Origin of the sequence: Microcella flavibacter (assembly GCF_012530535.1) — a bacterium.
In the GTDB taxonomy this organism is placed as follows: domain Bacteria; phylum Actinomycetota; class Actinomycetes; order Actinomycetales; family Microbacteriaceae; genus Microcella; species Microcella flavibacter.
Genome location: NZ_CP051299.1, coordinates 1,687,387 through 2,139,959, shown reverse-complemented (window position 1 = coordinate 2,139,959; position 452,573 = coordinate 1,687,387). Strand labels below are relative to the sequence as shown.

Annotated in this window: 424 protein-coding genes, 6 tRNA genes, 6 rRNA genes, 3 pseudogenes and 3 riboswitches (2 of these 442 only partly in view); of the genes and pseudogenes, 308 read left to right on the top strand and 131 right to left on the bottom strand. The window is 72.7% G+C overall.

What is annotated here, in order from left to right:
- The 4 genes from HGB54_RS10180 to HGB54_RS10165 all read left to right on the top strand — a co-directional run.
- Positions 1-1,193, top strand: partial view of a class I SAM-dependent RNA methyltransferase gene (locus tag HGB54_RS10180; protein ID WP_168916321.1) — the 3' portion only. The gene continues 40 nt to the left of window position 1, outside the view; 1,193 of the gene's 1,233 nt are visible here — the last part of the coding sequence; the start codon falls outside the window, past its left edge; it ends in the stop codon at positions 1,191-1,193.
- Positions 1,194-1,301: 108 nt separating this feature from the next.
- On the top strand, positions 1,302-1,979 hold the full coding sequence (locus HGB54_RS10175) for a response regulator transcription factor (protein ID WP_168916320.1): 678 nt from the start codon (positions 1,302-1,304) through the stop codon (positions 1,977-1,979).
- Positions 1,966-3,234, top strand: coding sequence for a sensor histidine kinase (locus HGB54_RS10170; RefSeq protein ID WP_168916942.1), 1,269 nt, complete (start codon positions 1,966-1,968; stop codon positions 3,232-3,234). Before HGB54_RS10175 ends, HGB54_RS10170 begins: the two co-directional genes overlap by 14 nt.
- 8 nt (positions 3,235-3,242) lie before the next feature.
- A complete protein-coding gene (locus tag HGB54_RS10165) occupies positions 3,243-4,277 on the top strand; it encodes a hypothetical protein (protein WP_228545792.1) in 1,035 nt (344 codons plus the stop codon).
- 310 nt (positions 4,278-4,587) lie between these two features.
- On the opposite strand, the gene HGB54_RS10160 is transcribed toward HGB54_RS10165, so the two are convergent.
- Entirely contained in the window at positions 4,588-4,848 is a 261-nt protein-coding gene (locus tag HGB54_RS10160; protein ID WP_168916318.1) for an acyl-CoA carboxylase epsilon subunit, read from the bottom strand.
- Positions 4,845-6,416: an acyl-CoA carboxylase subunit beta gene (locus HGB54_RS10155; RefSeq protein ID WP_168916941.1), complete on the bottom strand. Its 1,572-nt coding sequence runs from the start codon at positions 6,414-6,416 to the stop codon at positions 4,845-4,847. The genes HGB54_RS10160 and HGB54_RS10155 overlap by 4 nt, the downstream gene beginning before the upstream one ends.
- Before the next feature lie 250 nt (positions 6,417-6,666).
- Here HGB54_RS10155 and HGB54_RS10150 point away from each other — a divergent pair, with 250 nt between their 5' ends.
- Genes HGB54_RS10150 through HGB54_RS10135 form a run of 4 tightly spaced genes read left to right on the top strand, consistent with a single transcriptional unit; the run spans position 6,667 to position 10,518 of the window.
- On the top strand, positions 6,667-7,590 hold the full coding sequence (locus HGB54_RS10150) for a hypothetical protein (protein WP_168916317.1): 924 nt from the start codon (positions 6,667-6,669) through the stop codon (positions 7,588-7,590).
- Positions 7,587-8,294, top strand: coding sequence for an acylneuraminate cytidylyltransferase family protein (locus HGB54_RS10145; RefSeq protein WP_228545791.1), 708 nt, complete (start codon positions 7,587-7,589; stop codon positions 8,292-8,294). The genes HGB54_RS10150 and HGB54_RS10145 overlap by 4 nt, the downstream gene beginning before the upstream one ends.
- Positions 8,291-9,163, top strand: a complete 873-nt coding sequence (locus HGB54_RS10140) for an N-acetylneuraminate synthase family protein (RefSeq protein ID WP_168916316.1) — start codon at positions 8,291-8,293, stop codon at positions 9,161-9,163. Before HGB54_RS10145 ends, HGB54_RS10140 begins: the two co-directional genes overlap by 4 nt.
- A complete protein-coding gene (locus HGB54_RS10135) occupies positions 9,160-10,518 on the top strand; it encodes a DUF6716 putative glycosyltransferase (RefSeq protein ID WP_168916315.1) in 1,359 nt (452 codons plus the stop codon). The genes HGB54_RS10140 and HGB54_RS10135 overlap by 4 nt, the downstream gene beginning before the upstream one ends.
- Here HGB54_RS10135 and HGB54_RS10130 read toward each other — a convergent pair.
- From HGB54_RS10130 to HGB54_RS10120, 3 genes are read right to left on the bottom strand one after another with little or no spacing between them, the layout of a single operon-like run.
- Positions 10,458-11,360, bottom strand: coding sequence for an EamA family transporter (locus HGB54_RS10130; RefSeq protein WP_168916314.1), 903 nt, complete (start codon positions 11,358-11,360; stop codon positions 10,458-10,460). The two genes, HGB54_RS10135 and HGB54_RS10130, sit on opposite strands and share 61 nt — an antisense overlap.
- A gap of 42 nt (positions 11,361-11,402) precedes the next feature.
- Positions 11,403-11,570, bottom strand: a complete 168-nt coding sequence (locus HGB54_RS10125; RefSeq protein WP_168916313.1) for a methionine/alanine import family NSS transporter small subunit — start codon at positions 11,568-11,570, stop codon at positions 11,403-11,405.
- Positions 11,567-13,147 carry a sodium-dependent transporter gene (locus tag HGB54_RS10120; RefSeq protein WP_168916312.1) on the bottom strand — a complete coding sequence of 527 codons (1,581 nt, stop codon included), beginning with the start codon at positions 13,145-13,147 and terminating at the stop codon, positions 11,567-11,569. The genes HGB54_RS10125 and HGB54_RS10120 overlap by 4 nt, the downstream gene beginning before the upstream one ends.
- A 170-nt stretch (positions 13,148-13,317) precedes the next feature.
- On the opposite strand from HGB54_RS10120, the gene HGB54_RS10115 reads away from it, so the two are divergent.
- The gene (locus HGB54_RS10115) at positions 13,318-14,112 is read left to right on the top strand and encodes a biotin--[acetyl-CoA-carboxylase] ligase (protein WP_168916311.1); all 795 of its coding nucleotides are present in this window, start codon (positions 13,318-13,320) and stop codon (positions 14,110-14,112) included.
- A 3-nt stretch (positions 14,113-14,115) separates the two neighbouring features.
- Positions 14,116-14,658 carry a PH domain-containing protein gene (locus tag HGB54_RS10110; RefSeq protein ID WP_228545790.1) on the top strand — a complete coding sequence of 181 codons (543 nt, stop codon included), beginning with the start codon at positions 14,116-14,118 and terminating at the stop codon, positions 14,656-14,658.
- Here the strand turns inward: HGB54_RS10110 and HGB54_RS10105 are convergent.
- A complete protein-coding gene (locus tag HGB54_RS10105; protein ID WP_168916310.1) occupies positions 14,624-15,106 on the bottom strand; it encodes a GtrA family protein in 483 nt (160 codons plus the stop codon). The two genes, HGB54_RS10110 and HGB54_RS10105, sit on opposite strands and share 35 nt — an antisense overlap.
- Positions 15,107-15,172: 66 nt before the next feature.
- Here HGB54_RS10105 and HGB54_RS10100 point away from each other — a divergent pair, with 66 nt between their 5' ends.
- Genes HGB54_RS10100 through HGB54_RS10090 form a run of 3 tightly spaced genes read left to right on the top strand, consistent with a single transcriptional unit; the run spans position 15,173 to position 18,125 of the window.
- Positions 15,173-16,273: a 5-(carboxyamino)imidazole ribonucleotide synthase gene (locus tag HGB54_RS10100; protein WP_168916309.1), complete on the top strand. Its 1,101-nt coding sequence runs from the start codon at positions 15,173-15,175 to the stop codon at positions 16,271-16,273.
- A gap of 8 nt (positions 16,274-16,281) precedes the next feature.
- Entirely contained in the window at positions 16,282-16,800 is a 519-nt protein-coding gene (gene purE, locus HGB54_RS10095; RefSeq protein ID WP_168916308.1) for a 5-(carboxyamino)imidazole ribonucleotide mutase, read from the top strand.
- Complete coding sequence (locus tag HGB54_RS10090) at positions 16,797-18,125, top strand: LCP family protein (RefSeq protein ID WP_168916307.1); 1,329 nt, start codon at positions 16,797-16,799, stop codon at positions 18,123-18,125. The genes purE and HGB54_RS10090 overlap by 4 nt, the downstream gene beginning before the upstream one ends.
- 16 nt (positions 18,126-18,141) lie before the next feature.
- On the opposite strand, the gene HGB54_RS10085 is transcribed toward HGB54_RS10090, so the two are convergent.
- The gene (locus HGB54_RS10085; protein ID WP_168916306.1) at positions 18,142-19,287 is read right to left on the bottom strand and encodes a glycosyltransferase family 4 protein; all 1,146 of its coding nucleotides are present in this window, start codon (positions 19,285-19,287) and stop codon (positions 18,142-18,144) included.
- Positions 19,288-19,469: 182 nt separating this feature from the next.
- On the opposite strand from HGB54_RS10085, the gene HGB54_RS10080 reads away from it, so the two are divergent.
- Both HGB54_RS10080 and HGB54_RS10075 read left to right on the top strand, forming a co-directional pair.
- Entirely contained in the window at positions 19,470-20,423 is a 954-nt protein-coding gene (locus tag HGB54_RS10080; RefSeq protein ID WP_168916305.1) for a glycosyltransferase, read from the top strand.
- Positions 20,420-21,250 carry a glycosyltransferase gene (locus HGB54_RS10075; RefSeq protein ID WP_168916304.1) on the top strand — a complete coding sequence of 277 codons (831 nt, stop codon included), beginning with the start codon at positions 20,420-20,422 and terminating at the stop codon, positions 21,248-21,250. The genes HGB54_RS10080 and HGB54_RS10075 overlap by 4 nt, the downstream gene beginning before the upstream one ends.
- On the opposite strand, the gene HGB54_RS10070 is transcribed toward HGB54_RS10075, so the two are convergent.
- Entirely contained in the window at positions 21,228-23,447 is a 2,220-nt protein-coding gene (locus HGB54_RS10070; RefSeq protein WP_168916303.1) for a YfhO family protein, read from the bottom strand. The genes HGB54_RS10075 and HGB54_RS10070 overlap by 23 nt on opposite strands.
- 191 nt (positions 23,448-23,638) lie before the next feature.
- Here HGB54_RS10070 and HGB54_RS10065 point away from each other — a divergent pair, with 191 nt between their 5' ends.
- The 15 genes from HGB54_RS10065 to HGB54_RS09995 all read left to right on the top strand — a co-directional run bounded on the left by HGB54_RS10065 (position 23,639) and on the right by HGB54_RS09995 (position 39,542).
- Positions 23,639-26,101, top strand: a complete 2,463-nt coding sequence (locus HGB54_RS10065; RefSeq protein WP_228545789.1) for an LGFP repeat-containing protein — start codon at positions 23,639-23,641, stop codon at positions 26,099-26,101.
- 45 nt (positions 26,102-26,146) lie between these two features.
- Positions 26,147-27,145: a dTDP-glucose 4,6-dehydratase gene (gene rfbB / locus HGB54_RS10060; RefSeq protein WP_168916301.1), complete on the top strand. Its 999-nt coding sequence runs from the start codon at positions 26,147-26,149 to the stop codon at positions 27,143-27,145.
- Between the two features lie 75 nt (positions 27,146-27,220).
- Complete coding sequence (locus tag HGB54_RS10055; RefSeq protein WP_168916300.1) at positions 27,221-28,066, top strand: NAD-dependent epimerase/dehydratase family protein; 846 nt, start codon at positions 27,221-27,223, stop codon at positions 28,064-28,066.
- 31 nt (positions 28,067-28,097) lie between these two features.
- Positions 28,098-28,841: an NDP-hexose 2,3-dehydratase family protein gene (locus HGB54_RS10050; RefSeq protein WP_168916299.1), complete on the top strand. Its 744-nt coding sequence runs from the start codon at positions 28,098-28,100 to the stop codon at positions 28,839-28,841.
- On the top strand, positions 28,829-29,863 hold the full coding sequence (locus HGB54_RS10045; protein ID WP_168916298.1) for a Gfo/Idh/MocA family protein: 1,035 nt from the start codon (positions 28,829-28,831) through the stop codon (positions 29,861-29,863). The genes HGB54_RS10050 and HGB54_RS10045 overlap by 13 nt, the downstream gene beginning before the upstream one ends.
- Positions 29,856-30,347 carry a GtrA family protein gene (locus tag HGB54_RS10040; RefSeq protein WP_228545788.1) on the top strand — a complete coding sequence of 164 codons (492 nt, stop codon included), beginning with the start codon at positions 29,856-29,858 and terminating at the stop codon, positions 30,345-30,347. The genes HGB54_RS10045 and HGB54_RS10040 overlap by 8 nt, the downstream gene beginning before the upstream one ends.
- Positions 30,344-31,174, top strand: a complete 831-nt coding sequence (locus HGB54_RS10035; protein WP_168916297.1) for a glycosyltransferase family 2 protein — start codon at positions 30,344-30,346, stop codon at positions 31,172-31,174. The genes HGB54_RS10040 and HGB54_RS10035 overlap by 4 nt, the downstream gene beginning before the upstream one ends.
- A gap of 36 nt (positions 31,175-31,210) precedes the next feature.
- Positions 31,211-32,242: a glycosyltransferase gene (locus HGB54_RS10030; protein ID WP_228545787.1), complete on the top strand. Its 1,032-nt coding sequence runs from the start codon at positions 31,211-31,213 to the stop codon at positions 32,240-32,242.
- Positions 32,229-33,176 carry an NAD-dependent epimerase/dehydratase family protein gene (locus tag HGB54_RS10025; protein ID WP_168916296.1) on the top strand — a complete coding sequence of 316 codons (948 nt, stop codon included), beginning with the start codon at positions 32,229-32,231 and terminating at the stop codon, positions 33,174-33,176. Before HGB54_RS10030 ends, HGB54_RS10025 begins: the two co-directional genes overlap by 14 nt.
- 38 nt (positions 33,177-33,214) lie before the next feature.
- Positions 33,215-33,826, top strand: coding sequence for a dTDP-4-dehydrorhamnose 3,5-epimerase family protein (locus tag HGB54_RS10020; RefSeq protein WP_168916295.1), 612 nt, complete (start codon positions 33,215-33,217; stop codon positions 33,824-33,826).
- Positions 33,823-34,713 carry a glucose-1-phosphate thymidylyltransferase RfbA gene (gene rfbA / locus HGB54_RS10015; protein WP_168916294.1) on the top strand — a complete coding sequence of 297 codons (891 nt, stop codon included), beginning with the start codon at positions 33,823-33,825 and terminating at the stop codon, positions 34,711-34,713. The genes HGB54_RS10020 and rfbA overlap by 4 nt, the downstream gene beginning before the upstream one ends.
- A gap of 55 nt (positions 34,714-34,768) precedes the next feature.
- Positions 34,769-35,938 (top strand): UDP-galactopyranose mutase, encoded by a 1,170-nt coding sequence (gene glf / locus HGB54_RS10010; RefSeq protein WP_168916293.1) that lies wholly within the window; start codon positions 34,769-34,771, stop codon positions 35,936-35,938.
- Positions 35,935-37,914, top strand: a complete 1,980-nt coding sequence (locus tag HGB54_RS10005; RefSeq protein WP_228545786.1) for a glycosyltransferase — start codon at positions 35,935-35,937, stop codon at positions 37,912-37,914. The genes glf and HGB54_RS10005 overlap by 4 nt, the downstream gene beginning before the upstream one ends.
- A gap of 25 nt (positions 37,915-37,939) precedes the next feature.
- Complete coding sequence (locus HGB54_RS10000) at positions 37,940-38,809, top strand: ABC transporter permease (protein WP_168916935.1); 870 nt, start codon at positions 37,940-37,942, stop codon at positions 38,807-38,809.
- Positions 38,793-39,542, top strand: a complete 750-nt coding sequence (locus HGB54_RS09995) for an ABC transporter ATP-binding protein (RefSeq protein ID WP_168916292.1) — start codon at positions 38,793-38,795, stop codon at positions 39,540-39,542. Before HGB54_RS10000 ends, HGB54_RS09995 begins: the two co-directional genes overlap by 17 nt.
- Before the next feature lie 22 nt (positions 39,543-39,564).
- Here the strand turns inward: HGB54_RS09995 and HGB54_RS09990 are convergent, their stop codons facing one another.
- Together HGB54_RS09990 and HGB54_RS09985 are read right to left on the bottom strand one after the other, a co-directional pair.
- Positions 39,565-40,866, bottom strand: coding sequence for an O-antigen ligase family protein (locus tag HGB54_RS09990; protein ID WP_228545785.1), 1,302 nt, complete (start codon positions 40,864-40,866; stop codon positions 39,565-39,567).
- Complete coding sequence (locus HGB54_RS09985; protein WP_168916291.1) at positions 40,863-42,185, bottom strand: O-antigen ligase family protein; 1,323 nt, start codon at positions 42,183-42,185, stop codon at positions 40,863-40,865. The genes HGB54_RS09990 and HGB54_RS09985 overlap by 4 nt, the downstream gene beginning before the upstream one ends.
- 101 nt (positions 42,186-42,286) lie before the next feature.
- Here HGB54_RS09985 and HGB54_RS09980 point away from each other — a divergent pair, with 101 nt between their 5' ends.
- Entirely contained in the window at positions 42,287-43,459 is a 1,173-nt protein-coding gene (locus HGB54_RS09980; protein ID WP_168916290.1) for a polysaccharide pyruvyl transferase family protein, read from the top strand.
- On the opposite strand, the gene HGB54_RS09975 is transcribed toward HGB54_RS09980, so the two are convergent.
- The 3 genes and pseudogenes from HGB54_RS09975 to HGB54_RS12820 form a co-directional block, all read right to left on the bottom strand.
- Positions 43,443-44,624: an acyl-CoA dehydrogenase family protein gene (locus HGB54_RS09975; RefSeq protein ID WP_168916289.1), complete on the bottom strand. Its 1,182-nt coding sequence runs from the start codon at positions 44,622-44,624 to the stop codon at positions 43,443-43,445. The genes HGB54_RS09980 and HGB54_RS09975 overlap by 17 nt on opposite strands.
- 124 nt (positions 44,625-44,748) lie before the next feature.
- Positions 44,749-47,157, bottom strand: a complete 2,409-nt coding sequence (locus HGB54_RS12785) for a S8 family serine peptidase (RefSeq protein ID WP_323740667.1) — start codon at positions 47,155-47,157, stop codon at positions 44,749-44,751.
- 33 nt (positions 47,158-47,190) lie between these two features.
- A pseudogene (locus HGB54_RS12820) lies at positions 47,191-47,391 on the bottom strand (hypothetical protein); the annotation flags it as partial.
- Between the two features lie 155 nt (positions 47,392-47,546).
- Between HGB54_RS12820 and manA the strand changes: the two are divergent.
- The 6 genes from manA (at position 47,547) to HGB54_RS09940 (ending at position 54,865) form a co-directional block, all read left to right on the top strand.
- Positions 47,547-48,707 carry a mannose-6-phosphate isomerase, class I gene (gene manA, locus HGB54_RS09965; RefSeq protein WP_168916287.1) on the top strand — a complete coding sequence of 387 codons (1,161 nt, stop codon included), beginning with the start codon at positions 47,547-47,549 and terminating at the stop codon, positions 48,705-48,707.
- Positions 48,708-48,717: 10 nt separating this feature from the next.
- Positions 48,718-49,683, top strand: a complete 966-nt coding sequence (galE, locus tag HGB54_RS09960) for a UDP-glucose 4-epimerase GalE (protein WP_168916286.1) — start codon at positions 48,718-48,720, stop codon at positions 49,681-49,683.
- 199 nt (positions 49,684-49,882) lie between these two features.
- On the top strand, positions 49,883-50,200 hold the full coding sequence (locus HGB54_RS09955; RefSeq protein ID WP_168916285.1) for a WhiB family transcriptional regulator: 318 nt from the start codon (positions 49,883-49,885) through the stop codon (positions 50,198-50,200).
- 123 nt (positions 50,201-50,323) lie between these two features.
- Positions 50,324-53,170: a glycosyltransferase gene (locus HGB54_RS09950; protein WP_168916284.1), complete on the top strand. Its 2,847-nt coding sequence runs from the start codon at positions 50,324-50,326 to the stop codon at positions 53,168-53,170.
- Positions 53,163-53,567 carry a hypothetical protein gene (locus HGB54_RS09945; protein WP_168916283.1) on the top strand — a complete coding sequence of 135 codons (405 nt, stop codon included), beginning with the start codon at positions 53,163-53,165 and terminating at the stop codon, positions 53,565-53,567. Before HGB54_RS09950 ends, HGB54_RS09945 begins: the two co-directional genes overlap by 8 nt.
- 5 nt (positions 53,568-53,572) lie before the next feature.
- On the top strand, positions 53,573-54,865 hold the full coding sequence (locus HGB54_RS09940; RefSeq protein WP_228546027.1) for a DUF5719 family protein: 1,293 nt from the start codon (positions 53,573-53,575) through the stop codon (positions 54,863-54,865).
- A gap of 19 nt (positions 54,866-54,884) precedes the next feature.
- Here HGB54_RS09940 and HGB54_RS09935 read toward each other — a convergent pair whose 3' ends face one another.
- On the bottom strand, positions 54,885-55,391 hold the full coding sequence (locus HGB54_RS09935; RefSeq protein WP_228545783.1) for a metallopeptidase family protein: 507 nt from the start codon (positions 55,389-55,391) through the stop codon (positions 54,885-54,887).
- A gap of 35 nt (positions 55,392-55,426) precedes the next feature.
- On the opposite strand from HGB54_RS09935, the gene HGB54_RS09930 reads away from it, so the two are divergent.
- The 7 genes from HGB54_RS09930 to rrf (HGB54_RS09900) all read left to right on the top strand — a co-directional run bounded on the left by HGB54_RS09930 (position 55,427) and on the right by rrf (HGB54_RS09900) (position 66,150).
- A complete protein-coding gene (locus HGB54_RS09930; RefSeq protein ID WP_168916281.1) occupies positions 55,427-55,630 on the top strand; it encodes a DUF3499 family protein in 204 nt (67 codons plus the stop codon).
- The gene (locus HGB54_RS09925; protein WP_168916280.1) at positions 55,627-57,042 is read left to right on the top strand and encodes a phosphomannomutase/phosphoglucomutase; all 1,416 of its coding nucleotides are present in this window, start codon (positions 55,627-55,629) and stop codon (positions 57,040-57,042) included. The genes HGB54_RS09930 and HGB54_RS09925 overlap by 4 nt, the downstream gene beginning before the upstream one ends.
- Before the next feature lie 81 nt (positions 57,043-57,123).
- The gene (gene ahcY / locus HGB54_RS09920; protein WP_168916279.1) at positions 57,124-58,623 is read left to right on the top strand and encodes an adenosylhomocysteinase; all 1,500 of its coding nucleotides are present in this window, start codon (positions 57,124-57,126) and stop codon (positions 58,621-58,623) included.
- Between the two features lie 65 nt (positions 58,624-58,688).
- Positions 58,689-60,200, top strand: a complete 1,512-nt coding sequence (locus HGB54_RS09915; RefSeq protein ID WP_168916278.1) for a sulfatase-like hydrolase/transferase — start codon at positions 58,689-58,691, stop codon at positions 60,198-60,200.
- 543 nt (positions 60,201-60,743) lie between these two features.
- A 16S ribosomal RNA gene (locus HGB54_RS09910) occupies positions 60,744-62,266 on the top strand.
- Between the two features lie 517 nt (positions 62,267-62,783).
- A 23S ribosomal RNA gene (locus HGB54_RS09905) occupies positions 62,784-65,899 on the top strand.
- 134 nt (positions 65,900-66,033) lie between these two features.
- Positions 66,034-66,150: ribosomal RNA gene (gene rrf, locus HGB54_RS09900) — 5S ribosomal RNA — on the top strand.
- The 16S, 23S and 5S rRNA genes sit together here, the layout of an rRNA operon.
- Positions 66,151-66,369: 219 nt before the next feature.
- Here the strand turns inward: rrf (HGB54_RS09900) and HGB54_RS09895 are convergent.
- A complete protein-coding gene (locus tag HGB54_RS09895) occupies positions 66,370-67,230 on the bottom strand; it encodes an RDD family protein (RefSeq protein ID WP_168916277.1) in 861 nt (286 codons plus the stop codon).
- A gap of 16 nt (positions 67,231-67,246) precedes the next feature.
- On the opposite strand from HGB54_RS09895, the gene HGB54_RS09890 reads away from it, so the two are divergent.
- The 3 genes from HGB54_RS09890 (at position 67,247) to HGB54_RS09880 (ending at position 70,263) form a co-directional block, all read left to right on the top strand.
- A complete protein-coding gene (locus HGB54_RS09890; protein ID WP_168916276.1) occupies positions 67,247-68,242 on the top strand; it encodes a stage II sporulation protein M in 996 nt (331 codons plus the stop codon).
- An 87-nt stretch (positions 68,243-68,329) separates the two neighbouring features.
- Complete coding sequence (locus HGB54_RS09885) at positions 68,330-68,773, top strand: Fur family transcriptional regulator (protein WP_168916275.1); 444 nt, start codon at positions 68,330-68,332, stop codon at positions 68,771-68,773.
- The gene (locus HGB54_RS09880) at positions 68,731-70,263 is read left to right on the top strand and encodes a catalase (protein ID WP_407663478.1); all 1,533 of its coding nucleotides are present in this window, start codon (positions 68,731-68,733) and stop codon (positions 70,261-70,263) included. Before HGB54_RS09885 ends, HGB54_RS09880 begins: the two co-directional genes overlap by 43 nt.
- Before the next feature lie 84 nt (positions 70,264-70,347).
- On the opposite strand, the gene HGB54_RS09875 is transcribed toward HGB54_RS09880, so the two are convergent.
- Genes HGB54_RS09875 through HGB54_RS09855 form a run of 5 tightly spaced genes read right to left on the bottom strand, consistent with a single transcriptional unit; the run spans position 70,348 to position 75,806 of the window.
- Positions 70,348-71,661 carry a DUF58 domain-containing protein gene (locus HGB54_RS09875; RefSeq protein WP_168916273.1) on the bottom strand — a complete coding sequence of 438 codons (1,314 nt, stop codon included), beginning with the start codon at positions 71,659-71,661 and terminating at the stop codon, positions 70,348-70,350.
- Between the two features lie 2 nt (positions 71,662-71,663).
- Complete coding sequence (locus tag HGB54_RS09870; RefSeq protein ID WP_168916272.1) at positions 71,664-72,620, bottom strand: AAA family ATPase; 957 nt, start codon at positions 72,618-72,620, stop codon at positions 71,664-71,666.
- On the bottom strand, positions 72,617-73,927 hold the full coding sequence (locus tag HGB54_RS09865; protein WP_168916271.1) for a DUF4350 domain-containing protein: 1,311 nt from the start codon (positions 73,925-73,927) through the stop codon (positions 72,617-72,619). The genes HGB54_RS09870 and HGB54_RS09865 overlap by 4 nt, the downstream gene beginning before the upstream one ends.
- A complete protein-coding gene (locus HGB54_RS09860; RefSeq protein WP_168916270.1) occupies positions 73,924-74,625 on the bottom strand; it encodes a DUF4129 domain-containing protein in 702 nt (233 codons plus the stop codon). Before HGB54_RS09860 ends, HGB54_RS09865 begins: the two co-directional genes overlap by 4 nt.
- Positions 74,622-75,806 carry a glycerophosphoryl diester phosphodiesterase membrane domain-containing protein gene (locus HGB54_RS09855; RefSeq protein ID WP_168916269.1) on the bottom strand — a complete coding sequence of 395 codons (1,185 nt, stop codon included), beginning with the start codon at positions 75,804-75,806 and terminating at the stop codon, positions 74,622-74,624. Before HGB54_RS09855 ends, HGB54_RS09860 begins: the two co-directional genes overlap by 4 nt.
- 122 nt (positions 75,807-75,928) lie before the next feature.
- On the opposite strand from HGB54_RS09855, the gene mtrA reads away from it, so the two are divergent.
- The 6 genes from mtrA to secA all read left to right on the top strand — a co-directional run bounded on the left by mtrA (position 75,929) and on the right by secA (position 84,693).
- Positions 75,929-76,609, top strand: a complete 681-nt coding sequence (gene mtrA, locus HGB54_RS09850; protein WP_168916268.1) for an MtrAB system response regulator MtrA — start codon at positions 75,929-75,931, stop codon at positions 76,607-76,609.
- Positions 76,610-76,613: 4 nt separating this feature from the next.
- The gene (mtrB, locus tag HGB54_RS09845) at positions 76,614-78,251 is read left to right on the top strand and encodes an MtrAB system histidine kinase MtrB (protein WP_168916267.1); all 1,638 of its coding nucleotides are present in this window, start codon (positions 76,614-76,616) and stop codon (positions 78,249-78,251) included.
- Entirely contained in the window at positions 78,244-79,968 is a 1,725-nt protein-coding gene (locus HGB54_RS09840) for an LpqB family beta-propeller domain-containing protein (RefSeq protein WP_168916266.1), read from the top strand. Before mtrB ends, HGB54_RS09840 begins: the two co-directional genes overlap by 8 nt.
- A gap of 92 nt (positions 79,969-80,060) precedes the next feature.
- Positions 80,061-80,876: a ComF family protein gene (locus HGB54_RS09835; RefSeq protein WP_168916265.1), complete on the top strand. Its 816-nt coding sequence runs from the start codon at positions 80,061-80,063 to the stop codon at positions 80,874-80,876.
- A gap of 69 nt (positions 80,877-80,945) precedes the next feature.
- A complete protein-coding gene (hpf, locus tag HGB54_RS09830) occupies positions 80,946-81,617 on the top strand; it encodes a ribosome hibernation-promoting factor, HPF/YfiA family (protein WP_168916264.1) in 672 nt (223 codons plus the stop codon).
- Between the two features lie 262 nt (positions 81,618-81,879).
- Positions 81,880-84,693, top strand: a complete 2,814-nt coding sequence (secA, locus tag HGB54_RS09825; protein WP_168916263.1) for a preprotein translocase subunit SecA — start codon at positions 81,880-81,882, stop codon at positions 84,691-84,693.
- 76 nt (positions 84,694-84,769) lie between these two features.
- On the opposite strand, the gene HGB54_RS09820 is transcribed toward secA, so the two are convergent.
- Positions 84,770-85,279, bottom strand: coding sequence for an Rv3235 family protein (locus HGB54_RS09820; protein WP_228545782.1), 510 nt, complete (start codon positions 85,277-85,279; stop codon positions 84,770-84,772).
- A gap of 187 nt (positions 85,280-85,466) precedes the next feature.
- Between HGB54_RS09820 and HGB54_RS09815 the strand changes: the two genes are divergently transcribed.
- A complete protein-coding gene (locus HGB54_RS09815) occupies positions 85,467-86,048 on the top strand; it encodes a hypothetical protein (protein ID WP_168916262.1) in 582 nt (193 codons plus the stop codon).
- 26 nt (positions 86,049-86,074) lie between these two features.
- Here HGB54_RS09815 and HGB54_RS09810 read toward each other — a convergent pair whose 3' ends face one another.
- Entirely contained in the window at positions 86,075-86,368 is a 294-nt protein-coding gene (locus tag HGB54_RS09810) for a helix-turn-helix domain-containing protein (RefSeq protein WP_168916261.1), read from the bottom strand.
- A 153-nt stretch (positions 86,369-86,521) separates the two neighbouring features.
- Between HGB54_RS09810 and HGB54_RS09805 the strand changes: the two genes are divergently transcribed.
- The 3 genes from HGB54_RS09805 to HGB54_RS09795 are packed head-to-tail and all read left to right on the top strand — an operon-like array spanning position 86,522 to position 90,304.
- Positions 86,522-87,163: a CpaB family protein gene (locus tag HGB54_RS09805; RefSeq protein WP_168916260.1), complete on the top strand. Its 642-nt coding sequence runs from the start codon at positions 86,522-86,524 to the stop codon at positions 87,161-87,163.
- A 3-nt stretch (positions 87,164-87,166) separates the two neighbouring features.
- Positions 87,167-88,795 (top strand): AAA family ATPase, encoded by a 1,629-nt coding sequence (locus HGB54_RS09800; protein ID WP_168916259.1) that lies wholly within the window; start codon positions 87,167-87,169, stop codon positions 88,793-88,795.
- Between the two features lie 9 nt (positions 88,796-88,804).
- Positions 88,805-90,304, top strand: coding sequence for a sensor histidine kinase (locus tag HGB54_RS09795; RefSeq protein ID WP_168916258.1), 1,500 nt, complete (start codon positions 88,805-88,807; stop codon positions 90,302-90,304).
- Between the two features lie 146 nt (positions 90,305-90,450).
- Here HGB54_RS09795 and HGB54_RS09790 read toward each other — a convergent pair whose 3' ends face one another.
- Positions 90,451-90,699: a WhiB family transcriptional regulator gene (locus tag HGB54_RS09790; RefSeq protein ID WP_055859575.1), complete on the bottom strand. Its 249-nt coding sequence runs from the start codon at positions 90,697-90,699 to the stop codon at positions 90,451-90,453.
- Positions 90,700-90,912: 213 nt separating this feature from the next.
- Here HGB54_RS09790 and HGB54_RS09785 point away from each other — a divergent pair, with 213 nt between their 5' ends.
- Positions 90,913-91,332 (top strand): hypothetical protein, encoded by a 420-nt coding sequence (locus tag HGB54_RS09785; protein ID WP_168916257.1) that lies wholly within the window; start codon positions 90,913-90,915, stop codon positions 91,330-91,332.
- Between the two features lie 27 nt (positions 91,333-91,359).
- Here HGB54_RS09785 and bcp read toward each other — a convergent pair whose 3' ends face one another.
- On the bottom strand, positions 91,360-91,836 hold the full coding sequence (gene bcp / locus HGB54_RS09780) for a thioredoxin-dependent thiol peroxidase (RefSeq protein WP_168916256.1): 477 nt from the start codon (positions 91,834-91,836) through the stop codon (positions 91,360-91,362).
- Positions 91,837-91,991: 155 nt separating this feature from the next.
- Between bcp and HGB54_RS09775 the strand changes: the two genes are divergently transcribed.
- Both HGB54_RS09775 and HGB54_RS09770 read left to right on the top strand, forming a co-directional pair.
- Positions 91,992-92,064: transfer RNA gene (locus HGB54_RS09775), tRNA-Lys, on the top strand.
- Between the two features lie 135 nt (positions 92,065-92,199).
- On the top strand, positions 92,200-92,832 hold the full coding sequence (locus HGB54_RS09770) for a LysE family translocator (RefSeq protein WP_168916255.1): 633 nt from the start codon (positions 92,200-92,202) through the stop codon (positions 92,830-92,832).
- Positions 92,833-92,839: 7 nt separating this feature from the next.
- Here the strand turns inward: HGB54_RS09770 and HGB54_RS09765 are convergent, their stop codons facing one another.
- The gene (locus HGB54_RS09765; protein ID WP_168916254.1) at positions 92,840-93,040 is read right to left on the bottom strand and encodes a hypothetical protein; all 201 of its coding nucleotides are present in this window, start codon (positions 93,038-93,040) and stop codon (positions 92,840-92,842) included.
- A 178-nt stretch (positions 93,041-93,218) separates the two neighbouring features.
- On the opposite strand from HGB54_RS09765, the gene HGB54_RS09760 reads away from it, so the two are divergent.
- From HGB54_RS09760 to HGB54_RS09750, 3 genes are read left to right on the top strand one after another with little or no spacing between them, the layout of a single operon-like run.
- Positions 93,219-93,803 carry a TetR/AcrR family transcriptional regulator gene (locus HGB54_RS09760; RefSeq protein ID WP_168916253.1) on the top strand — a complete coding sequence of 195 codons (585 nt, stop codon included), beginning with the start codon at positions 93,219-93,221 and terminating at the stop codon, positions 93,801-93,803.
- A gap of 9 nt (positions 93,804-93,812) precedes the next feature.
- Complete coding sequence (locus HGB54_RS09755; protein ID WP_168916252.1) at positions 93,813-96,791, top strand: MMPL family transporter; 2,979 nt, start codon at positions 93,813-93,815, stop codon at positions 96,789-96,791.
- Entirely contained in the window at positions 96,788-98,650 is a 1,863-nt protein-coding gene (locus HGB54_RS09750; protein ID WP_168916251.1) for a YhgE/Pip family protein, read from the top strand. Before HGB54_RS09755 ends, HGB54_RS09750 begins: the two co-directional genes overlap by 4 nt.
- A 46-nt stretch (positions 98,651-98,696) precedes the next feature.
- Here HGB54_RS09750 and HGB54_RS09745 read toward each other — a convergent pair whose 3' ends face one another.
- A complete protein-coding gene (locus tag HGB54_RS09745) occupies positions 98,697-99,488 on the bottom strand; it encodes a sugar phosphate isomerase/epimerase family protein (protein WP_168916250.1) in 792 nt (263 codons plus the stop codon).
- 120 nt (positions 99,489-99,608) lie between these two features.
- Here HGB54_RS09745 and otsA point away from each other — a divergent pair, with 120 nt between their 5' ends.
- The 12 genes from otsA (at position 99,609) to ilvC (ending at position 113,417) form a co-directional block, all read left to right on the top strand.
- Complete coding sequence (gene otsA / locus HGB54_RS09740; RefSeq protein ID WP_168916249.1) at positions 99,609-101,033, top strand: alpha,alpha-trehalose-phosphate synthase (UDP-forming); 1,425 nt, start codon at positions 99,609-99,611, stop codon at positions 101,031-101,033.
- Positions 101,033-101,860, top strand: coding sequence for a trehalose-phosphatase (gene otsB / locus HGB54_RS09735; protein ID WP_168916248.1), 828 nt, complete (start codon positions 101,033-101,035; stop codon positions 101,858-101,860). The genes otsA and otsB overlap by 1 nt, the downstream gene beginning before the upstream one ends.
- Before the next feature lie 79 nt (positions 101,861-101,939).
- The gene (locus HGB54_RS09730) at positions 101,940-104,891 is read left to right on the top strand and encodes a Na+/H+ antiporter subunit A (RefSeq protein WP_168916247.1); all 2,952 of its coding nucleotides are present in this window, start codon (positions 101,940-101,942) and stop codon (positions 104,889-104,891) included.
- Positions 104,888-105,316 carry a Na(+)/H(+) antiporter subunit C gene (locus HGB54_RS09725; RefSeq protein ID WP_168916246.1) on the top strand — a complete coding sequence of 143 codons (429 nt, stop codon included), beginning with the start codon at positions 104,888-104,890 and terminating at the stop codon, positions 105,314-105,316. Before HGB54_RS09730 ends, HGB54_RS09725 begins: the two co-directional genes overlap by 4 nt.
- The gene (locus HGB54_RS09720) at positions 105,313-106,893 is read left to right on the top strand and encodes a Na+/H+ antiporter subunit D (RefSeq protein ID WP_168916245.1); all 1,581 of its coding nucleotides are present in this window, start codon (positions 105,313-105,315) and stop codon (positions 106,891-106,893) included. Before HGB54_RS09725 ends, HGB54_RS09720 begins: the two co-directional genes overlap by 4 nt.
- Complete coding sequence (locus HGB54_RS09715) at positions 106,886-107,431, top strand: Na+/H+ antiporter subunit E (RefSeq protein WP_168916244.1); 546 nt, start codon at positions 106,886-106,888, stop codon at positions 107,429-107,431. The genes HGB54_RS09720 and HGB54_RS09715 overlap by 8 nt, the downstream gene beginning before the upstream one ends.
- Positions 107,428-107,751 (top strand): monovalent cation/H+ antiporter complex subunit F, encoded by a 324-nt coding sequence (locus HGB54_RS09710; protein WP_168916243.1) that lies wholly within the window; start codon positions 107,428-107,430, stop codon positions 107,749-107,751. The genes HGB54_RS09715 and HGB54_RS09710 overlap by 4 nt, the downstream gene beginning before the upstream one ends.
- The gene (gene mnhG, locus HGB54_RS09705; protein ID WP_168916242.1) at positions 107,748-108,248 is read left to right on the top strand and encodes a monovalent cation/H(+) antiporter subunit G; all 501 of its coding nucleotides are present in this window, start codon (positions 107,748-107,750) and stop codon (positions 108,246-108,248) included. Before HGB54_RS09710 ends, mnhG begins: the two co-directional genes overlap by 4 nt.
- Before the next feature lie 9 nt (positions 108,249-108,257).
- Positions 108,258-109,952, top strand: coding sequence for a dihydroxy-acid dehydratase (gene ilvD, locus HGB54_RS09700; RefSeq protein ID WP_168916241.1), 1,695 nt, complete (start codon positions 108,258-108,260; stop codon positions 109,950-109,952).
- Positions 109,953-110,000: 48 nt separating this feature from the next.
- Positions 110,001-111,800 carry an acetolactate synthase large subunit gene (locus HGB54_RS09695; RefSeq protein WP_168916240.1) on the top strand — a complete coding sequence of 600 codons (1,800 nt, stop codon included), beginning with the start codon at positions 110,001-110,003 and terminating at the stop codon, positions 111,798-111,800.
- Between the two features lie 3 nt (positions 111,801-111,803).
- Complete coding sequence (gene ilvN / locus HGB54_RS09690) at positions 111,804-112,313, top strand: acetolactate synthase small subunit (RefSeq protein WP_168916239.1); 510 nt, start codon at positions 111,804-111,806, stop codon at positions 112,311-112,313.
- A gap of 78 nt (positions 112,314-112,391) precedes the next feature.
- Positions 112,392-113,417, top strand: a complete 1,026-nt coding sequence (ilvC, locus tag HGB54_RS09685) for a ketol-acid reductoisomerase (protein ID WP_168916238.1) — start codon at positions 112,392-112,394, stop codon at positions 113,415-113,417.
- 157 nt (positions 113,418-113,574) lie between these two features.
- Here ilvC and HGB54_RS09680 read toward each other — a convergent pair whose 3' ends face one another.
- Entirely contained in the window at positions 113,575-114,339 is a 765-nt protein-coding gene (locus HGB54_RS09680; protein ID WP_168916237.1) for a DUF1353 domain-containing protein, read from the bottom strand.
- 138 nt (positions 114,340-114,477) lie between these two features.
- On the opposite strand from HGB54_RS09680, the gene moaA reads away from it, so the two are divergent.
- Positions 114,478-115,545 carry a GTP 3',8-cyclase MoaA gene (gene moaA, locus HGB54_RS09675; protein ID WP_168916236.1) on the top strand — a complete coding sequence of 356 codons (1,068 nt, stop codon included), beginning with the start codon at positions 114,478-114,480 and terminating at the stop codon, positions 115,543-115,545.
- Complete coding sequence (locus tag HGB54_RS09670; RefSeq protein ID WP_168916235.1) at positions 115,538-115,807, top strand: MoaD/ThiS family protein; 270 nt, start codon at positions 115,538-115,540, stop codon at positions 115,805-115,807. The genes moaA and HGB54_RS09670 overlap by 8 nt, the downstream gene beginning before the upstream one ends.
- 43 nt (positions 115,808-115,850) lie before the next feature.
- Here the strand turns inward: HGB54_RS09670 and HGB54_RS09665 are convergent, their stop codons facing one another.
- From HGB54_RS09665 to HGB54_RS09655, 3 genes are read right to left on the bottom strand one after another with little or no spacing between them, the layout of a single operon-like run.
- Positions 115,851-116,315, bottom strand: a complete 465-nt coding sequence (locus HGB54_RS09665) for a molybdenum cofactor biosynthesis protein MoaE (RefSeq protein WP_168916234.1) — start codon at positions 116,313-116,315, stop codon at positions 115,851-115,853.
- Complete coding sequence (gene moaCB / locus HGB54_RS09660; RefSeq protein ID WP_323740666.1) at positions 116,308-117,297, bottom strand: bifunctional molybdenum cofactor biosynthesis protein MoaC/MoaB; 990 nt, start codon at positions 117,295-117,297, stop codon at positions 116,308-116,310. The genes HGB54_RS09665 and moaCB overlap by 8 nt, the downstream gene beginning before the upstream one ends.
- Positions 117,294-118,556 (bottom strand): molybdopterin molybdotransferase MoeA, encoded by a 1,263-nt coding sequence (locus HGB54_RS09655; RefSeq protein WP_168916232.1) that lies wholly within the window; start codon positions 118,554-118,556, stop codon positions 117,294-117,296. Before HGB54_RS09655 ends, moaCB begins: the two co-directional genes overlap by 4 nt.
- A gap of 110 nt (positions 118,557-118,666) precedes the next feature.
- Here HGB54_RS09655 and HGB54_RS09650 point away from each other — a divergent pair, with 110 nt between their 5' ends.
- Positions 118,667-120,370 carry a molybdopterin-dependent oxidoreductase gene (locus tag HGB54_RS09650; RefSeq protein ID WP_168916231.1) on the top strand — a complete coding sequence of 568 codons (1,704 nt, stop codon included), beginning with the start codon at positions 118,667-118,669 and terminating at the stop codon, positions 120,368-120,370.
- On the opposite strand, the gene HGB54_RS09645 is transcribed toward HGB54_RS09650, so the two are convergent.
- The gene (locus HGB54_RS09645) at positions 120,343-120,873 is read right to left on the bottom strand and encodes an MOSC domain-containing protein (RefSeq protein ID WP_168916230.1); all 531 of its coding nucleotides are present in this window, start codon (positions 120,871-120,873) and stop codon (positions 120,343-120,345) included. The two genes, HGB54_RS09650 and HGB54_RS09645, sit on opposite strands and share 28 nt — an antisense overlap.
- Positions 120,874-120,882: 9 nt before the next feature.
- Positions 120,883-122,001 carry a ThiF family adenylyltransferase gene (locus HGB54_RS09640; RefSeq protein WP_168916229.1) on the bottom strand — a complete coding sequence of 373 codons (1,119 nt, stop codon included), beginning with the start codon at positions 121,999-122,001 and terminating at the stop codon, positions 120,883-120,885.
- Between the two features lie 101 nt (positions 122,002-122,102).
- Here HGB54_RS09640 and HGB54_RS09635 point away from each other — a divergent pair, with 101 nt between their 5' ends.
- The 4 genes from HGB54_RS09635 (at position 122,103) to HGB54_RS09620 (ending at position 124,663) form a co-directional block, all read left to right on the top strand.
- Positions 122,103-122,960 carry a molybdate ABC transporter permease subunit gene (locus tag HGB54_RS09635; protein WP_168916228.1) on the top strand — a complete coding sequence of 286 codons (858 nt, stop codon included), beginning with the start codon at positions 122,103-122,105 and terminating at the stop codon, positions 122,958-122,960.
- Positions 122,957-123,688: an ABC transporter ATP-binding protein gene (locus HGB54_RS09630; protein WP_168916227.1), complete on the top strand. Its 732-nt coding sequence runs from the start codon at positions 122,957-122,959 to the stop codon at positions 123,686-123,688. The genes HGB54_RS09635 and HGB54_RS09630 overlap by 4 nt, the downstream gene beginning before the upstream one ends.
- Positions 123,689-123,764: 76 nt before the next feature.
- Entirely contained in the window at positions 123,765-124,256 is a 492-nt protein-coding gene (locus HGB54_RS09625; protein WP_168916226.1) for a hypothetical protein, read from the top strand.
- Positions 124,253-124,663, top strand: coding sequence for a hypothetical protein (locus HGB54_RS09620; RefSeq protein WP_168916225.1), 411 nt, complete (start codon positions 124,253-124,255; stop codon positions 124,661-124,663). The genes HGB54_RS09625 and HGB54_RS09620 overlap by 4 nt, the downstream gene beginning before the upstream one ends.
- A gap of 10 nt (positions 124,664-124,673) precedes the next feature.
- Here the strand turns inward: HGB54_RS09620 and HGB54_RS09615 are convergent, their stop codons facing one another.
- Positions 124,674-125,066, bottom strand: a complete 393-nt coding sequence (locus tag HGB54_RS09615; RefSeq protein ID WP_228545781.1) for a DoxX family protein — start codon at positions 125,064-125,066, stop codon at positions 124,674-124,676.
- Positions 125,067-125,195: 129 nt separating this feature from the next.
- Here HGB54_RS09615 and serA point away from each other — a divergent pair, with 129 nt between their 5' ends.
- Together serA and HGB54_RS09605 are read left to right on the top strand one after the other, a co-directional pair.
- Positions 125,196-126,788 carry a phosphoglycerate dehydrogenase gene (gene serA, locus HGB54_RS09610; protein ID WP_168916223.1) on the top strand — a complete coding sequence of 531 codons (1,593 nt, stop codon included), beginning with the start codon at positions 125,196-125,198 and terminating at the stop codon, positions 126,786-126,788.
- Between the two features lie 63 nt (positions 126,789-126,851).
- Positions 126,852-127,268, top strand: coding sequence for a hypothetical protein (locus HGB54_RS09605; protein ID WP_168916222.1), 417 nt, complete (start codon positions 126,852-126,854; stop codon positions 127,266-127,268).
- Here HGB54_RS09605 and HGB54_RS09600 read toward each other — a convergent pair.
- Complete coding sequence (locus HGB54_RS09600; RefSeq protein ID WP_168916932.1) at positions 127,265-127,849, bottom strand: helix-turn-helix domain-containing protein; 585 nt, start codon at positions 127,847-127,849, stop codon at positions 127,265-127,267. The two genes, HGB54_RS09605 and HGB54_RS09600, sit on opposite strands and share 4 nt — an antisense overlap.
- A gap of 164 nt (positions 127,850-128,013) precedes the next feature.
- Between HGB54_RS09600 and speB the strand changes: the two genes are divergently transcribed.
- Positions 128,014-128,961: an agmatinase gene (gene speB / locus HGB54_RS09595; RefSeq protein WP_168916221.1), complete on the top strand. Its 948-nt coding sequence runs from the start codon at positions 128,014-128,016 to the stop codon at positions 128,959-128,961.
- Positions 128,962-129,044: 83 nt separating this feature from the next.
- Here speB and HGB54_RS09590 read toward each other — a convergent pair whose 3' ends face one another.
- A complete protein-coding gene (locus HGB54_RS09590) occupies positions 129,045-129,290 on the bottom strand; it encodes a DUF6458 family protein (protein WP_168916220.1) in 246 nt (81 codons plus the stop codon).
- 188 nt (positions 129,291-129,478) lie between these two features.
- Between HGB54_RS09590 and HGB54_RS09585 the strand changes: the two genes are divergently transcribed.
- From HGB54_RS09585 to HGB54_RS09560, 6 genes are all read left to right on the top strand, one after another.
- The gene (locus tag HGB54_RS09585) at positions 129,479-130,531 is read left to right on the top strand and encodes a 3-isopropylmalate dehydrogenase (protein ID WP_168916219.1); all 1,053 of its coding nucleotides are present in this window, start codon (positions 129,479-129,481) and stop codon (positions 130,529-130,531) included.
- Positions 130,532-130,707: 176 nt separating this feature from the next.
- Positions 130,708-131,796, top strand: a complete 1,089-nt coding sequence (locus tag HGB54_RS09580) for a branched-chain amino acid aminotransferase (RefSeq protein WP_228546026.1) — start codon at positions 130,708-130,710, stop codon at positions 131,794-131,796.
- Entirely contained in the window at positions 131,789-132,211 is a 423-nt protein-coding gene (locus HGB54_RS09575; RefSeq protein WP_168916218.1) for a DUF6113 family protein, read from the top strand. Before HGB54_RS09580 ends, HGB54_RS09575 begins: the two co-directional genes overlap by 8 nt.
- The gene (gene fdxA / locus HGB54_RS09570; RefSeq protein ID WP_168916217.1) at positions 132,208-132,525 is read left to right on the top strand and encodes a ferredoxin; all 318 of its coding nucleotides are present in this window, start codon (positions 132,208-132,210) and stop codon (positions 132,523-132,525) included. Before HGB54_RS09575 ends, fdxA begins: the two co-directional genes overlap by 4 nt.
- 14 nt (positions 132,526-132,539) lie before the next feature.
- Complete coding sequence (gene dapC, locus HGB54_RS09565) at positions 132,540-133,664, top strand: succinyldiaminopimelate transaminase (RefSeq protein ID WP_168916216.1); 1,125 nt, start codon at positions 132,540-132,542, stop codon at positions 133,662-133,664.
- 188 nt (positions 133,665-133,852) lie between these two features.
- Entirely contained in the window at positions 133,853-135,136 is a 1,284-nt protein-coding gene (locus HGB54_RS09560; RefSeq protein WP_168916215.1) for a citrate synthase, read from the top strand.
- Between the two features lie 532 nt (positions 135,137-135,668).
- Here the strand turns inward: HGB54_RS09560 and dapD are convergent.
- Positions 135,669-136,631 carry a 2,3,4,5-tetrahydropyridine-2,6-dicarboxylate N-succinyltransferase gene (gene dapD, locus HGB54_RS09555; RefSeq protein ID WP_168916214.1) on the bottom strand — a complete coding sequence of 321 codons (963 nt, stop codon included), beginning with the start codon at positions 136,629-136,631 and terminating at the stop codon, positions 135,669-135,671.
- 59 nt (positions 136,632-136,690) lie between these two features.
- On the opposite strand from dapD, the gene dapE reads away from it, so the two are divergent.
- The gene (dapE, locus tag HGB54_RS09550) at positions 136,691-137,782 is read left to right on the top strand and encodes a succinyl-diaminopimelate desuccinylase (protein ID WP_168916930.1); all 1,092 of its coding nucleotides are present in this window, start codon (positions 136,691-136,693) and stop codon (positions 137,780-137,782) included.
- Between the two features lie 91 nt (positions 137,783-137,873).
- Positions 137,874-138,041, top strand: a complete 168-nt coding sequence (locus tag HGB54_RS09545) for a DUF3117 domain-containing protein (protein WP_168916213.1) — start codon at positions 137,874-137,876, stop codon at positions 138,039-138,041.
- Positions 138,042-138,182: 141 nt separating this feature from the next.
- Here HGB54_RS09545 and HGB54_RS09540 read toward each other — a convergent pair whose 3' ends face one another.
- Positions 138,183-138,815, bottom strand: a complete 633-nt coding sequence (locus HGB54_RS09540) for an O-methyltransferase (RefSeq protein WP_168916212.1) — start codon at positions 138,813-138,815, stop codon at positions 138,183-138,185.
- 64 nt (positions 138,816-138,879) lie between these two features.
- Here HGB54_RS09540 and HGB54_RS09535 point away from each other — a divergent pair, with 64 nt between their 5' ends.
- The gene (locus HGB54_RS09535) at positions 138,880-139,263 is read left to right on the top strand and encodes a sec-independent translocase (protein WP_168916211.1); all 384 of its coding nucleotides are present in this window, start codon (positions 138,880-138,882) and stop codon (positions 139,261-139,263) included.
- Positions 139,264-139,286: 23 nt separating this feature from the next.
- Here the strand turns inward: HGB54_RS09535 and HGB54_RS09530 are convergent, their stop codons facing one another.
- The 4 genes from HGB54_RS09530 to HGB54_RS09515 all read right to left on the bottom strand — a co-directional run bounded on the left by HGB54_RS09530 (position 139,287) and on the right by HGB54_RS09515 (position 143,478).
- Positions 139,287-140,204, bottom strand: a complete 918-nt coding sequence (locus HGB54_RS09530; protein WP_168916210.1) for a LysR family transcriptional regulator — start codon at positions 140,202-140,204, stop codon at positions 139,287-139,289.
- A 263-nt stretch (positions 140,205-140,467) separates the two neighbouring features.
- Positions 140,468-141,577 carry an Mrp/NBP35 family ATP-binding protein gene (locus HGB54_RS09525; RefSeq protein WP_168916209.1) on the bottom strand — a complete coding sequence of 370 codons (1,110 nt, stop codon included), beginning with the start codon at positions 141,575-141,577 and terminating at the stop codon, positions 140,468-140,470.
- On the bottom strand, positions 141,570-142,154 hold the full coding sequence (locus tag HGB54_RS09520; RefSeq protein WP_168916208.1) for a DUF1003 domain-containing protein: 585 nt from the start codon (positions 142,152-142,154) through the stop codon (positions 141,570-141,572). The genes HGB54_RS09525 and HGB54_RS09520 overlap by 8 nt, the downstream gene beginning before the upstream one ends.
- On the bottom strand, positions 142,141-143,478 hold the full coding sequence (locus tag HGB54_RS09515; protein ID WP_168916207.1) for a magnesium transporter MgtE N-terminal domain-containing protein: 1,338 nt from the start codon (positions 143,476-143,478) through the stop codon (positions 142,141-142,143). The genes HGB54_RS09520 and HGB54_RS09515 overlap by 14 nt, the downstream gene beginning before the upstream one ends.
- A gap of 35 nt (positions 143,479-143,513) precedes the next feature.
- Here HGB54_RS09515 and HGB54_RS09510 point away from each other — a divergent pair, with 35 nt between their 5' ends.
- The 5 genes from HGB54_RS09510 (at position 143,514) to HGB54_RS09490 (ending at position 150,094) form a co-directional block, all read left to right on the top strand.
- Complete coding sequence (locus HGB54_RS09510) at positions 143,514-144,119, top strand: general stress protein (RefSeq protein ID WP_168916206.1); 606 nt, start codon at positions 143,514-143,516, stop codon at positions 144,117-144,119.
- 67 nt (positions 144,120-144,186) lie between these two features.
- Positions 144,187-144,286, top strand: a riboswitch (glycine riboswitch).
- Positions 144,287-144,397, top strand: a riboswitch (glycine riboswitch).
- A 31-nt stretch (positions 144,398-144,428) separates the two neighbouring features.
- Entirely contained in the window at positions 144,429-145,601 is a 1,173-nt protein-coding gene (gene gcvT, locus HGB54_RS09505; RefSeq protein WP_267237827.1) for a glycine cleavage system aminomethyltransferase GcvT, read from the top strand.
- A gap of 2 nt (positions 145,602-145,603) precedes the next feature.
- Positions 145,604-145,975, top strand: coding sequence for a glycine cleavage system protein GcvH (gene gcvH / locus HGB54_RS09500; protein ID WP_168916204.1), 372 nt, complete (start codon positions 145,604-145,606; stop codon positions 145,973-145,975).
- 12 nt (positions 145,976-145,987) lie between these two features.
- Positions 145,988-148,876 carry an aminomethyl-transferring glycine dehydrogenase gene (gene gcvP, locus HGB54_RS09495; protein ID WP_168916203.1) on the top strand — a complete coding sequence of 963 codons (2,889 nt, stop codon included), beginning with the start codon at positions 145,988-145,990 and terminating at the stop codon, positions 148,874-148,876.
- A 240-nt stretch (positions 148,877-149,116) separates the two neighbouring features.
- A complete protein-coding gene (locus tag HGB54_RS09490; RefSeq protein WP_168915630.1) occupies positions 149,117-150,094 on the top strand; it encodes an IS481 family transposase in 978 nt (325 codons plus the stop codon).
- Between the two features lie 269 nt (positions 150,095-150,363).
- Here the strand turns inward: HGB54_RS09490 and HGB54_RS09485 are convergent, their stop codons facing one another.
- Positions 150,364-150,882, bottom strand: coding sequence for a peroxiredoxin (locus tag HGB54_RS09485; protein ID WP_168916202.1), 519 nt, complete (start codon positions 150,880-150,882; stop codon positions 150,364-150,366).
- Positions 150,883-150,891: 9 nt separating this feature from the next.
- On the bottom strand, positions 150,892-151,689 hold the full coding sequence (locus HGB54_RS09480) for a CPBP family intramembrane glutamic endopeptidase (protein ID WP_168916201.1): 798 nt from the start codon (positions 151,687-151,689) through the stop codon (positions 150,892-150,894).
- Positions 151,690-152,011: 322 nt separating this feature from the next.
- Between HGB54_RS09480 and HGB54_RS09475 the strand changes: the two genes are divergently transcribed.
- The 3 genes from HGB54_RS09475 to HGB54_RS09465 all read left to right on the top strand — a co-directional run bounded on the left by HGB54_RS09475 (position 152,012) and on the right by HGB54_RS09465 (position 156,505).
- Positions 152,012-153,796 carry an ABC transporter family substrate-binding protein gene (locus tag HGB54_RS09475; RefSeq protein WP_323740665.1) on the top strand — a complete coding sequence of 595 codons (1,785 nt, stop codon included), beginning with the start codon at positions 152,012-152,014 and terminating at the stop codon, positions 153,794-153,796.
- Between the two features lie 172 nt (positions 153,797-153,968).
- Entirely contained in the window at positions 153,969-155,507 is a 1,539-nt protein-coding gene (locus tag HGB54_RS09470; RefSeq protein WP_168916200.1) for an ABC transporter permease, read from the top strand.
- Complete coding sequence (locus tag HGB54_RS09465; RefSeq protein WP_168916199.1) at positions 155,507-156,505, top strand: ABC transporter permease; 999 nt, start codon at positions 155,507-155,509, stop codon at positions 156,503-156,505. Before HGB54_RS09470 ends, HGB54_RS09465 begins: the two co-directional genes overlap by 1 nt.
- 10 nt (positions 156,506-156,515) lie before the next feature.
- Here HGB54_RS09465 and HGB54_RS09460 read toward each other — a convergent pair whose 3' ends face one another.
- A complete protein-coding gene (locus tag HGB54_RS09460; RefSeq protein WP_168916198.1) occupies positions 156,516-157,133 on the bottom strand; it encodes a PH domain-containing protein in 618 nt (205 codons plus the stop codon).
- An 80-nt stretch (positions 157,134-157,213) separates the two neighbouring features.
- Between HGB54_RS09460 and HGB54_RS09455 the strand changes: the two genes are divergently transcribed.
- The 7 genes from HGB54_RS09455 (at position 157,214) to HGB54_RS09425 (ending at position 165,684) form a co-directional block, all read left to right on the top strand.
- Positions 157,214-159,010: an ABC transporter ATP-binding protein gene (locus HGB54_RS09455; RefSeq protein ID WP_168916197.1), complete on the top strand. Its 1,797-nt coding sequence runs from the start codon at positions 157,214-157,216 to the stop codon at positions 159,008-159,010.
- Between the two features lie 111 nt (positions 159,011-159,121).
- A complete protein-coding gene (typA, locus tag HGB54_RS09450) occupies positions 159,122-161,029 on the top strand; it encodes a translational GTPase TypA (RefSeq protein ID WP_168916196.1) in 1,908 nt (635 codons plus the stop codon).
- A gap of 64 nt (positions 161,030-161,093) precedes the next feature.
- On the top strand, positions 161,094-161,594 hold the full coding sequence (locus HGB54_RS09445) for a hypothetical protein (RefSeq protein ID WP_168916195.1): 501 nt from the start codon (positions 161,094-161,096) through the stop codon (positions 161,592-161,594).
- A gap of 86 nt (positions 161,595-161,680) precedes the next feature.
- On the top strand, positions 161,681-162,460 hold the full coding sequence (locus HGB54_RS09440) for a fumarylacetoacetate hydrolase family protein (protein ID WP_168916194.1): 780 nt from the start codon (positions 161,681-161,683) through the stop codon (positions 162,458-162,460).
- Positions 162,461-162,512: 52 nt separating this feature from the next.
- Positions 162,513-163,850: an MFS transporter gene (locus HGB54_RS09435; RefSeq protein WP_168916193.1), complete on the top strand. Its 1,338-nt coding sequence runs from the start codon at positions 162,513-162,515 to the stop codon at positions 163,848-163,850.
- An 11-nt stretch (positions 163,851-163,861) separates the two neighbouring features.
- Positions 163,862-165,379, top strand: a complete 1,518-nt coding sequence (gene gltX, locus HGB54_RS09430) for a glutamate--tRNA ligase (RefSeq protein ID WP_168916192.1) — start codon at positions 163,862-163,864, stop codon at positions 165,377-165,379.
- Between the two features lie 8 nt (positions 165,380-165,387).
- Positions 165,388-165,684 (top strand): PadR family transcriptional regulator, encoded by a 297-nt coding sequence (locus tag HGB54_RS09425; RefSeq protein WP_228545780.1) that lies wholly within the window; start codon positions 165,388-165,390, stop codon positions 165,682-165,684.
- Positions 165,685-165,759: 75 nt separating this feature from the next.
- Here HGB54_RS09425 and HGB54_RS09420 read toward each other — a convergent pair whose 3' ends face one another.
- Entirely contained in the window at positions 165,760-166,698 is a 939-nt protein-coding gene (locus HGB54_RS09420) for a cytochrome b/b6 domain-containing protein (protein WP_168916191.1), read from the bottom strand.
- Between the two features lie 144 nt (positions 166,699-166,842).
- Here HGB54_RS09420 and HGB54_RS09415 point away from each other — a divergent pair.
- A tRNA-Gln gene (locus HGB54_RS09415) sits at positions 166,843-166,914 on the top strand.
- 110 nt (positions 166,915-167,024) lie between these two features.
- Here HGB54_RS09415 and HGB54_RS09410 read toward each other — a convergent pair.
- Positions 167,025-167,660, bottom strand: coding sequence for an MBL fold metallo-hydrolase (locus tag HGB54_RS09410; RefSeq protein ID WP_168916190.1), 636 nt, complete (start codon positions 167,658-167,660; stop codon positions 167,025-167,027).
- Positions 167,661-167,728: 68 nt separating this feature from the next.
- Here HGB54_RS09410 and HGB54_RS09405 point away from each other — a divergent pair, with 68 nt between their 5' ends.
- The 3 genes from HGB54_RS09405 to HGB54_RS09395 all read left to right on the top strand — a co-directional run bounded on the left by HGB54_RS09405 (position 167,729) and on the right by HGB54_RS09395 (position 169,133).
- Positions 167,729-168,010, top strand: a complete 282-nt coding sequence (locus tag HGB54_RS09405; protein ID WP_168916189.1) for a metal-sensitive transcriptional regulator — start codon at positions 167,729-167,731, stop codon at positions 168,008-168,010.
- 51 nt (positions 168,011-168,061) lie between these two features.
- Entirely contained in the window at positions 168,062-168,964 is a 903-nt protein-coding gene (locus HGB54_RS09400; protein WP_228545779.1) for a diacylglycerol/lipid kinase family protein, read from the top strand.
- Between the two features lie 96 nt (positions 168,965-169,060).
- Positions 169,061-169,133: transfer RNA gene (locus HGB54_RS09395), tRNA-Glu, on the top strand.
- A gap of 102 nt (positions 169,134-169,235) precedes the next feature.
- Here the strand turns inward: HGB54_RS09395 and HGB54_RS09390 are convergent.
- Positions 169,236-169,883 (bottom strand): DUF2510 domain-containing protein, encoded by a 648-nt coding sequence (locus tag HGB54_RS09390; protein WP_168916188.1) that lies wholly within the window; start codon positions 169,881-169,883, stop codon positions 169,236-169,238.
- A gap of 225 nt (positions 169,884-170,108) precedes the next feature.
- Here HGB54_RS09390 and HGB54_RS09385 point away from each other — a divergent pair, with 225 nt between their 5' ends.
- From HGB54_RS09385 to HGB54_RS09275, 23 genes are all read left to right on the top strand, one after another.
- A complete protein-coding gene (locus HGB54_RS09385) occupies positions 170,109-170,705 on the top strand; it encodes an NYN domain-containing protein (RefSeq protein ID WP_228545778.1) in 597 nt (198 codons plus the stop codon).
- 130 nt (positions 170,706-170,835) lie between these two features.
- Positions 170,836-171,957, top strand: a complete 1,122-nt coding sequence (locus HGB54_RS09380) for a TerC family protein (protein ID WP_168916187.1) — start codon at positions 170,836-170,838, stop codon at positions 171,955-171,957.
- A 135-nt stretch (positions 171,958-172,092) separates the two neighbouring features.
- Positions 172,093-172,938, top strand: coding sequence for a PP2C family protein-serine/threonine phosphatase (locus tag HGB54_RS09375; RefSeq protein WP_168916186.1), 846 nt, complete (start codon positions 172,093-172,095; stop codon positions 172,936-172,938).
- A complete protein-coding gene (locus HGB54_RS09370) occupies positions 172,935-174,125 on the top strand; it encodes an FHA domain-containing protein (protein ID WP_168916185.1) in 1,191 nt (396 codons plus the stop codon). Before HGB54_RS09375 ends, HGB54_RS09370 begins: the two co-directional genes overlap by 4 nt.
- 2 nt (positions 174,126-174,127) lie before the next feature.
- Positions 174,128-175,825 (top strand): serine/threonine-protein kinase, encoded by a 1,698-nt coding sequence (locus tag HGB54_RS09365; RefSeq protein ID WP_323740664.1) that lies wholly within the window; start codon positions 174,128-174,130, stop codon positions 175,823-175,825.
- Positions 175,822-176,535 (top strand): hypothetical protein, encoded by a 714-nt coding sequence (locus HGB54_RS09360; protein ID WP_168916184.1) that lies wholly within the window; start codon positions 175,822-175,824, stop codon positions 176,533-176,535. The genes HGB54_RS09365 and HGB54_RS09360 overlap by 4 nt, the downstream gene beginning before the upstream one ends.
- A gap of 100 nt (positions 176,536-176,635) precedes the next feature.
- Positions 176,636-182,170, top strand: coding sequence for an Ig-like domain-containing protein (locus HGB54_RS09355; RefSeq protein ID WP_168916183.1), 5,535 nt, complete (start codon positions 176,636-176,638; stop codon positions 182,168-182,170).
- Positions 182,171-182,214: 44 nt separating this feature from the next.
- Positions 182,215-183,183 carry an AAA family ATPase gene (locus HGB54_RS09350; protein ID WP_168916182.1) on the top strand — a complete coding sequence of 323 codons (969 nt, stop codon included), beginning with the start codon at positions 182,215-182,217 and terminating at the stop codon, positions 183,181-183,183.
- Positions 183,180-184,526, top strand: coding sequence for a DUF58 domain-containing protein (locus HGB54_RS09345; RefSeq protein ID WP_168916181.1), 1,347 nt, complete (start codon positions 183,180-183,182; stop codon positions 184,524-184,526). Before HGB54_RS09350 ends, HGB54_RS09345 begins: the two co-directional genes overlap by 4 nt.
- On the top strand, positions 184,523-186,889 hold the full coding sequence (locus HGB54_RS09340; RefSeq protein ID WP_168916180.1) for a transglutaminase family protein: 2,367 nt from the start codon (positions 184,523-184,525) through the stop codon (positions 186,887-186,889). Before HGB54_RS09345 ends, HGB54_RS09340 begins: the two co-directional genes overlap by 4 nt.
- Positions 186,890-186,893: 4 nt before the next feature.
- On the top strand, positions 186,894-187,598 hold the full coding sequence (locus tag HGB54_RS09335) for an FHA domain-containing protein (protein WP_168916179.1): 705 nt from the start codon (positions 186,894-186,896) through the stop codon (positions 187,596-187,598).
- A 77-nt stretch (positions 187,599-187,675) separates the two neighbouring features.
- A complete protein-coding gene (locus HGB54_RS09330; protein ID WP_168916178.1) occupies positions 187,676-187,981 on the top strand; it encodes a hypothetical protein in 306 nt (101 codons plus the stop codon).
- The gene (locus HGB54_RS09325; RefSeq protein WP_168916177.1) at positions 187,978-189,666 is read left to right on the top strand and encodes a hypothetical protein; all 1,689 of its coding nucleotides are present in this window, start codon (positions 187,978-187,980) and stop codon (positions 189,664-189,666) included. The genes HGB54_RS09330 and HGB54_RS09325 overlap by 4 nt, the downstream gene beginning before the upstream one ends.
- 5 nt (positions 189,667-189,671) lie before the next feature.
- Complete coding sequence (locus HGB54_RS09320; protein ID WP_168916176.1) at positions 189,672-190,169, top strand: DcrB/PsbP domain-containing protein; 498 nt, start codon at positions 189,672-189,674, stop codon at positions 190,167-190,169.
- Positions 190,159-190,830: a hypothetical protein gene (locus HGB54_RS09315; RefSeq protein ID WP_168916175.1), complete on the top strand. Its 672-nt coding sequence runs from the start codon at positions 190,159-190,161 to the stop codon at positions 190,828-190,830. The genes HGB54_RS09320 and HGB54_RS09315 overlap by 11 nt, the downstream gene beginning before the upstream one ends.
- Before the next feature lie 195 nt (positions 190,831-191,025).
- Positions 191,026-192,522 (top strand): 3-isopropylmalate dehydratase large subunit, encoded by a 1,497-nt coding sequence (leuC, locus tag HGB54_RS09310; RefSeq protein WP_168916174.1) that lies wholly within the window; start codon positions 191,026-191,028, stop codon positions 192,520-192,522.
- Positions 192,522-193,118, top strand: a complete 597-nt coding sequence (gene leuD, locus HGB54_RS09305; protein ID WP_168916173.1) for a 3-isopropylmalate dehydratase small subunit — start codon at positions 192,522-192,524, stop codon at positions 193,116-193,118. The genes leuC and leuD overlap by 1 nt, the downstream gene beginning before the upstream one ends.
- 34 nt (positions 193,119-193,152) lie before the next feature.
- A complete protein-coding gene (gene murA, locus HGB54_RS09300; RefSeq protein ID WP_168916172.1) occupies positions 193,153-194,520 on the top strand; it encodes a UDP-N-acetylglucosamine 1-carboxyvinyltransferase in 1,368 nt (455 codons plus the stop codon).
- 117 nt (positions 194,521-194,637) lie between these two features.
- The gene (locus HGB54_RS09295) at positions 194,638-195,369 is read left to right on the top strand and encodes a lysophospholipid acyltransferase family protein (RefSeq protein WP_323740663.1); all 732 of its coding nucleotides are present in this window, start codon (positions 194,638-194,640) and stop codon (positions 195,367-195,369) included.
- A gap of 40 nt (positions 195,370-195,409) precedes the next feature.
- Positions 195,410-196,444, top strand: a complete 1,035-nt coding sequence (locus HGB54_RS09290) for an NAD(P)H-dependent glycerol-3-phosphate dehydrogenase (protein WP_407663502.1) — start codon at positions 195,410-195,412, stop codon at positions 196,442-196,444.
- 93 nt (positions 196,445-196,537) lie between these two features.
- Positions 196,538-197,278, top strand: coding sequence for an alpha/beta fold hydrolase (locus HGB54_RS09285; protein WP_168916171.1), 741 nt, complete (start codon positions 196,538-196,540; stop codon positions 197,276-197,278).
- Positions 197,275-198,858 (top strand): Mur ligase family protein, encoded by a 1,584-nt coding sequence (locus HGB54_RS09280; RefSeq protein ID WP_168916170.1) that lies wholly within the window; start codon positions 197,275-197,277, stop codon positions 198,856-198,858. The genes HGB54_RS09285 and HGB54_RS09280 overlap by 4 nt, the downstream gene beginning before the upstream one ends.
- A gap of 51 nt (positions 198,859-198,909) precedes the next feature.
- Positions 198,910-200,058: a D-alanine--D-alanine ligase family protein gene (locus tag HGB54_RS09275; RefSeq protein WP_168916169.1), complete on the top strand. Its 1,149-nt coding sequence runs from the start codon at positions 198,910-198,912 to the stop codon at positions 200,056-200,058.
- On the opposite strand, the gene HGB54_RS09270 is transcribed toward HGB54_RS09275, so the two are convergent.
- Genes HGB54_RS09270 through HGB54_RS09260 form a run of 3 tightly spaced genes read right to left on the bottom strand, consistent with a single transcriptional unit; the run spans position 200,055 to position 201,551 of the window.
- A complete protein-coding gene (locus tag HGB54_RS09270; protein ID WP_168916168.1) occupies positions 200,055-200,642 on the bottom strand; it encodes a DUF3515 family protein in 588 nt (195 codons plus the stop codon). The two genes, HGB54_RS09275 and HGB54_RS09270, sit on opposite strands and share 4 nt — an antisense overlap.
- A 58-nt stretch (positions 200,643-200,700) precedes the next feature.
- Positions 200,701-201,075, bottom strand: a complete 375-nt coding sequence (locus HGB54_RS09265; RefSeq protein WP_168916167.1) for a hypothetical protein — start codon at positions 201,073-201,075, stop codon at positions 200,701-200,703.
- Positions 201,075-201,551, bottom strand: coding sequence for a hypothetical protein (locus tag HGB54_RS09260; protein WP_168916166.1), 477 nt, complete (start codon positions 201,549-201,551; stop codon positions 201,075-201,077). Before HGB54_RS09260 ends, HGB54_RS09265 begins: the two co-directional genes overlap by 1 nt.
- A 39-nt stretch (positions 201,552-201,590) precedes the next feature.
- Here HGB54_RS09260 and thiL point away from each other — a divergent pair, with 39 nt between their 5' ends.
- Positions 201,591-202,628 carry a thiamine-phosphate kinase gene (gene thiL, locus HGB54_RS09255; protein WP_168916165.1) on the top strand — a complete coding sequence of 346 codons (1,038 nt, stop codon included), beginning with the start codon at positions 201,591-201,593 and terminating at the stop codon, positions 202,626-202,628.
- On the opposite strand, the gene rsmD is transcribed toward thiL, so the two are convergent.
- Both rsmD and HGB54_RS09245 read right to left on the bottom strand, forming a co-directional pair.
- Positions 202,625-203,245 carry a 16S rRNA (guanine(966)-N(2))-methyltransferase RsmD gene (rsmD, locus tag HGB54_RS09250; protein WP_168916164.1) on the bottom strand — a complete coding sequence of 207 codons (621 nt, stop codon included), beginning with the start codon at positions 203,243-203,245 and terminating at the stop codon, positions 202,625-202,627. The two genes, thiL and rsmD, sit on opposite strands and share 4 nt — an antisense overlap.
- Positions 203,242-203,808 (bottom strand): CGNR zinc finger domain-containing protein, encoded by a 567-nt coding sequence (locus tag HGB54_RS09245; RefSeq protein WP_168916163.1) that lies wholly within the window; start codon positions 203,806-203,808, stop codon positions 203,242-203,244. Before HGB54_RS09245 ends, rsmD begins: the two co-directional genes overlap by 4 nt.
- Positions 203,809-203,893: 85 nt before the next feature.
- On the opposite strand from HGB54_RS09245, the gene HGB54_RS09240 reads away from it, so the two are divergent.
- From HGB54_RS09240 to coaD, 4 genes are read left to right on the top strand one after another with little or no spacing between them, the layout of a single operon-like run.
- Positions 203,894-204,964: an EamA family transporter gene (locus HGB54_RS09240; protein WP_168916162.1), complete on the top strand. Its 1,071-nt coding sequence runs from the start codon at positions 203,894-203,896 to the stop codon at positions 204,962-204,964.
- 5 nt (positions 204,965-204,969) lie between these two features.
- Positions 204,970-207,150, top strand: coding sequence for an ATP-dependent DNA helicase RecG (locus tag HGB54_RS09235; RefSeq protein WP_168916161.1), 2,181 nt, complete (start codon positions 204,970-204,972; stop codon positions 207,148-207,150).
- Positions 207,151-207,163: 13 nt separating this feature from the next.
- Complete coding sequence (locus HGB54_RS09230; RefSeq protein WP_168916160.1) at positions 207,164-207,853, top strand: endonuclease/exonuclease/phosphatase family protein; 690 nt, start codon at positions 207,164-207,166, stop codon at positions 207,851-207,853.
- 58 nt (positions 207,854-207,911) lie between these two features.
- Complete coding sequence (gene coaD, locus HGB54_RS09225) at positions 207,912-208,403, top strand: pantetheine-phosphate adenylyltransferase (RefSeq protein ID WP_168916159.1); 492 nt, start codon at positions 207,912-207,914, stop codon at positions 208,401-208,403.
- Positions 208,404-208,491: 88 nt separating this feature from the next.
- On the opposite strand, the gene HGB54_RS09220 is transcribed toward coaD, so the two are convergent.
- Complete coding sequence (locus HGB54_RS09220; protein ID WP_168916158.1) at positions 208,492-208,749, bottom strand: hypothetical protein; 258 nt, start codon at positions 208,747-208,749, stop codon at positions 208,492-208,494.
- Positions 208,750-209,257: 508 nt separating this feature from the next.
- Here HGB54_RS09220 and HGB54_RS09215 point away from each other — a divergent pair.
- From HGB54_RS09215 to cofC, 8 genes are all read left to right on the top strand, one after another.
- Positions 209,258-210,265, top strand: a complete 1,008-nt coding sequence (locus HGB54_RS09215; protein WP_168916157.1) for a TIGR03557 family F420-dependent LLM class oxidoreductase — start codon at positions 209,258-209,260, stop codon at positions 210,263-210,265.
- Between the two features lie 206 nt (positions 210,266-210,471).
- The gene (locus HGB54_RS09210; protein WP_228545777.1) at positions 210,472-210,879 is read left to right on the top strand and encodes a PLDc N-terminal domain-containing protein; all 408 of its coding nucleotides are present in this window, start codon (positions 210,472-210,474) and stop codon (positions 210,877-210,879) included.
- 100 nt (positions 210,880-210,979) lie between these two features.
- Positions 210,980-211,501 (top strand): YdeI/OmpD-associated family protein, encoded by a 522-nt coding sequence (locus tag HGB54_RS09205; protein WP_323740662.1) that lies wholly within the window; start codon positions 210,980-210,982, stop codon positions 211,499-211,501.
- A 106-nt stretch (positions 211,502-211,607) separates the two neighbouring features.
- Positions 211,608-212,414 (top strand): coenzyme F420-0:L-glutamate ligase, encoded by an 807-nt coding sequence (gene cofE, locus HGB54_RS09200; RefSeq protein ID WP_168916921.1) that lies wholly within the window; start codon positions 211,608-211,610, stop codon positions 212,412-212,414.
- A 46-nt stretch (positions 212,415-212,460) separates the two neighbouring features.
- Positions 212,461-213,525: an AAA family ATPase gene (locus tag HGB54_RS09195; RefSeq protein WP_168916156.1), complete on the top strand. Its 1,065-nt coding sequence runs from the start codon at positions 212,461-212,463 to the stop codon at positions 213,523-213,525.
- Positions 213,526-213,533: 8 nt separating this feature from the next.
- A complete protein-coding gene (locus HGB54_RS09190) occupies positions 213,534-214,784 on the top strand; it encodes a DUF58 domain-containing protein (RefSeq protein ID WP_168916155.1) in 1,251 nt (416 codons plus the stop codon).
- Complete coding sequence (locus HGB54_RS09185) at positions 214,777-217,197, top strand: DUF3488 and transglutaminase-like domain-containing protein (protein ID WP_168916154.1); 2,421 nt, start codon at positions 214,777-214,779, stop codon at positions 217,195-217,197. Before HGB54_RS09190 ends, HGB54_RS09185 begins: the two co-directional genes overlap by 8 nt.
- Positions 217,198-217,206: 9 nt before the next feature.
- Entirely contained in the window at positions 217,207-217,821 is a 615-nt protein-coding gene (gene cofC / locus HGB54_RS09180) for a 2-phospho-L-lactate guanylyltransferase (RefSeq protein ID WP_228545776.1), read from the top strand.
- A 6-nt stretch (positions 217,822-217,827) separates the two neighbouring features.
- On the opposite strand, the gene HGB54_RS09175 is transcribed toward cofC, so the two are convergent.
- From HGB54_RS09175 to cofD, 3 genes are all read right to left on the bottom strand, one after another.
- On the bottom strand, positions 217,828-218,241 hold the full coding sequence (locus tag HGB54_RS09175) for a VOC family protein (RefSeq protein ID WP_228545775.1): 414 nt from the start codon (positions 218,239-218,241) through the stop codon (positions 217,828-217,830).
- A 614-nt stretch (positions 218,242-218,855) separates the two neighbouring features.
- Complete coding sequence (locus HGB54_RS09170) at positions 218,856-221,537, bottom strand: bifunctional FO biosynthesis protein CofGH (RefSeq protein ID WP_168916153.1); 2,682 nt, start codon at positions 221,535-221,537, stop codon at positions 218,856-218,858.
- Between the two features lie 217 nt (positions 221,538-221,754).
- Positions 221,755-222,768: a 2-phospho-L-lactate transferase gene (gene cofD, locus HGB54_RS09165; RefSeq protein WP_168916152.1), complete on the bottom strand. Its 1,014-nt coding sequence runs from the start codon at positions 222,766-222,768 to the stop codon at positions 221,755-221,757.
- A gap of 164 nt (positions 222,769-222,932) precedes the next feature.
- On the opposite strand from cofD, the gene HGB54_RS09160 reads away from it, so the two are divergent.
- The 13 genes from HGB54_RS09160 to mutM all read left to right on the top strand — a co-directional run bounded on the left by HGB54_RS09160 (position 222,933) and on the right by mutM (position 235,445).
- Complete coding sequence (locus HGB54_RS09160; protein ID WP_168916151.1) at positions 222,933-223,781, top strand: nitrilase-related carbon-nitrogen hydrolase; 849 nt, start codon at positions 222,933-222,935, stop codon at positions 223,779-223,781.
- A gap of 28 nt (positions 223,782-223,809) precedes the next feature.
- Complete coding sequence (gene hydA, locus HGB54_RS09155; RefSeq protein ID WP_168916150.1) at positions 223,810-225,270, top strand: dihydropyrimidinase; 1,461 nt, start codon at positions 223,810-223,812, stop codon at positions 225,268-225,270.
- A 14-nt stretch (positions 225,271-225,284) separates the two neighbouring features.
- A complete protein-coding gene (locus tag HGB54_RS09150) occupies positions 225,285-226,301 on the top strand; it encodes a TIGR03842 family LLM class F420-dependent oxidoreductase (protein ID WP_168916149.1) in 1,017 nt (338 codons plus the stop codon).
- Positions 226,298-227,221 (top strand): ABC transporter permease, encoded by a 924-nt coding sequence (locus tag HGB54_RS09145; protein ID WP_407663470.1) that lies wholly within the window; start codon positions 226,298-226,300, stop codon positions 227,219-227,221. The genes HGB54_RS09150 and HGB54_RS09145 overlap by 4 nt, the downstream gene beginning before the upstream one ends.
- Complete coding sequence (locus tag HGB54_RS09140) at positions 227,218-228,057, top strand: ABC transporter ATP-binding protein (protein ID WP_168916148.1); 840 nt, start codon at positions 227,218-227,220, stop codon at positions 228,055-228,057. The genes HGB54_RS09145 and HGB54_RS09140 overlap by 4 nt, the downstream gene beginning before the upstream one ends.
- Complete coding sequence (locus HGB54_RS09135) at positions 228,054-228,881, top strand: ABC transporter permease (RefSeq protein WP_168916147.1); 828 nt, start codon at positions 228,054-228,056, stop codon at positions 228,879-228,881. Before HGB54_RS09140 ends, HGB54_RS09135 begins: the two co-directional genes overlap by 4 nt.
- Positions 228,882-228,946: 65 nt before the next feature.
- Positions 228,947-230,098 carry an ABC transporter substrate-binding protein gene (locus HGB54_RS09130; RefSeq protein WP_168916146.1) on the top strand — a complete coding sequence of 384 codons (1,152 nt, stop codon included), beginning with the start codon at positions 228,947-228,949 and terminating at the stop codon, positions 230,096-230,098.
- Between the two features lie 43 nt (positions 230,099-230,141).
- Positions 230,142-231,359 (top strand): FAD-binding domain-containing protein, encoded by a 1,218-nt coding sequence (locus tag HGB54_RS09125; RefSeq protein WP_168916145.1) that lies wholly within the window; start codon positions 230,142-230,144, stop codon positions 231,357-231,359.
- Between the two features lie 107 nt (positions 231,360-231,466).
- Positions 231,467-232,846, top strand: coding sequence for an aspartate aminotransferase family protein (locus HGB54_RS09120; RefSeq protein WP_168916144.1), 1,380 nt, complete (start codon positions 231,467-231,469; stop codon positions 232,844-232,846).
- A gap of 73 nt (positions 232,847-232,919) precedes the next feature.
- The gene (locus HGB54_RS09115) at positions 232,920-233,495 is read left to right on the top strand and encodes a YceD family protein (protein WP_168916143.1); all 576 of its coding nucleotides are present in this window, start codon (positions 232,920-232,922) and stop codon (positions 233,493-233,495) included.
- Positions 233,496-233,543: 48 nt separating this feature from the next.
- Positions 233,544-233,747, top strand: coding sequence for a 50S ribosomal protein L32 (rpmF, locus tag HGB54_RS09110; protein WP_168916142.1), 204 nt, complete (start codon positions 233,544-233,546; stop codon positions 233,745-233,747).
- A gap of 36 nt (positions 233,748-233,783) precedes the next feature.
- Positions 233,784-234,506 carry a ribonuclease III gene (gene rnc / locus HGB54_RS09105; RefSeq protein WP_168916141.1) on the top strand — a complete coding sequence of 241 codons (723 nt, stop codon included), beginning with the start codon at positions 233,784-233,786 and terminating at the stop codon, positions 234,504-234,506.
- 18 nt (positions 234,507-234,524) lie between these two features.
- Positions 234,525-235,445 carry a bifunctional DNA-formamidopyrimidine glycosylase/DNA-(apurinic or apyrimidinic site) lyase gene (gene mutM / locus HGB54_RS09100; protein WP_168916140.1) on the top strand — a complete coding sequence of 307 codons (921 nt, stop codon included), beginning with the start codon at positions 234,525-234,527 and terminating at the stop codon, positions 235,443-235,445.
- Positions 235,446-235,813: 368 nt separating this feature from the next.
- Here mutM and HGB54_RS09095 read toward each other — a convergent pair whose 3' ends face one another.
- Complete coding sequence (locus HGB54_RS09095) at positions 235,814-236,887, bottom strand: GNAT family N-acetyltransferase (RefSeq protein WP_168916139.1); 1,074 nt, start codon at positions 236,885-236,887, stop codon at positions 235,814-235,816.
- Between the two features lie 140 nt (positions 236,888-237,027).
- Between HGB54_RS09095 and HGB54_RS09090 the strand changes: the two genes are divergently transcribed.
- Positions 237,028-240,762 (top strand): chromosome segregation SMC family protein, encoded by a 3,735-nt coding sequence (locus HGB54_RS09090; RefSeq protein ID WP_168916138.1) that lies wholly within the window; start codon positions 237,028-237,030, stop codon positions 240,760-240,762.
- Positions 240,763-240,774: 12 nt separating this feature from the next.
- On the opposite strand, the pseudogene HGB54_RS09085 reads toward HGB54_RS09090, so the two are convergent.
- Positions 240,775-242,429: pseudogene (locus HGB54_RS09085) on the bottom strand (alpha-amylase family protein).
- On the bottom strand, positions 242,426-243,406 hold the full coding sequence (locus HGB54_RS09080; RefSeq protein WP_168916137.1) for a TIGR03885 family FMN-dependent LLM class oxidoreductase: 981 nt from the start codon (positions 243,404-243,406) through the stop codon (positions 242,426-242,428). The pseudogene HGB54_RS09085 and the gene HGB54_RS09080 overlap by 4 nt, the downstream one beginning before the upstream one ends.
- Positions 243,407-243,587: 181 nt before the next feature.
- Between HGB54_RS09080 and HGB54_RS09075 the strand changes: the two genes are divergently transcribed.
- Positions 243,588-243,818, top strand: a complete 231-nt coding sequence (locus HGB54_RS09075; protein ID WP_168916136.1) for a lipoprotein — start codon at positions 243,588-243,590, stop codon at positions 243,816-243,818.
- Between the two features lie 24 nt (positions 243,819-243,842).
- On the opposite strand, the gene HGB54_RS09070 is transcribed toward HGB54_RS09075, so the two are convergent.
- Positions 243,843-245,126, bottom strand: coding sequence for a nicotinate phosphoribosyltransferase (locus HGB54_RS09070; RefSeq protein WP_407663501.1), 1,284 nt, complete (start codon positions 245,124-245,126; stop codon positions 243,843-243,845).
- A gap of 90 nt (positions 245,127-245,216) precedes the next feature.
- On the opposite strand from HGB54_RS09070, the gene HGB54_RS09065 reads away from it, so the two are divergent.
- The 6 genes from HGB54_RS09065 to HGB54_RS09040 are packed head-to-tail and all read left to right on the top strand — an operon-like array spanning position 245,217 to position 250,908.
- Complete coding sequence (locus HGB54_RS09065) at positions 245,217-246,698, top strand: cryptochrome/photolyase family protein (protein ID WP_168916134.1); 1,482 nt, start codon at positions 245,217-245,219, stop codon at positions 246,696-246,698.
- Between the two features lie 35 nt (positions 246,699-246,733).
- The gene (murI, locus tag HGB54_RS09060; protein ID WP_168916133.1) at positions 246,734-247,573 is read left to right on the top strand and encodes a glutamate racemase; all 840 of its coding nucleotides are present in this window, start codon (positions 246,734-246,736) and stop codon (positions 247,571-247,573) included.
- Positions 247,570-248,319 carry a ribonuclease PH gene (gene rph / locus HGB54_RS09055; RefSeq protein WP_168916132.1) on the top strand — a complete coding sequence of 250 codons (750 nt, stop codon included), beginning with the start codon at positions 247,570-247,572 and terminating at the stop codon, positions 248,317-248,319. Before murI ends, rph begins: the two co-directional genes overlap by 4 nt.
- On the top strand, positions 248,316-248,918 hold the full coding sequence (gene rdgB, locus HGB54_RS09050) for an RdgB/HAM1 family non-canonical purine NTP pyrophosphatase (protein WP_168916131.1): 603 nt from the start codon (positions 248,316-248,318) through the stop codon (positions 248,916-248,918). Before rph ends, rdgB begins: the two co-directional genes overlap by 4 nt.
- A gap of 4 nt (positions 248,919-248,922) precedes the next feature.
- Positions 248,923-249,651 carry a metal-dependent transcriptional regulator gene (locus HGB54_RS09045; RefSeq protein WP_228545774.1) on the top strand — a complete coding sequence of 243 codons (729 nt, stop codon included), beginning with the start codon at positions 248,923-248,925 and terminating at the stop codon, positions 249,649-249,651.
- 9 nt (positions 249,652-249,660) lie between these two features.
- The gene (locus tag HGB54_RS09040; RefSeq protein ID WP_228545773.1) at positions 249,661-250,908 is read left to right on the top strand and encodes an Nramp family divalent metal transporter; all 1,248 of its coding nucleotides are present in this window, start codon (positions 249,661-249,663) and stop codon (positions 250,906-250,908) included.
- A gap of 6 nt (positions 250,909-250,914) precedes the next feature.
- Here HGB54_RS09040 and HGB54_RS09035 read toward each other — a convergent pair whose 3' ends face one another.
- Positions 250,915-252,363, bottom strand: coding sequence for a dihydrolipoyl dehydrogenase family protein (locus HGB54_RS09035; RefSeq protein ID WP_168916130.1), 1,449 nt, complete (start codon positions 252,361-252,363; stop codon positions 250,915-250,917).
- 212 nt (positions 252,364-252,575) lie between these two features.
- Here HGB54_RS09035 and HGB54_RS09030 point away from each other — a divergent pair, with 212 nt between their 5' ends.
- On the top strand, positions 252,576-253,109 hold the full coding sequence (locus HGB54_RS09030; protein WP_168916129.1) for a GNAT family N-acetyltransferase: 534 nt from the start codon (positions 252,576-252,578) through the stop codon (positions 253,107-253,109).
- A gap of 341 nt (positions 253,110-253,450) precedes the next feature.
- Entirely contained in the window at positions 253,451-254,071 is a 621-nt protein-coding gene (locus HGB54_RS12685) for a hypothetical protein (protein WP_228545772.1), read from the top strand.
- Here HGB54_RS12685 and HGB54_RS09025 read toward each other — a convergent pair.
- From HGB54_RS09025 to HGB54_RS09010, 4 genes are all read right to left on the bottom strand, one after another.
- The gene (locus HGB54_RS09025) at positions 253,974-254,633 is read right to left on the bottom strand and encodes a LuxR C-terminal-related transcriptional regulator (protein ID WP_228545771.1); all 660 of its coding nucleotides are present in this window, start codon (positions 254,631-254,633) and stop codon (positions 253,974-253,976) included. The two genes, HGB54_RS12685 and HGB54_RS09025, sit on opposite strands and share 98 nt — an antisense overlap.
- 136 nt (positions 254,634-254,769) lie before the next feature.
- Positions 254,770-256,308 (bottom strand): GAF domain-containing sensor histidine kinase, encoded by a 1,539-nt coding sequence (locus HGB54_RS09020; protein ID WP_168916128.1) that lies wholly within the window; start codon positions 256,306-256,308, stop codon positions 254,770-254,772.
- 5 nt (positions 256,309-256,313) lie between these two features.
- Positions 256,314-257,138 (bottom strand): TerC family protein, encoded by an 825-nt coding sequence (locus tag HGB54_RS09015; protein ID WP_168916127.1) that lies wholly within the window; start codon positions 257,136-257,138, stop codon positions 256,314-256,316.
- Positions 257,139-257,179: 41 nt separating this feature from the next.
- Positions 257,180-258,007, bottom strand: a complete 828-nt coding sequence (locus HGB54_RS09010) for a hypothetical protein (protein ID WP_168916126.1) — start codon at positions 258,005-258,007, stop codon at positions 257,180-257,182.
- A gap of 34 nt (positions 258,008-258,041) precedes the next feature.
- Positions 258,042-258,152: riboswitch (TPP riboswitch) on the top strand.
- A 56-nt stretch (positions 258,153-258,208) separates the two neighbouring features.
- Here HGB54_RS09010 and HGB54_RS09005 point away from each other — a divergent pair.
- The 3 genes from HGB54_RS09005 to HGB54_RS08995 are packed head-to-tail and all read left to right on the top strand — an operon-like array spanning position 258,209 to position 261,729.
- Positions 258,209-258,844 (top strand): ECF transporter S component, encoded by a 636-nt coding sequence (locus HGB54_RS09005; RefSeq protein WP_168916125.1) that lies wholly within the window; start codon positions 258,209-258,211, stop codon positions 258,842-258,844.
- A 28-nt stretch (positions 258,845-258,872) separates the two neighbouring features.
- Entirely contained in the window at positions 258,873-261,194 is a 2,322-nt protein-coding gene (locus tag HGB54_RS09000; RefSeq protein WP_228545770.1) for an ATP-binding cassette domain-containing protein, read from the top strand.
- The gene (locus HGB54_RS08995; RefSeq protein WP_168916123.1) at positions 261,181-261,729 is read left to right on the top strand and encodes a nucleoside/nucleotide kinase family protein; all 549 of its coding nucleotides are present in this window, start codon (positions 261,181-261,183) and stop codon (positions 261,727-261,729) included. Before HGB54_RS09000 ends, HGB54_RS08995 begins: the two co-directional genes overlap by 14 nt.
- Before the next feature lie 38 nt (positions 261,730-261,767).
- On the opposite strand, the gene HGB54_RS08990 is transcribed toward HGB54_RS08995, so the two are convergent.
- The 5 genes from HGB54_RS08990 to ku all read right to left on the bottom strand — a co-directional run bounded on the left by HGB54_RS08990 (position 261,768) and on the right by ku (position 265,141).
- Positions 261,768-262,976 carry a D-alanyl-D-alanine carboxypeptidase family protein gene (locus HGB54_RS08990; protein ID WP_168916122.1) on the bottom strand — a complete coding sequence of 403 codons (1,209 nt, stop codon included), beginning with the start codon at positions 262,974-262,976 and terminating at the stop codon, positions 261,768-261,770.
- A gap of 66 nt (positions 262,977-263,042) precedes the next feature.
- On the bottom strand, positions 263,043-263,327 hold the full coding sequence (locus HGB54_RS08985) for a metallopeptidase family protein (RefSeq protein WP_168916915.1): 285 nt from the start codon (positions 263,325-263,327) through the stop codon (positions 263,043-263,045).
- Positions 263,328-263,410: 83 nt separating this feature from the next.
- Positions 263,411-263,920, bottom strand: coding sequence for a DUF2017 family protein (locus HGB54_RS08980; RefSeq protein WP_168916121.1), 510 nt, complete (start codon positions 263,918-263,920; stop codon positions 263,411-263,413).
- Positions 263,917-264,219 (bottom strand): ATP-dependent Clp protease adapter ClpS, encoded by a 303-nt coding sequence (gene clpS / locus HGB54_RS08975; protein WP_168916120.1) that lies wholly within the window; start codon positions 264,217-264,219, stop codon positions 263,917-263,919. Before clpS ends, HGB54_RS08980 begins: the two co-directional genes overlap by 4 nt.
- Positions 264,220-264,238: 19 nt before the next feature.
- Positions 264,239-265,141 (bottom strand): non-homologous end joining protein Ku, encoded by a 903-nt coding sequence (gene ku / locus HGB54_RS08970; RefSeq protein ID WP_168916119.1) that lies wholly within the window; start codon positions 265,139-265,141, stop codon positions 264,239-264,241.
- An 87-nt stretch (positions 265,142-265,228) separates the two neighbouring features.
- On the opposite strand from ku, the gene HGB54_RS08965 reads away from it, so the two are divergent.
- The 4 genes from HGB54_RS08965 to HGB54_RS08950 all read left to right on the top strand — a co-directional run bounded on the left by HGB54_RS08965 (position 265,229) and on the right by HGB54_RS08950 (position 270,210).
- Positions 265,229-267,673, top strand: a complete 2,445-nt coding sequence (locus HGB54_RS08965) for an ATP-dependent DNA ligase (protein WP_168916118.1) — start codon at positions 265,229-265,231, stop codon at positions 267,671-267,673.
- Positions 267,674-267,858: 185 nt separating this feature from the next.
- Positions 267,859-268,248 carry a hypothetical protein gene (locus HGB54_RS12680; protein ID WP_228545769.1) on the top strand — a complete coding sequence of 130 codons (390 nt, stop codon included), beginning with the start codon at positions 267,859-267,861 and terminating at the stop codon, positions 268,246-268,248.
- A gap of 74 nt (positions 268,249-268,322) precedes the next feature.
- Positions 268,323-268,625, top strand: a complete 303-nt coding sequence (locus tag HGB54_RS12675; protein ID WP_228545768.1) for a hypothetical protein — start codon at positions 268,323-268,325, stop codon at positions 268,623-268,625.
- 154 nt (positions 268,626-268,779) lie between these two features.
- Complete coding sequence (locus HGB54_RS08950; protein WP_123046345.1) at positions 268,780-270,210, top strand: sensor histidine kinase; 1,431 nt, start codon at positions 268,780-268,782, stop codon at positions 270,208-270,210.
- Between the two features lie 40 nt (positions 270,211-270,250).
- Here HGB54_RS08950 and HGB54_RS08945 read toward each other — a convergent pair whose 3' ends face one another.
- The 3 genes from HGB54_RS08945 to HGB54_RS08935 form a co-directional block, all read right to left on the bottom strand.
- A complete protein-coding gene (locus HGB54_RS08945) occupies positions 270,251-270,925 on the bottom strand; it encodes a response regulator transcription factor (RefSeq protein ID WP_033107200.1) in 675 nt (224 codons plus the stop codon).
- A 40-nt stretch (positions 270,926-270,965) separates the two neighbouring features.
- Complete coding sequence (locus HGB54_RS08940; RefSeq protein WP_016465075.1) at positions 270,966-271,598, bottom strand: VTT domain-containing protein; 633 nt, start codon at positions 271,596-271,598, stop codon at positions 270,966-270,968.
- A gap of 85 nt (positions 271,599-271,683) precedes the next feature.
- A complete protein-coding gene (locus tag HGB54_RS08935) occupies positions 271,684-272,202 on the bottom strand; it encodes a PepSY domain-containing protein (protein WP_016465076.1) in 519 nt (172 codons plus the stop codon).
- A 197-nt stretch (positions 272,203-272,399) separates the two neighbouring features.
- Between HGB54_RS08935 and HGB54_RS08930 the strand changes: the two genes are divergently transcribed.
- Entirely contained in the window at positions 272,400-273,230 is an 831-nt protein-coding gene (locus HGB54_RS08930) for a phosphatase PAP2 family protein (protein ID WP_033107199.1), read from the top strand.
- A 243-nt stretch (positions 273,231-273,473) separates the two neighbouring features.
- Here HGB54_RS08930 and HGB54_RS08925 read toward each other — a convergent pair whose 3' ends face one another.
- From HGB54_RS08925 to HGB54_RS08915, 3 genes are read right to left on the bottom strand one after another with little or no spacing between them, the layout of a single operon-like run.
- Positions 273,474-274,934, bottom strand: a complete 1,461-nt coding sequence (locus HGB54_RS08925; RefSeq protein ID WP_123046344.1) for a multicopper oxidase family protein — start codon at positions 274,932-274,934, stop codon at positions 273,474-273,476.
- Entirely contained in the window at positions 274,934-275,200 is a 267-nt protein-coding gene (locus tag HGB54_RS08920) for an SHOCT domain-containing protein (RefSeq protein WP_071645089.1), read from the bottom strand. Before HGB54_RS08920 ends, HGB54_RS08925 begins: the two co-directional genes overlap by 1 nt.
- A 49-nt stretch (positions 275,201-275,249) precedes the next feature.
- Complete coding sequence (locus HGB54_RS08915; RefSeq protein ID WP_016465080.1) at positions 275,250-275,651, bottom strand: DUF302 domain-containing protein; 402 nt, start codon at positions 275,649-275,651, stop codon at positions 275,250-275,252.
- Between the two features lie 150 nt (positions 275,652-275,801).
- Between HGB54_RS08915 and HGB54_RS12815 the strand changes: the two genes are divergently transcribed.
- The gene (locus HGB54_RS12815) at positions 275,802-276,029 is read left to right on the top strand and encodes a cytochrome c oxidase assembly protein (RefSeq protein WP_168916912.1); all 228 of its coding nucleotides are present in this window, start codon (positions 275,802-275,804) and stop codon (positions 276,027-276,029) included.
- A 779-nt stretch (positions 276,030-276,808) separates the two neighbouring features.
- On the opposite strand, the gene HGB54_RS08905 is transcribed toward HGB54_RS12815, so the two are convergent.
- The 6 genes from HGB54_RS08905 to HGB54_RS08880 form a co-directional block, all read right to left on the bottom strand.
- The gene (locus HGB54_RS08905) at positions 276,809-277,090 is read right to left on the bottom strand and encodes a YgaP-like transmembrane domain (RefSeq protein WP_016465082.1); all 282 of its coding nucleotides are present in this window, start codon (positions 277,088-277,090) and stop codon (positions 276,809-276,811) included.
- Positions 277,087-277,464 carry a thioredoxin gene (trxA, locus tag HGB54_RS08900; RefSeq protein ID WP_168916117.1) on the bottom strand — a complete coding sequence of 126 codons (378 nt, stop codon included), beginning with the start codon at positions 277,462-277,464 and terminating at the stop codon, positions 277,087-277,089. The genes HGB54_RS08905 and trxA overlap by 4 nt, the downstream gene beginning before the upstream one ends.
- Before the next feature lie 45 nt (positions 277,465-277,509).
- A complete protein-coding gene (locus HGB54_RS08895) occupies positions 277,510-277,875 on the bottom strand; it encodes a rhodanese-like domain-containing protein (protein ID WP_016465084.1) in 366 nt (121 codons plus the stop codon).
- Positions 277,876-277,900: 25 nt separating this feature from the next.
- Complete coding sequence (locus tag HGB54_RS08890; protein WP_033107195.1) at positions 277,901-278,674, bottom strand: sulfite exporter TauE/SafE family protein; 774 nt, start codon at positions 278,672-278,674, stop codon at positions 277,901-277,903.
- A gap of 22 nt (positions 278,675-278,696) precedes the next feature.
- Positions 278,697-280,109, bottom strand: a complete 1,413-nt coding sequence (locus tag HGB54_RS08885) for an MBL fold metallo-hydrolase (protein ID WP_168916116.1) — start codon at positions 280,107-280,109, stop codon at positions 278,697-278,699.
- 175 nt (positions 280,110-280,284) lie between these two features.
- The gene (locus tag HGB54_RS08880) at positions 280,285-280,470 is read right to left on the bottom strand and encodes a hypothetical protein (RefSeq protein WP_016465088.1); all 186 of its coding nucleotides are present in this window, start codon (positions 280,468-280,470) and stop codon (positions 280,285-280,287) included.
- Positions 280,471-280,568: 98 nt separating this feature from the next.
- On the opposite strand from HGB54_RS08880, the gene HGB54_RS08875 reads away from it, so the two are divergent.
- Entirely contained in the window at positions 280,569-280,853 is a 285-nt protein-coding gene (locus tag HGB54_RS08875; protein ID WP_016465089.1) for a metal-sensitive transcriptional regulator, read from the top strand.
- Positions 280,854-281,015: 162 nt separating this feature from the next.
- Here the strand turns inward: HGB54_RS08875 and HGB54_RS08870 are convergent.
- Positions 281,016-281,088 (bottom strand) — tRNA-His (locus HGB54_RS08870).
- A gap of 36 nt (positions 281,089-281,124) precedes the next feature.
- On the bottom strand, positions 281,125-281,745 hold the full coding sequence (gene orn, locus HGB54_RS08865; RefSeq protein WP_168916115.1) for an oligoribonuclease: 621 nt from the start codon (positions 281,743-281,745) through the stop codon (positions 281,125-281,127).
- A gap of 78 nt (positions 281,746-281,823) precedes the next feature.
- Here orn and HGB54_RS08860 point away from each other — a divergent pair, with 78 nt between their 5' ends.
- The 5 genes from HGB54_RS08860 to HGB54_RS08840 all read left to right on the top strand — a co-directional run bounded on the left by HGB54_RS08860 (position 281,824) and on the right by HGB54_RS08840 (position 286,760).
- On the top strand, positions 281,824-282,087 hold the full coding sequence (locus HGB54_RS08860) for a thioredoxin family protein (RefSeq protein ID WP_168916114.1): 264 nt from the start codon (positions 281,824-281,826) through the stop codon (positions 282,085-282,087).
- A 25-nt stretch (positions 282,088-282,112) separates the two neighbouring features.
- A tRNA-Arg gene (locus HGB54_RS08855) sits at positions 282,113-282,188 on the top strand.
- Positions 282,189-282,792: 604 nt separating this feature from the next.
- The gene (locus tag HGB54_RS08850) at positions 282,793-284,199 is read left to right on the top strand and encodes a pyridoxal phosphate-dependent decarboxylase family protein (protein ID WP_228545767.1); all 1,407 of its coding nucleotides are present in this window, start codon (positions 282,793-282,795) and stop codon (positions 284,197-284,199) included.
- A 29-nt stretch (positions 284,200-284,228) separates the two neighbouring features.
- Positions 284,229-285,452: a benzoate/H(+) symporter BenE family transporter gene (locus tag HGB54_RS08845; RefSeq protein ID WP_168916113.1), complete on the top strand. Its 1,224-nt coding sequence runs from the start codon at positions 284,229-284,231 to the stop codon at positions 285,450-285,452.
- A 9-nt stretch (positions 285,453-285,461) separates the two neighbouring features.
- Positions 285,462-286,760 (top strand): GNAT family N-acetyltransferase, encoded by a 1,299-nt coding sequence (locus tag HGB54_RS08840; protein ID WP_168916112.1) that lies wholly within the window; start codon positions 285,462-285,464, stop codon positions 286,758-286,760.
- A gap of 57 nt (positions 286,761-286,817) precedes the next feature.
- On the opposite strand, the gene HGB54_RS08835 is transcribed toward HGB54_RS08840, so the two are convergent.
- Positions 286,818-288,848 carry a M3 family metallopeptidase gene (locus tag HGB54_RS08835; protein ID WP_168916111.1) on the bottom strand — a complete coding sequence of 677 codons (2,031 nt, stop codon included), beginning with the start codon at positions 288,846-288,848 and terminating at the stop codon, positions 286,818-286,820.
- Between the two features lie 117 nt (positions 288,849-288,965).
- Here HGB54_RS08835 and HGB54_RS08830 point away from each other — a divergent pair, with 117 nt between their 5' ends.
- Positions 288,966-289,607, top strand: coding sequence for an ArsR/SmtB family transcription factor (locus tag HGB54_RS08830; RefSeq protein ID WP_168916110.1), 642 nt, complete (start codon positions 288,966-288,968; stop codon positions 289,605-289,607).
- The gene (locus HGB54_RS08825) at positions 289,604-289,825 is read left to right on the top strand and encodes a hypothetical protein (protein ID WP_168916109.1); all 222 of its coding nucleotides are present in this window, start codon (positions 289,604-289,606) and stop codon (positions 289,823-289,825) included. The genes HGB54_RS08830 and HGB54_RS08825 overlap by 4 nt, the downstream gene beginning before the upstream one ends.
- Before the next feature lie 26 nt (positions 289,826-289,851).
- Here the strand turns inward: HGB54_RS08825 and HGB54_RS08820 are convergent, their stop codons facing one another.
- The 5 genes and pseudogenes from HGB54_RS08820 to HGB54_RS08800 form a co-directional block, all read right to left on the bottom strand.
- Complete coding sequence (locus HGB54_RS08820; protein WP_168916108.1) at positions 289,852-290,103, bottom strand: hypothetical protein; 252 nt, start codon at positions 290,101-290,103, stop codon at positions 289,852-289,854.
- Between the two features lie 3 nt (positions 290,104-290,106).
- The gene (locus HGB54_RS08815) at positions 290,107-290,583 is read right to left on the bottom strand and encodes a GNAT family N-acetyltransferase (RefSeq protein WP_168916107.1); all 477 of its coding nucleotides are present in this window, start codon (positions 290,581-290,583) and stop codon (positions 290,107-290,109) included.
- Between the two features lie 32 nt (positions 290,584-290,615).
- Positions 290,616-293,204, bottom strand: coding sequence for a valine--tRNA ligase (gene valS / locus HGB54_RS08810; RefSeq protein ID WP_168916106.1), 2,589 nt, complete (start codon positions 293,202-293,204; stop codon positions 290,616-290,618).
- Positions 293,205-293,334: 130 nt separating this feature from the next.
- On the bottom strand, positions 293,335-294,585 hold the full coding sequence (locus HGB54_RS08805; protein ID WP_168916105.1) for an MFS transporter: 1,251 nt from the start codon (positions 294,583-294,585) through the stop codon (positions 293,335-293,337).
- Between the two features lie 241 nt (positions 294,586-294,826).
- Positions 294,827-297,333, bottom strand: a pseudogene (locus tag HGB54_RS08800) (rhamnogalacturonan lyase).
- A gap of 374 nt (positions 297,334-297,707) precedes the next feature.
- Between HGB54_RS08800 and ileS the strand changes: the two are divergent.
- The 8 genes from ileS to HGB54_RS08760 all read left to right on the top strand — a co-directional run bounded on the left by ileS (position 297,708) and on the right by HGB54_RS08760 (position 309,829).
- Positions 297,708-300,965, top strand: coding sequence for an isoleucine--tRNA ligase (gene ileS, locus HGB54_RS08795; RefSeq protein ID WP_168916104.1), 3,258 nt, complete (start codon positions 297,708-297,710; stop codon positions 300,963-300,965).
- Positions 300,962-302,380, top strand: a complete 1,419-nt coding sequence (locus HGB54_RS08790; RefSeq protein WP_168916103.1) for a bifunctional folylpolyglutamate synthase/dihydrofolate synthase — start codon at positions 300,962-300,964, stop codon at positions 302,378-302,380. The genes ileS and HGB54_RS08790 overlap by 4 nt, the downstream gene beginning before the upstream one ends.
- Positions 302,377-302,751, top strand: a complete 375-nt coding sequence (locus tag HGB54_RS08785) for a DUF4233 domain-containing protein (protein WP_168916102.1) — start codon at positions 302,377-302,379, stop codon at positions 302,749-302,751. The genes HGB54_RS08790 and HGB54_RS08785 overlap by 4 nt, the downstream gene beginning before the upstream one ends.
- A 66-nt stretch (positions 302,752-302,817) precedes the next feature.
- Positions 302,818-303,240, top strand: a complete 423-nt coding sequence (gene ndk, locus HGB54_RS08780) for a nucleoside-diphosphate kinase (RefSeq protein ID WP_168916101.1) — start codon at positions 302,818-302,820, stop codon at positions 303,238-303,240.
- A gap of 505 nt (positions 303,241-303,745) precedes the next feature.
- A complete protein-coding gene (locus HGB54_RS08775) occupies positions 303,746-306,526 on the top strand; it encodes an Rne/Rng family ribonuclease (protein ID WP_168916100.1) in 2,781 nt (926 codons plus the stop codon).
- Between the two features lie 103 nt (positions 306,527-306,629).
- On the top strand, positions 306,630-307,577 hold the full coding sequence (locus HGB54_RS08770; RefSeq protein WP_228546019.1) for a permease: 948 nt from the start codon (positions 306,630-306,632) through the stop codon (positions 307,575-307,577).
- Between the two features lies 1 nt (position 307,578).
- Positions 307,579-308,400: a TIGR03943 family putative permease subunit gene (locus HGB54_RS08765; RefSeq protein ID WP_228545766.1), complete on the top strand. Its 822-nt coding sequence runs from the start codon at positions 307,579-307,581 to the stop codon at positions 308,398-308,400.
- Positions 308,381-309,829: a WD40 repeat domain-containing protein gene (locus HGB54_RS08760; protein WP_168916098.1), complete on the top strand. Its 1,449-nt coding sequence runs from the start codon at positions 308,381-308,383 to the stop codon at positions 309,827-309,829. The genes HGB54_RS08765 and HGB54_RS08760 overlap by 20 nt, the downstream gene beginning before the upstream one ends.
- Before the next feature lie 28 nt (positions 309,830-309,857).
- Here HGB54_RS08760 and HGB54_RS08755 read toward each other — a convergent pair whose 3' ends face one another.
- Positions 309,858-310,130, bottom strand: coding sequence for a DUF4031 domain-containing protein (locus HGB54_RS08755; protein WP_168916097.1), 273 nt, complete (start codon positions 310,128-310,130; stop codon positions 309,858-309,860).
- Positions 310,131-310,317: 187 nt separating this feature from the next.
- Here HGB54_RS08755 and rplU point away from each other — a divergent pair, with 187 nt between their 5' ends.
- The 9 genes from rplU (at position 310,318) to rsfS (ending at position 317,209) form a co-directional block, all read left to right on the top strand.
- Positions 310,318-310,626 carry a 50S ribosomal protein L21 gene (gene rplU, locus HGB54_RS08750; protein WP_168916096.1) on the top strand — a complete coding sequence of 103 codons (309 nt, stop codon included), beginning with the start codon at positions 310,318-310,320 and terminating at the stop codon, positions 310,624-310,626.
- Between the two features lie 15 nt (positions 310,627-310,641).
- Complete coding sequence (gene rpmA / locus HGB54_RS08745; protein ID WP_168916095.1) at positions 310,642-310,896, top strand: 50S ribosomal protein L27; 255 nt, start codon at positions 310,642-310,644, stop codon at positions 310,894-310,896.
- A gap of 140 nt (positions 310,897-311,036) precedes the next feature.
- The gene (gene obgE, locus HGB54_RS08740) at positions 311,037-312,551 is read left to right on the top strand and encodes a GTPase ObgE (RefSeq protein ID WP_168916094.1); all 1,515 of its coding nucleotides are present in this window, start codon (positions 311,037-311,039) and stop codon (positions 312,549-312,551) included.
- A complete protein-coding gene (gene proB, locus HGB54_RS08735; protein WP_168916093.1) occupies positions 312,548-313,339 on the top strand; it encodes a glutamate 5-kinase in 792 nt (263 codons plus the stop codon). Before obgE ends, proB begins: the two co-directional genes overlap by 4 nt.
- Before the next feature lie 39 nt (positions 313,340-313,378).
- On the top strand, positions 313,379-314,632 hold the full coding sequence (locus HGB54_RS08730; protein WP_168916092.1) for a glutamate-5-semialdehyde dehydrogenase: 1,254 nt from the start codon (positions 313,379-313,381) through the stop codon (positions 314,630-314,632).
- Positions 314,633-314,681: 49 nt separating this feature from the next.
- Positions 314,682-314,891: a hypothetical protein gene (locus HGB54_RS08725; RefSeq protein WP_168916091.1), complete on the top strand. Its 210-nt coding sequence runs from the start codon at positions 314,682-314,684 to the stop codon at positions 314,889-314,891.
- 28 nt (positions 314,892-314,919) lie between these two features.
- Positions 314,920-315,522 carry a nicotinate-nucleotide adenylyltransferase gene (gene nadD / locus HGB54_RS08720; RefSeq protein ID WP_267237862.1) on the top strand — a complete coding sequence of 201 codons (603 nt, stop codon included), beginning with the start codon at positions 314,920-314,922 and terminating at the stop codon, positions 315,520-315,522.
- Positions 315,519-316,787: a hypothetical protein gene (locus HGB54_RS08715; protein WP_168916089.1), complete on the top strand. Its 1,269-nt coding sequence runs from the start codon at positions 315,519-315,521 to the stop codon at positions 316,785-316,787. Before nadD ends, HGB54_RS08715 begins: the two co-directional genes overlap by 4 nt.
- A gap of 32 nt (positions 316,788-316,819) precedes the next feature.
- Positions 316,820-317,209: a ribosome silencing factor gene (rsfS, locus tag HGB54_RS08710; protein WP_168916088.1), complete on the top strand. Its 390-nt coding sequence runs from the start codon at positions 316,820-316,822 to the stop codon at positions 317,207-317,209.
- Here the strand turns inward: rsfS and HGB54_RS08705 are convergent.
- Complete coding sequence (locus HGB54_RS08705; protein WP_228545765.1) at positions 317,172-317,747, bottom strand: antibiotic biosynthesis monooxygenase; 576 nt, start codon at positions 317,745-317,747, stop codon at positions 317,172-317,174. The two genes, rsfS and HGB54_RS08705, sit on opposite strands and share 38 nt — an antisense overlap.
- Before the next feature lie 104 nt (positions 317,748-317,851).
- Here HGB54_RS08705 and HGB54_RS08700 point away from each other — a divergent pair, with 104 nt between their 5' ends.
- From HGB54_RS08700 to HGB54_RS08680, 5 genes are all read left to right on the top strand, one after another.
- Positions 317,852-318,247, top strand: a complete 396-nt coding sequence (locus HGB54_RS08700) for a TFIIB-type zinc ribbon-containing protein (protein ID WP_168916087.1) — start codon at positions 317,852-317,854, stop codon at positions 318,245-318,247.
- A gap of 112 nt (positions 318,248-318,359) precedes the next feature.
- Positions 318,360-318,435 (top strand) — tRNA-Ala (locus HGB54_RS08695).
- 192 nt (positions 318,436-318,627) lie between these two features.
- Complete coding sequence (locus tag HGB54_RS08690) at positions 318,628-319,986, top strand: pyridoxal phosphate-dependent decarboxylase family protein (protein WP_228546017.1); 1,359 nt, start codon at positions 318,628-318,630, stop codon at positions 319,984-319,986.
- Positions 319,987-320,076: 90 nt separating this feature from the next.
- Positions 320,077-320,748, top strand: a complete 672-nt coding sequence (gene pdxH / locus HGB54_RS08685; RefSeq protein ID WP_168916085.1) for a pyridoxamine 5'-phosphate oxidase — start codon at positions 320,077-320,079, stop codon at positions 320,746-320,748.
- 103 nt (positions 320,749-320,851) lie between these two features.
- Positions 320,852-321,913, top strand: a complete 1,062-nt coding sequence (locus HGB54_RS08680; protein ID WP_168916084.1) for an LLM class flavin-dependent oxidoreductase — start codon at positions 320,852-320,854, stop codon at positions 321,911-321,913.
- Here HGB54_RS08680 and HGB54_RS08675 read toward each other — a convergent pair.
- Together HGB54_RS08675 and HGB54_RS08670 are read right to left on the bottom strand one after the other, a co-directional pair.
- The gene (locus HGB54_RS08675; protein WP_168916083.1) at positions 321,910-323,103 is read right to left on the bottom strand and encodes a cation:proton antiporter; all 1,194 of its coding nucleotides are present in this window, start codon (positions 323,101-323,103) and stop codon (positions 321,910-321,912) included. The two genes, HGB54_RS08680 and HGB54_RS08675, sit on opposite strands and share 4 nt — an antisense overlap.
- A 3-nt stretch (positions 323,104-323,106) precedes the next feature.
- On the bottom strand, positions 323,107-323,607 hold the full coding sequence (locus tag HGB54_RS08670) for a cation:proton antiporter regulatory subunit (protein ID WP_168916082.1): 501 nt from the start codon (positions 323,605-323,607) through the stop codon (positions 323,107-323,109).
- Between the two features lie 45 nt (positions 323,608-323,652).
- On the opposite strand from HGB54_RS08670, the gene HGB54_RS08665 reads away from it, so the two are divergent.
- A complete protein-coding gene (locus HGB54_RS08665; RefSeq protein WP_168916081.1) occupies positions 323,653-325,077 on the top strand; it encodes an MFS transporter in 1,425 nt (474 codons plus the stop codon).
- 599 nt (positions 325,078-325,676) lie between these two features.
- On the opposite strand, the gene HGB54_RS08660 is transcribed toward HGB54_RS08665, so the two are convergent.
- Positions 325,677-326,510 (bottom strand): UbiA family prenyltransferase, encoded by an 834-nt coding sequence (locus HGB54_RS08660; protein ID WP_228545764.1) that lies wholly within the window; start codon positions 326,508-326,510, stop codon positions 325,677-325,679.
- Between the two features lie 125 nt (positions 326,511-326,635).
- Here HGB54_RS08660 and HGB54_RS08655 point away from each other — a divergent pair, with 125 nt between their 5' ends.
- From HGB54_RS08655 to HGB54_RS08645, 3 genes are all read left to right on the top strand, one after another.
- Positions 326,636-327,865 carry a phosphotransferase family protein gene (locus tag HGB54_RS08655; RefSeq protein ID WP_168916079.1) on the top strand — a complete coding sequence of 410 codons (1,230 nt, stop codon included), beginning with the start codon at positions 326,636-326,638 and terminating at the stop codon, positions 327,863-327,865.
- A 73-nt stretch (positions 327,866-327,938) separates the two neighbouring features.
- Positions 327,939-328,451 carry a hypothetical protein gene (locus tag HGB54_RS12670; protein ID WP_228545763.1) on the top strand — a complete coding sequence of 171 codons (513 nt, stop codon included), beginning with the start codon at positions 327,939-327,941 and terminating at the stop codon, positions 328,449-328,451.
- A gap of 151 nt (positions 328,452-328,602) precedes the next feature.
- On the top strand, positions 328,603-328,992 hold the full coding sequence (locus HGB54_RS08645; RefSeq protein ID WP_168914634.1) for a hypothetical protein: 390 nt from the start codon (positions 328,603-328,605) through the stop codon (positions 328,990-328,992).
- 60 nt (positions 328,993-329,052) lie between these two features.
- Here the strand turns inward: HGB54_RS08645 and HGB54_RS08640 are convergent, their stop codons facing one another.
- The 4 genes from HGB54_RS08640 to HGB54_RS08625 all read right to left on the bottom strand — a co-directional run bounded on the left by HGB54_RS08640 (position 329,053) and on the right by HGB54_RS08625 (position 333,028).
- Complete coding sequence (locus HGB54_RS08640) at positions 329,053-329,715, bottom strand: response regulator transcription factor (protein ID WP_168916078.1); 663 nt, start codon at positions 329,713-329,715, stop codon at positions 329,053-329,055.
- Positions 329,716-331,305 (bottom strand): sensor histidine kinase, encoded by a 1,590-nt coding sequence (locus HGB54_RS08635; RefSeq protein WP_168916077.1) that lies wholly within the window; start codon positions 331,303-331,305, stop codon positions 329,716-329,718.
- Between the two features lie 52 nt (positions 331,306-331,357).
- Entirely contained in the window at positions 331,358-331,834 is a 477-nt protein-coding gene (locus HGB54_RS08630; protein WP_168916076.1) for a hypothetical protein, read from the bottom strand.
- 84 nt (positions 331,835-331,918) lie between these two features.
- Positions 331,919-333,028, bottom strand: a complete 1,110-nt coding sequence (locus HGB54_RS08625; RefSeq protein WP_168916075.1) for an App1 family protein — start codon at positions 333,026-333,028, stop codon at positions 331,919-331,921.
- 143 nt (positions 333,029-333,171) lie between these two features.
- Here HGB54_RS08625 and HGB54_RS08620 point away from each other — a divergent pair, with 143 nt between their 5' ends.
- The 5 genes from HGB54_RS08620 (at position 333,172) to HGB54_RS08600 (ending at position 337,309) form a co-directional block, all read left to right on the top strand.
- Positions 333,172-333,807, top strand: coding sequence for a TetR/AcrR family transcriptional regulator (locus tag HGB54_RS08620; protein WP_168916074.1), 636 nt, complete (start codon positions 333,172-333,174; stop codon positions 333,805-333,807).
- 288 nt (positions 333,808-334,095) lie between these two features.
- Positions 334,096-334,920, top strand: coding sequence for an ABC transporter ATP-binding protein (locus HGB54_RS08615; protein ID WP_168916073.1), 825 nt, complete (start codon positions 334,096-334,098; stop codon positions 334,918-334,920).
- Positions 334,917-335,645: an ABC transporter permease gene (locus tag HGB54_RS08610; RefSeq protein ID WP_168916072.1), complete on the top strand. Its 729-nt coding sequence runs from the start codon at positions 334,917-334,919 to the stop codon at positions 335,643-335,645. The genes HGB54_RS08615 and HGB54_RS08610 overlap by 4 nt, the downstream gene beginning before the upstream one ends.
- Positions 335,642-336,379, top strand: coding sequence for an ABC transporter permease (locus HGB54_RS08605; protein WP_168916071.1), 738 nt, complete (start codon positions 335,642-335,644; stop codon positions 336,377-336,379). The genes HGB54_RS08610 and HGB54_RS08605 overlap by 4 nt, the downstream gene beginning before the upstream one ends.
- 18 nt (positions 336,380-336,397) lie before the next feature.
- Positions 336,398-337,309: a glycine betaine ABC transporter substrate-binding protein gene (locus HGB54_RS08600; protein ID WP_168916070.1), complete on the top strand. Its 912-nt coding sequence runs from the start codon at positions 336,398-336,400 to the stop codon at positions 337,307-337,309.
- A gap of 73 nt (positions 337,310-337,382) precedes the next feature.
- On the opposite strand, the gene HGB54_RS08595 is transcribed toward HGB54_RS08600, so the two are convergent.
- Complete coding sequence (locus tag HGB54_RS08595) at positions 337,383-338,054, bottom strand: DedA family protein (RefSeq protein WP_168916069.1); 672 nt, start codon at positions 338,052-338,054, stop codon at positions 337,383-337,385.
- Positions 338,055-338,200: 146 nt separating this feature from the next.
- Here HGB54_RS08595 and HGB54_RS08590 point away from each other — a divergent pair, with 146 nt between their 5' ends.
- From HGB54_RS08590 to HGB54_RS08565, 6 genes are all read left to right on the top strand, one after another.
- Positions 338,201-339,607 carry a cytochrome ubiquinol oxidase subunit I gene (locus tag HGB54_RS08590; protein WP_168916068.1) on the top strand — a complete coding sequence of 469 codons (1,407 nt, stop codon included), beginning with the start codon at positions 338,201-338,203 and terminating at the stop codon, positions 339,605-339,607.
- Positions 339,608-339,627: 20 nt separating this feature from the next.
- On the top strand, positions 339,628-340,650 hold the full coding sequence (gene cydB, locus HGB54_RS08585) for a cytochrome d ubiquinol oxidase subunit II (RefSeq protein WP_168916067.1): 1,023 nt from the start codon (positions 339,628-339,630) through the stop codon (positions 340,648-340,650).
- 44 nt (positions 340,651-340,694) lie between these two features.
- Positions 340,695-342,329 carry a thiol reductant ABC exporter subunit CydD gene (gene cydD / locus HGB54_RS08580; protein WP_228545762.1) on the top strand — a complete coding sequence of 545 codons (1,635 nt, stop codon included), beginning with the start codon at positions 340,695-340,697 and terminating at the stop codon, positions 342,327-342,329.
- On the top strand, positions 342,326-343,975 hold the full coding sequence (gene cydC, locus HGB54_RS08575; protein ID WP_168916066.1) for a thiol reductant ABC exporter subunit CydC: 1,650 nt from the start codon (positions 342,326-342,328) through the stop codon (positions 343,973-343,975). The genes cydD and cydC overlap by 4 nt, the downstream gene beginning before the upstream one ends.
- Positions 343,976-344,063: 88 nt before the next feature.
- Entirely contained in the window at positions 344,064-344,597 is a 534-nt protein-coding gene (locus tag HGB54_RS08570; protein ID WP_168916065.1) for a hypothetical protein, read from the top strand.
- A 2-nt stretch (positions 344,598-344,599) separates the two neighbouring features.
- Positions 344,600-345,586, top strand: coding sequence for a TIGR03557 family F420-dependent LLM class oxidoreductase (locus tag HGB54_RS08565; protein WP_168916907.1), 987 nt, complete (start codon positions 344,600-344,602; stop codon positions 345,584-345,586).
- Positions 345,587-345,613: 27 nt separating this feature from the next.
- Here the strand turns inward: HGB54_RS08565 and HGB54_RS08560 are convergent, their stop codons facing one another.
- Positions 345,614-346,081, bottom strand: a complete 468-nt coding sequence (locus tag HGB54_RS08560) for a nucleoside deaminase (protein WP_168916064.1) — start codon at positions 346,079-346,081, stop codon at positions 345,614-345,616.
- Positions 346,082-346,334: 253 nt separating this feature from the next.
- Here HGB54_RS08560 and HGB54_RS08555 point away from each other — a divergent pair, with 253 nt between their 5' ends.
- Positions 346,335-347,765: an aspartate ammonia-lyase gene (locus HGB54_RS08555; RefSeq protein ID WP_168916906.1), complete on the top strand. Its 1,431-nt coding sequence runs from the start codon at positions 346,335-346,337 to the stop codon at positions 347,763-347,765.
- A gap of 37 nt (positions 347,766-347,802) precedes the next feature.
- Here HGB54_RS08555 and HGB54_RS08550 read toward each other — a convergent pair whose 3' ends face one another.
- The 3 genes from HGB54_RS08550 to HGB54_RS08540 form a co-directional block, all read right to left on the bottom strand.
- Positions 347,803-348,066: a DUF7218 family protein gene (locus tag HGB54_RS08550; protein ID WP_407663466.1), complete on the bottom strand. Its 264-nt coding sequence runs from the start codon at positions 348,064-348,066 to the stop codon at positions 347,803-347,805.
- Positions 348,066-348,947, bottom strand: coding sequence for an SDR family oxidoreductase (locus HGB54_RS08545; protein WP_168916063.1), 882 nt, complete (start codon positions 348,945-348,947; stop codon positions 348,066-348,068). The genes HGB54_RS08550 and HGB54_RS08545 overlap by 1 nt, the downstream gene beginning before the upstream one ends.
- Before the next feature lie 83 nt (positions 348,948-349,030).
- Positions 349,031-350,581, bottom strand: a complete 1,551-nt coding sequence (locus tag HGB54_RS08540) for an AlkA N-terminal domain-containing protein (RefSeq protein ID WP_168916062.1) — start codon at positions 350,579-350,581, stop codon at positions 349,031-349,033.
- A gap of 77 nt (positions 350,582-350,658) precedes the next feature.
- Here HGB54_RS08540 and HGB54_RS08535 point away from each other — a divergent pair, with 77 nt between their 5' ends.
- The 6 genes from HGB54_RS08535 (at position 350,659) to HGB54_RS08510 (ending at position 356,191) form a co-directional block, all read left to right on the top strand.
- The gene (locus tag HGB54_RS08535) at positions 350,659-351,861 is read left to right on the top strand and encodes a PrsW family intramembrane metalloprotease (protein ID WP_168916061.1); all 1,203 of its coding nucleotides are present in this window, start codon (positions 350,659-350,661) and stop codon (positions 351,859-351,861) included.
- A 465-nt stretch (positions 351,862-352,326) separates the two neighbouring features.
- Positions 352,327-353,091, top strand: a complete 765-nt coding sequence (locus tag HGB54_RS12665; protein ID WP_228545761.1) for a zinc ribbon domain-containing protein — start codon at positions 352,327-352,329, stop codon at positions 353,089-353,091.
- Between the two features lie 158 nt (positions 353,092-353,249).
- Positions 353,250-354,098, top strand: coding sequence for a DUF4397 domain-containing protein (locus tag HGB54_RS08525; protein WP_168916060.1), 849 nt, complete (start codon positions 353,250-353,252; stop codon positions 354,096-354,098).
- Positions 354,099-354,211: 113 nt separating this feature from the next.
- Positions 354,212-354,757 (top strand): class F sortase, encoded by a 546-nt coding sequence (locus tag HGB54_RS08520; protein ID WP_228545760.1) that lies wholly within the window; start codon positions 354,212-354,214, stop codon positions 354,755-354,757.
- A 77-nt stretch (positions 354,758-354,834) separates the two neighbouring features.
- Positions 354,835-355,395, top strand: coding sequence for an RNA polymerase sigma factor (locus tag HGB54_RS08515; protein WP_228545759.1), 561 nt, complete (start codon positions 354,835-354,837; stop codon positions 355,393-355,395).
- Complete coding sequence (locus HGB54_RS08510) at positions 355,382-356,191, top strand: anti-sigma factor (RefSeq protein WP_168916057.1); 810 nt, start codon at positions 355,382-355,384, stop codon at positions 356,189-356,191. The genes HGB54_RS08515 and HGB54_RS08510 overlap by 14 nt, the downstream gene beginning before the upstream one ends.
- A gap of 27 nt (positions 356,192-356,218) precedes the next feature.
- Here the strand turns inward: HGB54_RS08510 and HGB54_RS08505 are convergent, their stop codons facing one another.
- The 3 genes from HGB54_RS08505 to HGB54_RS08495 form a co-directional block, all read right to left on the bottom strand.
- Positions 356,219-356,761 carry an HdeD family acid-resistance protein gene (locus tag HGB54_RS08505; RefSeq protein ID WP_168916056.1) on the bottom strand — a complete coding sequence of 181 codons (543 nt, stop codon included), beginning with the start codon at positions 356,759-356,761 and terminating at the stop codon, positions 356,219-356,221.
- A 62-nt stretch (positions 356,762-356,823) separates the two neighbouring features.
- Positions 356,824-357,864 (bottom strand): NAD(P)-dependent alcohol dehydrogenase, encoded by a 1,041-nt coding sequence (locus HGB54_RS08500; RefSeq protein ID WP_168916055.1) that lies wholly within the window; start codon positions 357,862-357,864, stop codon positions 356,824-356,826.
- A 72-nt stretch (positions 357,865-357,936) separates the two neighbouring features.
- Positions 357,937-358,401, bottom strand: a complete 465-nt coding sequence (locus tag HGB54_RS08495) for a pyridoxamine 5'-phosphate oxidase family protein (RefSeq protein WP_168916054.1) — start codon at positions 358,399-358,401, stop codon at positions 357,937-357,939.
- 122 nt (positions 358,402-358,523) lie between these two features.
- Here HGB54_RS08495 and HGB54_RS08490 point away from each other — a divergent pair, with 122 nt between their 5' ends.
- Together HGB54_RS08490 and HGB54_RS08485 are read left to right on the top strand one after the other, a co-directional pair.
- On the top strand, positions 358,524-358,709 hold the full coding sequence (locus HGB54_RS08490; protein WP_168916053.1) for a hypothetical protein: 186 nt from the start codon (positions 358,524-358,526) through the stop codon (positions 358,707-358,709).
- Entirely contained in the window at positions 358,706-359,641 is a 936-nt protein-coding gene (locus tag HGB54_RS08485) for an NADP-dependent oxidoreductase (RefSeq protein ID WP_168916052.1), read from the top strand. The genes HGB54_RS08490 and HGB54_RS08485 overlap by 4 nt, the downstream gene beginning before the upstream one ends.
- 13 nt (positions 359,642-359,654) lie before the next feature.
- Here the strand turns inward: HGB54_RS08485 and HGB54_RS08480 are convergent, their stop codons facing one another.
- Positions 359,655-360,833 (bottom strand): MarP family serine protease, encoded by a 1,179-nt coding sequence (locus HGB54_RS08480; protein ID WP_168916051.1) that lies wholly within the window; start codon positions 360,831-360,833, stop codon positions 359,655-359,657.
- Between the two features lie 187 nt (positions 360,834-361,020).
- Between HGB54_RS08480 and rpsO the strand changes: the two genes are divergently transcribed.
- From rpsO to HGB54_RS08445, 7 genes are all read left to right on the top strand, one after another.
- Positions 361,021-361,290 carry a 30S ribosomal protein S15 gene (rpsO, locus tag HGB54_RS08475; protein WP_168916050.1) on the top strand — a complete coding sequence of 90 codons (270 nt, stop codon included), beginning with the start codon at positions 361,021-361,023 and terminating at the stop codon, positions 361,288-361,290.
- Positions 361,291-361,475: 185 nt separating this feature from the next.
- Positions 361,476-362,066 carry a TetR/AcrR family transcriptional regulator gene (locus HGB54_RS08470; RefSeq protein WP_168916049.1) on the top strand — a complete coding sequence of 197 codons (591 nt, stop codon included), beginning with the start codon at positions 361,476-361,478 and terminating at the stop codon, positions 362,064-362,066.
- 76 nt (positions 362,067-362,142) lie between these two features.
- On the top strand, positions 362,143-362,835 hold the full coding sequence (locus HGB54_RS08465) for a hypothetical protein (RefSeq protein ID WP_168916048.1): 693 nt from the start codon (positions 362,143-362,145) through the stop codon (positions 362,833-362,835).
- On the top strand, positions 362,832-363,458 hold the full coding sequence (locus HGB54_RS08460; RefSeq protein WP_168916047.1) for a hypothetical protein: 627 nt from the start codon (positions 362,832-362,834) through the stop codon (positions 363,456-363,458). The genes HGB54_RS08465 and HGB54_RS08460 overlap by 4 nt, the downstream gene beginning before the upstream one ends.
- The gene (locus tag HGB54_RS08455; protein WP_168916046.1) at positions 363,455-363,892 is read left to right on the top strand and encodes a hypothetical protein; all 438 of its coding nucleotides are present in this window, start codon (positions 363,455-363,457) and stop codon (positions 363,890-363,892) included. Before HGB54_RS08460 ends, HGB54_RS08455 begins: the two co-directional genes overlap by 4 nt.
- 192 nt (positions 363,893-364,084) lie before the next feature.
- Complete coding sequence (locus HGB54_RS08450; RefSeq protein ID WP_168916045.1) at positions 364,085-364,579, top strand: hypothetical protein; 495 nt, start codon at positions 364,085-364,087, stop codon at positions 364,577-364,579.
- A gap of 361 nt (positions 364,580-364,940) precedes the next feature.
- Complete coding sequence (locus HGB54_RS08445) at positions 364,941-367,220, top strand: polyribonucleotide nucleotidyltransferase (protein WP_168916044.1); 2,280 nt, start codon at positions 364,941-364,943, stop codon at positions 367,218-367,220.
- Positions 367,221-367,334: 114 nt separating this feature from the next.
- On the opposite strand, the gene HGB54_RS08440 is transcribed toward HGB54_RS08445, so the two are convergent.
- The 4 genes from HGB54_RS08440 to HGB54_RS08425 form a co-directional block, all read right to left on the bottom strand.
- A complete protein-coding gene (locus tag HGB54_RS08440; RefSeq protein WP_168916043.1) occupies positions 367,335-368,132 on the bottom strand; it encodes an ABC transporter permease subunit in 798 nt (265 codons plus the stop codon).
- A complete protein-coding gene (locus HGB54_RS08435) occupies positions 368,129-369,070 on the bottom strand; it encodes an ABC transporter ATP-binding protein (protein WP_168916042.1) in 942 nt (313 codons plus the stop codon). The genes HGB54_RS08440 and HGB54_RS08435 overlap by 4 nt, the downstream gene beginning before the upstream one ends.
- A complete protein-coding gene (locus tag HGB54_RS08430; RefSeq protein ID WP_168916041.1) occupies positions 369,067-369,717 on the bottom strand; it encodes a TetR family transcriptional regulator in 651 nt (216 codons plus the stop codon). The genes HGB54_RS08435 and HGB54_RS08430 overlap by 4 nt, the downstream gene beginning before the upstream one ends.
- 104 nt (positions 369,718-369,821) lie before the next feature.
- Positions 369,822-370,352: a YbhB/YbcL family Raf kinase inhibitor-like protein gene (locus tag HGB54_RS08425; RefSeq protein ID WP_168916040.1), complete on the bottom strand. Its 531-nt coding sequence runs from the start codon at positions 370,350-370,352 to the stop codon at positions 369,822-369,824.
- Positions 370,353-370,613: 261 nt separating this feature from the next.
- Between HGB54_RS08425 and HGB54_RS08420 the strand changes: the two genes are divergently transcribed.
- Positions 370,614-371,348, top strand: coding sequence for a bacteriorhodopsin (locus HGB54_RS08420; protein WP_168916039.1), 735 nt, complete (start codon positions 370,614-370,616; stop codon positions 371,346-371,348).
- A gap of 209 nt (positions 371,349-371,557) precedes the next feature.
- Positions 371,558-372,625: an aldo/keto reductase gene (locus HGB54_RS08415; protein ID WP_228545758.1), complete on the top strand. Its 1,068-nt coding sequence runs from the start codon at positions 371,558-371,560 to the stop codon at positions 372,623-372,625.
- Positions 372,626-372,661: 36 nt separating this feature from the next.
- On the opposite strand, the gene HGB54_RS08410 is transcribed toward HGB54_RS08415, so the two are convergent.
- Positions 372,662-373,303: a TetR/AcrR family transcriptional regulator gene (locus HGB54_RS08410; RefSeq protein ID WP_168916038.1), complete on the bottom strand. Its 642-nt coding sequence runs from the start codon at positions 373,301-373,303 to the stop codon at positions 372,662-372,664.
- 220 nt (positions 373,304-373,523) lie between these two features.
- Here HGB54_RS08410 and HGB54_RS08405 point away from each other — a divergent pair, with 220 nt between their 5' ends.
- On the top strand, positions 373,524-374,126 hold the full coding sequence (locus tag HGB54_RS08405; protein ID WP_168916903.1) for a histidine phosphatase family protein: 603 nt from the start codon (positions 373,524-373,526) through the stop codon (positions 374,124-374,126).
- Here HGB54_RS08405 and HGB54_RS08400 read toward each other — a convergent pair.
- Positions 374,123-375,088: an oxygenase MpaB family protein gene (locus HGB54_RS08400; protein ID WP_168916037.1), complete on the bottom strand. Its 966-nt coding sequence runs from the start codon at positions 375,086-375,088 to the stop codon at positions 374,123-374,125. The genes HGB54_RS08405 and HGB54_RS08400 overlap by 4 nt on opposite strands.
- Positions 375,089-375,212: 124 nt before the next feature.
- Between HGB54_RS08400 and HGB54_RS08395 the strand changes: the two genes are divergently transcribed.
- The 3 genes from HGB54_RS08395 to HGB54_RS08385 are packed head-to-tail and all read left to right on the top strand — an operon-like array spanning position 375,213 to position 377,509.
- The gene (locus tag HGB54_RS08395; protein ID WP_228545757.1) at positions 375,213-376,874 is read left to right on the top strand and encodes an FAD-dependent oxidoreductase; all 1,662 of its coding nucleotides are present in this window, start codon (positions 375,213-375,215) and stop codon (positions 376,872-376,874) included.
- Between the two features lie 3 nt (positions 376,875-376,877).
- A complete protein-coding gene (locus HGB54_RS08390) occupies positions 376,878-377,213 on the top strand; it encodes a rhodanese-like domain-containing protein (RefSeq protein ID WP_168916036.1) in 336 nt (111 codons plus the stop codon).
- On the top strand, positions 377,210-377,509 hold the full coding sequence (locus HGB54_RS08385; RefSeq protein WP_168916035.1) for a metal-sensitive transcriptional regulator: 300 nt from the start codon (positions 377,210-377,212) through the stop codon (positions 377,507-377,509). The genes HGB54_RS08390 and HGB54_RS08385 overlap by 4 nt, the downstream gene beginning before the upstream one ends.
- 54 nt (positions 377,510-377,563) lie before the next feature.
- Here HGB54_RS08385 and HGB54_RS08380 read toward each other — a convergent pair whose 3' ends face one another.
- On the bottom strand, positions 377,564-378,052 hold the full coding sequence (locus HGB54_RS08380) for a GNAT family N-acetyltransferase (RefSeq protein ID WP_168916034.1): 489 nt from the start codon (positions 378,050-378,052) through the stop codon (positions 377,564-377,566).
- A gap of 76 nt (positions 378,053-378,128) precedes the next feature.
- On the opposite strand from HGB54_RS08380, the gene dapB reads away from it, so the two are divergent.
- The gene (gene dapB, locus HGB54_RS08375; RefSeq protein ID WP_168916033.1) at positions 378,129-378,914 is read left to right on the top strand and encodes a 4-hydroxy-tetrahydrodipicolinate reductase; all 786 of its coding nucleotides are present in this window, start codon (positions 378,129-378,131) and stop codon (positions 378,912-378,914) included.
- On the top strand, positions 378,914-379,369 hold the full coding sequence (locus HGB54_RS08370; RefSeq protein ID WP_168916032.1) for a hypothetical protein: 456 nt from the start codon (positions 378,914-378,916) through the stop codon (positions 379,367-379,369). The genes dapB and HGB54_RS08370 overlap by 1 nt, the downstream gene beginning before the upstream one ends.
- Before the next feature lie 46 nt (positions 379,370-379,415).
- On the opposite strand, the gene HGB54_RS08365 is transcribed toward HGB54_RS08370, so the two are convergent.
- The 4 genes from HGB54_RS08365 to HGB54_RS12655 all read right to left on the bottom strand — a co-directional run bounded on the left by HGB54_RS08365 (position 379,416) and on the right by HGB54_RS12655 (position 381,891).
- Complete coding sequence (locus tag HGB54_RS08365; protein WP_228545756.1) at positions 379,416-380,444, bottom strand: TIGR01777 family oxidoreductase; 1,029 nt, start codon at positions 380,442-380,444, stop codon at positions 379,416-379,418.
- Positions 380,444-380,869, bottom strand: coding sequence for an OsmC family peroxiredoxin (locus tag HGB54_RS08360; protein WP_168916031.1), 426 nt, complete (start codon positions 380,867-380,869; stop codon positions 380,444-380,446). Before HGB54_RS08360 ends, HGB54_RS08365 begins: the two co-directional genes overlap by 1 nt.
- Positions 380,870-380,965: 96 nt before the next feature.
- Positions 380,966-381,466 carry a DUF4395 domain-containing protein gene (locus HGB54_RS12660; protein ID WP_228545755.1) on the bottom strand — a complete coding sequence of 167 codons (501 nt, stop codon included), beginning with the start codon at positions 381,464-381,466 and terminating at the stop codon, positions 380,966-380,968.
- A complete protein-coding gene (locus HGB54_RS12655) occupies positions 381,463-381,891 on the bottom strand; it encodes a thioredoxin family protein (protein ID WP_228545754.1) in 429 nt (142 codons plus the stop codon). The genes HGB54_RS12660 and HGB54_RS12655 overlap by 4 nt, the downstream gene beginning before the upstream one ends.
- A gap of 108 nt (positions 381,892-381,999) precedes the next feature.
- On the opposite strand from HGB54_RS12655, the gene thyX reads away from it, so the two are divergent.
- From thyX to dapF, 15 genes are all read left to right on the top strand, one after another.
- Positions 382,000-382,734, top strand: a complete 735-nt coding sequence (gene thyX, locus HGB54_RS08350; protein ID WP_168916029.1) for an FAD-dependent thymidylate synthase — start codon at positions 382,000-382,002, stop codon at positions 382,732-382,734.
- Positions 382,735-383,096: 362 nt separating this feature from the next.
- Positions 383,097-384,014: a DUF559 domain-containing protein gene (locus HGB54_RS08345; RefSeq protein ID WP_168916028.1), complete on the top strand. Its 918-nt coding sequence runs from the start codon at positions 383,097-383,099 to the stop codon at positions 384,012-384,014.
- A 132-nt stretch (positions 384,015-384,146) separates the two neighbouring features.
- Positions 384,147-385,124, top strand: a complete 978-nt coding sequence (dapA, locus tag HGB54_RS08340; protein WP_168916027.1) for a 4-hydroxy-tetrahydrodipicolinate synthase — start codon at positions 384,147-384,149, stop codon at positions 385,122-385,124.
- A gap of 76 nt (positions 385,125-385,200) precedes the next feature.
- Positions 385,201-386,877, top strand: a complete 1,677-nt coding sequence (locus HGB54_RS08335) for a ribonuclease J (RefSeq protein WP_168916026.1) — start codon at positions 385,201-385,203, stop codon at positions 386,875-386,877.
- 87 nt (positions 386,878-386,964) lie between these two features.
- On the top strand, positions 386,965-387,696 hold the full coding sequence (locus tag HGB54_RS08330) for a hypothetical protein (RefSeq protein WP_168916025.1): 732 nt from the start codon (positions 386,965-386,967) through the stop codon (positions 387,694-387,696).
- Between the two features lie 81 nt (positions 387,697-387,777).
- Positions 387,778-390,552 (top strand): FtsK/SpoIIIE family DNA translocase, encoded by a 2,775-nt coding sequence (locus HGB54_RS08325; protein ID WP_168916024.1) that lies wholly within the window; start codon positions 387,778-387,780, stop codon positions 390,550-390,552.
- 80 nt (positions 390,553-390,632) lie between these two features.
- Positions 390,633-391,253 carry a CDP-diacylglycerol--glycerol-3-phosphate 3-phosphatidyltransferase gene (gene pgsA, locus HGB54_RS08320; RefSeq protein ID WP_168916023.1) on the top strand — a complete coding sequence of 207 codons (621 nt, stop codon included), beginning with the start codon at positions 390,633-390,635 and terminating at the stop codon, positions 391,251-391,253.
- 7 nt (positions 391,254-391,260) lie between these two features.
- Positions 391,261-391,779, top strand: coding sequence for a CinA family protein (locus HGB54_RS08315; RefSeq protein WP_168916022.1), 519 nt, complete (start codon positions 391,261-391,263; stop codon positions 391,777-391,779).
- A gap of 106 nt (positions 391,780-391,885) precedes the next feature.
- Positions 391,886-392,191: a helix-turn-helix domain-containing protein gene (locus tag HGB54_RS08310; RefSeq protein ID WP_168916021.1), complete on the top strand. Its 306-nt coding sequence runs from the start codon at positions 391,886-391,888 to the stop codon at positions 392,189-392,191.
- Between the two features lie 114 nt (positions 392,192-392,305).
- Entirely contained in the window at positions 392,306-392,530 is a 225-nt protein-coding gene (locus HGB54_RS08305) for a DUF3046 domain-containing protein (RefSeq protein ID WP_168916020.1), read from the top strand.
- 293 nt (positions 392,531-392,823) lie between these two features.
- The gene (recA, locus tag HGB54_RS08300; RefSeq protein ID WP_168916019.1) at positions 392,824-393,894 is read left to right on the top strand and encodes a recombinase RecA; all 1,071 of its coding nucleotides are present in this window, start codon (positions 392,824-392,826) and stop codon (positions 393,892-393,894) included.
- Positions 393,895-393,896: 2 nt separating this feature from the next.
- Positions 393,897-394,796: a regulatory protein RecX gene (locus HGB54_RS08295; protein WP_168916018.1), complete on the top strand. Its 900-nt coding sequence runs from the start codon at positions 393,897-393,899 to the stop codon at positions 394,794-394,796.
- A 40-nt stretch (positions 394,797-394,836) separates the two neighbouring features.
- A complete protein-coding gene (gene miaB / locus HGB54_RS08290; protein ID WP_168916017.1) occupies positions 394,837-396,453 on the top strand; it encodes a tRNA (N6-isopentenyl adenosine(37)-C2)-methylthiotransferase MiaB in 1,617 nt (538 codons plus the stop codon).
- Entirely contained in the window at positions 396,450-397,385 is a 936-nt protein-coding gene (gene miaA / locus HGB54_RS08285; RefSeq protein ID WP_168916016.1) for a tRNA (adenosine(37)-N6)-dimethylallyltransferase MiaA, read from the top strand. The genes miaB and miaA overlap by 4 nt, the downstream gene beginning before the upstream one ends.
- Before the next feature lie 9 nt (positions 397,386-397,394).
- On the top strand, positions 397,395-398,273 hold the full coding sequence (gene dapF, locus HGB54_RS08280) for a diaminopimelate epimerase (RefSeq protein WP_168916015.1): 879 nt from the start codon (positions 397,395-397,397) through the stop codon (positions 398,271-398,273).
- Positions 398,274-398,327: 54 nt separating this feature from the next.
- On the opposite strand, the gene HGB54_RS08275 is transcribed toward dapF, so the two are convergent.
- Complete coding sequence (locus tag HGB54_RS08275) at positions 398,328-398,969, bottom strand: class I SAM-dependent methyltransferase (protein ID WP_168916014.1); 642 nt, start codon at positions 398,967-398,969, stop codon at positions 398,328-398,330.
- 41 nt (positions 398,970-399,010) lie between these two features.
- Here HGB54_RS08275 and hflX point away from each other — a divergent pair, with 41 nt between their 5' ends.
- Entirely contained in the window at positions 399,011-400,597 is a 1,587-nt protein-coding gene (gene hflX / locus HGB54_RS08270; protein ID WP_228545753.1) for a GTPase HflX, read from the top strand.
- Between the two features lie 95 nt (positions 400,598-400,692).
- Here hflX and lexA read toward each other — a convergent pair whose 3' ends face one another.
- Entirely contained in the window at positions 400,693-401,409 is a 717-nt protein-coding gene (gene lexA / locus HGB54_RS08265; RefSeq protein WP_168916013.1) for a transcriptional repressor LexA, read from the bottom strand.
- A 276-nt stretch (positions 401,410-401,685) separates the two neighbouring features.
- Here lexA and HGB54_RS08260 point away from each other — a divergent pair, with 276 nt between their 5' ends.
- The 6 genes from HGB54_RS08260 (at position 401,686) to HGB54_RS08235 (ending at position 406,176) form a co-directional block, all read left to right on the top strand.
- Positions 401,686-402,111 carry a LysM peptidoglycan-binding domain-containing protein gene (locus HGB54_RS08260; RefSeq protein ID WP_168916012.1) on the top strand — a complete coding sequence of 142 codons (426 nt, stop codon included), beginning with the start codon at positions 401,686-401,688 and terminating at the stop codon, positions 402,109-402,111.
- 100 nt (positions 402,112-402,211) lie between these two features.
- On the top strand, positions 402,212-403,288 hold the full coding sequence (locus HGB54_RS08255) for a histidinol-phosphate transaminase (RefSeq protein WP_168916011.1): 1,077 nt from the start codon (positions 402,212-402,214) through the stop codon (positions 403,286-403,288).
- Positions 403,285-403,890 (top strand): imidazoleglycerol-phosphate dehydratase HisB, encoded by a 606-nt coding sequence (hisB, locus tag HGB54_RS08250; protein ID WP_168916010.1) that lies wholly within the window; start codon positions 403,285-403,287, stop codon positions 403,888-403,890. The genes HGB54_RS08255 and hisB overlap by 4 nt, the downstream gene beginning before the upstream one ends.
- Positions 403,891-403,892: 2 nt before the next feature.
- The gene (gene hisH, locus HGB54_RS08245; protein ID WP_168916009.1) at positions 403,893-404,531 is read left to right on the top strand and encodes an imidazole glycerol phosphate synthase subunit HisH; all 639 of its coding nucleotides are present in this window, start codon (positions 403,893-403,895) and stop codon (positions 404,529-404,531) included.
- Between the two features lie 86 nt (positions 404,532-404,617).
- Positions 404,618-405,367 (top strand): bifunctional 1-(5-phosphoribosyl)-5-((5-phosphoribosylamino)methylideneamino)imidazole-4-carboxamide isomerase/phosphoribosylanthranilate isomerase PriA, encoded by a 750-nt coding sequence (gene priA, locus HGB54_RS08240; protein ID WP_168916008.1) that lies wholly within the window; start codon positions 404,618-404,620, stop codon positions 405,365-405,367.
- A gap of 8 nt (positions 405,368-405,375) precedes the next feature.
- Positions 405,376-406,176 (top strand): SseB family protein, encoded by an 801-nt coding sequence (locus tag HGB54_RS08235; protein WP_168916007.1) that lies wholly within the window; start codon positions 405,376-405,378, stop codon positions 406,174-406,176.
- Positions 406,177-406,218: 42 nt separating this feature from the next.
- Here HGB54_RS08235 and HGB54_RS08230 read toward each other — a convergent pair whose 3' ends face one another.
- Positions 406,219-406,548, bottom strand: a complete 330-nt coding sequence (locus HGB54_RS08230) for a DUF1844 domain-containing protein (RefSeq protein ID WP_168916006.1) — start codon at positions 406,546-406,548, stop codon at positions 406,219-406,221.
- A gap of 253 nt (positions 406,549-406,801) precedes the next feature.
- Here HGB54_RS08230 and infC point away from each other — a divergent pair, with 253 nt between their 5' ends.
- From infC to HGB54_RS08145, 17 genes are all read left to right on the top strand, one after another.
- Positions 406,802-407,773 (top strand): translation initiation factor IF-3, encoded by a 972-nt coding sequence (gene infC, locus HGB54_RS08225; RefSeq protein ID WP_228545752.1) that lies wholly within the window; start codon positions 406,802-406,804, stop codon positions 407,771-407,773.
- A 27-nt stretch (positions 407,774-407,800) separates the two neighbouring features.
- The gene (rpmI, locus tag HGB54_RS08220) at positions 407,801-407,998 is read left to right on the top strand and encodes a 50S ribosomal protein L35 (protein ID WP_168916005.1); all 198 of its coding nucleotides are present in this window, start codon (positions 407,801-407,803) and stop codon (positions 407,996-407,998) included.
- Between the two features lie 32 nt (positions 407,999-408,030).
- Complete coding sequence (gene rplT, locus HGB54_RS08215; RefSeq protein ID WP_168916004.1) at positions 408,031-408,417, top strand: 50S ribosomal protein L20; 387 nt, start codon at positions 408,031-408,033, stop codon at positions 408,415-408,417.
- Positions 408,418-408,524: 107 nt separating this feature from the next.
- Positions 408,525-409,343, top strand: a complete 819-nt coding sequence (locus HGB54_RS08210) for a TrmH family RNA methyltransferase (RefSeq protein WP_168916003.1) — start codon at positions 408,525-408,527, stop codon at positions 409,341-409,343.
- 53 nt (positions 409,344-409,396) lie between these two features.
- Positions 409,397-410,134, top strand: a complete 738-nt coding sequence (locus tag HGB54_RS08205) for an amino acid ABC transporter ATP-binding protein (RefSeq protein WP_168916002.1) — start codon at positions 409,397-409,399, stop codon at positions 410,132-410,134.
- Positions 410,135-410,206: 72 nt separating this feature from the next.
- Entirely contained in the window at positions 410,207-411,136 is a 930-nt protein-coding gene (locus HGB54_RS08200) for a glutamate ABC transporter substrate-binding protein (RefSeq protein WP_168916001.1), read from the top strand.
- A gap of 73 nt (positions 411,137-411,209) precedes the next feature.
- On the top strand, positions 411,210-411,857 hold the full coding sequence (locus HGB54_RS08195; RefSeq protein WP_168916000.1) for an amino acid ABC transporter permease: 648 nt from the start codon (positions 411,210-411,212) through the stop codon (positions 411,855-411,857).
- A complete protein-coding gene (locus HGB54_RS08190; protein WP_168915999.1) occupies positions 411,854-412,777 on the top strand; it encodes an amino acid ABC transporter permease in 924 nt (307 codons plus the stop codon). Before HGB54_RS08195 ends, HGB54_RS08190 begins: the two co-directional genes overlap by 4 nt.
- Positions 412,778-412,846: 69 nt before the next feature.
- Positions 412,847-413,887 carry a phenylalanine--tRNA ligase subunit alpha gene (gene pheS, locus HGB54_RS08185; RefSeq protein ID WP_168915998.1) on the top strand — a complete coding sequence of 347 codons (1,041 nt, stop codon included), beginning with the start codon at positions 412,847-412,849 and terminating at the stop codon, positions 413,885-413,887.
- On the top strand, positions 413,887-416,400 hold the full coding sequence (gene pheT, locus HGB54_RS08180; protein WP_168915997.1) for a phenylalanine--tRNA ligase subunit beta: 2,514 nt from the start codon (positions 413,887-413,889) through the stop codon (positions 416,398-416,400). The genes pheS and pheT overlap by 1 nt, the downstream gene beginning before the upstream one ends.
- Positions 416,401-416,427: 27 nt before the next feature.
- A complete protein-coding gene (argC, locus tag HGB54_RS08175) occupies positions 416,428-417,474 on the top strand; it encodes an N-acetyl-gamma-glutamyl-phosphate reductase (protein WP_168915996.1) in 1,047 nt (348 codons plus the stop codon).
- Positions 417,471-418,622 (top strand): bifunctional glutamate N-acetyltransferase/amino-acid acetyltransferase ArgJ, encoded by a 1,152-nt coding sequence (argJ, locus tag HGB54_RS08170; RefSeq protein WP_168915995.1) that lies wholly within the window; start codon positions 417,471-417,473, stop codon positions 418,620-418,622. Before argC ends, argJ begins: the two co-directional genes overlap by 4 nt.
- On the top strand, positions 418,622-419,527 hold the full coding sequence (argB, locus tag HGB54_RS08165; protein WP_168915994.1) for an acetylglutamate kinase: 906 nt from the start codon (positions 418,622-418,624) through the stop codon (positions 419,525-419,527). Before argJ ends, argB begins: the two co-directional genes overlap by 1 nt.
- The gene (locus HGB54_RS08160; protein WP_168915993.1) at positions 419,524-420,744 is read left to right on the top strand and encodes an acetylornithine transaminase; all 1,221 of its coding nucleotides are present in this window, start codon (positions 419,524-419,526) and stop codon (positions 420,742-420,744) included. Before argB ends, HGB54_RS08160 begins: the two co-directional genes overlap by 4 nt.
- On the top strand, positions 420,741-421,685 hold the full coding sequence (gene argF / locus HGB54_RS08155) for an ornithine carbamoyltransferase (RefSeq protein WP_168915992.1): 945 nt from the start codon (positions 420,741-420,743) through the stop codon (positions 421,683-421,685). The genes HGB54_RS08160 and argF overlap by 4 nt, the downstream gene beginning before the upstream one ends.
- Entirely contained in the window at positions 421,685-423,112 is a 1,428-nt protein-coding gene (gene argH, locus HGB54_RS08150) for an argininosuccinate lyase (protein WP_168915991.1), read from the top strand. Before argF ends, argH begins: the two co-directional genes overlap by 1 nt.
- Before the next feature lie 10 nt (positions 423,113-423,122).
- Complete coding sequence (locus HGB54_RS08145) at positions 423,123-423,779, top strand: DNA-3-methyladenine glycosylase (RefSeq protein ID WP_168915990.1); 657 nt, start codon at positions 423,123-423,125, stop codon at positions 423,777-423,779.
- Here HGB54_RS08145 and HGB54_RS08140 read toward each other — a convergent pair.
- Entirely contained in the window at positions 423,763-424,323 is a 561-nt protein-coding gene (locus HGB54_RS08140) for a hypothetical protein (protein WP_168915989.1), read from the bottom strand. The two genes, HGB54_RS08145 and HGB54_RS08140, sit on opposite strands and share 17 nt — an antisense overlap.
- Positions 424,324-424,404: 81 nt before the next feature.
- Positions 424,405-425,034, bottom strand: a complete 630-nt coding sequence (locus HGB54_RS08135; RefSeq protein ID WP_168915988.1) for a DNA-binding protein — start codon at positions 425,032-425,034, stop codon at positions 424,405-424,407.
- A 114-nt stretch (positions 425,035-425,148) separates the two neighbouring features.
- On the opposite strand from HGB54_RS08135, the gene tyrS reads away from it, so the two are divergent.
- The 4 genes from tyrS to rrf (HGB54_RS08115) all read left to right on the top strand — a co-directional run bounded on the left by tyrS (position 425,149) and on the right by rrf (HGB54_RS08115) (position 432,417).
- Positions 425,149-426,453, top strand: coding sequence for a tyrosine--tRNA ligase (tyrS, locus tag HGB54_RS08130; RefSeq protein WP_168915987.1), 1,305 nt, complete (start codon positions 425,149-425,151; stop codon positions 426,451-426,453).
- A 540-nt stretch (positions 426,454-426,993) separates the two neighbouring features.
- Positions 426,994-428,516, top strand: a 16S ribosomal RNA gene (locus tag HGB54_RS08125).
- 517 nt (positions 428,517-429,033) lie between these two features.
- Positions 429,034-432,150, top strand: a 23S ribosomal RNA gene (locus tag HGB54_RS08120).
- Between the two features lie 150 nt (positions 432,151-432,300).
- Positions 432,301-432,417: ribosomal RNA gene (gene rrf, locus HGB54_RS08115) — 5S ribosomal RNA — on the top strand.
- Positions 432,418-433,160: 743 nt separating this feature from the next.
- Here rrf (HGB54_RS08115) and HGB54_RS12650 read toward each other — a convergent pair.
- The gene (locus HGB54_RS12650) at positions 433,161-433,556 is read right to left on the bottom strand and encodes a hypothetical protein (RefSeq protein ID WP_228545751.1); all 396 of its coding nucleotides are present in this window, start codon (positions 433,554-433,556) and stop codon (positions 433,161-433,163) included.
- 6 nt (positions 433,557-433,562) lie between these two features.
- Here HGB54_RS12650 and HGB54_RS12645 point away from each other — a divergent pair, with 6 nt between their 5' ends.
- The 7 genes from HGB54_RS12645 (at position 433,563) to HGB54_RS08080 (ending at position 440,314) form a co-directional block, all read left to right on the top strand.
- Positions 433,563-434,423 carry a tetratricopeptide repeat protein gene (locus HGB54_RS12645; RefSeq protein ID WP_228545750.1) on the top strand — a complete coding sequence of 287 codons (861 nt, stop codon included), beginning with the start codon at positions 433,563-433,565 and terminating at the stop codon, positions 434,421-434,423.
- Positions 434,413-435,435, top strand: a complete 1,023-nt coding sequence (locus tag HGB54_RS08105; RefSeq protein WP_228545749.1) for an HAD-IIA family hydrolase — start codon at positions 434,413-434,415, stop codon at positions 435,433-435,435. The genes HGB54_RS12645 and HGB54_RS08105 overlap by 11 nt, the downstream gene beginning before the upstream one ends.
- A gap of 52 nt (positions 435,436-435,487) precedes the next feature.
- Positions 435,488-435,706, top strand: a complete 219-nt coding sequence (locus HGB54_RS08100; protein WP_168914633.1) for a hypothetical protein — start codon at positions 435,488-435,490, stop codon at positions 435,704-435,706.
- Positions 435,707-435,725: 19 nt separating this feature from the next.
- The gene (locus tag HGB54_RS08095; protein ID WP_168915985.1) at positions 435,726-436,553 is read left to right on the top strand and encodes a TlyA family RNA methyltransferase; all 828 of its coding nucleotides are present in this window, start codon (positions 435,726-435,728) and stop codon (positions 436,551-436,553) included.
- On the top strand, positions 436,550-437,527 hold the full coding sequence (locus tag HGB54_RS08090; RefSeq protein WP_228545748.1) for an NAD kinase: 978 nt from the start codon (positions 436,550-436,552) through the stop codon (positions 437,525-437,527). Before HGB54_RS08095 ends, HGB54_RS08090 begins: the two co-directional genes overlap by 4 nt.
- Positions 437,524-439,218 carry a DNA repair protein RecN gene (gene recN, locus HGB54_RS08085; protein ID WP_168915983.1) on the top strand — a complete coding sequence of 565 codons (1,695 nt, stop codon included), beginning with the start codon at positions 437,524-437,526 and terminating at the stop codon, positions 439,216-439,218. Before HGB54_RS08090 ends, recN begins: the two co-directional genes overlap by 4 nt.
- A gap of 118 nt (positions 439,219-439,336) precedes the next feature.
- Complete coding sequence (locus HGB54_RS08080) at positions 439,337-440,314, top strand: IS481 family transposase (protein WP_168915912.1); 978 nt, start codon at positions 439,337-439,339, stop codon at positions 440,312-440,314.
- Positions 440,315-440,324: 10 nt separating this feature from the next.
- On the opposite strand, the gene HGB54_RS08075 is transcribed toward HGB54_RS08080, so the two are convergent.
- Positions 440,325-441,212: a hypothetical protein gene (locus HGB54_RS08075; protein WP_168915982.1), complete on the bottom strand. Its 888-nt coding sequence runs from the start codon at positions 441,210-441,212 to the stop codon at positions 440,325-440,327.
- Between the two features lie 73 nt (positions 441,213-441,285).
- Between HGB54_RS08075 and HGB54_RS08070 the strand changes: the two genes are divergently transcribed.
- The 3 genes from HGB54_RS08070 to HGB54_RS08060 are packed head-to-tail and all read left to right on the top strand — an operon-like array spanning position 441,286 to position 444,583.
- A complete protein-coding gene (locus tag HGB54_RS08070) occupies positions 441,286-442,977 on the top strand; it encodes a CTP synthase (RefSeq protein ID WP_323740660.1) in 1,692 nt (563 codons plus the stop codon).
- The gene (locus tag HGB54_RS08065) at positions 442,974-443,579 is read left to right on the top strand and encodes an NUDIX domain-containing protein (RefSeq protein WP_228545747.1); all 606 of its coding nucleotides are present in this window, start codon (positions 442,974-442,976) and stop codon (positions 443,577-443,579) included. Before HGB54_RS08070 ends, HGB54_RS08065 begins: the two co-directional genes overlap by 4 nt.
- A 2-nt stretch (positions 443,580-443,581) precedes the next feature.
- A complete protein-coding gene (locus HGB54_RS08060; RefSeq protein ID WP_168915980.1) occupies positions 443,582-444,583 on the top strand; it encodes a site-specific tyrosine recombinase XerD in 1,002 nt (333 codons plus the stop codon).
- Positions 444,584-444,637: 54 nt separating this feature from the next.
- Here HGB54_RS08060 and HGB54_RS08055 read toward each other — a convergent pair whose 3' ends face one another.
- Genes HGB54_RS08055 through HGB54_RS08035 form a run of 5 tightly spaced genes read right to left on the bottom strand, consistent with a single transcriptional unit; the run spans position 444,638 to position 448,950 of the window.
- Positions 444,638-445,456 carry a hypothetical protein gene (locus HGB54_RS08055; protein ID WP_168915979.1) on the bottom strand — a complete coding sequence of 273 codons (819 nt, stop codon included), beginning with the start codon at positions 445,454-445,456 and terminating at the stop codon, positions 444,638-444,640.
- 38 nt (positions 445,457-445,494) lie between these two features.
- A complete protein-coding gene (locus HGB54_RS08050) occupies positions 445,495-446,292 on the bottom strand; it encodes a hypothetical protein (protein WP_168915978.1) in 798 nt (265 codons plus the stop codon).
- A gap of 30 nt (positions 446,293-446,322) precedes the next feature.
- Entirely contained in the window at positions 446,323-447,189 is an 867-nt protein-coding gene (locus HGB54_RS08045) for a hypothetical protein (protein WP_168915977.1), read from the bottom strand.
- Complete coding sequence (locus HGB54_RS08040) at positions 447,186-448,229, bottom strand: hypothetical protein (protein WP_168915976.1); 1,044 nt, start codon at positions 448,227-448,229, stop codon at positions 447,186-447,188. Before HGB54_RS08040 ends, HGB54_RS08045 begins: the two co-directional genes overlap by 4 nt.
- A gap of 25 nt (positions 448,230-448,254) precedes the next feature.
- Positions 448,255-448,950 carry a hypothetical protein gene (locus HGB54_RS08035; protein ID WP_168915975.1) on the bottom strand — a complete coding sequence of 232 codons (696 nt, stop codon included), beginning with the start codon at positions 448,948-448,950 and terminating at the stop codon, positions 448,255-448,257.
- A 196-nt stretch (positions 448,951-449,146) separates the two neighbouring features.
- On the opposite strand from HGB54_RS08035, the gene HGB54_RS08030 reads away from it, so the two are divergent.
- The 5 genes in view from HGB54_RS08030 to HGB54_RS08010 are tightly spaced (each overlapping or abutting the next) and all read left to right on the top strand, a layout consistent with a single transcriptional unit that may run on beyond the window.
- Positions 449,147-450,034 carry a ParA family protein gene (locus HGB54_RS08030; protein WP_168915974.1) on the top strand — a complete coding sequence of 296 codons (888 nt, stop codon included), beginning with the start codon at positions 449,147-449,149 and terminating at the stop codon, positions 450,032-450,034.
- Positions 450,018-450,872 (top strand): segregation and condensation protein A, encoded by an 855-nt coding sequence (locus HGB54_RS08025; RefSeq protein ID WP_168915973.1) that lies wholly within the window; start codon positions 450,018-450,020, stop codon positions 450,870-450,872. The genes HGB54_RS08030 and HGB54_RS08025 overlap by 17 nt, the downstream gene beginning before the upstream one ends.
- Positions 450,862-451,545, top strand: a complete 684-nt coding sequence (scpB, locus tag HGB54_RS08020; RefSeq protein ID WP_228545746.1) for an SMC-Scp complex subunit ScpB — start codon at positions 450,862-450,864, stop codon at positions 451,543-451,545. The genes HGB54_RS08025 and scpB overlap by 11 nt, the downstream gene beginning before the upstream one ends.
- Positions 451,535-452,425, top strand: a complete 891-nt coding sequence (locus HGB54_RS08015; protein ID WP_168915972.1) for a pseudouridine synthase — start codon at positions 451,535-451,537, stop codon at positions 452,423-452,425. The genes scpB and HGB54_RS08015 overlap by 11 nt, the downstream gene beginning before the upstream one ends.
- Positions 452,422-452,573, top strand: the 5' portion of a protein-coding gene (locus HGB54_RS08010) for a prephenate dehydrogenase (protein ID WP_168915971.1). It continues 937 nt past the right edge of the window; 152 of the gene's 1,089 nt are visible here — the first part of the coding sequence; its start codon is at positions 452,422-452,424; its stop codon lies beyond the right edge, outside the window. Before HGB54_RS08015 ends, HGB54_RS08010 begins: the two co-directional genes overlap by 4 nt.

The following is a 452,573-nucleotide window of genomic DNA, read 5'->3' as shown; positions in this document are numbered from 1 at the left end:
GCAAGATCGCGCACGGCGGCATCGCCGTGGGCCGGCTCGACGGCCGCGTCGTCTTCGTGACCGACGCGGTGCCGGGCGAGACGGTGGTCGCGCGCATCAGCGACGACCGCAAGAAGAGCTTCTGGCGCGCCGACGCCGTGCGCGTCGTCGAGCCGAGCGAGCACCGCCGCGACCACGTCTGGGCCGCCGCCTCGATCGACCGCGACCCCCGCAGCCGGGCGGGCGGGGCCGAGTTCGGCCACATCGCGCTCTCCCACCAGCGCGAGCTCAAGCGCCAGGTGCTCGCCGAGGCGCTGCAGCGCATGGCCGGCATCACCAGCGACGTCAAGGTCGAGCAGATGGCCGGCGATCACGCCGCCAACGGTCTCGGCTGGCGCACGCGCATCCGCCTGCACGTCGACGACGAGGGTCGCATCGGCCCGATGGCGAGCCGCTCGCACTCGGTGATCCCCGTGCAGGAGGTGCCGCTGGCCTCGGCCGCGGTGCGGGCCGCGACCCCGTTCTCCGAGCGCTTCACCGGCGTGGCCACGGTCGACGTGCTGGCCCCGACGCGGGGGGATGCCCGGCTCGTGCTCGGCGAGCAGAAGCCGAGCCTCATCCGCGAGCGCGTCGGCGAGCGCGAGTTCCAGCTCGACGACACCGGCTTCTGGCAGGTGCACCGCGAGGCCCCGACCGCCCTGAGCGCGGCCGTGCAGCAGGCCGTCGACGACGCCCTGTTCGACCCGCGCGCGGCGAACCTCGACCTCTACGGCGGCGTCGGCCTGCTGGCGGCGGCGATCGGAGACCGCTTCGGCCCGACGACGCGCATCACGAGCGTCGAGTCGGATGCCCGCGCCACCGACCACGCGGCCGAGAACCTCTCCGACTGGGTGGGCGCAGCGGCCGAGACCTCCCGGGTCGACCGGTGGCTGCGCGATGCCGAGCAGAGCGCGAGCTCCGCCGAGCGCGACCGCCTGCGCGCCGCGACGGTCGTGCTCGATCCACCGCGCTCGGGAGCGGGCACCGAGGTCATGGGCATCCTGGGCCGGCTCGCCCCGGCGCAGATCGTCTACGTCGCCTGCGACCCCGTGGCGCTCGCGCGCGACGTCGCACTCGCGGCCGAGCACGGCTACCGGCTCGACCACCTGCGCGCCTTCGACCTCTTCCCGCACACGCACCACGTCGAGGCCGTCGCGCGACTCGTGCGCGACTAGCGGGATGCCGCCGCGCGGCGGCGCGGCCCGGCCGCGCCCCTCCCACTACGATGGGGGGCGGCGCGCCACCCGAGCGTGCCCCAGAGTCGTGCGTGGGGGGTGCAGTCCGTGGTCGTAGCCGAAGGCAGAGCGGTGCGCATCGCCGTCGTCGACGACCACGAGTCCGTGCGCCTCGGGCTGCAGGCCGCCTTCGGCAACGCCGGCTTCGACTTCGTCATCGCCGCCGCCACCGTTCCCGAGCTCGTCGAGGGCCTCGCCGGGCGCGAGGTCGACGTCGTCGTGCTCGACCTCAGCCTCGGCGACGGCTCGAGCGTCACCGAGAACGTCAAGGCCGTGCAGGCCACCGGGTCGGCCGTGCTCGTGCACTCGATCGCCGACCGCGTCGCGAGCGTGCGCGAGGCGCTCGCCGCCGGCGCCGCCGGCGTCATCCCGAAGTCCTCGGCCACGAAGACGGTCATCACGGCCGCCGAGACCGTGGCCCGTGGCGACGTGCTCAACAACCTGGAGTGGGCGAGCGCGATCGACGCCGACCGCGACTTCGCCAAGGCGCAGCTCGGCCGTCGCGAGCGCGAGATCCTGCACCTCTACGCCTCGGGCCTGCCCCTCAAGCTCGCCGCCCAGCAGCTCGGCATCGGCTACTCCACGGCCCGCGAGTACCTCGACCGCATCCGCGCGAAGTACGTCGAGGTCGGTCGTCCCGCCCCCACCAAGGTCGACCTGCTGCGTCGCGCGGTGGAGGACGGCATCCTCCCCGGGCTCGACCCGGACGGTGATGACTCCGCCTGAGGCGGCCCCCGCCGCCCTCCGCGCGCCCCTCGGGGCCAAGCTGCCGCGCCAGCCCCTGAGCCGCAAGCGCGTCGACACGGTGCTCTCCCGCTCGGTCTCGGGCTTCGGGGTCGTCTTCGCCCTCCAGGCGCTGCTCACCATCCCCGCGCAGTTCGGGCTGAGCGAGCCGCTCTGGTCGACCCTCGCGGTCGCGGCGGTGTTCGGCTCGATCCTGCTGGCCATGATCTGCTCGATCGTGAAGCGGTTCGTCGTCGGATCGCACCGGGTCGTCGCCGTCGTCTACGTGATCGCGCTCATCACCTGGCCGTTCTTCGTAATCGAGCCGCAGACGGGCAACCACTGGCTGTACCAGCTGACGACGGTGGCCACGGCGTGCGCCGCGGTGGGGCTGCGCGTGCGCGGAGCATCCCTCTACCTGTTCATCGTGCCGTTCATCTACGGCACCATTCGCGCGACGCCCAACGGCGGCGGCGGTCCGTGGGAGATCGGGCTGTTCGACGCCGTCTTCGCCGTCATCCTCGGCGGCGCGGTGCTCGTGATCGTGACGATGACGCGGGTCGCGGCGACCTCGGTCGATGAGGCGCAGGGCAACGCCCTCGAGCGGTACGCGCACGCCGTTCGCCAGCACGCGACGGAGGTCGAGCGGGTCGAGGTCGATGCGATCGTGCACGACAGCGTGCTGACGACCTTCATCAGCGCGGCCCGGGCCGCGTCGCCCGCTGAGAGGGCGCTCGCGGCCACCATGGCGACGAACGCGATGCGCCACCTCGAAGAGGCGGCCCAGGCGACGCCCGACGACGGCAGCACGGTGCGGTTCCGCCAGGTGGCCGAGCGCATCGTCACGGCCGCGCGCGAGCTGTCGGTGCCGATCTCGATCCGCGTGCGCTCGCTCGACACCCGCATCATCCCGGCCGCCCAGGCCGAGGCGCTCTACTCGGCCGCCGTGCAGTCGATGGTGAACTCGGTGCAGCACGCCGGCGGACCGGACGTGCGCCGCTGGCTGCGGGTCTCGGGTGTGCAGGGCGGCGCGATCGAGATCGAGATCGGGGATGCCGGCGCCGGGTTCGATCCGGCGCTCGTGCCCGGCGAGCGCCTCGGCGTGCGCCGCTCGATCATCGAGCGCATGGCCTCCGCGGGCGGCCTCGCCGACGTGCGCTCGGCGCCCGGTCGCGGCACCGTCGTGCACCTGCACTGGCCGGTCATGGCGGCGGTCGCGCCCACGCTGGAGCCCGGCGCGGGCGGGGAGCGGCGATGAGGATCGGCGTGCCCCGCGCGCTCATCGTCACGATGGCGGCGCTCTTCTCCGGCTACCACATCGTGCTCGGGCTCTACACGATCGACGTGCCCCGCAACCCGCTGCCGGTGCTGCTGGCGATGGCGCTCTACGCGGCGGCCACCGTCATCAGCCTGCTGCCGGGCAGCGGCGCGCGCATGCCGATCTGGATGGCGGCGATGAACCTCATCGTCTGCGCCGCCATGCCCCTGCTCATCTCGCCGCAGCTCGACGCGGGCCGCGAGGGCGGCCTCGGCTACGCCACGTGGTACGTCGCGGCGATCGGCACTCTCCTCACGATCACGTCGACCCGGCTGCGCAACACCTTCGCCTGGGTGGGCGCGGCCGTGCTGGTGCTGCAGACGGCCGCCTGGGCGGGCCCCGGTATGCTGCTGACCGCGGGCGTGCTCGGCTCCGTCTCGTGGGTGGCGATCTCGCACATCCTCAGCAGCGCGCTCGCGCGGGCATCGCGCGACGCGGCCCGCTTCGCGACCGCCGAGAGGGAGGCCACCGACTGGCAGGCCGCCCAGGAGGCGCACCTCTACGAGCGGCAGTTCCGGCTCGGGCAGACCGGCTCGATGGCCGTGCCGATGCTGCGCATCATCGAGCGCACCGGCGGCGAGCTCACCGAGGAGCAGGCGCTGGAGTGCCGCTATCTCGAGGCCGCCATCCGCGACGAGATCCGCGGCCGCACCCTGCTCGACGACGGCGTGCGCCGCCAGGTCATGCGGGCGCGCCGCCGCGGCGCCTCGGTGAGCCTCTACGACGAGGGCGGCCTCGACGACCTGCCCGACGAGGCGCGCGCCCGCGTGCACGCCGAGCTCGCGGCCGCGCTCGAGGGAACGGAGGCGAGCCGGCTCATCATCCGCACCGCGCCGGCCGACTCGGAGATCGCCGTGACGGTCGTGGGGCTCACGCCCACCGAAGAGCTCGGCGACCTGGGTTCGACGGGCGAGGACGACGACGAGGACGAGGTCGACCTGTGGCTCGAGATCCCGCGGAATCGCCGCGAGGTCGAGGCGTAGAAGGCTGGGTGGCGGTCCGGTTCGCGGCGGTTCTCGTCAACGCGGTTCTTATCAGCACCGCCCCGTTAACGATCGAAGGGCCGGGGTACCCATCCCCGGCCCTTCGCAACGTATCGAGTTAGAGCCACAACCCGAATGTGCCTCTAACTCGCCCCCCAATCACCAGCCGGTATACCCTTACCGGCCGGGATGGGCGGTGAGCGGTTCTCGATGGAGCCGCGTCACCTATTGGAAGCAATCATGCCCTGTGGTCGAGAGCGTGCACAGTCGTCATTTTGGGGGACAAACCGCCCCAGTTCGGGGGGAGCGTTCAGCATCCCCGCTGGCCGCGCGATGCCGACCAGGCACCCGGGCCGGGGTACACGGCGGCACGGGGTGCCCGAGCGGCGCGGCTCCAGTGGTCGACGGGCGGCAGCACGCGGGCCGCTCCGATCGCCGCCTGCTCGGCGAGCACGGCCGCGATGACGGCCTGGGCCGCGGCGAGCTCCTCGTCGGTGGGGCTGCCCGCGGTGATGCGGACGACGGGGGCGGGAGCATCCATCGCCGTCGCATCGGGCTGGGGGCCGGTCACAGCGGGATGTTCCCGTGCTTCTTCGGCGGCAGGCTCGAGCGCTTCGTCTTGAGCGCCCGCAGGGCCTTGATGATCGCGACGCGCGTGGCGGCCGGCTCGATGATGCCGTCGAGCTCGCCGCGCTCGGCCGCGAGGAACGGGCTCGCGACGTCGTAGGTGTACTCGTTCGCGAGCTGGGTGCGCACGGCGGCGACGTCCTCGCCGGCGGCCTCCGCGGCGCGGATCTTGTCGCGGTACAGGATGTTCACCGCGCCTTGCCCGCCCATGACGGCGATCTCGGCGGTGGGCCAGGCCAGGTTCATGTCGGCCCCGAGCTGCTTCGAGCCCATGACGATGTACGCGCCGCCGTAGGCCTTGCGCGTGATGACCGTCACGAGGGGGACGGTGGCCTCGGCGTAGGCGTACAGGAGCTTCGCGCCGCGGCGGATGACGCCCTGCCACTCCTGGTCGGTGCCGGGCAGGTAGCCGGGCACGTCGACGAGGGTGAGGATGGGGATGGAGAAGGCGTCGCAGAAGCGCACGAAGCGCGCGGCCTTCTCGCCCGCGTCGATGTTGAGCGTGCCGGCCATCGCCTGCGGCTGGTTGGCGATGACGCCGACGCTGCGGCCCTCGACTCGGGCGAAGCCGATGACGATGTTCGGCGCGAACAGCGGCTGCACCTCGAGGAACGAGCCCTCGTCGACGACGTGGTCGATGATGTCGAGCACGTCGTAGGGCTGGTTCGGGCTGTCGGGCACCATCGTGTTGAGGCGCCGGTCGGCGTCGGTGATCTCGAGCTCGGCGCTCGCCTCGTACTGCGGCAGCTCGGCGAGGTTGTTGTCGGGCAGGTAGCTCAGCAGCGAGCGGGCGTAGTCGAAGGCGTCGTTCTCGTCCTGCGCGAGGTAGTGCGAAACGCCCGAGATGCGGTTGTGGGTGAGCGCGCCGCCGAGCTCCTCCATACCGACGTCCTCGCCCGTGACGGTCTTGATGACGTCGGGGCCGGTGACGAACATCTGGCTCGTCTTGTCGACCATGATGACGAAGTCGGTGAGGGCGGGGGAGTAGACCGCGCCGCCCGCGGCCGGGCCGCAGATGATGGAGATCTGCGGGATGACGCCGCTCGCCGCGGTGTTGCGCCGGAAGATCTCGCCGTACTTGCCGAGCGCGACGACGCCCTCCTGGATGCGCGCGCCGCCCGAGTCGAGGATGCCGACGATGGGCACGCCCGTCTTGATGGCGAGCTCCATGACCTTGATGATCTTCTCGCCGGCGACCTCGCCGAGCGAGCCGCCGAAGATCGTGAAGTCCTGGCTGTACACGGCCACCTGGCGGCCGTGGATGGTGCCCGTGCCGGTGACGACCGCGTCGCCGTAGGGGCGCTTGGCCTCCATGCCGAAGGCGTGGGTGCGATGCCGCACGAACTCGTCGATCTCGACGAAGCTGCCGTGGTCGAGCAGGGTGTCGATGCGCTCGCGGGCGGTCATCTTGCCCTTGGCGTGCTGCTTCTCGATGGCGGCCTCGCCGCTCGCGGTCACCGCCTCGTGGTACCGGTGCCGCAGATCGGCGATCTTCCCGGCGGTGGTCGACATGTCGGGTGCGGCAGCGGCGTCAGTCACGCCCGTCAGCCTATCGACCAGGATGCACGGCGCACCGTTGGCGGAACCCCACAAGAATGCTCCCGACCGCCGTGCCCGACCTCCGAGAGCCGGGCCGCGGCGATGGCGACGAATGCTCGCCCCCCGTTCCCCCGCCGTTCATCGGCGAGCCCTCGCCGGGACACGGGCCGCTCCTACCGTCGGGGGATCGGCACGACCGGGGGAGGCGACGATGCGGCATCCGATGACGACGGCATGGGCGGAATCGCCCCTGCAGCTGCTCGGCGTGCTCGAGCACGCCGCCCTGAGCGGTGCCGCCGCCGAGCATCCCGACGGCATCGCGGTCATCCCGCGCTCGGGCGACGTGCAGCTCGCCCGCACGCTCGACGCCGCGGAGGCCGCAGGCGCTCCGGAGCTCGCGCGGCTCGGCATCGACCGGCCGCTGCTGCCGGCGGGCCGGTTCCGCGCCGAGGGCCGCTGGATCATCGGCGACCCCTTCTCGGGCCAGGTGCAGGCGCGGCTCGCGCGCGTCGAGCCCGCGGCGCTCGTGCTCGTCGACGACGGCGCCATCACCCGTCACCTCGCCGCGCTGCTCGCGACCGGCTCGCCGCTGCTGCGGCCGGGCGCGCCCGCGCCGGCGCTGCGCCGCTCGCTCGGGGCGACCACGACGCGCACCCTGCTGCGGCTCGCCGCCGAGGGCCGCCTGCGCGTCACGACCTACCTGCCGCCGGGGGAGCAGGCCGTCGAGCGCCTGCGCGGCATCGGCGCGATCGTGCAGCACCACGACTTCGCCTGGACCCGCCGCGCCGGGCAGGCCGCGCAGGGCATCCCGACCGCCCACCGCATCGTGCTCGGCACCGCCGCCGTCGCCGACGGCCGCCGCTCGGTCGAGGAGCACCTCGGCTGGGTGCGCGACATCGCCCGTCACGGCCCCGTCAGCTACCTGCCCCACCGCCGCGAGCCCGCGCGCGTGCTGCGGGCGCTCGCGGTCGAGCGCCACGTGCACCTGCGGCCGGCGGCGCTGCCCGTCGAGCTCGCCCTCGGCGGCACGACCCGCGCGCTCGACATCGTCTCGAGCCCGTCGAGCGCGATCGAGACGCTCGAGCGCGTGCTCGCCGGCACCGGCTCGCGCATCCGGCTCGATCCCATCCCGGTGCTCGCGCCGTGAGCGCCACCGGGCCGGGGCCCCGCCCCGAGGTGGCGGGGGTCGTCGCGGTCATCCCCGCGCGCGGCGGGTCGAAGGGCGTGCCGGGCAAGAACCTGCGGCGCATCGGCGGCCGCAGCCTCGTGGGGCGGGCGATCGACGCCGCCCGGGCCAGCACGGCGATCGACCGCGTCGTCGTGAGCACCGACGACGCCGCCATCGCCGAGGAGGCCGTGCGCTGCGGCGCCGAGGTCGTCCGACGCCCGGCCGCGCTCGCGACGGACGAGGCGAGCTCGGAGGCGGCGCTGCTGCACGCCCTGGGGCAGCTCGGGCCCGTGGAGCTGCTCGTGTTCCTGCAGGCGACCTCGCCGTTCATCGGCCCGGCCGACCTCGACGACGCCGTCGCCCGGGTGCGCTCGGGCGAGGCCGACGTGGTCTTCGCCGCGATCGCGACGCCCGTGTTCCTCTGGCAGCCCGGGGAGCAGGGCTGGCGGGGCGTCAACCACGATGCGGCGGTGCGGCTGCGCCGGCAGGATGCTCCGCCCCAGGTCGCCGAGACGGGCGCGTTCTACGTGATGCGGGCGCGCGGGTTCCTCGAGGCCCGGCACCGATTCTTCGGGCGGGTGGTGCCGGCGCTCGTCGACGAGCACCTCGCCATCGAGATCGATACCGAGCAGCACCTGCTGCTCGCCGAGGCGCTCGCGGGCGCGGGGAGCGGGACGACATGACCTTCAGCATCGGGAGCCGGCGGATCGGCGCGGGCCACCCCGCCTACGTGATCGCCGAGATCGGCCTCAATCACAACGGCGACGTCGAGATCGCGAAGCGGCTCATCGACGTCGCCGCCGACGCCGGGGCCGACGCGGTCAAGCTGCAGAAGCGCACGCCCGAGATCTCGACGCCCGAGCACATGAAGGCGGTGCGGCGCGAGACGCCGTGGGGCGAGATGAGCTACCTCGAGTACCGGTACCGCGTCGAGCTCGACCGCGACCAGTACATCGAGCTCGGCGATCACGCGCTGCTGCGCGGGCTCGACTTCTTCGCCTCCCCCTGGGACGCGCCCGCGGTCGCCTTCCTCGACGACCTCGACGTGTGCGCCCTGAAGGTCGCGAGCGCCTCCGTCACCGACCTCGAGCTGCTCGACGCCATCGCGCGCACGGGCCGTCCGGTCATCCTCTCGACGGGCATGTCGAGGCTCGAGCAGATCGACCGCGCGGTCGCGGCGCTCGCCGGCAGCCCGCTCGCGCTGCTGCACGCGACCTCGACCTACCCGATGCCCGCGGAGGAGGCGAACCTGCGGGTGATCCCCGCGCTCGCCGCGCGCTACCCCGATGTGCCGATCGGGTACTCGGGCCACGAGCGCGGCCTGCAGATCAGCCTCGCGGCCGTCGCCCTCGGCGCCTCCATCGTCGAGCGGCACATCACTCTCGACCGCACCATGTGGGGCAGCGATCACGCCGCCTCGCTCGAGCCGCAGGGCCTCGCCCACCTCGTGCGCGACATCCGCGTCATCGAGCAGGCGCTCGGCGACGGCGTCAAGGTCGTGCAGCCCGGCGAGCTCGCCCCCATGGCGAAGCTGCGCCGCGTGCCCGCATGACCCGGCTGCTCGCCCTCGCCGACTCCGACTCGTACCTGAAGTGGGCCGCGGGCACGGCCGAGCGTCTCGCGCCCGAGGGCGCGGGCCTCGCGCTCATCGCCAGCCCGGTCGCGCCGAGCGCCGCGCAGCGCCGCGCCGCGCTCGCCCAGACCCGCTGGCGGGATGCTCCGCTCGCGCCGCACTCGCTGGCCGCGCTCGTCGAGCACGTGCGCGGCGAGCGCCCCGAGGCCGTGCTCGTCGGCATGCGCGGGCCCACCGCCGCGGTCGTGCTCGCCGAGCTGGCGGCCCTGCCCGGGCGGCCCGTGCTGCTGAGCGGGCTGCCCGGGGTGGGCATCCCGGCCTCGCGGAAGGCGCTGTTCTACCGGGCGCAGGCCGACGCGATGATCGTGCACTCGCTGCGCGAGCGCGAGGCCTTCGCCGCGCGCGCCCAGCAGCTCGGCTGGCCGCAGCGCTTCGCCGTGGCCACCCTGCCCTTCCTCGAGCGGCACCCCTCGGCGGGCGACGACATCGTCTTCGCCGCGCAGGCGCTCGTGCCCGAGAGCCTCGCAGACCGGCGCGCGATCATCGCGCTGCTCGTCGCGCTCGCCCGCCGCAACCCCGATCGCCGCGTCGTGCTCAAGCTGCGCGCCCTCGACGGCGAGGCGCAGACGCACGACGAGCGCTACCCGCTCGACGCGCTGCTGCACGAGGTCGACCGGCCGGCCAATCTGCTGACCCGGCACGACTCGATGCTCGCGGCGCTCGACACGGCCGGCGCGCTCATCACGGTCAGCTCGACCGCGCTCATCGAGGCGGTCGCGCGCGGCATCCCCGGCCTCGCGCTCACCGACTTCGGCGTCGGCGACGCGCTCATCAACACCGTGTTCGAGGGCAGCGGCCTCTTCGGCAGCATGGACGACGCGCTCGAGGGCCGGTTCCGGATGCCCACCCCGGGCTGGTCGGCCCGCAACTACCTGCACGCCCCCGAGCACGACGACGCGCAGGCCGTGCTCGCCGAGCTCGTCGCCCGGCGCGAGGCCGGCGTGCTCGGAGCGGCCCGCCGTCCCGTGCGCTCGACGCTCGGCGGCCCGCTGCGCGCCGCCTGGAACCGCCGCACCGCTCTCGGCGCGCACGAGGCCGGGCTGCTGCCCGCGCTCGCGCTCGTCATCGGGGTGCCGTTGCGCGCGGGCCTCGTGCTCGGGCGCCGGGTTGTCGGGCGGGGAGGGCGGCGTCCGGTGGCGCCGGTACGGCAGGCGCAGGTGCCGATGCCGATGCCGCAGCCGCAGCCGCAGCCGCAGCCGCAGCCGCTCGAGACTCAGCCGCCCGCGGCGATGAGCCCGACGCCGACGAGCGCGAGCACGACCCCGACGAGCTGAAGCCGGCGCACCCGCTCGCGCAGCACCTGCCGCGCCAGCACGACCGTCACGACCGGGTAGAGCGCGGCGAGCACGGCGACGGTGCTGAGCGCGCCGCCGGTCGTGGCGATGGCGAACGACAGGTTGGCGCCGGCGACGAGCACGCCCGTCACGAGGATGCCCGCGACGTCGCGCCCGGTGATGCGCGCGGCCAGCAGCGCGGGCGAGGCCGGGCGCCCCGACCGCATGCGGGCGGCCGCACCGCGCAGGCGCACGTGCACCCAGGCGCTGAACGCGACGATGAAGAGCCCGATGACGGTCGCGGCGTGGGTGAGCAGGGTCGTCATGACCGATTCGGCGCTGCCGAGGCCGATCGCGGCCTGGGAGGCGCCGAAGCCCAGCGCCGCGATCCCGCCCAGGAGGAGGGAGAGGGCGGCTCGGCGCCCCGCGCGCACCTCGGGGGCCGACGCGAGCACGGTGCCCGCGACCGCCAGCAGCAGGCCGAGGGCGAGCATCCCGCCCACCGCGTCGCCCTGCGCGATGCCGAGCGCGACGGGCACGATCACGGCGAGCGCCGACACGGGCGCCACGATGCCCATGGTGCCGATCGCGAGCCCGCGGAACAGCGCGGCCAGGGCGAGGGCGGTGGATGCTCCGCTCACGATGCCCGCGACGATCGCGCCGCCCGCCGCCGCGTCGTAGGGCTTGACGAGCAGTCCCAGCGAGAGCAGCGCCCCGACGACGAGCTGGCTGCCGAGCAGCACCACGATGAGGGGCGCGCGGCGCGAGAGCAGCCCGCCGAGGAAGTCGCTCGTGCCCAGCAGCACGGCCGCGCCGAGCGCGAGCAGCACGGCGCCCGTCATGCGCGGCGGGCGGCCGGGGTCGGGGCGGGCACGCGGCCCGCCCTAGCTGTCGCGCTCGACCGGCCCGGGGCCGTCGCGCTCGTCGTGCTCGCCGCCGGAGGGGTAGTCGTCGCGCTCGGGCCGACGGCGCAGGAACAGGATGCTCGCCGCGAGCCCGCCCCAGACGATGACGAGCGCCCCGATCAGGAACGCGATGGCGAGGGGGGTCATCGGCGGGCCTCCGCGCAGGTCGGCAGATCTCGGGGTGCCGGCCACGGCACGAAGTCGTCGGGCGTGCGGCGCCAGCGGACCGCGGTCAGCACGACGGCGCCGACGACGATGAGGCCGAGCGAGCCCCAGCCGACGATGCCGAGGTAGCCGGAGGGGTACCCCTCGTAGCCCTCGGTGAGCAGCGCCACGATGCGCGTGACGAGCATGACGGTGAGTACGAGGGGGGCGAGCCCGCCGACGAGCACCGTCCACCACCGGCCGACGGGGAGGGTCGAGACCGCGCTGAGGTGCCCGCGCAGCTCGGCGCCGCGGCGCAGCACGAGGATCACGAGCACCGTGGTGAGCACGGCCGAGGCGACGATCCCGATGTTGTTGACGTAGTGGTCGACCGTGTCGAGCGCGATGAGTCCGCTCGTGGTCGAGAACAGCAGGATCGACAGCACCGCCGACACCCCGCCGATCGTCGCGGCCGCCGCCCGCGGGCCGACGCCGAACTTCTCCTGGAACGCCGCCGAGACGACCTGCAGCACCGACAGCAGCGAGGTGAAGCCGGCCATGACGAGCGAGCCGAAGAAGAGCGCCCCGAAGATCGGCCCGCCGGGCATCTCGGCCACGATCGCCGGGAAGGTGATGAACGACAGCCCGACCCCGGTGAGGCCCTCGAGGTCGCCGACCGCGACGCCCTGCTGCACCGCGAAGAAGCCGAGCGTGGCGAACACGCCGATGCCGGCGAGGATCTCGAACGAGGAGTTCGCGAACGCGACCACCAGCCCGGGGGCCGCGAGGTTCGCGCGGCGCTGCCGGTACGAGGAGTAGGTGATCATGATGCCGAAGGCGATCGACAGCGAGAAGAAGATCTGGCTGTAGGCGGCGATCCAGACGGCCGGGTCGGCGAGCGCGGCGAAGTCGGGCGTGAAGAGGGCGTTGAGCCCCTCGGCCGCGCCGTCGAGGAAGAGCGCGCGGATCACGAGCGCGAGGAACCCGACGAGCAGCAGCGGCAGGAAGACGACGTTCGCGCGCTGGATGCCCTTCGCGACGCCCAGCCCGAGCACCACGATCACGGCGATCCACACCATGGCCAGCGGCACGAGCACGCCCGGCACGAAGTCGAGGCTGAGCCCCGGGTCGCTGACGCGCAGGTACTCGCCCGTGAAGAACCCGGCGGGGTCATCCCCCCATCGGATGTCGAACGAGAAGACGAAGTAGCTCAGCGCCCACGCGATGACGACCGTGTAGTAGAGGCCGATCACGAAGGCGATCGCGACCTGGAACCAGCCGAGCCCCTCGAGCAGGCGGCCCGCCCGCGCCCCGCCGAGCCGGCGCAGCGCCGTGGGAGCGGCCCCGCGGAACCGGTGGCCGATCGCGTAGTCGAGGAAGAGGATCGGGATGCCCGCCGTCAGCAGCGCGACGATGTACGGGATGAGGAACGCCCCGCCGCCGTTCTCGTAGGCGACGCCGGGGAATCGCCAGATGTTGCCCAGCCCGACGGCCGAGCCGATCGCGGCGAGGATGAAGCCGACCTGGCCGGTGAAGGCCTCGCGGGGCGGTGCCGCGGCGCTGGGGCTCGATCGTGGCATGCGGGGCTCCTCGGGTGGTCTCGAGTTCGGCGGCCCGTCGACGCGGTCCGGGCGGTCGGCAACGCTACCAGCGCGCCGCCCCGCCCGCCTGCTCGTGCCCGCCGACTGCCTGCCTGCCTGCTGCGGCCCTTCTCGGCGGCGCCCGGGGTCGGCCGCCGTACGCTCGAGTCATGCAGTTCCCCCTCAGCCGCGCGGTGGCCCCCTCCCTCGAGTGGCGCGACTCCTGCCCCTCGACGAACGCCGACCTCGTGCGCCGGGCCGAGGGGCTGGGCGACCTCGCCGTGCTCGCGACCGACGACCAGACCGCGGGTCGCGGTCGCCTCGATCGAGTCTGGAGCGCCCCGCCGGGCGCCTCGCTCGCGGTGTCGGTGTTCGTCGCGCTCGAGGGCGGTGCGGGCGACCCGGCGTCGGGCGGCCCGCGCGCCCTGCTCGGCTGGCTGCCGCTGCTCGCCGGCACCGCGATGGCGACGGCTGCCCGGCGCCTCGGCGTCCCCTCGGCGGGTGTCAAGTGGCCCAACGACGTGCTCGTCGACGGGCGCAAGCTGTGCGGCGTGCTCACCGAGCTGACCCCGCACGGCGTTGTCATCGGCGCGGGACTCAACACCGCCATGACGCGCGAGCAGCTGCCCGTGCTGACCGCGACGTCGCTGCACCTCGAGGGCGCCGCGCTCGAGGGCGAGACCCCGTCCGAGCTGCTCGATCGCGCGCTCGCGGCCTACCTCGACGAGCTCACGGGTCTGATCGGCGAGTGGCGCGCGGCGACCGGGCCGGCCGCGCTGCGCGCGCGGGTCGAGCCCCTGCTCCAGACCGCGGGGCGGGCCGTGCGGGTCGATCGTCCCGGGCTGCCGCCGCTCATGGGCACCGCCGACGGGCTCGCGGATGACGGCAGCCTGCGGGTGCATCCCGCCGAGGGCGACGCGCTGACCGTCTCGGCCGGCGACGTGACGCACCTGCGATATGAATAGCGCATGACCGGCGAGCAGCCCCGCGTGCCCGAGAGGGTCATCGCCCGCGTGCGCCCGCACGCCCGCGCGCTCGCCCTGCCGAGCCTGCTGCTCATCGCCGCCTGCGGCGGGGCCGCCTACGGGGTCACGGCGCTCGATGAGGAGTGGCAGCGCCTCGCCGCCGTCGCCGGCGCCGCGCTCGTCGCCGTGCTGCTCTTCCTGCTGCCGCTCGTGCGCTGGCTCGGCACCCACTACCTCATCACCACCCGCCGCGTCGTGCTGCGCACGGGCCTGATCGCCCGCACCCGGCAGGAGCTGCTGCACGGTCGCAGCTACGACGTGCGCCTGCGCCAATCGCCGCTGCAGCGGCTCTTCGGCTCGGGCGACGTGCTCATCAACACCGGTCTCGACGCCCCGGTGGTGCTGCGGGATGCTCCCCGCGCGCTCCTCGTCCAGGAGGCGCTCGGCGACCTCATGGAGGCGAGCACCTCGTCGGTGGCGGCGCAGCGCCGCCAGACGGCGGCCACGAGCGTCATCCCGCCGGACGGGCGCCTGCGGTCGCGCTGACCGGCGCCGGGCGCCGCCAGGATCCGCGACGCGGGTGGAACACCCACCAGCGGTAGAGCGAGAACCGGAACAGCGCGCCGAGCCCCAGGCCGACGACGTTCGAGGCGATGTTGTCGGCGAGCACGCTCGTGAGGCCGAGCACCTCGCGCGAGACGGCGAGGCAGGCGACGGCGATGATCAGACCGCCGATGCTGACGAGCACGAACTCGACCGCCTCGCGCAGCGGGGGCCGGCGCTGCTCGAGCCGGAAGCTCCAGTAGCGGCTGCCCACCCAGTTGACGACGATCGCGACGGAGGTCGAGACGATCTTCGCCACGATCGGCCCGGCCGCGAGCTCGTCCGGCGAGAGCACCGTGGCGCGCAGCAGGTTGAACAGCGCGATGTCGACGACGAGGCCCACGATCCCCACGACGCCGAAGCGGCCGACCTGGGCGAGGATGCGGGGCACAAGCGCCTCTCGGTTTATCGGCCAGAATGGAGCGGTTCGCGTTCCGCAATCCTATCGAGGAGGACCATGGCCGTCGTCGGCGTCATCGGAGGTGGACAGCTCGCGCGCATGATGATCCCCGCGGCCGTCGCGCTCGGCATCGAGATCCGCGTGCTCGCCGAGGCGGAGGGCTCGTCGGCCCGGCTCGCCGCGACGCAGGTGGGCGACTACCGCGACCCCGCGACGGTGCTCGCCTTCGCCGCGGAGTGCGACGCCATCACCTTCGACCACGAGCACGTGCCGCAGGAGGTGCTGCGCGCGCTCGAGGCCGAGGGCGTCGCCGTGCGGCCCGGCCCCGACGCGCTGCTCTACGCGCAGGACAAGCTGCTCATGCGCGAGCGCCTCGGTGCGCTCGGCGTCGCCATGCCCGACTGGGCCCGCATCGAGACCGCCGAGCAGCTCGGCGCCTTCCTCGCCGACCACGGCGGGCGGGCGGTCGTGAAGACCGCGCGCGGCGGCTACGACGGCAAGGGCGTGCGCGTCGTCGACGACGCCCACGGCGCCGACGATTGGCTCGCCGCGGGCGCCGTCCTGGTCGAGGAGCTCGTCGTCTTCCAGCGCGAGCTGGCGCAGCTCGTCGCGCGACGCCCGAGCGGCGAGATGCGCGCCTGGCCGCTGGTCGAGACCGTGCAGCGCGACGGCGTCTGCGCCGAGGTCATCGCCCCGGCGCCCCGGGCCGGCACCGCGACGCTCCGCGCGGCCGAGGAGCTCGCGCGCACCGTCGCGGAGGGCCTCGGCGTGACGGGCGTGCTCGCCGTCGAGCTCTTCGAGGCCGCCGACGGCCGCCTCCTCGTCAACGAGCTCGCCATGCGCCCGCACAACAGCGGCCACTTCTCGATCGACGGCTCGACCACGAGCCAGTTCGCGCAGCACCTCCGGGCCGTGCTCGACTGGCCGCTCGGCGACACGGCGCCCGTGGCCCCGGTGAGCGTCATGATCAACGTGTTCGGCGGGCTGCCCGAGGCGAGCATCCGCACCGCCCTCGCGCACCAGCCGGCGGTCGCCGTGCACGCCTACGGCAAGGATCCGCGGCCCGGGCGCAAGGCCGGCCACGTGACCGCGGTGGGCGCCGAGCTCGACGACACCGCGTACCGCGCGCGCGCCGCCGCGGCCTGCTTCGACGACTGACCCCTAGCATGGAGCGCGTGCCCGCCGCCCGTATCGCCGTCGTCATGGGATCAGACTCCGACTGGTCGGTGATGCAGCACGCCGTCGACGCGCTCGACGAGATGGGGCTCGAGCACGAGGTCGAGGTGCTGAGCGCGCACCGCACCCCCGACGCGATGATCGCCTACGGGCGCGAGGCCGCCGGCAGGGGCATCCGCGCCATCATCGCCGGTGCTGGCGGCGCCGCGCACCTGCCCGGCATGATCGCCTCCGTCACGACGCTGCCCGTCATCGGCGTGCCCGTGCCCTTGAAGCACCTCGACGGCATGGACAGCCTGCTCAGCATCGTGCAGATGCCCGCGGGCATCCCGGTCGCCACCGTCTCGATCGGCGGCGCCCGCAACGCGGGGCTGCTGGCCGCCCGCATCGTGGGGTCGAGCGAGCCCGCGGTCGCCCAGCGACTGGCCGACTTCGCCGCCTCGCTCGAGGACGCGGTGGCCGCGAAGAACGAGGCGCTGAAGGCCACGGTCGCCTCCCGGCGCTCGTGAGCCTGGTGTCACCGCTGCGGCTGCCCGATGCGCGGCAGTCCGCGCTCATGACCCGCCGCGGCTGGTGGCTGCTCGGGCTGAACCTCCTCATCCCCGGCACGGCGCAGATGCTCGCCGGCAACCGGCGCTGGGGCCGCTTCGCCGTCGGCGCCACCTTCACGCTCTGGGCGATCGCGCTCGCGATGCTCCTGCTCTTCCTGCTGTGGCGCCCCGTCGCGCTCACGATCGCCACCAACGTCGTCTCGCTCTGGGTGGCCCAGCTCGGTCTCGTGTTCTACGCCGTGCTGTGGTTCGCGACGACCATCAACGCCTTCGCGCTGGTGCGGGTCGGCACCGTCGCGCCCCGGGCGCGCGGAGCCCTCGCCGCTTTCACCGCGCTGAGCCTGGTGCTCGCGGTGGGGACGACCGGCTGGGCGGCCTGGAACACCGGCGTCGGCCGCGACGCCCTCGGCAGCGTCTTCGCCGGAGGAGGCATCGAGGATCCGATCGACGGCCGCTACACGATCCTGCTGCTCGGCGGCGACGCGGGGCCCGACCGCACCGGCCTCCGCCCCGACTCGATCAGCCTCGCGAGCATCGACGCCGACACCGGCGCGGTGACGATGATCGGCATCCCGCGCAACCTCTACAACGCGCCCTTCTCCGAGGGCTCCCCGCTCTGGGAGGCCTTCCCCGACGGCTACTCCTGCGGCGACGACTGCCTCATCAGCTACCTCTACCCCTACGCGGAGGAGCGCCCCGAGCTGTACCCCGACGCCGCGGCCGAGGGCTCGACGCCCGGCATCGAGGCCATGCGCGACGCCGTGGAGGGCGTGACGGGCATCCCCGTGCAGTACACGGCCCTCATCGACATGCAGGGCTTCGCGCAGCTCATCGACGCGCTCGGCGGTGTGACGGTGTCGCTCGAGCAGCCTGTCGAGGTGGGCACCAACGGGCGCCCGCTCGAGTTCGTGATCCCCGCCGGCGAGCAGCGGCTCGACGGCTTCACCGCCCTGTGGTTCGCCCGCACCCGCTACAACATCACCGACTTCCAGCGCATGGAGCATCAGCGGCAGCTGCAGGAGGCGATGCTGCGTCAGCTCGAGCCCGCGACCGTGCTCACCCGCTTCCAGGCCATCGCCGAGGCGGGCACGCAGGTCGTCAAGACTGACATCCCGCAGGCGATGCTCGGGCGGTTCGCGGATCTCGCCGTCCAGTCGCGGGAGCATCCCGTCACCGACCTCGAGCTCGTGCCGCCGACGCTCGACAACGTGGACCCCGACTACGTCCTCGCGCGGCAGCTCGTCGCCGAGGCCGTGGCGCCGGTCGAGTCCGCCGCGCCGTAACTCCCCGTTCGGCGGGCTACAGGTCGGAGTGCAGCTGCCAGGTCTTCTCGGCGGCATCCCGCCAGGTGAAGGCCTTCGCGCGATCCCGTCCGCGCCACGCGAGCTCCTGCCGCTGCGCGTCGTCGGAGAGCAGGTCGCGCAGCGTCTCCGCGAGCCGTCGGGGGAAGGTCGATGCATCCGAGCGCGGCACGACGAGACCGGCATCGGCCGCCACCTCGAGCAGGGTGGGGGCGTCGGAGTGCACGACCGGGGTGCCGAGGCTCATCGCCTCCAGGGCCGGCAGCGCGAGCCCCTCCGCGATCGACGGCATGACGAGGGCGTGCGCCCGCTGGTAGACGACGGCGAGCTCCGCATCGCTGAGCGCGCCCAGCTCGACGACGCGGTCGTCGGGGATCCGAGCGTCCTGCAGCACCGACTCGAGCTCGTCCCGCGGGCCGGCACCGGCCCCCACGAGCACGAGCGGCACCGCCGGTGCGTGCAGATCGACCATCGCCCAGACCAGATCCCGGATGCCCGTCCGCGCCGTGAACGGACCGACGGCGAGCACGTACCGCTCCGGCAGCGACAGCGAATCCGCGACGGCGTCGGCGTCGTCGGGCAGGACGAGCGAGGTGCTCACCGCGCCGGCGATGACCCGGATGCGGTCGCCGAGGTCGAGCACGGTGGAGAGCTGCTCGGCGACCGCGTGGGTGGGTACGACCACGGCGTCGGCGTACCGCTCCGCGCGCCGGCCCATCGCGCGGGCCCAGGACGCCGCTCGAGCGGGCATGGCCTCCGGATGCGTCCAGGGGACGGCGTCGTGGATCGTGACGACGATCTGCTCCTCCGGCGCGCTGAAGCGGTCGTGGCGGTAGAGCGGCGCCAGCAGGCTCGGGGCGTGGATCATGCCGGAGCCGGGCAGGCGGGTGAAGCCGTGCTGCCACGCCGCGGCGAGCTGGGAGCGGTCGAGCGCGCTCTTGTAGAGGCCCGCGAGCCCGGGCAGCGACTCGGTGATCCTCGCGTACTCGGCCTCGGGGGAGGAGGGCACGATCCCGCTGACGAGGCACCCCCGGGGTGCCGTCGCGATGAGCTGGCGCACGAGCTCGAGACCATAGCGCCCGACGCCGTTCGGAGCGGGGGAGGCGACCTGGTCGAGCACCACGCGCAGGGTCGCCCCGCTCATCCTGCCCCCTGGTGATCGCATCGCGGGGCACGCCGGACCGGTCGTGCCGCCGCCGCTGGTCGGTCCCGTCGACCCTACCAGCGCCTCCTCAGCGGTCCGGTCCGACCGAGCGCCCTGCACGCGGGCGGGCGCCCGGCACGGCAGAATGGGGAACCGTCCTGCCCGCCGACGCCTGAGAGATCATGACCGACACGACCCGCCCCCGCACCGTCGCGGTCGTCGTCGCCTTCAACCGGCGGGACCTCCTCATCGAGGTGCTGCAGGCGCTGCACGATCAGACCGAGCCGCCGGCGTCGATCGTCGTCGTCGACAACGCGTCGACCGATGACTCCTCCGCGGTCGCGCTCGCCGCCGGGCCCCTCGTCGACCTCGTGCGCCTCGAGCGCAACACGGGCGGCGCCGGCGGCTTTGCGGCCGGGCTCGCGCACGCGCTCGAGCGGCACGATCCGCACTGGTTGTGGCTGATGGACGACGACACCGTGCCGACGGCGACGGCGCTCGAGCGCCTGCGCGCCACCGCCGAGGAGGCGGGCGCCTCGGTCGCCGGCTCCCGAGTGGTGTGGACGGACGGCAGCGACCATCCCATGAACACCCCGCGCCGCAAGCCCTTCGTGGGGCGCGAGGAGCGCGAGCGGGCCGAGAGCGCGGGCGGCATGGCCATCCGGAGCACCTCGTTCGTGTCGATGCTCGTGCGGGCGGACGCGGTGCGTCGCGCCGGTCTGCCGCTCGCCGACTACTTCATCTGGAACGACGACTTCGAGTACTCGACGCGCCTGCTGCGCGACGGGCGCGGAGTCTTCGCCCCGGCGAGCGTCGTCGTGCACAAGACGCGCGTGCTCGGGGCGACCGACGCCGACCCCGGGGCGCGCTTCTACTACGAGGTGCGCAACAAGCTGTGGATGCTGCGCCGGTCGCGCAGCCTGCGCCGTCGCGAGAAGCTGCTGTACGGCGCCTCGTCGGTGCGCCGCTGGGTGCGCACCGCGATGCGCAGCGCCGATCGGGGCGTACTCGACGACGCCTTCCGCCGCGGCTGGCGCGACGGCTGGCGCACCGATCCGCGCCCGACGGCCGACGTGCTCGCCGGTCTGCCGGTGGCGACCGCGGTGGCGCGGGTCGACGTCGGGGCCGGTCGATGACGGCGCTGCCCTTCTCCCTGCTGCTGCCGGTCTACCACGGCGATCGCGCCGACCACTTCAGCAAGGCCTTCCGCAGCAGCGTCGACGAGCAGTCGAGACCTCCGGCGCAGGTCGTCATCGTGCAGGACGGCCCCGTCGACGACGCCCTCGCGACGGCGATCCGCGAGGCGGTCGCGGCGAGCGCCGTGCCCGTCGAGCACGTCGCGCTGCCGGCCAACGTCGGTTTGGCCGCGGCGCTCACCGAGGGTCTCGCGCGCTGCGATCACGACGTGGTGGCGCGCATGGATGCGGATGACATCTCGCTGCCCTCGCGCTTCTCGCGGCAGCTGCCGCTGATCGAGCAGGGGCTCGATCTGGTCGGCACCGGCATGTTCGAGTTCCTCGACGACGTCGGCACCATCGTCGGCTCGCGCACGCCGCGCACCGACCCTGCCGACATCGCCGCCTACGCGCGGTTCCACGACCCGTTCAGCCATCCGACCGTCGTCTACCGCCGCTCCGCCGTCGACCGTGCCGGGGGCTATCAGCCCCTCGGGGTCATGGAGGACTACTGGCTGTTCGCGCGCATGATCGCGGCGGGCGCCGCGGTCGGCAACGTCGCCGAGCCGCTCGTGATGTACCGCGTCGGCGAGGGCGCCTACGCCCGCCGGGGCGGCATCGAGCAGTGGCGCAGCGAGAAGGCGCTGCAGTACGCCTTCAGGCGCATCGGTTTCACGACGCGAACGCAGTTCGCGCGCAACCTGCTCGTGCGCGGCGTGTACCGCTTCGTCCCCGAGCCGGTGCGACGCATCGCCTACCGACGGTTCATCGCCGCCCCGCGCGGTTGACGGACGGGCGATCGTCGCGTCGCGCGGCGACCGCCGCCCACGCGCTCCACGCCAGTCCTACGGCGAGCGCGAGGATCCCGCCCCCAGCGAGCAGGGACCAGGCCGGCGGCCGAAACTCGATGGCGATGGTGTCTCCGGCGCGCGCACCGGCGAGGTCGACAGCGAGGAGGTATCCACGATGCGGGTCGGCGAGCGTGGCGCCGTCCACCGTGTAGCCGGGCCAGGCGAGCCTGCTCAGCACCGCGGCTCCGGAGTCCACATCCTCGAGCACGGTCGCCCGGATCCCGGTCTCCGTCAGCTCGTCGATGCGCAGATCCACCCCCGGTGCGGTCCAGGCGACTCCGCCTGCGCCGGGGATCTCCTCGTCCCGCACGAACAGCCAGCCGGCGTCCCCCTGCTCGGTCATGCTCCAGCCGTCAGGCGCCTTGGGAGCGCGGGAGCGGCCGTCCTCCTCCAGCACCAGCACCGAGGAGATCGCGAGCAGGTCCGCGAGGGGCTCGTCGGTCAGGCGATCCACGTCGAACAGCGTCTCGAAGGCGGACTGGCAGGTCGAGCCGCGCAGATCCATGCAGAGCTCCTCCGCGTACTCGCGATACTGCAGCACGGTGTACGTGTTCTGCACGTCCGGTTCGGCGAAGTACCACAGGTTGGCCGCCAGTACCTCGTCGCCGCCGGTGCGGAGACGTTCGAGAGCCGAACCCACGACGAACGTGTCACCGCGGGCTTCGGGCAAGATCTGATCCAGCTCCTCGACCTCCGATTCCGCGCCGAAATCAGGCAGGGGGCTGGCCGGCAGCCAGTAGATCTGAGGGATGGTCAGGGCGGCGGACGTGGCGACGACCACGAGGGCGGCCGTCCTGGAGGCGTCGAGTCGTGGCAGCGGGGGGATTCGGCCGACGGCGAGCAGGCGCAGGACCGCGATCGCGGCGACCCCGGCGCCGACGGCGAGCGCGACGCGCAGGAGCGTCTCGGGCTGCTGCGACCATGCGGCGAAGCCCCCGGCGGCGAGGAGGATCGAGACGCCGATCCATCGGCCGCGGGGGATCGTGCTCCAGTCGACGCGACTGAGCAGCACGATCACGATGACGATCACGGCGATCCCGAGGTAGGGCATCATGCGCACGGGGAAGCGGAGCGGTCCGACCGCACTCGGACCGATGACGAGCAGGAGCATGGTCACGGCGGTGACGCCGGCGGGGACGAGGTCGACGAGCGTGCGGCGCGCGCACGGCAGGGCCAGCAGCACGAGAGGCACGAACCACGCGACGTACTGCAGCGGCGCGCCGGGGAACGCCCCCCACCAGGCCTGGATGGAGACCGATCCGGTCGGGATGCTCGCCGCGAGCAGATCGCTGAGGTCGGCGTTGAGGAAGTTGTCGTTGTCGATGGCGGTGGATGCCCGCACGGAGACCGAGGACGTGAGGATCGCCGGCAGGTAGATGACAAGGGAGATCGCGCCGATGATCCCTCCGGCGAGGAGGACGCGGAGGGCTGCCGCCCGCTCGGAGCGCACGGCGTGCTGGATGAGCGTCGCGATCATCAGCGTCGCGAGCGCGAGGACGCCGAACACGTAGCCGGCCGTCACGAGCAGAGAGCTCGCGACGAGAAGGATCGAGGGATTACGGCCGATCGAGGCGCGTCGGAGGCCCCACCATGCCCACGGGAAGAGCGAGGAGGTCACGAGGCCGGTCACCCAGGACGGGGCGTCCATGTACGCGGTGAAGCCGATGAGGGGAGTCGCGACGCCGGCGGCGATCGCCCACGTCGCGCTCGATCCGAAGGAGCGGAGGAGGAGCACGGTGCCCACTGCGGTCAGGACGAGGAGCGACACCTTCACGATCGTCGCGGCCACGACCATGTCCTCGCTCGCCCTGGTGAGAAGGGCGATGAGGCTCGTGAGGGGGCTGAGCAGCCCCCATTGGCCCTCCGCGAGGTAATTGCCCGCCTGCCAGCGGGACGGACTCAGGATGCTCCACTCACCGGTCGTCAGGCGTTCGCCGAGCTCCCACCATTGCCCGACGGCGCCCGTCTGCGTGTCGTCGTAGTAGTAGTACCGGGGGGTGAGCACGAGGCGCGCCGACGCCAGGAGGAGCGTGAGGGCACCAGCTACCAGTGCGGCGACCGCCGTCGCCGACGTACGGCCCCGAGCGTCTTCTTCGACGAGGCGCGGGAGCGGCCTGGCATCCAGTGCGGTCATGTGTGCCTTCGTGATTCCGAGCGGGGAGTTTCCGAGCGCGAAAGGGCGACGGGTCGAGAATCCCCTGCTCGCTGGCGCTCCCGGACATGCTAGCCCGGAGTCGATCAGCCTGAGTCGTTCCTCGCGCTCCGGGGCGACGTGATGGACAATGGCAAAGATGGCCTCGGGGGAGGCCGCGCGATGGGGGAAAAGTGTCCGGAGCAGTTCACTCGCGATCGCAGGCAGCGGTCGACCGCGTTCAGCGATCCGTCGCCGTCCTCCTCGCCCTGCTGATGGTCGCCGTCATCGTCGTCGCCGATCACTCGTCGGCGCCGCCCGCGAGGGCCGCGGACCTCAGCCAGTTCGACCCGGGGAACATCATCAGCGACGAGGTGTTCTTCGACTCGCGCACGATGACCGAGTCGGAGGTGCAGAGCTTCTTCGAGTCGCGCGTCTCCCGATGCGCCACGGGGCGCCAGTGCCTGATCAACTGGCGCGGCGACACCTTCACGCGCGAGGCGACCAGTCGGTGCGCGCGATATCAAGGAGCAGCGCAGGAGTCCGCGGCCCGGGTGGTCTGGAAGGTCTCCCAGGCCTGCGGTATCAACCCCCGCGTCCTCATCGTGATGCTCCAGAAGGAGCAGGGCCTCGTCACCTCGACGGCCCCGTCCGACTACGCGTGGCGGGCGGCAATGGGGTACGGCTGCCCCGACACGGCCGCGTGCGACTCCGCGTATTACGGCTTCTACAACCAGGTCTACAACGCCGCCGCGCAGATGCAGCGGTACACCCAGACCTCTTCGCAGTGGCGCTACCAGCCCGGGCGGGTCAACACCATTCAGTGGCACCCGAACGCCGCGTGCGGCTCGACGTCCGTGTACATCCACAATCAGGCCACGGCCAATCTCTACATCTACACGCCGTACCAGCCGAATCGCGCCGCCCTCAACGCCGGCTACGGGATCGGTGACTCCTGCTCCTCGTACGGCAATAGGAACTTCTACAGCTACTTCGTCGACTGGTTCGGCCCGACGACGTACGACGTGCCAGGCACCATCGGCACTCTCTGGAGGTCTCTGGGCGCATCGGGCAGCGAGATCGGCAGCCCGGCGGGCCCGCAGCTCGCGTACTCGCCCAATGGCGGTGGCTATGCGCAGGAGTTCACCAAGGGCTACATCTATGCGAGCGGGTCCGGAATTGCCGCGCTGCGGAAGAACAGCGCGATCTTCGCCCGGTACGCCGCTGACGGGTCGCAATACGGCGGGCACGGATGGCCGCGTACGAGCGAGCTCTGCGACTCGGTGGGATGCGTCGCCGCGTTCCAGGGGGGTGCGATCGGCTGGACCCCCTCGGGCGGGGTGGCGGAGGTCACGGGCGCGGCATGGCTCGTCTATTACGCCCAAGGACACGCCGAGGGTGCGCTCGGGGCTCCGCGCCAGGCCGTCTCCGCGAGCCCGGATGGGCGCGGTTCCATGCAGCGCTTTACCGGGGGAACGATCTACCTCGGCCCCGGCGGTGACCATCATCTGCTCGCGCGGAGCGCTATCACGCAGACCTACGAGGCAACGGGAGGGCCGACGGGGGAGCTGGGCTGGCCGACCTCTCCGGAGACCTGCGTTTCCGGAGCGTGCTGGGTCGAGTTCGAATCGGGCGTCCTCGGATGGACGCCGAGCACCGGAGTGCGATCGGTGACCGGCGCGGTACTGGCGGCGTACCGGCAGGCCGGAGGACCGCGGGGATCTCTCGGGGTGCCGGTCGGATCGGAGACGGGATACGCCGTCGCCGGGGGCGGTTCCGCCCAGGACTTCCAGGGTGGCTACGTCTACCGGAGGGGGACCGAGGCCGTGGCGCTTCGGAAGGGGAGCGGCATCTTCCAGCGGTACTCGGCGCTCGGCTCGCAGTACGGCCCGCTGGGCTGGCCGCGGTCGGGCGAGTCCTGTTCCGGAACCTCCTCGTGCAGCGTGCTCTTCGACGAGGGGCGGATCGTCTGGAGCCCCGCAGGCGGCATCCACGTGATCACCGGCGACATCGAGGAGGCCTTCGAGGAGACCGGCGGCGTCACCGGACTGCTGGGCGCGCCGACCAGCGGCGAGTTCGGGTACGCGGTCGGAGGCGGGGGCTCGGCGCAGGACTTCCAGGCCGGCTACGTCTACTCGTCGAGCAGCGGCACGCATGCTCTTCGGAAGAACAGCGCGATCTTCCAGCGCTACGCGGCGCTCGGCTCCCAGTACAGCTCCCTCGGGTGGCCCGCGAGCGCGGAGACCTGCCCGACGGGCACCACCTGCTCGATCGACTTCCGCAGCGGGGTAATCGGCTGGTCGGCGGCCGGGGGCGTCCACATCGTGCCCGATCCCCTCGCGCCGGAATTCCGACGCGTGGGCGGGATGGCCGCTGCCGGAGCGCCGACCAGCGCGGTGTTCGCCGATGCGGCTCGCGGCGGCGGGCGCGCGCAGGCGTTCCAGAACGCCTACGGGTACGCCTCCCCGGCCGGCACGGCGGTGCTCCTGACGAGCAGCCCGATCTTCCGTGAGTACGCGCGCCTCGGCTCGCAGCGCGGCGATCTCGGGTGGCCGGTCGCGTCTCAGACGTGCTCGTCGACCAGCTGCATGGTCGCGTTCCAGGGCGGACGCCTGTCGCTCGACCTCGCGTCCGGAGCCATTACGCGCTCGCCGTGACGGGGCTGCTCGGGGGTCCGCCCGGGTGACGCTACTGTGGATGTCATGAGCAATCTGCTGATCACGGGCGGCGCGGGATTCATCGGGTCGAACTTTGTCCGGTACCTCGTGGAGAACACCGACCATCGAATGACGGTCCTCGATAAGCTCACCTACGCCGGAAGCCGGGAATCGCTCGCGGGCCTCCCCTCGGACCGGGTCGAGCTCGTCGTCGGCGACATCGTCGACGCCTCGACCGTCGATGCGCTCGTCGAGCAGGCCGATGCGGTCGTGCACTTCGCGGCGGAGTCGCACAACGACAATTCGTTGAACGACCCGACTCCTTTCCTGTCGACCAACATCATCGGCACCTTCACGCTTCTGGAGGCCGCGCGCAAGACCGGCACCCGGTTCCACCACATCTCGACGGACGAGGTCTACGGCGACCTCGAGCTCGACGACCCGGAGCGGTTCACCGAGTCGACGCCGTACAACCCCTCGAGCCCTTACTCCTCAACTAAGGCGGGCTCCGACCTGCTCGTGCGGGCGTGGGTGCGCTCGTTCGGGGTGCAGGCGACCATCTCGAACTGCTCGAATAACTACGGTCCGCTGCAGCACGTCGAGAAGTTCATCCCGCGCCAGATCACGAACGTGATCGACGGCGTCGCCCCGCGACTCTACGGGCGCGGTCAGAACGTGCGCGACTGGATCCACGTCGACGATCACTCGAGCGCGGTCCTCGCGGTCCTCGAGCGCGGCCGCATCGGCGAGACCTACCTCATCGGGGCCGATGGGGAGCGGACGAACGTGGAAGTGGTCGAGGCCGTGCTGCGGCTCATGGGGAACGATCCGGACGGCTACGATCTCGTGGCCGACCGGCCAGGGCACGATCTGCGTTACGCGATCGACTCGAGCAAGCTGCGGGACGAGCTCGGGTGGCGCCCGGCCTTCGACGACTTCGAGGCGGGCCTCGAGTCGACCATCGACTGGTACCGGCGGAACGAGCCGTGGTGGCGTGAGCAGAAGCGCGACGCCGAGGCGAAGTACGCGCTCACCGGGCAGTAGGCGGCCGTGCCCGCGAGGGCGCCCGCGCGCGGGTTCGGCACGTTCCCGCCGTCGAGAGAACCGAAGGATGACGAGATGATCAACAAAGTCGTGGTGACCGGGTCCAACGGCTACATCGGGCGTCATGTGGTCGCTGAGCTGGCCCGTCGCGGTGTGCGGACCGTAGCTGTTTCACGATCCGCTCCGGCTCAGCAGCCCGACGGGGTCGTGACCATGACGGAGGACATCGGCGCACCGTCGGCCGCACTCCTGGAGGAGATCGGCGAGGCCGACGTCCTCCTGCACTTCGCCTGGCGCGACGGCTTCGTCCTCGGCTCCCGGGCGCACGGTGACGATCTCTCCATGCATCATCGCTTCCTGGTCGACGCGGCCGAGGCCGGGGTGGGCCGGATAGCTGTGGCCGGCACCATGCACGAGGTCGGGTACCACGAAGGGGCGGTCACCGCCGACACGCTCGAACGCCCCGCGTCCCCGTACGGAGTCGCGAAGCGCGCCCTGCGGGAGCTGCTCGCCCTCGAGCTGCCATCGCGAGGCGCCGCTCTCCAGTGGCTGCGGTGCTTCTACATCGTCGGGGACGATGAGCACAGCCAATCGGTGTTCGCGAAGCTGCGGGTGGCGGCCCTGAGGGGTGACGAGCTGTTCCCCTTCACGACCGGCAAGAACGAGTACGATTTCATCGACATCGAGCAGCTCGCGGTGCAGATCGTGGACGCCGCCTCCCAGGACGCTCATACCGGGATCATCCACTGCTGCAGCGGCGTGCCGGAGTCCCTCGCGTCGAGGATGGAGCGGTACATCGCGGATCATGGGTGGAGCATCCGGCTCGACTATGGAGCCTTCCCGGACCGACCCTTCGACTCGCCCGGCATCTGGGGCGACGCCACCACGATCTCGCTCATCCAGCACGACGCCGCTCGGTGAGCTTCGCTGCTCCAAGGACAGGACCACAGACATGACACTCCGCGACGACCTCCACGACCTCATCGCGCGAAGCGCCTCGGAGGATGACGCACAGCGGCTCGGTCGCTACGTAGACCTCGTGCTCGCCGACCAGAACAGCTTTCACACCGATGACGAGCTGTACGCGTGGATCGACGGGATCCGGGAGCGGAGCGCGGTGGTGCTCGAGCGCAAGCCCGTCACCGAGCTCCGCGGCTGGCACGTCGACGGGACGAGCGGCGAGATCTACCACGAGTCCGGCGAGTTCTTCCGCATCATCGGCGTCGAGATCAAGAACGCGGAGCGCGAGGTGAGCGGGTGGGACCAGCCCTTCGTGCACCAGAAGGAAATGGGGGTGCTGGGCATCGTTCGCACCACCTTCGACGGGGTCGACCACTACTTGTTGCATGCGAAGGCCGAGCCCGGGAACACCCTGCTGTTCCAGATCTCGCCCACGCTCCAGGCGACCTACTCCAATCTGAAGACCGCGCACGGCGGCAAGGTCCCGCGGTTCTCCGAATTCTTCGTCGGGGAAGGGGATCGACGCTCCCGCGTCCTCTACGAGAAGTGGCTGGCCGAGGACGGCGGCCGATTCTTCCTGAAGTCGAACCTCAACGTCCTGGTGAGCGTGGAACCGCAGGACCTTCCCGAGATCCCGGACGACTACCGGTGGTTCACACTCTCGCAGATCAAGCGGTTCCTCCTGCACGACAACTACATCAATCCGCACGTGCGGAGCATCCTGTGCCACATCTGAGTCTCGGAGTTCTCGGGGCGGCGAAGATCGCGGAGAAGAGCACGCTCCCGGCGATCGTCGCGACGCCCGGCATCGAGCTGACGGCGATCGCATCCCGCGATGCTTCGCGCGCGAGCGCGCTGGTGGAGCGCTTCGGCGGGACGGCGCGCGAAGAGTACGAGCAGATCATCGACGACCCGTCGATCGACGCCGTATACGTGCCGCTCCCAATCGGGCTGCACCGGGAGTGGGTGGGTCGCGCGCTTCGCGCCGGCAAGCACGTACTCTGCGAGAAATCGCTGGCGGGGTCGTATGACGCCGTCCGCGAGCTCGTCGGACTCGCTCGGGAGCGAGAGCTCGTGCTGTTCGAGAACTTCATGTGCGAGACGCATCCGCAGAGCCTCGTCGTGCGCGAGACGATCGCGAACGGCGGGATCGGCGACCTCGCCCACCTCTCCCTCTCCTTCGGATTCCCCGCCTTCCCCGCCGACGACCAGCGCAACAGCCGAGCGCTCCAGGGCGGCGCCCTCAACGACGCGGGCGCCTACTGCGCCGACATGGCCGTCTTCTACAGCTCGCGACTCCCCGTCTCCGTGGTGGCGACCGCGCAGAGCCGCGGTGCCGAGGTCGACCAGTGGGGCACCGCGGCGCTGACCCTCGAGAGCGGGGTCGTGGCGCACCTCTCCTACGGATTCGGACTCGACTACCGGAACGAGGCGCGCCTCTGGGGGGAGACCGGCCGCATCGAGGTCGATCGAGCATTCTCGATCCCCGCCGATCGTCGCCCTTCCGTCACCGTCACGCGCAACACCGCTGCGACGGTGCTCGACATCGCCGCCGCCGATCAGTTCCGCACCCAGATCGAGCGGTTCGTGCGCACCGTGCGGGATGGCTCGGGCGCTGTCGAGCTCGATCGTCGGCAGGCCCACGGGCTGCTCATGGAATGCATCCGGCGTTCGGCGTGGGAGGATCGCTCGGTCCGGCTCTCCGAGCACGACGACTGGGATGCGCTCGCGACGCGAATGCGCGCGCACCATGACTGAGCCCGCACCCGCGCCCTCCGAGGGGGGAGCGGAGCCCGCGCTCTCGAGCAACGGCATGAGCGGCCCGCCGGGCCCGCTGCTGCGGCTCGTGCGCGATCACCGCGTCGCGTTCCTCATCGTCGGTGTCGCGAACACCGCCATCGGATTCCTCTGGTTCACCCTCTTCCTCTACACCGCCGGACAGGTGTGGGGCTATATGACCGCTCTCGTGCTCTCGCACATCGCCGCCGTGCTCTGCGCCTTCGTGCTGTACCGGCGCTTCGTCTTCCGGGTCCGCGGCAACACGCTGCGAGATCTGGCGCGTTTCGAGAGCGTGTACCTCGTCGCCCTCGGCGTCAACGCCGTCCTCCTACCGGTGCTCGTCGAGTTCGGCGGCATCCACCCGTTGATCGCTCAGGCGCTCATCGTCTTCATCACCACGCTCATCAGCTACTTCGGTCACCGGCACTTCTCGTTCCGGCGCCGAGGAGGGAACGCTCCATGACCCCCCGCCTGTCCGTCGTCATGCCGACGTTCAACAACGCGCCGTTCGTGGAGGACGCCGTGGAGTCGATCCTCGCGCAGGACCACCCCGACTTCGAGCTGGTGATCGCGGATCACAGCTCGACCGACGGCACGTGGGAGAAGCTCCAGAGGTTCTCCTCGGACGAGCGCGTCCGACTGCTCGTCACGGAGGCCGGGGGCGGAGCCGAGCGCAACTTCAATCGAGTCTCCGCCGCCGCCGTCGGCGAGTACATCAAGATGGTGTGCGGCGATGATCTGCTGAAGCCGGAGGTGCTGTCGCGGCAGAGCGCGATCCTCGACGCCCATCCCGGCGCAGTGCTCACGGCGTGCCAGCGCGAGATCGTCGACGCCCGTGGGCGCACCATCATCGGCGCACGCGGACTCGCCGGCCTGACGCGCCCGATGCGCGGCGTCGAGGCCGTGCGCGCCGTGGTGCGCTCCGGTTCGAACCAGTTCGGCGAGCCGGGTTCCGTCATGATGCGTCGTCAGGAGCTGGAGGAGGACGGGTTCTGGTTCTTCACCTACCCGTACCTCGTCGACCAGGCGACCTACTGCCGGATCCTGATGAGAGGGGATTTTGTCCCCGATCTCACCGTAGGAGCTGTCTTCAGGATGAACGGCGGGCAGTGGAGCGTGGCGCTCCGCGGGAGCCAGGCCGAGCAAGTGACCGGCTTCCACCGCTGGCTCGCCGAGCACCACCCCGAGGCCGTATCGGCGTCGGATGAGCGCGTCGGGAATCGACGTGCGGCGCTCATGGCGATCAAGCGGCAGGCCGCATACGTCGTCCTGCGGAATCGGATGCGCTGACATGCAGGACATTCACGACCCGAGAGGAGCAGAACGATGACTCTGGACGGCATCGACGTCGGCGTTGCGTCGACGGGCGCGACCTACGTGCACGACATCTCCGTCGTGATCCCGGTGTATCAGGGGGAGCGCACCCTCGCGGCGGTGCTCGAGGAGCTCGTGCCGTACACGGTGGGATTCACGACGCCCGGCCGCCGTCGAGCGAGGGTCGGCGAGGTGATCCTCGTGCACGACCATGGGCCCGACCGCTCCGATGAGACGCTGCGGATGCTGTCGGACCGCTTCCCGCACGTGAAGACGGTCTGGCTCAGCCGCAACTTCGGGCAGCACGCCGCCACCCTGGCCGGGATGGCATCGTCCGGCGGCGCATGGATCGTCACGATCGACGAGGACGGCCAGCACGATCCCTCCTACATGGCGGCGATGCTCGACACTGCACTCGATCAGCAGGCTTCGGTCGTGTACGCCAAGGCGATGAACCCGCCGCCGCACGGCCTCGTCCGCAACACGGCATCCCGGGCGTCGAAAGCCATCCTCCAGAAGGTCTTCGGGGGCGGGCAGGCGCGGGATTTCAACAGCTTCCGACTGGTCGTCGGCGACGTCGGTCGCAGCATCGCGGCGTACTCCGGGACCGGCGTGTACCTGGACGTAGCGCTCACGTGGGTCGCCAATCGGATCGTCACCTGCCCGGTGCTCCTGCGCGAGGAGGGCGGTCGACGGTCGGGGTACTCCTACGCGAAGCTCTTCGCGCACTTCTGGCGGATGATCCTGTCGACCGGTACCAAGGGGCTGCGCCTCGTCACGCTGCTGGGCTTGCTCTTCGCCGTCGGCGGGATCGTGTTCGCGCTCTTCCTGACGGTGGTCCGCCTCACGTCGGGAGGGGTGCCGGAGGGCTGGACGTCCCAGATGATCCTCACGGCGCTCGGCACCGGGGCGATCCTCGTCTCACTCGGGATCGTCGCCGAGTACCTCGGCGTCGCCGTCAACATGGCGATGGGGAAGCCGCCGTACCTCATCGTGCGGGATCTCCATCTCGGTCCACTGGGCAGAGCGCATGAGCGGGGATGACGCGGCCGACCTGATGATCGGGCGCGGCCTTCTCGGTCGTGCGGTTCTCGGGCTCCTCCCGCTTGGCACCCCTGCGGCCTCCGTGCGGTGGGGCGATGCCGATCGAGCCGTGAGTGACCTGCGCGCCGCAGCGGACCAGCTGATCGGGAGCTCGGGCGATCGATGGCGGCTCTACTGGTGCGCGGGCGCCGGGGTGACCGCGACCTCCGCCGAGTCGCTCGAGACCGAGGTCGACGTGTTCCGCCGCTTTCTCGAGCATCTCGAGAGTCTCCCGGAGGCTGTCCGTCGACGGGGCACCGTCTTCCTCGCCTCATCGGTGGGCGGTGCCTATGCGGGAGCAGGCTCGCCGCCGTATGACGAGCGCTCGCCAACCGGCGCGCTCAGTCCGTACGGGTCGGCGAAGCTGGCGATGGAGGCCGAGCTGGCCGCGACGTCCTCCCGCTCCGGCGTGCGCTCCTTCATTGCACGCATCACCAATCTGTACGGGCCCGGCCAGGATCTCTCCAAGGGCCAGGGCCTCATCTCCACCATCGCGCGCACGTACATCTCCAACCAGCCGGCCAGCATCTTCGTCCCCCTCGACACCATCCGCGACTACGTCTACGCCCCGGATTGCGCTCGCGTTGTGGTCGCCAGCGTGGAACGAACCAGTCTCCTCCCGGCCGGATCGAGCATCGTGAAGGTCATCGGCTCGTCGCAAGCGGTATCCATCGGTGCTCTTGTCGGTGAGTTCCGCCGGCTGATGCGCCGTGCGCCGCTCATCGTCCTCGGTGCGGGGAACGCGAGCGGCCAGGCGCCCGACCTCCGGGTGCGATCGACGGTCTGGACCGATCTGGATTCACTCATCAGCACCACGCTGCCCGAAGGGATCTCCCGCACGCACCGATCCTTGCTGCGGGCGTCCAGTGCCGGCTCCGCCGTGCCCGGTGGCTGACGGAAGCCGGCTTTCACGACTGCTGTAGGCTCGTCGCCGTGATCGTCAGAGAATTGAGCGTCCCCGGCAGCTTCGAATTCACGCCCCGTCAGTTCCCCGATTCCCGAGGTTCCTTCGCGGAGTGGTACCGGTTCGAGCCGGTCGAGGAAGCGGTCGGCCACGCTCTCGACCTTCGTCAGGCCAACATCTCGCGCTCGGCGAAGGGGGTGCTCCGAGGCATCCACTACGTCGACCTCCCGGGGCAGGGGAAGTACGTGACCTGCGCTTACGGAGCCGTGCTCGATTTCGTCATCGACATCCGCGTCGGTTCGCCGACGTTCGGGCAATGGGATTCGGTGCTACTGGACGACAAGGACCGCAGGGCGATCTACATCGCCGAAGGCCTCGGCCACGCGTACGTCTCGCTCGAGGAGGACTCGATCGTGACGTACCTGTGCTCGAACACCTACAACGCCGAGACCGAGGGAGCGATCTACCCGTTGGACGCCGCGATTGGCCTCGAGATGCCGGAGGGCTTCGGAGAACCACTGCTCTCCGATAAGGACGTGATCGCGCCGCGCCTCGACGACCTGGTCGCCTCCGGCTCGCTCCCGACCTGGGACGACGCCCGCAGCTATTTCCGCGGCGGCAGCGAGGGGGGTGCGCGATGAAGGGCATCATCCTGGCCGGCGGCACCGGCACCCGCCTGCACCCGCTGACGATCGGCGTCTCCAAGCAGCTCATGCCGGTCTACGACAAGCCCATGATCTACTACCCCCTCACGACTCTCATCCTCGCGGGCATCCGTGAGATCCTCATCATCACCAGCGCGCACGACCAAGAGCAGTTTCAGCGGCTCCTCGGTGATGGATCGCAGTTCGGCATCGAGCTCACCTACAAGATCCAGCCGTCTCCCGACGGCCTCGCCCAAGCCTTCGTCCTCGGCGAGGAGCACATCGGGGACGACAACGTCGCGCTCATCCTCGGGGACAACCTCTTCTACGGCCAGGGGATGGGCTCGCAGCTGCACCGGTATCACGATGTGGATGGCGCGGCGGTGTTCGGCTACTGGGTAGCCGAGCCCTCCGCGTACGGCGTGGTCGAGTTCGACCAGAACGGGGTCGCGCTCAGCCTCGAGGAGAAGCCCGAGCATCCGCGCAGCAACTACGCGATCCCGGGCCTGTACTTCTACGACAACCACGTGGTCGAGTACGCGAGCTCGCTGTCGCCGTCCCCGAGGGGCGAGCTCGAGATCACCGATCTCAACCGGATCTACCTCGAGGCAGGGAAGCTCAAGGTCGAGGTGCTCACCCGCGGGACCGCCTGGCTCGACACGGGCACCTTCGACTCCCTCAACGAGGCATCGAACTTCATCGAGACCGTGCAGAAGCGCCAGGGGCTCTCGATCGGGTGCCCGGAGGAGGTCAGCTGGCGTCAGGGCTTCCTGACCGACGACCAGCTGCGCGAGCGAGGCGAGACTCTCATCAAGAGCGGCTACGGCCGCTACCTCCTCGGTCTGCTCGAGCGCAAAGACAGCCTGAGCGCCGCGCACGCCTGACCTCTCTCGTCGCGAGCCGCTCCCGGCGGAAGACGCGCAACCAGCAAGGAGCACCGTGTCCTATCTCCATCATGACGTCGTCGTCGTCGGATCTGGATTCTTCGGCCTGACGATCGCGGAGCGGGCCGCCTCGGACGGATACCGCGTCCTCGTGATCGACCGACGCGATCACATCGGGGGCAACGCGTACAGCCACCGCGATCCCGAGACGGGCATCGAGGTGCACGACTACGGCGCGCACCTCTTCCACACCTCCAACAAGACGGTCTGGGAGTACGTGAACCGCTTCACCTCCTTCACGCCCTATCAGCACCGGGTGCACACGAACCACCGGGGCGTGGTCTACCCGCTGCCGATCAATCTCGGAACGATCAACCAGTTCTTCACCGCGGCCCACAGCCCGCAGGAGGCGCGACGCCTCATCGCGGAGCAGGCATCGGAGTTCTCCGTCGACGAGGCCCGCAACCTGGAGGAGAAGGCGATCGCCCTGATCGGGCGCCCTCTGTACGAGGCCTTCATCCGCGACTACACCGCGAAGCAGTGGCAGACCGCGCCGACGGATCTCCCGGCCGAGGTGATCTCCCGGCTCCCCGTCCGGTACACCTACGATTCGCGCTATTTCAACGACGACTTCGAGGGCCTGCCCGTCGACGGCTACACGGCCTGGATCGAGCGCATGGCCGACCACCCCCTCATCGAGGTGCGGCTGGGCACCGACTTCTTCGACGAGTCCCAGCCGATCAACAAGGCGGCCATCGTCGGCGCAGTCCCCGTCGTCTACACGGGGCCGGTTGATCGGTACTTCGACTACCAGGCGGGCGCCCTCGGCTGGCGGACTCTCGACTTCACCTCCGAGGTCGTCCCGGTCCCCGATTTCCAGGGGACGCCCGTGATGAACTACGCCGACGCCGACGTGCCGTTCACGCGCATCCACGAGTTCCGGCACTTCCATCCCGAGCGATCCGAGTACCCCGCGGACAAGACCATCATCATGCGCGAGTACTCGCGCTTCGCCGAGCAGGATGACGAGCCGTACTACCCCGTCAACACCCCGGACGACCGCGCGAAGCTGCTCCGGTACCGAGAGCTGCAGGCGGGTGAGGAGAAGGTGCTGTTTGGCGGTCGCCTCGGCACCTACCAGTACCTCGACATGCACATGGCGATCGGCTCGGCACTGACGCAGTACGCGAACAAGGTCTCGGCGATGCTCGGGTCGACCGCGTGAGCGACGTTCCGCTGATCCTCAGCAAGGTCGTGTTCCCGGGTGCGGAGGAGCCCGACACGATGCCGCTCTACCTCGATGTCGACGAGTGGACGGAGCTCGCGATCGAGTCCGACCGTTCGGAGGGCAAGACGCCGCCGCCGACTCCGCTGCGTATCTCCCACCGGAACGCCGCTCCCATGGTCACCGGTCGGCGTTCGCTCACGGTGCCCCGTGGCGAGCGGGTCTCGCTGGCGACGTACTACAACGCCTTCCCCGCGAGCTACTGGCGGCGATGGAGCGTGCTGGACGGCGTGGTGCTCGAGGTCGACACCGACGGCGTGGGCGACATCGTCGTCTACCGCTCCAACGCTCGCGGGATCGTGCAGACCGTCGCGACCCGTCATGTCGACGGTCCGAGCAGCGCGAGGTTCGATCTGTCGTTCGACAACTTCCTCGACGGGGGCTGGTACTGGTTCGACCTCGTCGCGCGGTCGGGCGAGCTGCACCTGACGCGGGCGGCGTGGACCGCTCCGGAGGGGTCCACCGCGCGCACCGCGGGCTCCCTCTCCATCTCCGTCACGACACTCAACAGGACCGCCTACTGCCTCGCGCTGCTGCGGTCGCTCTCGACCGATGAGGATCTGCTGGACGGCGTCCACGAGATTACCGTGGTGGATCAGGGGACTCAGCTGCTGCGGGACGAGCCGGGATTCGACGAGGTGCAGCAGGTGCTCGGCACGCGTCTGCGCGTCATCGAGCAGAAGAACGTCGGAGGCTCGGGAGGATTCTCGCGCGGCATGCTCGAAGCGATCGATCAGGACGGGCCCGAGCACGTCATGCTGCTCGACGACGACGTCGTCGTCGATCCGGAGGGCATCCGGCGCGCGCACGTCTTCGCGACGCTGTGCCGCAAGCCCACGATCGTCGGCGGGCACATGTTCGACATGTACGACAAGACGAAGCTCCACGCCTTCGCCGAGGGCATCGACCGGTGGAACTTCCTGTGGGGCCCGATCACTCCGGGGCGGCACAACCTCACCTCGATGAATCTTCGGCAGACCCGGTGGATGCACCGGCGGTTCGACGTCGACTACAACGGCTGGTGGATGAGCGTCATCCCGGTCTCCCTCATCAGGCAGATCGGGCTCTCCCTGCCGGTCTTCATCAAGTGGGACGATGCGGAGTACTCCCTCCGCGCGAAGGCTCACGGCGTCTCGACCGTGACCCTCCCCGGCGCCTCGGTGTGGCACGTGTCGTGGGTCGACAAGGACGATTCCCGCGACTGGCAGGCGTTCTACCACGCGCGCAACCGGCTCGTCGTGGCGCTGCTGCACTCGCCCTTCCCGGGGGGCGGTCGGTTGACGACCAGCAACATGGCGAGCGACATGCGCCACCTGCTGACCCTCGATTACTTCACCGTCCACCTCCGTCTCGCGGCGTACGAGAGCGTTCTCGCCGGCCCCGGCCGGCTCCACGGCGAGCTCGAGACGCGCCTGCCGCGCATCAAGGAATCGGGGAAGGAGTTCCGGGAGACCCGACTGATCCGCGCCATCGAGGAGTTCGAGGCGTTCCCCTCGACGGACAGCTCGTCCGGTGCCCTCTCGTACGGCGCCCGACCCGAGGGCAGGAACGGGTGGGCCAAGTGGCTCCTGCCCGTGCTCCGCTGGCACTGGTTCTCCAAGGTGCCCGATAGCGCCCAGCACCATCCCGACGCCCATGTGCCGCACGGTTCTCCTTGGTGGACCTTCGCCATGCGCAACAGCCTTATCATCTCCAACGCCGAGGGTTCCGGCGTCACCTGGCACGTCCGCGACCGCGCGAAGTTCCGCTCGATGCTGGTGTCGTCGATCCGGCACAATCGCCGGATGCGGCGGGAGTGGGCCTCTCTCTCCGAGCAGTACCGCTCCGCCCTGGGCGACATCACCGGTCCGGAGCAGTGGCGCCGCACCCTGGGTGTCGCGACACCTGCCGAGCGCGCCGATGGCCGCGACCGATGACCCGACGGATGGGGCGGTGCGCGGCATGACGGCCGCGACGCGCGACCGGTGGTCGGACTTCGCGACGCCGGGGGCGGGCCGCGGGCTGCTCGACGTCGTTCAGTACCGCTATCTGCTGCGGCTGCTGGTGCGGAAGGGGATCCTCACGCGGTACCACGGGTCCGTGCTCGGCTGGACGTGGTCCTACGTCAAGCCCGCGGCGCAGTTCCTCACCTTCTACCTCGTCATGGGCGTGTTCCTCGACCTCAATCGGGGCATCGACAACTTCGCGGTGTACCTCTTTTCCGGTATCGTCGTGGTGAATCTGTTCAGCGAGGCCTTCGGCAACGCCACCCGCTCGATCGTGGACAACGCGCCGCTGGTCAAGAAGATCTACCTCCCTCGGGAGCTCTTCCCGCTGGCCGCGGTGTTTGTCGCGTTCGTGCACTTCCTGCCGCAGCTCGTGATCCTGATGGGGGCGGCGGTCCTGACCGGCTGGTCGCCGACCATCCTTCAGCTGGCGGGCGGCCTGGTCGCCATCGTGATCATCCTCGCGCTCTCCACCGGGCTCGGCCTCCTCTTCGGGGCGGTGAACGTCTCGTTCCGGGATGCGCAGAACGTGGTCGAGCTGATCCTCCTCTTCGCAACGTGGACCTCGCCTGTGCTGTACTCGTGGACGATGGTGCGGGACGCGACTCCCGACTGGTTGTTCCAGCTGTACATGCTCAACCCGATCACGGCCGCCGTGGAGCTGTTCCACGACGCGTTCTGGCTCTCCACGACCTCCGGTCCGATCAGCCGACCGGAGAATCTTGCGCTGCTCGGCGTGATCGGGCTCGTCCTCTCCCTCACCACGCTGCTCATCGGGCAGCTCGTCTTCCGAAAGCTCGAGGGTCGTTTTGCCCAAGACCTCTGAGGCGCCGCTCGCGCGCATCGTGGTGCAGGACGTGAGCAAGGTCTTCACGCTCCGGCACACGCACAGCTTCAAGGAGGCATTCCTCGCCTGGGTCCGACGCAAGTCGACGTCGACCTCCTTCCAGGCGCTCGACGGCATCTCGTTCACGGTCGACGAGGGCGAGTCCGTCGCGCTCCTCGGGTACAACGGCTCCGGCAAGTCGACCCTGCTGAAGCTCATCTCCGGAGTCCTCACGCCCGACGACGGCCGGATCCGGACCAGGGGCCGCATAGCAGGGCTGATCGAGGTCGGAGCGGGGTTCCATCCGGACCTGTCGGGGCGTGAGAACGTCTACCTCAACGCCGCCATCCTGGGCATGAGACGAGCCGAGATCGACGAGGCGTTCGATCGGATCGTGGAGTTCTCCGAGATCGGCGAGTTCATCGACACTGAGGTGAAGCACTACTCGTCCGGCATGTTCGTGCGGCTGGCCTTCTCGGTCGCGATCCACACGGAGCTCGACATCCTGCTGGTCGACGAGGTGCTCGCCGTGGGTGACGCCCCCTTCCGCGACAAGTGCGTCGCGAAGATCAAGGAGCTGGCGTCGCTCGACAAGACCATGGTGGTCGTGAGCCACGACCTCCATATGGTCTCGCGACTGTGCACCCGGGGCGTCGTGATCCGCCACGGGCGATTGATCCACGACGGACCGATCGACAGCGCCATCGCGGCTCTACGGGAGCCGCAGCCGTGAGACGGTCGAGTGGCGCCCGACGTCAGCCCAGCCGATGGCGCCACGAACGACCCCTCGCCGCGGTTACCGCGCACAGCACGAAGAGCATGAGGCCGCCCTCTGCGAGCAGGTAGCTCTCGGTCATGCTCGTCACGAGCAGCAGCACCAGGGTCAGGGCCGGCCAGACGTGCACGGTCGAGCGGCGGTCCGAGGCCACGAGCCAGGCGCGCACTAGCGCGAGACCGAGCGCCACGATGAGCGCGATGAGGCCGGCGAGGCCGAGCTGCAGCGTGATGTCGACGAAGGCGTTGAGCGCCGACTCGGCAGGGCGGCCGAAGGCGTCGTCGATGGTGAGGAAGGGGTAGAGGTCGAGTGGCCAGGGGCCGACCCAACCCCAGCCCTGGACGGGGTGGAGGGCGGCCCACGCCTCGACCTGCGCCCAGACGCTCGTGCGCGCGGTGACGTCGGCAGCGGCATCCACCGCATCGACGAGGGGTGAGCGGAAGATCCAGCCGATGCCGACCGCGGCGAGGGCGGAGACCAGCAGGGTGCCCTGCACGGCACGCCGGCTCTCGGGGCGCATGCGGCGCAGCCCCACGAGCGCGAGTCCCGCGACGGCGACGGCCGACAGCACCAGCCAGCTGACGGGGGAGCGGGCGAAGACCAGGCACGCCGCCGCGAGGGCGAGCGAGTAGGCCGTGAGGCCGCGGGGGACCGATCGGGTGCGGTACTCCACCCAGAAGCTCAGCGCGGCGAGGGCCGCGAGGAACGCGAGCGAGTTGCGCGTGCCGGCCAGACCCTCGATGGGCCCGCCCACGGCGAGGCTGCCCTCGATCTCGAGGAAGCGCAGCGGCGTGTCGATGATGATGCCGCTCAGCACTTCCAGGGCGAGCGAGACGGTCAGCACCCAGCGCAGGCCGTTGCCCACCCCGCGCACCACCTGGATCGTGTCGCGCACGAGCGCGATGTAGAGGCCGAACACGGCGAAGGCCAGCGCGTAGAGCACCCCGCCGACGGAGGCCCAGTTGTACTGGCTCCACAGCACGCTCAGCACCATCAGCGAGAACAGCGCGATGAGCGAGACCGGCAGGATGCCCCGCCACTCCACCCGGTCGGGCTGACCCGCGATGCTGAGGCCGGCGAGCACGACGAGCGTCACGATGATCGCGATCGCGCCCGGCCAGCCGAAGAAGGCGCGCACGGCGTGCGTGCACAGCGCCACGACGATGATCACCTCGGTGAGCACCTGGCTGAACTGCGGGGAGGAGAACTGCTGCCGCGCCTCGGCGAGCAGCGCGCGACCGCGTCCGGCGGCGGCGCCCGCGGCGGCGGATGCCCCGCTCACGCTCGCGCCCGATCGAGCGACCCGCCCGCGCGCGCGGGGCCGGGCGATGCCTCGAACCAGCCGCTGTGCGAGCGGGACGCGACGGCGAGGTAGACGAGCAGCAGCCAGCCCGCCTCCACGAGGATGCGCGACTCGGCAAGGCTCTGCACCAGCAGCGCGACGATGAGCAGGGCCGGCAGGAGCCTCAGGGCGGGAGTGGCCGCGGCGGGGTCGGCGGGAGCATCCACCGCCCACGACCAGCAGCGCAGCAGCGTCGTGACGGCGAGCACGGCGAACACGACCGCGCCGACCAGGCCGAGCTGGAACGCCACGTCGAGCCACGCGCTGTGCGCCTGCAGGTAGCGCACGCCCCCGTAGATGGCGAGGTCGTCGAACGGGGCCACCCACGGGGCCCAGTAGCTCACCCAGCCCCACCCCAGCACCCGCCGCTCGCCGATGAGGTCGACGACCGAGGCCCAGATGTCGAGGCGGAACGTGAGGTCGCTGCTGCGCCCCAGCAGGTCGAGCAGCGGCTCGCGCAGGGCCAGCACGAGCGCGGTGAAAGCCGCGGTGCCGGCGGCGAAGACCCCGTAGAGCAAGAGGCGGCCGCGGGTGCCGAGGCGGCGGGCGAGCAGCAGCACGCTGAGCACGGCGACGACCGCGATCGTCATGGCGATGACGGTGCCCGAGCCGGACAGCGCGAATGCGGCGACGGCGGCGACGAGCCAGAAGATGCCGGCGAACCGGCCCACCCGGCGATCGGCGAGCTGGATGGAGAAGACGATGATCGCCAGCAGCGCGGCGAGCCCCAGCAGGTTGGCGTTGCCCATGATGCCCTGGATGCGGCCGCCGTCGAACAGCAGCGAGCGCGACCAGTAGTAGGCGCGGGGGAACGGCTCCTCGTACGACACCCAGAGCGGCAGGATGGGGCGGCCCACGAAGACCTCGACGGCGAGCTCGAACACGAGGGATAGCCCGATCACCCAGCGCAGCGCGACGCCGAAGGCCCGCAGCATCGCCGAGAGGCTGATCGTCTTGGCCATGACGATGGCGCCGAACGCGGTGACGAGCGTCGAGAGCGTGCCGAGCGCCGAGGCCCCGGGGTACGCCGACCACAGCACCGACGCCACCATCAGCAGCAGCAGCGCAGCGAGGGGCTTCGGGATGCGCCTCACGTCGACCCGCTCGCGCACGGCGACGACGATCCAGCACGCCAGCAGCCCGGCGATGATCGCGCCCCAGCCGAACCAGGTGATCGAGTAGCGCCAGACGTCGCCGGCGAGCAGTGTGAAGAGCGTGAGGGCGGCGAGGGCGACGCGGCGCTCCCGGAGCCAAGACATGCGATCAGCGTACCGGCGCCCCGGCCCCAGCCCTCGCCCTTGCCGGAGGCGATCAGAACCCAGTTTCCCGCAACGGCCCGACCACGTCTACGGTGGGAAGCGTGGGCGACGCGGCGTACATCATCAGCGCCGCGGGCATACCCAATTACGGCGACGAGGTCATCCTCCGGACGTGGTTGCGACACCTCGGGGAGCACCAGCCAGACCGCGACATCTGGGTCGACTGCCCGGAACCCGGACGGGCCGCGATCCTCATGCGGAACGTGAATCCGCGAGCGCGGTTCGTCAACACCCTGTGGCATCTCAGCCGACGCTCGCCGAGCTCGGGTTACACGACGATCCGCGAGTTCACCCGCACGATGATCGACCGATTGGGAACTCCCGAGCTCGATTCAGGCCTCATCGTCCTACGCGACGCGGGTTCCGTGCATATCGTGGGCGGCGGGTACCTGAACGAGATGTGGCCGGAGAATCTTGCCTTCATCGCCGCGGCGGCGCATCTCGCCGAGTCGAGGGGTATCCCTGCTTTCCTCACGGGTGCCGGTCTGATGCCGTGCGAACCGGCCACAGCGGCGTTGCTGCGACCCGACGTAGCTGCATTCACGCTCGCCGAGGCGCGGGACGCGGCGAGTGCTGCGCTGGTGGGAATACCTCTTGGCTGGGACGATGCCGTGCTGCGCTGGCAGGAGGTCGCGACGGGGGACCCGGACGAAGCGCCCGACATCATGATCCTCATCCAGGGCGATCTCGGCGCGGCGAATGTCGACGAGGACGCCGAGGCAGCGGTTGTGGCCGAGTTCGTCGCCGCGGCGCGGGCTCGAGGCGGGCGCACCGTCGGGTTCATCGAGGGCTACCCGCAGTTTGATGGTCGGCGGTGGAGCCGCTACCGGGAGGAGTACCCGGACGCTGCGTTCCTTTCCTTCGAGTTCCTTTGGGAAACGGGGCTGCCCGCTCGGTCCGGCCAACAATGGCTGACGACCCGCTTCCACTTCCACCTCCTCGCGGCCGCCTACGGCGCCGACGGCCTCGCCATGGTGAGCGATCAGGATTACTACGCCCAGAAGCACGCGCTGCTCGACGAGTGGGGTACTGGGTGGCCTCTCGTCGGCTTGGTTGAGTCTCGATCGGGACTCCCCGAACCGGCACGCGACCTCGGCTTCGACAGCGTGCTCCACCGCGCGCATAGAGATAAATCGGCAGTAGCGGCGACCGTCTACCCGCCTAGCACACTCGCTCCTACGGGATGGCGCCGCGCTCTCAGACGAAAGCGCTGACGCCCGTGATGGCCCGGCCCACGATGAGGCTGTTCATCTCGCGCGTGCCCTCGTAGCTGTAGAGCGCCTCGGCGTCGGCGTGGAAGCGCGCGACGTCGTAGTCGAGCACGATGCCGTTGCCGCCGAGCGCCTCGCGGCACATCGCGACCGTCTCCCGCATCGCGGTCGTGCAGTAGGCCTTCGCCATCGAGGCGTGCTCGTCGCGCTGCGTGCCGGCGTCCTGCATCTGCGAGACCTTCGTGCACATCGCGATCGAGGCGGTGATGTTCATGAGGCTGCGGCTCAGCAGGTCCTGGATGAGCTGGTGGTGCGCGATCGGCTTGCCGAACTGCACCCGCTCCTTCGTGTACGCGACCGCTGCCTCGTACGCGCCGATGGCGGTGCCGACGGCGGCCCAGGCGACGTCCGCGCGCGTGAGCCGGAGAACGGCCGCGGTGTTGCGGAACGACTCGGCCTTCTCGAGCTTGTGAGCGGCATCCAATCGGACGTTCTCGAGGGTGATGTCGGCGTTCTGGACGATGCGCAGCGACTGCTTGCGCTCGATCTTCGTGGCCGTGTACCCGGGGGCGTCGGTGGGGACGATGAAGCCCTTGACCTGGCCGTCGACCGTGCTCTTCGCCCAGATGATCGTGATGTCGCTGAAGGTGGCGTTGCCGATCCAGCGCTTGGCGCCGTTGAGCACCCAGCCGTCGCCGTCGGGGGTCGCCGTGGTGCGCAGGCCCTGCGCGGCGTCGCTGCCGGAGAGCGGCTCGGTGAGGCCGAAGGCGCCGATGACCTCGCCGCTCGCGAGCTTCGGCAGCCAGTGCTGCTTCTGCTCGGCCGAGCCGTTGACGCCGATCGAGCCCATCGCGAGGCCGTTCTGCACGCCCACGTAGGTGGCGACGCTCGCGTCGATGCGGGCGAGCTCGAGCGCGGACCAGCCGCCGTAGAGAGCGGAGTGCTCGCCCGTGCGGGTCTCGTCCCACAGCTGCCCGAAGAGCGGGTGGCGGTGCAGCACGTCGACGATCTCGCGGGGGAACTCCGCCTTGTCCCACGCGTCGTTGACGAGGGGCTTGAGCTGCGCCTCCGTGTCGAGGCGGAGGGCGAGCAGCGCCTCCTTCTCATGGTCGGCGAGAGCGTTCTCGAAGCCGTAGAAGTCGCTGGCGAGGGTGGGGAAGTCGGTCATGGTGATCGTCCTCTGGGTGCTCGAAGTGGTCACCGCCAGATTACGGAGGGATGGCTCTGCAGCCAGGGACTTTGTCGATCGTGCTCAGCAGGAGCGCAGCGCGGCCGCCGTCCGCTGTCGATGGTCACCCCTGACGGATCGCCGCAGAACTGGCGCTGAGAACCGTGGTCGCCGTAGGCGATTTCCGATCCCACGTGATCCACCCGCCCTGCGTGACGAGTACGCAGGCGTCCGCATCACATCGTTCCGAGGCCCGGGGCCAGCCCAGAGCGCCGCGCTGCGACCCTTGACGCGCGTACTCCAGGAAGACCGCTGAGTTGCTCGCGAGGACCGCAGCGCCCGCGGCTGACCTGTATCCGTACCCGCCGACGAACGCCTGCGCCACACCGCCGCCGTTGGACGGGTCGGCGAATACGTCGCTCACGGCCGGGCCGAGCGATCCCTGCGGGCCGCCCGCCGCACGGTACGCGCCGTCGAGCGGGCCCTCGACGACGCGGACGCCGGCCGACGGAGTCCATGTGATCGTCTGCCGCTCGAACGACACCGCGCACGCGGTGGGCTCCCAGCAGCGCTCCTCACTAGCCGGCCAGCCGGCCGGCCCGTACTGGGAGCCGGAGGCACCATAGCGCTGGAAGATGCCGCTGTTCTTGCGGAGACCCACCGTACCGGCGGTCGATGAGTAGACGTACCCTCCGACGAAGTCCTGGGCTGATCCTGCTCGCGAGGTTCCGGTGAAATACTCGACGCGCTCGCCCCGGGGGCTTCCGAGCACCCCGCTCTGTGCACCGAGCGAGTCCCAGGCCGCGCGAAGGGGCTCGGCGACGACACGGACGCCGGTCGAGGGTGTCCAGGCGATGGAGCCGTTCTCGAAATCGGCGCGGCACGACGCGCCAACGCACTCCTCGGGGGCTGTCGGCCAGCCGAGCGCGCCGTACTGCGAGCCAGCCTGCGAGTAGCGCTGGAAGATCCCGCTATTCTTCCGCAACGCGACCGTCCCCGCCGACGAACCGTAGAGGTAGCCGCCTTCAAGATTCTGCGCGGTTCCGGTCAGGCCTGCGCTGTAGGCCCGCCGGATGTCGATGGGCACTCCGAGGGGCCCCCACGGCCCCCCGGCGCGGCGGTACTCGACGACGAAGTCCGGTCCTACCTCCTGGACTCCCGCTGACGGAATCCACGTGATGGCGCCCCGCTCGAACTCTGCGACGCAGCGTGAACTGACGCACGTCTCTCCGGTTGTCGGCCAGCCCATGACTCCCGCAGGTCCGCCCGCGGCCGCATAGCGAGCGTGGATCGCGCTCCCCGTGCGATGAATAACCGACCCAGCCGTGGAGGAGTAGCCCACTCCGAAGCGGAAGCTCTGCCGGATACCCCCGGATGCGATCTGCGCAGCCGTCGTCGGCGGCCCGACGGTACCGGACGGCCCTCCGGCGGCCCGGTACGCGGCGATGAGTTCTGGTCCTACCACGATCGTGCCGGACGAGGCGTTCCAGAAGATCACGCCGGTTGCGAACTCACCCCAGCACTCGGTGGCGACGTACGCGCACGAAGCGGGCGTCGTCGGCGACCCCAGTGGGCCACCGGCTCCCCCTTGCCGCTGATGCTCGGCCGCGATCGCCAGGGCACCGGCAGAGTCTGCCGGTGCCGCCATCGACACAGCGACCAGGCGGTCGGGGCTGCCCGTCCCGCGAGAGGAGACGAGTCCCGTGCGTGCCGTGGACATTAGCCGACTCTCGACCTGCCGGGCCGTCGTGCCCGGAGCCTCGGCCCACGCGAGCGCCGCGACCCCCGCGACGACCGGCGTCGCCATCGACGTGCCCGACATCATGACCGACGACGACGCGTCGGTGTGGCTCAGCGACCGGACCGCGCTGCCCGGCGCGAAAAGGTCGAGGCAGGAGCCGTAGTTGGAGTAGTCCGCGCGAGCGTCGGTCGTCGTCGTCGCACCCACGGTCAGGGCGGCCGGCACGCGCGCGGGCGACTCGAGGCACGCGTTGTCCCCGATCCGGTCGTCGCCGCCGTTGCCGGCCGCGACGGTGACGATCAGGCCGCGCGTGATGAGATTCTGCACGGCGGTGTCGAGCGGCGAGCTGGCCGGCCCGCCGAGGCTCATGTTGACTATGCCGGGGGTGCCGGCGGGGTGGTTGGCGGCGATCCAGTTGAGGCCGCTGATGACGGTCGACGAGCTCGTCGAGCCGCTGCACGAGAAGACGCGCACCGGAACGACCGAGGCCTTCTTCGCGACGCCGTAGGTCGTGCTCGCCACGATGCCGGCGACGTGGGTGCCGTGGCCCTGGCAGTCGGCAGTGGAGGCGTCGCCGGCGAGGGCGCTCACGCCGGGCAGCAGGCGCGAACCGAGCTGGCCGGCGTTCGGCGAGATGCCCGTGTCGACGATGTACACCCGCACGCCGGCGCCCGCGCTGGCGGGGTACGTGTAGGTGCCGTCGGCCGGGGCGGTCGCCTGGTCGAGCCGCGAGAGGTGCCAGGGAGCGCTGGACTGCGTGTCGAAGAGCGTCATCTCGACGTCGGGATGCACGGCGACGACGTCGGGGCGCTGCTCGAGCATCCCGGCCTGGGCGTCGGTGAGCTCGGCGGCGACGCCGCTGAACGCGTCGTCGAAGGTCTCGACGGGCTCGCCGCCCAGATCCTCGGCGACGGCGGCGACGGTCTCGACGGCGCCGGGCGCGGTCTCGACGATCCACGCTGACTCCTCGGCGGGCGCGGGCGCGACCGTCAGCGTCGCGGCCAGCAGGCCGACGACCGTGCTCATTCTCATGATGCCCATGCGGCAGTTCCCCCCGAAGCGCGTCTCCCCCCGGAGACCCACCCCGATGCTAGGCGGGCCGCCCGTGCCCGCGCGCCCCCCGTTCGGGTCAATGCGCGTTGCTAGCGTGGGCCGTATTCGCATATCGAAAGGCCGCTCCCGTGTTCCTGCGCATCGACAACGCCCCGCGCCAGTACGCCTGGGGCTCCGCGACGGCGATCGCCGATCTGCTCGGCACCGTGCCGAGCGGTCGTCCCGCGGCCGAGCTCTGGTTCGGGGCGCACCCGGGATCGCCGGCGCGCATCGTCGAGGGCGCCCCCGAGGCCGACCTCGCGGCGTGGGCCGCATCGCACCGTCCCGAGGGGCGTCTGCCGTTCCTGCTCAAGGTGCTCGCGGCGGCTGAGCCGCTCTCGCTGCAGGCCCACCCGACCCTGGCGCAGGCGGCCGAGGGCTTCGCGCGCGAGCAGGCGCAAGGCATCCCGATCGATGCTGCCCACCGCAACTACAAGGACCCCTTCCACAAGCCCGAGCTGCTGGTCGCGGTGAGCGACCCGTTCCGCGCCCTCGCGGGCTTCCGCCCGGTATCCGAGGCGCGGGCCGAGCTCGCGGCGATGGACGACCCCCGACTCGCGCCGCTGGTCGAGCGCCTGAGCAGCGATGGCGACCTCGGCGCGGCCTTCACCTGGCTGATCGGCCGCGAGCACGGCGTCGACGGCGCGGTCGCGGCGATCGCCGAGCACGCGCAACGGGTCGCCGAAGAGACGACCGCGAGCGAGGGGATGCGCACCGCCGCGATCCTCGCCCGCCGTTACCCGGGCGACCCCGGCATCGCCATCTCCCTCCTGATGCACACGGTGCTGCTGGCGCCGGGGGAGGCGCTCTACCTGCCCGCCGGCAATCTGCACGCCTACGTCGAGGGGCTCGGCATCGAGCTCATGGCGGCGAGCGACAACGTGCTGCGCGGCGGCCTCACCCCGAAGCACGTCGACGTGCCTGAGCTCATGCGCGTGCTCGACGCCCGGCCGTTGCCGGTGCCGCTCCTGCCGGCCGAACGGCCCGCGCCGGGCATCCGCGTCTACCGCCCCGACGTCCCTGACTTCGCGCTCACCGTCCTCGACGACGCGGCGCTCACCGAGGGCGCGACGGTCGCGAGCGACGGCGACGCGATCGTGCTCTGCACGGCGGGATCGGTGCAGCTCGAGGGCGGCCCGCTGCTGCGGCGGGGCGAGGCAGCGTACACCGACGAGGCCTCGATCGGGATGCGCGGCCAGGGCCTCGTCTGGGTGGCGACGGGCTCCGCTCCCGCCCCCGCCGACCGCTAGCGTTGACCCCATGACCTGGCTGGTGACCGGCGGCGCCGGATACATCGGCGCGCACGTGGTGCGCGCCCTCCTCGACGAGGGGCTGCAGCCCGTCGTCATCGACGACCTCTCGAGCGGCCACCGCCGCTTCGTGCCCGAGGGCGTGCCGCTCGTCACCGCGAGCGTCCTCGACGGGGGTGCGGTCGAGGCCGCCCTCCGCGACCACGGCGTCACGGGCGTCATCCACCTCGCCGGCTTCAAGTACGCCGGCGTGAGCGTCGAGCGGCCCCTGCACACCTACCAGCAGAACGTCACGGGCATGGCGACGCTGCTCGCCGCGATGGCCGACACCGGCGTCGAGCAGATGGTCTTCTCCTCGTCGGCCGCCGTGTTCGGCGCGGTGGACGTCGACCTCGTCACCGAGGACGTGCCGAAGAACCCGACCTCGCCCTACGGCGAGTCGAAGCTCATCGGCGAGTGGCTGCTGCGCGATCAGGCCGTGGCGACGGGGCTGCGCCACACGAGCCTGCGTTACTTCAACGTCGTCGGATCGGGGTCGCGCGAGGTCGTCGACACGAGCCCGCACAACCTCTTCCCGCTCGTGTTCGACGCCCTGCTGGAGGGCCGCGCCCCGCGCATCAACGGCACCGACTACCCGACGCCCGACGGCACCTGCGTGCGCGACTACATCCACGTCGCCGACCTCGCCGCGGCCCACGTCGCGGCCGCGCGCCGGCTCGAGGCGGGGCAGCCGCTCGAGCCCGCGTACAACCTGGGCAGCGGCGACGGCGTCTCGGTGCGGCAGATCATGGATGCCGTGGCGCGGGTCACCGGCATCGGGTTCGAGCCCGAGCTCTCCGAGCGCCGCCCGGGGGATCCGCCGCGCATCGTGGCATCGGGCGACCTCGCCGCCCGTGATCTCGACTGGGCCATGCGCCACTCGCTGGACGACATGGTGCGCAGCGCGTGGGACGCGCGGCGGGCATCCACCGACTGATCGCATCGATGCGCGCCCCCGAACGGGGACTGGCGCGACGGCCGGCCGCTGAGGTGCCGTGATAACGGTTTTCGCGGCGAGTCGCAACTCTGAATAGCGTGTCGAGCCTTTTATGGTTCGCGACTTGACGGGAGGGAATGACACCGGTGTAATTAGGGCATTCTCCGGCGGCCGGGCCGGGGGTACGAGGGGAGACACCATGAGCGAGTACCGGAACGACGTCCCCGAGAATTGGTTCGTCGATCCCGTCCGCCTCGGTGTTCCGGGCGTGCGCCGCGTGCGCGAGGCCGTCGAGGAGGACGCCCTCGCCTGGCAGGCCGACGCCCTCTGCGCGCAGACCGACCCCGAGGCCTTCTTCCCCGAGAAGGGCGGCTCGACCCGCGACGCGAAGACCATCTGCACGACTTGCGAGGTGCGCGGCGAGTGCCTCGAGTACGCGCTGCAGAACGACGAGCGCTTCGGCATCTGGGGCGGACTGAGCGAGCGCGAGCGCCGCAAGCTGCGCCGCCGCGCCTGATCCTCCCCTCGCGCGCCGCCGCCGCGCCGACCGCGGCTGACCTTCCCTCAGTCTGCCGCGACCCGCGCGTGTCTGCCTCGCGGCGTCCGGCCGCGGCCTAGGGTCGTTCAGGTGCAGCCCCGTGTGACAGCAGTGCTCGTCGCCCGCCGCGGCGGCGCGACGCTCGAGCAGACCCTGCTCGGGCTCGCCGAGCAGAGCCGCCCGCCCGAGCGGCTGCTCATCGTCGATGCGACCGACGACGAGGCGGCGACGCGGGCGCTCGCCGCCGCGCGGCCGACGATGTTCGTCAACGCGGCGCACGGCGCCAGCTTCGGCGACGACGTCGCCCGCGCCGTGAGCGCGCTGCCCGAGCCCGAGACGACCTCCTCGCCCTACGGCAGCGTCGAGGAGTGGCTGTGGCTGCTGCGCCACGACACCGCCCCCGATCCCCGTGCGCTCGAGCGCCTGCTCGGCGCCGTCGAGGTCGCGCCCTCGGTCGCCGTGGCCGGGCCGAAGCAGATGGATGCCGCCTCGCCCACGATGATCGACGAGTTCGGCGAGACGATGACCCGCATCGGGGCCGCCGCGGCGCTCGCCGAGCGCGAGCTCGACCAGGGCCAGCACGACCGCACGAGCGACGTGCTCGCGATCGGCGAGGCGGGCATGCTCGTGCGCCGCTCCGTCTTCACCGACGTGGGCGGCTTCGACCCGGCCCTGCCCAGCGTGGATGCCGCACTCGACCTCTGCGTGCGCATCCGGCTCGCGGGGCACCGGGTCATCGGCGTGCCGCTCGCCCGCGTCTTCGTCGCGGAGGGCACGGCCGAGTTCGCCCGCGCGCACGTGCCGCGCCGGATCGTGCACCGGTGGCGCCGCGCCGCCCAGCTGCACCGCCGCCTGGTCTACGCGCCCGCGGCCGCGGTGCCCTTCCACTGGCTCAGCCTCCTGCCGCTGGCCGTGCTGCGCTCTTTCGCCCACCTGCTCGCGAAGCAGCCGACGCGGCCGCCGGGCGAGCTCGCCGCCGCCCTCATCGTCGCCTTCTCGGGCGCGCGGGTCCCGGCCGCGCGCCGTCGCCTCGCCCGGGCCCGCGCCGCCGGGGTCACCTGGGACGCGCTCGCGCCGCTGCGCATGGCGCCCCCGGAGGTGCGCCGGCGCAGGGCGATCGCCCGCGACGCCCGCGTGGGCCGGGCGGAGGACGTCGCCCCGCCGCGCCCCGACTTCCTGCCCGGGGGCGCCCTCGTCACGGTGCTGCTCGCCCTCGTCTCCGCGGTGGTCTTCTCGCCGCTGCTCGGGGCCGGCGCGCTGCTCGGCGGCGCCGCGGCCCCGCTCGCCCCCGACCTGGGCGCGCTGTGGACGGGGATGATGGCGACGGGGGATGCTCCGGCCGACCCCTTCGCGTTCGTCCTCGCCCTGCTCGGCGTGCTGACCCCCTGGCAGCCCTCCTTCGCCCTGGGCGTGCTCTGGGTCGCCGCGATGCCGCTCGCCGGGCTCGGAGCGTGGTGGCTCGCCGCCGGTCTCGTGCGCCGGCGGGGCCCCGCCGCCGCGGCCGCGCTGCTCTGGGGCGTCGCGCCGGCGCTGCTCGTGCCGCTCATCGCCGGGCGGCCCGCGGCCGTCGTCGCGCTCGTCGCGCTGCCCTGGCTGCTCGCCGCCGCGCACCGCGCGCCGCGCTCGTGGAGCGCGACCGCGGCCGCGGGTCTGCTCACGGTCGTGGTGAGCGCCTCCGCACCCTCGCTCGTGCCGGCCCTCGTCGTCGCGCTGCTCGCCTGGATGGCGATCAACCCGCGTCGTGCCGGCCGACTGCTGACCCTCGTCGTGCCCGTCGCCGCCGTGGCCGCGCCGCTCGTGGTCGCGCAGCTCTGGCGGGGATCCCCGCTCGCGCTGCTCGCCGACCCCGGCATCGTCGCGGCTCCGGGCGAGCCCGCGCCGACCGGCCTGCTGCTCGGCTGGCCCGACCTCGCGCTCGCGATCGGGCCGCTGCAGGGCATCCTGCCGGAGGACGCCCCGCCGCTGCTCATCGCGGTCGTGCTCGGCGCGCTGCTCGCTCCGCTGCCGCTGCTCGCGCTGCTCGGTCTGGCCCTGCCCCGCGGCGGCCGCGCCGCCCTGCCGCTCGGGATGGGCGCGCTCGGCCTGGTCAGCGCCGTGCTCGCCTCGGGCGTCTCGCTCACTACCGCCGAGGGGCGCCCCGTCGGGCTCGACGTCGCGCCCGCGCTCGGGCTCTACTGGCTGGGGCTGCTCATCGGGGTCGCGGTCGCGCTCGACGGCCTGCGCCGCGCCGGCGCCGTGCCCGGGCTCATCGCCGTCATCGCCGCCGTCGCCGCGGTCGCCCCGCTGCTCGCGGCGCCGCTCACCGGGCTCGCCGTCGTGCGGGCCGCGGAGGCGCGCACGCTCCCGGCCATCGTCGCCGCCTCCGCCCTCGACGACCCGCGGCAGGCGACGCTCGTGCTGACCCCGGCGGGCGACGGCATCGGCGCGCGCCTCGAGCTCGGCGCCGGGCGCTCGATGGTGGATGCGCGGACGTTCCGCAGCACCGGCCCCGCAGGCGAGGGCGCGCAGGCCGTCGCGGAGCTCGCCGCCAACCTCGCCGCCGCGAGCGGCCGGGACGCCGCCGCCGCGCTCGCCGAGCTCGACGTGCGCTTCGTGCTGCTCGCCCCCGAACTGGTCCCGCTCCAGGACGAGGAGGGCGCCGCCCTCCCGACCACCGCCCTCGCCGACCCGGCCGCGATCTCCGCCGCTCTCGACGCGACCGACGCGCTCGTCCCCGTCGGCGACACGGATGCGGGGCGCCTGTGGCGCGTCACCGCGACCGATGACGACCGCACGCCCGCGCCGGGCATCCCGGCCACCGCGCCCGCGGTGCTCCTCGGCCAGCTCGGGATCCTCGCGCTCACGCTGCTCGTTGCCATCCCCACCGGTCGGCGACCGCGACGCGCCCGCAGCGACGAGGGCAGCATCGACGACCCGGCGACGACCTTCGCGGAGGACGACGATGAGTGATGAGCAGCGCCCCGGCGAGCGGCCGGAGGACGAGGAGCGGAAGACCGCGGATAGTCTTTCCGCCTCGCCCGCCGTTCCCGCGACGTCGGACGACCGCGCGACCGCGACGCCCGCTGAGCCGGCCCCTGCTGATCCGGGGCCCGCCGAGCCGACGCCCACGCCGGCGGATCTCGACACTCTGGCCGACCGCGCAGCAGCGGCCGACCCCGCCGCTCCCGACCCCGCCGCTCCCGACCCCGCCGCCGCTGCCGCCCGTCCCCGCAAGCCCTCGCGCACCCCGCGGGCAGCGCGGCCCCGGTCTGCGCGCCCCGACGCCCGGCGCATGCTCGCGCTCGGCGGCCGCCTCGGCGTCGCGCTGCTCGCCGCGGCCGTGCGGTGGCGCTCGCGGCGGGCGTGATCCTCATGCCCGGGCCGAGCATCCAGGCCGCGGCGCCCGCGATCGACGTCGTCCCCGACCGCGGCGATCAGCTGCTCGTCTGCCCGGGCCCGGTGCTCGGGCTGAGCGCCGGCGCGGAGGCCCAGGTCGCCGCGGTGGCGAACCCGGAGCGCCTCGCCTCGGGCACCGGGCTGGTCGAGGGGGGCATCCCGATCAGCGACGCCCTCGAGGGCGGGGCCGCGACGATCACGCTGCCCGTCGGCGCGCCCGACACCCGCGTCGCCGCGGTGGAGCGCACGGAGCCCGCCACCGACGACGTGCGCGGCCTCGCCGCGGGGGAGTGCGCGGCCCCGCAGCCCACGAGCTGGCTGGTCGGCGGCGACACCACGACCGGGCGCACGACCTGGATCGTGCTGAGCAACCCCGGCGCCGTCGCCGCGACCGTCGCCCTCGACGTGTACGGCACCGCCGGCCTGGTCGACGCTCCCGGCACGCGCGGCATCGTCGTCGCGCCGGGCAGCCAGCGCGTCATCCCGCTCGCCGGGCTCGCCCCCGGTGAGCTCTCGCCCGTCGTCGGCGTGACGAGCAGGGGCGGCTCGGTGACCGCGACGCTGCAGCAGACGATCGTGCGGGGCCTCGACCCCGCGGGCGCGACCATCGTCACCGGCTCGCCCGCGCCGGCGCTGCGGCAGGTGATCCCGGCCTTCCCGGTGATCGACCTCGCGGCGGTCGCCGAGGTCGCGGCCGACGATGGATCCCTCGACTACGCGCCGACCCTCCGTATGCTCGTTCCCGGCGAGGAGGACGCCGAGGTCGCGGTGCGCATCATCCCGGCGGGCGGCGGCGATGAGGTGCTCGTGCGCGCCGAGGTCGAGGCCGGCCGGGTGCTCGACGTCTCGCTGAGCGAGCGTGTCACCGACGGCGAGTACGCGCTCGCGATCGAGTCCGACGTGCCGGTCGTCGCGGGGGCCCGCATCGGCGCGCTCGCGTCCGCGGGCCTCGACGTCGCGTGGGTCTCCGCGGCTCCGGTGCTCGACGTCGACGACGGCGAGGTCATCGCCGCCGTCGCCCCCGGCTCGGGCGCCCTGCTCCACCTCGTCGCGGGCGGCAGCGCCGTCACCGTCGCCGTCGACGGCCGCGAGCTCGAGATCCCCGCCCAGGGCGCCGTGACGCTGCCCGTCGCCGGCAGCAGCGCCCCGAGGATCACGACGACGGGCGAGGTGCACGCCGCCGTCAGCTATCGGGGGGATGCCGGGCTCGACGTCTCCCGCGTGCTCCCGCCGGCCGGCTCGCCCCGCCCGCTCACGATCTACCCCTGAGGCCGGGCCGCGCGGCTCGTCACCAGTGCCGGAATCGGTCGGGCGCGAGATCCCAAGGATCCTTGCCGATGAGCTCCCCGACCGCCCGGAACACGCAGGACTCGATCATGAGCCGCCGATGCCAGTCGTCGTCGCGGTGCAGCCGGCTCATCCGCTCGATCGGGATGCGGTACAGCACGACGAGCGAGTGCTCGGGCAGCACCCGCCAGCGCGCGACGCCCCGCACCCCGATCGGCTGGTCGGGCATCGGCAGCACCTCGATGCGCAGGGTGGCCAGCTCATCGGGCCACAGATCCTGCAGGTAGTCGGCCGAGGAGCGCACGGTCGTCTCGAAGAGGTCGCGGCGGGTGTGCACGGGCGGCAGGTGCGCGCCCGTGACGAGGGAGCGGCCACCGCGGCCGTGGCGGGCGCGAGCGCGGGCGCTCGGCGGCGCAGGGGGCGCGGCGGCGCCCCGCGCGGTCGCGCCGGAGCCCTGACCGCCGCCGTCCCGGCGCGAGGAGCGCGAGCGGCGCGACGGGAACGGCATGCCCCCAGGGTAGTGCCGCCGTATGCTGAGCGGCGATGAGCGCCAGGGGATGCAGCAGGGTCGCGTGCGGCGATGCCGCGGTGAGCACGCTCACCTACGTCTACGCCGACTCGATGGCCGTGCTCGGACCGCTGAGCGGGCGCCCCGAGCCGCACGGCTACGACCTGTGCGAGCGCCACGCGCAGAGCCTCTCGGCCCCGCAGGGCTGGCAGGTCGTCCGCTACTCTTCGACCCTGTGACCACCGCACCCGATCTCAGCGCGTTCATCAAGGCCTACGACGTGCGAGGCCTCGTCGGCTCGCAGCTCACCGAGGAGGTCGTCGAGGCGCTCGGCGCCGGCTTCGTCGACGAGATCGGGGCCGCGGGCGCCGAGGTCGTCGTCGGCCACGACATGCGCGACTCCTCGCCCCGCTTCGTGGCGGCCTTCGCGCGCGGCGCCCAGGCGCGCGGGGCGCACGTCGTGAACCTCGGCCTGTGCTCGACCGACGAGTCCTACTTCGCCTCCGGCCGGTACGACGCCCCGGCGGCGATGTTCACGGCCAGCCACAACCCCGCCACCTACAACGGCATCAAGTTCTCGCGCGCGGGCGCGCAGGGCATCAGCATCGGCACGGGCCTCGCGGGCATCCGCGACCGCGCCTCCGCGTACCTCGCCGAGGGCGCTGTCCCCGCCGTCGCCGAGCCGGGCGGCTACTCCGAGCGCGACGTGCTCGCCGACTACGCCGCCTACCTGCGCGAGCTCGTCGACCTCTCGGGCGTGCGCCCGCTGCGCGTGGTCGTCGACGCGGGCAACGGCATGGGCGGGATGACCGTCCCCGCCGTGCTCGGAACGGCGGCGGGCCTCCCGGCCCTCCCGCTCGAGATCATCCCGCTCTACTTCGAGCTCGACGGCACCTTCCCGAACCACGAGGCGAACCCGCTCGAGCCCGAGAACCTGCGCGACCTGCAGGCCGCGGTGCTCGAGCACGGGGCCGACCTCGGGCTCGCCTTCGACGGCGACGCCGACCGCTGCTTCGTCATCGACGAGCGGGGGGAGCCGGTCACCCCGAGCGCGGTCGCCGCCATCGTCGCGCTGCGCGAGATCACCCGCGTGCGGGCCGCCGGCGAGCAGGGCGACATCCACGTCATCCACAACCTCATCACGTCGCGCATCGTCGCCGAGACGATCGAGCAGGCGGGCGCGATCCCGGTGCGCACGAACGTCGGCCACTCGCTCATCAAGGACAGGATGCGCGAGACCGGCGCCATCTTCGGCGGCGAGCACTCCGCCCACTACTACTTCCGCGACTTCTGGGGGGCCGACAACGGGATGCTCGCCGCGATGCACCTCATCGCGCAGTTCGGCGAGTTCGAGGGCCCGCTCTCGGCGCTGGCGGCGCAGTTCACGCCGTACACGGCGAGCGGCGAGATCAACTCGACCGTGACCGACGTGCCGGCCGCGTACACCCGCATCGTCGAGGCCTTCGCGGGTCGCGGCGAGTTCGACGAGCTCGACGGCCTCACCGTCTCGGGCGCCGCCGGCGACGGCTTCTGGTGGTTCAACGTGCGCCCCTCCAACACCGAGCCCCTGCTGCGGCTCAACGCGGAGGCGGCGACCGCGAGCACGATGCAGGTGCTGCGCGACGAGGTGCTCGCGCTCATCCGAGCCTGAGCGGAGCATCCTGCCTGAGCGCGGCATCCGCACCCGCCCCGCACAGCCCGCCCTCGGGCGCGGGCCTGCGAGAATGAGCGCATGGCCATCGACACCGGCGCGCCCGCGCAGCACACCACCCTCACCGCCGACGTGCGGGGCGGCATCGACTACAAGGTGCGCGACCTGCACCTCGCCGAGGCGGGGCGGCATCAGCTGCGCCTCGCCGAGCACGAGATGCCGGGCCTCATGGCCCTGCGCGAGGAGTTCGGCCCGCACCAGCCGCTGAGGGGCGCGCGCATCGCGGGCTCGCTGCACATGACCGTGCAGACGGCCGTTCTCATCGAGACCCTCGTCGCGCTCGGCGCCGAGGTGCGCTGGGCGAGCTGCAACATCTTCTCGACGCAGGACGAGGCGGCGGCCGCGGTCGTCGTCGGCCCGACCGGCACCCCCGAGAATCCCGAGGGAACCCCCGTCTTCGCCTGGAAGGGCGAGACGCTCGAGGAGTACTGGTGGGCCACCCAGCAGATCTTCGACTGGTCGGCCGGCGGCCACGACGGCCCCACGCTCATCCTCGACGACGGCGGCGACGCCACGATGCTCGTGCACAAGGGCACCGAGTTCGAGGCGGCGGGCACGGTGCCGCCGAACGCCGAGAGCGACAGCGCCGAGTACCGGGTGGTGCTGGATGCCCTGCGCGCGTCGCTCGCCGCCGACCCCCAGCGCTGGACGCGCGCCGGCCGCGGCATCCTCGGCGTCACGGAGGAGACGACCACGGGCGTCCACCGCCTCTACGAGCTGCACCGCGCGGGCGGTCTGCTCTTCCCCGCGATCAACGTCAACGACTCGGTGACGAAGTCGAAGTTCGACAACAAGTACGGCATCCGCCACTCGCTGCCCGACGGCCTCAACCGCGCCACCGATGTGCTCATGGGCGGCAAGACCGTCTTCGTCTGCGGCTACGGTGATGTGGGCAAGGGCTCGGCGGACGCCCTCCGCGGCCAGGGCGCGCGGGTGATCGTCTCCGAGGTCGATCCGATCACGGCGCTGCAGGCGGCGATGGACGGCTTCCAGGTCGGGCGCCTCGACGACCACCTCGACCAGATCGACATCCTCGTGACCGCGACCGGCAACGAGAGCGTCGTCACGGTCGAGCAGCTGCAGGGCCTCAAGCACCTCGCGATCGTGGCCAACGTCGGCCACTTCGACAACGAGATCGACATGGCGGGCCTCGAGTCGCTGCCCGGCGCCGAGCGCATCGAGATCAAGCCGCAGGTGCACGAGTGGCGCCTGCCCACCGGCCGCAGCATCCTCGTGCTCAGCGAGGGCCGCCTCATGAACCTCGGCAACGCGACCGGCCACCCCTCCTTCGTGATGAGCGCCTCCTTCACCAACCAGGTGCTCGCGCAGATGGAGCTGCACACGCGGCTCGACCATTACCCGCTCGGCGTGCACGTGCTGCCGAAGCTGCTCGACGAGAAGGTCGCGCGCCTGCACCTCGACGCGCTGGGCGCCCGCCTGACCGAGCTGACCCCGCGGCAGGCCGCCTACATCGGCGTCGACCCGCAGGGGCCGTACAAGGTCGACCACTACCGCTACTGATGGTCGTGGGCGCAGCGCGGCGGCAGGCCGATCCGATCGGTCGCCGCCGCGGCGCTGGCGCGCCGGTGGTCCTGTCCGCCATCGCGGCCGTGGCGGGCCTCGTGATGCTGGCCTCCTCGGCCTGGATCGCCGCGGTGTTCGGCTCGATCAGCACGCAGCAGCTGCTCGACGTCGTCGAGGGGCGCACGCAGCTCGATGGCGGCGGGCCCGGGCTGCTGGTCTCGTTCCTGCTCGTCTGCCTGCTCGCGCCCGTGCTCGCCGTCGCGGCGATCGCGGGCGTGGCGACCGCTGCGCGACGGGATGCCCGCCGCGAGCATCCCCCCACCGCAGCATCTCGGCCGTGGTGGCGGCCGCTGCTCGCCCCGGTGGCCGGCGGCCTCGTGCTGCTGCTCGGCGCGGGCCTGCTGCTCGACCGCGTGCAGCTCTGGCCGTACCTCGAGGCCGCCCGCTACGACGGCTCCGTCGCCGGGTACTACGTGGCCGGGCAGACGCTGCCGCCACCCGCGGAACGTGCGTCGACGAACCTGATCATGATCTACCTCGAGTCCTTCGAGCAGGCCTACGAGAGCCCCGCGATCATGGGGGAGGACCTGCTCGCCCCGCTCACCGAAGCGACCGACGACTGGATGCGGTGGGAGACCCTCGAGCAGCAGCCGGGCACGGGCTGGACGATCGCCGGCATCGTGGGCAGCCAGTGCGGCATCCCGCTCAAGAACGAGGCCCTCGACAGCGGCAGCGTCGACAAGAACGCGCTCGGCGAGGCGGAGGAGCGCTTCCTCCCCGGAGCGGTCTGCCTCGGCGACGTGCTCGAGCAGCACGGCTACCGCAGCGTCTTCCTCGGCGGGGCCGATGCGGGCTTCGCGGGCAAGGGCAAGTTCCTGCAGCAGCACGGCTACGACGAGGTGCTCGACCGCCCCGACTGGGTGCAGCGCGGCGAGACGGACTTCAACGCCTGGGGGCTCTCCGACCACCGGCTGCTCGCGAACGCCCGGCTCGAGCTCGACGAGCTGCGCGCGCAGGATCGCCCCTACAACCTGACGCTCCTCACGGTCGACAGTCACGAGCCCGGGCTGGTGGGCCCGGCGTGCGAGCAGGGCGACGACGGTCCGGTGCGGGCGTCGGTCCGGTGCACGGCCGACGAGGTCGGGGCGTTCCTCACCGAGATCGAGCGCGACGGCGTGCTCGACGACACCGCGGTCGTCGTGATGGGTGATCACCTGGCGATGGTCGGCGCGACGAGCGAGCTGGCCGGTGAGCTGCGGGATGCTCCGCGCGGGGTCTTCCACCGCATGACCACGCCGCTCGACGTCGAGCCGCAGCCCGGGAGCATCGACCACTTCAGCATCCTGCCGACGACCCTGGAGCTGCTGGGGGTCGAGGTCCCCGGCGGGCGCCTCGGCCTGGGCCGCTCCGCGGTCGTCCCGGAGGAGGGTCGCCCGCCCGCGCCGGTCGACGACTCGCCCTCGCTCGACGCGCTGGCGCCCGACCAGCGCCGGCTGGTGCTCGAGGCCCCGTCGACGCAGTTCTACGCCCGGCTCTGGAACCCCGAGACCGCCGCGGCGGAGGCGCCTCGATGACCCTCGTGCCTCGACCGCCCCGCCGGCTCGGGATGCGCGGGATTCCACGCGACACGCCGTCGCGCGCGCTCGATTGGCGGAGGGGCCCGATCCCGCGTAATGTCTCTTCCTGTTGCCCCAAGCGGGCGGGAGAGAGCCAGGCCGAGTGCCTCGGAGCATCCCGGGCCCCAAGCGGAAACACCATCCCCTCCGAATCGCGAGCCCTCACCGGCGAGCGTGTGGAGGATGAGGCATCCCACCTCCGATCGAGCTGCGAAGCTCGGACGGATGCGGATCCGAAAAGGAAGTGCCCTGTTGCCGAGACCGCGAGGTCGAGGGTCAGGTGCGTCCGATCCTTGAGAACTCAACAGCGTGCACTAAGTCAATGCCAAATTATCCTCGTCGGTCGAGCTTTTGCTCGGTCGGGAGAGATTCCTTTGGATTGAAACAAGAATGTCAGTAGATATTCGAACTTCAGTCAGAACAAACTCGTCCTGCTGGTCCTTCGGGTCTGGTGGGGCACTAGATGTGCCGGCTGCCTTTGGGTGGTTTGGCTATCAAACATTTACGGAGAGTTTGATCCTGGCTCAGGACGAACGCTGGCGGCGTGCTTAACACATGCAAGTCGAACGATGAAGCTGGAGCTTGCTCTGGTGGATTAGTGGCGAACGGGTGAGTAACACGTGAGTAACCTGCCCTTGACTCTGGGATAAGCGTTGGAAACGACGTCTAATACCGGATACGAGCTTCAGCCGCATGGCTAGGAGTTGGAAAGAATTTCGGTCAAGGATGGACTCGCGGCCTATCAGCTAGTTGGTGAGGTAATGGCTCACCAAGGCGACGACGGGTAGCCGGCCTGAGAGGGTGACCGGCCACACTGGGACTGAGACACGGCCCAGACTCCTACGGGAGGCAGCAGTGGGGAATATTGCACAATGGGCGCAAGCCTGATGCAGCAACGCCGCGTGAGGGACGACGGCCTTCGGGTTGTAAACCTCTTTTAGCAGGGAAGAAGCGAAAGTGACGGTACCTGCAGAAAAAGCACCGGCTAACTACGTGCCAGCAGCCGCGGTAATACGTAGGGTGCAAGCGTTGTCCGGAATTATTGGGCGTAAAGAGCTCGTAGGCGGTTTGTCGCGTCTGCTGTGAAAACGCGAGGCTCAACCTCGCGCCTGCAGTGGGTACGGGCAGACTAGAGTGCGGTAGGGGAGATTGGAATTCCTGGTGTAGCGGTGGAATGCGCAGATATCAGGAGGAACACCGATGGCGAAGGCAGATCTCTGGGCCGTAACTGACGCTGAGGAGCGAAAGCGTGGGGAGCGAACAGGATTAGATACCCTGGTAGTCCACGCCGTAAACGTTGGGAACTAGATGTAGGGACCATTCCACGGTTTCTGTGTCGCAGCTAACGCATTAAGTTCCCCGCCTGGGGAGTACGGTCGCAAGACTAAAACTCAAAGGAATTGACGGGGGCCCGCACAAGCGGCGGAGCATGCGGATTAATTCGATGCAACGCGAAGAACCTTACCAAGGCTTGACATATACGAGAACGGGCCAGAAATGGTCAACTCTTTGGACACTCGTAAACAGGTGGTGCATGGTTGTCGTCAGCTCGTGTCGTGAGATGTTGGGTTAAGTCCCGCAACGAGCGCAACCCTCGTCCTATGTTGCCAGCACGTAATGGTGGGAACTCATGGGAGACTGCCGGGGTCAACTCGGAGGAAGGTGGGGATGACGTCAAATCATCATGCCCCTTATGTCTTGGGCTTCACGCATGCTACAATGGCCGGTACAAAGGGCTGCAATACCGCAAGGTGGAGCGAATCCCAAAAAGCCGGTCTCAGTTCGGATTGAGGTCTGCAACTCGACCTCATGAAGTTGGAGTCGCTAGTAATCGTGGATCAGCAACGCCACGGTGAATACGTTCCCGGGCCTTGTACACACCGCCCGTCAAGTCATGAAAGTCGGTAACACCCGAAGCCAGTGGCCCAACCGCAAGGAGGGAGCTGTCGAAGGTGGGATCGGTGATTAGGACTAAGTCGTAACAAGGTAGCCGTACCGGAAGGTGCGGCTGGATCACCTCCTTTCTAAGGAGCATCTACCCCCCTCTTGCCGCCATCAGGCGGTGGTGGGGTGGGGTCAGAAGCCAGATCTGAGACGCATGTTCTCAGCTGGTAGCTCATGGGTGGAACATTGACTTTGGGTGCGGGTGAGCGTCGGCGCTCTAGTACTCCTCTTCTCTTGCAGAGGGGGATGGAAGAAGAGCCGGCGGGAGCCTGCACCGTGCACGCTGTTGGGTCCTGAGGGACCGGGCCTCGTACAGCTCTCCACAGGGAGGGGGTGCGGGTATCGATTCCTCGGACCGTGGTCTGGCCGACTAGAAAGCACGCAGCTTCTGTAACAGGGGGCTGCGTCGTCGGGCAGGGGCGGTACCGACCGTATGTTGAGAACTACACAGTGGACGCGAGCATCTTAGAACTGAAGGTCGTCAAGACTTTCGGATCTATAGATCAAACATCTCGAAAGAGATATAGATCATTGGTCGCAGCAGACGCGCATGCCGCAAGGTGTGAGTGGACGCTGCCGATCGATTCAAACTCATGTAGTCAAGTTTCTAAGAGCAAACGGTGGATGCCTTGGCATCTGGAGCCGAAGAAGGACGTAGCAATCTGCGATAAGCCTCGGTTAGCTGATAAGCAAGCATTTGATCCGAGGATTTCCGAATGGGGAAACCCCGTCAGGCACTTCGTGTGACCTGATGACTCCCGCCTGAATATATAGGGCGGGTAGAGGGAACGTGGGGAAGTGAAACATCTCAGTACCCACAGGAAGAGAAAACAACAGTGATTCCGTCAGTAGTGGCGAGCGAACGCGGAAGAGGCTAAACCGATCATGTGTGATAGCCGGCAGGCGTTGCATGGTCGGGGTTGCGGGACTTTCCTGTAGATCTGCCGATCTATGAGGGTTACAGCGCGATATAGACGAATGGTCTTGAAAGGCCAGTCACAGAGGGTGCCAACCCCGTAGTCGAAATGTCGTAATGGCCCGGAGAGTATCCCAAGTAGCACGGGGCCCGAGAAATCCCGTGTGAATCTGTCAGGACCACCTGATAAGCCTAAATACTCCCAGATGACCGATAGCGGACAAGTACCGTGAGGGAAAGGTGAAAAGTACCCCGGGAGGGGAGTGAAATAGTACCTGAAACCGTTTGCTTACAAACCGTCGGAGCAGCCCTAGTAGCTGTGACGGCGTGCCTTTTGAAGAATGAGCCTGCGAGTTAGTGATATGTGGCGAGGTTAACCCGTGAGGGGCAGCCGTAGCGAAAGCGAGTCTGAATAGGGCGATTCAGTCGCATGTCCTAGACCCGAAGCGAAGTGATCTATCCATGGCCAGGTTGAAGCGACGGTAAGACGTCGTGGAGGACCGAACCCACTTAGGTTGAAAACTGAGGGGATGAGCTGTGGATAGGGGTGAAAGGCCAATCAAACTTCGTGATAGCTGGTTCTCTCCGAAATGCATTTAGGTGCAGCGTTGCGTGTTTCTTGCCGGAGGTAGAGCTACTGGATGGCCGATGGGCCCCAAAAGGTTACTGACGTCAGCCAAACTCCGAATGCCGGTAAGTGAGAGCGCAGCAGTGAGACGGTGGGGGATAAGCTTCATCGTCGAGAGGGAAACAACCCAGACTACCGACTAAGGTCCCTAAGCGTGTGCTAAGTGGGAAAGGATGTGGAGTTGCATAGACAACCAGGAGGTTGGCTTAGAAGCAGCCACCCTTGAAAGAGTGCGTAATAGCTCACTGGTCAAGTGATTCCGCGCCGACAATGTAACGGGGCTCAAGCACACCACCGAAGTCGTAGGATTCGCATTGTAGGTAGGCCTTCGTGGTCCAGCCGTGCGGATCGGTAGGAGAGCGTCGTGTGGCCAGTGAAGCGGCGGTGTAAACCAGCCGTGGAGGCCACACGAGTGAGAATGCAGGCATGAGTAGCGAAAGACGGGTGAGAAACCCGTCCTCCGAATGACCAAGGGTTCCAGGGCCAGGCTAATCCGCCCTGGGTAAGTCGGGACCTAAGGCGAGGCCGACAGGCGTAGTCGATGGACAACGGGTTGATATTCCCGTACTGACGAAGAACCGCCCAAGTCAATCCAGTAATGCTAAGTGTCCGAATCCCTCTGATGGATCCCTTCGGGGTGAAGCGTTGGGGCTAGCACACGACCCTATGCTGGTGCGGCTAGCGTATTAACAGGTGTGACGCAGGAAGGTAGCTGAGCCGGGCGATGGTAGTCCCGGTGTAAGGATGTAGGGCGAGAGATAGGCAAATCCGTCTCTCATACAGCCTGAGATCCGATGCGTACCCCTCACGGGGGAAATCAGTGATCCATGCTGCCGAGAAAAGCATCGACGCGAGGTTCTAGTCACCCGTACCCCAAACCGACTCAGGTGGTCAGGTAGAGAATACCAAGGAGATCGAGAGAATCGTGGTTAAGGAACTCGGCAAAATGCCCCCGTAACTTCGGGAGAAGGGGGGCCGGATTCGTGAAGGGATTTACTCCTGGAGCGTTGAAGGCCGCAGAGACCAGTGGGAAGCGACTGTTTACTAAAAACACAGGTCCGTGCCAAGTCGCAAGACGATGTATACGGACTGACGCCTGCCCGGTGCTGGAAGGTTAAGAGGAGCGGTTAGCGTAAGCGAAGCTGCGAATTTAAGCCCCAGTAAACGGCGGTGGTAACTATAACCATCCTAAGGTAGCGAAATTCCTTGTCGGGTAAGTTCCGACCTGCACGAATGGCGTAACGACTTCCCAGCTGTCTCAACCGCGAACTCGGCGAAATTGCACTACGAGTAAAGATGCTCGTTACGCGCAGCAGGACGGAAAGACCCCGTGACCTTTACTACAGTTTGGTATTGGTGTTCGGTGTGGCTTGTGTAGGATAGGTGGGAGACTGTGAAGCTGGCACGCTAGTGTCGGTGGAGTCGTTGTTGAAATACCACTCTGGTCACTCTGGATGTCTAACTTAGAACCGTAATCCGGTTCAGGGACAGTGCCTGATGGGTAGTTTAACTGGGGCGGTTGCCTCCCAAAAAGTAACGGAGGCGCCCAAAGGTTCCCTCAACCTGGTTGGCAATCAGGTGTCGAGTGTAAGTGCACAAGGGAGCTTGACTGTGAGACTGACAGGTCGAGCAGGGACGAAAGTCGGGACTAGTGATCCGGCAGTGGCTTGTGGAAGCGCTGTCGCTCAACGGATAAAAGGTACCTCGGGGATAACAGGCTGATCTTGCCCAAGAGTCCATATCGACGGCATGGTTTGGCACCTCGATGTCGGCTCGTCGCATCCTGGGGCTGGAGTAGGTCCCAAGGGTTGGGCTGTTCGCCCATTAAAGCGGTACGCGAGCTGGGTTTAGAACGTCGTGAGACAGTTCGGTCCCTATCCGCTGCGCGCGCAGGAAGTTTGAGAGGATCTGACCCTAGTACGAGAGGACCGGGTTGGACGAACCTCTGGTGTGTCAGTTGTTCCGCCAGGAGCACCGCTGATTAGCTACGTTCGGGATGGATAACCGCTGAAAGCATCTAAGCGGGAAGCCGGCCTCGAGATGAGACTTCCATACCCTTTTAGGGTGAGAGGCTCCCAGCCAGACGACTGGGTTGATAGGCGGGATGTGGAAGTGGGGACTCAAGACCCATGGAGCTGACCCGTACTAATAAGCCGATAACTTGACAACAACCTCCCCACCTCGTGTGGGGGAATGAGTTTGCTGCTCGCGTCCACTTTGTGGTTCTCGATTTACGGTCGAGAACTGCGCACACAACACTTCAGTGTTGCTCGTTGCGCTCTTGATTGAGAAATCAATAGTGTTTCGGCGGCCATAGCGAAGGGGAAACGCCCGGTCACATTCCGAACCCGGAAGCTAAGACCTTCTGCGCCGATGGTACTGCGAGGGGGACCTCGTGGGAGAGTAGGACACCGCCGGACTTCATTTCGTGTGATGGCCACCCAGGAATGGGTGGCCATCACTCGTTAACGCACGTTCCGCACGATTCATGAGGCCGTCCCGGTGGGGCGGCCTTTCGTCGTCTCCGGGCACGAGGGTGGCGGCGCGGCTTCCCGTCGACGCCGTGGGCGGCGGACGAGCGGCGGCGGTGCGGCGGGCAGACTAGGGGGAGCGGGGTGCCCGGCGGGCGGGAGACCCGCTCAGCCGCGCTCGGGGAACCCGTGCGGCCGCGCGGCGAGCGTGGGCTGCAGCTGCTCGAGGCGAGCCCGCTCCAGCTCGAGGGCGCGCGACTCGCGCTCCCGCCGCAGCACGGCGACGCCGGCGAGCAGCAGCTCGGGCGCGACGGCGGGCACCGGCGAGACGTAGGGAAGGCTGTCGGAGGCCAGCTGCTGCGCGAGCCGCTCCCGAGTCGCGGGCGTGTGGCCGGAGGCCTGCGCGAGGAACTGCGCGATGCGACGGGCCAGCGGATCGGGCAGACGCGCGACGTCGGCGGTGGCCGCCCACTCGGTGAGCTCGACGGGCATCCCGAATCGGGCATCCATCGGGGCCGGCACGCGCTCGTACTGGCTGTAGGTGCCGGCGAGCAGATCGCCGAGGCGCTTCGCGCGGGGGTTGAGCATCGCGACGACGACGGCGAGCCCGCCGAAGGTCAGCACGATCTCGAACAGCCCGACGGATGAGCGGATGAAGGCGTGCCGGAAGGAGATCGCGCCGCCGTCATCCCGCACGATGCGGTCGCCGAGCGCGAGACGGCCGAGCGAGCGGCCCTGCGTCGCGGTCTCGACCACCGCGGGCACGATGACGAGGCCGAGGATGGCGGTGACGATCGCGACCGCGGCGAAGAGGTTCTCGGGCAGGCTCACCGCCTCGGCGAGCGTGATGAGCAGCCATGCCAGCAGCAACGTGCCGCCGACGTAGACGAGCGTGTCGATGAGCGCCCCGGCACCGCGCAGCACGACGTTCGTCGCGCGCAGGTCGAGCGCTACCGCCTCGCCGGTGAGCAGCTCACGATCGGCGTCGTGCTCGCTGAGGGACGGGGCGGGGCTTCCCGGCGTGGACATGACAGTATCTAAACAGATGGATCTCGACGCCTACTCCCCCGCACACGCCGCCGAATGGGAGCGGCTGCAGGCCCTTGCCCGCCAGCGCCGGTTCGACGGCCGGGAGGCCGACGAGCTCATCGAGCACTACCAGGCCGGGGCGACCCAGCTCTCGGCGATCACGACGGCCGCCGGCGCCGTCCCCGCCTCCGAGCGCCTGTCGCTGCACCTGTCGCGCGCACGACTGCGGTTCACCGGTGCGGGCGCCGAGCCGCTCGCCCAGCTGAGCCGCTACGCGACCCGCGAGGTGCCCGCCGCGCTCCACCGCATCCGCTACCTAACGCTCGCGGTCGCCGCGGTCTTCGCGATCATCGCCACGGCCACGGCGGTCTGGATCGGGACGACGCCCGGGCTCATCGCCTCGCTCGGCGACTACGAGATGCTGCGCCAGTACGCCGAGCAGGAGTTCGTGAACTACTACTCAGAATCGCCCGAGGCCGCCTTCGCCGGCCAGGTGTGGGTGAACAACGCGTTCATCGCCGCGCAGTGCGTCGCCTTCGGCATCGTCGGCTTCTGGGTGCCGGTCGTCGTCGTCCAGAACGCGCAGGCCGTCGGCCAGAGCGCCGCGATCATGGCCGAGTTCGGCCGGCTCGACGTCTTCTTCCTCAACATCCTCCCGCACGGTCAGCTCGAGCTGTACAGCATCTTCGTCGCGGCTGCCGCGGGCCTCATGATCTTCTGGGCGTGGGTCGCGCCGGGCGCGCGCACCCGCCTGCAGGCCCTCGCCGAGGACGGCCGGGCGCTCTTCGCCGTCATCGGCGGCCTCGTGGTCGGCCTCGGCGTGAGCGGTCTCGTCGAGGGATTCGTGACGCGGCAGGACTGGCCCGACGTGATCCGCATCGGCATCGGCACTCTCGCGCTCGCCTGGTTCGTGTGGGTGCAGTGGATCGTCGGCGGCCGGGCCCGCCGCGAGGGCGAGAACGGCGACATGGACCCGCTGAGCAGAGGCGCCCGCGTCGTCGTCGGCGACTGACGCCCGCGCATCGTTCGGGGTGAGGGATGCTCTCCGCGATTCGTTCGTTTTTTTGACTGGTTCACGATAAGCCGATAGGGTCGGCTCATGCCCTCCGACCTCGAGCCCCTGCTGCGCGGCGCCGGCCTGCGGATCACCGCCGGGCGCCTCGCCGTGCTCGAGGTGCTCGAGGCCATGCCGCACAGCGATGCGGAGAGCATCCACCGGGCCCTCGACGCCGCCGGCCACCGCCTCACCCTGCAGGCCGTGCACAACGTGCTCGGCGATCTCACGCAGGGCGGGCTGCTGCGCCGGATCGAGCCGGCCCGCTCCGCGGCGCGCTACGAGCGGCGCATCGGCGACAACCACCATCACGCGGTGTGCACCGCGTGCGGTGCCGTCGCCGACATCGACTGCGTCGTCGGGCACTCGCCGTGCCTGACGCCGTCCGACTCCGGCGGATTCGAGATCCAGACCGCCGAAGTCACCTTCTGGGGCCTGTGCCCCGGATGCCGTGCCCACCGCAATACCGAAGGAGCACCTCCCGCGTGACGAATCACACGACCACCACCAGCGGAGCCCCGGTCGCCAGCGACCAGCACTCGCAGACCGTCGGCACCGACGGCTCGATCGTGCTGACCGACCACTACCTGGTCGAGAAGCTCGCCCAGTTCAACCGCGAGCGCGTTCCGGAGCGCGTCGTGCACGCCAAGGGCGGCGGCGCCTTCGGCACCTTCGAGACCACGCACGACGTGTCGCAGTACACCCGTGCGGCGCTGTTCCAGCCCGGCACCACCACCGAGACGCTGCTGCGCTTCAGCTCGGTCGCCGGCGAGCAGGGCAGCCCCGACACCTGGCGCGACCCCCGCGGCTTCGCGCTGAAGTTCTACACCTCAGAGGGCAACTACGACCTCGTCGGCAACAACACCCCCGTCTTCTTCATCAAGGACGGCATCAAGTTCCCCGACTTCATCCGCTCGCAGAAGCGCCTTCCGGGCTCGGGCCTGCGCGACCACAACATGCAGTGGGACTTCTGGACGCACCAGCCCGAGAGCGCCCACCAGGTGACCTGGCTGATGGGCGACCGCGGCGTGCCGACGTCGTGGCGCCACATGGACGGCTTCGGCTCGCACACCTACCAGTGGATCAACGCCGCGGGCGAGCGCTTCTGGGTGAAGTACCACTTCCGCACCAACCAGGGCCACGAGACCCTGACGCAGAGCCAAGCCGACCAGATCGCCGGCGAGGACGCTGACTTCCACCGCCGCGACCTGTTCGAGGCGATCGAGAAGGGCGACTACCCCACCTGGGGTCTCTCGGTGCAGGTCATGCCCTACGAGGAGGCGAAGACGTACCGCTTCAACCCCTTCGACCTCACGAAGGTATGGCCGAAGAGCGACTACCCGCTCATCCCGGTCGGCCGCCTGACGCTCGACCGCAACCCGGAGAACTTCTTCGCGCAGATCGAGCAGGCCGCGTTCGCACCGTCGAACTTCGTCCCCGGCATCGCGGCGAGCCCCGACCGCATGCTGCAGGCGCGCATCTTCAGCTACGCGGATGCCCACCGCTACCGCGTCGGCACGAACCACAACCAGCTGCCGGTGAACGCCCCGAAGAACGAGGCGAACCACTACTCGAAGGAGGGCGCGATGAATTACACCTTCCCGCCCGCCTCGCAGCCGGTGTACGCCCCGAACTCGTTCGGCGGACCCCACGCCGACGAGGCCGCCCACGGCCCCGACCGCGGCTGGGAGCAGGACGGCGAGCTCGTGCGCACCGCCGTCACCCTGCACGCCGAGGACGACGACTTCGTGCAGCCCCGCACGCTCGTGAACGAGGTCATGGACGACGCGCAGCGCGAGCGGCTCGTCGGCAACATCGTCGGGCACGTCTCGGGCGTCACCATCCCCGAGCTGCGCGAGCGGGTCATCCAGTACTGGAAGAACATCGACGAGACCCTCGGCGCGCGCGTCGAGGCGGGCCTTCCGCCCATCGCCGAACCGCAATCGACGCTCGTGCCGCCGCCCACCGCGGCGAAGTAGCGCCCTCCGCACCGCCGATACGGGCCGTCCTCCTCCGGGAGGGCGGCCCGTTCGCGTGCGGCGCGCGGCCCGACGGCCCCGGCGCTACAGCCGCCCGGCCGCCTTGTACGCGAGGTAGCGGTCGGCGACGGCGGGCGGCAGCTCGAGCGGGGGAGCGCTGACGACGTCGCCGCCGAGACGGCGCACGGCGGCGGCGACGCGCTGAGCATCCAGCAGGGCGCGCTCGGCCGAGGCGGCGCGGTAGACGGATGCTCGATCACCGCGCTCGGCGGCCGCCTCGGCCAGCGCGGGGTCGGTGACGGAGGCGATGAGCACGAGGTGCTTCCGCGTCAGCTGGGGCAGCATCGCCAGCAGCGAGCGGGTCGCGCCGGGCGACTCGAGCGGGGTGGCGATGACGACGAGCGAGCGCTGCGACGACATCGAGCGCACGAGGGCGGGCACGGCGCTCCAGTCGGTCTCGAGCAGCTCGGGGTCGATGGGCGCCATCGCGTCGGTGAGCTTCGCGAGCAGGTCGGCGCCGCGAGCGCCCTGCACGCGCGCGCGCACGCGCCGGTCGAAGACGGCGGCGTCGACGCGGTCGCCGGCGCGGTCGGCGAGGGCCGCGAGCAGCAGGGTCGACTCGAAGGCGGTGTCGATGCGGGTCTCATCGGCGATACGCGCGGCGGCCGTGCGGCCGGAGTCGACGATGACGACGACGCGGCGATCGCGCTCGGGCCGCCAGGTGCGCACCATGAGCGCGGCGGCGCTGCCGGGGCCGGCCGTGCGGCGAGCGGTCGCCCGCCAGTCGATCGAGCGCACGTCGTCGCCGCGCACGTACTCGCGCAGCGAGTCGAACTCGGTGCCCTGGCCGCGCACCATGAGCGCGGTGCGGCCGTCGAGCTCGCGCAGCCGGGCGAGCCGCGAGGGCAGGTGCCGGCGCGAGGCGAACTCCGGCAGCACGCGGATGACGCCCGGCGCGCGCATGCTCGCCTGGCGCGCGGCGAGCCGCAGCGGCCCGATCGACCGGATGGTGACGAGGGCGGTGCGGCGCTCGCCCCGACGCCAGGGCGTGAGCGTCATCCGCAGCGCCCGGCGCTCGCCGGGGGGCACGCGCAGAGGCTGACGGGTGGGGGATGCCCCGGCCGAGGGCTCCCAGGCGTCGCGCACCACGCCCCGCAGCATCCGCCGCCCCGTATTGGTGACGAGCAGCGTCGCCGGCGCCGAGTCGGTGAGCCGGACCCGCTCGGCCGTCTCGCGCTCGAGCGCGACCCTGCGCGGCGAGGCCGCGAGCGCGAGGTCGAGCGCGGCGAGCAGCAGGCAGAACCCGACCCAGCCGAGGTACGCCCATCCGTTCGCGAGCAGCACGATCGGCACGGCGCCGAGGGCGACGAGCGCGACGAACCACCCGGTGACGGCCATGGCTACAGCGGCACCTGCACCTGCTGGACGATGGATCGGAGAATCGTGTCGGCCGAGACGCCCTCGAGCTCCGCCTCGGGCCGCAGGGCGATGCGGTGGCGCCAGACGGGCAGCAGCATCGCCTGCACGTGGTCGGGCGTGATCGCCTCGGCGCCCGAGAGCCAGGCCCAGGCCTTCGCGGCGGCGAGCAGCGCGGTGGTGCCGCGGGGGCTGACGCCGAGCTTGACGCTCGGGCTCTGCCGGGTGGCGCGGGCGAGGTCGACGACGTAGCCGAGCACCTCGGGCGTCGCGCCGACGCGGGCGACGGCCGCGCGGGCGGCCGTGATGTCGTCGGCGCCGAGCACCGCGGTCACGCCGGCGCCGCCGAGGTCGCGCGGGTTGAAGCCGTCGGCGTGCCGCTGCAGCACCTCGACCTCGTCGTCGCGCGCGGGCAGGTCGAGCACGAGCTTGAGCAGGAACCGGTCGAGCTGCGCCTCGGGCAGCTGGTACGTGCCCTCGTACTCGACGGGGTTCTGCGTCGCGGCGACCATGAAGGGGTGCGGCAGCGCGTGCGTGGTGCCGTCGACGCTGACCTGGCGCTCCTCCATCGCCTCGAGCAGCGAGGACTGCGTCTTCGGCGGTGTGCGGTTGATCTCGTCGGCGAGCAGTATGTTCGTGAACACCGGCCCGGCGCGGAACTCGAAGTCGCCGGCCTTGGCGTCGTAGACGACCGAGCCGGTGACGTCGCCCGGCATGAGGTCGGGCGTGAACTGCACGCGGGTCGTGCGCAGGCTCAGCGACTGGCTGAGCGAGCGCACGAGCAGGGTCTTCGCCACCCCCGGCACGCCCTCCAGCAGCACGTGGCCGCCGGCCAGCAGGGCCACGATGAGCCCGCTCACGGCGGCGTCCTGCGCCACCACGGCCTTGCCCACCTCGGTGCGCACACGGGCGAAGGATGCTCGCAGCTCGGTATCCGTCATCGGTCCATTCTCCTGGTCGGGTCGGGGTCGGTCGTGCCGCTCGAGGGCGGGGCGGCGGATCCGGGGGCGGCGCCGTCGAGGCCCACGCGGCGGTGCACCTCGGCCTCGAGCGCGGCGAGGGCGTCGGAGAGGTCGACGAGCTCGCGGTCGGTCTCGGGCTCGCGGTCGACGAGCAGCGTGCGCAGGGCATCCCGCGGCCGCCCGGTGGCGGCGGTGATCGACGCGATGATCTCGTCGATGCCCGCGGCGGGGCCGAGTCCGAGGCTCTCGCCGAGGCGGCGCAGAGTGCCGAGGCGCAGCGCGTCGAGGGCGCGCAGACGGGCGCCGGCCCGGGCGTAGAGGCGCGCGCGGCCCTCCATCGTCTCGGTCGTGCGCACGACCACGGGCAGGTTCTCGATGACGACCGGGCCGAGGCGGCGCCCGCGCCAGACGGCGGCGGCGAGCCCGACCGTGAGGGCGAGCCAGGCGAGCGGGTTCACCCAGCCGGGCGTGAGCTCGGCGATCGTCGAGACGCCCGGATCGGCGTCGGCGGCGGTGCCGACCCACCAGACGAGGCGGGGATGCTCACCGAGCAGCCCGAGCGCGAGGGCCGCGTTGCCCTGCCGCGCGACGGAGTCGTTCTGCAGCAGCGTCGCGCCGCCGAGCACGCTCACCACGGCGTCGTCCGGCGCATCGCCGCCGGCGGCAGGCACGGTGACGAGCATCGCGCCGCCCTCGCCGTCGAAGCAGACCGCGGCGGCGCCGGCGACGCTGTCGTACCCGGCACCCGTGCCCTCCACGGTGCCGGAGCGCTCCGCGAGCTCCTCGGCGCAGCCCGCCTCGCGCGCGCCGTCGACGAGGTCGACCGGGAACACGTCGGGGGCCAGCGCCTCGAGCGCGGCCGGGCCGGGCTCGACGAGGACGAGGCGGGCGGCCGCGCCGTCGAGGCGGGCCCAGGCGGCGGGGTCGACGAGGCCGAGCGGATCGGCGGCGAGGATCGTCGTCGCCGCCGGATCGTCGACGGCGTCGAGCGCGCCGTCGAGCGAGTCGCGCACGACGACGTCGACGCCCTGGTCGCGCAGCACCTCGACGAGGGCGCGCGAGCCGGCGGGGGCCGCCTCGTCGGCGCCGAAGCGGTCGGCCTCGGCGGTCGCGCCCGTGAGCGCCATCATGCCGAGCCCGAGAACGATCAGGGCGAGGACCGCGACGACCCAGAAGACGCTGCGGCGCAGACTGCGGCCGAGGGTGGGGGTGACGATCGACTCCGCGGCGGCGCGGCGGGCGGCCCCGCGGCCGACCGGCGGGGCGGTGCGCGCCGGCGCGGTCATGAGGGGGCTCCGGCCCGCGAGGGCGCGGGGGAGGAGGCCGTGCCGGCGGGGGAGCCCGGCGCGCCGGCGGACGGCAGGATCGGCTGGGCCTGCTGCAGGCGCTCGTCGAGCATCCGCAGCGCCTCGTAGGCCGCCTGATCGCCGTCGCGCCCCTGGTAGCGCACGCCGTCGAAGGCGTCGGCCCCCGTGTCGAGGGCCTCGCGCTCGGCGGGGAAGGCGCGCGCCGCCTGGCGGGCCGCCTCGTGCGCGGTCGTGCCGGGCAGGACGGCGAGCAGCGTGCGCTCGTCGAGGGAGCGGGCGAGGGCGCGGAACCGCTCCGCGATCGCGAGCGCCCAATCGCCGCGGGCGGCGGCGGCGGCGGATGCCCGGCGCAGCTCCTTCACCGAGCGGCGGTCGCTCTCGCCGAACAGCTCGCCCGCGGCCCGGGAGCGCGTGCGCCGGCGCGGCAGGCCGTAGACCAGGATCGCCACGAGCACCGCGAGGGCGACGAGCACCCCGCCGATGACGAGCGCGAGCACGGGCGGGCCCTCGCCGGGCGCGAACTGCAGGCTCTGGAACCACTCGAGCGCCGCCTGCGAGAGCAGGTCGAACCAGGTGGGCTGCGCGGCGGCGTAGGCGGGATCGGCGAGCTCGTCGAGCAGCAGCTCCTGCGCGTCGGGCGCGGTCGGCTCGACCGGGGCGAAGGCGCCCGGTCTCACGCGACCGTGCCGGTGACGGGCGGGGAGAACGAGGACGAAGGAGAGCCGGGCACGAGCGCCGCGCGCTCGTGGTACGGGTCGGGGCCCTCGCGGCCGGCGGCGCGCTCCTCGACGAAGCGCTGCAGGTCGAGGTCGAGGCCCTCATCGCGCATGCGGGCGTCGACGTAGACGAGGGCGGTCGCCGCGGAGAGCAGCACCGCGCCGATCGCGCCGACGACGACGGAGACGATGATGGTGACGACGTAGAGCACGCCGACCGCCACGAGGGCGGTCGTCTCGTCCTGGGCGGGGTTGAGCAGGCCGATGCCGAGGGCGGCGGCGAGGGTGAAGGGCGTCGCCACGGCGCTCGAAGCCGCCTGCACGATGACCGTGATGAGCGCCAGGATGCCGAAGGTGCGCCAGAAGCGGCCGGCGGTCAACCGCCAGCTGCGGGCGATGGAGGCCCGCACGGGGAGGCGCTCGAGCACGATGGCCGTGGGCACGAGCGCGGTCTTGATGCCGATCCAGATCGCGAGGACGAGCAGCCCCAGGCCGCCGCCGATGCCGAGGATCACCGCCGCGACGAGGCCCGCCTCCTGGCCGACGGCGACGAGCAGGGTGATGACCGCGATGAGCGCGACGAAGGCGGCGACGAGCGCGAGCGAGAGCAGAACCGTCCAGCCGATGAGGGCGCCCCAGCGGCCGCGACCGCGCTGGAACAGCTCGCGCATGCGGAGCTTCTCGCCGAGGGTGGCGCGCGAGACCTCGAGCACGATGAGCCCCTGCAGCAGCGCCGAGGCGACGAGCGAGAGCGCGACGGCGACGAGGGTCGACACGATCAGCAGCGCGCCGTTGCCGATCTGGATGGCCTCGCTGTCCTCCGCGGTGGCGCGCAGCTCGCGGTCGAGGCCCCAGAAGGTGGCGCCGAAGACGAGCCCGACCGAGATCAGCTGCACGAGCCCGACGAGCAGCAGGGCGGCGCCGAAGGTCGGGCGCGGGTTGCGGCGCAGCACCTGGAAGGTCGCGCCGAACAGGGTGCCGAAGCCGAGCGGCCGCAGCGGCACGAGCCCGGGCTTGGGCGGCGGGGCCCAGCCGGCCTGCGGAGCGCCGGCGCCCGCGGATCCGGGGGCGGGGGCGGGATGCTCCCACGGGGTCGCTGCCGCCCCTCCACCGGGCGCCTGCCACGGGGGGAGATCGGTCATTCGCTCATCCTCATCATCCGTCGCGGCGTCCTCGGAAGGTATGGTGTCACACTCGTCTAGGCTGGAGCGAACACTCCTCGGGAACGCCCGGCGACGACGCCGAGCCAGGCGGAAGGATCACGATGACCGCGCGCATCCTCGTCGTCGACGACGACATGGCACTGGCCGAGATGATCGGCATCGTGCTGCGCGGCGAGGGGTACGAGCCCTCCTTCTCGCACGACGGGCTCGACGCCGTCGAGGCCTTCGAGCGCGTGAACCCCGACCTCGTGCTGCTCGACCTCATGCTGCCCGGGCAGGACGGCATCGCGGTCTGCCGGTCGATCCGCGCCTCGAGCGGCGTACCCATCATCATGCTCACCGCGAAGAGCGACACCTCCGACGTCGTGCAGGGGCTCGAGAGCGGCGCCGACGACTACGTGGTGAAGCCCTTCAACCCGAAGGAGCTCGTCGCCCGCATCAAGACGCGGTTGCGGCCGAGCCCCGATTCCGGCGTCTCGACGATGCCGGTCGGCGATCTCGTCATCGACGTCACCGGCCACGAGGTGCGCCGCGGCGACACGACCATCGCCCTGACACCGCTCGAGTTCGACCTGCTTCTCGCGCTCGCGGCCAAGCCCAACCAGGTCTTCACGCGCGAGATGCTGCTCGAGCAGGTCTGGGGCTACCAGTACAAGGCCGACACCCGTCTGGTGAACGTGCACGTGCAGCGCCTGCGGGCGAAGGTCGAGCTCGACCCCGACAACCCCCGCATCGTCATGACCGTGCGCGGCGTCGGCTACCGGGCCGGGGCGCCCTCCTGAGCCGATGACCGCCCTCGACTGGCGCGCCTGGCTGCAGCGGGGTCTGAACCTCTGGCGCTCCTCGCTGCAGCTGCGCACGGTCGCGATCACCGTCGCCCTCACGACCGTCGCGGTGACGATCATCTCCGGTTACATGTCGATCTCGATCGCCACGAACCTCTACGAGGCGCGCAAGCAGCAGGTGCTCGCCGAGGCGCGGCAGGCGACCGCGAACGCGCAGCACCTCTTCGACAACGCGGTCACGCCGACCGGCGCGATCGACCTCGACGCCGCCAACTCGACGGCGCAGACGACCGTGCTCGCCGCGCAGTCCAACCCGGGCGGCACCGAGTACGCCATCCGGCGCACCGAGGGGCAGTCGACCGCCCAGGTGCTGCTGCCGACCGCCACCAGCGATTTCGACAGCGCGACCATCAGCGACGAGCTCGCGGCCGCCGTCGCCGCCGACGACGGGCGCGTGCACTCGCAGGCCGTCGAGATCACGACGCCCGACGGGGCGACGACCCCCGGCATCGCCGTCGGCGGTGCGATCGAGGTGCCCACGGCCGGCCAGTACGAGCTCTACCTCGTCTACAACATCAGCGACGTGCAGCAGACCCTCGACTTCGTGCAGCAGACCCTGCTGCTCGGCTCGCTGCTGCTCGTGCTCACGATCGGCCTCGTCACCTACGTGGTCGTGCGCCTGGCCATCACCCCGGTGCGGATCGCCGCCGAGACGGCGGAGAAGCTCGCCGACGGGCAGCTCGAGGAGCGCATCCCCGAGAAGGGGCAGGACGTCATCGCGACCCTCGCCCGCTCCTTCAACCGCATGGCCGACAGCCTGCAGTCGCAGATCACGCAGCTCGCCGAGCTCTCGCGCGTGCAGCAGCGCTTCGTCAGCGACGTGAGCCACGAGCTGCGCACGCCGCTCACCACGATCCGGCTCGCCGGCGACGTGCTGTTCGACCAGCGCGCCGATTTCGCGCCGTCCACCGCGCGCACGGCCGAGCTGCTGCGCACCCAGGTCGAGCGCTTCGAGTCGATGCTCGCCGACCTGCTCGAGATGAGCCGCTTCGACGCCGGCGCCGTGCAGCTCGACACCGAGCCGACGAACCTCGTGCGCCTCGTCGAGGACAGCCTCGAGGCGATCCGCCCGATCGCCGACGAGAAGGGCAGCGAGCTGCGACTGGTCGCGCCCGGCGGCTACTTCGAGGCCGATGTGGATGCCCGCCGCATCCGCCGCATCCTGCAGAACCTCCTCGGCAACGCCGTCGACCACGGCGAGGGCCGGCCGCTCGTCGTGCACGTCGACTCCGATGCCGATGCCGTCGCGATCGCCGTGCGCGACTACGGCGTGGGCATGACCCCCGCCCAGCTCGAGCGCGTCTTCGACCGCTTCTGGCGCGCCGACCCCTCGCGGCAGCGCAGCACCGGTGGCACGGGCCTCGGGCTCGCGATCGCGACGGAGGACACGGTGCTGCACGCGGGCGTGCTCGACGTCTGGTCGATCCCGGGGGAGGGCACCTGCTTCCGGCTCACCCTGCCGCGCCGGGCCGGCGGCGAGGTGCGGTCGTTCCCGCTCGACCTGCCGCCCGCCGAGCCGCTCGACTCGGGCGTCATCGAGACGAGCCCGCTGCTGAGCGCGGGGGTCGACGATGACTGAGCCGAGGGGCGCGGGCCGCACGACCGGCTGGCGCGCGCGCATCCTGGCCCTGCTCGCGGTGCCGCTGCTGCTCGTCGCCTGCGTGCAGGTGCCGGGCAGCGGACCGGTCGAGGCGGGCGACGAGATCGCCGGTGCGGCCGACGCCGATGCCGACTTCCTCTTCGTGCCCGACGGCCCGAGCGCCGGCGCCTCGCAGGAGGAGGTCCTGCGGGGGTTCCTCGCGGCGGCCGCGGGCGCGCAGAACAACTACCGCATCGCCCGCTCCTTCCTCGTCGACGAGACGGCGACGGCCTGGAACCCGCAGGCCTCCACGCTCGTGCGCAGCCGCGAGGGCACGATCACCCGCGACGACGACGACACCCTGCGCTACGCGGCGCCGATCATCGCGGCGGTCGACGCCTTCGGCCGCTACAGCTCGGCGGAGGGCGGGGTGCAGGAGCTCGAGCCCTTCGACTTCGTCGAGGTCGACGGCGAATGGCGCATCTCGGCCCTCGGCGACGGCATCCTGCTCTCGCAGCAGGCGTTCCCGGGCGCCTTCAGCCAGCACACGCTGCACTGGTTCGACCCCGTCTTCGCGAACCTCGTGCCCGAGCTGCGCTGGTTCCCCTCCCGCTCGGAGGTCGAGACCTCGATCGTGCAGGCCCTGCTCGACGTGCCCTCGCCGTGGCTCGAGGGGGCGGTGGTCTCCGCCGTTCCCGAGGGTGCCCAGTTGGGGCTCACGACGGTCGAGGTCACCGACGGCATCGCGCGCGTCGACCTCACCGAGGAGGTGCTCGCGCTCACCAACGACGCCCGGCAGCGGCTGCGGCAGCAGCTCACCGCCAGCCTGCGCACGGTGAGCGGCATCGCGAGCGTGCAGATCACGGTGGATCAGAACCCGATCGCCATCCTCGGCGACCCGGCGGCGGGCCCCGCGGTGGTGCCCCAGGTGGATGCCCGGCTGCTGCTGCGCAACGAGGACGACTTCGGCTTCGCGGGCGGCGGCGGGCTCGACGCGCTGCCGGGCATCACGACCGCCGTCATCGAGCAGGAGGCCGACGCGGTCGCGTTCTCGTACGATGGCCGGCTCGCGGCGATCCGCACCGCGGCCGGGGTCAGCGCGCTGCGCGAGGGCTCCGACGAGGCGGTGCTCATCGACGCCCGCCCCGGCCAGATCGAGCCCGCCATCGACGGCTTCGGCGTGATCTGGTCGGCCTCGGCGGACGCCGCGGCCTCCTCGCCCGGCGCGCTGCGGGTCTCGCTCATCGACGGCTCGGCGCAGGGCGTCGAGACGGGGCTCGGCGCGGGCGACCGCCTCGTCGCGCTCGCCGTCGCCCGCGACGACGCGCGCGTGCTCCTGCTCCTCGACGGCAGCACGGGCCCGCGGCTGGTCGTCGCCGCGGTCATCCGCGACGAGGCCACCGGGCTCCCGCTGCGCCTGGGCCCCTTCGAGACGCTGCCGATCGTCGAGGGAGCGCCGATCGACGCGGCCTGGGTCGACCCGGTGCGGGTCGCGGCGATCGTCGACGCGGACGAGTCGGCCTTCGTGCAGCTGCTCGAGATCGGCGGGCGAAGCCGTTCGCTCGGCCGCCCCACCGATGCGGTGCAGATCGTCGGCGGCAACAACGGCGTCGACGGCCTACGCGTGCTCGACTCGGCGGGGCTGGTGCTCGAGCCGTGCGGCAGCGGCTGGCAGCCGACGGGGCGGCAGGCCGTGTTCCTCGGCGTGCAGCAGTAGCGCGGCTCCTCCCCAGCGCGGGGGCTGCGGCGCTCGCCGCAACCGGGGTGCGGTCGAGCAGCCGTGCGGCGCGGTTCGGGCATCCTCACGGCGTGACCGGCTGGGTGCGCGCGCTCCGCGAGGCGGTGCTCGACGCCTCGGCGCTCGTCGCGCCCGTCGACTGCGCGGGATGCTCCGCCCCCGACCGCGCCCTCTGCCCCGCCTGCCGTGCCGCGCTGCACCCGAGCCCGCGCAGCGCCGTGCTGCGCGCACCGGCAGGCGCGCCGCCGCTGCCGGTGGTCGCGGGGCTCGCCTACGAGGGGGTCGCCCGGGCGGCGATCCTCGCCCTCAAGCAGGAGGGGCGCACCGAGCTCGCCCGCACCCTCGCCCCGGCGCTGCTCGTGGCGGCCGACCGCGGCTGGGCCGCGTTCGGCCGGGCCGACGCCCTGCTCGTGCCCGTCCCCGGCTCGCCCGAGGCCGCGCGGCAGCGCGGGTTCCACCCCGCCGCGCTCCTCGCGCGCCGGGCCGGGCTCGCGCCCCGGCCGCTGCTGCGCCTCGCCGACGCGGGCGACGGCCCGCAGAAGGGCCGCGCGCTCGCCGAGCGGCTCGACGCCGATCGCCGCATCTCGACCGGGCGCCGGCTCGACGGGTGCGCGGTCGTCCTGCTCGACGACGTGGTGACGAGCGGCGCGACGCTGCTCGCGGCCGCCGCCGCCCTGCGCGGGGCCGGGGCGCTCGTGCTCGGCGCGGTGGCGCTCGCCGCGACGCCCCGGCGGGTCGGCAGCGCCGCGGTCGAGTGGTCGACGGGGCCCGCGGCGGGCATCCCGAGCGCCCCGCCGTCGAGCGCGGCGATTCCCAGCGGATCCCGAACGGATGCTTCGCGGATGCGGATGGGGGAGCCGCTGACACACGCGCCTCCGGGGGACTAGCGTGAGGTCATGGAGGGCGTGAACACCGCCTGAACCGCAGGCGGCACGACCCCCTCTCAGGAGGTCGACGTGGATATCACCATCACCGGACGCAACATCGGCATCACCGACCGGTTCCGTGACTACGCCACCGAGAAGGCGGAGAAGGTCACCCACCTCGCCGAGCGCGCGCTGTCGCTCGAGATCAAGGTCTCGCGGCACCACGAGAAGAACGGCCACAGCGGCGACGACCGCGTCGAGATGACGCTCATCGGCCCCGGCCCGGTCGTGCGCGCCGAGTCGGCCGGCAGTGACAAGTACGTCGCCTTCGACCTCGCCATCGACAAGCTCCTGGAACGGCTGCGACGAGCGAAGGACAAGAAGAAGGTGCATCGCGGCCAGCATCGCCCGGTCTCGCTGCGCGAGGCCTCGGCCGACGGGTTCAGCGTCGTCGACATCACGCCCGCCGATCCCGACGTCATCGCCCGCGTGGCGACCGGCTCCGTCCCCGTGCAGGAGGAGCCGACGGAGGAGGAGGCCTACACGCCCGTCGTCGTGCGCCAGAAGGTGTTCCCGGCCGTGTCGATGACGGTCGACGAGGCCGTCGACCAGCTCGAGCTCGTCGGCCACGACTTCTTCCTCTTCATCGACGCCGAGACCGACCGCCCGAGCGTCGTCTACCGCCGCACCGGCTGGAACTACGGCGTCATCGGCCTCGAGGAGGAGCAGGAGGCCCCCGTCACGGCGGGCCGCCGCCGCTGACCGCCGTCCGATCTCCCGCCTGAGCCCCGGTTCGGGATGCCCGGCTCGCGCCGGTGCCGCGCGCAGCGGCACCGGCGCGAGCCGCATCCGGTCGCCCGCCCCCGCCCTGCCCGCACGGCGTCGCCGCACTCCGCTCCTCTATAGGCGCAGTTGCTAGCATGGGCCCGCCGCATCGAGCGGTGCACCGGCGTGCGGCGGCATCGCCGCCGGTCGCGACACGAGTGGGAGCCCGACGCGGCTCCCGACGAGCGGAGTTACCAACGTGGCGAATGTTCTCGAGCGCGTCCTGCGCGTCGGCGAAGGCCGGATCCTGCGCAGGCTGAAGGCGTACGCGGAGGCGATCAACCAGCTGGAGGACGACTTCACCGACCTCACCGACGAGGAGCTGAAGAACGAGACCGCCGAGCTGCGCGAGCGCTACGGCAACGGCGAATCGCTCGACGATCTGCTGCCCGAGGCCTTCGCGGCCGTGCGCGAGGCGTCGAAGCGCACCCTCGGCATGCGGCACTTCGACGTGCAGCTCATGGGCGGCGCGGCCCTGCACCTCGGCAACATCGCCGAGATGAAGACCGGTGAGGGCAAGACCCTCGTCGCGACGCTCGCCGCCTACCTCAACGCCATCCCCGCGCGCGGCGTGCACGTCATCACGGTCAACGACTACCTCGCCAGCTACCAGTCCGAGCTCATGGGGCGCATCTTCCGCACCCTCGGCATGACGACGGGCTGCATCCTCTCGGGCCAGACGCCCGAGGTGCGCCGCCAGCAGTACGCCTGCGACATCACCTACGGCACGAACAACGAGTTCGGCTTCGACTACCTGCGCGACAACATGGCGTGGCAGTCGAGCGACATGGTGCAGCGCGGCCACTTCTTCGCCGTCGTCGACGAGGTCGACTCGATCCTCATCGACGAGGCCCGCACCCCGCTCATCATCTCCGGCCCGTCCTCGGGCGAGGCCAACCGCTGGTTCAGCGAGTTCGCCCGCATCGCGACGCGCCTCGTGCCGGGGGAGGACTTCGAGGTCGACGAGAAGAAGCGCACCGTCGGCGTGCTCGAGCCCGGCATCGAGAAGGTCGAGGATCACCTCGGCATCGACAACCTCTACGAGTCGGCCAACACCCCGCTCATCTCCTTCCTCAACAACTCGATCAAGGCCGCCGCGCTGTTCAAGCGCGACAAGGACTACGTCGTCATGAACGGCGAGGTGCTCATCGTCGACGAGCACACCGGCCGCATCCTCGCCGGCCGTCGCTACAACGAGGGCATCCACCAGGCGATCGAGGCGAAGGAGGGCGTGACGGTCAAGGCCGAGAACCAGACGCTCGCCACGGTCACGCTGCAGAACTACTTCCGCCTGTACTCCAAGATCTCGGGCATGACCGGTACCGCCGAGACCGAGGCGGCCGAGTTCATGAGCACCTACAAGCTCGGCGTCGTCCCCATCCCGACGAACAAGCCGATGAAGCGCATCGACCAGTCCGACCTCGTCTACAAGAACGAGCAGTCGAAGTTCGAGCAGGTCGTCGAGGACATCGTCGAGCGCCACGCGAAGGGCCAGCCCGTCCTCGTCGGCACGACGAGCGTCGAGAAGAGCGAGCTGCTCTCGCGCATGCTCGCCAAGCGCGGCGTGCGCCACGAGGTGCTCAACGCCAAGAACCACGCCCGCGAGGCCGCGATCATCGCGCAGGCGGGCCGGCACGGCTCGGTCACGGTCGCCACCAACATGGCCGGCCGCGGCACCGACATCATGCTCGGCGGCAACGCCGAGTTCCTCGCCGTCACCGAGATGAACGCCAAGGGTCTCAGCCCCGTCGACACCCCCGAGGAGTACGAGGCCGAGTGGGATGCGGTGTTCAGCCGCGTCAAGGAGCAGGTGCAGGTCGAGGCCGATCGCGTCATCGAGGCCGGCGGCCTCTACGTGCTCGGCACAGAGCGCCACGAGTCCCGCCGCATCGACAACCAGCTGCGCGGCCGCTCGGGCCGTCAGGGCGACCCGGGCGAGAGCCGCTTCTACCTCTCGCTGCAGGACGACCTCATGCGCCTGTTCAACGCCGGCGCCGCCGAGGCCCTCATGTCGCGCTCCACCGTGCCCGACGACCTCGCCATCGAGTCGAAGGTCGTCAGCCGCGCCATCCGCTCGGCGCAGTCGCAGGTCGAGAGCCGCAACGCCGAGATCCGCAAGAACGTGCTCAAGTACGACGACGTCCTCAACCGGCAGCGCGAGGCGATCTACACCGACCGCCGCCACATCCTCGAGGGCGACGATCTGCAGGATCGCGTGCAGACCTTCCTCGAGCAGGTCATCACCGAGATCGTCGAGACCCACACGGCCGCCGGGCACTCCGACGACTGGGACTTCGAGCAGATGTGGACGGAGCTGAAGACCCTCTACCCGGTCTCGCTCACCATCGACGAGGTGCTCAGCGAGGGCGGCACGAAGATCACGCCGCAGTTCCTCGTGCGCGAGCTCGTCTCCGACGCCAAGCTCGCCTACTCCCAGCGCGAGGAGAGCCTCGGCCGCACCGCGACCCGCGAGCTCGAGCGCCGCGTCGTGCTGAGCGTCATCGACCGCCGCTGGCGCGACCACCTCTACGAGATGGACTACCTGAAGGACGGCATCGGCCTGCGCGCGATGGCGCAGCGCGACCCGCTCATCGAGTACCAGCGCGAGGGCTACGCGCTGTTCCAGTCGATGATGGGGCAGATCCGCGAGGATGCCGTCGGGTTCCTCTTCAACCTCGAGGTCGAGGTGACGGGCGGCAAGGGCACGGCGCAGGTGACGGCCAAGGGCCTCAACGCGCCGCAGACCCCGCAGAACCTCAGCTACACGGCCCCCAGCGCCGACGGCGAGGTCGAGGTGCGCAACCAGCGCGGGCAGCTGCAGCAGGCCGAGACGGCGAAGGCGCGCACTTCCGCCCCCGCCGGCACGGCCGCCGCGACGCCCGCGGGCCCGGCGGGCCGCGCTCCGGCCCGGGCCGCGAGCGGCGCGAAGGGCGCCTTCGGGCAGCGCACCGAGGGGAATGCCCCCGAGCCCGCGAACCGCGCTCAGCGCCGCGCGGGCGACAAGAAGAAGTAGCGCGCTCGATCCGCACACACGACGACGGGCCCCTGGAATCCTCCGGGGGCCCGTCGTCGTCGCGGTGCGATCGCGGCTACAGCACGTGGATGGCGCTCGCCCGCCAGCGGCGGTCGAGCCCCTCCAGGCGGATGGCGACGGCGCGCGACCGCGCCCGCGAGTTGACCACGACGACCGCCTCGATGATGCCGTCGCGCGGCTCGCAGAGCATCACGCTGCCGATCGCGAAGGCGGGGCGCACCACCGCGCGACCCCGGGCGGCGCGGGCGCGGGCACTGATGGCCTGGCGCTTGAGCAGCGTGCGGTAGACGTCGTCGGTGACCCAGCGGGCGATCTGCTCGAGCTCGCGCGCGCCGGCGAGGATCTCGACGACGAAGCGCGTGAGGTTCTCGACGAGCGGCCTCGGGTCGGGCAGGTCGGCCGTCGAGGTCGGCTGGTAGTCGAAGAACTCCTCCTGAGCGATGCGCCCGGCGACGGAGCGCGCGCTCTGCCGCGGGGGACGCGGGAGGGGATCGGCGACGCCGGGGATCGAGGCGCGGGAGACGGAGTCCGTCCTCGCGGCGGTCGCGGCGGCTGCTGCGTTCATGGTGACTCCTCATCCCTCGCGGGGTGCCATCCAGGCTCGGCGTCGGCGCCGAGCAGACCGTTACGTACACCCCCGTTCGGGGGTGGCGAGGATCACTAAAGCAGAATGATTTCTCAGTGTCCAGACCGGTGCCGGAACTGTGGAGAACAGGGGCGCGGATGTCGGCGGCGCTGGCTACCGTCGCGGCATGCGCTGGGACCACCTCTTCGACGACCTCGCCGGGCAGCTCGAGCACGAGCTGCGCGCGGAGGAGATCGACCTGCAGCACGAGGAGGAGCGGTTGCGGCTCGGGCGGCTCGAGCTGCGCGACCGCATCGCGGCGCTGCACCGCGGCCCCGCCGCCACGCGGCGGCTCTCCCTGCGTCTGCGCTCCGGCCTCCGCGTCGCGCTCACCCCCATAACGATCGGCCGCGACTGGGTCGCCGGCGACCTCGACGACCGCCCGCACCACCAGGCCATCGTGCCGCTGCCCGCGATCGAGTCGCTCATGCTCGATCGCGAGCAGGTGGTCGTCTCGCTCGAGCGCGGCCCCGAGGCGCCGCAGCTCGCGGCCCGTCTCGGGCTCGCCTTCCTGCTGCGCGACCTGTGCCGGCGCCGCGCCCCGCTCACCGTCGACACCGACGCGGGGCCCGCCTCCGGCACGATCGACCGGGTCGGCCGCGACCACCTCGATCTCGCCGTGCACGAGCTCGAGTCGCCCCGCCGCGAGAGCGCCGTCGACCACGTGCGGGTCATCCCGCTCGCGAGCGTGCTGCTCGTCCGGCTCTGACCCCACGGTCCCGCGGCCGCGTCGGGTCAGGTCGAGGAGCCGCCGCTGCGCCGTCGCTGGTCGCCGAACAGCTCGGCGACGTCGGCGTACTCGGCCTCGTTCCACAGCGCCATGCGACGGCTCTCGTCGTACTTGTCCGCGATGAACGACTCGAGCACCGCGTGCTCGACCCGCCACTGCCCGATGGCGCCGAGCCGGATCGCCGGCAGCTCGCCCGAGCGCACGAGCGCGAGCACCTCGGCGGCGTTGAGGCTGAGCACCTCGGCCACGTCGGTGAGCGTCAGGAAGCGGCCCAGGGCGTCCGCTGTCGGCTCGGTCATGCAACGAGTATGACCGCGCCCTCCGACCGCGTCACGGAATGTGGATAACTCGCCGCCGCGCGCGGCCTCGGCGTTCACTATCGGTCGCGTCACCGGGGCTCGACCGCCGTGCCCCGGCCCGCACATCCGGCCATCGCCCGACGAGGAGCACCCATGCCTTCGCGCCCCGCAGACCCCGCAGCACCCGCCCGCCGTCGCGGCACCGATCCGCGCCTGGCCATCGGCATCGCGCTCGTGATCGGCTCGATCGCGGCCGTCGTCGGCATCGTCGCCGTGAGCGACGAGGGCGTCGACGTGTACGCGGCCCCGGAGCTGCTGACGGCGGGGGAGCGGGTCACGGCCGACGACCTCGAGCTGCGCCGCGTCGCCCTGGGCGCCGAGGTGGGCAGCTACCTCACGGCGGAGGACATGCCGGAGGACGGCGTCGTGGTCTCGCGCACCGTCGGCGAGGGCGAGCTCGTGCCGCGCGGCGCGGTCGGCGACGCCCGCGGGCCCGGGTCGACGACCGTGGTCGTCGCGCTCACCACCCCGCTCGGCGCGACGGTGCGGCCCGGCGACACCCTCGACCTGTGGTCGTCGGCGCAGGAGGAGGCGGGGCGCTTCGGCGCCCCCGCCGTCATCGCCTCCGAGGCGCAGCTGGTGCGCGAGATCGCCGACGACGGCATCGTCGCGGGGGCGGAGGAGGCGCGCGTCGAGCTGCTCGTGGCGCGCCGCGACGTCGCGCGCATCCTCGGCGCCCTGGCCAACGGCGACGCGCTCGCGGCGGTGCCGACGGCGCTCGCGATCGGCGGCTGAGCCGTGCGCATCGCCCTCGCCCTCCCCGGGATCGACGCCGACCAGGTCGAGCTCGAGCTGCTGCGCGCCGGCCACCGCATCGCGTGGCGCGCGATCGACCGCGAGGAGCTGCTGCGCCAGCTCGCCGAGGATGCGCCCGACGTCGTGCTCGTGGCCGACGACCCGGCGGTCGCGACCCTCGACGTCGTCGGCGCGGGCGATCTGCTCGGCGTGCGCACCTGCCTCGTGCGCGCCGACGACGCGGCCTCGGCATCGGCGCGGCTGCTCGGCGTGCACGACGTGCTGCGGGCGGTGCCGGGGCGCCCCGTCGATCTCTCGGTGCTGCGGGCCCCGTTCGACGCGCTCGACGGCGGCATCGACGAGGCGGCCGCGCCGCGACTGCGGGATGCTCCCGGCGGGCCGCCCGCCGGCTCCGAGCCGAGCGGCGCCGCGACCCCCGGGCCGTGGCCGCTCGGGCCCAGCGCCGGCGGCGACGATCCGGCACCCTCCGACCCCGGGGCGGCGCCGGCGCGGCGTCGGGCGGGGCGCGACCCGGCCGCCGCCGCCCGCGGTGACGCGGCCTCGGCCGGAGGGGGGCGCGCGCCGGGCATCCGTCGCCCGTGGGGTCGCTCGCCGCGCCGTCGCGGGGGCGCGGCGACCCCACCGACCTCGACGGAGTCGACGCCGGCCCCGGCCCCGTCCGCCGCGCCCGCCGCCTCGGTCGATCCGCGGCGTCCCGGTCGGGCCGCGGAGCCGCCGCCGTCCGAGCCCGCGACCGAGCCCGCCCCCTCGACCCCGGCCCACCGCGTCATCGCCGTGTGGGGTCCGGCCGGCGCCCCCGGGCGCACGCTCATCGCCACGACCCTCGCCGCCGAGCTGGCCGCGCGCGGCCTGCACGTGTGCCTCGTCGACGCCGACACCTACGGCGGCACGATCGCGCCGAGCCTGGGCCTGCTCGACGAGGCGCCCGGCTTCGCCGCGGCCTGCCGGCTCGCCGCCTCCGACGCGCTCGACGCCGGGCAGCTCGACCGCGTCTCGGTCGACTACGGCGGCTCGACGGCGCCGTTCCGCGTGCTGACGGGCATCGGCCGGCCGCACCGCTGGCCCGAGCTCGCCCGCGATCGCGTCATCGGGGCGCTCGAGCAGGCGCGGCAGTGGTGCGACGTCGTCGTGGTCGACGTCGGCTTCAACCTCGAGACCGACGAGGAGCTCTCGAGCGACCTGCTCTCGCCGCGCCGCAACGCCGCGACGATCGCCGCGCTGCGCACCGCCGACGAGGTCGTCGCCGTCGGCGCCGCCGACCCCGTCGGCATCACCCGCCTGCTGCGCACGCACGCCGACCTGCTCGAGACGGTCACCGTGGAGGCGGTGCACGTCGTGGTCAACCGGGTGCGGTCGAGCGTGCTCGGCGTCGACCCCGCGGGGCAGGTGCGCCAGACGCTCGACCGCTTCGGGGGCATCCCGAACCCGCTGCTCATCCCCGATGACGCGGCCGCCGCCGATGCCGCGCTGCTGGGCGCGCGCACCGTGGTGGATGCCGCACCGCGGTCGCCGCTGCGCCAGGGCGTCGCGGCGCTCGCCGACCGGCTCGGGTACGGCGCGGCGGCCGCACCCCGCCGCAGCGCGTGGGGTCGGATGCGGCGCACGGGGTAGCCTGAGCGGGTGTCGACGCTCTCCGATCTGGTCCACGAGCACGCCTCCCTGACCGAGGCGGACATCGAGTGGCTGCACCTGCTCATCGCCGAGGGCCAGCTGCTCGCCGACCTCGCCTTCGCCGACATCGTGCTCTGGGTGCCGACCACCGGCGGCGGCTTCGTCGCCGTCGCGCACGCGCGGCCCTCGAGCTCGGCGACGCTGTTCTACCGCGACTTCGTCGGGCAGGAGATCAAGCCCGAGTGGCGCCACCAGGTGACGCAGGCCTTCGAGAGCGCCGCGATCGTCGACTCGAGCGCGCCCGACTGGTACGAGGAGACGCCCACGCGCGTGCGGGCCGTGCCCGTCGTGCGGCGGCTCTCGCCGGGGGCGAGCGCCGTGAGCGAGCATCCCATCGCCATCATCACGCGGCACACGAACCTCAGCGAGGCGCGCATGCCGAGCCGCCAGGAGCTGACGTTCAACGAGTGCGCGAACGACCTGTTCGACATGATCGCGGTCGGCGACTTCCCCGACTCGACGGCGCCGAGCGGTCCGCGCCGAGGGGCGCCGCGCGCGAGCGACGGCCTCATCCGACTCGACGTCGACGGCACCGTCACCTTCGCGAGCCCCAACGGGCTGAGCGCCTTCAACCGCATGGGCTTCGCGGGCGAGCTCGAGGGCGAGTCGCTCGCCGACGTCACGACGCGGCTGCTCACGGGCAAGCTCGTCGTCGACGAGTCGCTGCCGCTCGTCGTCACGGGGCGCGCGCCGTGGCGCACCGACATCGAGTCGCGCGGCGTGACGGTGAGCCTGCGCGCCATCCCGCTGCGGCTGCACGGCCAGCGCGTCGGCGCGGTCGTGCTCTGCCGCGACGTCACCGAGGTGCGGCACCAGGAGCGCGAGCTCATCACGAAGGACGCGACGATCCGCGAGATCCACCACCGCGTGAAGAACAACCTGCAGACGGTCGCCTCGCTGCTGCGCATCCAGGCGCGCCGCACCCACAGCGAGGGGGCGAAGGATGCCCTGACCCAGGCCATGCGCCGCGTCGCCGCGATCGCCGTCGTGCACGACACCCTCTCGGAGGGCCTCAGCCAGAACGTCGACTTCGACGAGGTCTTCGCGCGCGTGCTCATGCTCATCGCCGAGGTCGCCTCGAGCCACAACACGATCGTGCGGCCCCGCTCGACGGGCAGCTTCGGCACGCTGCCGAGCGAGTACGCCACGCCGCTCGCGCTCGCCCTCACCGAGCTCGTCACCAACGCCGTCGAGCACGGGCTGGTCGGCCGCAGCGACGGCGAGGTCGAGATCGTCTCGAGCCGCACCGACGACACGCTCGCGGTGAAGGTGCGCGACAACGGCGGCGGACTGCCCGAGGGCAAGGTCGGCTCGGGGCTCGGCACGCAGATCGTGCGCACCCTCATCCAGGGCGAGCTCGGCGGCACCATCGACTGGCACACGCTCGAGGGCGAGGGCACCGAGGTGACCATCGAGGTGCCGCTGCGCTACCTGGCGCGGCGCAGCTGATCCGCTGCGGGATGCCCGGCGCGAGCATCCCGAACTGCACTGGGGTTCACGGGCAGAGGGAACGCCCCGCCCCCGTGCGCAGAGCGCGACGGTGACGGGGCGTCGACGGTGGGCCGGAGCTCGCGAGCGAGTCGCCGGCGGCCGGCCTAGGAGGCGCGGCGGGCGCGGGCGGCGCGGCGCTTGAGGGCGCGGCGCTCGTCCTCGCTGAGGCCGCCCCAGACGCCCGAGTCCTGGTTGGTCTCGAGGGCGTACTGCAGGCAGGTCTCGGTGACCGAGCAGCGGCCGCACACGGTCTTCGCCTTCTCGATCTGGTCGACGGCGGGGCCGGTGTTGCCGACGGGGAAGAACAGTTCGGGGTCTGCGGTCAAGCAGGCAGCCTTGTCGCGCCAGTCCATGGGACATGCTCCTTGAGGGGGTCGGTGCGGCGCGTCGGTGAGGTCGGGGGACGCACCGCGTCCGCAACAGGATCGAGATGACCAGGCCGCGGAGCGAGTGGGGAATGAAGAGAATCTTCGGGATGGCCCACAGCGCTGTAGGCGGCACATCAACCTTCTATAGGCTCGCATGTAACACGTTCGAAATCAATAGGTTCGTAGGGGGCGGTTTGCGTGGCGGACACCAGGCGGACACCTCTGGTCACCCTGCTGGTCATCATCCTCGGGGCCGAATCGCTGCTCATGGCGGGTATCTCGGCCTTCCTGCTGCTCGAGTTCGTCATCGATGCGCCGCAGTTCGTCGGCACCGCCCTGTTCCTCACGGCGCTGTGCATCCTGGCCGCGGTGTGGCTCGCGATCATCACGATCGGCGCCTGGCGCGGCCGCAGCTGGACCCGCGGCGGCGCGCTCGTCTGGCAGTTCCTGCAGCTCGCCGTCGGCATCGGATCGATCCAGGGCCTCGTGCCTCGGCCCGACATCGCGAGCTGGCTCGTGCTGCCCGCGGTCGTCGCGATCGTGCTGCTGCTCACCCCCTCGGTGAGCCTGTTCCTCGCCCGCGACGACGTCGAGTACGAGGAACGGCCCGAGGAGTAGCTCCCCGGGCCGTGCTCGCGGTGCGGATCAGTCGTCGATGCCGAGCTTCTTGCGCAGGCTCGCGACGTGCCCCGTCGCCTTGACGTTGTAGAGCGGGTGCGTGATGACGCCGTCCTCGTCGATGACGAAGGTCGAACGGATGACGCCCGTGACGGTCTTGCCGTACATCGACTTCTCGCCGTAGGCGGCGTATGCCTGGTGCACGGCGAGGTCGGGGTCGCTCAGCAGCGGGAACGAGAGGTTCTCCTCCTCGGCGAACTTCTGCAGCGCCGCGCCCGAGTCCTTCGAGACGCCGAGCACCTGGTACCCGGAGGCGCCGAGCGAGTTCAGGTTGTCGCGGAAGTCGCAGGCCTGGGTCGTGCATCCGGGCGTCGAGGCGGCGGGGTAGAAGTAGAGCACGACCTTCTTGCCGGCGTAGTCGGCGAGCGAGACGGGCGCGCCGTCCTTGTCGGGCAGCGTGAAGGCGGGTGCGGGGGTGCCGGGCTCGAGGCGGGTCGCGGTCATGGGGTCTCCGATCTGCTGAGGGAGGCGGGGGCGATCGCGGCCCGCCGAACGCTGATGAGTGTATGGATGCCCGGGGCGCGACGGCTGAGCGGGCGCCGAGTGGAACGCACCCTCGCGAGGTGCTAGTGTTTCCTCTCGTTCCGCTTGCGGGATGCGCACCTCTAGCTCAATTGGCAGAGCAACTGACTCTTAATCAGTGGGTTCCGGGTTCAAGTCCCGGGGGGTGTACGAAACCCCGGTTCGCTCTCGCCAGCAGCCGGGGTTTTCTCTGTGTTCACCGACCTCAGCTGTCGGCTGTCCTCGTCGCGCGACCGTGGCCGGCGTCGCCGTGCGGCCCGTCCGCGGCCGGTAGCATCGCACTTCGTGGTGCCGCTCCCCGAACTGCTCGCCTTCCTCGTGGCGGCGCTCATCATCATCGTCGTGCCCGGGCCCGGGGTGCTCTTCGTCATCGGGCGGGCCCTCGCGCACGGCACCCGGGGCGCGCTGATCAGCGTGCTCGGGGCGGCGTGCGGCGGCGCGCTCCAGATCGTCGCGGTGGCGGCAGGGCTCGGCGTGCTCGTCGCGCAGTCGGAGGTGCTGTTCCTCGCGCTGAAGATCGTCGGAGCCCTCGTGCTGGTGTGGCTGGGCATCCAGTCGATCCGGCACCGGCGCGACATGCCCGCGGCCGACCTCGACGAGCGGGCGCCGACGGTGCGCCGACTGCTGCGCGAGAGCTTCCTGGTCGGCATCACGAACCCGAAGACGATCGTGTTCTTCGCCGCGGCCCTGCCGCAGTTCGTCGACCCCGCGGCCGGCAGCGTCGTCGTGCAGATGCTGACGCTCGGCGCGATCTTCCTCGCGATCGGCATCGTCTCGGACGGGCTCTACGGCGTCGCCGCCGGATCGGCCCGGGCCTGGTTCGCGACGAACCCCGGTCGGTTGAGCGGCCTGCGCGCCTCGGGCGGCGTCGCGCTCATCGGGCTCGGAGCCGCGATGGCGTTCGCCTCGCGCTCCTGAGCGCCGGCTACTTCAGCTGGAAGGCCGGGTCGCCCGGGTTGTTCTGGTCCTCGATGATCGTGCCGACGGCGATGGCGACGCTGATGCCCCAGCTGGCCCACATGAGCGCGAGGCGCCAGTCGTGGGGGCCCTTGCGGGTCGCGTTGATGACGCCGACCGCCGAGAAGGCGGCGTTGATGATGGCTCCGTTGAAGATGTACTTGCGCATGGATGCTCCCTCTCGCGTCGGCCTCCCACGCTAGTCGAGCCGGCACGCGGCGCGCAGCCGGGGCCCAGCGCGCATCCAGCCCTCGCCCCGACCCGCGAACCTGGGAGCCCGGCCAGCGCCGTCCGAGAATCTGACCGAGCGGTCAGGACTGACCGATCGGTCAAGTATTCTCGAGGGCATGTCCCGACACGATGACCTGCGCGAGATCGCGCTCGCCGAGTTCGCCGCCGCGGGCTACGCCGCCACCTCGCTGCAGCGCATCGCCGACCTGGCCGGTACCTCGAAGGCGAGCGTGCTCTACCACTACTCCTCGAAGGAGCAGCTGCTCGAGGCGGCCATCGGCCCCGCGCTCGACGCCCTCGACGGCCTCGTCGCGACGGCGGAGGACGCCGGCTTCTCGGTCGAGAACCGCGAGGCGTTCATCCTCGGCTTCGTGGACTTCCTGCTCGCCCACCGCCAGCAGGTGCACCTCGTCATCAACCAGCAGGCGACGATCGTCGACACCCCCGCCATCGACCGCGCGCAGGCGCTCATGAACCGGCTCGCGAGCTTCTTCCACAGCTACGGCACCTCCACAGCCGAGAAGCTGCGCCTCGGCGTCGCCTTCGGCGGGGCGGCCTACTCGCTCGCCGCAGCCGAGGAGCTCGGCATCGACGAGCCGCCCGTCGACGAGATCCGGCAGGCCCTCATCGACGTGATGCTCGAGCTGCTCGTGCCGCACGACCACCGCACCCCGACCGCCCCCTCCGCTGAAACCGCCTAGGAGCATCCCGTGGCCACCCTCCTCTACCGTCTCGGTCGCGCCGCCTACCGGCGCGCCTGGCTCGTCATCACCACGTGGGCGCTCGTCGTCGTCGCCGTGCTCGGCGGCGGGCTGGCCCTCGGCGGGCAGTTCGACGAGACCTTCACCATCCCCGGCACCGAGTCGCAGGAGGCGCTCGACACCCTCGACGCGCTGTTCCCCGAGGTGTCGGGCGCGAGCGCGCAGGCCGTCGTCGTCGCGCCGGAGGGCGAACGGGTCGACGATCCCGCCGTGCGGGACGAGATCGACCAGCTCATCGAGCGCCTCGGCGACGTCGACCAGGTGGCGAACGTGCTCGGGCCGTTCGACGAGTTCGCCGGCGACCAGGTGAGCGACGACGGCACCGTCGCGATCGTGCAGGTGCAGCTCGACGGCGTCGCCACCGACATCTCGGAGGACTCGCTCGAGGCGCTGACCGCGAGCGGCGACGGCCTCGACTCGCGGGTCGAGTTCGCCGGGCAGGTCTTCCAGGACACGACGGTGGGCATCACGCCGATCGAGGTGCTCGGCGTCGTCTTCGCCGGCGTCGTGCTCGTCATCACCTTCGGCTCGCTGCGCGCCGCGGGCATGCCGCTCGTCTCGGCGCTCGTCGGCGTCGCGATCGTCATGGGCGCGATCATCGCGCTCACCGCGGTGACGCCCGTCTCGAGCTCGGCGCCCCTGCTGGCGCTCATGATCGGCCTCGCGGTCGGCATCGACTACGCCCTCTTCATCCTGTCGCGGCACCGCGGGCAGCTCGCCCGCGGGGAGGACCCGGAGGAGTCGGCCGCGATCGCCGTCGGCACCGCCGGCAGCGCCGTCGTCTTCGCCGGCGTGACCGTGATCATCGCCCTTCTCGGCCTCCTCGTCGTCGGCATCCCGTTCCTCTCCGTCATGGGCGTCGGCGCCGCCGTCGCGGTGTTCATCGCGATCGCCGCGGCCGTCACCCTCGTGCCGGCGATGCTCGGCCTCGCCGGGGCGAAGCTCGCGCCGAAGGAGGGCTCGCGCGCCTGGACGCGCGCGCATCCGGTCGCCTCCTCGCGCCCGACCATGGGCCGGCGCTGGGTGCGCGGCGTCATGAAGCGCCCGATCGTGACGACCGTCGCGGTCGTCGCCGTGCTCGGCACGCTCTCGATCCCGACCTTCTCCCTCGACCTCAACCTGCCCGACGGCGGCAGCGAGCCGGCCGGCTCGACCCAGCGCGAGGCCTACGACCTCATCGCGGACGCGTTCGGTCCGGGCACCGCGGGCCCGCTCCTGGTCACGCTCGACATCACGCAGACCGTCGATGTGCTCGAGGATCTCGACGCGATCCGGGGCGAGCTCGAGCAGGTCGACGGCGTCGCGAGCGTCGGCCAGGGCATCCCCTCGCCGGGGCTCGAGACGGCGATCCTGCAGGTCGCGCCCGAGTTCGCCCCCGATGCGCCCGAGACGAAGCAGGTGGTCGCCGACATCCGCGCGATCGCCGGCGACATCGAGGACGAGTACGGCACGCCGCTCGCGGTCACGGGCGTCACGGCCGTCGGCATCGACATCTCGACCCGGCTGACGAACGCGCTCGTGCCCTTCGCCCTCATCGTCGTGGGGCTCTCGATCGTGCTTCTGATGGCGGTCTTCCGCTCGGTGCTCGTGCCGGTCAAGGCGGCCCTCGGGTTCCTGCTCTCGGTCGGCACCGGCATGGGCGTGACGGTCGCGGTGTTCCAGTGGGGCTGGGGCGCCGAGCTGCTGCAGGCCGAGTCGGGGCCGATCCTGAGCTTCATGCCGATCATCCTCATGGCGGTGCTGTTCGGCCTCGCCATGGACTACGAGGTGTTCCTCGTCTCGGGCATGCGCGAGGAGTTCGTGCGCACGGGCGACGCGAAGCGCTCCATCGAGGACGGCTTCGCGAACGGCGCCCGCGTCGTCACGGCGGCCGCGCTCATCATGGTGTTCGTCTTCGCGGCGTTCGTGCCCGAGGGGGCGGGCGTCATCAAGCCCATCGCGCTCGGCCTCGCCGTCGGCATCGCGGTCGACGCCTTCGTCGTGCGCATGACGCTCGGCCCCGCCCTCATGACGCTGTTCGGCCGGGCGGGATGGTGGTTCCCGCGCTCCTTCGACCGGGCGCTGCCCGACCTCGACATCGAGGGCGAGAAGCTGCGCCACCACCGCGACGACGTGGAGTGGGCATCCGGTCGGCAGGGCGTCGTCGTCACCGAGGGCCTCGCGCTCCAGGGGGTGGATGCCTCTCTCGAGCTGCACGCCGCCGCGGGCGATCGCGTGCACCTCGCCGGCCCCTCCGCTCTGCGCCGCCTCGCCGCCGCGACCCTCGCCGGGCACGTGGAGCCGGCGGCCGGGCGCGCGCTCGTGGCGGGCGCGCTGCTGCCCTCCGAGGCCGGTCGGGCCGCCCGCCGGGTCGCCCTGGTCGACGTCGGCGGCGACCGCATCGCCCCGGAGGTGACGGTGCGAACGCTCGTCGCCGAGCGGCTCGCGCTCGCCTCGGGTCGCCCGCGCCGCGCGCAGCTCACCCGCGACTGGCTCGCCGAGCTCGACGCCGCGCTGCGCGGGATGGGGGAGCAGGCCGCGGCGAGCGCTCGCGCGCTGCGCGACCCCACCGCGCCGGTCGCGGCGCTGGACGGGCGCACTCGCGCCCTGCTGCTGGCCGCCGTCGCGACCATCGACCGCACGCCGGTGATCGTGCTCGACCATCGCGACGACGCGCTCGACGAGACCGGCACCGACCTCGTCGACGCCCTCGTGGTCGCGCTCGCCCCGCGCGGCACCGTGCGCATCTGGGGTCGCCCCGAGGGCGGCGAGCCCCGGCCCGGCACGACGGTCGCCCGGCTCTCGCCGGTGCGCCGCTCGGCGGGCGCGGCGCCCGCGCACTCGGCGCCGGCATCCGATCCCGCCCCGCACCCCGATCCCGCCCCGCACCCCGATCCCGCCCCGCTCGCCCGCGCGGCGGCCCCCACGGCGAAGGACACCCGCTCATGACCGCAGCATCCGCATCCCCCGCCGCCGCGCCCTCTGCAGCCCGCCGTCGCCCCGGCCGCGGCCGCGGCGCCGTGATCGCGGGCGCCCTGCTCGTGCCGCTCGCGCTCGTCGGCCTCGCCCTCGCGGCGATCGGCGACGACGGCGAGGCCGCGCTCGACCGCATCCCCGCCGCCGTCGTGAACGAGGACGAGCTGCTCACCACCACGGGCCCCGACGGCGAGGAGCAGGTCGTCTTCGCGGGGCGCCAGCTCGTCACCGAGCTCACCGCGCCCGAGGCGGCCGGCTTCGACTGGCGCGTCACCAACGCCGAGGAGGCCGAGGCGGCGCTCGCCGCGGGCGAGGTCTACGCGGTCGTCACCATCCCCGACGACTTCTCCGCCTCGGTGCTGACCATCGGCACGCCCGAGGCGGTGCAGGCGCAGCTCGAGGTCGAGACCGACGACGCGCACAGCTACCTCGCCGGCTCGGTCGTGCAGAGCGTCGGCGAGAGCCTCGCGGCCCAGTTCGGCGACGTCGTCACCGAGCAGTACGTCGACGGGCTGCTCGGCGGCATCGATCAGCTCGGCTCGGCCCTCGGCGACGCCTCCGACGGCGCGGCGCAGATCGGCGACGGCAACACCGAGCTCGGCACCGGGCTCGACGCCCTGCGCGTCGGCGCGGAGCAGTCGACGGCCGGCGCGCGCAGCCTCGCCGACGGGCTCGGCGCCTACACGGGCGGCGTCTCCTCCCTCTCCTCCGGGCTCGGGCAGCTCGAGTCGGGCGCCGCAGGGCTCGACCAGCTCACGGGCGCGGTCGGCGGCCTCGCCGGCGGCAGCGCGCAGCTCGCGGGCGGGCTGCAGGCCCTCGCCCCGGCGATCGCCGCCTCGGGGCTGCCGCCCGAGCAGCAGGGCGCCTACCAGGCGCTCGTCGCCGCCGCGCAGCAGCTCTCCGGCGGTGCCGCGCAGCTGAACGGGCAGATGGGCCCCGCGATCGACGGCGTGCAGTCGGGCATCGCGCAGAGCGCCGCGGGCGCGCGCGAGCTCGCCGCCGGCGGCCCGTCGCTCGTCTCGGGCGCCGATGCGCTCGCCGACGGGCTCGGCGCCCTCGGCACCGGCGCGGGCGAGGCCGCCGCGGGCTCGCGCGAGCTCGCGGCCGGCGCCGAGGAGCTCGCCACCGGACTCGCCGACGGCGCCGAGCAGGTGCCGGGCGCCACCGGCTCAGCCGTCGCCCTCGACCCCGTCGCGGTCGACACCCAGCGCGTCAACGCGATCGACGGGGTCGGGCAGGTCATCGCCTCGACGCTCGTGCCGATCGGCCTGTGGGTCGGCGCGCTCGCGACGTTCCTGGCCCTGCGACCCGCGGGCGGGGCCGTGGTGGGCTCGGCGACGGGCGCCGGGGTCGTGCTGCGGCGCAGCCTCGGTCGGGCATCCCTCATCGCGCTCGCCCAGGCGGTGCTCGTCAGCCTGCTCGTGCACGCCGCCGCCGGCATCGAGTGGATGCTGCTGCCGGCGACCCTCGCCCTCACGGCGCTCATCGCGCTCGCCTTCACGGCGCTGCACGCGGCGCTCACCCTGGCGCTCGGCCGGGGCGGGCTCGTCGTCTCGCTGCTGCTGCTCGACCTGCAGATCATCGTCACGGGCGGCATCATCCCGGTGGCGGCGCTCGCCGACCCGTTCCCGGCGCTGAGCGGGGTGCTGCCGCTGCGGGCCGCGGTCGATGGGCTGCAGGCGCTCTTCGCGGGAGGCGATGCGGCGCGCATCGTCGCCATGGTCGGCGCGATGCTCGTGCTCGGGCTCGCCTCCGTGCTCGTCGCCCGCGTCGCGGTCGGGCGGGCGCAGAGGCGCGAGGCGCGGGAGGCCTTCGCCCCCGCGCTCGCCTGAGCCCGGCCGGGCCGCGGGCAGCGGGCCGTGCCGGGCGGCGGGGCGCTCAGCCCCGGTGCTCGCGGGCGAAGGCGACCGTCTCGCGCAGCTCGGCGAGCCGTGCGGCGTCGTCTCGGCCGCAGTGCCGGGTGTTGAGCTCGGCGACGACGTCGCCGGTGAAGCCCGAGGCGGCGAGGTGCCGCAGCAGCGCCGCGACCGGCTGACCGCCCCGCCCGGGCACGAGGTGCGCATCGTGCAGGCGGCCGCCGGCCTCGGGCGCGGCCGCGTCGCACAGGTGCACGTGGTGCAGGCGGTCGCCCCACTGCTCGGCGAGCTCGAGCGCCGAGCGCCGCGCCATGGTCGCGTGCGAGACGTCGAGCACGAGGCGGTCGACGGCGAGTTCGCCCGGGTTCCAGTGCGGCGCGAAGGCCTGCCGCGCGCGACCGCCCGCGGTCAGCGGGAACATGTTCTCGACCGCGACGACGACCCCGTGCCGTGCGGCGATCCCGCCGACGGCCTGCTCGAAGCGCTCGGCCCAGCGACCCTGCCAGCGCCAGGGCGGGTGGGCGACGACCGTGGTCGCTCCGAGGTCGGCGGCCAGCCGGGCGGCCCGCTCGAGCTTCGTGCGCGGGTCGCGGCCGAAGGCGAGGGCGCTGAAGAGCAGCACGGGGGCGTGGATGCTCAGCACGGGCATCCCGAACCGCGACGCCAGCGCAGCGATGCCGCGCGCGCTCTGCGTCGCCGGATCGCTCGTGACCATCACCTCGATGCCGTCGAAGCCGGCATCCGCGGCGAGCCGGAACGCCGCCTCGAGCCGCCGCGGCAGCACGCTCGTCGTGCCCATACCGATGCGCGTCACGCGGTCAGCCTAGGCGCGGCCGCAGCCGATCGTCCGCTGAGAGGACGGTGAGATGCGGCTGATACCGTCGAGGGCGCCGCTCGCCGCGACGGCTGCGGCCGACGACACGGGAGCGAACCGATGCCGAAGAACACCGAGTACGACTTCATCGTCGTCTCGAACCGCCTGCCGGTCGACCGCATCATCGACGTCGACGGGGAGCCGGCCTGGCGCCGCTCGCCCGGAGGCCTCGTCACCGCGCTCGAGCCGCTCATGCGCGAGGCCGACGGCGCCTGGGTCGGCTGGGCGGGCAAGCCGGACCTCGAGCTGCCCCCGTCGACGGAGGACGGCATCCACATCGTGCCCGTGCCGCTGAGCGCGCTCGAGGTGGAGCAGTACTACGAGGGCTTCAGCAACGACACGCTCTGGCCGCTCTACCACGACGTCATCTCGCCGCCGGCGTTCCACCGCGAGTGGTGGGAGTCGTACCGGGCCGTCAACCGCCGCTTCGCCGAGGCCAGCGCCGCGATCGCCGCGCCGAACGCGACGGTCTGGGTGCAGGACTACCAGCTGCAGCTCGTGCCGGCGATGCTGCGCGAGCTGCGGCCCGACCTGACCATCGGGTTCTTCAACCACATCCCCTTCCCGCCCTACGGCATCTACGCGCAGCTGCCCTGGCGCCGGCAGATCGTCGAGGGGCTGCTCGGGGCCGACGTCATCGGGTTCCAGCGGGTGGCCGACGCCGGCAACTTCTCTCGGGCCGTGCGCCGCCTGTTCGGCTACGCGACGAAGAGCCCCGAGATCCGCGTGCCGCTCGAGGGCGGCGGGCACCGCACCGTCGTCGCGAAGGCGTTCCCGATCTCGATCGACGTCGAGAGCTTCGAGCAGATGGCCAAGCGCCCCGAGATCATCGAGCGCGCCCGGCAGATCCGCGAGGATCTCGGCAATCCGACGACGATCATGCTCGGCGTCGACCGGCTCGACTACACCAAGGGCATCGGCCACCGGCTGAAGGCCTACGGCGAGCTGCTGAGCTCGGGCTCGATCACGGTCGGCGACGCCATCCTCGTGCAGGTCGCGAGCCCCAGCCGCGAGCGCGTCGAGGCCTACATGCAGCTGCGCGACGAGATCGAGCTCACCGTCGGCCGGCTCAACGGCGACTACGCCACCATCAGCCACGGCGCGATCGCCTACCTGCACCAGGGCTACCCGCGCGAGGAGATGGTCGCGTTGTACCTCGCCGCCGACATCATGCTCGTGACCGCGCTGCGCGACGGCATGAACCTCGTGGCCAAGGAGTACGTGGCCTGCCGCCACGACGAGGACGGCGTGCTCGTGCTGAGCGAGTTCGCGGGTGCCGCCGACGAGCTGAAGAACGCGCTGCTCGTGAACCCGCACGACATCGAGGGGCTCAAGGAGTCGATGATGCAGGCCGTCGCGATGCCGAAGCGCGAGCGCTCGAGCCGCATGCGCGCGCTGCGCCGCCGCCTGCGCGACAACGACGTCTCGCACTGGTCGCACACCTTCCTCGAGACGCTCGAGAGCGCCGCCCGGAAGAGCCGCTGATGACGGCCGAGCCCGCCGCCGAGGCCGCGTTCGAGCCCGCCCTCGACCCCGCGCTCGCCGCGGCGATCGATCGGCTCGCCGCCGCGCCCGCGCTGCTCGTCGCCCTCGACTTCGACGGCACCCTCGCCCCCGAGGTCGACGACCCGCAGGCCGCCCGCGCGCTGCCGGAGGCGCACGCCGCCCTGCTCGCGCTGCACGCCCTGCCCGCCACGACCGTCGCCCTCGTCAGCGGGCGCTCGCTCGAGAGCCTCGCCGCCGTGGGGGAGATGCCCGCGAAGGTGCCGCTGGTGGGCTCGCACGGGCTCGAGGTGCGCCTCGGCGACGGGGAGGTGCTGCCGGCCGCGACCCCGCAGGACCGGGAGCGCGTGCGGCTGCTGCGGCTCCGGCTCGAGCCGCTCGTGGACGCGGTGCCCGGGGCCTGGATGGAGCAGAAGCCGGCCGGGTTCGCCGTGCACACCCGCATCGTCGAGGATGCCGCGGCAGCGGCATCCCTCATCGAGGCGGTGCGGGCGGAGGCGGCCGCGCAGGACGCGGGGCTCACCGTGCGCGACGGCAAGAACGTCGTCGAGTTCGCCGCGCGCGATGCGACCAAGGGCGACGGCCTGCGCGTGCTGCGCGAGCGGCTCGGGCAGCCGGCCGTGCTCTTCGCCGGCGACGACGTCACCGACGAGGACGGCCTGCAGGCGCTCGTCGACGGCGATCTCGGCATCAAGGTCGGCCCGGCCGGCACCGTCGCCCCCCATCGCGTGGCCGACCCGCGCGCGATGGCACGGGTGCTCGAACGATTGCTGGATGCTCGGCGCGAGAACCCTCCGACCACTCGGTAAACTCGTTCCGACCGCGCGCCCGCTCAGGCCCGCCGCCCTCACCCCCGCCCGTGCCGCACCGACACCCGAGGGAGGACGCATGCTCCTCGTCCTGCTGGTGTTCGGAGCGGCCGCGATCGGCCTCGTATTCCTGACACCGTATGTGAAGCGCGGCGTCTTCCTGCTCGGCGCGCTCGTGCCGCTCGCCGGCTTCGTGCACGCGCTCGTCGTCGGGCCCTCGGTGCTCGCCGGCACGGAGCTCGTCGAGCGCCTGCCGTGGATCCCCGAGCTCGGGCTCACGCTCGACCTGCGCATGGACCCGCTCGCGTGGGTGCTGACGCTCGTCGTCACCGGGGTCGGGGCGCTCGTCATGCTGTACTGCGCGCGCTACTTCGGCCCCGACAGCGAGGGCATCGGCCGCTTCGCGAGCACGCTGACGGCGTTCGCGGGCGCGATGTACGGGCTCATCCTCGCGGAGGACGTCTTCCTGCTCTTCGTGTTCTGGGAGCTCACGAGCGTGCTCTCGTACCTGCTCATCGGCCACTACCAGGGGCGCAAGGCGAGTCGCGGAGCGGCTCTGCAGGCGCTCATCACCACGACGCTCGGCGGCCTCGTCATGCTCGTGGGCCTCGTGCTGCTCGCGGTCGAGGCCGGCAGCACGAGCTTGACGGTGATCGTGTCGACCTCGCCCTCGGGCGCGCTCACGACCGCGGCGATCGTGCTCATCCTCGTCGGGGCGATCTCGAAGTCGGCGATCGTGCCCTTCCACTTCTGGCTGCCGGGCGCCATGGCGGCTCCGACCCCCGTGAGCGCCTACCTGCACGCCGCCGCCATGGTGAAGGCGGGCGTCTACCTCGTCGCGCGTCTCGCCCCCGGGTTCGCCGAGACCCCAGCGTGGCGAGAGCTGCTCATCGGGCTGGGCATCGCCACGATGCTGCTCGGCGGATGGGCGGCGCTGCGTCAGACGGACATCAAGCTGCTGCTGGCCTACGGCACGGTGAGCCAGCTCGGGTTCCTCATGGTGGTCACCGGGTGGGGCACGCGCGACACCGCGCTCGCGGCGACGGCCCTGCTCGTCGCGCACGCGCTCTTCAAGGCCACTCTCTTCCTCGTCGTCGGCATCATCGACCACGGGACGGGTACGCGCGACCTGCGCAAGCTGAGCGGGCTCGGCCGGCGGGCGCCCGTGCTCGCGACCATAGCGGCGCTCGCCCTCGCCAGCATGGCGGGGCTGCCGCCCCTGTTCGGCTTCGTCGCGAAGGAGGCGGTGCTGCACGGCCTCATCGTCGATGCCGAGGCCGGCGATGGTCTCGCCCTCGCCGCCGTCGTGGGCGTGCTGCTCGGCTCGGTGCTGACCACGGCGTACAGCATCCGCTTCTTCTGGGGGGCCTTCGCCCGCAAGCCGGGCGTCGACCCGGTCGAGCAGTCGGCGCCCGTCGTCCCGAGCTTCCTCATCGCCCCGGCGATCCTCGCCGTCGCCAGCCTCGCCCTCGGCCCGCTCGCGGCGCTCGCCGACGGGGCGATCGCTCCCGTGGCGGCGGCCTTCCCCGATCAGGGCACCGACTACCACCTCGAGCTCTGGCACGGCCTCACCCTCGAGCTCGGCCTCTCCGTGCTCGCGCTCGTGCTCGGCGCGGCCCTGTTCCTCGCCCGCGAGCCGCTCGCCCGCCTGCAGGCGCGGGTGCACAGCCCCGTGAGCGCCTCCGAGCTCTACTGGGACTCGGTCGGCGCCGTCGACCGGCTCGCCGTGCGCGTGACGGGGGTCACCCAGCGCGGCTCGCTGCCCTTCTACCTCGGCGTCATCCTCGTCGTCTTCGTCGTCGTCACGACGAGCGCGCTGCTGCTCGGCGACACCTGGCCCGACGAGTTCCGCCTCTGGGACCACCCCGCCCAGGCCGCCATCGGGCTCGTCATGATCATCGCCGCGGTCGCGGCCACCCGCGCGCATAAGCGCTTCACCGCGGTCGTCGTCGTCGGCGTCACCGGATTCGGCATGTCGGCGATCTTCGCGCTCATGGGCGCCCCCGATCTCGCCATCACGCAGATCCTCGTCGAGCTCGTCACCCTCATCGCCTTCGTGTTCGTGCTGCGCCGCCTGCCCGCCTCGCTCGGCGACAAGCACGGCAGCACCCGCAAGCTCGTGAGGGCGCTGCTCGGCATCGCCGTCGGCGTCGTCATGGGCGTCATCGCCATCGTCGCCTCGGGCGCCCGCGTCGCCCTGCCGATCTCGCTGGAATGGCCCGAGCTCGCCTACGTCGACGGCCAAGGGCGCAACATCGTCAACGTCGCCCTCGTCGACATCCGCGCCTGGGACACCATGGGCGAGCTCGCCGTCGTCATCGCGGCCGCGACCGGCGTCGCGAGCCTGCTCTTCATCCGGGGCCGGGCCGACACCCCCGCCCGCGCCCGCCGCGGCGCGATGCGCCAGCGGGTCGAGGACCGCCTCGTGCGGGTCAAGGAGCAGGCGGCCCCGGGCGAGCTGCGCAACGCGTGGATCCTCGCCGGCCCCACCCTCGACCCGCGCAACCGCTCGATCCTGCTCGAGGTGGTGGTGCGCCTGCTCTTCCACGCGCTCATCGTCGTCTCCCTCTACCTGCTCTTCGCCGGCCACAACCTGCCCGGCGGCGGCTTCGCGGGCGGCCTCGTGGCGGGCCTCGCGCTCGTCGCCCGCTACCTCGCCGGCGGGCGCTACGAGCTGGGCGCGGCCGCCCCGATCGGCGCCGGTACGCTGCTCGGCACCGGCCTGCTGCTCGCCGTCGGTACCGCGATCGTGCCGCTCCTCCTCGGGGCGGATGCCCTGACCTCCGCCTACTGGGAGGGCGAGGTCTGGTTGCTCGGCGAGATCAAGTTCGTCACGTCGACGATCTTCGACGTCGGCGTCTACCTCGTCGTCGTCGGCCTGGTGCTCGACGTGCTGCGCTCGCTCGGCGCCGAGGTCGACCGGCAGGGCGACCCCGAGTTCCGCGTGCCGGACGAGGCGGCCGAGCCCGTCGATGCATCGGGCGCCGACGGCACGGGCGTCGGCATCGACAGCCGAGGAGGCCGCGGATGACCGTCTCGCTCGTGCTCGTGATCGTCATGTCGGCGATGTACGCCTGCGCCGTCTACCTGCTGCTCGAGCGCAGCCTCACCCGCGTGCTGCTCGGGTTCCTGCTCGCGGGCAACGCCACCAACCTGCTCATCCTGATCATGGCGGGCGAGGCCGGCGTCGCCCCGATCTTCGACGAGTCGCTCGCGCCGGAGGAGTACACCGACCCGCTGCCGCAGGCGCTCATCCTCACCGCGATCGTCATCACCTTCGCGGTCTCCTCGTTCCTGCTCGCCCTCATCTACCGCTCCTGGCGGCTCGCGAACGCCGACGACCTCAGCGACGACGCCGACGACGTCGCCTTGCGCGAGGGCACCGTGGCGATGCCCTCGGAGGAGACGGCATTCGAGGCCAGCACCACCGACTTCCCCCTGGAGGTCGAGAAGTGACCTTCCTCGTGCCCCTCGTCGTGCTGGTGCCGCTGCTCGGCGCCGCCGCGACGCTCGTCGTCGGCCGCCGGGCGCGCCCGCAGCGGATCATCGCGATCACGGCCCTCGTCATCGAGCTCGCGCTCGGCGCCGTCATGCTCGTCGCGGTCGACGCGGGCGGCCCGCTCGTCGTCGAGGTCGGCGGCTGGCAGGCGCCCTTCGGCATCGTGCTCGTCGTCGACCGGCTCTCGGCGCTCATGGTGCTGGTCTCGTCGATCGTGCTGCTCGCGGTGCTGGTGTTCTCGGTCGGCCAGGGTCTCGCCGACGGCGACGACGAGACCCCGGTGTCGATCTACAACCCGACCTACCTCATCCTCACCACGGGCGTCATGGTCGCCTTCGTCTCGGGCGATCTCTTCAACCTCTACGTCGGCTTCGAGATCCTGCTCGTCGCGAGCTACGTGCTCATCACCCTCGGCGGCACGGTGTCGCGCATCCGCGCCGGCGTCACGTACGTCATCGTCAGCCTGCTGTCGTCGCTGCTGTTCCTCGCCGCGATCGCGATGATCTACGGCGCGCTCGGCACGGTCAACATCGCCCAGATCGCCCAGCGCATCGGCGATCTGCCGCTCGACGTGCAGATCGTGCTGCACGTCATGCTCCTCGTCGGCTTCGGCATCAAGGCGGCCGTGTTCCCGCTGTCGTTCTGGCTGCCCGACTCGTACCCGTCGGCGCCCGCGCCGGTGACCGCGGCCTTCGCCGGACTGCTCACCAAGATCGGCGTCTACGCGATCATCCGCGTCGAGACGGTGATCTTCCCCGGCCCCGAGCTCAACCCCTGGCTCATGGTGCTCGCGCTGCTGACGATGGTGGTCGGCGCGCTCGGCGCCGTCGCGCAGGCCGACATCAAGCGCATCCTGTCGTTCACGCTCGTCAGCCACATCGGCTACATGATCCTCGGCGTCGCCCTCGGCACCGTCGAGGGCACCGCGGCGGCGATCTACTACATCGCCCACCACATCGTCGTGCAGACGACCCTCTTCCTCGCCGCGGGCCTCATCGAGCGCGAGGCCGGCAGCACCTCGATCACGCGCATCGGCGGGCTGCTCGCGAGCGCCCCGATGGTGGCGGCGCTCTTCTTCATCCCCGCGCTCAATCTCGGCGGCATCCCCCCGTTCTCGGGCTTCATCGGCAAGCTCGGCCTGTTCCGGGCGACCGCCGAGCAGGGGGATGCCCTGGCCTACACCCTGATCGGCGCCGGAGCCCTCGTCTCCCTCCTCACCCTCTACGCGCTCATCCGCGTCTGGAACCTCGTGTTCTGGCGCTCGGCCGATGCGGTGGAGGGCGATGAGTCGCGCCTGCTCCGCTCCGTCGAGGAGGCGCCCCTCAGCACGTCGACGATCGCCGTCACCCGCGCGACCCCGCGCCTCATGACCGCGGCGACGGCCGGGATGGTCGCCGTGAGCCTCGCGCTCACGGTCTTCGCCGGGCCGGTCTACGCGCTCGCCGACCGCGCGGGCGGCAACCTCGACGGGCCCGGGGCGTACATCCAGACCGTGTTCCCCACGAGCACCGAGGAGGGGGAGCCGCGTGAATGACAAGCGCCGCGAGCGCGAGCGGGTGCCCCTGCTGCAGCAGTCGCCGCTGCTGCTGGCCCTCGTGCTGCTGTGGATGATGCTCTGGGGGTCGGTGACGCCGTTCACGATCGTCACGGGCGTCGTCGTGGCGCTGCTCGTCACGCGGGCGTTCTACCTGCCGCCCGTCGAGCTCTCGGGCCGCTTCAACCCGTGGTGGTTCCTCGTGCTGCTCGGCCGGTTCGCGGTCGACCTCGTGCGGGCATCCTTCGAGGTCGCCTGGCAGGCGATGCGCCCGCGGGGCGTCACGCGCAACGCGGTCATCCGGGTCGACCTCACGACCCGCAACGACTTTGTGCTCACGGGCACGGCGCTCGCCGTGAGCCTCGTGCCCGGCTCGGTCGTGCTCGAGGTCGACCGCCCGCACTCGGTGCTCTACATCCACAGCCTCGGCATCGAGACGCCCGAGCAGGTGGCGCACGCGCACGACAGCGTGCTCGCCTACGAGCGGCGCATCCTGCGGGCGCTCGGCTCGCGCGAGGAATGGGAGGCCGTGCGATGACCGTGCTGCTCTGGATCGCTGGCGCCCTCTTCTCGGTGACGGCGCTGCTCGCGATCCTGCGCGTGATCCGCGGGCCGAGCATCGTCGACCGCATCATCGCGAGCGACGTGCTGCTGACGACCCTGATCCTCGTCGTCGGCGCCGAGATGGTCGCGAACCAGCACACCCGCACGATCCCGCTCATGGTGGTCATGGCGGCCACCGCCATCCTCGGCACCGTCGCCGTCGCGCGCTTCGTGACGCGGCCCGACGACACCCGCGTCGCCCCGGGGCTCGGCGCTGAGAACCCGACCGCCGCGACGGGGGAGGAGGCCTCATGACCCCCGACGCCCCCGTGGTCGAGGCGCTCGACATCGCCGCGGGCGTGCTGCTCGTGCTCGGCGGGTTCCTCTCGCTCGCCGCGGGCATCGGCCTCAACCGGTTCCCCGATGCGCTGAGCCGACTGCACGCCGCGACGAAGCCGCAGATCCTCGGCCTCGTCTTCGTCGTGCTCGCCCTCGCGCTCAGCGCGCGCAGCGGCGCGGTGCTGCTGCTGCTCATCCCCGTCGTCGTGTTCCAGATGCTGACGGCGCCCATCGCGGCGCACATGGTCGGGCGCGCGGGCTACCGAACAGGAGACTTCGACGCGGGCACGCTCATCACCGACGAGCTCGCCGACGACATCGCCTCGGCGGGGCGCGGCGACCTGCCCGGCGGCGAGGCCGAGGTGCCCGACCCAGCGCTCGCGCCGAGCGTCGAGCCCGGTGCCGAGCCGGCCGCGGAGCCCGCCGCCGGACGGGCCGCCGGGCCGTCAGGGAAGGACCCGGGCCCGGCGTAAACTCGGCCCATGTCCGCGATCGACCCCAAGCCCCGTTCCCGCGTCGTCACCGACGGCATCGAAGCCACCACCTCGCGCGGCATGCTGCGCGCGGTCGGCATGGGCGACGACGACTGGGACAAGCCGCAGGTCGGCATCGCCAGCTCGTGGAACGAGATCACCCCCTGCAACCTCTCGCTCGCGCGCCTCGCGCAGGCCGCGAAGGAGGGCGTGCACGCCGGCGGCGGGTACCCGCTGCAGTTCGGCACCGTCAGCGTGAGCGACGGCATCTCGATGGGCCACGAGGGCATGCACTTCTCGCTCGTGAGCCGCGAGGTCATCGCCGACAGCGTCGAGGTCGTCATGCAGGCCGAGCGCCTCGACGGCTCGGTGCTGCTCGCCGGCTGCGACAAGTCGATCCCCGGCATGCTCATGGCGATGGCGCGCCTCGACCTCTCGAGCGTCTTCCTCTACGCCGGCTCGATCGCCCCCGGCTGGGTCAAGCTCAGCGACGGCACCGAGAAGGAGATCACGATCATCGACTCCTTCGAGGCGGTGGGCGCGGTCAAGGCCGGCCGGATGAGCGCCGAGGACGCGCACCGCATCGAGTGCGCCTTCGCTCCGGGCGAGGGCGCCTGCGGCGGCATGTACACCGCCAACACGATGGCCTCCGTCGCCGAGGCGCTCGGCCTGAGCCTTCCGGGGTCGGCGAGCCCGGCATCCTACGATCGCCGCCGCGACATGTACGCGCACCGCTCGGGCGAGGCCGTCGTCAACCTGCTCAACCACGGCATCACGGCCCGGCAGATCCTCACCAAGGAGGCCTTCGAGAACGCCGTCACGGTGGCGATGGCGCTCGGCGGCTCGACGAACGTCGTGCTGCACATCCTCGCGATCGCCAACGAGGCCGAGGTCGAGTTCACCCTCGACGACTTCACCCGCATCGGCGAGCGCGTGCCCCACATCGGCGACCTCAAGCCCTTCGGCCGGTACGTCATGAACGACGTCGACCGGCAGGGCGGCCTGCCCGTGCTGCTGAAGGCGCTGCTGGATGCCGGACTCCTGCACGGCGACGTCATGACCGTCACGGGGCGCACCATGGCCGAGAACCTCGCCGAGCTGAACCCCGACCCGCTCGACGGCGAGGTGCTGCGCACGCTCGACAACCCCATCCACGCCACCGGCGGCATCACGATCCTGCAGGGCTCGCTCGCCCCCGAGGGCGCCGTCGTCAAGACCGCCGGATTCGACGCCGCGGTCTTCGAGGGCCCGGCCCGCGTCTTCGAGCGCGAGCGCGCCGCGATGGACGCGCTGACGGCCGGCGAGATCAGCGCCGGCGACGTCGTCGTCATCCGCTACGAAGGCCCCAAGGGCGGCCCCGGCATGCGCGAGATGCTCGCCATCACCGCCGCCATCAAGGGGGCGGGGCTCGGCAAGGATGTACTACTCTTGACGGACGGACGATTCTCGGGCGGCACAACCGGCCTCTGCATCGGCCATATAGCTCCCGAAGCGGTCGACGAAGGTCCGATCGCCTTCGTGCGCGATGGTGATCTCATACGGGTCGATATCGCTGCTCGCTCCCTCGACGTACTGGTCGACGCAGACGAGCTGGAGGCGCGCCGCACCGGCTGGGCGCCCCTTCCCCCGCGCTATACCCGGGGCGTTCTCGCCAAGTACACGAAGCTCGTGCAGTCCGCCGCGAAGGGCGCGATCACGGGCTGACGCCTCGGCGTTCCCGCCACTCGATCACGATCACAAGGACGTCTCCCCATGCCCACGGAATCGACCCCCGTGCCGAGTCCCGCGCAGTCCGCACGCACTGAACCGCCGATGCTCACCGGGTCGGGCGCGATCCTCGCCTCTCTCGAGAAGCTCGGCGTGACGGACGTGTTCGGCCTGCCCGGCGGCGCCATCATGCCCTTCTACGACGAGCTCATGGCCTCCACGGCCATCCGCCACATCCTCGTGCGCCACGAGCAGGGCGCCGGCCACGCTGCCGAGGGCTACGCCGCCTCGAGCGGTCGGCTCGGCGTCTGCATCGCCACCTCGGGCCCGGGCGCGACGAACCTCGTCACCGCCATCGCCGACGCCTACATGGACTCGGTGCCGATGCTCGCGATCACCGGTCAGGTGTTCTCGACCTCGATGGGCACCGACGCCTTCCAGGAGGTCGACATCACCGGCATCACGATGCCGATCACCAAGCACTCCTTCCTCGTCACCAAGCCGGAGGACGTGCCCGCGGTGCTCGCCGCGGCCGTGCACATCGCCACGACCGGTCGCCCCGGCCCCGTGCTCGTCGACGTCACGAAGGACGCCCAGCAGAAGTCCGCGCCGTTCCACTGGCCGCCGAAGGTCGAGCTGCCCGGCTACCGCCCGGTCACCAAGGCGCACGGCAAGCAGATCCAGGCGGCGGCGCAGCTCATCGTCGAGGCGCGGAAGCCCGTGCTCTACGTCGGCGGCGGCGTCATCCGCGCCGGCGCGCACCGCGAGCTGCTCGCCTTCGCCGAGGCCACCGGCGCCCCCCTCGTCACGACGCTCATGGCGCGCGGCGCCTTCCCCGACTCGCACCAGCAGCACCTCGGCATGCCCGGCATGCACGGCACCGTTCCGGCCGTGCTCGGCCTGCAGGAGAGCGACCTGCTCATCGCCCTCGGCGCCCGGTTCGACGACCGCGTCACGGGCAAGGTGAGCGAGTTCGCGCCCGGGGCGAAGGTCATCCACGTCGACATCGACCCCGCCGAGATCGGCAAGATCCGCGCCGCCGACGTTCCGATCGTGGGGGATGCCCGCGAGGTGCTCGCGGACCTGCTGCCGGTCTTCCGCCAGGCGGCCGCCGCCCACCAGCCCGACTACGCGGACTGGTGGAAGCGCCTCGAGACGCTGCGCGACCAGTACCCGCTCGGCTACACGATGCCCGACGACGGCCTGCTCTCGCCGCAGTGGATCATCGAGAAGATCGGCGAGCTCTCGGGCCCCGAGGCCGTCTACGCCTCCGGCGTCGGCCAGCACCAGATGTGGGCCGCGCAGTTCATCAAGTACGAGCGACCCGGCGCCTGGCTCAACTCGGGCGGCGCGGGCACGATGGGCTACGCCGTGCCCGCCGCCATGGGCGCCAAGGTCGCCGAGCCCGACCGCCTCGTGTGGGCGATCGACGGCGACGGCTGCTTCCAGATGACCAATCAGGAGCTCGCGACCTGCACGATCAACAAGATCCCCATCAAGGTCGCGGTCATCAACAACTCCTCGCTCGGCATGGTGCGGCAGTGGCAGACGCTGTTCTACGACGGCCGGCACTCCTTCACCGACCTCAACACGGGGCACGACACCGTGATGGTGCCCGACTTCGTGAAGATGGCCGACGCCTACGGCGCCCTCGGCATCCGCGTGCGGACGCCCGAGGAGGTCGAGCCGGCCATCCGCCTCGCCATGGAGACCAACGACCGCCCCGTCGTCATCGACTTCATCGTCAGCCGTGACGCGATGGTGTGGCCGATGGTGCCCCAGGGCGTCGGCAACTCCTCGGTGCAGTACGCCCGCGACCACGCCCCCGAGTGGGAGAGGGAGTAAGCCATGACCTACCACGTGCTCTCGCTGCTGGTCGAGGACAAGCCCGGCCTGCTCACCCGCGTCGCGGGGCTCTTCGCCCGACGCGGCTTCAATATCACCTCGCTCGCCGTGGGCACGACCGAGGTGCCCGGGCTCTCGCGCATCACGGTCGTCGTCGAGGTCGAGGGCCTGCCCCTCGAGCAGGTGACCAAGCAGCTCAACAAGCTCATCAACGTGCTCAAGATCGTCGAGCTCGACCCCGGCCAGTCGGTGCAGCGCGAGCACATGCTCATCAAGGTGCGCGTCGACAACACCACCCGCTCGCAGATCCTCGAGGCCACCACGCTGTTCCGCGCGCGGGTCGTCGACGTCGCCACCGACGCCCTCGTCATCGAGGTGACCGGCGACACCGCCAAGGTCGAGGCCATGCTGCGCGTGCTCGAGCCCTACGGCATCAAGGAGATCGCGCAGTCGGGCCTGCTCGCCATCGGCCGCGGCTCGAAGAGCATCAGCGAGCGCGTGCTCAAGAACTGACCACCGACCAGACCCGCCCGCGGCCGCCCGGCCTCGCGCGGAGCATCCCGTACCGATCACCCCAAGGAGAACACCCTCGTGACTGAGATCTACTACGACAACGACGCCGACATCGCGCTCATCCAGAGCAAGAAGGTCGCCATCGTCGGCTACGGCTCGCAGGGCCACGCCCACGCCCAGAACCTGCGCGACTCGGGCGTCGACGTGACCATCGCCCTCAAGGAGGGCTCGAAGTCGGCCCCGAAGGCGCAGGAGGACGGCTTCACCGTCATGACCGTCGCGAACGCCGCCGAGTGGGCCGACGTCATCATGGTGCTCGCCCCCGACCAGCACCAGCGCGCGATCTTCACCGAGAGCATCAAGGACAAGCTCACCGCCGGCAAGACGCTCGCCTTCGCCCACGGCTTCAACATCCGCTTCGGCTACATCGACGCGCCTGAGGGCGTCGACGTCATCCTCGTCGCCCCCAAGGCCCCCGGCCACACCGTGCGCCGCGAGTTCGTCGCCGGCCGCGGGATCCCCGACATCGTCGCCGTCGAGCGCGACACCACCGGCCACGCCTGGGACCTCGCGCTCTCGTACGCGAAGGCCATCGGCGGCACCCGCGCCGGCGTCATCAAGACCACCTTCACCGAGGAGACCGAGACCGACCTCTTCGGCGAGCAGGCCGTGCTCTGCGGCGGCACCTCGCAGCTTGTGCAGTACGGCTTCGAGGTGCTCACCGAGGCCGGCTACCAGCCCGAGATCGCCTACTTCGAGGTGCTGCACGAGCTCAAGCTCATCGTCGACCTCATGTGGGAGGGCGGCATCGCCAAGCAGCGCTGGAGCGTCAGCGACACCGCCGAGTACGGCGACTACGTCTCGGGCCCCCGCGTCATCGACCCCTCCGTCAAGGAGAACATGAAGGCCGTGCTCGCCGACATCCAGTCGGGCGCCTTCGCGACCCGCTTCATCGAGGACCAGGACGCCGGCGCCCCCGAGTTCCACGCGCTGCGCGACAAGGGCGAGAAGCACCCCATCGAGGAGACCGGCCGCAAGCTTCGCGCGCTCTTCGCCTGGAAGCAGACCGATTCCGACTACACGGATGGCAGCGCTGCGCGCTGACATCCGCGCAGTCCTGGACGCTGTGCTGATTCGTTCCGACGCGCGAGCGCGCAGGAACGGCGACGGCAGCGCTGCGCGCTGACGCAGTCTTGGACGCTGCGCTGACGCAGTAGCAGGGTGAACGGCCGTCGCCCCTCGGGGCGGCGGCCGTTCCGCGTCAACGGGTGAGGCGCTCCGGGCCGTACTCGGCCTTCCAGACGATCGTCGGCTCGGCCTGCGGGCGCGGGCCGCGGCGGCCGGTCGCGAGCCAGACGACGAGCGCGATGAGGCCCTCGACGTGCGCGGCCAGGAAGGCTCCGAGCACGAGCGGGGCGTAGAGCGCGCCGAGGTAGGTGGCGGCGACGACGAGGGGCGCGGACGTGCGCTGGAGGGGCGCCAGGGTGGCGGGCAGGGCGAGGCCGAGCATCCACCACGGCGTCAGCAGGATGCCGAGCACGACCGCGGCGATGAGCGCGAGCGCGCCGAGCGCGACCTGGGCGATGAGGATGCGCCCGCCGAGGCCGCCGTGCCGCCAGCGGCTCTCGAGACCCACCGCCGCCCACATGACCCGCGCGCGCAGCAGGTGGATGCCGTTGTCGACGAGCGCGAGGCGGAACAGGTCGTCGGCGACCCGCCGGCGCGCCAGCCGCTCGGGCTCGGGGGCCCGCCGCGCCTGCTCGACCATCGCGTCGTGCAGGATCGCCGGCAGCGTCTGCGGCCCGTAGTTCGCGATGAGGCCCCACAGGAACGGCGGCACCGAGGCGAAGTCGGTCGAGTTGCCCGAGGTCGGCGGCCGCGCGGTGTCATGAGCGGGCACGAGCGTCACCACGCCGTCGCGCGGGTCGCGGTAGGCGAAGGGCCGCGTCACCTGGAACTCGCGGCCCATCCGGTACAGCAGCGGCACGCCGTCGAGCGGCGCCCCCTCCACGGTCTCGAACGGCATCGCGGTGCATCCCCCTGCCCGCCGCCGGAGCTGCAGCGGCCTCACCCCGGTCACGCTAGTCGTCGCCGCCGACACGGTGTCGCGGCATCCCCATCCGGGCTGCGGGCCGCGCACAGCGAACGGCCCTACGGTGGCGGCATGTCGACGATCGGCCTCGGGATGCCCGCCGCGCGCCGCGCCGCCCCCGGGCCGCCCGGCACCGCCGGTCGACCCGCCACGACCGCGCTGATCGACCGCTTCGGTCGCACGGCCCGCGACCTGCGCATCTCGCTCACGACGGCCTGCTCGCTGCGCTGCACGTACTGCATGCCGGAGCAGGGGCTGCCCGTCGTGCCGACGGGCCGGTTGCTCACCGCCGACGAGATCGCCCGGCTTGTGCGCATCGCGATCGACGAGCTCGGCGTCGTCGACGTGCGGTTCACGGGAGGCGAGCCGCTGCTGCGGCCCGACCTCGTCGACGTCATCGAGCGCAGCGCGCGCGTCGCCGGCACCGCCTCGATCTCGCTCACGACGAACGGCATCGGGCTCGAGCGCCGCATCGACGCGCTGCTCGCCGCGGGGCTCACGCGCCTCAACATCTCGCTCGACACCGTCGACCGCGACCACTTCGCGCGCCTCACCCGCCGCGATCGGCTGCCGGCCGTGCTGCGCGGCATCGAGGCGGCCAGGCGGGCGGGCGTCACCCCGCTCAAGATCAACGCCGTGCTCATGCGCGACACCCTCGCCGGCGCCGGCGACCTCCTCGCCTGGGCGCTCGAGCACGGGGTCGAGCTGCGGTTCATCGAGCAGATGCCGCTCGACGCCGACGAGGCCTGGGTGCGCGAGAACATGGTCGACGCCGCCGAGCTCGTCGCGAGCCTCGCCCCGCGCTTCGTGCTCACCGCCCCGCACCGGGACGACCCGCACGCCCCGGCCGAGTCGTGGCTCGTCGACGGCGGCCCGGCGCGCGTTGGCATCATCGCCTCCGTGACGCGCTCGTTCTGCTCGGCCTGCGACCGCACCCGCCTCACCGCCGAGGGCACCGTGCGCTCGTGCCTCTTCGGCGACGACGAGACGGATCTGCGCGGGGCGCTGCGCGCGGGCGCGGGCGACGGGGCGCTCGCCGATCTCTGGCGCGCGGCGATGTGGGGCAAGCAGGCGGGGCACGGCATGGAGCGCGAGGGCTTCCAGCGCCCGGTGCGCACGATGGGGGCGATCGGTGGCTGAGCTGAGACTGCGGTACTTCGCGGCGGCCGCGGACGCCGCCGGCCGCGAGGAGGAGCGGCTGACCGGCGAGGAGGCACGGGCGCTGACGACCGTCGGCGCCGTGCGCGCGCACCTCGTCGCCCGCTACGGCCCGGCGATGCAGGCGGTGCTGGCGCAGGGCTCGTTCCTGGTGGACGGGGTCGTGCGGCGCGAGGACGGGCATCCCCTCGCCGTCGACGCGGGGGCGCGCATCGACGTGCTGCCGCCCTTCGCCGGGGGATGATCGCCGCGGGCCGGGCGCCCGCCGACGCCGCCCGGCGCCCGGACTAGAGCCCGACCCACTCCGTCGCGCCGTCGGCGAGGTGCTGGCGCTTCCAGATGGGCACCTCGGTCTTGATGGCGTCGATGAGCGCGGCGAGGGTCGCGAAGGCCTCGGCCCGGTGCGGGGAGGCGACGGCGGCGACGAGGGCGAGATCGCCGACCTCGAGCGCCCCGGTGCGGTGCACGGCGGCGATGCGCAGGCCGGAGGCGGCGCTCGCGCGGGCGCAGGTCTGCGCGAGCAGGGCCTCGGCCTCGGGATGCGCCTGGTACTCGAGCCCGGTCACCGCGTGCCCGCGGTCGTGGTCGCGCACGACTCCGCGGAAGGTCACGACGGCGCCGTCGGATCGAGTGGCGACCCAGCGCTCGACGGCGTCCGCGTCGAGCGGCTCGGCGGTGACGCGAGCGAGGACAGCGCCGGCGTCGGCGCCGGCATCAACGAGCGCGCCGGCCTCGGCCGCGCCCTCAGCCATGGTCGCCGCCCGCGAGCTGGTCGACGAGGTGGTCGAGCAGCCCCTCGAGCACGGCGAGCCCGTCGCGCACGCCGCCGCGCGAGCCGGGCAGGGCGACGACGACCGCGCCGCGCGCGATGCCCGCGACGCAGCGGCTGAGCGCGGCGGTCGGGGTGGCAGCGAGGCCGCGGGCGCGCACGGCCTCGGCGATGCCCGGCAGGGCGGTGTCGAGACGGGCGCTGACGGCCTCGGGGGTGCGATCGTAGGGGCCGACGCCCGTGCCGCCCGTGACGAGCACGACGGCGGGAGCGGTCGCGAGCGCGGCGTCGAGGGCCTCGCCGACGGCCGCATCGGCGACGACGGTGACGGCGTCCACGGCGAAGTCGTGCTCGCCGAGCCACGCGGCGATCGCCGGGCCCGTCTCGTCGGGGCGGGTGCCCGCGGCGGCGCGGGTCGAGGCGACGATGACGGCGGCGGTGCGAGGTCGCACGGCGGGCGCCGGGGTGGGGGCCTCGACGGGCGCGTCATCGCGCATCCACTCGCCGCTGCGCCCGCCCGTCTTCGCCTCGAGGCGCACGTCGGTGAGCGTGCCGTGCGCATCCACCGCCTTCACCATGTCGTGCAGCGTGAGGCCCGCGACGGCGACGGCGGTGAGGGCCTCCATCTCGACGCCCGTGCGACCGGTGGTGCGCGCGGTGGCCGTGATGAGGATGCTCGAGTCGTCGAGCTCGAAGTCGATCGACACCGCGTCGAGGGGCAGCGGGTGGCACAGCGGGATGAGCTCGCTCGTGCGCTTGGCCCCGCCGATGCCGGCGAGGCGCGCGGTCGCGAGCACGTCGGCCTTCGGAAGTCCGTCGCCGCGCACGAGGGCGATGACGTCGGGGCGGGTGCGGTACCGGCCCGTCGCGGTGGCGACCCGCGCGGTGACCGGCTTGCCGCCCACGTCGACCATGCGGGCCCGGCCGTCGGCGTCGAGATGGCTGAGACCCGGTCGCTCGTTCACAGCACCCATGCTCGCACCTCGTCCCCGGCGTCGAGCCGCTCGACCTCGGCCGGGATCTCGATGATGCGGTCGGCCCGGGCCATCGCGGCGACGAGGTGCGAGCCGGGCCCGGCGACGGGCTCGATGCGGCCGCCGTCGACGGCCCGGGCGCGCAGCAGCTGCACGACGCCGGGGATCGAGCGCACATCGCGCGTGAGGGTGCGCCGTTCCCGCCCCGCGGGGGGCAGGCCGGCGGCCGCGCGCAGCTGCGGGGCGACGAAGAGCTCGACGGTCAGCTGCGCGCTGACCGGGTTGCCGGGAGCGCAGACGACCGGCACTCCCGCGTGCACGGCCGTCGCCTGCGGGCCGCCCGGCTGCATCGCGACGGAGCCCACCCAAGCGCCGCGGGGCTCGAGCACCATGCGCACGACCTCGAAGTCGCCCTTCGAGATGCCGCCGCAGGTGAGGATGAGGTCGCTCACCGTCGCGGCCGCGTCCAGCGCGGCGAGCAGCTCGTCGGCGTCGTCGCCGACCCGCGCGCGGTACGACACCTCGGCGCCGGCCTCGGTGACCGCGGCGACGAGCGCCGGTCCGTTCGCGTCGTGCACCTGGCCCGGCTGCGGCGCCGCGCCCGGCGCGACGAGCTCCGCTCCGGTGGTGATCACCGCGACGCGCGTGCGGGCCGTCACGGCGACGCGCTCGATGCCCGCGGCGGCGATCGCGGCGAGGTGGCGCGAGGCGAGACGGATGCCCTCCGGCAGCAGCTCGGAGCCCGCCCGCAGATCGTCCCCCCGCTCCCGCACGTACTCGCCTGCCGCCCGCGCCCGCACGATGCCGACGCTCGAGCCGGATCCTCCCGGCCGGGTGTCCTCGACCGGCACCACCGCGTCGGCCCCCTCGGGAACGGGCGCCCCCGTCATGATGCGCACCGCGGTGCCCGGGGCGAGCGGCTCGACGCGGCCCGCGGCGGCGGCGACGACGCCGACGACCGGCAGCTCGACGACGACGCCGTCGGGGGAGCCCGCGACCGGGCGTCCGGCGGCGGCGACGTCCGCGGCGCGCACGGCGTAACCGTCCATCTGCGCGTTGCGGAACAGCGGCAGGTCGACGGGGGAGGCGATCGCGGCGGCGGTGACGCGCCCGAGGGCTTCGACGAGCGGCGCCGACTCGGTGCGGGCGGGCGGCGCGGTGGCGAGCAGGGCGGCGACGGCGCGCCGGTGCTCGTCGACGCTGCGGCGCGGGGCGCCGGCGGGTTGCGCGGCGGCGGAGAGCTGGCTCATGCCCTCAGTATCGCGGCGAGTCCGGCGCGGGCGCGGGGGCTCGGCGCACCGTAAGGAATCGGAAAGGTTTACGGAGGGCGCCCTCAGCTGCTCATGCGTAGCCTCTGACCATGACCGCACGCGCACGCACCCTCTGGGCCGCTCTCACCGGCGCGGTCGCCGCGGGGGCGGCGCTCGCGACGACCGAGCTGCTGGCGCTGCTGCTGGCGCCGGCCAGCAGTCCGGTGCTCGCGGTCGGAGCGCTGGCGATCGATCTCGCGCCGCCGTGGCTGAAGGACGTCATGATCGCGCTCTTCGGCGTCAACGACAAGCTCGTGCTACTCATCATCGTCGGCCTCCTCGTCGCCGTGCTCGCCGTGATCGCCGGGCTGCTCGAGCGCCGCCGCCCGCCGTGGGGCGCCGTGACGGTCGGCGTGGTCGGCATCGTCGCGCTCGTCGCCGTGCTCACCCGGGCCGAGGCGACCTCGCTCTGGGCGGCGCCGACCGCGATCGGCTTCGTCGTCGGGGTGCTCGTGCTGCGCCTGCTCACGGCGCGGCTGCGCGTCTGGGAGGAGGCGGCCGCGACGGCCGCCGCCCCCGCAGCGCCCGTGCGCGGGGCCGCCGCCCCCGCGACTCCCGCCTCCGCGACTCCCGTCCCCGCGACCCCCGCCCGCGGCCCCTTCGCCCCCGGCGTCCCGACCGCGATCGCGACGGCCCCGCGCCGCCCCGCCCGCTCGGATCCCGCCGCCCGCACCCCCGCCGATCTCGGCCGCCGCGGCTTCCTCGGCATGCTCACGGCGACGGCCGCGGGCGCGGTCGTCGTCGGGCTCGGATCGCGCGCGATCGCCTCCGCCACCGCGATGGCGCAGCGCGCCCGCGACGCGATCGTGCTGCCGGCCGCCGCATCCGCCGCCGCCCCGCTCGCGGCCGGCACCGCGCTCGACGTGCCGGGCATCACCCCGCTCGTCACTCCGAACGCCGACTTCTACCGCATCGACACGGCCCTGCAGGTGCCGAGCATCGATGCGAGCCAGTGGCGCCTGCGCGTCACGGGCCTCGTCGAGCAGGAGGTCGAGATCGGCTGGGACGAGCTCGCCGCGATGCCCCTGCAGGAGTCGTACGTCACCCTCATGTGCGTGTCGAACGAGGTCGGCGGCGATCTCACCGGCAACGCGCTCTGGTTGGGCCACCCCATCCGCGACGTGCTCGCGATGGCGCGGCCCCTGCCCGAGGCCGACATGGTGCTCTCGCGCAGTCAGGACGGCTGGACGGCGAGCACGCCTCTCGACGTGCTGACCGATCCCGATCGGGATGCCCTGCTCGCGATCGGCATGAACGGCGAGCCCCTGCCGCTCGAGCACGGGTTCCCCGTGCGCATGGTCGTGCCGGGCCTCTACGGCTTCGTCTCCGCGACGAAGTGGGTCGTCGAGCTGCAGGTGACCCGCTTCGACGCCGACCTCGCCTACTGGAGCACGCGCGGCTGGTCCGAGCGCGGCCCGGTCAAGACCCACTCGCGCATCGATGTGCCGCGCGCCTTCTCCTCCGTCGGGCAGGGCACCGTCGCGGTCGCGGGCATCGCCTGGGCGCAGCACACCGGCATCGAGCGCGTCGAGGTGCGGGTGGATGGCGGGCCGTGGGCCCGCGCCCGGCTCGCCGACGCGATCTCGATCGACACCTGGCGGCAGTGGGTCTACGAGTGGGACGCGACGAGCGGCTCGCACCTGCTCGAGGTGCGGGCGACGGACGCCGCCGGCATGACGCAGCGATCCACGCAGGTGCCCGTGGCGCCCGATGGCGCCGAGGGGTATCACGGCGTGATCGTGCAGGTCGCCTGACCGCGGTGCAGCGCACCGCTCGAGAGCACGGCGCAGCGCATCCCGCCGCGGCCGCGCAGGGCTCGGAACGCGCCGGGCGCGAGCTCGGCATCCATCCACGCGCAGGGGTTCGCCGGGCGCGTCGCGCGCAGCACGACCTCGCCCTCGCCGGTGTCGAGGCGGATGGTCGCGCCGCGCAGCGCGTCGACGTCGAGCCCGCGCGTGAGGATGTTGCGCCGAGCGCGGCGCGCGGCCTGCTCGGGGTTGAGCCCGAAGCGCTCGGCGAGCTCGTCGATCGTCTCCATGGCGAGCAGGGTCACGGCGGCGCCGACGTGAGCCCGGTGCCCGAAGTAGCGGTCGCCGACGATCCCGAGACCCTCGCGCAGCTCGATGCGGTCGTGCAGCTCCTCGCCCGCGGCGGGCAGCGCGCCCTCGGCCGGCCGGCCCTCGTAGCGGTGCAGCGGGGAGGCGAGCAGGTGCACGAGCTCGATCGTGCGCGGGGTTGTCGGGGTCGCATCGGTCATCGGGCCTCCTCAGTAGCGGGCGACGTCGGGGTCGACCTGCGCCGACCAGGCGTCGATGCCGCCCTCGAGGTGCTGCGCGTCGAACCCCGCCGCGCGCAGCACGGCGAGCGCGGTGAGCGACCGGATGCCGTGGTGGCAGTACGCGATGACGGGCCGGTCGGCGTCGAGCACGTCGAGCATCGCGGGCAGGGCGCCGAGCGGCATGAGCCGCGCGCCGGGGATGCTGCCGATCGCGAACTCCCACTCCTCCCGCACGTCGACGAGCTGCACGCGCTCGGCGCCGCCGGGGGCCGAGAGCCGCGCGGCGAGCTGCGGGGCGGTCAGCGCATCGGTGCCCGCCGCCTCGGGATCGCCGCCCGCGTCGACCCCGCAGAACGCGGCGTAGTCCATGAGCCCCGTCACCGGCTCGGCGGTCGGGTCCGCGGCGTACGCGAGCTCGCGGAACGCGCCCGTCAGCGCGTCGTACGTCGTGACGCGGCCGGTCAGGGGCTGCCCGATCCCGGTGATGATCTTGATCACCTCGGTGGCCATGATCGAGCCGACGATGCCGCACACCGTCGGCAGCACGCCGCCGCGCGCGCAGTCGAGCACCGTCCCGGGCGGGGGAGGGCTCGGGAACAGGTCGCGGTAGCCCGGGCCGCCGGCGAGCCGGCCGACGCCCGCCTGCCCGCCGTAGGCGAGCACCGCGCCCCACACCAGCGGCCGCCCGGTGATGCTCGCGACGTCGTCGGCGAGGTAGCGCGTCGCGAAGGTGTCGCTGCCGTCGACGATCAGGTCGTAGTCGCGGGCGAGCGCGAGCGCCGCCTCGCCCTCGAACCGGGAGGGGTGCCGGATGACCTCCGCCGCCGGCGCGATCGCGACGAGCCGCTCGGCCGCCGAGTCGACCTTCCGCCGCCCGACGTCGGCCGCGGCGTGCACGGTCTGGCGGTGCAGGTTGGAGCGCTCGACGACGTCGTCGTCGATGATCCCGATCGTGCCGACGCCGGCGGCCGCGAGAGCGGGCAGCACGGCGCTGCCCAGCCCGCCGGCGCCGATCACGAGCACCCGGGCATCGGCGAGGGCCTGCTGGTTGCGGGGCTCGAACCCCGGCAGCGCGAGCTGCCGGGCGTGCAGGGCGGCGTCGATCACCCCCGCAGTCTCGCACCCCCGGCCGGGCGGCGGCCGCGTCGCGGGGATGCCGCGACCCGCGGCGGCTATCGTCGAGCGCGGCACGGCGAGGAGCGTGGGTCATGACCGGAACCGAGGGCGGCGCGCGCCCGCTGCGCGCACCGCGGGGGCGTGCGCGGGGCGCGCGCATCCCGATGCCGGTCGCCGTGCTCGCGGGGCTCGCCATCGCCCTCGTGACGGCCCCGCTGCTCGCGCTCGTCGTGCAGGCGCCGTGGTCGCGCCTCGTCGAGATCCTCGGCGGCTCGGCGGCGCTCGCGGCGCTCGCGATGTCGCTCGGCACCGCCGCCGTGTCGACGCTGCTGAGCCTGCTGCTGGGCGTGCCGCTCGCACTCGTGCTCGCCGACGGGCGCCGGGTCGAGCGCCCGTCGCGCGCCCGGCGCGCGGTGCGGGCCCTCATCACCGTGCCCGTGGTGCTGCCGCCCGTCGCGGGCGGGGTGGCGCTGCTCGCCCTGCTCGGGCCGCAGGGGCTGCTCGGCGCGCCGCTGCTCGACGCGACGGGTATCGCGATCGCGCCGAGCATCGCCGCGGTCGTGCTCGCCCAGACCTTCGTCGCGATGCCGTTCCTGGTCTTCGCCGCCGAGGGGGCCGTCCGGGGTGCCGATCGCCGCACCGAGCTCGCCGCGGCCTCGCTCGGCGCCTCGCCGCTGCGCGTGCTCGTCCGCGTGACGCTGCCCCTCGCCGGCCCGGGCATCGCCGCCGGGGCGGCCCTCTGCTTCGCGCGCGCCCTCGGCGAGTACGGGGCGACGGTCACCTTCGCGAGCAGCGTGCCGGGCGTCACGCGCACGCTGCCGATGGCGATCTACGAGCAGCTGCCCGACGACCGTCCTGCCGCGATCGCGCTTTCGCTGCTGCTCGTCGGCCTCTCGGTCGTCGTGCTCATCGCGCTGCGCGACCGCTGGACCCCGGGGCTGCGCGCATGACCTCCGGCCTCCCGCCCGCGCTCCGCGTCGACGCGACCGTGCACCGTTCGGGGTTCGCGCTCGAGGCGGCGCTCGCCGTGCCGGCCGGGCGGGTGCTCGGCATCGTCGGCCCGAACGGCGCGGGCAAGTCGACGCTGCTGCACGCCGTGCTCGGCGACCTGCCGATCGCGGCGGGCAGCGTCGAGATCGGCGGGCGCGTCGTCGATGCGGCGGGCGGCGGTCGGGCGGTGCCGATCGAGCGCCGTCGGGTCGGGATGGTCTTCCAGCAGCCCCTGCTGATCCCCCACCTCTCCGTGCTCGACAACGTCGCCTTCGGCCCGCGCGCGCACGGCGCCCCCCGGCACGAGGCCGCCGCGAGGGCTCGGAGCTGGCTCGAGTGCCTCGGCATCGCCGGGCTCGCCCGCCGCCGCCCGCACGAGCTCTCGGGCGGGGAGGCCCAGCGCGCCGCCATCGCCCGGGCCCTCGCGGCCGATCCGGAGGTGCTGCTGCTCGACGAGCCCCTGGCGGCCCTCGACGTCGAGGCCCGCACGGCGGTGCGCGAGCACCTCGCCGTGCATCTGGGCGGGTTCCGCGGCGCGGTGCTGCTCGTGAGCCATCACCCCGCCGACCTGGCCCTCGCCGACCGCGTGCTCGTGCTCGAGGGCGGGCGCGTCGTGCAGGAGGGTGCGCTCGCGCAGCTCGCGGAGGCCCCGGCCACCGACTTCGTGGCGCGGCTGCTCGCGCGATGACGGCTCCGTCCTCGGTCGTCCCCGGCCTCCCCGCCCCCGCAGCCGGCTCCCCGTCGGTCGTCGCTATGCTGACCGCATGAGCTCCGACCGCCCCGACGACGCACTGAGCTGGGGCGACGAGGCCGACGCGAGCTACGTCGACCCGGGGCGCGACGACCTCGATCGCGCGGGCACCGATCGCGCCGGCACCGATCGCGCCGGCACCGATCGCGCCGACGCCGATCCGGCGGCCGGCGACCCGTCCGGAGCGGCCGCCGCCGCGCGCGCGCCCGGCGACCGCCGCCGGGCGGCCGTCACCGCCGCGACCGGCGTGCTCGGCGGCGTCTACCTCATGTACTCCGTCGGCTGGATCCTCGGCCTGCAGCTGCTCTCGCTCAACGGGCCGACGCTGCTCATCGAGATCATGTACCAGTTCGGCGAGTTCCTCGCGATCATCGCCTCCGCGCTCTGGTTCGCCACGACCCTCGCCCTCACCCGCGGCGGGCGCCCGGCCGCGCGCCTCGGCTGGCTCGCCCTCGGCGCGCTCGTGCTCGTGCCGTGGCCCTTCCTCCTCGGAGTGCTCGCATGACCGCCGCCCCGCCGCCGCTGCCCGACGAGGCGCGCGCCGCATCCTCCGCCGACGAGAGCGGTCGGGATGCCGCTGCCGGCCCCGTCGACCGCCCGCGCTTCGGCGCCGCCCGCGCGATCGTCGCCGTGCTCCTCGGTCTGCTCGTCGCCTGGTTCCTCTGGGACGGCCTCTCGAGCCTCGTCGGCCTGCCGGCCCAGTACGAGGCCCTCGGCATCGCCGACCGTACGCCCTGGGTCGTGCTCGTGGCCGGGGTGGTGGCACCGCCGCTGATCTTCGGCCTGGGCATCCTGCTCGCCCGCCGGCAGTCGGTGACGCGCTTCACGCTCGCGCTCATCGTCGCCCTCGCGACGATCGCGACCACGCGCCTCAGCCTCATCGCGGCCGCCGCGAGCCTCAGCGGCTTCTAGCCGACCGCGCTCAGACCGGCGAGAGCCCCACCCACAGCACGAGGGCGATGAGCACGACCTGCCCGATGAGGCGCGGCCAGAACGGGATGGCGATGCGGCCGAAGCGCTCGGGGTGGCGCGCGGCGTAGGCGTTGGCCGGGAAGACGGCGACGAGGAAGACCGCGAGGGCGATCCCGGCCGCGGCGCGCGTCGGCTCGATGAGCAGCCCGACGCCGCCCGCGATCTCGGCGACGCCGGTGAGTCGCACGAGGGTCTTCGCCGAGAAGGGGCGGCCGCGCATCCCGGGCGGGATGATCGCGGCCATGCCCCGCCCCGCCGCGGGGACGAAGTGCAGCGCGCCCATCGCGATGAAGACGACGGCGGTCACGATGCGGGCGGCGATGACCGGCGTCTCGGGCGTCATGCCCGCCATTCTGCCTGCGATAGCCTGGGGGCACCGGCCGCCCCGCGCGCGCGGCGACCGCGACCACCCTCTGCGCCACCGCCGCCGCGACTCCCGCCGCACTCTCGTGCCCCCTGTAAGGACGCTCCTGTGACCAAGCCGGTCGTGCTCATCGCCGAAGTTCTGTCGCCCGCCACCGTCGACGCCCTCGGGCCCGACTTCGACATCCGTCACGTCGACGGCACCGACCGGCCCGCGCTGCTCGCGGCGCTCGCCGAGGCGCAGGCCGTGCTCATCCGCTCGGCGACCCAGATCGACGCCGAGGCGATCGCCGCCGGCACCGGGCTCAAGGTCGTCGCCCGCGCGGGCGTCGGCCTCGACAACGTCGACGTCAAGGCGGCCACGGCCGCGGGCGTCATGGTCGTCAACGCGCCCACGTCGAACGTCGTCTCGGCCGCCGAGCTCGCCGTGGGGCACCTGCTGGCGCTCTCGCGCCACATCCCCGCCGCCGACACCTCGATGAAGGCGGGGGAGTGGAAGCGCTCCGCCTTCACCGGCGTCGAGCTCTACGAGAAGACCGTCGGCATCGTCGGCCTCGGCCGCATCGGCACCCTCGTCGCCCAGCGCCTCGCCGGCTTCGGCGTCGAGCTCGTCGGCTACGACCCCTTCGTGCCGCCGGCCCGTGCGCAGCAGCTCGGCGTCACCCTGCTGAGCCTCGACGAGCTCATGGAGCGCAGCGACTTCATCACCATCCACATCCCGAAGACGGCGGAGACGACGGGCCTCATCGGGGCGGCGCAGTTCGCGAAGGCGAAGCCCTCCCTGCGCATCGTCAACGCCAGCCGCGGCGGCATCATCGACGAGGATGCCCTGCACGAGGCCCTCGTCGCCGGCCGCATCGCGGGCGCCGGTCTCGACGTCTTCGTCAGCGAGCCCCCCGTCGGCTCGCCCCTCATCGGGGCTCCGGGCATCCAGCTCACCCCGCACCTCGGCGCCTCGACCGACGAGGCGCAGGAGAAGGCGGGCGTCTCGGTGGCCCGCTCGGTGCGCCTCGCCCTCGACGGCGAGCTCGTCCCCGACGCGGTCAACGTCGCCGGTGGCGTCATCGATCCGAGCGTGCGTCCGGGCATCCCGCTCATGGAGAAGCTCGGCCAGGTCTTCGCGGGCCTCGCCGACCACCCCTTCGCGAGCATCGACGTCGAGGTGCGCGGCGAGATCACGGCGCACGACGTCGGCGTTCTCAAGCTCGCCGCGCTCAAGGGCATCTTCAGCAGCATCTCGAGCGAGCAGGTCAGCTACGTCAACGCGCCGCTGCTCGCCGAGCAGCGCGGCGTCGCCGTGCGCCTCCTCACCGAGGCGACGAGCGAGGAGTACCGCAACCTGCTCACCATCCGCGGTGCGCTCGCCGACGGCACGCAGCTGAGCGTCTCGGGCACCCTCGTGGGCGCGAAGCAGGCGCAGAAGATCGTCGCCATCAACGGCTACGACGTCGAGGTGCCGATGGCCGAGCACCTCATCGTCATGCTCTACACCGACCGCCCCGGCATCGTCGCGGTCTACGGCAAGGAGTTCGGCGAGGCGAGCATCAACATCGCCGGCATGCAGATCGCCCGCCACCGCGCGGGCGGCCCGGCGCTGAGCGTGCTCACGGTGGACAACCGCGTGCCCGACGCCCTGCTCGAGCGCGTCGGCGCCGCGATCGACGCCGACCTCATGCGCGCGATCACGGTCGTCGAGAACTGATCGGGCCCGCGCTCCGGCGCTGAGCGCCCGCAGGGCGTCGACCGCGTGCGTACAGTGGGGAGCATGACCGAGCACTCCTCGACCTCCGACTCGCCCGACGGCTCCTCGGCGCCCCGCGATCCCGCCGGTCTCGTCGCGGGTTCCGCCGCGGGCACCCTGTCGCTCGCGCTCGCGGGGGCCGCGGCGGTGATCGCTCTGGTCACCCAGTTCCTGCTGGTGGTGCTGCCGTTCTCCTGGGGCGGCGGAAGCCGCTTCTCCTTCGCGTTCGTGCAGATCATGCAGCTCGGCGGCTCGCTGCTGCAGGTCGTGCTCGGCGTGGCGGCGATCGTCGTCGGCGTGATCGCCCTGCGCTCGGGCACCGGTGCGGGGCGCCGGGCCGCCGCCGGCATCGGCGCGGGCGCCATGCTGACCGTGCTGGTCGTCGGCGGCGTGGTCACGAGCGCGGTCTCCTCCGCGGCCGTCTCCCTGACCGGCTTCTAGCTCGACCCGCTCCACGCTGCGGGCACGAGCACCCACACGGTCTCGGTGACGCCGTCGTGGCCGTTGCGCCACGTGTGCGGCTCGCGACCGGGGAAGGTCGCCGTATCGCCCGCCCGCAGCAGCGAGACCTCGTTGCCGAGCCGCAGCTCGAGCACCCCCGAGACGACGTGCAGCACCTCGACGTCGCAGTTGATCGTGTACGGCTCGGCCCCGCCCGAGGCGCCGGGCTGCAGCATCGACCGCAGCAGCTGCACGCGCCCCTGCCCGCGGGGGGTCAGCAGCCGCTCCTCGACGCCCGTGCCGCCCATGTTGATGAGCGGCGCCTCGGCGAGCCGCACGAGGTCGTTCTCGACGCTCTCGAAGAGGTCGCCGACGGGCATCGAGAGCACCTGGCAGACGGTGATGAGGGTCGCGACGCTCGGCGAGGTCTCGTCGCGCTCGACCCGGCTGAGGAAGCCGCGGGTGAGGCCGGCCGATTCGGCGACCTGCGCGACCGTGAGGCCCTGCGCGAGTCGGGATGCCCGCAGTCGGGCTCCGATGCGCACGGGTTCGCGGCTCGCGGTGGGGTGGACGGGTCTCACGGCGCCTCCGGCAGCGGTCGGGTCGAGCGGGTACGGGTCGAGCACGTGCTGGGGCACAGACTATTCGGTCTCCGCTCATGTTCACCAGGAAGCATCACATGGGCACCCGCGGTGACTACTCTGGAGCGACCGCGGCGCCCGCCCGTCGCGACGAGAGGAATCGCATGCCCCCCGAGCCCGTAGGCCCCGCCGACGCGAGCCGGCGCCCGCGCTACGCCGACATCGCCACCTTCGCGCGACTGCCGCGCCTCGACGAGGTCGACCGCGCCGACATCGCCGTGGTCGGCGTGCCCTTCGACTCCGGCGTCAGCTACCGCCCGGGCGCCCGGTTCGGCCCGGCCCACGTGCGCGAGGCCTCGCGCCTGCTCCGGCCCTACAATCCCGCACAGGACGTCGCGCCGTTCTCGACGCAGCAGGTCGTGGATGCGGGCGACATCGCCGCCAACCCCTTCGACCTCGGCGAGGCCGTCGCGGCCATCGAGCAGGCGGCGCGCGAGCTCACCGCCGACGGCACGCGGCTCGTCACCATCGGCGGCGACCACACGATCGCGCTGCCGCTGCTGCGGGTGGCGGCCGAGCGCGCGGGCCGGCCGGTCGCGGTCGTGCACTTCGACGCGCACCTCGACACCTGGGACACCTACTTCGGGGCTCCCGTCACGCACGGCACCCCGTTCCGCCGCGCGAGCGAGGAGGGGCTCATCGATACGACGGCGAGCCTCCACGTCGGCATCCGCGGCCCGCTCTACAGCCGGCAGGATCTGCGCGACGACGAGCGGCTCGGCTTCGCCGTCATCACCTCCGACGACCTGCAGGACGAGGGGCTGCCGCGCGCGATCGAGCGCATGCGCGCCCGCCTGGGGGATGCCCCCCTCTACGTCTCGATCGACATCGACGTGCTCGATCCCGCGCACGCCCCGGGCACGGGCACGCCCGAGGCCGGCGGCATGACGAGCCGCGAGCTGCTCGGCATGGTGCGCGCTCTCGCCCCCCACCGCATCATCGGTGCCGACGTCGTCGAGGTCGCCCCCGCCTACGATCACGCGCAGCTCACGGCGGTCGCCGCCGCCCACGTCGCGTACGAGCTCATCTCGGCGATGGCGCCGCGCGACTGAGCGCGCGCACGGCCGGATGCGGCCGCGCATGCGAACGGCGCCGCCCCCCGAGGGGTGCGGCGCCGTTCGTCGTTCGAGGAGCTCTAGATGACGTCGGACTCGCGACGCGTGACGCTCTCGCCGCTGACCGGGTCGGTGCGGCGGTGCTCCGTGGAGACCGCCGAGCGGCGCCGCGCCATGAGCGCGATGCCGATGATGACCGTCACGGCACCGGCGGCCATCAGGATGTACCCGATGGTCGACAGCTCGATCCAGTCGAGGCTGACGTTGACGGCGAAGGCCATGATGGCGCCCACCGCGAACAGGAAGATTCCGAAACCGATGCTCATAGGGGGAGCTCCTTTCGTTTCAGGGCCTGACTTTAGCGTTTCCTGTGTATTCGCGGCCACCACCGCCGATCCGGCGGCGCGGCGGAACCGATAGCCTGGGCCAGCGCGCGCCCCGGGAATCCGCCGATCCGCGCCCAATCTGAGATTCTGCTGGATGCCCGTCCCATCCCCCTGCGAGAGGCCCCGCCGTGACCCGCACCATCGACCTGGCCGTGATCCCCGGCGACGGCATCGGCCCCGAGGTCATCGCCGAGGCGCTCACGGTGCTGCGGGCGGCCGTCGACGGCGCCGCCGAGGTGCGCGAGACGCACTACCCGCTCGGCGCCGCGCACTTCCTCGAGACCGGCGAGATCCTCTCCGACGAGACGCTCGAGGCCCTCGGGCGGCACGAGGCGATCCTGCTCGGGGCGGTGGGCGGCGACCCCCGCGACCCGCGACTGGCCGGCGGCATCATCGAGCGCGGCCTGCTCCTGCGCCTGCGCTTCGCGCTCGACCACCACGTGAACCTGCGCCCGACGCGCATCCTGCCCGGCGTCACGAGCCCGCTGGCGAACCCCGGCGCGGTCGACTTCGTCGTCGTGCGCGAGGGCACCGAGGGCCCGTACGTCGGCAACGGCGGGAGCATCCGCGTCGGCACCCCGCATGAGGTCGCGAACGAGACGAGCGTCAACACCGCCTACGGGGTCGAGCGCGTCGTGCGCTTCGCCTTCGCGCAGGCGCAGGGGCGTCGCGGGCGCCTCACGCTCGTGCACAAGACCAACGTGCTCGTCAATGCGGGGGCGCTCTGGCAGCGCACGGTCGACCGCGTCGCGGCCGAGTTCCCCGAGGTGACGGTCGACTACCTGCACGTCGACGCGGCGACGATCTTCCTCGTCACCGATCCCGCGCGCTTCGACGTCATCGTCACCGACAACCTCTTCGGCGACATCCTCACCGACCTCGCGGCCGCCATCAGCGGCGGCATCGGGCTCGCCGCCTCGGGCAACCTCAACCCCTCGGGTGCGTTCCCCAGCATGTTCGAGCCCGTGCACGGCTCCGCCCCCGACATCGCGGGGCAGCAGAAGGCCGACCCCACCGCGGCGATCCTCTCGGTGGCGCTGCTGCTCGAGCAGACCGGCCTCGCCGAGGCGGCGGCGCGCGTCGAGCGCGCCGTGGCCGACGACCTCGCGTCGCGGGGGGATGCCCGGCGCACGACGAGCGAGGTCGGCGACGCGATCGTCGCCGCGCTCGCGCGGGGCTGAGACGCCGCCGCACCTCGCTCCGGCGACGGCCGCCCAGCCGGCGCCGCGCCCGAAGAGTCCCGCGAACCCGCGGGGAGTACCCTGAATCCACACTCCACCGGCGGGGAGCATCCCCGCACCGGCGACCCTCGAGGACGACCATGACGATCCCCCTGCAGATGGCCTCTCAGAGCCTGATGTTCCAGACCCTGCGCTCCGAGAACCCGCGGTCGGTCGAGGAGCGCGAGGCGATCCTCGCGGATCCGGGCTTCGGCAAGCACTTCACCGACCACATGGTCGACATCTGCTGGAGCGAGCGCGGCGGCTGGCACCGCCCCCGCGTGCAGCCCTACGGCCCCATCGCGCTCGACCCCTCCGCCGCGGTGCTGCACTACGGGCAGGAGATCTTCGAGGGCCTCAAGGCCTACCGGCACGCCGACGGCGGCATCTGGAGCTTCCGCCCCGATGCCAACGCCCGCCGCCTGCAGCGCTCCGCCCGCCGGATGGCCCTGCCCGAGCTGCCCACCGAGCACTTCCTCGCGTCGATCCGCCGCCTCATCGCCGTCGACGGCGACTGGGTGCCCAGCGCCCCCGAGACGAGCCTCTACCTGCGCCCCTTCATGTTCGCGAAGGAGGCCTTCCTCGGCGTGCGGCCGGCGAACAAGGTCAACTACTACGTCATCGCCTCGCCCGCGGGCGCCTACTTCAGCGGCGGCGTGAACCCCGTCTCGATCTGGCTCTCGACCGAGTACTCCCGCGCGGGCAAGGGCGGCACCGGCGCCGCCAAGACCGGCGGCAACTACGCGGCCTCGCTCGTCGCGCAGGCCGAGGCGGCCGAGCACGGCTGCCAGCAGGTGCTGTTCCTCGACTCTGTCGAGGGCGTCTGGCTCGAGGAGCTCGGCGGCATGAACGTCGTGCTCGTCACGAAGGACGGCACGCTCATCACCCCGCACAGCCACTCGATCCTCGAGGGCATCACGCGAGACTCGATCCTGCAGCTCGCCGAGGATCGCGGGCACCGCGTCGAGCGCCGCCCCGTCTCGCTGCAGGAGTGGCGCGACGGCGTCGCGAGCGGCGAGATCGTCGAGGCCTTCGCCTGCGGCACCGCGGCCGTGGTGACGCCGATCGGCCTGCTGAAGGGCGTCGTCGACGGCGAGCCCTTCGAGGTCGGCTCGGCCGACGCCGTCCCCGGGGAGCTCACCATGTCGCTGCGCCAGGAGCTGACCGACATCCAGTACGGCCGCCGCCCCGATCCGCACGGGTGGATGCTCCGCCTCGATGCCTGACCGCCGCCTCGCCGCGCTGCTCGCCCGAGCGGGCTCCACGGCGCTCGCCGCGCTCGCCGGCGCCGTGCTCGGCATCGTCGGCTCGTTCACCCATCAGTCGCTGCCGCCGCTCGGCATCGTCCTCGCCCTCGGCACGGCGGCGATGCTGCTCACCGGCGTGCGCGTGACGACGCGGGGCCGCCTGCCGACGGTCGCCGCCGCGGCGCTGCTCGGGGTCGTCATCGCCCTGCTCGCCCCCGTGAGCCCGAGCGGCAGCGTCGTCATCCCCGGCAACCTGCTCGGCTACTCCTGGGTCGTCGGCGTGGGCGTCATCGCGCTGCTCGCGCTCGCCTGGCCCGACGTTCAGCGGCCTCACCGCGCCGCGCCCAGTAGCATCTACGAGTCCCCTGAAGAAAAGGAACCGACAGCGCCGTGACCTACGTGATCGCCCTTCCCTGCGTCGACGTGAAAGACCGCGCCTGCATCGACGAGTGCCCCGTCGACTGCATCTACGAGGGCGACCGGATGCTCTACATCCACCCCGACGAGTGCGTCGACTGCGGCGCCTGCGAGCCGGTGTGCCCCGTCGAGGCGATCTACTACGAGGACGACCTGCCCGAGCAGTGGAGCGACTACTACACCGCGAACGTCGAGTTCTTCCAGGAGATCGGCTCGCCCGGCGGAGCGGCCAAGGTCGGCGTCATCCACTCCGACCACGCGGTGATCACCGCGCTGCCCCCGCAGGCCTAGTCCCCCTCCGAGCCGTGGCGCTGCAGCTGCCCGACTTCCCCTGGGATTCGCTCGCACCCTTCGCGACGCGTGCGCGGGAGCATCCCGAGGGGATCGTCGACCTCTCGGTCGGCTCGCCCGTCGACCCCACCCCCGACATCGTGCGCGAGGCGCTCGTGGCCGCGACCGACGCGCACGCCTACCCGCAGACGATGGGCACGCCCGAGCTGCGCGAGGCGATCGCCCGCTGGTTCCTGCGGCGCCGCGGCGTGACGCTCAGCGGCCCCGACTCCGTGCTGCCGACGATCGGCTCGAAGGAGCTCGTGGCCCTGCTGCCGCTGCTGCTCGGACTCGGCCCCGACGACGTCGTCGTGCACCCGCGCACGGCCTACCCGACCTACGCCGTCGGCGCCGCGCTCATCGGGGCGCGCGCCGTCGCCGAGGACGACCCGGCGCGCTGGCCCGAGGGCACGCGGCTCGTGTGGCTCAACAGCCCGGGCAATCCCGACGGCGCCGTGCTCGGGGTCGACGCGCTGCGCGCCGCGGTGCGGCGGGCGCGCGAGCTCGGGGCCGTGATCGTCAACGACGAGTGCTACGGCGAGCTCGGCTGGGAGGCGGAGGGGTGGGCGCACGCCGACTCGAGCGCTCCCGAGCGCGTGCCGAGCATCCTGGCCCCCGAGATCGTCGGCGAGGATCACGCGGGCGTCCTCGCGGTCTACTCGCTGTCGAAGCAGTCGAACCTCGCCGGGTACCGCGCGGCCTTCGTCGCCGGCGACCGCGCCCTCGTGCGCTCCCTGCTCGAGGCCCGCAAGCACGCCGGGCTCATCCCGCCCGCGCCCGTGCAGGCCGCCATGATCGCCGCGCTCGACGACGACGCCCACGTCGCCGCGCAGAAGGAGCGCTACCGCGCGCGACGGGATGCCCTGCGCACCGCCCTCGAGGGCGCGGGCTTCCGCATCGACCGCTCCGAGGCCGGGCTCTACCTCTGGGCGAGCCGCGACGAGCCCTGCTGGGACACCGTGGAGCGGCTCGCCGCCCTCGGAATCCTCGTCGCCCCCGGCTCCTTCTACGAGGGCGAGCGCTCGACGCACGTGCGGTTCGCGCTCACCGCGACCGACGAGCGCATCGCCGCGGCCGTAGCACGTCTCGCGGCGTTCTGAGCCCTCGCTGTCGGCCTCCACGAGGGGTTCTGGAGGCTCTCCACAAGCGGGCCGCACGGCTCTTGGCCGATGCGGTACTGGTCAGCGTTTGCGCCTAGGCTGTAGCCGGGCCCCCGCCCGGCGCCGCCACCCCGCGCGCCGCGGGCATCCCGCCACCACCCCCGACCACCCCAACGCGAGGAGGCGCAGTGAGCGACGCCGACAAGGCCGAACTGCAGTTCCCAGGAGGAACGGCGCAGTTCCCGATCCTGACCAGCGTCGACGGCGCATCCAGCATCGACTTCTCCACCCTCACCAAGCAGACCGGCTACACGGCCCTCGACTACGGCTTCGTGAACACGGCCTCGACCAAGAGCGCCATCACCTACATCGACGGCGAGAACGGCGTGCTGCGCTACCGCGGCTACGCCATCGAGGACGTCGCGGCGAACGCGAGCTTCCTCGAGGTCGCCTGGCTGCTCATCTACGGCGAGCTGCCGAGCCCGTCCGAGCTCGCGGCCTTCGACGAGCGCGTGCGCCGTCACACGCTGCTGCACGAGGACCTCAAGCGGTTCTTCGACTCGCTGCCGCACAACGCGCACCCGATGTCGGTGCTCTCGAGCGCGGTCAGCGCGCTGTCGACGTACTACGGCGACTCGCTCGACCCGCACGACCCCGAGCAGGTCGAGATCTCGACCATCCGCCTGCTGGCGAAGCTGCCCGTCATCGCGGCCTACGCGCACAAGAAGTCGGTCGGCCAGGCGTTCCTGTACCCCGACAACTCGCTGAGCTTCGTCGACAACTTCCTGCGCCTCAACTTCGGCACGATGGCCGAGCCGTACCAGGTGAACCCCGTGCTCTCGACGGCGCTCGAGCGCCTGCTGATCCTGCACGAGGACCACGAGCAGAACGCCTCCACCTCGACGGTGCGTCTCGTCGGCTCGACCGAGGCCAACATGTTCGCCTCCATCTCCGCCGGCATCAACGCCCTCTCGGGCCCGCTGCACGGCGGCGCCAACGAGTCGGTGCTGACGATGCTCGGCCGCATCCGCGACAGCGGCGAGAGCGTCGAGCGCTTCGTCGAGCGGGTGAAGAACAAGGAGGACGGCATCAAGCTCATGGGCTTCGGCCACCGGGTCTACAAGTCGTACGACCCGCGCGCCAAGCTCGTGAAGGAGAGCGCCGACGCCGTGCTCGCCGACCTCGGCATCGACGACCCGCTGCTCGACATCGCGCGCGAGCTCGAGCAGATCGCCCTCGACGACGACTACTTCAAGGAGCGCCGGCTCTACCCGAACGTCGACTTCTACACGGGCGTCATCTACAAGGCCATGGGCTTCCCGACCCGCATGTTCACGGTGCTCTTCGCCATCGGGCGCCTCCCCGGCTGGATCGCCCACTGGCGCGAGATGAACTCCGACCCGCAGACGAAGATCGGCCGCCCCCAGCAGCTCTACATCGGCTCGGCCGCGCGCGACTGGCCGCAGCGCTAGGGCTCGCGCCGCCCGACCGCGCACCCCCGCTCGCCTCTCCGGCCGGCGGGGGTTCGTGCTGTGCGACGTCCGATCCGGGATGCTCGCGCCGGGCATCCCGCCGCCGCGCGGGCTCAGCCCGCTCGCGCGCCGGGGTGCGCGCGTCTCGTGATGCGGCCGAGGTGCGCGCCGATGCCTGCCGACGCAGGCGTGTCCGCGGAGCGCGGGTCAGCCGTCGACACGCCGACCCCGGCCCGCTGACGCCGGCGAGCCGCCGAGTCGACCGCGCCACGTGGACAGCGTCGCACGTGCACCCCGGCGCCTCGACCTCCAGACACGGTGAACTCCGTTCACCCGATCCGAGGTTGTGGAAGGGACGCCATGGCGAGGGCCGCCCGCGCGCGAGCGCGGTGAGACGCAGCCATGGCGAGACGGCTCACGCGCCACGGAGGGGCGCTCGCGAGGTGTCGCGATCACGCGGACGGGCGCGGGGGATCCGCCGCTGGAACCCCGCGATCCGGGATGCCCGAGCCGGGCATCCCGCCGCCCCGGCCTACGCGTGCAGGGCCTCGTTGAGCTGCACGCCCGCGCCCGTGCGGGGCAGCACCTCGACCGCGCCGGTGAGCGAGTTGCGGCGGAACAGCAGCCCCGCCACGCCCGAGAGCTGCGCGGCCTTCACCGTGCGGGGCTCGCCATCCGGGGAGACCGAGCCATCGAGCACGACGACCTTCGTGCCGGCGGTGACGTAGAGGCCCGCCTCGACGACCGAGTCGTCGCCGATCGAGATGCCGATGCCCGAGTTCGCGCCGAGGAGGGCGCGGGCGCCGATCGACACGCGGTGGGTGCCGCCGCCGGAGAGGGTGCCCATGATGGAGGCGCCGCCGCCGATGTCGCTGCCGTCGCCGACGACGACGCCCTGGCTGATGCGGCCCTCGACCATCGAGGCGCCGAGGGTTCCGGCGTTGAAGTTGACGAAGCCCTCGTGCATGACGGTCGTGCCGGGGGAGAGGTAGGCGCCGAGGCGCACGCGCGAGGCGTCGGCGATGCGCACGCGCGGCGGGGCGACGTAGTCGAGCAGGCGCGGGAACTTGTCGATGCCGAGCGGCGATACGCCCGCCCGCTGCAGCGCGGGCCGGTGCGCGGCGAAGTCGTCGGGGTGCACGGGCCCGGCCGTCGTCCACATGACGATGGGCAGGTGGCCGAAGACGCCGTCGAGGTTCAGCCCGTTCGGCTCGACGAGGCGGTGCGAGAGCAGGTGCAGGCGCAGGTAGGCATCGGGCGTGGATGCCGGAGCCGCGTCGAGCGCGATCTCGACCGTGCGCACCTCGAGGCGCACGCCCCGGCGCTCGTCGTCCCCCTGCAGGTGCTCGATCTCGGCGGGCACGATGTGCGGATCCCGACCCGCGGGCAGCGTGCCGAGCGCGGGGGAGGGGTACCAGGTGTCGAGCACCTCGCCATCGGCGACGCGGACGGTGGCGAGGCCGTAGCCCCAGGCGTGAAGAGAGGTCTCGGGCATGGCTCCAGGCTACCGGCGCGGCAGGAGGGCGGGCGCTGAGAACTAGGCTCGATCGGGTGATGCAGACTGCCCAGGAACCCTTCCCCCGCGCCCTCCTCGCCGACCCCGTCGCCCTCACCGCGGCGCTCTGCGACATCCCCAGCGTCTCCTCCGACGAGCGCGCCATCGCCGACGCGATCGAGGCGACCCTGCGCGCCCACGCCCCGCACCTCGAGCTCGTGCGCGACGGCGACGCGATCGTCGCCCGCACCGCGCTCGGCCGGCCGCAGCGCGTCGTCATCGCCGGACACATCGACACCGTGCCGATCAACGACAACCTGCCCACCCGCCTCGAGGAGGGCGTGCTGCACGGCCGCGGCACCGTCGACATGAAGGGCGGCTGCGCGGTGCTGCTGAGCCTCGCCGTCGAGCTCGTCGAGCCCGCCTACGACGTCACCTGGGTCTTCTACGACCACGAGGAGGTCTCGAGCGACCTCAACGGACTCGGCCGCCTCGCCCGCACGCGCCCCGAGCTGCTCGAGGCAGACTTCGCCATCCTCGGCGAGCCGTCGAACGGCACGGTCGAGGGCGGCTGCAACGGCACCCTGCGCGTCGAGCTGCGCACGACCGGCCGCCGCGCGCACTCGGCCCGCGCGTGGAAGGGCGTCAACGCCATCCACGCCCTCGAGCCCGCGCTCGCCGCGCTCGCCGGCTACGCTCCCGCGACGGTGACCGTCGACGGCCTCGACTACCGCGAGGGGCTCAACGCCGTCGGCATCACGGGCGGGGTGGCCGGCAACGTCATCCCCGACGCCGCCGTCATGGAGGTCAACTACCGCTTCGCGCCCGACAAGTCCGCAGCCGAGGCCGAGTGGCTGATGCGCGAGCTCTTCGAGACCGAGAGCGTCCAGGTGGTCGTCACCGACGCCGCCGCGGGCGCCCGCCCCGGGCTGGATGCCCCGCTCGCGCAGCACTTCCTCACCGCCGTCGGCGGTGCCCCCGCTCCGAAGTACGGCTGGACGGACGTGGCCCGCTTCAGCGAGCTCGGCATCCCCGCGGTCAACTACGGACCGGGGGATCCCTCGCTCGCCCACGCCGACGACGAGCGGGTCGACGTGCAGCAGATCGTCGACTGCGCGCGCGGGCTGCGCGCCTGGCTCGCCGCCGGCTGAGCATCCCCTCGTCGGGGCGGCCGTCGATTTAGCGTCAGCGCATTCATAGCGGATAATGATCGAGGAGCTTTCATCGAAAGGGGAGACCACTATGGCCGCCATGAAGCCGAGAACCGGCGACGGACCGATGGAGGCTGTCAAGGAAGGACGCCTCATCATCGTGCGCGTCCCGCTGGAGGGCGGCGGCCGACTGGTCGTCTCCGTCAACGACGACGAGGCGCGCGAGCTGCACGGCGCGCTCGCAGCCGCCATCTCCTGACGACAGCATCATCCGCGTCGAGCGGGGTCGGGCCTTCGGGCTCGGCCCCGCTCGGTCGTTAACGGGGGGCGTTCGGCAGGCGGCGTTCGGCAGCGGGCGCGTCTCGGCGTCGCCGACGATGCGGCGAGGGGATGCCCGGCCTCAGGCCGAGCGCTTGACGAGCTGCAGCAGGCCGTCGCCGACGGGCGAGAGCGCCACGTGCACCGCGTCCGAGGCGACGAGCTCGCCGATCACGCTGCGGAACTCGCGGGTGACGCCGTCGCGCTTGGCCGGGTCGGGCACGGTGTCGCGCCAGAGCGCGTGGGTGATGGCGACGAGGCCGCCGACGCGCACGAGCCGCAGCGCGTGCTCGAGGCTCTCGAGCAGGCCCTTGGGGTCGGCGTCGACGAGCACGACGTCGTAGCTCGCCTCGTTCATGCGCGGCAGCACGTCGATCGCGCGGCCGGTGATGAGGCGCACGCGGGCGGCGGGATGCCCGGCGTCGGTGAAGAAGCGGCGCGCGCCGGCCTGGTGGTCGGCCTCGACGTCGATCGAGGTGAGGTGGGCGTGCGGGGCGCCGCGGAGCATCCACAGCCCGCTGACGCCGAGGCCGGTGCCGATCTCGATGATGCTCTGCGCGTCGATGGCGGCCGTGGCGAGGGCGAGGTGAGCGCCCGTCGCGGGACTGATGGGCTCGACGCCCTGCTCGAGCGAGTGCGCGCGCGCGGCGACGATCTCGTCGGGTTCGACCACCGACTCCTCGACGTACTTCCAGCTCAGTTCTTTCCCGGCCACGGCACTCTCCTTCGCGCAGCCAGCCTAGGGGCGGCGCTCGGGTTCGCCCGGCTATTCTGACCGGGTGTCCTTCGGTCTGACGTTCGAGAAGCTGCTGCTCATCGGGCTCATCGCCGTGCTGCTCATCGGGCCCGATCGGCTGCCCGGGTACGCGGCCCAGTTCGCGCGCCTGATCCGCTCGCTGCGCGACATGGCGAACGGGGCGAAGGAGCGCATGCGCGAGGAGATGGGCCCCGACTACGACGACGTCGACTGGAAGAAGCTCGACCCCCGCCAGTACGACCCGCGCCGCATCATCCGCGAGACGCTGCTCGAGGACGACGCGAAGCCGGTGAAGCCGACGGCGGCGGCGGTCGTCTCGGCGCCCGTGCGCGAGTCGGCGTACGCGCAGCGGCAGCGCCTGCTGCGGGAGGGGCGCCCGGCGCCCTTCGACACCGAGGCGACCTAGCCGAGTCCCCTGGGCGGACGTGTTCAGGGCGTGCGGTACCGGGAGGAGACGAGCTCCGCCTCCTCCCGCAGCAGCTGCACGACGCGGCGCACGCTCGGCCGCACGGCGCGGTCGGCGCGCAGGATCGCCGAGATCTGGCGCTCGGCGGCGACGCCCGAGATCGGCCGGGTGACGAGGCCGTTGCCGTGGCTGCGGGTGGTGAAGCGGGGCAGGATGGCGAGCCCGACGCCCGCCGCGACGAGCGCCTCGACGATGAGGTTGTCCATGACGCGCTGCACGATGCGCGGGGCGCGCCCGGTGACGGCGGCGAGCGCGTCGTGCACGCGGTCGTAGGGGTAGCCGACGGGCGAGCCGATCCACGAGGCGCCGACGACGTCGGCCGGGCGGATGACCGTCTTCTGCGCGAGCGGGTGGTCCTCGGGCATGGCGATGTCGAAGGGCTCGACCATGAGCGGCACGACCGTGAGCCCGCGCTCGCTCCAGTGCCGGGGCACGCCCTGGCTGTCGGCGATGACGACGTCGAAGTCGGGGGCCAGCTCGGCGAAGTCGGGCAGCGCGAGATCGTGGTCGGTGACGACGACGTCGAGCCCGGGCTCCTCGCCGAGCCGGGTGAGCAGGCCGGGCAGCAGCATCTGGCCGGCGGTGGGGAAGGTCGTGAGGGTCACGGTGCCGGTCGGGCTGCGCGTGAACTCCTGCCACAGGGACTCGGCCTCGGCGGTCGCGAGCGCGATGCGGCGGGCCGTCTCGGCGAGCGCCTCGCCGGCATCGGTGAGCTGGATGCCCCGGCCGACCCGCGCGGTCAGAGGTACGCCGGCCTCCTGCTCGAGGCGCTTGAGCTGCTGCGAGACCCCGCTCGGCGTGCGGTGCGTCGCCTGCGCGACCGCGGTGATCGAGCCGCGATCGGCGAGCTCGCGCAGCAGTTCCAGTCGGCGCACGTCCATGTAGTCAGACTACAAGATCACTGAAGGAGCAATCGCTGGTGCTGCACGGTTGCGGCTGGTGGAATATGACTGTTCACGAAAGGACACCACCGCCATGACCGCCCTGCTCATCACCCTCGCCGCCCTCTCGATCGCCGCCGTCACCGGGACCACCGTGCTGACCGCTCGCGACGGCTACGGCCGGGTGCCCGCGCTCTTCCAGCGCTGAGCGACGGTCGGCGCGCCGCGCTCCCGAGCCGGCGCCCCGCGCCCGCGACTCGGCGTTAACGCGGGCTGAACGGCAGCGAGCGCCCCGCGAGCCCGCGCCCGCGCGCGGCCACGCTCTCCGCGAGTCCGCGGATCGCCGCCCCCGCCGGGTCCTCGGCGTCGAGCACGATCGGCCGCCCCTCGTCGCCGCCCTCGCGCAGCGCGATCGAGAGCGGCACCTGCGCGAGCAGTGGCACCTCGAGCCGCGCGGCCGTCTCGGCCCCGCCGCCCGCGCCGAACAGCTCGAGCACGCTGCCGTCGGGCTGCGCGAGCCCCGCCATGTTCTCGACGACGCCGATCACGGTCTGCCCCGTCTGACGGGCGACCATCGCCGAGCGCTCGGCGACGTCGGCGGCCGCGCGCTGCGGGGTCGTGACGACGAGCACCTCGGCGTGCGGAAGCAGCTGACCCACCGAGATCGCGACATCCCCCGTGCCGGGCGGCATGTCGAGCACGAGCACGTCGAGGTCGCCGAAGTACACGTCGGTGAGGAACTGCTGCACGGTGCGGTGCAGCATCGGGCCGCGCCACGAGACCGCGGTGCGGGCATCCACGAACATGCCGATGGAGATGACGGCGACGCCGTGCGCCCGCGGCGGCATGATCGCCTCGCCGACGCGCGTCGGCTTCGCCTCGGGGATGCCGAGCAGGCCCGGGATCGAGAAGCCGAAGACGTCGGCGTCGACGAGCCCGACGCGCAGGCCCTGCTGCGCGAGGGCGACGGCGAGGTTCGCGGTGATCGTCGACTTGCCGACCCCGCCCTTGCCGCTCGTCACGGCGATCACGCGCGTGAGCGAGTCGGCGGTGAACGGCATCGCCGGCTTGCCGCCGCGCAAGCGCGCGATGAGCGCATCGCGCGTGGCGCGGTCCATGACGCCCACCTCGACGTCGACCGCGGCGACCCCGGGCACCGAGGCGGCGGCGGCGCGCACGTCGGCCTCGATGCGATCGGCGGCCGGGCATCCCACGATCGTCAGCTCGAGGCCGACGGTCACGCGATCGCCGTCGACGGCCACCCGCGGCACCATGTCGAGCTCGGTGACGGGGCGGCGCAGCTCGGGGTCGATCACGCCGGCGAGCGCGGCCCGCACGGCCTGCTCCGTCGCGGCGAGGGGCGCCTCAGCCACGGGATGCGCGGCTCGCGCCGCCCGTCGCGCCGTCGTCGTCCGCCGAGCCGGGGCGGTCCGACCGCTCGAGCTCCTCGAGCAGCGAGCGCAGCTCCGCCCGGATGAACTCCTTCGTCGCCATGTCCTTCATGGCGAGCCGCAGCGCGACGACCTCGCGGGCGAGGTACTCGGTGTCGGCCAGGTTGCGCTCCGCGCGCTGGCGGTCCTGCTCGATCTGCACCCGGTCGCGGTCGTCCTGCCGGTTCTGCGCGAGCAGGATCATCGGCGCGGCGTAGCTCGCCTGCAGCGAGAGGATGAGCGTCAGCAGCGTGTAGTTGAGCGCGCGCGGGTCGAACTGCGCCTCGGGCGGGGCGAAGGTGTTGTAGCTGAGCCAGGCGATGACGAAGACGCTCATGCCGACGAGGAACCACGGCGTGCCCATGCCGCGGGCGAAGGCCTCGGAGAACCGCCCCATGCGGTCCTTGCTCTGGAACGTCAGGCCGGGGATCCGGAATCCGCGGGAGGCCGACTTCGGCGCATCGAGGCGCTCGGAGCGAGGCGCGCGGGAGGCGCGGGACGAGCGCTCAGCCGCGGCCATCGGTCCTCCTCGAGTTGGTCGGCACGGCCCGGGTCGTGCTCAGTGGGCGGCGGCGCACGCGCGGCAGCGGGTCGTCGCTGTCGGCGTTGCGCCAGTCGCTCGGCAGCAGGTAGTCGAGCACGTCGTCGATCGTGACGAGGCCGACGAGCCGGCCCGTCTCGTCGACGACGGGCAGCGAGACGAGGTCGTAGCTCGCCAGCCGGCGCGAGACCTCGGCGGCCGAGGTCTCGGGCGTCACCGGGTCGATGCTCTGGTCGAGGATGGTGCCCAGGCGCTCGTGCGGCGGGTAGCGCAGCATGCGCTGGAAGTGCACCATGCCGAGGTACCGGCCGGTCGGCGGTTCGTACGGGGGCAGGGTCACGCAGATCGCGGCGCCGATCGCGGGGGCCAGCTCGTGCCGGCGGATGAGCGCGAGGCCCTCGGCGACGGTCGCGTCGGCCGAGACGATGATCGGCTCGGTCGTCATGAGGCCGCCGGCGGTGTCGGCGTCGTAGGCGAGCAGGAAGCGGACGTCCTCCGCCTCCTCCGGGTTCATGAGCTCGAGCAGCGTCTCGCCCCGGGCGTCGGAGAGCTGGGCGATGAGGTCGGCCGCGTCGTCGGGCTCCATGCTCTCGAGAACATCGGCGGCGCGGTCGTCGTCGAGTTCGGACAGGATCTGCACCTGGTCGCGCTCGGGCATCTCCTCGAGGGCGTCGGCGAGCCGGTCGTCCGAGAGCTCCTGCGCGACCTCCAGGCGGCGCTCCTCCGGCAGCTCCAGAAGCGTGGTCGCGAGGTCCGCCGGCAGCAGCTCGCTGTACGCGGCGATGAGCTGCTCGGCGCTCTGCGCCTCGTCGCCCGAGTCGTCCTCCACGACGTCGGCCCACTGCGCGAAGACCGTCGAGCCCTTGCCGAACGGCGCGGGGGAGGTGCGCGGGCGGCGCAGGAAGAGCTGGCTCACCGACCACTCGCCCGGGCCCTTCTCCTCGATCGCGACGTCCTCGATCGTGGCGGCGGCGCCCGAGGGCCCCGACCCGCCGTCGCGCAGCGTCACCCGGCGGCCGACCAGCTCGGCGAGCACGCGCACCTCGCCGCCGCGCTGCTCGAAGCGGCGCAGATTGATGAGCCCGGTGGTGATGATCTGCCCCGAGCCGATGCTCGTGACGCGGCCGATGGAGAGGAACACCCGGCGTCGGCCGGGCACCTCGACGATGAGGCCGACGACGCGGGGGGCATCCGACCGGCGGTAGACGACGAGGACGTCGCGCACCTTGCCGACGCGATCGCCCGCGGGGTCGAAGACGGAGCACCCGCTCAACCGGGCCACGAATACCTTCGCCGCGCTCACGGTCAAACCTTACCGTCGCCTGCGATGATGACCGCGTGACGAACGCCAGCCCCTTCGCCCGCCGCACCCCGGCGCCTCCCACCCTGCCGCGCGGCGACGTGCTCGGCACCTACGACAGCTACCCCGAGGCGCAGAAGGTCGTCAACACGCTCGCCAAGGCCGACTTCCCGGTCGGCAAGATCTCGATCGTCGGCAACGACCTCAAGACGGTCGAGCGCGTCACCGGGCGCCTCACCTACGCGCGCGCGGCGCTCGCCGGATCGGCGAGCGGAGCCTGGTTCGGCCTCTTCATCGGCCTGCTGCTCGTGCTCTTCTCGCCCGAGCCGAACTTCTCCTTCATCCTCGCCGCCGCCCTCATCGGCGCCGCCTTCGGCCTGCTGTTCAGCGTCGTCACCTACGCGGCCGGTCGGCGCCGCCGCGATTTCACGACCACCCACCAGGTGCTCGCCTCGAACTACCAGCTGATCATCGATCCGCAGCTCACCGGCCGCGCGCGCTCCGTGCTCGCGGGCGAGCGCGACCCGGGCGAGACGCCGCCGCCGCCCTCCCCGGTGTCGGCCGCGTGGCCCCCGCCGCAGGCACCCGCCGACCCGCCGCCGACGGGCAGCGAGTCCGAGACCTCCGGCGCGCCCCGCAGTTGATACGCTGACCCCGCTCGAACGAGCACGAACTGGTTGCATCGGCACGACACAACCGAATACCGGGCCGCAACGCGATGCGGGAGAGCCGGAGGGGCGCGAGCCGCCACCGGCACCGAAGGAGCAAGCCTCCCCGCCAATCTCTCAGGTACGTGTACCGCATCGATCAGGCCGCTCTGAAAAGCAGCGGATGCTCCATCCCCGCTCGCCCATGGTGAAAGCCGCGCCCCCTCGACCCGGGGCGCCGCGAAGCTCTCAGGCACGATGACAGAGGGGGAGTTCCACCGGCCTTCAGCGCGTCAGGAGAACTCCGTGATCGATCAGCCCGACCCCGCTGCACCGTCGCAGGCACCGCCGCCCGCCGCGGCGCCCGCGACCGCGCGCCGCTCGCCCCTGCACGACGAGCACGTCGCGCTCGGCGCATCCTTCACCGACTTCGCCGGCTGGCAGATGCCGGTGCGCTACTCCTCCGACCTCGCCGAGCACCACGCCGTGCGATCGCAGGCGGGCCTCTTCGACATCTCGCACATGGCCGAGATCGCCGTCACGGGCGCCGGCGCCGCCGGCTTCCTCGACCACGCGCTCGCCGGCCGCCTCTCCGCCCTCGCGGTCGGCCACGCGAAGTACTCGCTCGTGCTCGCCGAGTCCGGCGGTGTCATCGACGACCTCATCGTCTACCGACGCGCCGACGACGACTACCTCGTGGTGGCGAACGCCGCGAACCGCGACGCCGTCGTCGCCGCGCTCACCGAGCGGGCCGCGGGCCACGATGTCGTGCTCGACGACCAGACCGACCGCATCGCCCTCATCGCCCTGCAGGGCCCCGCCTCGGCCGCCATCCTCGCCGAGACGCCGGGCCTCGAGATCGAGGCGCTCGAGAGCTTGCGCTACTACGCCTACAGCGACGGCGCCTTCGGCTGGGGGGATGCCCGCGCCGACGTCATGGTCGCCCGCACGGGCTACACGGGCGAGGACGGCGTGGAGCTCTACCTGCCGGCCGAGCACGCTCCGGCCCTGTGGCGCGCGCTGCTCGCCGCCGGGCAGCCGCACGGGCTCGTGCCCGCGGGGCTGGCCGCGCGAGACACCCTGCGGCTCGAGGCCGGCATGCCGCTCTACGGGCACGAGCTCGGGCTGAGCATCCAGCCCTCGCAGGCCGGCCTCGGCCGCGTCGTCGTGACCGCCAAGGACGACTTCGTCGGCAAGGCCGCGATCGAGCGGGGCCCCGGCGACGACGCCCCCGTGCTCGTGGGTCTCGCCGCCGAGGGGCGCCGCGCCGCCCGTGCCGGCTACCCCGTCATGAGCGGCGAGGAGGTCGTCGGCGAGGTCACCTCGGGCGCGCTCTCCCCGACGCTCGGCCACCCCATCGCGATGGCCTTCGTGCACCCCGACCACGCGGCGCCCGGCGCCGTGCTCGATCTCGACGTCCGCGGCAGCCGCATCCCCGCGACCGTCGTCGCCCTTCCCTTCTACCGACGAGAGGCCTGACCATGAGCGTCCCCGACGACCTGCAGTACACCGCCGAGCACGAGTGGATCCGCCTCGACGGCGACATCGCCACGGTCGGCATCACCCAGTACGCGGCCGACGCCCTCGGCGACGTCGTCTACGTCGACCTGCCCGCCGTCGGCGCGACCCTCGCGGCCGGCGCGATCGTCGGCGAGGTCGAGTCGACCAAGTCGGTCGGCGAGCTCTACGCGCCCCTCGACGGCGAGGTCGTCGAGTCCAACGCCGGCGTCGTCGACAGCCCCGAGACCATCAACGCCGACCCGTACGGCGAGGGCTGGCTCGTCAAGCTGCGCATCGCGGGCGACCCCGCCCTGCTCAGCCCCGCCGAGTACCGCGCCCTCATCGGCCAGTAGGAGCCCCGCCCCATGAGCATGCCCTTCACCGACCGCCACATCGGCATCGATCAGGATGCCCGCCGCCTCATGCTCGACGCCCTCAGCTACGAGAGCCTCGAGGCCATGATGGATGCCGCCGTGCCGGCGGGCATCCGCCAGCAGGCGCCGCTGCGCACCCTCCCGGCCCCCGCCACCGAGGCGGAGGCGCTCGCCGAGCTGCGCACCCTCGCCGACCACAACACCGTGCGCCGCAGCCTCATCGGCCAGGGCTATTACGGCACCATCACCCCGGCGGTCGTGCAGCGCAACGTGCTCGAGAACCCGAGCTGGTACACGGCCTACACGCCGTACCAGCCCGAGATCTCGCAGGGCCGCCTCGAGGCGCTCCTCAACTTCCAGACCATGGTGAGCGAGCTCGCGGGTCTGCACCCCGCCAACGCCTCCATGCTCGATGAGGCGACCGCCGTCGTCGAGGGCATGCTGCTCGCCCGCCGCGCGTCGAAGAGCCCCTCGAACACCTTCCTCGTCGACGCCGACGTCTTCGCGCAGACGCATGCCGTCATCGCAGGCCGCGCCGAGGCCCTCGGCATCGACCTCGTCGTGCTGCCGCTCGCCGACACCGCTCCGGATGCCCTGCCCGAGTGCTTCGGCGCGATCCTGCAGTACCCCGGCGCCTCCGGCCGGCTCTGGAACCCGAGCGGCGTCATCGACGCCGTGCACGCGCACGGCGGCCTCGCCGTGGTCGCCGCGGATCTGCTCGCGCTCGCGCTCGTGACGAGCCCCGGCGAGCTCGGTGCCGACATCGCCGTCGGCACCACCCAGCGCTTCGGCGTGCCCATGGGCTTCGGCGGCCCGCACGCCGGCTACCTCGCCGTGCGGTCCGGCCTCGAGCGGCAGATGCCGGGCCGCCTCGTCGGCGTCTCGAAGGACGCCGACGGCCGCCCCGCCTACCGGCTCACCCTGCAGACGCGCGAGCAGCACATCCGCCGCGACAAGGCCACGAGCAACATCTGCACCGCGCAGGTGCTGCTCGCCGTCATGGCCGCCATGTACGGCGTCTACCACGGGCCCGACGGGCTGCGCCGGATCGCGCAGCGGGTCGCGCAGCAGGCGCTCCTGCTGCGCGAGATGCTGCTCGAGGCCGGGGAGGAGCTCGTCCACGACGACTTCTTCGACACGATCTCGGTGCGCGTCCCCGGCCGCGCGGCCCAGGTCGCCGAGGCCGCGCGCGAGCGGGGCATCCTCGTCTGGCAGCAGGGGGCCGACGAGGTGCGCCTCTCGCTCGACGAGACCACCACCGTCGCCGAGCTGCACGACGCCGTCGCGGCCTTCGGGCACGAGCAGCACGGCACCCACGGCTGGTTCGAGCACGGCACCGGCCGCATCCCCGCGGCGCTGCAGCGCACGAGCGAGTTCATGACCCACCCGGTGTTCCACACGCACCGCAGCGAGACCTCGATGATGCGCTACCTCAAGCGCCTCGCCGACCGCGACTACGCGCTCGACCGCGGCATGATTCCGCTCGGCTCGTGCACGATGAAGCTCAACGCGGCCACCGAGATGGCGGCCGTCACCTGGCCCGAGTTCAGCGCGCTGCACCCCTTCGCGCCGCTCGACGACGTGCAGGGCTCGCTCGTCATGATCAGCCACCTCGAGACCTGGCTCGCCGAGCTCACCGGCTACGACGCCGTCTCGCTGCAGCCGAACGCGGGCAGCCAGGGCGAGCTCGCCGGCCTCCTCGCCATCCGCGGCTATCACCGCTCCCGCGGCGACGAGCACCGCACCGTCTGCCTCATCCCGTCGAGCGCGCACGGCACCAATGCGGCCTCCGCCGTCCTCGCCGGGATGCGCGTCGTCGTCGTCGCCACGACCGAGACGGGCGACGTCGACCTCGACGACCTGCGGGCCAGGATCGCCGAGCACGGCGAGAGCCTCGCCGCGCTCATGATCACCTACCCCTCGACCCACGGCGTCTACGAGCACGACGTCATGGAGGTGACGCAGGCCGTGCACGACGCCGGAGGGCAGGTCTACATCGACGGCGCCAACCTCAACGCGCTGCTCGGCTACGCCCGCTACGGCGACATCGGCGGCGACGTCAGCCACCTCAACCTGCACAAGACCTTCTGCATCCCGCACGGCGGCGGCGGGCCCGGCGTCGGACCGGTGGCGGCCAAGGCGCACCTCGCCGAGTTCCTGCCCGGGCATCCCCTCGCCCAGATGGATCAGCACCCGCCCTTCGACCTCGTCACCGGCCGGGTCGGCGCCGTCGAGCACCGCGGCACCCCCGTCTCGGCCGCGCCCTACGGCTCGGCGAGCATCCTGCCGATCTCGTGGGCCTACGCGCGCATGATGGGCGCCGACGGGCTGCGGGATGCCACGGCCAACGCCGTGCTCGCCGCCAACTACGTCGCCCTGCGCCTGCGCGAGCACTACCCCGTGCTGTACGCGGGCGAGAACGGGCTCGTCGCGCACGAGTGCATCCTCGATCTGCGGCCGCTGAAGGAGGCCACGGGCGTCTCGGTGGACGACGTCGCGAAGCGCCTCATCGACTACGGGTTCCACGCGCCGACGATGTCGTTCCCCGTCGCCGGCACCCTCATGGTCGAGCCGACCGAGAGCGAGGACCTCGCCGAGCTCGAGCGCTTCATCCGCGCCATGATCGCCATCCGGCACGAGGCCGACGCCGTCGCCGAGGGCCGCTGGCCCGCCGACGACAACCCGCTCGTCAACGCGCCGCACACCGCCGAGAGCGTCATCGCGGGGGAGTGGGAGCACGCCTACACGCGCGAGCTCGCCGTCTACCCCGCCGACGGCGACCGCACGGCGAAGTACTGGCCGCCGGTGCGCCGCGTCGACCAGGCGTACGGCGACCGCAACCTCGTGTGCGCCTGCCCGCCGACCGAAGCGTTCGCGTAGCGACCGCTTCGATCGGCGTCCCGGCTGTGCCTGTCTGGCGCGCCTCCGGCACGATTGGCGAGGCGTTCGCCTAGTGACCGCCCCGATCGGCGTCCCGGCTGTGCCTGTCGGGCGCGCCTGCGGCACGCCTGGCGAAGCGTTCGCCTAGCTGTACCCGGTCAGCACGTTGGTGACACAAGGCAGAGGAGAAGGCCTTCATTCTGGGTGGTGTCTAAACGCCCTGAAGAGGAAGGCCTTCTCGTGGTCCACCGTAACGCTCCCCTTGCTCCCGCCGGCCGACTGATCCTGGTCCGACGGGTGCTGTCCGGCCGGCCTGTCTCGCATGTCGCGAAAGAGCTCGGAGTATCACGCCAGTGCGCTCACCGCTGGGTGACCCGCTTCCGCGAGCACGGAATCCGCGCGCTGGAGGACCGCTCCTCCAGGCCGCACCGCTCACCCACCACCACCTCCCCGCAGCTGGCCGCAGCGCTGATCGCGTCCCGGGAACACGACAGGCTCGGCCGCGATGAGCTCGCCCGACGCTTCGCGGTGAGCCCTTCGACCGCGTCCCGGTTGATCGCCCGGGCCGGCTTGCCTGCCCTGCATGAGTTGGACCCGGTCACCGGGACTCGCATCCGTCAAGGCCGCCGGACCCGTCTTCGATACGAGCGCGAGCAGCCGGGTGATCTGATCCATATCGACGTGAAGAAGCTCGGCCGCATCCCTGACGGCGGCGGATGGCGCCTGAACGGTCTGGGAACGATCGAGCACAACATCGGCCGGAAACGATCCGTGAGGCTCGGCTTCGACTACGTCCACGTCGCGGTCGATGACCACTCGCGGCTCGCGTTCGCGCAGGTGCTGCCGGATGAAAAGGGCGAAACCTGCGCGGCGTTCCTCGCCAACGCTGCTGCGTTCTTCACCGGACACGGGATCAGGATCCGGCAGGTCATGACCGACAACGCCTTGAACTACCGAAACTCCGCAGCCTTCCGAAGCGTTATGGAGTCGTTGGCGGCCACCCACGTGCTCACGAGACCGTATTCGCCCTGGCAGAACGGGAAAGCCGAACGCTTCAATCGCACCCTCCAGGAGGGGTGGGCATATCGACACGCGTTCACCTCGAACCAGGAACGCGCCAACGCCCTCGCGCCCTGGCTTGACCACTACAACTACGATCGACCCCACACCGCCTGCAAAGACCTGCCCCCGATCAGTCGAGTGTCACCAACCTCATGACCGAGTACACCTAGCGGCGACCGCCTCGATCGGCGTCCCGAGCCTCACGACCCCTCGCCGACTTGAGGCTTTCCGTCGACCTGCGCCTTCGGAACGCGCAACTCGGCACCGAGGGCGAGGCTCGGCGCGGCGGGTGAGGCCGGCGCGGCTGCTCACGGCGCAGTGACCCGCGCCGCGCATCCCGAACCCGACTACCCTGGCGCGCAAGACGGGCGCCTGCGGAGCCGATCTCTCCGCAGGCGCCCGTCGATCGTGGGGCGGGGCCGTCGTTACGAGGCGGCGGCGCTCCGCGAGGCGCCGTCGGCGCCCGGTCCGGTGATGCGCGAGAGCTCCGCGCGGATGACCGCGGCGCTCTGGTAGGTGACGCCGATGAGGGCGACGTGCTTCCAGCGCACGACCCCCTCGGCGTCGATGATGAAGATCGAGCGGCGCACGCCGACGCCGAACATGCCGACCCCGTAGGCGTCGACGACGTCGCCGCGCTCGTCGGCGAGCAGGGGGAAGGCGAGCCCCTGCTTGCGGGCGAAGCTCTCGTGCGACTCGGTCGACTGCCGGCTGATCGCCCACACGGTCGCGCCGAGCGCCTCGAAGCCGGCGAGCTCGCTCTGGTAGTTGCAGAGCTGCGCGGTGCAGCCGGGGGAGGCGTCGGCCGGGTAGAACGCGAGCACGAGAGGTGCGCCGCGCTGCTCGCGCAACGAGAAGTGCCGAGTCAGGGCATCCGCGCCGTCAATGACGACGCCGGGGAGGGTGAAGTCGGGGGCGGTCTGACCGATCTCGGGCTGCGGCATAGCGCGAGGTTAAGCGCCGACGCCGAGAAGCGTCGGGAAAACGGCGGCTGCCCAGGGATATCCCACGAAGATCACGGCATTGATGATCGTGTGGGCGATCACGAACGGCAGCACGCGGCCGGTGCGCAGGTAGAGGCGGCCGAAGATCACCCCCATCAGGAAGTTGCCGACGAACGCCCCCACCCCCTGATAGAGGTGGTAGGTGGCGCGCAGCAGCGCACAGGTGAGGATGATGGCCCACGGGCCCCAGCGCAGATCCTTCAGCCGCGCGAAGAGGTAGCCGATCACGATCACCTCCTCGGTGATGCCGGCCAGCGCGGCCCGCATGAGCAGCACCGGGATCGTCCACCAGTAGCTCTCGAGCCCCGCCGGGTCGACTCCCACCGTCACGCCGAGCGCGCGTCCGGCGAGGTACAGACCGAGGCCGCCGGCGCCGATGATCAGCGCGAGCCCGAACCCGTCGCGGGTGTCGCGCCAGGGCCGTTCGCCGTCGATGCCGAGCCGAGCGAGGTGCGGTCGGCGCACGCTCCACAGAAGGAACCCGACGAGCGCGACGGGCGCCAGGTCGGTCGCGATCGCGAGCAGCTGGTAGATCAGGTCGAAGACCTCGCGCTGGTCGAGCGAGCGGTTGAGCGTCGCCGTCTGCTCCGAGAGCGCCACATCGCGCGTCATCCTGTTCACGATCGCGACGACCGAGTACACGGCGCTGGCTCCGAGAGAGAGCGCGAGCACGATGATGATCTCGGCCCGCAGACGGCCCCGATCCGGGATGCCCGGCTCGGGCGCCGCGGGACTCAGGTGGCTCATCCCCGCAGTATCCCCTGCTCGCCCGTGCGCGGGCTCCGGGCGCACGAGCCCCGTACGGGGACTCGCGCCGGATAGTCGGGTGCGCTAGCAGGCATTCGTGTGGCAAGGACCGATCAGCAACACACGATCGGTGCACGAATGCGGGGCTGGCGCGCAATAATCGCGCGTGGCGCCGGATGCCTGCGGACGCGCGTTACTGCTGTGTAACGAATCCCCTTACAGTTTGCCGGGGATGCGACCCCGTCCATAGGGTCGACCCCATTAGGCGTGACGGTGCGCTCGGAAACGCGCCGGTACGTGCCCATCTTGCACAGGAGGAAAATTGATCACCACTACGAACCGGCGGCCCCGGGGGCTCGTCGCGCTCGCCGGTGCCGGCATCGTCGCGCTCGCGCTGACGGCCTGCACCGCCGACCCCGCCACCAACGGAGGCGGCACGGGCGGCGAGGAGACCGGCGGCACCATCACCGCCGCCGAGGTCAACGAGCTCACCTCGCTCAACCAGGCCACCCCGTCGGGCAACCTCGACATCAACGGCAAGGTCGCCTACCTCACCACCTCGGGCTTCAACTACCTCGACGACCAGCTCGAGCTCATCCCGAACGAGACCTTCGGCACCGTCGAGCTCGTCTCGGAGGACCCGCTGGTCGTCACGTACACGATCAACGAGGGTCAGGTCTGGTCCGACGGCACGCAGATCAGCGCCGACGACCTCCTCCTCAACTGGGCCGTGCAGTCGGGCTACTACGACGACGCGTCGTTCGACGAGGAGGGCGCCGTCACCGGCGGCAACAGCTACTTCACCTACGCCGGCGACACCTCGGGCCTCGCGCTCACCGAGTTCCCCGAGATCAGCGAGGACAACCTCTCGCTGACGCTCAACTACAACGAGCCCTACGCCGACTGGCAGTACGTCGGTCTGCTCGACCGTCCGATGCACATCGTCGCCGAGGAGGCCGGCGTCACCGTCGAGGAGGTCCGCGAGGCCTTCGCGTCGACCCCGCGCGGCAACCCCGACGCCCCGGCCGAGGAGAACGCGACCATCCGCGCCGTGGCCGACTTCTGGAACACCGGCTACGACATCTCGGAGTTCCCGTCGAACGAGAACCTGCTCGTCTCGAGCGGTGCCTTCATCCTCACTGCGTGGGAGCCGACCCAGTCGATCACCCTCGAGCGCAACCCGGAGTACACGGGCGGTCTCGAGCCCTCGTACGACCAGATCGTCATCCGCTTCATCGGTGACGCGAACGCGCAGGTGACGGCCCTCCAGAACGGCGAGGTCGACATCATCAAGCCGCAAGCCTCCGCCGACACGATCTCCTCGCTCGAGGCGATCGCCGACGCGACGGTGCTGCAGGGCGATGAGTTCAACTACGACCACATCGACCTGAGCTTCTCGGGCGTCTTCGCCGACCAGAACGTCCGCGAGGCCTTCCTCAAGACGATCCCGCGTCAGCAGATCCTCGACGCGATCGTGACCCCGGTGAACCCCGAGGCCGCTGTGCTCGACTCGCAGATCTTCGTCCCCACCGTGGGCGAGGCCTACGACACGTCGGTCGCCGGCAACGGTTCCGACGCCTACGCCGAGGTCGACATCGAGGGCGCCATCGAGCTGCTCGCCGGTGCCACCCCGACGGTCAACATCCTCTACAACAGCGAGAACCCGAACCGCGTCGACGCTTTCGAGGCCATCGCGGCCTCGGCCGCTGAGGCCGGCTTCGTGGTCGAGGCGCAGGGCACGCCCGAGTGGGGCTCGCTCCTGGGCTCCGGCACCTACGACGCGTCGATCTTCGGCTGGGTCTCCACCGGTGTCGGCGTGAGCGGCGTTCCGCAGATCTTCGCCAGCAACGGCGGCGGCAACTACAACGGGTACTCGAACCCCGAGGTCGACGCTCTGGCGGCCGAGCTCGTCGTCGAGGTCGACCCCGAGGCGCAGGTCGAGCTGCAGCAGCAGATCGACGCGCTCCTCTTCGCCGACGCGTACGGCCTGCCGCTCTTCCAGGGCCCGGGCGTCACCGCCCACTCGTCCGCGGTCGAGGGCATCACGCAGTACCCGGGTCAGACCGGGGTGTTCTGGAACTTCTGGGAGTGGAACGTCGTCGGCTGATCAGCTGACTGACACCCCCGCTCCACGGTTCTGAACCGCAGGGAATAGGGTGGGGCGCCGGATCCGAAACGGATCCGGCGCCCCGCTTCCTGCTGGGGGACCGGACCCGAACACTCCCCGCCGACGCGCCCCACGAGGGCCCGATGCGTCGGCTCCGACCGCGAGGTAGACCATGTTCGCCTACATCATGAGACGCGTCGGCGTCTCGATCCTCATCCTGATCGGGGCCTCCCTGATCATGTACACGCTCACGGCGCTCTCCGGCGATCCGCTCCAGGAGTTCTACGAGAGCCGCAATCCCAACCGCGACACTCTGATCGCGCAGCGCATCGACGCGCTCAACCTCGATCTCCCCATCCCCGTGCGATGGCTCGACTGGCTCGGCGGCGCTGCCGGATGCCTCGTCCCCTTCGCCAACCTCTGCGACCTCGGCGTCAACCTCGCCAACGCGCAGGTCGCCACCCTGCTGCCGCGGGCCATGGCCTCGACGCTCCAGCTCGTCACCGCCGCGACGATCCTCGCGATCCTCCTCGGCGTCACGGTCGGCATTGTCTCCGCGCTGCGCAAGGACACCGGCTTCGACTACTCGGTCACCTTCCTCTCCTTCCTGCTGTACTCGCTGCCGTCGTTCTGGGTGGCCGTGCTGCTGAAGGTCTTCGTGGCCATCGGCTTCAACGACTTCCTGCAGAACCCCGAGATCCCCGTGTGGGCGATCGTCCTCATCGGCATCATCGCGGGAGCGATCTGGCAGGTGCTCGTCGGGGGAGACCTCCGCCGCCGCCTCGTCGTCTTCGTCGGCTCCGGTCTCGTCACCGCGCTCGTGCTCGCCGTCATGCAGGGCATCGACTGGTTCACGAATCCGAGCCTCGGCCCCGTCGTCATCGTGCTCGCGGCCGTCGGTCTCGCCGTCGGCATCACCGCGCTCCTGGCCGGCCTCGAGAACCGGCGCGCCCTCATCGTCGCGGGCGTCAACGCGCTGATCGGCGTCGTGGTCTACTTCACGCTCCAGGGCCTGCTCGACATCTCGACGCTCGGCACGATCATCATCATCGGCGTCGTGCTCGTCGCGGTCGGCCTCGCGAGCGGCTGGCTCGCCGGCGGCTTCGACCGCGGCGTCTCCATGCGGGTCGGCGCGATCACCGCGCTGAGCCTCTACGCCCTCGTCATCCTCGACCGCTTCATGCAGTCCTGGCAGACGTACGCCTCGAGCCCTCGCATCGGAGGCCGACCCATCGCGACGGTGGGGTCGGAGACCCCGGGCCTCGCGGGCGACTTCTGGGTGCTCGGCCTCGACAGCTTCACCCACCTCGCGCTGCCGACGCTCACGCTGCTGCTCATCTCCTTCGCCGGCTACACGCGGTACGCCCGCGCCGGCATGCTCGACACGCTCAACCAGGACTACATCCGCACCGCGCGGGCGAAGGGCCTGTCGAAGCGCGTCGTCGTCGTGCGGCACGCGTTCCGCAACTCGCTCATCCCGATCACGACGATCGTGGCTGCCGACATCGGCGCCATCCTCGGCGGCGCGATCATCACGGAGCAGATCTTCGCGATCTCCGGCATGGGGGCCCTGTTCTTCACCTCGCTCGGGCGCACCGACCCGAACCCCGTGATGGGCTACTTCGTCGTGATCGCGGTGGTCGCGATCGCGTTCAACTTCTTCGCCGACCTGGCCTACGCGGCCCTCGACCCGAGAGTGCGGGTGCGCTGATGACCTCCGTGATCGATCCGGGCGCGACCGCGCCCGCCCCCCTGCCCCGCGACCGCAGCGAGGAGGGCCTCAGCCAGGGCCGCCTCATCTTCCGGCGCTTCGTGCGCAACAAGGTCGCGATGGCCGCCCTCGTCATCTTCGTCCTGGTCGGGGCGTTCTCGGTGAGCGCCATCGGCCTCGGCCCCATCCCCGGATGGTGGAAGTACAACTGGGTGCAGCTCAACGACCAGTTCCTGCCCGGCGGTGCGCCGACCCTGTCGGTCGTGCCCGAGTGGGCCGGCGGTGACGGCATCAGCCTGGGCGAGCATCCCTTCGGTCAGGACCGCATCGGCCGCGACTACTTCGCGCAGGTCATGCGGGGCATCCAGAACTCGATCCTCATCATGTTCCTCATCGGCGGCATCGCGACGATCATCGGAACCGTCATCGGCGCCGTCGCCGGCTACTACCGCCGCTGGGTGGATGCCGTGCTCATGCGCTTCACCGATCTCATCATCATCATCCCGGTGATCGTGATCGGCGCCCTCGTCGGGCGTCTCGCCGGCGGGCTCGGGCCGGCCCTGCTCGGAGCGATCCTCGGCCTCTTCATCTGGACGGGCATCGCCCGTCTCGTACGCGCCGAGTTCCTGTCGCTGCGCGAGCGCGAGTTCGTCGACGCCGCCCGCGTCGCCGGGGCGAGCGACCTGCGCATCATCTTCAAGCACATCCTGCCGAACGCGATCGGCGTCGTCATCGTGGCGGCGACGCTGCTCATGGCCGCGTCGATCCTGCTCGAGACGGGCCTCGCCTTCCTCGGCTACGGCATCCAGCGCCCCGACGTCTCGCTCGGCGGGCTCATCAGCGAGAACCAGTCGGCGTTCACGCAGCGCCCGTGGCTGTTCTGGTGGCCGGGCCTGTTCATCATCCTGCTGGCGCTCTGCGTCAACTTCGTGGGCGACGGCCTGCGCGACGCCTTCGACCCGCGTCAGCGCCGGTTCAACCCCAAGAAGGTCCGCTGAGGTGATCGCCTCACGGGAGCGTGATGAGCGAGACCACCGCGAGCGCGGTCGCCGCGGTCGTCGCGCCGATCGCCGTCAGGTGCCAGCGCACCTCGACGGCCGCGGCGCCGCGTCGACCACCGGCCCGCGACCAGACGTCCCAGTGCTGCAGCACGACGGCCGAGGCCTCGCCGGAGTCGGTGCCCTCGAGCTCGCCGGACTGCCGGTACGAGTCGGGGCCCGCGGCGCGGTCGCGCACGTCGCGCGAGAGCTCGCGGTTCGCGGCGTAGGTGCCGTAGGCGCCCGGTGCGGGGGCGCCCGTGGCCGGGTACCGGCCGCGCTCGGTGAGGATCGTCAGCGCGAAGCGCGTCGTGACGCCGGTGACGGCCTCCCACGGGATGCGCACCGTGCGGGTGGCGTTGACGAGCTCGACCGCCCCGCCGTCGACGACGACGCGCGGACGCCAGTAGATCGCCCAGGCCAGCAGGCTCAGCGCCACGGGCACGGCGAGCGCCGCGAGGTAGCGGGCATCGGGCGTGAAGAGCAGCGACACGGCGATCACCGCGCTGAAGACCCAGGCCGCGATGGCGACGCCCCGATTGAACCTCGACCAGACGATGACCGGCTCGCCGCTGCCGCGTGCACTCATCCCCCCATGCTGACACCCGCGGAACCGGCGCACCAATCCTCGCGCTCGCCGTTCCTCCCCCACTCGCAGGAGACCGCATCATGACCGTCACCGAGACCATCAAGACCACCGGCACCGTGCTCGAGGTGCGCGACCTCAGCGTCGACTTCGGCGTCGACCGCGCCTGGGTGCCCGCGGCCAAGAACCTCACCTACAGCGTCGCCGCGGGCGAGGTGCTCGCCATCGTCGGCGAGTCCGGCTCCGGCAAGAGCGCGAGCTCCATGGCCATCCTCGACCTGCTGCCCGACAACGCCCGCATCACGGGCAGCGTCAAGCTCGGCGGTCGCGAGCTGCGGGGCCTCCCCGACGCCGCGATGCGCAAGGTGCGCGGCAAGGACATCGCGGTCATCTTCCAGGAGCCGATGACGGCGCTCAACCCCGTCTACACGGTCGGGTTCCAGATCGTCGAGACGCTGCGCCTGCACTTCGGCATCATCCCCTCCAAGGCCAAGGAGCGCGCGCTCGAGCTGCTCGCGATGGTCGAGATGCCCGACCCCGAGAAGGCGTTCAACTCCTACCCCCACCAGCTCTCGGGCGGCCAGCGCCAGCGCGCGATGATCGCGCAGTCGATCTCGTGCGACCCCAAGCTGCTCATCGCCGACGAGCCGACGACGGCGCTCGACGTCACCGTGCAGGCCGAGATCCTCGAGCTCATGCGCGATCTGAAGGACCGCCTCGGCTCGGCCGTTCTCCTCATCACCCACGACATGGGCGTCGTCGCCGACCTCGCCGACCGCATCGTCGTGATGAAGGAGGGCGACATCGTCGAGTCGGGCACCGTCGCCGACGTCTTCGCGGCGCCGCAGCACCCCTACACGCAGGCGCTCCTCGCGGCCGTGCCCCGCCTCGGCGAGGGCGGCGGCGCCGACGAGGCCATCGACCTGACCGCCGCGCTGGCCGACGTCGTCCACGACGAGCAGGGCGGGGCGCCGGCCGCCGCGCCCGCCACCGGATCCGTCGGGGTCACCGTGTCGCACGCGGCCCGTGCCGGCGAGCGCTCGACCGAGGCGGTGCTGACGCTCGAGAACGTCGCCATCGAGTACGGCAAGCGCGGTCGCGTCGCGGCGTTCCGCGCCGTCGACGACGTCAGCTTCCAGATCGTCAAGGGCGAGGTGCTCGGGCTCGTCGGCGAGTCCGGCTCGGGCAAGTCGACGATCGGCCGCGCCGCCATCGGCCTGCAGCCCATCGCCGAGGGCGAGCTCACCGTCGGCGGCATCGCGCTGTCGAACGCCGACCGCGGCCAGCGCCGCGAGGCCTTCCGCAAGGTCGGCATCGTCTTCCAGGACCCGTCGTCCTCGCTCAACCCCCGCATGCCGATCGGCGAGAGCATCGGCGAGCCGATGCTGCTGGCGGGCGTCGCCAAGGGTGCCGAGCTCGACCGCAAGGTCGAGGAGCTGCTCGACTCGGTGCGGCTGCCGCGCAACTACCGCAACCGCTACCCCTACGAGCTCTCGGGCGGTCAGAAGCAGCGCGTCGGCATCGCCCGCGCGCTCTCGCTCGGCCCCGAGCTGCTCGTGGCCGATGAGCCCACCTCGGCGCTCGACGTCTCGGTGCAGGCCATCGTGCTGGATCTGCTGAAGGAGCTGCAGGAGCACTACAAGTTCGCCTGCCTCTTCATCAGCCACGACCTCGCGGTCGTCGACATCATGGCCGACCGCATCGCGGTCATGCACCACGGCCGCATCGTCGAGCTGGGGGAGCGCGACCAGATCCTCCGCTCGCCGCAGGAGCCGTACACGCAGCGCCTCATCGCGGCGGTGCCGGTGCCCGACCCGGCGCTGCAGCGCGACCGCCGCGAGCTGCGCCGCCAGGTGCTCGCGGAGACCGCCGACGCCTGATCCGACGCGGAACCGGGCGGGCGGCGGTGGTCAGCGGGTAGACTGATCCACCGGCCCCCGCCGTTCCGCGCGCTCCGGGCCGTCCACCCCCTGATTCGTAAGGCTTCTCGTATGGCGCTCGCCACCCGCTCCGACCTGCGCAATGTGGCGATCGTCGCCCACGTCGACCACGGCAAGACGACCCTGGTCGACGCCATGCTGCGCCAGACCGACTCCTTCGCCGCCCACGCCCACCTCGAGGACCGGGCGATGGACTCGAACGACCTCGAGCGCGAGAAGGGCATCACGATCCTCGCCAAGAACACGGCGGTCACCTACAGGGGCAAGCACGCCGACGGCATGGAGATCACGATCAACGTGATCGACACCCCCGGTCACGCCGACTTCGGCGGCGAGGTCGAGCGCGGCCTCAGCATGGTCGACGGCGTCGTGCTGCTCGTCGACGCGAGCGAGGGCCCGCTGCCGCAGACCCGCTTCGTGCTGCGCAAGGCGCTCGCGGCCAAGCTGCCGGTCATCCTGCTCGTCAACAAGACCGACCGCCCCGATGCCCGCATCGAGGCCGTCGAGGAGGAGACCCACGACCTGCTGCTCGGTCTCGCGAGCGACCTGCAGGACGAGGTGCCCGACCTCGACGTCGACGCCATCCTCGACCTTCCGGTCATCTACGCCTCCGGACGCGCCGGCGCCGCGAGCCGCAACCGTCCCGCCGACGGCGAGCTGCCCGACAACGACGACCTCGAGCCGCTGTTCGAGGCGATCCTCGAGCACGTGCCCGCGCCCGTCTTCGACGACGAGCACCCTCTGCAGGCCCACGTCACCAACCTCGACGCGAGCCCCTTCCTCGGCCGCATCGCCCTGCTGCGCATCTTCAACGGCACGCTCAAGAAGGGCCAGATGGTCGCCTGGGTGCGCCACGACGGCTCGCACACGACCGTGCGCATCACCGAGCTGCTGAAGACCCGCGCCCTCGAGCGCTACCCGGCCGAGTCGGGCTACGCGGGCGACATCGTCGCCGTGGCCGGCATCGAGGACATCACGATCGGCGAGACGATCGCCGACCCCGACGACGTGCGGCCGCTGCCGGCGATCACCGTCGACGAGCCCGCCATCTCGATGACGATCGGCACGAACACCTCGCCGCTCGTCGGCAAGGTCAAGGGCCACAAGCTCACCGCCCGCATGGTGAAGGACCGCCTCGACCGCGAGCTCGTCGGCAACGTCTCGCTGCGCGTCGTCGACATCGGCCGCCCCGACGCGTGGGAGGTGCAGGGTCGCGGCGAGCTCGCGCTCGCCATCCTCGTCGAGAACATGCGCCGCGAGGGCTTCGAGCTGACCGTCGGCAAGCCCCAGGTGGTCACCAAGACCATCGACGGCAAGCTGCACGAGCCCTTCGAGCAGCTCACGATCGACGCGCCCGAGGAGTACCTCGGCGCGATCACCCAGCTGCTCGCGGCCCGCCGCGGCCGCATGGAGGGCATGTCGAACCACGGCACCGGCTGGGTGCGCATGGAGTTCCTCGTGCCGAGCCGCGGGCTCATCGGGTTCCGCACCGAGTTCCTCACCACCACGCGCGGCACCGGCATCGCCAACGCCATCGCCCACGGCTACGAGCCCTGGGCCGGGTCGATCACCTCGCGCAACAACGGCTCGATCGTGGCCGACCGCTCGGGCGTCGTCACGAGCAACGCGATGATGGTCCTCCAGGAGCGCATGTCGTTCTTCGTGAACCCCACCGAGGAGGTCTACGAGGGCATGGTCGTGGGCGAGAACGCACGCGCCGACGACATGGACGTCAACATCACCAAGGAGAAGAAGCTCAACAACATCCGCTCCTCCACGGCCGAGGAGCTCGAGCGTCTCACCCCGCCCCGCCAGCTGACGCTCGAGGAGTGCCTCGAGTTCGCCCGCGAGGACGAGTGCGTCGAGGTCACCCCCGAGAAGGTGCGCATCCGCAAGGTCGAGCTTGACCAGACGCTGCGCGCTCGGGCCGCCTCGCGCCTGAAGAAGCAGAACGCCTGATCCACCGGCGCGCGGCGCGGGCTCTGCCCCGCGCCGCGCGCTCCCCTTCGAGAAGGAGACCCGGATGCCCGCCTCGCGCTCGCGCCTCACCCTGACCGCCGTCCTCGCCGCGGGCCTCGTGCTCGGCACCTCCGCGTGCACGGGCACCCCGCTCGACAACCTCGTCGAAGGCGTCGTCGGCTCGGGCGTGGATCAGGTGACCGAGGGCCTCGACGAGTCCGTCCGCGGTCTCGCGGAGGACGTGCTCGGCGGCGCCGAGCTGTCGACCGATGGCGAGCTGCCGGCCTCGTTCCCGCAGGCCATCCCCCTCCTGGGCGGCGAGATCGTCGGGGGCGCCGGCGGTCCGGACGGCGTCGGCTGGGTGGCGCAGGTGCGCATCGACGACGCGGCCGCCTTCGAGGGTGCCCGCGCGGCGCTCGAGGGCGCTGGCTTCGCTGCGAGCAACGTCTCGAGCGATCCCACGAGCGCCTTCGGCACCTTCACCGGCGCCGAGTACGTCGTGAACCTCGCGATCGCGACGACGAACGGCGAGACCACCGCCACCTACGTGGTGACCCCGGTCTGATCGCCGGCCGGTGCCCCGCGGCACCGAACGCTCACAGTTCCATGCATCTGCATGGAAAGACCCCGTTTCGAGAGTAGGCTCCACCCGTGAAGATCGCGCGATTCAGCACCGACGGAGACCCGCGCTTCGGCGTGCTCGATGACGACGACCTGGTTGTGCTCGCGGGCGACCCCATGTTTCACGGCTTCGAGACCACCGGCGAGCGCGTGCCGCTCGCGCAGGCGACGATCCTCGCGCCGGTCATCCCGCGATCGAAGGTGATCTGCGTCGGCATGAACTACGCCGCCCACCGCAAGGAGATGGGGCACGAGGGCCCGTCCACCCCGCTCATCTTCCTCAAGCCGAACACCGCCGTGGTCGGCCCCGGCGATCCGATCATCATCCCGCCGGTCGAGGGCCGCATCGTGCACGAGGGCGAGCTCGCGCTCGTCATCGGCAAGGTCGCGAAGCGCGTGAAGAAGGAGGACTGGCGCGACGTCGTCTTCGGCGTCACGATCGCCAACGACGTCTCGGCCCGCGACGTCATGTTCGCCGACGGCCAGTGGGCGCGCGCGAAGGGCTACGACACCTTCTGCCCGCTCGGCCCCTTCATCGACACCGAGATCGACCCGACCGCCCTCGAGATCGAGACGCACGTCGACGGCGAGCTGCGCCGCAAGGGCAACACCCGCGACCTGCTGCACGGCATCCCCGAGCTCATCGAGTTCATCACCGACGTGTGGACGCTGCTGCCCGGCGACGTCATCCTCACCGGCACCCCCGACGGCCTCGGCAGCTTCGTCGACGGCCAGACCGTCGACATCACGATCGAGGGGCTCGGCACCCTCTCGAACCCCGCCAAGAACCGCGACGACCGCGACTACTGACGCGCGCTGATCGGCCTCGCTCCGCGCCTCTCGGCTGGCGTACGGTGAGGGGATGACCACCGCGCGCACCCCGCGACGCCCGGGCGCCCCGGGCGATCCGCTCGCCGATGCGCCCGACCTCGTGCCGGATCTCGCGCCCGATGAGGTCGCCCGGCTGCAGCGCCGCACCCGCGGAACGCTCATGGCCGGCCAGGTGCTCGCCGGTCTCGGCATGGGGTCGACGCTCTCGATCGGCGCCATCGTCGTCGCCGAGGTGAGCGGCTCACCCGCGCTCAGCGGCCTCGCCGCCACGATGGCGACGCTCGGCGCCGCGCTCGCGGCGATCCCGCTCGCGAGGCTCGCCGCGCGGGCCGGGCGGGCGAGGGCGCTCGCGACCGGCGCCGCGCTCGCGGCGACGGGGGCCGCGCTGTGCATCGTGGCCGGGGGGCTCGCGTCGACACCCCTGCTGCTGGTGGGCATCCTGCTCATCGGGGTCGGCACCGCCGTGAACCTGCAGTCGCGCTTCGCCGCCGCCGACCTCGCCGCCCCCGCGACGCGCGGCCGCGATCTCTCGCTCGTCGTCTGGGCGACCACCGTCGGCGCGGTGAGCGGGCCGAACCTCATCGGGCCGGGGGAGTCGCTCGGCGCCGTGCTCGGCATGCCCGCGCTGACGGGGCCGTTCCTGTTCACGATCGCCGCGCAGGCGCTGGCCGCGGTGCTGTACCTCGTGGCGCTCCGGCCCGACCCGCTGCGGGTCGCGCGGCGCCTCGCCCTCGAGCAGGAGCGGCGGGACGCCGCCGCCCGCGACGCCGGCGGCGGGCAGACCGCGGCGGTCGAGGTCGACGATCGGCCGGGCATCCGTCTCGCCCTCATCGCCATCGCGCTCAGCCACGCGACGATGGTGAGCGTCATGGCGATGACGCCCGTGCACCTCACCGACCACGGCGCGACGCTCACGATCGTCGGTCTCACGATCAGCCTGCACATCGCGGGCATGTACGCGCTCTCGCCCGTCTTCGGCATCCTGAGCGACCGGCTCGGCCGGTGGGGCACCATCCTGCTGGGTCAGGGGATGCTCGTCGCGAGCCTGCTGATGACGGGGCTCGGCGCCGAGAGCGAGGGGTGGGTCGTCGCGGGCCTGATCGCGCTCGGGCTCGGCTGGAGCGCCTCGACGGTCGCCGGATCCGCTCTGCTCACCGACTCCACCGCGCCCGCGCGGCGCACGGTCGTGCAGGGCCGCAGCGACCTGCTCATGAGCGGATCGGGCGCGGTCGGCGGGGCGCTCGCCGGCGTGGTGCTCGCGATGGCCGGGTACAGCGGTCTCTCGTTCGCGGCGCTCGGGCTGACCGCGGTCGTCGTGGTGGCGCTGCTGCTGACCCGCACCGCCGGGCGCCGACCCGCCCGCCGGTAGGATCGGGGGCGATGAACGCCGCCAGCACCGCCCCCGCGCCCCTCTTCTCCTCCGCCACCGGCGCCGACGTGCGGGTGCGCTTCTGCCCCTCGCCGACCGGCACCCCGCACGTCGGGCTCATCCGCACGGCCCTGTTCAACTGGGCGTACGCGCGGCACACGGGCGGCAAGCTGATCTTCCGCATCGAGGACACGGATGCGGCCCGCGACAGCGAGGAGAGCTACCACCAGCTGCTCGATGCGCTGCGCTGGCTCGGCCTCGACTGGGACGAGGGCGTCGAGGTCGGCGGCCCGCACGCGCCGTACCGGCAGTCGCAGCGCGGCGAGATCTATCAGGGCATCATCGCGCAGCTGCTCGAGGCCGGGCACCTCTACGAGAGCTACCTCACGGGCGAGGAGATCGAGGCGCGCAACATCGCGAACGGTCTCGACCCGAAGCGCGGCTACGACAACAGCGAGCGCGAGCTCACCGAGCAGCAGCGCGCCGCCTACCGCGCCGAGGGCCGTTCGCCGGCGCTGCGCCTGCGGGTGCCCGAGGCCGACATCACCTTCACCGACCTCGTGCGCGGTGAGATCACCTTCCCCGCGAGCAGCATGGTCGACTTCGTGCTCGTGCGACCCAACGGCCAGCCGCTGTACACCTTCGTCAACCCCGTCGACGACGCCCTCATGGGCATCACGCACGTGCTGCGCGGCGAGGATCTGCTCTCGTCGACGCCGCGCCAGATCGCGCTCTACGCGGCCCTCGTCGACATCGGCGTCGCGCAGGCGGTGCCGCAGTTCGGCCACCTGCCCTACGTCATGGGCGAGAACAACAAGAAGCTCTCCAAGCGCGACCCCGAGTCGAACCTGTTCCACCACCGCGACCGCGGCTTCGTGCCCGAGGGGCTGCTCAACTACCTCTCGCTGCTCGGCTGGTCGCTCAGCCACGACCGCGACGTCTTCACGATGGACGAGATGACGGCCGCCTTCGACGTCGCCGACGTGAACCCCAACCCGGCGCGGTTCGACCTGAAGAAGGCCGAGGCCCTCAACGGCGACCATGTGCGGCTGCTGCCCGTCGACGTGTTCGTCGAGCGGAGCATCCCGTACCTGATCGGGGCGGGCGTGCTCGCCGGCGCCCCCGATGAGGGCCAGCGCGCCCTGCTGTCGGCGGCCGCTCCGCTGGTGCAGGAGCGCGTCGGGCTGCTGGGCGAGGTGCCCGGGATGCTCGGCTTCCTGTTCGTGGACGACGCGGCCCTCATCGTGGAGGACGACGCCCGCGGCTCGCTCGGCGCCGACGCCCCCGCGGTGCTCGACGCAGGGCTGGCTGCGCTCGAGGGGCTCGACGACTTCACGCCCGAGCCCATCGAGGCCGCCCTGCGCGCCGCGATCGTCGACGGCCTCGGACTCAAGCCGCGCCTCGCCTTCGGCCCGCTGCGCGTCGCGCTCTCGGGCCGCCGGGTGAGCCCGCCGCTGTTCGAGTCGATGGAGCTGCTCGGCCGCGAGTCGACCCTCGCCCGCCTGCGCGCCCTCCGCGCCACCGTCTAGAGCCGCCCGTGCAGCGGGTCACGCGGCAGACCGTGGCCGTGCTGCAGGCGATCGCGGCGGCGGATGCCCCGCTCTGGGGCCTGAGCATCATCGAGTTGACCGGCCTGCCCTCGGGCACGGTCTATCCCGCTCTCGCCCGCCTGCTCGACGCGGGCTGGCTCGAGGCCCACGACGACCCGGGGGAGCACGCGGGCGCCCCGCGTCAGCTCTACGCGCTCACGCCGGAGGGCGCCGAGGGCCTGCGGGCCGCCGCGGCGAAGCTCGCGGCCACGCCCGCACGGTCCAGCCGCGCCCGGCCGCGCTGAGCCCGGCCGCCCTGAGCCCGGCCGCGCTGAGCCCGGCCGCCCCCGCCTCGCCCGGCGGGCGACGGCCGCGGTGCGTCAGCCGCGTTTCGGCGCCGCCGGCATGACCCGCACGTCGGCGACCCGCTCGGCGATCGCGATCTGCGCGGGCGGCCGCAGCAGCACCCACGCTGCCGCCATGACGCCGGTGGAGAGCGCGAAGACGCCGACGCCGACCCAGGAGCTCGCGTCGTCGATTCCGACGTACATGGCGTTGAGGTTGCTGCGCGCTCCGGTGAGGAGGACGAGGCTCACGTGGACGAGCGTGAATGCCAGGAAGTACCAGAGCAGCAGGCTGTGCGTGCGCCGCGCGGCGGTGTCGGAGAGCGGGCCGCGGGCGCGCATCCATCGATCGGGCCAGACGGGGGAGAGGCGCAGGCCGGTGACGAGGGCGAGCGGCGACGCGACGAAGACGGTGGCGAAGTAGGCGAGCTGCTGCAGGCTGCCGTACTGGAACCAGCTGTCGCCCCGCGGCACCGAGAGCGAGAGGTACTGGATGGCGCCCGAGATCGCGTTCGGGATCACGGCGAGGTCGGTGGGCACGATGCGCGCCCAGTGGCCGCTGGCGACGAGCAGCACGACGTAGATCAGGCCCGTCAGTACCCAGAGCGTGTCGAGGACCAGGTGCCACCAGGAGTGCAGGCCGAGCCGGGTCGGGTTCGTCGCGGCCAGGAACCCTTCGCGGCGCCGTGTGACGAACGCGGGCGGCCGCTGCCGGCGGCGCAGGTGCAGCCCCGAGCTGACGATGAAGAGCAGGAAGAAGGCGGAGAGGAAGTGCGTCCACCGCAGCCACGCGGGGAAGCCGTCGGGCGTGCCCTCGGGGGTCGCGTAGGCGCCCGGGTACTGCTCGATGAAGGATGCCCCCGCCTCGGTGGCTCGGAACGCCCGCGCCGCGAGCACCGCCACGACGAGCAGCACGACCGCGACGCCGCCCGCGATGACCGCCGCGCGACGGCGGGGGAGGGCGGGGCTCGGCACGGGATCCACCGTACCGGGCGTCGCTCGACCCCGGCCGCGTGCCGGGCGGGCGCCGGTGGTTCGTGCCCGTGCCGCGGGTAGGGTAATCTTGCTACTCGGTTCGCCTCAGGGTGGGCCGCTCGGATCGGCCCTAGGCCGACCCGGTGGGGTATGGTGTAATTGGCAACACGGCTGATTCTGGTTCAGTTGTTCTTGGTTCGAGTCCAGGTACCCCAGCTCTTCGCAAGGCCCGCTCCGGCGGGCCTTCGCTCGTTAACGGCCCGCTGCGGCGGGCCGGTCCTGCGCGGCCAGTCCGTCGTGCAGCCGGAGCTGACGGGCCGATCCGCTCAGCCCAGGTCGAGCGCATCGCCCGGCGTCAGGGCCGCGAAGGTGCCGCCGTGCTGCTGCTGCACGGCTTCGATGCGCCCGTTGGCCATGGCCTTGCCGGCCTCGGAGTTGACCATCTCGTGCGTCGGGAAGGCCTGGCGGGCGCCGACGGCGGCGACGAAGTCCATGACCTCGCCGATCTTGAGCCACGGCGCGCTTGACGGTGCGGCGAGCACCTCGACCGGGGCGCCGGGCAGCGCGAACGAGTCGCCGGGGTAGTAGAGCCGCTCGTCGACGAGCACGCCGACGTTGTCGATGATCGGGATGCTGCGGTGGATCTCGGCGTGCTGCCCGCCGGTGAAGCGCAGGGAGAACGGGCCGACCTCCACCGTCTCGCCGGGGGCGACGACCGTCCACGGCTGCTCGGGCAGCGAGGCCGCGACGCCGGCGGGCGCGTAGAGGGGGATGCCCGGCGCGGCGGCGCGCAGGCGGTCGAGGTGCTCGGGCGTCACGTGGTCGGGGTGCTCGTGGGTGACGACGATCGCGGTGAGGGCATCCACCTCGAAGGGGGCGGTGAAGGTGCCCGGATCGATGACGAGGGCGGCGCCCTCCTTCTCGACGATGAGGCAGGCGTGCTCGCGCTTGGTGATGATCATGGGCACACTGTAGGAGCGCACCCTGGAGGGCGCTGGCGGAAAATACCCCCCAGGGGTATATTGGTCGGATGATCGACGACATCAAGAAGCGGGCGCTGCACCGCTCGCGCATCCTGCAGGGCCAGATGCGCGGCATCGAGAAGATGATCGAGAACGACGAGTACTGCGTCGACATCATCACGCAGTCGCTCGCGATCCAGAAGAGCCTGCGCAGCCTCAACAAGCTGCTCGTCGAGAACCACCTGCGCACGCACGTGACCGACATGTTCGACGAGGGCGGCGACGCCCGCGAGCGCGCGGTCGCCGAGCTGCTGTCGGTCTTCGAGCTCGAGAACAACCGGGGCCGCTAGCCGCGCGCCGCGCTGCCGCGGCCGACCGGTCTGCCCGCATACTCGGGAGTCGTGAGCCCCGCCCGCCGCATCGTCGCGGCACTCAACCCCACGGCCTCCTCCGGGCGCGGCCGCGCCGTCGGACCGCAGGTCGTCGCCGCCCTCCGCGCCGCGGGGCATGAGGTCACCGCCCTCGCTGAGCCCGACTTCGCGGCGCTCCTCGCCGCGACCCGCTCGGCGCTCGCCGCGGGGGCCGATGCCCTCGTCGTCGTCGGCGGCGACGGCATGGTGCACCTCGGCGTGCTCGCGCTCGCCGGCCGCGAGGTGCCCCTCGGGGTGGTGCCGAGCGGCACCGGCAACGACGTGGCGCGCGGGCTGGGCATCCCGATCGGCGACATCGAGGCGGCCATCGCGGCGCTGCTGGCGGCGCTCGATCGCCCGGCCCGCCACATCGACGCGGCCGCGATCACCGGCGAGGGGATGCCCGGCTCGCGCTTCGCCTGCATCCTGTCGGCCGGCTTCGACGCGCTCGTCAACGAGCGCGCCAACGGCATGCGCCGCCCGCGCGGCCGCAGCCGCTACACCCTCGCCCTGCTCGTGGAGCTGCTCAGGCTGCGCCCGATCGCCTACCGCCTCGTGCTCGACGGGGTCGAGCACCGAGAGCGCGCCGTGCTCGTCGCGGTCGCCAACAACCGATCCTTCGGGGGCGGGATGCTCGTCGCCCCCGACGCGCAGCTCGACGACGGCCTGCTCGACGTCGTCATCGTGCGGCCGCTCGGGCGCCTCGCCTTCCTGCGCATCTACCCGCGGGTCTTCGCCGGCACGCACGTGAGCGACCCGCGCGTCGTCGTGCGCCGTGCGGCGCGGGTGCGGATCGAGGCGGAGGGCGTCGTCGCCTACGCCGACGGGGAGCGCATCGCGCCGCTGCCGCTCGACATCGCGGTCGAGCCGGGGGCGCTGCGGGTGCTCGCCTGACCGCGCCGCGAGCGCGACACGCCCGCCGTGCGCGAGGGCTCCCGCCCGTTTTGCTCGGGGGCCGAACCCTGTGGCATACTCGTCAGGTTGCAATGCGGCCCCATCGTATAGCGGCCTAGTACGCTGCCCTCTCACGGCGGTAACGCGGGTTCGAATCCCGCTGGGGTCACCCACACGAAGAACCCCCGGTCTGACCGGGGGTTCTTTGCATTTTGTGGATGGTTGGCCTGTCTGAGCGTTGTGCGATGGCGCAATTACTCGTTGCTTCGCCCTACGGTGCCCCGAGCCCAAATGTGTAGCTGCCGGTCGACCAGTTCATGGTCGCGTTGTAGCCATAACCGCTGAATGTGCCGTCACCGTTGTCTTCCGAGGACACGAAACAGTCGAAAACTGTTGTTTGCTCGGTCAAGTCATCAGTCGAGCCTCCCCCGGTGGGGCTGCAGACGGCGTCGAGAACGGGGCCATCGATGATGCCATCTGCCATGTGCCCGTTCGCCATACCTACGATGGCTGCCTCGATCTCCGGGATGGTCGCGCTTCGACTTTCTCGTTCGCGTTCGTCCGCAGCCTCTTGTGCGAGTTCAGCCTCCCGAGCTTCATCCGCTGCGATCTCGGCTTCTGCGTCAGCCTCCGCTTGCGCCTCGGCTTCAGCCAGCGCTGCCGCTTCTGCTTTAGCGCCGGCTTCAGCGTCGGCGGCAACATTCATCGAGACGCCGACGATGCCTGCGATCAGTGCCACCGCCCCGAGGGCGCTCAGCCCAATCAGCACCGATTTCTTGGGGTGCTTGCGCTGAACGGCCGCCGCATCGTCCGCCGGCGGTGGCGGGAGTTCTGACCAACTAGATCCATCCCAATAACGCTGGGATCCACTTGGGGTGGGGTACCAGCCAGCCGGTGCCGTAGGGGACTCGTTCGTCATCTTGATCAGCCTTGTCTGCTATAGCGAATGCTTCTCAAAAAATACCAGCGCGATCACGGGTTGATCAGTCCCCTAAGGGGGCTATTGACATCGTGGACGGCACCAAATAGCCGACCGCCCTCTCTCTTCACCATGCCACAGCTATAGACCCACGGATCCCGGATCGAGACACGACGGAGTGACCGTCTCAATCGCCGCGCTATCGTCAGGGAGCCGTCCGTCCGTATGCCTGACACGGCACCCGGCACCGACGGAGGCACCATGCACGAGCGGCACGAGCGCACCACCTGGGTGCTGGTCGACGGCGAGAACATCGACGCGACCCTCGGCACGTCCATCCTCGACCGCCGCCCGCGGCCCGAGGAGCGCCCCCGCTGGGACCGCCTCTCCGCCTTCGCCGCCGAGCGCTGGCAGCAGCCGGCGCAGGGCGTGTTCTTCCTCAACGCCACCTCGGGCATGCCGCTCACCTTCGTGCAAGCGCTGAAGTCGTTGCACTACGTCGTCGTGCCGCTCTCGGGCTCGAGCGACCAGAAGGTCGTCGACATCGCCATCGAGCGCACGCTGCAGGCGCTGCGCGAGCGCGACGCCGACGTCATGCTCGTCAGCAACGACGGCGACTTCGCCGAGGACCTCGCCGCACTCGTCGACGGCGCGCGCCGGGTCGGGGTCGTCGGCTTCTCCGAATTCCGCAGCGGCGCGCTCAGCATCCCGGGCGTCGAGCTGCTCGACCTCGAGCACGACGCGCACGTCTTCGACTCGCCCCTGCCGCGCCTGCGCGTCATCCCGATCGACGAGTTCGACCCCGCCATCTTCCTGGGCTGAGCGCGCGCCGCATGCGGCTGCTCGGCGGCGTGAGCCGGGCATCCACGGGTCTACACTCGACTCCGCGCGAGGGCCGCACCGCCGCCGCTTCCGCCGCCCCCTCCTCGCATCCCCCTCGTGAAAGGCCCTCGTGGACTTCGTCATCCCCGTCTGGTTCGAGATCGGCTCGTTCGTCGTGCTCTCGCTCATCCTGCTCGCCGACCTGCTGCTCGTCGTCAAGCGCCCGCACGTGCCGAGCCCGAAGGAGTCGGGCCTCTGGGTCGCCTTCTACGTGACGCTCGCGCTGATCTTCGCGGGGCTCATGGCGACGGTCGTCGGGCCGGATGCGGGCGGCGAGTTCGTCGCGGGCTGGCTGACCGAGTACAGCCTCTCGATCGACAACCTGTTCGTCTTCGTCATCATCATGGCCCAGTTCGCGGTGCCCAAGAAGATGCAGCAGGAGGTGCTGATGGTGGGCATCATCCTCGCGCTGCTGCTGCGCGGCGCCTTCATCCTCGTGGGGGCCGCCCTCATCGAGAACCTCAGCTGGATCTTCTACATCTTCGGCATCTTCCTGCTCATCACCGCGGCGCAGCAGGCCTTCTCCGGTCGTGAGGACGACGAGGAGCGCGAGTCGAAGCTCATCGGGTTCCTGCGCAGGCGCATCGCCATCACCGACGAGTTCCACGGCATGAAGATGCGCACCGTCGTCGACGGCCGCAAGATCTGGACCCCGCTGCTCATCGTGTTCATCGCGATCGGCACGACCGACCTCATCTTCGCGATCGACTCGATCCCGGCGATCTTCGGCATCACGCAGAGCCCGTTCATCGTCTTCACCGCGAACATCTTCGCCCTCATGGGCCTGCGGCAGCTCTACTTCCTGCTCGGCCACCTCGTCGACAAGCTCGTGTACCTCAAGTTCGGCATCGCCTTCATCCTCGCCTTCATCGGCGTGAAGCTGACGCTGCACGCGCTGCACGAGAACGAGGTGTTCTTCATCAACGGCGGCGAGCCCGTGCCCGTGCCCGAGATCGGCACGATCACCTCGCTCATCGTCATCGTGATCGCGATGGCCGTCGCGGTCATCGCCAGCCTCGTGAAGATGCGCCACGACGGCATCTCGCTGCGCGACGCGGGGCCGGCCACCGAGGAGGACGAGCCGGTCGTCGTCGAGGCGACCGCCGAGGGCGAGAAGCCGCGGGCAGAGGGGCGCGATGCCGCCCGCACCGCGGCCGGCCGCCCCGAGGGCGGCGCGGGCCCGGTCGACTGAGGCCGGCGCCGTCGTCGACGGCGAGCATCCCGCTACAGTGTTGAGCCGAGCACACGTGCGATGCGCACGGCTCGCCCCGCTCCATCTCGACGGCGGGCGACGAGCGCTCGATCCGGCGAAGGAGGGGGACCCGGCATGACGACCGCGCCCTCCTCCGGCACCCCGCGCGTGAGCGCGAGCGCGGCGAGCGACCGCGGGCGCGTGCGGGCCGTCAACGAGGACACCCTGCTGGCCGAGCATCCCGTCTACGTCGTCGCCGACGGGATGGGCGGCCACGCGCGCGGCGACGAGGCCAGTCGCCGCGCCGTCGCCGCGCTCGCCGACCTGCGCGGCACGGCGCCCGGGCCGGCGGAGGTGCTCGCCGCCATCGCCGCCGCCAACGACTCCGTCATCGCCATCGGCCACGAACCCGATGAGAAGCCGGCGGGGCTCGCCGGCACGACGCTGACGGGCGTCGTGCTCGTCGACGCCGGGCTGCCGCCCGTGCCGCACTGGATGGCCATCAACATCGGCGACTCCCGCGTCTACACCTGGGACGGCCGCGACCTGCGCCAGGTGAGCACCGACCACTCCGCCGTGCAGGAGCTCGTCGACGCGGGCGTCATCTCGCCCGACGAGGCGCGGCAGCACCCTGACCGCAACGTCATCACGAAGGCACTCGGCGTCGCCGCCGAGCTCACCCCCGACGTCTGGCTCATCCCGCTGCGCCCCGGCCACGGCTTCGTCGTCTGCTCCGACGGCCTCAGCAAGGAGCTCGCCGACGTCGAGATCGCCGAGGCCCTCGCCCGCTTCCGTCCGGGGGACGCCACCATCGCCGAGGTGCTCGTCGACCTCGCCCTCGAGCGCGGCGGTCACGACAACGTCTCCGTGATCGTCGTCGAGGTCGACGGCGCGACCCGCGCGCACGAGGCCAGCGCCACCCGCGACGCCCCCGTCGTGCCGGAGGAGACCGCGCCCCGCCCGAACCGAGGAGACGCATGAGCGCCCTGCGCTACGAGCCCGCATCCGACGGCCTCCTGATCGTCGCGGCGGCGGGCGCCGTGCTCGTCGTCGACGACGCCGAGCACGCGCTCGACGTCGACGCGCTGTGGGCGGCGCTGCAGGGGCGGGATTCCGTCGCCGAGGCCATGGCCGCGCTCACGACCGGCGGGCTCGCCGCGACCCCCGCCTTCGCCCTGCTCGTGCCCGTCGACGAGGGCGGCGCCCGGCTCGTGGTGCGCGGCCCGCTCGTGGCCGAGGTCGTCGCGGCCGACGGCGGAGCCTCGACCATCGACGCCTCCACCGTGGTCACCTGGGCGGAGCACCTGCTGACCGACGCGGTGACCGTGGGCGTGCGGCGCCGCGGCGGCGCCGCGGCGGCGGCATCCGCGCCGCTCCCGCTCGCCTCGGGCGCGGTGCGCGCCGCCGGGGTGGTCGTGGAGCTGACCCCCGCCGAGCCCGAGCGGTCGGCGGCGGCGGAGCTCGACCGCACGGTCGTCGTGCCGCATCTGCAGCGCGCGGCGGCGCCCGACGCGGCGCCCGCGGCAGCGTCCGAGCCGGCGGCGGCATCGCCCGAGCCGCCCGCGGCGTCTCCCGCGCCGCTCGCCTCGTCGCTCGACGACGTCCACCGCACCCGCGCGCCCGAGCACACGATCATCCCCACGGCGCCGGGACGCCGCCGTCGCCCCCGGCCCGGTCGCGGCCCCGGCCGCCAACCCTGCCCCGACCGCCGCGCCGCGCCGCTCCCCGCCCCCGCGGCGCCCGACGCCGGCGACCACGACGGCCTCACCGTCGTCGCCGGCGACCTCGCGGCGATGCGCGCCGAGGCCGCCGCCGCGCCGGAGGGCGCCGGGGGCGCGCGCTACGTGCTCGACATCTCCACGGGCGGCAGCGCCGCCCTCGACGGCTCCATCATCGTGGGCCGCGCGCCCAGCACCAGCCGCGTGAGCGACGGGCGCATCCCGCAGCTCGTGGGACTGCCGGGCGCCGACGACATCTCGCGCAACCACGTGCGGTTCGACCTCGAGGGCGACTCGGTCGTCGTCACCGACCTGCACTCGCGCAACGGCACCGTGCTGCGGGCTCCGGGCGCGACGCCGCGCCAGCTGCGCGCGGGCGAGTCGAGCGTCGTGCTCGGCGGCACCGTCGTCGACCTCGGCGGCATCACCCTCACGGTGCGGGAGGGCTGAGCGTGCGTCGTGCGGGAGAGCCCCCGGTGCTGCCCGGGCTCGAGCCGGTGCGGCTGCTCGGCTCCGGCGGATTCGCCGACGTGTTCCTCTACGAGCAGCAGCTGCCGCGGCGCAAGGTCGCGGTGAAGGTGCTGCTCGCCGACGACCTGTCGACGCAGTCGACGCAGGCCTTCGTCGCCGAGGCGAACCTCATGGCGCAGCTCTCCGCGCATCCCTACATCGTCACGATCTACGGCGCCGCGGTGGCCGAGGACGGCCGGCCGTACTTCGTCATGGAGTACTGCGCGGGCCCGAGCCTCGCCGAGCAGTACAAGCGGCGGCCCTTCAGCATCACCGACGCCCTGCGCGTCGGCGTGCGCATCAGCGGCGCCGTCGCCACGGCCCATGCGGCGGGCATCCTGCACCGCGACATCAAGCCCGCCAACGTGCTCACCAACGACTACGGCTGGCCGGCGCTGACCGACTTCGGCATCTCCTCGGCGGTCGAGAGCGAGCTGCCCGTGCACACCACCACGAGCCGCCGCGCCGTCGAGGAGGCCGCGACGACGGGCGGCGGGCAGACGGTCGGGCTGTCGATCCCGTGGTCGCCCCCCGAGATGTTCGCCGACGACCCGCGACCGGATGTCCGCTCCGACGTCTTCTCACTGGCGGCGACCGTGCACACCCTCCTCGCCGGCCGCAGCCCCTTCGAGGTCGAGGGCCGCTCGAACGGCGCGCTCGACCTCATCGGCCGGATCGAGCGCGGCATCGTCACGCCGATGCCGCGGGCCGATCTGCCCCGCAGCCTCGTCGCCGTGCTCGCGAAGGGCATGGCGAGCGAGCCCGCCGACCGCTTCGCGAGCGCCATCGAGTTCGGCCGCGCGCTGCAGCGGGTCGAGATGGAGCTCGGGTTCCAGGCGACGACGCTCGACGTGCCGCAGCTCGCCGCCGCCGAGGCGGCACCGGCCGAGGCCTCCTCGCCCGACGCCGACGAGACGCGCGTGCGCGGCGTCTCGGTCATCCAGGCGCAAGCCCCGGCGCCGGCGCCGCCGGCGCCGCCCGCGAGCATCCCCCCGGCGCCCGCCGGGCCGCCGCCGAGCGGCGGGGCCGCCGCCGTCCCCGAGGCCACGGTCATCCGCGGGGCCGAGACCGACGGCGCCTCGGCGCTGACCGGCTCGGCGCCGATGGAGGCGACGATCATGCGCGGCGCCGCCCTCGACGCCACCGTCCGGCCCCCCGCGCCGCCGGCCGAGCAGCCCGCGGCGGAGGAGGCCGAGGCGCAGCCCGACGAGTCCCGCGATCCCGCCGCCCGCCGCCGCAACGTGCTCGTCGGCGCCCTCGGCGCCCTCGTGCTCGCCGCCGTCGTGGCGGTCGCCGTCGTCGTGGGGCCGAGCATCGTCCCCGAGGGCACGAGCCCGACGAGCGCGCCCGACGGGGGCGGGGGAGCGGTGGTCGCCGTGATCGAGCCGCCGGGCATCCAGCAGGGCGTCGTCGAGGCCGACGGCACGGTCACCTTCACCGTCACGAACCCCGATCCGCAGGAGCGCGACGTCTTCCGCTGGTTCCCCGTGACGAACCCGAGCGACACCGCCGTCGTGCAGGAGGCCGAGGAGGGCCGCATCGTCGTCGAGGGCGTCGCGCCGGGCACGCAGGTCTGCGTTGAGGTCGCCGTGCAGCGCGCCGGATCGCTCTCGCCCACGACCCGGGGGTGCACGGCATGACCCCGCTGCGCGTCGAGTACTGCGGCGAGTGGTTCGACGTCGCCGACGAGTTCTTCATCGGGCGCGAGGCCGACCTCTCGATCGACGAGAACCCGTACCTGCACCGCCGGTTTCTGTCGCTGCGGCACGAGTTCGACCTCTGGTGGCTGCACAACGTCGGCCAGCTGCTCACCGCCACCGTCTCCGACGCCGCCGGATCGGTGCAGGCCTGGCTCTCGCCGGGGGCGAAGCTGCCGATCGTGTTCCCCGAGCTGCAGGTCGTCTTCACGGCCGGGTCGACGACCTACGACTTCGCGATCCACTCCGACGGCGATCACTTCCGCACCTCGCCGCTCGCGGGGTCGACGGCCGGATCGACGACGATCGCGCCGATCACCTTCACCCGCACGCAGCGGATGCTGATCCTCGCGCTCTGCGAGCCGTTCCTGCTGCAGGCCCGGCGCGGACGGGCCGAGCTGCCGAGCTCGGCCGAGGCGGCGGCGCGGCTCGGCTGGCCGACGACGACCTTCAACCGCAAGCTCGACAACGTGTGTGAGAAGCTCGACAAGATCGGCGTCGACGGCCTGCGCGGCGGGGCGGGCAAGCTCGCCGTGAACCGCCGCGCGCGGCTCGTCGAGTACGCGATCGCGACGCATCTCGTGGCCCTGGACGACCTGCCGCTGCTCGACGACGCGGCCGGGGAGGCCGGCGCGGAGAAGCCCGCGCGGTGAGCCCGATTCGGCACCCGGGCACGGGTACCTGACGGTTTCTCGCCCGTGGTACGGTCGTGCGCGGACCGAGGGGATCGGTCGACGAGACGAGGGGAGCCGGGTGGGTGTGTTCGGCGGTGCGAAGCGCACCAGAGCATCCATCGCCTCGACGACGGCGCTCGCCCTCGTCATCGCCGTTCCGACGGTGCTCGCCGTGCTGCACGAGGGGTTCCCGGTCGACGAGGTCGACCTCGACGCCCGCATCGTCTGGGTCACCAACGGCGAGGAGCAGCTGGCCGGCCGGCTGAACCGCCAGATCGAGGCGCTCAACGCCGCCGTGCCGACCGTCACCGGGCAGGCCGACGTGCTGCAGAACGGCGACGCGGTCGTGCTGCACGATCCGAGCCTCGGCACCGTCGAGACGATCAACCCCTCGTACACGACGCTCGAGAGCCTCACCGAGATCCCCGTCGGCGCGGAGGTCGCGCTCGGCGGCACGACCCTCGCCGTGCACGACCCCGCCTCGGGCGAGGTCTGGGTGACCGACATCGCCAACGGCATCGTGCTCGACGTGCTGAGCGAGGAGCCCGCGATCGAGCTCGGCCGGGGCGGGCGCATCGCCGTCTCCGTCGACGGCACGGCCTTCGCGAGCGACCCCGAGTCCGATGAGCTGCACACCATCGCCGCGCCCGGCTCCACGCCGACCACCGAGGCCTTCGGGCCGCTCGGCGAGCACGTGCTCTCCGCCGTCGGCGAGACCGCCGTCGCCCTCGACACCGCCGACTCCGCGCTCGTCGTCGCCGGGCGCGCGCCGATCGGGCTGCCCGAGGCGGGCATCCGCATCCAGCAGGCGGGCGCCGAGCACGAGGCCGCCCTCGTCGCGACGGGCACCGGGCTGCTGAGCGTGCCCCTCGACGGCGGTGAGATCACGACGATCGACGGCGAGGTGGATGCCGCTGCCGCCGGCCCCGACGAGGTCTCCGCGCCCGTGCGGCTCGACGGCTGCGCTCACGGCGCCTGGGCGGGCTCCGCCCGCTACGCCTACGCGTGCGACGACGGCAGGGCCGGAGTGGAGGACCTCAGCCTCCCCACCCTCGGCGACCGGCTCGAGTTCCGGGTCAACCGCTCCGTCATCGCCCTCAACAACATGACGACCGGCGACTCGTGGCTCGTCGACTCCGACATGGCGCTCGTGCAGAACTGGGACGAGGTGACGCCGCCCGAGCAGGAGCAGACCGAGGAGGGCGACGAGAAGTCGGCGACGCAGTCGTTCGAGGACACGCTCGCCGAGCGCACCGAGCAGAACCGCCCGCCGCTCGCGCGCGACGACCAGTTCGGCGTGCGCCCGGGCTCCTCGACGGTGCTGCCGGTGCTCGACAACGACTCCGACCCCGACGGCGACGTGCTGACCGTCTCCGACACCTCGGGCGTGCCCGAGAGCTGGGGCGCGCTCGCCGCGATCGACGGCGGGCGGGCGCTGCAGCTCACCCCCGGGCCCGAGGCGCGCGGCACGGTCACCTTCCGGTACACCGTCACCGACGGCCGGCCCGGCGGCGTCGCCGAGGCGCAGGTGCAGGTGACGCTGCGCCCCGACGACCTCAACGAGCCGCCGCGCTCCGTGCGCAGCACGGCCGTCACGATCGAGCAGGGCCAGACGATCGAGTACAACGTGCTCGCCGACTGGATCGACCCCGACGGCGACGACATCCTGCTCGTCGCGGCCGCCCCGAGCGGCAACGACATCGTGAGCTCGAGCCCCGACGGCATCGTGAGCTTCGAGCACCGCTCAGGCCAGCTCGGCATCACCGAGGTGCCCTTCACGGTCGGCGACGGCCGCGCCGAGGCGAGCGGCGTGCTGACGATCGACGTGAAGGCCGCCGGCACGGTCGACCCGGTCGGCACGGCCGACTTCGTCACGACCTACGTGGGCGAGCCCGTCGTCGTCGAGCCCTTGCTCAACGACCTCTCGCCCTCGGGCGCCCCGCTCGAGCTGCGCGGGGTCGAGCCGCTCACGGAGGGCGTCGAGGCCGTGCCGACGCTCGACCGTGGCACCATCACCGCCTCGGCCGAGGCCGCCGGCGTCTACTACCTCGTCTACACGCTCGGTGCGGGGGCCTCCGACAGCGTCGGGCTCATCCGCGTCGACGTGCTCGAGAACCCCGAGAACGAGCTGCCCCCGGTCGCGGTGAAGGACGTCGCGTTCCTGCGCCCCGGCCAGCCGACCACGGTCTCGGTGCTCGCGAACGACGTCTCGCCGGGCGGGCGCGTCATGGCGGTGCAGTCGGTCGACACCTCGACGATCGACCCCGGGCTCTCGGTCGAGGTGCTCGGCAACCAGGTGATCCGCGTCACCGCCTCGACCGCCGTGACCGAGCAGGCCCAGTTCACCTACACGATCTCCGACGGGCTCGGGTCGTCGACGGCGGGCGTGACGGTCATCCCGCTGCCCCCGCTCGTCAAGCACCAGCCGCCCATCGCCGTCGACGACCCGGTCACCGTGCGCTCCCGCGACATCGTCGCGGTCGACGTGCTCGACAACGACCGGCACCCCGACGGCTCGCGCATCGAGCTGGCCCCCGATTTGCTCGATCTCGAGAACGTCGGCGGCATCGCCTTCGTCTCGGGCGACCGCGTGCGGTATCAGGCGCCGGAGGAGCCGGGCGTCTACTCGGTCGGCTACCGCATCACCGACGACTTCGGCGAGAGCGCGACGGCGCAGGTGCGCATCACGGTCGTCGCGGCGGATGCGGAGAACAACCGCGAGCCCATCCCGGTGCCGCTCACCGGCCGCGTCGTCGCCGGGTCGACGACGACCATCGACATCCCGCTCGACCGCATCGACCCGGACGGCGACTCGACCGTGCTCGTCGGGCTGACCTCGGCCGGCTCGCTCGGCCGGGTGGTCGGCACGACCAGCACCTCGATCACCTACGAGGCCTTCGCCGACTCCCGCGGCACCGACGAGTTCCGCTACCGCGTGCAGGACACCTTCGGCCTCACCGCGATCGGCACCGTGCGCATCGGCGTCATCCCGCCGCCGGAGCAGCTGCTGCCGCCGAACGCCGTCGACGACCGCGCGGTCGTGCGGCCCGGCCGCACCGCGACCGTGCCCGTGCTCGCCAACGACTCCGATCCCGGGGGCCGCACGATCTCGCTGAGCGACATCGTGGAGGTCGATCGCGGGCTCGAGGCCGAGATCGACCGCACCCAGATCGTCGTGACCGCTCCGGAGGAGGAGGGCACGTACACGCTGCGGTACCAGATCGCGAACGACGCCCGCGGCGTCGACACCGCCTTCGTGCAGGTCGAGGTGCGCGCCGATGCCGAGATCCTGCCGCCCACGGCCATCGACCACGTGCTCGAGCCGGCCGAGGTCGTCGGCGAGGAGGCCGTGGTCGTCGACGTGCGCGAGGGCGCGACGAACCCCGGCGGGCGCCTGAGCGACCTCGTCGTGAGCGTCGAGGGCCCGAACGCCGACGCGGCGACCGTGCGCGAGGACGGCACGATCGCGGTGGTGGCCGAGCAGTACCGCATCGCGATCGCCTACCGCCTGACGAACGAGCTCGACGAGCTCTCGGCGCAGGCCTTCATCATCGTGCCGCCCGCGGCCGGCGACGACGAGACCTTCCCGCCGCCGTACCTCGATCCCGCGCTGCCCGAGCAGATCGTCGAGATGAACGGCACCGGCGAGTGGGATCTCGAGGACATCCTCATCGTGCCGAGCGGGCAGCCCGCGATCATCACCGGCCCCGCGACGGTCAGCGCCACGAACAGCTCGGGCGGCGAGCTCGTCGTCGACGCCGACACGCTGCGCTACGCGCCCTTCACGGACTACCGCGGCGGGGCATCCCTCAGTTTCGAGGTGACCGACGGCGAATCGGCGGACGATCCGACCGGCCGCACCGCCCTGATCACGCTGCCCATCACGGTGGGCGACCCCGATTTCCGGGATGCTCCGCCGACGTTCACGCCGCAGAACGTGACCATCGAGGCGGGGGAGGAGCCGGTCACCATCGACCTGCGCGACTCCACCGGGCACCCCAACCCGGCGATCATCGCCGAGGTCGCCTACTCCGGCCCGACGGGCGGGGTCGCCGCCATCGACGCGCGGCTCTCCGGCTCGCAGTTCACCGTCTCCTCCCCGCGCGGAACGCAGCCGGGCACGGTCGGCACCTACGAGGTGACCCTCCGCTACGAGGAGTTCGAGGTGCCCGGCACCGTGACCGTCACGACGGTCTCGAGCACGCGGCCGCTCGCCCAGCCGGCCGAGGACCGCGCTGTGGCCCAGCGCGGCGACAGCGCGACCGTGAACGTGCTCGCCAACGACTTCAACCCCTTCGCCGCCTCGGGCGAGCCGCTGAGCCTCGAGTCGGCGTCGATCACGAACTCGGCCTCGGGCGCGCGCGTCTCACTGAACCGCGCCTCCGGCGAGATCACGGTGGATGCCGTGTCCTCCTTCATCGGCGACGTGGCCGTGGTCTACGTGGTCGGCGATGCGACGGAGGACCCGGCGCGCCAGGTGCAGGGCTCGTTCATCGTCACCGTCGAGGACCGCCCCGACCGTCCGGGGGCGCCCGCCATCGTCACCGAGGGCGACGGCTCGGTGACCATCAGCTTCCAGCCGCCCGCCTCCAACGGCAACCCGATCGATTCCTACGTCATCAAATGGGGCGGCGAGCAGCGCACGGTCGCCCAGGCCGGGCAGCACACCATCGAGGGCCTCGTCAACGGCCAGGACTACAGCTTCCGGGTCGGCGCGCACAACGCGCACGGCTGGAGCGAGGACTCCGCGACCAGCGCCACCGCCCGGCCGTACGGCGCCCCCTCGGCGCCGGCGAGCGCGAGCATCTCGGCGACGAGCAACGGCAATGGCAACGTCACCGTCAGCTGGAGCCCCGGCGCGAGCAACGGGCGCCCGATCACCAACTACCGCGTGACGCTCAGCGACGGATCGGTCGTCGAGCTGGGCGCCGTCACCAGCCACACCTTCGCCGGCAAGACCGTCGGCAACGGGTACACCGCGGTGGTCGAGGCGCGCAACGCGCGCGACTGGAGCCCGGGGACCCGCACCGGCAACTCGGCGACGCCGATGCCCGACCGGCCGGGCGCGATCAGCGCGAGCGACCGCACCACCTCCGCCGTGACGTTCCGCTGGGATCCGGCCGGCGGCCAGGTCGGGCAGTACGAGTACCGCTTCAACGGCGGGGGCGGCTGGCAGACCACCGGGCCGAACAACCGCGAGGCGCGCTTCACCGGCGGCAGTGCGAGCCAGCAGGTGAGCATCGAGGTGCGCACCCTCACGAACGGCGTGCGCAGCGAGATCCGCTCCGGCAGCGCCCGCCTGCTCGATCCGCCCGCTCCGCCGCCCAGCCCGAGCCTGACGCTGCGCGGCGTCGGCGACCCGCCGAACAGCACCGGCCGGTACTACTACGTGACCGCCCGGAACTTCGCCCCGAACAGCACGCTGAGCCTGCAGTGCTGGACCGATGGCCGGCGGGTCGCGCAGCCCGACGGCACCTTCGTCGGGCCGTACAACCGGCAGGTCGACGGCAACGGCAACGGCGAGTGGCAGCTGACCTGCTACAGCGGATTCGCGCCGTACTTCGCGCGCGACGCCAACACGGGCGTGCAGTCGAACACCGTGCAGTCCTGGTAGCGCCGCCGCGCATCCCGATCATCACCACCCCTCAAGGAGCATCCATGACCGTCACCCAGGAGCAGGCCGACTGGTTCGCCGACGCCTTCACCAAGCTCGCCTCGAGCGTCGACCAGGCGATCCTCGGCAAGGATCACGTGATCCGTCTCGTCGTCGCCGCGATGCTCTCGAACGGTCACGTGCTGCTCGAGGACTTCCCCGGCACGGGCAAGACCGTGCTCGCGAAGGCGCTCGCCACCACGCTGCACGGCTCGAACTCGCGCATCCAGTTCACGCCCGACCTGCTGCCCTCCGACGTCACCGGCGTCACGATCTACGACCAGGGCAAGGGGGTCTTCGAGTTCCACCGCGGGCCGATCTTCGCCTCCGTCGTGCTCGCCGACGAGATCAACCGCGCGAGCCCCAAGACCCAGTCGGCGCTGCTCGAGGTCATGGAGGAGGGGCGCGTCACGGTCGACGGCGTCAGCCACGACGTCGGCGCGCCGTTCATGGTCATCGCCACCCAGAACCCCGTCGAGCAGGCCGGCACCTACTCGCTGCCCGAGGCGCAGCTCGACCGCTTCCTCATCAAGACCTCCCTCGGCTACCCCGACCGCGACTCCTCGGTCGCGCTGCTGCTCGATTCGTCCAACCGCTCGCGGGCATCCGCCGTCACCCCGATCGTCAACGCCGAGACCGTGCTGACGATGGCCGCCCTCGCGAGCGAGGTCTTCGTCGACCAGGCGGTCATCGAGTACCTCAACGACGTCGTCACCGCGACCCGGCACGACAAGGACGTCGCGCTGGGCGTCAGCATGCGCGGCGCCCTCGCCCTCGCCCGCGTCGTCAAGACCTGGGCCATCTCGCAGGGCCGCACCTACGTGCTGCCCGACGACGTGCGCGACCTCGCCGTGCCGGTGCTCGCCCACCGCATCATGGTCGACCCCGAGGCCGAGTTCGCCGGCACCACCGCCGAGCAGATCGTCGACCGCGTGCTCGTCTCGGTCACCCCGCCGGTGCACCGCGCGGCATGACCACCCTCCTCAGCGGCGCGGCGACCCGACTGCAGCGCTCCGGCGCCGCGGCCGGGCGCGCCGTCGCGGGCGCGCGCTCCGGCGCCGGCGCTGCCGCGCGCGCGGCGGTCGTGCGGGTGCGCCCGGCGGCCGCCCGCCTCGGCGGCGCGATCGCGCCGGTCGCCCGCCCCGTCGCCGCGGCCGTCGGCCCCGTGCTCGGCGTCGTCGGACCGGTCGGCTGGTTCGTCATCGTCGGCGCGCTCGCCTCCGGCATCGCCGGGGCGCTGCTCGGCTGGCCCGAGCTGACCTACCTCTCGCTCACCCTGCTCGGCGCCCTGCTGATCTCGGCCGCCTTCCTCATCGGGCGGGCCGACTACCGCGTCGCCCTCGAGCTCGAGCCGCCGCGCGTCACCGTGGGCGACCGCGCCTACGGCCGACTCGTCGTCGCGAACAGCGCCGCCCGGCGCTCGCTGCCCTCCCGCATGGAGCTGCCCGTCGGCGCCGGGCTCGCCGAGTTCACCATCCCCTCCCTCGCCCCCGAGGCCGAGCACGACGAGCTGTTCGCCGTGCCGACCCATCGCCGGGCCGTCATCGTCGCGGGCCCCGCGCTCACCGTGCGCGGCGACCAGCTGGGCATCCTGCGCCGCACCGTGCGCTGGACGGACCCGGTCGAGCTCTTCGTGCACCCCGTCATCAGCCGCCTGCAGTCCTCGGCGGCGGGCCTCGTGCGCGACCTCGAGGGCGAGAACACCCCCGTCATCACCTCGAACGACATCGCCTTCCACGCCCTGCGCGCCTACGAGCCCGGCGATCCGCTGCGCAACGTGCACTGGCGCACCTCGGCCCGCACCGGGCAGCTCATGGTGCGGCAGTTCACCGAGACGCGGCGCAGCGAGCTGCTGCTCGTGCAGAGCATCCAGGGCCGCTCGTGGGCCGACGACGACGAGTTCGAGCTCGGCGTCTCGGTCATGGCCTCGCTCGGCGTGCAGGTCGTCCGCGATGCGACGCGCCTCACCGTCGTCACCGAATCCGGGATGCTCCGCACGGCCACCCCGTCGACGCTGCTCGACGACACCAGCCGCATCGAGCTGCAGCCGCTGCAGCAGCGCCCGCTGCGCGCCGTCGTGCGCGACATCACCCGGCGCACCCCGGCGCCGAGCGTCATGGTGCTCGTCGTCGGCTCGCAGACGTCGATCGAGGAGGCGCGATCGGTGACGAGCCTGTTCCGCGGCGACACGCAGTCGATCGTCATGCGGGTGGAGCGGGGCGCGAACCCCGGCCTCGCGCGCATCGGGCAGACCGTCGTGGCGACGATCGGCTCGCTCAGCGATCTGCGCGGCATCGTCCGGGCGGTGAAGCCGTGAGCGGCACGCTCGCGCCGCCGGCCGCGGCGCCCTCCTCGGGCCGCCGATCGGCCGCCCCCGCCGCCGTGGCGCCGGTGTTCACGCGGCGCGCGCTCGCCGACCTCGGGGTCGTCGTCGTGCTGTCGATCATCGCGGTGCTCGGGTTCGAGACGGCCTACGGCGACGAGAACTTCCTGCTCGTGGGGCTCGGCGGCGTGGCGGCCGGGGCGCTCGCGGCCGCGGCGGCGGCGTGGCTGCGGCTCGCCGCCCTGCCGGCGGTGCTGCTCGGCGTGCTCGTCTACTTCCTGCTCGGCACGCCGATCACCATGCCCGAGCTCGCCATCCTCGGCGTCCTGCCGAGCGCCTCCTCCATCGCGGGGCTCGCGATCGGCGCGGTCTTCGGCTGGAACGACGTGCTCACCCTCGCCGCCCCCATCCAGGCGCCGTACTACATCGCGGCGCTGCCGTACTTCGCGGCGTGGGCGGTCGTGCTCGTCGGCGGACTCCTCGCGCTGCGCTGGCTGCCGCGCCGCCGCTCGATCCCGCGGGCGGCGGTCATCGTGCTGCTGCCGACGCTGCTCTACGTCGCGGGCATCCTGCTCGGCACCGACGAGCCGTACTACGCCGCCATCCGCGGCATCACCTTCGCCGTGATCTGCCTCGTCTGGATGGGCTGGCGCCGCGCGCGCGCCGAGGGCGTGCTCGACTCCCCGCACCCGGGCTACCGCCGCCGTCGCCTCGGCGGGGCCGCGATCGTCGTCGCGGGCGGCATGGTGGTCGGCATCGTCGCCGGCACCGTGCTTGCGCCCGCCCCAGCCGAGCGCTTCGTGCTGCGCGAGGAGATCGAGCCGCCCTTCGACCCCGTCGAGTACCCGAGCCCGCTCGCCGGGTTCCGGCAGTACACCGGCACCCTCGCGGAGGAGACGCTCTTCACGGTGCAGGGCCTGCAGTCGGGGCAGCGGCTGCGGCTCGCCACGATGGACGCCTACGACGGCCAGCTCTGGAACGTCGCCGGCCGCGCCGTCGCCGAGGAGGGCTCCGGCACCTTCCAGCTCGTCGGCACCGACCTGCCCGCGCCCCCGCTCGCCGAGACGGGCGCCGAGGCCTCGCTGACGGTCGAGATCGGCGCGTACGACGACGTGTGGATGCCCGAGCTGGGCTACACGAGCGAGCTCGAGCTGCTCGACGACGACTCAGCGGCCCGCGCCGACGACCTGCGGTACAACCCGACCACGGGCTCCGCGATCCTCTCCTCGGGTCTGGAGAACGGTGCGCGGTACCGCCTCGCCGGCGCCGAGCAGAGCATCCCGGAGGACGCCGCCCTCGTCGACGTGCCGACCGCGCAGGTCGCCCTGCCGCCCGTCGACGACGTGCCCGACGTGCTCACCTCCCGCGCCGTCGAGCTCGCGGGGCAGGAGACCAGCGCGATCGCCCAGCTGCGCACGATCGAGCAGCGGCTGAGCTCCGAGGGCTTCTACAGCAACGGCCTGCCGACCGACGCGGCGCCCTCGCGCGCCGGGCACGGCGCCGACCGCATGGTCGAGCTGTTCACCCGCACGCCGCTCATCGGCGACGAGGAGCAGTTCGCCGCGGCCTTCGCGCTCATGGCCCGCCACCTCGGCTATCCGGCGCGGGTCGTCATGGGCTTCGCCCCCGAGGTGCCCGAGGGCGCCGACGAGGTCGCCGTGCTCGGCTCCGACGTGACCGCGTGGGTCGAGGTGCCGTTCGAGGGCGTCGGCTGGATCCCCTTCTACCCGACCCCGGACGAGACCGACATCCCGCAGGATCAGGTGCCGCTGCCGCAGAGCGAGCCGCAGCCGCAGGTGCGGCAGCCCCCGCGCCTGGAGACCGCGGAGGAGGACCTGCTGACGGCGGTCGAGCTCGAGGAGTCCGAGCCCGACGACGAGGAGCAGGGCTTCGTCATCCCGACCTGGCTGATCGGCGTCGGCGGCGCGCTCCTGGCGCTGCTGCTGCTGTACGGCATCCCGCTCGGGATCGCGGCGGCGCTGCGCGCCCGCCGCCGTGCCGCCCGCCGCCGCGCCGATCCCGAGCGCGCCGTCGCGGGCGCCTGGCAGGAGCTCACCGACCGCTTCGCCGAGCACGGCGCGCCCGTGCCGACCGGCGGCACCCGGCGCCGCGAGGGCGAGGCGGCCGCCGCCGTGCTCGCCGCGCGCGGTGCCGACGGATCCGCGGCCGGCGGCGTCGCGACGCTCGCGCGCGAGGTCGACGGCGACGTGTTCGGCGGCGGCGCGATCGAGCCCGAGCGGGTCGACGAGCGCTGGAGCCGGGTCGACGAGGGCGTCGCCGCGCTCGCCGCGACGCTGACCCCGTGGCAGCGGCAGCGCGCGCGGTTCCGCGTGGCGCGCCGACGTGCGAGAGGCTGAGCCCATGGCCGACGACCGATTCTTCATCCCGCCGCCCCCGCCGGGCACGCCGAAGGTCGAGGTGCCCGCGCCGCCGTCCCCCGATGCGCCGCGGCCGATCGTGCCGATCAACGCCCCCGTCGAGTCGGCCACGCACCGGGTGCCCGTGCGGCCGCCGAGCCCGCTGGCGCCGCCGCCGGCCGCGGCTCCGGTCATCCCCGAGCCCGCACCGATCCAGCCGCCCTCCGCGCCCGGGCCTCCGCCCGCGGGGGCGGAGGCGGTCCCGGCGCCGACCGCCGCGCCCGCCGGCCCCCTCTCCGCGCCGGCATCCGCTCCTGCACCCGAATCCGCCCCCGCCCCGCCCGCCGCCCCCGTCACGGCCGAGTCGACCGTCGTGCGCTCTCTCGCCCTCGTGCTGCCCGACGGCACGCGTTGCCCGGTCGGCGCGGCGGTCGTGCTCGGGCGCGATCCGGTGGCCCCGGCCGAGCATCCCCGCGCTCGCGCGGTCGCGGTCGTCGACCCGGCGAAGTCGGTATCGAAGACGCACGCGCTCGTCGTCGCGACCCCGCAGGGCGTCGAGGTGCACGACCTGCACTCGACGAACGGGGTGAGCGTCACGCGCGGCGACGAGCGCGAGGAGCTCGCGGCCGGCGCCCGCGCGGCCGTCGGGGCGGGCGATCGCCTGGGTCTCGGCCTCCTCGAGCTCGCCGTGGAGCTCGCCGAGGGCTGACCGGCTCGGCGCGATCGGGGAGCCCTCCCCATCGACACGATCGCCGGCCCGTGAGGGGATGGACCCATGCGACGAGGATGGAGCTGCTGACCATGGCCGATGTCCACCTGCGCGGTGCGCAGCTCGACTCCCTGCTCTCCCTGCTCGGCGGCGCGCGATCCTCGCTCGACGGTGCGGGCGACGCCGGCCGCACGGCGGGCGGCGCCTGCGGGCACGCCGGCCTCTCCGACGCCGTCGCCGACGTCACCGACGGCTGGCGCCGACGGCGCGCCGCGCTCCTCGACCAGGTGGCGATGGTGCACGACGGGATCGAGGCCATCGTCGACACCTTCGCCGACCTCGACGCCCGCATGGGCGATGCCGTGAGCGAGGCGCCGCGATGAGCGCGCCTCCCGCCCTCCTGCCCGGCGACGCGATCGCGGTGCAGGACGAGGCGCGCGTCTTCGCGGGGGTCGCCGAGGCGATCCGCGACGCCGCGGCGCTGCTCGAGGGTCTCGCGCAGGGCGAGATGCAGGGTCGGGCGATCGAGTCGATCGTGTGCGACTCCGAGGAGCTGAGCGCCGCGCTCGAGCGGCTGCACCCGCGCTACGCGGATACGGCCGAGGCGCTCAGCGTCTACGCCGTGCAGCTCGCCGACGCGCAGGACGACGCGCGCTCCGCGGTGGAGGAGGAGCGCGACGCGCTCGCGACCCTCGGCGTCGTCCGCGCCGAGTACGGCGTGGTCGAGGGGGCCCTGCGATCCGCGCGCGAGGCGGGCGAGGACGCCGCGGCGCGCGTCGCCGCGCTCGAGGACGAGCTGACGGCGCTGCGCGACCGGATGACGCTGCTCGACGCCCGCGTCCGGCGGGCGTGGGAGGTCATGGGCGACGCGATCGCCGAGCGCGATGCGGCGGCCGAGCGCACCGCCCGGCGCATCCGGGATGCTCTCGAGGAGTTCGACGACCGCCTGCGGGATCGCGCCGCCGCCCTCGTCGACATGGTCGCCGGGCTCGCGAGCGCGGCGGCGGAGTGGATCGCCGACGTCGTGGCGGCCGTCGTCGATGCGCTCGTAGCGATCGCCACCGCCCTCGCCGTCGCGCTCGCGGTGATCATCGCCGTGCTCGCGGTCATCGCGCTCATCGTGCTGCTCGCGCCGCTCATCGCCGCTCTCCTGGGCGTGCTGGGGGCGCTCGCCCTGGTCGCGCTCTCGGTGCTGACGAAGGTCGCGCTCGTCGCCCTCGCGGCGCTCGTCGGCTACATCCTGTTGACGCTCGCCCGCGAGCGCTTCTCCCCGGCGCCGGTGCTCGAGCCGCTCTCCGAGGACGGCGTGGTCTACGGGCCTGACGACCCGCGGTACGACCCGGACGACCCCTACGGGGCGCAGCTGCGCCGCAACGGCGAGCTCGACCTCGACGGCGGCGCCGACGAGACCCACGTCGAGATCGTCGAGATCCTCGACGAGAAGGGCGAGCCGACCGGCGCCTGGCGCGTGACCCTGCCGAGCACGCAGGACTGGGAGCTGCTGAATGGCGCGATCGAGGGCGCCCCCGATCCGCGCGGCGATCAGGGCGCGCTGAACGATCTGGGCTCGAACCTCGCGCTCATGCTCGCGCCGGGCATCCAGGCGCCCTACGAGCGCGCGGTCATCCAGGCGATGCACGACGCGGGCATCGGCCCCGACGACCCGGTCATGCTCACCGGCTGGAGCCAGGGCGGCATCCTGGCCGGCAAGATGGCGGCCGATCCCGACCTGCCGTTCTCGATCGACGCCGTGTACGCCGCGGGCGCCCCGATCGACCGCTTCGACATCCCCGACGACGTCGCGGTCGTCTCGATCCAGCACCGCGGCGACGTCGTGCCGATGCTCGATGCGGCGGGTCCTCGGCAGAGCCCGAACTGGGTCACGATCGTCGACGACCCGCTCGATGCGCGCGGACGGCCCGGCACGCCTCACAACGCGGGCACCTACGCCCTCACCGCCGAGCGCGAGCTCGCGGGCGGCGGGCCCTCGCCCGAGGTGCTCGAGCGGCAGAGCCGGTTCTTCACCGGGAACGAGCGCGTGCGCACCTACGCGGGCGCGGAAGGATAGGGCGCATGACGCGATCACGACGATGGATGACCCTGATGGCCGTCGGGATGCTCCCGCTGGGCCTCGCCGCCTGCGCGTCGGGCGGCTCGAGCGCCGATCGCGAGGCCGAGGCGACGGCCGTGGTCGAGCGCGCGGTGGGGGCGGCGGTGCCGGAGGCGGACGGCGTCTTCGTCACGACGGCGTCCTCCGGCCCGAGCGACCGCACCCTGCGCGTGCGGCTCTACATCGACCCCGTCGACGACGCGGCGCTCGCCGACGCGGTCGATCGCGCGGCGCGGGAGGCCTGGGCCTCGAGCCCGATCGCCCTCGTCTCGATCTCGCTCGAGGCGGTGGCCGGGCAGCGGCCCGAGGCGCCGCCGCGCGCCGTCGAGCAGGTCATCGACCTCCGCCCCGCCGCCGCCGCGCTCGGCATCGCGCCGCGCGACGTGGTCGACCGCCGCATCGCCCTCCCCGACGCGATCCTCGAGGAGCGCTACGGCGCGGCGGGCGCCGATGCCGGCTGAGGCGCGCGCGGCATCCGCCGCTCCGACGCTCGAGCTGCGGCTGCCCGGCTCGTGGCGGTCGATCCCGCTCACCGACCCGGAGGCGGCGCGCGCGGCAGTGCGGCGCCTCGTCGACGAGACCGTCGGGCGCTCCGACGACCGGGCGGCCCTGCGGCGCGAGCTGCGGGCGAGCCTCGAGGGCGGCCTCGCCGACGCCGTGGCGGGGGAGGGGCGCAGCTTCCACCTGGCGCTCGAGCTCGCGCCGGGCATCCCGACGCCGGCGACCCTCACCGTATTCGAGCCCGCCCTGCGCCTCAGCCCCGCGATCGGCACGGGCGTCGCCGAGACGGGGCGCGTGCTCGAGCAGGTGCTGCGGGCGACGCGGCCGGATGCCCCCGCCAGCCTCGAGCGCCTCGAGCACGTCGACTCGGCGGTGCTGCGGCTGCACCGCCGCACGCAGCAGCACGTCGCGATCGAGGGGGAGCCGCTCGCCCTGCCCGACGGCAGCCCGCAGCCGCAGACGATCGACCGGCTCGACGCCGAGTACTGGATGACCGTGCCCGACTCGAAGCGCGTGCTGCTGCTGCACGCCTCGACCCCGCTCGGCGCGCTCGAGGCCGAGATGCTGCGGCTGTTCGACGGCATCGTGCGGGCGGCGCGCTGGAGCCCGGTCGCCGCCTGAGCGCAGCATCCCGCGCGCCCTGCCGACCCCGCCCCCCGCCCGGCGCTCTCATAGCCCGGTGGTACTCTGACCGGATGCCGCGCGAACGCTCGCTCCTCCTTCGTCGCCGCGACGACTCCTGATCCTCAGGCCGGTCTCGTCGCGGAGTTCGCCGTCGGCCTGCACGCATCGGATCGAAGAAGGACGTGGAACGAGATGACTGACGACACCCGCGCGGAGGCCGCCGAGGCGCGCCGCCCCCGCACCCTCGCTGAGAAAGTCTGGGACGACCACCTCGTCGCCAAGGGCGAGAACGGCGAGCCCGACCTGCTCTACATCGACCTGCACCTCGTGCACGAGGTCACGAGCCCGCAGGCCTTCGACGGCCTGCGCATGGCCGGCCGGCCGGTGCGCCGCCCCGATCTGACGATCGCGACGGAGGACCACAACACCCCGACCCTCGCCATCGACAAGCCCATCGCCGAGCCGACGAGCCGCATCCAGATCGAGACCCTGCGCAAGAACTGCGCCGAGTTCGGCGTGCGCCTGCACTCCCTCGGCGACGTCGAGCAGGGCATCGTGCACGTCGTCGGCCCGCAGCTCGGGCTCACCATGCCGGGCATCACGGTCGTCTGCGGCGACTCGCACACCTCCACGCACGGCGCCTTCGGCGCGCTCGCGATGGGCATCGGCACGAGCGAGGTCGAGCACGTGCTCGCCACGCAGACGCTGCCGCTCAAGCCCTTCAAGACCATGGCGATCACGGTCGAGGGCGAGCTCAAGCCGGGCGTCACCGCGAAGGACATCATCCTCGCCGTCATCGCCCAGATCGGCACCGGCGGCGGCCAGGGCTACGTGCTCGAGTACCGCGGCAGCGCGATCCGCGCCCTGTCGATGGATGGCCGCATGACGATCTGCAACATGTCGATCGAGGCGGGCGCGCGGGCCGGCATGGTCGCCCCCGACGAGACGACCTTCGCCTACCTGCAGGGCCGCCCGCACGCCCCCGAGGGCGCCGACTGGGATGCCGCGGTCGAGTACTGGCGCACGCTCCGCACCGACGACGACGCCGTCTTCGACGCCGAGGTGTTCCTCGACGCGAACGAGCTCGAGCCCTTCGTCACGTGGGGCACGAACCCCGGGCAGGGCGTCTCGCTCAGCGCGGCCGTGCCCGACCCGACGACGATCATCGACCCGAACGACCGCGCCGCGGCCGAGCGCGCGCTCGAGTACATGGATCTGCAGGCGGGCACGCCGATGAAGCAGATCCCCGTCGACGCGGTCTTCATGGGCTCGTGCACGAACAGCCGGCTCGACGACCTGCGCGCCTTCGCCTCGATCATCAAGGGCCAGAAGAAGGCCGACGGCGTGCGCGTCATGGTCGTCCCCGGCTCGGCCCGCGTGCGCCTCGAGGCCGAGGCGGAGGGCATCGACAAGGTGGTCGAGGAGTTCGGCGCCGAGTGGCGCTTCGCCGGCTGCTCGATGTGCCTCGGCATGAACCCCGACCAGCTCGCCCCCGGCGAGCGCTGCGCCTCGACGAGCAACCGCAACTTCGAGGGCCGCCAGGGCAAGGGAGGCCGCACCCACCTGGTGAGCCCGCTCGTCGCCGCGGCGACCGCGATCCGCGGCACGCTGTCGAGCCCCGCCGACCTCATCGCGATGGGCGTCGCCGTCGATCCGGCCTTCACGGGCATCGAGGGGGTGACGGCCTGATGGACAAGACCTCCGTCATCACCGGCGTGGCCGCGCCGCTGAAGCGCTCGAACGTCGACACCGACCAGATCATCCCCGCCGTCTACCTCAAGCGGGTCACGAAGACCGGCTACGAGGACGGCCTTTTCTCGAACTGGCGGAACGACCCCGAGTTCGTGCTCAACCGCCCCGAGTACGCCGGCGCGCGCATCCTCATCGCCGGCCCCGACTTCGGCACCGGATCGAGCCGCGAGCACGCCGTCTGGGCGCTGCGCGACTTCGGGTTCCGCGCCGTCATCAGCCCGAAGTTCGCCGACATCTTCCGCGGCAACGCCGGCAAGCAGGGCCTGCTCACCGCCGTCGTCGACGAGCCGACCGTCGAGCGCATGTGGGCGGCCCTCGAGGCCGATCCCGGCTGCGAGGCGACCGTGGACCTGGTCGAGAGGAATGTGCGGGTGGGCGATATCGTTGCCCCCTTCGAGATCGACGACTACACGCGGTGGCGTCTCATGGAGGGGCTCGACGACATCGGGCTCACCCTGCGGGACGAGCAGGCGATCACCGATTTCGAGGGGCGCCGCGAAGCATGGCGCCCCACGACCCTCCCCGCCCGGTGACCCCGAGGCCTCCCCACACCCGGAAGAGCGGTACATGAACTCCCACCTCGATCTGGACTCCCGCAAGGCGGCGCAGCGCGTCGGCCTCACCTCCGACACGATCGTCATCCGCGGCGGAAAGCCGCTGAACGGTCGCATCGAGGTGCGCGGGGCCAAGAACCTCGTCACCAAGGCGATGGTCGCCGCGCTGCTGGCCGACACCCCGAGCATCCTCAAGGGCGTCCCCGAGATCAGCGACGTGCACGTCGTCAAGGGCCTCCTCGAGGCCCACGGCGTGGTCGTCGACGAGCTCATGCCCGGCGAGCTGCGCCTCGACCCCAGCAATGTGTCGAGCGCGCACTTCGCCGAGATCAACGCGCACGCCGGCTCCAGCCGCATCCCGATCCTGTTCTGCGGCCCGCTGCTGCACCAGCTCGGCGAGGCGTTCATCCCCGACCTCGGCGGCTGCCGCATCGGCGACCGGCCGATCGACTTCCACCTCAACGCGCTGCGCGCGCTCGGGGCCGTGGTCGAGAAGCTCGACGACGGCATCCACCTCACCGCCCCCGACGGCCTCATCGGCGCGAACATCGAGCTGCCGTTCCCGAGCGTCGGCGCGACCGAGCAGGTGCTCCTCTCCGCCGTGCGCGCCGAGGGCACGACCGAGCTGAAGAACGCCGCCATCGAGCCCGAGATCATGGATCTCATCGCGATCCTGCAGAAGATGGGCGCCATCATCTCGGTGGAGCCGAACCGCGTCATCGTCATCGAGGGCGTGCAGAAGCTGCGGGGCTACGTGCACACGGCGATCTTCGACCGCAACGAGGCCGCGAGCTGGGCATCCGCCGCGCTCGCGACCCACGGCGACATCACCGTCGGCGGGGCCAAGCAGCAGGAGCTCATGACCTTCCTCAACGTCTACCGCAAGGTGGGCGGCGAGTTCGAGGTGCTCGAGGACGGCATCCGGTTCTACCACCCGGGCACGCCCCTCAAGCCCGTCATGGTAGAGACCGACGTGCACCCCGGCTTCATGACCGACTGGCAGCAGCCGCTCATCGTCGCGCTCACGCAGGCCGAGGGCACCTCGGTCGTGCACGAGACGGTGTACGAGAACCGCTTCGGCTTCACCGACGCGCTCAACACCATGGGCGCCGACATCACGGTGCACCAGAGCGGCATCGCCTCGATCACGCGCCGCGTGCCGCGCCGTCCGCTCGAGCAGGCCGCCGTCGTCACCGGCCCGACCCACCTCACGGGCGCCGACGTGCGCGTGCCCGACCTGCGCGGCGGGTTCAGCCACCTCATCGCGGCGCTCGCCGCCGAGGGCACGTCGACGATCAGCAACGTCGGCATCATCAGCCGCGGCTACGAGCTGTTCATCGACAAGCTCGAGCAGCTCGGCGCCGACTTCGAGCTCGTCTGAGCCGCGCGGGGGCGCCATCGCTCGGCTGAGCCGACCGAACGCGCCCCTGCGCGACTGCGCGACGGCGCCCCGCGCGGGTGCCCTCGCCGACGTGCCGCCGAGCACTAGCCTGGGGCGGTGACCCGCGAGAAGACCCTCCTCTGGCACGGCATCGCCGCCCTCTGCCTGCCGCTGCTGACCGTCATGGCCAAGTTCGTCACGATCGACGGGCACAAGCTGCCGAAGCAGGGCGCGTTCATCCTCGCCCCCAACCACTACAGCGAGATCGACCCGGTCATCATGGGGCGCTTCATGTGGGGCCTCGGCCGGGTGCCCCGGTTCCTCGCCAAGGGCAGCCTGTTCCGCATCCCCGTCATCGGCCGCATCCTCACCGCCTCCGGGCAGATCCCCGTCGAGCGCGAGGGGCGGGGGCGGTCGGATGCTCCGCTCAAGGCGGCGCAGCAGCTGGTCGATCGGCGCCTCGCCGTCATCATCTACCCCGAGGGCACGCTCACGCGCGACCCCGAGATGTGGCCGATGCGCGGCAAGTCGGGCGCCGTGCGCATGGCGCTCGAATCGGGCGTCGACATCATCCCCGCCGCCCACTGGGGCACCCAGCACGTCATGGCGCGGTACTCGAAGAGGATCAGCTTCTTCCCCCGCAAGCGCATCGAATGCAAGATCGGCGACCCCGTCGATCTCAGCGACCTGCGCGGGCGCCCCCTCGACCAGGCGACGCTCGTCGAGGGCACCGACCGCGTGATGGGGGCCATCGCCGGGCTGCTCGGCGAGCTGCGCGGCGAGACGCCGCCGGCCGAGCGCTGGGACCCGATCAAGAACAACCAGAAGGAGACCGGACGCTTTGAGTGACGCCGCCCGCGCGATCGAGCACCCGCCCCTGACCGAGGCCATCTCGCTGCCCCTCGAGGGCCTCGCCCCCGACGCCCTGCGCATCGCCGTGCTGGGCGCCGGCTCGTGGGGCACGACCTTCGCGAAGGTGCTCGCCGACGCCGGAGCGCAGACGACCCTGTGGGCGCGCCGTCGCGAGGTCGCGCAGGAGATCACCGAGACCCACCGCAACAGCGACTACCTGCCCGGCATCAACCTGCCGCCGAACCTGCGCGCGCACGACCGGCTCGAGCGCGTGCTCGCCGGCGCGCAGCAGGTCTACCTCTCGGTGCCGAGCCAGTCGCTGCGGTCGAACCTGCACTCGATCCGCGACATCGTGCCGCCGGACGTGCCGGTCGTGAGCCTCATGAAGGGCGTCGAGCGCGGCACCGGGCTGCGCATGAGCGAGGTCATCGCGAGCGAGCTCGGCATCGACCTCGAGCGCATCGCGGTCGTGAGCGGGCCGAACCTTGCCCTCGAGATCGCGAAGAAGCAGCCGACCGCGGCCGTCGTCGCGAGCGCCGACCATGCCACGGCCGTCGCCGTCGCGCAGGCCGCGACGAACGACTACTTCCGCAGCTTCGTCAACACCGACGTCATCGGCACCGAGTTCGGCGGCGTGCTGAAGAACCTCATCGCGGTCGCCGTGGGCATCGCCGACGGCGTCGGCTACGGCGAGAACACGAAGGCCTCGATCATCACCCGCGGCCTCGTCGAGCTCACCCACTTCGCGGTGGCCTACGGCGCGCGCGCCGAGACGATGATCGGGCTCGCCGGGCTCGGCGACCTCATCGCCACGTGCGAGTCGAAGCTCTCGCGCAACAACACCGCCGGCCGCCTGCTCGGGCAGGGCTACGCCTTCACCGAGGTCATCGCGCAGATGAACCAGACCGCCGAGGGACTCTCGTCGGTCGGCCCCATCCTCGAGCTCGCCGAGCAGCGCGGCGTGCACATGCCGATCGTCGCCCAGGTCGCGCAGGTGCTCGAGGGCACCCTCGACCCGCGCGAGCTCGCCCCCCACCTCGCCACCGACAGCGACGAGCCGCAGGGCGAGTAGCCGCACGGGCGACCGACCCTCCGCATGCGCGATGCGCACACCCCGGCGCGCTGACCCCCGCTCGGGGGGTGCGCCGCCCGATAGGCTGAGCGGGTGATCACCTCCCTCGCCGGCGGCCGCGTCCTGGCCGAGAAGTCGGGCTCGACGCCGCCCGCGGTGGTCGCCCTGCACGGCTGGGGGCGCGACGGCGGAGACTTCGCGACGATCCTCTCCGGGCTGGATGCGGTGAGCATCCACCTGCCCGGTTTCGGCCCCGCGCCCGCCCCCGACACCGTCTGGAGCACCGAGCAGTACGCCGAGCTGGTCGCCGAGGCGATCGCCGCCTACGCGCCCGTCGTCGTGGTCGGGCACTCCTTCGGCGGCCGCGTCGCGGTGCGCCTGGCGGCTCGTCGCCCCGAGCTGGTCAGCGGCCTCGTCCTCACCGGCGCCCCGCTCGTGCGCCTCGCGCCGACGGTGAAGCCGCCGCTCTCGTACCGTCTCGCGCGCTGGGCGAACGCCCGCGGCCTGCTGAGCGACGCCCGCATGGATGACCTGCGCAACCAGCGCGGATCCGCCGACTACCGCGCCGCCCAGGGCGTCATGCGCGGCGTGCTCGTCTCGGCCGTCAACGAGAGCTACGACGACGACCTGCGCTCCCTGACCTGCCCCGTGAGCATGGTCTGGGGCGAGCACGACACCGCTGCGCCGACCGAGGCCGGACGCATCGCCGCCGAGCGGTGCGGCGCCCGGTTCCGCGTGGTGCCGGGCTCGGAGCACCTGCTGACCGGCGACCTCGAGCTCTCCGTGCGCGAGGAGCTCATGTCGATGCTGAGAGAACGGAACGCCCCGGCATGATCCTCACCGAGCCGATCACCCTCATCGCGCTCGGGCTGGCCGCGATCGCGGCCGTGCCCGTCGCCGCGCGCTGGCTGCGCGTCGCCCAGCGCGAGCACTACGTGCCCACCTGGGTGAGCCGCATGGCGGCCCTCTGGGTCGCGCGCGAGCCGATCACGGCGATCGGCACGGCGGTCGTCGTCGTGCTCCTCGCCCTCGCCGTGATCGCGGGCCCCGGCGGCGTCGCGCTCGACGGTCTCGCCGACGCCGGCCCCTTCCTCGCGCTCGCCGCCATCCTCGTGCTCGCCCGCCTGCCGTACGGACTGCCGGTGCGCGGCCGCAGCGCCCGCTTCGCCCTCACCGCTCGGGTCAAGCGCCTGCTCGCCGCCTGGATCGTCGTGCACCTCATCGCCGGCGTCGGCCTCGCGGCGCTGCTCGGCCCCGTCGGTCCGGCGCTCGTGCTGCTGCTGAGCGCGCCGCTCACCGACCTGGCGCTCGCGATCACGGCCCCGATCGAGAAGGCCATGTCGAAGAAGTTCGTCGTGCAGGCCCGGGCGCGCCTGAGGCAAGTCGGCCCCCGCGTCGTCGCCATCACCGGCTCGTACGGCAAGACGAGCACCAAGAACTACGTCGCCCACCTGCTGAGCGGCACGTACACGACGGTCGCGAGCCCCGCCTCCTTCAACAACCGGCTCGGCCTCTCGCGCGCGGTCAACGACAAGCTCGTTCCCGGCACCGAGATCTTCGTCGCCGAGATGGGCATCTTCGGCGCGGGCGAGATCCGCGAGCTCACGACGCACTTCCCGCCCGACATCGCCGCGATCACCGTCGTCGGCGAGGGCCACCTGCAGCGCATGCGGTCGACCGACGTCATCTTCCGCGCGAAGGCCGAGATCACCGAGAGGGCGCGCACGGTCGTGCTGCCGATCGACGATCCGCGCATCGCGCGCCTGGCCGAGCAGTGCGCGGCGGCCGGCAAGCGCGTGGTCTCCGTCTCGCTCGACCCCGCGGCCGACGCCGACATCGTGCTGGATGCGCGCGGCGAGGGCGGGGCATCCCTGGTCGTCGGGCGGGGCGCGGATCCGATCGCCGTCGAGGTCTCGAGCACCGGCCACGCCGTCAACATCGCCGTGGCCGCCGGCATCGCGTACGCGGCCGACGTGCCCGTCGCGACCATCGGGGCGCGGCTCGGCTCGCTGCCCGGCTCGCAGCACCGCGCGGAGGTGCAGCAGGCGCCGAGCGGGGCGCTCATCATCGACGACACCTACAACTCGAACCCCGTGGGCGCCCTGCGCGCGCTCGAGGGCGCCGCGCAGCTCGCGGCGGAGCGCGGCGGCGAGCTCGTCGTCGTCACCCCCGGCATGGTCGAGCTCGGCCCCGTGCAGGCCGAGCGCAACCGCGACTTCGCGGCGGCGATCAAGGCCGCGGGCGGAACCCTCTTCGCCGTCGGCCGCACGAACCGCCCGGCGCTCCTCGCGGGCTACGGCACCTCGGCCCGCGTGGTCGACGCGCGCGACGCGGCGGTGCGCGCGGCCGTCGAGCTCGCCGCCGACCGGGGCGTTATCCTCTACGAGAACGACCTGCCCGACCACTATCCGTGAGTCGCCGCCCGGGCACGGATTGAGCGCGGCGCGCGACCTCGCAAGGTGCCCATGAACCAGAACGCCCCTTGGGCCGTCGTCTTCGGCGGGCCGAGCCCCGAGCACGAGATCTCCATCCTCACCGGTCTGCAGGCCGAGCGCGTGCTCGTCGCCGCCGGCCACCGCGTCGTGCCGATCTACTGGTCGCCGACGGGGGAGTGGTTCCGCGTGCCCGACGCGACCGAGGCGAAGGACTACCTCGAGGGCGCTCCGCGCGAGAGCGTGGCGCTCGAGGTGCGCCTCTCCGGCGAGCCCGGTCTGTACCGCCGCAAGCGGCTCGGGGCCGAGAAGCTCGAGATCGAGGCGGCCCTGCTGTGCCTGCACGGCGGCGCGGGCGAGGGCGGCGGCGGCGCGGCGCTCTTCTCGACGCTGGGCATCCCGGCCACCGGGTCGACGATCTTCGCCGGCGCGGTCGGCATGGACAAGCTCGCCTTCGGCGGCCTCATGCACGCGGCAGGCATCCCCTCGCTGCCGCGCGAGGCCGTGTCCACCATCACCGAGCCGAGCTTCGGCGGCCCCTACATCGTCAAGCCCCGCTTCGGCGGCTCGTCGATCGGCATCGAGATCGCCGACGATCTGGATGCCGCGCGCGCGCTCGCGGGCGCCAGCGTTCACCTGCGCACCGGCGCGGTGCTCGAGCCGTACCGGCCGCAGCTCGTCGACCTCAACATCTCCTTCCGCACGCACCCGCAGCTCGAGATCAGCGACCTCGAGAAGCCGCTGCGCGGCGCCGGCGACAGCGCGCTCTACTCCTACGCCGAGAAGTACCTCGCGGGCGGCGCCGGAGCGGAGGCGGGCCTGTCGAGCGCGCCCCGCGAGTTCCCCGCGCAGGTGCCCGACGCGGTGCACGCCGCCGCGCGCTCCCTCGCCGAGCGGGTCGCCGACGTCACCCGTCTCACCGGCATCGTGCGCGTCGACCTGCTGCTCGACGAGGCCACCGGCGACCTGTTCGTCAACGAGGTCAACTCGATCCCCGGCGCGCTCTCGCTCTACCTCTGGGCCACGAAGCGCCCCGCCGCCGAGGTGCTCGTCGACGCGATCGTCGAGGCGCGCGACAAGCGCATCGTGTTCCCGCAGGCCGGCTTCGGCGGCGGGGCCGCGCTGCGCGCCGCGGGCGGCATCGCGGGCAAGCTCGTCGGGCTCGACGGGCCGCGCGCCTAGGGAGCGGTCGACCCCTCGGGAAGCGTCGTCTCCTCGGGTGCCGGGGTCTCCGACGGAGCCGCGGGCTCCTCGGGTGCGGGCTCCTCGCCCGGCGCGACCGTGCCGCCGCCGAACACGTCGGTCGCATCGAGGCAGCGCATCTCGGCCGGCACCGCGGCGACGGCCGCGCTGATCGGGCGCAGCGCCTCGGGGCCGCGCACGACGTCGTTGTCGACGATGACCTCGGTGACCGGGGTGCGGCCGTAGCTGACGAAGGCGAAGTCGGGCGCGCCGGAGTCGTCGAGCAGCCAGTCGACGCCGTCGACCGTGAAGCAGGGCAGGTCGCTCGGCCCGATCGGCGGAAGGCCGCAGCGGTAGATCACGGCGGCCGGATCGCCCCAGGCGGCGGTGGCCTGCGCGTTCGTCGACCGGCGCTCGAGCTCGCCCACGGCGTCGGGCAGCCGCACCGAGATCTCGGCGCACGCGACGGCGTTCGCCTCGGGGGCGGCCTCGAGGTTGACGGTGCCCGCGCAGCCTCCGAGCAGGAGGGCGAGCGGCAGGGCGGCGGCGAGCGCGAGCGTGCGGCGGCGGGCGGGAGCGGTCATCGTGCTCAGGGTATCGGCCGGCGGTGGGCGCGAGCCGAGCATCCCGCCCCCGCGTCCGTCAGGGGAGGAGGTCGCCCGCGGCGAGGACGGCGGCGCTCCAGAGGGCGCTGACGATGCCGAGCAGGATGAGCCCGCCGGCGGTCAGCAGCATGCCGCGGAACACGAGCGCGGCCGCGTCGCGCTCGGGCGCTCCGCGGTCGGCGCGGCGCTCGCGCCGGCGCGCGAGCACGAGCGCCACGACGCCGGTGAGCAGGGCGAGCGGCGGGCCGATGAAACGGGCCGCGTCGGCGAGGGCGCGCAGATCGGCGGGCATCGGGATGCGCGGCGCGATGATCGCGGCGGCCAGCACGACCACGGCCGCGACGCCGGCGATCGTCAGCAGCAGCCGCGCGAGGCCGCGCAGCTGGGCGGCGGAGAGGGACGGGGCGGGCATCAGCTGAACCCCTCGAGCAGGAGGATCGCGATGACGCCGGCCCAGAGCAGGCCGGCCAGCAGGATGACGCTCACGCCGGCGATGGCGAGGCCGATGCCGACGATCGCCACGACGCGGGTGCTCGGCGCCAGTCGGGCGAGACCGGGGACGAGCGCGCGCCACACGAGGATGTTGAGCGCGACGACGGCGAGCAGCGGCGAGCCGATGCCGAGGATGCCCCCGACCGGCTCGGTGATGTCGGCGACGGGGCCGGTCGCCTGCTCGACGACGACGAGGATCACGAAGGCGACGAGCAGTCCGATCGAGGTGAGGCCGAGCACGCGCGCGGCCGTGCGCATGCCGGCGCGGGCGCGCGCGACGACGTCGTCGGCGAGGATAGGTGCACCGGCGGCGGCCGGGGCCGGGGCGGCGACAGGCGCGGCGGCGGACGCCGGCTCGGCGGGGCCGTACGGGGTGGCAGGCGTCTCGTCGCTCATGCCCCCAGTCTGCCGGGCGCGCCGCGCTACCGTGGGCATATGCCCGTTGCGTGCACCGCCGACCCGCTCGACTCCCTCGACGCCGTCGGCGAGCTCGCCGCCCTCGCCCGCATCATCCCGCGCCTGCCCGAGTCGGCCGCGACCCTCCTCGGGCCGGGCGACGACGCCGCCGTGCTCGCCGCCGCCGACGGCCGCTACGTGGTGACGACCGACATGATGATCCACGGCCCCGACTTCCGCACGGCGTGGTCGACCATGCACGACCTCGGCTGGAAGGCCGCGGCCACCAACCTCAGCGACGTCGCCGCGATGGGCGCCCGGCCGACCGCCCTCGTCGTCGCCCTCGCCGCGCCCGGCGGCACCCCGGTGGCCGAGCTCGAGGCCTTCGCCGACGGCATGCGCGACGCCTGCGCCGCGCTCGCGCCGGGCTGCGGCGTCGTCGGCGGCGACCTCAGCGTCTCGAGCGTGCTGACGATCGCCGTGACGGCGTTCGGCGATCTCGAGGGGCGCGCGCCCGTGACGCGCTCCGGCGCGGGGGAGGGCGACGTGATCGCGGTCTCCGGCCCGCTGGGGCTCGCGGCCGAGGGGCTCGCGCTGCTGTTCGAGCGGGGCGTCGATGCAACGGGGGCGCCGGATGCCGCTGCCGCCGCCCGGCTGCGCGCCGAGCATCCCGAACCGCTGTCGGCCCAGCTCGCGCCGCGACCGCCCATCGCCGACGGCCCCCTCGCCGCCCGGGCCGGAGCCACCGCCATGCTCGACCTCAGCGACGGCCTGGCGCTCGACGCCCGCCGGGTCGCTCGCGCGAGCGGCGTCGGGCTCGACCTCGACGGCGCGCTGCTCGCGGCGGCGGGCCCGCACGCGCTCGCCGGCGGGGAGGACCACTCGCTGCTCGCGACGTTCCCGGCGGAGGTCGCCGCGGCGGGGCTGCCGGGCGGCTTCGTCGAGATCGGGCGGGTCGTCGCGGCGCCTCTCGACTCGGCGGGCGCCCCCGCGCCGGCGGTGCTCGTCGACGGGCGCGCGGTCGACGAGCGCGGCGGGTGGGATCCGTTCGCGGACTGGAGCGGGCAGGCGGGCTAGGCGCCCGGCTCGTCCGATCCGTCCGGCCCGTCCGTCTCGTCCGCGAGGGCGTCGAGCCAGAACACCGCCGTCTCGCCGTAGTCGCTGCGCCGGTCGAGCGCGAGCCCCGCGGGCCACTCGGGCACGGGGCTGCGGCTCGAGCGCTCGAGCACGACGACCGCGTCGGGCGCGAGGTGCGGCACGAGCGCGCGGAGCACGTGGTCGAGCTCGAGCCCGCCGAGCTCGTAGGGCGGATCGACGAGCACGAGGTCGTACCGGTGCGCCGCACTGCCCGCGGTCGAGGTCAGGAACGACTGCACGGGCTTGCCGCTCACCGTGACGTCGGGCCCGTCCCCGCGGGCGCGGGCCCGCACGAGCTCGGCGTTGCGCTTGCAGACCTGCACCGCGGCGTGGCTCTTCTCGACGAGCACGACGCGGGATGCTCCGCGCGAGGCCGCCTCCAACCCGAGCGCTCCGCTGCCGGCGTAGAGGTCGAGCACGCGCGCGCCCTCGATGAGCCCGCGCGCCGACAGCGCGCTGAAGATCGCCTCGCGCACGCGATCGCTCGTCGGCCTCGTGCCGACCTTCGGCACCTGCAGGGTGAGGGAGCCGGCGAACCCGGCGATGATGCGCGTCACGGTTCCACGCTAGCCCGGTCGGACCGCCGCTCCCGGAACGCGATCATGTTCACGCGGTTGCCGCACCGCACGCTGCAGAAGCGCTTCGATCCGTTGCGCGACAGGTCGATGAGCAGGCCCGTGCAGTCGGGGGCGGCGCAGACCCGCATGCGCTCCGTCTCGTCGGTGCGCACGACGTCGACGAGGGCGAGCGCGGCCTCGGCGCGGATGCGGTCGATGAGCGGAGCATCCATCGGCGTCGTGTGCAGGTGCCAGTCGAATCCGTCATGGCGCTCGAGCCGGGGCTGGGCGTCGGTCTCGCGCAGCATCGCATTGACGCGCCCGGCCATCGCGTCGCGATCGAGCGCCCAGAGCGCCCGCAGCTCGTCGCGGAACCCGTGCACCGCGGCGAGCTCCGCGGCGTCGCGGTCGAAGCGGCCCGAGAAGCGCCACTCGTCGAGCAGAGCGGTGAGATCGGCCGGGGTCGCGAGCTCGTCGAGCCCGCTGCGGGAGGCCGTCGGCGCGGTGTTGGCGAGCGCGATGTCGAAGCGCAGCACCTCATCGGTGTCAGGGGCGAAATGCAATTTGACTCCTTATCCATCGAGAGCCTAGCGTCAGCGGTGAACGGGTGCCGCACTCCTGACGGTGCCAATCCGAGACAGGATGCCCATGCCCCGCCCGATCGCCGCCGGCCTCGCCCTCGGACTCCTCGCCGCCGCCTCCTTCGGCACCTCGGGCGCCCTCGTCAAGCCGCTCCTGCAGGCCGGTTGGAGCCCCGCCGCGGCCGTCGCCGTGCGCGTGCTCATCGGCGGTCTCGTGCTGCTGCCCATCGCGCTCGTGCAGCTGCGCGGCCGCTGGCGCACGCTGTGGGTCGGCCGCTGGCGCATCCTCGGCATGGCGCTCGTCGGCGTCGTCGGCACGCAGCTGTTCTACTTCGCCTCGCTGCAGACCATCCCCGTCGGCACGGCCATCCTCATCGAGTACATGGCGCCGCTGCTGCTCGTTCTCGTCGCCTGGGTGCTCAGCCGCCGCGCCCCGCGCCCCGTCGTGCTCATCGGCTCGGCGCTCGCCGTGGCCGGGCTCGTGCTCATCGTCGCGCCCGGCGGCGACGGCGCGCTCGACCCGGTGGGCGTCGCGCTCGCCGCGGGCGCCATGGTCGGTGCCGCCGGCTACTACGTCATCGCCGCGCGCCCCGCGCACGGCCTTCCCTCGATCGCTCTCGCCTGCGTCGCCCTGCTGCTGAGCGCCGCGCTGCTCGGCCTCGTCGGCCTCACCGGCCTGCTGCCGATGACGGCCTCCTTCGCCGACGTCGAGGTGCTGGGCACAGTCGCCGCCTGGTGGGTGCCGCTGCTGCTCGTCGGCATCATCTCCACCGCGATCGCCTACGCCTCGAGCATCAGCGCGAGCGCCATCCTCGGCGCGCGCCTCGCCGCCTTCATGGGCCTGCTCGAGGTGGCGATGGCCTCGCTGTGGGCCTTCCTGCTCATCGGCGAGCAGCTCACCGCGCTGCAGGGCCTCGGCGGGCTGCTCATCCTCGGCGGCATCGCCTTCGTGCGCTCCGACACGAGCGGCGATGCCGAGCACGCCGACGGCATCGCCGGGCCGGCCGCGCCGGAGCTCGACGCCGATGACGCCGCCGCCGGATCCGCCCCCACCGGCGACCACGTCGCGCACCCCCGCACCTCCCCGGTCGCGATCCCCGCCCCCGCGCGGCGGCGTCGGTCGGCGCGGCTACCGTAGAGGGCGTGACCGGCCCCCTCGACGCGAAGCTCGCGAGCGCCCTCGGCGACCGCAGCGCCAACGCGCTCAAGCGGGGCTTCGGCATGCTCACCGTCGGCGACCTGCTGAGCCACTACCCGCGCCGCTACGCCCGCCGCGGCGAGCTCACCGCGCTGAGCGAGTTGCAGGTCGACGAGTCGGTCACGATCGTCGCCGACGTGCTCGAGGTCACCGAGCGCACGATGCGCGCCCGCCGCGGCTCCATCCTCGAGGTGAAGATCAGCGACGGGCGGGGCATCCTCATCCTCACCTTCTTCAACCAGGCCTGGCGCAAGAACGACCTCACGGTCGGCCGCCGCGGCATCTTCGCCGGCAAGGTCGGCGAGTACCGGGGCATCCGCCAGCTCGCCCACCCCGACTACGAGCTCTTCGACCCCGACGAGGCGCCCGCCGTCGGCAGCGAGCAGGCCAAGAGGTGGGCGATGCAGCCCATCCCGATCTACCCCGCCACCTCGACGGTCGCCAGCTGGCAGATCGCGAAGGCGATGGATGTCGCTCTCGCGTCGATCGCCGGCATGACCGACCCCGTCCCGCCCGCCGTGCGCGCCGAGTTCGATCTGCTCGACCTCGAGCGCGCCCTCACCTGGATCCACCAGCCCGAGGACGACCGCCAGTGGCGCACCGCGCGCGACACCCTGCGGTTCCACGAGGCATTCCTGCTGCAGGCCGCGCTGCTGCAGCGCCGCGCCCAGCTGCGCGAGAGCCCCGCGACCCCGCGGCACCCCGGCGCACTGCTCGCCGGCTTCGACGCGGCCCTGCCCTTCTCCCTCACCGACGACCAGCAGCTCGTCGGCGAGGAGGTCGCGCGCGACATGGCCCAGGCGGTGCCGATGAACCGGCTCGTGCAGGGCGAGGTCGGCTCGGGCAAGACCCTCGTCGCCGTGCGGGCGATGCTCGCCGTCGCCGAGGACGGCGGCCAGAGCGCGCTGCTCGCCCCGACGGAGGTGCTCGCTGCCCAGCACCTGCGCTCCATCGTCGCGGCGCTCGGGCCGGATCTCGCCGCCCGCCTGCGGCCTGTGCTGCTCACCGGCCAGCTCGGCCAGGCGCAGCGCCGCCAGGTGCTGCTGTCGATCGCGAGCGGAGCATCCCGCATCGTCGTCGGCACCCACGCGCTGCTCGGCGAGCTCGTGCAGTTCGCCGACCTCGGCCTCGTCGTCGTCGACGAGCAGCACCGCTTCGGCGTCGAGCAGCGCGAGACCCTGCGGCGCAAGGGCGCCGTGCCGCCGCACGTGCTCGTGCTCACCGCCACGCCCATCCCGCGCACCGTCGCCATGACCGTCTTCGGCGATCTCGACGTGTCGACGATCACGACGCTGCCCGCCGGGCGCATCCCCATCGTCAGCCACGTCGTGCCGCTCGCCGAGCGCCGCGAGCTGTGGCACCGCGCCTGGGCGCGCCTCGGCGAGGAGCTCGCGCAGGGCCGCCAGGGCTTCGTCGTCGTGCCCGCGATCGATGCGGCGACGAAGGAGGACGACCCCGACGCGCTCGCCGACGGCGATGAGGCGGATGCTGCAGCCGAGGTCGCCGACCGCCCGCCGGCCTCCGTCTCCGAGCTCGTGCCCCTGCTGCGCGAGCACCCCTCCCTCGCCGGCCGCCGCATCGAGCCGCTGCACGGGCGGATGGGCACCGAGGAGAAGGACGCCGTCATGCGCTCCTTCGCCGCGGGCGAGATCGACGTGCTCGTCGCCACCACCGTCATCGAGGTCGGCGTCGACGTGCCCAACGCCTCGACGATGGTCGTCGTCGACGCCGACCGCTTCGGCGTCAGCCAGCTGCACCAGCTGCGCGGCCGCGTCGGCCGCGGCGGCGTGCCGGGCCTCTGCCTCTTCGTCACCGCCGCGCTGCCCGAGACCCTCGCGCGCGAGCGGGTCGAGGCGGTCGCCGCGACCCTCGACGGGTTCGAGCTCGCGCAGGTCGACCTCGAGCTGCGGCGCGAGGGCGACGTGCTCGGGTCGACGCAGAGCGGGGGCCGATCCAGCCTCAGGCTGCTGCGCGTCGCGAAGGACGGCGACCTCATCGGGGCGGCGCGCGAGGCCGCGGCCGGGGTGCTCGAGGGGGATGCCTCGCTCGCCGGGCATCCCGATCTGAGAGACGCCCTCGAAAGACGGCTCGACGATGGTGCGCGCGCCTTCCTGGCGAAGAATTAGGCTGGGGAGGGTCATGAAGGCCATCAGCTACAACCTGCGCAAGCACGCCGCGATCGGCGAGCTCTCGGCGCTCATCGACGCCCACTCGCCCGAGCTGCTGTGCCTGCAGGAGGTCGACACCGTCGATCTGCCGGCCGAGCTCGGCCCGCTGCACCTCGCCGACGCGACCAAGCGCAACCGGCTGGGGCTGGCGATCTACTACGACCGCGAGCGCTTCGAGTCGAAGGCGACGGGGGCGTTCCAGCTCAAGAAGTCGCTGCACGACATCATCGCGGCGCCCGCGCACGAGCGGCTGCTCGGCACCCACCTCGTCGACCGCGAGTCGGGGCACGAGCTCGTCGTCGCCTCCTTCCACGCCGCGCCCCTCACGGCCCTCAACTCGCTGCGCCGCAACCAGATCCGCGCCGCGCACGAGGCCCTGCGCGGCTTCGGCGACGGTCTGCCCACGCTCATGGTCGGCGACTTCAACTACCCGCTGTTCAAGGACTTCCTGACGGCCGAGGTGCGCGAGTCGGGGTACGAGCTCTCGCTCAGCGATCGGCGCACGTACACGCGGTACAAGTTCTTCCGCGGGCACTTCGACTTCGCCACCTCGTTCAACCTGCTCATCGACAGCGTGCAGACCCTGCCGCGCGGGGCGAGCGACCACCTGCCCATCCTCGTGACGGCGCAGGACGCCGAGGAGGCCGAGAGCGCGGCCTGACCGGCGCGACGGGCCGGCCGTCACGTCGCGGAAACACGGCCTCGCTAGGCTGAGCGCCGTGAGCAGAGTCGCTGTCGTCCCCGGGTCGTTCGATCCCATCACGCTCGGGCATCTCGATGTCATCGAGCGCGCCGCCCGCATCTTCGACGAGGTGCACGTCGTGGTGGTGCACAACCCGGGCAAGACGGCCATGCTGCCGATCGCGCAGCGGGTCGCGCTCATCGAGCAGGCGGTCGCCGACCGCGCGCTGCCCGACTCGATCCTCGTGACCAGTTGGAGCGTCGGCCTGCTCGTCGACTACTGCACCGACGTCGGCGCGAGCGTGCTCATCAAGGGCATCCGCTCGCAGATCGACGTGGCCTACGAGACGCCCATGGCGATCGTGAACCGCAACCTCGCCGGCGTCGAGACCATCTTCATGCTGCCCGACCCCGCCCACGCGCACGTCTCGAGCTCGCTCGTGCGGCAGGTCGCCTCGCTCGGCGGCGACGTCGCCCCCTACGTGCCGCGCGCGGTAGCCGAGTTCCTGCAGGCGCCGACCGAGGACTAGAGCCCCGTCGACGGCGGAAGGCCGCCGCCCAGGCGAACCTCGGCGACGGCCTTCACGGGTGATGCGGATGCTGCGGCGGCTGCCGCGGTCATCGCGGCGGCAGGAGCAGCAGCGCGGCGCTCTGCCACTGCTGCTCGCGGTCGCGGCGGCGGCGCTGCGCCTCGTGGCGGTGCGCGATCGACGCGCGCGCGACGATGACGCGCGGTCGGCGGCTCCACTGCACAAGGGCGATGCCGATGCGCAGGGCGATGCGGTCGGGCAGGCCGACCCGGCGCGGGCGCGCGGGCACGGACGGCGGATGGACGGTGGTCGGGATGCTCGGTCGAGCGGTGAGCAGGGTGCTCATGAGGGTTCGTTCCTTCGTGGCGCGGGCGCAGCATCCATCGTCGGCGCGCGGTGGCGCGCCTCGGCGGGGGCCGAGCCGGGGAGGGTGCCGCTCGTGGCGGCGGGAGGGGATCGACGCCCTCGTCGATCGGCGACAGCATGGCCGCGGAAGGGGGAGGGGTCGTGAACGGGGCGTGACCGCCGGAGGACGCGGAGGCGTCAGCCGGGGATCGGGCTTCGAGAGCGTCGCCACCGCGTGAGCGGGCGGCGGAATCTGCTACCCGGTCAGGCGGAGAGGACGCCGACGACGCCGGCGGTGAGGGGGAACCCCTCGAGAGTGATGAACATCATGCTGGCCTCCTTTCGGCGTAGTGGGTGGTCGCGTGCCTGAGGAACCTACCCCCGCCGGCCCGGGATGCGCAAGAGAGATCCCGGGCGTGTCGCGCGTCAGCGCGCCGAACCGCGATGTCATGAGGGGATCCCCGCGAGCGGCGGCGACGAGCATGCGCCCGGCGGGGCAGACTAGCCGAATGACGCCCGCCGCCCCGCTCATCGGCTACGCCGCAGCGCTCGAGCAGTACCCGCCGGCCGAGGCCGTGGCGCTCGCGCGGCTCGCCGAGCAGCACGGGTTCCGCGGAACGATGGCGGCGGACGCCTTCGCCCCCTTCACCCCGCAGCAGGGCCAGGCGAGCGCCGTCTGGCCCGTCGCCGGGGCGCTCGGCGCCGCGACCGCGGGCGATATCGGAGTGGGGCCGGTGACGCCGACCTTCCGCGTGCATCCCGCCGCGGTCGCGCAGTCCTCGGCCACCCTCGCCGCCCTCTACCCGGGCCGGCACTGGCTCGGCATCGGCAGCGGCGAGGCCATCAGCGAGCACGTCACCGGGCAGTACTGGCCCGAGCCCGCCGAGCGGCTCAACCGCATGTTCGAGGCCGTCACGATCATCACGAAGCTGTTCTCGGCATCCCTCGCCGGCAAGGAGGCCCGGCACGACGGCGAGTTCTTCCGTCTGGGCACCGCGCGGCTGTGGACGATGCCGGTCGAGGCGCCGCGCATCCTCATCGCCACTGCCGGCCCCGTCACCGCCAAGCGCGCCGGGCGCACCGTCGACGGCCTCATCATCGAGGCGGCGCCGATCGACAAGATCGGGATGCTCTTCCAGCGCTTCGCGGACGGCGCCCGCGAGGCGGGCCGCGACCTCGCGAGCACGAGCCGCGTGCTGCGGCTGCACCTGTCGTGGGCGCCGAGCGAGGAGCAGGCGATGACGAACGCCCTCGTCGAGTGGCCGAACGGAGGGATGCGCTTCGCGAAGAGCGACATCCGCTCGCCGCACGACCTCGAGCAGATCGCGAAGCTCGTGCGCCCCGACGACTTCGACGACCGGCTGCTCGTGAGCGCCGACCCCGACGTGCACCGCGCGGCCATCCAGCGCTACCTCGACCTCGGCTTCGACCGCGTGTACCTGCACAACGTCGGGCGAAACCAGGCCGAGTTCCTCGAGGTCTTCGGGCGCGAGGTGCTGCCGAAGCTGCACCGCTGACCGGCCGTCGTCCCGATCGGCGGCGGCACGGGTGCTGCTCTTCCGCCGCGAGCGTGCACAAATGCAGGACGTCCGCGGCGCGTCTCTTCGATGGTGGCGGCGACACGCCGTGGTCATGCTCGGACGTCCTGCATTCGTGCATGGCAGCGGCGGGATGCTCACGGCGACCCTGGCGCAAGACGCGGTTTCCTCACTAGGGTGACCGCGTGTACCTGATCCTGGCCGGGCTGCCGATCCTGCTCGCCGTGCTCACCCTCGCCGACATCATCATGCGCGGCGAGCACCAGGTGAACCACCTGCCGAAGACCTTCTGGATCATCCTCGTCATCATCATCCCGCTCGTCGGGGCGATCCTCTGGTGGACGATCGGCCGCGACTACGGCCCGCGCCCCGAGGCCGTCTCGTTCGGCGATCCGCGGCGGTGGGAGCGGCCCGCCGCGTCGTCCGCTGCCGCGAGCGCCCCGCTCAGCTCCACCGAGGCCGAGCTCGCCCGCCTCGACGCCGAGATCGCCCAGGCAGAGACCGAGGCCCGCATCCGCCGCCTCGAGGCCGAGGTCGAGGCCCGTCGCACGCGCGACGCCGGCGGGGGGTCCACCAGCGGCGCCGCGCGCTGACGAGCGGTCGACCAGGCCCCGGCGTCGGCCCTCGGCCCTAGGGTGCTGGCATGGTCGCCAACAGCGAGAAGCCCGTGATGCGCTTCGACTCCGTCGACGCGTGGGAGGCGTGGCTCGCGGCCCACGAGGATCACCCCGGCGTGCGCCTGCAGTTGCGCAAGAAGCGGTCGACCGCGCCGGGCATCACCTACGACGAGGCGCTCGAATCGGCCCTCTGCTTCGGCTGGATCGACGGGCAGATCTACGGCCTCGACGCGGACTACTCGCTGCAGGTGTTCACGCCGCGGCGCCCCCGGTCGGCGTGGTCGCAGCGCAACGTCGGCATCGTCGCGCGGCTGACGGAGGAGGGCCGCATGCGCTCCGTGGGTCTCGCCCAGGTCGAGCGGGCCCAGGCCGACGGACGCTGGGCGGCCGCCTACCGGCAGAAGTGCATGGAGGTGCCGGCCGACCTGCGCGCCGCCCCGAGGCCGCACCCGCCGCGGCAGCGACCTTCGCCGGCCTCGCCGCGCAGCAGCGCTTCGGCATCGTCTTCCGGCTCGACGGCGTCGTGCGGGCCGAGACGCGGGCGCGCAAGCTCGCCGGCTACGTCGCGCAGCTCGAGCGCGGCGAATCGCCGGTCTGAGGGCGGGCGACCGCCGGTTGCCCCGCGGCGAGGGCCGGGCGACGAGCGCGCGTCGAGCCGGGGGCGCGAGAATGGCAGCGTGACCGCGCTCGAGCATCCCGCCGCCCTGACCGTGCTCGTGCTGCCCGGCATCGGCGAGATCGTGCCCGGCGACGACCTGCCGGCCCTGATCGCTCACGCCGCGGCGGAGGGCGACGTGCGGCCGGGCGACATCCTCGCCGTGACGAGCAAGATCGTCAGCAAGGCCGAGGGGCGCATCCGCGAGGCGGCCGACCGCGAGCAGGCCATCACCGACGAGACGGTGCGCGTCGTCGCCACGCGCGAGCACCCGGGCGGGGTGACCCGCATCGTCGAGAACCGTCTCGGGCTCGTCATGGCCGCGGCCGGGGTCGACGCGAGCAACACCGCCGACGGCACGGTGCTGCTGCTGCCGCTCGACCCCGACGCGAGCGCGGCGGCGATCCGCGCGGCGGTGGAGGACCGCGTGGGCGGCCCGGTCGGCGTCGTCATCACCGACACCGCGGGCCGCGCCTGGCGCGAGGGCCAGACCGATATCGCGATCGGCGCGAGCGGCGTGCGCCTGCTCGACGACCTGCGCGGCGGGCGCGACGCGAGCGGCAAGCTGCTCGAGGTCACCGCCCCCGCCGTGGGCGACGAGATCGCGGCGGCCGCCGACCTCGTGAAGGGCAAATCCAGCGGGATGCCCGTGGCCGTGATCCGCGGAATGGCGCGCCTGCTCGATGCGGCAGCCCCCGGCGGTCGGCAGCTCGTGCGCCGCGCCGAGGAGGACATGTTCTACCTCGGCCACCGCGAGGCGCGCGCCGAGGGGCGGGCGGCGGGCTACGCCGAGGGGTACGAGGCCGGGCTCGCGGCGGGTCGTGCCGCCGCGGCCGGAGCATCCGAGCAATCCTGACCTTCCCGACCGGCCGTCGACCGTTTCGTCACCGGGGCATGCGAGGATGCCCGACGTGAGCACGACGACGAGCCCCGGCCCCGCCGGCCACCACCCCGACGCCCCCGCGACCGCGAGCGACGGCGCCGCCGGGTCCGGCCCGCTGACGATGGAGCGCTTCGCCGAGCTCGGCGACGCCATCCGCCACGCGATGAACGGGGTGCTCGACGGCAAGCCCGAGGCCGTCGACATGGCGCTCACCGTGCTACTGGCCGAGGGCCACCTGCTCATCGAGGACGTGCCGGGCGTCGGCAAGACCGTGCTCGCCCGCGCGCTCGCCACCTGCATCGCCGGCAGCGTCAGCCGCATCCAGTTCACCCCCGACCTGCTGCCCGCCGACATCACCGGCGTGAGCGTCTACCGGCAGCAGCAGGGCGTGTTCGAGTTAACGCCGGGCCCGGTCTTCGCCCACATCGTCATCGGCGACGAGATCAACCGTGCGAGCCCCAAGACGCAGAGCGCCCTGCTCGAGTGCATGGAGGAGGGGCAGGTCACCGTCGACGGGCTCACGCACGTGCTCGAGAAGCCGTTCCTCGTCGTCGCGACGCAGAACCCCGTCGAGATGGAGGGCACCTACGCCCTCCCGGAGGCGCAGCGCGACCGCTTCATGGCGCGCATCTCGATCGGCTACCCCGACGCCGCGAGCGAGCAGCAGATGCTGCGCGACCGCGAGCACGGCTCCCCGCTCGAGCGTCTGCAGCCGATCGTCGACGTCGCGGGTCTGCGCCGCATGGTCGCCACCGTGCGCGAGGTCTTCGTGAGCCCCGCCGTCGAGCAGTACGCCGTCGCGATCGTGCAGGCCACGCGCGACGACTCGGCGCTGCGGCTCGGGGCGAGCCCGCGCTCCACGCTGCAGCTCGTGCGCGCCGCCCGCGCCCGCGCCGCCCTCGACGGCCGCGACTTCGTGCTGCCCGACGACATCGACGCCCTCGCGACCACGGTGCTCTCGCACCGCATGATCCTCGTGCCCCGGGCGCAGCATCCCGACGGCTCGCCCGTGCGGGGCGTGGACGACGTCGTGCACCGCATCATCGCCGCGACCCCCGTGCCCGTCCCCGGCGCGCGGCGCTGAGGGGCGCCGTGCCGCGGTTGACCGGCAGGGGCTGGGCGTTCCTCGTCGTCGCCGCCAACCTCGCTGCGCTCGCCTACGGGCTCGAGCGCCCCGAGCTGCTGCCGCTCGCGGTCGTCGCCGCGGCTGCACCGATCGTCGGCCTCATCGTCGTCGCGGCGTCGCGCCCCCGGCTGGCCATCGGCCGCCACCTGCAGCCCGTCGTCGCGACCGTCGACGAGCCCGTGCGCGTCGAGGTGCTCGTCTCGGGCCGGGCCCGCGCCGCCGAGTGGATCGAGCGCGTGCCCATGACGCCCGGGTACGCGGGACCGGGCCGCCTCGCCGAGGTGCGGCCCCGCCGTACGCGGGCCCTCGGCTACCGCTACTGGCCCGAGCGCCGCGGCCTCGCCTCGGTCGGCCCGCTCCTCATCGAGGATCGCGACCCCTTCGCCCTCGCCGTGCGGGTGACGAGCACCGTCGCCGTCACGACGCAGCTCGTGCTGCCCGCCGTCGAGCCGCTGCCCGCCGGCCCCGTGCCCGATCCGAGCGCCGAGAGCGGGCCGCGCAGCAGCCGCTCGCGCGAGCGCGCCGATGACGACGTCATCACGCGCGAGTACCGCAGCGGCGACGCCATGCGCCGCGTGCACTGGCGCGTCTCGGCCCGGCAGGGCGAGCTCATGGTGCGGCAGGACGAGCCCCAGGCCGGTCCCCGCGCCCGTCTGCTCGTCGACGACCAGCGCTCCTCGTACCCCGACCACCGGCCGCGCCGCGAGCCCGCCTCGCCCGCCTTCGAGTGGTCCGTGCGCATGGCCGCCTCGGCGGCCGCCCACCTCGCCGAGCGCGGCTACGCCGTCGACCTCGTCACGCCCTCGCCGCGCGCCGACGACGCCCCCGCCGCCGACGGGCCGGTCGGCCGCGTGCTGGGCGAGCTCGCGGTGCTCGAGCTCGCCCCGGCCGCGCCGCTCGACGCCGTGCCGGGCACCGCCGCCTCCGTGCCGCTCGTCGCCGTCGCCTGCCGCCCCGATGCGGGCACCGTGCAGTGGATGCTCGCCCAGCGCGCCCCCGGATCGGTCGCCGTCGCCCTGCTCGTCGCCCCCTCCGGCCCGGTCGCCGACGGCCCGGCGGGCCGCGAGGCGGAGGACGCCTTCCGCCGGGCGGGCTGGCTCACCGCCTCGGTCGAGCCGACGGCGCCGCTGGCGGACGCCTGGTGGTCGCTGCTCGGGCGCCCCGAGGATCGCACGCCCGCGGAGGCCCTGCTGCGCGAGGGGGTGCGGCGTGGCTGAGCGGGCGGCGCGGGCACGGGCATCCACCCCCGTCGGCGGGTTCACCGGACCGGGCTCGCCCGCGGTCAGCCTCGCCCTGCTGCTCGCGACCGGGGCGGCGCTCACCGGGTTCACCGTGCTGCTCGAGGCGGAGGGCCCCTGGTTCGCCTCGACGCTCGTCGTCGCCGCGGTCGTGCTCGCGGTGGGCCTCATCGTGCGCCGCATCGCGCCGGCGTGGGCGCGGCTCTGGTCGGTCGTCGCCGGCGTGCTCGCGCTGCCGATCGCGCTCATCGCCCTGTTCGCGCTCGACGCGCTCGTGCCGGTCGGCGACGAGCTGCCCTTCGAGGGGGTCGTGCGCCGGATCGGCGAGCTCGTGATCGACGGCGAGACGGGCATCGCCGAGCAGGGCATCCCGGCGTTCGCGGAGGACGGCATCCGGTTCCTGCTCGCGGCGGGCATCGGTGCGCTCGTACTGCTCGCCGACGTGGCGGCCTCGGCGCTGCGGCGGCCGGCGCTTGCCGCGGTGCCGCTGCTGGCGGTGCTCGCCGTGCCGGTCGTGCTCGTGCCCGGCGAGCTGCCGCTCGTCTCCGCGCTCGCGACCGCCGCCGCGTTCCTGCTGCTGCTCGCCGTGCACCGGCCGGCCGCGAGCGGGGGAGGCGCCGGGGCCGGGCGCGCGATCGGCATCGCGGCCGCTGTGGTCGCGCTCGCTGTCGTCGCCCCCTCCCTCCTGCCGGCGGTCGTGGTCGGTGATCGTCCCGCGGGCCAAGGCATCGCCGGCGTCACCACCGGCGTCAATCCGCTGATCTCGCTCGGTGATGACCTTCGCCGAGGGGCTCCTGTCACTGTGCTGCGATACTCGACTACCGCGGAGGGCGGCCTGTACTTGACTCTGGCGTATCTGGCCGACTTCGAGGGTCAGAACGTTCAGCCAGTCGAGAGCGACGGCCCTGCGGAACCGACGGGTGACATCGGACCTCCGGCGTGGTTCGGCGACGGCATGCCGCGCACCGAGGTGACGACCGACATCACGCTCGCGAACCTCCGCTCCCGCTGGGTGCCGCTGCCGAGCGCGCCCGAGCGCGTCACCGATCTCGATGGCTCCTGGATCATCGACCGCGACGGCGTCACCCTCCGCTCGCCCGGCGGGCCCCTGCGAACCGGCGCCTACACGGTCGACAGCTTCATCGCCGAGCCGACGCCCGAGCAGCTGCGGGCGGCCGGCGTCGACGCGCCCGGTCTGGAGCGCTATCGCGCGGTGCCGGAGGAGACGGAGGCGATCGTCGAGCAGACGGCCCGCGCCGTCGTCGGAGACGCCGAGAATGCGTTCGATCAAGCGCTGGCCCTGCAGCGCTTCTTCACCGGCGGCGCGTTCGAGTACAGCGAGCAGGCGCCCGTCGACGGCAGCTACGACGGAACAGGCGCCGAGATCGTCGGGCGTTTCCTCGAGGCGCGCAGCGGCTACTGCGTGCAGTTCGCCTCGGCGATGACGCTCATGGCCCGCACGCTCGATATTCCCACTCGAATCGCCGTCGGGTTCCTGCCCGGGGTGCGCGACCCTGACGCGCCGAACGAGTATGTTGTGAGCAGCGATGATCTGCATTCGTGGCCAGAGCTGCACTTCGACGGCATCGGCTGGGTGCGATTCGAGCCGACCCCGTCCCGCGGTGCCCCCCCGGCTTACGCGGCCGACGACGTGACGGCGACGGACGCTGCCGCCGAGCCCGGCGCGATCCCGACCTCCACGCCCGACCCCGAGACGCCCACCGACGCGCCCGACCCAGAGGCTCCGACGCCGGGCCCCGACGGCTCGGATCCGCTCGTGCCGAGCGACGCCCCCGGCTTCGGCGCCGGCGGGCGAGACGGCACCGAGGCGGGCTCGGCCGCCGGCTTCCGGCCCGACCCCGCGGTGGTCGCGGCGGTCGCGATGGTGCTGCTGCTCGCCCTGTTTGCCACTCCTGCAGCCGCGCGGGCCCTGCGCCGTCGGCGCCGTCGCCGGTCGGAGGACGCGCTCGACCGCTGGCGCGAGGTGCGCGACACCGCGCGCGATCTCGGGCTGCCGGCGGCGCTCACGGTGACGCCGCGCGGGCTCGCCGATGCTTGGGCGGCGAGCGACTCGTCCGCCCGCGCCGACCTCGAGCGCGTCCTCCTCGCCGCGGAGGCCCGCGCCTTCGGGGCGGACCGCTCGAGGGTCGATCCGCCGGTGATCGACGGCGTGCTCGCGGCGCTGCGGGCGCAGTCGCCCGGCTGGCGCCGCCTCCTCGCCCGCGTCGCCCCGGTCTCGCTGCTGACGCGCGCCGACGACGCGCTGCTCGAGGCGGGGGAGCAGCCGGCGACGGGAGCCGCCGCGCGCTCCGACCCCGCCGGCTCCGCCCCCGCGCCCTCCGATGCCGGGCCGTCCGCGCCCGGTCCCTCCGCTCCCGGGCCCTCCGCCTAGGCTCGGACGATGGCCCGCCCCGTCTCCCTCGTCGTCCCCGTGCGCGGCGGCGGCCGGGGCAAGTCGCGGCTCGCGGTCGACGCCGATCGCCGCGCGCGGCTCGCCGACGCGATCGCGCTCGACACGCTCGCCTCTGCGCGGGCCTGCCGGGCCGTCGGCGAGCTCGTCGTCGTCGGTGCGCTGCCCGAACCGGTCGAGGGGGTGCGGGTCGTGCCCGACCCGGGCTTCGGTCTGATCGTCGCGATCGGCGCGGGGTTGGCGATCTGCGATGAGGATGCCCCCACCGCCGTCCTGCTGGGCGACCTGCCGGCGCTGCACCCCGCCGACCTCGAGTCGGCGCTGCTCGCCGCGAGCGAGCACAGCTGGGCCTTCGTGCCCGACGCCGGGGGCTCCGGAACGGCGCTCGTCGTCGCGGCGGCGGGCCTGCCGCACGCGCTGCGGTTCGGGCCGGGATCGGCGGAGGCCCACGCCGACGCCGGCTACGTCGACCTCACGGCCGGACTCGCCGGCCCGCCCCTCGCCCTCGCCACCCTGCAGCGCGACGTCGACACGCTCGACGATCTCGAGGCCGCGCGCGCCCTCGGGCTCGGAGCCCGCACGAGCGCGGTGCTCGCCGGGCCCTAGCCGGGGTCAGGCGGGCGGTCCCTCCGCGGCGGCCACCGGGTCCATCCAGAAGACCTCCCAGTGGTGGCCGTCGGGGTCGCGGAAGTCGCGGCTGTACCTGAACCCGAGGTCGCGCGGCGGACGCGCGGCGGTGCCGCCCGCGGTGACGGCGCGCTCGAGCAGGGCATCCACCTCGTCGCGGCTGTCGGCGGTGAGCACGTAGATGGCCGCCGTCGCGGCGTGCGCGTCGGCGACGGGCAGGTCGGTGAACTCGGCGAAGGCGGCGGGCTCCATGATCATCGCGTAGATGGTGTCGCTGAGCACGACGCAGGCGGAGCGCTCGCCCGAGAACGACTCGTTGATGGTGAAGCCGAGCGCCTCGTAGAAGGCCCGGGAGCGGCCCACGTCGGCCACCGGCAGATTGACGAAGATCATCAGCATGGGTGCGCCGTACGCCTGTCGCGCGCCCACGCGCACTCCGTGCGGGGGTCGCGGCGGCGCGACGTCGCCGATCGCCGGGGGCCTGCGGCTCCCGCCGGGCGCTCGCGGCTCGCACGCACCCGGTTCGCGGTTCTCGTCCGCCCGGCTCGCTCCGCCCGCCCGCCCGTCTTGCTCCGCCCGCCCGTCTGGCTGGCTCGTTCCGCCTGGCTCGCTCCGCCCGTCCGTCTGGCTAGCTCCGTCCGCCCGGCTGGTTCCGCCCGCCCGCCCGGATCGCTCCGCCCGCTGCAGCGTCCTCGCGCGGCGCTCCGCGTCTCGCCGGGCGAGGGGGCGGCGCCGCCCCTCATGCTCCTTCCACTCCGCAGGAACTACATGAGCGAACGTCATGTAAGTCCTGCAGAGTGGAAGGCGGTGGGGAGAGAATGCCGTGCCGGACGTGCCGCGAAAGGCGGCGACCATCGCCGGAGATGCGGTCAGCGGACGAAGCGTCACGCACGTCCCGCGACATCGACCGCGCTGCGCGCGTCCGCCGGGCACCGCCGGCGAAACGGCCAGCGACCCGAGCGGCCTGGCCGGCCGTACCGCCCGCGGCGCCCCGAGCGCCGGGAGCGCCCCGCTCAGGCCCCCGCGCGAACCTCGGCGATCGACAGCGCGAGCCGCCGACCCGTCGCCGCGTACCCCTCGGTGCGGTGCGCCTGCGCCGCCGCGAGCCGCTCGGCGTCCGGCTCGCCGTACGTCGTCGTGCGCTGCCAGGAGGTGCGGCCGATCCCGCCGACGAGCTCCTCGAGCTCGGCCACGGTCTTCTCCGAGCCGTTGTCCGCGCCCGCCATGCGGCTGATCGTCTCCTCCATGAGGGTGCCGCCGACGTCGTCGGCCCCGCCGCGCAGCATCATCTGCGTGCCCTCGGTGCCGAGCTTCACCCACGAGGTCTGGATGTGGTCGATGCGTTCGTGCAGCATGAGCCGCGCGACCGCGTGGATCGCCCGGTTCTCCTGCGCGGTCGGGCCCGGACGGGCCACGCCCGCGAGGTACACGGGCGAGTTCGCGTGCACGAACGGCAGCAGCACGAACTCGGTGAACCCGCCGGTGTCGTCCTGCAGCGCCGACAGCGTGCGCAGGTGGCCGACCCAGTGCGCCGGGTTGTCGACGTGGCCGTACATCATCGTCGACGACGAGCGGATGCCCAGCCGGTGCGCCGTGCCCACGATGTCGAGCCACGTCGCCGCCGGCAGCTTGCCCTTCGTGAGCACCCAGCGCACCTCGTCGTCGAGGATCTCCGCCGCCGTGCCCGGAATCGTGTCGAGCCCGGCGAGCTGCGCCTCGCGCAGGAACTCCTCGAACGACAGCCCCGTGCGGGTCGCGCCGTTGACGATCTCCATCGGGCTGAACGCGTGCAGGTGGATGCCCGGCCGACGCTTCTTGACCTCGCGCGCGAGGTCGAAGTACGCGGTGCCCGGCAGATCCGGGTGGATGCCGCCCTGCATGCAGATCTCCGTGGCGCCCAGGTTCCACGCCTCGTCGACGCGGTCGCCCACCTGCTTCATGGAGAGAGTGAAGGCGTCGGCGTCGGTGCGTCGCTGCGCGAAGGCGCAGAAGCGGCAGCCGGTGTAGCAGACGTTGGTGAAGTTGATGTTGCGGTTCACGACGAACCCGACGCGGTCTCCGACCGTGTCGCGCCGCACCGAGTCGGCGAGCGCGGCGAGGGCGTCGAGGTCGTCGCCCTCGGCGTCGAGCAGGGTCAGGTAGTCGGCGTCGGAGAGCCCGGCGGGAGCATCCTCTGCCCGCTGCAGCACCGCGCGCACGCCCGCGCTCACCGCGAACCCTGCCGCGGACCGGCGTGTGTCGCCGACGGTCTCGCGCAGCTCGGCCCAGTCGCCGTAGACGTCCTCGAAGTCGCCGCGCGTCTGCGTCGTGCGCCCGACGGTGTCGATCTCGACATGCAGATCGGTGCGGCCCGTGCCGCCCGTCGCCGCCCAGTCGGGATCGGGCTCCTGCCAGGGCAGGCCGACCGGCATCGCCGACTCGTCGGCCAGGCCGTCGGGCCCGGCGAGCGCGCGCACGTGCGGCAGCACGCGCGGGTCGATCCACGGCTCCTCGGCGCGCACGAAGTGCGGGTGCGCGGTGAGGCGCTCGCGCAGCGCGTAGCCCGAGAGCGCGGTCAACCGGGCGAGCTCGTCGATCTGCGGCCACGGCCGCTCGGGGTTCACATGATCGGGGGTCAGCGGGCTCACGCCGCCCCAGTCGTCGATGCCGGCCCGGATCAGCAGGCCGAGCTCCTCGGCGTCGGTGAGGTTCGGCGGGGCCTGGATGCGCGCGCCGGGGCCCATCACGAGCTTGGCGACGGCGACCGAGGCGATGTACTCCTGCAGCTCCAGGTCGTCGGCGCCGCGCATCGCCGTGCGCGGCTTCGCGCGGAAGTTCTGGATGATGACCTCCTGCAGCGAACCGTGGCGGCGGGCCACGGCGCGCAGGGCGAACATCCCGTCGACGCGCTCGGCGTAGGTCTCGCCGATGCCCAGCAGCAGGCCGGAGGTGAAGGGCACGTTGCTGCGCCCCGCGTCCTCGAGCACGCGCAGTCGCAGCGCCGGATCCTTGTCGGGGCTGCCGAAGTGGGCGAGCCCGCGGGTCTCGAACAGGCGCGTCGAGGTGGTCTCGAGCATCATGCCCATGCTCGGGGCGACGGGCTTGAGGCGCTGGATCTCCTCCCACGTCATGACGCCGGGGTTGAGGTGGGGCAGCAGACCGGTCTCCTCGAGGATGCGGATCGACATCGCCCGCAGGTAGTCGATCGTCGAGTCGTAGCCGTGCGCGTCGAGCCACTCGCGGGCGGCCGGCCAGCGGTCCTCGGGGCGGTCGCCGAGGGTGAACAGCGCCTCCTTGCAGCCCATCGCCGCGCCCTGGCGCGCGACCTCGAGCACCTCGTCGGGGCTGAGGAACGGCGCCTTGCCCTCCTTCTCGAGCTGGTTCGGGGTCTTGACGAACACGCAGTAGTGGCAGCGGTCGCGGCAGAGGTGGGTGAGCGGGATGAACACCTTGCGCGAGTACGTGATGACCCCGGGGCGTCCGGCGCGCTCGAGCCCGGCATCCCGCACGCGGCTCGCGACCGTCAGCAGACGGTCGAGGTCGTCGTGGCGCGCGTGCAGCAGCGTCTCGGCCTCGGTCGCGTCGAGGGTCACGCCCGACTCGGCGCGCTTGAGGGCGCGCGAGATCGCCGAGGCGGTGGGCACGAAGCCCGCCTCCGGCGTCGGCGCGGCGGGGGCGACGGTCGGCGTGGGCAGAGGGACGGGCGAGTCGGTCACGAGTGCTCCGTGGTCGGCTGCGGCCGCGACGGGGCGACCGAGGGGGATGCGGGCGCGCGCGACCCGCGGGGGACGGCCCGGGCAGGAGCCGGGCCCAGGCGCCCCCAATGCCGGGTGCGCCGCGTCGATGCCGTCACCCTACTCGCGTCATGAGTCGTGCGCGTCTCGGGCCGGAGCGCTCATCCGAGCCGCCCGGCCCGCCGCCACGGCGCCGCGCTCAGCCCTCGTCGCGCAGCGCGAGCCCGAGCGCGACGGCCTCCTCGGCGAGCGCGGCGGCGGTGTCGAGGTCGCGCATCCACAGCGGCACGGCCCGCACGGCGAAGCCCTCGTCGTCGAGCGGGGCGACGAGCGCCGCGTCCTCCTCGGCCACGAGCCAGCCGTCGAGCAGTCCGCCGTCGCGGCGCAGCCCGTAGTGGCGGGCGACGGCGCCCGCGTCGGTCGCGACGCCGATGGCGCTGAGGCAGGCGTCGGCCATGCCGCGCACGGCCTCGCCCGCGATGATCGGCGAGACGCCGACGACGGGCGCGCGCTCGGCGGTGATGGCGTCGCGCATGCCGGGCACGGCGAGCACGGTGCCGATCGACACGACGGGGTTGGAGGGGGCGACGAGCACGAGGTCGGCCTCGAGCAGGGCATCCAGGGCGCCGGGGGAGGGCGCGGCGCTCTCGATGCCGTGCTGCACGAAACGAGCCGCCGGCAGGGAGGCCCGGTAGCGGGTCCACCACTCCTGGAAGTGCAGCTCGCGCTCGCCCGAGCCCGCGCCGGCATCGCCCGCGATGACGACGTGGGTGTCGACCTCGTCGTCGGTCGCGGGATGCAGGGTGACGCCGAGCTCCCAGCGCTGCTGCAGACGCCGCACGACCTCGGAGGGCGTTGCGCCCTCGCGCAGCCAGGCGCTGCGGGCGATGTGGGTGCCGAGGTCGAGGTCGCCGAGCGTGAACCAGGGCGGGGTCACGCCGTACTCCTGCAGCTCGGCCGAGACGCGCTCGCTCTCGCCGACCCGCCCCCAGCCCCGCACCTCGTCGTTCTGCCCGCTGAGCGTGTAGAGCATCGAGTCGAGGTCGGGGGTGATGCGCAATCCGGCGAGCCACCAGTCGTCCCCGGTGTTCACGATGACGTCGATCGCGGCGCCCTCGAGGGGCGCTCCCGGGGCCGCCCGGCGCACCGCCTCGCGCACGCCGCGCACGAACCGCGCGCCTCCGACCCCGCCTGCGAGCACCACGATCCTCATGCCTCCACGGTAGCCGCGCCGGGCATCGCGCTCATGCGTGCGGGATGGTGCAGGAATGCGCAGATGAGGCCTATGTTTTACCCACCTGTCATTGGGCGAAACGAGCCGGAAACGGCGCTCTCGCACACTGACCCCAGTTCAACGATGAAAAGGGGAACATGCACATGACCACGGTTCGCGCCGCGATCACTCAGACCACCTGGACGGGCGACAAGGAGTCGATGCTCGACAAGCACGAGCAGCTCGCCCGCGATGCCGCGGCCGACGGGGCGCAGATCATCTGCTTCCAGGAGCTCTTCTACGGCCCCTACTTCGGCATCATCGAGGACGCCAAGTACTACGACTACGCCGAACCCGCCGACGGGCCCATCGTGCAGCGCTTCGCGGCGCTCGCGAAGGAACTCAAGATGGTCATCGTCCTGCCCATCTACGAGGAGGACATGCCCGGCGTCTACTACAACACCGCCGTGGTGGTGGATGCCGACGGCACGATCCTCGGCAAGTACCGCAAGCACCACATCCCGAACCTCGACCGGTTCTGGGAGAAGTTCTACTTCCGCCCCGGCAACCTCGGCTACCCCGTGTTCGACACGGCCGTCGGCAAGGTGGGCGTCTACATCTGCTACGACCGGCACTTCCCCGAGGGCTGGCGCGAGCTGGGCCTGAACGGCGCCGAGATCGTCTTCAACCCGAGCGCCACGAAGCCCGGCCTCTCGAACCGCCTGTGGGAGCTCGAGCAGCCCGCCGCGGCCGCCGCGAACCAGTACTACATCGGGGCGAACAACCGCATCGGCACCGAGAGCGACGAGTTCGGCGACCTCGCCGTCACCTTCTACGGCTCGAGCTACTTCGTCGACCCGCGCGGCAACTACGTCGGCGAGGTCGCGAGCCAGGACCAGTCCGAGACGGTGACGCGCGACCTCGACCTCGACCTCATCCGCGAGGTGCGCAACAACTGGCAGTTCTACCGGGATCGTCGACCCGACTCCTACACCGCGACCACGCGCCCGTAGCCCGACCGACGATCTCAGGAGAATCCCGATGACCATCCTCATCACGGGCGGAACGGTCGTGAGCGCCACCGGGCGCACGGCCGCCGACGTCCTCATCGACGGCGAGCGCATCGTCGCCGTGCTCGAGCCGGGCTCGACCCTGCTCGGGCACGATCTGACCGCGAGCGTCGACACCGTCATCGACGCGACGGGCAAGTACGTGATCCCCGGCGGCATCGACGCCCACACCCACATGGAGCTGCCCTTCGGCGGCACCGCCGCGATCGACACCTTCGAGACCGGCACGATCGCGGCCGCCTGGGGCGGCACGACGAGCATCATCGACTTCGCGGTGCAGACCGCGGGCCAGAAGGTGTTCGACGGGCTCGCCGCGTGGCACGAGAAGGCCGCGGGCAACGCGGCCGTCGACTACGGGTTCCACCAGATCGTCGGCGGGGTCGACGCCGACTCGCTCGCGGCGCTGCCGAAGCTCATCGACGAGGGCATCACGAGCTACAAGCTCTTCATGGCCTACCCGGGCGTCTTCTACAGCGACGACGCGCAGATCCTGCGCGCCATGCAGGTCGCCGCCGACACCGGGCTCATGACGATGATGCACGCCGAGAACGGCCCCGCCATCGACGTGCTCGTCGAGCAGCTGCTCGCCCAGGGCAAGACCGACCCGTACTACCACGGGGTCGCGCGCGCCTGGCAGATGGAGGAGGAGGCGACGCACCGCGCGATCATGCTCGCGAACCTCACCGGCGCCCCGCTCTACGTCGTGCACGTGAGCGCCAAGCAGGCGGTCGAGCAGCTCGCGGCCGCGCGCGACGTCGGGCAGAACGTGTTCGGCGAGACGTGCCCGCAGTACCTGTACCTCTCGCTCGAGGACCAGCTCGGAGCTTCCAGTGACGAGTTCGGCGCCTTCGAGGGCGCCAAGTGGGTCTGCTCGACACCGCTGCGGTCGAAGGAGGAGGGCCACCAGCACCACATGTGGCGCAGCCTGCGCACGAACGACATCCAGATGGTCTCGACCGACCACTGCCCCTTCTGCATGAAGGGCCAGAAGGAGCTCGGGCTCGGCGACTTCTCGAAGATCCCGAACGGCATCGGCTCGGTCGAGCACCGCATGGATCTCATGTACCAGGGCGTCGTCACGGGCGAGATCACCCTCGAGCGCTGGGTCGAGCTCACGAGCACGACCCCGGCGCGCATGTTCGGGCTCTACGGCCGCAAGGGCGTCATCGCCCCGGGGGCCGACGCCGACGTCGTGATCTACGACCCGGACGGCCATACGAGCATCGGCATGCCCGTCGACGCCGAGGGCCGGCCGACCGGCAGGAAGCACCACATGAACATGGATCACGCGGCCTGGGAGGGCTTCGAGATCGATGGCAAGGTCGACACGGTCATCAGCCGCGGCTCGATCGTCATCCGCGACGACGCGTTCCACGGGCGGGCCGGCCACGGCCAGTACCTGCGCCGCGGCCTGTCGCAGTACCTGGTGTAGGGGAGGGAGCAGCCATGGACTTCGGAGCAGTCATCCAGACCAACCCGCCCGCCTCGCGCACGGTGCACCTCGCCAAGCTCGCCGAGCAGCACGGCTTCAGCCACGTGTGGACCTTCGACTCGCACATCCTCTGGCAGGAGCCCTACGTCATCTACTCGGCGATCCTCGCCGAGACGCACCGCGTGAAGGTGGGGCCCTTCGTCACGAACCCCGCCACGCGCGACTGGACGGTGACGGCGAGCACCTTCGCCACCCTCAACGAGATGTACGGCAACCGCACGGTCTGCGGCATCGGCCGCGGCGACTCGGCCGTGCGCGTCACGAACGGCAAGCCGACGACGCTCGCCGAGCTGCGCGAGTCGATCCACGTGATCCGCGAGCTCGCGAACTCCCGCGCGGTCGAGTACCACGGCGCCACGCTGCAGCTGCCGTGGAGCACGGGCAGCGAGCTCGAGATGTGGGTGGCCGCCTACGGCCCGCTCGCGCTCAAGCTCACGGGCGAGGTCGGCGACGGCTTCATCCTGCAGCTGGCCGACCTCGACATCGCGAAGTGGATGATCGAGACCGTGCGCACGGCCGCCGACAACGCCGGGCGCGACCCGATGGACGTGAAGTTCTGCGTGGCCGCGCCGATGTACGTCGGCGACGACTGGGAGCACATGCGCGACCAGTGCCGCTGGTTCGGCGGGATGGTCGGCAACCACGTCGCCGACATCGTCGCCAAGCACGGCGCCGGCAGCGAGGTGCCGACGGCGCTCACCGACTACATCGCCGGGCGCGAGGGCTACGACTACAACAGCCACGGCAAGGCCGGCAACGACCACGTCGACTTCGTGCCCGACGAGATCGTCGACCGCTTCTGCGTGCTCGGCACCGCGGAGCAGCACATCGAGAAGCTCGAGGCCCTGCGCGAGCTCGGCGTCGACCAGTTCGCCGGCTACCTGCAGCACGACAACAAGGAGGAGACCCTCCGCGTCTACGGCGAGCGCATCATTCCCGCGATCAACGCGCCGAAGCGGGCGAAGGCGTGACCGACGCCGCGATCGCGCTCACCCCGCCCCGTCGTCGGGCGCGCGATCGCGGCGCGCGGCTGCGGGTGTGGGGCTGGGGCCTCGTGGGGCTCGTCGCGCTGGGCATCGTGTGGGAGGCGTACAAGGCGCTCGGCCCCGCCGACGGCGTGGTCGTGGCGGGCATCCGCGTGCTGCCGCGCACGAGCGATCTCGCCATGCCGCACCTGTGGGAGATGGCGGGCAGGATGCTCGAGCCGGTGACGCGCGCCGAGGGCGCCGACCCGCTCTGGCTCGAGATCGTGCTCGCGGCCTCGCTGACCCTCGGCATCGCGGCCGCGGGCTGGGTGGTCGGAGTCGCCGTCGGCATCGGCCTCGCCCTCGTCATGCAGCGCTGGCGGCTCGCCGAGTCGGCGATGCTGCCGTGGATCGTGCTGAGTCAGACGGTGCCGCTCATCGCCTTCGCCCCGCTCGTGCGCAGCTGGGGCTCGCGCATCGAGATCGGCGCCTTCGAGTGGCAGGACTGGATGTCGGTCGCGGTGATCGCGAGCTACCTGGCCTTCTTCCCCGTCGCGGTCGGCGCGCTGCGCGGGCTGCAGGCACCCGACCGCATCCATCTCGAGCTCATGCACACCTACTCGGTGGGCTGGTGGCAGACGCTCACGCGCCTCCGCTTCCCCGCCGCCGTGCCCTACCTCCTGCCGGCCCTCCGTCTCGCGGCCGCGAACGCCGTCGTCGGCGCCGTCGTCGCCGAGGTCTCGACGGGCCTGCAGGGCGGCATCGGCCGCCTCGTCATCCAGTACGCCGGGCAGGCCTCCGGCGACCCGGCGAAGGCCTGGGCGCCCATCGCGGGCGCCGTCGCCCTCGGGCTCATCGCGGCCGGCTCGGTCGCGCTGCTCGGCATCATCCTCCGCACCTACCGACGCTCCGAGGAGCAGGCATGACCTCCACGACCCCCGCGACGAGCACCGCCGTCGCCGCCCCCGCCGTCGCCGTCACCGGCGTCGACAAGATCTTCTCCACGAAGGCGGGCGAGGTGACGGCGCTCACGGGCATCGACCTCGCGGTCGCGCCCGGCGAGTTCGTCTCGCTCATCGGCCCCTCCGGCTGCGGCAAGTCGACGCTGCTGCGCCTCATCGCCGACCTCGACACCCCGAGCTCGGGCACCGTCGAGGTCTTCGGCACCTCCGCGCACCAGGCGCGGCTCGACCAGAAGTACGGCATCGCCTTCCAGCAGGCGGGGCTGCTGCCCTGGCGCACGGTGGCCGGCAACATCGCGCTGCCGCTCGAGCTCGCCGGCGTCGCCCCGGCCGAGCGCACCGCCCGCGTCGAGCAGCTCGTCGCGCTCGTCGGCCTCGGCGACTTCGCCGATCGGTTCCCCGATCAGCTCTCGGGCGGCATGCAGCAGCGCGTCGCGATCGCCCGCGCGCTCGCCAAGAAGCCCGCCCTGCTGCTCATGGACGAGCCCTTCGGTGCCCTCGACGAGATGACGCGCGAGTACATGCAGACCGAGCTGCTGCGCATCGCCGCCGACACGGGCGCCGCCGTCGTCTTCGTGACCCACTCGATCCCCGAGGCCGTGTACCTCAGCGACCGCGTCGTCGTCATGTCGCCCCGCCCGGGCCGCATCGCCGACGTCGTCACGATGAACCTCGGCCGCACCGCCGACCGCGCCGACGACCTGCGCGAGGACGGCGCCTTCTTCGAGATGATCACCTCCGTGCGCGAGGCCCTGCACGGCAGCCCGGTCGCGGGCGCCCGCGGGGTGGAGACCCGATGACGGCGACGGCCGCGCCCCGCCGGTCGACTGCGGCTGCGGCGGGCGCCGCGTCCGCCCCGATGCGGGATGCCCCGCCGAGCGCCGCGCAGCGCATCCTCGCGCCGATCGTGCTCGGCGTCGTGGTGATCGGCGCCTGGCAGCTGCTCACCGCCTCGGGCCTCGTCGAGGCCTACCTGCTGCCGAGCCCGGCCGCCATCGGCGAGCAGATCATCGAGTTCGCCCCGACCATGCTGAGCGCGGCGGGCATCACGGGGCTCAACGCGCTGCTCGGGCTCGTGCTCGGATCCCTGCTCGGGGTGCTCGCCGCCCTCGCCGCCTCGAGCGCCCGGCCGGTGGACGGCATGCTCGCGCCCGTCGTCGCGGCGCTCGCGGTCATCCCGATCGTCGCCCTCGCCCCGGTGCTCAACACGATGTTCGGCGCCGACTCGCAGGTCGGCCGCCAGCTCATCGCCGGGCTCGCGGCCTTCGTGCCGGTGTTCATCACCACGGCGCGGGGCCTGCGGCAGACCCAGCCCGTGCACCGCGACCTCATGCGCACCTACGCGGCGAGCCGCTGGCAGATCATGCGCACGATCACCCTGCGCACGGCGGCGCCGTACACGTTCACGGGCATCCGCCTCGCCTCGTCGCTCGCCGTCATCTCGGCGCTCGTCGCCGAGTACTTCGGCGGCCCGCGCGGCGGGCTCGGCGGGCTCATCTCGACCTCGGCGGCCTCGAGCGCGTACCCGCGCGCCTGGGCCTACGTGGTCGCCGCCATCCTGCTCGGCCTCGCCTTCTACCTCGTCACCCTCGCCCTCGAGAGCGCCGTCTCGCGACGGCGCTGACCCCCGAACCCCTCCTCCCGCACCCACCGCACCGCATCCCATCCCTGCACCACGAAAGGACAGCCATGACGCACAGCACCCCCCGTCGCCTCGCGACGTTCAGCGCGCTCGGCCTCACCGCCGCGCTCGCCCTCACCGCCTGCGCCGGCGGTGACCCCGGCACCTCCGACGGCGGGGGCGGCGACGAGCTCACGCCCGTCTCGCTGCAGCTGCAGTGGCTGCCGCAGGGCCAGTTCGCCGGCTACTTCGCCGCCGCCGAGCAGGGCTACTTCGAGGAGGCGGGCCTGGATGTGGAGATCATCCCCTCGGGCGGCGACATCGTGCCGCAGGACGCTCTCTCGAACGGCGACGTCGACTACGCGATCGCCTGGGTGCCGAAGGTGCTCGGCTCGATCGAGGCCGGCGCGAACGTCACCAACATCGCGCAGATCTTCCAGCGCTCGGGCACGCTGCAGGTGGCGTGGGCCGACAGCGGCATCGAGTCGGTCGCCGACTTCGAGGGCAAGAAGATCGGCTCGTGGGGCTTCGGCAACGAGTGGGAGATCTTCGCGGCCATGGCTGAGGAGGGCCTCGACTCGTCCACCGTCGAGATCATCACGCAGGACTTCAACATGAACGCCTTCCTCAGCGGCGACATCGACGCCGCGCAGGCGATGACGTACAACGAGTACGCGCAGGTGCTCGAGACGGTGAACCCCGAGACGGGCGAGCTCTACACCGCGGACGACCTCAACGTCATCAGCTACGAGGACACCGTCGGCGCGATGCTGCAGGACGCGATCTGGGCCGACACCGAGCGCCTCGAGAGCGACGAGGAGTACCAGGAGACGACGGTCGCCTTCCTCAAGGCCGTCATCAAGGGCTGGGTCTACGCGGCCGAGAACCCGGAGGAGGCCTCGCAGATCACGATCGACGCCGGCAGCGGCTGGGGCCCGAGCCACGAGCTGTGGATGGTCAACGAGACCAACAAGCTCATCTGGCCGGCCCCGAACGGCATCGGCTTCATCGACGAGGGCGCGTACCAGGCCACCGTCGACGCCGCGCTGAGCGCCGTCAACGAGTCGGGCGCGAGCCTCATCACCGAGGAGCCCGCCGAGGGCGTCTGGACGAACGAGTACATCGAGCAGGCGCTCGCCGAGCTCGAGGAGGAGGGCGTCGACATCTACGGCGAGAGCTTCTCGCCGATCGACGTCGAGCTGCTCGAGGGCGGCAACTAGCCGCCCCGCGGGTTCTCCCAGACCGGCCGCGCAGGCTGGGGGCATGACGTTCGCCCCCGCCTCCCGCGCGGCCGGTCTGGCCCGCCTCGACGACTTCGCGCCGCTCGCCGGGCGCCGCTACGCCGCCGACCGCAACCACGACCGCGGCCCGCACGAGCAGCCCGCCGTCTCGCAGCTCTCGCCGTACCTCCGCCACCGCCTCGTCACCGAGGAGGAGGTCGTGCGGCACGTGCTCGCGACGCACTCGCTGCAGGCGGCCTCCACGTTCGTGCAGGAGGTCTACTGGCGCACCTACTGGAAGGGCTGGCTCGAGCAGCGCCCGAGCGTCTTCACCCGCTACGAGCACGGCGCCCTCGCCGCCCGCGAGTCGCTGGGGGAGGAGGGCGAGGCCCTGCTCGCCGCCGCCGTCGAGGGCCGCGCCGGCATCGAGGGCTTCGACGACTGGGCCCGCGAGCTCGTCGACACCGGGTACCTGCACAACCACGCCCGCATGTGGTTCGCGAGCATCTGGATCTTCACGCTGCGCCTGCCCTGGCAGCTCGGCGCCGAGTTCTTCCTGCGCCACCTGCTCGACGGCGATCCCGCCTCCAACACGCTCAGCTGGCGCTGGGTCGCCGGACTGCAGACGCGCGGCAAGACCTACCTCGCCACCGCCGACAACATCGCCCGCTACACCGAGGGCCGCTTCCGGCCTCGCGGCCTCGCGAGCGTCGCGCCCGCGCTCGAGGAGGACGAGCCGGTGCCGACCCCGGCGCCCCTCGCTCCGGCCGCCGCCGTGCCGCCCGGGCGGATCGGGCTGCTGCTGCACGACGACGACCTCGCGCCCGAGACGCTGCCGGGCGTCGAGCGCATCGCGGCCGTCGCGGCCCCGGCGCGCGGGCGGGATCGCACCGCGCAGGGCACCGCCGCGATGGTCGCCGACTTCCAGCGGGATGCCCTCGCCGACGGCCTCGACCGCGCGGCGAGCATCCATGACGCCCCCGCCGAGAGCCTCGGCGACCTCACCGCGCCCGCCATCGCCGCCTGGGCCGCGCGGCACGAGCTCGACGCGATCGTCATGCCGCTCGCGCCCGTCGGCGCCGCGCGCACGGCGCTCGACCGGGCGGCCGCCGAGCTCGCGTCGGAGGGCCTGCCCCTCGTCTCCCTGCACCGCGAGTGGGATGCCCGAGCCTGGCCGCACGCCACGCGCGGCTTCTTCCCGTTCCGCGAGCGCATCCCGCAACTTCTGCGCGCTCAGGGTTTGCTCGCGCACGGGTCATAATGAGCGGAACAGGGGCCGGCCCGCCGCGCCCCGGAGCGTCGCACCCTCATCGCGCGGCGCTCCTCACGCCAGCGGCGCCCGCGCCCCGACACGAGGAACCGATACCGATGACCGACACGCTGAACCGGTCGCACCCCGTCGACACCGCCCCCGCCCCGGCGCTCGACCCCGCCGACGGCGCCCGCGCCTACGATCTCGATCGCGAGTTCGTCTTCCACTCCTGGAGCGCCCAGGGCGCCCTGAAGCCCTTCGTCGTCGCCGGCGCGTCGGGCTGCGAGGTCTGGAACTACGACGGCGAGCGCTTCCTCGACTTCTCGAGCCAGCTCGTCAACACGAACATCGGCCACTCGCACCCGAAGGTCGTCGCGGCCATCCAGCACCAGGCCGCCGAGCTCGCGACGGTCGCGCCCTCGCACGCCAGCCTCGCCCGCGGCGAGGCCGCGAAGCGCATCGTCGAGAAGGCCGGCCCCGGCTTCGCGAAGGTCTTCTTCACGAACGGCGGCGCCGACGCGATCGAGAACGCCATCCGCATGGCGCGTCTGACCACCCACCGCCACAAGGTCATCTCGACCTACCGCAGCTACCACGGCAACACGGGTGCGGCGATCGCCTCCACCGGCGACTGGCGCCGCATCCCCAACGAGTACGCCTTCGGGCACGTGCACGTCTTCGGCCCGTTCCTCTACCGCAGCGAGTTCCACAGCGAGACGCCCGAGCAGGAGTGCGCGCGCGCCCTGAAGAGCCTCGAGCGCACCATCCAGGCCGAGGGCGCCGACACGATCGCCGCCATCCTGCTCGAGTCGGTGCCCGGCACCGCGGGCGTGCTGACGCCGCCCGTCGGCTACCTCGAGGGCGTGCGCGAGCTGTGCGACCGGTACGGCATCGTCTGGATCGCCGACGAGGTCATGGCCGGCTTCGGCCGCACGGGGGAGTGGTTCGCCTGGCAGGGCGCCGACATCAACCCCTCCCGCGCCACCCCCGACCTCATCGCCTTCGCCAAGGGCGTCAACTCCGGCTACGTGCCCGCGGGCGGCGTCGTCATCAGCCCGTCCATCGCCGCGGCCTTCGATGAGCGCGTCTTCCCCGGCGGGCTCACCTACTCGGGCCACCCGCTCGCGATGGCCTCGATCGTCGCCGCGCTCGACGCGATGACCGAGGAGGGCATCGTCGAGAACGCGAGGATGATCGGCGAGCAGCATCTCGGACCGGGCCTGCGCGCCCTCGCCGAGAAGCACCCCATGATCGGCGAGGTGCGCGGCATGGGCGTCTTCTGGGCGCTCGACCTCGTCACCGACCGCGAGAGCCGCACCCCCGTCGGCGCCGACGTCATCGGCCGGCTCAAGGCCGAGCTCATGGCCCGGCACGTGCTGCCCTTCGCCGCCGACAACCGCATCCACGTCGTGCCGCCGTGCATCGTCACGCCGGCCGAGGTCGAGCGGGCGCTCGTCGCCTACGACGAGGCCTTCACGGCGGTCGCCGCGGGCTGAGCCGACGCCGGCGCGCGCCGGGCATCCACCGCGTGATGGATGCCCGGCTCGCCAGGGCGTAGGATGGAGCGTTATGCCTGCCGCCAGAAGCCCCTACCTCGTCCGCGTGCGCGATCTCGTGCACCGTCCGGGAGAGATGCGCGAGGTCGCCCTGGCGTTCGATCTGCCCGAGCAGCTCGGCGCCGCCGCGGTCGTCGTGCCCGCCGGCGCGCCCCTGACGCTCGACCTGCGGCTCGAGGGCCTGCACGAGGGCATCCTCGTGAGCGGCACCATCGGCGCGACGGCGCGCGGCGAGTGCGTGCGCTGCCTCGACCCCCTCGCCCTGCCCCTCGAGGTCGAATTCCAGGAGCTTTTCGCGTATTCTCCTGACGACGCCTTCGACTACACGGTTCACGACGACCACGTGGATTGTGAACCCGTGGTCAGAGACGCCGTCGTGCTGGCCCTGCCGTTCCAGCCGGTGTGCCGCCCCGACTGCCCGGGGCTCGACCCCGAGACCGGTGAGCGCCTGGCCGACCAGCCGGCGCGCGAGCCGCGCGAGGTGATCGACCCGCGGTGGGCGGCCCTGCAGGGCTTCGCCGCGAGCGAGAGCGGCACCGATGACGGCAGCACCGACCAGACCAGCACCACCCCCGAGACCGCAGACTGAGACAACGTCGGCGCGCACGCGCGCCCGTGTGAGAGAGAGAAGAAGATCATGGCTGTTCCGAAGCGGAAGAAGTCCCGAGCCAACACCCACGCGCGTCGTTCGCAGTGGAAGGCCGAGGTCCCCACGCTCGTCAAGACCATCGAGAACGGCAAGGTCGTCTACAGCCTCCCGCACCGCGCCAAGGTCGTCGAGGACTCGGCGGGCACCCCGCTGTTCCTCGAGTACAAGGGCCGCAAGGTCGCCGACGTCTAAGTCGACCGCACCCTGTCGACGCAGCGCACGACGCCCGTGAGAGCGGCATCCGGCCCCGAGCCCGATCGCACCGCGCTCACGGGCGCCCTCGGCGTCTCCATCGACCCCGCGCTGCTCGAGCTCGCGCTCACCCACCGGTCGTGGGCGTACGAGCACGGCGGCGTCGCCAACAACGAGCGGCTCGAGTTCCTCGGCGACTCGATCCTCGGCCAGGCCGTCACGGTCATGCTCTACACCTCGTACCCGAACCTCGATGAGGGCGACCTCGCGAAGCGACGCGCCTCCCTCGTCTCCTCGGTCGCGCTCGCGGAGGTCGCCCGCGGCATCGGCCTCGGCGACCACCTCAAGCTCGGCAAGGGCGAGGAGCTGACGGGCGGGCGCGACAAGTCGTCGATCCTCGCCGACACGGTCGAGGCGATCATCGGCGCCGCCTACCTCGATCTCGGGGGCGAGACCGCCACGACGCTCGTGCTGCACCTCGTGGCCCCGCTGCTCGCCGACCCCGACCGATTCGGCGCGGCGATGGATCCGAAGACCTCGTTGCAGGAGCTCGCCGCGCGCCGCGGCCACGGCATCCCGGTCTACGAGCTGAGCGACACCGGCCCGGACCACTCGAAGCGCTTCACCGCCACCGTCGTGCTCGGCGGGGAGTCGATCGCCTCGGGCGAGGGCACGAGCAAGAAGCAGGCCGAGATGGCGGCCGCGCTCGAGGCCTGGACGGTGCTGAGCGCCCGGCGCTCGAGCACGCGCCCCGCCTGAGCAGGGCATCCCGCCGCCATGCCCGAGCTGCCCGAGGTCGAGGTCGTCCGCCACGGACTCGCGCCCGCCGTCACCGGCGCGCGCATCGAGCGCGTGACCGTGCTCGACGCGCGCTCGCTGAAGCGGCACGACGGGCCGGCCGAGGACTTCGTCGAGCGGCTCGCCGGCGCGCACGTCGCTGCGGCGGTGCGGCGGGGCAAGTTCCTCTGGATGCCGCTCGCGCTCGGCGAGGGAGGCTTCGGCGACCCCGTCGAGGCCCTCGTCGTGCACCTCGGCATGAGCGGTCAGGTGCTGCTGCGCGCCCGCGACGCCGAGGTCGCCCCGCTCACCCGCCTGCTCTTCGACGTGCACCACCCCGAGCACGGCGCCCTGCGCGTCGACTTCGTCGACCAGCGCATCTTCGGCTCCATGGCCATCGACCCGTTGCAGACGACGCCGGATGCCGCTGCCGGCGGCCACGGAAGCCCCCTGCCCCTCGTGCCCGGCCAGGTGGCGCACATCGCCCGCGACCCGCTCGATCCGGCCTTCGACGAGGCGCGCTTCCTCAGCGCCCTGCGCGCGCGGCGCACCGGCATCAAGCGCGCGCTGCTCGACCAGACCCTCGTGAGCGGCATCGGCAACATCTACGCCGACGAGTCGCTGTGGGCCGCGCGCCTGCACTACGACCAGCCGACGAGCTCGCTCTCGACGCGCAAGGCGCGCGAGCTGCTCGGCGAGGTGCGCACGGTGCTGCGCCGCGCGCTCGACGAGGGCGGCACGAGCTTCGACGCCCAGTACGTCAACGTCAACGGCGCCTCCGGCTACTTCAGCCACTCGCTGCGCGCCTACGGCCAGCACGGCATGCCCTGCGAGCGCTGCGGCCGGCTCATCGTGCGCGAGCAGTTCATGAACCGCGGCTCGCACTTCTGCCCGGGCTGCCAGCGCCTGCGCGCGGCCTGAGCCGCGCATCCACCCCGCGGGCGCCGCAGCCGCCCTCTGCACCCTTCCCGCTCGGGAGGATGTCCACCCTGCGCGGCATCTGCCGGCGGCGCGCGCGCGTCGGCCTCGACACGCCGACATCGCGTTGGACGACCGCGCAGCACGGACACGCTCGCGCCGATCCCGCGCACGCTCGTTCGGACGCGCCGCTCGGGAACCAGGCGAGCCACTCGCGACGCGCCGCGTTCCACACTCCCGCATCCGAACGAACGAACGCCCGAACGAACGAACGCCCGAACGCGCGAACCGAGGCGCGAGCAGCCCGAGGCGCGAGCAGGTGAGCGCCCCAGCGGCGACCGGCAGCAGGCCCGCGCCGCGCATCCACCCCGCTAGAGGGTCTTGCGCCACGCCCCCTCGTAGACGAAGGGCACGAAGCCGAGGGCCTCGTTGACGTCGAGCATGTGCCGGTTCTCCTCCGCGTTGTAGGTGATGACCGAGGGATGCCCCGGCCGCACCCGCTCGAGGAACAGCAGGTTCTCGGCCTTCAGCAGCAGCCCCAAGCGGTGCCCGCGGTGCTCGCGCAGCACGAGGGTGTCCTCCTGCGAGGCCGGGCGGTCGCGCTCGGCGGGGGCCGTCATCTCGGTGAAGCCGACGAGCCGGCCGGAGGCGACGTGCTCCACCGCGGCCGTGAGCGAGGTGCGGGGGCTGTCCTGCTCGAAGCGCTCGTCCTCGACGAGGCGCTCGACCGTCCAGACGTCCTCGGGCTCCTCGAGGCCCGCGGTGGGGGCGTCGGTGCTCATGCGGGTCAGCAGGTGCGCGATGTCCTCGCGCCACTCCTCGGGGGTCGCGTCGATCCAGGTGCGCACGCGGTACTCGTCCTCGGGCGCGCGCAGCCGGGCGGCGCGCACGGCCTCGAGGCGGCCGGGCTCGAGCGGCAGCGGCAGGCGGCTGCCGCGCTCGACCTGCTCGAGCGTGTAGCCGAAGCTCTGCAGCAGGCGTACCTCGGGGGTGCCGGCGGGCACCGAGCCGAAGCCGGTGGGGGAGGGGATGCGGATGCCGCCCTGCTTCCACGAGGGGGCGTAGGCGATCGCGCGGGTCTTGCCCTCGGCGCGCGCCATCTCCTCCATGCGGCGGCCGAGGGCCGCGCCGACGCCGAGCCCGCGCGCCTCCGGCAGCACCTCCATGAAGAGCCAGACGGTGTCGGCGGCCTCGTCGGTGCGCGTCTCGTAGACGCCGCGGCCCACGAGGCGCCCGTCGAGACGCGCGGCGAGCATCCGCTTCGGCTCGAAGGTGGTCTTCTGCCAGCCGGGCAGCAGCTCCTCGGCGCTGTAGTCGAGGTCGGTGCCGCCCGAGTCGTGCCGGTTCGCCGCGTTGCGCACCTCGACGCAGGCGAGGAACTCGGCCGCGTCGTCGGCGTCGAGGCGCGCCGGGATGACGACCTCGGTGATCGTGATCCCGCCCATGCCGAGCCCTCCTGATCGTCTGCGTGCACGCCCGCCGCACCCGCGGCCAGCCCGCCAGGATACTGGCGCGCGAGCCGGTACGGTAGGCCTCGATCCCTCCGATCGCCCATCCGTCCGACGTTCTCGCGAGGAGCCGCCGCGTGCACCTGAAGAGCCTGACGCTCAAGGGCTTCAAGTCGTTCGCGCAGCCGACCACGTTCCAGTTCGAGACCGGGGTCACCTGCGTCGTCGGGCCCAACGGCTCGGGCAAGTCGAACGTCGTCGACGCGCTCGCCTGGGTGATGGGCGAGCAGGGCGTCAAGACCCTGCGCGGCGGCACGATGAGCGACGTCATCTTCGCGGGCACGGCGACGCGCGGCCCGCTCGGCCGCGCCGAGGTGCAGCTGACGATCGACAACAGCGACGGCGCCCTGCCGATCGAGTACAGCGAGGTGACGATCTCGCGCACGCTGTTCCGCAACGGCGGCAGCGAGTACGCGATCAACGGCTCCTCGTGCCGGCTGCTCGACGTGCAGGAGCTGCTGAGCGACTCCGGCCTCGGGCGCGAGATGCACGTCATCGTCGGGCAGGGCCGGCTCGACTCGGTGCTGCACGCGAGCCCTGAGGAGCGCCGCGGCTTCATCGAGGAGGCGGCGGGCATCCTGAAGCACCGTCGTCGCAAGGAGAAGACGGTGCGCAAGCTCGAGGCCATGCAGTCGAACCTGACGCGGCTGAGCGACCTCGCCGGCGAGATCCGGCGGCAGCTGACCCCGCTGGGGCGCCAGGCCGAGATCGCGCGCGAGGCGCAGACGATCGCCGCGATCGTGCGGGATGCCCGTTCCCGCCTGCTGGCCGACGAGGTCGTCGCCCTGCGCACCGCCCTCGCCGACCACCACCGCACCGAGAGCGAGCGCACGAGCGAGCGCCTCGTCGTGCAGAGCCAGCTCGACCAGGCGCGGCTGCGGGTGCAGCGCATCGAGGCGCAGATGGTCGGCGACGCCGTCGACCGCGCGCGCGGCACGGCCTTCGCGCTCGAGAAGGTGCAGGACCGCCTGCGCTCGCTGAGCACCCTCACGCAGCAGAAGCTCACCCTGCTGAGCCAGCAGTCGGAGCTGCCCGGCATGCAGTCGACGGTGACGCAGGCGATGGTCGACGAGGCGCGCGCCGGGGCCGAGCGGCTCACCGCCGGGGTCGCCGAGGCCGAGCGCGCCGTCGGCGAGGCCGCGGCCCGCACCGCGACCGCGCGGGCCTCCCTCGACTCGCTCGACGAGGAGATCGCGGCGCAGTCGGCCCTCGTCTCGCAGCACGACCTCGAGCTCGCCGGCCTCGCCAGTCGTGTGGAGGTCGCCCGCTCGACGCTCGCCGCCGCCCGCGGCGAGCAGCTGCGCCAGCAGAACGCGCTCGAGGCCGCGCTCGCCCGCCAGGAGTCGACGCGCGCCGAGCTCGCCGCCCTGCCCGCGCTCGAGCAGGCCGAGGGCGCCGACGCCGAGCTCGACGAGGCCCTGCGCGCGGCCGACGAGCGGGTCGCCGCCATCCAGGGCCGCCTCGACGGCGAGCGGGATGCCCTGCACGGCCTCGAGCGCGAGCGCGACGCCCTCGCCGCCCGCGTCAGCGCGCTCTCGCAGGCCGTCGACTCGGGCGACGGCGCCCTCGGCCTGCTCGGCTCGAGCGGCGTGCGCGGACTCGTCTCCGACCACGTGCAGGTCACCCCGGGCTTCGAGGCGGCCGTCGCCGCCGCCCTCGGGAGCCTCGCCGAGGCCGTGCTCGTGGACGACGCCGACGCCGGGTTCGCCGCGCTCGACCGGGCCCGCGCGGCCGAGGCCGGTCGCGTCGAGGTGGTGCTCGCCGAGCTGGGCGGCGCGACGACCGCTGCCGCCGCGCCCGCCGTGCCCGGCCTCACCGCGGCGGCGAGCGTCGTCACCGCCCCCGCGGGCGTGCTCGCCCTGCTCACCCGCACGCTCATCGCGGACGACCTCGCCGCCGCCCGCGCCGCCTGGCCGGCGATCGAGGGCCTCGGGGACGAGGCCGGCACCGTGACGGTCGTCACCCGCGAGGGCGAGGTGCTCACCCGCACCGTGCTGCGCGGCGGCTCGGGCGCCGGCCGCAGCCGGCTCGAGCTGACCGCCGAGCGCGACGCCGCCGCCGAGCGCCTCGCCGACGTCGCCACGGGCATCGAGCGGGCCCGCTTCGCGCTCGACGCCTCGCGCGCCGAGCTCGCCGAGGCGAAGGCGCTCGCGACCGCGGCGCTCGCCGCCGTGCGCGACCACGACGCCCAGCGGGCCGCCCGCAGCGAGCAGCTGAGCCGCGCCCGCGCGCAGGCCGAGGCCGCCGAGGCCGAGGCCGAGCGCCTCGCCGGAGCGGGGGAGCGCGCCGCCGACGTCGTGCGCGAGGCGGAGGGCGGCGTCGAGCGCGCCGTGGCCGCCCACGACGACTTCGCCGCCCGCCCGCGTCCCATGCTCGACGCGAGCGCCCGCGACGGCCTCGTCGTCGAGCTCGACGCCGTGCGCGCCGCCGAGACCGAGCACCGCATCGCCCTCGAGACCGCGCGCGAGCGGGTGCGCGCCGCCCGCGAGGGCGCCCTGCAGCTCGAGCGCCGCCGCGAGGCCGAGCGCTCCGCCGCCGAGGAGGCCGCCCGCCGCGCCGTGCTGCGCCAGCGCCAGGTCGAGCGCGCCCGCACCGTCGCCGAGTCGCTGCCCGCCGTGCTGAACGCCGTCGACCGCTCCGTCGCCGAGGCCCGGGTCGAGCTGCACCGCGCCGAGTCCGAGCGCGCCACCCAGAACGAGGAGCTCGTCGAGCTGCGCCGCAGCGAGGCGCAGCTGCGCGAGCGCCTGCACGCCATCACCGAGAACGTGCACGGCCTCGAGCTGCAGATCTACGAGAAGAAGCTGCACCTCTCGCAGCTGCTCGAGCGCGCGGCCGGCGAGCTCGGCCTCGACGAGGACGTCCTGGTCGCCGAGTACGGCCCCGAGTCGCCCGTTCCCGACGACGACGCGCTGACCGCCGCCGCGCGGGCCGTGGCCGACGCCGTGGCCGCGGAAGCAGCATCCCGCGTCGACCCCGACCCCGACGCACCGCTGCCCGACGTCACGAGCGATGAGGAGTCGGCGCGGGTCGCCGAGCTCGTCGCGCAGTCGGCCCCGCAGGCGGCGCGAGATGCCGAGGGCGGCTCAGAGGGCGAGGGGATGCCCGCGGCCGAGCCCGTCGTGGCCGGCAAGCCCTTCGTGCGCGCCGAGCAGCAGGCCCGGCTGGCGAAGGCCGAGCGCAAGCTCAGCCAGCTCGGCCGCGTGAACCCGCTCGCGCTCGAGGAGTTCGCCGCGCTCGAGCAGCGCCACAAATTCCTCAGCGAGCAGCTGACCGACCTCGCCGACACCCGCCGCGACCTGCTGACGATCATCGATGAGCTCGACGAGACGATGCAGCACATCTTCGCCGCGGCCTTCGCCGACACGAAGGACGCCTTCGACCGCGTGTTCCCGGTGCTGTTCCCCGGCGGGACGGGTCAGCTGCTGCTCACCGACCCCGAGAACATGCTCACCACGGGCATCGAGGTGACGGTGAAGCCCGCCGGCAAGAAGATCGAGCGGCTGAGCCTGCTCTCGGGCGGCGAGCGCTCGCTCGCGGCCGTGGCGCTGCTCATCGCCATCTTCAAGGCCCGGCCGAGCCCGTTCTACATCATGGACGAGGTGGAGGCGGCGCTCGACGACGCGAACCTCGGCCGGCTGCTGACGATCTTCCGCGACCTGCGCGAGACGAGCCAGCTCATCATCATCACGCACCAGAAGCGCACGATGGAGATCGCCGACGCGCTCTACGGCGTGAGCATGCGGAAGGACGGCGTGAGCGCCGTCGTCGGCCAGCGGGTGCGGGCGCCCGAGCCGGAGGCCGTCGCGGGCTGAGTCGACGTGCCGCTACGACAGTCGGTGGTCCTCGTCGTCGTGCACCCGCAGCCAGCGGTGGTCGTAGGCCTCGAGCGTGAGCGCGACGCGACCTCGGTCGTCGGGGGCGACGTCACCCGAGCGCAGCAGGTCGGTGAGCCGGGCATCCCCCGCCACGCCATCGGGCAGGGCGAACTCGACGGTCTGCGGAGCGGCCGAGAAGCTGTGCACCGCGATCATGCAGCCCGAGGAGCCCTGCACGGCGTGCACGAGCACCGCGGCGTTCGGCTGCTCGATGATCGTCAGGGCGCCCCAGCCGATCTCGGCCGAGGCGCGGTAGCGCCGGATGAGCAGCTCCATGAAGCGCAGCAGCGACTCCGGATCCTCGCGCTGGGCCGCGGCGTTGACGTGCTCGGGGCTGTAGCCGTCGCCCGTCACGGGGGCGGCGAGGCGGCGCGGGCGGGCGCGCGAGAAGCCGCCGTTGGCCGTGGCGTTCCACTGCATGGGGGTGCGCACGGCGAGACGGCCGGACTGCGCGAGGTTCTCGCCCATCCCGATCTCCTCGCCGTAGTAGAGCACCGGGGTGCCGGGCAGCGAGAACAGCAGGCTGTAGACCATGCGCACGTGGCGCGGGTCGCCGCCGAGCATCGGGGGCAGACGGCGGGTGATGCCGCGGTCGTAGACGCGCATGCCCTCCTCGGGGGCGAAGGCCTCGAAGACCTCCTGCCGCTCGGCCTCGCTGAGCTTGTCGAGGGTGAGCTCGTCGTGGTTGCGCACGAAGTTCGCCACTGCGACTCCTCGGCGAGCACCGGCCGCTGCTCGAGGGCGCGGGTCAGCGGCCCGGCGTCCTGCCGGGCGAGCGAGAGGTAGAGGTTCTGCATGCCGATGAAGTCGAACTGCATCGTCAGCTCGTCGGCCGCCTCGCCGCCGAAGAAGGCCAGCTGCTGCTCGTACGGCAGGTTGACCTCGCCGAGCAGCACCGAGTCGCCCGAGCGGCGCGAGAGGTACTTGCGCAGCGAGCGCAGCAGCTCGTGCGCGTCGACCGCCGGCTCGTCCTGCTCGAGGAACGGCACGGCGTCGACGCGGAAGCCGCTGAGGCCGAGCTGCATCCAGAAGCCGATGACCTTCGCGATCTCGTCGCGCACCCGCGGGTTCGCGAGGTTGAGGTCGGGCTGGTGGTGGTAGAAGTTGTGCAGGTAGTACTGCCCGGTCTTCTCGTCGAGCTGCCAGACGCCGTCCTCCTCGCCGGGGAACACCGAGACGGGGGCGTTCTTCGGGATCTCGTCGCGCCAGATGTAGAAGTCGCGGTACGGCGAGGTGCGGCTCGAGCGCGCGGCCTTGAACCAGGGGTGCTGGTCGGAGGTGTGGTTGACCACGAGGTCGGCGATGACGCGGATGCCGCGGTCCTTCGCCGTGCGGATGACCTCGACGAGGTCGCCGTGGTGGCCGAGCCGTGAGTCGACGCCGTAGAAGTCCACGATGTCGTAGCCGTCGTCGCGGCCGGGGGTCGGGTAGAAGGGCATGAGCCAGAGGCAGGTGACGCCGAGCTCGGCGAGGTAGTCGATGCGCTGGGCGAGGCCGGCCATGTCGCCGATGCCGTCGTCGTTGGCGTCCATGAAGGTCTCGACGTCGAGGCAGTAGACGACGGCCGTCTTCCACCACAGGTCGCCGGTGTCGGTCGGCCTCATGCGGGCACCCGCGCCGAATCCGAGAAGGCGGCGAGGATGCTCGGCGCGACCCGCTCCAGGAACGCGCGCTGCTCGACCGGCACGTGGTGCACGTAGGCGCCGTCGAAGCCCTGGTCGAGCATCCCGCCGATGGCGTCGACGATCGCGGCGGGGCTGTCGCTCACGACGACCGAGTCGCGCACGTCGTCGGGCCGCACGTGCGCCGCGGCGAGCGCGAAGGCGCGCGGCGAGTCGAGATCCCAGCACAGGGGAGGGGGGAACACGTTGGTGCGCCACTGCTCGAAGGCCTCCTGCAGGGCGCGCTCCTCCGTCTCGGCCCAGGCGACGTGCACCTGCACGTGGACGGGCCCGCGCCCGCCGGCGTCGCGGTAGGCGTCGGAGACCCGGCGCAGCGCGTCGCCGGGCTGGTTGACGGTGACGAGGCCGTCGGCCCACTCGGCCGCCCAGGCCGCGGTCTCGGGGCTCACCGCGGTCGCGTAGAGCGGCGGCGGCGTCGCGGGGCGGGTCCAGAGGCGGGCGCGGTCGACGCGCACGAGGCCGTGGTGGTCGACCTCCTCGCCGGCGAGCAGCGCGCGGATGACGTGGACGCACTCGCGCAGCCGCGCGTTGCGCACGGGCTTCGCCGGCCACGGCTCGCCGGTGATGCGCTCGTTGAGGTTCTCGCCGCTGCCGAGCGCCACCCAGTACCGGCCGGGATTCATCGCCTCGAGCGTCGCGATCGCCTGGGCGCTGATGGCGGGGTGGATGCGCTGGCCGGGGGCGTGCACCTGGCCGATGCGCATCCCGCGCGCCCGTTCGAGGGCCGCGCCCATCCAGGCGAACGAGAAGGCCGACTCGCCCTGCTCCTCGCTCCACGGCGCGAAGTGGTCGCTGCCCATCGCCTCGGTGAAGCCGATCTCCTGGGCGAGCGCGACGGCTTCGAGCAGCGCTCGCGGCTCGACCTGCTCGTGCGATGCGTGGAACCCGATGGTGGGCATGCGTCCTCCTTGCGACGCCCCGACCCTAGGCAGTCGCGGGCGTCGCCGTCGCCGGGCTCACGCCGGGCGTTCAGGTTGCCGGCTGGCCCTATCACCCTCGGCGACCCGGCGCGAGCCCCTGCCGCTGCGCGGTCTTCCTCCGTAGCGTCGGAGACTCATCGACGGTCGGGAGGCCACTGCCATGAAGAAGACGCTCATCACCCTCGCCATGATCGGGATGCTCGCCCTCAGCGGCTGCGGCAACACGGGCGCGCAGACCGGCCCCTACACGGAGAATCCCTCGTCGAACCCCGACGAGCGGCCCTCGGACAGCGACGAGACGGACGAGAACCTCGACGAGGAAGGCGACACCGACCAGGACAACGAGGACGATGCCGAGGACGAGAACGACACCGACACCGACGACCAGTAGGGCGTCGCCCGCGGGCCCGCGCGGCTACCGGTAGACCGTCGGCAGACAGGGCTCGCCGCGCGCGAGCCGGAAGGCCTCGGGCGGCAGCTCGGCGATCGCCGCCGCGCGGTGCTCCCGCGCCGCGCGCACGCCCGCGGCGCCGAGCGCGGAGGGCTCGGCCTCTCCGTCGACCATGAGCGGCACGGTGAGGCCGCGCGGCTCGATGCCGGTGCGGCCCGCCTCGGGCATCCCGTCGCGGTCGTCGTCGACGACGACGTGCTCGGCTCGCGCGATGCCGTCGGGGCCGATGAGGCGCTCTCCGCGCTTCGCGCCGCCGCGGCCGACCTTGCCGCTCGAGGCCTTGGCGACGGGCGTCCACTCGCCGTCCGATCCCGCCTCGCGGCGCGCGACGAGCTTGTAGACGAAGCCGGCCGCGGGCGAGCCCGCTCCGGTGACGACGGCGGTGCCGACCCCGAACGAGTCGACGGGGGCGCCGCTGAGCGCCGCGATCGCGTGCTCGTCGAGGTCGTTCGTGACGGTGATGCGGGTGCTCGTCGCGCCGAGCTCGTCCAGCCGCGCGCGCACCTGCCGCACGAGGGTCGGCAGATCGCCCGAGTCGAGGCGCACCGCTCCGAGCCCGGTGCCGGCGACGCGCACGGCCGTCTCGACGCCGCGGCGCACGTCGTAGGTGTCGACGAGCAGGGTCGTGCCCGGGCCGAGCGAGTCGACCTGGGCGCGGAACGCCTCCTCCTCCGAGTCGTGCAGCAGGGTGAAGGCGTGCGCGGCCGTGCCCATCGTCGGGATGCCCCAGCGCCGCCCCGCCTCGAGGTTCGAGGTGGCGCCGAAGCCGGCGATGTAGGCGGCGCGGGCGGCCGAGACCGCGCTCGCCTCGCCCGTGCGGCGCGAGCCCATCTCGGCGACGCTGCGACCGTCGGCGGCCGAGACCATGCGGGCGGCCGCGGTCGCGACGGCCGTGTCGGCGTTGAGGATGCTCAGCACGACCGTCTCGAGCACGACCGCCTCGGCGAACGAGCCGCGCACGGTCATGAGCGGCGAGCCGGGGAAGTACAGCTCGCCCTCGCGGTACCCCTCGATCGAGCCGGTGAAGCGGTAGTCGGCCAGCCAGGCGAGGGTCGCATCGTCGACGACGCGCTCGTCGGCGAGCCAGTCGAGCTCGGCCCGCCCGAAGCGGAACCGGCTGATCGCCTCGAGCACCCGCCCCGTGCCGGCGAGCACGCCGTAGCGCCGGTCGCCGGGCAGGCGGCGCCCGAACACCTCGAAGACGCACTCGCGGTGCGCGCGGCCCGAGCGCAGGGCCGCCTCGATCATCGTGAGCTCGTAGCGGTCCGTCAGAAGAGCGGTGCTGTCGGTGAGGAGGGCGGTCGTCACGCGCCCAGCCTAGGTGCCTACGCTCGCGGCATGACCGACGCCCCCACCCGCTGGCTCACCGCCGAGCAGCTCGGCCCGCACTTCGACGACGGCGGGCGCATCGTGCTCATCGAGAACCACGAGGTCTTCCGGCGCCGCCCGACCCACCGGCTCAAGGCGCACCTGTACCTCAGCGCCCTGCGGCATCGGGCGCGCGAGCTGGGCGACCGCGGCGAGCTCGTCGTGAGCGGCTCCTACCGGGCGGCGCTCGAGGAGCGCGGCCTCGTGGGCGGCGCGCTCGAGGTGGTCGGGGCGACCTCGTGGGCGCAGCGCCGGCTCGTCGAGGGGCTCGGGGCGAGCATCCTGCCCGATCGGGGCTTCGTCACCGAGCGCGAGGAGTTCGCCCGCTGGGCCGAGGGCAAGACACCGCAGCAGCTGCTCATGGACCGCTTCTACCGGCAGGTGCGCACCCGCACGGGCATCCTCATGGAGGGCTCCGAGCCCGCCGGCGGCCAGTTCTCGTACGACCACGACAACCGCGAGCGGCCGCCGAAGGGCGCCCTGAGCCTGGGCCTGCCCGAGCCGTGGGCGCCCGTCGAGGACGACATCGACGCGAGCGTGCGCGAGACCCTCGACGCGCTCGAGGCCGACGGCGTGCGGTTCCTGGGGCGGGATGCCCCGCGCGCCTTCCCCGTGACGCGCGACGAGGCCCTCGCCTCCCTCGACGAGTTCCTCGAGTCGAGGCTCGGCGACTTCGGGCCCTACGAGGATGCCTCGCTGGCCGGCGACGACACGATGGCGCACAGCCGCCTCAGTGTGGCCCTCAACCTCGGACTGCTGCACCCGCTCGAGATCGTCTCCCGCGTCGTCGCGGAGCACGACGCGGGCCGCGCCCCGCTGCCGAGCGTCGAGGGCATCGTGCGGCAGCTCATCGGCTGGCGCGACTGGGTCTGGCACCTGTACTGGCACCTGGGCGAGGACTACGTCGAGCGCAGCAACCACCTGCAGGCGACGACGCCCCTGCCGGAGGAGTGGTGGCAGCTCGACGGCGGGGCCGTGCAGGCGCGGTGCCTCAGCCACGTGCTCGAGGGCGTCGGCCGCACCGGCTACGCGCACCACATCCAGCGCCTCATGATCCTCGGCAACTTCGCCCTGCAGCGCGGCTACGACCCCGCCGAGCTGACCGCGTGGTTCCAGGGCGCCTTCGTCGACGGCACCCCCTGGGTCATGCCCGCGAACGTCGTCGGCATGAGCCAGTTCGCCGACGGCGGCATCGTGGCGACGAAGCCGTACGCCTCGGGCGGGGCCTACATCGACCGGATGAGCGACTTCTGCGGCGGCTGCCGCTTCGATCCGAAGAAGCGGCTCGGCGAGAGCGCCTGCCCGTTCACGGCGGGCTACTGGGCGTTCCTCGACCGGGTCGAGCCGGTCATCCGGGGCAATCACCGCATGGCGCAGCCGCTCGCGGGCCTGCGCCGCCTCGCCGACCGCGAGGAGGTCGTCGCGCAGGAGCGCGCCCGCACCGCCTACTGACGCCGCCGCGCACCCCCGCACCTAGACTGTCGGGCGTGAGCAGCGCGCCGATCGGAGTCTTCGACTCCGGCGTCGGCGGCCTCACCGTGGCGCGCGCGATCATCGACCAGCTGCCGCGCGAGCAGGTGCTCTACCTCGGCGACACGGCGAACGGCCCCTACGGCCCCCGCCCGATCGCGCAGGTGCGCGAGCACGCCCTCGCCGTCATGGACGAGCTCGTCGACCAGGGCGTCAAGATGCTCGTCATCGCCTGCAACACCGCGAGCGCCGCCATGTTCCGGGATGCTCGCGAGCGGTTCGAGCAGGGCCACGGCATCCCCGTGGTCGAGGTCATCCAGCCCGCCGTGCGCCAGGCCGTGCGGCGCACGCGCACCAAGCGCATCGGCGTCATCGGCACCGAGGGCACGATCAACTCGCGCGCTTACGCCGACGCCTTCGTCGCGGACCCGGGCATCGTGCTGACCCAGGCGGCCGCGCCGCGCTTCGTCGAGTTCGTCGAGGCGGGCGTCACCTCCGGCCCCGAGCTCTTCGCGGCGGCCGAGCAGTACCTCGCGCCGCTCATCGCCGCCGACATCGACACCCTCGTGCTCGGCTGCACCCACTACCCCCTCCTCGCCGGCGCCATCCAGTACGTCGTCGGCCCGGAGGTCTCGCTCGTCTCGAGCGCCGAGCAGACGGCCTACGACGTGTACGGCCGTCTCGTCGCCCACTCCCTGCTGAGCGATCGGCAGGATGCCCCCCGCCACGTCTTCGAGGCCACGGGCTCCGACACCGACCGCTTCCGGCAGCTCGCCGCGCGGTTCCTCGGGCCCGAGGTCACCCGCGTCGAGTCGTTCCCGACCGGCGCCATCCCCCTCCCGAAAGGCACCCCATGACCACGATCGCCGAATCCGCCGGCCTGCGCGCCGACGGCCGCACCGCCGACCAGCTGCGCCCCGTCACGATCGAGCGCGGCTGGAGCGCCCAGGCCGAGGGCAGCGCCCTCATCACCGTCGGCGGCACCCGCGTGCTGTGCACGGCGAGCTTCACGAACGGCGTGCCGCGCTGGCTCGTCGGCAAGGGCCGCGGCTGGGTCACCGCCGAGTACGGCATGCTGCCGCGCTCGACGAACGAGCGCATGGACCGCGAGAGCGTCAAGGGCCGCGTCGGCGGCCGCACGCACGAGATCTCGCGCCTCATCGGCCGCGCCCTCCGCGCCGTGATCGACACGAAGGCGCTCGGCGAGAACACGATCAAGATCGACTGCGACGTGCTGCAGGCCGACGGCGGCACCCGCACGGCCTCGATCACGGGCGCCTACGTCGCGCTCGCCGACGCGGTCGAGTGGGGCCGCGACAAGGGCTTCATCGGCAAGAAGGCGACCGCCCTCACCGACTCGCTCGCCGCCGTGAGCGTCGGCATCGTCGACGGCGTGCCCATGCTCGACCTGCCCTACGAGGAGGACAGCCGCGCCGAGACCGACATGAACGTCGTCGTCACCGGGTCGGGAAAGTTCGTCGAGGTGCAGGGCACGGCCGAGGCCGCTCCCTTCGACCGCGCCGAGCTGGATGCCCTGCTCGACCTGGCCCTCGGGGGCTGCCTCTCGCTCAGCCACCTGCAGCGCGAGGCGCTCGCCCGATGAGGGTCGTCGTCGCGACGCACAACGCGCACAAGGTCGAGGAGCTGCAGCGCATCCTCGGCGCCGAAGTCCCCGGGCTAGAGCTCGTCGCGTACGACGGCCCCGCGCCGGAGGAGGACGGCGACTCCTTCGCCGCCAACGCCCTCATCAAGGCCCGCGCGGCCGCGGAGCACACGGGTCTGCCGGCGATCGCGGATGATTCGGGCATCTCGGTCGATGCGCTCGACGGGGCGCCGGGCATCCACTCGGCCTACTACTCGGGCGCGCGCGACGACGCCGCCAACGTGCAGCACCTGCTCGCCGAGCTCGCCGCGCTCGGCGACGGCGCCGACCGCACGGCCCGCTTCAGCTGCGCCGCCGCGCTCGTCGACCCGACCGTCGAGGGGGAGCCGTTCGAGACGGTCGAGCTCGGCGTCTGGCCCGGCGCGGTCGCGCACGCCGTCGCCGGCGGCGGCGGGTTCGGCTACGACCCCGTGTTCATCCCCGAGGGGCTGACCGTCACGAGCGCCGAGATCACCGCGGACGAGAAGAACGCGATCAGCCACCGGGCGCGGGCCTTCGCGGCGCTCGCCGTCGTGCTGCGGGCCCGAGCCGAGGGCTGATCCCGTGGTCGAGTCGGGGGTGCGGGCCGAGTCGAGCGGTGCGGCCTCGACCGCGGCCGACGACTACCTGAAGACGATCTACTCGCACACCGAGTGGCAGCCGAAGCCGATCACGCCGGGCGAGCTCGCCGTGCGGCTCGGGCTCGCTCCCTCGAGCGTCACCGAGATGGTGAAGAAGCTGGCGGCGGCGGGGCTCGTCGACCACCGGCCGTACGCGGCGATCCGCCTCACGCCCGCGGGGGAGCAGCGCGCGCTCGCCATGCTGCGCCGGCACCGGCTCATCGAGACCTGGCTCGTCGCGACCCACGGCTACGGCTGGGACGAGGTGCACGACGAGGCCGAGGTGCTCGAGCACGCCCTCAGCGACCGGCTGCTCGCGGCGATCGACGCGCAGCTCGGGCATCCCCGCCGCGACCCGCACGGCGACCTCATCCCCGGCCCCGACGGCGCGATCGAGCGGCCGGCGGCCGTGCGGCTCGACCTCGCCGCCGTCGGCGCGCGGGGCGCGGTCGTGCGGCTCAGCGACCGCGATCCGGCGGGCCTGCGCGAGCTCGAGCGGCTCGGCATCGCCCTCGACGAGCAGCTCGAGGTGGCGCCGGCGCCGGGCTCGGGGTCGGCTCCGGGGTCGGGGGAGGGCGCGCGGGTCGCCGTGCGACGGGCGACGGGAGCGCTCGACGTGCTGCCGCTCGACGTCGCCGCGGCCGTGTGGCTCACGGAGGGCATCCCGACGTAATATTTCGGCGTGCCGAAAAATCTGACGGATGCCCCCGCCGCCCGCCGCGGACTGCTCGTCGTCCCCCTGCTCGGCCCGGCGCTCGTGGCGGGCGTGGCGTACCTCGACCCGGGCAACGTCGCTGCGAACATGACCGCGGGGGCGCTCTTCGGCTACCTCCTCGTCTGGGTGGTCGTGACGGGCAACGTCATGGCGTGGCTCATCCAGTACCTCTCGGCGAAGCTCGGGCTCGTCACCGGGCTGAGCCTGCCCGAGGCGCTGGGGCAGCGGTTCCGCCGCCGCGGGGCGCGCCTCGGCTACTGGGGGCAGGCCGAGCTCGTCGCCATGGCCACCGACGTCGCCGAGGTCATCGGCGGGGCCGTCGCCCTGTACCTGCTGTTCGACCTGCCGCTGCTGCTCGGGGGCATCATCACGGGCGCGGTGTCGATGCTGCTGCTCGTCGTGCAGTCCCGGCACGGGGCGAAGCCGTTCGAGCGGGTCGTCACCGGGCTCATGCTCGTGATCGTGGTCGGCTTCTGCGCCGGGCTCGTCGTCGGGCCGCCCGACGCCGCGCAGGCCGCGGGCGGCCTCGTGCCGATGTTCGAGGGCACCGAGTCCGTGCTGCTCGCGGCGAGCATCCTGGGCGCCACGGTCATGCCGCACGCCATCTACGCGCACTCGGCGCTCACCCGCGACCGCTTCGGCCTCGTCGCCGCCGGCGTCGAGCGCACCCGGGTGCTGCGGGCGACGCGCATCGACGTCACCGTCGCGCTCGCGATCGCCGGCAGCGTCAACGTCGTCATCCTGCTGCTCGCCGCCGCGAACCTGCAGGGCGTCGAGGGCACCGACACGCTCGAGGGCGCGCACGCCGCGCTCGGGGCGGCGCTCGGCGAGCCCATCGCGCTGCTGTTCGCGATCGGGCTGCTCGCGAGCGGCCTCGCCTCGACGAGCGTCGGCGCCTACGCCGGCGCCGAGATCATGAAGGGGCTGCTGCGCGTGCGCATCCCGCTGCTGCTGCGCCGCGCGGTGACGATCGCGCCGGCGCTGCTGCTGCTCGCGCTCGGCGTCGACCCGACCCTCGCGCTCGTGCTCAGCCAGGTGGTGCTGAGCTTCGGCATCCCCTTCGCGCTCATCCCGCTCGTGCGCCTCACCGCCGACCGCGGGCTCATGGGCACGGCGGTCAACCGCCGCCTCACGACGGGGCTCGCGGTCGTCGCGGCAGGGCTGCTCGTCGCGCTCAACGTGACGCTGCTCGTGCTGCTCGCCATCGGGGTCTGAGCCCGGTCAGCGCACGACGAGCGAGCGCAGCCGCGCGAGCACCCGCACGGCCGCGCCGACGGCGCCGGTGCGCAGGCGGCCGCGCACGTCGGCGACGGCGGCGTTCCAGAACGCGTCGCTGTAGGTCGGGTAGGCGTGGGTTGCGCTCGCGATCGCGCTCGTCTTCAGCCCCCGCGTGACGGCGAGGGAGGCCTCGCCGAGGGATTCGCCGGCACGCGGGCCGACGATGAGGGCTCCGCGCACCCGGCCCTTCGCGTCGATCACGAGCGAGGTGAAGCCGGTGGTGCGGTCGTCGGCGATGGCGCGGTCGACGTGATGGTGGTCGACGGTCTGCACCGAGCATCCGTTCGCCTCGGCCTCGGAGGGCTGCAGCCCGACGGCGGCGACCTCGGGGTGGGTGAAGGTGACGCGGGGCACGACCTCGCTGACGGTGCGGCGCAGGCCGAGCACGGCGTTGGTGGCGGCGACGCTGCCGTTGACGCCGGCGGTGTGGGTGAACTGGGGCAGTCCGCTGACGTCGCCGGCGGCCCGGATGCGCGGGTTGCTGGTGCGCAGGGTGCCGTCGACGACGACGTGCCCGCGCTCGTCGGTGTCGACGCCGGCGGCGGCGAGGCCGAGCGCGTCGTCGGTGCGGGGCGCGCGGCCGAGCGCGGCGAGCAGGCGGTCGAAGGGCAGGGCGGTGCCGTCATCGAGGTGCAGGATGCCGCTCTCGCCGTCCTCGCCCGCCTCGACCCGCACGACCTGCGTGCCGAGCCGCACGTCGACGCCGTCGTCCTCGAGCGCGGCGGTGACGAGCCGCGAGGCGCTCTCGTCCTCCTTCGGCAGCAGCCGGGGGCCGCGCTGCACGAGCGCGACGTGCGAGCCGAGCCGCGCGAACGCCTGCCCGAGCTCGCAGCCGATGGCGCCGCCGCCGATGACGACGAGGCGCTCGGGCAGGGTCGTGAGGTCCCACACGTCGTCGCTCGTGAGCACGGCGACGCCGTCGATGCCGGGTGCGTCGGGAACGCTCGGGGCGGAGCCGGTGGTGATGATCGCCTGCCGGAACGCGATCGGGCGCCCGTCGATCTCGGCGCTGCGAGGCCCGGTGAAGCGCGCGCGGCCCATGACGACGAGCGCTCCGGACTGCTCGATGCTCTCGACGGAGTCGACGGGCGCGATGGTGCTCATGGCATCGTGCACGTGCCCCATGACGGCGGCGAAGTCGACGCGCACGCCGTCGACGTGCACGCCGAGGTGACCGCCGTCGCGGGCGCTCTGCGCGAGCTCGGCGGCGTGGATGAGCGACTTCGAGGGCACGCACCCCGTCCACAGGCAGTCGCCGCCCATGCGGTGCGCCTCGACGAGCAGCGTCGTCGCGCCGAAGCCGGCGGCGGTCTTCGCGGCGACGAGCCCGGCGGTGCCGGCGCCGATGATGAGCACGTCGACGGTGTCGGGCAGGTCGGCGAGTCTCGTCATGGGCCGAGCGTATCGGCGCGCGGGACTTGCTAGCCTGCGGATCGGGGCTGCACCCCTCGCCCCTGCCCCTCGCCCCTACTTGTCGCCTCTCGCCTGGCCCCTCGCTCCGGGCACCCGCCCTTCTCGCCTGTCGTCCCTCGTACCCGCCCTCTCGTCCCTCGTCCTTCGCGCCGCGCCCCTGCCCGCGCCGCTCGCCCTGACCCCGGAGTCCGATGCCTGCCTCTCCCGCCCCCGCCCCCGCGCCCCTGCCCGCCGATCTGCGCCTCGTCCCGCTGACGGCGGTGGATGCTCCGCGCATCGCCCCGCTGAACGACGCGGCCTACCCGGCGGTGCCGGTGACGTCGCCCGAGGATCTCGCCGCGCTCGTCGACCTGGCCGCCCTGCCGCTCGGCATCGAGTCGTCCGAGGGCGAGCTCGTCGGGTTCGTGCTCGCCCTGGCGCCCGGCGCCGCGTACGACAGCGAGAACTTCCGCTTCTTCGAGGAGCGCGGCGTCGACTGCCTGTACGTGGACCGCATCGTGATCGCCGAGTCGCAGCGCGGCCGCGGTCTCGGTCCCGTGCTGTACGACCGGGTCTTCTCGCTCGCGCGCGAGCAGGGCCGCCGCGAGGTGACCTGCGAGGTCAACCTCGACCCGCCCAACCCCGGAAGCCTCGCCTTCCACGCCCGCCTCGGCTTCGTACCGGTCGGCAGCCAGCCCACCAAGGGCGGCACGGTGACGGTGCAGCTCCTCGCCGCACCCGTCTGAGCCCTCGCTCGCCGCGCCTCCGTCGGCTCGGTGCGGGCTCGGAGCCCACTCCACAGGGTTCGGATTTCTCTGCTGAGGCCCTTCCACTCTGCAGGAACTCCGCGATCATTCGTCACGAAAGTCCTGCAGAGTGGAAGGAGCACGGAGGCGAATCCCGCACCCCGCGTTCCGCGCGCGGACGCGGCGCGGTTCGGCTCTGATGGGCGCGCCCGAAATCTCGGCGGGCACGGGCGCATCCGACGACGCGGCACGCGTCCTCCCCAGCGCCGGGTAGGCCATCGCGGGCCACGAGGGCGGGCGCGGGAACGGAGCGGGGGAGCGGGCTCCCGCATCCTGACCCGATGACGCGCAGCCCCATCCACCTCGACACCGACATCCGCTCGTTCGGCGGAATCGCCTCCGCCGCCGAGCTGCTCGACCTCGGCTACACCCGCGACGCCCTTCGACTGTGGGGCGACGGGCGGCGCAGCCGGCGGCTGCGGCGCGGCTGGTACGCCCCGCGCGACCTGCCCGAGGAGGTGGTGGCCGCCTGGGACGCCGGCGGGGTGCTCGCCTGCGTCAGCGCCCTCGCCCTCGCCGACCCCGGAGCAGCGTCGCGAGCGCTCGACGAGCTGCACATCTGCGTGCCGCGCACCGCCTCGCGCATCCCGCGGACGGTGCCGCTGCGCGGCCGCGCGGTGCGCGTCGTCGCGCACTGGAGTACGGCCGACCACGAGTCCGGCACGCGCCGGGGCGTCGACGCGGCGACCGCGGTGCGTCAGGCGCGCCGATGCGCGCGCCGCGCAACAGCGGATGCGAGCGCAGAGTGCAGGAGCGCGCTCGCCGGCGCCGAGCCCCAAGAGCGGCGCGAGCAGCGCGCGGTGACTAGCGGCCCGGGCGCCTGTCCTTCGGCAACCACTCCGCCGCGAGCACCGCGGCCTGCGTGCGCCGCTGCATGCCGAGCTTCGCGAGGATGCCGCTGACGTAGTTCTTCACCGTCTTCTCCGCCAGGAACAGGCGCGCGCCGATCTCGCGGTTCGACAGGCCCTCGGCGATGAGCGACAGGATCTCGCGCTCGCGCGGGGTGAGCCCGAACAGGGGGGAGTCCGGGGAGGGCTCGCCGCGCATCCGGCTCATGACGCGCTCGACCACCGCCGGCTCCAGCAGCGACTCGCCCGCGGCGACGCGACGGATGCCCTCCACGAGCCGCGTCGCGCGCACCTCCTTCAGCAGGTAGCCGTCGGCCCCCGCCAGCACGGCGGCGAGCACCGCCTCGTCGTCGTCGTACGAGGTCAGGATCACGCAGCCGATCGACGGCGCCGCCGACTTCACATCGCGGCAGACGTCGATGCCGCTGCCGTCGGGCAGCCGCCCGTCGAGCACCGCCACCGTCGTCCCCGTCGCGACGATCGCCGCGGCTGAGCCCGCCACCTCGCCGGCCTCGCCCACGACGACGATGCCCGGCTCCTCGGCCAGCAGATCCGCCAGGCCGCGCCGGACGATCTCGTGATCATCGAGGAGGAAGACGCGGATGCTCTCGGACATGTCGAGCGCCATCGTAGGAGTCACGGCCATGACGCCGCCGAGCCGACGTTCGCGAAACGACCATCGGCCCGCAGAGCGCGCGAGGCCGACGGCGGCGAGGGGGACGACGGAGCGGCGGGCGACGGCGAAGGGCGTCTCACTCGGCCTTCCACGGCACGACCCAGCGCAGGTGGGTGCCGCGCGGCGAGGCGGCGCCGACGGCGAAGGTGCCGCCGAGCTCGACGGCGCGGGCCCGCAGGTTCTCGAGGCCGCTGCGGTGCACCGAGGCGGGCATCCCGATGCCGTCGTCGGTGACCGTCAGCACCACCTGGGCGCCGCGCACGGCCACGCTCACCGCGACGACGCGGGCGCGGGCGTGGCGCACCGCGTTCGCGAGCGCCTCGCGGATGACCGCCGCGACCTCGTCGCCGAGGGAGGTGTCGACGAGGGTGTCGACCGGTCCGCTGAACTCGAGGCGCGAGTCGAGGCCCTCGCCCTCGAGGGTCTGCCGCACGAGCGTGTTGATGCGCGCGCGCAGCGAGTAGGTCTCGGCCGAGGGCGGCGCCGACAGCCGGTAGATCGCCTGCCGGATCTGCCGGATCGTCGCGTCGATCGCATCGACCTGCGCCGCGAGGCGCGCCCCCATCGGCGTCGAGGGGTCGCCGACGACGCTCTGCAGGCTCAGCCCGATCGCGAACAGGCTCTGGATGACGTGGTCGTGCAGGTCGCGCGCGATGCGGTCGCGCTCGTCCGCCAGCGCCAGGCGCTGCTCGTCGAGGCGGGCCGCCGACAGCTCCCGCGCGATCGTCGTCGAGCGGGCGAAGCGCGCGGCCGTCTCGCGGTCGGCCTCGGTGAAGGGATGCCCCGCCGCCCCCCGCACGATCGTCAACGTGCCCGCCTCGGTGTCGTCGGCGCCGAGCAGCGGCACCGTGAGGCGGCGCTGCGGCTGCTCGTCGCAGCGCCCGGCCTGCACGCTGATCGCGCCGGGCCCCGCGCCGAGGGTGACCTCCACGCCCGCCGCCTCGGAGACCGCGAGCGCGGTCTCGGCGACCTCGTCGAGGGCGTCGGGCGACAGCGCGCCCGAGAGCAGCCGGCGGCCGAGGCGCTCCGAGGCCTCGAGCCAGCGGCGCTCGGCGCGCGCCTGCTCGTACAGCCGCGAATTGGCGATCGCGGTGCCCGCCATGGAGGCGAGGCTGCCGATGATCGCCTGGTCGAGGTCATCGAAGGGCCCGCCGCCCTCCCGCTCGGTCAGGTAGAGGTTGCCGTACGCGACCTCGCCCACGAGCACCGGCACCCCGAGGAAGGCGTGCATGGGCGGGTGGTGGTCGGGGAACCCGACCGAGCGCGGATCGTCGTCGAGGCGGTCGAGCCGGATGGGCGCGCCCTCGGTGATGACGGCGCCGAGCAGGCCGTGCCCGGCGGGCAGGTGCCCGATGCGCGCGGCCTCGTCCTCGGGCAGCCCCGCGTGCACGAAGCGCTCGAGGCGGCCGTCGGGCGAGATCACGCCGAGGGCGCCGTAGCGGGCGCCGACGAGCTCGCGGGCGACGTCGACGATGTGCTGCAGCGCGCTCGTGAGATCGAGATCCCGTGTGACGGTCTGCGAGGCGGAGAGCAGCAGCGCGAGCCGCGCGCGACCCGCCTCGGGCGAGCCCGCCCGGTCGAGGATCCGACCGATGAGCGCCGCGGTATCGGGCATGCCGGTCAGATCGAGTGGTCGCCGGCGCCCGCGGGGGCGGTACCGACCGCGCGCTCGTCGTCGACCTTCATGGTGCCCTGGCGCAGGTGCACGGGCTCGACCGGCGCCGGGCGCTTCGCGGCGGCGCGGCGGCGGGCGAGCAGGTTCAGCACCTCGACGCCGATCGCGAAGGCGATGGGGCCGTAGATGAGCGCCTTGTCGATCTTGTAGTCGAAGCCCTCGGCGATGAGCATGACGCCGATGAGCACGAGGAAGGCGAGGGCGAGCATCTTCACCGTGGGGTGGCGGTTGACGAAGTCGCTGACGGCCTTGGCCGTGAAGAGCATTATCAGCACGGCGATGACGACCGCGGCGACCATGACCCAGAGCTCGTCGACCATGCCGACGGCGGTGATGACCGAGTCGATCGAGAAGACGAGGTCGATGAGCAGGATCTGCACGATCACGCCGCCGAAGGTCGCGGCCTTCTTGCCGGCGCCGGCGGTGTGGTGCTCCTCGCCCTCGAGCCGCTCGTGGATCTCGGTGACGGCCTTGTAGAGCAGGAAGAGTCCGCCCGCGATGAGGATCATGTCCTTGCCGGAGAAGCCCATGCCGAACAGCTCGAAGACGTCGGCGGTGAGCGTGATCACCCAGCTCGCCGCGAAGAGCAGGCCGATGCGCAGGAACATCGCGAGGCTGAGGCCGAGGATGCGCGCCTTGTTCTGCTGCTCGGGCGGCAGCTTGCCCGCGAGGATCGAGATGAACACGACGTTGTCGATGCCGAGCACGATCTCGAGCACGAGCAGGGTGCCGAAGGCGATGAGCAGCTCGGGGGTGAAGACGATGTCCATGCGCTGATCCTAGTGAGCCGCGGGGGTGCGCGAGCTGCGGACTAGTGGGCGGGGCGACGCTCCTCCTGCGGAGCATCCATGGGCCAGCCGAGCCGCTCGCGCACCGCGCGCTCCGCGGCCACGGGCCAGCCGCGCCAGCCGGTGACGCCGCTCGTGACCGCGAGGTAGAGCAGGCTCCGGGCCGCGCGCTCGGGGTCGCGCTCGAGCGCCCGTTCGAGCAGAGCGGCGAAGTCGGGATGCACGGTTTCGAGCCGCCGGTAGGCGTCGAGGTCGTCGAGCCGGGCATCCGCCCCGCCCACCACGACCTGGCGGTGCAGCGCGAGCAGGCTGCCGAGCGCGTGGGATCGCACCGACTGGCCCGCGCTGAGCAGCTCGCCCCGCCGCGCCCGGCCCACGCCGATGAGCAGGTGGGCGAGGAAGAGCTGCGCATGGGCCTCGGGGGAGGTGCTGCCGAGCGGCTTCGGCTTCGCGGCGACCTCGCGCATGGCGGCGCCGATGCCCCCGCGGTCGAGCGCGACCTCGAAGTCGTTGGCGTGGGCGAGCAGCAGCTCGCCGGGGGCGAAGACGGCGAACTCGAGCACGGCCCCGTTCTCGTAGACGCACTTGAGGCCGTGGGCGCCCTCGCGCACGGCGATGACCAGGGTCTCGGCGTCGGGCAGCCAGGCGAGGTTGGTGCGCATCGTCTCGGCGGCCTGCTCGCTGACCGTGGTGACGAGGAAGTCGTGGTCGCTCCACTCGTCGACTCGGGCCCGATCGGCGGTGCTGCCGGCGAGCACGAGGCCCGTGACGTCGGGCCGTGCGGTCAGCCCGTCGATGAGGCGGTCGAGGTAGGCGGAGAAGGCGCGGCGGGTGTCGGAGACGTCGAGCATGCGCCCCACCCTACGGGCGGAGGGGCGTACACTCGCTGACGTACACGGGAGTCCGGTGAGCCGGGCTGAGAGGGAGCTGCTCCAAGCTCCGACCGTCGAACCTGATCCGGATCATGCCGGCGCAGGGAGGACTTCTCGCACCCGTGCCGACCCAGTCGCACGCCGATCCGCGGCGTGCATCGACCGAAAGGCACGCGCATCATGGTCACCACCGCATCCCCATCCGCCTCCACCGCACCCCGCCGGCCGAGCCTGCGCTGGCGCGTGGTCGACATCGTCGTGGCGAGCGTGCTCGCCGTCGCCGGCGGCCTCGTCTTCGTCCTGTGGAACTCCGTCGGCTACAGCGTCATCACGACCCCCTTCGAGGCGGCGCTGCCCGGCCTGCAGGCGCTGTTCCACGGCGTCTGGCTGTTCCCCGGCGTGCTCGTCGCGCTCGTCGTGCGCAAGCCCGGCGCGGCGCTCTACGGCGAGATCGTCGCGGCCTCCGTCTCGGCGCTCATCGGCACCGAGTGGGGCCCGCTGACGCTGCTCTCCGGCCTCATCCAGGGCCTCGGCGCCGAGCTCGTGCTCGCGTTCTTCCTGTACCGCGCGTGGGGCCTCATCCCGGCCTTGCTCGCCGGGGCGGGCGCGGGCGTCGCGATGGTCGCCCTCGACCTGACCGTCTGGTACGCGGGGGCGGCGCCCGAGTTCATGGCCGTCTACGCGGTCTGCGGCGTCATCTCGGGGCTGCTGTTCGCCGGGCTCGGCTCGTGGCTGCTCATGCGCGGGCTCGCCCGCACGGGCGCGCTCAACCGCTTCGCGGCGGGCCGCGAGCTGGGGTCGCGTGCCGCATCCTGACACCGCCCCGGCGGGCGGGCTCCCGCTCGTGACCGGCGCGAGGGATGCCGCACCCGCCCCCGGGCGCGGTGCGGCGTCCCTCGCCGCCGAGGCGTGGAGCTGGACCCCCGCGGGCCGCGACGCCCCCGTGCTCGACGGGGTCGACCTGCGGGTGCATCCCGGCGAGCGCGTGCTGCTGCTCGGCGCCTCGGGCAGCGGCAAGTCGACCCTGCTGCAGGCGTGGGCCGGGGTGCTGGGCGGTGACGACGAGGGCCTCCAGGCCGGAGCCCTGACCGTCGACGGCGTCGAGCCCGGTGCCGCGCGCGGCCGGGTCGGGCTGCTGCTGCAGGATCCCGACGCGCAGCTCGTGCTCGCCCGCGCGGGCGACGACGTCGCCTTCGGGCCCGAGAACCTCGGGGTGCCGGCGGAGGAGATCGCGCGTCGGGTTCCCGCGGCGCTCGCCGCGGTGGGCCTCGCCGACCTCGCCCTCGACCACGACACCTCCCGCCTCTCCGGGGGGCAGAAGCAGCGGCTCGCGCTCGCGGGCGTGCTCGCCATGCACCCCGGCGCCCTGCTGCTCGACGAGCCCACGGCGCAGCTCGACCCCGAGGGCGTCGGCGAGGTCGCGCGGGCCGTCGCCGCGCTCGTCGCCGACCGCTCGATGACGCTCCTCGTCGTCGAGCACCGCGTCGACGTGTGGGCGCCCCTCGTCGACCGGGTCGTGGTGCTCGAGGGCGGGCGGGTCGTCGCCGACGGCCCGACCGCCGAGGTGCTCGAGGCGCGGGGCGCGGCGCTGGCGGCGCGCGGCGTGTGGGTTCCCGGGCGCGAGCCCGCGCATCCCGCCCCCGCATCGAGGCCGGCGGGGGATGCCCTGCTCGCCGCTCGCGACCTCGCCGTGCGCCCCGCCGGCGGCGAGGTCGTCGCCCGCGGCATCGACCTCGACCTGCGGGCGGGCGAGGTCGTCGCGCTCACCGGGCCGAACGGCTCGGGCAAGAGCACGCTGCTGCTGACCCTCGCCGGGCTGCTGCCGGCCGCGGAGGGCGCGGTCGCGGCGGCGGAGGACGGCGAGGGCTCCGCCGCGAGCGACCCCGCGACCTGGCGCTCGGCCGAGCTCGTCGCCCGGCTCGGCGTCGTGTTCCAGAACCCCGAGCACCAGTTCGTCGCGCCGACCGTGCGCGAGGAGCTCGCCGTGGGGCCCACCGCCCTCGGCCGCGAGCCGCAGCGCGTCGCCGACGACGTCGACGCGCTGCTCGACCCCCTGCGGCTGCGGCACCTCGCCGCGTCCAGCCCGTACTCGCTGAGCGGCGGCGAGCAGCGCCGGCTCTCCGTCGCGACGGCCCTCGCCACCGCGCCGCCCGTGCTGCTGCTCGACGAGCCGAGCTTCGGGCAGGACTCCCGCACCTGGGCCGAGCTCGCCGCCCTCCTCGCCGCGCACCGCGACGGCGGGGGAGCGGTCGTCATGGCCACGCACGACCGCGCGCTCGTCACCGCGCTCGGCGCCCGCGAGGTGCGGATGCCCGCGCGCGAGCCGGTCGCCGAGCCCGTGGGCGGGCATCCCGCGCCGGCAGCGGCCGAGTCCGTCGACCCCGCCCCCGCCGCACCCGCGCCCCGCCGCCCCGCCCTCGCCGCGCGCCTCAACCCCGCCGCGGGTCTCGCCGCGGCCCTGCTGCCCGCCCTCGTGCTCATCAGCACGATCGACGTCGTCTCGGCCGGCACCGCCCTCGCGCTGCAGCTGCTGCTCATGCCGCTGCTCGGCGTGCCGGCGCGCACGCTGCTGCGGCGCTTCATCCCCGTGCTCGTCGCGGCGCCCTTCACGGCGCTGACGATCCTGCTCTACGGCCAGGTCTCGGGCACCGTGCACGCCGAGTTCCTCTTCGTGCGCATCAGCGACGGCTCGATCGAGCTCGCCCTCGCGACGTTCCTGCGCGTGCTCGCCATCGGCCTGCCCGCGATCGCGCTGTTCTCCCGGCCCGACGCGACGCGGCTGGGCGACGCGCTCGGCCAGAACCTGCGGCTGCCCGCGCGCTTCGTGCTCGGCGCCGTCGCGGCCCTGCGCCTCGTGGGGCTGCTGCGCTCCGACGCCCGCACGCTCGAGCGGGCCCGCCGCGCGCGCGGCATCGGCGACCGCCGCCGGGTGCGCCGCGCCGCCGGGCTCGTGTTCTCGCTGCTCGTGCTGTCGATCCGCCGCGGCTCGGCCCTCGCGATCGGCATGGAGGCGCGCGGCTTCGGCGCCGACGCTCCCCGCACGTGGACGCGGCCCTCGCCGTGGACGCGCACCGACTCCGCGGTCGTCGTCGTCGGGATGCTCGTCTCGGCCCTCGCGGTCACCGCGGCCGTCGTCACGGGGGAGTTCACGAGTGTGCTGCGCTGAGACCGCGGCCGAGCATCCCACGCCCGCGTCGCCGACCCCGGAGCGCCCGCGCGTCACCCTCGTCGACGGCCGCTCGGGCTCGGGCAAGACCACCTGGGCCACCGCGCTCGCCGCCGCCGAGGGCGCGACGCTGCTGAGCCTCGACGACGTCTACCCCGGCTGGGACGGGCTCGAGGCCGCCGAGGCGCACGTGCTCGAGCACGTGCTGCGCCGCTTCGCCGCGGGTGAGCCCGCGCGCTACCGCCGCTGGGACTGGGCCGCCGGGCGCCCGGCCGACTGGGTGGCGGTGGATGCCCGGCGCCCGCTCGTCGTCGAGGGATGCGGCGCGCTCAGCGCCGCCGCCCGGGCCCTCGCCGATCGCGGCGTCTGGGTCGAGCTCGACGACGCCCGGCGCCGGGAGCGCGCCCTCGCCCGCGACGGCGAGGCCTTCCGCCCGCACTGGCAGCGCTGGGCCGCGCAGGAGGAGCGCCACGCGGCTCTGCACGACCCGCGCCGCTGGGCCGACGAGATCGTCGACGGGGCCGCGCTCGCCTGACCGCGGCGGTCCGACCGCGCCCGCCCGACCGCGCCGGCTCAGCCCGACTCGCCGAGCCAGCGGTCGAGCACGGTGAACGGGTCGGCGAAGCGCCAGGCGACGCCCGGCTCGGTGATCGTCGTCGCCGTCTCGAGCCGGATCGTCTGCTCGCTCGTCGGCGTCGTCACGGTGAGCCGGCCCATCGTCGTGCCGCGCAGCGCCGTGCGGCGCTCGTCGAGCACGTAGTCGAGCTGCACGCCCGAGGCGTCGAGGGCGATGATCGTCACCGGCTCGGTCGCGACGAGGTCGGTGCGCTGGCCCCAGTCGGCGACGAGCTCGCCGACCGCGTCGCCCGCCTCGATGATCGTCAGCGGCTGCAGCGCCGTCGCGAGCCCGGGCAGCACGCCGGCGACGCCGGCCTCGGCGGTCGGGTAGTCGGGCTGGCCGAGGAGGGCGAGGCCGGCGTAGGTCTCGCCGACGGGCACGACGAGCAGCGTGCAGACGCCCGCCGCATCGGTGTACGTCGTCGCCGCGCCGAGCGCGCCCGTGCCGCCGGGGAAGGCCGCGTTGTCGCTCCAGGTGCCGACCGAGGACGAGGCGGTCGGCCGCGTCACCAGCAGGTCGAGCAGCACGGGGTCGGCGACCGTCAGCTGCGCGAGGCGGGCCATGTCGGCGGCCGTGCCGACGTTGCCGCTGCCGATGCCGGTCGCGTCGACGACGACGGTGTCGTCGAGGCCGTTCTCGGCGAGCCACTCGGCGGCGGCGAGCAGGTAGCCGTCGACCGTGCCGAACACCGCGGCGGCGAGCACCTCGGCCGTGTTGTTGCCCGACCCGATGACGGAGGCCGCGAGCAGGTCGTACTGGGTCCACGCCTGACCGGCGACGACCGGAACGGTGCGCACGGAGGAGGCCTGCAGGGCCCGCAAGCGGGTGACGTCGTCGGCGTCGATGGCCGTCGTCGGCCCGAGCGAGCCGGGCTCGAGGGGCGCGGCGTCGAGCACGACGTGCGCGAGCACCACCTTCGCGAGGCCGGCGATGGGGCGCGCCGCGGGGTCGCCGGCGGAGACGGGATCGCCCGATCCCGCGATCACGGCGCTCGACCCGGCGGCGGGCAGGGCGAGGGCGGCGGGATCCACGCCCACGGCGTCGAGCGAGGGCGGCTGCTCGCGCGCCTCGAGCACCGGCACGGGGCTCAGCAGCGCGCCGGCCGCCCAGACGGTGACGAGCACGACCGCGAGGGCGAGCATCCCGCTGATGGTCTTCCTCACCCGCTGCCCCCGTCGCATGCGAGCGATGCTAAGCGGCGAGCCCGGGCGGGCGGGGCTGCCGCGCCGTCAGCCCCAGCCGAGGCGGTGCAGCTCGGCGTCGTCGATCCCGTAGTAGTGGGCGATCTCGTGCACGAGCGTCACGTGGATCTGGTCGAGCAGCTCCTGCCGATCGCCCTCGGCGGTGGCGAGCAGCGGCTCGCGGTACAGGATGATGCGGTCGGGCAGCTCGCCGAAGCCGTACTGGCCGCGGTCGGTGACGGCCGTGCCCTCGTAGAGCCCGAGCAGGTCGAGCGAGCCGTCCTCGGGGCGGTCCTCGACGACGAAGACGACGTTGTCGAGCCCCTCGACCATCTCATCGGGCAGGTCGTCGAGCTCGGCGACGACGAGCGCCTCGAAGGCCTCGGCGTCGAGGCGCTCCGGCGGGTGCCCCTCGCTCACTGTGCCTCCTCGAGCAGGGTCAGCACCCGCACGAGGTCGTCCTGCATCCAGGCGAGCCAGTCGTAGAGCTCGGCGCCGCCCTCGAGCGCGCCGCTGGGCTCGTCGCCCTCCTCGCGGATCCCCATCCGCTCGGCGAGCACGAGGCGCAGATCGGCGACGGCGCGCACCCAGTCGAGGGCGCCGGCGGTGTCGAGGGCGATCGTGTGGATGCCCGGGTTCGTCGCGGCCCGCTCGAGGTCGTCGACCATGCGCTGCGCGAAGGTCGCCTTGCGATCGGCGAGGGCGCGGCGGCTGAGCCGGCGCCACTCCTCGGCGGCCTCGTCGTCGTCGCGGTAGGCGTCGGGCAGCACGCGGTCGACGGCGGCGTCGCGGCTCGTCTCGCTCTCGCCCGCCTCGGTCAGCAGGCCGGCCAGCTGCTCGGCCAGCGAGCGCAGCACGCGCGCCTCGTCCTGATCGACGAGCGCCTCGACGGTGCCGGGCGCGGCGGCCGGCTCGAAGCGCCTCATCGCGGCGCCTTCTCGAGCGTCGCCCAGAGCCCGTACTCGTGCATGGCCTCGACGTGGCGCTCCATGGCCTCGCGGTTGCCCTGCGCGACGACGGCGCGGCCCTCGGTGTGCACGGCCATCATCGCCCGCTCCGCCTCGGTCTCGCCCATGCCGAAGTGCCGGCGGAACACCCACGCCACGTAGCTCATGAGGTTGACGGGGTCGTTCCAGACGATCGTCTGCCACGGCACCTCCGAGGCGTGCAGCGGGCGCACCTCCGTCTCCTCGTCGAGGAGGGGGACGGCGGGGAGGGCGACCATCCGATCATTCTCCCACCGCTCAGCTCGCCTTCTTCTTCGAGGCCGCCTTCTTCTTCGCGGCGGGCTTCTTCGTCGGGGCTGCCTTCGTCGGGGTCGACTCATTGGCCGCCGGCTTCTTCGCGCTCGACCGGTTCTCGGCGATGCTGCGCTTGAGAGCATCCATGAGGCTCAGCACCTCGCCACCCTCGCCCTCCTTCTCGCCGTCCTCCTCGTCCTCGCCGAAGGTCTCGGCGGTGCTGAGCGCGTCGCCCTGCTCGAGCTTCGCCTCGATGAGGGTGCGCAGCTGCTCCTGGTACTCGTCGGTGAAGTTCTCGGGGCTGAAGTCGGCGGCGAAGCTGTCGATGAGCGAGCGGCTCATCTCCAGCTCCTTCGCGCCGATGCGCACCGGGGCGTCGAGGGAGGGGAACCGCGCCTCGCGCACCTCATCGTCCCAGAGCAGCGTCTGCAGCATGAGCACGTCGCCGCGCACCCGCAGGGCGGCGAGGCGGGTCTTCTGCCGCAGCGAGAACAGCACGATCGCCGTGCGGTCGGTCTCCTCGAGGGTGCGGCGCAGCAGCACGTAGGCCTTGGGGGAGGACGAGTCGGGCTCGAGGAAGTAGCTGCGGTCGAGCATGATCGGGTCGATCTGCGCGGTCGGCACGAACTCGACGACGTCGATCTCCTTGCTGCGCTCCGAGGGCAGCGTCGCGAGGTCGTCATCGGTGAGCACGACCGTGCGGTCGCCGTCGTCGAAGGCCTTGTCGATGTCGGCGTACTGGACGATGGCGCCGCAGATCTCGCACCGCCGCTGGTACCGGATGCGCCCGCCGTCCTTGTCGTGCACCTGATGCAGCGGCAGGTCGTGGTCCTCGGTCGCGCTGTAGACCTTCACGGGCACGTTGACGAGGCCGAAGGTGATCGCGCCTTTCCAGATGGATCGCATGCCTCATCGTCCCGCCGCGGCGGGCACACCGGTACCCCCTTGCGCAAGCGGGTGGTCGTCCGAACGGTTCCCGACCACGATGGGGGGATGCCCGGCTCGCGCGCTCGCCCCGTCACGATCGACGGCCGCCGTCTCGCGCTCACGAACCTCGACAAGGTGCTGTACCCCGAGACCGGCACGACGAAGGCGGAGGTGCTCGAGTACATCGCCACGATCGCGCCCGTCATGCTGCCGCACCTGCGCGGCCGGCCCGTGACGCGCAAGCGCTGGGTCGACGGCGTCGGCACGGCCGAGCATCCGGGTGCGGTCTTCTTCCAGAAGAAGCTCGACGCCTCGACGCCCGAGTGGATCGAGCGGGCCGTGCTGCCGCAGCGGACGGGCGATGCGGTGTACGCGCTGCTGCAGGAGCCCGCGGCGCTCGCCTGGGCCGCGCAGACCGCGGCGCTCGAGCTGCACGTGCCGCAGTGGCGCCTCGACGCGGACGGCCGGCCGGGAAACCCCGACCGGCTCGTGCTCGACCTCGACCCCGGGCCCGGCACGGGGCTCGCCGAGTGCGCCGAGATCGCCCGCCGCGCCCGCGAGTACCTGCGAGGGGCGGGTCTCGACCCGGTGCCCGTGACGAGCGGCAGCAAGGGCATCCACCTGTACAGCGCGCTCGACGGCGAGCGCACCTCGGAGGAGGTCTCGGCCGTCGCGCACGAGCTCGCCCGCGCGCTCGAGGCCGACCTGCCCGAGCTCGTCGTCAGCCGCATGGCGAAGACGCTGCGCGAGGGGCGCGTGCTCGTCGACTGGAGCCAGAACAGCGCGGCGAAGACCACGATCGCGCCGTACTCGTTGCGCGGCACGCTGCGGCCCTTCGTCGCGGCGCCCCGAAGCTGGGCCGAGCTCGACGAGCCGGGGCTCGCGCAGCTGACGTTCACCGAGGTGCTCGAGCGGGTCGCGCGGGACGGGGATCTGCTCGCGGGGCTCCGGCCCGGGGGCGCGGGGTCGGGCGACGCCGGTACGGGCGATCGGCTGGCGACGTACCGCTCGATGCGGGATGCCCGGCGCACGCCCGAGCCCGTGCCGAGCATCCCGCCCCCGCGCACGGACGGCCGGCGGTTCGTGATCCAGGAGCACCACGCGCGGTCGTGGCACCTCGACTTCCGCCTCGAGCACGAGGGCGTGCTCGTGAGTTGGGCCCTGCCGCGCGGCGTGCCGACCGACCCCGCGGCGAACCGCCTGGCCGTGCCCACCGAGGACCACCCGCTCGAGTACGCGAGCTTCGCCGGCACGATCCCGAAGGGCGAGTACGGCGCCGGCGAGGTGACGATCTGGGACGCCGGCACGTACGAGCTCGAGAAATGGCGCGACGGCGAGGAGGTCATCGTCGTGCTGCACGGCGGCCGGGGCGTGCGGCGCTACGCGCTCATCCGCACGGGCGAGAACTGGATCATCCACCTCATGGACGAGGGCGCCGCGACCGCGCCGCCGAGCGGACTGCCGCCGCGCCGCTCGGGACGCCGGGTGCTCGGCGGCTCGGCGCGCACCGGTCGGGCCGCGGACGACGCCGACGCCCCGATGCTCGCGACTCGGCACGACCCGGCGGCGGGGGACGAGGACGGGCCCGCCGGCGAGGGCGGGGGATGGGCGATGGAGATGAAGTGGGACGGCATCCGCGCGATCGCGACCGTCGCCGGGGGCGCGCTCGAGCTGCGCAGCCGCAACGGGATCGACCTGACGGCCTCGTACCCGGAGCTCGCCGTGCTCGTCGACCGCGTCGAGGGGAGCGTGCGCGATGGCGGCCCCGTCGTGCTCGACGGTGAGATCGTCGCCCTTGACGCGGAGGGGCGCCCGGACTTCTCGCTGCTGCAGCGGCGGATGGGGGCGACGAAGCCGAAGGACGTGGCGCTCGCCCGGCGCGCGGTGCCCGTGCAGCTGCTGCTCTTCGACGTGCTCACCGCGGGCGGCGAGCGCGTGGTCGCGCTGCCGTACGACGACCGGCGCGCGCTGCTCGAGCAGCTCGTCGCCTCGGGCGGGGCGGTGAGTGTGCCGCCCTCGGTCGGCACCTCGCTCGACGAAGCGATGGCGACGAGCCTCGAGCTCGGCCTCGAGGGCGTCGTGGCGAAGTGGCGCGCGAGCCCGTACCGGCCGGGGCGGCGCTCGCCGGACTGGGTGAAGCTGCGCCACGAGCGCGCGCAGGAGGTGGTCGTGGGCGGCTGGCGCGCGGGCGAGGGCGAGCGGCGCGACGACCTCGGGGCGCTGCTGCTCGGGGTGCCCGGCCCGGAGGGTCTGCGCTACGTCGGCCGGGTCGGCACGGGGTTCTCGGCGGCGGAGCGGCGACGCATCCTCGCGGCGCTCGAGCCGCTCGCGGCCTCGCCGAGCCCGTTCCTCGACGTTCCCGCCGAGGACGCGGCCGGTGCGCACTGGGTGCGGCCGGAGCGGGTGGCCGAGGTGTCGCTCACCGGGTGGACGGGCGGCGACCGCCTGCGGCACGCGGTCTGGCGCGGCTGGCGACCCGACAAGCGCCCCGGCGACGTCGTACGGGAATGACGCCGTTCGGGAATGACCGTTCGGGAATGACGCTGTGCGGGAATGACGAAGGCCCCGCCGGAGCGGGGCCTTCGACCTGGTGCGTCTCGACTCGTGCGACGAACCAGCAATACGGGTGCCTGGGTAGCACGTTCGGCAACTCCTCCCCGAAGACGAAGACCCTAGTCAACCGCATGAATCGTGGTGTGTACGAGGTCTCGCGGCGTCCCCTGAGTAGCGCTCCGAGGGACGATCGGGGGCCAGTCGTAAGGACTGTCGAGACGGCTCAAACTTTTCTGACCGCTGCTGAGGTCGACGCTCTCATCGGCGACTACCTGGCCGGGATGGGCGTCAAGCACCTCGCGGAGCGGTACGGAATCCATCGTGCCACGGTGTTCTCCCACCTCCGGCGCCGGAACGTGCCGAGTCGTCGACCGGGGCTGGGCCTCGACGAGAAGGCGGAGTCCGTGCGGCTCACGCGGGCGGGTGTCTCGATGCGGGCGATCGGTCGCCGGATGGGCGTAGACCGCAAGGCGGTGCGAGCGGCGCTGGTCGAGGCTGGGCTCATCGTGGACGACGCCAGCGACGGTTCATAACGCACCTCCGCGCCGCTGATCCCCCAGGGCTGTCGGCGCACGTCGTCGGTGACGAACGCCGAGAGGAACCGACGATGCCGAGCTTGAGTGAACTGGCGACCGACGAACGAACGGCGCGAATGGCGCGGTCTATGCTCGTCGAACCCAACGATCCGGTGATGGGCCGCATCCTGGCTCGCCTCGGAGCTGTTGAGCCGCTCGCCGAACGCGATGGAGCGGTGGTGCGCCTCGCCGTGGATGCGCAGGTCTGGCGCGCCCGTTTCAGCGCACCGGAGGCGAAGGACGTGGCTATGAGCATCGCCCAGGTTCAGCAGTCTGACGTCCGAGCGCCGTCTCGATCGTCGACGCCGATCCGGGACCGGATGAGCTGGACCTAGCCGCAACCGACTACGAGGTGCCCGCGTCCATTGGCTGAGCGGCACGGCGGACCGCTGCCGATCCGGGCCGACCTGGCCACCTGAGAGCGCTCTCAGGCGCGAGCACACCGCTGAATCGGCTGGGATATCGTTCGGCCATGGCAAGGGCGGAGCGATGAATCACGGCACCAGCACGAGCTCGTCTCGCGCGCCGGAGCCGCTGCGCGGCGTCATCGGGGTTCGAGCCCGAGCAGCGCTGGCCGCCACCATCATCGTCGCCGTCGCGCTCGCGCTGGGTTCGGCGGCGCTCGTACTGCTGCTGCGGCGCTCGTTGAGCGCGAGTGTCGAGGCGTCGGTGCAGGACCGCGTCGAGGAGGTCTTCGTCGAGCTCGAGGCGATCCCGGCTGGAACGAGCGCCGACGCGCTGGCGCGGTCGCTAGGGTCGACCGCGCAGAGCGCGTCGCGCCAGGGCACGGTGGTGCAGATCCTCACCGCCGACGGCGACGTGGCGAGCCAGTCGGCCGACCTGGAAGGTGAGCCTGCGCTCGGCCAGCCCCTCGACCCCGCCGACGGGATCGTCTGGGACGATGCGACGCTGCCGGTGGAGGAGGAAGAGGCGTACCGAGTCGCGCGCGCCGCCATCGGGACGCCGACCGGGACGTACACCGTCCTCGTCGCGCAGTCGCTCGAGTCGGTGGACGAGAGCACGGCCGCAGTGCTGCCGCTGCTGGCGATCGGCTACCCCATCCTTGTGCTCGTCGTCGCTGTCTCGACGTACTGGCTCGTTGGTCGCTCGCTGCAGCCGGTGGAGGCCATCCGTGCGAAGGTGGCCGCGATCGGCGGACGGCAGTTGACCGAGCGCGTGCCCGTCCCCGCGGCGCAGGACGAGATCGGCCGGCTGGCCGTGACGATGAATGGGATGCTGGGGCGGCTGGAGGCGGCTCAGCTCTCGCAGCGGCGGTTCGTCGCCGACGCCAGCCACGAGCTGCGCAGCCCGATCGCCACGATCAAGGCGATGGGGGAGACGGTCGTCGCCCATCCCGACGGGGCGCTCTCTGGGACCGCCGCGGAGGCTTTCGTCGAGGAGGCGACACGGATGGAGCGGCTCGTGAACGGGCTGCTGCTGCTCGCCCGAGCTGACGAGCGGGGGCTCGCCCGAGAGCAGCATGACGTCGACCTCGACGATCTGCTCGCGGCCGAGCGCGACCGCATCCGCTCCACCACCGCCTTGACGGTCGAGGCGAGGATCGAGGCGGTGCGCGTCTCTGGGTCGTCGCCTCAGCTGGCCCAGGCCGTCCGGAACCTCGTCGACAATGCCGTGCGGCACGCGCGCGAGGTGGTGGCGCTGAGTGTGCGAGCCGAGGACGGCATTGCCGTCATCGAAGTGCGCGACGACGGGCCGGGCATCCCCGCCGCCGACCGGGAGCGCGTGTTCGACCGCTTCGTGCGGCTGGACGAGAGCAGGGCCCGCGACGAGGGCGGCACCGGACTCGGCCTCGCGATCGTCAAGGAGATCGTGCTCGCTCACGGCGGCAAGGTCGAGGTCGTCGACAGCGGCACCGGAGCTGCGCTGCGCGTCACGCTGCCGCGGCAGCGCGAGGCGTGACGCCGGGCGTGACGACGCGGACGGACCCGGACTCGAGAGGTCAGTCCCGAGCTATGAGTCGATAGCCGACACCGCGCACCGTCCTGATCGATGTGCGTCCGAACGGCTGGTCAATCTTCTTCCTCAGGTAGCCGATGTAGACCTCCACCACGTTGTGGTCGCCCTCGTAGGCCGCGTCCCAGACCGCCTCCACGATCTGCGTCTTCGTGGCGACCTCGCCGGGGTGCCGCATCAAGAACTCGAGCAGCCCGAACTCCCGCGGTGTGAGCGCGATCTCCGTCCCGCCGCGCTCGACGCGGTGGCGCACCGGATCCAGCGAAAGGTCGCCCACGCTGAGCGCGACCGGCCGCTCCGGCGCGCCGCGGCGCACGAGCGCTCGCAGCCTCGCGACGAGCACGATGAACGAGCACGGCTTGATCAGGTAGTCGTCGGCACCCAGGTCGAAGGCATCCGCCTGGTCGTATTCTCCGTCCTTCGCCGTCAGCATCAGCACGGGCGTCCAGATGCCGGCTGCGCGCATGCCCTCGCACACCTTGTAGCCGTTGAGGCCCGGCAGCATGATGTCCAGCACCACGACGTCGTACTGCTGCTCCTTGGCCTTCCACAGTCCGTCGATGCCGTTGTCGGCCCAGTCGACGCTGAACGCCTCGGCGATCAGCCCGTGTCGGACCGCCTCGGCCAGCCGTCGTTCGTCCTCCACAAGCAGCACCCGCATGCGTTCCATTGTGACTGCCGCGCTCCACTCCCGTGGTCGTTCAGTCCGCGTCGCGCAGGCGTGCCGCTCGGCGAGCGCGCACCACCTCGATCACCAGCGGGACGACAGAGATCGCGACGACCGCAAGGGCGATGGCGTCGACGTTGTGCGCGACCCGCGGCACGCCGCCGAGCCACCGCCCGGCGAGCACGGCGATCGCGACCCACGCGACCGCCCCGAGCACGTTCCAGAGGACGAAGGTGCGGTACGGCAGGCGGGACATTCCCACGACCGGTGGAACGAAGGTGCGCGCGATCGGCACGAAGCGAGCCAGCACGAGCGCTCTCGCGCCGTGCTTGAGGAAGAACGCGTCCGCCTGCTCGAGATATGAGGACTTGAGGATCCTCGCGTCAGGCGAGAACAGCCGCCGACCGTAGCGCCGACCCAGCAGGTAGCCGATCTGATCGCCGGCAATGGCTGCGGCCGCCGCGACGACCAGCACGAGCGGGATGGGAAGGCCGAGCTGCGGGCTCAGCAGTCCGGCGGCGAACAGCAGGCTGTCGCCCGGCAGGAAGGGGAACAGCAGTCCCGTCTCGACGAAGATGATGGCGGCGAGGGCGAGCAGCACCCACGGCCCTGCTCCGGTGAGGAGCGAGACCGGGTCGAGCAGGCCTGCGAGGAAGACGTCGGGCACGTGTGATTCTCCTGATTCATCGGACTGACGCTGAGCGTGCGACAGCGCCGGCGGAGCGCGTTGCTCCGCCGGCGGTGGTCGGGGGTCAGGTGTTGGGGTCTTCGGCGCCGTTCTCGCCCGTCTCGTCCTGCTGCTCGGTGCCGTTCTCGGTGGCCTCGTCGGTGCACTCGGGCTCGTCAGCCTCCTGCGCGAGCACGCTCGCGTCGCCGGCGTCGACCTTGACCTCGATCACGGAGCCGTCGGCCGCGGTCACCTGGACCTCGTAGACGACGTAGCCGTTCTCGTCCTCGAGCGTCGCGTCGCCGGCGGTGCCGGGCACCGCTGCGAGCGCTGCTGCCGTCGCCTCCTCGGGCGTGACCGTGGCGAGGCTCTGCAGGCTCGCGGCCTCGTCGGCCTCGGACAGCTCCGTGTCGGTGCCGTCGGGGGAGGTCGCGTCCTGCGGCGCCTGCACGGTGCCCGTGTACGACGGTTCCTGCTCGTCGGTCGCCGAGGACGACGGCTGCGTGCTGTCGGGGTTCGCCGCCATGGCGAGGCCGGCTCCACCGAAGGCGAGCGTCGTGGCGATGATGCCGGTCACGGCTGCCTTCTTCTTGAGGTTCTTCATGGTGTGCTCCTGTTCGGTTTCCGAACCCTTGCCGGTCCGGGCCGACCCTGTGATCGAGTCGATGTGATGAGACTCCCGGTCCGGCACTGTGGCGACTCTGAGACCACCTGAGAGCGCTCTCAGGTGCGAGCGCCGCAGGCGTGCTCGATCGGGAACGCCGTGCCAGGATCGCTCCAGGCCGGCGGACAGGAGCATCGATGCAGCGGGATCGCGAGGACCCGAAGCAGACGGGTCCCGACGCGGAAGTCGAGGTCGAGCGCCACCTGGGCACGAAGGATCTGACCCGTTGGCCGTCGCGCGCCGGCCGGGTCGGCGCTTTGATGGTCCACCGCCTGAGCGAGCTGCTCGGGCCTCACGCGGCTCTCGTCCTCATCCTGGCGGTCGGCGCGGTGGTCGCAGCGCTCGCGACGCTCGCGGCGGCCTGGGTCTACGACGCGGTGACAGAATCCGACGGCGTCGCAGGCTTGGACCGTCCGGTGCTCGCGGCGTTCGTGACGGTTAGGTCGCCGTGGCTCGATACGGCGGTGACGTGGTACACGAACATCGGCGGCGTGATCGTGATGCCGATCATCGCCGTGCTCGCCATCGTCGTGCTGACGCTGCGTCGCCGCAACTGGGCGCCGGTTCTGATCATCGGGGCCGCGGGCGTGGGATCGCTGCTGATGACGGTCGTCGGCAAGGGACTCGTCGCGCGGGTGCGGCCCGGGTTCAACGACGCCGTGCCACCGTTCGAGCATTCGCCCTCGTTCCCAAGTGGGCACACGCTCAACGCCACAGCGATTGCGGGCGCGATCGCCTACATGCTGCTCCTGCGGCAGTCGAGCCGTGTCGTCCAGGTCGCGACCATCGCCGTGGCCGTGGTGTTCGCCGTCAGCATCGGCATCAGCCGCATCTACCTCGGCCACCACTGGTTCACCGACGTGCTCGTCGCATGGATGTTGGGAGTGGGCTGGCTCGCGGTCGTCATCACCGCGCACCGGCTCTATCTCACCGCGCGGCATCGACAGCAGACAGCCCTTGCGACGTAGCGCTCGCGCACCCGTTCGGCCTGCTCGGGCGTCAGCTTGCAGGGGATGTGTGCTGAAGTGCCCGCGTCCGTCGTCGGGTAACGAAGAAGGCGCGGATTGCACGCCCGAGTGACTGATTGGAGGGTGGGGACGAAATTAGGTCCGTCGCCCACCGGACTTGAACTGGTCGAACGCTCCGGCTATCGATCGACTCGTCGTCTTCGGTGAGGTAGCGAACCTCGGTGTCCAGCAGCTGGCCGCCGCTCATGCAGCCTTGACCGTTCCCATCATCCCTAGGTCCTCGTGATCGAGGATGTGGCAGTGGTAGACCGTGAGGCCCGTGAACCGTGCGAAGTCGATGCGCACCACGACCGAGCCCTGAGCCGGGACGTTCACGACGTCCCGCCACTGGGTGCCGTCGATCGCCGATCCGTTCACCTGGATCAGCTGCATCGGCCAGACGTGCAGGTGGAACGGATGATCCATCGGCGTGGGGTTGCGGATCGTCCACTCCTCCACGGTCTCCGCGCCGACGCGCTGATCGATGCGCCCCGCGTCGAATGCGCGCCCGTCGAAACCCAGGGCCATCATCCCGCCCTGCTGCGGCATGCCCATCCCCATGGTCATGGTGAAGGAGATCTCGCGCAGCGCGTCGGGAGTGCGGGAGCGCAGGTCGGCGTCGGGCGCGCGCGGGGGCACGGCGGGCAGCACCGCGGCGTCGGGCCCGCGAACTTCGACGAAGGCGAGCAGCGCCGGGCCGGAGGAGCTGCCCCCGCCGGCCATCATCCCGCCCATCATGGCGGCGCCCCGGTCGTAGCCGAGTGTGCGCAGCTGGGCACTTCCGGCCTGCATCGTCACCAGGAGATCCGCCCTGTTGCCGGGAGCCAGCAGGACCTCATCGACGGCGCGGGGCCGCGGTTCGTGCCCGGAGTCGATGCCCAGGAGCTCCAGCCGCTGACCAGGCAGCGCGAGTCGGAGGTAGCGCGCCGTGCAGGCATTGACGATCCGCCAGCGCTCCCGCTCCCGCGGCCGCGCGACGATCTCGGGCAGCAGTTGACCGTTGACCATCAGGAAGTCGCCCTCCCGGCCCATCATGCGATCTGCCTCCGAAGCGGCAGCGACGGCTCCGCCGGCGAACGAGATGTCCGAGATCACGAGCACCCGCTCGCGGGCGACCGGGAGCGCGTCGCCTTCGACCACGATGGCACCGAAGAGGCCGCCGAAGATCTGATCGGCGACGTTGCCGTGGTGGTGGGGGTGATACCAGAACACGCCGCTGGGGTGGTCGGGAGGAAGGTCGAAGCGGTAGTCGAACACCTCGCCGGGTGCGAGGCTGATGAGGGGATTGTCTCCGTTCCCTGTCGGGGAGACGTGGAGCCCATGCGTGTGGAGATTGGTCGGCTCGCGAAGACGGTTCTCGAGGCGGACCTCGATGCGGTCGCCCGGGCGCACGCGCCACGTCGAGGCCGGGACGCTGCCGTTGTAGCCGAGCACGAGCGCCCTGCGGCCGGCTATCTCGTTCTCGTGCTCCGCGGCGACCAGCTCGGTGCGGAGCACGCCCCCGCGGCTTCGCAGCGAGCTCGGCTCGGCCAGCGGCCCGGAGGGCGTTGCATCGGGCGAGGTCCAGGGCAGACCCGTGCTGCTGAGCCCGAGCCCACCGACTACCACGCCCGCGGCGCCGCAGGCGCCCAGCAGCAGAGCCTGGCGGCGGGTGATCGGCTCCATCAAGGAGCGTCGCGCAGGCGTGCGACTCGCTCGTCGTACTCAGCGTGGTCGATCTCGCCACGCGCGTAGCGCTCGTCGAGAATGGCGCGCGCCGATCCGCCTCGCGGCTCCGGTGGCCGGTGGCCTCCGCGGTTCAGACCGCCGGTCGCGAGCCGCACCGTCAGGACGACGAGCGCCGCGATGCCCGCGATCATCAAGAGCAGGAACACCCACCCCATTCCGGGGCCCATGCCGCCCCAGTTGCCCATGCCGCTCCAGTTGCCCATCAACATGCTTCGACCTCCCCGTTCTCGTGCTTAAGGCGCAGTCGCGCCGTCACTCGTTGCCGCTGCCGACTTCGGCCAGCGCTGCGCCCAGGCGGTCCGCCGCTTCGTCTGCGACCGCTCGCAGCGCCTCGTTCCCGGTGACGCCGACCATGACCTTCGGGTCGAGCGCCTCGACGACCGACGTACCGTCGCCGGCGTCGCGCACCGTGACGTTGCAGGGGAGTAGCAGTCCGATGGACTCCTCCGCCTGGAGCGCGCGGAGCGCGAGCGGAGGATTGCACGCGCCCAGGATCACCTGCGGGGGCATGTCGACATCGAGCTTCGCCTTGAGCGTCGCCGCCATGTCGATCTCGGTCAGCACGCCGAATCCCTGCGTGGCGAGCGCCGCGCGGATCGCGGTGACCGTTTCGTCGAAGGGGAGGGCGACTGTCGTGGTGATGCCGTAGCTCATGACTTGCTCCAAGCGACTCGGGGCGGGCGGGAGTCGGCCGAAGGCTTGTGCCGGCACGATCCGCGGTCCCCGCTGATGCATCCAACTATACCCCCAGGAGTATTCGAGAACAAGAGTGGATGAGCGAGGGCGGCGCCCGCCGACCCGCGTCTGTCCATCCAGGCGAGAGGCGACACGCGAGCCGTCACCGCAGCGTGTCTCAATGCCGGCGGACTGTGGCAGATCTATTCGACACCCCTGGTCGGCTGGATGCAGTCCGGTCCGCTGGTGCACGTGGCGGTCCACGCCCACCTGCTCGTCGCGGGCTACCTCCTGACAACCGCGGCCATCGGCCTCGACTCGACACCGCATCGAGCGCCTCACCTCATCCGTCGGTGACGTGCAGCCGGCGCGCAGCTCATGGCAGCTGATCGAGGCCGCGATCGTGGCGCTCTTCTGCGCGCGCTGGTACCGAGAAGCCGGACGTCATGCGTCCCGCCGGCGGCGCGGCGGTAAGCCAAGTGCGCTGAGCTCCCCGGCGGAGGGAGCCGTCACCGGAGCGGCAGGACGCCGCGGCCCGGACCGGCGATCGAGTCGCTTCAAAGAGACCGTGTCGCACCGGCGCATGCCGCGCCATCGCTCTCCGATCCGCGGTGGAGCGTCTTGGACGTGGTGTCGGAGCCGGGAGTGTTAAGGACGTCCGGACGAGCGCAGAAAGCCTCGGGCGCCATGGGGATCAGAGCCTCCGCCGATAGCCAGGATCCGTACCCGTGCAACCCTGGGCGCATGTCGATGCCGTCCCCCATTGCATGCCGCGCGCCGCGCGAGCTGAGGCAGGGGAGCTGCTGCCGCATGACGTCGCGTGGAATGCGGCCGGCGGGCTACTGCTCCTCGCCAGCGTCGCCTGGACGATCGCGCTGGCGCGCCGCGGACATCGCGCAGCATCCGCACCGCCAGCCGGAGCGGATGCGGTGACGGCATCGGATCGTGGCCGATGAACTGATCCTGCTCGGCCGCGCTGGCGGGCCGATCTGCACGCGAGCTCGCCCCGGCGTTGGCGCGAGTGCGTCTCGGCGCACTGCGCCGGAGCCCTCACCATCGGAACCGACGGCCCACGACACGTCCTCGACGACTAGCAATCGGCGAGGCAGCACGAGGGGGCGGCTGAAGCCTGCGCTCTAGCGGGGGCCTCGCTGGTCGAGCGGCTGGCGGGCTTCCGGGATGCCCAGCGTGTTGTGCTCTGCGGCGGTGGCACTGACTCGCGCGAGCAGCGATGCCGGGCACCAGCCGCGGACTGCGCCGGTGAGGAGGAGCGCAGCGCCGAGCGTGGCGGCGATGGCGAGCGGCGCGTCGTGCAGGTTGCTGAGCGCGAAAGCGCCGGTCAGCGCGCCGACAGCGGCCTGCACGACGCGTTCGATGCTTCCCGGAGCGCAGACCGGGGCGCGGCGGCGGGAAGTCACGGCGCCTCGGCGGCTGCGCGCTGCTCGGCGACCTGGCGGCGCACGTCGTCCATGTCGAGCGCGCGGACGCCGGCGATGAGGCTGTCGAGCTGGGCCTGGCCCAGCGCGCCGGGCTGCGAGAAGACGAGGATCCCGTCGCGGAAGGCCATGAGCGTCGGGATGGAGGTGATGCGGAACGCCGCGGCCAGCTGCTGCTGGTCCTCGGTGTCGACCTTACCGAACACGATGTCGGTGTTCGACGCGGCAGCTCGGTCGAAGACGGGCGCGAAGCTGCGGCAGGGGCCGCACCATGCCGCCCAGAAGTCGAGGAGCACCATGCCGTCGCCGGCGATGGTCGAGTCGATCGTTTCGAGGGTGATGTCACGGGTGGTCATGTTCGGGCTTGCTCCTTGGATACGTGTTGGTCGGATGGGCCGGCGTCAGCGCCCGATTGCGAGGCCGGTCGCCGCTGACGCGCTCTTGAGCGCGCCGAGGTCGGTGACGTCCGCGAAGCCGGCCTCGCGCATGAGCGCGACCGCCTGTGCTGACCGGCTGCCGGACCTGCAGTGGACGAAGTAGGGCGCATCAGGGTCGAGCGAGGGCAGTGCCGCGGCGAGGTCGCCGTTCGACACGTCGAGGAGGACCGCGCCGTCGAGGTGACCGGATGCCAACTCGGGCGCGGTGCGCACGTCGATGACGACGGCGTCCGCTGGAGCTGCGACGCTGCCAGGGGGCGTCGATGCGCAGCCTGTCGTGACGGCGGCGAGCGCGAGGCCGGCGAGGCCGGCGAGCTGGGTTCTGGTCATGGTGTTCTCCGGTGAGCGGTGTCGTTCAGGTGAGCGGGAGGTGGAGCGCGAGCTGCTGCACGAGCAGCGCGACGGCCACGCTGAGCACGAGCACCGCGAATCCGGTGCGCAGTGCCCGTTCGGGGATGCGGCCGGTGAGCGCCGAGCCGAGGAAGGAGCCCGCCACGGCGATTGCGGTGAACGGCAGCACCAGCGCCCAGGGGATGTCGGGGAGTGCTGGTTGGGCCGCGAGCCCGGCGAGCGATTGCATCGCGATGACGAGCAAGGATGTGCCGATCGCGGCCGACGCGGGCAGGCCGGCGAGCAGGATCAGCGCGGGGACGATGAGGAAGCCGCCCCCCGCGCCGACCAGCCCGGCGAGTGAGCCGACAACCGTTCCGAGCACGAGGACGAGGGCGATGCGCGGCCGAGCGGGCTCCGCCCGGTCGTGACGCGGGCGCCGGCGAAGCATCGCCACCGCGGCGGCGATCATCGTGCCGGCGAGCAGCACCATGAGCACGCCTGGGGGCAGCGTGCGGCCGAGCAGCCCGCCGACGAGCGCGCCGACAACACCGGCCGCCCCGAAGACTACGCCGACACGCCAGCGCACGCGGCCCGCGCGAGCGTGCTGCAGCAGTCCGAGGGCGCTCGTCGTGCCGACGATGAGCAGTGACGACGCGATGGCGGCTCGCGGCTCCACGCCGCCGACGGCGGTCAGGATGGGCACGGCGAGGATCGAGCCGCCGCCGCCCAGCAGGCCGAGGCTGATGCCGACCAGCAGGGCGAGCGCAAGAACGGCGATGGTGGCGGTCGGCGTCATCGGGCGCCTCGATCCTCGGCGGTCAGCTGGTCGCCGGCTCGCGCCCGGTTGTCTGGAGCCACCCGAGGTAGGAGCCGTCGAGCTCGACGACGTCGACGCCGGCCCGGCGCAGTGCGCTGGCGACGACGCTGTTGCGCACGCCGCTCTGGCAGTACGTCACGACGGTGCCGTCCGCGGGCAACTCGTCGAGGTGCCACAGCGCGCGGCCGCCGCTGAGGTGCGCGGAGCCGGGGATGTGCCCGTCGGCGTGCTCGGAGCTGCCGCGCACGTCGACCAGGTTCACGTCGGCGAGGCCGTCGAGCTCCTCCGGCTGCAGCAGTCGGGGCTGCACCAGCTCGAGCCCGTCGAGGGAGCGGATGAAACCGTCGACGGCGTCGATGCCGACCCGCACGAGGTGGTCGCGCATCCGCTCCGCCTCCTCGCGGTCGTCCGCGAGGAGAACGAGCGGCCGGTGCTCCGCCTCCGGATCGTAGACCCACGCCCCGTAGGTCGCGGCCTTCGCTGCGCCCGGGATGTTGAGGGAACCGACCACGGTGCCGTCGTGCACCTGCCGGCGGTCCCGAGTGTCCACCAGGATCGCGAGGTCGCGCTCCAGGAGGTGCTGCACCTCCGCAGTGGACCGCTCGGGGAGCGGTGCGCGGGGGTGGAGCACCGCGGGGCCGGTGCGGTTCTGGGACTTCATTCGGGCGAAGTACGCGTGGGCGTCGGGCTGGCCGGAGAGTAGCTCGTCGACGAAGCCTTGCTCGTCGTCGGCGGCGAGGTAGGGAGCCCACCACGAGAAGGCGCGCTCGTAGCCGACGGTCGTCGCCGCGATCGCGCCGAGCGACTTGCCGCACGCGCTGCCGGCACCGTGCGCTGGCAGCACCTGGACGTAGTCGGGCAGTGTCAGGAAGCGGTCGCGCAGGCTCGCGAAGAGTTGGTGAGCGCCCTCGAAGCGGGTGTCGACGCCGCCGGCCGCCTCGTCGAGCAGGTCCGGTCGGCCGACGTCGCCGACGAACACGAAGTCGCCGGTGAGCATGAAGCCCGACTCCTGGGCCTGCGCGCCGTCGGTCACGAGGAACGACAGGTGTTCGGGCGTGTGGCCGGGGGTGTGCACCGCTCGCAGCGTCACGTTGCCGACGACGATCTCGTCGCCGTCGTGCATCCGGTCGGCGTCGTCGAAGCCGGTGCCGTAGGTCCAGTCGGGTCCGCCCTCGTCGGAGACGTGCATGCGGGCACCGGTGCGCGCCGCGAACTCGCGGGTGCCTGAGAGGTAGTCGGCGTGGATATGGGTCTCGGTGACGTGCGCGATGCGCAGGCCGTGCTTGTCGGCCAGTCGCATGTACTCGTCGACGTCGCGGCGGGGGTCGATCACGATCGCCTCGCCGGTCGCCTGGCAACCGATGACGTAACTCGCCTGTGCGAGGTCCTCGTCGTAGATGCGCTCCAGCAGCATGATGCTCTCCTTGTTCGTCGTCGTCGTCGTTGTAGTCGTCAGCAGTGGCAGCGGTCGGCCGCCGGGACGCCCCCGAGGGCCTCCTCGACGTGCTGGCCGCATCCGGCCCAGCTCGGCTTGCCGCAGCGGTCGCAGGTGATGCGTGCGCACATGGTGATGTCCTCTCGTCAGTGGATCAGCGGCCGAACAGGCGCGCGAGGAAGCCGGGTCGCGAGGCCTTCGCCTCATCGATGTCGCGCTGCGTGTGCCGGCCGGGGCACCAGTCGGATGCCGGGACCGTGCGGCGCACGTCGTTCACGTGCTGGCCGCAGCCAGCCCAGGTCGTCTTCCCGCAGATGTTGCACTTCGCGGCTCTGCACATCTCGCCCTCCTGGCGGTGTCGATGAAGGTTGAATACCCCGGGGGGTATCCAAACTATACCCTGGGGAGTATGGTGGATGTCAACCCAGGAGGAATCCGATGAGCATCAGCCCAGACATCGTCGCGGCGCACGACCCGGAGGCGAAGCGCAAGATCGTGAATCGGCTGCGGCGCGCGCACGGCCAGCTGGCAGCCGTCATCGCTGCGGTCGAGGACGAGGCCCACTGCCGCGACGTCGTGCAGCAGCTCTCCGCAGTGTCGAAGGCCGTCGACCGGGCTGGCTTCCTGGTGGTCGCCGGTGCCCTGAAGGAGTGCCTAGCCGAGGAGCCGGGCGACGGCGAGCGCATCGACGAGCTGGAGAAGCTCTTCCTCTCGCTCGCTTAGAGATTCCGGCGGGCGTCTCCGTGCCTCGGTAAGCACGCCGAGCAAGTGTGGCCCTCGCCATGCTTTTCCCTGGTGGGCCGCCGAGGCAAAGAAATAGGGCCAGGTGCGAACTTCCTCCAAGGGTGGTCCCTTGGTCGAAAGTTCACACCTGACCCGTCTGTGGGTGAGTAACGGGACTTGAACCCGCGGCCCCCTGGACCACAACCAGGTGCTCTACCGACTGAGCTATACCCACCATGCGCCGCTCGTGGAGCGGAACCCGAGAAGTCTATTACAGACGGGGGCTCCACTTCTCCACGACCTCGGCGGCGACCTGCTGAGCGGCCTCGCTCGTCGGTCCGGGTTCGGTCGTGAAGCCGATGCGTCGGTAGTACTCGAGCTCGCGGATGGACTCGAGGATGTCGGCGAGGGCCCGGTGCCCGCCGTTCTTGGCAGGGGCGTTGAAGTACACGCGAGGGAACCAGCGGCGCACGAGCTCCTTGATCGAGGAGACGTCGACGGAGCGGTAGTGCAGATGGGCATCCACCCGGGGCATGTCGCGGGCGATGAAGGAGCGGTCGGTGCCGATGGTGTTGCCGGCGAGGGGCGCCTGGCCGGCGGTGGGGACGTGCGCGGCGATGTAGGCGAGCACGGCCTCCTCGGCGTCGGCGAGGCTGACGCCGTCGGCGAGCTCGTCGAGCAGACCGCTGGTGGTGTGCATCTGGCGCACGAAGTCGCCCATGCCCTCGAGGGCGGCGGCGCTGGGGGCGATGACGATCGAGAATCCGGGATGCACGGGCTCGAGCTCGTAGTCGGTGATGACCACCGCGACCTCGACGAGCTCGTCCTTCGTCAGGTCGAGCCCCGTCATCTCGCAGTCGATCCAGACGAGGCGCTCGGTCGTTGAATTCACGGCACCACCCTATCCGGCGCCTCCGACGGCCCCGGTCGGGGCGGACGTGCACGCAGGCGGCGCGCGTAGCCTGGGGCGGTGCGCATCGAACTCTTCACCTCGGCCTTCTGCGACCCGTGCCACCGAGCGCGCGAGGTGGTGGCCGAGGCACAGCGCCTCGTGCCCGAGCTCGTCGTCGAGGAGCTCGACGTCGCCGCCCACCAGGAGCGCGCCCTCGCCCACGGCGTCACCTCGACGCCGACGATCGTCGTGCGCCGGGCCGACGACTCGATCCTCGTCACCGCGGAGGGCGTGCCGACCCTGCCCCGGCTGCTGACGGCGCTCGCCGAGGCGAAAGGGTAGGGCTCCGGTAGCCTGGAGGCGCCTCGCCCCCGTAGCTCAGCGGATAGAGCAGGAGCCTTCTAATCTCTTGGTCACAGGTTCGATTCCTGTCGGGGGCACCAGAACGGTTCTCGTGGTGCTTCTCATCTCTTGGTCACAGGTTCGATTCCTGTCGGGGGCACCAGAACGGTTCTCGTGGTGCTTCTCATCTCTTGGTCACAGGTTCGATTCCTGTCGGGGGCACCAGAACGGTTCTCGTGGTGCTTCTCATCTCTTGGTCACAGGTTCGATTCCTGTCGGGGGCACCAGAACGGTTCTCGTGGTGCTTCTCATCTCTTGGTCACAGGTTCGATTCCTGTCGGGGGCACCAGAACGGTTCTCGTGGTGCTTCTCATCTCTTGGTCACAGGTTCGATTCCGGTCGGGGGCACCATCCGCACCTGCGCTCCTTCCACTGTGCAGGACTTCAGTGATCGATCCTCGGCGAGTTCCTGCAGAGTGGAAGGAGCGCGAGCATCGTTCCGCCACCCCGCAGGCGCGCCGTCCGCCGCGCATCGCCCCACGGCCGCGGAACCCGCCGCGCGCGCGACCGCGGCCGACCGCGCGGCCCGCGCCGCGCATCCCGATCGTTCGCCCCCGAACGGAGATCGCCTAGACTCGCGAGCGACATCGCCGTCGCCGCACATCCCGCGCGCGAGGGCGGACACCCCCACGAAGGAGTGCGGCTGTGAGCGCGAAGCGTGCCATCGACCTGACCGAGCTGCTGCCGACCGTCATGACGGGCATCGGCGATCTCAAGGCCACCTACGGCGACTGGCCCGTGCACGAGTCGACGCACGCCGACCCCGAGCAGGTGCAGTCCGTGCTCGCCGAGCTCGTCGAGCGGCTCGACGACAACTACCCCTACTTCCACCCGCAGTACGCCGGGCAGATGCTGAAGCCCCCGCACCCGGTCGCCGTCGCCGCCTACCTCGCGACGATGCAGCTCAACCCCAACAATCACTCCATCGACGCCAGCCGCGCCACCACCGCCATGGAGCACGAGGTGCTCGACCAGCTCGCCGCCATGTTCGGGTACACGCCGGAAAACGGCATCGACTACATGGGGCACCTCACTACGAGCGGCACGACCGCGAACCTCGAGGCGCTCTGGGTGAGTCGCGAGATCCGGCCCGGCAGCAGCATCCTGCACAGCGCGGATGCCCACTACACGCACTCCCGCATGGGCGAGGTGCTCGGCATGCCGACGACGGGCATCCCCACCGACGCCCGCGGGCGCATGGACCTCGACGCCCTCGAGCGCGAGCTGCAGACCGGCACCGTCGGCGTCGTCGTCGCCACCCTCGGCACCACGGGGCTCGGCGCCGTCGATCCGCTGGCCGACATCGTGCCGCTCGCCCGCCGGTACGGAGCGCGGGTGCACGTCGACACGGCCTACGGCGGGTTCTTCTCGATCATCGCCGACCACCTCGACCCCGAGACGGCGCGGCACTTCCGCGCCATCCGCGACGCCGACTCCGTCGTCGTCGACCCGCACAAGCACGGCCTCCAGCCCTACGGCTGCGGCGCCGTGCTCTTCAACGACCAGTCGATCCTGCGGTACTACCACCACGAGTCGCCGTACACCTACTTCGCCAGCACCGAGCGGCACTTCGGCGAGATCCAGCTCGAATGCTCGCGCGCGGGCGCCGCGGCCGCCGCGCTGTGGGCGACGCTCAAGGTCTTCCCGCTCACCGAGCAGGGCCTCGGCGGCATCGTGCTGCCCGGCTACCGGGCCGCGCAGACCTGGCACGGCCTGCTCGCCGACTGCGACATCCTGCAGCCCTACCAGCGCCCCGAGCTCGACATCATCACCTACCTGCCGCGGGTGCGGAGCATGAGCGAGCTCGACCGCGTCAGCCACGCCATCTTCGAGATGGCCGCCGACACGACCCGGCCGCAGCAGACCCACCTCGCCACCTACGTCGTCGGCCCCGAGCCGCTCGCCGCCCGCGGCATCGAGCTCGAGCGCGACGCCGACCACGCCCGCATCATGCGCAGCGTGCTCATGAAGCCCGAGCACGAGCCGCTCGTGCCCGAGCTGCACCACCACGTCGCGATGTGGTCGCGCCGGGCCTACGCCGCGACGCACTGAGGGCATCCGGCGCGCCCTAGGCTCGGCTCATGCTGCAGCCCATCGTCGCCGGCATCGTCGGGGCGCTCACCGGCTTCGCCAGCTCCTTCGCCCTCGTCATCGCGGGGCTGCTCGCCGTCGGCGCGACCCCCGCCGAGGCCGCCTCGGGCCTGCTCGTGCTCTGCCTCGGCCAGGCCGGCCTCGCGATCGCGCTGAGCGCGGCCTTCCGCCTGCCGCTCTCCTTCGCCTGGTCGACGCCCGGCGCCGCGCTGCTCGTCGCCGCCGAGGGAGCGGTCGGCGACTACCGCGCCGCCATCGGCGCCTTCATCGTCTGCGGCCTGCTCATCGTCATCACCGGGCTCATCCGCCCGCTCGGCCGGGCGATGACGCGCATCCCGATGCCGCTCGCCGGGGCCATGCTCGCCGGCATCCTGCTGCCCATCTGCATCGCCCCCGTCACCGCCGTCGTCGAGCAGCCCCTGCTCGCCGTGCCCGTCGTGCTGGTCTGGCTGGCGCTCGTGCGCCTCGCCCCGCGCTGGGCGGTGCCCGCGGCGATGCTCGTCGCCGGCATCGGCATCGTGATCCAGGCGAACGGCGGCTTCGAAGCAGCCTCGGCCGGCGCGCTCGCCGACGGCTCCGGGATGCCCGCCGCCTCCCTCGCGCCCGCCCTCACCCTGACGCTGCCGGCCCTCGATCCGCTCGTCATCGCCTCGCTCGGGCTGCCGCTCTTCATCGTCACGATGGCGGGCCAGAACGTGCCCGGCTTCGCGGTGCTCACGACGCTCGGGTACCCGCCGGCTCCGGCGCGGGCGGTGCTCGTCTCGAGCGGTCTCGTCACCGCGATCGGAGCCCCGCTCGGCGGGTTCGCCGTCAACCTGGCGGCGCTCACGGCGGCGCTCATGGCCGGTCCCGACGCGCATCCCGACCGCGACCGCCGCTGGATCGCGCCCGTCGCGGGCGGCGTCGTCTACGTGCTGCTCGGCCTGAGCGCGGGCGCGGCGACGGCGCTCGTCACGGCGGCCCCGCCCATCCTCATCATCGCCGTCGCCGGGCTCGCCCTGCTCGGCGCCCTGACGACCGGCCTCGTCGCGGCCTTCGAGGCCCCCGAGACGCGCCTCACCGCGGCCGTCACGCTCGTCGTCGTCGCCTCGGGCGTCGTCGTCGCGGGCGTCGGCAGCGCCTTCTGGGGGCTGCTCGTGGGGGCCGTCGTGCTGCTCGTCACCCGAGCCCGCCGGCCGCGCAGCACCGGAGACGCCGAGGCTCCGGCTCGATAGCCTGGCGGCATGGACGAGCTCTTCCGCACGCTGCCCGCCGACACCGACTCCCGCGAGGCCCTCGCCGCGCGGGGCCTGCGCTACGAGGTGGTCGGCACCGACCCGGACGAGCGCGACGCCTTCTCGCAGGCGGTGAACCGCGGCTTCTACAGCGCGATCGCCGAGGCCGAGGAGCTCTACGAGGCGCGCGAGGGCTTCGCGGACCGCCGCACGACCGCCGTCTGGGACGCGACCGCCGTCGAGCCCGAGACGCCGGTCGCGACGGTCGACAGCTGGCCCACCCCGCTGACGGTGCCGGGCGGCGGCAGCCTTCCGGCCTGGGCGATCAGCGCCGTGACCGTCGCGCCGACGCACCGCCGTCGCGGCATCGCCCGCGCCCTGCTCGAGGGCGAGCTGCGCACGGCCCGGGCGCTGCGTCTGCCGATCGCCGCGCTCACCGTCTCGGAGGCGACGATCTACGGCCGCTTCGGCTTCGCCCCCGCGGCCTCGGCCGTCGACCTCGTGATCGACACCCGCCGCGCGGTCTGGACGGGCCCGCAGGCGGCCGGTCGCGTGCACTTCGTGCAGCGGGATGCTCTGCGCCCGCTCGCCCCCGGCATCGAGCAGCGCGCCCGCGTCGCCGGCGACGTCGACCGCTGGCCCGGCTACTGGGACCGCCTGCTGGGCCTGCGCGCCTCGCAGGCGAAGAAGGCGGCCGACGTGCGGGCCGTGCGCTACGACGACGAGCACGGCGAGCCGCAGGGCTTCGCCCTGTACCGGGTGAAGGAAGCCGGCCACGACTTCTCGCGCCACACGATCGAGGTCGTCGACCTCGTCGCCGCCACGACCGACGCCTACGCGGGCCTCTGGCGGTACCTGCTCGAGCTCGATCTCGTGCACGAGATCGCGGTGGGGCTGCGCAGCGTCGACGAGCCCCTGCGCTGGATGGTCGCCGACCCGCGGGCCGTGCGCACCCGGGCGCAGTCCGATCACCTCTGGACGCGCATCCTCGACGTCGCCGTCGCCCTCGAGGGCCGCACCTGGCAGACGGCGGGTGAGATCGTTCTCGAGGTGAGCGACCCGCTGGGCTTCGCCGCGGGCCGGTTCCGGCTGGCGGTCGACGAGGCGGGGCGCGCGACGGTGACGACGACGGATGCTCCCGCCGAGGTGGCCCTCGACGCGGGCGCCCTCGCCGCCGTGCACCTTGGCGGCACGAGCCCGCTGACGCTCGCGGCCGCCGGGCGCGCGTCGGGCGCCCCGGAGGCACTGGAGCGCCTGCACGCCCTCGCCGTGACGCCGCTCGCCCCGCGCCTCAGCTTCTGGTTCTAGTCGCGCGCCGCGCCGGCGCCGGGGGAGCGCCCCCGGCCCCGGCGCCCCGCGCCCGGCTCAGGCCGCGAGGCCGCGCCGCTCGAGCAGCGGCTCGATCACCGCGTCGCGCCCGCGGAACGCCCGGTAGGCCTCGAGCGGGTCCTGCTTGCCGCCGATGCCGAGCACGTACTGCCGGAACCGATCGCCGTTGGCCCGGGTGAGCCCGCCGTTCTGCTCGAACCACTGCACGGTGTCGGCGTCGAGAACCTCGCTCCAGATGTACGAGTAGTAGCCGGCCGAGTAGCCGCCCGAGAAGGTGTGGGCGAAGTAGCAGCTCGAGTACCGGGTCGGCACCGCCGGGTCGTCGAGCCCGACAGCGGCGAGCGCGTCGCGCTCGAAGGCGGCGACGTCGGTCACGGCGTCCGCCTCGGCCGACGAGAGCCGGTGCCAGGCCTGGTCGAGCAGCGCCGCGGCGAGGTACTCGCTCGTCGCGAAGCCCTCGCCCCAGGTCTGCGAGGCGCGGATGCGGTCGATGATGCCCGCGTCGATGGGCTCGCCGGTGCGGTGGTGCACGGCGTAGTCGTTGACGATCTCGGGCCAGAGCATCCACATCTCGTTGACCTGGCTGGGGAACTCGACGAAGTCGCGGTACACGTTCGTGCCCGTGAAGCTCGGGTAGACGACGCGGGCGAAGAGGCCGTGCAGGGCGTGGCCGAATTCGTGGAAGAAGGTGTTCACCTCGTCGAAGGTCAGCAGAGTCGGCTCGCCCGCGGCGGGCTTCGAGACGTTGAGGTTGTTGACGACGATCGTGGGGTGGTCGAGCAGCTCGTTCTGGCCGATGAGCTCGTTCATCCAGGCGCCGCCGCGCTTCGTGTCGCGCGTGTAGAGGTCGAGCAGGTAGAGGCCGAGCTCTGAGCCGTCCTCGTTGCGCACCTCGAAGACGCGCACGCCCTCGGTGTACCCCTGCAGGTCGCGGCGCTCGCTGAAGGTGATGCCGTAGACCTTGGTCGCGGCGGCGAAGACGCCCTGCTGCAGCACCCGCTCGGCCTCGAAGTAGGGCTTGAGCTCGCTGGTGTCGACGTCGAACTCGGCCTTGCGCACCTTCTCGCTGTAGAAGGCCCAGTCGTGCGCCTCGATGGGGTGGCCGGCCAGCTGCTCGAGCTTCTGCTTCTCGGCGCGGGCGTTGCGGGCGGCGGCCTGCGCGAGCGGCTCGAGCATCGCGGCGACGCGCTGCGGCGTCCTCGCCGTCTGGTCGGCGGTGATGAAGTCGGCGTGGCTGGCGAAGCCGAGCAGCTCGGCTCGGCGGGCCCGCAGCCGCACGATCTCGAGCAGCACGTCGCCGTTGTCGTGGGCGTTGCCGCGCGCCGCCCGCTGACGGGATGCCCGCATGATGCGCTCGCGCACCTCCCGGTTCGTCAGGCTCTCCAGAACGGGGTGCCCGGTGGGCAGCACGAGCGTGATGAGGTGCTTGCCCTCGAGCCCGCGGTCGGATGCCGCCTGGGCGGCGGCCGAGATCTCGCCCTCGCTGAGGCCGTCGAGCTCGTCGACCGAGTCGATGACGACGGCGAGGTCGTTCGTGTCGGCGAGCAGGTTCTTCTCGAACTTGGTCTGCAGCACCGAGAGGCGCTGGTTGAGCTCGGTGAGGCGCGCCTTCTCCATCTCGTCGAGGCTGGCGCCGGCGAGGGTCATGCGCGTGAAGCGCCGCTCGACCAGGTAGCGCTGCTCGTCGTCGAGACCCAGCTCGTCGAGGTGCTCGTGCAGGTGGCGGATGCGCGCGTACAGCGCGCCATCCAGCTCGATCGCGTCCTCGTGGCCGGCGAGCTGCGGAGCGAACTCCTCCTCGATGGCGGCGACGGCGTCGGTCGAGTCGGCGGAGGACTGGTTGAAGAAGACGCGCAGCACGCGCATGAGGGTCTGCCCGCTGCGCTCGAGCGGCACCATCGTGTTCTCGAAGGTGGCCTCGGCGGGGTCGGCGGTGATCGCGTCGATCTCGGCGCGCTGCTCGGCCATGCCCTGCGTGATCGCAGGGGCGTAGTGCTCGACGGCGATGTCGGCGAACGGCGGCAGCTGGTACGGGAGGGTGCTGGGGGAGAGGAAGGGGTTGCTCATGCGGCCAGCCTAGGCCGGGCGGCCGACGCGGGGCCGGGCGATGCACAGGAGTCTTTGCAAAGAGCACGTTGCAAAATAATGCTTGCAAAGAAATCTTTGCAGAGATACCTTTGCATCATGTCCCCGAACCCCGAGTCGCACGCGCCCGACCTCGACGGCCTCAAGGCCCTCGCCCACCCGCTGCGCGTGCAGATCATCGAGGCGCTGTCGACCTACGGGCCGCACACCGCGAGCGGCCTGGCCGCGCGGCTCGGCGAGTCGAGCGGGGCGACGAGCTACCACCTGCGCCAGCTCGAGAAGCACGAGTACGTGCGCGAGGTCGCCGATCGCGGCACCGGCCGCGAGCGCTGGTGGGAGCGCCGACCCGGGCCGATCCACCTCGGCGGTCCCGGCACGGACGACTCGGAGGCGGGCAAGCAGGCCTCCCGGCTCATCATGCGCGAGTGGCTGCACCACCGCGAGGCGGCCGTGCGCGACGTCATCGAGCGTGGCACGGACGTGCTGAGCGCCGAATGGGCCGATGCCCTCGCGCTCGAATCGGCGAGCGTGCACGTCACCGCCGAGCAGCTCTCCGCCTTCAACGAGAGCATCAACCGACTCATCACCGAGTTCGCCACCGCGCACCGCGGCCAGCGCATCCCCGGATCGCGCCCCGTGCAGCTGCAGTACTTCGGCTTCCCCGTCCTCGACGGGGACGAGGTGCCGCCTGCCGATCCCTCCGATCAGTCCGACCCCTCCGCCGAGGAGCCCCGCGCATGACCACCCTCACCATCACCCTGCCGGCGACCCGCCGGTCCATCGTCCGGCCGCTCGGCCGCCGTCTCGCCCTCGCCGTCGGCATCGCGCTCGTGCGCTGGTCGCGCGCGGCGGCCGTCGACGCGACCTCCGGCGCCCACGCCGACCAGCAGCGGGCGCTCGCCGCTCAGCGCGCGACCGAGCGCGCGCGGAGCGTCATCCGCTACGGATACACCCAGTAGCGGCGGCGACGAGGCGCGCGCGGCGCTCAGTGGTGCGCCGCGGCGTCCTCGTCGTCGAGGTTCGCGATCGCGACCGTGCCGTCGTGCCCGGTGCGGATGACCGTGCCGTCGTCGAGCTCGACGACCGGGCGGCCCTCCAGCCAGCTGAGGGTCCAGCGCCACTGGGTCGTATCGCGCCCCAGCAGCTCGCCCTCCACCTGGCGGATGGCGGCGTGCACGGCGCTGTCGAGGCGTGCGGGCGGCTCGGCGCCGACGGCCCAGCGGGTTCCGATCTGCATGGTTCAGCACTCCCTCTCGTAGGTGACCCAGCGGGTGCGGGTCGCGATGCGGTCGTAGACGCGCTGCGCGCGGTCGTTGTCGTCGGCGGTGATCCACCGCAGGGTTCCGCCGCCGGCCGACCCGGCCTCCGCGGCGACCGCCTCGACGAGCGCCGTCGCCGCGCCCGCGCCGCGATGCGCCGGGTCGGTGTAGAGGTCGTCGAGGAACCAGCCGGGGTGGGCCGTGAAGGTGTCGGGCTGCGCGCGGAAGTGGGCGAACCCGACGACCTCGGCGCCGAGCACCGCGACGAGCGCGCGCTGCGGGTGCCGGGCATCCATCAGCCACGCCCAGACGCCGTCGAGCACCTCGGGGGCGAAAGCCGTCTCGTAGAACGCGCCGTAGGCGAGGAAAAGCCGCTGCCAGTCGGCGCGGTCCTCCGGCGCGATCGGGCGCACCGTCGGTGCCCCGGTCGCGCTCGTCGTCGGCGTGCTCTCGCTCATGCGCACAGTCTGCCGCACGGGCCCCGACCCGCTCAGCCCTCCGGCTGCTCCGCCAGCTCGATCTCGAGCACCGAGACGCTCTCGGCCTCGACGACGTCGAGCACCTCGATGCGCCCGACGGCCTTGAGGTCGCTCGCCGCCTCGGCGAGCAGCATCGGGCCGGCCACGACGGCGCGCGCCACGGGGGTCTTCTGCGAGGCCTTCGCGTCGGTCTTCGCGCGGCGGATTCCGATGAGCGCCTGCGAGACGAGCGGCAGCAGCCCCGTGGGGGAGTCGGAGCCGAGCTCCTCGACCGTCGGCCACGCGGCGGTGTGCACGCTGCCGGCGTGGGTCCAGCTCCAGACCTCCTCCGTCGCGAAGGGGATGACCGGCGCGAGCAGCCGCAGCATGACATCGATCGCCCGCCGCAGGGCGGTGACCGCGCTCGCCTGGCCGCCCTCGGCATCCCCCGCGTCGCCCTGGGTGGAGCCGTACGCGCGCTCCTTGACGAGCTCGAGGTAGTCGTCGCAGAAGGTCCAGAAGAACTGCTCGGTCACCTCGAGGGCGCGGGCGTGGTCGTACTCCTCGTAGGCGCGGGTGGCCTGGCGCACGACGTCGGCGAGCGTCGCGAGCATGTCGCGGTCGAGCGGGTCGGTGACGGTCGCGCCCTCGCCCGCCTCGGGGAACGAGTAGACGAACTTCGCCGCATTGAGCACCTTGATGGCGAGGCGGCGGCCGATCTTCATCTGCTTCGGGTTCTGCGGGTCGAAGGCGGCATCGGTGCCGAGGCGCGAGGAGGCCGCCCAGTAGCGCACCGCGTCCGAGCCGTGGGTCTCGAGCATGGCGGCGGGCGTGACGACGTTGCCCTTCGACTTCGACATCTTCTTGCGGTCGGGGTCGACGATGAAGCCCGAGACGCCGGCGTTCGTCCACGGAACGCTGCCGTGCTCGAGCTCGGCGCGCAGCACCGTCGAGAAGAGCCAGGTGCGGATGATGTCCTGACCCTGGCTGCGCAGCGAGTACGGGAAGACCAGGCCGAACAGCTCGGGGTCGTCCTCCCACTTGCCGGCGATCTGCGGGGTGAGGCTCGAGGTCGCCCAGGTGTCCATGATGTCGACCTCGCCGACGAAGCCGCCGGGCTGACCGCGCTGGGCCTCGTCGAAGCCCGGCGCCGGCATCGAGGCGGGGTCGACCGGCAGCATGCTCTCGTCGGGCACGATCGGCTCGCCCGTCTGCTCGCCGTGCTCGTCGAGGCGGTACCAGACCGGGATGGGCACGCCGAAGAAGCGCTGGCGCGAGATGAGCCAGTCGCCGCTGAGGCCCCCGACCCAGTTCTCGTACCGCACGCGCATGAAGTCGGGGTGGAACGCCACCTCGCGGCCGCGCTCGAGCAGGCGCTCGCGCAGCCCGCCGTCGCGGGCGCCGTTGCTGATGTACCACTGGCGGGTGGTGACGATCTCGAGCGGCTTGTCGCCCTTCTCGAAGAACTTCACCGGGTGCGTGATGGCGCGCGGCTCGCCGATGAGGTCGCCCGACTCGCGCAGCAGCTCGACCGTGCGGGCCTTCGCGCTGAACACGGTCTTGCCGGCGAGCTCGGCGTAGACGGCGAGCGCCTCGCCCTCGATGCCCTCCGGCGCCTCGGCGAGGATGCGGCCGTCCTTGCCGAGGATGGGGCGGGTCGGCAGGTCGAGCTCGCGCCACCAGACGACGTCGGTGACGTCGCCGAAGGTGCAGACCATGGCGATGCCCGAGCCCTTGTCCTTCTGCGCGAGGTGGTGGGCGACCACGGGCACCTCGACGCCGAACAGGGGTGTGCGCACCGTGGTGCCGAAGAAGGGCTGGTAGCGCTCGTCATCGGGATGCGCCACGAGGGCCACGCAGGCCGCGAGCAGCTCGGGGCGCGTCGTCTCGATGTCGATCGTGCCGCCCTCGGGGCGGTGGAAGCTCACCCGGTGGTAGGCCCCGGGCATCTCCTTGTCCTCGAGCTCGGCCTGCGCGACGGCCGTGCGGAACGTGACGTCCCACAGCGTCGGCGCGTCGGCGCGGTAGGCCTCGCCGCGGCCGAGGTTGCGCAGGAACGCGCGCTGGGCGGCGCGCTGGGCGTCGTCGCCGATGGTGCGGTAGGTCTGGGTCCAGTCGACGCTGAGGCCGAGGGTGCGCCAGAGATCCTCGAACTGCTTCTCGTCCTCGACGGTGAGCTTCTCGCACAGCTCGATGAACGTGCGCCGGCTCACCGGGATCTGGTCGGCGGCCTTCGCCGAGCGGTTGTCGCCGCCCTCGAAGGGCGGGGTGAAGTCGGGGTCGTAGGGCAGCGAGGGGTCGCAGCGCACGCCGTAGTAGTTCTGCACCCGGCGCTCGGTCGGCAGCCCGTTGTCGTCCCACCCCATGGGGTAGAAGATGTGCTGCCCGCGCATGCGCTGGAACCGCGCGGCGAGATCCATGTGGGTGTAGCTGAACACGTGCCCGATGTGCAGCGAACCGGACGCCGTCGGGGGCGGGGTGTCGATCGCGTAGACGCAGTCGGCGCCTGCCGCGAGCGCGGCATCCCGATCGAAGCGGTAGGTGCCCTGCTGCTCCCAGCGGGAGCCCCAGACGGTCTCGAGGCCCTCGAGGGCGGGCTTCTCGGGGATGGCGTGGCTCATGGGCGGGGCTCGACTCTCGCTATGTGCGGCACCGTGTCAGCGGAAGGGGTGCCTGAGTGTGGGATGCCCTGCCATCGTACCGGCGCCGGGCGGGCCGCTCCGCGGGGGAGCGGCCCGCCCGGGGCGCGGCTCAGTCGAGCGGCACGCCCGCGTCCTCGTCCTTGTCGACGCGCATGCGGATCGCCACGAGCGAGGCGACGAGCGTGATGAGCGACATCGCGGCGAGCACGATGCCGGGGTGCCACCAGGCGTTGCCGGTCTGCTCGCCGAGCACCGCCGTGAGCCCGGGCACGAAGCCCGCGACCGCGGCCGACAGCGCGTAGGCGAAGCTCAGCGCCGAGTAGCGGTAGCGCTCGTCGAAGAGCTCGGTGAAGATGCCGCCGAGGGCCGCCCAGCTCATCGTCGGCAGGATGCCGCCGATCACCATCATCGCCACGAGCACGCCGAAGTCGGCGAACTGCAGGAAGTAGTAGAGCGGGAACGCGACGAGCAGGGTGCCGAGCGCGCCGATGGCGACGACCATGCCCGATCCGATGCGCGTCGCCCACGCCCCGAACAGCGGGATGGTGACGAGCTGCAGCAGCCCGCCGATCGTCGTCGCGATGAGCAGCTGGTAGTAGTCGAAGCCGAGCACCGCGTTGCCGTAGTTCAGCGTGTAGGTGTTCATGAGCGAGTACGAGCCGATGCCGAGCAGGGCCACGCCGATGGCGACGACGACCGCGGTCGGCTGCGCGCGCAGCAGGGCCGCGATGGGCACCTTCGGGCGGCGCTGCGCCTTCTTGACGCTCTCGAACACCGGGGTCTCAGTCACGGCGAGCCGCAGGTACAGCGAGACGGCGAGCAGCGGGATGGCGGTGAGGAACGGGATGCGCCAGGCCCACTCGGTGATCTCGGCCGAGGTGAGCGACAGCGTCAGCCAGATGAAGGCGACGGCGGAGAGGATCGAGCCGATGGGGGAGCCCAGCTGCGGCATCGCGGCGGCGAAGGCGCGCTTGGCGCGGCTCTCGTGCTCGGTGGCGATGAGGATCGCCCCGCCCCACTCGCCGCCGAGCGAGATGCCCTGCACGAGGCGCAGCAGGATGAGCAGCGCGGCCGCGAGCCAGCCGACCTGGTCGTAGGTGGGTAGCACGCCGATGAGGCCCGTCGCGACGCCCATCATCGTGATCGTCACGATGAGCGTGCGCCGGCGCCCGAGGCGGTCGCCGAGGTGGCCGAAGATGATCGCGCCGATGGGGCGGATCACGAAGGCGACGCCGATCGTCAGCAGCGCCGCGATGTCCTCCCCGACCTCGCCGAAGCCGGAGAAGAAGAGCGGGCCGGCGAAGAAGGCCGAGAAGTAGGCGAAGAGGTAGAAGTCGTACGACTCCAGGGAGGTCCCCACGAGGGAGGCCCATCGCGCACGACGTGCGATGCGGGGATCGGAGGGGGCGGGCAGGGTCGCGGAGGAGGCCTGCGTGGTGGGCGCTTTGCCACGCTGTTCAGTAGTCACAAGTCGGTAAGCGTAGTCGCGCGCCGCGCTATTCCCGCCCGTGCGCTGCCGCGGATGATCACGCGCGGATGATCACGCGCGGAGGGCGCCCGCGGCCGCAGCCCCGAGCGCCCTTCGACGTCGATCCGGTCGATCAGCCCTTCGTCGGTCCGCCCTTCCCCGGGAAGAAGTCGTAGCTCCACGCGGTGGTCGAGCCCTCGGCGATGACGCTCCAGCGGTCGGCGGCCTCCGCCGTCACCTCGACTTCGGCATTGCCGGGCCGGTACGTGCCCGGCTCGACGACCTCGCCGTCGACGCGGTAGACCGCGCCGTCGACCGCGGGGATCGTGTAGCGGTCCTGCCCGACGCCCGGCCGGTCGACGATCTCGACCTCGGCCGGGGTCACGACGGTCGTGTAGACCGGCACGTCCTCCCAGCGGGTGTCGCTCGCCAGCAGGTACGAGGTGTACGAGGGCTGGTTGTAGGTGGTGTTCTGCCGCGCGACCTCGGCCCGGTACTGCGGCTCGTGCATGAGGGTCGTGAGCTTGCGGTCGGTGACCTCGGTGCTGATGTAGATGCGGATCTCGCTCGAGTCGGCGCTGCGCACGAGCAGCTCCTCGCGCCAGTCGCCGAGCACGTCGGCGACGAGGCCGGGGTTGCCCTTCGTGCCGTTGTTCGTGCGGGTGCCCGTCGCGGTGAGCAGGCGTCCGCGCGTCCAGTCGTCGATCACGGCGTCGCCGTTCCCGCTGCCGCCGACGATCTGCGTCGTCATGTCGGCCGACCAGCGGATGCTCTGGTTCGTGCCGGGCAGCCGCGACCCGAGGTCGGTGCCGTCGGCGGCGCGCAGGCGCGTGGCCCAGGTCTCGAGGCCCGGCTGCGAGACGTCGACGTCGCCGATCATGCCGCGCCCGGTGTCGCGGCCGGTGTACTCGCCGTAGATGACCTCGCCCGTGGCCGCGTCGCGCAGCGCGTAGCCGTAGGGGGCGCCGGCGCCGCCCTCGTGCACGGTGAAGATCTCGAGGCCCGGACGGTTGGGGTCGATGTCGGTCACGTGCATGGCGTCGCCGTGGCCGAGCCCGGCGAGCGTGCCGGGGGAGGCGCTGCCCGCGGGCAGCACGTCGGCCGAGCTGTAGAGCAGCGAGCCGTCGTCGTCGATCGTCGAGGCGCCGTAGACGAGCTCCTGGCGGCCGTCGGCGTCGACGTCGGCGACGCTGAGCGAGTGGAAGCCCTGCGTGTTGAGCGAGCCGAACTCCGGGTCGGAGCCCGCGCGACCGTGCGGGGCGTCGTTGAAGGGGTTCGACATCGGCGTGTGGCCGCTGTCGACGAACCAGCGCTGGCTGAGCTCCTCGCCGTCCCAGTCGTACGCGGCGATCGTCGTGCGGGTGTAGTAGCCGCGGGCGAAGATCGCCGAGGGGGTGGAGCCGTTCAGGTAGCCGACACCGGCGAGGAACCGGTCGACCCGGTTGCCGGGCTCGATGCGGCTGTAGGCGTAGTCGCCCCACTCGAGGCCGTCGTCGCCGCGGCCGGGCTCGTAGTCCTCCGTGGCGAGCTCGGCGCCGGTCAGGCCGTCGAACACCGTGAGGTACTCGGGCCCGTCGAGGATGAAGCCGTCGAACTCGCGCAGGCGGTTGTTGCCGCTGCGCGAGGGCGCGTAGACGTCGATGAAGTAGTCGACGAGCTCGGCGGCGTCCGCGTCCGACAGCGGGTACTCGTAGCGGTTCTCGATGCCGAGGGCCGCCTCGATCGTGGCGGGCCAGTCGCCGTTCACGACCTCGGGATGCTCGCTCCAGCCCGCGAAGACCCCCGCGAGCCGCTCGGCGTACTGCGCCGCGCTGAGGCGGTAGTCGTCGGCGTGGGTCACCCCGGCGTCGACGTCGCGCTGCGGCAGCGTGATGAACGACTCCTCGCCGCCCACCACGGTCTTCGTGCCGGGCGCCGTCTTCATCATGATCTCGGCGCGGCCGTCGCCGTCGAAGTCGAAGACCATGACCTGCGTGTAGTGCGCCCCCGAGCGGATGTTCACGCCGAGGTCGATGCGGTGCAGCAGCTCGCCCTCCGCGGTGTACGTGTCGACGTAGGTGCTGCCGGTGTAGCCGCGCTGCGAGACGTCCTTGGCGTTGGAGGATCCCACTTGACGACGTACTCGTACCGCCCGTCGCCGTCCATGTCGCCGACGCTCATGTCGTTCGCGGAGTAGGTGTAGTCCTCGCCGAGCGGGGTTACCCCGTCGGCGGGCTTCTGCAGCGGCAGGCTCGCGTAGGGCTGGGCGAGTGGCGTCGCGGGCTCGGAGGCGCTGCCGACCGCGCCCTCGAGCACGGGGGTGACGGTGTAGCTCGATGCCGCGGTGCCGCCGGCGTCGAGGTGGTTGGTGCTGTCGGTGACGGTGGCGATGAGCTCGCCGTCGCGGTGCACCTGGAAGTCGGCGCCGAGCATGCCGCTCTCGCCGGCGCCCGTGGTCTCCTCGGCGAGCAGGCGCCAGCTGAGGTGGATGCCGCCGGGGGTGCCGACGGCGACGAGCCCGCGGTCGAGCAGCTCGAGCTGCGGGGCCGTCGAGGCGGCGGCGGGGCCGCCCTCCTCGGCCACGGCGACGGTGGGGGCGAGCAGCGCGAGGCCGAGGCCCAGGGCGCAGCCCGCGGTGAGCAGGGGGGACGTTCGATTCATCGTTGAATCCTCCGGTGGGGTGGGATAGCGTTTTCCCGCGTCGACACCGTAACCCCCGCGAACGGGGGTGGTCAAGGCGTTCCACTGCGGCTTCACCGAGGCGCCGGCGGTGCCTCCGGCGTGCGCGCGCCCGGCCCGCGAGCCGGGTAGAATCGGGCGCGCATCGATCCGGCCATCACCGGGGAGCACTCGGAAGAACCCCTCCCTCGGGCGGGCAGTAGACCCGAGCGGGGCAGGCCCGTCACAGCCGCAGGAGAGAGGCGGAGCATCCATCGTTCGGATGCCCCGCAAGCGGGGTGGTACCGCGGTGGTCCCGGCAACGACGGGGCCGTCGTCCTCGTGGTGAAGAGCCGTCGACCCCGACCGGAGACCCCATGGGCTACCCCCTGCACCGCGACGAGAGCGCCGTCGCCGCCTCCCCGAGCTTCCCCGCCCTCGAGCACGAGGTGCTCGAGTACTGGGCGACGCACGACACCTTCCGCCGCTCCATCGCCCAGCGCGAGGGCTGCGAGGAGTGGGTCTTCTACGACGGCCCCCCGTTCGCCAACGGTCTGCCGCACTACGGCCACCTGCTCACCGGCTACGCGAAGGACCTGTTCCCGCGGTTCCAGACCATGCGCGGCAAGCAGGTGCACCGCCGCTTCGGCTGGGACACCCACGGCCTGCCCGCCGAGCTCGAGGCGATGAAGCAGCTCGGCATCACCGAGAAGGCCCAGATCGAGCAGATGGGCATCGAGGCGTTCAACGCCAAGGCGCGCGAGAGCGTGCTCGCCTACACCGACGAGTGGCAGAGGTACGTCACCCGCCAGGCGCGCTGGGTCGACTTCGAGAACGACTACAAGACCCTCGACACCTCGTTCATGGAGAGCGTGCTGTGGGCCTTCAAGACCCTCTACGACAAGGGCCTCGCCTACGAGGGCTACCGCGTGCTGCCCTACTGCTGGCGCGACGAGACCCCGCTGTCGAACCACGAGCTGCGCATGGACGACGACGTCTACCAGATGCGCCAGGACCAGTCGGTGACGGTCACCTTCCCCCTCGTCGGGCCCCGGGCCGAGGCGCTCGGCCTCACGGGCGTCAAGGCGCTGGCCTGGACGACCACCCCGTGGACCCTGCCGACCAACATGGCGCTCGCGGTCGGCCCCGCCATCGCCTACGCGGTGCTGCCGGCCGGCCCGAACGGCGCCGCCGACGACCGCGCGGCCGCCGGGGCGCAGGACGCTGTGGCGGGCGAGAGCCAGTACCTGCTCGCCGCCGACACCGTCGCCGCGTACTTCAAGGAGCTCGGCTACGCATCGGCGCAGGATGCCCAGGCCGCCGTCACCCGCACCCTCGAGGGCAGCGAGCTCGGCGGCGTGCACTACGACCGCATCTGGGACTACTACGCCGACACCGAGGTCTGGGGCACGGAGCGCGCGTGGCAGATCCTCGTCGCCGAGTACGTGGCCACGGGCGAGGGCACGGGCATCGTGCACCAGGCGCCGGCCTACGGCGAGGACGACCAGACGACGTGCGCGGCAGCGGGCATCCCGATCATCATCTCCGTCGACGAGGGCGGCCGGTTCCTGCCCCAGGTGGCCGAGGTCGCGGGCCTGCAGGTCTTCGAGGCGAACAAGACCCTGACGGGCATGCTGCGCGAGCAGGGCCGCCTGCTGCAGGTGCGCAGCTACGAGCACAGCTACCCGCACTGCTGGCGCTGCCGCAACCCGCTCATCTACAAGGCCGTCTCGAGCTGGTTCGTGCGCGTCACCGAGATCCGCGACCGGATGCTCGAGCTCAACGAGCAGATCACCTGGGTTCCCGAGAACGTGGGCTCGGGGCAGTTCGGCAAGTGGCTCGAGGGCGCCCGCGACTGGTCGATCAGCCGCAACCGCTACTGGGGCAGCCCCATCCCGGTGTGGCGCAGCGACGACCCCGAGCACCCGCGCATCGACGTCTACGGCTCGCTCGCCGAGCTCGAGGCCGACTTCGGCGCGCTGCCCCGCAACGCCGAGGGCGACGTCGACCTGCACCGGCCGTTCATCGACTCGCTCACCCGGCCGAACCCCGACGACCCGACGGGCCGCTCGACGATGCGCCGCATCGAGGACGTCTTCGACGTCTGGTTCGACTCGGGCTCGATGCCCTTCGCGCAGGTGCACTACCCCTTCGAGAACGCCGAGTGGTTCGACAGCCACAACCCCAGCGACTTCATCGTCGAGTACATCGGGCAGACCCGCGGCTGGTTCTACACGATGCACGTGCTCGCGACGGCGCTCTTCGACCGGCCCGCGTACCGCCAGGTGATCAGCCACGGCATCGTGCTCGGCAACGACGGCCAGAAGATGTCGAAGAGCCTGCGCAACTACCCCGACGTGGGCGAGGTCTTCGAGCGCGACGGCGCCGACGCGATGCGCTGGTTCCTCATGTCGAGCTCGGTGATCCGCGGCGGCAACCTCGTCGTCACCGAGGAGGGCATCCGCGAGGGCGTGCGGCAGTTCCTGCTGCCGCTGTGGAGCACGTACTACTTCTTCGGCCTCTACGCGAACGCCGCGGGGCTCGACGACGCGCGGCGCCGCACCGACTCGACGAACGTGCTCGACCGCTACATCCTCGCCAAGACGCGCGATCTCGTCACCGAGGTGCAGGCGCAGCTCGAGGCGCTCGACAGCCCGCTCGCGGCCGCCGCGGTGCGCGACTTCGCCGACGTGCTCACCAACTGGTACGTGCGCCGCAGCCGCGAGCGGTTCTGGGCGGGCGACGACCGCGACGCGTTCGACACCCTCCACACGGTGCTCGAGACGCTCGCCCGCGTGGCGGCCCCGCTCGCGCCGCTCGTCACCGAGGAGGTCTGGCGCGGCCTCACCGGCGGTGAGAGCGTGCACCTGGCCGACTGGCCGAGCGCCGAGGAGTTCCCGGCCGATCCGGCCCTCGTGAGCGCGATGGATGCCGTGCGCGCGATCGCGAGCGCCGGCCTCGCCCTGCGCAAGGCCCAGAGCCTCCGGGTGCGCCTGCCGCTCGCCCGCATCACGGTCGTCGCCGCCGACGCCCCGGCCCTGGAGCCCTACGCGGCCATCCTGCGCGACGAGCTCAACGTCAAGCAGGTCGTGCTCGAGCAGCTCGACGAGGGCAGCCTCGCCGGCTTCGGCATCAGCCGCCGCCTGCAGGTCAACGCCCGCGCGGCCGGCCCGCGCATCGGCAAGCAGGTGCAGCAGGTCATCGGCGCGGCGAAGGCGGGCGACTGGAACGTCGAGGGCGACGGCGTCGTCGTCGGCGGCGTGCCGCTCGTGGCGGGGGAGTTCACGCTCGAGCTGCAGCTCGCCGACCCGGCCGCCGCGGTCTCGTTCCTGCCCGACGGCGGCTTCGTCGTGCTCGACACGGCCATGACGCCCGAGCTCGAGGCCGAGGGCCTCGCGCGCGACGTCGTGCGCGCCGTGCAGCAGGCGCGCAAGGACGCGGGGCTCGCGGTCAGCGACCGCATCGCCCTCTCGCTCGGCGCCGATTCACCCGCGACGGCGGCCGCGATCGAGCACCACCGTGCGCTCATCGCGGCGGAGACCCTTGCCACGGCGCTCGCCGTGGTCGACGCTGGGTCCGGCGGCGTCCCGGTCGGATCGGGCGGCGCCGTGACGATCGAGGTGGTGCGCTCATGAGCGACGAGGCGAACGACGACGCGCGGGAGCGCGGGTCGCGGCGCGAGCAGCCGCGCCCGCCGAGCCCCGAGGAGCTCGCCGACCGCGAGGCGGCCGAGGCGGTCTACGCCGAGCTGCTCGCCCGCCTCGGCGAGGCGAACCCGCAGCCGCGGCTCGAGCCCACGCGGCGCGCGGTCGAGCTGCTGGGCGATCCGCAGCGCTCGTACGCGGTCATCCACATCACCGGCACCAACGGCAAGACCTCGACGAGCCGCATCGCCGAGAGCATCCTGCGCGCCTACGGGCTGCGCACCGGCCTCATGACGAGCCCGCATCTCGACCGCGTCAACGAGCGCATCATGATCGACGGCGAGCCGATCACCGATCGCGCGCTCGCCGACAACTGGGCCGACATCCAGCCCTACCTGCTCATGGTCGACGCCGAGCTGACGGCGAACGGCGAGCTGCCGCTCACCTACTTCGAGGCGCTCACCGTGCTCGCCTTCGCGAGCTTCGCCGACGCGCCCGTCGACGTGCTCGTGCTCGAGGTGGGCATGGGCGGCGAGTGGGATTCGACGAACGTGGCCGACGGCGACGTGGCGGTCTTCACCCCCATCGCGCTCGACCACGAGAACCGGCTCGGCCGCACGGTCGCCGAGATCGCCCGCACCAAGGCCGGCATCATCAAGCCCGCCGCGCAGGTCGTCACCGCCCTGCAGTCGGCCGAGGCGATGGACGAGCTGCTGCGCGCGGCCGAGCACGACGAGGCCGAGGTGATCGCCGAGGGCGTCGCCTTCCAGGTGCGGGATGCCCGGCTCGCGGTCGGCGGCCAGATGGTGAGCATCCGCGGCCGCGCGGGCGAGTACCCCGATCTCTTCCTCCCCCTCTTCGGCGAGCACCAGGCGCAGAACGCCGCGGTGGCCGTCGCGGCCGTCGAGTCCTTCCTCGGCGCCGGAGCGCAGCCGCTCGCGCTCGACGTGCTCGCCGAGGGCTTCGCCACGGTCACGAGTCCCGGGCGCCTGCAGCTCATCGGCATCGAGCCGAGCGTGATCGTCGACGCCGCCCACAACCCGCACGGGGCCGAGGCCCTCGGGCGCGCCCTCATGGGATCCTTCGCCTTCGAGTCGATCACCGCCGTCGTCGGCATCCTCGCCGACAAGGACGAGCGGGGCATCATCGAGGCGCTCGATCCGATCGTCGACCGCTTCGTCGTCACGCAGTCCGACTCCGATCGCGCACTGCCCGCCGACGAGCTCGCCGAGCTCGTCACGCGCGTCGCCGGGCCCGACCGGGTGCGCATCGAGCCCGAGCTCGACGTGGCCCTCGCCGAGCTGCGCGACGAGCTCGGCCCGCGCGACGCGATCGTGGTGACGGGCTCGATCACGCTGGTCGGTCAGGCGATGCGCATCGCGCGCGAGGAGGATTGGGCGCTGTGACCGCCTCCGCCGCCTCGCCCGCCCGCCCGCCGCGCCGTGAGCGCACCGCCACCGAGTCGCTCCTCAGCGTCGTGCTCGTGCTCGAGGCGATCGTCGTCGTCTTCGGCATGCTCGTGATCTTCGGCCTGCGGGTCGTGGAGCCCGCCGTCGCGTTCACGGGCGGCGCCGTGCTCATCCTGCTGCTCATCGCCGCGACGCGCATCGTGCGGTATCCGTGGGGCCAGTGGGTCGGGCACGCGCTGCAGCTCGTCCTGCTCGCGACGGCATTCCTCGAGATCCTCGCGGGGGTCGCCGCGGCGATCTTCGTCGGCTTCTGGATCTGGGCCCTCGTCAAGGGCCGCCAGCTCGATGCGGCGAAGCACCCGTCCTGACCACCACCCCCTGACTCCCTCCATTCCCCGAACCGCATACATCACCGAACACGCCGGGAGGCACCCATGACCACGTCCGTCGAAGAGACCCTCGTCCTCATCAAGCCCGACGGGGTCGCCCGCAACCTCACGGGCCAGATCCTCGCCCGCATCGAGGCCAAGGGCTACCAGATCGTCGACCTGCGCATGGTGCAGGCCGACCGCGCGCTCCTCGCGCAGCACTACGCCGAGCACGAGGGCAAGCCCTTCTACGAGCCGCTCGTCGAGTTCATGGAGTCGGGCCCGGTCGTCGCCGCGCGCGTCGCCGGGCACCGCGTCATCGAGGGCTTCCGCTCGCTCGCCGGCACCACCGACCCGACGACCGCGGCCCCCGGCACCATCCGCGGCGACCTCGGCCGCGACTGGGGCCTGAAGGTGCAGCAGAACCTCGTGCACGGCAGCGACTCGCCCGAGTCGGCCGCGCGCGAGCTCGGCCTCTGGTTCGGCTGAGCTCACCGCCGCGCGGCGTGCGTCGCACGATCCGCGTCTCCCGTCCTCGGCGCCCGCGATCAGGAATGGTCGACGGCACGGCGGCGTGTCGGTGCGCCGATCCCGGCGACACGCCGAAGGGGTCCTGATCCCCGGGCAGCGAGGTCGCGCATCCCCCGCGCGGACGCTGCGGGAGCGCTCGGGCGGGGGCGCGCGGGCGCGATCGCGAGGCCGTGCGACGCCCGCCGTGCGATAATCGAGCAGCAGTCGTCGTCAGCCGCGCTCACGACGATCGCCGAAGAAGCTTTCCGGGCATACCGGGCCAGCACCGCGGCACCAGGTCGCGATCGTCGGATAGCCAGTTCCGAGCAGGCGCTGTGACAGAGCGCGATAGGGCCCGCGCCCGACCCGAACCGGGGGGCCGCGACCCGACAACCGAAGAGTTTCGCCGACGAGCGCCTCGCGCTCCGACGCCGGAGAATTCCCGCACCGGGCGCGGCCCGGGCGGTTGAGGAGTGCACCAGCGATGGTGAAGGACGACACCGAAAAAGGACAGCCCAAGCGCACCCGCATCTTCAAGGGGCGCTCCCGCCGCAAGGCCGACGCCCCCGCGGCGCCCGAGCAGCCCGTCGAGGCGGCGCCGGTGATGGATGCCGCTGCCGAGGCCCCCGCGCCCGCCGAGCAGCACGCCGTCGAGCCGGCGCCCGACCAGGCCCCCGCGCCCGAGACCGCGGCCCCCGCGGCCGAGCAGCCGGAGCCGACGGCCGAGCAGCCCGCCGACCGCGAGCCCGAGGCCGCGCCGGCCGCGGATGAGCCCGTCGCCGAGCAGTCCGCGAGCGAGCCCGCCGCCGAGCCGCAGCCCGAGGAGCCCGCCGCGAGCCCGTTCCCGACGCTCAAGCCCGCGAGCACGACCTCGCTGCTGTTCTACGCGCCCCCGGCGGAGTACCTCGCGCCGCTGCCCGGCTCGGGCCCCTCCCGGTCGTTCGACGACCGCGACGACCGCGATGACGACGACGCCGAGGACGGCGGCACCGGCACGAGCCGTCGCCGCTCGCGTTCCCGCCGCACCCGCGGCGGCGCCGACGGCGAGGGCCGCGACGACCAGCGGGCGGAGCGCGCGGAGCGCATCTCCGAGCGCCGTCAGCCCCGCGAACCCCGCGAACCCCGCGAACCCCGCGAGCCGCGCGAGCGCCGCGCCCCCGAGCCGATCACCGAGCCGCAGCGCATCAAGGGCTCGACCCGCCTCGAGGCGAAGAAGCAGCGCCGCCGCGACGGTCGCGACGCCGGCCGCCGTCGCCCCGTCGTCACCGAGGCCGAGTTCCTCGCCCGCCGGGAGAGCGTCGACCGCGTCATGGTCGTGCGCTCGAAGGATGCGCGCATCCAGATCGGCGTGCTCGAGGACGGCGTGCTCGTCGAGCACTACGTCGCCCGCTCGAGCGAGTCGAGCCTCATCGGCAACGTCTACCTCGGCCGCGTGCAGAACGTGCTGCCGAGCATGGAGGCCGCCTTCGTCGACATCGGCCGCGGCCGAAACGCCGTGCTGTACTCCGGCGAGGTCGACTGGGAGGCCGCGCAGGCCGACGGCGAGAAGAACCAGCCCCGCCGCATCGAGCTCGCCCTCAAGCCGGGCGACCGGGTGCTCGTGCAGGTCACGAAGGATCCGATCGGCCACAAGGGCGCCCGCCTCACCAGCCAGGTCAGCCTGCCCGGCCGCTACCTCGTGTACGTGCCGAACGGCTCGATGAGCGGCATCAGCCGCAAGCTTCCCGACACCGAGCGCGCCCGCCTGAAGAAGATCCTCAAGGAGGTGCTGCCCGAGAACGTGGGCGTGATCGTGCGCACCGCCGCCGAGGGCGCCACCGAGGAGCAGCTGACGCTCGACGTGCAGCGCCTCACGAGCCAGTGGGCCGAGATCTCGCGCCAGGTCGAGGCGTCGAACTCCAACGCCCCCGCGCTGCTGCACAGCGAGCCCGACCTGCTCGTCAAGATCGTGCGCGACGTCTTCAACGAGGACTTCCGCTCGATGGTGATCCAGGGCACCGACGCGCAGCAGACGATCGAGAGCTACCTGCGCGGCGTCGCCCCCGACCTGCTCGACCGCGTGCAGAAGCACGAGGGCGACCACGACCCCTTCGACGAGTACCGCATCTCCGAGCAGATCGAGAAGGCGCTCGAGCGCAAGGTCTGGCTGCCCTCGGGCGGCTCGCTCGTCATCGACCGCACCGAGGCGATGACCGTCGTCGACGTCAACACGGGCAAGTTCGTCGGCTCGGGCGGCAACCTCGAGGAGACGGTCACGAAGAACAACCTCGAGGCCGCGGAGGAGATCGTGCGCCAGCTGCGGCTGCGCGACATCGGCGGCATCATCGTCGTCGACTTCATCGACATGGTGCTCGAGTCGAACCGCGACCTCGTGCTGCGCCGTCTCGTCGAGTGCCTCAGCCGCGACCGCACGAAGCACCAGGTCGCCGAGGTCACGAGCCTCGGCCTCGTGCAGATGACGCGCAAGCGCCTGGGTCTCGGCCTGCTCGAGACCTTCAGCGAGAACTGCGACGTCTGCGCGGGCCGCGGCGTCATCGTGCACCACGACCCCGTCACCAAGCACCGCGGCGGCGAGTCGAACGGCGGCGGATCCTCGCGCGGCGGTGGTCGCGGCGGCCGCGGTGGCGAGCGCTCCGGCTCCACCGGCGGCGGCCAGCAGCGCGGCCAGAACGGCGGGCGCACCTCGCCGTCGACGCACACGGGCACCCACGCCATCACGGAGGACGTCAGCAAGGCCCTCGCGAGCATCGCCGCGAAGACCGTGCACCATGACCAGCCGGCCGCGGTGTCGACCGAGGCCGTGTCGACCGAGGCCGCGTCGGCTGCGCCCGAGCAGACCGCGCCCGAGCAGCTGACGACCGCGGCGCCCGCGGCCGAGGCCACCGAGCAGGGGGATGCTCCCGCCGAGCAGTCCGCCCCCGCCGAGCAGCCCCGCTCGGGCCGCGGCGGCCGTCGCGGCGGTCGCCGCTCGCAGGCCGGCACGACGCGCGCCGACGCCCCCGACGGCGCGGCGACCGCGCCGTCCGCCGAGCAGGCGCCCGCGACCACCGCGGGCCCGACGGCCGACGACGTCGCGATCCTCGACATCCCCGTGCCCCCCGCCGCGCGCTCGCGGCAGAAGCTCGACCCCGTCGACGCCGAGCAGCTGCTCGGCTCGGTGCTCGAGGCGCTGCCCGAGCCGCCCGCCCCCGGCACGCGCAAGCGCGCGTCGCGCCGGGTGTCGAGCGGCACGATCAACGCCGCCGCGGGCGAGCAGCGGAGCTGATCCGACCGTCCTGACGCGCGCTGCCGAGGCCCCCTCGCGACGCTCCGCTGCGGCGGGGCGCCGCTGGGGGCCGCGTCACGTCGTCGCGGCGTCGCTCGGCGTGCTGGGCATCCTCGCGATCATCGGCCTGCGGGCCGTCACGGCGGAGGGCGGCGACGCCCCCCTGCCCGATGCGGCGCAGGATCTCATCACGCTCGCCACGAGCGTCATCATCGAGTCGCTGCCGTTCATCGTGCTCGGCATCGCGCTCTCGATCCTCGTGCAGGTGTGGATCCCCGAGGACTGGCTGCTGCGCATCCTGCCGAGGAACCCCTGGGGGCGCCGCGCGGTCATCTCGCTGTTCGGCATGTTCCTGCCGGTCTGCGAGTGCGGCAACGTGCCGCTCGCCCGCGGGCTCGTGCGCAAGGGCTTCACGGTGCCCGAGAGCATGGTGTTCCTGCTCGCGGCGCCCATCCTCAACCCCGTCACCATCCTCACGACGCACGCGGCCTTCGGCTTCGACGACGGCATCCTCGTCGCGCGCCTGCTCGGCGGGTTCCTCATCGCCAACGTGCTCGGCTGGCTGTTCTCCCAGCACCCCGAGCCCGAGTCGCTGCTCACCGAGCGCTTCGCCGCGGAGTGCCGCGTCGACGACGCCGCCGCGCCGCGCACCCGGGCCGCGCAGACGCTCGACCTCTTCGTGCGCGAGACGAGCATCCTCATGCCGGCGCTCGTCATCGGCGCGGTCGTCGCCGGCGCCATCCAGGTGGCCGTGCCGCGCGACGTGCTCGTCGCCCTCGGCAGCGACCCGCTGTTCAGCGTGCTGGCGATGATGGTGCTCGCCTTCGTCATCTCGGTCTGCTCGAACGTCGACGCCTTCTTCATCCTGCCGTTCGCGTCGACCTTCCTGCCCGGCTCGATCGTGACCTTCCTCGTCTTCGGTCCGATCATCGACATCAAGATGCTCGCGCTCATGCGCACGACCTACTCGACGCGCACGCTCGTGCAGCTGACGGCGGTGGTCGGCCTGCTGAGCGCGGCCCTCGGACTGGTGGTGAACTATGTGGCGTAGCGTGCAGGCCTGGCGCGGCATCGCGCTCATCGGGGCGATCTCGGCGGTCGCCCTCTGGCTCGCGGCCTCGGGGCAGCTCGTGCTGTACATCCACCCGCGGTACGTGCTCTTCACCGTCGCCATGGCGGTCATCGCCCTCGTGCTCGTCGTCGCCGCCATCGCCGCCCGCGCCGTCGGCCAGCGGCGGGATGCCGTGCGGCGCCCGAGCGGCACCGTCGACCTCCTCGCCGCCCCCGTCGACGGCCGCGACCATGCGCACGACCACCACGACCACGAGCCGCTGCCGCGTCGTCGGGAGCGCGCCCTCGGTCTCACGGCCGCCGGCATCGCCGGGCTCTTCGTCATCGGCATGGTCGTCCTGCCGCCCGCGACCCTGAGCACGGCGACGGCCGAGCAGCGCGAGATCAACGCGACGGCCGCCGACGTGCAGGCCCTCGACGAGGCGCAGAGCGCCGACGCGGCCGCGGTGGCCCGGTTCACCGTGCGGGAGTGGGCGGGCATCCTGCGCCAGACGACCGATCTGGGCTTCTTCGCCGACAAGCCCGTCACCGGCCTGCTCGGCTTCGTCTCGCCCGACGGCGACGACCCCGAGAACGTCTTCTACGTCTCGCGATTCTCGATCACCTGCTGCGCCGTCGACGCGCAGCCGCTCGGCGTTCCCGTGCACCTGCCCGGCTGGCAGGAGCGATTCCCGATCGACAGCTGGGTCGAGGTCTCGGGCGACTTCGTCGCGAACCCGAGCGCGCAGAGCCGCCAGCCGATCGTCATCGAGCCCACCGGCGTCGAGGCGGTGGAGCAGCCGCGTGAGCCGTACCTCTTCTGAGAAGCTCGAGCGCGTCGCCGAGCACAGCCGGCGCCTGCGCGAGGATCGCGCCGAGCGGCGGTTCCGCACGCGGTTCTGGATGCTCGTCGCGGGCCTGGCGCTCATCAGCGCCGTCTTCCTCGTCCTCGGCGCGTTCCAGGGCCCGAAGCTCTCGACCGCGCAGGTCGACGCGGCGCGCGCCACCGAGCAGCCCGGCCAGCAGCTGCGGCTGTTCGCCAACCAGCCCGTGGACGAGGTCGACGCCGCGCAGGTGAGCGTCGAGCCGGCGGCCGAGGTCGCCGTCACCGTGCAGAACGAGCTCATCAGCGTGCAGTTCGTCGACCGCCTGCAGTGGGGCACCGAGTACACGGTGCGCGTCGAGGGGGTCACGGCCCCCGGGCGATCGGTCGCCGGCACGATGGAGCACCGCTTCGCCACGCCCGACGGCTCGCTGCTCTACCTCGACCGCGGCGAGGAGGTCGACGAGGTGCTGCGCGCCGGCATCGAGGGCGCGGGCCCCGGGGAGGTGCTGTACTCGGCGCCGGGCATCCAGCGGTTCGCCCTCGTCGAGAACGCCCTGCTCGTCGCCCGCGACGCCCCCGACGGCGGCTCGGGCGAGGGCGCGAGCGTCATCGAGATCGTGAACCTCGACTCGGGGCGCACCGAGGAGGTGCGGCTGCCGTCGGCGGTGCGCGTCGAGTCGATGACCGCCTCCCCGGCCGGCACGACCGCGGCGCTCGTGCTCACGAGCGCCGGCGTCGCGGCGGGGGAGGGGGAGTACCAGCAGTCGCTCGTCACCCTCGACCTCGGCGGCGCCCGCGAGGTGCAGCCGGTGGCGGGTCTCGACGGCGAGGTGCTGCGGGTGCGCGAGGCCTGGTTCCCGGGCTCCGGCACCGGGATGCTCGTGCACACCCTCGACGGCGTGCTCGTGCAGGTCGACCCCGAGGCCGGCACGCCGCCGCTGCCGCTGGGCGACTACCGCGAGGTCTACGGCCCCTCGAGCGACGGGGCCTCGCTCTCGGCGGCCGACGACTTCGGGGGCGTGCTGCTCGACCTCGCCACGGGCGAGGAGGAGCGGGTGAACCCCTCGCTCTTCGAGGGCGACGTGGTCTTCGCGGGCGAGACCCTCGTGACGGCGCAGGGGCTGCGCGTGCAGAAGGTCGCCGTCGCGGGCCTCGACGGCAGCTTCACGACGCTGCTCGTCGCCGACGACGGCAGCGGGGCCTCGCGGCTGCTCGCGCGCACGATCGACGACCGCGGCAGTCTGGGCGACGTCGCCCTCGCGCCGAACGACCAGTACGTCGCGATCGAAGTGACGCCGGTGCTCGACGAGGCCGTGAGCGACGAGCGCATCGTCGACCCGCAGCCCACATCGGTGACGATCGCGATCATCGACGTCGCCACGGGCGCCGTGGTGCGCACGCTCGAGGGCTTCGCCCCGGCCTGGTGACCCGCGCGGCCGCGTCGGCGGCGCTGCCTCAGCGCGGCCGCTTGTCGCGCTGGGCGACCCGCAGGCCCGAGGCGCTGAGCCGCGCCACGAGCTCCTTGCCGCTGACGGGCTCGGCCCCCTGCGCCACGAGCTCGTCGTAGCGGCTCTCCGGGTAGTCGTAGTGGTCGTGATCGAATCCGCGCTCCGGGATGCCCGCCTCGCGCGCGAAGGCGTGCAGCTCCTCGAGCGAGCGGTCGCTCACGAGGTGCCCCCACAGCCGGCCGTGCGCGGGCCAGACGGGGGCGTCGATCAGCACGGCCATGCGAAGGATTGTAGGCTGGGGTCACGGCTCGAAGCCCCCGCCGGGGCTTTTGACCGGGCATCCCGTATCGGGTATGCTCGACCGTTGGCGTGCGCTGGACTGGTTCCGTTGAGAACCACGGTCTGCTGAAGACCGTGTCCGCGCCGGACGCCGAGTTTTTTCTTTCAATCCGACGTAAGGGTGAATCGTGGTCTACGCAGTAGTGCGCGCCGGTGGGCGGCAGGAGAAGGTGGAGGTCGGCACGGTCGTCGTCCTCGACCGTGTCAAGGCGACGGAGGATGGCACGATCCAGCTCGTCCCCGTGCTCCACGTCGACGGTGACACCATCACCACCGACGCCAAGAAGCTGGCGAAGATCACCGTGACCGCCGAGATCATCACCGATCTCCGCGGCCCGAAGATCATCATCCAGAAGTTCAAGAACAAAACCGGGTACAAGAAGCGCCAGGGCCACCGCTCGGAGCTCACCCGCGTCAAGATCACCGGCATCAAGTAAGAAGGGGCGCGAACCATGGCACACAAGAAGGGCGCATCGTCCACTCGTAACGGCCGCGACTCCAACCCCCAGTACCTGGGTGTGAAGCGCTTCGGCGGCCAGGTCGTCAAGGCCGGCGAGATCATCGTCCGCCAGCGCGGCACCCACTTCCACCCCGGCGCCAACGTGGGCCGCGGCGGGGACGACACGCTGTTCGCGCTGTCGGCCGGCTCCGTGGAGTTCGGCAGCAAGGGCGGCCGCAAGGTCGTCAACATCGTCGCCGGCGTCTGATCCTCTGATCGACGCCCCCGCGCTCGGCGCGGCGGCGCACCAGCTTCACCGGATGGGCGGGCCTCGGCCCGCCCATCCGTCGTTCACCGGGCAGTCGCCCGTGCGCAGCAGCAGCACCGAGCACCAGGAGGAATAGCGCCATGGCGACATTCGTCGACCGCGTCACCCTCCACCTCAAGGCCGGTCACGGCGGGCACGGCTGCGTCTCGGTGCGCCGCGAGAAGTTCAAGCCCCTCGCCGGGCCCGACGGCGGCAACGGCGGCGACGGCGGCGACATCATCCTCGTCGCGAGCACGCAGGAGACCACCCTGCTGCCGTACCACCGTCGACCGCACCGCACGAGCGACAACGGCGGCCCCGGCATGGGCGACAACCGCGCCGGCTTCCAGGGCCAGGATCTCGAGCTGCCCGTGCCGATCGGCACGGTCGTGCGCGACGCCGACGGCACCGAGCTCGCCGACCTCACCGAGGAGGGCATGCGCATCGTCGTCGCCCCCGGCGGGCAGGGCGGCCTCGGCAACAACGCCCTGTCGACGACGAAGCGCAAGGCGCCCGGGTTCGCGCTGCTCGGCACCGACGGCGAGGAGCTCGACATCATCCTCGAGCTCAAGGTGGTCGCCGACGTCGCGCTCGTGGGCTACCCGAGCGCCGGCAAGTCGAGCCTCATCGCGGCGATCTCCTCCGCCAAGCCGAAGATCGCCGACTACCCTTTCACTACCCTCCACCCGAACCTCGGCGTCGTCGAGTCGGGCGAGACCCGCTACACCGTCGCCGACGTGCCCGGCCTCATCGAGGGCGCGAGCGAGGGCAAGGGCCTCGGCCTCGAGTTCCTGCGCCACGTGGAGCGCTGCAGCGCCCTGCTGCACGTGCTCGACTGCGGCACGCTCGAGCCCGGTCGCGACCCGCTCAGCGACCTCGACATCATCCTCGCCGAGCTCGCCGCCTACCCGGTGCCCGAGGGCCAGGTGCCCCTGCTCGAGCGCCCGCAGCTCGTCGCCCTCAACAAGGTCGACGTGCCCGACGGGCGCGAGCTCGCCGCGTTCATCCGCCCCGAGCTCGAGAAGCGCGGCTACCGCGTGTTCGAGATCAGCGCGGTCAGCCACGAGGGCCTGCGCCCGCTGACCTTCGCCATGGCCGAGCTCGTCGAGGCCGACCGCGCCGCGCGCGCCGCCGAGGCGCAGGCGCGCCCGCGCGTCGTCATCCGCCCCCGCGCCGTCGACGTCAAGGACTTCGAGGTGCGCGTCGAGGGCAGCCACGAGGGCAACATCTACTACGTGCTGGGCGCCAAGCCCGAGCGCTGGGTGCAGCAGACCGACTTCGCGAACGACGAGGCCGTCGGCTACCTCGCCGATCGCCTCGCGAAGCTCGGCGTCGAGACCGAGCTCTTCGCCAAGGGTGCCGTCGCCGGCGCCACCGTCGTCATCGGCGCGAAGAACGGCATGGTCTTCGACTGGGAGCCCACGCTCACGAGCGCCGCCGAGCTGCTCACCGCGCCGCGCGGCAGCGACCCGCGGCTCGACGCGCTCAACCGCCCGACCACGAGCCAGCGCCGGCAGACGTACAAGGAGCGCATGGACGCCAAGACCGAGGCCCGCGCCGAGCTCGAGCGCGAGCGCGCGGCCGGCATCTGGGCGGCGGAGGACGACGAGGGATGACCGCGGAGGTCGTCCGCACGGCCGTCACCTCGGCGCGCCGCGTCGTCGTCAAGGTCGGCTCCTCCTCGATCAGCGGAGCGAACGCCGCGCAGATCGGCCCGCTCGTCGACGCGCTCGCGCAGCTGCACTCCCGGGGCGCGGAGGTCGTGCTGGTGTCGTCGGGCGCCATCGCGACGGGCATCCCGTTCCTGGCCCTCGACGGCCGGCCCACCGATCTCGCGACGCAGCAGGCCGCGGCCGCCGTCGGGCAGAACGTGCTCATGGTGCGCTACCAGGAGCAGCTCGACCGCCACGGCCTCGTCGCCGGGCAGATCCTGCTGACGGCGGGCGACCTCGAGCACGCCACGCCCCGGTCGAACGCGCAGCGCGCCATGGAGCGCCTGCTGGGCCTGCGGGTGCTGCCGATCGTCAACGAGAACGACACCGTGGCGACGCAGGAGATCCGGTTCGGCGACAACGACCGGCTCGCGGCCCTCGTGGGCGAGCTCGTGCACGCCGACCTGCTCGTCCTGCTGAGCGACGTCGACGCGCTCTACACCCGCCCGCCGCACGAGCCCGGGGCCGAGCGCATCGCGCACGTGGCCTGGGACGACGCCCTCGAGCGCGTCGAGCTCGGCGACATCGGGGCGGCCGGCGTCGGCACCGGGGGAGCGGGCACCAAGATCGCCGCCGCCCGCTACGCGGTCGCCCACGGCACGCCCGTCGTGCTCACCTCGACGGGCAACGTCGGCGCAGCCCTGCGCGGCGAGGCCGTCGGCACCTGGTTCGAGGCCGCGCCCCGCGTCTGAGCCGGACCCCGCCTCAGCGACGCCGCCTAGAATCGGGGGATGCCCGCCCGCACCCTCCCCGAGACCCTCGAGGCCGCGCAGACCGCCTCCCGCGCGCTCGCCACCCTCACCTCCGCGCAGAAGGACGCCGCGCTCGAGGCCGTCGCCGCCGCGCTCGAGGCCGAGGCGCCGAGCATCATCGCCGCCAACGCCCGCGACCTCGAGGCCGGAGCCGAGTCGGGGCTCGCCGCAGGCCTGCTCGACCGCCTGCGGCTCGACGAGGGCCGCGTCGCCGCGCTCGCCCGCGCCGTGCGCGACGTCATCGCGCTGCCCGACCCGGTGGGCGTCGTCGTGCGGGGGTCGACCCTGCCGAACGGCGTCGGGCTCAGCCAGGTGCGCGTGCCCTTCGGCGTCGTCGGCGCCATCTACGAGGCGCGCCCCAACGTGACGGTCGACATCGCCGCCCTCGCGCTCAAGAGCGGCAACGCGAGCGTGCTGCGGGGCGGCAGCGCGGCGCTGCGCAGCAACGAGCGGCTCGTGGCGGTCATCCGCACCGCGCTCGAGAGCGCCGCCCTGCCGGCCGACGCCGTGCAGACCATCGACGCCTTCGGCCGCGAGGGCGCGACCGAGCTCATGCGGGCCCGGGGCCTCGTCGACGTGCTCATCCCGCGCGGCAGCGCCGACCTCATCCAGACGGTCGTGCGCGAGTCGACCGTGCCGGTCATCGAGACGGGCGCCGGGGTCGTGCACATCGTGCTCGATGCGACGGCCGACGAGGCGATGGCGGTCGACATCGTGCGCAACGCGAAGGTGCAGCGCCCGAGCGTCTGCAACGCGGTCGAGACCGTGCTCGTGCACCGCAACGCCGCCGAGCGCCTGCTGCCGCCGCTGCTGACGGCCCTGCGCGAGGAGGGCGTGATCATGCGCGGCGACGCGCGCGCCCGCGGCATCGACGCCGCGCTCGAGCCCGCCACGGACGAGGACTTCGCCACCGAGCACATGGCCCTCGAGCTGTCGATCGGCGTCGTCGACGACCTGGATGCCGCGCTCGCGCACATCCGCCGCTTCAGCACGAAGCACACCGAGTCGATCATCACGGCCGACATGGCCGCGGCCGAGCGGTTCCTCGCCGAGGTCGACTCGGCCGTCGTCATGGTCAACGCCTCGACGAGGTTCAGCGACGGCGGCGAGTTCGGGTTCGGAGCGGAGGTCGGCATCTCGACGCAGAAGCTGCACGCGCGCGGGCCCATGGGCCTGCCCGAGCTCACGAGCACCAAGTGGATCGTGCGCGGCGCCGGGCAGGTTCGCGGCTGAGGCCCGGTAGACTGCTGCACTGCACGCACCGACCCCGGGAGGGACCTTCATGATGCTGACCAGCATGCTCATCGCCTCCGCTGAGCACGAGCTCGCTCCGCTCATCGCGCCCGCGCCCGTGATCGCCGGCGTCGCCGCCCTCGCGTTCCTCATGATGGGCCTCGTCACCTTCGCCTACCGCGACGTCTCGAACCGCCAGGCGCAGAAGCGCGGCAACTCCGGTCAGACCACCGGCACCCACGACGGCGTCCAGCACTAGGCCCCGCCCCATCGCCGACGCCCCGCTCCTGCCGTCCGCCGCCCGTCGGGCGCGGATCGGCATCATGGGCGGCACCTTCGACCCGGTGCACCACGGCCACCTCGTCGCCGCGAGCGAGGTCGCCGACCACTTCGACCTCGACGAGGTCGTCTTCGTGCCGACCGGCACCCCGTACCTCAAGCCCGAGGCCACGGCGAGCGAGCACCGCTACCTCATGACGGTCATCGCCACGGCCTCGAACCCGAGCTTCTCGGTGAGCCGCATCGACATCGATCGCGACGGCCCCACCTACACGATCGACACCCTGCGCGACATGCGGGCCGAGCATCCCGATGCCGACCTGTTCTTCATCTCGGGGGCCGACGCCATCGCGCAGATCCTCGACTGGAAGGACGCGACCGAGCTCGGCGCGCTCGCGCAGTTCGTCGCGGTCAGCCGCCCCGGCCACCCGCGAGCCGTCGGCGTCCTGCCGGAGGGCGACGTAAGCTGGGTGGAGATCCCCGCCCTCGCGATCTCGTCCACCGACTGCCGCGAACGGGTCGAACGCGGTTCGCCCGTGTGGTACCTCGTTCCGGATGGCGTCGTCCAGTACATCGCCAAGCACCGTCTGTACCGGAGAACCTCAGCATGAGCACCTCGCAGCAACCGCCGATGAGCCGTCGCGAGGCGCGCCTCGCCGCGCAGCAGGCTGCCGCCTCGAGCCTCGAGAGCCTCGTGGAGCCCGGCTCCGCCGACGCCGCGCGGCCCGCCGCGCCCGGCGATGCGCACGACAGCGCAGCGTCCGCGCACTCCGCGTCCGCGCACTCCGCCGCCGCGCCCTCCGCTCCGCTGCCCCCGAGCGCGCCGGCTCCGGCCGAGGGCCGATTCCGCGCCCGCGACTTCCGCCCGCCGGCCGAGCGCGAGCGCGCCGTGACGAGCCCGCCGAGCTTCGCCGCCGTGCAGCCCGACGACCAGCCGCTCGAGTACCGCACCGCGCAGCGCACCCCGTCGGCGAGCGCCCACTCGGCGCCCGTGTCCTCGGCGCCCGTCTCCTCAGTGCCCGTCTCCTCGGCGGCCTCCCCGTCCGCGGTCTCCGCGCCCGCGCCGTCGGCCGCGGCGCCCGAGGCCCCGGTGTGGATGCCCGTCCTGCCCCCGATGCCCCCCACTCCCTCGGCCGCCGCCGACCCGAGCCCCGCCGAGCACGAGGTCGTCGCCGATGGCGCGCCGCCCGCCGATGCGCCCGTCGAGGAGCGCACGATGAGCCGGCGCGAGCTGCGAGCCCGTCGCGCCGCGGGCGAGACGCCGGAGGCGGAGGCCCCCGCGGCGCAGACCGGGGCGCCCGCGCCCGCGGCCCCCGCAGGCGGTCCCGTCGCGGCGCCGCCGCTCGCGCTCGTCGACCCGCCCGTCGTTCTCCCCGGCGACTCCGCGGCCCCGCAGCCCTCCACCGCGACGGGCTCGCACTGGTCCGTCGGCGCGCAGGCGAGCGACGACGACCCCTTCGAGAACACCTTCAGCCGTCAGGTGGGCTCGGCCTCGGCCTCCCCCAACGTGCTCGTGCTGCCCGAGATGCCGATGGCGGGGCTCACGGGCCCCGTGCCCGGCACGGGCGAGATCATCATCACGGGCATGATCGACGTGCCGAAGAGCATGTCGTCGACCGGGTCGATCTCGGCCGTGCACGAGAGCCCCGACATCGACGACCTCTTCGAGGCCGGAGAGCGCGAGGTGCCGAGCACCGAGTCGACGCCCGTCAGCGCGATCAACGCCGTGAGCGGGCACACCGCCACGCGCGCCGTCATGGGCGGCCGCAAGCCCCGCGGCAACACCGTCACGACCGCGCTCGTGGCATCCACCGTCGTCATGGCCGTCGCCGCGGTCACCGTCTTCGTCGTCGCCGCCGCGAACGGCCTGTTCTGAGCGCGCGAGCGCTCCCCATCCTGAAGGAATCCGTGACCGCCACACCCCGCGCCATCGAACTCGTGCAGGCCGCCGCGCAGGCCGCCGACTCCAAGCAGGGCGAGGACATCGTCGCTCTCGACGTGTCGGGGCCGCTGCCCCTCACCGACGCCTTCGTGCTCGTGACGGGGCGCAACGAGCGCAACGTGCAGGCCATCGCGGGCGAGGTCGAGGAGAAGATGCTCGAGGCCGGCGCCCGCACGCTGCGCCGCGAGGGCCGCGCCGAGGGCCGCTGGATCCTGCTCGACTTCGGCGACGTCGTCGTGCACGTCTTCCACGAGGAGGAGCGGCTGTTCTACTCGCTCGAGCGCCTCTGGAAGGACTGCCCCGTCATCCCGATCGAGCTCAGCGCGCCCGCAGACCCCGCGACAGACCCCGCGTGAGCCAGGGGCGCAGCAGCCGGGTGATCCACGGCAGCGCCAGGTAGGTCATGACCGGCGTCACCGCGACGACGGTGACGAGCACGCGCAGGGCGAGCGGCCAGTCGCCGACCAGCGGGGCGAGCGCGGCGTTCGCGCCGAAGCTCAGCGGGTAGAAGACCAGGAAGATCGCGATCATCTGCTTCCACCGCGGCGGCGTCGGGGGAGCGGTGACGACCTCGACCGTCGAGGGCTCGTCGAACCAGCCCTCGATGCCGGTGCGCGACTCCTCGCGCGCCTTCTCGGCGAGCCCCGAGACGGCCCCGATCCACCAGGCGCGCTCGCTCGAGGCCTGCCACAGCGCGAGGCTCTCGGCGTCGACGAAGCGGAACAGCATGTGCCACTCCTCCGAGGCGGGGTCGGGGCGCACCCAGCCCGAGCCGAGGTAGCCGGGGCTCTGGCTCATGAGCTCCTCGCCCGCGCGGGCCCAGGCGGCGAACTCGCGGGCGCGGTCGGGCGGCACGGTGCGGGTGATCGAGACGGTGACGGGGGATGGCTGCACTCGACCATCCTGCCGCGCCCGGCTCGCCGTCATCGCCGTCCGACCGTCGTCGCCGTCCAGCTCGCCCACAGCCGGCGCTTAGCGCGGCGGGGGATGCTCGAGCCATGAAATGCCCCACCGACGACTCCACGCTCGTCATGAGCGACCGCAACGGCATCGAGATCGACTACTGCCCCCAGTGCCGCGGGGTGTGGCTCGACCGCGGTGAGCTCGACAAGATCATCGAGCGCGCCGGGGCCATCGCGCCGCCGGCCGCCGCAGCCCCGGCCGCGCCGCGGGTCGACCTGCCGCAGAACGTGCCGCCGCAGCAGCCGGGCGGCTTCCCGCCCGCGGGCTACGCGCAGCCGGGCTACCCGCAGCGCTGGGGCTCGAACTCGCCGGGCTCCGCTCCGCGGTACGGCCAGGGCTACGGGCAGCAGGGCTACGGCCAGCAGGGGTACGGGCAGCAGGGCTACCCGCACAATCGCCGCAAGAACTGGCTCAGCGAGCTGTTCGACTGAGCGGGCATCCCCTCGCCGCGCATCGGCGATCGCGACGCACCGCTCGAATTGGAGCGGGCCGCACCGATGTACTACGCTGAGGGAGTTGTCGGCGCAGGAATGCGCCGGCTGCGGGCCTGTGGCGCAGCTGGTAGCGCACCTGCATGGCATGCAGGGGGTCAGGGGTTCGAATCCCCTCAGGTCCACCACGATGCGATGCGAGCCCCGGTTCCGGCCGGGGTTTCGTCGTATCCGGCGCCCGCTGTCCCGATCCGCGGGGCGGCGCGCCGCGGCGGCGGTCGATGCGACCCCGCCCCGTCCGAGAGGACAGCGCCGTGACCCGCTCCGAGCCGCGCTCCGCCCGCCCCGCTCCTGCCCCCGCGGGCCCGGATGCGACCCGCATGCACGCCGTCACCGCGGAGACCACCGCGCTCGTCGACATGGTGCTCGACTACGCGCAGCGCCGCATCCTGGGCGAGCAGAGCCCGCTCGACAAGCCGATGACGCCCGTCGAGCTGCGCCGGCTCGCCTCGGGCAGCATCGGCGAGGAGGGCATCGGCGGCCGCCGCGCGCTCGCGTTGTTCGAGAACGTGCTCGCGCCCGCCTGCATCACGACCGACCACCCGCGCTACCTCTCGTTCATCCCCTCGGCGCCGACCAAGGCGGCGACGGCCTTCGACCTCATCGTCTCGGCGACCGCCGTGTACGGCGGATCGTGGATGGAGGGCTCGGGCGCCGTGTTCGCCGAGAACGAGGTGCTCGACTGGCTCGGGCGCGAGCTCGGGCTGCCGACGGGCTCGGGCGGCGTGTTCGTGCAGGGCGGCACGATCGGCAACCTCTCCGCCCTCGTCGCCGCGCGCGACCACCGCGCCCGCGCGCTCGCGGCCGCGGGCCGCCCGCGCCCGGCCCGCTGGATCATCGTCGGCAGCGCCGAGGCGCACTCCTCGATCGCGTCCGCGGCGCGGGTCATGGACGTCGACGTCGTCGCCGTGCCGGTCGGCGAGACGGGCATGCTCACGGGCGAGCAGGTGCGGCCCGTGCTCGAGCAGCACGGCGAGGCCGTCATCGCGGTCGTCGCGACGGGCGGCTCCACCAACTTCGGCATCGTCGACGACATCGCCTCGATCGCCGCGCTCAAGGCCGATCACGACTTCTGGCTGCACGTCGACGGGGCCTACGGGCTCGCGGCCGCGCTCGCCCCCGAGGCCCGGCACCGCTTCGCCGGCGTCGAGGCCGCCGACTCGCTCATCGTCGACCCGCACAAGTGGCTCTTCACCCCCTTCGACTCCTGCGCTCTGATTTACCGGGATCCCGAGATCGCGCGCCTCGCGCACACGCAGCACGCCGAGTACCTCGACGCGCTCACCGGCGCGAGCGAGTGGAACCCGAGCGACTTCTCGGTGCAGCTCACCCGTCGCGCGCGCGGGCTGCCGCTGTGGTTCTCGCTCGCGACCTTCGGCGCCGCCGCGTACCGGGCGGCGATCGGCGCCTCGATCGAACTCGCGCACGCCGCCGCCGCCGACATCGCCGAACGGCCGTACCTGCGGCTCGTCCGCGCCCCGCAGCTCTCCGTCGTCGTGTTCGAGCGGGTGGGCTGGGAGCCCGCGGACTACGCCGCGTGGTCGGCCGGGCTGCTGGAGGAGCAGCGGGCCTTCGTCGTTCCGAGCTCGCACGCCGGGCGCACGAACGCCCGCTTCGCGATCGTGAACCCGCTGACGACGCTCGACGATCTGACGGGCATCCTCGATTCGATGGCCTGATCGCGGGCGCGGCATCCCCCGCTCGACGGCGGAGCCGATGCGGAGCGGGATCTCGGCGGCTTCGCGGCACGGCGCGCCTACGCTGTGGCCATGAGCCACGACGCCGTCCCCGACCCCCTCGACTCCGCGCTGCGCACGCACACCGACTACGGATCGGAGGCGCTCGAGGAGTCGGACGCCGCGGCCGACCCGCTCGAGCAGTTCCTCGCCTGGATGACCGAGGCGGCCGAGCGTAAGGTCTACGAGCCGAACGCCATGGTGCTCGGCACGATCGATCCCGACGGCGCTCCCTCCATCCGCACCGTGCTGCTGCGCGGGGCGGATGCCCGGGGCTTCGCCTTCTACACCGACTACACCTCCCGCAAGGGCCGCGCCCTGCTCGCCCACCCGACGGTCTCCGCGGTCATCCCCTGGTACTCGCTGCACCGCCAGGTGATCATCGCCGGCGAGGCCCGGCAGGTGGCGCAGGAGGACTCCGACGCCTACTTCTCCGCCCGTCCGCGGGGCGCGCAGATCGCCGCCTGGTCGAGCGACCAGTCGCAGCCGATCGACTCGCGCGACGCCCTCGAGCAGAAGGTGCGCGACACCGAGGAGCGCTTCGAGGGCGAGGAGACGGTGCCGCGGCCGGAGCGCTGGGGCGGGTTCCGCATCGTGCCGCACCGCATCGAGTTCTGGCAGGGGCGCACCTCGCGCCTGCACGACCGGCTCGTGTACACCCGCACCGAGGGCGGCGAGTGGCGGCGGGAGCGCATCCAGCCGTAGCCGGGAAGGCGCGGTCGGCGCGCGGGAATAGGGCGGAGCATCCCGCGGTTCGATAGTTTGATACGTTTGCATAGAAAGCACGCGAGAGGACGGATGCCCCCCCATGACCGAGATCGTGAACCCTTCCGAGCTGCAGTTCGGGCTCAACACCTTCGGCGACGTCAGCCACGACGCCGAGGGGCGCCCCGTGAGCTACCCGCAGGTCATCCGCGACGTCGTCGAGGAGGGCGTGCGCGCCGACCAGGTCGGCATCGACGCCTTCGCCATCGGCGAGCACCACCGCGACGACTACTCCGTCTCGGCCCCCGACGTCATCCTCTCGGCGATCGCCGCACGCACCGAGCGCATCACCGTCTCCTCCGCCGTCACGGTGCTGAGCTCGGACGACCCCATCCGCGTGTTCCAGCGCTTCGCGACCATCGACGCCATCTCGAACGGCCGGGCCGAGATCATCGTCGGGCGCGGCTCGTTCACCGAGTCGTTCCCGCTGTTCGGCCTCGAGCTCAGCGACTACCAGGTGCTCTTCGAGGAGAAGCTCAACCTGCTGGCCGAGGCGCTCAAGGAGGGGCCGGTGACGTGGGCCGGCAGCATCCGCCCGCCGCTCGACGGCGTCGAGATCTACCCGAAGACCGAGAACGGCATCCGCACCTGGGTCGGCGTCGGCGGCAGCCCCGAGTCGGTCGTGCGCACGGCGCGCTACGGCATGCCCATGATGCTCGCCATCATCGGCGGCGACCCCGCCCGCTTCGCGCCCTACGTCGACCTGTTCGGCCGCGCGCTCGACCAGCTCGAGATGCCGCGCCAGCCGGTGGGCGTGCACTCGCCCGGCTTCATCGCCGACACCGACGAGCAGGCCCGCGAGGAGTTCTGGCCGAACTACGAGCAGGCGTTCTCGCGCATCGGCCGCGAGCGCGGCTGGGGCCCGACGACGCACGCGCACTACCTGGAGGAGATCGAGCACGGCTCGCTCTACGTGGGCTCGCCCGAGACGGTCGCGCGCAAGATCGCGACCACCGTCACGACCCTCGGCCTGCAGCGCTTCGACCTCAAGTACGCGACCGGCCCGACGCCGCACGCCGACCTGCTGCACGCGATCGAGCTCTACGGCGAGCGCGTCATCCCGATGGTGCGCGAGCTCGTCGCCGAGGCCGTCCCCGCCCGCTAGGGCGCAGCGGGCGCGGACGCCGCCGGTCGGACCGGCGTCGTCCGCTCCCGGAACCAGGCCGTGTCGGGCACCCGGGCGAGCAGCGACCCTCCGACGATCGTCAGCAGCACGTAGGCCGTGGCGAGCGGCGCGAGCTGCGGCTCGACGCCCGCGGCGACGGCGAGGGTCGCGATGACGATCGAGAACTCGCCGCGCGGCGTCAGGGTGAGGCCCGTGCGCCACCGGCCGGGCACCGCGATGCCGGCCTCGCGCGCGGCCAGCCATCCCGTGGCCGTCTTCGTCGCCATGGTCAGAACGGCGAGCACCGCGGCCGGAAGCAGCACCGGCACGATGTCGGCCGGGTCGGTGGCGATGCCGAAGAAGACGAAGAACACCGCCGCGAAGAGGTCGCGCAGCGGCGTGAGCACCCGTTCGGCCGAGTGCGCCACCTGGCCCGAGATCGCGATGCCGACGAGGAAGGCGCCGACCGCGGCCGAGACGTTGACCTGCTGGGCGATGCCCGCGACGAGCATGGTGAGGCCGAGCACGCCGAGCACGAGCGACTCCCCGTGGTGCGGCGAGAACAGCGCCGACACGATGCGCCCGTGACGGAGGGCGAGGAACAGGATGAGCGAGGCGACGGCGACCGCGATGACGAGGGCCGTCGCGCCGGCGAGGAGGCCCGCCCCGATGACGAGCGCCGAGAGCACGGGCAGGTAGAACGCCATCGCGAGGTCCTCGATGACGAGGATCGACAGGATCGTCGGCGTCTCGCGGTTGCTGAGGCGGCCGAGGTCGCGGATGATCTTCGCCACGACGCCGGAGGACGACACCCAGGTGACGCCCGCGAGGGCGACCGCCGCGACCGGGCCCCACCCGAGGATGAGGGCCATCGCCGCACCGGGGACGGCGTTGAGCAGGGCATCCATGAGCCCCGCCCGCCGCGACCGCTTCAGGCTCGCGACGAGCTCGACCGCCGTGTACTCGAGGCCGAGCATGAGCAGCAGCAGGATGACGCCGATCTCGCTGCCGATGGCGAAGAACTCCTCGCTCTCCTGCAGCGGCACGATGCCGCCCTCGCCGAGCGCCAGCCCGATGAGCAGGTACAGCGGGATGGGGGAGACGCCGATGCGGTCGGCGAGGCGCGAGAGGAGCCCGAGGGCGAGCAGGAGCGCGCCGACCTCGATGAGGAGCAGCGTCGTCTCGTGCACCGATCAGCCCGGCAGGGCGCCGTCGGCGAGCAGCCGCGCGAGGCTCTCGAGTGCGGGGCGCTCGCCGACGACGACGAGCGTGTCGCCGGCCTCGAGCCCGACCGCGGGGGTGGGGGAGGGGATGACGACGTCGTCCCGCACGATCGCGACGATCGAGGTGCCGGTCAGCGTGCGGGCGCGGGTGTCGCCGAGGGTTCCGCCGACGAAGGGCGACGAGGCCGGCAGCAGCAGCTGCTCGGTGAACAGCCCCGCGGCCTGCTCGCGGATCCCGGCGAGCCGGCCCAGCATGACGGATGCCCCCAGCACGTCGGCGAGGGCGACGGCCTCGTCCTCCGAGAGCCGGATCGAGTCGCGGCAGGCGTCGGGATCGCGCTCGTCGTACACGGCCAGCTGCCGCTCGCCGGAGCGGTGCGAGACCACCCCGATGCGCCGGCCCTGCTCGGTGACGACGTCGTGCCGGGTGCCGATGCCCGGCAGGTCGACCTTCTCGATGCGCACGCCCACGCGGCTCACTGTACTCGGCGCTCGCCGCGGTGGTTGACTCGGCGCATGACGGTCACCAGCGGCCCCGCGCCCGCCTCGAGCACGCTCGACCGGCGGGTGCTCGCGGTCGCGATCCTCGCCGCCTTCGTGGCCTTCCTCGACGGCACGGTGATCACGGTCGCCCTGCCCGCGATCAGCGCCGAGCTCGGCGGCGGGCTGCCGGTGCAGCAGTGGGTGGTCGACGCGTACCTCATCACCCTCGGCGCGCTCATCCTGCTCGCCGGCTCGCTCTCCGACCTGTGGGGCCGGCTGCTCGTGCTGCGGCTGGGGCTGCTCGGCTTCGCGGTCACCTCGCTGCTGTGCGGGCTGGCGCCCACGGCCGAGTTCCTCATCGTCGCCCGCGCCCTGCAGGGCGTCGCGGGGGCGCTGCTCGTGCCGAGCTCGCTCGCGCTCATCACGGCCGCCCACCGCGGCCGCGCGCAGGCGACGGCGATCGGCGTGTGGACGGCGTGGACCTCGGCCGCCTTCATCGCCGGCCCCGTCATCGGCGGGCTGCTGACCGACCTGGCGAGCTGGCGCTGGGTCTTCGTGATCAACGTCGTGCCGATCGCCGTGACCCTCGTGCTCATGCGCGGCCTGCGCGCCGATGCGCCCCGCGGCTCGACGCCGGTGGACTGGTGGGGCGCCGTGCTCGGCGCGGTCGGCCTCGGCGGCGTGGTCTTCGCGCTCATCGAGCAGGCCAACTTCGGCTGGGGCAGCCCGGTCGTGCTCGTGCCGCTCGCGCTCGGCGTGCTGAGCCTGGCGGGCTTCATCGTGCGCGAGCGCCGCACCGCTCATCCGATGATGCCGCTGGGCCTGTTCCGCTCGCGCAACTTCGCGGCCGGCAACGCGGCGACGGTCGCGGTGTACGCGGCGCTCTCGCTCGGCACCTTCGTCGTGCCGATATACCTGCAGCAGGGGGCGGGGCTCAGCGCGACCCAGGCGGGGCTCGTGCTGCTGCCGGTGACGGTGCTCAACATCGCCCTGTCGTCGTGGTTCGGATCCCTCGCGGGCCGCTTCGGCAGCCGCTGGTTCATGGCGGCGGGGCCGATCATCGCCGCGGCGGGCTTCGCGATGCTGCTCGCGATCGAGCAGCCCTTCGACTACGTCGGGCAGGCCCTCGCCGGCATCCTCGTGCTCGGTCTGGGGCTCACGATGACGGTCGCCCCGCTCACGGCGGCGATCCTGGGCGCCGTCGACGAGCGCCGCTCGGGCATCGCCTCGGCGATCAACAACGCCGTCTCCCGCGTCGCCGGACTCGTCGCCATCGCCCTCCTCGGCGCCCTCATCGGCACGCGCATCGACGGCGCCTGGCTCGACCGCGGACTCCTCCTCACCGCGGGTCTGCTCGTCGTCGGCGGGCTGATCTCCGCCGTCGGCATCACCAATCGGGATGCGCGGCGCGAGCCCGACGAGACCGCCGACCCGCGCGACCCCGCCGCCGGGCCGTAGCGGGCGCCGGCCGCGCGTCCCCGCCTGCCCGCCGCCGTGCTGCCTGCCTGCTCGCCCGGTCGCCCCGCCGTCCGCTGTCTGCCCGGCCGCCCCGCCGTCCACTGTCTGCCCCGCCGCCCCGCCGTCCCCTGCCTGCCCGGCCGCTCGGACGCCTGCCTGCCCGCTCGCCTGCGCCATCTCCGTCGCGGTCGATATTGCCGCTGACGCTCCTTCCACTCTGCAGGACTTTCCCGAGGGGTGCTCGCCGAGTTCCTGCAGAGTGGAAGGAGGCGAGGTGCACATGCTCCGCCCCTCCCGACCGGCCCGTGCTGCTGCGCGACGGAGCGACGCGGGCGCGGCATCGCGCTAGACGGGCCGCGGACCGCGAATGCGGAGCGCGGGGGCGCGCGGTCGGATGGCGACGGCATACGGCGGAACATTCCGGAGCGGGGCGCCCGACTCGGCGTGGTGGTGCAGCGGAGGAGTCGCTGGGTGCAGCGGAGGAGTCGCTGGGTGAGGCGGAGCGAGGCAGGTGGGAGTACGGCAGCGTGGAGCCAGCCAGCCAGAGCGGGGCAGCGCAGAGCGGAGCGGGGCGGAGCGGGGCGAGGGCGGGGCGCGCCTCAGAGCCCCGCGCCCGCGCCGAGCAGGGTCACGACGGCCGCGAGCGCCGACCCCATGATGATGCGGAACAGCGCCCGCGAGGCCGGCGCCCGCACGAGCACGACGATCCCGGCGAGCAGCAGAAGCGCACCGGCGATCGCCCCGACGACGCTGAGGGCGCCGAGCGCGGCGCCGTCGAGCAGCGGTCCGACGACGCCGAGCGCCGACGCGAGCGCGAGGGCCGCGAGCGCCGCCGCGCCGGAGGGGCGGGCCCCGAGCCGGTGGGGCAGCGAGCGGATGCCGTGCCGCGCATCCTCGTCGAGGTCGGGGAGCACGTTGGCGAAGTGCGCGGCGATGCCGAGCAGCGCGCCCATGGCGAGCGCCCACCCCGCGGGCGCGCGCGCCGGATCGTCCGCGAGCGTCACGACGGCCGGCAGCATCCCGAACCCCACGGCGTAGCAGGCGGTCGCCGCGAGCGTGCGCTTCAGCCCCGCGTTGTAGAGCCACCCGCTGGCGAGGAAGACCGCGTGCGCGATCGCGGCCGCGGGGCCGAGCGCGGCCGAGAGCGCCAGGGCGAGCAGGGCGGCCGCGACGGCGAGTGCCGCGATGAGGCGCTCGGGGGCGTCGCCGCGGGCGACCGGCTTGTCCCGGCGGCCGGCCTCGCGGTCGCGGGCGGCGTCGAGCCAGTCGTTCGACCAGCCGATCGAGAGCTGCTGGGCGAGGATCATCGCCGTGACGATCGCCACCCGGTCGGCCGGCAGTCCGGCCGCGACGGTGAGCGCGAGAGTCACGAGCACGACGACCGCGGCGGGCCCCGCGTGCGCGGCGGCGACGATCGCGAGCAGTCGGGGCACGACGTCATCGTAGGCGGCGGTCGGCGGGCGCGGCCGTGCGGCGGCGGGGCGGGCGGCCCGGCGATGTTCGCCCCGATCGGCGCGGGATTTCGCCCCAGCGCCCGCGGGCATCCATGATGAGGGGGATGAACGCACATGCCCGGGTGCTGCACCACGACGTGCTGGCCGCCGTCGCCACCTCGCTGGGGGCGACCCTCGTCGAGGCGCACGCCCTGCAGATCGAGCCCACCGGCCACGGCTTCACGCACGGCTACCGGGTCTCGCTGCGCGACGACGCGGGCGGCCTCGCCGACCACACCGTGTTCGTCGAGACCTCGCCGCCCGAGAGCGGCCGCGCCGGCGTGCTCACGCTCACGCAGCCGCAGACCGGCGAGCGGGTCGACGTCTGGGTGTACCCGGCCGACCCCGCGCTGCCCGCCCTGCGCACCGCCGTCTACGCCGAGGCCGCCTCGATCGTGCTCGGCCGTCTCGGCCTGCCCGTCGAGGATCTGCGGGTCAGCCTCGCCGCCTACCGCCCGGGCAAGCGGGCCGTCGTGCGCGTCGACACCGCCCGCACCGCCTACTTCCTCAAGGTCGTGCGCCCGCCCGCGGCCGAGCCGCTGCAGGCGAAGCACACGCAGTGGCGCACCGAGGGCGTTCCCGTGCCCGCCGTGCTCGGCTGGAGCGAGGAGGGCCTCGTCGCCCTCGAGGCGCTCGGCGGCGTCGAGCTCATCAGCGTGCTCGACCGCATTCCCGATCCGGATGCCCTGCTCGACGAGATCGTGCGCCTCATCCAGCGCGTCGCCCTCGTCCCCTCCACGGCCCCCGCGCGCGCATCGCTCGTGCGCCGCCTCGACTGGTACGAGGAGCGGCTCACCGAGCAGCTGCCCGCCTACGACGGCCTCATCGAGTCGACCTCGCGCGCGATCGCGCGCCGGTTCCGCGCCGGAGGGGCCCCGCCGCCGAGCCGCACCGTGCACGGCGACCTGCACCTCGCCCAGCTGCTCGTCGACCCCGCCGCGCCCACCGCCATCACGGGCGTGCTCGACATCGACACCTCCGGCTGGGGCGACCCCGCCGACGACGCCGCCGCGCTCTACGCCCACCTCGTCGCCACGGTCGTGCACGACGGCGGCAGTCGAGCCACCGTGCGCGCCGCCCGCGCCTCCGTGCTCGCCGACGGCTGGCGCCGCCGCTGGTTCGCCTGGGCCGAGGCCGGATTCGCCGACCGCGCCCACGCGATCGCCGCGACGCAGCTGCTCGGCCACGCCCTCGCCCGCTCCGCCGCGGGCTCCGACGACGCCGCCGTGCTCATCGAGCGCGCCCACCGCGTCGCGGCGGCGGATGAGAAGCCCCTCACCTCCGCCTCCTGGTGATCTCATGCCGGCCCTCGAGTCTGGATGACATCGAGGGAGCGGCAGTCTCCCTCCTCACCACCGGGAGACCATCATGGAGAAGAAGAGCTGGCTCGCCATCGGCGCCGCATCGGCGCTGAGCCTCGGAACCCTCGCCGCCGGCGCCGTGAGCGTCGCCAACGCGATGCCGATCGTCAGCGGCGGCGTCGATGTTCCCGGACTGACCGTCGACGACCGCGGCTCGAACGACCGCGCCGACGTGACCTTCGACGTCACGAGCGACAGCATCGTCACGCCGTCGCCCGCGTCGACGCAGAGCCCGATCAGCCCCGTGTCGACGCAGAGCCCCGTCTCGCCCGTGTCGGTCCAGAGCCCCGTGTCGGTCCAAAGCCCCGTGTCGGTGCAGAGCCCCGTCTCGGTGCAGAGCCCCGCCTCGGCGCCCGCGCCGGCCCCCGCGCCGCCCGCTCCCGCCCCGGCTCCGGCGCCCGCGCCGCCCGCCCCCGCCCCCGCTCCGGCTCCGGCCCCGGCCCCGGCGTACGACTCGCCCGCGAGCCCCGCCTCGGTCGCCTCGGCCCCGAGCGCCGCGAGCGTCGGCTCCGTCGACTGATCGCGCGCGCAGCGCACCGCATCCGATGAGGGGGCGGGGATGAGAGGACTCTCATGCCCGCCCCCTGTCGTGCGCCCGCCCCCGTGCGGGATGATGGAAGCCCTACCCCGCCTCACCCCACCCCGACCCGCCGACGCGAGAGGAGCAGCCCGTGGCGTCGAAGAACTGGATCGCCGCCGGCACCGCCTCGGTGCTCGGCATCGGCGTGATCGCGGGCGGCGCCATCGGCGTCGCCTCGGCGATGCCCCTCGTCGACAGCGCCTCGGCCGCCTCGGTGCCGCCGCTGAGCTCCTCCTCGGGTGAGGACGTGAAGCAGCTGGGCGGCGGCGACGTGAGCTTCGAGGTCGTGCCCTCGACGCCGGCCCCGACCCCGACGACCTCGCCGGCTCCGAGCGCGAGCGACGCCCCCGCCCCGGTGGCCCCGGCGCCCGCGCCGCAGCCCGTCGCGCCGGCGCCGGCTCCCGCTCCGGTGCCTGCCCCTGCGCCGGTCGCGCCCGCGGACTCGTCGGACGCGCCGAGCGTCGCGAGCGTCGACGACTGATCCCGTCCGCTCGGCCCGCGCCGAGCATCCCGCCGCCGCGACGCCGCGCCGGCCGGCCGATCAGACCAGCCGGTACCCCATGCCGCGCACCGTCTCGATGCGGTCGGCGCCGATCTTGCCGCGCAGGTAGCGCACGTAGACGTCGACGACGTTCGACCCGGGGTCGAAGTCGAAGCCCCAGACGCGGCTCAGCAGCTGCTCGCGCGAGAGCACCTGGTCGGGATGCCGCAGGAACTGCTCGGCGAGCGCGAACTCGCGCGCCGAGAGGTCGACGGTGGTGGTGCCGACGGTGGCCCGCCGGCTGCGCAGGTCGAGCGAGAGGTCGCCGTGCTGCAGCGCCGTCTCGGCCGTGGCGAGCTGGCCCGACTCGCGCAGCCGCAGCCGGATGCGCGCGAGCAGCTCGTCGAACTTGAAGGGCTTCGGCAGGTAGTCGTTGGCGCCGCCGTCGAGCCCCGTCACGGTGTCCTCGACGCTCGAGCGCGCCGTGAGCATGATGACCGGCGTCGTGTCGCCCGCGGCGCGGATGCGGCGCAGCACCTCGAAGCCGTCGATGCCGGGCAGCCCGACGTCGAGCAGCACGAGGTCGAACGAGCCGGTCGCGAGGTAGTCGACGGCGGCCGTGCCGGTGCCGACGACGGTGGGGGAGTACCCGGCCGAGGCGAGCCCCTTCTCGACGAAGGTCGCGATGCGTGCCTCGTCCTCGACGATCAGGATGCTCGACACTCAGTCCTCCTCGGTGCCCGCGCGCCGCGCGGGCGGGGTGGTCAGCAGCGCGCCGGTCGACGCGGGCAGGTCGGCGGCGGGCGGGGGCAGCGGCGCATCGCTCGGCACGGGGATCACGATGCCGAACCGCGATCCGGCGCTCGAGCTCGACAGGCTCACGTAGCCGTCGTGCGCGCGGGCGATCGCGGCGACGATCGGCAGGCCGAGCCCCGATCCCTGCACGCCGCGCCCGGTGTCGATGCGCCCGAAGCGCTCGAAGATGCGCGACTGCGCCTCGGCCGGGATTCCCGGGCCCTCGTCGGCCACCCACAGCTCGATGGCGCCCTGGTAGGCGCTCGAGCCGATGCGGATGGTCGACCCCTCGGCTGAGTACTTCGCCGCGTTGTCGGCGAGCTGCAGCCAGGCCTGGGTGATGCGCGAGGGCGAGAGCGGGGCGACGGCGGCGACGCTGCGCTCGAGGCGCCACTCGTGGCCGGGGATGGCCTGCGCCTTGGCGAAGACGCTCTGCGTGAGGTCGGCGACGTCGACGGGCTCGGTGAGCACGCGCCCGCGCTCGGCCTGCGCGAGGGCGTCGATGTCGGTGACGAGCTCGCTCATGCGGTCGAGCTCCTCGATGGCGATGTCGCGCGCGGCCCGCACCTCGGTCGGCCTCCTCGGGTCGAGCAGCTCGAGGTGCCCGCGCACGATCGTGATGGGCGTCTTGAGCTCGTGGCGCACGTCGTCCAGCAGCTGCCGCTGCGCGGTGAGGGTGCCGTCGAGGCGGGCGAGCATGTCGTTGACGGTCTCGGTGAGCGCCGCGAGGTCGTCCTTGCCGGTGACGGGGATGCGCTGGCTCACGTCCGACCCGGTGATCTGCTCGGCGGCCTCGCGCAGCCGCCGCAGCGGCGCGAGCAGGCGCCCGGCGAGGAACCAGCCGACCCCGGCGATCACGACGACGGTGATCGCGGCGATCCAGGCGAAGGTGATGAAGGCACCGCCCACCTCGTCGACCTCGCGCTGCACGTCGACGGCGGTGACGAAGACGCCCTCGTCGGTGCCGCCCTCGACGGTGAGCGGGGCGGCGATGTAGCGGATGGCGCCGACGCCCTCGATCTCGGGGGTCAGCGCCGTGCCGAGGATGACCTCCCCGCCGCGGGTCTCCTCCCAGACGCGCTCGACGAAGCCGGCCTCCTCCTGCAGGGCGAACAGCACGTCGACCGAGGGCAGCCAGGCGGTCGAGCCGTCGACGACGCCGATCGTGCTCTCGTGCCGGCCGGGGATGATGCGCCCGACGACGGAGCCCAGCGCCTCGCGCGCGCTCGTCCAGGTCGGCGCGGCGGCGGGCTCGGCGGGCGCCCCGGGGTCGGCGGCGGCGTCGGCCGGGGGCTCCTCGGTGGAGGTGGCGGTCGCGGCGGGCCCCTCGAGCACGACGGTGCGGGCGGCGGCGACGGCGCCCAGCAGCTCGTCGTCGATGCCGGCGATGACGGCGTCGCGCTGCACGAAGTAGGAGCTGACGCCCGCGACGATCATGCCGACCGTCGTGATGACGAGGATGACGGCGAGGATGCGGGAGCGCACCGACCACCGGGGGAGGGGGACGACGCGCGACATGGCTTCATTATCGCCAGTCGCCGTCCACGGATCGGCCCGGATGAGAGGACTCTCACCGCCGCCGGGATGCGCCCCCGCCGGCCGAGGAGGCGGCGCTCGCCGCCCAGGTGCGCGCGAGCTCGCGCAGGTCGGCGACCTCGGCGATCTCGACGGCGGTGCCCGCGGGGTGCTCGCGCGTGATCCCCGTCACGAGCAGGAACCGCGCGGCCGCGGCGGTGCGCAGGCGCGCGGCGGCCCGGTCGGGCAGCAGCAGGGGCACGACCGCGCGGCCGTCGTCGAGCATCCCGCTCGCCTGCCAGTCGCCCGGCGCCGGCGCCCGCTCGCCCGCCACGACGACCGCGCGACCGCGGCCGATCAGCCCGAGCTCGTCGAGCGGCACGGCCTCGGCGGCTCGCACCACCTCGGCGAAGCCGTCGAGCGCGTCGGCCGCGCGGGGCGCGGGCCGCGAGGGCGGGGTCGGGATGTCGCGGGCGTCGGCGAAGAGCAGGGGATGCTCGGGCCCGGCCGCGCGCGTGAGGCGTCGCGCCATGCCGCCTCCCGCCGTCGCCGTTCGAAACTGTGTTCGATCCTACGCGATACGCGGGCCAGCCAGCGGGCCCGGAGCGGCGCCGGCTCAGTCGCGCGCGGGCCCGCTCAGCACGCCGACCCGCACGAGCTCCTCGGCGAGCCCGGCGCCGTCGGGCGCCTTCACCCAGGGAGCGCCCGGCCCGATGGGGGCGTCCTCGCGGGTGCGGCCGCCCGCGAGCACCGCCTCGCCCGGCGAGAGCTGCCGGATCGCGACGGCCGCGACGTTCTGCGGGTGCGCGTCGGCGAAGGCGCGGTAGAGCTCGGGGTCGTGCTGGCCGTCATCGCCGACGAGCACCCACTTGAGGTCGGGGAACTCGCGCGCGAGCCGCTCGAGGCTGGCCTTCTTGTGGTCCTGCCCGCTGCGGAACAGCCGCTCGCGCGTGGGCCCCCAGTCGGTCAGCAGCAGGGTGCCGCCCGGGTAGAGGTGCCGGCCGAGGAACCGGTCGAGCGTCGGCGCGACGTTCCAGGCGCCGGTCGAGAGGTAGACGATGGGGCCGTTGGGATGCTCCCGCACGAGCCGCTCGTACAGCACCGACATGCCCGGCACGGGCTGCCGCGCGTGCTCGTTCAGCACGAAGGTGTTCCACGCGGCGATGAAGGGCCGGGGGAGCGCCGTGACCATGACCGTGTCGTCGATGTCGCTCAGCAGCCCGATGCGGGCATCCGGATCGATGATCGTCACCTGCGCCTCGACGGCCTCGCCGCCCTCGGGCCGGATGGTGATCGTGTGGCGCCCGGGCGGCAGGTCGACGGGGATGTCGGCGTCGACGACGCCGCCGCGGTCGGCGTGCAGCACGTGCTCGACGCCGCCGGCGGTGACCGTCACCACGGCCTCGGCGACGGGGATGCTCGTGAAGCTGCGCCAGCCGCGCACGGCCTTCTCGGGGTTGCGCAGATCGCGCCCTGCGCGGATGAGCAGCACTCGGCACAGCACCCTCGCCCAGCCGTCTCCGCCGTAGCCGCTGTAGGGCAGCACGACGGGCTGGAGCCCGCGCTTGCGGCCGCGGCGCTCGCGCCATCCGTGGAAGTTGTCCTCGGCCTCGGCGAACCGGCGGATCCAGGCGGATTCGGGCTCTGCGGGCTCCGCCGCCGCCTCCGCACCCGTCGGGCCGGTCGAGCGGGGCGCGTCGTGCGCGGGTTCAGGCGCGGCGTGCATGATGATCAGTCTGTCACCCCGGCAAACCCCACGGGGTATTCGGAATGCGAACCACCGGCGGGGAGTTTCGCATCATCAAAGGCGCTGAAGGCTCACGTCCGCGCTAGCATCAGCCCATCGGCCGCAAGAAAGGTACCCACCCCGTGACCACTATCGAACTGAGCACCACGCTCCTCGCTGCGGCGGCACCCATCCGCAACGAGCCCGTGCAGGCCCGCAGCACCGCGCGCCTCGCCGCCCTCCTCGACTCCGCCGCGGCGGTCATCGACGAGATCGGCTACGAGCGCCTGACCACCGCGATGGTGGCCGACCGCGCCGGCGCCTCGATCGGCACCGTCTACCGCTACTTCCCCGACCGCATCGCCGTGCTGCAGAGCCTGGCGGCCCGCAACTCCGAGCGCCTGCTCGCCGCGCTCTCCACCGAGCTGGCCGATGAGAAGCACGCGACCGCGACGGATGCCCTCCTCGGCGTCGTCGACGCCACGGCCGAGCTGTTCCGCACCGAGCCGGGCTACAAGTCCCTGCGCACGGGCGACGTGCTCGACCTCCTGCCCGCGAGCTCGGAGGCCACGGCCAACGCCGTCGTCGCCACCGCCGTCACCGCGGGCCTCGGCCAGCGCTTCGGCACCCCCGAGTCGGCCACGACCGTGATCGGCACGGCGATCGCCGTCATCGACGCGCTCGTGTCGCGCGCCTTCGCCCGCGACCTCAGCGGCGATGCCGCTCTGCTCGACGAGGCCCGTCGCGTCGTGCGGCTCGTCGTCGCCGAGGCGCTCTGACCTCTCTCCTCCGCACGCCGATACTCCGGCCCCGCGACACCCGACGCGCGGCCCCGACGGCCCCCGGCTCCCACGCCGGGGGCCGTCGCCGTTCGCGGGCCCTGGCCGAGCATCCCGCCCCGAAGCGCTGGATATGTGCCCAGAATCAGGGCACGATCGGCGTACCGGCCGGCACGGCCCTGCTTGACTGGGAGCGTGCTGGGCGCGCGCTCGGTGCAGACGCCGGTGCGGGCCGCCTCATGAGGGCGGCGCAGCCGCCGGCCACGGCACAGGAGTGAGACGGCAGAGATGATCGAGTTCCGGAACATCACGAAGCGGTTCGACGACGGCACGCTCGCCGTCGAGGACTTCAGCCTCGTCATCCCCTCGCACCAGACGACCGTCTTCGTCGGCTCCTCGGGCTGCGGCAAGACCACGCTGCTGCGCATGATCAACCGCATGGTCGACGCCTCGACCGGCGATCTCGAGATCGACGGCGCGAACGTCTCGCGGATCGAGGCCGTGAAGCTGCGCCGCCGCATCGGCTACGTCATGCAGAACTCGGGCCTGCTGCCGCACCGCACCGTCATCGACAACATCGCCACCGTGCCGCGCCTCAACGGCGTGCCGAAGAAGGAGGCGCACGCGCGCGCCCTCGAGCTCATGGACACCGTGGGGCTCGACCGCGGGATGGCCGAGCGCTACCCCTCGCAGCTCTCCGGCGGCCAGCAGCAGCGCGTCGGCGTCGCCCGCGGCCTCGCCGTCGACCCGAACATCCTGCTCATGGACGAGCCCTTCGGCGCCGTCGACCCGATCGTGCGCGCCGAGCTGCAGCAGGAGCTGCTGCGCCTGCAGCGCGAGCTCGGCAAGACCGTCGTCTTCGTCACCCACGACATCGACGAGGCCTTCCTGCTCGGCGACCAGGTCGTCATCCTCGAGAAGGGGGCGCGCATCGCGCAGCAGGGCGCCCCGCACGAGATCCTGGCGAACCCGGCGAGCGACTTCGTGGCGAGCTTCATCGGCGCCGACCGCGGCAAGCGCGCGCTGAGCGTGCGCGAGGTCGACGGCGCCCGGGTGCTCGTCGACGCCGACGGCACCGTCGCCGGGCGCCTCGTGGAGGATCCGACGTCGTGACCTGGGTAGCCAACAACTGGCAGCAGATCGTCGAGCTGACGCTCGTGCATCTGCGGCTGAGCCTGCTGCCCATCGTGCTGGGCTTCGTGCTCGCCATCCCGCTCGGCTGGGTGGCGCACCGCTACCGCCTCACCCGGGGACTCGTGCTCACCGTCGTCGGCCTGCTCTACACGATCCCCTCGCTCGCGCTCTTCGTCATCCTGCCGCCGCTGCTCGGCCTGCCCTTCCTCAGCGTCGGCAACGTGCTCATCGCCCTCACCATCTACGCGGTGGCCCTCATGGCGCGATCGACGGCGGATGCTCTCGACAGCGTCGACCCCGACGTGCGCCAGGCGGCCACGGCCATGGGGTACTCCAGCTGGCGCCGCTTCTGGACGGTCGACTTCCCGCTCGCAGGCCCCGTGCTGCTCGCCGGGCTCCGGGTCGTGGCGGTGAGCACGATCAGCCTGCTCACCGTGGGCGTCGTGGTCGGCGTGGACAGCCTCGGCTACTTCTTCACGAACGGCTACCAGCGGGGCATCCTCGCCTCGGTCGTCACCGGCGTCGTCGCGACCGTCATCATCGCGCTGCTCGTCGACCGCCTGCTCGCGATGCTCGGCGCGGTGCTCATGCCCTGGACGCGGAAGAGCGCCGGACCCCGACGCCGAGACCCGCGCGAGAACGAGCAGCAGATCGAGAAGGGCGCGACGGCCTTCGGCCGCGGCGTGCAGCAGGCGAGCGCATGAACCTCTTCCTCGAGGCTTTCGCCTGGCTCACCGACCCCGACAACTACACCGGCGGCGGGTCGATCCCGCTGCGCATCGGCGAGCACCTCTTCTACACGGTCATCGCGGTCGCGGCCGCCTCGATCGTCGCCATCCCGCTCGGCTGGCTCATCGGCCACACGGGCAAGGGGCGAGAGATCGCCGTCGGCATCTCCGGCGCCGCGCGCGCGCTGCCCTCCTTCGGCCTGATCTTCCTGTTCGTGATGCTCGTCGGGGTGCTGCTGCGCGGCCCGGCCGCCGTCGTCGTGCTCATGCTGCTCGCGATCCCGCCGATCCTCGCCGGCGCCTACGCCGGCCTCGAGGCGATCGACCGCCGCATCATCGACTCCGCGCGCGCCATGGGCATGACCGAGTGGCAGATCCTCTGGAAGGTCGAGGTGCCGCTCGGGCTGCCCCTGCTCTTCGGCGGGCTGCGCAGCGGCGTCCTCCAGGTCGTGGCGACGGCCGTGCTCGCGGCCTTCGTCAACCTCGGCGGCCTCGGCTACGACATCGTGCAGGGCATCAGCCTGCGCCGCTACGACCAGATGCTCGGCAGCGCGCTGCTCATCATCGCCCTCGCCCTGCTGCTCGACGCCGCCTTCGCGCTGCTCGAGCGCAACGCCGTGCCGCGCGGCGTGCGCGCGGGGCGCGCCACAGACGTCCGCACCGCCTCACCTCGGCGACGTGCGGCGGCGGAGTCCTCCGCCACCTCCTGAGACAGAAAAGAGAGTTCGATGTTCACAGCAAGGAACAAGGGCCGGTTCGCGCTCGTCGCGACCGCGGTCGGGGCGTCATTGGCCCTGGCAGGGTGCGCAACCGGGGATCCGCTGGACCCGGGTACGGAATCCGAGGGCGGCGGCGACACGATCGTCGTCGGCTCGCAGGCGTACTACTCCAACGAGATCATCGCCTCGATCTACGCCCAGGCGCTCGAGAACGCCGGGTTCGACGTCGAGGAGAACTTCAACATCGGGCAGCGCGACGCCTACATCCCCGCCATCGAGGCGGGCGAGGTCGACGTGTTCCCCGAGTACACCGGCAACCTGCTGCAGTACTACGTGCCCGACACGACCGCCACCGAGTCGGAGGAGGTCTACGCCGAGCTGCAGGGCGCCCTGCCCGAGGGTCTGCAGGTGCTCGACCAGAGCCCCGCGACCGACCAGGACAGCTACAACGTGACGGCCGAGTTCGCCGAGGCCAACGGCCTCGAGTCGATCGCCGACCTCGAAGGCGTCGCCGACCTCGTGCTCGGCGGCAACCCCGAGCTGGAGGAGCGCCCCTACGGCCCCGCCGGCCTGCTCGAGACCTACGGCGTCGAGGTGTCCTTCCAGGCCACCGGCGAGACCACGGTCGAGTCGCTGCTGGAGGGCGTCGTCAACATCGCGAACGTCTTCAGCGCCGACCCGCGCATCGGCGAGAACGACCTCGTGACCCTGAGCGACCCCGAGGGCCTGTTCCTGGCCTCGAACGTCGTGCCGGTGGCCTCGAGCGACCTCCCCCAGGAGGCGATCGACCTCATCAACGAGATCAGCGCCGCCCTCACCCCCGAGGGCCTCGTGGCCCTCAACGTGAGCAGCACGGTCGATGAGGAGTCCGCCTCCGTCATCGCCGAGCGCTGGCTGACGGACAACGGCTTCCTCGAGTAGATCGACCGGCTGGTACCGACGGGGCGGGATGCGCGGAGCATCCCGCCCCGTCGTCGTCGGTGCAGCTTCTCGCTCAGTCCTCGACGGTGCGGGCGTCGCCGTCGCCGGGGTGCTCCCCGTGCCGCGCGGCGTAGCGCTCGAGGGCCTTCTTGCCGATCCAGACGAGCACGAGGAAGGCCACGATGATGCCGACGAAGATGTACGCCGCGTAGCTGAGCTGATCGCTGAGCTCGCGGTAGGTGCCCGCGGCGGCCGAGCCGACCGAGACGTAGGCGAAGGCCCACAGCGTGCTCGCCGGCGCGAGCCAGGCGATGAAGGTGCGGTAGCGCAGCGTGCTCATGCCGACGGTGAGCGGCGTGATCGAGTGCAGCACCGGCAGGAACCGCGAGATGAACACGGCGATGCCGCCGCGGCGGTCGAGGAAGTTCTCCGCCCGCTGCCAGTTCTTCTCGCCGATGAGCCGGCCGGCGCGCGAGCGCCGCAGCCAGGGGCCGAAGGTGCGCCCGATCCAGAAGCCGATCGAGCCGCCGAGGAGGGCGCCGGCGATGCAGGTCAGCGCGAGGGCGAAGTACTCCACGGGGGAGGAGACCGCGGTCGAGGCGACGAGCGCGACGCTGTCGCCCGGCACGACGAGGCCGATGAGCACGCTCGTCTCGAGCATGATGAACAGCCCGGCGATGACGGTGCGCAGCACCGGGTCGACGTCCTGCACCCAGCCGAGCAGTCCGTCGAGGAATTCGTTCACGCGCGCGAGCCTAGCGACGCGGGGCGGGGGACGGCTGGGCGCGCGCGGCGGGCGGATTCGGGACCTTCGGCCCATGTGCGCGGTGGTGGCGGATTCCTACGCTGGAGGCAGAAGCATCCACCCCTCACCCCAAGGCGGTACCCCTCGTGCTCGACTGGCTCGACCCGCTCGCGCTCGCCCGGTGGCAGTTCGGTCTGACGACCCTGTACCACTTCCTCTTCGTGCCGCTCACGATCGGCATGGCCTTCCTCGTGGCCATCCTGCAGACGGCGTGGGTGCGCACGGGCAAGCTCAAGTACCTGCACCTGACGCGGCTCTTCGGGCGCATCTTCCTCATCAACTTCGCGATGGGCGTCGTGACGGGCATCGTGCAGGAGTTCCAGTTCGGCATGAACTGGAGCGACTACTCGCGCTTCGTCGGCGACGTGTTCGGGGCGCCGCTCGCGATGGAGGGGCTGCTCGCCTTCTTCCTCGAGGCGACGTTCATCGGCCTGTGGATCTTCGGCTGGGACAAGCTGCCGCCGAAGCTGCACCTCGCGAGCATCTGGATGCTGTCGATCTCGACCGCCATGTCGGCCTACTTCATCCTCGCCGCGAACGCCTTCATGCAGAACCCCGTGGGCTTCCGCATCAACGAGGATCTCGGGCGGGCCGAGCTCACCGACATCGGCGCGGTTCTGACGAACCCCGTCGTGCTCGCCGCGTTCCCGCACACCATCCTCGCCTCGATCATGTTCGCCGCGGTCGTCGTCGTCGCGGTCGCCGCCTGGCACCTGCGCCGCGGGCAGTACGACGAGACGATGCGCACGGCCCTGCGCTTCGGCCTCGTCGTCAACCTCGTGGCCTTCGCCGGCGTCGCCCTCAGCGGCGACCAGCTGAGCCGCGTCATGGTCGACACGCAGCCCATGAAGATGGCCGCGGCCGAGGCGCTGTACACGACGAGCGCGCCCGCGAGCTTCTCGATCTTCAGCTGGGGCACGCCCGACGGCTCGAGCGAGATCTTCTCCATCCGCGTGCCCTACCTGCTCTCGCTGCTGTCGACGCAAACCCTCACGGGCGAGGTCGAGGGCATCAACGATCTGCAGGCGCAGTACGCGGCCGAGTTCGGCCCCGGCGACTACACCCCGATCATCTGGGTCACCTACTGGGCCTTCCGCTGGATGATCGGCCTCGGCTCGCTCGCCGCCCTCGTCTCGGTGGCCGGCCTCTGGCTGACCCGCGGCGGGCGCACCCCGAAGGACTGGGCGTGGCGCGTCGCGATCTGGAGCGCCCCGCTGCCCCTCGTCGCGAGCCTCGTCGGCTGGATCTTCACCGAGATGGGCCGGCAGCCCTGGCTCGTGTTCGGGCTCATGAAGACGGAGGACGGCGTCTCGCCCGGCGTCACCGGGCTCGAGGTCGCCATCTCGCTCCTCGCCTTCACCGTCGTCTACGGCGCGCTCGCGGTCGTCGAGTTCCGGCTCATCCGGAAGGCCGCCATCGAGGGCCCGCGCGAGTGGGACGCCCACGACGACCCCGACGAGGTCGACGTGCAGAAGCTCGCCACCGTCTACTAGGCCTGCAGGAAGGGCATCCCATGGATCTCGCGTACCTCTGGTTCTTCATCGTCGGCTTCTTCTTCATCGGGTACTTCGTGCTCGACGGCTTCGACTTCGGCGTCGGCATGTCGCTGCCGTTCCTCGGGCGCGACAACACCGACCGGCGGCAGCTCATCAACACGATCGGCCCGGTCTGGGATCTCAACGAGACCTGGCTCATCGTCGCGGGCGCGGCCATGTTCGCGGCCTTCCCCGAGTGGTACGCGACGCTGTTCAGCGGCTTCTACCTGCCGCTGCTGCTCATCCTCATCGCGCTCATCCTGCGCGGGGTCTCGTTCGAGTACCGGCACCAGGGGAGGAGCCCGGAGTGGGCGGCCGCCTTCGACCGGATGATCGTCATCGGCAGCGCGGTGCCCGCCTTCCTCTGGGGGGTCGCCTTCGCGAACATCATCCAGGGCACGCCCATCGACGCCGACTTCGAGTTCACCGGCACGCTGCTGACGCTGCTCAACCCCTACGGACTACTCGGCGGGGCGACGACGCTGCTGCTGTTCTTCACTCACGGGGTGCAGTTCGTCGCCCTGAAGACCGACGGCGAGCTGCGCGAGCGGGCGCGCGCCCTCGCCACGCGCGCGGGGCTCGTGACGATCGCCGTCGCGGCGACCTTCCTCGTCTGGACGGTGCTGCAGCACCTCGACATCGCCCACCTGCCCGTGCTGCTCGCCGCGGCGGGCGGGGCCGCGGTCGCGCTCATCGCCTCCTGGCTCGCCAACCGGGCCGGCAACGACGGCTGGGCCTTCGGCCTCACCGCGCTCACCACGGCGCTCGCCGTGGTCGCGATCCTCGCGGCGCTGTTCCCGAACGTGATGCCCTCGACCACCGACCCGGCCTTCAGCCTCACAATCGAGAACGCCTCGAGCAGCGACTACACGCTGCAGGTGATGAGCTGGGTCGCGCTCGTGATGGTGCCGCTCGTGCTGCTCTACCAGGGCTGGACGTACTGGGTGTTCCGCAAGCGCATCACCCGGTCGACGATCGAGCTCGCGGAGGCCTCGCACTGAAGCCCCTCGACCCCCGACTGCTGCGCGCGGCGTCGGCCGCCCGCGTGCTGCTGGCGGCCGGCGGCCTCGTCGCGCTCGCGCACGTCGGCGCCATCGTCGCCTTCTGCTTCTCGGCGGCGCAGCTCATCGCGGGGCTCGTCGAGGGGCGCGGCCTCGACGATCTGGGCGGGCCCGTCATCGCCACGGCCGCGAGCGTGCTCGCCCGCGCGCTGACCCAGGCCGCGCTCGACGCGCTCGCGGTGCGCGGGGCCGCGCGGGTCAAGAGCCAGCTGCGGCGCCGGGTGCTCGACGCGGTCGACGCGCGCGGAGCATCCGGCGACCGCGACCGGCCGAGCGCCGACATCGCCACCCTCATCGGGCCGGGCCTCGACGCGCTCGACGGCTACATCGGGCGGTACCTGCCGCAGCTCGTGCTCACCGCCGTCGCCACCCCGGTCGTCGTCGGCGCCCTGCTGATCGCGGACGCACCCACGGGCATCGCGGTCGTGCTGACGCTGCCGCTCATCCCGCTGTTCATGGTGCTCATCGGCTGGGCGACGCAGGCCGTGCAGCGCCGGCAGTGGCAGGCGCTCACGACGCTCTCGCGCGGGTTCCTCGAGGTCGTGCAGGGCCTCTCGACGCTCATGATCTTCGGGCGGCAGCACCGGCAGACCGAGCGCATCGCGGCCGTCACCGAGCAGTACCGCCGCCGCACGATGCGGGTGCTGCGGGTGTCGTTCCTGTCGAGCTTCGCGCTCGAGCTCGCCGCGAGCCTCTCCGTCGCGATCGTCGCCGTCTCGGTCGGCGTGCGGCTCATCGACGGCGTCATCGCCCTCGCGCTCGGGCTCTTCGTGCTCGTCCTCGTGCCCGAGGCGTACCTGCCGCTGCGGCAGGTCGGCGCGCAGTACCACGCGGCGGCCGAGGGCCTCGCGGCGGCGGAGGAGGTGCTCGCGCTGCTCGAGCGCGCCCCCGCATCGGCGCCCGCCTTGGCGCCCTCGCCCGAGTCCGCTCCGGCGGCGATCATGGCACCCGCCGACGCCGACCCGGTGCGGGATGCCCCGCCGCCCGCCCTGCGCCTGACCGACCTCGTCGTGCGCCGCGCCGGGCGCCCCGTCGTCGACGGCCTCTCGGGCGCCTGGCCCGCGGGGCTCCTGCTCGCCGTCACCGGCGAGAGCGGCGTCGGCAAGTCGAGCCTGCTCGCGGCGCTCCGCGGCGCCCTGCCCGCCGAGGGCCGGATCGCGGTCGCGGGCCGCCCGGCGGCGGCCGAGCAGCTCGCCGCGCAGGTCGCCTGGGCCGGGCAGCGCCCCGACCTCACGGCGGGGCCGCTCGAGGCGGTCGTCGCGCTCGGGGCCGCGCATCCCGATGCCGCGCTCATGCGCCGCGCGCTGCAGCTCGCCGCCGTCGACGACGTGCCCGCCGGCCTCGTGCTCGGGCCGGGCGGCGACGGCCTCTCGGGCGGCCAGGCGCAGCGCGTCGCGATCGCCCGGGCGATCTACCGCGCGCTCGATCGCCGCAGCCCGCTCGTGCTGCTCGACGAGCCGACCTCGGCGCTCGACGCGGCGGCCGAGCGGCGGGTGATCGCGGGCCTGCGCGCGCTCGCGGACGAGGGCGTGCTCGTCGTCGTCGTCACCCACCGGCCGGCGGTCATCGCGGCGGCCGACGAGCGGCTCGCGCTCGTGCCGGCGGGGGTGCCCGCGTGATCCGCGCGGTGCTGCGGGAGGCGCAGCCGGCCCCGCGCGACTCGGCCGCCGCGCTCGCGCTCGGCGTGCTCGCGGCCGGTTCGGCGGTGGCGCTGCTCGCCACCAGCGCCTGGCTCATCGCGCGCGCGGCCGAGCAGCCGCCCATCCTCTTCCTCGGCTTCGCGATCGTGGGGGTGCGGGCCTTCGCGCTCGGCCGCGCGGTGTTCCGCTACCTCGAGCGGCTCGTCGGGCACGACGGCGCCTTCCGCGCGCTGGCCCGCCTGCGGGTCGCCGTCTTCCGCCGGCTCCTGCCGGTCGCGCCCGACGGACTGCGCGCCACCCGCCGCGGCGACGTGCTGACGACGCTCGTGCGCGACGTCGACACGCTGCAGGATCTTCCGCTGCGCGTCGTGCAGCCGCTCGTCTCGGGCCTCGTCGTCGCCGGGCTCGCGGTCGTCGGCGTCGCCTGGCTGTCGCCCGCCGCGGCCGGGGTGCTCGGGCTGGGGCTCGTTCTCGCCCTCGCCGCCGCGACCGCGCTCGTCACGGCCCTCGGGCGCGGGGCCGAGCGCCGCATCGCCCCGCTGCGCGCCGACCTCGCCGACGCCGTGCTCGACTACCTCGGCCGCCTCGACGTGCTGCGGGCCTACGGCGCCGACGCGCCCGCCCGTGCCGGCATCGATGCGCTGGATGCCCGGCTGCGCCACGAGCAGACCCGCCAGTCGCTCGCCGCCGGCTCGGTGGCCGCGCTGTTCACGCTCGCCGGAGGCTCGCTCCTGCTCGCCTCGGCCCTCACCGCCGCTCCCGAGCTCGCCGCGGGCGACCTCTCGGGGCCCCAGTTCGTGCTGCTCGCCCTCGTGCCCCTCGCGGTCGTCGACGCGGTCGCCGTGCTGCCCCTCGCCCTCGCCGCCTGGTGGCGCGTGCGGGCGAGCGCGGCGCGCATCGCGGCCGTGGTGCCCGAGGAGCGGCCGGAGGGCATCCCGACCCCGCCCCCCGTGCGGACCGCCGCCCGGCTGCCGGACAGCAGCGCCCTCGTGCTGCGCGGTGTGACCGCGCGCTGGCCCGGGCAGGCGGCGCCGGCCCTCGCGCCGCTCGACCTCGAGCTGCACCCGGGCGACCGTCTGCTCGTGGAGGGGGAGAGCGGGGCCGGCAAGACGACGCTCGCGCACGTGCTCGTGCGGTTCCTCGACCACGAGGGCTCGTTCACGCTCGGCGGCGTCGACGTGCGCGCCCTGCACCCCGACGCGGTGCGCGAGCGCATCGTGCTGTGCGAGCAGCAGCCGCACCTGTTCGACGAGTCGATCCGGCAGAACCTGCTCTTCGCCCGCGACACGGCCGACGACGCGGCGCTGCTCGCCGTGCTCGCGCGCGTGGGCCTCGCCGACTGGGCGGCCGCGCGCGGCGGGCTCGACGTCCCCGTCGGCGAGCGCGGCGCCCTCGTCTCGGGCGGGCAGGCGCAGCGCCTCGCTCTCGCCCGGGCGCTGCTGAGCGAGGCGCCCGTGCTCGTGCTCGACGAGCCCACGGCCAACGTCGACGCCGACCGCGCCGCCTCGCTGCTCGACGAGCTGCTCGACGCGGCCGCGGCGCCCGACCGCGCCGTCATCGTCATCTCGCACACGCCCGTCGCCGACCGCCTCGTGACGGGCCGGCTGCGGCTCGCGGCGCCCTGAGACCGCCACTGAACCGACGCCCCTGACGCATCGAGCGCCCCGCGTCAAGGCCCTGCCGCGATCGGATGCTCGGCCGTAGCGTCGCCGCATGACCACTCACGCGCACGACGACCACGACCGCCACGACGGCACGACGGGCATCGACCCCGACCTCGCCCCCACCGACCCCATCACCGGGCAGGAGGGCGCGCGCGAGTCCGGCGACGCCGGCGCCGCCCCCGACACGGCGTACTCGCCGTCGAGCGAGCGCGAGACCGCCGCCCGCCAGGACGACCCGCACGGCAGCGAGACCGATGTCGCGCTCGAGGGCGACGACGTGCTGCCCGGCACCGGCGGCCCCGACGACACGGGCGACGTCGAGCGCGCCGACGACCTCAGCGTCGCGCAGGCGCTGCGCCAGGGCCACGAGGCCGAGCCCGCCGCAGCCGCGGAGCGCGGCGAGGCCGACGAGCAGGACGGCTCTGCGCAGGACGACGTCGACCCGCTCGACCGGGGCCCGGTCGAGACCGACCCGCTCGAGCCCCACGGCATCGGTCTCACCGAGACCCTCCACCACGGCAGCGGCCCGGGCGACCCCGGCGACGGCATCGCGCCCGGCACCGACCTGGGCGCGCGCCCGTGAGCCTGCGCGTCGGCGCGACCCTGATGACCGAGCAGAGCCCCGCGCGCTCGCTCGTCGAGTACGCCGTTGCCGCCGAGGAGGCGGGGGCCGAGCTGCTCGTCTCGAGCGACCACTTCAGCCCCTGGCTCGCGGAGCAGGGCCATGCCCCGCAGGCCTGGACGATGCTCGGCGCGGTCGCGCAGGCGACCTCGCGCGTCGACCTCATGACCTACGTCACCTGCCCGACCATGCGCTACCACCCGAGCGTCGTGGCCCAGTTCGCGGCGACGCTGCAGGATCTCTCCGGCGGCCGCTTCACCCTCGGCCTCGGCTCGGGCGAGAACCTCAACGAGCACGCCGCGGGGGTGCCGTGGCCGCGCGTGGCGACCCGCCACGCCATGCTCGAGGAGGCCGTGCGCATCATCCGCACCCTGCTCGACGGTGAGACGGCCTCCTTCCACGGCGAGCACTTCCAGGTGGATGCCGCACGCCTGTGGGGCACGCCCGAGCACCGCGTGCCGATCGGCTTGGCGATCTCCGGCGAGAAGTCGATCGAGGCGCTCGCGCCCCTCGGCGACGACCTCGTCGCCGTGCAGCCCGACGGCGACGCCGTGGAGCTCTGGACGGCCGTCGCCGGAGCGCCGCGTCGCGTCGTCGGGCAGCTGCCGATCTCGTGGGATCCCGACCGGGATCGCGCGATCGCCCGGGCCCACGAGCAGTTCCGCTGGTTCGGCGGCGGCTGGCTCGTCAACGCCGACCTGCCGACGCCCGCGTCCTTCGCGGCGGCGACGCAGTTCGTGCGGCCGGAGGACGTCGCCGAGGCGATCGCCTGCGGCCCCGACCTCGACGCGATCGCGCGCAGCGCCCAGCCCTTCGTCGACGCGGGCTTCACCGACCTGGCGCTCGTGCAGATCGGCGACGAGGGCCAGCAGCGGTTCCTCGACGAGGTCGCGGGCGAGCTGTTCGAGCGCATCCGCGCCCTGACGCCGAGCGAGGGCGCGGCCGCCTAGCGCTCCGCGCGCACCGGCCCGCGGCGGCTAGTAGTCGACGCGGGCCGCGTCGGCGCGCCAGGCGTCGAACGGCGCGACGGCCCCCGGCGTGCGCTCGTGCACGACGGGGGTCGTCCATGCCTCGCGGGGCGTGTCGAAGAGGTCGTAGAAGGCGGCGTCGTCGAAGCCGGCCTCGGCGGCGTCGTGCCGGTCGGCGGCGAAGACGACGCGGTCGAGGCGCGCCCAGAGCGCGGCGCTGAGGCAGAGCGGGCAGGGCTCGCAGCTGGAGTAGAGCACGGCCCCGGAGAGGTCGAAGACGCCGAGCTCGCGCGCGGCCGTGCGGATGGCGACGACCTCGGCGTGCGCCGTCGGGTCGTTGTCGCGGGTGACGCGGTTGACGCCCTCGAACACCCGTCCGTCGGCGGTCACGACGACGGCGCCGAAGGGGCCGCCGCCCGCGGCGACGTTGGCGGTCGCGAGGGCCACGGCCTGGTCGAGGGGGGTCTGCTGGGGCACCGGGGGAGTCTACCGGCGGGATGCTCACCGGCGCGTTCGTCTGCTCGAGTGAGCACGTCCGCTCGCCGCCGGCCGGGGCATCCCGAACCGCTAGAGTGGCCCCGCCACCGCCGTCGACGTCGGAACCCACAAGGAAGAGGCACGTATCGCCATGGTGCGAACCACCGGACCCGCCCCCAGTTTCAGCACCAGCGACGACGGCGTGCCCGTCTACCGCCCCGGCCTCGCGGAGGACGGCGACGCCGCCCGCGAGATGCGCCAGGAGCGCGATTCGCTCGGCTCGATGCCCATCCCCGCCGATGCCTACTGGGGCATCCACACGGCCCGCGCGCTTGAGAACTTCCCCATCACGCGTCGCGCGCTCTCGAACCACCCGAACCTCGTCATCGCCCTCGCGATGGTGAAGCAGGCCGCCGCCCGCGCCAACCGCGAGATCGGCGTGCTCGACCCCGTCAAGGCCGAGATCATCGACGAGGTCTGCCAGGAGATCATCGGCGGGCGCCTGCACGAGCAGTTCGTGCTCGGCGTGCTGCAGGGCGGCGCCGGCACGAGCACCAACATGTCGGCCAACGAGATCATCGCCAACCGCGGCCTCGAGCTCATGGGCCGCGCGAAGGGCGACTACGAGCACCTGCACCCCATCGACGACGTCAACCGCAGCCAGTCGACCAACGACGTCTACCCGACGGCCATCAAGCTCGCGATGGTGTTCAGCACGCGCAGCCTGCTCGTCGAGCACGCGCAGCTCAGCGACGCCTTCGCCGCGAAGGCCCAGGAGTTCGCCCACGTGCTCAAGGTGGGCCGCACGCAGCTGCAGGACGCCGTGCCGATGACGCTGGGGCAGGAGTTCCGCGGCTTCGCCACGACCCTGCGCGAGGATCACGACCGGCTCTCCGAGACGATCCCGTGGCTCAACGAGATCAACATGGGCGCGACCGCGATCGGCACGGGTATCACCGCCGACCCGCGCTACGCCGAGTCGGTGCGCCGCCACCTCAGCGAGATCTCCGGCTACGAGATGATCACCGCCCCCGACCTCATCGAGGCCACGAGCGACGCGGGCATCTTCATGACCCTCTCCGGCACGCTCAAGCGCGCCGCGGTCAAGCTGTCGAAGATCTGCAACGACCTGCGGCTGCTCTCCTCCGGTCCGCAGGCGGGGCTTGGCGAGATCAACCTGCCGCCGCGGCAGGCGGGCTCGTCGATCATGCCGGGCAAGGTCAATCCCGTGATCCCCGAGGTCGTCAACCAGGTGGCGTTCTCCATCATCGGCGCCGACGCGACCGTGACCGCGGCCGCCGAGGGCGGGCAGCTGCAGCTCAACGCCTTCGAGCCGGTCATCGCCACGAGCATCCTGCAGTCGCTCGCCTGGATGTCGAACGCCTGCCGCACGCTGCGGCTCAACTGCGTCGACGGCATCACCGCCAATACCGAGCGGCTCGCCGCGATGGTCGACTCGAGCGTCGGCATCGTGACGGCCCTCACCCCGTACATCGGCTACCAGGCCTCGGCGGCGCTCGCCTACGAGGCGCTCAGCGGCACGGCGTCGATCCGGCAGCTCGTCGTCGAGCGCGGGCTCATGGAGGCCGAGATGGTCGCCCGCGTGCTCTCGCCCGAGCGGCTCTCGGGGGTCGTGCCGGCGACGGGCGCGATCGCCCTGCCGATGGTGCCGCCGGAGGACTGAGGCCCGAGGGCGGGCCGCGCGGCCTCAGCCCACGGGATCAGTGCTCGCGCAGCATCCCGATCAGCTCGCTCTTGCGCTTGCCCGAGTAGCCGCGCAGCCCGAGCTGCTTCGCGCGCTCCCGCAGCTCGGCGACGGTGCGGCTCTCGTAGTCCTCGGCCGCGCCGCCGCGCCGCCCGACCGAGGACCGGCCGTCACGCGCGGCGGCGTTGCTGATGCGTGCCGCCTTCTCGGGGCTGCTGCCGTCCTCGACGAGCTTCTCGTACAGCTCCGGATCCTTGAGGCTCGGATTCCGCGGCGCCATCAGAGGGCCTTGCCGCCGGTGACGGGCAGCACCGCGCCCGAGACGTAGCTCGCGGCGTCGCTCGCGAGGTACACGTAGGCCGGGGCGACCTCGGCGGGCTGGCCGGCGCGGCCGAGCGGGGTGTCCTGCCCGAACGACGGCAGCTTGTCCGGCCATCCGGTCGCCGGGATGAGCGGGGTCCAGATGGGGCCGGGGGCGACGGCGTTGACGCGGATGCCCTTCTCACCCAGCTCGGAGGCCATGGCCTCGACGAACGCCACCTGCGCCGCCTTCGTCATGGCGTAGTCGACGAGCGCCGCCTTCGGGTCGAAGCCCTGGATGGAGGCGGTCACGATGATCGACGCTCCCGCCTCGAGGTGCGGCACGGCGGCCTTCACCGACTCGACCACGGCGTAGAGGTTCGTGCGCATGACCCGGTCGAAGCCGTCCATCGGCAGCTCCTCGATGCTCTCGCGCGCGCGCTGGTGGGCGGCGTTGAGCACGAGCAGGTCGAGGCCGCCGAACTCGGCGATGGTGCGCTCGACGATCGCGGTCGGGCGGCCCTCCTCGCGCAGGTCGCCGGGCAGGGCGAGCGCGGCGCGGCCCTCCGCGCGCACGAGGTCGAGCGTGGCGACGGCGTCGTCCTCCTCCTCGGGCAGGTAGGCGATGGCGACGTCGGCGCCCTCGCGGGCGAAGGCGATCGCGACGGCGCGGCCGATGCCGCTGTCGCCGCCGGTGATGAGCGCGCGGCGTCCGACGAGCCGGCCGGCGCCGCGGTAGCTCTCCTCGCCGTGGTCGGGGCGCGGGTCCATCTCCTCGGTGAGCCCGGGCTGCTGCTGATCCTGCTCGGGGAAGCCCTCGGAACGGTGGGCGGTGCGGGGGTCGGTGGTGGGTCCGGTCATGGTGCGCGTCCTCTCCTCGGGGCCGGTCGGGCGCGGAGCGCCGCCGGCGGGAGCCCCAGGCTAGGAGCGGCCGTCCGCCGCCATCACGGGGTTGACGCGGGCGTCTCCGCGGCGCTACGCCGCGCCCGGCGCACGATCGGCGGGGCGGCCCGCCACAGGTGCAGGGTGGCGTAGCTGCGCCACGGCGCCCACCGCTCGCCGAGCGCCCGGGTCGCGCGCGCGGTGCCCCCGGCGCCGAGGGATCCCAGCGTCCGCTGCAGCACGAGATCCTCGGCGAGCAGCACATCGGGGTTGCCGAGCACGCGCATGGTGACGTAGTCGGCCGTCCACGGGCCGATGCCCGGCAGGGCGAGCAGGCGGGCGCGCAGCTCGGCCGCGGGCAGGCCGATGTCGAGCACGAGCTCGCCGCTCGCGAGGGCGCGGGCGGTGGTGAGCACGGTGCGCTGCCGGGTGGCCGGGCCGCGCAGCACCGCGCCGTCGTCGGCCGCGATGCGCTGGGCGGTCGGGAACGGGCGCAGCTCCGTCGTGGGCGTCAGCCCCTCGGCCTCGTCGAGGTCGGCGGCGAGGCGCCCCAGCATGCTCTTCGCCGCGGGCAGCGAGATCTGCTGCCCGATGATGGTGCGCAGCAGCGCCTCCTCGGCGTCGACGGCTCCGGGGATGCGCAGGCCGGGCGCCCGGGCGACGAGCGGGCCGAGCAGGGCATCCGCCCCCAGTGCCGCGTCGATCGCGACCGCGTCGGCGTCGAGATCGAACCAGCGCCGCAGGCGGGAGACGAGCGGAGCGAGATCGGCGATCGCTGCGAGCGAGGCCGTGGCGATGACGCCCGCGCGCTCGGGGTCGAGCTGCACATGCGTGCGCGCGAGGCCGTGGGGCAGGCGCACGAGCCGCTCGATGCTCGCCTCGGCGCCCGCGCCGCTCATGCGCTCGACGCCCGCAACGGCGTGATCGGCCAGGTAGCCCATGATGGCCTCGCCGTCGAAGGGCGGCCGGGCGGCGAGCCGCAGCGTGACCGTCGTGCTCGCCGCGTCCGGGGTCTCGGCGCCCGCGGGACGCACGCCCTCGCGTCCGCGACGGGCGAGCTGCCGCAGCTCGGTGGGGGAGAGGCCGTAGAACTCGCGCACCGTGTCGTTGAACTGGCGGATGCTCGCGAACCCCGCGGCGAACGCGACCTGCGCGACCGGCAGCCCGGTGCCGGCGAGCAGCGCCCGTGCACTCTCGGCCCGGTGCGCCCGCGCCAGGGCGAGCGGACCGGCGCCGAGCTCGGCAGTGAGCACGCGCGTCAGCTGCCGGCTCGAGTAGCCGAGCCGCGCCGCGAGCCCCGGTACCCCATCGCGCTCGATCGCGCCGTCGAGGATGAGGCGCATGGCCCGGCCGGCGAGGTCGTCGCGGCGGTTCCAGTCGGGGTTGCCCGGCACGGCGTCGGGCTGGCAGCGCTTGCAGGCGCGCAGCCCGGCCTCGTGCGCGGCGGCGGCGGTGCGGAAGAAGTCGACGTTGCCCGGCTTCGGCGTCATGGCCGGGCAGGAGGGGCGGCAGTAGATGCCCGTGGTGCGCACGCCGGCGATGAACTGCCCGTCGAAGCGGGCGTCGCGCGAGGCGAGCGCGCGGTAGCAGCGGTCGTGATCGAGGGCGGGCACGCCCTCACCCTGGCACGGGATGCTGGGCCCTACCAGCGGGAATCGGACACCGCGACGGCGACAGTAGAGTGCACAGCATGACCGAGCAGCCCCGCCCGACTCCGCTCGCCGCCGCCCCCGACGCGGTGCGCGCGGAGACCTCGCACCCCGCGCAGCCCCCGGCCCTGACGGGACGCCGCGCCCGCGGCGCCGGGTCGACGCTGCTCGCCGTCGTCGGCCTCGTCCTCGTCTCGCTGCTGGCCCTCGCCGTGCTCGCGTACCTCGTCTCGGGGCTCGGCGAGATCGGCGTCGTCATCGCCGCCGTCATGGCGCTCGTGCCGCTCACGATCGTCTTCCTCGGGGTGCGCTGGATCGACCGCTGGGAGCCCGAGCCGCGCGGCGCCCTCGTCTTCGCCTTCCTCTGGGGCGCCGGGGCGAGCGTGCTCATCGCGCTGCTCGTCGACGTGCAGGTGCAGGGCGCGCTCGCCGCGACGGGCACGCCGGCCGCCGCGACCGAGTTCCTCGGCGCCGCCGTGCAGGCGCCCATCGTCGAGGAGGTGGCGAAGGGAATCGGCGTGCTGCTCATCCTGTGGGGCGCCCGCCGCCACTTCGACGGTCCGGTCGACGGCATCGTCTACGCCGCCTGGGTCGCCGGCGGCTTCGCCTTCACCGAGAACATCCTCTACTTCGGCCTGCAGCTCACCGAGGAGGGGGTGCTGACCGCGGGCACCATCGAGATCTTCGTCATCCGCGGGCTCATGTCGCCCTTCGCGCACGTCATGTTCACGGCCCTCATCGGCGCGGCCCTCGGCGCGGCGGCGCAGCGCGGCGCCCGCGTCGGGCTCGGCGCGTTCCTGCTGGGCCTCGTGCCCGCCGTGCTGCTGCACGCCTTCTGGAACGGCGCCCTGTTCTTCGTCGGCGACTTCTACGGCTACTACCTGCTCGTGCAGGTGCCGCTGTTCCTCATCGCGATCGCGCTCGTCACGATGCTGCGCCGGCAGGAGATGCGCCTCACCCGGGCGCGGCTCGGCGAGTACGCGCAGGCGGGCTGGCTGCACGCCGACGAGGTGGGGATGCTCGCCACACCGGCGGGGCGGCGCGCGGCCACCGCATGGGCGGCCCGCGCGGGGGCATCCCGCCTCATGGCCGCTTTCATCCGCGACGCGACCCGGCTCGCGCACGCCCGGCAGCGCATCCTGACCGGCCGCGATCGCATCGGGGCCCGCGTCGACGAGGCGCAGCTGCTCGAGCGGGTCTCCGCCGCGCGGCACGCGCTGCGGGCGAACGCTCCGCGGGGCTGAGCGGAGTGCGGGTCCGGTCGTCAGGCTCCCCAGCGCGACGACCGGACCACAGCGTTTCCGCGCTCCGCCGACCCGTTCGGCGGAGTGGATCCCGTCCAGCAGTCCCCCTGCTGCACGGGGTGATGCGGTTCCCCTTGCTGGTGGGGTTCGGCACCCCGGCCCCAGCGGTTGGGGTGGTTCGGGCCCCCACTTCGGGGGTGGGCGGGCTCATCGTGGGCGGCCCCGTTAACAGACTCACCGCCCAGCGGCGGGGCGATGCCTCCGGCGCGTCTGGGCGGTGAGTTGATCTGCGGCCATACTGCTCCCGCGCGGGGGCGCCGTCAAGACCCCGTCGCGCACCGGTGCGGCGCCGCCGAGCGGGCGCGTCCTCCCCATGACGGGGGGAAGGGCATCCGACCCTCCGCTCACTACCCTGGGGCAGGCCCCGAAACGCTCGGAATCGGTCGCGGGCGGAAGGGCGGGGCGATGGCGACGTGCATCCGGTGCGCCGCCGCCATGCGCGACGGCGCACGCTTCTGCACGCGGTGCGGGGCCCCCGCGGTGGTCGAGTCGCCCGAGCCCGCCGAGGCTCCGAACGTCGTCGGGACGCCGGCGGTCACCGAGGCGTCGGCGGCCGTCGAGTCGCCCGCGGCGGAGCACGAGCCCGCGGCGGAGCACGAGCCGATCGTCGCCGACGACGCGGATCCGCCGCGGTCGAGTCTCGCGATCGGACCGCCCCCCGCAGCCTCGCCGGCAGCCGCGCCGGAACCGACCGCCGCCGCGGACGACGCGGGCGCCCTCGAGGGCGAGTCCGCGAGCGGCACGGTGCTGACGATCGCGCCCGAGGTGCCGCCGTTGGCCAAGGGGCGTCGCTGGACGGCGCCGCCCGTGCGCAGTCACGCCGCGACCGCCGCGTTCGTCACCGGCCTGCTGCCGCTGCTGGTCTCGCTGCTCGGCAACACCCTCGCCGCGGCGCTCACCACCGATGCGGCAGCGCAGGCCGCCGGCGGCGCCGCGAGCGGGGCGTGGACGCCGGTCTTCGTCACCCTCGCCCTCATCTTCGTCATCAACGCCGCCCTGCTGACGGTGTGCGTCATCACCGCGGGCCGCGGGATGCGCGAGACGGCGAACGGCATCACGCGGGGCCGCGGCCTCGCCGTCGCGGGCCTCGTCGTCGGCGGGCTCAATCTGCTGCTCTGGCTCGCCGGCCTCGTCGTCACGCTGACGACGCTCTCCGCCGCGCTCGGCTGACGCGGTCCCCGCTCCCCGGCGCCGCTCGCTCCACCCCCAGGATTCTGCCAGCCTCCAGCGCATCCGAACGCGTCCTCCGCGCGGAAGTGATCCATGTAAGGCATTCCGCACGAACCCGATCTCGGCACCCGCCGGGCGGGCGTCTACAAGGAGGAACCATGCGCAACCGTATTCTCGCGGGAGTCGGCGTCGCCGCTCTCGCCACCGTGGGCATCGCCGCCCCCGCCGCCGCCTCGACGGCCGGCACCGCCGACCTCTACGTCGTCCACGGCGTCCCCGGCGAGGGTGACTTCCCGGTCGACATCTACGCGAACGGCGAGGCCGTCGCCGGTCTGCAGGACGTGACCTTCGGCACCGTCACCGCCGAGCCGCTCGCGCTCCCGGCCGGCGAGTACAACATCGACGTCTTCCCCGGCGACGCGGCCGACGGCACGGGCGAGCCCGCCCTGACGCTCGACGCCACCCTCACCGCCGGTGCCAGCGTCACGGTGGTCGCCCACCTCAACGCCGACGAGACCCCCGCGCTCACGGCCTTCGAGAACAACGTCAGCGACATCGCCGCCGGCCAGGCTCGCCTGACCGTGCGTCACACCGCCGCCGCTCCCGCGGTCGACGTGCTCGCCAACGGCACCTCGGTCGAGGCCTTCGCCGGCGTGACCAACCCGAACCAGGGCAACATCGACCTCGCCGCGGGTGAGGTGCAGGCCGCGGTCGCCGCTGCGGGCACCACCGACCCCGTGATCGGCCCGGCAGCGCTCCCCCTGGCCGCCGGCACGAACACGCTGGTCCACGCCATCGGCAGCCTCGAGGGCGACAGCCTGCAGTTCGCCGTCATCACCATCGACGGTCTCGGTGCCGCTCCGGAGGGCATCCCCGCCGGTAGCGCCGGCCTCGTCGCCGAGGGCGGCAACGCCGGCCTCATCGGTGCCGGTGTCGCCCTGATGCTCGCCGCGCTCGCCGCGGTCGGCATCGTGGTCCGTCGCAAGACCGTCTCCGCCGAGCGCTGAGACACGAGGTAGTAGAGATGACGAGGCGGAGGGTTCCCGCCACCATCGCCCTGACGACGGCAGGAGCTCTCCTCCTCGCGTCGTGCTCGGCACCGCCCGCCCCTCCGGCGGCGGTGCCGAGCACCACCCCGACGCCCGCACCGGTCGCGACGGCGCCGTTCTCGGCGCAGACCGCGCCGGGCGACCCCGCGCAGCAGCAGGCCACCCCGGTCGTCGCCCCGGGCCTGCTCTCGGTTCCCTCGCTCGGCATCGAGGTGCCGGTGGAGCCGGAGGGCGTGGAGCCGGACGGGTACATGTCCATCCCCGAGGACATCGACATCGCGGGCTGGTACCAGTACGGCGCCGGCCCCGCGAGCGCGGAGGGATCCACCGTGATCGCCGCGCACGTGGACGATCCCGTGCAGGGCATCGGCCCCTTCGCCCGGCTGCGCGAGGCGCAGGTGGGTGCCGAGGCCACCGTGGTCGACGCGGACGGCACGACCCACGTCTACCGCGTGACGACCGTCGAGCGCATCGAGAAGGCCGAGGTGCCGCTCGACCGTGTCTTCACCCAGGCCGGCGCGCCGCACCTCGTGCTCGTCACCTGCGGCGGCGATTTCGACCGCGCGGCCCGCAGCTACACCGACAACTACATCGTGACGGCGGAGAAAATCGCGTGACAGGCGCGACCGGTACCATGGCGCGAGCAGTCGCCGGTGATGGTCGCCGGTCGGACGACCGTGGAGGCTACCCCGCAGTGACGGCAGTGATCGACGACGGCGCCATCGAGGTCGCCCGTCGCTTCGTCGCCGGCGACGAGCGGGCGCTCGCCGAGATCTACGCGCGCTGGTCCTCGCTCGTCTACTCGCTCGCCCTGCGCTCGCTCGGCGATGTCACCGACGCGGAGGATGCGACGCAGCGGGTCTTCGTCTCCGCGTGGCAGAGCCGCCACCGCTACGACGCCGAGCGGGCATCCCTCTCGGCCTGGCTGGTCGGCATCACCCGCAACGTCACCGCCGACGCCCACGCAGCTCGTGCTCGCGACCGCGCGATCGCGCAGCACTCCGCCATCCACACACCCGACGAGGCCGTCCCCGGCCACGAGTCGGTGCTGGCCGAGCGGCTCGTCATCGCCGACGAGATGGCCAAGCTCGACCCCGTGCCCCGGCAGGTCGTGCAGCTCGCCTTCTTCGACGACCTGACCCACACGCAGATCGCCGAGCGGCTCGACATGCCGATCGGCACCGTCAAGTCCCACATCCGCCGCAGCCTGACCCGCCTGAGAGACCGACTGGAGGTGAACCATGGAGCACTCTGATGCCGAGACCCTCGCCCTCGCCGCGATGGGCGAGGCCCCGATCGACCCCGCCGAGCGCGCGCACCTCGACTCCTGCGCCGTCTGCCGCGCCGAGCTCGACGCGCTGCGCCAGACTGTCTCCGTGGCGCGCTCCACCCTCGGCGAGGGCGCGCTGAGCACGCCGAGCGGCGCCGTGTGGTCGGCCATCCACCGCGAGCTCGGCCTCGCTCCCGGCATCCGACCGCCGATCGAGACTCCCGCGGCCGCCGTCCGGCCGCTGCCCGCACCCGCCGAGTCGGCGCCCGCCGAGCGCGCCCGTGCCGACCAGTCGCGGTCGGCTCCCGTCGTCCCCCTCGCCGACGCCCGCCGTCGCCGCGGCGCACTGCGCTCGTTCATCGTGCCCGTCGCCGCCTCGGCCGCTGCGGCCGCGCTCGTCGCCGGCGGCATCCTGTGGTGGGGCGCCGCCGAGCCGGTCGACCCCGCGGTCACCGTCGCCTCCGCCGACCTCGACGCCCTGCCCGCCTGGCAGGGGGCCGCCGGCTCCGCCCTCGTGCTGCAGCGCGGCGACGATCGCGTCGTCACCGTGACGGTGGATGCCCCCGCCCCCGACGGCGCGCTGCGCGAGGTCTGGCTGCTCACCCCCGAGGTCGACGGGCTCATCAGCCTCGGCTATCTCGAGGGCTCCTCGGACGAGTTCGTCATCCCCGCCGGGGTGGATCTCGCCGAGTACCCGATCGTCGACGTCAGCCAGGAGCCCCTGGACGGAGACCCCGCGCACTCGGGCGACTCGGTCGTGCGCGGCACGCTCGAGGCCTGACCCGTCCCCTCGCCGACCGCGGTCGGCTCAGCGCGCGCGGCGCCGCATGAGCACCCACACGAGCACGAGCAGCACGCCCGTGATGAGCAGCAGCACCGCTCCGAGCAGCAGGAAGCTCGCGATCGCGATGCCCGGCAGCAGCAGGATGGCGATGCCGCCGAGGATCGCCACGGCGCAGCTCGCGACGGCGAGGCCGCGGGGCACGAGCTCGGCATCGGGCATCCCGCCGAAGAGTCCGGCGACGCCGTCGGCGATCCAGGCGATGCCGATCACGTAGGCGAGCACTTCGAGCCCGTCGAAGGGAACCACGAGCGTCAGCACGCCCGCGGCGAGCACGAGGGCGCCGAGGACGGCGACGAAGACGCGCAGCACGGTCGGCAGCGGCGTGCGGAGGGCGGTGACGAGCCGCAGCGCGCCCGAGAGGATGAGGAAGACGCCGAACAGCACGCCGACGACGAGCAGCGATCGCTCGGGCCAGACGAGCGCGGCGAGGCCGAGCACGACGGCGACGATCCCGCTGAGCAGCAGCGAGGGGCGGGCGGTGCGAGCGGGGGCGGCGGCGTCGGTCATGACTCCAGTCTGCCGCGCCCGGCGCCCCTGCCGTGGCCGCCCGCTCCGCCCGCGCCGCCGGGTCAGGCGCCCGGCACGATCACGGCGCGCCCGCGGATGCTGCCCTCGTGCAGCCGCGCGTACGCCGACGGCCCCTCGTCGAGGGTGAACACTTCCGTCTCGACGTGGATGAGGCCGGCCCGCGCGAGGTCGAGCACCTCCATGAGCTCCGAGCGCGAGCCCCAGTAGGGCGCCCGCACCGAGACGTCCCACGCGGTCGTCATGATGCCGACGGGCAGCGCGCCGCCCGCGATGCCGATGATCTGCACGTCGCCCTCGATCGCCGCGCAGGCTCCGGCGATCTCGACGGTCGGCTGGGCCCCGACGAAGTCGAAGACGGCGTCGGCGCCGAGCCCGCCGGTGAGCTCGCGGATGCGCGCGACGGCGTCGGCGTCGGAGTGCAGCGCGTGGTGCGCCCCCACCTCGAGGGCGAGCGCCCGCTTCTCCTCGGAGATGTCGAGCGCGATCACGGTGGCGCCGCTGAGCGCCCGGATGAGCTGGATGCCGACGTGGCCGAGGCCGCCGGCTCCGATGACGACGGCGGTCGACCCCGCGCCGAGCTTCGGCAGCGCGCGCTTGACCGCGTGGTACGGCGTGAGCCCGGCATCCGTCAGCGAGACGTTCTGCACCGGGTCGAGGTCGCCGAGGGGCACGAGGTGCCGGGGGCTGTCGACGATCATGTACTCCGCCATCGATCCGGGGCTGCCGAGCCCGGGGGGCTGGATGCCCAGCTCGACGGCGCGCGTGCAGTAGTTCTCCTTGCCCTCGGCGCAATTGCGGCACGTGCCGCAGCCCCACGGACCGTAGACTGCGACGGCATCGCCCACGGCGACCTCGGTGACGCCCGCGCCGACGGCGTGCACGATGCCCGCGCCCTCGTGCCCGAGGGTGAGCGGCAGACCGTAGACGTACTGCTCCTCGGGCAGGCTCATGATGAACTCGTCCGAGTGGCACACGCCCGCGGCGGTCACCGTGAGCAGCACCTGGCCGGGGCCGGGCTCGGGCGTGTCGATCTCGACGACCTCGGGGGCCGATCCGATGGTGCGGTACTGCAGGGCCTTCATGGTGCTCTCCTTCTCTTCCGGCGGCGGTGCCGTCGATGGGATGCTCCGCGCCGGCGGCACGGGGCCGCGACGTTACTCCTGCCGGAGGCCGGTCGCTCGGTCGGGGGAGGGCGCGCGGCGCCCGCGCACCCCGTCCACGGCGATGCGCATCCACCGCCGGGGCGGTGCCGCGGGCCAGCGGCGCCCGCCCAGCGCCTCGACGCGCTCGATGTCGCTGCGGCGCTCGAGCGGCGTGGCCCGGCCGGTGGCGACGACGCTCCAGTGCCCGTGGGCGTCGTCGCCGTCGGCCTCGAGCGCGATGCGGTCGTCGAGGGCGAGCTCGAGCGGGGCGGCGCCAGGGGCGCTGGGGAAGGCGAGGGCCGCGCCGTCGACGACGACGTCGACGCACACGATGTCGATGGATCCGCCCGCCGCGACGGCGATGCGTCCGCACTGCGCGCCGCGCAGCAGCCGCCAGCACTCGACGGGGTCGAGGCCGGCGCCCAGGCCCGCGTCGCGGCCGGGCTCGAGATCGTGCTCGTCCTGCGTGCGCGTCATCGCGGCTCCTCTCCCGACGTCGGCGGGTCGAGCCCAGTGAACTCCTGCGCGGGCGGCGCGCGACAGGGCCGAAGGTCCCGAGCGGGGGTGCGCGGCCCGCCGTGCTGTGACAGCCTGGGGTCATGAGCTGGGGCGCCCGAATCCTTCTGATCGTGCTGGGCGTCGTCGCCTTCCTCATCGCATGGGCGGTGATCGAGCTGGTCCTCGAGGCGGTCTTCCTCCTCGTGAAGCTCGCGCTCGCCGTGGTGCTCGCCGTCGTCCTCGTCGGGCTGGCGTGGGGCTTCCTGCGCCGCCGCCGCTCGTCGTGAGCGCCGCCGCCGTGCAGCCCGAGCGCGCCGCCGCCGTCGTCTACGAGGCCTTCGGCGGCCCCGAGGTGCTGCAGATCGTCGAGCGCGAGGTCGGCCGGCCCGCCCCCGAGCAGGTGCGCGTGAGGCTGCGCGCCGCGGCCCTCAACCCGGTCGATTACAAGATCCGCCGCGGCACCTCCTCCTACACCTTCCCGCTGCCGATCACAGCCGGCCGCGAGTTCGCGGGCGTCGTCGACGCCGTCGGCGAGGCGGTGGAGGAGTTCGCCGTCGGCGACCGCGTCTTCGGCTCCACCCCGCAGGGCGCCTTCAGCGAGCTCATCCTCGTCTGCGCCGACGTGATCGCCGACGTGCCCGATGCGGTGCCGCTGCCGGTGGCGGGCGGTCTCGCGCTCGCCGGCCAGACGGCCTGGGACGCCCTCGAGTCGCAGCACCTGCGGGCCGGCGACAGCATCCTCGTCAGCGCCGCCGCGGGCGGGGTGGGCGGCATCCTCTGCCAGCTCGCCGTCGCGCGCGGCATCGAGGTGATCGGCACGGCGGGGGAGGGCAACCACGAGTGGCTGCGCTCGATCGGCGTCGAGCCCGTGCTCTACGGGGACGGGCTGCTCGAGCGCCTGCGGGCTCTGCGCGAGCATCCCGTCACCGCCGTCTTCGACCTGCACGGCCCCGACACCATCCGCGCGGCGCTCGCGTGGGGCGTGCCCGCGGAGCGCATCAACACCAACGCGACCGATCCCTCGCCCTTCGGCATCCAGGCGGTCGGGCGCGGCGCGGTGCGGCCGGAGACGCTGGATGCCCTGGCCGGGCTCGTCGCCGACGGCACCGTGCGCATCCCGATCGCCGCGGAGTTCCCCCTCGCCGAGGCCCGCGCCGCCTTCGAGCGCCTCGAGACCGGGCACGTGCGCGGCAAGATCGTGCTCACCGCCGACCGCTGAGCGGCCGGCCGCCTCAGCGCTGGCAGTTCCCCGTCGCGACGGGGGCGCTCAGCGCGCCGGCGCCCGCGATGACGGGGTCGAGCTCGGCCATCGTGTGCGCGTAGCCCACGTCGTCGGTGCTCTCGCTGCGGGCGAAGACCATGCCCATGACCGCGCCGTCGAGGGTGAGCACGGGCCCGCCCGAGTTGCCGGGGTTCACGTCGGCGGCGAGCGTGTAGGTGTCGCGCGGCGCGCGCGAGGATCCGGTGATGTCATCCGCGAGGATCGTGCCCGCGTCGACGACCTCGGCGCCGGCGCTCACGAAGGGCCCGCCGAAGGGGTAGCCCTGCACGGCGCCGACCGTGCCCGCCGGCTGCGTGGCGGTGAGGCCGAGCGGCTCGATGCCGAGCCCGTCGACGGCGATGACGGCGACGTCCTGCTGCGCGTCGAAGTAGACGACCCGGCCGGCGCGGCCGCCGATGCCGGGCAGCTCGACGGTCGGCTCGGTGACGCCCTGCACGACGTGCGCGTTGGTCAGCAGGCGGTCCTCGCCGATGACGAAGGCGGTGCCCGACTGCACCTGCCCGCAGGCGTAGGCGGCGCCCGTGACGCGGCCGACGCGGGTCGCCGCGGACTGCAGGGCGGGGGTGGCCGCGTCGACGATGGGCGGCGGGGGAGGGGCGCCGCCCCCGAAGGCGTCGGCGATGCGCGGGATGCCCTCCGCCACCACGAGACCGCGCACCTGCCCGAGCGCGCGGGCCACGGGCACGGGCGTGAACCGGTCGATCGTGCGCAGCACCGTCGAGCTCGCCGTCGTCGGCGAGGCGATCGGGATGCCGAGGGCCGTGACGGTCGATCCGATGAGGCTCATGACGAGCAGGGCCACGACGCCGCCCGCGAGGGCGCCGCCGAGGCGGTCGAGCGGCCGCGCCTTCTTCGGCACCGCACGGCGGCCGGCGTGGCCGAGGCGCTCGCCGAGGGTCAGCCCGCCGCCGATGAGGATGATGAGCGTGAGGAACACGGCGGGCGTCCGCCACTCGGCCTGCGGCACCCACTGGGTGACGAGGGGGAGGAGGAGGAGCGCGGCGATCGCTCCGGCGACGGCGCCGAGGGTGGAGCCGGCCGTCGACAGCAGCCCCTGGCTCGCGCCCCGGGCGACGGCGGCGACGACGGCGAGCAGCAGGAGCACGTCGAGGATCAGCGGCAGCAGCATCCCGGGCCCCTCTCGTGACGGGCGCGAACCGTGCCCGCCACGATCCTGGCACGCGCGGATGAGACCCCGGCACCCCGGGTCCGCGCGGCTGGTAGTATCTGAAGGTTGCCGTCCAACGGCCGCGGATCAAGAGAGCCGCTCCACCCCTGGAGCCGGCGCCGCGCAACGAGCAGAGAGGGGATCACCTATGGCACTGGAAGCAGACGTCAAGAAGGCGATCATCGACGAGTACGCGACCCACCCCGGTGACACGGGATCCCCCGAGGTCCAGGTGGCGATGCTGACGCAGCGCATCAAGGACCTCACCGAGCACCTCAAGGAGCACAAGCACGACCACCACTCGCGTCGTGGCCTCCTGCTGCTCGTGGGTCAGCGACGTCGTCTTCTGGGGTACCTCCAGAACATCGACATCACGCGCTACCGCTCGCTGATCGAGCGTCTGGGCCTGCGCCGCTAGTCGTCGCCCGCCCGGCGCCGCGTCGAGAGACACGCGCTTCGAACGTTCGCGAAGGCCGCCCCCGCACTGCGGGAGGCGGCCTTCGTCGTTGCCGCGCCGCAGCGGCCGCCGCCTGCTGAGTGCGGGCTGTGAAATTCTGGCACTGCGAGAGCGCTTGCGCGCCGCGCCGCCGTTAGGGTGACGCCATGACCGAACCCCGACGGCGCGGGCGTCCCGTGGAGCTCGACACCGCGCGGGTCAGCGCGGTGGCCCTCGACCTCTTCCTCGAGCACGGCTACGACGCCGTCACGATGGACGACGTCGCGCGCGCCTCCGGCCACAGCCGCCGCACGGTCTTCCGCCACTTCCCGACGAAGAGCTCGCTGGTCTGGGCCTCCGCCGACGGCTTCGTGGATGCTCTCCGCGCGCAGCTCGACAGCGTCGACCCCGCCCTGCCCGCCATGGACGCCGTGCGTGAGGCGTACGCCCGGGCTTCCTCCGTGCCCGAGGAGCACTGGGATCTCGCGCGCCGGCGCCTGCGCCTCATCGGCGCCAACCCGGCGCTCCTCGCCGACGGCGTCGAGCGCTTCCACGGCGTCGACGGCATCATCGCCCAGGCGATCGTCGAGCGCGAGGGCGTCGCACCCGACTCGCTCGACGCGGCTGTCGTCGGCGGCGCCGTCGTGCTCTGCGCGCACAACGCCGCGGTGTGGTGGGCCCGCCACGGCGAGGGGCAGCCCGGTGACGCGATCGACGCCGCGCTGCGGCGCCTCGGCGCGGGCTTCGCCACGGCCTGAGCGGGGCATCCCCCGATCGGCGCCGCCTCCCGCGCGCGTCCAGCGATTCCCCCGGCAGCGGTGCGACCCTCGGCCCATGCCCGCCCGTCGCCGCGCCCGCTCCGTCGCGGCGGCGCGCGCGGTCGCGGCCGCCCTCGCCGTCGCGGTGACGGTCATGGCCGGATGCGCCGCGCAGCCCGCGACGGCGCCCGACGCCCGGCTCGCCGAGCTCAACGCCGAGCGCGACGCGGTGGCCCTCGCCGCGCACGAGGACGAGACGGCGCGCTTCGGCATCTACCTGCGCGACCGGTGGGGGCCGATCTCGGTGCCCGAGACGGTGTCGTACGAGTGGGTCGCGGCCGAGGACTGGGCCGCGGAGGTCTCGCGCTGCCTCGACGACCGCGGGTTCCCCGGCGCCCGGCCGACGCCCGAGGGCGACCGCATCGACTACGGGCGCGTCGACGTCGCGAGCACCCGCGACCTCTACGAGCTCGACGTCGCCGCCTTCGGCTGCCAGGCCGAGCACCCGGTGCGCGAGTGGTACGCGGCCGAGCTGCTCGACGTCGAGACGCCGTGGGCGCTCGACTACTGGCAGGAGGTGCTCGCGCCCTGCCTGCGATCGAACGGCTTCCGGGCGGCGCCCGCGCCCGAGCGGGCGGAGTTCGCCGCGACCTGGCGCACCGAGGACGCGCCCGACCCGTACCGCTTCGTCGGCCCCTCGCCCCTCGAGCGCTCGGCGGCGAAGGCCCGCTGCCCCGCCCCCGAGACCGTCCTCGACGCGGCGCCATGACCCCGCGACCCGCGCGCGCGGCGGCGGTGCTCGCCGCTGCCGCGCTGCTCGCGGGCTGCGCCGCCGCGCCCGCGGAGAGCGCGCCCGGGCTCGACGACGTCGCGCTCGAGCGGGCGGAGCGCGCCGAGGAGCGCCTCGCCGTGCTGCTCGAGGCCCACGCCGGCTACCTGCGCGGCCGCTGGCCCGGCATCGAGGTGCCGGATGCGGGCCCGCCGGAGTGGCTCGACGCGACCTCCTGGCCGAGCGCCTACGCCGCCTGCCTCTCGGTGCGCACCGCGGTGCCGGTGGTGCCCGACGGCGCGACCGGATCGGTCACCCTCGGACGACCGACCTCGGATGAGGAGACGCGCGTGCTCGAGCGGGCGATCTACGTGTGCGAGAGCATCCTGCCGCCGCCCTCGATCGCGCGCGGCACCCCGGGCCCGATCGAGACCGCGTGGCGGCAGCGCGCGGTCGAGGTCGACCTGCCGCGGTGCCTGCTGCGCCAGGGCGTGCCGCCGGGCACGGTGGACGACCCCTTCGCGCGCGTGCGCAGCGACCCGGCCGCGCTCGCCCGCGCCGAGGCGCTCTGCCCCGATCCGCTGCAGGCGCTCGAGGGCATCCCGCCGGCGGGTCGACGATGAGAACGGCGCCGCGCGTCGCCTCGATCGTCGTGGCCGCCGCCGTCGCCGCCGCGACCGCGTTCGAGCGACTCGGTCTCGCCGTGCGCGTCTGCGCCGTGCGCCACCTGCCCGCGGTGCCCGCCCTCGGGGGCATCGACGACGTCGAGCGGGCGTGGTGGCGGGATGACGCGCTCACGCGCCTGCTGCCCTGCCTGCGCCGCGCGGGCGCGGGCCCCGGTGCCGCCGCGCCGCCCGCGCGACTCGCCGAGCGCGCCGCCGAGGGGCGGCCGTGGGATCCGCTCGCCGGTCTCGACCCCTCGACCCGCGCCCGCGCCGCCGCGCTCTGCCCGCCCGGGGAGGTGCTGCTCGCCGGTGCGCCGCGGCGCGGCGAGGCCGCCCGCGAGCGCGAGCCGCGCCCGCTCACCCGCCTCGACGCGCCCGTCGCCGACTTCTGACCGCGGGCAATCCGGGGCGCGCGCTGCTCCGAAGCACCAGCACGAGTCCGAACCCGAAGCGGACTCGTCAGTCGCGGCCCCGGCGGAGCGCTCCACGCATGGTTCCCGCTCCGCCCGGGGTCGTCCTCCTCTCTCGTCCGCGGGTCGCCGGCTGTCAGCCGGGTCGCGGCCGACCGACGCAGAATGACCGCTATGGATGCCCCGCCCGACGCCGCGCCGCCGCAGCTCGTCACCCGTGCGGGCGCCGGGCGCTGGGGACCCCGGCTCGTCGTCGGGTTCATCGTCATGGTGGCGGACTGCGCGGCTCTGCTGACCGAGATCGCGCCGCCGGGCATCCCGACGGCGCTCGCCGTCATCGGCAGTCTCGGCGGATTCGGTCTGCTCGCGGCCTCGATGATGCAGATCACGACCCGGTGGCGCACGAGTCTTCGCTTCGACGGCGAGGCGCTCGTCGTGCGCGCGCCCTTCGCCGTCGCGGTGCACCCGCTCGGCGCGAACCTCGTCATCGGGCGGTGGCTGCACGAGCGCCGCCCCCGGCCCGAGCACTGGGTCATCGAGAACGGGCGCATCGCGACGCCCATCGGGGACGAGCTCGACCCCGTGCGCATCGAGGCCTTCGCCGCGCGCCTCGGCGTGCCCGTCATCGACATCCCGGGCGATCCGCCGAGCGTGCAGCACGGGGCCTGAGCCGGGCATCCCGCGCCGCCCGCCCGCCGCGTCCATCCCCGCGTCGCCCGGTGTTCACCCGACGCGCCGCCGCGCCGCCCCTAGGCCGCGACACGCCGTGCTGATACCCTGAACCCCGGCGCGACCTCGCGCCATCAAATGAAAACCGCATGGAGCAGGCCGGCGCGAAGCTGGTCACCGGTGGTGATCTCCCGTCACGCAGCGCACGAGCGCGAGCGGAACGGTGGATGTCTACTGTTGGCCAGAGCAGACCCGGCGGCATAGAACGCCGCGTCCCTTCCTGCCCGCTCCTGCTCCGCGCGTTGCGCCGCGCATCCATACGGGATGCCCGGCGCGCAGACGTGTAAGGAGACAGACCTCAATGGAAGGTCCTGAAATCAAGTTCGCCGAGACCGTTCTCGACAACGGCAAGTACGGCACCCGCACGGTCCGCTTCGAGACCGGCCGCCTCGCGCAGCAGGCTCAGGGCGCCGTCGCTGCCTACCTCGACGAGGAGACCATGCTGCTGAGCGCGACGAGCGCCGGCAAGCACCCCCGCGAGGGCTTCGACTTCTTCCCCCTCACGGTGGACGTCGAGGAGCGCTCGTACGCCGCCGGCAAGATCCCCGGCTCGTTCTTCCGCCGCGAGGGCCGCCCCTCGACCGAGGCCATCCTCGTGTGCCGCCTCATCGACCGCCCGCTGCGCCCGACCTTCATCGAGGGCCTGCGCAACGAGGTGCAGATCGTCATCACCGTGCTGAGCATCGCGCCCGACGAGTTCTACGACGCGCTGGCCATCAACGCCGCCTCGGCGTCGACCCAGATCTCGGGCCTGCCCTTCAGCGGCCCGATCGCGAGCGTGCGCCTCGCGCTCATGCCCGACAACAACGGGGGTGGCCAGTGGGTCGCCTTCCCGAAGCACAGCCAGCTCGCCGAGGCCGTCTTCGACATCATCGTCGCCGGCCGCGTCGTCACCGACGCGAACGGCGACCAGGACGTCGCGATCACCATGGTCGAGGCCGAGGCCACCGAGGGCAGCTGGAACCTCATCCAGGGCGGCGCCATCAAGCCCAACGAGGCCGTCGTGGCCGAGGGCCTCGAGGCCGCCAAGCCGTTCATCAAGCAGCTCGCCCAGGCGCAGCTCGAGCTCGCCGCGCAGAGCGCGAAGGAGATCCAGGACTACCCGGTCTTCCTCTCCTACAGCGCCGAGCTCTACTGCGCGGTCGACGAGATCGCCCACGACGAGCTCGCCGGCGTCTACCAGATCGCCGATAAGGTCGAGCGCCAGACGGTCGACGACGCCCTCAAGGCGCGCGTCAAGGTCGCCGTCGAGGGCCGCATCGCCGCGGGCCAGCTGCCCGAGGAGTCGCTCAAGGACTTCGGCGCCGCCTACAAGTCGGTCTCGAAGAAGATCATGCGCACGCGCGTGCTCACCGAGGGCGTGCGCATCGACGGCCGCGGCCTGGCCGACATCCGCGCGCTCGACGCCGAGGTGCAGGTCATCCCGCGCGTGCACGGCTCCGCGATCTTCCAGCGCGGCGAGACGCAGATCCTCGGCGTCACCACGCTGAACATGCTCAAGATGGAGCAGCAGATCGACTCGCTCAACCCCGTGACGAGCAAGCGGTACCTGCACCACTACAACTTCCCGCCCTACTCGACCGGCGAGACCGGCCGCGTCGGCAGCCCGAAGCGTCGCGAGATCGGGCACGGCTTCCTCGCCGAGCGCGCCCTCGTGCCGGTGCTGCCGCCCCGCGAGGAGTTCCCCTACGCCATCCGTCAGGTCAGCGAGGCCATGAGCTCCAACGGCTCGACCTCGATGGGCTCGGTCTGCGCCTCGACCCTGTCGCTGCTCAACGCCGGCGTGCCCCTGCGGGCGCCCGTCGCGGGCATCGCCATGGGCCTCATCAGCGACCAGGTGGATGGTGAGACCCGCTACGCGGCCCTCACCGACATCCTCGGCGCCGAGGACGCGCTCGGCGACATGGACTTCAAGGTCGCCGGCACGAGCGAGTTCGTCACGGCCATCCAGCTCGACACCAAGCTCGACGGCATCCCGTCGTCGGTGCTGCAGGGCGCGCTCGGGCAGGCCCGCGAGGCCCGCCTCGCGATCCTCGACGTCATGAACCAGGCGATCGACGCCCCCGACGAGATGGCGCCCACCGCGCCCCGCGTCATCAGCGTGCAGATCCCGGCGGACAAGATCGGCGAGCTCATCGGCCCGAAGGGCAAGACGATCAACTCCATCCAGGACGAGACCGGCGCCCAGATCTCGATCGAGGAGGACGGCACGGTCTACATCGGCGCCGTCGACGGCCCCTCGGCCGAGGCCGCCCGCCTGCGGGTGAACCAGATCGCCAACCCGATCAACCCCGAGGTCGGCGAGCAGTACCTGGGCACGGTCGTCAAGATCGCCGCCTTCGGTGCCTTCGTCTCGCTCATGCCCGGCAAGGACGGCCTGCTGCACATCAGCGAGGTGCGCAAGCTCGCCGGCGGCAAGCGCGTCGACGACGTCGAGGACGTGCTCAGCGTGGGTCAGAAGATCCTCGTCGAGATCACGAAGACCGACGATCGCGGCAAGCTGTCGCTCTCGCCCGTGCTGGCCGAGGGTGCCGACGGCGCCGAGGCCGCTGCGGCTCCCGCGGAGGGCGCCGAGGCCTAGCCTCCCGCTCCCGCGCATCGCGCGAACGGATGCCCGTCCCGACTCGTTCGGGGCGGGCATCCGTCGTTCGCGCCCGCGCCCGCGCCCGCGTCCGGTCCCGGCGCGACCGCCCGCTCAGCGGCCGATGTCGCGGCGGCGCAGCGCGAGCATCCCGATCACGACCGCGAGTACGGAGAGCGCGAGCAGCAGCGCGAGCCCGCCCGCGTCGACGCCGTTCCGCAACGGCTCCTCGCCGAAGGCCCAGGAGTAGGGGGAGAGCGCGCCGACCCACTCCAGGTCGGCGCTCTGATTGCCGAGCGCGTTGAGCGCGTAGCCGACGACGGCGACCCCCGCGCCGCCCGCGATGGCGAGCATCCGCCGCCCGGTCGCCGCCCCGACGCCGAGCGCCGCCGCCCCGCTGAGGGCGCTGAGCAGCAGCAGCGCGAGTCCGCCGCCGACGAGCCCCTCCACCGCGACCCCGAGGTCGAACGCGCTCGAGTACACGGCGACGAGCGCCGTGACGAGCGCCACGAGCAGCACGAGCTTCAGCAGCACGACGAGCCCGCGCTCGAGCAGCACGCGCTCGCGGCTCACGCCGTGCGCGAGCACGAGCTCGAGCCCGCCGCGCTCCTCGTCGCCCGCGATGGCGGCCGAGCCCCAGGCGGTCGCGGCGATGACGAGCAGCAGGAACCCCAGCAGCCCGTAGACCGTGCCCTGGGTGTAGCCGGCGCCGGAGAGGATGTCGTCGTAGTTGAGCGTCTGCACGAGCTCGGGCGGCAGCCCCTCGATGACGGCGGCGAACTCGGGGTTGCCGCCGATCGACGGGTAGAGCGGCAGGTAGAGCGAGGTCACGGCGGTGAGGCCGAGCGCCCAGCCGAGCAGGCCGCGGCGGCCCTCGACGAGATCGCGGCGGGCGAGGGGCAGGATGCTCACGACGCGCTCCCCGCCGCCGCGACCCGCTCGGGGCCGTACAGGTCGAGCACCGCGCGCTCGAGATCGGGCTCCTGCACGACGAGGTCGCGCACGTCGAGCGCGGCGAGGGCCGCGACGAAGGCGCCGACCTCCCCGGTGAGAGCGCCGATCACGCCGGGGTCGGGATCATCGGGCGCGCCCGTGCGCAGCGCGAGCCCGGGCAGGGCCGCGATGCGCCGCAGCAGCTCGTCCCGCTGCCCGGAGCCGACCCGCACGCGCACCTCGCGGGGCGCCGCGGCCCGCAGGGCGGCCACGTCGCTGCGCGCCACGACCCGCCCCTCGCGCAGCACGGCCACCTCGTCGGCGACGTGCGCGATCTCGCTGATGACGTGCGAGCTCAGCAGCACGGTGCGGCCGGCCTCGCGCGCGTCGCGCACGAGGGTCAGGAACTCCTGCTGCACGAGCGGGTCGAGCCCGCTCGTCGGCTCGTCGAGCACCAGCAGCTCGGGGTCGTGCGCGAAGGCCTGGATCACCCCGACCTTCTGCTTGTTGCCCTTGCTCAGCGCCCGCACGGGCCGGTCGAGGTCGAGCCCGAGCCGGTCGGCGAGCGCATCGACGCGGGCCGGGGCGCCGCGCGCGCCGTCGAGCGCGGCGTAGTGGGCGAGCACGCGGCGGGCCGACTGCCGCGAGTCCATCGCGAGCTCGCCGGGCAGGTAGCCGATGCGGCGGCGCTGCGCGGCGCCGCCGGTGCGCGGGTCGCGGCCGAGCATGCGCACCGAGCCGCTCGTCGGCCGCACGATGTCGACGAGGGTGCGCATGGTCGTGGTCTTGCCGGCGCCGTTCGGTCCGATGAGACCGATGATGCGGCCCGCGGGCACCTCGAGGTCGATGCCGTGTAGCACCTCGCGCCGCCCGAACCGCTTCACCAGCCCGCTGATCTCGATCGCCGCGCCGGTCATGCCGCCCCCTCCGGCTCGAGGGCCGCCCGCGCGCCCTCGAGCATCGATCCGTCGGCGTAGAGGCCGTGCGTGTAGAGCTCGAGCGTCGGCAGGGTGAGCCGCTCGACGGCGCTCGCGCTGAGCCCGTCCTCGCCGAGCGCGCGCCCGATGTGGCGCTGCAGCAGCAGCGGGACGAGCCCATGCGCGGCGACGACCACCGCGGTCGTGCGCGGGTCGCTCGACGGCCGCACGGCGCCGGAGCGCTCGCCCTCCGCGAGCATCGCGGCCGTGCGGTCGACGATCGCGTCGAACAGCCGGTCACCCGCCGGGCCGCCGTCGGTGATCATGCGCGCGAGGTAGTCGAAGGAGGGGCGGGTGCGGGGCAGCTCGGCGAGCCAGCGCCGCGCGAGCCCGATGACGTCCGCGCCGGGGGCGAGCGCGTCGTCGCCGAGCAGCGCGTCGAGGATGTGCGCGTCGCAGGCCGCGCGCAGGCCCTCCTTCGATCCGAAGTGGTGCAGCACGAGCGCGGGGCTGACCCCGGCCGCCTCGGCGATGGCCCGCACGCTCGCGCCGGCGTAGCCGTGGCGTCCGATGAGCGCGAGCGCGGCATCCCGGATGCGGTCGCGGGCGTCGTCATCGGTGCCGAGATCGGTCGCGGGCGCGGTCATGCGCGCAGTCTAAACGATCGTTCAGCCGCGGTCGAGGGTGATCCCGCCGGACGTGAGCGAGGGCGGGAGCCGCCGGCCCCGCCCTCGCGTCGATCACGATCCGATCAGTCGGTGCTCTGGATGCCCGTCAGCAGCGCGCGGCCGATGATGTGGTCGCGCAGGATGAAGCCGACGAGGGCGGGCGTCGCGCCCTCCGGGGCCTCGATGCTCGGCACGTCGAGCGCGCTCACCGCGAAGACGTAGCGGTGCTCGCCGTGGCCCGAGGGCGGGGCCGCACCAAGGAAGCGCTCGAGGCGCAGCTCGTTCGCGACGGTCACGGCGCCCTCGGGCAGCAGACCGGCCTCGGGGTCGCCGGCGTTCGCGGCGAGCGAGGTCGTGCTCGCCGGCAGGTTGTAGACCGTCCAGTGCCACCAGCCGCTGCCGGTCGGCGCGTCCGGGTCGTACATCGTGACGACGTAGCTCTGCGTGCCCTCGGGGGCGCCGCTCCACTCGAGGGCGGGGGAACGGTCGTCGCCGCCCGCGCCGGCGATGCCCGATCGCGCCCAGTCGGGCAGCCGCTCGCCCTCGGCGAAGTCGGGGCTCGTGAGCGAGAAGGCGGGCACCTCGGGCATGCGCCACGTCGGATCGTTCGTCATGGATCTCCTCCAGGGGGAATCGGTGGACTGCCACCGTGGCACGCCTCTCTGCGAGCATCCCGCGGCGTTCGGAGGGTGCGCGCGGCGGGGGCGAAATGCATTCAGCCAGTCGGCAGGTGATCCCCAGCGACTCGACATCGAACCTGGATCATCCGCCCGGTCTTCTGCGGACAGTCAAAACATGGCCAAAGGGGCCCACGACCCGATGGATCACCCGGACGCATGCCGATCGCGCGTCGTCCTCCGATTCACAGGACAATCATGGATTTCCAGATCGTGCAGGCCTTCTTCATGCTGGGGTTCGTGGCGATGGGCGCGGGCACCGTCTGGTTCGTGCTCGAGCGCAACGACCTGAAGCCGGAGCTGCGGTCGGTCGCGACCTACGCCGCGGTCATCACCTTCGTCGCCGCGATCCTGTACTACGTGATGAAGGATGTCGTGCAGTTCCCGGGCGGCTCCATCACCGCTGACGACGTCGAGGCCACCGCGCCGCTGCGGTACATCGACTGGCTCATCACCACGCCGCTGCTGCTCGTGGAGTTCGTGCTGATCGTCGCGCTCGCCGGCGCGGTCAAGAAGGGCCTGCTGACGAAGATCGTCATCGCCGACATCATCATGATCGTCACCGGCTACCTGGGTGAGATGGGCGAGCCCGGCTCGTTCTCGAACGTCATCTTCTTCGTCATCTCCTCGGCCGCGTGGATCTACATCATCTTCGTCATCCTGAAGATCAACGTCTCCGGCGCCCCGGACCACGTGCAGAGCGCGGTGCGCATCATGCGCCTGTTCGTGATCATCGGCTGGGCGATCTACCCCATCGGCACCGCCCTGCAGGAGTTCCTCGAGCTGGGCGGCGCGGACATCGCGGTCGCCGCGAGCGTCGCGGCCTGCATCTACGTCGTCGCCGACGTGGTGAACAAGGTCGGCTTCGGCATCATCGCGGTCAACGCCGCGAAGAAGTCGTCGGTGGCGCGTCAGCTCGAGCCCACCGCGTAGGGCCCACAGACCCCCGGCGCGGTCGCTCCTGTGGGGGAGCGACCGCGCCGTGGTCAGCACCATCAGCGCCGTGCGCGGGCCGTCCCGCGCACGGCGCTCGTCGTTCGCATAACGATTGCGCACGGCGGCGCGCTCGGCGCTCCGGGCGGCGATACCGTGTGCCTCATCGATCCACCGGGCTTCCCACCCGACGCGCGAGAGGCACGACCGTGAACGACCCGACGGGGCTCCCCGACCCCGGCACCGCCGTGATGGCGACGCCTTCGGGGGCGGCCGCCCCGACGGCCGTGAGCCCGGAAGCCGCGCAGGCCGCGAGCCCCGCCGCGCCGCCTCCGGCGCCGCTGCTGCCCGCCCGCACCCTCGAGCGCCGCATCGGCCCGAGCGATCTGCGCGTGTTCCCCATCGCCCTGAGCGGCAACGTCTTCGGATGGACGGCCGACGCCCCGACGACGACCGCGATCCTCGATCGCTACGCCGAGCTGGGCGGCACGTTCATCGACACCGCCGACTCCTACGCCGGCGGGCGCAGCGAGATCATGATCGGCAACTGGATGCGCGCGACCCGGCGTCGGCACCCGATGACGATCGCGACGAAGATCGGCAAGGGGCCCGACAACCCCGGCCTCTCGGCGCGCGCGATCGATCAGGCCGTCGAGGCCTCCCTGCGGCGCCTGCGGGTCGACCGCATCGACCTGCTCTACCTCCACATCGACGATGACGCCGTGCCCTTCGAGGAGACGCTCGCGGCCGTCGACGATCTCATCCGCGACGGCAAGGTGCGCTGGTTCGGGGGCAGTCACCACACCGGCAACCGACTGATCGAGGCGCGCATCGCGGTCGGCGTGCTCGGCGTCGCCCCCATGGTGGCCGTGCAGAACCACTACAACCTCGTGCACCGCACCGAGTACGAGGGCGATCTCGCCCGCGTCGCGGCCCAGCTCGACCTCGGCGTCATGCCCCGCTTCGCGCTCGCGGGCGGGTTCCTCACCGGCAAGTACCGCTCGCGCGGCGACGTCGAGCGGCTGCGGCGCGGCGGCGAGGCCACGCGCTACCTCACCCGTTCCGGGCTGCGCACGCTCGCCGCGCTCGACCGCGTCGCGGCCGAGACCGGCACCTCGGTGACCACGGCCTCGCTCGCGTGGCTGCTGAGCCGCCCGCGCGTCGTCGCGCCCGTCGTCTCGGTGAGCGAGCCCGATCAGCTCGACGCCGTGATGGCCGCGCCGAGGACGCCGCTCACGCGGCAGCAGCTCACCGAGCTCGATCGCGTCAGCTCCTAGCGTCGCGACCGCTCGCCCGCGGGGCGGGGGAGCGGCTCAGCGCGCCTCGTTCGTGACCCGCTCGATCGTGCCGCGCACGGCCGAGCTCGCGGCGACGACGTCGCCGACGTAGGCCCAGGTCATCGCGCCCACGTAGGCGAGCACGAGACGATCGGCGGCCTCGCCCGGCATGGGGTGGCCCAGGCGCACGAGGGCCCCCTCGAACAGCTCGTGGATCGCCTCGTGGAAGCTCGTGACGACGCCGCGCACCGGGTGGGCGGGGTCGGCGAACTCCGCGGCCGCGTTGACGAAGGGGCAGCCGCGGTAGCCGGGCGCCTGGATCTGCGCGACGACGGCGTCGCCGACGAGCCGCAGCCCGACCGCCGCGTCCTCGTGAGCGGCGAGCAGGCTCGTGAGCGACTCGATGGTCGCGTCGCGGCGGGCGCTGATGTAGTCGAGCACCAGCCGCTCCTTCGAGCCGAAGTGCTTGTAGAAGGTGGCCTTCGTCACCTGCGACTCGGAGATGAGCAGGTCGACGCCGACGGGCCGGATGCCGTCGTCGTAGAAGCGGCGCATGGCAGTCGCGAGGATGCGGCCCTTCGCGGGCGCGACACGGGGCGCCGGCGGGGCGTCGACCGCGGGCGAGCTCGAGGGGGAGGGGGTCGCAGTGGGGGAGGCTGCGGTGGTGATCGCCGACACGGAGAGGGCCTTTCGCTGGCGCGGGTCGCCGACGCGTCCTCTTCGGGATGGATCACGGGGGCTTCGGAGGGGTCCGATAGCCCGACTGTAGCAGGGACAGACAGCTTTGTCTGTCCTCACACGGGCAGGATCCCCGGTGCGACCTGTGAACCCCGTCGGGGCCGGTCGCCGTCGCGAGGGCCTGGCCTAGGCTCGACGGTGACGAAGGAGCGTGGATCTCGTGTCTCGGTACGTGTACCTGGTCCGGCACGGCGAGCAGCAGGACGCCGAGCACGGGCTCCCCGACGGACCCTTGAGCGGGCGGGGCCAGCGCCAGGCCCGCGCGATCGCCGAGCGGCTGAGCGGGGTTCCCTTCGCGAGCGTGCACACCTCGCCGCTGCAGCGGGCGGTCGAGACCGCGACGCAGATGACCGACCGGATGCCCTCGATGGAGCCGCAGCGGTCCTCCCTGCTGATGGACTGCATCCCCTCGGGGCCCAGCCCGGCGATGCCGCACGCCTTCGAATCGTTCTACGGCGGCATCACCGAGGAGGAGATCGCGGCGGGTGAGGCGCAGATGGCCGACGCGACCGCCGAATGGCTCTCCCCGTCTCGGGATGATCGGCACGACCTCCTCATCACGCACAACTTCGTCATCGCCTGGTTCGTGCGCGAGGTGCTCGACGCGCCGTCCTGGCGCTGGATGGGCCTCAACCAGGCCAACTGCGGGCTCACCATCCTGCGCGTGCGCACGGCGAAGCCCCCGGTGCTCGTCGTGCACAACGATCTCGGGCACCTGCCCGTGGAGCTGCGCACCGGGCTGCCGGTGGAGCAGCCCTTCTAGCGGTCCGCGGTCGCGTCGGTCTCCGCGACGTGCCCGGTCTCCGCGCCGAGGCCGGTGTCCGCGGCGGTGCCGGCGGCGGCGAGGCGGTCGAGCCGCGCACGGGTGTAGCGCATGCTCGAGGATTCCGGACCGAGCACGGTGCGCATCCCCCAGAGCACGAGGCGGGTCGCGGTGATCGCCGGCCACCACGGGCGGCGCAGGCCGAGCAGCGCCCGGTAGCGGGCGGGCAGCGAGGCCACGGCGCCGGCGAACAGGATGCGGTACACGGGCCCGACGCCGCGGCCGAGCGGCGGGTTCCGCAGCCAGCGCACGGCCTCGTCGACGCGGGCGTCGCGGCGCAGCACGGGCAGGTAGGAGGCGAGGGCGTCGTCGAGCTCCTGCCGCGAGCGCGGCGGATCGACCATGCCCATGAGCTCGCCGGCGGTCGCCCACTCCCGCACGTACCGGTCGGAGCCGCCCGGCACGGGGCCGCCCCAGGTCTCGTGCGATCCGATGAAGGCGTCGGCGAACACGCAGTGCACCCAGCCGATGAGGTCGGCGTCGCGGGCCTCGTACGCCACGGCCGAGCCGTCGGCCCCCGTGTACTCGCCGCGCACGCGCTCGTGCAGGCGGCTGACCCAGGCGCATCCCGCCTCGGCCTGCGCCCGATCGGCGAAGGTCGTGGTGAGCACCCAGCGCACGGTGCCCGAGAGCCGACCGAGCGGGTCCTGCTGGTAGCGCGAGTGGTCGTGCACGCCGGCCATGGCGCCGGGGTGCAGGGTCTGCATCAGCAGGGCGCGCACGCCCGCGACGATCGTCGGGGTGCCGTTGTGCACGGCCCAGACGGCCGAGCCGGGGCCGAACCAGCCCTCGTCCTCGCCGGTCTCGAGGGCGCGCACCCAGCCCGGCACGCCGTCGGGGTCGCCGGAGAACATCGTGAGGATGCGCCCGCGCGCGCGGGCGACGACGGCGGGACGGGGCATGCGAGGACTGTGCCACACCGCTCTGGGGGCGCCGGGTGAACCGGCTGGGAGCGGGCGCGGCGCGGGCGCGATGGCGACCCGATCCGGGATGCGAGCGATACCCCTAGGGGTATAGGATATCGACGTGACCACGACTCCCGCGAAGACCTACCTCATCATCGGCGGCGTCGCCGGCGGCATGTCGGCCGCCACGCGGCTGCGCCGCCTCGACGAGCGCGCCCGCATCCTCGTCCTCGAGCGCGGCGCCGACGTCTCCTTCGCCAACTGCGGCCTGCCGTACCACGTCGGCGGCGTCATCGAGCGGCGCGACGCCCTCGTGCTGCAGACCCCGGCGGCCCTCGGCGCCCGCTTCGGGCTCGACGTGCGAGTGCGCACCGAGGCCATCGCCATCGACACGGCGGGGCGCACCGTGACCGCCCGCGACCTCGCCACGGGGGAGGAGGAGCGCATCGCCTACGACGCCCTGGTCCTGAGCCCCGGCGCCGCCCCGAAGCGCCCCGCCATCCCCGGTGCCGAGCGGGGCCTCGTGCTGCGCGACCTCGCCGACACCGACGCCATCATCGACGCCGCTCGGGATGCCCGCACCGCCGTCATCGCGGGCGGCGGCTACATCGGCCTCGAGCTCGCCGAGAACCTGCACGCCGCGGGCCTCGCCGTCACCATCGTGCAGTCGGGCCCGCAGCTGCTGGGCTCGCTCGACCTCGAGATGGCCCACCCGCTCGCGCAGCGGGCTCGGGAGCGCGGCCTCGACGTGCGGCTCTCGCAGCGGCTCGCCGCGATCGACGAGACCGAGGTCGTGCTCGCCGACGGGCAGCGGCTGCCCGCCGACCTCGTGGTGCTCGCCGTCGGCGTCGAGCCCGAGAGCTCGCTCGCCGTCGCGGCGGGCCTGGCGGTCGACGCCCGGGGCGGCATCGTGGTGGACGAGTTCCAGCGCACCTCCGACCCGGCCGTGTGGGCCGTGGGCGACGCGGTCGCGAAGCCGCTGCTCGACGGGGACGACGCGCTCGTGCCGCTCGCGGGCCTGGCGAACCGGCACGGGCGGCTCGCGGCCGACGCGATCGCCGGCGTCGCGCATCCCGCCGCCCCCGCCCTCGGCACCGCCGTCATCGGGTTCCTCGGGCTCACGGCTGCGAGCGTCGGCCGCACCGAGCGCGCGCTGCGCGCCGAGGGCCGGGCCCTCCGCGTGATCCACACCCACCCGATGGACCACGCCGGCTACTACCCGGGCGCGACGATGCTCGCCCTCAAGCTCATCCTCGACGCCGAGACCGACGCCATCCTCGGTGCGCAGGCCGTCGGCGAGAACGGCGCCGAGAAGCGCATCGACGTCATCGCGACGGCCATGGCCGGCGGCATCACGGGCCGCGGGCTCGCCGACCTCGAGCTCGCCTACGCGCCGCAGTACGGCTCGGCGAAGGACCCGATCAACCTGCTCGGCTACGTCGACGACAACCTGCTCGACGGCGAGCTCAGCGTGCAGTGGCACGAGCTCGAGGCTCGGCGGGCGGAGGGCTGGCGGCTCGTCGACGTGCGCACCGCGGCCGAGCACGAGGCCGGCGCCATCGAGGGCGCCGAGCTCATGCCGCTCGACGAGCTGCGCACGCGCGCCGAGCAGCTGCGCGGCGAGCGCCTCATCGTGCACTGCAAGGTCGGTCAGCGCGGGCACACCGCGACGCGCCTGCTGCAGCAGTACGGTGTCACCGCGGCGAACCTCGACGGCGGATGGCTCACCTGGCAGGCCGGTCGCGCCGCGACCGCCGAAGCGGTTCCGAACAAGGAGGACTAGATCATGGCGGACGAGATCACCGTGGACCAGCTCGTGCTCGAGCAGTCGGTCGGCCCCATCACGCTCATCGACGTACGGGAGGCGGACGAGTTCGCCGCCGCGCGCGTGCCCGGGGCGCGGCTCGTGCCGCTCGGCACCGTGCCCGACTCGGTCGACTCCATCCCCGATGACGGCACGATCTACGTCATCTGCCACTCGGGGGCGCGCTCGCAGCGGGCGGCCGACTACCTGCTCGCGCACGGGCGCAACGCCATCTCGGTCGCGGGCGGCACCTCGGCCTGGGTGCAGCGCGGGCTCGAGTACGAGAGCGGGCCGGTCGCGACGGAGCCCGGCGCATGAGCGCCGCCGTGCCGGCCGACGAGGCCAAGCGCATCGCCAACCGCCTGCGCCGCGCGCAGGGGCAGCTCGCCGCCGTGCTGACCATGGTGGAGGAGGGGCGGGACTGCCGCGACGTCATCACGCAGCTCTCCGCCGTCTCGAGCGCCATCGACCGCGCGGGCTTCGCGATCATCGCCTCGGCGATGCGCGATTGCCTGCGCGAGGACGACGTCGCCGCGGGCGAGGAGGCCGAGAGCTCGGCCGATCGCGCGGTGCGCATGGCCGACCTGGAGAAGATGTTCCTCAGCCTGGCCTGAGGCCCGGCGGCGGAGGATCGGGCGGCGGAGGCCCGGGCTGCCGCGGCAGCCGGCTCAGTCGAGCGGCTTGCCGAGCCAGACGCTCGCGTTCGGGTTGTCGTTGTAGGCCGGGATGCTCACGAAGCCGAGCCGCGCGTACAGCGCGCCCGCCGCGGCCTGCGTCGTGTGGGTGTCGAGCACGAGCTCGGCCGCGCCCATGGCGCGGGCGCGGCGCTCCAGCTCGTCGACGAGGGCGCGGCCGTAGCCCAGCCGCCGCGTGTGCGGCTGCACCCACAGGTGCTTGAGCTCCCGGCGCGGGCCGAGCGGACCGTCGGGCACCGAGCGGATGCCGCCGCATCCCACATCGGCGGGCTCGCCGGCGAGGTTCTCGCCCTCGACGATGAGCAGCACGCCGTGCGGCTCCACGAAGTCCTGCTCGGCGGGCACGGGGCGGCGATACGGCCCCTGCTCGACGGGGAAGCCCTCGGCGCGGGCGTCGAAGTACTGCTCGAGCAGCGCGGCGGCGGCGGGGTCGGTCGTGCGCGCGGGGCGGAACGTCACCATCCCGCCAGCCTACGACCCCGATCGACCGGGCCCGGCGGCCGCCGAGCGCCCGGGATGCCGCCGGTAGGCTGAGCCCATGGTCATCAGGGTCGCCGTCGTCGGCGCGAGCGGCCGCCTCGGCGGCGTCGCCTGCCGCATCATCGAGCAGCAGTCCGAACTCGAGCTCGTCGCGCGCCTCGACTCGCGCAGCGACCTCGACGAGATGCTGGGGGCCGACGTCGTCCTCGACGTCACGACGCCCGGCGTCTCCCCGACCGTCGTCGACCACGCCGTGCGCTCGGGCCTCAAGGTGCTCGTCGGCACGAGCGGCTGGAGCGAGCAGCGCCTGCGCGGGGTGCGCACCCTGCTCGCCGCTCATGAGGGCGCGGCCGTCGTCGTCGTGCCGAACTTCTCCGTCGGCTCCGTCGTCGCCACCCACCTCGCCACGATCGCCGCGCGCTTCTTCGAGTCGATCGAGATCGTCGAGGCCCACCACGCGGCGAAGGTCGACTCGCCGAGCGGCACGGCCGTGCGCACCGCCGAGCTCATCGGGCACGCCCGCGCCGAGCTCGGGCCGGTCGTCGCCCCGCACATCGATCAGCGGGCGCGGGGCCAGCAGGTCTCGAGCGTCCCGATCCACTCGCTGCGGCTGCAGGGCGTCGTCGCCCAGCAGGACGTCCACTTCGGCGGCACGGGCGAGGTGCTCACCCTGCGGCACGAGACGCTGTCCTCCGCCGCCTACGAGCAGGGCATCCTGCTCGGTCTGCGCGCCGCCGCCGAGGCGACCGGCCTCATCGTCGGCCTCGACTCGCTCATCGGGCTCGAACTGCCGGGAGCCGGCGCGCCCGCCGCACCCGCGGCGACCGCCGACGGCGCCGCCTGATGCGCGGCCGCCCCCGCCTCGCCGCACTCGGCATGGCGCTGCTGCTCGCCCTGTACCTCGTCTTCAGCGCCGTCTACGCCGTCCGACTGCTGCAGGATCCGCAGCCCATCGTGCAGGCGATGGGCTGGGCGCTCATCGTGCTGCCGCTCATCGGCGGCTGGGCGCTCGGGGCGGAGCTGCTGTTCGGCTACCGGGTCGAGAAGCTCGCGGGCCGGCTCGAGGCCGAGGGGGGCATCCCGCAGGATGCGCTGCCCGCGAAGACCAGCGGGCGCCTCGAGCGCGAGGCCGCCGACGCCGTCTTCGACCGGTACGCGGCCGAGGTGGCCGAGAACCCCGAGTCGTGGGCGCACTGGTTCCGGCTCGCGCTCGCCTACGACGCCGCGCGCGACCGCCGACGGGCGCGCTGGGCGATGCGGCAGTCGATCGCGTTCGCGAAGGCGTCCTCCGCCCTGTAGCCGCCGGTGCGGGATGCGCGTGCCGCCGGCCCGGCGTCGCCCCTCGCTACGCGGCCGCGCGCCCCTCGACGAGTGCGGCGATGGCCTGCTCGACCGTCTCATGCCGGAACCGGAATCCGTCCTGCTCGAGCGCCGTCGGCAGCACCTTCTGGCTCGGCAGCAGCAGCTGCTCGCCGGCCTCGCCCATGCCGAGGCGGATGAGCGGCTCGGGCAGCACGAAGGCGTGCGGCCGGTGCATCGCCCGCGCGAGCGACCGGGTGACCCGGTCGGCCGTGGCCGGGGTGGGCCCCGCGAGGTTCACCGGCCCGCGCAGCGAGGAGGCGAGCAGGTGCACGAGCGCCGCCGCCTCGTCGTGCAGGCTGATCCAGGGCCAGTGCTGGCCTCCGGTGCCCACGCGGGCGGCGAGCCCGAAGCGCGTGAGCAGGCGCAGCGGGGCCATCGCACCGCCCTCGCCGATCACGAGCCCGGTGCGGGCGAGCACGGTGCGCACGCCCTCGGGCGCGAGCCCCGCCGCCTGCTCCCACGCCTCCACCACGTCGGCGAGGAACCCCTCGCCTCGCGGCGCCGACTCGGTCAGCCGCTCGGCCGGGCGGTCGCCGTAGAAGCCGACCGCGGAGCCGCTGATGAAGGTTGCGGGCGGCGAGGCCGCCATCCCCATCGCCTCCGCGAGCGCGCGCGTCGACGAGATGCGCGAGTCGAGGATCTGCTTCTTCCAGCCCGCCGTCCACGGGATGCGGCTGATGGATGCCCCCGAGAGGTTGATGACCGCGTCGACGTCGTCCAGCACGCGGGCATCGAGCACGCGCGACTCGGGCGACCAGGCGAACTCGGTCTCGGAGCGCGGGGCGCGCCGCACGAGCGTCAGCACCGTGTGCCCGGCCTCCCGCAGCTGGCGCTGCAGCTCGGTGCCGATCATCCCGGAGGCGCCGGCGATGAGCACGCGCTGCGACGCCGGCTCAGCGGGCACCGGCGCGGGGGCGACCGCGGGCTTCGCCCGCTTCGTCGCGGGGGCGCGAGGCGCCGCGGCGGGCTTCTTCGGGGTGCGGGGCGTGCGGGGCTCGCGCGGCTCGGCCACTAGGCGAGCGAGGCTTCGAGGGTGATCGACGTGCCGCCGAGCGCCTTCGAGATGGGGCAGGTGGCCTTCGCCTCCTCGGCGAAGGTCTGGAACTCCTCGGCGCTGATGCCGGGCACCTTCGCGCTGACGAGCAGGTGGCTGCCGGTGACGCCCTCGCCGGGCACGAAGGTGACGGCGGCCGTGACCTGCAGGCTCTCGGGCGTGTGCCCGGCCTCGCTGAGGTTGTGCGCGAGCTGCATCGAGAAGCAGGAGGAGTGGGCGGCCCCGAGCAGCTCCTCGGGGTTGGTGCGCCCGGCCTCGCCCTCGGCGCGGGCGGCCCAGGTGACGGGGAACTCCGCCGCGTCGGAGGAGTCGAGGCTCGTGGTGCCCTTGCCCTCCATGAGGGATCCGAACCAGAGGGTGGTCGATTCGCTGGTCACAGCCATGATGCGTCTCCTTGCAGTCGCCCGACGGGGGAGCCCCAGCCTAGGCCGGGCCCCTGGACGGGCGGTAGGCGCGCGGGCGACCTGCCGGGGGAGTGCTCAGGCGACGGCGCGGCGCGGTCGGATGAGCCCGGCGCGGACGAGCAGCACGTACAGCTGGCAGCCGAGGCAGTAGTCGAAGACCGCGTTGAGGAACGCGGCGACGAAGGCCATGCCCGCAGCGACGACGAGCGCGCCGGGCACGCCCAGCAGGTGCAGCACGAGGCCGATGCCCGTGATGATGAAGCCCACGAGCTGCGCGAACGTCGGCGCGGCCGGGTCCTCACGGTCGGTCGGCGGCGCCAGGCGCGGGGCCACCACAGCCTTGTAGAGCGCGCCCCACGGGTGCCGGCGGATGCCCGCGAAGGCGCCCCAGGCGAAGATCGCGACGAGCACGGCGAGCAGGCCGCCGGCGGCGAGGGATGCCCCGCTCAGGCCGAGCGCGAGCACGACGAGCAGCAGCACCGCCGTGATCGCTGCGCCGAAGCGCGGGCCGCGCGGATCGATGCCCTGCGCGGCGGGCGCCGTCCCCGCCGGAGCGCCGCCGGTCGCCGCGCTCACGCGGCGACCTCCACGGCCGCGCGCGCCTCGGCGATCGCCGTGCGCACGTCGGCGGGCTTGGCGGCGCCGATGATGCGCGAGCGAACCGCGCCCGCGGCGTCGACGAGCAGGATGGTCGGGGTGCTCATCACCGCGTGATCCCGCGCGAGGTCGGGGTGCTCGGTGACGTCGAGCTCGCGGCGGCCGAGCGCCGCGTCGCCGGCGGCGATCTCCTCGGTCACCCGCCGCATCACGCCGCACGCGGAGCACACGGGGCTCGAGAGCTGCACGAGGGTGAGGTCGCTCCCGGGCACGACGAGCCGGGCATCCCGCCGCCCGTCGGAGACGGCCGTCACGCGACCGCGACGTGCGCGGATGACGAGGCCGGCGGCCATCGCGGCGGCGACGATCGCGACGAGCACGAGCAGAACGGAGGTCGGGTCCATGCTGGGGAAAATACGCGGGGGCGCCCGGATATTCCCCGAATGCGTCCTCGCGTGACGGGCGGCGGCCCGGTGCTCGCATGAGCAGGCGGCACGGGTAGGGTTTCGAGCGTGGCCGAACCGCAGCAGATCCAGTTCCGCTCCGACGTGACCGTCGAGCTCGTCCGGGCCAGCGCCCACGACTCCGACGTGCTGTTCGCGGCCCGGGTGTCGACGCAGGGCGAGAAGACCCTCGACGCCGCCGCGGCGGGTGACGACGCCACGGCGCGCGACCGCGGGCTCATCAACTACCTCATGCGCGACCGCCACGGCTCGCCCTTCGAGCACAACTCGATGACCTTCTACGTGCAGGCGCCGATCTTCGTCTTCCGCGAGTTCATGCGGCATCGCATCGCCTCCTACAACGAGGAGTCGGGCCGCTACCGCGAGCTCAACCCCGTGTTCTACGTGCCCGGCCCCGAGCGCAACCTCGTGCAGGTGGGCAAGCCCGGCGCCTACGAGTTCCTGCCCGGCACCCCCGAGCAGACCGCCCTCGTCGACGCGGAGGTGCGCGGCGTCTGCGAGACGGCCTACGCCTCCTACCAGCGGATGCTCGACGCGGGCATCGCGCGCGAGGTGGCCCGCGCGGTCCTCCCCGTGACTATTTACAGCTCGATGTACGTCACGATGAACGCCCGCTCGCTCATGAACTTCCTCAGCCTGCGCACGAAGCGCGAGGGCACGACCTTCCCTTCCTTCCCGCAGCGCGAGATCGAGATGGTCGCCGAGAAGATGGAGCAGCACTTCGCCGAGCTGATGCCCCTCACCGCCGAGACCTTCGACGCGAACGGTCGCGTGGCGCCCTAGGCCCTCCCCGAGCGCTCGGCGCGGACGCCCTCCTCCGCTCGGCTCGCGGCACCCGCACGGCGCTGCCCCGCCCGCGCCGCGCCCTCTCCGTCCGTCGTGCCCGAGCGACTTGAGCGTGCCGCAGGAGTGGGCGCCGTGTCCGGCTGGCGCGGTCGATGCCGCGACACGCCGCCGGAGGGCCGCGGGCGCGCGCCGCAGCAGACGTTCACCGCGCACGCCGGACAACCGGCGACCGGGCCGCATGCGCTCGTCGCACCGAGTTGGTCCCGCGCGGGTCCTCCCCGCGCGTGCCCCGGACGGCGCGTCCACCGACGACGCCACGCCGGGCCTTCGGGACGCCCCACTGCCCGACGCTTCTCGGCATGATCGACATCGAGGGGCTGCTGCGGCCCGCAGGAGGAATCGCCCTGGTCGGTGACCTGGCCCTGAGTGCGAGCGAGCATCGCGCCCTCGTCCGAGCCGCCCAGCGGGATCTCGTCCTCCGGGTGCGCACCGGCGTGTACGCGCTGCCCGATCTCTCCGCTGATGTTCTGCACGCGGCTCGCGTCGGTGGACGCGTCGCCGGCATCTCCGCGCTCGAGCATCACGGGCTCTGGGTCCCGCCTCGTGCCGCGGCGGCGCTCCACATCGAAGTAGGGGAGTCGATGAGGATCCGCGACGCAGTGCACGACATGCCGGTCATCGTCCACTGGATGCCCGCCATCGCCCGCCCGCGTTTCTGCGTCGCACCGCTCGACGCAGCCCTCGCACGGGCTGCTGCCGATCTCCCTCGTCCGCACGCTGTCGCCGTCCTGGACTCGGCTCTCCGCCGCAGTCCGCTCACCCCGATCGACCTCCGCTTCCTCGCGCAGCACTGGCGTCCCCGCGCCCGGGCCGCGGCGGCGCTCGCCGACGGCCGCGCGGAGTCCGGGACGGAGAGCATCATGCGGGTCCTGCTCCTCGACGCGGGTATACGCGCCACCCCGCAGGTCCGCCTGCCCATTGGCGACCTCGCCCGCGCCGATCTCCTGGTCGGCGATCGCCTCGTCATCGAGTGCGACAGCGACGCGCATCATTCCGACCCCGCGAGCCGTCGGGCGGATCTCCTGCGGGATGCGCTGCTCATGTCGCTCGGCTTCATCGTGCTGCGGGTGGACTACCGGAGGGTGCTCCGCCATCCAGACCAGGTGGTCGCGGAGGTCGCTGCCATCGTCCAGCGGGGCGATCACCTGTCCGGCTGGCGCGGTCAATCGAGGGATGCACGGCGTGCCGCACCTCTACGGCGGCGAGTCGGTCAGTGAACCGCGCGAGCCGGACACTCGAACGCCGCCCATGCGAGGCGCGCCGACCGGGCGTCCTCGCGCACCCCCGCACGACCCCCGCCCCGCACCCCGCCCACCCGCCGCGCCCCCGCGCGCGGTAGCCTGAAGCACGTGTCCGCGACTCTGAACCCCTTCGGCCAGGTGCTGGTCGCGCTCGTGACCCCGATGACGGCCGACGGTGAGGTCGACTGGCCGGGCGTCGAGAAGCACATCGACCACCTCATCTCGAACGGCGCCGACGGCATCGTCGTCACCGGCACGACGGGCGAGACGAGCACGCTCACCGACGCGGAGAAGCTGCGGCTCGTCGAGGTCGGCAAGTCCGTGAGCGCGGGCCGGGCATCCATCATCACGGGCGGCGGCTCGAACGAGACGGCGCACGCGATCGAGCTGTACAAGGCGAGCGAGAAGGCCGGCGCCGACGGCGTCATGGTCGTCACGCCGTACTACAACAAGCCGACGCAGGCCGGGGTGCTGACGCACTTCCGCATGGTGGCCGACGCGACCGACCTGCCGGTGATCCTGTACGACATCCCCGGCCGGGCGGGCATCGAGATCCGCTACGAGACGATCCTGCGCGCCGCGAAGCACCCGAACATCCTCGCCGTGAAGGACGCCAAGGGCGATCTCAGCGAGGTCAGCCGGGTCATGAACCAGACCGATCTGCTGTACTTCGCCGGCGACGACGCGAACGCGCTGCCGACGCTCGCGATCGGCGGCACGGGCCTCATCGGCGTGACGGCGAACATCGCCCCCGCGCCGTACCGGACGATGGTGGACGCGGTGAACGCCAACGACCTCGCCACCGCGACGGCCGCCCACCGCGCCCTGGAGCCCCTCGTGCGCGCCATCATGACGCACGTGCCGGGCACCGTCGCCGCCAAGTACGTGCTGCACGGCCTCGGCCGGATCGACTCCCCGCGCGTGCGCCTGCCGCTCGTCGGCCCCGAGGACGCCGAGGCGGCGATCATCGAGGACGAGATGGCGCTCGTGCGCGACATCGACGGCGTCGACCTCTCCCGCTTCCGGCCCGACCGCAATGCGGCGGCCGGCGGTGCCCTGCCGAAGGTGGCCGGCACCACCCGCTAGACGATTACCGGGGCACGAGCCCCGACCATCCCGGCCGCACGGCGGCCGACCGACGAAGAACACGAGGAACCCCCGTATGCCCCATGCCATCGAAGACGCCCCTGCCCTCGCGCCCGGAGCGCTCCGCGTCATCCCGCTCGGCGGGCTCGGCGAGATCGGCCGCAACATGGCCGTCTTCGAGCTCGACGGCAAGCTGCTCATCGTCGACTGCGGCGTGCTCTTCCCCGAGGAGCACCAGCCCGGCGTCGACCTGATCCTGCCCGACTTCACGCCGATCAAGGACCGCCTCGACGACATCGTCGCCGTCGTGCTGACGCACGGGCACGAGGACCACATCGGCGCCGTGCCGTACCTGCTGCGCCTGCGCAGCGACATCCCCCTCATCGGGTCGACCCTGACGCTCGCGCTCATCGAGGCGAAGCTCAAGGAGCACCGCATCCAGCCGTACACGCTCGCGGTGAAGGAGGGGCAGACCGAGAAGCTCGGGCCCTTCGACCTCGAGTTCGTCGCGGTCAACCACTCCATCCCCGATGCGCTCGCCGTCGCGATCCACACGGTCGCCGGCACGGTGCTGCACACGGGCGACTTCAAGATGGATCAGCTGCCGCTCGACCGCCGCATCACCGACCTGCGCGCCTTCGCCCGGCTGGGCGAGCGCGGCGTCGACCTCTTCATGACCGACTCGACGAACGCCGACGTGCCGGGCTTCACCGCCCGCGAGCGCGACATCGGCCCCGTGCTCGAGAGCGTCATCGCCAAGGCGCCCCGCCGCGTCATCGTCGCGAGCTTCTCGAGCCACGTGCACCGCGTGCAGCAGGTCATCGACGCGGCCGCGGCGAACGGCCGCAAGGTCGCCTTCATGGGCCGCTCGATGGTGCGCAACATGACGATCGCCGCCGAGCTCGGGTACCTGACGGTGCCGGAGGGCATCCTCATCGACCACCGCAAGGCGAAGGATCTGCCGGACGACCGCATCGTCTACATGTCGACGGGGTCGCAGGGCGAGCCGATGGCCGTCCTCGCCCGAATGGCGAACATGGACCACCAGGTCGAGGTCGGCGAGGGCGACACCGTCATCCTCGCCTCGAGCCTCATCCCGGGCAACGAGAACGCCGTCTACCGCGTCATCAACGGCCTCATCGCCCTCGGTGCGAACGTCGTGCACAAGGGCAACGCGAAGGTGCACGTCTCGGGCCACGCCTCGGCCGGCGAGCTCGTCTACTGCTACAACATCGTGCGCCCGAAGAACGTCATGCCCGTGCACGGCGAGGCCCGCCACCTCTACGCGAACCAGCAGCTCGCGATCGAGACGGGCGTGCCCGAGCGCAACACGATCATCGCCGGCAACGGCACGGTCGTCGACCTGCAGGACGGCGTCGCGCGCATCGTCGGCCAGCTCGACCTTGGCGAGGTCTACGTCGACGGCTCCTCGGTGGGCACGATCACCGACGCCGACCTCAAGGACCGCCGTGTGCTCGCCGAGGAGGGATTCATCTCCATCTTCGTGGCGGTGGATGCTCAGACCGGCCGCCCCGTCGTCGGCCCCGAGATCCACGCCCGCGGGTTCGCCCCCGACGAGAGCATCTTCGACGAGGTCGTCCCGCAGGTCGTGAAGGCCCTGCGCGAGGCGGCGGAGAACGGCACGCGCGACGCGCACGGCTTCAGCCAGGTCGTACGCCGCACGGTCGGACGCTGGGTCAACACGAAGCACCGCCGCCGCCCGATGATCGTGCCGGTGGTCATCACCGCGTAGGCGCGGGCAGGAGCGCTGCCCACGCGGCGGCGCTCCCGCCGCGGATCGCTCGTGCGCGGGGGTGGGGGCGGGGTCTACGCTCCCCGCATGAGGACTCCCGCTCGGGTGCTGGTCGCCGTCTCGTTCGTGCCGCTGCTCATGCTCGCGGGATGCTCGCCCGAGCAGCCGGCGGCGACCCCGAGCCCGACCGCATCACCGAGCGACTCGTCCTCGCCGAGCGCGACCCCCAGCGCCTCGCCGAGCCCGGAGCCTCCCGCGCTGCCCGCGCTGGTCGATCTCGTCATCGGTCCGGGCTCTCTGGGCCCGCTGCGGGTCGGCGATGCCGTCCCGCCGGCGGCGGATGCCGCGATCATCGTGCGGGAGCCCGACTACTGCGCCGGGGGATCGGCGGGCATCCCGGCCGGGTCGCCCGACGCCGAGCGCTGGGTCGTGGCCGAGCCCTACCGCTTCTCGTACGGCGGGCTCGCCTTCGGCACGGGGGTCGAGCCCGACGGCACGATCGGCGCCCTCCAGGTCCTCGCGCCCTCGCCGATCCCGACCGCGGAGGGCGTCATCGCGGGCACGCCGCTCGCGCACCTGCAGTCTCTGTACCCGACGCTCTCCGCGCCCCTCGACGCCGTGCTGACGCGGCTGTACGTGCTCGACGGTCCCCACGGCATCCTCGTCTTCGAGGTCGCGTGGGAGGACCCGGCGAACCCCTCCGGCTACTGGAGCCCCGCCGAGCTCGACCGCGTCTTCGCCATGACGGCGCTGCCGACGGGGGCCGCGCCGTTCGCGGTCGCCGCGACCGACGGCGGTGTCGGGGGATGCCCGGTCTGACCCGCGCGCTCCAGGGCGCCGCTCGCCCGCCCGCGAGTGTCGATCCCGGCCGGCGTCGCCCCTCGCGGGTACCGTGGCCCCATGGCCTCGACCAGTCGCACCCCGGCGCGCCCGCGCGGCACCTCCGCGAGCGCCGGGCGCTCCGGCGCCGCGGCCAAGAAGCCCGCGAGCACCCGCACGGCGGCGACGAAGAAGCTGCCCGTCGCCCCCGAGCCCGGCCCCGGCATCCTGACGAAGGCCTGGCTGGGGCTCGCCCACGCGACCGGCGGCGCCTTCCGCGTGCTCGGCAAGGAGACCCTCGCGAAGGAGGAGCGCCGCGACGGCGTCCCCTTCCTCATCGTCGTGCTCGCGCTCATCGGTGCGGTCGTGGAGTGGTTCGCCGCCTCCGACCCGGTCGCCGTCGCGCTCGACGCGTACACCTTCGGCGGGCTCGTCGGCCGCGTCGCCTACGCGCTGCCGGTCATCATGATCGTGTTCGCCGCATGGCTGTTCCGCCATCCGGCGAGCGTGCACGACAACACCCGCATCGGCATCGGGCTGGGCCTGCTCATCGCGAGCGTCAGCGGCCTGTGCCACATCGCTCTGGGCGCGCCCCAGCCCACCGTCGACGGGGCGCTGGGCCTCGCGCAGGCCGGCGGCGTGCTCGGCTGGCTGCTCGGCGGCGTGCTGCTGCTCGCGACCGTCTGGGTCGCCGTGCCCGCGCTCGCCGTCATCGCGTTCCTGTCGGTGCTGATCATGACGAAGACGCCGCCGAACCGCATCGGCGCCCGCCTGCGCGAGCTGTACGCCTACCTGTTCGGCGCCGAGCTCGCCCCGCGCGAGCCGCGCACCGCCGACGAGAAGGGCGACGACGCCCCCATCGAGCTCGGCACCTTCAGCGACCTCGGGCTCGACCTGCAGGACGAGTCCTCGATGCCGTGGTGGCGCAAGGGCAAGCCCCGCGCCGAGGTGCCCGCCTTCGACACCCCCGTCGAGCGCGAGGCCGAGACGGGCGTCATCGATCGGGATGCCCGCGACCGGGTCACCGGCGACCTCGCGGCCGTGCTCGATCAGGCCGAGCAGGCCGTCGAGCGCTTCACCGGCGAGGCGCCCTCGCACCCCGGCGCCGTGCGCGACGACGCGGAGCCCGCCGTGCTGCCCGGATTCCCCACGACTGCGCGCGAGAAGGGCGAGGCGGGCGAGTTCGACGCGCCGCCGCCGATCGCGCGCACCGCCCCGCCGTACCGCCTGCCGAACCAGGCCGTGCTCGCGCCGGGCACGCCGCCGAAGTCGCGCAGCGCCGCGAACGACGCCGTCGTCGCCGCGATCACCGAGGTGCTGACGCAGTTCCAGGTGGATGCGCGGGTGACGGGCTTCAGCCGCGGTCCGAGCGTCACGCGCTACGAGGTCGAGCTCGGGCCCGGCGTGAAGGTCGAGCGGTTCACCGCGCTCACCAAGAACATCTCGTACGCCGTCGCGAGCAACGAGGTCAGCATCCTCTCGCCCATCCCCGGCAAGAGCGCGATCGGCGTCGAGATCCCCAACGTCGACCGCGAGGTCGTCTCCCTCGGCGACGTGCTGCGCTCGAGCGCGGCCGCGAAGGCGCTGCATCCCATGACGATCGGCGTCGGCAAGGACGTCGAGGGCGGCTTCGTCGTCGCCAACCTCGCCAAGATGCCCCACCTGCTCGTCGCGGGCTCCACCGGCTCGGGCAAGTCGAGCTTCATCAACTCCATGATCACGAGCCTGCTCATGCGGGCCAAGCCCGCCGAGGTGCGCATGGTGCTCATCGACCCCAAGCGGGTCGAGCTCGCCGCGTACCAGGGCGTGCCGCACCTCATCACCCCGATCATCACGAGCCCGAAGAAGGCGGCCGAGGCGCTGCAGTGGGTCGTGAAGGAGATGGACATGCGGTACGACGACCTCGCGTCGTTCGGATTCCGCCACATCGATGACTTCAACCGCGCCGTGCTGGCGGAGGAGATCGAGCTGCCCGAGGGCAGCAAGCGGCAGCTGCAGCCGTACCCGTACCTGCTCGTCGTCGTCGACGAGCTCGCCGACCTCATGATGGTCGCGCCCCGCGACGTCGAGGATTCGATCGTGCGCATCACGCAGCTGGCGCGCGCCTCGGGCATCCACCTCGTCCTCGCCACGCAGCGCCCGAGCGTCGACGTCGTCACGGGCCTCATCAAGGCGAACGTGCCGAGCCGTCTCGCTTTCGCCGTGTCGAGCATGACTGACAGCCGCGTCATCCTCGACCAGCCGGGCGCCGAGAAGCTCATCGGCCAGGGCGACGGGCTGTTCCTGCCGATGGGCGCGAGCAAGGCCGTGCGCGCCCAGGGCGCCTGGGTCACCGAGCCCGAGATCGCCGCGGTCGTCGAGCACGTCAAGAAGCAGGCCCGGCCCGAGTACCGGCAGGACGTCGCGGTCGAGGCCGAGAAGAAGCAGATCGACGCCGACATCGGCGACGACCTCGAGCTGCTGCTCGCCGCCGCCGAGCTCATCGTCAGCACGCAGTTCGGCTCGACCTCGATGCTGCAGCGCAAGCTGCGGGTCGGGTTCGCCAAGGCAGGGCGACTCATGGATCTGCTCGAGTCGCGCGAGATCGTCGGCCCCTCGGAGGGCTCGAAGGCGCGCGACGTGCTCGCGCTGCCCGACCAGCTGCCCGAAGTGCTCGCGCGCCTGCGCGGCTCCGACGCGGCATCCTCCGGCGGCGCGCCCGTGGGCGGGGGCGCCACCACCGCGGGGGCCGCGGCGCCGGCAGGGGCGGGCGACCGCTACTCGGACGACCCGGTCGACGACATGACCCGGGGCTATCCTGAGGTCGAGGCCGAGTCGTCCGACGAGGACGCCTGGGGGCTCACGGGGCGCGACTGACGTCCGCTCCGGCCGTCCGAGCAGGGCGGCCCGACCGCGTTCGACCACGCACCGCACGACACGACCCGGGGGAGGGCAGCATGGCCGATCAGCGCTCGTTCCCGATGCGGGGCCGCGTCATCCGCGCGGGCGAGTCGCCCGCGAGCACGGGCAACCTCGCCAACATCATCACCGTGGTGCGCATCCTGCTCGCCCCGGTCTTCATCCTCCTGCTCGTGCTCGACGCCGGCGCCGACGGCCCGTTCCGCATCGCCGCGGCGGTGCTCTTCGTCCTCGCGATCGCGACCGACAGCCTCGACGGCCACCTCGCGCGCAGCCGCAACCTCGTGACCGACCTCGGAATCCTGCTCGATCCGATCGCCGACAAGGTGCTCACGGGCAGCGCGCTCGTCATGCTCGCGGTGCTCGCCGAGCTGCCGTGGTGGGTCGTCGCCGTCATCCTCGTGCGCGAGTTCGGCATCACGCTGTTCCGCTTCGCGATGCTGCGCGATCGCGTCATCCCCGCCTCCCGCGGCGGCAAGCTCAAGACGGTCGTCCAGTCGGTCGCTATCGGCTTCGCGCTCGTGCCGCTCGCGCAGTGGTGGGGAGAGTGGGTGCACTGGCTCAATGGCGGGCTCATGACGGCCGCGGTCGTGCTGACGGTCGTCACAGGGCTCGACTACCTGTGGCAGGCGTGGCGCCAGAACCGCGTCGTCCGCTGAGCACGCGATGAGCATCCCCTCGTCGCCGTCCGATCGGGATGCCGCTGCCGACCTCATCGCCCGCCTGACCCGCGCGCACCGCACCCTCGCCGTCGCCGAGTCGCTCACGGGGGGAGCGCTGCTCGCCGCCCTCGTCGCCGTGCCCGGAGCCTCCGCCGTCCTCCGCGGCGGCGTCGTCGCCTACGACACCGCGCTCAAGCACTCGCTGCTCGGGGTCGACGCCGGCCTGCTCGCCGAGCACGGGCCGGTGCATCCCGAGGTCGCGGCCGCCATGGCGCGCGGGGTGCGCGCGGCCGCCGCCGTCGACGGAGCCCCCGCGGATCTGGGTCTGGCGACCACGGGCGTCGCAGGGCCCGAGCCGCAGGGCGCGGCGCCGGTGGGCCTGGTCTTCGTCGCCGTCGCCGATGCGGAGGGCGAGGCGGTGCGCGAGCTGCGGCTGCACGGCGACCGCGCGGCGATCCGCGCGCAGTCGGTCGAGGCGGCGCTCGCGCTGCTGGTCGAGCGGCTCGACGGCTCACGGGAATAGCCGTGGTGACGGTCGTGTTACAGACAGCTGACTGACACGGCTCCCACAGCCGCCGACGGTTACAGTTCAATCCAGTAGTCGTCGCACCACCCAGAAGGAGGCACCCATGATTCTCGTCCGACAGGAGATCGGTGACGTCCTTCGCGATGTGCGGCTGCAGAAGGGCCGCACCCTGCGACAGGTCGCCAGCCGCGCCAGCGTCGCCCTCGGCTACCTCAGCGAGGTCGAGCGCGGCCAGAAGGAGGCGTCGAGCGAGATCCTCGCCTCGGTGGCCGAGGCCCTCGACACCCCCATCTCGACCATCATGCGCGAGGTCGGCGATCGTCTCGCCGTGATCGAGGGCATCACCACCGTCCCCGACACGCTGCCCGACGACCTCGTCGCCGAGTTCGACGACCTCGCGGTCCGCTAGCGCGTCGCCCCGACCGTCCGGCCCCCGTCTGCTCCGGCAGGCGGGGGCCGCTCCGTTCCCGGCCGCTCCGCCGCGGTGAGGGGATGCCCGGCTCGGGCTTGCTAGCGTGGCCGCGTGACCCGCAGCGAGTTCTCCCGCGCCGTCGCCGACGAATTCGGCGAGGCCTACGGCCGCACCCTGGTGCGGGATCTCGTGCTCGACCCCCTCGGCCAGCGCACGGCCGACCAGGCGCTCGCCTCGGGCACCGCGCCCCGCGACGTGTGGTTCGCGCTCTGCGCGGCGATGGATGTCCCGCGCGAGCGCTGGCACGGCGCCGGGCGCCCCCAGCCGAAGCGCTGAGCCGCGCGGCGCGGGCCGCTGCGGGCGGCAGGGGCTGCGCATCCCGCGACACGCCGCCGCGCGATCCTTCGAACATTGTTCCGATGCGGGCATAGACTCCTCCCCAGCGGCACTCGAACACGATTAGTGCACGGAACCCGCGTGCGACCCCCGCGTGTCGGAGGTCCTGCGTACCGTCCTCCTCGTCGGCGAACGTCGTCACCGCCTTGTCGCAAGGTGCACCGCCCGGCTCCATCGGCGGGGTGCGGAGCGACAGCCGATAGGCAGCCCGTCACGATTCCAAGGAGACCGCAATGCCCTCACCTGCAGACCGCGAGAAGGCCCTCGAGACCGCCCTCGCTCAGATCGACCGTCAGTTCGGCAAGGGCAGCGTCATGCGCCTCGGCTCCGACGAGCGCGCCCCCGTCGAGGTGATCCCGACCGGCTCGATCGCGCTCGACGTCGCCCTCGGCATCGGCGGGCTCCCCAAGGGCCGCATCATCGAGATCTACGGCCCCGAGTCCTCCGGTAAGACCACGCTCACGCTGCACGCCATCGCGAACGTGCAGAAGGCCGGCGGCATCGCGGCCTTCATCGACGCCGAGCACGCGCTCGACCCCGACTACGCGCAGAAGCTCGGCGTCGACATCGACCAGCTCCTCGTCTCGCAGCCCGACACCGGCGAGCAGGCGCTCGAGATCGCCGACATGCTCGTGCGCTCGGGCTCCATCGACCTCGTCGTGATCGACTCGGTCGCGGCGCTCGTGCCCCGCGCCGAGATCGAGGGCGAGATGGGCGACTCGCACGTCGGCCTGCAGGCCCGCCTCATGTCGCAGGCGCTGCGCAAGCTGACCGGTGGCCTCAACCAGACCGGCACCTCGATGATCTTCATCAACCAGCTGCGCGAGAAGATCGGTGTGTTCTTCGGCAGCCCCGAGACGACCGCCGGCGGCAAGGCGCTGAAGTTCTACGCGTCGGTGCGCCTCGACATCCGTCGCATCGAGACCCTGAAAGAGGGCACGGAGGCTGTCGGTAACCGCACCCGCGTGAAGGTCGTCAAGAACAAGATGGCGCCGCCGTTCAAGCAGGCCGAGTTCGACATCATCTACGGCGTCGGCATCTCTCGTGAGGGCAGCCTCATCGACTTCGGCGTCGAGCAGGAGATCGTGCGCAAGTCGGGCGCCTGGTACACCTACGACGGCGACCAGCTCGGTCAGGGCAAGGAGAACGCCCGTCGGTACCTGCTCGAGAACCCGGCGACCGCGCAGGAGATCGAGAACAAGATCCTCGCCAAGCTCGGCATCGGCGCGGCCCCTGCCGCCGCTCCGGCCCCGGTCGAGTCGATCCAGCCGAAGATCGCCCAGCGCAAGGCCTCGGGCGCCTGATCGTGGTCGACGGCCGCGGCGATGACGTCGACGGCACCGCCTCCGGTGCCGCGTCGGGCGAGCGGGAGGGGATCGCTCCGGTGATCCCCCTCACCGCCCGGCGCGGCCGGGGCGGCGCCTCCGCGGCGGGCGGCTCGCTGAGCGCGCGCGCTGAGTCCGACGCGGAGGTCACCGCAGCCGACGTCGTCGTCCCCGCGATCGCCGACTCCCCGTCCGACTCCGGCGCGGTCGCCTTCCTCCCCGGGGTGCGCGAGGCCGACGAGCGGCGCGCCGAGAACGTCAGCATGCACGGTCTCGCCCGGCGCGGCATGTCCCGGGCCGAGGTGCTCGACCTCCTGCAGCGGCGCGAGATCGATCCGATCGTCGCCGAGGCCGAGATCGCCCGCCTCGAGGGGTCCGGGCTCATCGACGACGAGGCGCTCGCGCGCACGCTCGTCGAGCGGCTCACCGAGCGCAAGAAGCTCGGGCCGAGCGCCCTGCGCGCCGAGCTGCAGCGCCGCCGCCTCACCGCGGCGACGATCGAGATCGCGCTCGCCGAGCGCGAGGTCGACGACGAGGGCGCCCTGCTCGACGGTCTCGTCGACGACCGCCTGCGACGCATGGGCTCCCTCGACCGCGAGACCGCCGAGCGCCGCCTGCTCGCCTTCCTCGCCCGCAAGGGTCACGGCGGGGGCGCGGCGCGCGACTCCGTGCGGCGCGCTCTCGACGCGGCGGGGCTCGAATCCGCACCGCGCACGGGATTCGGTCAGCGCGGGGCGGGCGGCGGCTTCGGCCAGCGCGGGTCCGGCGGTTTCGGCCGCTCGGGCGGCGGCGGCAACGGCTTCGGTCGGCGGCCCTCGGCGGCGTCCTCGCGCCGTGACGACGGGCCTGCGAGCGGCCCTCGCGCCGTCGAGTTCGAGTAGCCCTCCGCCCCGCACGGCCCGCCGTACACTGGCAGGCATCATGAGCACCATGTTGCCCGCGCCCTCCGTCCGCTCGTCCGCCTCCGGGGGGACGGCGATCGCGCCGTCCCCGGCGGCGCGCACCGCGGAGGGCCGGCAGCGCACCTACGAGGTGCGCACCTACGGCTGCCAGATGAACGTGCACGACTCCGAGCGCCTCAGCGGATCCCTCGACGCGGCCGGCTACGTCAAGGCGGCGGGCGGGGAGATCGCCGACGTCGTCGTCATCAACACCTGCGCCGTGCGCGAGAACGCCGACAACAAGCTCTACGGCAACCTCGGACACCTCGCGAGCGTCAAGCGCAAGCGCGACGGCGACCTGCAGATCGCCGTCGGCGGCTGCCTCGCGCAGAAGGACACCACGACGATCCTCGAGAAGGCGCCCTGGGTCGACGTCGTCTTCGGCACCCACAACATGGGCTCGCTGCCGGCGCTCCTCGAGCGCGCCCGCCACAACGGCGTGGCGCAGCTCGAGATCCTCGAGTCGCTCGAGGTGTTCCCCTCGACGCTGCCGACCCGTCGCGAGTCGAGCTACAGCGGCTGGGTCAGCATCTCGGTGGGCTGCAACAACACCTGCACCTTCTGCATCGTGCCGAGCCTCCGCGGCAAGGAGAAGGATCGTCGGCCCGGCGAGATCCTCGCCGAGGTGCAGGCCCTCGTCGACGACGGCGCGATCGAGGTCACGCTCCTCGGCCAGAACGTCAACTCCTACGGCGTCGAGTTCGGCGACCGTCTCGCCTTCGGCAAGCTGCTGCGCGCCGCCGGCCGCATCGAGGGTCTCGAGCGCATCCGCTTCACGAGCCCGCACCCCGCCGCCTTCACCGACGACGTCATCGACGCGATGGCCGAGACGCCTGCCGTCATGCCGCAGCTGCACATGCCGCTGCAGTCCGGGTCCGACCGGGTGCTCAAGGCGATGCGGCGCTCCTACCGCTCCGACCGCTTCCTCGGCATCCTCGACCGCGTGCGGGCGCGCATCCCGAACGCCGCGATCAGCACGGACATCATCGTGGGCTTCCCCGGCGAGACGGAGGAGGACTTCGCCGAGACCCTGCGGGTCGTCGAACAGGCCCGGTTCGCGAGCGCCTTCACCTTCCAGTACTCGATCCGCGCCGGCACGCCCGCGGCGACGATGCCCGACCAGGTGCCGAAGGCCGTCGTGCAGGAGCGCTACGAGCGCCTCGTGGCCCTGCAGGACCGCATCAGTCTGGAGGAGAACCAGGCGCAGATCGGCCGCGAGGTCGAGGTGCTCGTCGGGGCGGGCGACGGCCGCAAGGACGCCGAGAACCACCGCCTCACGGGCCGGGCGGAGGACAGCCGCCTCGTGCACGTCGCCGTCCCCGAGAGCCTCGGCGCGCGTCCCCGCCCGGGCGACGTCGTGACCGCGACGATCACGAGCGCCGCGCCCTTCCACCTCCTGGCCGACGCCGGCGAGGCGCCCCGCATCCGTCGCACCCGCGCGGGCGATGCGTGGGACCGCGCGCAGGCCGAGAGTTGCGGCGCGCCCACGCCGGCCGCCACAGGCGATGCACCGCGCGTCTCGCTCGGCCTCCCGACGCTGCGGGTCGCCACCTCGCCAATCTACGACCCCGCCGACGGCCAGCGCGTTCCCTCGTGATCGTTGCGCTCGTCGGAGCGACCGGCACCGGCAAGAGCGCGCTGGGACTCGACCTCGCCGAGCGCTGGGCTGCCCGTGGCATCGCCGCCGAGATCGTCAACGCCGACGCGATGCAGCTCTACCGCGGCATGGACATCGGCACCGCCAAGCTGCCCGAGTGCGAGCGGCGCGGCGTTCCGCACCACCTCATCGACGTGCTCGACGTCGTCGAGGAGGCCTCGGCCGCGCGCTACCAGCGCGAGGCGCGCGCGATCATCGAGGGCATCCAGCAGCGCGGGGCGGTGCCGATCGTCGTCGGCGGCTCCGGCCTGTACGTCGCCGCGCTCCTCACCGACTTCCGATTCCCCGGCACGGATGCCCGCCTGCGCTCGCACTGGGAGGCCGAGCTCGACCGGCTCGGCGCCGACGCCCTGCACCGGGAGCTGGCGCAGCGCGACCCGCGCGCCGCCGAAGCCATCGACGCCCGGAACGGCCGCCGCGTCGTGCGCGCCCTCGAGGTCATCGACCTCACCGGAGAGCCCTTCAGCGCCGGCCTCGCGGCCCGCGACACCCCCTGGCGGCCCTACCGCCAGATCGCACTTCGCGTGCCGCGCGAGCAGCTCGTGCCGCGGCTGGACGCGCGCGTCGAGGGCATGTGGGAGGCGGGCATGGTCGCCGAGGTCGAGGCCCTGCGCGAGCACGGCCTCGAGCGCGGGATCACGGCCCGCCGCGCCATCGGCTACGCCCAGGCCCTCGCGCAGCTCGCGGGCGAGATGACCGAGGCGCAGGCGATCGCCGAGACAGCGGCGCTCACCCGCCGCTACGCGCGCCGGCAGGTCGGCTGGTTCGGCCGGGATGCGGCGACCGAGTGGGTCGACGCCCTCGACGAGCATCTCGGTGAGCGGGTCGACGCCCTCCTCGCGACCGACCCTCCGCGCATCCCCCGCCCGTAGGATCGAGCCATGGCGACGAGCATCCGCTTCACCAAGGGCCACGGCACCGGCAACGACTTCGTGCTCTACGCCGATCCGGAGGGCGAGCACGGCCTCGCGCGTGAGCAGCTCGCGGCCATCGCCGACCGGCACGTCGGCGTCGGCGGCGACGGGGTCATCCGCGCCGTCCGCTCCGACAGCCTCCCCGACGGCGCTGCCGCGCTCGCGGAGGATCCGCGCGCCGAGTGGTTCATGGACTACGTCAACAGCGACGGCAGCGTGAGCGAGATGTGCGGCAACGGGGTGCGCGTCTTCACCGAGTACCTCATCGCCGCCGGGCTCGTCGAGCTGCCCGTCGGCGCGAGCCTGCCCATCGGCACGCGCGCGGGCGTCCGCGACGTGCTGCGCACGCCCGAGGGCTACGCCGTCGACATGGGCCTCTGGCGCCTGCAGGGCGGCGAGCCGCTCGTCCGTGCCCGCGAGCTCCCCGTCGCCCGCCCCGGGCTCGGCATCTCGGTCGGCAATCCGCACGTCGTCGTCGCCGTCGCGAGCGACGAGGAGCTCGACGCGATCGACCTCGGGGCCGCCCCCCTGCTCGAGCCCGCGGCGCCCGAGGGCGCGAACGTCGAGTTCGTCGTGCCCGGCGATCCGCTCGTCGTCGACGGCGTCGGGCGCATCCGGATGCGCGTGCACGAGCGCGGCAGCGGCGAGACGCTCTCCTGCGGAACCGGCGCGGTCGCCGCCGCCATGGCCGTGCGCCACTGGGCGGGCGCGGGAGCGCCCGAGGAGTGGCGCGTCGAGGTGCCCGGGGGCGTGCTCGGCGTGCGCGTCGTCGCGGAGGAGGACGGCGAGCACGCGGTGCTCAGCGGCCCCGCCGTGCTCGTCTTCGAGGGCGAGCTGCAGGTCTGAGAGCATCCGCCCGCTTCGAGGGATGCCCGCCGCGGACCGCACGCCGACCGCGGCTCAGCGGATGACGTCGACCGGCCCGGTCGTCCCGCGACGATTGCGCACCCGCAGCACGCGGAAGCCCTTGTGCGTCGCCGCACGCCCCACCTGCAGCCCGGGGGAGTAGCGCCCCTCGAGCCAGCGCTGCAGCGAGTCCGAGCCGAGGTTGCGCGAGACGACGAGCCAGGCGTCGCTGCCCTCGTCGAGCCGCGGCAGCCAGCGGTCGAGCATGCCGTGCAGCTCGTCCTTGCCGACGCGGATCGGCGGGTTCGACCAGATCGTCGTGAAGCGCACGCCGTCGGGAACATCCTCCGGCCGCACGGCGTTGACGTTGGTGAGGCCGAGGGCCTCGGCGTTGCGGCGCGTGAGCTCGAGGGAGCGCTCGTTGACGTCGACCGCCCACACGGTCGCGCGGGGTGATTCGAGGGCGAGGCTCAGCGCGATCGGGCCCCATCCGCAGCCGAGGTCGAGAAGATCGCCTCCCGGGGCCGGCGGCGGCACGTGCGAGAGCAGCACCTGCGTGCCGATGTCGACGCCGCCCGGACTGAAGACCCCGCCCGCGGTGACGACCTCGCGCTGCTGACCGGCGAGGGTCACGGTGAGCGGCTTGAGCACCAGCTCGCCCCCCGGGGACGCGCTGAAGTAGTGCTCCTGGGGCATAGGCAGAATCTAGCGAATACCGAGAGAGTATGGTGAACGGGATGACCGACCGAAGCTCAGAGCACGACGCCGACGCCGCGCAGCACGACCCGACGCGGGGCGGTGCGGGGCAGGGTGGCACGAGCGGCGAGGACGCCGGGGCCGCCGCGGTCGCGCGAGTGCTCGCCACCGCCGATGTGCGCGCCCGCCGGCACGGTCTCGACGACTCCCGCGCGAGCGCGCTGCAGACCGACAACGCCTACCTCGACGACCGCGACAGCGACCAGTTCGACCGCGAGGATCGGGCTGCGCTGCGCCGCGTCCGCGGTCTCTCGACCGAGCTCGAGGACGTCACGGAAGTCGAGTACCGGCAGCTGCGGCTCGAGAACGTCGTGCTCATCGGCGTGCACCCGCAGGGCGGCGTCACCGATGCCGAGAACTCGCTGCGCGAGCTCGCGGCCCTCGCCGAGACCGCCGGCGCCGTCGTGCTCGACGGACTCCTCCAGCGCCGACCGCACCCCGATCCCTCCACCTACCTCGGCAAGGGCAAGGCGCAGGAGCTCGCGCTCATCGTCGCCGAGCTCGGCGCCGACACCGTCATCGCCGACACCGAGCTCGCGCCCAGCCAGCGGCGCGCCCTCGAGGACGTCGTCAAGGTCAAGGTCATCGACCGCACCGCGGTCATCCTCGACATCTTCAGCCAGCACGCGACGAGCCGCGAGGGCAAGGCCCAGGTCGAGCTCGCGCAGCTCGAGTACCTCCTGCCGCGCCTGCGCGGCTGGGGCGAGTCGATGTCGCGCCAGGCCGGCGGCCAGGTCGGCGGCGCCGGCGCCGGTATGGGCAGCCGCGGTCCGGGTGAGACCAAGATGGAGCTCGACCGCCGCCGCATCCACACCCGCATGGCGAAGCTGCGCCGCCAGATCAAGGGCTTCGCGCCCGCCCGGCAGGCCAAGCGCGCCAACCGCGACCGCTTCGCGGTGCCGAGCGTCGCGATCGCCGGCTACACCAACGCCGGCAAGTCGAGCCTGCTGAACCGCATCACGCGCGCGGGCGTGCTCGTCGAGAACGCGCTGTTCGCGACGCTCGACGCGACGGTGCGCAAGTCCTCCACGCCGGACGGCCGCCCGTACACGCTCGCCGACACCGTCGGCTTCGTGCGCAACCTGCCGCACCAGCTCGTCGAGGCCTTCCGCTCGACGCTGGAGGAGGTCGGCGAGTCCGACGTCATCGTGCACGTCGTCGACGGCGCCCACCCCGACCCGGCGGGTCAGATCGCGACCGTGCGCGACGTCATCGGCGAGGTCGGCGCGCGCGACATCCCCGAGATCATCGCCTTCAACAAGGCCGACCTCATCGACGACGACGCGCGTCTGCTGCTGCGCGGCCTCGAGCCGACCGCAGTCTTCGTCTCGGCGCGCACGGGCGAGGGCGTCGACGAGCTGCGCCAGCGCATCGCCGAGCTGCTGCCGAACCCCGACGTCGAGCTCGACGTGCTCATCCCGTTCGACCGGGGCGACCTCGTGGCGCTGCTGCACGAGCGCGGGCGCATCATCTCGACCGAGTACGAGGAGGCGGGCACCCGGGTGCGGGCGTTCGCGAACCCGCAGTTCGCGGCGCAGTACGCCGAGTTCGCCGTCGTCGGCGCCTGAGCGCGCCCGCCTGACGCCGGGCGACCGGCGGCCGCGCAAACGGCCCCCGTGCGCCCCGCATCGGCTCGAGCGGCTGCGGTGCGGGCGGTCGCGGCTCAGACCGAGCGCAGCACCGCGACGATCTTGCCGAGGATGGTGGCGTAGTCGCCCACGATCGGCTCGAACGCCGAGTTGCGCGGCAGCAGCCAGGTGTGGCCGTCGCGCTGGCGGAACACCTTGACGGTCGCCTCGTCGTCGAGCATGGCGGCGACGATCTCGCCGTTCTCGGCGGTGCTCTGCTGTCGCACGACGACCCAGTCCCCGTCGCAGATGGCGGCGTCGATCATCGAGTCGCCGACGACCTTGAGCATGAAGAGCTCGCCCTTGCCGACGAGCTGCCGCGGCAGCGGGAACACCTCCTCGACCTGCTGATCCGCCGTGATCGGGATGCCGGCGGCGATGCGTCCGACCAGCGGCACCATGGCGGCGTCGCCGACGGAGGGGCTGGTGGGGGAGTCCGGTGCCGAGGGCGCCTCGATGTCGATGAGCACCTCGAGCGCGCGCGGGCGATTCGGATCGCGCCGCAGGTACCCGCTGAGCTCGAGCTGCCCGAGCTGGTGGGAGACGCTCGAGAGGGAGGAGAGCCCCACGGCCTCGCCGATCTCGCGGAGGCTCGGCGGGTAGCCCCGCTGCGCAACGGAGGCCTGGATCACGCCGAGGATCGAGCGCTGCTTGTCGCTGAGGGTGGTCCGCCGCCGGGTGCCCGGGCCGGTGGGCTCGTACGCCGTGCGGTCCGCGCCGCTGCGCCCGCTCGCTCCGCTGTTCGACGCCATGGCCGCTCCATCCCATCCTCACGAATGTCGGTGGTCCCCGATGGACTGCCCGTGAGTCTTCGAAACTCTATCCAGTGCGGCGCCTCCGCTCAAACACCTGTTCGAGTGTGTCGCACCGCCCAGGGGGACGAGTTCCGAGTACGGGCTTGAATCCGTGACCGATCGAATGTATGTTCGGAACACAGGTTCGCACCGCTCTCTCCCGGCCGAGAGGCGGTGCAACCCCGGCGGCGTCCGTCGCCGGGGGCCTGTCACTACTTCCCCCGGGAGGACACCATGAGCACCGCAACCGTCACCACCATCCGTGCGATCGACATCCGTGCGATCGATCCGAGCAGCCCGGCGCCCCGCACCCCTGCGCGCCGTCCTGCCGCATCGCTCGCCGCCGCGCCTGCTCCCCGCACGCGGCTCCGGATCACCCCCCGCGGTCGTGCCGTGCTCTCCGTCCTCGTCGCGCTCCCGTTCATCGTCGCGATCCTCCTCGCGGTGCTGAACGGGGGCGTGGCCGCCGCCGACCAGGGCGGCAGCACCGTCACGGTCACGGTGTCCGCGGGGCAGACCCTCTGGTCGCTCGCCGAGGCGATCGCGCCGGAGGCGAACCCGGCCGACGTCGTCGCCGACATCGTCGCGGTCAACGCCCTCGACGGCGGTGCCGTGCAGGCCGGCCAGACGCTGGTCCTGCCCGCCGCCTACGTCGACTGAGCCGACCGGCCCCGACCACCGACCCGGCCGTCGCCCGCGCCGCCGGCCAGGCCCTCGTCCCTCCACCGGGCCCCCGGCCGGCCGCCTCTACGATGAGGCGGTGACCTCCCTCGCCGACCTCCCCATCCGCGACGACCTGCGGGGTCAGACGCCCTACGGCGCTCCGCAGAAGCCCGTGCGCATCGCCCTCAACGTCAACGAGAACACGCACCCCGTGCCGCCCGAGGTCATCGCGCACGTGACGAGCGCGATCGAGCGCGAGCTGCGCAGCATCAACCGCTACCCGGATCGCGAGTTCACCGCCCTGCGCGAGCACCTCGCGGACTACCTCGGCGCCGGCATCGGGCCCGAGCGGGTCTGGGCGGCGAACGGGTCCAACGAGGTCATCCAGCACATCCTGCAGGCCTTCGGCGGGCCCGGCCGCAGCGTGCTCGGCTTCCCGCCCACGTACTCGATGCACTCGATCATCGCCTCCGGCACGGGCACGCGGTGGATCGCCGCGGACCGCGACGACGACTTCCGCATCACGACGCGCACCGCCGTCGCCGCGATCGAGCGCCACGACCCCGACCTCGTCTTCCTCTGCGCCCCCAACAACCCGACGGGCACGCCGCTCGGGCTCGACGTCATCGAGGCGGTGCACGACGCGAGCCGCGGCATCGTCATGGTCGACGAGGCCTACGCCGAGTTCATGCCCGAGGGCGAGCCGAGCGCGCTGAGCCTGCTCGAGGGGCGGCCCCGGCTCGTCGTCTCCCGCACCATGAGCAAGGCCTTCGCCTTCGCCGGCGGCCGGCTCGGCTACCTCGCCGCCGACCCCGCGGTGATTGACGCGCTGCGGCTGGTGCGGCTGCCGTACCACCTGTCGGCGCTGACCCAGGCGGCGGCCGTGGCCGCCCTGCAGCACGCCCCGGCGATGCTCGCCACGGTGGGGGCGATCCGCGAGCAGCGCGACCGCCTCGTCGTCGAGCTCGCGCGGCTCGGCTACGACCCGCACGAGAGCTGGGCGAACTTCGTGCTGTTCGGGGGCGTCGACGATCCCCGGGGCGTGTTCGAGCACCTCCTCGAGCACGACATCCTCATCCGCGATCTTGCGATCCCGAACCATCTCCGGGTCACGGCGGGCACCGAGGCCGAGACCACGGAGTTCCTCGAGGTGCTCGGTAGGATGGGCCGGTGACCTCCCCGCGCACCGCCGAGCTCCGTCGCGAGACGAGCGAGTCCAGCATCCGCCTCTCCGTCGAGCTCGACGGCACGGGCCGCTCGTCGATCTCGACGACGGTGCCCTTCTTCGACCACATGCTCACGGCCCTCGCCAAGCACTCCCTCATCGACCTCGAGGTCGAGGCGCACGGCGACACGCAGATCGACGTGCACCACACGGTGGAGGACACCGGCATCGTGCTCGGCCAGGCCATCGCGAAGGCCCTCGGCGACAAGTCCGGCATCGCCCGCTTCGGCGACGCGCTCGTGCCGCTCGACGACGCGCTCGCGCAGGCCGTCGTCGACGTCTCGGGCCGCCCGTACCTCGTGCACTCCGGCGAGCCCGCCGGTTTCGAGTTCCACCTCATCGGCGGTCACTTCACCGGATCCATGGTGCGCCACGTCTTCGAGGCCATCACGATGCACGCCGGGCTCACGGTGCACCTCACGGTGCTCGCCGGCCGCGACCCGCACCACATCGCCGAGGCCGAGTTCAAGGCCTTCGCGCGCGCGCTGCGCCAGGCGGTGCAGCGCGACGACCGCGTCTCGGGCATCCCCTCGACCAAGGGCGCGCTCTGACCGTGAGCGCCCTCCCCACCGTCGTCGTGCTCGATTACGGCTCCGGCAACATCCACTCGGCCGCGAAGGCCGTCGAGGCCGCCGGCGCCCGCGTCGAGATCACGGCTGATCGCGGCCGCATCCGCGATGCCGATGGCCTTCTCGTCCCCGGTGTGGGCGCATTCGGCGCGGTCATGCAGCAGCTGCGCGCCGTGCGCGGCGACGAGCTCATCGACCGCCGGCTCGCGGGCGGTCGGCCGGTGCTCGGCATCTGCGTCGGCATGCAGATCATGTTCGACAGCGGCGACGAGCGCGGCGCCGTCACCGAGGGCCTGGGCGAGTGGCCCGGCGTCGTCGAGGAGCTGCACGCCCCCGTGCTGCCGCACATGGGGTGGAACACGGTGGATGCTCCCGCCGAGTCGCGCCTCTTCGCGGGCCTGCACGACGAGCGCTTCTACTTCGTCCACTCCTACGCCGCCCGCAGCTGGCAGCTCGAGGTCACGAACGCCGCGATCGCCGCCCCGCTCGTGACCTTCTCCGAGCACGGCGAGCGCTTCGTCGCGGCCGTCGAGAACGGACCGCTCTGGGCGACGCAGTTCCACCCCGAGAAGTCCGGCGACGCCGGTCTCCGCCTCCTGGGGAACTGGCTGAGCACTCTCTGAGCACGGCGGCCCCTCGAGAGAGGGGTACGCTTCTGTGCTCGTTGCGACTTCACCCGGAACCCCGTCGATACCCACGGAAAGACACCATGAGCGAGTTCACCAGAATCCCCGCGCTGACCCTGCTCCCGGCGGTCGACGTCGCGGGCGGCAAGGCCGTCCGCCTCACCCAGGGGGAGGCCGGCTCGGAGACGAGCTACGGCGACCCGGTGGACGCCGCCGAGGAGTGGGCGCGCGACGGCGCCGAGTGGATCCACCTGGTCGACCTCGACGCGGCCTTCGGCCGCGGCAACAACCGCAAGATCATCCAGAAGGTCGTGAAGGCGACGCCGCGCAACGTCAACATCGAGCTCTCGGGCGGCATCCGCGACGACGCGAGCCTCGAGGCCGCCCTCGCGACGGGCGCGAAGCGCATCAACCTCGGCACCGCCGCGCTCGAGAACCCCGAGTGGGCCGCCCACGTCATCGCCGAGTACGGCGAGGCGATCGCGGTCGGCCTCGACGTGCGCGGCACGACGCTCGCCGCGCGCGGCTGGACGGAGGAGGGCGGCGACCTCTGGCACGTGCTCGAGCGCCTCGAGGAGGCCGGCTGCGCCCGCTACGTCGTCACCGACGTGACGAAGGACGGCACGCTCAAGGGCCCGAACCTCGATCTGCTGCGCCAGGTCATGGAGCGCACGCACCGCCCGGTCATCGCCTCGGGCGGCGTCTCGAGCCTCGACGACATCGCCGCGCTGCGCGAGCTCGTGCCGCTCGGCCTCGAGGGCGCCATCGTCGGCAAGGCGCTCTACGCGGGGGCGTTCACGCTCCCCGAGGCGCTCGACGTCGCCGGCGACTGACCGTCGCCGTGCCGGCCGACGCGCACGACCACGACCACGCCCACGGTCCCGCGGCCGACTCCGCCGGTCAGCCCTGGGCGGGTCGCTCCTTCACCCCGAACCCGGCGGCAGGCGATGACGGCACCGCCCCGCCGGCGTTCCTCGCGGCGATGGCCGCCTTCCGCGCCGGCGAGGCGCCGCTGACCGCGGTGGTCGACGCGGTGCGCGAGAGCCGCTTCCTCATCCCGCTCGTCGCCGTGGCGGGGGAGGAGGGCCTGAACGATCAGGGCGTGCGCGTCGACAAGACGCAGGAGCTCTCGATCATCACCGTCTCCGGCCCGGACGGCCGCCCGATCCTGCCGGTCTTCTCCTCGGTCGCCGCGATGACGCGGTGGCGGGCGGATGCTCGCCCCGTGCCCGCCGACGCCCGCCGGGTCGCCCTCGCCGCCGCGAGCGAGCAGACCGACCGCGTGGTGATCGACGCGACGAGCGCCGACACCGAGGTCGTGCTCCCACGCCCGGCCGTGTGGGCGATCGCCCGCGGAGCGGAGTGGACCCCGGCGCTCGACGACGCCGAGGTGCTCGAGGCCATCGCCGGGCCCGCGGAGGAGCATCCCGAGATCATCGCCGTCGCCCCCGTCGCGGGGGATCCGACGGCGCGCGGCACCGGCGCCGAGGTCGTGGTGCGCCTCGCGGTGGCCGCCGGCACGAGCCCGGAGCGCCTGCGCGCGCTGCTCGCTGCGATCGGCGAGCGCTGGTCGCGGGATGCGATTGTGGCCGAACGGGTCGACTCGCTGTCGATCCAACCGGTGGTGATGCCGGCGGAGTAGCGCCCGTCGACCCGCTGCCGGCCGACCGTCGGCGGCCCGCGATCAGGTGACGGGGCCGGTGTACTTCTCGCCCGGGCCCTGGCCCGGAGCGTCGGGGAACGGCGAGGCCTCGCGGAATGCGAGCTGCACCGAGCGCAGACCGTCGCGCAGCACGCGGGCGTGGTGGTCGCCGAGCTCCGGGGCGGCCGCCGTGATGAGGCCGGCGAGCGAGACAATCAGCTTGCGGGCCTCGGCGAGGTCGATCTCGTCCTCGCCCGCCTCCGAGAGCCCGCATTTCACCGCGGCGGCGCTGAGCAGGTGCACCGCGACGGTGTTGATGATCTCGACTGCGGGCACGTCCGCGATGTCGCGGGCGGCGTCGTTCTCGCTCATGGAGCCTTCCGGGGGAGCTGGATTCGGGCGTGACTTCCCGGCACGCGACGGTACTGCTAGTGTTATGCGGGCTCCGGGGCCAGATCCCCGGTACGAAAGTGGAGATTCCTCCCACCCGCGCTTGACCGCCTCACTAGGTTACCGGGTAGATGCACCCCGCTCGTCGGCTCCGGCCGCACGATGCTGCGGGTGGAGCGGCGCCGTGCGCCGTTCGGATGAAGCACCCTCTTTCGCGCAGGCCGGGTCCCCCGGCGTGCGGCTGATCACCGTCATGAAAGAGGAGAAGCGCATCAGCGAACCGAGAACGAACGACCGAATCCGCGTCCCCGAGGTCCGACTCGTCGGCCCCGGAGGCGAGCAGGTCGGTGTCGTCAAGATCGAGGTGGCCCTGCGGCTCGCGCAGGAGGCCGACCTCGACCTCGTCGAGGTGGCCCCCAACTCGAAGCCGCCCGTGGTCAAGGTCATGGACTACGGCAAGTTCAAGTACGAGGCTGCGCAGAAGGCCAAGGAGGCCCGACGCAATCAGGCGAACACCATCCTCAAGGAGGTGCGCTTCCGCCTGAAGATCGACAAGCACGACTACGAGACCAAGCGCAAGCGCGCCGAGGGCTTCCTGCAGGCCGGTGACAAGGTCAAGGCCATGATCCTGTTCCGCGGCCGCGAGCAGTCGCGCCCCGAGATGGGCGTCCGCCTGCTGCAGCGCTTCGCGGAGGAGGTCTCCGAGTTCGGAGCCGTCGAGTCGACCCCGACGATCGACGGTCGCAACATGGTCATGATCATCGGCCCCCACAAGAACAAGGCCGACGCGAAGGCCGAGCAGAACGCGGCCCGCGCACAGGCCAAGGCGGCGCGCAAGGCGGATGACGCCGCTCCGAGCGCCGAGTCCGACGAGGACGCCGCGACCGAGACGGTGGCCGAGGCTCCCGCCGAGGTGCTGCCCGCCGAGTTCGTGAAGGCTCCCGCCGCCGCCCGCAAGGCGGCCCCGCCGGCCGCCGCGCCCGCGGCCGAGGCGACCGCCGACGCGCCGACGACCGAGGCCGCTCCGGCCGAGGAGAAGCCCGCCGCCGCGAAGCCGGCGACGAGCAAGCCGGCGTCGAGCAAGCCCGCGGCGAAGTCGACGCCGAAGCCGGCCGTCGGCAAGCCGCCGCTCAAGCCCACGCCGAAGAACGCCCCCACGCCGCGCACTCCCGCGGCTCCGAAGACCCCCGCCCCCTCGGCGGAGTAGAGACCTGGAACAAGGAAGAGGAACACCATGCCCAAGCAGAAGACCCACTCCGGTGCGAAGAAGCGCTTCAAGCTGACCGGCTCCGGCAAGGTCATGAAGCAGGGCGCCGGTATGCGCCACAACCTCGAGAAGAAGTCGAGCGAGCTCACTCGCCGACTGAACAAGGAGGTCGTGCTGGCCCCCGCCGACGCCAAGGTCATCAAGAAGCTCATCGGCAAGAAGTAACGCCGAGCCACCAGAACTGAAGGAATCCGAACATGGCTAGAGTCAAGCGGGCAGTCAACGCCCACAAGAAGCGTCGCGTCATCCTCGAGCGTGCAGAGGGCTACCGCGGTCAGCGGTCGCGCCTGTACCGCAAGGCCAAGGAGCAGGTCACCCACTCCCTCGTCTACTCGTACCGCGACCGTCGCGCGAAGAAGGGCGAGTTCCGTCGCCTCTGGATCCAGCGCATCAACGCCGCGTCGCGCCAGAACGGCCTGACCTACAACCGCCTCATCCAGGGTCTCGCCCTGGCCGGCGTCGAGGTCGACCGCCGCATGCTCGCCGACCTCGCCGTCAACGACGCCGCCGCGTTCAGCGCGATCGTCGCCGTCGCGAAGGCCGCTCTCCCCGCCGACACCTCGGCGCCGAAGACCGCCGCGTAGTCAGCAGCATCACCGCACGCCCGACGGCGCGCTCTCCCCGGGAGACCGGGGGAGCGCGCCGTCCGCGTGTCACCCGTCGTTCACGCGGCCGTCGATACGATGGCGCCATGATCGACAACCCCCGTTCGCCCCGCGTCCGCGCGGCCGCGAAGCTCTCCAAGCGCGCGCAGCGCGCCGAGACGGGGCTGTTCCTGGTCGAGGGCCCGCAGGCCGTCGACGAGGCGGTGCGCTGGCGCCCCGAGCTGGTGCGCGAGATCTTCGTGACGGCCGCCGCCGAGGATCGCGCGTCCGCGCTCATCCGGGATGCCCGTGCCGCGGGCATCCGCATCGAGCAGGTCACCGGTCCCGTCCTCGAGGCCATCGCCGACACGGTCACGCCGCAGGGCATGGTCGCCGTCTGCGCGACCTTCCCCTCCAGCCTCGACGAGGTGCTCGCCGCCCGCCCGCGGCTCGTGGCGGTGCTCGAGGAGGTGCGGGATCCGGGCAACGCGGGGACGATCATCCGCGTCGCGGATGCCGCGGGCGCCGACGCCGTGATCCTCACGGGCACGAGCGTCGACCCCTTCAACCCCAAGGCCGTGCGGGCGACCACCGGCTCGCTCTTCCACGTCCCCGTCGTCGTCGGCGTCGAGCTGCAGCCGACGCTCGAGCGGCTGCGCGCCGAGGGCGCCCGCATCCTCGCGGCCGACGTCTCGGGCGGCGATCTGCTCGCCGAGCGCGCCGCGGGCGGGCTGGATGCTCCCACCGCGTGGCTCTTCGGCAACGAGGCCCGCGGGCTCACGCCCGAGCAGCTCGCGCTCGCGGACGCCGCGGTCGTCGTGCCCATCTACGGCCGTGCGGAGTCGCTCAACCTCGCCACGGCCGCCGCCGTCTGCCTCTACGAGTCGGCCTTCGCGCAGCGCCGCGCGGGCGTTTCGAGCGTGTAACGAATAGGGCCTCGCTTTGTCCCCCCTCCGCGGGGTGTGCTTGAGTGGCGGTTATGCCTGCTCTCGTCGAAGTCGACACCATCAACAAGTCCTTCGGTGACGTCCACGTCCTCAAGGACATCAGCACCAGCGTCGCCAAGGGCGAGGTCGTCGTGGTCATCGGGCCCTCCGGCTCGGGCAAGTCGACGCTCTGCCGCGCCATCAACCGCCTCGAGACGATCGACAGCGGCGAGATCCGCATCGACGGCACGAAGCTCCCGGCCGAGGGCAACGAGCTCGCCGCCCTGCGCGCCGACGTCGGCATGGTGTTCCAGTCGTTCAACCTCTTCGCGCACAAGACCGTGCTCGAGAACGTGACGCTCGGGCCCATGAAGGTGCGCGGCGTCTCGAAGGCCGACGCCACGAAGCGCGCCATGGAGCTGCTCGACCGCGTGGGCGTCGGCAACCAGGCGCAGAAGATGCCGGCCCAGCTCTCGGGCGGCCAGCAGCAGCGCGTCGCCATCGCCCGCGCCCTGGCCATGGACCCGAAGCTCATCCTCCTCGACGAGCCCACCTCGGCCCTCGACCCCGAGATGATCAACGAGGTGCTCGACGTCATGGTGCAGCTCGCCAAGGACGGCATGACGATGATCGTCGTCACCCACGAGATGGGCTTCGCCCGCAAGGCCGCCGACCGCGTGCTGTTCATGGCCGACGGCCGCATCGTCGAGGACGCGACGCCGGCGGAGTTCTTCGACAACCCGAAGAGCGACCGCGCCAAGGACTTCCTCTCGAAGATCCTCAACCACTAGACCTCCCTCCCGCCGCACCGGCACAGCACCGTTCCAAACCGATCACACTCGATACGACACCAAGGGGTACGCATGCGAATTCGACGTAACAAGACCACTCTGCTCACGGCCGTGGGAGCGGCCCTCCTGCTGGGCCTCACCGCCTGCGCCCCCGCCGGCAGCGCCGGCCCCGGCGGCGTCGACGACTCGGGCGACGCGCCCGCGACGGGCGACGGCCCCTACAACCTCGAGATCGCGGAGAGCCCGGAGTTCGAGGAGGGCACGACCATGGCCGAGCTCGCCGAGGCCGGCACCCTGCGCGTCGGCACCAAGTTCGACCAGCCGCTGTTCGGCCTGCAGGGCCCCGACGGCAACCCCGTGGGCTTCGACGTCGCGATCGCGGCGCTCGTCGCCGCCGAGCTGGGCATCCCGTTCGAGAACATCGAGTGGAGCGAGGCGATCTCCTCCGTGCGCGAGTCGTTCCTCGAGACCGACCAGGTCGACATCGTCGTCGCGACCTACACGATCAACGACGCCCGCAAGGAGCGCATCGGCTTCGCCGGGCCGTACTTCGAGGCCGGTCAGTCGATCCTCGTCGCCGCCGGCAACCCCGAGGGCATCGAGGGCCCCGAGGACGTCGAGGGCCTCCCGGTCTGCTCGGTCGAGGGCTCGACCCCGGCCGCCACGATCGCCGACGAGTACGGCGCCGAGCTGCTCGCCGCGGGCGCCTACAGCGACTGCCTCGACCCGCTGCGCAACGGCCAGGTCGTCGCGGTGACCACCGACAACGTCATCCTGTCGGGCTTCGTCGACCAGAACCCGGGCGAGTTCGAGCTCGTGGGCGACACCTTCACCGAGGAGCCCTACGGCATCGGCGTGCCGCTCGGTGACGACGCCTTCCGCACGTTCATCAACGACGTGCTCGAGGAGGCCTACGAGGACGGCACCTGGGCGCGCCTGTTCGAGGAGACCGCGGGCGTCGTGCTCGACACGCCGGAGCCCCCGGCCGTCGACCGCTACTAGTCAGCTCTCCCGGCGCGGGGCGGCCACCGGCCGCCCCGCGCCATCCTGATCCCGCCCGACGAGACGAGGCACCGTGCAATTCCTGATCGAGAGCGGCGACGTCCTGCTCGAGGGCTTCCTCGCCACCCTGAGGATGCTCGCGCTCACGTTCCTGCTGGCGCTGCCCCTCGGCGTCGTGCTCGCCGTCATGCGCATCTCGCCCGTGCCGAGCCTGCGCTGGGTCGCGACCGGCTTCACCGAGCTGCTGCGCAACACCCCGCTCACGCTCGTGTTCTTCCTGCTCGTCTTCGTCATGCCGCGCCTCGGCGTCATCATCGACTTCCAGTTCAGCGCGATCGTCGCGCTCACGCTGTACACGGCGCCGTTCTTCTCGGAGGCGATCCGCTCGGGCGTCAACTCGGTGCCGGTCGGCCAGGCCGAGGCCGCCCGCTCGATCGGTCTGACCTTCGGGCAGACGGCGCGCCACGTGATCCTGCCGCAGGCCGTGCGCTCGGTCATCCCGCCGATCCTCAACGTCACGATCGCCCTGACCAAGAACACCTCCGTCGCCGGCGGCTTCCTCGTCTTCGAGCTCTTCGCCTCGAGCCGCCGTCTCGCGAACGCCTACGCGAACGAGACCATCCTGATCTTCGTCGTGATCGCCCTCTGCTACCTCGCCATCACCATTCCGCTCGGCCGTCTCGCCGATGCGCTCGAGAAGAAGGTGGCGGTGCTCCGATGACCTCCGTGCTCTACGACGTCCCCGGCCCGAAGGCCCGCCGACGCTCGCTCATCGCCTCGATCGCCACCGGCCTGCTGCTCGCGGGCGTGCTCGCCTGGGTACTGCTGACCCTCGGCGGCGAGGGGCTCTTCGACTACGAGCGCTGGGACATCTTCCAGGACCCGCTCGTCTGGTCGGCCCTCGGCGGCGCGCTGCTCGTCACCCTGCAGGTCGCCGTCATCGCGAGCGTGATCGCGGTCGTGCTCGGCAGCGTCTTCGCCGTGCTGCGCCTGTCGAAGGTCGCGCTCGTGCGCGTGCCCACCACCATCGTGCTCGAGTTCTTCCGCGGCATGCCCGTGCTGCTGATGATGTTCTTCATCCTCATCCTCTTCGCGACCTCGCAGTACTGGGCCGTCGTACTGGGCCTCGGCCTGTACAACGGCGCGATCATCGGCGAGGCGCTGCGCTCGGGCATCGTGGCCCTGCCGAAGGGTCAGCGCGAGGCGGGCCTCGCCCTCGGGCTCACGCCGCTCAAGGCGCGCCTGCTCATCGAGTTCCCGCAGGCCTTCCGCTCGATGACGCCGATCATCGTCGCGCAGCTCGTGGTGCTGCTGAAGGACTCGTCGCTCGGCTACATCGTCGGCCTCGAGGAGCTCGTGCGCCGCCAGCGCACCCTGGCCGAGTTCTACGGCTTCTCGCAGTACGGCTTCTCGTTCTTCGTCATCACGCTCGGCGCGTTCCTCATCGTCAACCTGACGCTGTCGTACATCGCCCGGCGCCTCGCCTCCCGCACGCCGGGCGGGCGGGCGACCCGTCGTGCGGCGCGCAGCGCGATCGGCGAGATGGCCGACACCACGGTCGTGCCCGTGCAGCGCGCGGCCGAGCGGTCGCGGCACCGCACCGAGAGCGATTACACGGGCGGCAGCGGCTCCATCCAGTGACGGGCGGTACGGGATGCCCGGCTCCCGCCGCGCGGGCCCGCCCGGGCATCCTGGCTAGACTCTCGTCTCGTGCCTGACACCCCCGACCTCACCGAGTCGTCCGTCGCGGCGGTCGTCGAGGCGGCCCTCGCCGCCGTCGCCGACGCCCCCGACCTGGCCGCCCTCAAGCGCGCCCGCGCGGCGCATGCCGGAGAGAGCTCGCCGCTCGCGCGGCTCAACGCCGGCCTGCGCGACCTGCCGAACGAGCAGAAGGCCGCGGCCGGCAAGCTCATGGGCCAGGCCCGCGGCCGCGTGAACCAGGCGATCGCGGCCCGCGAGGCCGAGCTCGCCGCCGCCGAGGAGCAGGCCCGCCTGGCGGCGGAGACTGTGGACGTGACGGCGGTCGCCCCCCTGGGGCTCGCCGGAGCCCGCCATCCCCTCACCACGATGATGGAGCAGATGAGCGACGTCTTCGTCGCGATGGGCTGGGAGGTCGCGGAGGGGCCCGAGCTCGAGAACGAGTGGTTCAACTTCGACGCCCTCAACATGGACGCCGACCACCCCGCGCGCGGCACGCAGGACACCTTCTTCGTCGACCCGATCGAGAAGCACCTGCTGCTGCGCACGCAGACGAGCCCCGTGCAGATCCGCTCGCTGCTCGAGCGGCCGCTGCCCGTCTACGTCGTCTCGCCGGGTCGAACGTTCCGCAAGGACGAGCTCGACGCGACGCACACGCCGGTCTTCCACCAGATGGAGGGCATCGCGATCGATAAGGGCCTCACCATGGCTCACCTCCGCGGCACGCTCGAGCACCTCGCGCGGGCCATCATCGGCGAGGGCGCGCGCATCCGCCTGCGCCCCAACTACTTCCCCTTCACCGAGCCGAGCGCCGAGCTCGACGTCTGGCACCCGACGTTCCGCGACGGGCCGCGCTGGATCGAGTGGGGCGGCTGCGGCATGGTCAACCCGAACGTGCTGCGCGCGGCGGGCATCGACCCCGACGTGTACCAGGGCTTCGCCTTCGGCATGGGCATCGAGCGCACGCTCATGTTCCGCAACGGCGTCCAGGACATGCGCGACATGATCGAGGGCGACGTGCGCTTCTCCCAGCAGTTCGGAATGGTGGTCTGATGCGCATCCCCCTCTCGTGGCTCCGCGAGTACGTCGACGTGCCCGCGCAGGGCTCGCCCGCCGATGACGCCGACCACCTCCACGCCGCCCTCGTCAAGGTCGGGCTCGAGGAGGAGGGCGTGCACGGCGGCGCCCTCACCGGGCCGATCGTCGTCGGCGAGGTGCTCGACTTCGTCGAGGAGCCGCAGAAGAACGGCAAGACCATCCGCTGGTGCCAGGTCGCGACGGGCGTGCGGGAAGAGGACGGCGAGCGGGAGGTGCGCGGCATCGTCTGCGGCGCCCGCAACTTCATGGTCGGCGACAAGGTGGTCGTGAGTCTGCCCGGCGCGGTGCTGCCCGGGCCGTTCCCCATCTCGGCGCGCACGACCTACGGCCACGTCTCCGACGGCATGATCGCGAGCGCCCGCGAGCTCGGTCTCGGCGACGAGCACGACGGCATCCTGCGCCTCGAGACGCTCGGCCTCGACGCCGAGCCGGGCACCGACGCGATCGCGCTGCTCGGGCTCGACGACATCGCCGTCGAGGTCAACGTCACGCCCGACCGCGGCTATGCGCTCTCGGTGCGGGGCATCGCGCGCGAGTACGCCAACTCGACCGGCGCGGTGCTGCGCGACCCGGCCAAGCGCTCCGAGCCGGGGGAGGGCACGGGCTTCGCCGTGCTCGTCGACGACCGCGCCCCCGTGCGCGGGCGCCGCGGCTGCGACGTCTTCGTCACGCGCGTCGTGCGCGATATCGACCCCTCGCGGCCGACGCCCGCATGGATGGCGAGCCGGCTGGGGCTCGCCGGCATCCGGTCGATCTCGCTGCCCGTCGACATCACCAACTACGTGATGCTCGAGCTCGGGCAGCCGCTGCACGCCTACGACCTCGGCAAGCTCAGTGGCGGCATCGTTGTGCGCCGCGCCGTCGCGGGGGAGACGATCGTCACCCTCGACGACCAGACGCGCACGCTCGACGCCGAGGATCTGCTCATCACCGACGACTCCGGCCCCATCGGCATCGCGGGCGTCATGGGCGGCGCCCACACCGAGGTCGACGCGACCACGCGCGACGTGCTCATCGAGGCCGCGAACTTCGACCCCGTGTCGATCGCCCGCAGCGCGCGCCGCCACAAGCTGCCGAGCGAGGCCTCGAAGCGCTTCGCCCGCGGCGTCGACCCGCTCGTCGCCGAGCCCGCCGCGCAGCGCGTCGTCGACCTGCTGGTCGAGCTCGCCGGCGGCACCGTCGACGACCTCGGCTCGGCCTGGATCGAGGCCAAGCGCCCCGACTCGATCGCGCTGCCCGAGGGCTTCGCCGACCGCCTCATCGGCGTCGACTACTCCCTCGACGAGATCACCGACTCGCTCATCGCGGTTGGCTGCCGCATCAAGCCGGAGGGCGAGGGCTGGCTCGTCGAGCCGCCCAGCTGGCGGCCCGATCTCGTGGACGCGCCCTCGCTCGTCGAGGAGATCGCGCGCATCGTCGGCTACGACCGCATCCCCGCGACGCTGCCCGTCGCCCCGCCCGGCCGCGGGCTCACCCGCTCGCAGCGCGTCCGCCGCGCGCTGGGGCAGGCGCTCGCCGCCGCCGGGCTCACCGAGGTGCTCGCCTACCCCTTCGTCTCGAGTTCCGACAACGAGCTCATGGCCGGCGAGGGCGTCGCGCAGATGCGCCTCGCCAACGCCATCGACGCCGAGACCGCCATGCTGCGCCGCAGCCTGCTCCCCGGGCTCACCGCGATCGCGCACCGCAACCTCGCCCGCGGCCTCACCGACCTCGCGGTCTTCGAGATCGGGCGCGTGTTCCTGCCCGAGCAGGGGCGCGAGTACGGCGTGCCGAGCGTGCCGTTCGGCACGGCGCGGCCGGATGAGGATGCCCTGCGCGAGCTCGAGCAGAGCATCCCGCACCAGCCCTGGTCGGTGGCCGCGCTCGTCGTCGGCGATCAACGTGCCCGCGGCATCGGCCAGCAGCCGGAGCCCGCCGGGCTCGCCGACGCGCTCGACGCCGCTCGCACCATCGCCGCCGTCGCGGGCGTGAGCCTGCGCATCGAGTCGGGCGCGCACCCCGCCCTGCACCCCGGCCGCACGGCCGTGCTGCTCGTCGGCGACGAGCGCGTCGGCATCGCGGGCGAGCTGCTTCCCGCGATCGCGGAGGAGCGCGACCTGCCGCGCCGCGTCGGCGTCGTCGAGCTCGACCTCGACCGGCTCGTCGCGCTCGGCGACGGCATCGTGCAGGCCGCGCCGATCGTCGGCTACCCGGCGGCGACGCAGGACCTCTCGGTGGTCGTGCCGCTCGACGCCCCCGCGGGCGCCGTGCGCGACGCGGTCGTCGAGGGCGCGGGCGCGCTGCTCGAGCAGGCCGTGCTCGTCGACGACTACCGCGGCGAGGGCCTCGAGCCCGGCACGAAGTCGCTCACGCTCGCGCTGCGGTTCCGGGCGGCCGACCGCACGCTCACCGCGGCCGAGGCGACCGAGGCGAAGAACGCCGGGCTCGCGCTCGCGGCCGAGCGCTTCGGCGCCGTGCTGCGCGGCTGAGCCTCGAGCGGCTCCTAAGCTAGAGGCATGCCGTATTCAGTCGCGGTGGCCGGCGCGAGCGGCTACGCCGGGGGTGAGGCGCTGCGCATGCTCGCGGCCCACCCCGAGTTCGAGGTGCGCCGGGCGACCGCGCACTCGAACGCCGGCGAGCGCGTCATCGACGTGCACCCGCACCTGCGCTCCCTCGCCGACCTGCGCTTCACCGAGACCAGCCCCGAGCAGCTCGCCGGGCACGACGTCGTCGTGCTCGCCCTGCCGCACGGCACCTCCGGCGCCATCGCCGCGCAGCTGCCCGACGACACGATCGTGCTCGACCTCGGCGCCGATCACCGGTTGACGAGCGGCGAGGACTGGGCGCGCTACTACGGCGGCGAGCACCACGGCGCGTGGGCGTACGGGCTCCCGGAGCTCCCGCACGCCGACGGATCGCGCCAGCGCGAGGCCCTCGTCGGCGCGCGGCGCATCGCGGTGCCCGGCTGCAACGTCACGGCCGTCTCGCTCGGCCTCGTGCCGGGCATCCATGCCGGGCTCATCGAGCCCGGCGATCTCACCGCCGCCCTCGCCGTCGGCCCGAGCGGCGCCGGCCGGGCGCTGAAGACGAACCTCCTCGCGAGCGAGATCCTCGGCTCGGCCGCGCCCTACGCGGTCGGCGGCGTGCACCGGCACATCCCCGAGATCCTGCAGAACGTGCGGCTCGCGGGCGGCGTCGACCCGACCATCTCGTTCACGCCCGTGCTCGTGCCGATGAGCCGCGGCATCCTCGCGACCGTCACCGCGCGCCTCGTGCCCGGCACCGACCCGGCCGCCGTGCGCGCCGCGTGGGATGGCCTCTACGCCGATGAGCCCTTCGTGCACCTGCTGCCCGAGGGCTCCTTCCCGACGACGGCCGCCGCGCTCGGGGCCAACACAGCGCTGATCGGGCTCGCCGTCGACGAGGACGCCGGCCGGGTCGTCATCGTCATCGCCCTCGACAACCTCGTGAAGGGCACGGCCGGCGCCGCCGTGCAGTCGCTCAACATCGCGCTCGGACTGCCCGAGACGCTCGGCCTTCCCCTCGACGGAGTCGCCCCGTGACCGTGACCGCCCCCGCCGGCTTCGAGGCCGCGGGCGTCGCCTGCGGGTTGAAGAGCTCCGGCGCCGCCGACCTCGCCCTCATCGTCAACCGCGGCCCGCGCCGCGCCGCCGCCGCGGTGTTCACGAGCAACCGGGCGAAGGCCAACCCCATCATCTGGTCGCAGCAGGCGATCGCCGACGGCGAGGTCGCCGCGATCGTTCTCAACTCGGGCGGCGCCAACTGCTTCACCGGCGCGCAGGGCTTCCAGACGACGCACGCCACGGCGGAGGCCGTCGCCGAGGCGCTCGAGGTCGGGGCGGGCGAGGTGCTCGTCTGCTCGACCGGCCTCATCGGCGAGCAGCTCGATCGCGACCGCCTCCTCGCGGGCGTCACCGCGGCCGCCGCCGCGCTCGGCGCCGAGGGCGGAATGGACGCGGCCCGCGCCATCATGACCACCGACAGCGTGCCGAAGACGGCCGAGCGCCGCGGCGACGGCTGGGCGATCGGCGGCATCGCGAAGGGCGCCGGGATGCTCGCCCCGGGCCTTGCGACCATGCTCGTGGTCATCACGACCGACGTCGACCTCCCGGCTCCGGACCTCGATGCGGCGCTGCGCCGCGCGACCCGCGTCAGCTTCGATCGGCTCGACTCCGACGGCTGCATGTCGACCAACGATCAGGTGACGCTCATGGCGAGCGGAGCATCCGGCATCGCCCCCGACGCCGCGGCGTTCGAGGCGGAGCTCACCGCGCTCTGCCTCGATCTCGCCGCGCAGCTGCAGTCCGACGCCGAGGGCGCGAGCCACGACATCCGCATCGAGGTCGTCGGCGCAGCGTCCGAGGACGACGCGGTCGAGGTGGGCCGCTCGATCGCCCGCAACAACCTCTTCAAGGCCGCGGTCTTCGGCAACGACCCCAACTGGGGCCGCGTGCTCGCCGCGATCGGCACGACCGGTGCCGCCTTCGACCCCTACGACGTCGACGTCAGCATGAACGGCGTGCGCGTCTGCACCGCGGGCGGCCCCGATCGCCCGCGCGACGAGGTCGACCTGAGCGGTCGGGCCGTGCACGTGCTCGTCGACCTCCGCGTCGGCGAGGCGACCGCCACCATCCTCACGAACGACCTCACGCACGACTACGTCCACGAGAACAGCGCATACTCCTCCTGATGAGCACCCTCCACGAGTCCTCCGACTTCGCCCTCGCGACCGAGAAGGCGCGCACCCTGATCGAGTCGCTGCCCTGGCTCCGCCGCTTCCGCGACCGCATCGTGGTCGTGAAGTTCGGCGGCAACGCGATGGTCAGCCCCGAGCTGCAGCGCGCCTTCGCCGACGACATGGTCTACCTGCAGACGGTGGGTCTCAAGCCCGTCGTCGTGCACGGCGGCGGCCCCCAGATCTCGGCCATGCTCGATCGCTTCGGCATCGAGAGCGAGTTCAAGGGCGGCTACCGGGTGACGAGCACCGAGGCGATCGACGTCGTGCGCATGGTGCTCGCCGGCCAGATCAGCCGCGAGCTCGTCGGGCTCATCAACCGCCTCGACCCGGCCCTCGCGGCCGCCGTCTCGGGGGAGGACGCGGGCCTCTTCCGCGGCCGCCGCCGCGGCGTCGTCGTCGACGGCGAGGAGCACGACCTCGGCCACGTCGGCGACATCGTCGGCGTCGACCCCTCGATCGTCCTCGCCCATGTGCAGGCGGGGCGCATCCCCGTCGTCTCCTCCATCGCCCCCGACATGGATGCTCCGGGCCACAGCCTCAACGTCAACGCCGACGCCGCGGCCGCCGCGCTCGCCGTCGCGCTCGGCGCCGAGAAGCTCGTCGTGCTGACCGACGTGCCCGGCCTCTACAGCGACTGGCCGAACCGCGACTCGCTGGTCTCCTCGATCAGCAGCGAGGAGCTGCGCGCGATGCTGCCCGGCCTCGAGTCGGGCATGATCCCGAAGATGGCCGCCTGCCTCGAGGCGGTCGACGGCGGCGTCCCCCGTGCGGCGATCATCGACGGCCGGCAGCAGCACTCGGTGCTGCTCGAGATCTTCACCGAGCACGGCATCGGCACGGAGGTGGTGCCCGCATGAGCGAGCCGCAGCCCGTCACGGGCGAGCAGACCGAGCAGTACCGCTCCCGCTTCGCGCACGTCGCGATGCGCTCCGCCCCGACCCCGATGGCGGTGCTCGAGCGCGGCGAGGGCGCCCGGGTGTGGGACGTCGACGGGGCCGAGTACCTCGACTTCCTCGCCGGAATCGCCGTCAACGCGCTCGGCCACGCGCATCCCGTGGTCGTCGAGGCGATCGCCGCCCAGGCGGCGCGCGTCATGCACGTCAGCAACTACTTCACCTCGCCGCCCGCCGTCGCCTTCGCCGAGACGCTCGTGCGCCTCACCGGCGCGGGGGAGTCGGGCCGCGTGTACCCCGCGAACTCGGGCGCCGAGGCGATCGAGGCGGCCGTCAAGCTCGCGCGGCGCACGGGCCGGCCCCGCATCATCGCCTTCGAGAGCGGGTTCCACGGCCGCACGATGGGGGCGCTCGCCCTCACCGGCAAGGCCGCGCTGCGCGCGCCCTTCGAGCCCATGCTGCCGGGCGTCGAGCACATCCCGACCGACCTCGCCGCGCTCGAGGCCGCGATGGGCCCCGACGTCGCCGCCGTGATCCTCGAGCCCATCAAAGGCGAGGCCGGCGTCGTGCCGCTGCCCGCCGGATTCCTCGCGGCCGCGCGCCGCCTCACCCGCGAGCACGGCGCGCTCCTCATCGTCGACGAGATCCAGACCGGCGCCGGGCGCACCGGCGACTGGTTCGCCTTCCAGCACGCCGGCGAGCTCGAGCCGGGCGACCTGCCCGACGCGATCGTGCTCGCGAAGGGCATCGGCGGCGGCGTCCCCGTCGGCGCGCTCGTTACCACCGGCGCCGCGAGCGAGCTCTTCACCCTCGGCCAGCACGGCTCGACCTTCGGCGGCAATCCGCTGGCGACCGCGGTCGCGGTGGCCGTGCTCGGCGAGATCGAGCGCGCCGATCTCGTCGGCAACGCGGCCCGGCGGGGCGAGCAGCTCATGCAGGGCATCCGCGATCTCGCCTCGCCGCTCGTCACCGAGGTCCGCGGTCGCGGGCTCCTCATCGGCGTCGAGCTCGACCGCGCCGTCGCCGGGCACGTTGTCGCCGCCGCCCTCGAGCGCGGGCTGATCATCAACGCCGCGAGCGGCACGACCGTGCGCCTCGCGCCGCCGCTCATCATCGGCGACGCCGAGATCGAGCGCTTCCTGACCCTGTTCTCCGCGAGCCTGGAGGCCGCCGCATCATGACCGCCACCACCCGCCACTTCCTCCGCGACGACGACCTGAGCCCCGCCGAGCAGACCGAGATCCTCGACCTCGCCGAGCGACTGAAGGCCGACCGCTGGTCGACCCGGCCGCTCGAGGGCCCGCAGACGGTCGCCGTCATCTTCGACAAGTCGTCCACCCGCACGCGCGTGAGCTTCGCCGTCGGCATCGCCGACCTCGGCGGTCAGCCGCTCATCATCTCGACGGCGAACAGCCAGCTCGGCGGCAAGGAGACCCCTTCCGACACCGCGCGCGTGCTCGAGCGCATGGTCGCCGCGATCGTCTGGCGCACCTACGGCCAGGCCGGCCTCGAGGAGATGGCGGCCGGCACGACCGTCCCCGTCGTCAACGCGCTCTCCGACGACTTCCACCCCTGCCAGCTGCTCGCCGACCTCCTCACGATCCGCGAGCACAAGGGCCGCCTCGCCGGCCTCACCGTCGCCTTCATCGGCGACGGCGCCGACAACATGGTGCACTCCTACCTGCTCGCCGGCGCCACCGCGGGCATGCACGTGCGCGTCGGCTGCCCCGCCGAGTACGCGCCGAAGCCCGAGGTCATCGCCGACGCCGAGCGCATCGCCGCCGCGACCGGCGGCTCGATCGCGGTGCACCACGACGTGCGGGCGGCGGTGGCCGGCGCCGACGTCGTCGTCACCGACACCTGGGTCTCGATGGGCAAGGAGGAGGAGAAGGCCTCCCGCGTCGCCGTCCTCAGCCCCTACAAGGTGGATGCCGCGCTCATGTCCCACGCCGCCCCCGACGCGATCTTCCTCCACTGCCTGCCGGCCGACCGCGGGTACGAGGTCGACGCCGAGGTCATCGACGGGCCGCAGTCGGTCATCTGGGACGAGTCGGAGAACCGCCTCCACGCGCAGAAGGCGCTGCTGGTCTGGCTGCTCGAGCGCTCCGCCGGAGCCCGCTGATGAGCTCCACGGCGGACTCCCCGGCGGGTGCCACCACCAACGAGGGCTCGCTCTGGGGCGCGCGCTTCGCCGGCGGCCCCTCGCCCGAGCTGCAGCGGCTCAGCCGCTCCACCCACTTCGACTGGCAGCTCGCGCCCTACGACCTCGCCGGGTCGCGCGCGCACGCGCGGGGCCTCGCGGCCGCGGGCTACCTCGAGGCCGGGGAGCTCGATCGGATGCTCGCGGGGCTCGACGCGCTCGAGCGGCGCTGGCGCAGCGGCGAGCTGCAGCCGCGGCCGGAGGACGAGGACGTGCACGGGGCGCTCGAGGCCGCGCTGCTCGTCGAGGTCGGCGCCGAGCTCGGCGGCAAGCTCCGGGCCGGCCGCAGCCGGAACGATCAGATCGCCACCCTCGTGCGCCTCTACCTGCGCGAGCACGCGGCGCGGATCGGCACCGAGCTGCGGGCGCTCATCGGCGCCCTCGCGGCGCAGGCCGACGCGCATCCCGTCGCCGTCATGCCGGGGCGCACCCACCTGCAGCACGCGCAGCCGATCCTGCTCGCGCACCACCTGCTCGCCCACGCCTGGCCGCTCGTGCGCGACCTCGAGCGCCTGCGCGACTGGGCGGTGCGCGCCGACCGCTCGCCCTACGGCGCGGGCGCCCTCGCCGGCAGCTCGCTCGGGCTCGACCCGGCGCTCGTCGCCGCCGACCTCGGCTTCGGCCTCGGGCCGAGCGAGAACTCGATCGACGCGACCGCGAGCCGCGACGTCGTCGCCGAGTTCGCCTACGTCGCGGCGCAGATCGGCATCGACCTTTCGCGGCTGTCGGAGGAGATCATCTTCTGGAACACCCGAGAGGTCGGCTTCGTCACCCTGCACGACGGCTACTCGACGGGATCGTCGATCATGCCGCAGAAGAAGAACCCCGACATCGCCGAGCTCGCGCGCGGCAAGGCGGGCCGGCTCATCGGCGACCTCACCGGGCTGCTGACGACGCTCAAGGGCCTCCCGCTCGCGTACAACCGCGACCTGCAGGAGGACAAGGAGCCCGTCTTCGACGCCGTCGAGACGCTCGAGGTACTGCTGCCGGCCTTCACGGGCATGGTCGCGACGCTGACCTTCCATCCCGAGCGCATGGCCGAGCTCGCCCCGCAGGGCTTCTCGCTCGCGACCGACGTCGCCGACTGGCTGGTCCGCCGCGGGGTCCCGTTCCGCGAGGCGCACGAGATCTCGGGCGCCCTCGTCGCGCACTGCGAGCGCTCGGGCCTCGACCTGCACGAGCCGAGCGACGCCGACTACGCCGCGATCGACCCGCGCCTCACGGGCGAGGTGCGCGAGGTGCTCACGGTCGAGGGCTCGATCGCCTCGCGCTCGGCGGCGGGCGGCACCGCGGCCTCCGCCGTCGCCGCTCAGCGCGCCCACCTCGACGAGCGGCTCGCGTCGCTCTGATCGCCGCCCCATGACCGATCGGGATGCCCGCCCCGCGCCCGACCCGGCGGCGGCCGCGCTGCTCGCCGGCGACCCCGTGCTCGTCGCCCCGCGTCTGCTGGGCGCGGTGCTGCACGGCCGCGGTGTGAGCGTGCGGCTCACCGAGGTCGAGGCGTACCGGGGCGCGGAGGACCCCGGGTCGCACGCGTTCCGCGGCCCGACGCCGCGCACCGCGCCGATGTTCCTCGGCCCCGGCCACGTGTACGCCTACTTCACGTACGGCATGCACACCTGCGTCAACGTGGTCGGCGGCGAGGAGGGCGCGGCGGCCGCGATCCTGCTGCGCGCGGGCGAGGTCGTCGCGGGGGAGGAGCTCGCCCGCGAGCGCCGCGCGGGAGCCCGCGGACCGCAGGCGATCCCGTTCCGCGATCTCGCGCGCGGGCCGGCGCGGCTGGCGCAGGCGCTCGGCGTGCTGCTCGGCGACTCCGGCTCGGTGCTCGGCGCCCCGGACGGGCTCGCGCTCGAGCTCCCGACCGCGCTGGCGTCGCCGCAGCCCGCGAGCATCCGCCAGGGCCCGCGCGTGGGGGTGAGCGGCCCGGGCGGGGGAGCGGCCTTCCCCTGGCGGTTCTGGATCGCCGACGACCCGACTGTCTCGCCCTACCGCGCGGCGGTCACGCGAGCGCGATGATGGCGCCGGCGGCGCCGGCCCAGATGAGGCTCACGAGCGTGCCGATGATGAACCGCTCGGTCGCGGCGCCGGCATCGAGGTCGCGGAACCGGCCGAGGCCCTTCACGGCGATGAGCGCCGCGAGCAGCTCCCACCGGCCGAGCACCGCCGCGGCGATGACGACGATGCGCTCGAGGAACCCGATCGTCGTGCCCCCGCGCAGCACTTCCCGCCCGGGCTCGTCGCCGACGAGGATGCCGCCGTTGCGGCCCGGTGATCCGCCGCGCGTCGCCGCGCGCAGCACGAGGGCCGCCGCCGGACCGCCGCCGGCGACCCCGAGCGCGGCGAGCGCGATCCCGGCGGCGAGCTGCGCCTCCGCGGCGACGAGCGGCTGATCCGCGGCGACGCCGATGCCGCCGATGACGAGCACGACCGCGCCCGGCAGGACGAGGCGCGGCTGATCCTCGGTGGTGGCGAGCACCGCCAGCACCGTGCAGAGCCCGATGAGCAGCACGATCGCGCTCGAGCCGACGACCGCGGCGAGCGGGGCGAGGGCGGTTAGCACGGGCGGGGCTCCTCTCGAGGCGGGCGACCAGTGGCAGTGGCAGTGGCAGTGGCGGCGGCGCTGGCCGCGGCGTCCAGCATGTCAGGCACCGGCGACCCCCGTCGGTGCCTCCCCGCTGTCCGCCGCGGCACCGGCCCGGTCGTCGAGCAGCCGCCCGATCGCCGCCCGCGCCTCGGCGTCCACCCGCAGACCGGCCGCGCGCGCCCGCTTGCTCGCCGCCTGGGGCGTGATGCCGAGCTGCGCTGCGGCCTCGCCCTGGGTGAGCCCGCGCTCGAGCAGGTCGTGCAGCTCCCAGCCCTGCGCGCTCCAGCGCGAGCGCTGCGCGAGCAGCAGGTCGACGAGCGCCCCGAGGTCCTCCGCGCCGGCATCCCCGCGCACGGCGCAGCGCAGCGGACGGCGCTCGGCGGCCTCGACCGCGGCCCGCGCCGCGATGAACGCCGGCCCGGAGGCCTCGCGCACGCCGGCGGGGAGGGGCTCGAGCACCGCTCCGAGGCCGAGGCCCGCGCGCCAGTGGTCGTCGCGCAGCAGGGCGAGGGTCGCGGCGAGGGCCGTCGCGCCGTCGGCGACGAGCAGCTGCAGCTCGTCGCCGGCCGTGCGCTCGGGCGGCAGCACCAGGCGGTCGCCGAACCGTGCGGTGAGCATCCCGATCGCCTCGTCCACGTGGTCGCGATCGTGCCGGCTGTCCACCTGGTCGGCGATGATGACGAACACGATGGTCCTCCTCGGCTGGGGTGCATCAACCGTACAGGGGTGATGCCCCGCATGTCAACCCCTGAGGGATGCCCCACCGCGGTCCTCGCGGCGCCCCGCTGATACCCTGACCGCGTGACCGCAGCCCCCGTCTCCCTCACCATCCCGCAGAACGACGACAGCTTCGACGACGTCTGGGAGGAGATCGTCTGGCGCGGTCTCGTGCACGTCTCGACCGATGCGGCGGCCCTGAAGCAGGCGCTCGCGGGGGAGCCGATCACGTACTACTGCGGCTTCGACCCGACCGCGCCGAGCCTGCACCTGGGCAACCTCGTGCAGTTGCTGCTCATGCGCCGGCTGCAGCTCGCCGGGCACCGCCCGCTGGCGCTCGTCGGCGGGTCGACGGGGCTCATCGGCGATCCGAAGCCGACCGCCGAGCGCACGCTCAACACCCCCGACACGGTCGCCGAGTGGGTGGGCTACCTGCAGGGGCAGGTGAGCCGGTTCCTGCCAGCGGAGGGGGAGAACCCGGTCACCCTGGTGAACAACCTCGACTGGACGGCGCCGTTGAGCGCCATCGACTTCCTGCGCGAGGTCGGCAAGTTCTTCCGCGTCGGCACGATGCTCAAGAAGGACGCCGTCTCGGCGCGGCTCAACTCCGACGAGGGCATCAGCTTCACCGAGTTCAGCTACCAGGTGCTGCAGGGCATGGACTTCCTCGAGCTGCACCGCCAGTACGGCTGCACCCTGCAGACGGGCGGCAGCGATCAGTGGGGCAATCTGACGAGCGGCACCGAGCTCATCCGCAAGGCCGAGGGCACGAGCGTGCACGCGATCGGCACGCCCCTCGTCACGAACTCCGACGGCACCAAGTTCGGCAAGAGCGAGGGCAACGCCATCTGGCTCGATGCGGCGATGTGCTCGCCGTACGCGATGTACCAGTTCTGGCTCAACACCGATGACGCCGACGTCGTCGAGCGGCTCAAGGTCTTCACGTTCCTCGGCCGCGCCGAGATCGAGGAGTACGCGCGCAAGGTCGCCGACGAGCCCTTCCGGCGCGAGGCGCAGCGACGCCTGGCGCTCGAGGTCACCGGACTGGTGCACGGCGCCGATGCCGTCGCGGCCGTGATGGATGCCTCCGCCGCGCTCTTCGGCGGCGGCGACCTGCACGCGCTCGACGAGGCAACTCTGGCCTCGGCGATCGACGAGCTGCCCCAGGCCGAGCTCGCGGGGTCGGAGACGGTGGTCGCCGCGCTCGTGGCCACGGGCCTCTCGGCCAGCGTCAGCGAGGCTCGCCGCGCGATCGGTCAGGGCGGCGTCGCCCTCAACAACCGCAAGGTCGAGTCGGAGTCCGAGACCCTCGAGGGCCAGGGCCTCGCGGGCGGGATCGCCGTGCTGCGCCGCGGCAAGAAGACCCTCGCCGGCCTGCGTCTGCGGTGATCGTCGGGGGCCGCGACGGGCGACACGCCCGGGCGGCGGAGTTGATTTGCCCGCCCCCGTGAACCCTGCGTAAATTATCCCCTCGTCACCCCAAAGGTGCGGAAGAGCCGAAGAGCCTTCCGGCCTCACGTGGGACGAGATCCTCCTCGTGAACCAGCCCTTGCCGGGCTGAGATCGCGAGCGTAGGATGCCCTTCCCGGCACTCGCTCGTCGAGCTGGTCGGCTGCGGATCACCGCGCCGACCCGTTTGCATTGCGACACCGAGTCGGGTAAGTTAGTGGAGTTGCCCTGTTGCGGCGGTCGAGAGACCGGCGGTCAGGTGCGTCCGATCCTTGAGAACTCAACAGCGTGCACTAAGTCAATGCCAAATTATCCTCGTCGGTCGAGCTTTTGCTCGGTCGGGAGAGATTCCTTTGGATTGAAACAAGAATGTCAGTAGATATTCGAACTTCAGTCAGAACAAACTCGTCCTGCTGGTCCTTCGGGTCTGGTGGGGCACTAGATGTGCCGGCTGCCTTTGGGTGGTTTGGCTATCAAACATTTACGGAGAGTTTGATCCTGGCTCAGGACGAACGCTGGCGGCGTGCTTAACACATGCAAGTCGAACGATGAAGCTGGAGCTTGCTCTGGTGGATTAGTGGCGAACGGGTGAGTAACACGTGAGTAACCTGCCCTTGACTCTGGGATAAGCGTTGGAAACGACGTCTAATACCGGATACGAGCTTCAGCCGCATGGCTAGGAGTTGGAAAGAATTTCGGTCAAGGATGGACTCGCGGCCTATCAGCTAGTTGGTGAGGTAATGGCTCACCAAGGCGACGACGGGTAGCCGGCCTGAGAGGGTGACCGGCCACACTGGGACTGAGACACGGCCCAGACTCCTACGGGAGGCAGCAGTGGGGAATATTGCACAATGGGCGCAAGCCTGATGCAGCAACGCCGCGTGAGGGACGACGGCCTTCGGGTTGTAAACCTCTTTTAGCAGGGAAGAAGCGAAAGTGACGGTACCTGCAGAAAAAGCACCGGCTAACTACGTGCCAGCAGCCGCGGTAATACGTAGGGTGCAAGCGTTGTCCGGAATTATTGGGCGTAAAGAGCTCGTAGGCGGTTTGTCGCGTCTGCTGTGAAAACGCGAGGCTCAACCTCGCGCCTGCAGTGGGTACGGGCAGACTAGAGTGCGGTAGGGGAGATTGGAATTCCTGGTGTAGCGGTGGAATGCGCAGATATCAGGAGGAACACCGATGGCGAAGGCAGATCTCTGGGCCGTAACTGACGCTGAGGAGCGAAAGCGTGGGGAGCGAACAGGATTAGATACCCTGGTAGTCCACGCCGTAAACGTTGGGAACTAGATGTAGGGACCATTCCACGGTTTCTGTGTCGCAGCTAACGCATTAAGTTCCCCGCCTGGGGAGTACGGTCGCAAGACTAAAACTCAAAGGAATTGACGGGGGCCCGCACAAGCGGCGGAGCATGCGGATTAATTCGATGCAACGCGAAGAACCTTACCAAGGCTTGACATATACGAGAACGGGCCAGAAATGGTCAACTCTTTGGACACTCGTAAACAGGTGGTGCATGGTTGTCGTCAGCTCGTGTCGTGAGATGTTGGGTTAAGTCCCGCAACGAGCGCAACCCTCGTCCTATGTTGCCAGCACGTAATGGTGGGAACTCATGGGAGACTGCCGGGGTCAACTCGGAGGAAGGTGGGGATGACGTCAAATCATCATGCCCCTTATGTCTTGGGCTTCACGCATGCTACAATGGCCGGTACAAAGGGCTGCAATACCGCAAGGTGGAGCGAATCCCAAAAAGCCGGTCTCAGTTCGGATTGAGGTCTGCAACTCGACCTCATGAAGTTGGAGTCGCTAGTAATCGTGGATCAGCAACGCCACGGTGAATACGTTCCCGGGCCTTGTACACACCGCCCGTCAAGTCATGAAAGTCGGTAACACCCGAAGCCAGTGGCCCAACCGCAAGGAGGGAGCTGTCGAAGGTGGGATCGGTGATTAGGACTAAGTCGTAACAAGGTAGCCGTACCGGAAGGTGCGGCTGGATCACCTCCTTTCTAAGGAGCATCTACCCCCCTCTTGCCGCCATCAGGCGGTGGTGGGGTGGGGTCAGAAGCCAGATCTGAGACGCATGTTCTCAGCTGGTAGCTCATGGGTGGAACATTGACTTTGGGTGCGGGTGAGCGTCGGCGCTCTAGTACTCCTCTTCTCTTGCAGAGGGGGATGGAAGAAGAGCCGGCGGGAGCCTGCACCGTGCACGCTGTTGGGTCCTGAGGGACCGGGCCTCGTACAGCTCTCCACAGGGAGGGGGTGCGGGTATCGATTCCTCGGACCGTGGTCTGGCCGACTAGAAAGCACGCAGCTTCTGTAACAGGGGGCTGCGTCGTCGGGCAGGGGCGGTACCGACCGTATGTTGAGAACTACACAGTGGACGCGAGCATCTTAGAACTGAAGGTCGTCAAGACTTTCGGATCTATAGATCAAACATCTCGAAAGAGATATAGATCATTGGTCGCAGCAGACGCGCATGCCGCAAGGTGTGAGTGGACGCTGCCGATCGATTCAAACTCATGTAGTCAAGTTTCTAAGAGCAAACGGTGGATGCCTTGGCATCTGGAGCCGAAGAAGGACGTAGCAATCTGCGATAAGCCTCGGTTAGCTGATAAGCAAGCATTTGATCCGAGGATTTCCGAATGGGGAAACCCCGTCAGGCACTTCGTGTGACCTGATGACTCCCGCCTGAATATATAGGGCGGGTAGAGGGAACGTGGGGAAGTGAAACATCTCAGTACCCACAGGAAGAGAAAACAACAGTGATTCCGTCAGTAGTGGCGAGCGAACGCGGAAGAGGCTAAACCGATCATGTGTGATAGCCGGCAGGCGTTGCATGGTCGGGGTTGCGGGACTTTCCTGTAGATCTGCCGATCTATGAGGGTTACAGCGCGATATAGACGAATGGTCTTGAAAGGCCAGTCACAGAGGGTGCCAACCCCGTAGTCGAAATGTCGTAATGGCCCGGAGAGTATCCCAAGTAGCACGGGGCCCGAGAAATCCCGTGTGAATCTGTCAGGACCACCTGATAAGCCTAAATACTCCCAGATGACCGATAGCGGACAAGTACCGTGAGGGAAAGGTGAAAAGTACCCCGGGAGGGGAGTGAAATAGTACCTGAAACCGTTTGCTTACAAACCGTCGGAGCAGCCCTAGTAGCTGTGACGGCGTGCCTTTTGAAGAATGAGCCTGCGAGTTAGTGATATGTGGCGAGGTTAACCCGTGAGGGGCAGCCGTAGCGAAAGCGAGTCTGAATAGGGCGATTCAGTCGCATGTCCTAGACCCGAAGCGAAGTGATCTATCCATGGCCAGGTTGAAGCGACGGTAAGACGTCGTGGAGGACCGAACCCACTTAGGTTGAAAACTGAGGGGATGAGCTGTGGATAGGGGTGAAAGGCCAATCAAACTTCGTGATAGCTGGTTCTCTCCGAAATTCATTTAGGTGCAGCGTTGCGTGTTTCTTGCCGGAGGTAGAGCTACTGGATGGCCGATGGGCCCCAAAAGGTTACTGACGTCAGCCAAACTCCGAATGCCGGTAAGTGAGAGCGCAGCAGTGAGACGGTGGGGGATAAGCTTCATCGTCGAGAGGGAAACAACCCAGACTACCGACTAAGGTCCCTAAGCGTGTGCTAAGTGGGAAAGGATGTGGAGTTGCATAGACAACCAGGAGGTTGGCTTAGAAGCAGCCACCCTTGAAAGAGTGCGTAATAGCTCACTGGTCAAGTGATTCCGCGCCGACAATGTAACGGGGCTCAAGCACACCACCGAAGTCGTAGGATTCGCATTGTAGGTAGGCCTTCGTGGTCCAGCCGTGCGGATCGGTAGGAGAGCGTCGTGTGGCCAGTGAAGCGGCGGTGTAAACCAGCCGTGGAGGCCACACGAGTGAGAATGCAGGCATGAGTAGCGAAAGACGGGTGAGAAACCCGTCCTCCGAATGACCAAGGGTTCCAGGGCCAGGCTAATCCGCCCTGGGTAAGTCGGGACCTAAGGCGAGGCCGACAGGCGTAGTCGATGGACAACGGGTTGATATTCCCGTACTGACGAAGAACCGCCCAAGTCAATCCAGTAATGCTAAGTGTCCGAATCCCTCTGATGGATCCCTTCGGGGTGAAGCGTTGGGGCTAGCACACGACCCTATGCTGGTGCGGCTAGCGTATTAACAGGTGTGACGCAGGAAGGTAGCTGAGCCGGGCGATGGTAGTCCCGGTGTAAGGATGTAGGGCGAGAGATAGGCAAATCCGTCTCTCATACAGCCTGAGATCCGATGCGTACCCCTCACGGGGGAAATCAGTGATCCTATGCTGCCGAGAAAAGCATCGACGCGAGGTTCTAGTCACCCGTACCCCAAACCGACTCAGGTGGTCAGGTAGAGAATACCAAGGAGATCGAGAGAATCGTGGTTAAGGAACTCGGCAAAATGCCCCCGTAACTTCGGGAGAAGGGGGGCCGGATTCGTGAAGGGATTTACTCCTGGAGCGTTGAAGGCCGCAGAGACCAGTGGGAAGCGACTGTTTACTAAAAACACAGGTCCGTGCCAAGTCGCAAGACGATGTATACGGACTGACGCCTGCCCGGTGCTGGAAGGTTAAGAGGAGCGGTTAGCGTAAGCGAAGCTGCGAATTTAAGCCCCAGTAAACGGCGGTGGTAACTATAACCATCCTAAGGTAGCGAAATTCCTTGTCGGGTAAGTTCCGACCTGCACGAATGGCGTAACGACTTCCCAGCTGTCTCAACCGCGAACTCGGCGAAATTGCACTACGAGTAAAGATGCTCGTTACGCGCAGCAGGACGGAAAGACCCCGTGACCTTTACTACAGTTTGGTATTGGTGTTCGGTGTGGCTTGTGTAGGATAGGTGGGAGACTGTGAAGCTGGCACGCTAGTGTCGGTGGAGTCGTTGTTGAAATACCACTCTGGTCACTCTGGATGTCTAACTTAGAACCGTAATCCGGTTCAGGGACAGTGCCTGATGGGTAGTTTAACTGGGGCGGTTGCCTCCCAAAAAGTAACGGAGGCGCCCAAAGGTTCCCTCAACCTGGTTGGCAATCAGGTGTCGAGTGTAAGTGCACAAGGGAGCTTGACTGTGAGACTGACAGGTCGAGCAGGGACGAAAGTCGGGACTAGTGATCCGGCAGTGGCTTGTGGAAGCGCTGTCGCTCAACGGATAAAAGGTACCTCGGGGATAACAGGCTGATCTTGCCCAAGAGTCCATATCGACGGCATGGTTTGGCACCTCGATGTCGGCTCGTCGCATCCTGGGGCTGGAGTAGGTCCCAAGGGTTGGGCTGTTCGCCCATTAAAGCGGTACGCGAGCTGGGTTTAGAACGTCGTGAGACAGTTCGGTCCCTATCCGCTGCGCGCGCAGGAAGTTTGAGAGGATCTGACCCTAGTACGAGAGGACCGGGTTGGACGAACCTCTGGTGTGTCAGTTGTTCCGCCAGGAGCACCGCTGATTAGCTACGTTCGGGATGGATAACCGCTGAAAGCATCTAAGCGGGAAGCCGGCCTCGAGATGAGACTTCCATACCCTTTTAGGGTGAGAGGCTCCCAGCCAGACGACTGGGTTGATAGGCGGGATGTGGAAGTGGGGACTCAAGACCCATGGAGCTGACCCGTACTAATAAGCCGATAACTTGACAACAACCTCCCCACCTCGTGTGGGGGAATGAGTTTGCTGCTCGCGTCCACTTTGTGGTTCTCGATTTACGGTCGAGAATCGCACACACAACACGCTGTGTTGATAGCACCGTGTGTGTTGTCGTTGTGCTCTTGATTGAGAAATCAATAGTGTTTCGGCGGCCATAGCGAAGGGGAAACGCCCGGTCACATTCCGAACCCGGAAGCTAAGACCTTCTGCGCCGATGGTACTGCGAGGGGGACCTCGTGGGAGAGTAGGACACCGCCGGACTTCATTTCGTGTGATGGCCACCCAGCAATGGGTGGCCATCACTCGTTAACGAGTCGAATCGCCCGCCGTGGCTACGAGAGAATCATCCGCAGTACCGATGACGAGGAGTCCGCATGGCCGAGCGCCCCGACCGACCCGACCGCGATCGTGAGGATGGCGGTACGCCGCCGCGCCGGAGCGGAGCAGGCGGCAGCGCCTTCGGCGATCGACCGCGCCGCGACGGCGGGGCCGGGAGCGGGGCCCGCAGCGACGGCGACCGAGGTCGTCCGCGTGGCGATGCGCCCCGGGCCGGTGGTGCTCGCAGCGATGCGCCTCGATCGGATCGACCCCGACGTGGGGGTGACCGCCCGTGGAAGCGCGATGGTGCTCCTGGCGGTGAGCGGACGCGCCGCGACGGTGCGCCGAGCTCGGATCGACCGTGGAAGAGGGACTCCGCACCGCGCGACGCCCGCCCCGCTCGAGACGGGGACCGGCCGTGGAAGCGCGACGGCGCACCGTCGGGCGATCGGCCGCGCACGGGCGGGGAGCGGTCCTGGCAGAGGAACAGCGGTGCCCCGGGCGAGCGCGCGCCGCGCGACGCGGGCGGGCAGCGCGGCTCAGATCGTGCGGGCAATCGCGGTGGCGCTCCTGCTGGCGGGCGTGCGCCGCGTGACGGCGATCGTCCGTGGGCGTCTCGGGACTCGGCCGGTGCTGGCGAGCGTGGTCGCCGGGACGGCGACCGCCCGCGTCGCGACGATGAGCGGTCATCCCGCGACGTCGGTGCTCGGGCTGGCGGAGCTGCCGGCGCGCGCCCCCGCCGCGATGATGAGCGGGCGCCCCGCGAGTTCGGCGGACGGCCTGATCGCGCCGTCGGCGGCCGCGGTGGTTCCTCCGCTGCCGATCGTGGCGGCCGAAGTGGCGGCGAGCGCTCCGACCGGTTCGGCGGCGATCGTGCGAGCCGCAGCGGCGGCGAGCGGCCGAACCGCGCGGCCGGGGGGCGTCAGGAGGGCATCCGCGCTCGTCGGACGGACGCCGAGTCGGCGCCGCGGCATGACGATCCGCCGATCGACGAGCAGATCACCGGGCGCGAGCTCGATAAGAGCGCCCGGCTCGAGCTGAAGACGCTGAGCAAGGAGAACGCCGACCGCGTCGCGCAGCACCTCGTGATGGCGAGCATGCTCATCGAGACCGACATCGCGCTCGCCCACCGCCACGCGCAGGCCGCGGGACGACGGGCCGGCCGCGTCAGCGTCGTGCGCGAGACGCTCGCGATCACGGCCTACGCCGTCGAGGACTACACCCTGGCGCTGCGCGAGCTGCGCACCTACCGTCGGCTGAGCGGCTCGAACGAGCAGCTGCCGCTCATGGTCGACTGCGAGCGCGGGCTCGGTCGCCCCGAGAAGGCGCTCGAGCTCGGGCGCTCGGTCGACCGCGCGGAGCTGAGCGTTCCGACCCGCGTCGAGCTCGCCATCGCCATGTCGGGCGCGCGCCTCGACCTCGGGCAGCCCGAGCAGGCCCTCGCCGAGCTCGAGATCCCGCAGCTCGACCCCTCCACCGCCTACCGGTACAGCCCGGGGCTGTTCGACGCCTACGCCGTCGTGCTCGCCGAGCTCGGTCGCGAGGAGGAGGCCGCCGAGTGGGGCCGTCGCGCCGACGTCGCGGCCGAGGCCATCGGTGGCGCCGAGGGCGAGTTCGACGACATCGTCGAGATCGTCGAGGAGGAGCTCGGGGACGAGGAGCCCCGCGCCGTGGACGAGGAGACCGTGCTCGAGCGCGTCGACGCGGTCGAGGCCTCGACCCCGACGTCGCACGGCGAGCCGGACGCGGAGCCGGACGACGAGTCCGACGCTGAGGCCGGCGACGAGTTCACCGACGAGGTCGCGGGCGCCGCCGATGCTGCGGATGCCGGTTCGGCGGACACGGACGACGACGAGGACGACCGCGACGCCGTTGACGGCCACGAGGTGGACGCCCCGCAGGACGTCCCGCAGCCCGAGGGCGGCGAGGAGCAGCACGGTGTTCGGTAAGCGCGCTGCGGCGGCGGCGACCCCGCTGACCGGTCGGGACGCGCTGCTGCTCGACCTCGACGGCGTCGTCTACAAGGGAGAGAAGGCCATCCCGCACGCCGTGGAGAGCATCAACCGCGCCGCCGAGACGCTGCGCGTCGGCTACATCACCAACAACGCCTCGCGCACCGACGTCTCCGTCGCCGAGCACCTCGGCTCGCTCGGGCTGCGGCTGACGCCGGCCGATGTGGTGACGAGCCCGCAGGCGGCGGTGCGGGTGCTCGCCACCCTCGTCGAACCCGGATCGCGCATCCTCGTCGTCGGGGGCGACGGCCTCGTGACCGAGGTCGAGAACGCCGGCTACATCGTCACCCGCTCGGCGGAGGACGCGCCCGACGCGGTCATCCAGGGCTTCGCCCCCCACGTCGGCTGGGAGCACCTGGCCGAGGCCTCCTTCGCGCTGCACACGGGCATCCCGTGGGTGGCGACCAACACCGACTGGACGATCCCCGTCGCGCGCGGCGTCGCCCCGGGCAACGGCACGCTCGTCTCCGCCGTGCACCTCGCCGTCGGGCGCCTGCCGGTCTTCGCCGGCAAGCCCGAGAAGGCGATCTTCGACGTCGCGAGCGAGCGCTTCGGCGCCGAGCGCGCCCTCGTCGTCGGCGACCGGCTCGACACCGACATCCTCGGCGGCAATCGCGCCGGCATCGACACGGCGCTCGTGCTCACCGGCATCGACCAGCCGAAGCAGGTGCTCGCAGCCTCCGCGAACATGCGGCCGACGTTCATCATCGACGACCTGCGCGCGCTGTTCCAGCCGTACCCCGAGACGCGCGAGACGGTGGATGCGGAGGGCGTGCGCTCGGTCGAGGTCGGCAAGGCCGTCGTGCGCATGAAAGGGCACGTGCTGCGCGTCGCCCGCGCGGGGGACGACCGGCTCGACCTCATCCGCGCGGCCTCGACCGCGGTCTACGCGAGCGGGCTGCAGATCTACGGCATCGACGTCGACCCCGAGCTGCTCGCGTTGCTCTGAGCGCCGCAGGGCGCCCCTCGGGCGGGTGCGGCGCGGGGCTATAGTCGGCGTCATGAGCGAGTACGGCGATGTCGGCCACGCCGAGCAGGCCCCGATGACGAACCCGACGACGGTGCACGAGGTGCAGGCCGACGAGGCCATCGTCTCGCGCATCTCGCTCGTCGAGGATCAGCCGCTGGCCGATCGGGCCCCGGCGTTCGAGCAGCTCGTCGACGAGCTGCGCGCGCACCTGGAGGGCACCGACGGCGAGGCGCGCCGCTCCGGCGCGTGAGCCGCCGGCGACCGACCCGATGAGCGACTCCCTGCGGCTCGACGCCGCGCTCGTGCAGCTCGGGCTCGCGCGTTCGCGAGCCCTCGCCCGGGCGGCGATCGAGCAGGGGCGCGTGAGCGTCGACGGCCGCGCGATCGTCAAGCCCGCGCATCCCGTCGCCGAGGGCGCGCGCCTCGTCGTCGAGGGCGAGGACCACTACGTGAGCCGCGCGGCGCACAAGCTCATCGCCGCGCTCGACGCCGCCGCGATCGATCCGAGCGGGATGCTCTGCCTCGACCTCGGCGCCAGCACGGGCGGCTTCACCCAGGTGCTGCTCGAGCGCGGCGCCGCCCGCGTCATCGCGCTCGACGTCGGGCACGGACAGCTCGCAGCCTCGATCGCGCTCGACCCGCGCGTGGTGAGCGTCGAGGGTGAGAACGCGCGCTCGCTGACCGCCGAGCGCCTGGCCGAGGTGAGCGGCGTGGCCGAGCGCCCGCAGCTGGTGGTCGGCGATCTGAGCTTCATCCCGCTGCGGATGATCCTGCCCGCGATCGTCGCCACGGCCGCGCCGGAGGCGCCGATCGTGCTGCTCGTGAAGCCGCAGTTCGAGGTCGGCCGCACCGGCGTGCGCGAGGGTGTCGTGCGCGACGCCGCCCTGCGGGAGGACGCGATCATGGGCGTGCTCTGGGCCGCCTTCGATCTCGGCCTGCTGGCGGAGCGGATCGACTCGTCACCCGTGCTGGGGACGAGCGGGAATCACGAGTACCTGGCCGTCTTCCGGCCGGGCGCCGGAGAGCATCCGACACAATGGAGGAGCCGCGTCGCCGCACTCGCGCGAGCGGAACCCCGCCAGGAGGCATCCCCGTGACCGATCGCCACATCCTCGTCGTCGCCCACACCGGGCGGCCCGAGTCGCTCGGCGCGGCCGTCACGGTCTGCGATCACCTGCGCGGGGCCGGCCTCGTCCCCGTGGTCGCCGCGGACTCGATCGACGACATCGCCGAGGCGTGGGGCTCGGATGCCCTGCGCGTGCTCGGCGACGACGTCGCGGTCGGCGACCTCGAGCTCGTCATCGTGCTCGGCGGCGACGGCACCATCCTGCGCGCCGCCGAGCTCGCGCGCGGGGGCTCGGCGCCGCTGCTCGGCGTCAACCTCGGGCACGTCGGGTTCCTCGCCGAGAGCGAGAAGGACGACCTCGCCGAGGCGATCACCCGGGCGCTGCAGCGCGACTACCTCGTCGAGGAGCGCATGACGATGTCGGTGCGCGTCAAGGTCGGCACCGAGGTCATCTACGAGAGCTGGGCCCTCAACGAGGCCACGGTCGAGAAGGGCAGCCGCGAGCGCATGCTCGACGTCGTCGTCGAGGTCGACAGCCGCCCGCTGTCGAGCTTCGGCTGCGACGGCGTCGTCATGTCCACGCCCACCGGCTCGACCGCGTACGCGTTCTCGGCCGGCGGGCCCGTCGTGTGGCCGAGCCTGGATGCCCTGCTCCTGGTTCCGCTCAGCGCCCACGCCCTCTTCGCGCGGCCGCTCGTCGTCGGCCCGAACTCCTCCCTCGCGGTTGAGGTGCTCGAGCGCTCGCAGGGGCTCGGCGTGCTCTGGTGCGACGGCCGCCGCGCGTTCGACCTGCCGCCGGGCGCCCGCGTCGTCGCGCGCCGCTCGAGCACCCCTGTGCGGCTCGCCCGCCTGCACCAGGCGCCCTTCACCGACCGCCTCGTGAAGAAGTTCGCCCTCTCGGTGACCGGCTGGCGCGGGCCGGTCGAGCCGGGCGAGGCGACGGAGCCGGCGACCGGGGCGATCGAGCTGCCGCACCTCGGCGACGGGGAGGGCCGGCCGGCGTGATCGAGGAGATCAGCATCCGCCACCTCGGCGTCATCGGCGAGGCGCGCCTGCCGCTCGGGCCCGGGTTCACGGCGCTCACCGGCGAGACCGGCGCCGGCAAGACCATGGTCGTCACCGCGCTCGGACTGCTGCTGGGCGCCCGCGCCGACTCGGGGGCGATCCGCTCGGGCAGCGAGCAGGCGCTCGTCGAGGGACGCTGGCGCATCGACGCCGAGGGGGCCGTGGCCGAGCGGGTGCGCGACGCCGGGGGAGACCTGGATGGGGACGAGCTGCTGCTCGCCCGCACGCTCTCGACCGAGGGTCGAAGTCGCGCCGTCGTCGGCGGTCGCTCGGCCCCTGTCGCCGTGCTCACCGAGCTGGGCGAGCAGCTCGTCGTCGTGCACGGGCAGAGCGATCAGCTTCGGCTGAAGTCGGCGACCGCGCAGCGCGAGGCGCTCGATCGCTTCGCCGGGCCCGAGCTCGCCCGCGCCCTTGCCGAGTACCAGGCCGTGCACGCGCGCTGGGCGCAGGCGCAGGCCGACCTCGAGACGCTCGAGGCCGACCGCGACCGTCGCGCGCGCGAGGCCGAGGAGCTGCGCCTCGCGATGGAGGAGATCGAGCAGGCCGCGCCCGAGCGCGGGGAGGACGACCGGCTCGCCGAGCAGGCCGATCGGCTCGCCAACATCGAGGATCTGCGGCTCGCCGCGGTGCAGGCGCACGAGCTCATCTCGGCTGAGAGTCTCGACGAGGGCCGCGACGCCGTGAGCCTCATCGAGGCCGCCCGCCGTACCGTCGACCGCGTCGCCGGGCACGACCCGCAGCTCGTCCCCGTCGTGGAGGCGCTCGCCAACGCCGGCTTCGTGCTGGGCGAGGCCGCGCTGCAGCTCTCGAGCTACACCGCTTCGCTCGACAGCGACGGCGGCCGCGAGCTCGAGACGGTGCAGGAGCGCCGTGCCGAGCTGGCGACCCTCGTGCGCAAGTACGGCCCCTCGCTCGACGATGTCATCGACCACCTCGAGCAGGGCTCCACGCGCCTGCTCGAGCTCGACCAGGATGGCGACCGCCTCGTCGCACTGCAGGCGAGCGTCGACGCCGACCTCGCCGAGCTCGACCGCCGGGCATCAGCCCTCACCGCACTGCGCGAGGCGGCCGCCGAGACGCTGTCGACCGCGGTCACCGCCGAGCTCGCCGCGCTCGCCATGCCGACCGCGCGGCTGAGCGTCGCCGTCGACACCCGCGAGGAGTTCACGGCGACCGGCCGCGACCTGGTCGCGCTGCTGCTGCAGCCGCACCCCGGCAGCGAGCCGCGACCGCTCGGCAAGGGTGCCTCGGGGGGCGAGCTCTCGCGGGTCATGCTCGCGCTCGAGGTCGTCGTCGCCGGCAGCGACCCCGTGCCGACCTTCATCTTCGACGAGGTGGATGCCGGCGTCGGCGGGGCGAGCGCCATCGAGATCGGCCGCCGTCTCGCGCGCCTCGCCGAGAGCGCGCAGGTGATCGTCGTCACCCACCTCGCCCAGGTCGCCGCCTTCGCCACCAACCACCTCAGCGTCGTCAAGGACGTCGACGGCGCGGTCACCGCCTCGAGCGTGCGGCAGCTGCAGGGCGAGGAGCGCATCGCCGAGATGGCGCGCCTGCTCAGCGGCCTGCCCGACAGCGAGAGCGGCCTCGCCCACGCCCGCGAGCTCGTCGCGATGGCGAGCACTCGGGCGTAGTCACCGTGGTCCGCGCGCGCGGCTAGCTGTACCCGGTCAGCACGTTGGTGACACAAGGCAGAGGAGAAGGCCTTCATTCTGGGTGGTGTCTAAACGCCCTGAAGAGGAAGGCCTTCTCGTGGTCCACCGTAACGCTCCCCTTGCTCCCGCCGGCCGACTGATCCTGGTCCGACGGGTGCTGTCCGGTCGTCCTGTGTCGCATGTCGCGAAAGAGCTCGGCGTGTCACGCCAGTGCGCTCACCGCTGGGTGACCCGCTTCCGCGAGCACGGAATCCGCGCGCTGGAGGACCGCTCGTCGCGGCCGCGCCGATCACCCAGCACCACGTCCCCGCAGCTGGCCGCAGCGCTGATCGCGTCCCGGGAACGCGACAGGCTCGGCCGCGATGAGCTCGCGAGGCGTTTCGCGGTGAGCCCCTCGACCGCGTCCCGACTGATCGTGAAGGCGGGGTTGCCTGCCCTGCATGAGTTGGACCCGGTCACCGGGACTCGCATCCGTCAAGGCCGCCGGACCCGTCTTCGATACGAGCGCGAGCAGCCGGGTGATCTGATCCATATCGACGTGAAGAAGCTCGGCCGCATCCCTGACGGCGGCGGATGGCGCCTGAACGGTCTGGGAACGATCGAGCACAACATCGGCCGGAAACGATCCGTGAGGCTCGGCTTCGACTACGTCCACGTCGCGGTCGATGACCACTCCCGGCTCGCGTTCGCGCAGGTGCTGCCGGATGAAAAGGGCGAAACCTGCGCGGCGTTCCTCAACAACGCTGCTGCGTTCTTCACCGGACACGGGATCAGGATCCGGCAGGTCATGACCGACAACGCCTTGAACTACCGAAACTCCGCAGCCTTCCGAAGCGTTATGGAGTCGTTGGCGGCCACCCACGTGCTCACGAGACCGTATTCGCCCTGGCAGAACGGGAAAGCCGAACGCTTCAATCGCACCCTCCAGGAGGGGTGGGCATATCGACACGCGTTCACCTCGAACCAGGAACGCGCCAACGCCCTCGCGCCCTGGCTTGACCACTACAACTACGATCGACCCCACACCGCCTGCAAAGACCTGCCCCCGATCAGTCGAGTGTCACCAACCTCATGACCGAGTACAGCTAGCGGGCGGCGGCGCCGGGCGGGGAGACCGGTACCTCGAGCTGCTGCGGCGGAGCATCCGTCGATGCGGAGAGCACGAGCACCGACGCCGACTCCCGCGCGAGGTACGCGGCGGCGGGCACCACCACGACGCTCGTCGTCGGGCCGTAGTCGGCCGTGCAGGCCTCGACCCGGCCCGTGCTCACCGTCAGCACGAGCGTCGACGCATCGGCCTCGAGCGCGATCGGCAGCAGCGGGCAGCTCGAGCTGCCGTAGGTGGTGACGAGCAGACGGTCGGGCTGCTCCGACCACTGCAGCACCACCGGTTGCTCGGGCGGCGGGGCGGCGGGGTCGGAACCCTCGGGAAGCCCGGGAACCGTCGACTCGGCGATCGAGGAGCCGTCGGGGCCCGCGCCGGCGGCGAGCACATCGCGGAACACGCGTTCGCGTCCGCCGGAATCGCGCACCGTCACCGTGACAGTCGCCTGGTCGAGGCCCTCGGGCGCCTCGAAGACGTGAGCCAGCGGGGAGAGGTCGTCGGTGCAGGCCTGCGCCGGCGTCGGCTCGAAGCGCACGGGCACGACGCCGTCCTCCACCTCGCCGATGCTCGTCGCGATCGGCGGGCAGGCGCTCGAGCCCCAGGTGACGATGACGAGGCGACCCTGCTCGTCGATCCAACCCACGGGGTCGGTCGACGAGACCTCGGGCGAGAGCAGCGGGTCGCGGATCGGCGCGTCGGCGGGCCACCCGGGCTGGGTCTCGAGCGCGACCGACTCGGGCGGCGCCGAGGGCAGGATCGCGCATCCCGCCAGCAGGGCGATCGCGGCGACGACGGCGCCCCCGATGGCGGCGACGCGGGATGCGCGGCGCACGCCCTCGTGCCGTTCGAGTACCGCCTGCCGCCCCATGCGCCCGACGCTACGCCCGGCACCTGAGCGCGTCGAGGCGAAAGGGGTCACGGGTCGGATACGATCGAACCCCGTGGCGAACTCTTCAGACGCGGACCTGCCCATCACCAAGCACATCTTCGTGACGGGGGGTGTCGTCTCGTCGCTCGGCAAGGGCCTCACCGCCGCCTCGCTGGGCAATCTGCTCACCGCCCGGGGCCTGCGCGTCGTCATGCAGAAGCTCGACCCGTACCTCAACGTCGACCCCGGCACGATGAACCCGTTTCAGCACGGCGAGGTGTTCGTCACGGACGACGGCGCCGAGACCGACCTCGACATCGGGCACTACGAGCGGTTCCTCGACATCAACCTCAGCCAGGCCGCGAACGTCACCACCGGCCAGGTCTACTCGCAGGTGATCGCGAAGGAGCGCCGCGGCGAGTACCTCGGCGACACCGTGCAGGTCATCCCGCACATCACCGACGAGATCAAGCGGCGCATGCGCCTGCAGGCCGAGGACGACCCGAAGCCCGACGTGATCATCACCGAGATCGGCGGCACGGTCGGCGACATCGAGTCGCAGCCCTTCATCGAGTCGGCCCGCCAGGTGCGCCACGAGCTCGGCCGCAGGAACGTCTTCTTCGTGCACGTGAGCCTCGTGCCCTTCATGAACGCGAGCGGCGAGCAGAAGACCAAGCCGACGCAGCACTCCGTCGCCGCGCTGCGCTCGATCGGCATCCAGCCCGACGCCCTCGTGCTGCGCAGCGACCGGCCCGTCACGAGCGCGAACCGCCGCAAGATCGCCCTCATGTGCGATGTCGAGGAGGCGGGCGTCGTCAACGCCACCGACGCCGCGTCGATCTACGACATCCCCTCGATGCTGCACAGCCAGGGCCTCGACAGCTACATCATCGACCAGCTCGACCTCGAGGCCGGCGAGGTCGACTGGGCCGGCTGGCGCGAGCTGCTCACCGCCGTGCACGAGCCCAAGCGCGAGGTGACGATCGGTCTCGTCGGCAAGTACATCGACCTGCCCGACGCGTACCTCTCGGTGACGGAGGCCCTGCGGGCCGGCGGCTTCGCGCACCAGAGCAAGGTCAGCATCCGGTGGATCGCCTCGGACGAGTGCGAGACGCCGGAGGGCGCCGCGCGCATGCTCGGCGAGCTCGACGCGATCTGCGTGCCCGGCGGCTTCGGCGTGCGCGGCATCGAGGGCAAGCTCGGAGCGCTGCACTTCGCCCGCGAGAACGGCATCCCGACCCTCGGCCTCTGCCTCGGACTGCAGTGCATGGTCATCGAGTACGCGCGCAACGAGGCTCACCTGCCGGGCGCCTCCTCGACCGAGTTCGACCCCGACACCGAGTTCCCGGTGATCGCGACCATGGCCGAGCAGGTCGACATCATCGCGCAGGGCGACCTGGGCGGCACGATGCGCCTCGGCCTGTACGAGGCCGCGCTCGCGCCGGGATCGGTCGTCGCGGAGACGTACGGCAGCGAGAGCATCCAGGAGCGCCACCGCCACCGCTACGAGGTCAACAACCGCTACCGCGACGAGATCGCCGCCGCGGGTCTGCGCTTCTCGGGCACGAGCCCCGACGGCACGCTCGTCGAGTTCGTCGAGCTGCCGCGCGAGGTGCACCCCTACTACGTGGCCACCCAGGCGCACCCCGAGCTGCGCTCGCGCCCCAACAACGCGCATCCGCTGTTCGCCGGGCTCGTCGCCGCCGCCATCGAGCGGCAGAAGGCCAGCCGGCTGTTCGACGACGAGGCGGCGAGCGCGGAGTGACCGCCGTGTCGGGCGGCACCGCGGCGGGGGAGGGCGAGCTCGACGAGCTGCGCGATGAGGCGCACTCGGTCGAGGTGCTCGACTCCGAGGTGGTGTTCGCCGGGCGCGTGTGGGACATCCGGCGTGAGCGCTTCGGGTACGGGGATCACGAGATCGTCCGCGAGTTCATGGAGCACCCCGGCGCGGTGGCCGTGCTGGCCGTCGACGACGAGGAGCGCGTGCTCGTCATCCAGCAGTACCGCCACCCCATCCAGACGCGCGACTGGGAGCTGCCCGCGGGCCTGCTCGACGTCGAGGGCGAGGACCCGCTCGAGGCCGCGCGCCGCGAGCTGGCCGAGGAGGCCGACCTCGCCGCCGAGCACTGGGAGCCGCTCATCACGATGCACACGAGCCCCGGCGGCTCGGACGAGGTGATCCACGTGTTCCTCGCGACGGGGCTCAGCGCGACGGAGACCTTCGACCGCGAGGCCGAGGAGGCCGACATCGTGCTGCGCTGGGTCGCGCTCGACGAGGCGGTGGATGCCGTGCTCGCCTCACGCGCCCGCAACGGCATCCTCATGGCCGCCGTGCTCGCCGCGCACGCCCGGCGAAGCCGAGGCTGACTGTGCCGGCGGTCGAGCAGCCGGAGCGCACCGGCGCGACCGCGCCGCCCGCCGAGCCCGCCCCGGCGCTCGTCCGCGCCGTCGACCGCTACCTGCGCCACATCGCCCTCGAGCGCGGCCGCTCGCCGCACACCGTCGCCGCCTACCGCCGCGACCTCGCCCGCTACACGGCGTACCTCACCGGGATCGGGCGCGAGGAGGTCGCCGAGGTCGAGGCGGCCGACGTCGCGGGGTTCGTGCAGGCGCTGCGCGACCCGGCGGGATCCGGCTCATCGACCCCGGCCGCGCCGGTGGGCGCCGCGACGACCGCGCGGATGCTGTCGAGCGTGCGCGGCTGGCACCGGTTCCTGCTCGAGGAGGGCATCCTGCAGCAGGACGTCGCCGCCGAGCAGAAGCCGCCGACGCAGCCGAAGCGCCTGCCGAAGGCGATCAGCATCGCGCAGGTCGAGCGGCTGCTCGAGGCCTGCGCGGGCGACGACCCGATGATGCTGCGCGACCGCGCCCTGCTCGAGCTGCTCTACGCCACGGGCGCCCGGGCGAGCGAGGCGATCGATCTCAACGTCGACGACGTGATGGGCGACGACGCGCAGGTCGGCGGGGCGGTGCGGCTGTTCGGCAAGGGGCGCAAGCAGCGCATCGTGCCGATCGGCCGCTACGCCCGCGAGGCGCTCGACGCGTACCTGGTGCGGGCGCGGCCGCTGCTCGCGCCGCGGGGGGCCTCGACGCCGGCGCTGTTCCTCGGGGCGCGCGGGGCCCGGCTCAGCCGGCAGTCGGCGTGGCTGGTGATCCGCGCGGCGGCGGAGCGCGCGCGGCTCGACGTCGAGCTCTCGCCGCACACGCTGCGCCACAGCTTCGCGACCCACCTGCTCGAGGGCGGCGCCGACGTGCGCGTCGTGCAGGAGCTGCTCGGCCACGCGAGCGTCGCCACGACCCAGATCTACACGCTCGTCACGGCCGACGCGATGCGCGAGGCCTGGGCGACGGCGCATCCGCGGGCGCTGTAGCGGGGTGGGGCGGGATCGGGTCGCTCGGTCGCGCGGACCGGTCGCCCGATTCCGTCAGAGCGGCGCCGGCGGTGCGTCGGGTGCGCTCGGCCCGTCCTCGCCCCCGCCGATCACGAGGACCTCGGCCTCGCCCGTCGGGCCCCAGCGCACGCTCCAGCGGCTGGTCGGCCCCTCGAGCACGGCGCGCATGCCCTCTGTAAGGAAGACGCTGCGGGCGATGCAGCTCGACGTTCCGACGGTCTCGACGTCGACGAGCAGCACGCACACCTCGTTGCGGGCGTCGTCGGCCGTTCCGGCTCGCACGTGGCGGTAGGCCGCGACCCGCTCGCCGCGATCGCCTTCGGCGCCGGCGGCGAGGATGCGCGGCCCGATGGTGACGGGCAGGCCTGCGGCGAGCATCCGGTCGCGCAGATCGCGCTCGGCGGCGGTCGCGTCGCGGTACAGCAGCTGCAGGGAGGACGCCGGCGGCGGCTCGGGGGCCGGTGCGGCGGCGGCGCTGAGGGCGGCGACCGTGCTGAGCAGCAGTCCGCCGGCGGCCGTGAGAGCGAGCGCGCGGCGCGGGCCGGGCGGGGACGCATCGCGCCGGGCGGGCCGGCGGCGGCGGGTCGGGATGCGCGGCGCGGGCTCCGGGCGGGGCCGGCGCCGCCCGATCCAAGGGCGAGCGGGCTGCTCGGTCGCGGGTTCCGGCGGGGGCGCGGGTCGCGCGGCGGCCCGCCGGGCCAGCTCGCGCACGGCCGCCGCAGCGCGCTGCTCGTCCTCGGCGGAGCGCGGCCGGGCGTAGGCGAGGCGGGTGAGCTCGACGTCGAAGAGGTGCGCGATGACGTGCTCGCGGGCGCGGTCGGCGGCTTCGTGGTCGTCCGGCGGCTGCGCCATGGCCGTAGTCAAGCACGCGGTGCTGCGCGGAGCGAGGGTCAGGGCAGCGGGTCGAGCGCCGCCGTGCCGTCGGCCCGCCAGGAGCCGCGGTAGGGCTCGCCCGAGACGGCGTCGCGCCCCACGACCTCGAGCCCGCGCTCGCGGAAGCCGTCGAGGGTCGCGCAGCTCGTGCCGGAGGGCAGCCCGCGGTCGACGATCATGAGGCAGACGTCCTGCGCCGCCCGGTCGCGCACCGGCTCGCCGTTCTCGCCGAAGCGGCTGCCGTCGGTGAGCGGCAGGAAGGGGTCGCCCTCGCCGGCGGCCGCGGCGAGCTGCCGCGCGGTGCCGGCAGGCGCCCGGAAAACGACGAGCTCGGCCGCCGCGGCGCGCTCGACGATGCGCAGCCCGTCGACCGGGGCGCTGAGCTGCTGCAGCCGGCCGGTGAGCGCGAGCTCGGCCTCGTCGGGCGCGCGCTCGAAGACGGCGAAGGCGGCCGGAGGGCCGGGAGGGGCGATCGCGCCGACGAGGCCCGCACCGCCCACGATCGCGAGGGCGAGGGCACCGGCGAGGGCGGGAGGGCGGCGCCACCAGGGGCGCGGGGCGGTGTCGTCGGCCTCGGCGTCGCTCTCGGCCTCGGTCGTGTCGTCGACGCCGTCTGCGGCCTGCGTTTCCGGGTGCGTGGCGCGGTCGTCGGCCGCGGCGGGATGCTCGGCCGCGGCGCGGGCGGCGAGCAGCTGCTGCCGCTCCTGCGCGGCGGCCTCGGACTGCGCGGCCTCGGCGGGCGTCGAGGCCCGGCCGTAGGCGAGCCGCTCGAGCTCGGCGATGCGGGAGGCCTCGGCGTCGGCATCCCGGGTCATGGGATCAGTCAAGCACGGGGCTGGGCGCCATCACGGCGGCGTCGGCGCGAAGGGGAGGGTGCGCAGCTCGGCCTCGCCCGTGGGCGCCCAGTCGACGGCGTACCGGATGCCGAATCGCTCGGTCTCGAAGACGAGGCCCGATTCGGCGAACTCGGCCAGGGGAGTGCACCGGCCCTCGATCGCGAAGGTGCCGTCGACGACCCAGGCGCAGACCTCCGAGCGGCGGACGAGGGCGCGATCGCCGGCGGAGGGATCGGGGAGCAGGTAGATCGCGCCGCCGAACGGCGAGAGCTCGGTGCCGACGAGGCTCGCGTCGGCGTCCTCAAGGCGCTCGGCCGAGCCCGGCGGGGCGCGGAAGGTGACGAGGGTCGCGGTCGCCGCGTCGGCGACGATACGCCCCTCGCTGATGAGGGGGAGTCCGGCGTCGCGCAGCACCTCGGTGCGGGCCCGTTCGAACGCCGACGCGGCGCGGTCGAAGGCGTCGAGCGCCACGGGGGAGGGCGGAGCGAGGACCAGTCCGGCGACGACCCCGGCGGCGATCGCCGCGAGGCCCGCGCCGAGGAGCCCGCGCAGCGCAGTGGTCGGTCGCCGGCGCCGAGTCGGGAGCGGAGCGGCGACGGAGGGACTCTGCGCGATCGGCGCAGGATCGAGATCGAGCACCGGGTCGTCGGAGGCCGCGGGCGCGTCCGGCGGAACCGGTGCCTCCCGTTCCCCGGCCTGCTCGACCGGCGCCGGTGCCGATCGCAATCGCCGCAGCTCGGCGAGATCGGCCTCCACCTCGGCGGGCGTCCCGGCCGACCCCGCGCCGCCGGGCCCGGGCCGACCGAACAGGCGCTGCTCGAGCTCGAGGATCCTGGCCTCGCGCGCGCCGCCCGCACCGGGGGAGGGGGTCGTCACTCCTCCACCCCGAACGTCGCGCTGCCGTCGGGCAGCCACTCCCAGGTCACCGTCCGCCCGTCGAGTCCGAGACCGCCCTGCAGTCCCGTCTCGGTGAACCGCTCGATCGAGCCGCAGCCGGCGCCGGCCTCGGCGCGGGTGCTGTCGATCGGTTCGACGACGACGCAGGCGGCGAGCCCCCCGGTCGGTTCGGGCTGGAAGACCCCGGCCGCCATGCGCCACTCGTCCGACACGGCGACCTGCCGCAGCTCGATGAGCGGATCGCCGAAGCTGAAACGGCCCTCGTCGGCGGTCGCGCCTCCGCGGGTCTCCGAGTCGGTGAGCGGCAACGACTCGAGCTGCTCGATGGCCGGGATGGCGAGCGCGCGCAGTTCGTCGCGGGTCGTCGGGCCGATGGGCAGCGACTGAACCGCGATCGCTCCGTCCGCCGACCAGGACGCCGCGAACTGCAGTGTGTTGGAGGCGATCGCGGCCGCGAGGCCCTCGCGGGCGAAGCGCTCGGGGCTCTTGCACCGACCGAGACCGCCGAAGCGCAGGCTCACCACCCAGAGGCAGGCCTCCGCGGTGTCGGGTACGACCACGGTCTCGACCGAATCCCCGCGGCGGACGGGATCCGGCACGACAGGACCACCGCTGAGCGGATAGCCGCCGGAGTCGCGCAGTCGCGCCCCCGTGCCCTCGGGTGCGCGGACGACGATGACGGTCGCGCCGTCGCTCTCGGAGAGCACCCGCGCTTCGCCGATGACGGGCGCCCCGACGCCGGCGAGGTCGACGAGGGCCTGCTCGTCCTCCTCCGTCGCCGGCCGGTCGAAGATCGCGAAGGCCGTGGGGTCGACGTCGGCGGCGGCGCGCGTGCCGAACGCCGAGCCCGTGAGGAGGAGCACCGCGACGAGGGCGGCGACGAGGAGGCGGAGGGGGATCCGGGGTGGGCGGCGCTCGCCGAAGGGGTCGGCGCCGGGGGCGAGCGCCGTGCCGCCGTCGGCATCGAGCACGAGGGGGCGCGTCGGGCGACCGGGCCCGGCAGCGGCATCCTGCGTCATGAGGCGAAGTCAATCATGCCGAGCCTCAGGGATCGGGCACGGCCGAGAACGCGCCGTCGGCGCTCCAGCGGAAGGCGACCGTGCCGCTGCCCGAGCCAGCCTCGCCCTCGACGCCCGCCTCGGCGAATCGGGTGAGGTCGGTGCAGGCGAGCGCGGCGCCGGCCTCGCCGAGCGCCCACACGCACGCCCGCGGCTCGATGGTGGTGACGAGCGAGCGGATGACGACGGCCGCGTAGTCCCAGTCGTCATCGGCCCCGAGGATGCGCGGCCCCAGCTGCACGACGCGCCCACCCACCTCGAGCTCGTCGAGGTACCGCAGCTCGCGCGGCGTGGCGGGTCGGTCGAAGACGTCGAAGGCCGGGATGTCGAGGGCCCGCACCTCCTGCGCGGTGAAGCCCTGGGCGCCGAGGAAGGGGTTGCCGCGGGTCTGCAGCACGCTCGCGGCGAGGGAGAGCCCCGCGGCGGTGAGGCCGCCGAGCACCACCACGACGACCGCGGCGATGAGGGCGGGGTGGCGCCAGATCGGCCGGGGTGGGCGCGGGGGGACGGGGTGCATGACGCTCGCGCCGACGCGGGTGCGGCGGCCCGCAACCGCCCGGGGGGCCGCGGCGTCGAGCCGGGCGAGCTCGCGCGCCGCCGCCTCGGCCTCGCGCCGCTCCTCGCCCGTGCGCGCGGGGCCGAACGCGATGCGCTCGAGGGCCCGCCGGGCGTCGTCGTCCATGAGCCCAGTCAACCCCTGCCACCTGCGCGCGGGCAATGCGCGCGCATCCCGCATCGCCGTATCGGGAGGCGGCGGGGAGGCGGCGGCGACGCGGCGGCGACCCGTCGTGACGGCCCCGGGAAACCCCCGATGAGCCCGGCGCTCGCGCGGCCCGTCGCACGGGCTGCGGGCCCGCCGGTCAGTAGACTCGGGCACCATGAGCGGCGAGAAGACGAGCGGTACGGCCCTCCCCGGGATGGAAGCGATCGTGACCGGTCCGACGGGCCGTCCCAAGCGGGAGTTCGACGTCCCCGCGCCCCTCGCCCAGCACGGCCCGGCCCGCATCATCGCCCTGTGCAACCAGAAGGGCGGCGTCGGCAAGACGACGACCACGATCTCGCTGGGGGCGGCGCTCGCCGAGTACGGCCGCAAGGTGCTCGTCATCGACTTCGACCCGCAGGGCGCGCTCTCCGCCGGGCTCGGCGTCAACAGCCACGACGGCCTCACCATCTACGACCTGCTGCTCGGTCGCGAGAAGGACACCCGCCTCGCCGTGCAGCCGACGTCGACGCCGGGACTCGACATCATCCCCGCGAACATCGACCTCAGCGCCGCGGAGGTGCACCTCGTCAACGAGGTGGCCCGCGAGCAGATCCTCGCCCGCGTGCTGCGCCCCGTGCTCGGGGACTACGACGTCATCCTCGTCGACTGCCAGCCCTCGCTCGGCCTGCTCACCGTCAACGCGCTCACCGCCGCGCACGGCGTGCTCATCCCGCTCGAGTGCGAGTACTTCGCGCTGCGCGGCGTCGCCCTGCTCGTCGAGACGATCGAGAAGGTCAAGGACCGCCTCAACCCCGCCATCCAGCTCGACGGCATCCTCGCGACCATGTACGACTCGCGCACCCTGCACTCGCGCGAGGTGCTCGAGCGCGTCGTCGAGGCCTTCGGCGACAGCGTGCTCGAGACCGTCGTCGGCCGCACCGTGAAGTTCCCCGACGCCTCCGTCGCCGGCACCCCGATCACCTCCTACGCCTCCGAGCACCCCGCGGCCCGCGCCTACCGGCAGCTCGCGCGAGAGTTGATCGAGCGTGGCGCCGTCGCCTGAGCCCGAGGTCCTCCCCGTCGATGCGGCGGCTCCGGATGCCCCTCCGGGGTTCCGCGTCAGCCTGAGCTCGTTCGAGGGCCCGTTCGACCTGCTGCTCAGCCTCATCTCGAAGCGCGAGCTCGACATCACCGAGATCGCGCTCAGCGCCGTCACCGACGAGTTCCTCTCGTACCTGCGCGGCCTCGACCACGGGGAGGGCTCGGCGATCGACGAGCTGGATCAGGCGAGCGAGTTCCTCGTGGTCGCCGTGACGCTGCTCGACTGGAAGATCGCGAGCCTGCTGCCGCAGGGCGAGCTCGTCGACGCCGAGGACGTCGCGCTGCTCGAGGCGCGCGATCTGCTCTTCGCCCGCCTGCTGCAGTACCGCGCCTTCAAGGAGGCGAGCGGCTGGTTCGCCTCCCGCATCGATGCCGAGACCCGTCGGCACACCCGCTCGGTGCGCCTGGAGGACCAGTACCGCGAGCGCACGCCCGAGCTGCGCTGGACGACGAGCCTCGACGACTTCGCGGCCCTCGCCCTGCTCGCCCTCACGCCCCGCGAGATCCCCGTCGTCGGCCTCGACCACCTGCACGCCCCCCTCGTCTCGATCCGCGAGCAGGCCGCCCACGTCGTCAGCATGCTGCGCCAGGGCGAGCCGGTGACCTTCCGCGCGCTCATCGCCGGCGCCGAGCAGAAGGGCGTCGTCGTCGCGCGGTTCCTCGCCCTGCTCGAGCTGTACCGGCACGCCGCCGTCGGCTTCGAGCAGCTCGAACCGCTGGGGGAGCTCACCGTGCGCTGGACGGCGGAGAATTGGACGGACGAGAGCCTCGTGAACCTGGGAGCCGACTATGGCCAGTGAGACCGTGACACCGATGCGGGATGCCGCGCCCGAGCCCGGCGACGCCGCGGCGACCCGGCCCGACGCCGCTGCCGCCGCGCAGCCCGACGTCGCCGCCGAGCCGCGGCCGGGCATCCCGGACGGCGTCGACGTGGCCCGCGCTCTCGAGGCCGTGCTCATGGTCGTCGACGAGCCGCAGAGCCTCGTCGGGCTCGCGAGCGCGCTCGGCCGCCCCGTGCCGGAGGTGCGCGCGGCCCTCGCGGCCCTCGTCGCCGACTACGACGGCGAGACCGGCGGCCCGCGGCGCGGCTTCGAGCTGCGCGAGGTCGGCGGGGGCTGGCGCATCTACGTGCGCGCCGAGCTCGACGATTTGGTGCGTGACTTCGTGCACACCCAGAGCCCCGCGAAGCTCTCGCAGGCGGCGCTCGAGACGCTCGCCGTCATCGCCTACAAGCAGCCGATCAGCCGCGGCGCGATCGCCTCGATCCGCGCCGTCAACGTCGACTCGGTCGTGCGCACGCTGCTCGGCCGCGGCCTCATCACCGAGGCCTTCACCGACAGCGAGACCGGCGCCATCCACTACGCCACGACCGAGCTGCTGCTGACGCAGCTCGGCATCAACGGCCTCGACGAGCTGCCGAAGATCTCGCCGCTGCTCGACGACGGCAGCCAGGGGTTCGACGATGTCCGGTAATCGCCACGATGACGACCGCGCGCCGAAGGGCCTCGTGCCCGACGTCGAGCTGACGTTCTCCAGCAATCAGCGCGAGGGCGACAGCGCGACGAGCGAGCGCCTGCAGAAGGTCATGGCCGCCGCGGGCGTCGCCTCGCGCCGCGTGAGCGAGCAGCTCATCGCGCAGGGCCGGGTGACGGTCAACGGCGTCGTCGTCGACGAGCTGGGCGCGCGCATCGAGCCGGCCGTCGACGAGCTGGCCGTCGACGGGGTCGCCGTGCAGCTCGACGGCACCCGCCGCTACGTCATGCTCAACAAGCCCACGGGGGTCGTGAGCACTCTGCGCGACGAGAACGGCCGCCCCGACCTGCGCCAGTTCACCGAACGCTACGACGACCGGCTCTACAACGTCGGGCGCCTCGACGCCGACACGAGCGGACTGCTGCTGCTCACCAACGACGGCGAGCTCGCCAACGTGCTCGCGCACCCGCGGTTCGGGGTCGAGAAGACCTACATCGCCACGGTGAAGGGCGGCGTCACCGGTCAGGCGCTGCGGCGACTGCGCGAGGGCGTCGAGCTCGAGGACGGCCTGGCGGTCGCCGACAAGGCGCGACTGCTGGGGGAGCCCTCGAAGGGCCGCAGCATGGTCGAGCTGACCCTGCACTCCGGTCGCAATCGCGTGGTGCGCCGCATGATGGCCGAGGTCGGGCATCCCGTTATCGAGCTCGTGCGCCGCCAGTTCGGCCCCCTGCACCTCGGAACGCTGCCGATCGGCCGCACCCGCGAGCTCACGAAGGACGAGCGCGGCGCGCTGCTCACGCTGGGGCGGGATGCGCGGGGCGAAGGCCCCGCGGATGACGAGGCATCCGGCTCCGCACCCGACGGCGAGGCCGACGAATGACCGACCGCCGCCTCCAGCACGCCGTCCACATCGTCGGCGCCGGCCTGCTCGGCACGAGCATCGCCCTCGCCCTGCGCGAGAAGGGCGTCGACGTCACGCTCGACGACGTCTCGCCCACCGCGGTGGCGCTCGCCGTCGACTACGGGGC

Excerpts from the sequence above, each read along its gene's own strand:
- HGB54_RS10170 (WP_168916942.1), top strand. The coding sequence starts at position 1,966 with ATGACTCCGCCTGAGGCGGCCCCCGCCGCCCTCCGCGCGCCCCTCGGG.
- HGB54_RS10155 (WP_168916941.1), bottom strand. The coding sequence starts at position 6,416 with ATGTCGACCACCGCCGGGAAGATCGCCGATCTGCGGCACCGGTACCAC.
- HGB54_RS10150 (WP_168916317.1), top strand. The coding sequence starts at position 6,667 with ATGACGACGGCATGGGCGGAATCGCCCCTGCAGCTGCTCGGCGTGCTC.
- HGB54_RS10140 (WP_168916316.1), top strand. The coding sequence starts at position 8,291 with ATGACCTTCAGCATCGGGAGCCGGCGGATCGGCGCGGGCCACCCCGCC.
- HGB54_RS10135 (WP_168916315.1), top strand. The coding sequence starts at position 9,160 with ATGACCCGGCTGCTCGCCCTCGCCGACTCCGACTCGTACCTGAAGTGG.
- HGB54_RS10130 (WP_168916314.1), bottom strand. The coding sequence starts at position 11,360 with ATGACGGGCGCCGTGCTGCTCGCGCTCGGCGCGGCCGTGCTGCTGGGC.
- HGB54_RS10125 (WP_168916313.1), bottom strand. The coding sequence starts at position 11,570 with ATGACCCCCCTCGCCATCGCGTTCCTGATCGGGGCGCTCGTCATCGTC.
- HGB54_RS10120 (WP_168916312.1), bottom strand. The coding sequence starts at position 13,147 with ATGCCACGATCGAGCCCCAGCGCCGCGGCACCGCCCCGCGAGGCCTTC.
- HGB54_RS10115 (WP_168916311.1), top strand. The coding sequence starts at position 13,318 with ATGCAGTTCCCCCTCAGCCGCGCGGTGGCCCCCTCCCTCGAGTGGCGC.
- HGB54_RS10110 (WP_228545790.1), top strand. The coding sequence starts at position 14,116 with ATGACCGGCGAGCAGCCCCGCGTGCCCGAGAGGGTCATCGCCCGCGTG.
- HGB54_RS10100 (WP_168916309.1), top strand. The coding sequence starts at position 15,173 with ATGGCCGTCGTCGGCGTCATCGGAGGTGGACAGCTCGCGCGCATGATG.
- purE (WP_168916308.1), top strand. The coding sequence starts at position 16,282 with ATGGAGCGCGTGCCCGCCGCCCGTATCGCCGTCGTCATGGGATCAGAC.
- HGB54_RS10085 (WP_168916306.1), bottom strand. The coding sequence starts at position 19,287 with ATGAGCGGGGCGACCCTGCGCGTGGTGCTCGACCAGGTCGCCTCCCCC.
- HGB54_RS10080 (WP_168916305.1), top strand. The coding sequence starts at position 19,470 with ATGACCGACACGACCCGCCCCCGCACCGTCGCGGTCGTCGTCGCCTTC.
- HGB54_RS10075 (WP_168916304.1), top strand. The coding sequence starts at position 20,420 with ATGACGGCGCTGCCCTTCTCCCTGCTGCTGCCGGTCTACCACGGCGAT.
- HGB54_RS10070 (WP_168916303.1), bottom strand. The coding sequence starts at position 23,447 with ATGACCGCACTGGATGCCAGGCCGCTCCCGCGCCTCGTCGAAGAAGAC.
- rfbB (WP_168916301.1), top strand. The coding sequence starts at position 26,147 with ATGAGCAATCTGCTGATCACGGGCGGCGCGGGATTCATCGGGTCGAAC.
- HGB54_RS10055 (WP_168916300.1), top strand. The coding sequence starts at position 27,221 with ATGATCAACAAAGTCGTGGTGACCGGGTCCAACGGCTACATCGGGCGT.
- HGB54_RS10050 (WP_168916299.1), top strand. The coding sequence starts at position 28,098 with ATGACACTCCGCGACGACCTCCACGACCTCATCGCGCGAAGCGCCTCG.
- HGB54_RS10040 (WP_228545788.1), top strand. The coding sequence starts at position 29,856 with ATGACTGAGCCCGCACCCGCGCCCTCCGAGGGGGGAGCGGAGCCCGCG.
- HGB54_RS10035 (WP_168916297.1), top strand. The coding sequence starts at position 30,344 with ATGACCCCCCGCCTGTCCGTCGTCATGCCGACGTTCAACAACGCGCCG.
- HGB54_RS10030 (WP_228545787.1), top strand. The coding sequence starts at position 31,211 with ATGACTCTGGACGGCATCGACGTCGGCGTTGCGTCGACGGGCGCGACC.
- HGB54_RS10025 (WP_168916296.1), top strand. The coding sequence starts at position 32,229 with ATGAGCGGGGATGACGCGGCCGACCTGATGATCGGGCGCGGCCTTCTC.
- rfbA (WP_168916294.1), top strand. The coding sequence starts at position 33,823 with ATGAAGGGCATCATCCTGGCCGGCGGCACCGGCACCCGCCTGCACCCG.
- HGB54_RS10000 (WP_168916935.1), top strand. The coding sequence starts at position 37,940 with ATGACGGCCGCGACGCGCGACCGGTGGTCGGACTTCGCGACGCCGGGG.
- HGB54_RS09985 (WP_168916291.1), bottom strand. The coding sequence starts at position 42,185 with ATGTCTTGGCTCCGGGAGCGCCGCGTCGCCCTCGCCGCCCTCACGCTC.
- HGB54_RS09975 (WP_168916289.1), bottom strand. The coding sequence starts at position 44,624 with ATGACCGACTTCCCCACCCTCGCCAGCGACTTCTACGGCTTCGAGAAC.
- galE (WP_168916286.1), top strand. The coding sequence starts at position 48,718 with ATGACCTGGCTGGTGACCGGCGGCGCCGGATACATCGGCGCGCACGTG.
- HGB54_RS09955 (WP_168916285.1), top strand. The coding sequence starts at position 49,883 with ATGAGCGAGTACCGGAACGACGTCCCCGAGAATTGGTTCGTCGATCCC.
- HGB54_RS09945 (WP_168916283.1), top strand. The coding sequence starts at position 53,163 with ATGAGTGATGAGCAGCGCCCCGGCGAGCGGCCGGAGGACGAGGAGCGG.
- HGB54_RS09940 (WP_228546027.1), top strand. The coding sequence starts at position 53,573 with ATGCCCGGGCCGAGCATCCAGGCCGCGGCGCCCGCGATCGACGTCGTC.
- HGB54_RS09935 (WP_228545783.1), bottom strand. The coding sequence starts at position 55,391 with ATGCCGTTCCCGTCGCGCCGCTCGCGCTCCTCGCGCCGGGACGGCGGC.
- HGB54_RS09930 (WP_168916281.1), top strand. The coding sequence starts at position 55,427 with ATGAGCGCCAGGGGATGCAGCAGGGTCGCGTGCGGCGATGCCGCGGTG.
- ahcY (WP_168916279.1), top strand. The coding sequence starts at position 57,124 with ATGGCCATCGACACCGGCGCGCCCGCGCAGCACACCACCCTCACCGCC.
- HGB54_RS09895 (WP_168916277.1), bottom strand. The coding sequence starts at position 67,230 with ATGTCCACGCCGGGAAGCCCCGCCCCGTCCCTCAGCGAGCACGACGCC.
- HGB54_RS09890 (WP_168916276.1), top strand. The coding sequence starts at position 67,247 with ATGGATCTCGACGCCTACTCCCCCGCACACGCCGCCGAATGGGAGCGG.
- HGB54_RS09885 (WP_168916275.1), top strand. The coding sequence starts at position 68,330 with ATGCCCTCCGACCTCGAGCCCCTGCTGCGCGGCGCCGGCCTGCGGATC.
- HGB54_RS09880 (WP_407663478.1), top strand. The coding sequence starts at position 68,731 with ATGCCGTGCCCACCGCAATACCGAAGGAGCACCTCCCGCGTGACGAAT.
- HGB54_RS09875 (WP_168916273.1), bottom strand. The coding sequence starts at position 71,661 with ATGGCCGTCACCGGGTGGTTCGTCGCGCTCGTCGCCCTCGGCGCCGTG.
- HGB54_RS09870 (WP_168916272.1), bottom strand. The coding sequence starts at position 72,620 with ATGACGGATACCGAGCTGCGAGCATCCTTCGCCCGTGTGCGCACCGAG.
- HGB54_RS09865 (WP_168916271.1), bottom strand. The coding sequence starts at position 73,927 with ATGACCGCGCCGGCGCGCACCGCCCCGCCGGTCGGCCGCGGGGCCGCC.
- HGB54_RS09855 (WP_168916269.1), bottom strand. The coding sequence starts at position 75,806 with ATGACCGATCTCCCCCCGTGGCAGGCGCCCGGTGGAGGGGCGGCAGCG.
- mtrA (WP_168916268.1), top strand. The coding sequence starts at position 75,929 with ATGACCGCGCGCATCCTCGTCGTCGACGACGACATGGCACTGGCCGAG.
- mtrB (WP_168916267.1), top strand. The coding sequence starts at position 76,614 with ATGACCGCCCTCGACTGGCGCGCCTGGCTGCAGCGGGGTCTGAACCTC.
- HGB54_RS09840 (WP_168916266.1), top strand. The coding sequence starts at position 78,244 with ATGACTGAGCCGAGGGGCGCGGGCCGCACGACCGGCTGGCGCGCGCGC.
- HGB54_RS09820 (WP_228545782.1), bottom strand. The coding sequence starts at position 85,279 with ATGAACGCAGCAGCCGCCGCGACCGCCGCGAGGACGGACTCCGTCTCC.
- HGB54_RS09815 (WP_168916262.1), top strand. The coding sequence starts at position 85,467 with ATGCGCTGGGACCACCTCTTCGACGACCTCGCCGGGCAGCTCGAGCAC.
- HGB54_RS09810 (WP_168916261.1), bottom strand. The coding sequence starts at position 86,368 with ATGACCGAGCCGACAGCGGACGCCCTGGGCCGCTTCCTGACGCTCACC.
- HGB54_RS09805 (WP_168916260.1), top strand. The coding sequence starts at position 86,522 with ATGCCTTCGCGCCCCGCAGACCCCGCAGCACCCGCCCGCCGTCGCGGC.
- HGB54_RS09790 (WP_055859575.1), bottom strand. The coding sequence starts at position 90,699 with ATGGACTGGCGCGACAAGGCTGCCTGCTTGACCGCAGACCCCGAACTG.
- bcp (WP_168916256.1), bottom strand. The coding sequence starts at position 91,836 with ATGACCGCGACCCGCCTCGAGCCCGGCACCCCCGCACCCGCCTTCACG.
- HGB54_RS09765 (WP_168916254.1), bottom strand. The coding sequence starts at position 93,040 with ATGCGCAAGTACATCTTCAACGGAGCCATCATCAACGCCGCCTTCTCG.
- HGB54_RS09760 (WP_168916253.1), top strand. The coding sequence starts at position 93,219 with ATGTCCCGACACGATGACCTGCGCGAGATCGCGCTCGCCGAGTTCGCC.
- HGB54_RS09750 (WP_168916251.1), top strand. The coding sequence starts at position 96,788 with ATGACCGCAGCATCCGCATCCCCCGCCGCCGCGCCCTCTGCAGCCCGC.
- otsA (WP_168916249.1), top strand. The coding sequence starts at position 99,609 with ATGCCGAAGAACACCGAGTACGACTTCATCGTCGTCTCGAACCGCCTG.
- otsB (WP_168916248.1), top strand. The coding sequence starts at position 101,033 with ATGACGGCCGAGCCCGCCGCCGAGGCCGCGTTCGAGCCCGCCCTCGAC.
- HGB54_RS09730 (WP_168916247.1), top strand. The coding sequence starts at position 101,940 with ATGCTCCTCGTCCTGCTGGTGTTCGGAGCGGCCGCGATCGGCCTCGTA.
- HGB54_RS09725 (WP_168916246.1), top strand. The coding sequence starts at position 104,888 with ATGACCGTCTCGCTCGTGCTCGTGATCGTCATGTCGGCGATGTACGCC.
- HGB54_RS09710 (WP_168916243.1), top strand. The coding sequence starts at position 107,428 with ATGACCGTGCTGCTCTGGATCGCTGGCGCCCTCTTCTCGGTGACGGCG.
- mnhG (WP_168916242.1), top strand. The coding sequence starts at position 107,748 with ATGACCCCCGACGCCCCCGTGGTCGAGGCGCTCGACATCGCCGCGGGC.
- ilvD (WP_168916241.1), top strand. The coding sequence starts at position 108,258 with ATGTCCGCGATCGACCCCAAGCCCCGTTCCCGCGTCGTCACCGACGGC.
- HGB54_RS09695 (WP_168916240.1), top strand. The coding sequence starts at position 110,001 with ATGCCCACGGAATCGACCCCCGTGCCGAGTCCCGCGCAGTCCGCACGC.
- ilvN (WP_168916239.1), top strand. The coding sequence starts at position 111,804 with ATGACCTACCACGTGCTCTCGCTGCTGGTCGAGGACAAGCCCGGCCTG.
- HGB54_RS09680 (WP_168916237.1), bottom strand. The coding sequence starts at position 114,339 with ATGCCGTTCGAGACCGTGGAGGGGGCGCCGCTCGACGGCGTGCCGCTG.
- moaA (WP_168916236.1), top strand. The coding sequence starts at position 114,478 with ATGTCGACGATCGGCCTCGGGATGCCCGCCGCGCGCCGCGCCGCCCCC.
- HGB54_RS09665 (WP_168916234.1), bottom strand. The coding sequence starts at position 116,315 with ATGGCTGAGGGCGCGGCCGAGGCCGGCGCGCTCGTTGATGCCGGCGCC.
- HGB54_RS09655 (WP_168916232.1), bottom strand. The coding sequence starts at position 118,556 with ATGAGCCAGCTCTCCGCCGCCGCGCAACCCGCCGGCGCCCCGCGCCGC.
- HGB54_RS09650 (WP_168916231.1), top strand. The coding sequence starts at position 118,667 with ATGACCGCACGCGCACGCACCCTCTGGGCCGCTCTCACCGGCGCGGTC.
- HGB54_RS09645 (WP_168916230.1), bottom strand. The coding sequence starts at position 120,873 with ATGACCGATGCGACCCCGACAACCCCGCGCACGATCGAGCTCGTGCAC.
- HGB54_RS09635 (WP_168916228.1), top strand. The coding sequence starts at position 122,103 with ATGACCGGAACCGAGGGCGGCGCGCGCCCGCTGCGCGCACCGCGGGGG.
- HGB54_RS09630 (WP_168916227.1), top strand. The coding sequence starts at position 122,957 with ATGACCTCCGGCCTCCCGCCCGCGCTCCGCGTCGACGCGACCGTGCAC.
- HGB54_RS09625 (WP_168916226.1), top strand. The coding sequence starts at position 123,765 with ATGAGCTCCGACCGCCCCGACGACGCACTGAGCTGGGGCGACGAGGCC.
- HGB54_RS09620 (WP_168916225.1), top strand. The coding sequence starts at position 124,253 with ATGACCGCCGCCCCGCCGCCGCTGCCCGACGAGGCGCGCGCCGCATCC.
- HGB54_RS09615 (WP_228545781.1), bottom strand. The coding sequence starts at position 125,066 with ATGACGCCCGAGACGCCGGTCATCGCCGCCCGCATCGTGACCGCCGTC.
- HGB54_RS09605 (WP_168916222.1), top strand. The coding sequence starts at position 126,852 with ATGACCGAGCACTCCTCGACCTCCGACTCGCCCGACGGCTCCTCGGCG.
- speB (WP_168916221.1), top strand. The coding sequence starts at position 128,014 with ATGCCCCCCGAGCCCGTAGGCCCCGCCGACGCGAGCCGGCGCCCGCGC.
- HGB54_RS09590 (WP_168916220.1), bottom strand. The coding sequence starts at position 129,290 with ATGAGCATCGGTTTCGGAATCTTCCTGTTCGCGGTGGGCGCCATCATG.
- HGB54_RS09580 (WP_228546026.1), top strand. The coding sequence starts at position 130,708 with ATGTTCCAGACCCTGCGCTCCGAGAACCCGCGGTCGGTCGAGGAGCGC.
- HGB54_RS09575 (WP_168916218.1), top strand. The coding sequence starts at position 131,789 with ATGCCTGACCGCCGCCTCGCCGCGCTGCTCGCCCGAGCGGGCTCCACG.
- dapD (WP_168916214.1), bottom strand. The coding sequence starts at position 136,631 with ATGCCCGAGACCTCTCTTCACGCCTGGGGCTACGGCCTCGCCACCGTC.
- dapE (WP_168916930.1), top strand. The coding sequence starts at position 136,691 with ATGCAGACTGCCCAGGAACCCTTCCCCCGCGCCCTCCTCGCCGACCCC.
- HGB54_RS09545 (WP_168916213.1), top strand. The coding sequence starts at position 137,874 with ATGGCCGCCATGAAGCCGAGAACCGGCGACGGACCGATGGAGGCTGTC.
- HGB54_RS09530 (WP_168916210.1), bottom strand. The coding sequence starts at position 140,204 with ATGGACGTGCGCCGACTGGAACTGCTGCGCGAGCTCGCCGATCGCGGC.
- HGB54_RS09520 (WP_168916208.1), bottom strand. The coding sequence starts at position 142,154 with ATGGCCGCGGCTGAGCGCTCGTCCCGCGCCTCCCGCGCGCCTCGCTCC.
- gcvH (WP_168916204.1), top strand. The coding sequence starts at position 145,604 with ATGAGCGTCCCCGACGACCTGCAGTACACCGCCGAGCACGAGTGGATC.
- gcvP (WP_168916203.1), top strand. The coding sequence starts at position 145,988 with ATGAGCATGCCCTTCACCGACCGCCACATCGGCATCGATCAGGATGCC.
- HGB54_RS09485 (WP_168916202.1), bottom strand. The coding sequence starts at position 150,882 with ATGCCGCAGCCCGAGATCGGTCAGACCGCCCCCGACTTCACCCTCCCC.
- HGB54_RS09480 (WP_168916201.1), bottom strand. The coding sequence starts at position 151,689 with ATGAGCCACCTGAGTCCCGCGGCGCCCGAGCCGGGCATCCCGGATCGG.
- HGB54_RS09470 (WP_168916200.1), top strand. The coding sequence starts at position 153,969 with ATGTTCGCCTACATCATGAGACGCGTCGGCGTCTCGATCCTCATCCTG.
- HGB54_RS09465 (WP_168916199.1), top strand. The coding sequence starts at position 155,507 with ATGACCTCCGTGATCGATCCGGGCGCGACCGCGCCCGCCCCCCTGCCC.
- HGB54_RS09460 (WP_168916198.1), bottom strand. The coding sequence starts at position 157,133 with ATGAGTGCACGCGGCAGCGGCGAGCCGGTCATCGTCTGGTCGAGGTTC.
- HGB54_RS09455 (WP_168916197.1), top strand. The coding sequence starts at position 157,214 with ATGACCGTCACCGAGACCATCAAGACCACCGGCACCGTGCTCGAGGTG.
- typA (WP_168916196.1), top strand. The coding sequence starts at position 159,122 with ATGGCGCTCGCCACCCGCTCCGACCTGCGCAATGTGGCGATCGTCGCC.
- HGB54_RS09445 (WP_168916195.1), top strand. The coding sequence starts at position 161,094 with ATGCCCGCCTCGCGCTCGCGCCTCACCCTGACCGCCGTCCTCGCCGCG.
- HGB54_RS09435 (WP_168916193.1), top strand. The coding sequence starts at position 162,513 with ATGACCACCGCGCGCACCCCGCGACGCCCGGGCGCCCCGGGCGATCCG.
- gltX (WP_168916192.1), top strand. The coding sequence starts at position 163,862 with ATGAACGCCGCCAGCACCGCCCCCGCGCCCCTCTTCTCCTCCGCCACC.
- HGB54_RS09410 (WP_168916190.1), bottom strand. The coding sequence starts at position 167,660 with ATGATCATCACCAAGCGCGAGCACGCCTGCCTCATCGTCGAGAAGGAG.
- HGB54_RS09405 (WP_168916189.1), top strand. The coding sequence starts at position 167,729 with ATGATCGACGACATCAAGAAGCGGGCGCTGCACCGCTCGCGCATCCTG.
- HGB54_RS09390 (WP_168916188.1), bottom strand. The coding sequence starts at position 169,883 with ATGACGAACGAGTCCCCTACGGCACCGGCTGGCTGGTACCCCACCCCA.
- HGB54_RS09385 (WP_228545778.1), top strand. The coding sequence starts at position 170,109 with ATGCCTGACACGGCACCCGGCACCGACGGAGGCACCATGCACGAGCGG.
- HGB54_RS09375 (WP_168916186.1), top strand. The coding sequence starts at position 172,093 with ATGACGACCGCGCCCTCCTCCGGCACCCCGCGCGTGAGCGCGAGCGCG.
- HGB54_RS09370 (WP_168916185.1), top strand. The coding sequence starts at position 172,935 with ATGAGCGCCCTGCGCTACGAGCCCGCATCCGACGGCCTCCTGATCGTC.
- HGB54_RS09360 (WP_168916184.1), top strand. The coding sequence starts at position 175,822 with ATGACCCCGCTGCGCGTCGAGTACTGCGGCGAGTGGTTCGACGTCGCC.
- HGB54_RS09350 (WP_168916182.1), top strand. The coding sequence starts at position 182,215 with ATGACCGTCACCCAGGAGCAGGCCGACTGGTTCGCCGACGCCTTCACC.
- HGB54_RS09345 (WP_168916181.1), top strand. The coding sequence starts at position 183,180 with ATGACCACCCTCCTCAGCGGCGCGGCGACCCGACTGCAGCGCTCCGGC.
- HGB54_RS09335 (WP_168916179.1), top strand. The coding sequence starts at position 186,894 with ATGGCCGACGACCGATTCTTCATCCCGCCGCCCCCGCCGGGCACGCCG.
- HGB54_RS09330 (WP_168916178.1), top strand. The coding sequence starts at position 187,676 with ATGGAGCTGCTGACCATGGCCGATGTCCACCTGCGCGGTGCGCAGCTC.
- HGB54_RS09325 (WP_168916177.1), top strand. The coding sequence starts at position 187,978 with ATGAGCGCGCCTCCCGCCCTCCTGCCCGGCGACGCGATCGCGGTGCAG.
- HGB54_RS09320 (WP_168916176.1), top strand. The coding sequence starts at position 189,672 with ATGACGCGATCACGACGATGGATGACCCTGATGGCCGTCGGGATGCTC.
- HGB54_RS09315 (WP_168916175.1), top strand. The coding sequence starts at position 190,159 with ATGCCGGCTGAGGCGCGCGCGGCATCCGCCGCTCCGACGCTCGAGCTG.
- leuC (WP_168916174.1), top strand. The coding sequence starts at position 191,026 with ATGACTGACGACACCCGCGCGGAGGCCGCCGAGGCGCGCCGCCCCCGC.
- leuD (WP_168916173.1), top strand. The coding sequence starts at position 192,522 with ATGGACAAGACCTCCGTCATCACCGGCGTGGCCGCGCCGCTGAAGCGC.
- murA (WP_168916172.1), top strand. The coding sequence starts at position 193,153 with ATGAACTCCCACCTCGATCTGGACTCCCGCAAGGCGGCGCAGCGCGTC.
- HGB54_RS09280 (WP_168916170.1), top strand. The coding sequence starts at position 197,275 with ATGATCCTCACCGAGCCGATCACCCTCATCGCGCTCGGGCTGGCCGCG.
- HGB54_RS09275 (WP_168916169.1), top strand. The coding sequence starts at position 198,910 with ATGAACCAGAACGCCCCTTGGGCCGTCGTCTTCGGCGGGCCGAGCCCC.
- HGB54_RS09270 (WP_168916168.1), bottom strand. The coding sequence starts at position 200,642 with ATGACCGCTCCCGCCCGCCGCCGCACGCTCGCGCTCGCCGCCGCCCTG.
- HGB54_RS09265 (WP_168916167.1), bottom strand. The coding sequence starts at position 201,075 with ATGCCCGCCCCGTCCCTCTCCGCCGCCCAGCTGCGCGGCCTCGCGCGG.
- HGB54_RS09260 (WP_168916166.1), bottom strand. The coding sequence starts at position 201,551 with ATGAGCGACGAGACGCCTGCCACCCCGTACGGCCCCGCCGAGCCGGCG.
- thiL (WP_168916165.1), top strand. The coding sequence starts at position 201,591 with ATGCCCGTTGCGTGCACCGCCGACCCGCTCGACTCCCTCGACGCCGTC.
- HGB54_RS09240 (WP_168916162.1), top strand. The coding sequence starts at position 203,894 with ATGCCCCGCCCGATCGCCGCCGGCCTCGCCCTCGGACTCCTCGCCGCC.
- HGB54_RS09230 (WP_168916160.1), top strand. The coding sequence starts at position 207,164 with ATGAAGGCCATCAGCTACAACCTGCGCAAGCACGCCGCGATCGGCGAG.
- HGB54_RS09220 (WP_168916158.1), bottom strand. The coding sequence starts at position 208,749 with ATGAGCACCCTGCTCACCGCTCGACCGAGCATCCCGACCACCGTCCAT.
- HGB54_RS09215 (WP_168916157.1), top strand. The coding sequence starts at position 209,258 with ATGACGCCCGCCGCCCCGCTCATCGGCTACGCCGCAGCGCTCGAGCAG.
- HGB54_RS09195 (WP_168916156.1), top strand. The coding sequence starts at position 212,461 with ATGCCCGACGTGAGCACGACGACGAGCCCCGGCCCCGCCGGCCACCAC.
- cofC (WP_228545776.1), top strand. The coding sequence starts at position 217,207 with ATGGCCCGCCCCGTCTCCCTCGTCGTCCCCGTGCGCGGCGGCGGCCGG.
- HGB54_RS09175 (WP_228545775.1), bottom strand. The coding sequence starts at position 218,241 with ATGCTGATGATCTTCGTCAATCTGCCGGTGGCCGACGTGGGCCGCTCC.
- cofD (WP_168916152.1), bottom strand. The coding sequence starts at position 222,768 with ATGAGGATCGTGGTGCTCGCAGGCGGGGTCGGAGGCGCGCGGTTCGTG.
- HGB54_RS09160 (WP_168916151.1), top strand. The coding sequence starts at position 222,933 with ATGACCACGGTTCGCGCCGCGATCACTCAGACCACCTGGACGGGCGAC.
- hydA (WP_168916150.1), top strand. The coding sequence starts at position 223,810 with ATGACCATCCTCATCACGGGCGGAACGGTCGTGAGCGCCACCGGGCGC.
- HGB54_RS09150 (WP_168916149.1), top strand. The coding sequence starts at position 225,285 with ATGGACTTCGGAGCAGTCATCCAGACCAACCCGCCCGCCTCGCGCACG.
- HGB54_RS09140 (WP_168916148.1), top strand. The coding sequence starts at position 227,218 with ATGACCTCCACGACCCCCGCGACGAGCACCGCCGTCGCCGCCCCCGCC.
- HGB54_RS09135 (WP_168916147.1), top strand. The coding sequence starts at position 228,054 with ATGACGGCGACGGCCGCGCCCCGCCGGTCGACTGCGGCTGCGGCGGGC.
- HGB54_RS09130 (WP_168916146.1), top strand. The coding sequence starts at position 228,947 with ATGACGCACAGCACCCCCCGTCGCCTCGCGACGTTCAGCGCGCTCGGC.
- HGB54_RS09125 (WP_168916145.1), top strand. The coding sequence starts at position 230,142 with ATGACGTTCGCCCCCGCCTCCCGCGCGGCCGGTCTGGCCCGCCTCGAC.
- HGB54_RS09120 (WP_168916144.1), top strand. The coding sequence starts at position 231,467 with ATGACCGACACGCTGAACCGGTCGCACCCCGTCGACACCGCCCCCGCC.
- HGB54_RS09115 (WP_168916143.1), top strand. The coding sequence starts at position 232,920 with ATGCCTGCCGCCAGAAGCCCCTACCTCGTCCGCGTGCGCGATCTCGTG.
- rpmF (WP_168916142.1), top strand. The coding sequence starts at position 233,544 with ATGGCTGTTCCGAAGCGGAAGAAGTCCCGAGCCAACACCCACGCGCGT.
- mutM (WP_168916140.1), top strand. The coding sequence starts at position 234,525 with ATGCCCGAGCTGCCCGAGGTCGAGGTCGTCCGCCACGGACTCGCGCCC.
- HGB54_RS09095 (WP_168916139.1), bottom strand. The coding sequence starts at position 236,887 with ATGGGCGGGATCACGATCACCGAGGTCGTCATCCCGGCGCGCCTCGAC.
- HGB54_RS09080 (WP_168916137.1), bottom strand. The coding sequence starts at position 243,406 with ATGCCCACCATCGGGTTCCACGCATCGCACGAGCAGGTCGAGCCGCGA.
- HGB54_RS09075 (WP_168916136.1), top strand. The coding sequence starts at position 243,588 with ATGAAGAAGACGCTCATCACCCTCGCCATGATCGGGATGCTCGCCCTC.
- HGB54_RS09070 (WP_407663501.1), bottom strand. The coding sequence starts at position 245,126 with ATGATCGAGGCGGCCCTGCGCTCGGGCCGCGCGCACCGCGAGTGCGTC.
- HGB54_RS09065 (WP_168916134.1), top strand. The coding sequence starts at position 245,217 with ATGACCGACGCCCCCACCCGCTGGCTCACCGCCGAGCAGCTCGGCCCG.
- rph (WP_168916132.1), top strand. The coding sequence starts at position 247,570 with ATGACCACGATCGCCGAATCCGCCGGCCTGCGCGCCGACGGCCGCACC.
- rdgB (WP_168916131.1), top strand. The coding sequence starts at position 248,316 with ATGAGGGTCGTCGTCGCGACGCACAACGCGCACAAGGTCGAGGAGCTG.
- HGB54_RS09035 (WP_168916130.1), bottom strand. The coding sequence starts at position 252,363 with ATGACGAGACTCGCCGACCTGCCCGACACCGTCGACGTGCTCATCATC.
- HGB54_RS09030 (WP_168916129.1), top strand. The coding sequence starts at position 252,576 with ATGCCTGCCTCTCCCGCCCCCGCCCCCGCGCCCCTGCCCGCCGATCTG.
- HGB54_RS12685 (WP_228545772.1), top strand. The coding sequence starts at position 253,451 with ATGACGCGCAGCCCCATCCACCTCGACACCGACATCCGCTCGTTCGGC.
- HGB54_RS09025 (WP_228545771.1), bottom strand. The coding sequence starts at position 254,633 with ATGTCCGAGAGCATCCGCGTCTTCCTCCTCGATGATCACGAGATCGTC.
- HGB54_RS09020 (WP_168916128.1), bottom strand. The coding sequence starts at position 256,308 with ATGCCCGATACCGCGGCGCTCATCGGTCGGATCCTCGACCGGGCGGGC.
- HGB54_RS09015 (WP_168916127.1), bottom strand. The coding sequence starts at position 257,138 with ATGGACATCGTCTTCACCCCCGAGCTGCTCATCGCCTTCGGCACCCTG.
- HGB54_RS09010 (WP_168916126.1), bottom strand. The coding sequence starts at position 258,007 with ATGCTCGACGTCTCCGACACCCGCCGCGCCTTCTCCGCCTACCTCGAC.
- HGB54_RS09005 (WP_168916125.1), top strand. The coding sequence starts at position 258,209 with ATGGTCACCACCGCATCCCCATCCGCCTCCACCGCACCCCGCCGGCCG.
- HGB54_RS08985 (WP_168916915.1), bottom strand. The coding sequence starts at position 263,327 with ATGGTCGAGGGGCTCGACAACGTCGTCTTCGTCGTCGAGGACCGCCCC.
- HGB54_RS08980 (WP_168916121.1), bottom strand. The coding sequence starts at position 263,920 with ATGAGGCGCTTCGAGCCGGCCGCCGCGCCCGGCACCGTCGAGGCGCTC.
- clpS (WP_168916120.1), bottom strand. The coding sequence starts at position 264,219 with ATGGTCGCCCTCCCCGCCGTCCCCCTCCTCGACGAGGAGACGGAGGTG.
- ku (WP_168916119.1), bottom strand. The coding sequence starts at position 265,141 with ATGCGATCCATCTGGAAAGGCGCGATCACCTTCGGCCTCGTCAACGTG.
- HGB54_RS08965 (WP_168916118.1), top strand. The coding sequence starts at position 265,229 with ATGCCCGGCTCGCGCGCTCGCCCCGTCACGATCGACGGCCGCCGTCTC.
- HGB54_RS12675 (WP_228545768.1), top strand. The coding sequence starts at position 268,323 with ATGCCGAGCTTGAGTGAACTGGCGACCGACGAACGAACGGCGCGAATG.
- HGB54_RS08950 (WP_123046345.1), top strand. The coding sequence starts at position 268,780 with ATGAATCACGGCACCAGCACGAGCTCGTCTCGCGCGCCGGAGCCGCTG.
- HGB54_RS08945 (WP_033107200.1), bottom strand. The coding sequence starts at position 270,925 with ATGCGGGTGCTGCTTGTGGAGGACGAACGACGGCTGGCCGAGGCGGTC.
- HGB54_RS08935 (WP_016465076.1), bottom strand. The coding sequence starts at position 272,202 with ATGAAGAACCTCAAGAAGAAGGCAGCCGTGACCGGCATCATCGCCACG.
- HGB54_RS08930 (WP_033107199.1), top strand. The coding sequence starts at position 272,400 with ATGCAGCGGGATCGCGAGGACCCGAAGCAGACGGGTCCCGACGCGGAA.
- HGB54_RS08925 (WP_123046344.1), bottom strand. The coding sequence starts at position 274,934 with ATGGAGCCGATCACCCGCCGCCAGGCTCTGCTGCTGGGCGCCTGCGGC.
- HGB54_RS08920 (WP_071645089.1), bottom strand. The coding sequence starts at position 275,200 with ATGGGCAACTGGAGCGGCATGGGCAACTGGGGCGGCATGGGCCCCGGA.
- HGB54_RS08915 (WP_016465080.1), bottom strand. The coding sequence starts at position 275,651 with ATGAGCTACGGCATCACCACGACAGTCGCCCTCCCCTTCGACGAAACG.
- trxA (WP_168916117.1), bottom strand. The coding sequence starts at position 277,464 with ATGACCACCCGTGACATCACCCTCGAAACGATCGACTCGACCATCGCC.
- HGB54_RS08895 (WP_016465084.1), bottom strand. The coding sequence starts at position 277,875 with ATGACCAGAACCCAGCTCGCCGGCCTCGCCGGCCTCGCGCTCGCCGCC.
- HGB54_RS08890 (WP_033107195.1), bottom strand. The coding sequence starts at position 278,674 with ATGACGCCGACCGCCACCATCGCCGTTCTTGCGCTCGCCCTGCTGGTC.
- HGB54_RS08885 (WP_168916116.1), bottom strand. The coding sequence starts at position 280,109 with ATGCTGCTGGAGCGCATCTACGACGAGGACCTCGCACAGGCGAGTTAC.
- HGB54_RS08880 (WP_016465088.1), bottom strand. The coding sequence starts at position 280,470 with ATGTGCAGAGCCGCGAAGTGCAACATCTGCGGGAAGACGACCTGGGCT.
- HGB54_RS08875 (WP_016465089.1), top strand. The coding sequence starts at position 280,569 with ATGAGCATCAGCCCAGACATCGTCGCGGCGCACGACCCGGAGGCGAAG.
- HGB54_RS08845 (WP_168916113.1), top strand. The coding sequence starts at position 284,229 with ATGCTGCAGCCCATCGTCGCCGGCATCGTCGGGGCGCTCACCGGCTTC.
- HGB54_RS08840 (WP_168916112.1), top strand. The coding sequence starts at position 285,462 with ATGGACGAGCTCTTCCGCACGCTGCCCGCCGACACCGACTCCCGCGAG.
- HGB54_RS08835 (WP_168916111.1), bottom strand. The coding sequence starts at position 288,848 with ATGAGCAACCCCTTCCTCTCCCCCAGCACCCTCCCGTACCAGCTGCCG.
- HGB54_RS08830 (WP_168916110.1), top strand. The coding sequence starts at position 288,966 with ATGTCCCCGAACCCCGAGTCGCACGCGCCCGACCTCGACGGCCTCAAG.
- HGB54_RS08825 (WP_168916109.1), top strand. The coding sequence starts at position 289,604 with ATGACCACCCTCACCATCACCCTGCCGGCGACCCGCCGGTCCATCGTC.
- HGB54_RS08820 (WP_168916108.1), bottom strand. The coding sequence starts at position 290,103 with ATGCAGATCGGAACCCGCTGGGCCGTCGGCGCCGAGCCGCCCGCACGC.
- HGB54_RS08815 (WP_168916107.1), bottom strand. The coding sequence starts at position 290,583 with ATGAGCGAGAGCACGCCGACGACGAGCGCGACCGGGGCACCGACGGTG.
- valS (WP_168916106.1), bottom strand. The coding sequence starts at position 293,204 with ATGAGCCACGCCATCCCCGAGAAGCCCGCCCTCGAGGGCCTCGAGACC.
- ileS (WP_168916104.1), top strand. The coding sequence starts at position 297,708 with ATGGGCTACCCCCTGCACCGCGACGAGAGCGCCGTCGCCGCCTCCCCG.
- HGB54_RS08790 (WP_168916103.1), top strand. The coding sequence starts at position 300,962 with ATGAGCGACGAGGCGAACGACGACGCGCGGGAGCGCGGGTCGCGGCGC.
- ndk (WP_168916101.1), top strand. The coding sequence starts at position 302,818 with ATGACCACGTCCGTCGAAGAGACCCTCGTCCTCATCAAGCCCGACGGG.
- HGB54_RS08775 (WP_168916100.1), top strand. The coding sequence starts at position 303,746 with ATGGTGAAGGACGACACCGAAAAAGGACAGCCCAAGCGCACCCGCATC.
- HGB54_RS08755 (WP_168916097.1), bottom strand. The coding sequence starts at position 310,130 with ATGGCCGTGCTGATCGACGCCCCCGTCTGGCCCGCGCACGGCCGGCTG.
- rpmA (WP_168916095.1), top strand. The coding sequence starts at position 310,642 with ATGGCACACAAGAAGGGCGCATCGTCCACTCGTAACGGCCGCGACTCC.
- obgE (WP_168916094.1), top strand. The coding sequence starts at position 311,037 with ATGGCGACATTCGTCGACCGCGTCACCCTCCACCTCAAGGCCGGTCAC.
- proB (WP_168916093.1), top strand. The coding sequence starts at position 312,548 with ATGACCGCGGAGGTCGTCCGCACGGCCGTCACCTCGGCGCGCCGCGTC.
- HGB54_RS08730 (WP_168916092.1), top strand. The coding sequence starts at position 313,379 with ATGCCCGCCCGCACCCTCCCCGAGACCCTCGAGGCCGCGCAGACCGCC.
- HGB54_RS08725 (WP_168916091.1), top strand. The coding sequence starts at position 314,682 with ATGATGCTGACCAGCATGCTCATCGCCTCCGCTGAGCACGAGCTCGCT.
- HGB54_RS08715 (WP_168916089.1), top strand. The coding sequence starts at position 315,519 with ATGAGCACCTCGCAGCAACCGCCGATGAGCCGTCGCGAGGCGCGCCTC.
- HGB54_RS08700 (WP_168916087.1), top strand. The coding sequence starts at position 317,852 with ATGAAATGCCCCACCGACGACTCCACGCTCGTCATGAGCGACCGCAAC.
- HGB54_RS08690 (WP_228546017.1), top strand. The coding sequence starts at position 318,628 with ATGCACGCCGTCACCGCGGAGACCACCGCGCTCGTCGACATGGTGCTC.
- pdxH (WP_168916085.1), top strand. The coding sequence starts at position 320,077 with ATGAGCCACGACGCCGTCCCCGACCCCCTCGACTCCGCGCTGCGCACG.
- HGB54_RS08680 (WP_168916084.1), top strand. The coding sequence starts at position 320,852 with ATGACCGAGATCGTGAACCCTTCCGAGCTGCAGTTCGGGCTCAACACC.
- HGB54_RS08665 (WP_168916081.1), top strand. The coding sequence starts at position 323,653 with ATGACGGTCACCAGCGGCCCCGCGCCCGCCTCGAGCACGCTCGACCGG.
- HGB54_RS08655 (WP_168916079.1), top strand. The coding sequence starts at position 326,636 with ATGAACGCACATGCCCGGGTGCTGCACCACGACGTGCTGGCCGCCGTC.
- HGB54_RS12670 (WP_228545763.1), top strand. The coding sequence starts at position 327,939 with ATGGAGAAGAAGAGCTGGCTCGCCATCGGCGCCGCATCGGCGCTGAGC.
- HGB54_RS08635 (WP_168916077.1), bottom strand. The coding sequence starts at position 331,305 with ATGTCGCGCGTCGTCCCCCTCCCCCGGTGGTCGGTGCGCTCCCGCATC.
- HGB54_RS08630 (WP_168916076.1), bottom strand. The coding sequence starts at position 331,834 with ATGGCGCGACGCCTCACGCGCGCGGCCGGGCCCGAGCATCCCCTGCTC.
- HGB54_RS08625 (WP_168916075.1), bottom strand. The coding sequence starts at position 333,028 with ATGCACGCCGCGCCTGAACCCGCGCACGACGCGCCCCGCTCGACCGGC.
- HGB54_RS08615 (WP_168916073.1), top strand. The coding sequence starts at position 334,096 with ATGATCGAGTTCCGGAACATCACGAAGCGGTTCGACGACGGCACGCTC.
- HGB54_RS08605 (WP_168916071.1), top strand. The coding sequence starts at position 335,642 with ATGAACCTCTTCCTCGAGGCTTTCGCCTGGCTCACCGACCCCGACAAC.
- HGB54_RS08600 (WP_168916070.1), top strand. The coding sequence starts at position 336,398 with ATGTTCACAGCAAGGAACAAGGGCCGGTTCGCGCTCGTCGCGACCGCG.
- cydB (WP_168916067.1), top strand. The coding sequence starts at position 339,628 with ATGGATCTCGCGTACCTCTGGTTCTTCATCGTCGGCTTCTTCTTCATC.
- HGB54_RS08570 (WP_168916065.1), top strand. The coding sequence starts at position 344,064 with ATGACCACTCACGCGCACGACGACCACGACCGCCACGACGGCACGACG.
- HGB54_RS08555 (WP_168916906.1), top strand. The coding sequence starts at position 346,335 with ATGCGCCAGGAGCGCGATTCGCTCGGCTCGATGCCCATCCCCGCCGAT.
- HGB54_RS08550 (WP_407663466.1), bottom strand. The coding sequence starts at position 348,066 with ATGGCGCCGCGGAATCCGAGCCTCAAGGATCCGGAGCTGTACGAGAAG.
- HGB54_RS08545 (WP_168916063.1), bottom strand. The coding sequence starts at position 348,947 with ATGACCGGACCCACCACCGACCCCCGCACCGCCCACCGTTCCGAGGGC.
- HGB54_RS08535 (WP_168916061.1), top strand. The coding sequence starts at position 350,659 with ATGACCGAGCAGCCCCGCCCGACTCCGCTCGCCGCCGCCCCCGACGCG.
- HGB54_RS12665 (WP_228545761.1), top strand. The coding sequence starts at position 352,327 with ATGGCGACGTGCATCCGGTGCGCCGCCGCCATGCGCGACGGCGCACGC.
- HGB54_RS08525 (WP_168916060.1), top strand. The coding sequence starts at position 353,250 with ATGCGCAACCGTATTCTCGCGGGAGTCGGCGTCGCCGCTCTCGCCACC.
- HGB54_RS08510 (WP_168916057.1), top strand. The coding sequence starts at position 355,382 with ATGGAGCACTCTGATGCCGAGACCCTCGCCCTCGCCGCGATGGGCGAG.
- HGB54_RS08505 (WP_168916056.1), bottom strand. The coding sequence starts at position 356,761 with ATGACCGACGCCGCCGCCCCCGCTCGCACCGCCCGCCCCTCGCTGCTG.
- HGB54_RS08500 (WP_168916055.1), bottom strand. The coding sequence starts at position 357,864 with ATGAAGGCCCTGCAGTACCGCACCATCGGATCGGCCCCCGAGGTCGTC.
- HGB54_RS08495 (WP_168916054.1), bottom strand. The coding sequence starts at position 358,401 with ATGACGCGCACGCAGGACGAGCACGATCTCGAGCCCGGCCGCGACGCG.
- HGB54_RS08490 (WP_168916053.1), top strand. The coding sequence starts at position 358,524 with ATGAGCTGGGGCGCCCGAATCCTTCTGATCGTGCTGGGCGTCGTCGCC.
- HGB54_RS08480 (WP_168916051.1), bottom strand. The coding sequence starts at position 360,833 with ATGCTGCTGCCGCTGATCCTCGACGTGCTCCTGCTGCTCGCCGTCGTC.
- rpsO (WP_168916050.1), top strand. The coding sequence starts at position 361,021 with ATGGCACTGGAAGCAGACGTCAAGAAGGCGATCATCGACGAGTACGCG.
- HGB54_RS08470 (WP_168916049.1), top strand. The coding sequence starts at position 361,476 with ATGACCGAACCCCGACGGCGCGGGCGTCCCGTGGAGCTCGACACCGCG.
- HGB54_RS08465 (WP_168916048.1), top strand. The coding sequence starts at position 362,143 with ATGCCCGCCCGTCGCCGCGCCCGCTCCGTCGCGGCGGCGCGCGCGGTC.
- HGB54_RS08460 (WP_168916047.1), top strand. The coding sequence starts at position 362,832 with ATGACCCCGCGACCCGCGCGCGCGGCGGCGGTGCTCGCCGCTGCCGCG.
- HGB54_RS08455 (WP_168916046.1), top strand. The coding sequence starts at position 363,455 with ATGAGAACGGCGCCGCGCGTCGCCTCGATCGTCGTGGCCGCCGCCGTC.
- HGB54_RS08450 (WP_168916045.1), top strand. The coding sequence starts at position 364,085 with ATGGATGCCCCGCCCGACGCCGCGCCGCCGCAGCTCGTCACCCGTGCG.
- HGB54_RS08445 (WP_168916044.1), top strand. The coding sequence starts at position 364,941 with ATGGAAGGTCCTGAAATCAAGTTCGCCGAGACCGTTCTCGACAACGGC.
- HGB54_RS08435 (WP_168916042.1), bottom strand. The coding sequence starts at position 369,070 with ATGACCGGCGCGGCGATCGAGATCAGCGGGCTGGTGAAGCGGTTCGGG.
- HGB54_RS08430 (WP_168916041.1), bottom strand. The coding sequence starts at position 369,717 with ATGACCGCGCCCGCGACCGATCTCGGCACCGATGACGACGCCCGCGAC.
- HGB54_RS08425 (WP_168916040.1), bottom strand. The coding sequence starts at position 370,352 with ATGACGAACGATCCGACGTGGCGCATGCCCGAGGTGCCCGCCTTCTCG.
- HGB54_RS08420 (WP_168916039.1), top strand. The coding sequence starts at position 370,614 with ATGGATTTCCAGATCGTGCAGGCCTTCTTCATGCTGGGGTTCGTGGCG.
- HGB54_RS08400 (WP_168916037.1), bottom strand. The coding sequence starts at position 375,088 with ATGCCCCGTCCCGCCGTCGTCGCCCGCGCGCGCGGGCGCATCCTCACG.
- HGB54_RS08390 (WP_168916036.1), top strand. The coding sequence starts at position 376,878 with ATGGCGGACGAGATCACCGTGGACCAGCTCGTGCTCGAGCAGTCGGTC.
- HGB54_RS08385 (WP_168916035.1), top strand. The coding sequence starts at position 377,210 with ATGAGCGCCGCCGTGCCGGCCGACGAGGCCAAGCGCATCGCCAACCGC.
- HGB54_RS08380 (WP_168916034.1), bottom strand. The coding sequence starts at position 378,052 with ATGGTGACGTTCCGCCCCGCGCGCACGACCGACCCCGCCGCCGCCGCG.
- dapB (WP_168916033.1), top strand. The coding sequence starts at position 378,129 with ATGGTCATCAGGGTCGCCGTCGTCGGCGCGAGCGGCCGCCTCGGCGGC.
- HGB54_RS08370 (WP_168916032.1), top strand. The coding sequence starts at position 378,914 with ATGCGCGGCCGCCCCCGCCTCGCCGCACTCGGCATGGCGCTGCTGCTC.
- HGB54_RS08360 (WP_168916031.1), bottom strand. The coding sequence starts at position 380,869 with ATGGCTGTGACCAGCGAATCGACCACCCTCTGGTTCGGATCCCTCATG.
- HGB54_RS12655 (WP_228545754.1), bottom strand. The coding sequence starts at position 381,891 with ATGGACCCGACCTCCGTTCTGCTCGTGCTCGTCGCGATCGTCGCCGCC.
- HGB54_RS08345 (WP_168916028.1), top strand. The coding sequence starts at position 383,097 with ATGATCGACATCGAGGGGCTGCTGCGGCCCGCAGGAGGAATCGCCCTG.
- HGB54_RS08335 (WP_168916026.1), top strand. The coding sequence starts at position 385,201 with ATGCCCCATGCCATCGAAGACGCCCCTGCCCTCGCGCCCGGAGCGCTC.
- HGB54_RS08330 (WP_168916025.1), top strand. The coding sequence starts at position 386,965 with ATGAGGACTCCCGCTCGGGTGCTGGTCGCCGTCTCGTTCGTGCCGCTG.
- HGB54_RS08325 (WP_168916024.1), top strand. The coding sequence starts at position 387,778 with ATGGCCTCGACCAGTCGCACCCCGGCGCGCCCGCGCGGCACCTCCGCG.
- pgsA (WP_168916023.1), top strand. The coding sequence starts at position 390,633 with ATGGCCGATCAGCGCTCGTTCCCGATGCGGGGCCGCGTCATCCGCGCG.
- HGB54_RS08315 (WP_168916022.1), top strand. The coding sequence starts at position 391,261 with ATGAGCATCCCCTCGTCGCCGTCCGATCGGGATGCCGCTGCCGACCTC.
- HGB54_RS08310 (WP_168916021.1), top strand. The coding sequence starts at position 391,886 with ATGATTCTCGTCCGACAGGAGATCGGTGACGTCCTTCGCGATGTGCGG.
- recA (WP_168916019.1), top strand. The coding sequence starts at position 392,824 with ATGCCCTCACCTGCAGACCGCGAGAAGGCCCTCGAGACCGCCCTCGCT.
- miaB (WP_168916017.1), top strand. The coding sequence starts at position 394,837 with ATGAGCACCATGTTGCCCGCGCCCTCCGTCCGCTCGTCCGCCTCCGGG.
- dapF (WP_168916015.1), top strand. The coding sequence starts at position 397,395 with ATGGCGACGAGCATCCGCTTCACCAAGGGCCACGGCACCGGCAACGAC.
- HGB54_RS08275 (WP_168916014.1), bottom strand. The coding sequence starts at position 398,969 with ATGCCCCAGGAGCACTACTTCAGCGCGTCCCCGGGGGGCGAGCTGGTG.
- hflX (WP_228545753.1), top strand. The coding sequence starts at position 399,011 with ATGACCGACCGAAGCTCAGAGCACGACGCCGACGCCGCGCAGCACGAC.
- lexA (WP_168916013.1), bottom strand. The coding sequence starts at position 401,409 with ATGGCGTCGAACAGCGGAGCGAGCGGGCGCAGCGGCGCGGACCGCACG.
- HGB54_RS08260 (WP_168916012.1), top strand. The coding sequence starts at position 401,686 with ATGAGCACCGCAACCGTCACCACCATCCGTGCGATCGACATCCGTGCG.
- priA (WP_168916008.1), top strand. The coding sequence starts at position 404,618 with ATGAGCGAGTTCACCAGAATCCCCGCGCTGACCCTGCTCCCGGCGGTC.
- HGB54_RS08230 (WP_168916006.1), bottom strand. The coding sequence starts at position 406,548 with ATGAGCGAGAACGACGCCGCCCGCGACATCGCGGACGTGCCCGCAGTC.
- rpmI (WP_168916005.1), top strand. The coding sequence starts at position 407,801 with ATGCCCAAGCAGAAGACCCACTCCGGTGCGAAGAAGCGCTTCAAGCTG.
- rplT (WP_168916004.1), top strand. The coding sequence starts at position 408,031 with ATGGCTAGAGTCAAGCGGGCAGTCAACGCCCACAAGAAGCGTCGCGTC.
- HGB54_RS08210 (WP_168916003.1), top strand. The coding sequence starts at position 408,525 with ATGATCGACAACCCCCGTTCGCCCCGCGTCCGCGCGGCCGCGAAGCTC.
- HGB54_RS08205 (WP_168916002.1), top strand. The coding sequence starts at position 409,397 with ATGCCTGCTCTCGTCGAAGTCGACACCATCAACAAGTCCTTCGGTGAC.
- HGB54_RS08200 (WP_168916001.1), top strand. The coding sequence starts at position 410,207 with ATGCGAATTCGACGTAACAAGACCACTCTGCTCACGGCCGTGGGAGCG.
- HGB54_RS08190 (WP_168915999.1), top strand. The coding sequence starts at position 411,854 with ATGACCTCCGTGCTCTACGACGTCCCCGGCCCGAAGGCCCGCCGACGC.
- pheT (WP_168915997.1), top strand. The coding sequence starts at position 413,887 with ATGCGCATCCCCCTCTCGTGGCTCCGCGAGTACGTCGACGTGCCCGCG.
- argC (WP_168915996.1), top strand. The coding sequence starts at position 416,428 with ATGCCGTATTCAGTCGCGGTGGCCGGCGCGAGCGGCTACGCCGGGGGT.
- argB (WP_168915994.1), top strand. The coding sequence starts at position 418,622 with ATGAGCACCCTCCACGAGTCCTCCGACTTCGCCCTCGCGACCGAGAAG.
- HGB54_RS08160 (WP_168915993.1), top strand. The coding sequence starts at position 419,524 with ATGAGCGAGCCGCAGCCCGTCACGGGCGAGCAGACCGAGCAGTACCGC.
- argF (WP_168915992.1), top strand. The coding sequence starts at position 420,741 with ATGACCGCCACCACCCGCCACTTCCTCCGCGACGACGACCTGAGCCCC.
- argH (WP_168915991.1), top strand. The coding sequence starts at position 421,685 with ATGAGCTCCACGGCGGACTCCCCGGCGGGTGCCACCACCAACGAGGGC.
- HGB54_RS08145 (WP_168915990.1), top strand. The coding sequence starts at position 423,123 with ATGACCGATCGGGATGCCCGCCCCGCGCCCGACCCGGCGGCGGCCGCG.
- HGB54_RS12645 (WP_228545750.1), top strand. The coding sequence starts at position 433,563 with ATGGCGAGCATGCTCATCGAGACCGACATCGCGCTCGCCCACCGCCAC.
- HGB54_RS08100 (WP_168914633.1), top strand. The coding sequence starts at position 435,488 with ATGAGCGAGTACGGCGATGTCGGCCACGCCGAGCAGGCCCCGATGACG.
- HGB54_RS08095 (WP_168915985.1), top strand. The coding sequence starts at position 435,726 with ATGAGCGACTCCCTGCGGCTCGACGCCGCGCTCGTGCAGCTCGGGCTC.
- HGB54_RS08075 (WP_168915982.1), bottom strand. The coding sequence starts at position 441,212 with ATGGGGCGGCAGGCGGTACTCGAACGGCACGAGGGCGTGCGCCGCGCA.
- HGB54_RS08055 (WP_168915979.1), bottom strand. The coding sequence starts at position 445,456 with ATGGCGCAGCCGCCGGACGACCACGAAGCCGCCGACCGCGCCCGCGAG.
- HGB54_RS08050 (WP_168915978.1), bottom strand. The coding sequence starts at position 446,292 with ATGACCCGGGATGCCGACGCCGAGGCCTCCCGCATCGCCGAGCTCGAG.
- HGB54_RS08040 (WP_168915976.1), bottom strand. The coding sequence starts at position 448,229 with ATGACGCAGGATGCCGCTGCCGGGCCCGGTCGCCCGACGCGCCCCCTC.
- HGB54_RS08035 (WP_168915975.1), bottom strand. The coding sequence starts at position 448,950 with ATGGACGACGACGCCCGGCGGGCCCTCGAGCGCATCGCGTTCGGCCCC.
- HGB54_RS08030 (WP_168915974.1), top strand. The coding sequence starts at position 449,147 with ATGAGCGGCGAGAAGACGAGCGGTACGGCCCTCCCCGGGATGGAAGCG.
- scpB (WP_228545746.1), top strand. The coding sequence starts at position 450,862 with ATGGCCAGTGAGACCGTGACACCGATGCGGGATGCCGCGCCCGAGCCC.
- HGB54_RS08015 (WP_168915972.1), top strand. The coding sequence starts at position 451,535 with ATGTCCGGTAATCGCCACGATGACGACCGCGCGCCGAAGGGCCTCGTG.